The following is a 452484-nucleotide window of genomic DNA, read 5'->3' as shown; positions in this document are numbered from 1 at the left end:
CGGCCCGGAGGCCGAACTTGGCCAGCAGCGTCCGCACGTCCGCGGGGTTCAGCTCGGGTACGGCGGCGCCGAACGCGTCCAGCAGGGGCTGGTCGCCGAGGAAGAGCCCCCGGGCCTGGTCCACCTCGCCCACCACCACGCCCGGGCCGAGCGCGGCGTGTCCCTCGTCGAGCGGCAGCCGGCCGAGCAGCGCGGCCAGCAGCGTGCTCTTGCCGGAGCCGTTCGCCCCGGTGATCGCCACCCGGTCGGCCCAGTCGATCTGGAGGTTCACCGGGCCGATTGTGAAGTCGCCGCGGCGGACCACGGCGCCCCGGAGCGCGGCCACGACGGCGCCGGCGCGGGGCGCGGCGGCGATCTCCATCCGCAGCTCCCACTCCTTGCGCGGCTCCTCGACCACCTCCAGCCGCTCGATCAACCGCTCGGTCTGCCGGGCCTTGGCGGCCTGCTTCTCGCTGGCCTCGGAGCGGAACTTGCGGCCGATCTTGTCGTTGTCGGTGGCCTTGCGGCGGGCGTTCTTCACGCCCTTCTCCATCCACGACCGCTGCGTCCGGGCCCGCGCCTCCAGCTGGGCCCGGGTGCCGGCGTACTCCTCGTACTCCTCGCGGGCGTGCCGGCGGGCCACCTCGCGCTCCTCCAGGTAGGCCGCGTAGCCGCCGCCGAAGTGGTTGACCTGGCCTTGGTGCAGGTCCAGTTCCACCACCCGGGTGACCGTGCGGGTGAGGAACTCCCGGTCGTGGCTGACCAGCACCGTGCCGGCCCGCAGTCCGGTGACGAAGCGTTCCAGCCGGTCCAGGCCGGCCAGGTCCAGGTCGTTGGTGGGCTCGTCGAGCAGGAAGACGTCGTACCGGCTCAGCAGGAGGGAGGCCAGCCCGGCCCGGGCCGCCTGACCACCGGAGAGGCCCGTCATCGGGTGGTCCAGGTCGACGTGGAGACCCAGTTCGGCGGCGACCTGCTCGGCCCGCTCGTCCAGGTCCGCACCGCCCAGGTCCAGCCAGCGCTCCAGCGCCGTGCCGTACGCGTCGTCCGCGCCCGCCGCCCCGGCGGTCAGCGCCTCGGTGGCGGTGTCCAGCGCCGCCTGCGCCGCGGTCACCCCGGTGCGCCGGGCCAGGAAGCCGCGGACCGTCTCGCCCGGCCGGCGCTCCGGCTCCTGCGGCAGGTAGCCGACGGTGGCGGTGGGCGGGTTCAACGCCACCGACCCCTGCTCCAGCGGCTGGAGCCCGGCGAGGGTACGCAGCAGCGTGGACTTGCCGGCACCGTTCACCCCGACCAGCCCGACCACGTCGCCCGGGGCGACCACCAGGTCGAGGTCGGTGAAGAGGAGGCGGTCGCCGTGCCCGGCGGTGAGGTCCTTGGCGATCAACGTGGCACTCATGAGGAGATCGAGCCTACCGGCGCGCGGAATCGATCGACCCGCGCTCGGCGCCCGGCCGCCGTGAGGGAGACTCACAGCCGTGGAGACCACTCTGGCGATCGACTGCGGGGGCGGCGGGATCAAGGCCTCCGTGCTGGACGCGGCGGGGACCATGCGGGCCCGGCCGCTGCGGGTCCCCACCCCGTACCCCCTGCCGCCCGCCCTCTTCGTCAAGACGCTGCTGGACCTCGGCGGCCGGCTGCCCCCGGCGGACCGGCTCACCGTCGGGATGCCCGGCATGATCCGGCACGGCGTGGTGGTGGCCACCCCGCACTACGTGACCCGCTCCGGCCCGCGCAGCCGGGTCGACCCCGACCTGGTCGCCGAGTGGTCCGGGTACGACGCGCGCAGCGCCCTGGCCGACGCGTTCGGCATCCCGGCGCTGGTCCTCAACGACGCCGAGGTGCACGGCGCGGGCGTGGTCGCCGGGACCGGTTGCGAGCTGGTGCTGACCCTCGGCACCGGGCTCGGCAGCGCGCTCTTCGACGGCGGGGTGCTCGCCCCGCACCTGGAGCTGTCGCACGCCCCGGTGCGCTGGAACACCACCTATGACACGTACGTCGGGGAGCCGGAACGGCGGCGCCTCGGCGACGCGTTCTGGTCCCGGCGGATCCGCCAGGTGGTCGACGGCCTGCGGCCGGTCTTCCGCTGGGATCGGCTCTATCTGGGCGGCGGCAACTCCCGCCTCATCCGGCCGGACCAGCTGACCCGGATGGGCGACGATGTCGTGGTCGTCCCGAACACAGCCGGAATCGTCGGTGGTGTCCGGGCCTGGGAGCTGGTCGGGGACCGGTACGACCCGACCTCCTGAGCACGATCTTCGGCGAAGGAACACTCGCGGTACGGCTGGTGTTGTGCCAGCGTCGGAGAAAGGGCTGGCGCGACACGAGGAGGTGGGTCGAGTGGATCTTCTGGCGGAGTACCGGCGGGCGACCATGTTCTTCGAAGCGGGTGACCCGACCGGAGCGGCCCGGCTGCTCGAACCGATCGTCGAGGCCGAGCCCGGCAACTCCTCGGTGCGGCAGCTGCTGGCCCGGGCGTACTTCCAGTCGGCCCAGCTCAACCGGGCCGAGGAGCAGTTGCGCGAGCTGGTCGACCGGGACCCGAGCGACCACTACGCGCACCACGTGCTCGGCCGGACGCTGGAGCGGATGAACCGCCCCGCCGACGCGCTGCGGCACCTGCGGATCGCCGCGGCCATGTACTCGACCAACGCCGACTACACCGCGGCGCTGCGCCGGGTGGAGGGCAAGGTCGGCGGCCGCTGACGGTTGACTGCGAAGGGCAGCCCCGCGGGGCTGCCCTTCGGTGTACCTACGATGGTCGGGTGAAGCTCAAGCTCGATCTCCACGAGATCTACAACAAGGGCTACGAGATCGACCGTGCCCTGCGGGACATCATGAACGAGGCCGTGGCGAAGAAGGCCAGCATGGTGGAGATCATTCCGGGGAAGGGCTCCGGCCAGCTGAAGAAGAAGGTGCTGCGCTTCCTCGACCAGAAGGACGTCAAGCAGCTCTATCACCGGGTCGAGAAGGACTCGAAGAACTTCGGCCGCCTCTTCGTCCACTTCCGCTGGAAGTGAGTTCCGGGTCTACATGCGGGCCTGGCGGCGGCCGGCGATCGTTCCGGCGGCAAGCGTGCTCGCCATGACTGCCGCGAGAACAAGGATCGCGGTGATGGAGATGTCTACTGGCCACCCCGCTTGTCTGGAACCGAGCAGATAGGTGGCCTGTGCCAAGGCCGGCGCCAGGAGAAGCACCGAGGCGACGATGGGCATCCGTGCATCGACCGGCGCGGTGATGACGGCCAGTGCGGCGAACGCGCACAGGGACATCAGTGGTGCGTCCAACCAGCCGTTGATCGGGCTCGGCGCCAGAGCGACGACTGCCAGTGCCCCGAGGACGGGCCAGGCCCACGGTCGGGCCACGGGCGTTCGGGGTGCGCGGAGCAGTCGCAGCAACGCCAGCGAAGCCAGCAGCGCTGGCCAGAACTGGGGAAGCATCGCGTCCTGGAGGTCATAAACCGACGAGAACCAGGCCGAGAGGTCCCACCCGTTTGCCGACGCATGTTGCGCGGCCACGGTCAAGATCGCCGCAGCGAATGCCAGCCGGTAGCTACCCCACGCCGCAGCGAAGAGCGCGATGGTCAGCAGCGCCGGAATGACGATGAACCACCATGCGCCGGGGTTGTACGGGCCCTCCGACAGCATCGTCACCAAGACCCCGAGCGGGCCTCCGGCCCGCTGCGTCAAGCCGTACACGAGCAGGGACAGCGCGGACAGCCGCAGCGCGGAGTATCCCAGCGCCGATCGCGAGCCGAGACGGTCGACACCGGTGCGGGCGCGCAGCCCTCCGACCACGAGCGACGCCGCCTCCCGAAGGCTCGGCCGCCGGGGGTCGTCAGCCGTGGCGAGCAGGGTTTCGAGCATCTCGTCCGCGCGATACTGCCGGTAGGCGCGGGGGTAGGCCCGCAGCAGCCACCGGTAACGGCGCTCCAGCTCGGTCATGCCGGCACCACCCGGCCCGCGGCCATCGGGCGGACGGAGCGGTTGCGAACGACGCTCGCCGCCGCAGCCATCCGCTCCGCCTCCGCGGTCAGCGCGGACATGCCTCGCTGGGTCAGCTCATAGGTGCGGCGGGCGCGACCGTTGACCACCGCTTCCTCGGCCACCCGCACCATCTCCTCACCGGTGAGCCGGTCCAGAGCGGCGTAGAGGGTGCCCGTGGTGAGGCGTACGCGCCCGTCGGACAACTCCTGCGCCCGTTTGACGATCGCGTAGCCGTGCAGGGGTTCGTCCTGCAACGCGGCCAGGATGAAATAGGTGGGTTCGCGCATCGACGCGGAGGACCTAGTCATGTCGTCAACATAAGCAGATGATCGACGTATCGGTCAAGATCCCCGAGCCGGGACCCCTGCCGGCTCACTCCGGTGGTGAGCCGGCATGTTGATGCGGGTCAGTACGTGACGGGGATGCTGGTCATTGGAGATGTGAACCATGTTCTCCCGGCTGACCGGGGTCCTGGAGAGCGCGACGGTGATCTTCGTACGCTGCGGTGGCACCGCCAGCACGGCCGCACCGTCCCGGAACGCGACCCGCTGGCCGATCGTGTGCGAACGAAGTCGTCGAACTCCGCTCCGCGCGAATCCCTCATCCGACCTCCCGGCCTCGTCACCCAGCAAGACCCGGGTCGGCCCGTGAGGTTTACCGGCCCGGCAGGGTCGTCTGAAGCCGGCGGGCTCCGGCCGCGGGAAGTGGACCCGGAAAGGCCGATTCGCCCGGATAATTGCCGGAAAGGCAGTGCCCCGGGGCGGCGGGAGGCCGGGCATGACGACCGGAGGCAGCAGCGAGCTGGTGCGCCCGCCGGGAGGCTCGACCCGCGCCACCCTGCTGGAGCTGCTCTTCGACGTCGTCTTCGTGGCGGCGCTGGCCCTGGTCTCGATGCTGATCGCGGACCGGCCCTCGTGGCGCGGCGTCGCGCCGGTCCTGATCATGCTGATGGCGGTCTGGTGGACCTGGTCGATCACCTCGACGACCACCGACTTCTACGACCCGGACCAGCTACCCATCCAGGCCATCCTCATGGTGACCATGTTCGGCGCCGTGGTGACGGCGGCGGCGCTGGCCGTCGACTCGCACGCGCTGGTCTTCGCGGTCGGCTACGTGACGCCGCACCTGGTGCGCGGGGCGGTGCTGGTGACCGTGCTGCACCCGCGCCAGCGCACGGCCGAGCAGCGGGCCGCCCGCTTCCTTTTCTGGTTCGTGGTCTCCGGCTTCTTCTGGATCGGCGGGGCGCTGCTGCCGGACGGGTGGCCGGTGGTGCTCTGGGCCGTCGCCGTGACGATCGACTACGTCTCGGCCGGCGCGCGCTACCCGACGCCCGGTCTCGGCCGGGTGCCGCTCGGCCAGTACGAGAAGACGACCGAGCACCTGGGCGAGCGCTACCAGCAGTTCGTCATCCTGGCGCTCGGCGACGTCATCCTGGTGCCGACCCTGGAGATCAGCCGCTCCGACTTCACGCTGGCCCGGTCGGCCGCCTTCGTGACCGCCTTCGCCACCATGCTGCTGCTCTGGCAGATCTACGTCCTGGGTGCCGGTCAGATCGTGCGGACCAGCGCCCCGCGGGTGCTCCGGCGGGCGACCCGGCTGGCGCCGTACACCCACCTGGTCATGCTGGCCGGCATCGTCTGCACCGCCGCCGCGTTCGACCTGGTCGTCGAGCGGCCTACCGGCGACACGCCGGGGCGGTGGATCGCCTTGATCCTCGGCGGGCCGGCTCTGTTCCTGCTCGGTCGCACCCTGTTCACCTATCGGATCGTCGGCGTGGTCCCGTGGCATCGGGTGTTCTGGCTTCTCGTCCTGCTGGCGGCGATGCCATGGGTGGGCGAGTGGCCCCCGGTGCTGGTCACCACCCTCGTCGTGCTGATGCTGGCGGGGGTGGTGACCGGCGACGCCATGGGCGGGCGCTTGATCCGTCCCCTGCTGCGGGGGCGGCCCGGCTGATCTTGCTCAGCCGAGCGGTGAGTCTTCATCACCCAGTTAGTTGCTCCGAGTAACTGGTTGTCCGGCGGCAAGCACCGGGCTGGTTGATCTTGCGGACGCCTGCGCTGTGACACTCTCTGCCCGGGTCGCTCCCGCCCGGGGCGTCCCAATGACCTGCAGAAACAAGCACAGGTGAGACCTCGGCCCGGAACGGCCGCCGGAGTCTCACGATCGTCCATGAAAGGCACAACGACATGTCGCAGCCCACCCCGACCCCTCCGCCGGGGTACGCCCCCGTGCCCCCGCCGAAGAAGGGGATGTCGACGGGCCTGAAGATCTTCCTCATCATCGGCGGCCTGGCCGTCCTGCTCTGTGGCGGCGGCCTCGTGGCGTGCACCGCCCTGGTCGGCAAGGCGGCCGACGACATCAGCAAGAGCCAGGATGCGAAGGCCGGGCACGTCGAGCTCAAGTCGTGTGAGGCCGAGTCGGCCGGCGACGAGTTCCTGGCGAACGTGAAGTTCGACGTCGAGGTGAACAACACCAGCAAGGACCAGAACACCTACCTCGTCGACGTGTTCGTGCTCGACGCCAAGGGCACCCGGGTGGGCAACACCACCGCCATCGTCTCCGACGTGCGGCCCGGCCAGAAGGCCGTCGAGGAGGGCATGGTCGTCCTGAGCCAGAAGGTGACGGGCGACGTCAGCTGCAAGATCGACAAGGTCTCCTGAACCGATGACCGTGGCCCCCGGGCGATCCCCCGGGGGCCACGCGGCTCGCCGACTGCAGCGTCAGCCCTCCTTGCGGACCCGGTAGGCGAGGTGGGTGACCTCCTTGCCCTGGACGACCCGGGTGGGCCCCTCCAGCTGGACGGGTGCGATCCGCAGGCCGGCGAAGAACGGGATGCCGTCGCCGAGCAGGACCGGGACGAGATCGATGTGGACCTCGTCGAGCAGGCCGGCCTGCAGCACCTGGGTCGCGATGGTGCCGCCGTTGACGCCGACCTCCTTGTCGCCGGCGAGGGCCTTCGCCCGCTCGATCGCGGCCTCGATGCCGTCGGTCACGAACACGAACGAGTCGCCCTCCCGGTCCCAGCCCTCCGGCACGCGGTGCGTGACCACGACCACCGGCACGTCCATGGGGTGCCGGCCGCCCCAGCCGTCGGTCATGTCGAACAGCCGCCGGCCGACCACGAGCGCACCGGTCCGCCCGGTCAGCTCGCGCACGTGTTGCGCGCTCGCCGCCGACGTGCGGAACGTCATGCCGGGGGTGGCCGTCGGGATCTCCACGTCACCGTTGCCGTACCACTGGAAGAGGTGCTCGAACCCGCCGTGGGACGTGTCGGCGATGTAGCCGTCCAGCGACATGGTGGCTCCGGTCGTCACCTTCGTCATCGTTCTGCTCCTCGGGATCGTGGGCCTGCGTTCACCCAGGAGTAGAAGCTGGGCGGCTCCTCTCGACATCCGTCCCGGAACTTTTCCTAGAGGGGATACGTCCGGGCCACCGCCAGCATCTCCGAGCTGTGCGAGCCGACCACGCCGACGTCCGCGGGCCGGGCCCGGAACCCGGGCAGGCCGCCCAGCCCGTCGCTGGCGTCCATGACCCGCAGGTTCACCTGCCCCGCCTTCGGCACCAGCGTCAGCGTGACCTCGACACCCTCCAGCGGCGGTGCGTGGAAGACGACGCCGAAGCCCCACCGGCCGTCCCGCGCCTTGACCGGCACGTCCCGACCGGCCACGGTCGCCGACCGCACCTCGGCCGTGGACGTGTCCACGTGCAGGGAGAGCAGCCGGACCGGCCGCTGCGGCCGCACCCGGACCCGCAGCACCCGCTGGTCGCCCGAGCGCGTGTCGGAGACGGTCTCCAGTTTCGGGGCGGGCAGGTCCGCCGCCTGGGCCGCTCCCGCCCGGAGCTCCGCGTCACCCAGCCCCGGGAAGTCGTCGGCCACGGAAACGGCGCGGTCCACGTACCCGTCGGTCCAGGGCTGGGGGTCCTCCTCGTGACTGAGCCACTGCGCCTTGCCGGTGCCGGCGTCGAGGGCGTACATGAGGTGGGTCGGCACGGGGTGCGCGGCGTCGAAGCGGTCCACCGCCAGGCCGACCCCGGCGAGCACCACTGCGGCGAGTGCGGCGGCGCCGGCGGGCAGCGCGCCGAGCCGGCGGGCCCGGAGCGCGAGCAGGCCGCGCTGGCCACCGGCCTGCGGGTGCAGCAGGTCCACGACGGGCAGCGCGGCCAGGCCGAGCAGCACGGCGAAGAGCGCCGCCACGCCGCCCATGCCCATGCCGAGCGCCGGGAAGAGCAGCACCACGGTGGGCAGCAGGATCACCACGGCGACCGCGCCGGCCAGGGTCACGGCGACCACCGGCCAGGGGCCGTCGCGGCGGGTGGCCAGCGCCGCCAGGCCGGCCAGGGCGCCGGCCAGGGCGGGCAGGGTCGTCAGGTACGCGCCGCCGGGCACCAGCACGGCGAGGAGCACCCCGAACAGGGCCAGCCAGACCAGGCCGCCGAAGGCCAGGGCGGCCGGGCCGGCCCAGCGGCGGGTCAGCGCGTACCAGGCGAAGAGGATCGCGGCGGCGAGCGCCACCACGGCGAGCCGGTACCAGACCGGGCGGTACGGGTCGAGCAGCTCGGCGTAGCCGGGACGGGCGGTGGTGACCGCGGTCCAGAGCAGCCACGCGCCCAGCGGGGCGGCGACGACCGGCACGAGGGCCAGCCCGACGCCGGCCACGAGCCGCCCGGTGGTGGCCCGGCCGCGCCGGCGCAGCAGGGCGCCGAGCACGCCGACCGCGAGCAGGGCGGCCAGGGCCAGCGGCAGGGTGAGCCAGCCGGGGTAGCGGACCAGCCCGCCGGGCACGGGGAAGTAGGTGTCGTCGTGATCGGAGCCCAGGTCACGCAGGTCGGTCCGGCCGAACTCGCGGGCCAGGCCCAGCGCGTTGTCGCCGTGCATCTGGAGGCTGCCCCGGTTCATGGCCGCCGGCACGTCGAGCGGGGTGTGGTAGACGGCGCCCCCGTCGATGTACGCGGAGTTCAGCCCGACGAACCGGTGGTCGAGGAAGGCCGTGAAGTCGGTGTCGTTGGGCAGCGCCCGGTAGATCTCCACGGCGAAGGAGGTGCCGACCGGGTGCGGGGCGGCGCGGCCGAACGCCTCCACCAGCCTCGCGTTGTTCCGGGACGTCTCGAACATGATCACCGGGCCGGTGGAGCCGCGCGCCTCCAGGTTGAGGACCACGCCGCCGTCGGCGGCCAGGGGGTGGTCGGCGGCGAAGCCGGCGGCCCCGCACAGGCACGCCTCCTCGGCGTCGGTGAGCACCAGGACCACGTCGTTGCGGGGGCGCGGGCCGGCGGCCAGCGCCCGGGCCACCTCCAGGATGGTGGACGTGCCGGCGGCGTCGTCGTTGCCGCCCGGCCCGGACTGCACCGAGTCGTAGTGGGCCACCAGGAAGACCCGGCCGGTGGGGTCGGTGCCGGGCAGCCGGGCGACCACGTTGCGGACCCGCGCGAGGGTCGCACCGCCGGCCGCCCCGCTGAGCTGCCCGGCCTCCGGGGCCACGGTGTCCTGCACCTCGGTCTCCAGGCCCAGCCCGCGCAGCACGCCCACGACGTGCTCCCGGACCTCGGCGTTGGCGGTGCTGCCGGCCACGTGCGGCCGCGCCGCGATGACCTTGACCTGCTGGTACGCCCGCTCGGCACTGAACACGTCGGCGGGCGCGTCGGCGGGGCGGGGCGCCGGGGTGGCCAGGTCGACCAGGACGCCGGCGCCGACGGCGAGCAGCGCGGCGAGCGCGGCCAGTGCGGCGGTCAGCCGACGCCGCGGCCGGGCCAGCGCCCGGTCGGCCGGTCGGGTGCGGGGTGGGCCCGGCCGGGCCGGCGCGCGGTCGGCGGGGCGGGTGGGGGGTACGCCCACTGGTGACTCCTCGGGGTGCTTCGAAGGTGGGCATCATCCTGCACCCCCGCGGCCTGCGGCGGCACTCCCGCCGGCCGGTGCGCTCCGGGCCGGACGCCGGTCGCGGCGTAACATCGGGCGTTGGCCGAGCCGCTGTTCGTCGGGTGGGCCCGTTCGCCCGCCCGCACCGACTCCGGTCGTGTTGTGTGCGACCGTCGGCTGATACAGGATCAGCAGGGCACTCGGAAGGAGCCCCGACATCACCAGCGAACTCCCGCGTCTCGCGGCGGTGACCCGGCCGCACCGGGGGGCCGGTCTGCCCGGCGTCCCCGTCGGGCCGCAGGCCGGGCTCGGGCACTACGCCAGCGTGCCGCCCGGCGAGCGGCTGCGGGTCCTGCTGGTCGAGGACGACGAGGGCGACGCCTTCCTGGTGGGCGAGCTGCTCGCCGAGACCAACTCGATGATCGACCTGCTGGTCGCCACCAGTCTCAGCGAGGCCCGGCAGCGGGTCATGGGTGTTGACTGCGTCCTGCTCGACCTGGGTCTGCCCGACGCGCAGGGCCTGGACGGGCTGCGCCAGGTGCTGGAGATGGCCAGCGGTGCGGCGGTCTGCGTGCTCACCGGCCGCTCCGACGAGCACCTGGGCATCGTGGCGGTCGCCGAGGGCGCGCAGGACTACCTGGTCAAGGGCCAGGTCGACGGCGTCCTGCTGACCCGGGCGCTGCGCTACGCGGTGGAGCGCAAGCGGGCCGACGAGAACGCCCGCCGGCTGCGCGAGGTGGAGCTGCGCCAGGCCGAGTCGGCCCGCCTGGAGCGCGGCCTGCTGCCCCAGCCGATCATGACCACCGACCAGGTGGCGGTGCACACCTTCTACCGCCCCGGCCGGCACGCCGCCCTGATCGGCGGTGACTTCTACGACGTGGTGCAGACCCGCCCGGACCGGATCGACCTGATCGTCGGCGACGTCTGCGGCCACGGTGTGGACGAGGCCGCCCTCGGCGTCGAGCTGCGGGTCGCCTGGCGGGCCCTGGTCCTGGCCGGGGTGCCGGACGACGAGGTGCTGCCCGCGCTGGAGCAGGTGCTCATGAGCGAGCGCCGGCTCCAGGAGATCTTCGCCACGGTGGCGACCACCCGCCTCGACCTGGCGGCCAACCGGGCCACCGTGCGACTCGCCGGTCATCCGCCGCCGCTGCTGCTCAGCGGGGGTAAGGTCGCCCCGGTGCCGGCCCGGGGCGGTCTGCTGCTCGGCGTACGGCCGCGCCGACCCGTTGCCTTCGACCTGGAGTTCGACACCGATGACTGGTCCCTGCTGATGTACACCGACGGCCTCATCGAGGGTCGGGTGGACAGCGGTGACGACCGGCTGGACGTGCCGGGGCTGACCGACCTGCTCGCCGACCCCGCCAACCGCGCCGTGCCCCTGGCCGAGCTGCCCGCCTGGCTGGTCGGCCGGGCCGAGCAGCTCAACGGCGGCCCGCTCGCCGACGACGTGGCCATGCTGCTGCTCACCCGCGGCGGTGGCCGATGAAGGCGTACCAGCAGGGGTGGACCCTGCGGCGGCGCGTCGGCGCGCTGCTCGGCGTGGTGCTCGTGCTGCTGCTCGGGCTGGCCGCCGCCGAGGCGACCCTCGCCGCCAAGAACCGGCAGAACATCGACGACGTGCTGATCAAGACCGGGCCGCTGCGGGTCCAGGCGCAGGAGCTGATGAGCGCCCTGCTCGACCAGGAGACCGCCGTCCGCGGCTACGCGGTGAACGGCGACCGCAACGACCTGGCGCCCTATCAGGACGGCCTGCGGCGGGAGCAGGACACTGTCGCCGACATGCGGAAGCTGGCCGTCGACTACCCGGACGTGCTGCGCGAGGTGGGCGTCGTCGAGCAGCGGGCCGCGCAGTGGCGGTCCGCCGTCGCCGAGCCGGTGATCACCACGACCGAGCGCAGCGGTCCGGCCGCCGGCCAGGCGTTGATCACCGACCAGACCCGCCAGCAGTTCGACAGCATCCGGTCCGCGGTCGACGGCCTCCAGGGCGAGATCCTGGAGGTCCGGCAGAAGACCGCCGACAAGGTCAACGCCACCAGCAATGTGCTGGTGGTGCTCCTGATCATCGCGGCCCTGGTGGTGGCGGTGGCCGGTGCGGTTCTGCTGCTCTCGCTCGACCGGATCCTGATCCGGCCGCTGGCCGGCCTCGTCAGCCAGGTGCGCGAGGTGGCCGGGGGTGACTACCGGCACCACATCGAGGGGTCCGGGCCGCCGGAGTTCCGCCTCCTCGCCGACGACATCGACGTCATGCGCCAGAAGATCGCCCGGGAGCTGGACGAGGTACGCGAGGCGCGGGAGCGCATCGAGTGGGTCAACAGCCAGCTCCAGAAGCAGGCCGAGGAGCTCACCCGGTCCAACCGCGACCTGGAGCAGTTCGCGTACGTCGCCTCGCACGACCTCCAGGAGCCGCTGCGCAAGGTGGCCAGCTTCTGCCAGCTCCTCCAGCGGCGCTACGCGGGCCAGCTCGACGAGCGGGCCGACCAGTACATCGCGTTCGCGGTCGACGGCGCGCAGCGGATGCAGCGGCTCATCAACGACCTGCTCGCGTTCTCCCGGATCGGCCGGCTCACCACCGGCTTCACCGAGGTCGACCTCAACAAGGTGATGGGCGACGTGGCCGGGCAGACCGAGGCGGCCCGGCAGTACGCCGACGCCGAGCTGACCTGGGACCGGCTGCCGGTGATCCGCGGCGAGGAGCCGCTGCTGACCAACCTGCTGGCCAACCTGGTCAGCAACTCGATCAAGTTCCGCCGGCCCGACGTGCCGCCGAAGGTGCACGTCTCGGCGCGGCTGGTCGACGACGAGTGGGAGATCAGCTGCCGGGACAACGGCATCGGGATCGAGCCGGAGTTCGCCGACAAGATCTTCGTGATCTTCCAGCGGCTGCACTCCAAGGACGCCTACCCGGGCACCGGCATCGGGCTGGCCATCGTCAAGAAGATCGTGGAATACCACGGCGGCCGGGTGTGGGTGGACACCGACACCACGGAGGGCACCACGATCCGGTTCACCCTCCCCGCGCTGCCGGAGGACGTCGCGGCGGCGCGGCCGGCGGAACCGGCCGAGGTCGAGGAGTCGACCGGGGACGACGCGGCGACCGGTGACGGTGCCGGGGACGCCGCGGTGAGCGTGGCCCGGCAGCCGGACGGCGCGGCACGGGAAGAGACGCCCGAGGGGGCGGCCCGAGACGGTACAACGGGTGGCATGAGGGAGACGGTGGGATGACCGCGCCGGCGGACGGCAAGAGCCCGATCGAGGTCCTGCTCGTCGAGGACGACCCGGGCGACGTGCTGATGACCCAGGAGGCGTTCGAGGAGCACAAGCTCCGCAACCGCCTCACGGTCGTCTCGGACGGCGCGGAGGCGCTGGCCTACCTGCGCCGCGAGGGCCAGTACGGGGACGCCGTGACCCCCGACCTGATCCTGCTCGACCTGAACCTGCCGCGCCGCGACGGCCGGGAGGTCCTGGAGGAGATCAAGAAGGACGAGCAGCTCTGCCGGATCCCGGTCGTGGTGCTCACCACCTCCCAGGCCGACGAGGACATCCTGCGCAGCTACCAGCTGCACGCCAACGCCTACGTGACCAAGCCGGTGGACTTCGAGCGCTTCATCTCGGTGGTCCGCCAGATCGACGAGTTCTTCGTCAGCGTGGTCAAGCTGCCGCCGCGTGGCTGAGCCGCTGCTGGAGGAGGTCGGCGCGCTGCTGCGGGAGGCCGCGGCCGACATCGTCGTGCCACTGTTCCGCCGCCTCGACGACGCCGACATCACCGAGAAGGCGCCCGGCGAGGTGGTCACCGTCGCCGACCGGAAGGCCGAGGCGCTGATCTCCGCGGGACTGCGGCGGCTGCGCCCCGGCTCGGTGGTGGTCGGTGAGGAGGCGGTCGCCGAGGACCCGGCCCTGCTGCGGCACCTGCGCGGCGGCGGTGACGTCTGGCTGGTCGACCCGGTGGACGGCACCTCCAACTTCGCCGCCGGCCGGCGCCCCTTCGCCCTGATGGTCGCGCTGCTGACCGACGGGGTGCCGGTCGCCTCCTGGGTCTACGACCCGCTGGACGGCACCCTGGCCAGCTGCCGGGTGGGCGACGGCACCCGGCTGGACGGCACGGCGGTGCGCACCGCCGGGCGGGAGCCCGAGGTGGGCGCGCTGCGCGGCACCGCGATGACCCGCTTCCTGCCCCCGGACTTCCGGCGGAGCGTGGAGGCGGGCGGCGAGCGGCTCGGCGAGCTGCTGCCCGGCCAGCACTGCGCCGGCCGGGAATACCTGGACATCCTCACGGGCGCGCAGCAGTTCGTGCTCTTCTGGCGCACGCTGCCCTGGGATCACGCGCCCGGCACGCTGCTGGTCCGGGAGGCCGGCGGGGTGGCCCGCCGCTTCGACGGCACCGACTACCACCCGGCCGACGAGGGCCGGGGCCTGCTGGTCGCGGCCAGCGAGGAGAGCTGGGAAGAGGTCCGGGCCGCCCTGCTGGGCGGCTGAACGAGCGGTCCGCGACGGCCCCGGCACGCTGCGTCGACGATCGGCGTCGCCCGAGGTCGGGGGCATGGCGCGCGGCCTGCGGTCCGGTATCGTGACCGGCGGTCTCCGCCAGCAGGCCGCCGCCCGGCGCCGGTGGAGCCGCCGCCGCGCAAGGTCGACTCGGGGGCCGGCGGTCGACGGAAGGACCCTCACGTGCCCAGGACCAGGCTCACCCGCCGGCCCGTCCGCCGGTCGCTGCTCGCCCTGCTCGCCGCGATGGCCCTGCTGCTGGGCGCGGGCCTCGCCCCCGGCACGGCGGCCGCGGCCGCGCCCACCCCGAACGCTCCCGACGAGGGCGGCAGCAAGCAGCTCCGCGAGGCCCTGGAAGCGGCGGCGAAGGGCCACATCGAGGCCAAGAACCGGCTCGACAACTCGAAGCGCCGGCAGGTCGCGCTGGCCAACCAGCTCAAGCAGGTCGAGGGCCGCCTGGTCGAGCTGACCGCGCAGGTCGGCGAGGTGGCCGCGCAGTCCTACCGGCTGGGCCGGTTGACTCCGGTGTCGATGCTGCTGGCCAGCTCCGACCCGGACGCCTTCCTCAAGCGGGCCGCCGAGCTGGACGTGATGGCCCAGCGGGACAGCAAGCGGCTGCACGACCTCAACGAGGCGAAGGCCCAGGCCGCCGAGGCGAAGGTGGCCATCGACACCGAGGTGCGGGAGCAGCAGAAGCAGCTCGCCGTGCTGGCCAAGAAGAAGCGGGACGCCGAGGTGGCGCTCGCCAAGGTCAGCTCCGGTGCCGGCTCCGGCTTCAGCGGCGGCTCGTCGTCGGCCAAGCCGGCGCCGCGCAACCCGGACGGCTCGTGGCCGTCGGAGTCCTGCTCGGTGAACGACCCGACGCCGGCCGACGGCTGCATCACCCCGCGCACGCTGCACATGCTCCAGCAGGCCCAGGCGGCCGGCTACAAGCGCTACGTCTCCTGCCACCGCAGCGGTGGCGGTGGCGAGCACCCCAAGGGCCGGGCCTGCGACTTCGCGGCCGCCACCGGCGGCTTCGAGGACAAGACCGCCACCGGCGGCGACAAGGCGTACGGGGACAGCCTCGCCAGCTGGGCCAAGAACAACGCCAGCCGGCTCGGCATCATGTACGTCATCTGGTACCGCCAGATCTGGATGCCGAACACCGGATGGCGGGCGTACAGCGGGGGCGGCAGTCCCGCCGCGGACCACACAAACCATGTTCACATCTCGATGTATTGACCTCTCTGTCGGGGAACGCTGCGTAGCATCGCCACGGTGAGCAGCACATCGTCCGACGTCGTCGCGGAGCCGGCGCCGAGCGCGCTGGCCCCGCCCCGGGCCCTGCCCAGCGGGCTCGCCGCGTTCCTGGTCTTCCTCTCCAGCGGAGCGGTGCTGGTGCTGGAGACGGTCTCGCTCCGCCTGGTCGGCCCCTACGTCGGGGTGACCCTCCAGGTGACCAGTTCGGTGATCGGCATGGCCCTGGGCGCCATCGCGTACGGGGCGTGGATGGGCGGCTGGCTGGCCGACCGGCGGGACCCGCGCACCCTGCTCGCCCCGGCCCTGGTGCTGGCCGGCATCGCCACCGCGGTCACCCTGCCGGTCGTCCGGTACGCCGGTGAGGCGTTGCGCGGCGGAGCGGCGAGCGCCGTACTGCTGCTGACCGCCCTGGCGGTGCTGCTGCCGGCCGCGTTGCTGGCCGGGGTCACCCCGCTCGTGGTGAAGCTCCAGCTCGCCGACCTGCGGCGCACCGGCCAGGTGGTCGGCCGGCTCTCCGGCATCGGCACCCTGGGCGGCATCACGGCCACCCTGGCCACCGGCTTCGTGCTGGTGGCGGCCCTGCCCAGCACGGTGATCGTGCTGGCGCTGGCCGGCGTGCTGGGAGTGACGGGGCTGGTGCTCGGGGCGTACCTGCGCCGCCAGGCAGGGACGGCGCTGCCCGGTCCGGCCCGGGCCAAGGCCGCCCTGGCGGTGCTCGGCCTCGCCGCGGCCGGCCTCTCCGCGGTCGCCCCGAACCCGTGTGACGTGGAGACCGCCTACCACTGCGCCCGGGTCGAGGTCGACGCGCAGTGGCCTGAGGGGCGCACGCTCTACCTCAACTCGGCCGAGCACTCCTACGTTGACCTGGCCGACCCGACGCACCTGAAGTACGCGTACACCCAGTGGATCGGCCTGGTCGCGGACGTGGCGCGGCCGGCGAAGCAGCGGATGGACGGCCTGCACCTGGGCGGCGGCGGCTTCACCATGCCGCGCTACCTGGCCGCGACCCGCCCGGGCAGCGACAACCTGGTCTTCGAGATCGACGGCGGCCTTGTCGACCTGGACCGGCGCGAGCTGGGGGTACGCACCGGGCCGCAGCTGCGCGCCCGGGTGGGGGACGCCCGGGTGCTGCTCGGCTCCGAGCCCACCGACAGCCGCGACTTCATCGTCGGCGACGCCTTCGGTCACCTGGTGGTGCCCTGGCACCTGGCCACCCGGGAGATGGCCGCCGACATCCGCCGGGTGCTCCGCCCGGACGGGATCTACGTGCAGAACGTGATCGACTATCCGCCGGACCGGTTCATCCGGGCCGAGCTGGCCACCGTGGCGGCCGAGTTCCGCCACGTCGCGCTGATCGCCCCGCCCGGCGCGATCGCCGGGCAGCACGGCGCGAACTTCGTCATCGTGGCCTCGGACGCACCGCTGCCGCTGGCCGATGTCCCGGCACGGCTCCGGCTGCTGCCGGAGCCCGCGAAGCTGCTGGACGGCGCGGAGCTGAGCGCGTTCGTCGGGGACGCGCTGGTGCTCACCGACGACTACGCGCCGGTGGACCAGCTCCTGGCGACCGCCTGATCGGGTGACTTCGCTGACCGATTTCGACCGGCGAGGTGTACGGGGGCCCACCTCGGGCAACTGGACCGACCATGGGTGCAGCGGTCAGGAACGGCGCGCAGCTGCTCGGCGAGCGGTACCGGCTGGTCGAGCAGCTCGGCGCGGGGGGCATGTCGGTCGTCTGGCGCGGCTACGACGAGGTGCTGGGTCGGCAGGTGGCCATCAAGGTGCTGGCCTCGCGGCTGGCCAGTGACAAGGCGTTCCGGCACCGCATCCGGATCGAGGCGCAGGCCGCCGCGCGGCTCTGCCACCCCAACATCACCAACGTGTACGACTACGGGGAGTCCGAGCAGGTCGGGCTGACCGTTCCCTACGTGGTGATGGAGCTGGTCGACGGCGGGCCGCTGAGCAGCCGGCTCGGCCGGGGCGGGCAGCTGCCCTGGCGGGAGGCGCTGACGATCGGCGCGGAGGTGGCGTCGGCGCTGGCCGCCGCGCACGCCCGGGGCGTGGTGCACCGGGACGTCACGCCCGGCAACGTCATGCTGACCTCGACCGGGGTGAAGGTCGTCGACTTCGGCATCTCGGCGCTGGTGGGGGAGAGCGAGAAGGGCCCGGACGGCGCGCTGCTCGGCACGCCCGCCTACCTGGCTCCGGAGCGGCTGGACAACGGCCAGGTCTCCCCGGCCACCGACGTCTATGCGGTCGGGCTGCTGCTCTACCGGATGCTCACCGGCCGGCTGCCCTGGCAGGCCGACACCACGACCCAGATGCTGCGCGCCCACATGTACAACGAGCCGGACCCGATGCCGCCGGTAGTGGGGCTCCCCGACGAGGTCGCCGAGCTGGTCCGGCGCTGCCTGGCGAAGCGCCCGGAGGACCGCCCGGCCACCGCCGAGGTGGCCCGTACGCTCGCCGACGCCGCCGGTATCGCGGCCATCGTGCCGGTCTCCCCGGCGCTGGGCCAGTTCGACCCGGCGCTCATGGAGAACGCCGGCACCACGATCCTGCCCTGGTCGTCGGCGACCGACGCGCTGCCCTTCTCGGCGATCCGCACGAAGACCCGCCGGGCCGCCGCCCGCCGGCGCAAGGTGGAGGCCGGGGTGGCCGCCGCCGGCCTGATCGCGGTCACCGCCACCCTGTGGGGGGTCACCTCGAAGAGCCCGGCCAGCGGCGGGGTGGAGCCGACCGAGGCCCGGATGGGCCTGCCCGAGCCGGTCCCCTGCGCGGTCGACTACGTGCTGCGCCGCGACTCCGGGAAGGACTTCACGGCGGACCTGACCCTCACCAACACCGGCAGCCGCGAGCTGCGGGACTGGACCATGAGCTTCACCTTCCCGGGCCGGCAGAAGGTCGGGACGGGCCAGCCAGCCGTACGCCAGCAGGGGAACGACGTGCTGCTCCGGGCCCCGGCCACCGAGCCCGCACTGGCTCCGGGCGCCTCGAAGAAGGTGTCGCTCACGGGCAGCTACACCGGGGCCAACCCGCTGCCCGTGGAGTTCAAGGTCGACGGGACCACCTGCGGCGTGCAGGTGTCCGGCGTCGCCGGCTCCGCGCCGACCACGGCACCGCCGCCCGCCGCACCGCCCGCGAAGCCGCCGGCCAAGGCACCCGCCAAGGCTCCGGCGAAGGCGCCCGCGAAGGCCGCCCCGAAGCCCGCCGGCAAACCCAAGCCGCCCAAGTCCGGTAAGGGCAAGGAGAGTGGCAAGGGAAAAGCAAGCTAGACCGGCCGAAGGGGGGTGGGCACGGCACCAAGGGCAAGAAGACGTGACGGTCAGGCCAGCGCGGCGAACTGCTGCACCCGGTCGATCGGGCCTTCCACGATGAGCACGCTGTCCGGCTGGAGGACGGTGTCCGGGTCCGCGTAGCGGAACGGCTCACCGGGCGGTTTCGCGCCCACCACCATCACCCCGTACCGGTCGATCGGGGCCAGCTCGCGCAGCGACCGGCCGACCAGCGACGCGGGCACCCGGACCTTGGCGATCGCGAAATCGTGGCCGAACTCCATGAAGTCGAGCATCCGGCTGACGATCAGATGCGCGACCCGGTCGGCGGTCTCCGCCTCGGGAAAGATGACGTGGTGCACGCCCACCGAGTGCAGGATCTTCGCGTGCTTCTCCGAGGTGGCCCGTGCCCAGATCTGCGGGATGCCCAGCTCGGTCAGGGCCAGCACGGTGAGCACGCTCGCCTCGACCGACGCGCCGATGGCCACCACCACGCGGCGGAAGTCCGCGACCCCGAGTTGGCGCAGCACGTTCTCCTCGGTGGTGTCCGCCTGGACCACCCGGTCCAGCCGGGACGCCCAGCGCTGCACCCGTTCCTGCTGGTGGTCGATGGCGAGCACGTCGTGGTCGAGTTGCAGCAGCGAGCCGGCCAGCCGGGAGCCGAACCGGCCCAGGCCGATCACCACGATGCTGCTGTCGTCCTTCCTAGCCGACAATGGGTTGCTCCTCCGGGTAGCGGTACAGGTGTCGCCGGGTGTTCAACGCGATCGCCGACCCGAGGGTGAGCGGGCCGACCCGGCCGATGAACATGAGCACGATGAGCACGTACTTTCCGGGTTGCGACAGCTCCGGGGCGAGGCCGGTGGACAGGCCCGTGGTGCTGAACGCGGAGGTCACCTCGAACACCGCGGCGAAGTTGCGCAGGTTGTCGGTGAACACGATCAGCAGGATCGTGCCGAGGACCACCAGCGCCACGCTCAGCAGCGTCACGGTGAGCGCCTGGCGCTGGCTGGCCGTGGCCACCCGCCGGCCACCCACGTTCACGTCCGGCTCGCCCCGCAGCTCGGCCCAGATCACGAAGCCGAGCAGGAAGAACGTCGAGACCTTGATGCCGCCCGCGGTGCTGGCGCTGCCGCCTCCGATGAACATCAGCACGATGAGCAGCGGGTAGCTCTCGTTGCTCAGCTTGTCCACGTTGATCACGTCGAAGCCGCCGGTGCGGCTCAGCGCGATCTGGGTGAACGACGCCAGCACCTTGCCGCCCGCGTCGTAGGTGCCGATCGTGGCCGGGTTGGTCCACTCGGAGAGCAGCAGGAAGCCGAAGCCCGACCCGATCAGCACCACGCTGCCCCAGATGGTCAGCTTGGTGGCGACCGCCCAGCTGCTCGGCTTCCGCCACTCCCGTGCGGCCTCGAACAGCGCCGGGAACCCGAGGCCGCCGATGATGGCGCCGAGGCCCAGCGGTAGCGCGACCCACGGGTCGCGGGAGAAGGCGACCAGACCGTCCGAGTAGAGGGTGAAGCCGCCGTTGTTGAACGCCTGGATCGAGTGGAAGCCGGCGCTCCAGAACGCCCGCCCCGGCTCGTAGTCGTAGACCAGCCAGAGCCGGCCGGTGATCACCGCGGTCATCACCGCCTCGGTCACGAAGACCGTGGCGACGATCCGGACCAGCAGCCAGCGGACGTCACCGAGGCCGAACTCGGCGGTCTCGGCCTGCACCAGCAGCCGGTTGCGCAGGCCGAGCTGCCGGGAGACCACCAGGATCACCAGCGCCGCGACGGTCAGGATGCCCAGGCCGCCGAGCTGCGTGAGCACGGTGATCATGACCAGGCCGAACTCGTTCCAGTAGTTCGGCGTGTCGTTGATGGCGAGGCCGGTCACCGAGACCGCCGAGGTCGAGGTGAACAGCGCCGTGACGAACGGGGTGTAGCGGCTCTCGCTGGTGGCCCAGGGCAGCATGAGCAGGCCGGTGCCGAGCAGGATCACCGCGAGGAACCCGAACGGCACCAGCCGAACGGGATTCCGGAGCAGGCCGCGCACCAGGTCATCTTCCGTCCGGAGATTCACCGGCAGGTCAGGAACCGACCAACTGGCGGCCAACCGGGCCCGGTCTCCTGTGCGTACCCCTTCGACAACAGGAGACGGCGTTGCGACGTACCCTTTCCGCCCTCGGCGTGGCCGGCGCGCTGCTCGCGGCGGCCGTGGTGGCCCCGGCGGTGGCCGCCCAGGCCGACCCGGAGCCGCGCGCCGAGCGCTCCCGCGCGGTCCAGCGGCCCATCGTGATCGGCCAGTCGCCCGGCACGAGAACGAGATCTCGGGCACCACCGACGTGGCCGCCCACCCCGAGTTCGCCGCGCGGAAGGCGACGAAGACCATCGACGGGGTCCGGGTCACCGGCTGGTTCACCGAGGACTTCACCCTGGCCGAGCTGCGGACGCTGCGCGCCAAGGAGCGGCTGCCGCAGGTGCGGGTGACCAACACCGCCTTCGACGGGAAGCTGCCGGTGCCGACCTTCCAGGAGGTCATCGACCTGGCCCGCGCCGAGTCGAAGGCCCGGGGCCGGACCATCGGCGTCTACCCGGAGACCAAGCACCCCAGCTACTTCGCCTCGATCGGGCTGGCGCTGGAGGAGCCGCTGGTCGCCACGCTCAAGGCCAACAAGCTGACCCACCGCGAGGACCCGGTCTTCGTGCAGAGCTTCGAGACCGCCAACCTGCGCAAGCTCGACCGGATGATCGACGTGCGGCTCGTGCAGCTCATGGACGCCACCGGCGCCCCCTACGACTTCACCGCCGCCGGCGACCCGCGCGGCTACGCCGACCTGGCCACCGCCGCCGGTCTGGCCTGGGTGGCGCGGTACGCCGACGGCGTCGGCCTCAACAAGAACCTCATCGTGCCCCGGGACGCCGCCGGCAAGCTGCTCGCGCCCACCTCGGTGATCCGGGACGCGCACCGCGTGAAGCTGCTGGTCCACGCCTGGACCTTCCGCGCCGAGAACCAGTTCCTCCCGGCCGACTTCCGGATCGGCGCCGACCCGAACGCCCGCGGCGACATCACCGCCGAGTACGAGCTCTTCTACGGCCTGGGCCTCGACGGCGCCTTCGCCGACCAGCCCGACACGGCCGTGGCGGCGCGCGCGGGACTCTGACCGGCGTCCGCGCCGGGGCGGCTCGGGGCCCCGGCGCGGCGCCACCCTTCTGTGGGGTGACCGGCTGCGGCCGGTCACCCCACAGGCTTTCCCCGGGTACGGAGGCCTGGGCGGGCGGGAGCCGGCCCGGGCGCTTTCGTCCCCGCGCACCTTGGCCCGCTGGCGCCGGCTGTCCGGTCCCGTCCCGCGTCACCTCGCTGAGTGGAACGCCATGGGTGTCTCCCCGGTCCGGACACACCCCTGGTGTTCCACCGACCGTTCCGGGCTGGGGTGGGGCGCTCCCGCTCCACAGGCGGGAGGCACTCGTCTTCACCGCCCCGGGAGGTTGGTGCGGGCCGCTACGAACTTGATGACGTGAATGGATCGGACGGACCGCGAGATCCGGACCGTGCCGGTGCGGTGCGGTGCGGTGCGGTGCGGTGCGGTGCGGTGCGGTGCGGTGCGGTGCGGGTGCGGGTGCTGGTGCTGGTGCTCGTGCGGCGGTGTCGGTGTCGGTCGCGGTGTCGTGGTGGGTGCCTGTCGAGCTGATGTCGGAAACGACTCAAGAGCGGGCGGCTGAGTCAGCCGGGCGGAGGTGGGGGTGAGGGTCAGCTGGCACCCCTGTTCGCGGCGACCATCTATGGCAGACCGGGGCGGGCACGGATGACGCCGGGCAGGTCACCTGGCGCGGGGAGCGGATCGACGTCGTGAGTCGTTCACGACATCAGGTCCGTAGCGGCTCGGGAGTTACCGGCCGGGTCGTTCGGCGACGTAGGTGCCGCGTCCCGGCTGACCGGTGATCAGCTCGCGGTCGTGCAGCAATGGCAGCGCACGCGAGGCCGTGTTCATGTGGACGCCGTAGGTCTCGGCCAATTCCCGGGTGGAGGGCAGCTTGTCACCCGGCTTCAGCTCGCCGGAGCTGGTCTGGTGTGACCGGCTGCTCGACGGCGGCCGGCGCTGCCCGCTCCCGGCGGACCACGACGGCGAGTGCGCCACCGCCCGCCTCCGGTGAGGATCCGAGGACGTTCCATCGTCCGAGGGATTCGTGTCCGCCTTGCGTAACATGTCCCATTGCTGGCCCGTTTCGACCCGTGTCAAGGATCCACGACACGGGGGATGTACATGAGAAAGACCTCTGCGCCGAGCAGGCGAGCGAGCATCGGGGTGCGGCTGGGAGCGTTCGGTCTGCTGACCGGCGCCGTGCTGCTGGGCGGTACGCCGGCCCTCGCCGCACAGACGATCAGCATCGATCCGGACGACGTCCCGACGGCGGCGGCGGACGCTCCCCAGTTCTGCTATCCGGGCGGCGGGCCGTTCCCGGACGAGGAGACCTGGGTGTTCGACCTGTCCGGTGACCCGGAGACCAGCGGCGTCTTCCAGTCGCTGTCGACAACCTTCAGCACGCCCGGAGGCAGTGTCACGCGGCCGATCCCCGGCTCGCCGAACAGTGAGATCGTCGACTTCGAGGGCGTGAGCCGGGCCTTCATCCGGCTGCCGGCCGACTGGACGCTCACCGGCGCGACAGCGGTGATCTCGGGGACGGCCGAGAACTTCGTGCTCGCCCACACCTGCGCCGCCTCGGACGACCCCGGGGATCCCGGCGACCCGGGTGATCCTGGGGACCCCGGCGATCCTGGGGACCCGGGTGATCCCGGGGATCCAGGCGACCCCGGCTATCCGGGCGATCCGGGAGACCCCGGCTACCCCGGGGATCCGGGCGACCCGGGCTACCCCGGCCACCCCCGCGACCAGCAGGTCAGCCTGTCGATCGACAAGAAGGCGCGGGTCGAGTCGGACTGTCACAAGAAGTGCGCGGAGGACGGCTTCGCGGCGAAGGGCGACAAGATCTTCTACACCTACCGGGTGGCCAACACCGGAACCGTGAAGATCACCGACGTCAAGGTGGACGACCGCACCGCCGGCTACGTGCACTGCAACGACACGACGCTGGCACCGGGCACCAGCACCGACTGCCACGCCGTCAAGCCGTACGTGGTGAGCTGGGCTGACGTGAAGGAGGGCAAGGTGGTGAACACCGCCCGGGCGACCGGCAAGTACCGCTACCGGACCGTGGTCTCCGACCCGGCCACCGTCACGATCTGCATCCGGGACGGCAAGTACGACCACCGCAAGGACGACAAGGACGACAAGGGCGGCTGGGACGACAAGGACGACAAGGGTGGCTGGGACGGCAAGCCCGAACTGCCCGTCACCGGCGACAACGTCGCCCAGACCCTCTCCCTGGGCGGCGGCCTGCTGGCGGCCGGCGGCCTCCTGGTCGGGCTCGGCCGGCTGCGCCGGAAGGCACACCTGCGGCTCTGACCCGTATTCGATGCAGCGGCCCGGCGGAAGACTCCGCCGGGCCGCCGCGTGTTTCGGGGGGCTTCGATGGCGGGGCGCGACACAGCGGCGTCCCGCGTGGTGGTGCCGGCGGCCACGTGGCACGGGGCGATGATCAACCCACGGCGGGCGGTTGTAACGGTCGGCCACCCCACCCTGGTTACTTGTGTGTTTCGGCCACATAGCCCGTGCGTGACGTCACTTCTAGCGTGAGCCGACAACTGACACTTCCCCCTGTCCCCACCTGGAGTCGCAATGACGATCCGGCACACGCGACGGGTGTTCCTTTCCGCCGCCACGGTGATGGCGGCCGCGCTCGCGGCCACGGCCTGTGGCAGCCCGCAGGACACCGCCTCCGGCGGCGGCGACGCCGCACCGGTCAAGGTCGGCCTCGTGTATTCCCAGTCCGGGCCGCTGGCCAGCTACGGCAAGCAGTACATCGAGGGCTTCAAGGCCGGCCTCGACTTCGCCACCAAGGGCACCGGCAAGGTCGGCGACCGGAAGGTCGAGCTGACCGAGGTCGACGACGCGGGCGACCCGGCGAAGGCGGTCTCCGCGGCCAAGGACCTCATCGGCAAGGGCACGAAGATCATCGCTGGCTCCACCTCCTCCGGCGTGGCCCTCCAGGTCGCCCCGATCGCGGCGCAGAACAAGGTGCTGTTCATCTCCGGCCCGGCCGCCACCGACGCGGTGACGGGTGCGAACAAGTACACCTTCCGCTCGGGCCGGCAGTCGTACCAGGACGTGGTGACCGCCAAGTCGTTCATCGGCGACGCCGCCGGCAAGAAGGTAGTCGTCTTCGCCCAGGACGGCGCCTTCGGTGACGCCAACGAGGCCGCCGTCAAGGCGGTCATCGGCGGAGCCGGCGCGAACGTGAGCGGCGTCCGGGCCCCGGCCAGCGCGACCGAGTTCACCCCGTTCGCCAGCCAGATCAAGGCCGCCAAGCCGGACCTGCTCTTCGTCGCCTGGGCCGGCACCACCGCCCCGGCCATGTGGCAGACCCTCGACCAGCAGGGCGTGCTCGCCTCCACCACGGTCGTCACCGGCCTGGACATCCGCGCCTCCTGGCCCACCTTCGGCGCGGCCGGCAGCAAGATCTCCTTCCTGTCGCACTACTTCGACGGGGCCAGCGACACCGAGGCCGCCAAGGCCGCCAAGGCCAAGATCCCGGGCGGCACGCTCGACCTGTTCCACCCGGACGGCTTCGCCGCCGCCCAGATGGTCGTCCGCGCCGTGCAGGAGGGTGGCGACGACGTCGAAAAGATGGTCAAGGCGCTGGAGGGCTGGCAGTTCGACGGCGTCAAGGGCAAGATGACCATCCGCGCCGAGGACCACGCGCTGCTCCAGCCGATGTACCAGGCGAAGCTCTCCGGCAGCGGCACCGCCTTCACGGCGACCGCGCAGAAGACCCTGACCGGTGACGAATCCGCGCCGCCGGTCGCGCAGATGAAGGGCTGACCAGTGCTCGCCACCCGCGGTCTGACCTGGCGGATCGGTGAGGTCGCCATCGTCGACTCCGTCTACCTCGACCTCGCGCCCGGGGAGTTCCTCGGCGTGATCGGGCCGAACGGCGCCGGCAAGACCTCCCTGTTCAACCTGATCACCGGCCTGCGCCGGCCCACCGAGGGACGGATCCTGCTGGACGGGGCGGACGTCACCGACCTCCCCCCGCACCGGCGGGCCCGCCTCGGGCTGGGGCGTACCTTCCAGGCGTCCTCGGTCTTCGGGTCGCTGACGGTGCGGGAGAACGTCCGGCTCGCCGTACAGGCGCACCGGGGTGGCTCGATGAAGCTGTGGCGGCGGGCGGCGGCCGACCGGGAGGTGGCCGCCGCCGCCGACGCGGCGCTCGACCGGGTGGGCCTCGCCCACCGGGGTACGGCGCTGGCCGGCACCCTGGCCCACGGCGAGAAGCGCAAGCTGGAGATCGCCCTGCTGCTCGCCGGTGAGCCCCGGGTGATGCTGCTGGACGAGCCGATGGCCGGGGTGAGCGCCGAGGACGTGCCGGAGCTGGTCAGCGTGATCAAGTCGCTGACCGGGGACAGCGGCCGGTCGGTGCTCATGGTGGAGCACCACATGGACGTGATCCTGGAGCTGGCCGACCGCATCGCCGTGATGCACCACGGCGCGCTGCTGGCCTGCGACACCCCGGACACGGTGATGGCCAACGCCACCGTGCAGGAGGCGTACCTGGGGGAGGCGCTGTGACCGAACCTGTCCTGAGTGTGGAGAACCTGTCGGTGCGGATCGCCGGACTGCACATCCTCCAGGGGGTGTCGTTCGACGTCGCGCCGACCGGGGTGACCGTGCTGCTCGGCCGCAACGGCGTCGGCAAGACCACCACGTTGCGCGCGATCGTCGGGCTGACCCCGCGCAACGGCGAGGTGCGCGGCACCGTCCGGATGGGAGCGCAGAGCCTGCTGGCCCGACCCACCCACCGGCTGGTCCGCGGCGGGCTCGGCTACGTGCCGGAGGACCGGTGCGTCTTCGCCGGGCTCACCGTCACCGAGAACCTGCGGCTGGCCGAGCGCCGGGGCACCAGCCCGGCGTACGACAAGGTCTATGCCCTCTTCCCCGAGCTGGACCGGCGCGGACGGCAACGGGCCGGCTCGCTGTCCGGCGGGCAGCAGCAGATGCTCGCGATCGGCCGGGTGCTGCTCAACGACAACCGGCTGCTGCTGGTCGACGAGCCGACCAAGGGGTTGGCGCCGAAGGTGGTGACCGAGGTGGCCGAGGTGCTGGAACGGGTCGCGGAATCCGTGCCGGTGCTGCTGGTCGAGCAGAACCTGGCCGTGGTGCGGCGGCTGGCGCGCGATGCCGTGGTGCTCTCCGCCGGCCGGGTCGCCTGGACCGGGAACGCGCAGGACCTGCTGCTGGAGACCGCGCTCACGAAGTCGCTGCTGGGTGTCGGTTCGGGAGAGGTGCACGCGTGAGCACGGTCATCCTGTTGACGCTGACCGGGCTGGGCCTGGCGGCGCTCTACTTCCTCGTCGCCTCCGGCCTGTCCCTGGTCTTCGGCCTGGCCGACGTGCTCAACTTCGCGCACGGCCTCTTCCTGGGCGTCGGGGCGTACGCGACCTGGTGGGCCGCGGGCAACCTGCCGGGCGCGGGCTCCGACGGCCTCGGGTTCCTGGTGGCCGTCGCGTTCGGCGTGCTCGCCGGATCGGCCGTCGCGGTGCTGGTCGAGCTGGTGCTGATCCGGCCGCTCTACTCCCGCACCATCGAGCAGGTGCTGGTCACCGTCGGCCTGTCGCTGGCCGGGGTGGCGCTGCTCCAGGCCACCTGGGGCGCCGACGCCCGGCCGTTCCCGCGCCCGGAGTGGACCCGGGACGTGACCTCGGTGCTCGGCGCCCAGGTGCCGAACGCCGGGCTCCTGCTGATCGTTGCCGCCGCGGTGGTGCTCGGCGCGCTGCTCGCGTTCCTGCGGTTCACCCGGTACGGCCTGATCATCCGGGCCGGCGTGGAGAACCGGGAGATGGTGACCGCGCTCGGCATCGACGTGCGCAAGGCGTTCACCCTGGTCTTCGCGATCGGCGGGGCGGCCGCCGCGCTGGCCGGCGCGCTCGGCTCGGTCTACTTCGGCACCGTCTCGCCCGGGCAGGGCGGGTCGCTGCTGATCTTCGCGTTCATCGTGGTGGTGATCGGCGGCATGGGCTCGGTGGTCGGGTCCGCGTACGCGGCGGTCGCGGTGGGGCTGCTGCAACAGTTCGTCAACTACTACGGCACGTCCGGGCTGGGTGACCTCTGCGTGGTCGGCCTGCTCGCCGTGGTGCTGCTGCTGCGTCCGCAGGGCCTGGCCGGAAAGGTGGCTCACGCATGACCGAGGTCAAGAGTCCCGAGGTGCCCGCGCCGCCCGCGGCGGTGCCCGACGAGCTGACCCCCGGGCACTCCCGCTGGCACGGCCTGCGCCCGTACGCGCCGCTGGTCGCCCTGGTCGTGGCGGCGATCCTGCCCTACTCCACGGTCAACCTGCCGGGCGTCTTCGAGGGGCCGCTGAACTCGCCGGGCACCCTGCAACTGCTCGCCATCTGCCTGGTCTTCGGCGGGCTGGCGGCCGGCTACGACCTGCTGTTCGGGCGCACCGGGATGCTCTCCTTCGGGCACGCCCTCTACTTCGCCGCCGGCGTCTACGGCACCGACGTGCTGGTCACCCGGGCCGGGCTGCCGCTCTGGCAGGCCGCGCTGCTGACCATCACCGGCGGGACGATCCTCGCCGCGCTGCTCGGCGCGGTCGCGCTGCGTACGGTCGGCATCGCGTTCGCCATGGTGACGCTCGCCTTCGCCCAGGTCGGGGCGATCCTCGTGGCCCGGGACTTCGGCGGGCTCACCGGCGGCGAGGAGGGCCTGCCGCTGGACGTCTCCGGGCTGCCGGCCGCGCTGGTCGGGGTCACCAACACGGTGAACCTGTACTGGCTGGCGCTGGCGTACCTGGCCGTGGTGGTCCTCGTGGTGCACCGGGTGAGCGGCTCGCCGACCGGGCGGGTGCTGGCCGGGCTGCGCGACGACGAGCGGCGGATCGGGGTGCTCGGGCTCGACCCGTACCGGTTCAAGCTGGTCGCGTTCACGCTGGCCGGCGGCCTGGCCACGGCCGGCGGGACGGTCTACTGCCTGATCGTCGGCGGCGCCAGCCCGCACGTCACGTCGTCGGAGCTGACCCTGTCGCTGCTGGTCATGGTGGTGCTCGGCGGCCCCGGCACCCGCTGGGGCCCGGTGCTCGGCGGCGTCCTCTACATGTACCTGGACCACCGCCTGACGGCTTTCGGCACGAGCGACGCGGTGAACAGTCTGCCGGCGTTCCTCAGCCACCCGCTGAGCCAGCCCCTGTTCGTCCTGGGCACGGTGTTCATCCTGGCCGTGTACTTCTTCCCCGGCGGCCTGGCCAGCCTCCGCACCCGCCTGACCCCCCTGACAACGGCCCTCCGCCGCCGCTGACCCGGCTGTTGATCAAGAAGTTCGCGTCGAGAAACCGCCGTAGGATGACGCAAACTTCTTGATCAACGGGGAAAGGTCGTGGGGGAGAGCAGGCTGGCCGGCTACGTCACCGGGCAGGTGCTCCGCGTCAACGGCGGTTCGGTGCTCGGCCGCTGACGCACCGAGGACGCGGGCAGGGGCGGCGGCCCCCCGTGTGGCCGCCGCCCCCGCGTCGCGTCGTGGATCAGCCGTTCAGCAGCTCGTACGCCGACGTGGGCGCCTTCTGCACCTGCTCGCCGCTCGGCGCGGTGAGCTTCGGCGCCTTGCCGAAGTCGTAGTACCGGGTCACCAGCTTCATGGCCTTCTGCTTGCCGCCGGCCGGGACGTCCAGCGTCAGCGTCGTGAGGTTGCCGTCCGGGCCGACCACCGCGGTGAACGGCACCTTCTTCGCCGCCTCGCCCAGTGCCGCCACGTCCACCCCGTCGAAGGCGCTCTGCACGTCGGCGTTGGCGGTCAGGTCGGCGACGCCGGTGTACGTCCCGTCGCCCTTGTCCTCCACCGTGTCCGCGGTCCGGATGATCGCGGCGGTGTTCGCCGGGTCGGCGTTCTGGTAGACCGGGGCTTCCGTCTCGTCCTTGAGCTTGGTCCGGTCCAGCGTCATCCAGCGCTTCGGCATCTTCAGCATGTCGTGCAGGCCGGGGATGCCGGTCAGCTTGACCTTCATCCAGAGGTCCTCGTCGATCACCCGGAACGTCATCGCCATGGTGAACCCCGGGTCGTCGACCTTCTGCGTCAACCCCAGCTCCATGGCGTGCGCGGCCGGGTCCACCACGCCCACGAACGTGTCGGTCCCGTCCAGGGTGGAGAACCGGAAGGCCGGGTCCTTGTCGTCCGGCACGGCGGCCAGCAGCGCGGCCTTCGGGTCGGCCGACGGGGACGGGGCCGGGTCGGAGCCGGCGCTTCCGCCGGCGCCGCACCCCGCGGACAGGACGGTGGTGGCCAGCACGGCGGTCGCGAGGGCCGCGACCCGCCGGAACGTCGCGGGGGTGCCGGTACGCTGCGTCATCTCGTTTGACTCACTTTCCCAGGTGACTGTTGCCATCGGGACTCTGCCGGCCGCCACGGCCGTTCCGCTGCCGTTATGCTGCCGTCCGACTGCCGTGGGCCACCGCGGTCGGCGGCCGGGGGGTACAGGAGCGGAAACTCGCATGTCAGAGGCGTTGCGTTTCGAGATTCTCGGTCCGCAACGGGCCTGGTACGCGGACCGCCCGCTCGACCTCGGCCCCGGCAAGCAGCGGGCCGTGCTGGCCGTGCTGCTGCTCGCCGCGGGCCGTCCCGTGCCGACCGGGCAGATCGTCGACGCGGTCTGGCCCGAGGAGCCCCCGGCGAACGGCCCGAACGTGGTGCAGAAGTACGTGGCCGGGCTGCGCCGGGTGCTCGAACCCGACCGGTCGCCGCGTACGCCGGCGCAGGTGCTCACCCTCACCGACGCCGGGTACCTGCTGCGGGTCGCGCCCGATGCGGTGGACGCGGTCCGGTTCGAGCGGGAGGTGCGGCGGGCCCGGCAGGGGCTCGCGGCCGGGCGCACCGAGGACGCGCTGGCCGAGGTGACCGCCGCCCTGGAGCGGTGGCAGGGGGAGCCGTTCAGCGGCTTCGCCGGCCCGTACTTCGACGCGGCCCGGCACCGGCTGGTGGAGCTGCGGGCCGTCGCCCTGGAGACGCGCACCGAGCTGGAGCTGGCCAGCGGCCGGCACGGCGAGCTGGTCGGCCGGCTGGTCGAGCTGGTGGCCGAGTTCCCGGTCCGGGAGCGGCTGCGCCACCAGCTCATGCTGGCGCTGCACCGCAGCGGCCGGCAGGCCGAGGCGCTGGCCGCCTACCGGGACTTCGCCGACCTGCTCCGCGAGGAGTACGGCATCGAGCCCGGCGAGGCTCTCCAGGACCTGCACCAGCGCATCCTCCGCGCCGACCCGGCCCTGCTCCCGCCCGCGCCCGCCGCACCCGCGCCGGAGGCCGTGCCGGCTCCCCGGGCCGGCGGCAGCGGCGGGACGAGCCCACCGGACGGGTCGCCGGCCGTCGAGGGGGTCGCCGTCCGGCCGGCTCCGGTCCCGGCTCCGGACGTCGCCGGACCGCCCTCCGCTCCCTCGCCGCCACCGCAGGCCTCGATCCCGCACGCCCTCCTGGTCCCCCTGAACCCGACGCCCGAGGCGCCGGCACGCCGCTCGCCGAGGTGGGTCCGCGTCACCGCGACCGTCGTCGGCGCGGCCGTCGCGCTGCTGACGTTCGGCGCGCTCACCTGGGCGGTGGTCCTCGGGTACGCGCTGTGGCGGCGTAGCTGGCGACTGGCCCTGGCCGGCCTCGCCTACTTCCTGCTCGTCCTCAGCTTCTTCGTCCTCGCGGTCAGCGCCCCGGAGAACGAGGAGCCGGGCGCCCTGGAGTCGCTCTACTTCATCCTCGCGCTGGGCATCTGCTGGCTGCTCGGCGCGGCGCACGTGCTGCTGCTCAACCCCACGGTCTGGGCCGCCGTCGGCGGGCTGTTCTGGAGCGGCCGGCAGCGCACCGACGAGCAGCGGCGGCTGCGCCGGGAGCAGGCCCGCTACCTGCTGCACCACTACCCGGCCGCCCGGGCGGAGCTGCGCATCGGCCGCCCGGACCTGCCCCGCGGCTACGACGACGGCGGCCTGGTCGACGTCAACGCCGTGCCCGACCCCGTGCTCGCGGCGCTGCCCGGGCTGACGGCCGAGCAGTGCCGCCAGATCGCGGTCGACCGCTGGCTGCGCGGCCCGTACGGGTCGCTGGAGGAGCTGGCCGGGCGGTGCCACCTGCCGCCGGCGACCGCCGAGCTGCTCCGGGACGTGCTGCTCTTCCTGCCGCCCGCGCCGCAGGCCGCCCGACCCTCGTGACTCGGGCCCGGTCGGGAGAGCCTGGTAGAAATGCCGGATGGGTCAGGATCGGATGGCCGTCCGGGAGCGGGCCGAGGCGGTGCTGCGGCGGCTGGCGGGTGAGCACGCGCGGCTCCGCGAGGACCAGTGGCGGGCCATCGAGGCGCTGGTGGTCGACCGACGGCGGGTGCTCTGCGTGCAGCGCACCGGCTGGGGCAAGTCGGCCGTCTACTTCGTGGCGACCGCGCTGCTCCGGGAGGGTGGCGAGCACGGCCCCACGGTGATCGTCTCGCCGCTGCTGGCGCTCATGCGCAACCAGGTCGAGTCGGCCGCGCGGGCCGGCATCCGGGCCCGCACCATCAACTCCGCCAACCTCGACGAGTGGGACGAGATCACCGCCGAGATCCACGCCGGGGCCGTGGACGTGCTGCTGATCAGCCCGGAACGTCTCAACAACCCCGACTTCCGCGACGGGGTGCTGCCCAAGCTGGCCGCCACCACCGGGCTGCTCGTGGTGGACGAGGCGCACTGCGTCTCCGACTGGGGCCACGACTTCCGCCCCGACTACCGCCGCCTGCGCACCTTCCTGGCCAACCTGCCCGAGCGGACCCCGGTGCTCGCCACCACGGCCACCGCCAACGCCCGGGTCACCCAGGACGTGGCCGAGCAGTTGGGCGACGCGCTGGTGCTGCGCGGCACCCTCGACCGGGAGTCGCTGCGCCTCGGCGTCCTGGATCTGCCCAGCCCGGCGCACCGGCTGGCCTGGCTCGCCGACCACCTGGACCAGCTTCCCGGCTCGGGGATCATCTACACGCTGACCGTGGCCGCGGCCGGTGAGACAGCCGAGTTCCTGCGCGCCCGGGGCTGGTCGGTGGCCGCCTACACGGGGCAGGCCGAGGACGCCGACCGGCGCGCCGCCGAGCAGGACCTGCTGGACAACAAGATCAAGGCGCTGGTGGCCACGAGCGCGCTCGGCATGGGCTTCGACAAGCCGGACCTCGGCTTCGTCGTGCACCTGGGTGCGCCGCCCTCGCCGATCGCCTACTACCAGCAGGTCGGCCGGGCCGGCCGGGCCGTCGAGCACGCCGAGGTGCTGCTGCTCCCCGGCGTCGAGGACGCCGCGATCTGGCGATACTTCGCCTCGCTCGCCTTCCCGCCCGAGGAGCAGGTCCGGGCCGTGCTCGCCGCCCTGTCCACCGAGCGGCCGATCTCCACCCAGGCCCTGGAACCGCTGGTCGACCTGCGCCGGGCCCGGCTGGAGCTGATGCTCAAGGTGCTCGACGTGGACGGCGCGGTCCGCCGGGTGCGCGGTGGCTGGCTGGCCACCGGCGAGCCCTGGGTCTACGACGAGGCCCGGTTGCGCCGCGTCGCCCAGGCGCGCACCGCCGAGCAGCAGGCCATGCGGGAGTACGCGGCCACGCCCGGCTGCCGGATGCGCTACCTGCGGGAGTGCCTGGACGACGCCGGGGCGGGCGACTGCGGCCGGTGCGACAACTGCGCCGCCCCGCTGTTCGGCCCGGAGGTCTCCGACGCCGCGCTCACCGCCGCGCAGACCTTCCTGGGCCGCCCCGGCGTGGAGATCGCGCCGAAGAAGCTCTGGCCGACCGGGCTGGAGGCGGTCGGCGTACCCCTGAAGGGGCGCATCGCCCCGGCGGAGCAGGCGCTGCCCGGCCGGGCCGTGGGGCGCCTGTCCGACCTGGGGTGGGGCGGGCGGCTGCGCGGCCTGGTCGGGCCCGACGCGGCCGACGGTCCCGTCCCCGACGACGTGGCGGCGGCGGTGGTCGAGGTGCTGAAGTCCTGGGCGCACGGCGACGACCCGTGGCCGCGCCGCCCGGTCGGCGTGGTCGCGGTCGGCTCCCGCACCCGGCCGCTGCTGGTCGGCTCGCTCGCCGAGCGGATCGCCGCGGTGGGCCGGCTGCCGCTGCTCGGCCGGGTGGTCCCGACCGGCCCGTCCGGGCCCGGCGGCCCGCGCGGCAACAGCGCCCAGCGGGTACGCGCGCTGCACGACGCCTTCGCGGTGCCCGCCGACCTGGCCGACGCGCTGTCCGGGCTGGACGGGCCGGTGCTGCTCGTCGACGACCTGGTCGACTCGGGGTGGACCATGAGCATGGTGGCCCGGCTGCTGCGCCGGGCCGGCGCGCCCGACGTGCTGCCCCTGGCTCTCGCGGTGGCCGGCTGAACCGTCGCCTCCGGTCGACGGAAAGTTCCCGACCCGCCCGGAATGCGAGCGCCGCCACCGTCGGCGGACCGTCGGCGGGCCGGGCCCCGACCGGCGGTACCGTGGGCGCATGACCGAGCAGCGATCCGCCGTCCAGACGTATGCCGTCACCGGGATGACCTGCGAACACTGCGTCCGGGCGGTCACCGAGGAGCTGTCCGCCCTGCCGGGTGTCGAGGAGGTCCGCATCGACCTCGGCGCCGGCACGGCCACGGTCACCAGCGCCGCCCCGCTGCCCGTCGAGTCCGTCCGCGCCGCCGTCGACGAGGCGGGCTACGAGCTGGCCTCCGGCGTTGCCTGAGTCACCGCCCCTCGCCGGGCCCGACGCGCCGCCGCCCGGTCCCGACCTGGCGGGGCTCGGGCCCGACGTGACGGGGTCCGAGCCGTCCGGGCCCGAGCTCGCGGGGTCGGCGGCCCAGGCCGGTGTGCCCGCCCCGAGTGGGCCCGTCGAGGTGGACCGGGCGACGCTCCGGCTCGCCCTCACCGTGGGCGGGCTGGTGCTGGCCGTGCTGCTCGGCTTCGGTCTCGGCCGCCTCAACCCGCCGCCCAACCCGGTCCGCAGCGGGGCCGCCGCGGTGGCCGCCGAGCACACCCACGCCCCCGGCACCGGGGCGCACTCGCACGGCGGGGCCGCCGTCACGCAGGGCGGCGACGCGGACGCGGCCGGCCTGTCGATCAGCTCGGCCGGCTACACGCTCGCCCCGTCGGCCGTGGAGTTCACCCCCGGCCGGGCCGGTGAGCTGCGGTTCCAGATCAGGGACGAGCGGCGGCGGGCGGTCACCCGGTTCGCCGTCGTGCACGACAAGCCGATGCACCTCATCGTGGTGCGCCGCGACCTCACCGGCTACCAGCACCTGCACCCGACCATGGCCGCCGACGGCACCTGGTCGGTGCCGCTGACCCTGGCCGAGCCCGGCGCCTGGCGGGCGTACGCCGACTTCACCGCCGTGGCCGACGACGGCCGGCAGACCGCCGTGATCCTCGGCGCCGACCTGACCGCGCCCGGCGGGTACGCGCCCCGACCGCTGCCCGCCCCGGCCACCTCGACCGCGGTCGAGGGGTTCACCGTCGGCTACACGGGCACCCCGGCGGTGGGGCAGTCGGTGCCGCTGCGGTTCCGGGTCACCGGGGCCGACGGCGCGGCCGCGCCGCTGGAGCCCTACCTCGGCGCGTACGGCCATCTCGTCGCGCTCCGCGAGGGCGACCTCGGCTACCTGCACGTGCACCCCGAGCCGGCGCGGGACGGCGACGCCGTGACCTTCTGGCTGACCGCGCCCGGGCCGGGCCGCTACCGGATGTTCCTGGACTTCCAGGTCGGCGGCGTGGTGCGCACGGCCGCGTTCAGCGTGACGGTGGCCTGAGCGGCCGGTCAGCCGGCCCGGCGGACCGGGCGGCGGGCCAGGTAGCGGAGCAGGTCCCGGATGTGGTGCTTCTCCTCGGCGGGGACGTTCGGGTCGGCCAGCCGCTCCAGGATCACCCGGACGTCGGCCTCCACAGCGCCCTCCTCGGCGCCGCGGCGGCGGGGCACCGCGCCCGCGTCGGGCAGGCCCAGCGCGCGGAACGCGGCCGCCACGGGCAGGTCCAGGGCGGCGCAGAAGCCGCGCACCTTGGCCAGTTCGGGGTAGTCCTGCCAGTCGCCGGCCAGCCAGCGGAACACGGTCGACCGGCCCACGCCGGTGTGCGTGGCGAGATCGGTCACCGTCCAGCCGCGCTCCTCGCGGGCGTCATCGATGGCACGTCGCACGAAGCGCGCGAAGGCCATCTGCGGCGATACCTCTGCGGAGCCCATCCCCGGGGTCTGTCCCTTTCCGCCGGAGCACCCGACTCTGGGCACCGAGCCTAGTACGCGCCCAGGGATAAGTAACTGACTGATCGGTCGGAAGGTCCCGTGGGCGGGACCGCCGTGGGGCATCGACACTTGTGAGGCGTCAACTAAACTCGACGGACCCGCTGAGCAGGAAACCGACGACGAGGAGCAGCATGGCCGAGCCCGACCGTCCCGTGCCCCACCGCCCGGGCGCGATCAGCCTCTTCTTCGTGGCCAAGGCCGGTGTCTTCGCCCTCGGCTTCTGGATCTGGCTCCTGGTGCTGGCGGTGCTCGGCGACCCGGCCACCGGCGTGCACCTGATCGCCGCGACCGGGGCGATCACGACCACGCTGGTCGGCGTGATCCTGGGCGCCCGGATGGCGCTCCAGCGCAACGCCGCCGTCCGGCACGCGGAGCTGAAGCGGCTGCTGGTCGACATCTCGTGGAACGCGTTCGCCGCCGCCGGCAACGCCGACGACCCGGCGAAGGTGGTGCCGTTCCCGACCGCGTCGCCGGAGAGCGACCGGTCCACCAACCGGGGGCCCGGCGAGCGGGTCACCGCGTTCGAGCGCGGGGAGCGCAACCGGGGCGACCGCCGCCGCTAGGGGCGGCCGGCGAGCAGCGTCTCCAGCCGGGGGGTGATGCCCCACCGGTCGACCAGCTCCCGATACTCGGCGCGCTGGTCGTCCGCCGGCGCGCTCCCGGTGCGGCGGGCCCGGATCAGCAGGTTGCGCGGGGTGTGCCGGGAGTCGACGAACTCCACCACCTCGGCGCGGTAGCCGTGCAGCCGGAGCAGCCCGGCGCGCAGCGCGTCGGTGAGCACGTCGGCGAACCGCTCGCGCAGGATGCCCTGCCGGGTGAGCAGCTCGTACGGCGCGGGCGCCGGTCGGGCCCGCAGCTGGGCGGCCACGTCGTGGTGGCAGCACGGCGCGGCGAGCACCCAGCGGGCGTCCCAGCGCACCGCGCGGGCCAGCGCCTCGTCGGTCGCCGTGTCGCAGGCGTGCAGCGCCAGCACCAGGTCCGGAGCCGGCTCCACCCGCGCGTCGGCGATGGTGCCGGCCACGAAGCTCACCCGGTCCGCCCAGCCCAGCCGCTCGGCCAGCTCGGTGTTGCGCCGGCGCTGGTCCTCGCGGACGTCCACCCCGACCAGCGTCACGTCCAGCCCGCGCCGCGTCAGGTAGCGGTGCGCCGCGAAGGTCAGGTAGGCGTTGCCGCACCCCAGGTCCACCACGCGCAACGGCCCGCTGAGGTCGTCCGGCAGGGTGGCCGCCAGCGCCCGGAGGAACGCGTCCACCTGGCGGCGCTTGGCCGCCGAGCCGCCGATCTCGGCGAAGATCGGGTCGCCCGGATCCAGCAGCCAGTCCTTGGCCCGGTCGTGGCCACCCGGCTCGGGCGCCGGCCGGCTCGCCGCCGCCCGGTGCACCTGCGCCTCGCCGGACTTGGTCACCCGGAGCTGGAGCGTGCTGTCGGCCGTCTCCACGTGCCAGTTGCCGAAGGGCTCGGCCAGCAGCGCGTCGACCGCCCCGTCGGCCTCCGCGCCGGGCGCCACGTTCCGGGTGTACGGCCGGGCGCCGTCGGAGGTGGAGATCTGCAGCCGGGGGCCGCCCTTGAGGGTGACCGGACGCAGCTCGGCGCGGACCACCGAGGGGCGCTGGCCGCGGCGGCGCCCGGCGGCGACCGCCCGGGTCAGGGCGGGGTCGAGCAGCAGCGCCCGCACCTCGCTCAGCGCGGCGTCCAGCGGTTCCGGCATGGCTTCCTCTTCCTCGACGGGCTCGGCCCAGCGGCCGGGGTGGAACGGGGACGTCCCCCGCACCGGTCAACCGGTGCGGGGGACGTCTGATGTCTCGCGGGTCAGTCGGCGGTCGCCTCGGCCGGCGTACCGGTGCCACCGCCACCGCCACCACGGCGGCGCCGGCGGCGGCGCGGCTTGGCGGCCGACTCGCCCTCGGCGGTCGTGGCGACCGGCTCGGCGCCACCCTCGGTGGCGATCACGGCGGTGGCCTCGCCGGCGACCGTCTCGCCGGCCCGGCGACGCCGGCGGCGGCGCGGGGTGCGCGTGCCCTCCTCGGCGGACGCCTCGGTGGCCGTGCCCTCGCCGGCGGTGTCGCCGTCGTCGCCGCGACCCCGGCGGCGCTCCCGGCCCCGGCCGTCGCCCCGGCCCTCGCCGCGCCGCGGGCCGCGCTCGCCGCGCCGCGACCGGCCGCCGCCCAGGTCCTCCTCGGCCTCCGCCGACAGGCCGGCGCGGGTGCGCTCGGCGGTCGGCAGGGTCCCGCTGACGTCCCGGGAGATGGCCAGGTCGGTGTAGAGGTGCGCGGAGGTGTGGTAGGTCTCCGGCGGCTCGGGCATGTCGAGCCCGAGGGTCTTGTCGATGATCCGCCAGCGGGGCATGTCGTCCCAGTCGACGAAGGTCACCGCGACACCGGACGCCCCGGCCCGGCCGGTGCGGCCGATCCGGTGGGTGTAGGTGTCCTGGTCCTCAGGGCAGTCGTAGTTGATGACGTGGGTGACGCCGGTGACGTCGAGCCCGCGGGCCGCCACGTCGGTGGCCACCAGAATGTCGATCTTGCCGGCGCGGAACGCCCGCAGCGCCCGCTCCCGCGCGCCCTGGCCCAGGTCGCCGTGGACGGCGGCGACCGCGAAGCCGCGGAAGTCGAGGTCCTCGGCCACCCGGTCGGCGGCCCGCTTGGTGCGGGTGAAGATCATGGTCAGCCCGCGGCCCTCGGCCTGGAGGATGCGCGCCACGATCTCGATCTTGTTCATCGAGTGGGTGCGGTAGACCAGCTGCTGGGTCTGCGGCGACGGGCCGGTCTCGGCGGTGTGCCCGGCGTGGATGGTCACCGGACGGCGCAGGAAACGCCGGGACAGCGCGACGATCGGGTCCGGCATGGTGGCAGAGAAGAGCATGGTCTGCCGGTCCTCCGGCAGCATCGCCAGGATCTTCTCGACGTCGTCGAGGAAGCCCAGGTCGAGCATGCGGTCGGCCTCGTCGAGCACCAGCGCGTGCACGCGGTCGAGCCGGAGGTGCTTCTGCTTGGCCAGGTCCAGCAGGCGGCCGGGGGTGCCGACCAGGATCTCGACGCCCTTGCGCAGCGCGTCGATCTGCGGCTCGTACGCGACACCGCCGTAGATCGGCAGCACCCGGACGCCCCGGGTGCGGCCCGCGGCGTCGAGGTCCTTGGCGACCTGGAGGCCCAGCTCGCGGGTGGGGACGACGACCAGCGCCTGCGGCACGCCGTCGCTGCCCTCGGCGGGCGCGAAGACGCGCTCCAGCAGCGGGATGCCGAAGCCGAGGGTCTTGCCGGTGCCGGTCGGCGCCTGGCCGATCAGGTCGACGCCGCGCAGCCCGATCGGCAGCGCGTATTCCTGGATGGCGAAGGCGCGGGTGATGCCGGCGGCGGCCAGGGCCTCGACGGTCTCCTGGCGGGCGCCGAGCTCGGCGAAGGTGGGAGCCTCCGGACGGACCGGAGCGGTGGGGGCCAGTTCCTGGCCTTGAATCTGCTCGCTCATATGGATTTGGGGGTGCCCTCTCGTGGTGCGCCCCGTCATGTCCTCAGGGCGCGAACGGTATGGCGCGGGCCACACGGTCGGGGGCGGAACGCCGAGCCGGACCGGGCCGCACGCGCGCCGCGGACCGGTGCTGATCAGCTGAGCTGACCGGATCGGTGCCCACGGCAACTGTCTTATCCTACCTGAACGGCAGGGGGGCGGTCCTGATTCCGGGTGACCGCACCGCGTCCAGGGGTGATCGGTGTGACCTGGGTCACCGGAAGGGCGCTCTTGCGCCCGGACGGTAGCCTGCGCTCGTGTCCGCCTCCGACCCCGCTCTGGTCGACCTGCTCGGCCTCGTCGCCTACGGCGAACTGCTGGCCTTCGACCGGCTGGCCGCCGAGGCCCGCCTCGCCCCCGACCTGCGCCGCCGGGCCGCCCTGAGCGAGATGGCCGCCGCCGAGATCGCCCACTACCGGTGGATCGCCGACCGGATCACCACGCTGGGCGTGACCCCCGACGAGGCCATGGCCCCCTACGTCGGGGCGTTGCAGGCCTACCACGACTCGACCGAGCCGAAGGACTGGCTGGAGGCGGTGACCAAGGCGTACGTGGGTGACGCCATCAGCGACGACTTCCTGCGCGGGATCGCCGACGGCCTCGACGGGCCGGACCGGCGACTGATCCTCGACGTGCTGCACGACTCGCGGTACGCCGAGTTCGCCGTCGCCGAGATCCGGGCCGCCATCGAGGCGGACCCCCGGGTGGCCAACCGGCTCTCCATGTGGGCCCGGCGCCTGGTCGGCGAGGCGCTCTCCCAGGCCGGCCGGGTCGCCGCCGCCGACCGGGGCGCGCTCACCGCGCTGATCTCCCGGGAGGGCGTGGACGTGCCGGCGCTGTTCCGGCGGCTGACCGAGGCGCACACCGGGCGGATGACCGCCGCGGGGCTGAACAACTGACGCCGGGCGCCGCCGTGACGGGGTTCCCCGCCACGGCGGGCCGGCAGGGGATGACGGCCCGCGACGGCGGGCCGGCCGGATCAGCGGACGGTGAACCCGACCGCGCGGGGCGAGGCCTCCGCGATCTCGACGTAGGCGACCTTCGAGACCGGCACGATGACCCGCCGGCCCTTCTCGTCGGTCAGGGAGAGGGTGCCCTCACCCTTGGCGACGGCGTCGGTCACGATCTGCTCGATCTCGGCCGGCGACTGCGCGCTCTCCAGGACCAGCTCCCGCGGCGCGTACTGCACGCCGATCTTGACCTCCACTGTGCCTCCTCAACTGGGGCGAAAAAGCCACCGTGGGAAGGCTATCCGATCTGGCGGCCCGATGTTCAGGCTGACTCACCTTGCAGCGGGAAGCTGGCGATCCCCCGCCAGGACAGGGCCGCGACCAGCGCCTCCGCCTCGGCCTTGGGCACCTGGCGGCCGCCGGCCAGCCAGAACTGGGCGGCGGTCTCGGCGGCGCCCACCAGGCCCGAGGCGAGCAGCTCGGCGTGCGCCCGGCTCACGCCGGTGTCCGAGATGATGGTGTCGGTGATCGCGGCGATGCAGCCCTGCTCGACCCGCTCCACCCGCTGCCGCACGGCCGGGTCGTTGCGCAGGTCGGACTCGAAGACGAGCCGGAACGCCTCGCTCTCGTGGTCGACGAAGTCGAAGTACGCGCGCACCGAGGCGCCGACCCGCTCCTTGTTGTCGTTGGTGCCGCGCATCGCGTCGTGCACCTTCGCCACGATGGCGTCGCAGTGCGTGTCCAGCAGCGCCAGGTAGAGCTCCATCTTGCCCGGGAAGTGCTGGTAGAGCACGGGCTTGGAGACTCCCGCCCGCTCGGCGATGTCGTCCATCGCGGCCGCGTGGTAGCCCTGCGCGACGAACACCTCCTGGGCGGCGGCGAGCAGCTGCTTGCGTCGCGCCGAGCGGGGCAGTCGGGTGGGCCGGCCGGCGGTCTGCGCACCGTTCCCCACAGCGGTCATGGGAACCTCCGAGTTTCTCTGTACGAGCCGGCACTTATCACCCGAACCGGTCCGGGTCCGTGAACCCGTCGCGGAATTGGCCCGCCGCTGTAACTTATCGCCACTGTCACCACACGGTAGCCTCAGCGGGGGCGACCAAGGAGCGCGCGGTGAGTGAATCAGGGCAACCCGGAGCCGCCACCCCGGGAGAGCACGGCGACGGCACGGGTCAGCAGGACGGCGACCTGGCCCGCGCCGGCAGCGGGTGGGCGCCCCCGGCGACCGGCTGGGCCCGGGGAGCGCCGGCGCCCGGCGGCTGGCCCCGTGCCGACCTCACCACCGGCTGGGGCGCCTCGTCCCCCCGCCACGGTGACCTCCCGGCCCCGCTGCCCGGGTTGACCGGCCAGGAGCCGCCCGGCCGGGTCAACGGCCACCACGTCAACGGGGTCCACCACGCCGGGGAGGAACCGCCCGTGACCCGCCAGGCGCCGGTGAGCGCACCGCCCGCGGACGAGCCGCGCCGGGACACCGACGGCGACCGGCTCGTCGTGCCGGCCCAGCGGCCGGCACCCGCGGTCGAGCAGCCCACCGCCGAGGCCGATCCCGGTGGGTCCCGGCACGCCTCCGACGACCCGCCGGCCGGGCGCGCCGCCCGCTGGGCCGAGAGCGGCCCGACGTCCGGGCCGCCGGCCCTCCAGGTGCCGCCGGTCGGCGCCGCCGCCTCCGGCTTCGAGGTGCCCCCGGGCTTCCACGCCCCGACCGCCGAGCGGTCCGAACCACCGTCGCTCTCGCGCGGCTGGGCCGACCGCCGGCCGCCGGAGCAACCCCCGACCGAGGGGTCGCCCCCCGCGGACCGGTTCCCGCCCGAACCGCCGCCGGCCCAGGCGCCGTCGCTCTCCCGGGGCTGGGCCGACCGGCCCACCTCGGCCCCGCCCGCCGGCCCGCCCGCCGGTGCGGGCGAGGAGCGCCGGCCGGCCGCCGAGCAGCCGCGCGCCGGGGCAGACGACCGGGGCGCCGGTCCGGCCGAGGAGCCGGCGTGGTCCGGTCCGGCCTGGAACCGCCCGAGCTGGGGCGGGGGCTGGGCGCCGCCGTGGGCGCGCGAGGACGAGTCGACCGGTCGCCGGACCGGCGAGGACGAGCCCGCCGGTCGCCGCGCCGCCCGCGAGGACGAGCCGGTCGCCCGCCGCGCCGCCCGTGAGGAGGAGCCGGTGGTCCGCCGCGCCGCTCGTGAGGACGAGCCGGTCGCCCGGCGGGCCGCCCGCGAGGAGTGGGCGGCCGAGCCGTCCCGGCCCTACGAGCCGGCCCGCGTCGAGCCGCCCGCCGGCTACGACCCGCCCCGCCCGGAGCCGGTCCACCCCTACGAGCCGGTGCGGGCCGAGGCGCCCGCGGGCTACGAGGCGGCGCGCCCCGAGCCGTCCCGGCCGTACGAGGTGCCCGAGCCCCGCACGTCACCCGAGCCGGCCGGGCGGGAGATTCCCGAGCGGCCCACCTGGGCCGGGCCGCCCGTGCCGGTGACCCCGTTCAGCGCGCCCCCGCACACCACCCCGACCAGCGCGCCGCCGATGCCCCGCGAGGCTCCGGCCGGCTACCCGCCCGCGCCGGCCGTCCGCGCCGCCGAGGAGCGGGAGGGAGTGCCGTACCGGCTGCCGGGTGGGGCGGAGCGGCCGCCCGCCGCGCCGGCCGGCCCACCGCCCGTCCCCGTCGACCGCATCCCCGCGCCCGCCCCGACGAGCGCGCCGCCCTACGCCGCCCGCCGGTCCGCCCCGGAGCCGCCGCCGGCCGCCGAGGCGGTCGCCGACGACCCCACGCCGGTGCTGCCGCAGCGCGTCCCCGCCGAGCCGGATGTGCCCGTCGTGCCGGAGCCGCCCGCCGTGGAACCGTCCGCCGAGACCCCGGAGCTCGCCCGCATCGCCACCCACCTGCGCCGGGACGACGAACCCGCGCCGCTGCGCGAGCGGCCGGAGGGCTTCGACGTCAACGCCATCCTCGACGCCGTCCGCGAGGTGGCCGGCGTGCGGGACGCGGCGCTGCGCCGCACCCCGGCCGGGGCGCACAGCCTCCGGCTGGACCTGGCCGACGGCGCGGACCCGGCCGAGGTGAGCCGCGTGGTGGCCCGCCTGCTCCAGGAGCGGATGGGGTTGGCCGCCGCCCCGCAGAACCTGCCTGGTGCCCCGGCGGCCCCGCCGCCCCCGGTCCGCCGCCGGTCGGCCCAGCCGCGCGCCGACCGGCCGGCCGAGCCCCGCCCGGCCGACGACCGGCCCGGTGCGGCGCGGTCCGGCGTCTCGTCCCCTCCGGCGGAGGACGCGTCCCGGCCGGCCTGGTCCACCCCGCAGTCCCGCCCCGCCGAGGAGCCGGCGGGCGCGGCCCGGCCCGGGCCGGCGGAGGAGCCGGCCGGCCCGCGGTCCGGTCCGCAGTCCCGCACGGCCGAGGGGCTGGCCGGACCGCAGTCCCGGGCGGCCGAGGAGCCGGCCGGTCCGCGGTCCGGCCCGAACCGGCCGGCCGAGAACCGGTCCGGGGAGGGCCGGTTCGCCGCGCCTGAGGCGCGCGCCGCCCGGCTGGCCGACGCGCCGGCCGAGGGCGACGAGCCGCCGCGCCGCCGCCGGCAGGCCAGCGCCCACCGGGGCCGGGCCGCGGTGGAGGAGTCCTCGCTCGCCGCCGCCCCGGCCGGCACGGCCACCGGCAGCCCGGCCACGCTCGGCACGTCGTACTCCGGCGGGCAGATGAGCACGACGGAGACCGCGCCGTCGCGGCCGCTGGACACCGGCGGCCTGCCGGGGCCCCGGGTCGTGATCGACCACGTCCAGGTGAGCACCTTCGGCCTCGACGCCACCGTCGAGGTCCGCCTGCTCGCCGGGGACCGGACGGCGGAGGGCCACTCCACCGGGCCGGCCGTCGACGGCTACGTGCTGCGGCTCTGCGCGGTGGCCGCGGCCGCCGCGGTGGACGAACTGCTCGGCCGCGTGCCGGCCGGGGAGCGGGGGCGGTGCTTCGTCGAGCACGCCGCCGTGGTGCCGTTCGGCAACTGCGAGGTGGCGACCGTGGTGGTGCTGCTGGTCTGCGACGGCTGGGTGGAGCAACTGGCCGGGTCGGCCCTGGTCGCCGGTGATCCCCGGCAGGCCGTGGTCCGGGCCACCCTGGCCGCGGTGAACCGCCGGCTGGAGGCGCTGCTCGCCTGAGCCCGGTGTCGGGCACGGCCGGTCCGGGAAGACTGGAGCCATGAAGCCCGCCACCCTCTGGCCGGACCACCTCCTGCCCGCGCACCACGTCCCGCCGCCCTGGCCCGGCCGGCAGGTCCGGCTCGACGGCACGGTGACGTACGTGCGGGACACCCCGGCGACCGCACCGGGCGCCGAGCCGGCGCTCTACGTGCACGGCCTCGGGGGTTCGTCGCAGAACTGGACGGACCTGGCCGGCCTGCTCGCCGACCGGCTCGACGGCCAGGCGATCGACCTGCCCGGTTTCGGGCGCAGCGAACCCGGCCGGCGCTACACGCTGCCGGCCTTCGCCGACCGGGTGGTCCGCTGGATCGAGCACAGCGACCGGGGGCCGGTGCACCTGTTCGGCAACTCGCTCGGCGGCGCCGTCGCGGTCCGGGTGGCGGCGCTGCGGCCGGACCTGGTCCGGACGCTGACCCTGATCTCCCCGGCCCTGCCGTTCCTGGACTTCCGGCGGTCGTTGCAGGGGCGGATGCTGCCCCTGCTGGCGATCCCCCGGGGCGAGCGCCTGGCCGCCTGGCGGCTGGCCCAGCTCGCTCCCGAGGTGATGGCCCAGCAGGTGATGGAGGCGTGCATCGCCGACCTGACCCGGATCAGCGAGCAGCGCCGGCAGGAGGCCGTCGAGGAGATCCGGATCCGATACGAGGCCGCCCACTACGCCGCCGCCTACGTCCGCACCTTCCGTGGCCTGGTCTCCAGCTTCCTGCGGTCGTACCTGCCCGGGTCGGGCTCGCTGTGGCGGCTGACGGGCACGGTGCGCGTGCCGACCCTGGTGGTGGGCGGGCGGGAGGACCGACTCGTCGACGTCCGGGTGGCACCGCAGGCCGCCCGGGTGATCCCGGACAGCCGCCTGCTGCTGCTCGACGGTGTCGGGCACGTGGCCCAGCTGGAGGTGCCCCGGACGGTGGCGCGGGCGGTGCTGGCGCTGCTCGCCGAGGCGTCCCCCGACGGGGCGCCGCCGGGTGGGGAGCGGGCGGATGCGCAGGCCAGGGCACTGATCACCGAAACGGGGGAGAGCGGACTCCGGCGGGACATGGCAGGCTGAGCCGGATGCCCACCTCCGTCCGTCCGCGTGCCGCGCGGCCCACCGCCCCGCCCGCCGGCCGCTGGCGTTCCGCCGTCGTGGTCTGCGCGTTCCTCGTCGCCGCCGCGGTCGGCATCGGGGTCGCCCTGCAACATCCCTCGGTCGGCGCCGAGGCATTGGTCAGTGCCGGATCGGCGGCCCAGCCGCCCCTGCCGGCCGGCGGACCGCCGTCGAGCGCGGCACCGCCGCCGTCCCCGTCGCCGTCCGCCTCGCCGGATCCGGTTCCGAGCACGCCGGTGCTGCGGCTGACCGGCCCGGTGCCCGCGCACGGCCGGGGGAGCTTCGGCTACGACGACCGCGCCGGCGGGGTGCTCGGCCGGGCCGGGGTGCTGCGCCGGTTCCGGGTGGCGGTGGAGAACGGCTCCGGCGAGGACGCGCACGCCTTCGGTGACGCCGTGCAGCGGGCGCTGGCCGGCCCCGGGAGCTGGGTGGACAGCGGCCGGTTGCGGTTGCAGCGGGTCGGCGCGGGCACCCGGTCCGACTTCACGATCTACCTGGCCACCCGGGACACCGCCGGCCGGCTCTGCCGTGCCGGGGGCATCGACATCCGGGTGGGCGGGGTGCCGTACACGTCCTGCCGGGTGACCGGCAAGGTGGTGATCAACCTGGACCGGTGGCGGACCTCGGCGCCGCACCTGGTGGCGGCGAAACTCCCGCTCGACACCTACCGGCTCTACGTGATCAACCACGAGGTCGGTCACCAACTGGGTCACCACCACGAGGCCTGCCCGGGGAAGGGGAAGCCGGCGCCGGTGATGCAGCAGCAGACCCTCTTCCTGAACGGCTGCCGGCCGAACCCGTGGCCGTACGTGGGCGGGAAGCGGTACACCGGCCCGTCGGTGTGAAGGACCTGATCCTGGCGATGAGAAGTATTTCGCGGGAGAAGCGGTAGAAGCAGGGGAATTGCCCGAATTTTCCTGGCACGCTGAGGGCATGACGTCGTCGTCCCCTTACGACCCGCCTGCGGAGCCCCGCCCGCCTCGGCTCGACTTCGACCGCCCGCCGGCCCACCCCGGCACGGCGCCGGTCCGCCCCGGCCTGCGCCGGATGCGCCGCCGGCGGCGCCGGACGGTGCTGCTCGCGGTGGCGCTGCTCGTCGCGGGCGCCGCCGCGGCCGGGGTGACGCGCCTGGCCGGGCCGGACCCGTCCGGCCGGCACCCGCTGGCCGCCGCGGACCCGTCCCTGGCCAACGGCGCCGGCGCCGGGTCCGGGACCGAGCCGGGCGGCTACCCCACCGCCGGCCCCGGCAGCTTCGCCGCCGCTGACGGCCGCTCGCCGGTGCGCGGTGACAACGGCCCGCTGCGCCGCTACCGCGTCGAGGTCGAGCAGGACGCCGGGCAGGATGTCGACGAGTTCGCCGCGACCGTGGACGCGGTGCTCGGCGACCCGCGCAGCTGGATCGCCTCCGGCGAGCTGCGGGTGCAGCGGGTGCCCGAGGCCGACGCCGCCGACTTCACCATCTATCTGGCCACACCGGCCACCTCGGAGCGGATGTGCGCCGAGGGCGGGCTCAGCACCGAGCGCTACACCTCCTGCCGACTGCCCGGCCGGGTCGTCATCAACCTGGCCCGCTGGATGGAGGCGGTGCCCGACTACGGCGCCCCGCTCGAGGTCTACCGGACCTACGTGGTGAACCACGAGGTCGGGCACGAGTTCGGCGAGCTGCACCAGGCCTGCCCCGGGCCCGGCGAGCCGGCCCCCGTGATGCAGCAGCAGACGTACGGGCTGGACGGCTGCGTGGCCAACGCCTGGCCGTACGTCGACGGGGTCCGCTACTCCGGCGAGCCCACCGACGGGGTCTGAGTTATTCCCGCTCCCGCATGTCGGGCGACGTGGCCCTCATCATGGCCGATCCCTACCGGGGCGAGCGACAATGGCGCGGTCCCACCGCCGATCCCGGGGAGTCCACCGTGTCGTTGCCCCCGCTCGTCGAGCCCGCCGCCGAGCTGACCGTAGACGAGATCCGTCGCTACTCCCGCCACCTCATCATCCCGGACGTCGGGGTCGAGGGGCAGAAGCGGCTGAAGAACGCCCGGGTGCTCTGCGTGGGCGCCGGTGGCCTCGGCTCGCCGGCCCTCATGTACCTGGCCGCCGCCGGTGTCGGCACCCTCGGCATCATCGACTTCGACACCGTCGACGAGTCCAACCTCCAGCGCCAGATCATCCACGGCGTCTCCGACGTCGGCCGGTCCAAGGCCGAGTCCGCCGCCGCCTCGATCCGCGAGATCAACCCGCTGGTCAACGTGGAGATCCACAACACCGCGCTGGACCGCGACAACGTGCGGGAGATCTTCTCCGGCTACGACCTGATCGTCGACGGCACCGACAACTTCGCCACCCGCTACATGGTCAACGACGCGGCGGTGCTGCTCGGCAAGCCGTACGTCTGGGGTTCGATCTACCGGTTCGACGGCCAGGCGTCGGTGTTCTGGGCCGAGCACGGTCCCTGCTACCGCTGCCTCTACCCGGAGCCGCCGCCGCCCGGCATGGTCCCGTCCTGCGCCGAGGGCGGCGTGCTCGGCGTGCTCTGCGCGTCCATCGGGTCGATCCAGGTCAACGAGGCGATCAAGCTGCTCGCCGGCATCGGCGAGCCGCTGGTCGGCCGGCTGATGGTCTACGACGCCCTGGAGATGAGCTACCGCAAGATCAAGGTCCGCAAGGACCCGAACTGCGTGCTCTGCGGCGACAACCCGACGGTCACCGACCTGCTGGAGGACTACGAGGACTTCTGCGGCGCGGTCTCCGACGAGGCGCAGGAGGCGGTGGTCGACTCGACCATCACCGCGCTGGAGCTGAAGGAGTGGCAGGACGCCGGCAAGGACATCTTCCTGGTCGACGTCCGCGAGCCGGCCGAGTACGAGATCGTCCGGATCCCCGGCGCCACCCTCATCCCCAAGGGCGAGATCATCTCGGGCGAGGCGCTGGCGAAGCTCCCGCAGGACAAGCAGATCGTGCTGCACTGCAAGTCCGGCGTCCGCTCCGCCGAGGCGCTCGCCGCGCTCAAGGCGGCCGGCTTCCGGGACGCCGTCCACGTCCAGGGCGGCGTGCTCTCCTGGATCAAGCAGATCGACCCGGCGCTGCCGGCCTACTGAGCTCGCGGTCGTTGGGCCCTCCCGGGTGTGCCGGGAGGGCCCTTCGCGTGCCGCCGGTGGGCCGGGCCACCCCTGGCCGAGCTACCGAGGCGTAACCACGTTTGCGCCGGTAGCGTGACTGCCGTGGTGGATCTGGACGCGGCGATCGGCTTCGTCGTGGCGCACGGCGACGCGGTGGACCGCGCCCGCCTCTCCCGGCTGCGCACCGGTGCCCCGGTGCCGCCCGAGCTGCTCGACGCGGCCGAGTCCGGGCAGGCCCCCGGCGGCGGCTGGCCCGCCGTGCTCGACGGCGAGGTCGCCTCGGTCGACGCCACCTGCTACCGGCTGGCCGAGCTGGACGACCTCGGGGCGCTGGGCCGCCCCGCCGCCCGGCACGCCCTGGACTGGCTGGCCGCCCGCCAGCTCCCCGACGGCGGCTGGGACGAGGACCCGTCGCTGGCCGGGTTCGCCCCCGAGTGGGCCACCCCGGGCGATCCGGAGGCCCGGCTCTTCCTGACCGCCAACGCCGGGTTCTGGCTGACCGTGGCCGGGCTGGACGCCCGCGCCGCCGGCCCGCTCGACCACCGGGTCGGCGGGGCGTACGCCGGGGTGGTGCAGTCGGCGGCCCAGGGGCTCGCCGCCCAGCTCGCGCCGGACGGGAGCTGGCCGTCCTTCCTGCCGGCCGGCTGGCTGGCCGCGGCCGTGCTGCACCGCCAGCAGATGTACTACGAGTCGGCCCGGATCCAGGCCGTGCTGGCCGAGCGCATCCCACAGATGTCCCCGGCCGACGTGGCCTGGCTCGCCGCCACGCTGCGCCGGGTCGACGTGGGCGAGGAGCAGTGGCTGCTGGTCTCGGCCCGGCGGCGGCTGGCCGAGACCCAGCGCAGCGACGGCGGCTGGGACAGCGACGACGGCCACCAGTTCGACGTGCACACCACGCTGCGCGCGATACGCGCCTGCCGCCCGACGACCCCCGAGGCCCCGGTCTCCGGCGCGCCGTTCGTGGCGCCGCTGGTGCCCGCACCGCGCCCGGCGCCCGCGGGTGACCTGGTGTTGCCACCCGTCGTCCCGTTGCCGAGGCCGGCCCCGCCGTCCGCTCCGCCACCGGAATCGGCGCCGCCCGAGCCGGCCGCGCCCACCGCCTGAGCGGGCGGCGCGGCCGGCCGACTCAGCGCAGGTGGCCGTCGCCGGTGACCACGTACTTGGTGCTGGTCAGCTCGGGCAGCCCCATGGGGCCGCGCGCGTGCAGCTTCTGCGTGGAGATGCCGATTTCGGCGCCGAAGCCGAACTCGCCCCCGTCGGTGAACCGGGTGGAGGCGTTCACCATCACGGCCGCCGCGTCCACCCGCGCCACGAACTCGCGGGCGGCCGGCTGGGAGTCGGTGACGATCGCCTCGGTGTGCCCGGTGCCGTGGCGCCGGATGTGCGCGACCGCCGCGTCCAGCGAGTCGACCACGGCCACCGAGATGTCGGCGGAGAGGTATTCGGTGTCGAAGTCCTCCTCGGTCGCCGGCACGACCGCGTCCGAGTAGGCGGCCGCCCGCGCGTCGCCGTGCACGGTCACCCCGGCGTCGGCGAAGGCGGCCAGCACGGCCGGCAGGAAGGCGTCCGCGACGGCGGCGTGCACCAGCAGGGACTCGGCCGTGTTGCAGGTGGACAGCCGCTGGGTCTTCGAGTTCACGGTGACCGCCACGGCCTTGGCCAGGTCGGCGGCGGCGTCCACGTAGACGTGGCAGTTGCCCACCCCGGTCTCGATCACCGGCACGGTCGACTCCTCGACCACGGTCCGGATGAGCGACGCCCCGCCGCGCGGGATCAACACGTCGACCAGGCCCCGGGCGCGCATCAGCTCCTTGACCGAGTCGCGGGTGCTGGCGTCGAGGAGCTGCACGGCGTCGGCGGGCAGGCCGGCACCGGCGACCGCGTCGCGGAGCACCGCCACCAGGGCGGCGTTGGAGTGCGCCGCCGAGGAGGAGCCGCGCAGGAGCGCCGCGTTGCCGGACTTCAGGCAGATCCCGGCCGCGTCGACGGTCACGTTGGGGCGGCCCTCGTAGATGATGCCGACCACCCCGAAGGGCACCCGGACCTGGCGCAGCTCCAGCCCGTTGGGCAGGGTCGCGCCGCGGACCACCTCGCCGACCGGGTCGGGCAGCGCGGCCATCTGCCGCAGCGCGTCGGCGATGCCGGCCACCCGGCCCTCGTCGAGGGCCAGCCGGTCCAGCACGGCCGCGCTCAGCCCGGCCTCGCGCCCGGCCGCCAGGTCCGCCGCGTTCGCGGCCAGGATCTCCGGGGTACGCGCCACCAGCGCGTCGGCCATCGCGTGCAGCGCGGCGTCCTTGACCGTACGGGTGGCGACGGCGAGCGCCTCCGCCGCGCCCCGGGCCCGGCGGGCCTGCTCCACAACGCTCATGCCAGCACTCCTCACAGCAGCACGAGGTCGTCGCGGTGGACGACCTCCCGTTCGTACGCCGGGCCGAGCGCCGCGGCGAGTTCCGAGGTGGAGCGGCCGAGCAGCCCGGGCAGCTCGATCGCGTCGTAGTTGACCAGCCCGCGGGCGACCGGTGCGCCCTCGGTGTCGACCAGGTCCACCGGGTCCCCGGCGGTGAACGCGCCGTCGACCGCGGTGATCCCGGCCGGGAGCAGGGACTTCCGCCGGCCGACCACGGCCTGCACGGCGCCCGGGTCGAGGTGCAGCCGGCCGCGCGGCGCGGTGGCGTGCGCCAGCCAGAAGAGCCGGGCGGCCGGGCGCCGGCTGCTCGGGTGGAAGAAGGTGCCGACCGGCTCGCCGGCCAGTGCCGGCGCGGCCAGCGGCGCGGCGGTGAGCACCACGGGGATGCCGAAACCGGTGGCGATCCGGGCCGCCTCGACCTTGGTGACCATGCCACCGGTGCCCACCCCGGCGCGGCCGGCGCCGCCGATGTCGACGCCCGCCAGGTCGCCCTCGCCGTGCACCTCGGTGATCCGGGTGCTGCCGGCGCGGGTCGGGTCGCCGGTCCAGAGCGCGTCCACGTCCGACAGCAGCACCAGCAGGTCGGCGTCGACCAGGGCGGCGACCAGCGCCGCGAGCCGGTCGTTGTCGCCGAAGCGGATCTCCTCGGTGGCCACCGTGTCGTTCTCGTTGACGATCGGCACGGCCCGCAGGTCGAGCAGCTTGCGCAGGGTCCGGTAGGCGTTGCGGTAGTGCGCCCGCCGGGTCACGTCGTCGACGGTGAGCAGCACCTGCCCGACAGTCAGCCGGTGCCGGGCGAAGGCCGCCGCGTACCGGCCGATGAGCAGGCCCTGCCCGACGCTGGCGGCGGCCTGCTGGGTGGCCAGGTCGCGGGGGCGCCGGGGCAGCCCGAGTGGGGCCAGGCCGGCGGCGATCGCGCCGGAGGAGACCAGCACCACCTCCCGCCCGTCGGCGGCCAGCGCGCCGAGCGTGTCGACCAGCGCGTCGACCCGGGTGTCGTCCAGGCCGCCCGCCGGGGTGGTCAGCGAGGACGAGCCGATCTTGACGACGATCCGGCGGGCCGAGGTGACTGCTTCGCGCACCGGACCATTCTGCGCGCTGCGGTCCGCCGCGCCTCGCCGCGTTCCCATATCGTGGCAGCCCGTGACACCTGACGAGTACGTCGAGGCGGTGCTGGACCTGGTCGAGCGGATCCCGCCGGGCCGGGTGATGTCGTACGGGGCGGTGGCCGACGCCCTGGCCGAGCGGTCGGGGCGGGCGTCGGCCCGGCTGGTCGGCTCGATCATGGCCCGGCACGGTGGCGGGGTGCCCTGGCACCGGGTGGTGAACTCGGCCGGCCGGCTGCCACCGGGCCACGAGATGGAGGCGCGGGCCCGGCTGCGCGCCGAGGGCTGCCCGCTGCGCCCCGCCGGGGTCGACATGGCGGCGGCCTCCTGGTCGCCCGACGAGGGGATGTGACCGCCGACATAACGTGAGTAGCATTCGGCTCCATGACGGAAACGGGCGGGAGCCTGCCTCGCCGGGTGCACGCCGGATACGCGCTGGGCTCGCTGGTCACCGGCGCGTTCGGGACGGTACCCGGCCTGCTCCTGCTGCCGTACCTCACCGACACGCTGGGCGTCGCGGCCGGGGTGGCCGCCCTGCTGGTGCTCCTGCCGAAGGCGTGGGACGTGCTGGTCAACCCGGTCGCCGGGCGGATCTCCGACCGGACCCGGTCCCGCTGGGGCGCCCGCCGGCCCTGGCTGCTCGGCGGCGGGCTGGCGCTGGCCGTGCTCTTCGCCGCCATCTTCGCGGCGCCGTTCGGTGCCGGCCCGGCCGCCGGGACGTACGTGGCCGTGGCGTTCCTGGCCACCGCGACGGCGTTCGCCTTCTTCCAGGTGCCCTACGTGGCCATGCCGGCCGAGCTGACCGCCGACCCGGCGGAGCGTACCCGGCTCATGAGCTGGCGGATCGCGGTGCTGGCGCTGGCCATCCTGGTCTCCGGCGCGGTGGCCCCGGCCGTGGTGACCGCCGGCGGCGACGGCGTGCCCGGGCACCGCTGGATGGGCCTGTTCGTGGCGGCGCTCATCGTGGCCGGCACGGTCGGCGTCTTCCTCGGCACCCGCTCGGCCCCGACCGGCACGGTGGGGGAGAGCGAGCCCAGCCTCCGCGCCCAGCTCGCGGTCGCCGGCCGGAACCGGCCGTTCCGGATGCTGCTGGTCTGCTTCGTGATCCAGTCCGCCGGAGTCGCCACCGTGCTGGCCGGGGTGAAGTACTTCGCCGACCAGGTGCTCCGCGCCCCGGACAGCGGGCCGACCCTGCTCTTCGCCTGCTTCGTCGGCCCGGCTCTGCTGGTCATGCCGCTGTGGACCCGCGCCGGCGCCCGGCTGGGCAAGCGCGCCGCGCTGGTCGCCGCGTCGCTGCTCTTCGCGGCCGGCGCGCTGGCCCTGGTCGCCGCCCCCGCCCTCCCCGCCGCCGGGGTCTACGCCGTGGTCGCCCTGATCGGCGTCGGCTACGCCGGCCAGCAGGTCTTCGCGCTCGCCATGCTGCCGGACTGCATCGCCTACGACACCGCGCGCACCGGCCGCCGGCAGGCCGGCGTGTTCACCGGGTTGTGGACCGCCGGGGAGACCTTCGGCCTGGCCCTCGGCCCCGGCATCTACGGCCTGGTGCTCCAGCTCTCCGGGTACGTCTCCTCGTCCACCGGGGTCGCGGCGGACCAGTCGGCGACCGCCCGGCTCGGCGTGCTGCTCGGCTTCACCGTCCTGCCGGCCCTGCTGGTCGCCGCCCCGGTGGTGCTGCTGCGCGGCTACACCCTGACCCCGGCCCAGCTGGCCGCCGCGCCCGCACCCGGCGGGATCGCGCCCGCGTCGCGGGCCTGAGGCACGCGGGTCCGTCCGCACGGCCGGACCGTCACGAGAGGAACAACCCGAGCACCATGACCGACACGGCAGGGACGGGCGCGCTGCCCGTCGAGGGGGTACCCGCGGCGCGGGTGCTCGACGAGATCCGGGCCCTGCGGGCGGCCGACCGGCCGACCCACGGCGGGCGGCTGTTCGCCTACGTCTACGACCCCGGCGTGGCCGGGCTGGACGAGCTGGCGCAGGCCGCACATGCCGAGAGTGCGCACGTCAACGGCCTGGACCCGACCGCCTTCCCGTCCCTGCTGGCCATGGAGAACGCCGTGGTCGGTGCGGCTGCCCGGCTGCTCGGCGGCGGCCCCGGCACGTCCGCGCCGGACGTGGTCGGCAGCGTCACCAGCGGTGGCACCGAGTCGCTGATCCTGGCCGTCAAGGCGGCCCGGGACGCCCGGCCCGACCTGGCCGAGCCGCGCATCGTGGTGCCGGTCAGCGGGCACGCCGCCTTCGCCAAGGCGGCCCACTACCTGCGGGTGGCCCTCGACCCGGTGCCCGTGGACCCGGGGACCCTGCGCCCGGCCGCCGCCGACGTGGCCGCCGCGATCCGGCCGGAGACGGTGCTGGTGGTCGCCTCCGCCCCGTCGTACGCGCACGGCGTGGTCGACCCGGTGGCGGAGATCGCGGCCGTGGCCGCGGCGGCCGGGGTGCGCTGCCACGTGGACGCCTGCTTCGGCGGCTGGACGCTGCCCTGGCTGCGCCGGCTCGGCGCGCCGGTGCCCCCGTTCGACTTCGCCGTGCCCGGTGTCACCTCGATCTCGGTCGACCTGCACAAGTACGCGTACGCCCCGAAGGGGGTGTCGGTGCTGCTGCACCGGGATCCGGGGCTGCGGTCGCCGCAGTTCTTCGCGTACGCGGACTGGCCCGGCTACACGATGGTCAACCCGGTGATCGCCTCGACCCGGTCGGGCGGGCCGATCGCCGCCGCGTACGCCACCCTGCGGCACCTCGGCGAGGACGGCTACCTGCGGCTGGCCGCGCTGACCCGGGACGCGGTCGCCGGGCTGGCCGGCGCGGTCCGCGCGGTCGACGGGCTGCGGCTGCTGGCCGAGCCGGAGTCGACAGTGGTCTGCTTCACCTCCGACGACCCGGGGCTGGACCTGTTCGTGCTGGTGGACGAGCTGACCGCGCGGGGCTGGCACACCCAGCCGCAGCTCGCGTACGCCGACCTGCCGGCCAGCGTGCACCTCACGGTGACCGCGGCCGTGGCCCCGCGGGTGGCCGAGTTCGGTCCGGCGCTGGCCGAGGCGGTGGCGGCCGCCCGGGCGGCCGGACCCGTCGTGCTCCCACCGGAACTGCTGGCGCTCGCCGGCAGCCTCACCCCGGAGTCGCTCACCCCCGACCTGATCGCCGGGCTCGCCGCCGGCCTGGGGCTCGGCGCCGGGCCGGCGGACCGGATGGCGGCCGTGAACACCCTGCTCGACGCGGCCCCGGTCCGGCTGCGGGAGCGGCTGCTCGTGGAGTTCGTCGGGCTGCTCCAGCGCCCGGCCTGGTGAGGCGGGTCGAGCCGTTCGGCGGGCAGGTTCGGCGTTTCGGTGCCAGAGCGACGCATGGCCTGCTGGCTACCATCCGGATACATCGATGACACGGGGAGTATCCGAATGACAACTGCCTCGCCACCACGCGCGCGCCGGGCCCTGGCCGTGCTCGCCGCCGGCACGCTGCTGGTTCTCGCGCCCGGCGCACCCGCCACCGCCGAACCGTCCGGTCCGGACCGGTCCGCCGACGTCTCCGTCCTCGACCCGGGGTGGACGCCCGACCCGGTCGCCGAGGGTGTGCCGCGCCCGCCGTCCCGCGACGTCAAGAAGGTCAAGGAGGAGCAGCGGCGGGAGCGGTCGGCCGGCGCGACCGCCGCCGACCTCGCCGGGTACGCCCGCGACGGGCACCTGCCCAGGAGCCTGCCGGTCGCGGCCCAACCCACCAACGCCCAGCCCGCCCCACTGGTGGACCCCGGCCTGCACGACGCCCAGGGCGTCCGGATGTTCAGCTTCCTCGGCAAGGTCTGGGACCACCCCGTCGCGCAGGCGCAGTGGGGCCTGAGCAACCTGGCCGCCTACCGGATCAACCGGGACCAGCGGTTCCTCGACCGGGCGATCGCGAACGCCCAGCGGAACGTGGACCGCCGGGTCGAGTCCCGGGGGGCCTGGTTCTACCCCTACGACTTCGACCTCACCCGGTGCGCCGGCCGGCCGGTGCTGCGTGCGCCCTGGTACAGCGGGATGGCGCAGGGGCAGTTGCTCAGCCTCTTCGTCGGCCTCGCCGAACTCACCGGGGACGCGAAATGGCGGACGGCGGCGGACAACACGTTCCTGAGCCTGACCCTGCCCGCCAGCACCACGGCGCCCTGGGCCAGTTGGGTGGACCCCAACGGGTTCCTCTGGCTGGAGGAGTACCCGGTGACCGCCGGCACCACCGGCGAGCGGGTCCTCAACGGGCACATCTTCGCCCTGTACGGCGTCTACGACTACTGGCGTCTCACCGCCGACGACCGGGCCGTGGCCCTCTTCGACGGGGCGGCCAGCACCGTCCGGCGCTACGTGCCGACCCACTTCCGGGTGACCCGGTGGGCCAGCAACTACTCGATGGGTTGCGCCCAGCCGCACCTCAAGTACCACCAGATCCACACGGCCCAGAACCTGAAGCTCTACGAGATGACCTGGTCGGCCACCTTCGCCACGTACGCCTACCTGCTCCGCTCGGACTACCCGGCGCCAGCCGTGAGCGGCACCATCTCGTTCTCGGCCGGCACGCACGTCGGCTACAAGTTCTCCAGCAGCGGGGCGATCACCGGTCAGAAGACCCTGAAGCTGACCCGGGCCTCCGGCGCCCTCACCAACCTGCGCACCCGGGTCCTGGGCCGCGGCATCTACTACCAGATCACGAACGGCGGCCTCGCCGGCTACCTCGTGCCCGAGGCGTACGGGCAGCGCATCCTGCTCGGCAAGGCCGTCGAGCACCGATACCAGCCCACCCGGACGCTGTCGTTCCAGCCCGGCACCTACACCGGCTACGCGTACGACAGCAAGGGCACCGTCACCGGCTCCAAGAAGCTCACCTTCTCGGCGGCGTCCATCGCGCCGCTCGGGGCGACCGCCTGGGTGAACGGCCGGCTCAGCTACCAGGTCACCGCCGGGGCGTACCTCGGCTACTGGCTGCCCCACACCACCGGGCTCGCCTTCACCTGACCTGACGACCGAGCGAGGCCCGTCCGCAGAGCAGCGGACGGGCCTCGTCCGGTCCTGTGGTCAGTCGACCGCGGTGACCGTGAACGACGCGGTGTTGTCGGCCGGGTCGGCGTCGGAGACCAGGTTCCCGTCCCACTGGGTGGCGAGTTGGAAGGTGGCGCCGCCGAGTTCACCCGGGACCGTGCCCGGTTCGGCCCGGAGCAGCACGTCGAAGCTCCGCTCCTCGCCGGCCATGAGCCGCCCGCCCGGGACAACGAAGTTGGTGAAGAAGCTCGGCAGGTCCTGGGGGTCGGTGCCCCAGATCTGCACGCCCGGCGGCAGCGTGGTCGCGTCGACGAAGAGGAGGTCGTGTGCGGCGTCACCGGCCCACCGGACGGTCACCGGCAGTCGTCCCTGGTAGCTGCCGTCCTCCTGCCGAACGAGCCTGGCCGCACCCGCCGTGCTGATTCCCGCCCGCGCCTCGGTGTCCTGGACGTAGGGCACCGGGTTGCGCAGCGAGCCCCCGGTGGACCGGAACCGCGCCGCGAAGCTTTCCGCGTCGCCGATCGCCGGATTGCCGTCCCCGACGTTGACCGACACCTCGCCACCGGTGGCGATCATCGCCACGGCCCGGGGCGTGGTGAGCGCTCGGAAGGCGACGGTGAAGGACCGGCGCTCGCCCGGCCTCAGCTCGGGACCGGGCACCATGCAGTCGACGACCCGGCGGTTGTCCCGCAGGCCCTGGAATCCGCAGGCGCTGTCCGGCGACAGGTTGCCGATCGAGCCGGCCACCGGCTCGACGATGGTGACGCTGAAGTAGGTGTCGGCCGGACCGCGGTTCGTCACGGTGATCGGCAAGCTGCCGCGGTAGCCGTGCTCGGTCGGGTCGAGCACCAGCCGGCCCACGGAGACATCGGCGTCGGGTCTGCCGCCGGCGGGCGCAGCGGCGGCGGGTGCGGCGAACGCCAGCAGCGCCGCGGCCGGGCCGAGCAGGACGGCCGCCAGTCGACGTCCGGTGCGTGTGGTCATGTGAATCCTCCCGTGATCCCCGTTGCCGCGACGGTCGTCCGCCGCGGGTGTCACTCGTAGCACGTCTCGCGGCGGGCCGGCGTTGCGATGGAGCCCTGTCGGCAGGGCGACAGCGGGGGCCACCCGTAGCGGGGCGTCTTCACCCGGTCGTCCTCAGCTCGACCTGGTTGTCCTTCCACGTCAGGTCGTTCCACCACCGCTCCTGCCGGTCGTAGTGGACGACCCGCAGCGTCGGCGGCTCGTCGACCTCGGGTGGGTCGTAGCGGAACGTGAAGGTGAAGGTCTTCCGCTTCCCGGCCGGCAGGCCGTCCAGGGCGCAGGTGCCCGGACCGTCCGAACGCACCTGCCGGCACGGGTCGAGGTCCCCGCCGACGGGTTCGCCGATCAGGTAGAGATCGGTGAAACCGAGCAGCGGCACGTCCACCGGACCCTTGTTCGTCACGGTGATGGACACCGTCGCGATGCGGTCGCCCTTCGTGTCGGGCGGCCCGACGACGAGGTCGCCGGCCGTCAGGGTGAGGTCGGTCAGGCGGGGGTCGACCCCGAATCTCGTCGGCCCCGCCGTCTGGGTGAACCGCTCGCCGGTCCAGGCGTACGTCCGCCACTGCCGCTGCGGCGACCACTGCGGGGTGCCGCAGCAGGGCTGGATGTCGGCCACGTGCGCCCGGATCTTCCCGTGGTCCTGCACCGAGAAGTCGGTGATGTCGTCCATCCCGTCGTGGGTGCCCACGACCCGGCCCATGGTGACGACCCGGCCGGACCCGTCCCGGTCGAACGCCAGCACCTGCTTCGCCGAAGCCTCGCCGTAGCGGCAGGCGACCAGGGCCACCGTCTCGGTCGCGCCGTCGCCGTCGAGGTCGCCGTAGCGGGGATCGGCCAGCAGCGTCGGCACGGAGTCCGACTGCGGCCCGGACCGGAGCCGGACGTTGTCGCTGACGCAGGTCTTCGGGGCGTACCCCGGCCAGGCCGCCAGGTCCAGTCGGGCGGCGAGCAGTTGGGACCGGGTGATCCGCCCGTCCGGCGCGGCCGGGGTGGCGCTGGCCGTGCTCGGCGTCGGCGGAGGCGGGGTCGGCGAGGTGGACGTCTTCGACGGGGCCGGGGTGGCGGTCTGCGCCGGCCCGGGCGGCGGATCGGGCCGGTGCAGGGCGGCGTTCGCGCCCACCGGGATCGCCACGGCGAGCACCACGGCCGCCGCGGTGACCACCGCGGTACGCCGGCGCCGGCGGCGGACGGTCTCCCGTACCGCGGCTGTCCCGGCCGGGTGCACCGCCGACGCGTACGACTCGCGGAACGCCGCGAACTCGCCGCTGACCAGGATGTCGTCGAGCTCAGTCATGGTGGTTCGCCTCGTTCGTGGTGGTGAGCTGGGCCGCCAGCGCGGCCCGACCTCGGTGCAGCCAGGACTTGACCGTGCCCTCCGGCACCCCCTCCTGCTCCGCGATCTGCACGACGCTGAGATCGGCCAGGTAGTGCAGCACCACGGCGCGGCGCTGGACGGTGGGCAACTGGGCCAACGCGGCGGTCAGCGCCACCCGGTCCGGGCCCGGACCCGGCACGTGCTCCTCGCGCTGCCGGTGCAGCCAGGACTGGGCCGTCCGCAGCCGCCGCCACCGGCTGGTGGCCAGATTCCAGGCGACCCGGCGTACCCAGGCCACCGGGTCGTCGTAGCGGGACACCCGCGACCAGCGGGCGAAGGCCCGGCAGAACGCCTCCTGTACCAGGTCCTGCGCCTGCGACAGGTCGCCGCAGTACGCGGCGAGCTGGAGCGTCAGGGACCGGAAATGCGCATGGTAGAGCCCGTCGAAATCGACCGCCTCGCGTCCGGCCGGGCGTCCCGGCCGCTCCGCTGTCCCGTCGGGCGGCGGCTCACCGAGCCGCGGCTCCCTCGTCACCGTCATCCGTTCCTCCCCGTGCGCGTGCCGCCGGCGCGGTCACGCCCGTCACACGCCCTGACGCGGCCGCAGGTTGCGCCGGTTGCCCTCGCGGGCGCTGTGGTTGACTGTCAACTCGGAGACAGGAGGGAGGCCCGAGGTGCAGTTGCCGGCCGTGCTCGGCGAGCCGATCCGGTTCGTGCTGAACTGGGGCCGCCGCTACTCGCTCTGGGTGTTCAACTTCGGGCTGGCCTGCTGCGCCATCGAGTTCATCGCCACCAGCATGGGCCGGCACGACTTCATGCGCCTCGGCGTGATCCCGTTCGCCCACGGCCCCCGGCAGGCCGACCTCATGGTGGTCTCCGGCACGGTCACCGACAAGATGGCCCCGGCGGTCAAGCGGCTCTACGACCAGATGCCCGAGCCGAAGTACGTGATCTCGTTCGGCGCCTGCTCGAACTGCGGCGGCCCCTACTGGGACTCCTACTCGGTGACCAAGGGCGTCGACCAGCTCATCCCCGTCGACGTCTACGTGCCCGGCTGCCCGCCCCGCCCGGAGGCGCTGCTGCACGGCATCCTCCGCCTGCAGGAGAAGATCGCCGCCGAGCAGTCCGGGGTCGGCGGCGTGCCGCGCCCGGACCGGCTCGCCCCGCCGGTCGACCCCCGGCCCGCCGAGAGCACCCCCCGGCCGGTGGAATCCCTCACCGCGCCACCGGTCCGTCCCCCGGTCGGCTGACGCCGGAGGTGGCGGTCGCGGTCTAGCCTGCGGACCATGACCCACTCCGCGGACAAGCGTTCCGCCTTCATCGTCGACGTGCTCACCGAGGAGTTCGGCGCGTCGATGGCGATCGACCCGGCGGCGTTCCGCCGCAAGTTCCGCAAGATGGCCGCCTCACCGTTCGCCTTCTACCGGGGCAGCGCCTCGCTCTTCTACGCCGACCAGCGCGGCGACTTCGCCAGCGACCGGTTCCTCGACGACCGGACCAGCCGGGTGTGGATCCACGGCGACCTGCACGCCGAGAACTTCGGCACCTACATGAACGCCTCCGGGCAGCTCGTGTTCAACGTCAACGACTTCGACGAGGCGTACGTCGGGCCGTTCTCCTGGGACCTGAAGCGCTTCGCCGCCAGCGTGGCCCTGCTCGGCTACGCCAAGGCGCTCTCCGACCGGGTGATCGGCGAGCTGGTGGCCGGCTTCGCCCGGTCGTACCTGGCCGAGCTGCGGGCCATCGCGGCCGGCGGGGACGACGCGATCGGCTCGATCACGTTGGAGAACGCCGACGGCGTGCTGCGCCGGGTGCTCCAGCAGGCCCGGCTGAACACCCGGGTCGACCTGCTCGCCACGCAGACCACCATCGACAACTACGAGCGCCGGTTCTCCCTGGGCGACGGGGTCTACGAGATCGACGCCGCGACCCGGGAGCAGGTCTGCGCCGCGTTCCAGGACTACCTGGGCACCCTGCCGACGGCCACCGCCCGGCTCCGCCCGCTCGCCGCGAACATCAAGGACGTCGTGCTGCGCAAGGGCGTGGGCATCGGCTCCGCGGGGCTGCCCTCCTACAACCTCCTGCTGGAGGGGCACACCCAGGCGCTGGAGAACGACGTCGTCATCTACATGAAGCAGGCGCAGGTGCCGGCGGTGGCGCGGCACATCGACGACGAGCGGGTCCGCTCGTACTTCCGGCACCAGGGGCACCGGACCGCCGAGTCGCAGCGGGCGCTGCAGGCGCACGCCGACCCGTGGCTGGGCTTCACCGAGCTGGACGGCGCCGGCCAGCTCGTCGCCGAGGTCTCCCCGTACGCGGCCGACCTCGACTGGGCCGACGTCAACGAGCCCGAGGAGCTCGCCGGGGTGCTCACCGACCTGGGCCGGGCGGTGGCGCGGATGCACTCGGTGGCCGACGACGAATCCAGCCACGACCTGGTGGACTACTCCACCGAGGAGTCGATCGTCGCGGTGGTGGACGGCGACCCGCAGAGCTTCGTCGACTACCTCATCGACTTCGCGCACACCTACGGCATCCGGGCCCGCGAGGACCACCAGCTCTTCGTGGACCTGTTCCGCAACGGCCGGCTTCCCGGCATCTGAGGGTCCGGGGCGCCCGAGCCCGCGCTCCGGCGCCCCGCCTCACTGCTCGAAGTCGAGCACCACCTTGATGTCCGCGCCGGTGGAGGCGTACGCGTCGGCGTACGAGGAGACCGGCACCCGGCGGGTGATCAGCGAGTTGAGCCAGGCCTGGTCGGCGCGGGCGAGCGCCTCCGCCGCCAGCTCCCAGTGCCGCCGGTTGGCGTTCACCGAGCCGAAGACCACGTTGTTCTCCAGCACCAGCTCGCGGTTGAGCGCCCCGGCGTCGAAGTCGATGGTCCGGCCGCCGCTGGACACCCCGGTGAGGCAGACGATGCCGTTGGTCCCGGCCTTGGTCATCGCGTCCATGACCACGATCGGGGCGCCGGTGCACTCCACCACCACGTCCGGCGTGAAGTCCAGCTCCGCCACCGTCGAGGTGTGGTACGTCGCGCCGAGGGCGGCGACCAGCTCGGGCTTCGGCCCGGTCTTGTTCCGGTCCAGCACGTGCACCGACAGCCCGCGCTGAATGCCCAGCAGCGCGGCCAGCAGCCCGATCGGCCCGGCCCCGGTGACCAGCACGCTCTGCGGCTGCCACACGGCCCGGCTGCCGATCCGCTCGATGTGGTCCCACGCCTTGGCCACCACGCTGGTCGGCTCCAGCAGCATCCCGACCGGCGCGAGCGCCGGGTCCAGGCCGACGGCGAACCTCGGCTGCACCCGCCAGCGGTCCCGGGCGAAGCCGGGCAGCCCCTTGATCCCGTGCTCGGTGTACCGGCCGTTGCGGCACATGTCCCACTCGCCGACGGCGCAGTTCGGGCAGGGCACCGGGTCGGGGTGCCGGACGATCCCGGCCACCAGGTCGCCGGGCTGGAGCGTCCCCGACGGGTCCTCCAGCACCCGGCCGAGCGACTCGTGCCCGAGCACCAGCCGTTCCTGGCCGGGCGGGGCCTCGCCGTAGTCGCCCGCGATGATCTCCTGGTCGGTGCCGCAGATGCCGACCGCGACGGCCTGGACCAGGATGGCGCCCTCCTCCGCGGCGGGCTCGGGCCAGTCCTCGTCGAGGCGCAGCGAGTCGGCAACTCCGGGAGACACAGTGACGGCGCGCACGACGTTCATCCTTCCCCGCCGGAGGCTCCCGTGCCCGGCAAAGCGGCGGATCCGGGCCGGGGGAGCGTGGACGGCCCGACACGGCTTCCGGCCGGCGGCCCTAGGATCAGCGGCATGACTCCGGAAGAGGTCGGCCGGCGGATTGTCGCGCTGCTCGCGCCCGTCGAGGCCACCACCACGGTCTCCGGCGGTCAGGGGCACGCCCGCGCCACCGTCGACGTACCCGTGGCGAGCTGGCGCGACGCGGTGCGCGCGGCGCGCGACGACGCCGAGCTGGCCTGCGACTTCTTCGACTGGCTGTCGGCGGTGGACGAGCTGGCCGACGGCTTCGACGTGGTGGCCCACCTCTGGTCGGTTCGGCTCCGGCACGGGCTGCTGCTGCGCACCCGGGTGCCCCGGGAGACGCCGGTCGTGGCGTCCGTGGTCGACGTCTTCCCCGGCGCGGCCTGGCACGAGCGCGAGACCCACGAGATGTTCGGCATCGGCTTCGAGGGGCACGGCGAGCTGCGGCCGCTGCTGCTGCCGCCGGAGTTCGAGGGCCACCCGCTGCGCAAGGAGTTCGTGCTCGCCTCCCGGGCCGCCAAGCCGTGGCCGGGCGCCAAGGAGCCCGGCGAGTCGGAGGCGGGCGGCGGCCGGCGGCCGATCCGGCCCCCGGGCGTGCCGGCACCGGGGGAGTGGGGGACGACGCCCACGCCGGCCGGCGCGGCCGGGGTGGGCGAGGGCCCCCGCGGGGGTACGCCGGCCCGCCCCGCCCGGGAACGTCCCGCGCGTCCCGCCCCGGGCGAGCGGCCCACCCGTCCGGCCCGGCCGCGGCCGGCCGCCGACGCCGAGGAGGGGGAGGGCTGATGCCGGCCTGGTTGGAGCTGGTCCTCCGGGTGGTGGGCGTGCTGGTCGCGTTCCTCACCCTGCCGCTGATCGTGGGCCAGGCCGAGCACAAGGTGATGGCCCACATGCAGGGCCGGCTCGGCCCGATGTACGCGGGCGGCTTCCACGGCTGGGCCCAGCTCGTCGCCGACGGCATCAAGTTCGTGCAGAAGGAGGACGTCACGCCGCGCGAGGCGGACCGGCCCGTGTTCCGGCTGGCCCCGGCCGTCTCCCTGGTGCCCTACCTGCTCGCGCTGCTGGTCATCCCGCTCGGCCCCGGCGACCTGGTCGGGCAGCCGCTGGACATCGGCCTGTTCTTCGTGCTGGCCGTGGTCGGCATCGGGGTGCTGGCGGTCCTCATGTCGGCCTGGGCCTCGGCCAACAAGTACAGCCTGCTCGGCGGGCTGCGCGGGGCGGCCCAGCTGCTCGGCTACGAGCTGCCGCTGGTGCTGGCCGCCGCCTCGGTGGCCATGGCGGCCGGCACGCTCAGCCTGCCCGGCATCGTCGAGGCCTGGCGGCCCTGGTGGCTGCTCTGGCAGGCGCCGGCCATGGTGATCTTCTTCGTGGCCGGGCTGGCCGAGATCCGGCGGCCCCCGTTCGACATGCCGGTGGCCGACTCCGAGCTGGTCTTCGGCTACATGACCGAGTACACGGGCCTGCGCTTCGCGTTCTTCCTGCTCGCCGAGTACGTCGGCATCGTGGTGATCGCCGCGCTGACCACCGTGCTCTTCCTCGGCGGCTGGCAGGGCCCGTTCGCCGACGCCCAGCTCGGCTGGCTCTGGACCCTGCTCAAGGTGTTCGCCGTCGCGTTCGTGATCATCTGGCTCCGGGTGAGCTATCCGCGGCTGCGCGAGGACCAGCTCCAGCGCCTGTGCTGGCTCGTGCTCGTGCCGCTGGCCCTGGCCCAGCTGGTGCTGACCGCCGCCGTCCGCCTGGCCCTGTGAGGGCCGGGTCTTCCCGCGCCCTCAGTCGACGTCGCGCAGCGGGGTGTGGGCCGGGTCGACCCGCTCGGCCGGCGGCGCTGGCTGCGGGGGCGTGCCGTCGCCGAACGGGCGGCCGCCGAGCTGCTCCCGCCCGTGCGGGGTGAGCCAGTTCGCGAGGTCCGGGCCGAGCGGCACCACACCGGTCGGGTTGATGTCCCGGTGCACCTCGTAGTAGTGCCGCTTGATGTGGTCGAAGTCGACCGTGTCGCCGAACCCCGGGGTCTGGAACAGGTCCCGCGCGTACGCCCAGAGCACCGGCATCTCGGTCAGCTTCTGCCGGTTGCACTTGAAGTGGCCGTGGTAGACCGGGTCGAAGCGGACCAGCGTGGTGAACAGCCGCACGTCCGCCTCGGTGATCGTGTCGCCGACCAGGTAGCGCTGCCCGGTCAGCCGCTCGGTCAGCCAGTCCAGCCGGTCGAAGAGCCGGTGGTACGACCGCTCGTACGCCTCCTGGCTGCCGGCGAAGCCGCACCGGTAGACGCCGTTGTTGACGTCTGCGAAGACCACCGCGTTGACCTCGTCGATCTCGCCGCGCAGCCGCTCCGGGTAGAGCTCCGGCGCCCCCGGGCGGTGGTGGGCGGTCCACTGCGTCGACAGGTCGAGGCTCATCTGCGCGTAGTCGTTCGTGACCACCTGCCCGGTCGGCACGTCCACCATCGCGGGCACCGTGATGCCCCGCTCGTAGCCGGGGAAGCGCGCGAAGTAGGCGTCGGCCAGCCGCTCGATGCCGAGCACCGGGTCCCGGCCGCCCGGGTCGAGGTCGAAGGTCCAGCTCCGCTTGTCGTGGGTGGGCCCGGCCACCGCCATCGAGATGGCGTCCTCCAGCCCGAGCAGCCGCCGGACGATGATCAGCCGGTTCGCCCACGGGCAGGCCCGGCTGACCGCCAGCCGGTAGCGGCCCGGCTCCACCGGCCAGTCGCTCGACCCGTCCGCCGTGATCCGGGTGGCGATGTACCGCTGGTCCCGGGTGAACTCGCCGCCCGGCTCGACGTACTTGCCGCCGGTCCGGTCGAGGATCTCGTCGCCCTTGCCGCCCACGCCGCCTCCCGAGGATGTCGCCGTCCGGTTCCCATCATGGTCGCTCCGCCGGCTTCCGGCAGGCCGAGTCGGGACGCCCGCGGCTAGGCTGCCGCGATGACCGATGTGGAGGCGGCGGCCCGGCGCTTCATCGCCGACGTGTGGAACGCCGGCCGCGAGGAGAGCGCGTACGACCTGATCGCCGAGGACTGCCCGGGGCTGGGCGGCACCGGCCCGGAGGCCACCCTGGCCTGGCACCGCGACCGGCGGGCGTCCTTCCCCGACCTGCGCTACAAGGTCGTCGAGGTGGTGGCCGCCGGCAACCGGGTGGCGGTGCACTGGCGGGCCGCCGGCACCCAGGCGGGGCAGTTCGGCCCGGTGCCGCCGACCGGCCGGGTGGTCAGCTACTCGGGGGCGAGCTTCCTGCGCTTCGACGAGACGGGCCGGATCGTCGACGTGTGGAGCGTCAACGAGCTGTTCCAGGTCCTCCAGCAACTCGGCGTCGAGATGCTCCCACCGCTCCCGGGCGCCGGCGCCTGACCGGCCCGGCGGTCCGCCCGCGGGAGATCCGCCGGGTGGTGGTCGCGCGCGCCGGGGGCACAGGGCAGGATGGGCGGCATGAGCGAGCGCAGCGGCGTGCCCGGCGAGGGGTTGGTGAAGGGCCTGGCGGTCACGCTGAAGACGATGACCCGCCGCTCGACCACGCAGCAGTACCCGGACGTGGCCCCCGAGCTGCCGCCCCGCTCCCGCGGCGTGATCGCGCTGCTGGAGGAGAACTGCACGGTCTGCATGCTGTGCGCCCGCGAGTGCCCGGACTGGTGCATCTACATCGACTCGCACAAGGAGGAGGTGGCGGTCCCCGGCGCCGCCCGTCCCCGCCAGCGCAACGTGCTCGACAAGTTCGACATCGACTTCTCGCTCTGCATGTACTGCGGCATCTGCATCGAGGTCTGCCCGTTCGACGCCCTCTACTGGTCGCCCGAGTTCGAATACGCCGAGTACGACATCAAGGACCTCCTGCACGACAAGGACCACCTCGGCGAGTGGATGGCCACCGTCCCGCCGCCGCCGGCCCACGACCCGCAGGGCGATCCCTCGAAGGAGGAGACCACCGCCGCCCGCAAGGCCGCGGCGCCCGCCGCGCGTCCGGTCCCGGCCCGCCCGCAGCCCGACGCCGAGCAGGGCGGGGGCACGCCGTCATGACGGGTGCCGACGTGCTGCTGCTCGCCCTCGGCGCGGTGGCGGTGGGCGCGGGCGCGCTGGTGGTGGGCACCCGGCACCTGGTCCGGGCCGGGCTCTGGCTGGTGGTCTGCCTGGGCGCGCTGGCCGGCGACTACCTGGTGCTGAGCGCCGAGCTGGTGGCCTGGGTGCAGGTGCTCATCTACGTCGGCGCGGTCGTGGTGCTGCTGCTGTTCGCGGTGATGCTGACCCGGGCCCCGATCGGCCCCTCCGACGACCTCGACCGGCCGGGCTGGCCGGCCGCGCTGATCGGCGCCGGCAGCGGGCTGGGGCTGGCCGTGCTGCTGGTCGACGCGTTCCGCTGGTCCCGGGTGGACCTGCCCGCCGCGGGCACCGCCGAGCGCCTCGGCGAGCAGGTGTTCCGCTCCTGGGTGCTGCCCTTCGAGGTGCTCTCGGTGCTGCTGCTCGCCGCCCTGGTCGGTGCCGTCGTGCTGTCCCGTCCCGACATCGGCCGCCCGGGCGGGACCCCGCCCGGCGGCCCGGCCGGGGCGGTCGAGCCGCCCCGCCCGGTCGTCGCCGCCGACGAGGGCGGGCGCGCGTGAGGCCCGTCATCCCGTACGTCACCGCCGCGCTGCTGTTCGGCCTCGGCGTCTACGGCGTGCTGCGCCGCCGCAACGCCGTCCTCGTGCTGATGGCCGTCGAGCTGATGCTCAACGCGGTCAACCTGATCCTGGTCACGGCCGACACCACGGTCCGGGCCGCCCTGCCGCACTCCGGCCAGGTCTTCGCGCTCTTCGTGATCGTGCTCGCCGCCGCCGAGATCGGCGTGGGGCTGGCCATCGTGCTCCAGCTCTACCGGCTGCGGGCCAGCGTCACCGTGGACGACGTGCCGCTGACCGAAGCGCCCGCCGGGGTCGCCGCCGACCGGGGCGAGGGGGAGAAGTGACCGGACTGCTCGCGGTGGCGCTGCCCGGCGTACCCCTGGTCGCCGGCCTGCTCGGGCTGCTGCTTCCGCCGTCGCCGCGCGGGGCGGCCACCGGGGAGGGCCCGGCCCGTCGGGCGGCCATCGCGCTCGGCGTGGCCGGCGCGGCGCTCGCGCTGCTGGCGGCCGTGGCGCTGCTGTTCCGGGTGGACGGGCCGGTCGAGGCCGCCACCGACTGGGTCGACCTGGGTGGGCTCCGGGTCACCCTCGGGTGGCGGCTGGACGGGGTCGCCGTGCTGGTCGCCGTCGCGGTGGCCGCGGTGGCCCTGGCCGTGCAGGTCTACTCGATCGGCTACCTCAAGCGCGGCCCGCACGACGACGTCGAGGTGGACCACCGCTACCCGCCCTACGCCGCCCAGATCAGCCTGTTCACCGCCGCGATGCTGACCGTGGTGGTCTCCGGCGACCTGATCCTGCTGCTGGTCGGCTGGGAGGTGATGGGCATCTGCTCCTACCTGCTCATCGCCCACGACCGGCGGCTGCCCGAGGCGCCCGCCGCCGCCGTGAAGGCGTTCCTGGTCACCCGGGTGGGTGACGTCGGCTTCCTGCTCGGCATCGCGCTGCTCGGCGTGGGCGCCGGCAGCTTCCGGATCGCCGACGTGCTCGCCCACGACTACTCCTCCGGCACGCTCACGGCGGCCTGCCTGCTGCTGCTCGCCGGGGTGGCCGGCAAGAGCGCGCAGTTCCCGCTGCACACCTGGCTGCCCGACGCGATGGCCGGCCCCACCCCGATCTCCGCGCTGATCCACGCGGCCACCATGGTCGCCGCCGGGGTCTACGCGGTGGCCCGGCTCTTCCCGCTCTTCGCGCAGGCCCCGGCCGCCCTGGCCGTGCTCGGGGTGATGGCGGCGGTCACCCTGCTGCTCGGCGCGTTCGCGGCCACCGCACAGGACGACATCAAGCGCGTGCTCGCCTGGTCGACGGTCTCCCAGATCGGCTACATGACCGGCGCGCTCGCCGTGGGCGCCCCCGCGGCGGCCCTGTTCCACCTGCTCACCCACGCCGCCTTCAAGGCGCTGCTGTTCCTCGCGGCCGGCGTGGTCATCCACGCCGTCGGCACCACGCTGATGTCCCGGATGGGCGGCCTGCGCGCCGCCATGCCGGTCACCTTCTGGTGCATGCTGATCGGCCTCGGCGCGCTGGCCGGCGTGCCGCCGCTGTCCGGCTTCTGGAGCAAGGACGGTGTGCTCGCCGCCGCGCAGGCCGCCGCCCTGGACGGCACCGGCCCGGCCCCGGCCTGGGTGGGCTGGCTGGTCTGGCTGGCCGGGCTGGTCGGCGTCGCCGTCACCGCCTGGTACGCGACCCGCCTGCTGCTGCGCACCTTCCTCGGCGCGACCCGGACCCCGCTGGCCCACCCGCACGACCCGCCCGCGGTGCTGCGCTGGCCGGTGGTGCTGCTCGCGATCCCCGCCGCGCTGCTCGGCCTGGCCGCCTTCGCGCCGTGGTTCGCCGACCGGCTGCGGGTGCCCGCCGACGCCTCCGACGAGGCCGTCGAGCTGGTCCACCTCGCGCCGAACCTGGTCCTGCCGTTCCTGCTCCTGCTGGTGGGTGCGGGCGTCGCCTGGGCCGGCTGGCGCCGCGACCCGGCCGCCGACCCGGCGCGCTTCCCGGGTCCGCTGCGGCCGGTCTTCGCCCGGGCGTTCCGGCTCGACGACGTCCAGCACGCCCTCGTCGTACGCCCGACGACCGCCCTGGCCCGGGTCGTACGGACCGGGGACGAGCTGGGCGTGGACGGCCTCGTGGAGGGCAGCGGCCGGGGCGCGGTCGAGCTGGGCGGCGGCCTGGCCGCGCTGCACCGGGCCGCGCTGCCCCGCGCGGCGGCCGGGGTGCTGGCCGGCGCGCTGCTGATCGGCCTCGCGGTCGCCCTGATCGGAGTGACCTCATGACGTTCGGGCAGTTCCTGCTGGTGGCGGTCCTCGCGGTGCCCGCGCTGGGCGCGGTCGCGGCCGCCGCCGTCCCGGGTGACCGGGCCGGCCGGCTGGTCGGCACGGCCGCCGCCGCGCTGACCCTGCTCGCCACCCTGCCGCTGGTCGGTGGCGACCACGGCTGGTTCGGCTACGGTCCCCGGCCGGCCGTGCAGCCCTGGCACCAGCTCGACGTGTCCTGGGTGCCCGGCCTCGACCTGCGCTTCCACCTCGGGGTGGACGGCATCTCCTGGCCGCTCGTCGTGCTCACCGCGCTGCTCACCCTGCTCTGCTGCGGCTACACGCTCTGGCGGGTGCCCGCCGGCGGTGGCAGCGGGCGGGCGCTCGTGGCCCTGCTGCTGGTGGTCGAGGTGGGCATCCTCGGCACCTTCCTCGCCCTCGACCTGGTGCTGTTCTTCCTGTTCTTCGAGGTCGTCCTGCTGCCCATGTACGCGATCATCGCCGGCTGGGGCGGTGACGACCGGCGCCGGGCGGCCCGCAAGTTCGCCCTCTACACGCTCTTCGGCTCGGTCCTGCTGCTGGTCGGCGTCTACGTGGTGGTCGCCGCCGCCGGCACCGCCGATTTGGTGACGCTGACCGGCGGCACGGGGCTGTCCCGGGGCGCCCAGCTCGCCGCGTTCACGCTGCTGGCGCTGGCCTTCGCGGTGAAGAGCCCGCTCTGGCCGCTGCACTCCTGGCTGCCCGACGCGCACACCCAGGCCCCCACCGTGGGCAGCGTGATCCTGGCCGGGGTGCTGCTCAAGATGGGCACGTACGGCCTGATCCGGGTGGCGGTCGGGGTGGCTCCCGAGGGCGCCCGCTGGGCCGCGCCGGTCCTCGGGGTGCTCGCCGTCGCGGCGATCGGAGTCGGCGGCCTGGTCTGCCTCGCCCAGACCGAGCTGAAGCGGCTGATCGCCTACTCCAGCGTGGGGCACATGGGTTTCGTGCTGCTCGGGGTCGCCACGCTGACCGCCACCGGCCTCCAGGCCGCACTGATCGGCAACATCGCGCACGGCGTCATCACCGGGTTGCTGTTCTTCCTGGCCGGGGCCATCAAGGACCGCACCCGCACCGGGTCGCTCGCCGAGCTGTCCGGGCTGCGGGAGACCGCACCCCGGCTGGCGGGGCTGCTCGGCTTCGCGGCGGTCGCCTCGCTCGGCCTGCCCGGGCTGGCCGGCTTCTGGGGCGAGGCGTTCGCCGTGGTGGCCGCCCTGCGAAGGGGCGGCGGGCTGTGGACCACCCTCGCGGTGCTGGCCGCGCTGGGTGGGGCGCTGACCGCCGCGTACTTCCTGCGGCTGCTCCGCCGGGTCACCCACGGGCGGCCCAGCCCGGCGGTGGCTTCGCTCGCGCCGGGCCTGGCCGGGGCGGAGCTGACCGCCTGGGCGCCGCTGGTGCTGCTCGCCCTCGCCGTCGGCCTGGCCCCGGCACTGGTCCTGTCCTATTCCTCTGGGCCGGTGGGTGCCCTTGTGGGAGTGGTCACCAGGTGAGCGCGAGGAGTGCAGCGCAGCGGAGCCCCGCAGTCGCGAACGAAGGCGAGCGCAGATGAGCCTGGTGCAGAGCGTGGACAACGTGGCGCTGCTGCCGGCCTACCTCGCCGCCGGCACGGCCGTGCTGGTGCTCCTGGTCGACCTGCTGGTGGCCCGGGCCGCCGCCACGGTGGCCGTGGCCGCCCTCGGCACGGCGGGCACCGCGCTCGGCGCGGCGCTGGTCGGGGCGGCCGGGGAGCGCCGCACCTTCTGCGCCGGGGCGGACTGCTCCTGGCTCTGGACCGGGCGGGCCGCCCTGGTCGCGGTGGTCATCGCCCTGCTCACCCTCGGGGTGCTGGCGCTCTCCGGCCCGCTGCTGCGCGCCGGCCGGATCCCGGTCGGCGAATACTGCTTCCTGCTCGCCTGCGCGATGACCGGCGGCGTGGTGCTCGGTGCGGCCGGCGACCTCATCACCCTGGTCGTGGCGCTGGAGACGCTCACCCTGCCGCTCTACGTGCTGGTCGGGCTGCGCCGGGGCAGCCTCGCCGGGGCCGAGGCGGCGGTGACCTTCTTCGTGGTCAGCGTGGTGGCCACCACGCTGACCCTGCTCGGTGCGGCGCTGCTCTACGCGGTGACCGGCAGCGTCCACCTCGACCGGCTCGGCGCGGCCTTCGCCGCCGACCGGGACGGCCTTCTCGACCTGCCGCTGACCACGGTCGCCGTGGCGCTCGTGGTGGCCGGGCTGGCCTTCAAGGTCGCCGCGGTGCCGTTCCACGCCTGGGCGCCGGCCACCTACGACGGCGCGCCGCTGCCCGTGGCGGCGTACCTGTCGACCGCCTCCAAGCTGGGTGGCGTGGCGGCCCTGCTCGCCGTGGTCCAGCGGGCGCTGCCGGCCACCGTGACCGGCCCGGTGCTGGCCCTGCTGGCGGTGCTCACCATGACGGTGGGCAACCTGGTGGCGCTGCGCCAGCGGCGTACGGTGCGGCTGCTCGCCTGGTCGTCGGTGGCCCAGGCCGGCTACATCCTCGCCCCGCTGGGCGCGCTCGCGCTGGCCGCCGGGCGCACCGCCGACGCCCGCGCCGAGGCGTACGCCGCGGCCGTCGCGTACACCGTCTTCTTCGTGCTCCTGGAGCTGGCCGCGTTCGCCGCCGTGGTGGCGCTGCGGCCCGCCGACGGTGACGGCGGCACCCTGGCCGACCTGCGCGGCGCGGCGCGCCGGCACCCCTGGGTGGGTGGCGCGTTCGCGCTCGCCCTCATCGGGCTGGCCGGGCTGCCGCCCGGCCTGGCGGGGCTGTTCGCCAAGGTCACCGTGGTCCGGGCGCTGCTGGCCGGGCACGCCGGCTGGCTGGCCCTCGTGGTGGCGCTGAACGCCGTGGTCGGCCTGGCCTACTACCTGCGCCTGGCCGCTACCCTCTACGCCGCGCCCGGCGGGGTGGCCGTCCGCCCGGCCCGGATCGTGGTGGTCGCGCTCGGGGTCGCCACCGCGCTGGCCGTGGTGCTCGGTTTCGCCCCGCAGCTGGTGCTCGACGTGGCGGCCCGCTGACCGGTTCGTCCCCCGATGGGGGGCTCGCACAGCCCACGCACAGGAATCCCCAGCCAACTTTCAGCCATGAGCAGGATGGTTGGCGGGTACCGGTGTTGTTGAACCGGTCAGCGGGCCCCGTGCGGGCGCGCGCACCGAAGGAGAGATCGTGCATCACAACCGTCTCAAGACCGCAGCCCTGCTCGGCCTGTTGACCTCGCTGATCCTCGCGGTCGGCTACTGGTTCGGCGGTAGCGGCGGTCTCGTCTTCGCCGTCGTCATCTCGCTGGTGATGAACGGCGTCACCTACTTCTACTCCGACAAGCTCGCGCTGCGCTCGATGCGGGCGCAACCGGTCAGCGAGGCACAGTTCCCCGAGCTGTACCGGATGGTCCGGGAACTCTCCACCCAGGCGGGCAAGCCGATGCCGCGGCTCTACGTGAGCCCGACGGCGCAGCCCAACGCGTTCGCCACCGGGCGTAACCCGGAGCACGCGGCGGTCTGCGTCACCCAGGGGATCGTCGAGATCCTCGACTACCGGGAGCTGCGGGGCGTCATCGGTCACGAGCTGTCCCACGTCTACAACCGGGACATCCTGATCTCCAGCGTGGCGGCCGGCCTGGCCGGCATCATCACCGCGCTGGCCAACATCGCCTGGTTCATCCCGCTGGGCTCCTCCGACGACGAGGACGCCCCGAACCCGGCGGTGCTGCTGCTCACCCTGATCCTCGGCCCGATCGCGGCCACCCTGATCCAGCTCGCGATCAGCCGGAGCCGGGAGTTCCAGGCCGACCAGTCCGGCGCCGAGCTCAGCCGGGACCCGCTGGCCCTGGCCAGCGCCCTCCGCAAGATCCATCAGGGTACGCAGGCCCGCCCGCTGCCGCCGCAGGGCCAGCTCACCAGCACCGCGCACCTGATGATCGACAACCCGTTCAAGCGGGGCGGCGGCATCGCCGCGATGTTCGCCACCCACCCGCCCATGGAGCAGCGGGTGGCCCGGCTGGAGCAGCTGGCCCGCAACTCCGGGCCGGTGCAGTTCCAGCGCTGACCCGCACCGACCGCCTCCGCCCGCGTCCACCCGGACGCGGGCGGGCGCGTATCAGGAGGTGGACTCGGGCTGCCGGTCGGGCCGGGCGAAGAGCACCACCCCGAGCAGCAGCGCCCCGGCGACCAGGTAGGCGGTGGCCGGACCGAACAGCTCGGCGGTGCTGCCGAGCAGGAAGATCCCGCAGCCGGAGACGACGATGTTCCCGGCCACGATGGTCGCCTCCACCTGTCCCATCCGCTCCCGCGGCGCCAGCCGGGCGAAGGTCGCCTGCGCCCCGATGAGCCAGCCGCCACCCGCGCCGATGAGCGCGTTCGCGCCCGCCAGCGCCCAGGCCGGGGCCTGGATCGCGGCGAGCAGACCGGCGAGCAGCAACGCACCGCCCAACGCGGCGGCCGCCGCCACCTGGCCGGCCACCCGGGCCAGCCAGGCCCGCCGCGCCGCCACCAGCACGAAGACCGCGCCGCCGAGCGCCGAGGCGGCCAGCACGACCGGACGCCACCCGCCGCCGGCCAGGTCGGGAGCCAGGGTCTCCGGCAGCGCGCCGGAGAGCACCGTGCCCAGGGTGAGCAAAGCCACGCCGCGCAGCACCGGGTGGCCGGCGATGATGCGTACACCGGCGGTGGCCGGCGGGCGGGCCTTCCGGCGTTCCCCGCGGCCGGCCGGAAGCCCGGCCAGGACGACCGCGGCCAGCAGGAACGACACGAGGTCGACCAGGAGCGCCGCCCGCGGGCCGAGCGCCACGGTCACGCTGGCTCCGGCGAGCAGGCCGGTCACCTGGCCGAGCTGGTTCGCGAAGGCGGAGAGGCCGAACAGGGGCAGCCGCAGCGGGCCGTCCACCGCCTCCGCGGCGATCGCCACGTTGACACTGGAATACGCGGCCCGGACCGCGCCGAGGAGGCCGGCCGCCACGATCGCCGGCAGCGGCCGGGGCACGGCGGTCGGCACGGCGATCAGCGCCGCGCCGGCCAGCGACAGCCCGACCAGCATGGTGCGTCGGGCCGGCACGTCCAGCCAGCCACTGAACACGGTCGCGACCAGCAGGGCGGGCAGCGTCCGAGCGGCGTACACGGCGGCCGGGCCGAGCACCGACCGGGTCTGGTCGTACGCGAGCAGCAGCAGCGCGGCCAGCCCGACGAAGTCGCCCAGTTCGGACACGCCGCGGGCGATGACGAGCCGGGCGGCCACCGGGTGGCGGAACAGGGCCCGGTAGCCGGGCGGGGGAGTGAGCCGTTCGTCGGCGCCGGGCATCAGCTGGGCCGGTCCCCTTCGTCCACCCCGATCGGCCGATAGGCGGCGTGCTCGCGCAACCGGCGCGCCTGCTCCCTGCGGTAACTGCTGCGGATCTCCGGGTCCTGGCGGCGGCGACGCAACGCCACGAAGTCCTCCCAGACGTCGTCCGGCCACTCGCCGAGGCCCTGCCCGGTCACCAGCTCGGCGCGGCCCGCCGCCTCCAGCACGGAGCGGTGCACCGGCTGCAGGCACATCAGCGGGAGGTTGCGGTAGAAGCGCACCACCCGGCCGGGCTCGGTCAGCCGCAGGATGGTGGGCAGGAGCGAGGTGTACCAGTCGGTCTCCACCACACCCTCGTAGATCTGCAGGCCGGGGGGAGCGGGCCAGTTCGGTGCGCCGCGGGCCAGCAGGCACCAGCCCGGCGAGGTCCGGGCCACGACGCCGGTGACCAGCTCGACCATGTTCGCCGCCCGGGGGTCGACGTCGATGAACGGGATCTCTCCGCCATACCGGTCGAAGATGTCCAGGCCCTCGCGGAACCGGTCAGGCGCCTTCGCGAGGTGGGCGGCGGCGTCGGGCAGCTTGCCGTCGTATCCACCGGCCAGCGAACGCCAGCGGACCGGCTCGTTGTCCTCCAGCAGGCTCCACTCGGTCTCGTGCCCGTCCCAGCGCAGCGCGAAGTCGGCGGGAGGGTGGACGTACCAGCCGAGACCGGACCCGGCGGCCACCGGCGGGCACTGCCGCACGGCGCGCACCGGGAGCGAGCCCCCCAGGCTGGGAGAGGCGGCCTCGGCGGGGCGGGCGTCGGCGTACAGCGAGTAGATCTCGACCCGCAGCGGTTCCACGGTGCCGGTCATCGGCCCTCCGTACGGCGATGGGCGGAGCCCGCGAAGGCATGGACCTGATTCGATCAGCAACCTACCGGATCTTCGTCGGCCGGGCAGCCCCGTCCGGGCCGCCCCATGTGAGGGAGCCGACCATCCCGGCGGCGGCCTCCGGCGTTAGGGTCGGAGGGGAATCCACTCGTTACCTTCCCCGCACCGGAGGTGCACCCTTGGCCGCACTGCGCCAGTACCTGGGCGTCTGGCGGATCCCCGGCGCCCCGATGCTGCTCATCCTCGGCATCATCGGCCGGCTCGGGATCGGCATGACGCCGCTGGCGCTGCTGCTGGTGGTCGCCGAGGTCACCGACCGCTACTCGCTCGCCGCCGTCGCCGGTGGCATCTACGCGCTCTCCGGCGCCGCGCTCAGCCCGATCGCCGGGCGCGTCGCCGACCGGGTCGGCCCCACGCCCGTGCTGCTGGCCACCGCCGTGGCCCATCCGCTCGCCCTCTTCGGGCTGCTCGGCGCCAGCCGGTCCGGCGCGGACAACCTCGCCCTCATCTACCTGGCCGCCGGTGTCGCCGGCGCCACGTACCCGCCGCTCACCGCCGCCATCCGGGGCGCCTGGAACGACCTCACGGCCCCCGCCACCGGCCGGGCCCACCTGCGCAACACCGCGCTCGCCGCCGAAACCTCCCTCTTCGAGGTCGTCTTCGTGCTCGGCCCGCTGCTGGTGGCCGGCTTCGTCCTGGTCGCCGACGCCGCCGCCGCGCTGGTCGGCGCCGCCGTGGTCACCCTGGTCGGCACCACCGCCGTCGCGCTCGGCCGGGTCATGCGCGGCTGGCAGCCGCACCCCCGCGAGCACCACGCCAAGGGCCTCGGCCCGCTGCGGGTCGGCGGTTTCCCGGCCCTGCTGCTCTGCGTCGCCAGCCTCGGCATCGCCTTCGGCGCCGCCGGCGTGATCGTCCCGGCCTTCGCCGGCAACGCCGCCGCCGACGACCCGGAGAGCCTCGCCGGGGTGCTGCTCGCCGTCTGGGGCATCGGCAGTGCCCTGGGCGGCTTCTGGTTCGGGGTTCGCAAGCCCGCCGCCGACATGACCCGCCAGTTCGCCTGGCTGCTCGGCGCTGTCGCGGCCAGCTTCGCCGTCTTCGCCGTGATGCCCACCCCGGCCGCGCTCGGCGTCGCGCTGGTGCTGGGCGGCGCCACCATCGCCCCCGCGCTGACCCTGGAGAACACCCTGGTCGGCCGGATCGCCCCGGCCGGCATGCTGAACGAGGCGTACACCTGGGTGGTCACCATGTCGGTGGCGGCGAGCGCCGCCGGGGGAGCGGTGGCCGGGCTCATCGTCGACCACGCCGGCGGCGTGCCCTGGGCGTTCCTCTTCGCGGGGGCGGCGGTCGCCGTCGGGGCCGCGGTCGCCGCGCCGCGCGGCGGGCCGATCGCCCGCGCCGAGGCCACCGCGGTACGCGCCGAGCAGTCCCTCGTCGCCTGATCAGATTCCCGTGGGCGGGGTAAAGCCCACGTATGTTCCTCTTCTTCTCGAACCGGGTCGGTTGCCTCGGCTCGCTCCTGGTCAGCGCCGTCGTGACCGTGATCCTGCTGCTGATCTTCGCGCGCTGAGCCGGGCCGGCGGCCTCAGACGCCGAGGCCGCCGACCACCGTCAGCTCCTGGCTGGTGAACTCGCCCGTGAGCATCGGCATGGCCCGGCCGATGGCGGCCCGGGTCTCGGGAAGCCGCAGGGAGGCGTCGTGGTGTTCCTTGCTCCGCCACACCTCGGTGACCCAGATCGTGACGTCGTCCTGGTCGGAGACGCCCACCACGTACAGCTCGCAGCCGACCTCGCGGAGCCCGTCCACGCCGCTCAACAGGATGGCCACGACGTCGTCCCGGCAGCCGGGCCGCGCCTTCATCGAGCCGAGATAGCCGTAGGACATGGTCCGTACCCCCGTTCCCGGTGGATCGGGCCGCCGACCGGTGCCGATCCGGGCGGCGGCCGGACGGGTGGCCTAGCGGTAGTTGGTGAACTGGAGGGCGACGCCGAAGTCCTCGCCCTTGAGCAGCGCGATGACGGCCTGGAGGTCGTCCTTCTTCTTGCCGGTGACCCGGAGCTGGTCGCCCTGGATCTGCGCCTGCACGCCCTTCGGGCCCTCGTCCCGGATCTTCTTGCTGATCGCCTTGGCCTTGTCCGAGTCGATGCCCTGGATCACCTTGGCGTCGATCTTGAAGATCTTGCCCGACGAGCGGGGGTCGCCGGCGTCCAGCGACTTCAACGAGATGTTCCGCTTGACCAGCTTCTCCTTGAAGACCTCCAGGGCGGCCCGGACGCGCTCCTCGGTCTCCGCCTGGAGGCTGATCGCCTCCTCGCCCGACCAGGAGATCTCGGCGCCGGTGCCGCGGAAGTCGAACCGCGTCGCGAGCTCCTTCTCCGCCTGGCGGAGGGCGTTGTCGACCTCCTGCCGGTCGACCTTGCTCACGATGTCGAACGACGGGTTCGCTGCCATGCTCATGCTCCTGCTGTCCGGCGGTCTGTCCTGGTCCGTCCCCCACTGACCAGCGGTGGGACCCCCTGACGGTACCCGCTTGCGCCGGTCCCGGGGACAACCGCTATCCTTGCTTCCGCCGCCGCGTCGCGACGCGGTGGTGTGCCCTGGCGGGTTGCCCGAGCGGCCAATGGGAGCGGACTGTAAATCCGTCGCGAAAGCTACAGAGGTTCGAATCCTCTACCCGCCACCAGGGATCGGCAAGGCCCTTGACCTGCGGAAACGCTGGTCAGGGGCCTTCGTCGTCTCCGGCCAGGCGAGGAGGCGTCCGTGCCCGACAACGATCCGACCCACCAGGTGTCCTCCCCGGTCACCGCCGAGAGTGATCCGGCCGGCCGGTTCGAGCGGCTCTACGCCGACGCCGAGCGGGGCGAGGCCGTTGTCCCGTGGGACCTCGACCGGGCGCACTCCCTGCTCAGCGAGTGGACCGACCGGACCCGTCCGGACGGATCCGGCCGGCGTGCCCTGGTCGTCGGGTGCGGGTTCGGCCGCGACGCCGAACATCTGGCCCGCCTCGGCTTCGCCACCGTCGCCTTCGACATCTCTCCCACGGCGGTACGGGTGGCCCGCCGCCGCCACCCGGACTCCCCGGTCCGGTACGAGACCGCCGACCTCCTCGACCCGCCGCACGACTGGCTGGGCGGGTTCGACTTCGTGCTGGAGAGCATGAACGTGCAGGCACTGCCGGCCGAGCTGCGGCAGCGGGCGGTCCCGGCGGTCGGCCGGCTGGTGGCGCCGGACGGGGCGCTGCTGGTGATCGCGGCCGGCCGGCGGGACGACGAGGTCATCGAGGGCCCGCCCTGGCCGCTGACCCGGGCGGAGGTCGACGCCTTCGCGGCCGGCCCCCTGATCGCGGCCCGGGTCGAGGAGATCGCCGCTCCCGACGGTGGGCTCCGCTGGCGCGCGGAGTTCCGCCGCCGCTGACCGGCCGGTCCGGCTCGACCGCGTATTCGCGTTTTCGGTCCGCCGGTCGCCGCCCCGCTGCGACGATGGGCGCATGCCAACCCCGCCGGCGCTTCCGCGTCGGTCGACCTGATCCGGCAGGTGGAGAGCATGCCCAACGACTCGGACATCCGTCCCTTCCGGCTCGACACGCCGGAGGAAGCGATCACGGACCTGCGTCGCCGTATCGAGGCCACGCGCTGGCCCACCCGGGAGCTGGTCGCCGATCGCTCGCAGGGCGTGCAGCTGGCGACGGTCCAGGAGTTGGCCCGCTACTGGAGGACCGAGCACGACTGGCGGGCGTGCGAGGCGAGGCTGAACGCCCTGCCGCAGTTCACGACCTACCTCGACGGCGTCGAGATCCACTTCATCCACGTGCGGTCGCAGCACGAGGACGCCCTGCCGCTGATCATGACGCACGGCTGGCCGGGCTCGGTCGTCGAGCTGCTCGGGGTCGTCGGCCCGCTCACCGACCCCACCTCGTACGGCGGCGCCGCCGAGGACGCCTTCCACCTGGTGCTGCCGTCCCTGCCCGGTTACGGCTTCTCCGGCGAGCCGACCGAGCTCGGCTGGGATTCCAACCGGATGGCACGGGCGTGGGCGGAGCTGATGGGCCGCCTCGGCCACACCCGCTACGTCGCGCAGGGAGGCGACGTGGGGGCCGCGGTCACGGACGCGATGGGCCGCCAGGCGCCCGACGGCCTGCTCGGCATCCACCTCACCCTGCTCTCCGGGGCGATCGGCATCAAGGACAAGCTGCCGGCCGAGACCGAGCAGGAACGCGCGGCGCACGACGCGCTCGACACGTTCACGAAGGACGGCTTCGGCTACTTCCTGGAGCAGTCCACCCGGCCGCAGACGATCGGCTATTCCCTGCTGGATTCCCCCGTGGGGCTGGCGGCCTGGATGCTCGACCACGACACGGACAGCTACTACAAGATCTCCCGCGCGTTCGTCGACGGCACGCCCGTGGGCGGCCTCACCCGGGAGAGCATCGTCGACAACATCACGCTGTACTGGCTGACCGGCACCGGCGCCTCATCCGCCCGGTGGTACTGGGAGTTCGGCCGCTTCCGGGCTGCGGCCGCCGCGTCCGGCCAGGCGCCTCCACCGGTCGCGGTTCCGGTCGGTTTCACCGTGTTCCCCGGGGAGCTCTGGGCCGCCCCGCGCAGCTGGGTCGAGGCGGTCTACCCCGGCCTCGCGTACTTCACCGAGGTCGGGAAGGGTGGGCACTTCGCGGCCTGGGAGGAGCCCGAGCTGTTCGCGACCGAGGTCCGGGCCGCGTTCCGGCCACTCCGGCAGGCTTGAACCCCGCGCCCGCTGGATCCGTACCACGGGCGCGCGAATCGGACAGCCCGAGCCTCTTGCCCGGACATCGATGATGGTGGAGTCTGTTCGACGGGGCCGCCGCAACTGCCCACTTCGCCGTCCATTGTGGTCAAGATTTCCGATCGGCATGGCTGGTAGGCGAATCTGCTCTTACGCGCGGTTTAACCGGGAAGTCGTTGTGCGCGCCTTCCGTAGCAGTCTCGGGACCGATCGTGACGGCATGCTGGGCCGGAGAGGCGGCCATGCCGGTCGAACGGATGATTTCCCTGTCTGCCGCGCCGAGGGGGCCCCTCCACCGCTTTTGCGCCCGCCCCCCGTGTGGCACGATCGTGGAACCTCCACCATCGCTGAAACTCTCTCGACAGGAGCAATCATGTCTGGTCGAAGGTTGGGCCGGCTGCTTGGCTCACTTCTCGTACTCGCCGCCCTCGTCGGCGGTGTCGGCGGTGTCGACTTCGATGGCATCAATGGGGGCATTCAGACCCTGGACATTGTGTGGCAGTGACCGGGCTCTCCGGTCTCTCGTCGTCGGGCACGGCTGCCACGAGTTCCGCGTGCCGGCCGGGCGACGACTCGCGTCGATGACGGGGTGGCGCGCCGCCAATCCGAAGGAGCGGCATGATCCGTCGCGGTCAGCCACGACGCAGGTCGTCTGAGGACGCCTGGATCATCACGGCGCCGATGGCGCTGGTCGCCGTCGCGTGCGCCACGGTGACGGGCCTGCTCGCCGACCACCCCTTCGGCCACTGGCCGCAGGCGGCGCTCTTCCTGATCCTCATGACCGTCGCTGGGCTGCCGCTGTTGAGCCTGGTGGTCCGCCGGCAGACGCTCGGCGTCACGCTCACCGAGCTCCCGCTGGTTCTGGCGCTCTACTTCCTGCCACCGTTGACCGTGGTGGTCATCTACACGCTGACGGCGCTCATCACGCACATCCGGCACCGGTTCTCGGCGCCGAAGGTCTGGTTCAACGTCGCGCGGGCCGCGGCCGGCACCTCGCTGGGGGTGCTGGTCCTCCAGGCGTTCCCGCCCATCCAGGGGGTCGGGCCACGCACCTGGGTGAGCATCGTCGCGGCGGTCAGCATGGTGCTGCTGGTCAGCGTCGTCAGCGTGGTCGCGGTGCACACCCTCCTGCACGGCTGGCAGACCGGGCGGGGCGCCCTGCGCAGCGCGAAGGCCGGCCTGCTGACGGCGGCCATCAACGTCTCCGTCGGGTTGATCGTGCTGATCCTGGTGCGGAGCACGTGGTGGTCGCTGCTGCTGCTGTCCGCCCTCGGCGCGGGTCTCGTCCTGGTCTACCGGTCGTACGCCCAGTTCTTCCGGCAGCACCGCACCCTCAGCGACCTCTACGAGCTGACCCGTGCCGTGGTGGAGAGCGGGCAGACCGGCACGCTGGCGGACGCCCTGCTCGGCCGGGTGCGGCCCCTCATGCAGGCCGAGTACGCGACGCTGTGGTTGCCGGCTCAGGGCCGGCACCCGGAGACGCTGCTGACCGCTCGGGTCGACGACCCGGGTCTGCTGGACATGGCGCACACGCCACAGGCGCTGCGGGAGAAGGTGCGGGAGCTCCGGCGTACGGTCGCGGTCGGACACGGCGTGACGACCGACGACGAGTTCCGCGCCGACCTCGCCGAACGGCGGATCAAGGACGCGGTGGCGGTGCCGCTGCGCTCCGGCCCGGTGGTGATCGGCACGCTGGAGGTGGCCAACCGGCTCGGCGACGGCAATCACTTCACCCCGGCGGACATCGCGGTCTTCGAGACCGTCGCCGCGCACGCCGCTGTCGCCCTGGAGAACTCGCGGCTGGTCGACCGGCTGCGGCACGACGCCGAGCACGACGCGCTGACCAAGCTGCCCAACCGCCGGCGGGTCACCGCGGCGGTGACCGAGGCGGTCCGGATCGCGGCGCCCGGCGAGGTCGTGGCGCTGCTGCTCTTCGACGTCGACCGGCTACGCCAGGTCAACGAGTCGCTCGGCCACGCGGCCGGCGACAAGGTGCTGGCCGAGGTCGCCGAGCGGCTGCGCGCCTGCGCGCCCTCCTCGGCGCTGGTCGGCCGGGCCGGTGGGGACGAGTTCCTGGTGACGCTGCGCCTGGAGAGCACCGAAGCGGCGCTGGAGCTGGCCGGCCAGCTGCGCGAGCAGATCCGCGACGAGATGGTCTTCGACGCGCTCACGCTGGACGTGGACACCGCGGTCGGCGTGGCCGTCCACCCCGACCACGGCAGCGACGCGGTGACCCTGCTCCAGCGGGTCGACCTGGCCGCTACGGCCGCCAAGTCGGTCCCGGGCAGCGTCCAGCTCTACAGCCCGGCGCTGGAGTCCCGGTCGTTGCGCCGGCTGGGCCTCGCCGGCGACCTGCGCAAGGCGCTGGACGACGGCGATCTGGAGGTCTACTTCCAGCCCAAGGTCACCCTGCGGGACCGGCGCCTGGTCGGCGTGGAGTGCCTGGCCCGCTGGGAGCACCCGGCGCACGGCACGGTGGTCCCGGACGACTTCGTGGCGGTGGCCGAGCACACCGGCCAGCTCGGCCGGCTCACCGAGTTCGTGCTGCGGGAGAGCCTGCGGCGCAGCCGGGACTGGAGCCACGGCGAGCAGGCGCTCGCCATCTCGGTCAACCTGGCCGCCCGGACGCTCACCGACCAGCACTTCCCGGCCCTGGTGCGGGACCTGCTCGAGGAGTACGGCGTGCCGCCGCAGCGGCTCACCCTGGAGATCACCGAGGCCGGTGTGCTGGACGGCACCGAACGTCCCATTCCGACCCTGAGGCGCCTGCGCGACCTCGGTGTCCGGCTCTCGGTGGACGACTTCGGCACCGGAAACTCGTCCCTGGCCCAGCTGCGCCGGCTGCCCGTGCACGAGGTCAAGGTCGACCGCTCGTTCGTGCAGGGGATGGCGACCGACCCCGGCGACCTGGCCATCGTGAACGCCGTGGTGACGCTCTCGCAGCAGTTCGGCCTGGCGGTGGTGGCCGAGGGTGTGGAGAGCGAGCTGACCCTGGAGCTGCTCCAGGACATCGGCTGCGAGATCGGCCAGGGCTTCCTGTTCAGCCGGCCCCTGCCGTACGAGCGGTTGGAGGCCTGGTTCGGCGCTCAGGTCGACCCGGAGACGATCGCGGCCGGCGAGCTCCCGCGCCTGCGCGTCGTGCCCTGAGCTGGGCAGACGCCGTACCGGGGGATCCGATTTCACCTCGGCGGCGGGGTCGTGTACTGTTTCCCCTGCGCGGCACCCCACGGGGGTGATCGGGCAGGCCCCCTTAGCTCAGTCGGCAGAGCGTCTCCATGGTAAGGAGAAGGTCTACGGTTCGATTCCGTAAGGGGGCTCAGAGGGTCCGGCTGGACCCGCCACGGCGGTGTAGCTCAGATGGCAGAGCAAGCGGCTCATAATCGCTGTGTCGCCGGTTCAAGTCCGGCCACCGCTACTCTCGTCCTCCGGGCCCCGCCCGGTGGTCGGTGGGATGGGCGCCACAGGCGCCCACTTTGCATGTCCGCGTAGTCAGCGCGTAGGCTGATGCGCCGTAGTTGTTACCCGTGAGCGAGGAAGGCACTCCGCCGTGGCGAAGGCGACCGATGTCCGGCCGAAGATCACTTTGGCGTGTGTGGAGTGCAAGGAGCGCAACTACATCACGCGCAAGAACCGCCGCAACGACCCGGACCGCATCGAGCTGAAGAAGTTCTGCCCCCGGGACGGCAAGCACACCATCCACCGCGAGACCCGCTGACCCGCGGCCGGCCCGGCCGGCCCGCAGACAGCTTCCGAACGCCGATCCGCACGGACGGCGGCCTCCGAGCCGCCCGACCGTACGGATCGGCGTTCGTGCTTTCCGTGTAGGTTCGCGGCATGTCCCTGGACCCGTCCTTCGTCGGCCGGACCTATCCGCCGACCGCCCCCTACCAGGTGGGCCGAGAAAAGATCCGCGAGTTCGCCGCCGCCATCGGCGCGACCGACCCGGCCCACCACGACCCGGCGGCCGCCCGGGCGCTCGGCCACCCCGACGTGGTGGCCCCGCCGACCTTCCCGGTGATCGTGACCATGGCCGCCAGCCAGCAGATCGTCGAGGACCCGGCGCTGGGTGTCGACTACAGCCGGGTGGTGCACGGTGACCAGCGCTTCGCGTACACCCGGCCGGTGGTGGCCGGGGACGAGCTGGTCTGCGTGAACACCATCGAGGAGGTCACCAACCGGGGCGGGCACGGCTTCCTGACCACCCGCACCGACGTGAGCACCGTCGCGGGCGAGCCGGTGGTCGCCGTCTGGTCCAAGATCGTCGTACGCGGGGAGGCCTGAGGACATGGAACTGCCCACCCAGACCTACCGGGTGACCCGCGCGGACCTGGTCCGCTACGCGGGCGCCTCGGGCGACTTCAACCCGATCCACTGGAGCGACCGCACCGCCACCAAGGTCGGCCTGCCCGGGGTCATCGCCCACGGCATGTTCACGATGGCCCTGGTCGGCCGGGCGGTCACCACCTGGGCCGGCGCGCCGGACGCGGTGGTCGACCTCAACGTCCGCTTCACCCGCCCGGTGGTCGTGCCGGACACCGACGAGGGCACCGAGGTGACGGTCTCCGCGGTGGTCAAGGAGTTCACGGAGGACGGCCTGACCAGGCTCGACATCACCGCGACCTGCCTGGGGGAGAAGGTGCTGTCCCAGGCTCGGGCGCTGGTCCGGAAGCCTCGTTGAGGATCTGTTCGACCTGGGAGGGGTGGACCGGTTGGGAAAGTCGCACGACTACCCGTACACTGGTCCGCCGTGGGGCAAGTGACCCCTGCTCGGCACCGTGTGTCCGGGTGGGGTGAGTTGCCGCACAGGGGTGTAGCTCAATTGGCAGAGCAGCGGTCTCCAAAACCGCAGGCTGCAGGTTCAAGTCCTGTCACCCCTGCGCCTCAGGCCTGACCGTTCCCGTGGGTCGCGCCGCCGCACGGCGGCGCCCGGCCCGTGGTGGTGGCATCGGCGGGGTTGGTTCCGAGGCATTCGGGGCCCTCCCGGTCGGTCCGCCGGCCGCGGCCCGTCGCGGGACGGTTGGTCCGGCCGGCGTGACCACACGCCGCGCACGCCGTCCGGCGTGCGACCCGATATCCCGCACGGAGGGCGAAGTGGCCGAGAGCAAGCGGCGCGGCGAGGACGCCGGCGACGAGCGTCTGGACGACGACGCGACCGTCGACGGCGTGGCCGACGACGACGCCACCGACGCGGACGAGCCGGTCTCCCGGGGCGGCACCGCCACCCGTAAGCGGGCCCGCGCCGATTCGACCGAGGGCCGGAAGACCCGGAAGGACACCGAGCGGATCGGGCTGTTCGCCCGCATCGCGCGTTTCTTCCGCGAGGTCGTGGCCGAACTGCGTAAGGTCATCTGGCCGACCCGCAAGGAGCTGCTGACCTACACGGCCGTGGTGGTCACCTTCGTCGCGGTCGTGTTGGCGATCGTGGCCGGCCTGGACTACGGCTTCGCGAAGGCGGTGCTGTGGGTCTTCGGCAACCCGAGCTGACCTGCGGACAGCGATAGTGACGGAAGTGAGCGAGCGTGCCTGAGTACGACGAGACCGCCGAGACCCCGGACGAGCAGTCCACGGTGGCGACGGCGGCCAACGATGAGTCGGTCGAGGCCGCCAGCGAGCCGGAGTTCCCGACCACCGAGCCCGCCCCGGACGAGGACTTCGACCCGGTAGCCGAGCTGCGCCAGAAGCTGCGCTACGCCCCCGGCGACTGGTACGTGGTGCACTCCTACGCCGGCTACGAGAACAAGGTCAAGACCAACCTCGAGACCCGGATCACCTCCCTCGACATGGAGGACTTCATCTACCAGGTCGAGGTGCCGACCCGGGAAGAGGTCGAGGTCAAGAACGGCAAGCGGTCGCAGGTGCAGGCGAAGGTCTTCCCGGGCTACATCCTGGTCCGGATGGAGCTGACCGCCGAGTCCTACTCCTGCGTCCGGAACACCCCGGGGGTCACCGGCTTCGTCGGCGCGACCGACCGGGCCGACCGGCCGGCGCCGCTGAGCCTCGACGAGGTGCTCAAGTGGCTGGCCCCGGCGGTCGAGACCGAGCAGAAGAAGGCCAAGCCCGAGGTCAAGGTCCTCGACTTCGAGGTCGGCGACTCGGTCACCGTCACCGACGGCGCCTTCGCCTCGCTGCCGGCGACGATCAGCGAGATCAACGCCGACCAGCAGAAGCTCAAGGTGCTGGTGTCGATCTTCGGCCGGGAGACCCCGGTCGAGCTCAACTTCAACCAGGTCGCCAAGATCTGACGCACGTCCGCACCGGCGGTGGGCCTCCCCGGCCGGCCGCCGGTGCCCCGTTTTCGCCGTCCGCCGGACCTCGGCGGGGAGGTGGCGCGAGGCTGCGCTACCCTAGAACGTCGGCTGTCCGCACCGCGCTGACCGTGCGCGCCCGCGGGCCGGCGAAAATCCCAGTTCCAAGCCCCAGGAAGAGACATGCCTCCGAAGAAGAAGCTCGTCAAGACGTTCACGCTTCAGCTGCCGGCGGGCCAGGCCACCCCGGCGCCGCCGGTCGGCCCCGCGCTCGGCCAGCACGGCGTGAACATCATGGAGTTCTGCAAGTCCTACAACGCGCAGACCGAGTCCCAGCGGGGCGACATCGTCCCCGCCGAGATCAGCGTCTACGAGGACCGCACCTTCACCTTCGTGCTGAAGACCCCGCCCGCCGCCCGGCTGCTGATCAAGGCCGCCGGTGTGCAGAAGGGCTCGGGCGTCCCGCACACGGAGAAGGTCGGCTCGGTGACCCGCGCCCAGCTCCGGGAGATCGCCGAGAAGAAGATGGCGGACCTCAACGCCAACGACATCGAGCAGGCCGAGAAGATCATCGCCGGCACCGCCCGGTCGATGGGCCTGACCGTCGCCGACTGACCTCGGCTCACCGCTCCACCCGATCAGTTCGTGGGAGGGCCGCGGAGTCGCGGGCCCGCCATCAACCACAGGAGTTACGAGAAATGCAGCGCAGCAAGAGCTACCGCAAGGCCGCCGAGGTCATCGACCGGTCGAAGCTCTACACCCCCGCCGAGGCCGTCAAGCTGGCCAAGGAGACCACCAACGTCAAGTTCGACGCCACGGTCGAGGTCGCGATGCGCCTCGGCGTCGACCCCCGCAAGGCGGACCAGATGGTCCGCGGCACGGTCAACCTGCCGCACGGCACCGGTAAGACCGCCCGCGTGATCGTCTTCGCCGCCGGCGCGAAGGCCGAGGAGGCCGCCGCCGCCGGTGCGGACGAGGTGGGCACCGACGAGCTGGTCGCCCGGATCCAGGGCGGTTGGCTGGACTTCGACGCGGCGATCGCCACCCCGGACCAGATGGCCAAGATCGGTCGGATCGCGCGGATCCTGGGCCCGCGCGGCCTGATGCCGAACCCGAAGACCGGCACGGTGACCATGGACGTCACCAAGGCCGTGGCGGACATCAAGGGCGGTAAGATCACCTTCCGGGTGGACAAGCACTCCAACCTCCACCTGATCATCGGCAAGGCCTCGTTCTCCGAGACCCAGCTGATCGACAACTACGCGGCGGTGCTGGACGAGGTCCTGCGCTCGAAGCCGTCCGCGGCCAAGGGCAAGTACCTGAGGAAGGTCACCCTCACCACCACCATGGGCCCGGGCGTCCCGGTCGACCCGAACGTGGTGAAGAACCTGACCGAGGCCTCGGCCGAGGCCTGAGCACGACTGCCCGGACGGGGCCCCGCCACCACATGGTGGCGGGGCCCCGTCCGTCTGTCCGGTGTGGCAGGCTCGGCGCATGCGGCTGGAAGGCGTCTGGCTGCGGTACCACCGGCGCGGTCCGTGGGTGCTGCGGGAGACCGACGTGGCGATCGGCCCGGGCGAGGCGGCGGTGGTGCTCGGGCGCAACGGCGTCGGCAAGTCCACCCTGCTCCAGCTCGCCGCCGGCGTGCTCCGGCCGACCCGGGGCCGGGTGGTCGACCGGCCGGCGACCGTCGGCTGGGTGCCGGAGCGTTTCCCCGCCGACCAGCCCTTCACCGTCGGGGCCTACCTCACCGCCATGGCCCGGGTGTCCGGCCTTTCCGTTGCGGAGGCCGACCGGGCGGTGCGGCGCTGGGTCGACCGGCTCGGCCTGGCGCGCTTCCACGGGGTGCGGCTGCCCCAACTGTCCAAGGGCACCGCGCAGAAGGTCGGCCTGGCCCAGGCGCTGCTCCGACCGCCCGGCCTGCTCGTGCTCGACGAGCCCTGGGAGGGGCTCGACGCCGCCGCCCGCGACCTGGTGCCCGAGGTGATCGGCGAGGTGCTGGCCGACGGCGGCGCGGTGCTGGTCAGCGACCACCGCGGCGAGACGGTCCGGCTCCCCGGCGCCCGGCACTGGTCGGTCGCCGAGGGCACGGTCACCGAGGCGGCGCCGTCCGGGGGTGCGGCCACCGTCGTGGTCGAGCTGTCCGTCCCGGCCGCCGGGGTCACCGCCGCCGTCGCCCGGTTGCGCGCCGACGGCCACCACGTCCTGCGGATACGCGACCACGCCGCCCCGCCTCCCGCCACGCGACCCGATTCCGACTCCCCGTCCACCGCCGCCGCGGTTCCGGGCTCCGCTGCCGGGCAGCCCGGCGAGCGCGGCCGGCCGGGTCCCGCTGAGGTTCCGGTGTCCGGCCGCCCCGATGTCGACGAGGCCCCGGCGTCCGGCGCGCCCGGCCGGCCCGGTCCCGCTCCGGAGGTGGCCCGGTGACCGCCCTGGTCCGGCTGCGGCTGGCCGGCTTCCTGCGTACCGGCCGGGCGCTGGCCCCGGTGCTGGCCGGCCTGCTGGCCCTCGGCGTCCTCTACGGCGGTGGCCGGGCCCAGCCGGCGGAGGCCTACGGCGTCTCGGCGGTGGTGCTCTTCCCGGTGCTCGCCTGGCAGACCAAGATCCTGCTCGACGTCGAGCCCGACGTGCAGCGCCGGCTGGCCCGGGTGGTGGTCGGCGCAGCCCGGGAGCGGGCCGCCGGCCTGCTCGCGGCGGCCGCGGCCGGCCTCGGCACGGTGGCCGTCGCGCTGGTCTTCCCCTGGCTGGTCGGCGGGGTGACCGGCCCGAGCGGGCCCGGGGACCGGCCGCTGGCCGAGGGGCTGGCGCTCGGCCTCTGGGCCCATCTGCTGGCCCTGCCGGCGGCGGTGGCACTGGGCGCACTGGCCAGCCGAGCGATCACCCGCAGTGCCGGCTACGGCGTCGCCGTGCTCACCCTGGGCGCGGTGACCGCGCTGGTCCTCGGCCTCTCCGGCTCGGTGGCGCCCTGGCTGGTCCCGCCGGTGCTGCCCACCGCCCGGGCGCTGGCCGGCCCGCTGGCGGCCCCCACCGGCCTGCTGCTGACCGCCTGGGCGCTGGTCTGGGCGGCCGTGGCGCTGGCCGCCTACGGCTGGGGCCGCCGGCGCCGGGCCTGAGTGACCGGGAGCACTCCGGGGGCGATTTGGAGGTTACGGGACACGTCGCGTAACCTGGTCGCGTAGTTCCACCCAAAGACCGCTGGTCACCGTGCCCTGGCACGGTCGAAGGCCCCGCGATGACGGGCGACCCGCGCAGGGCGGCAAGCGAAAATCGGTGCTGTGCGTGGTCCGCCGACCGCGATCATGATGCCGGCCCTCGCCCCGTGCGCCCTGCGCCGGGGCTTTTCTCGTTGTCGTGAGACCTCCGCCGCCGTCGCGAGCTTTTCGTCGCCGGCGTACCAGCTCCGAGCAACGAGAGAGGAGGGACATGGCGGACAAGCCGATCCGGGCCGACAAGGCCACGGCCGTCGCCGAGCTGACCGAGAGCTTCCGCAATGCGGGGGCGACCGTGCTGACCGAGTACCGCGGGCTCACGGTTTCGCAGCTCACCCAGCTGCGGCGCTCGCTCGGCAAGGAGACCAGCTACACGATCGCGAAGAACACGCTGGCGAAGCGTGCGGCGAGCGATGCGGGCATCTCCGGCCTCGACGAGCTGTTCACCGGTCCTACCGCGCTGACTTTCGTTTCGGGCGACGTCGTCGAGGCGGCGAAGGGGCTTCGCGCCTTTGCGAAGGCCAACCCGAAGCTCGTCATCAAGGGCGGTGTCTTCGAGGGCAAGGCCATTTCCGCGGCCGAGGTCACGAAGCTCGCCGACCTGGAGTCCCGCGAGGTGCTGCTGGCCAAGCTGGCCGGCGCCATGAAGGGCAACCTGAGCAAGGCCGCGGCCCTGTTCCAGGCTCCGCTCGCCAAGACCGCGCGTCTGGCGGCCGCTCTGCAGGACAAGCGCGAGAAGGAGGGCGCCGAGGCGGCCTGAGGCCACCCGGCGCACCCACGTTCTTAGTTTTCACTTTCAGAAAGGACGCCAGACATGGCGAAGCTCAGCACCGACGAGCTGCTCGACGCGTTCAAGGAGATGACGCTGATCGAGCTCTCCGAGTTCGTGAAGCAGTTCGAGGAGACCTTCGAGGTCACCGCGGCGGCTCCGGTCGCCGTCGCCGCCGCCGGCGGCCCCGCCGGCCCGGCCGCCGAGGCCGAGCCGGAGAAGGACGAGTTCGACGTCATCCTCGACGCCGACGGTGGCAAGAAGATCCAGGTCATCAAGGTCGTGCGCGAGCTGACCGGCCTGGGCCTCAAGGAGGCCAAGGACCTGGTCGAGGCCGCCCCGAAGCCGGTCCTGGAGAAGGTCAACAAGGAGACCGCCGACAAGGCCAAGGCCAAGCTCGAGGGCGAGGGCGCCAAGGTCACCCTCAAGTGACCTTGAGTTCGACCTGACGCGCGTCCGGCTCACGTGAGCCGGGGCACACCGCGTTCGCAGCGGGCGGTGATCCGGGAACGGATCGCCGCCCGCTGTGGTTGGTGGCAACCGGTGGCAGCGGCGTGAGCAGGGCATCCAGGTTGCTCGTACCGGCTTCACAGCAACGCCTGTCGGTAGCCCGTCGGTGGGAAAGACACCCCGAGCGGTAACCGGCCCTTGACGCGACACCCGGCTGACAGGCACGCTGGCACCAGCAAGACCTTCCGCGCTTGCAACGGCCGCCTCTCGGGTAAGGCAACGGCAGCACCACCGCCGCTCCGCCCGAGCGGACCGGCAGGAACATCGCGTTCCGAGCAGCCCGGTTGACCCGGTTTTCCGAGGTCCCGAGGCAAGTTCCGCGATGACCTGCGGGGTGGGCTGGACAGCGGTTAGCCTCTCGGCTACACTGCTAGTTTGCGCTGCCTTCCGACTTGACCCCTGCTCGGAAATGTCCGTTTACGGATAATTCTGGTGGGGTCATTGGAGTGCACGCGTACCAGCCGTTCTGCAGCACCGGTCCTCGGAAGGACGCATCTTGGCAGCTTCCCGCCCTGCGAAGACCAGTCGTACGTCGAGCGCTTTCGCGCCCCGCCGAGTTTCTTTCGGTCGGATTACCGAACACCTCGAGGTCCCCAACCTCCTCGCCATCCAGAACGAGTCCTTCGACTGGCTCGTCGGCAACGAGGCTTGGCAGGGCCGGTCGTCGGACGACCCGCACGCACGCTCGGGTCTCGCGGAGATCCTCGACGAGATCAGTCCCATTGAGGACTTCTCCGGCACCATGTCGCTCTCCTTCTCGGCTCCGCGCTTCGACGAGGTCAAGGCCTCGATCGAGGAGTGCAAGGAGAAGGACCTGACCTACTGCGCGCCGCTGTTCGTGACCGCGGAGTTCACCAACAACACCACTGGCGAGATCAAGAGCCAGACGGTGTTCATGGGTGACTTCCCGATGATGACGCCGAAGGGCACCTTCATCATCAACGGCACCGAGCGCGTCGTGGTCAGCCAGCTCGTCCGCTCGCCGGGCGTCTACTTCGACAAGCAGCCGGACAAGACCTCCGACCGCGACCTCTCCAGCGTCAAGGTGATCCCGAGCCGGGGTGCCTGGCTGGAGTTCGACATCGACAAGCGCGACACGGTCGGCGTACGCATCGACCGCAAGCGCCGGCAGGCCGTCACCGTCCTGCTCAAGGCCATCGGGTGGTCCGCGGAGCAGATCCGCGAGAAGTTCGGCTGGTCCGAGCTGATGATGACCACGCTCGAGAAGGACCACATCGCCGGGCAGGACGAGGCGCTGCTCGACATCTACCGGAAGCTCCGCCCCGGCGAGCCGCCGACCCGTGAGAACGCCCAGACCCTGCTCGACAACCTCTTCTTCAACCCGAAGCGGTACGACGTCGCCAAGGTCGGTCGTTACAAGTTCAACAAGAAGCTCGAGCTGGACGTGCCGATCACCACCGGCACGCTGACCGAGGACGACATCGTCGCCACCGTGGAATACCTCTGCCGGCTGCACGCCGGTGAGGAGGGCTACGAGGCCGACGACATCGACCACTTCGGCAACCGGCGCCTGCGCACCGTGGGCGAGCTGATCCAGAACCAGGTCCGGGTGGGTCTCTCCCGCATGGAGCGGGTCGTCCGCGAGCGGATGACCACCCAGGACGTCGAGGCGATCACGCCGCAGACCCTGATCAACATCCGCCCGGTCGTGGCGGCGATCAAGGAGTTCTTCGGCACGTCGCAGCTGTCCCAGTTCATGGACCAGACCAACCCGCTGGCGGGCCTGACCCACCGGCGCCGGCTGAGCGCGCTCGGCCCGGGTGGTCTGTCCCGGGAGCGGGCCGGCTTCGAGGTCCGTGACGTGCACCCGTCCCACTACGGCCGGATGTGCCCGATCGAGACGCCGGAAGGCCCGAACATCGGCCTGATCGGCGCGCTCTCCACCTTCGCCCGGGTCAACCCGTTCGGCTTCATCGAGACGCCGTACCGGAAGGTCATCGACGGTCGGGTCACCGACCAGATCGACTACCTGACCGCGGACGAGGAGGACCGGTTCGTCAAGGCGCAGGCCAACGCCCCGCTGAAGTCGGACGGGTCGTTCGCCGAGGACCGCGTCCTGGTCCGCCGTAAGGGCGGCGAGACCGAGGACGTGGCGCCGTCGGCCGTCGACTACATGGACGTGTCGCCGCGGCAGATGACCTCGGTCGCGACCGCGATGATCCCGTTCCTCGAGCACGACGACGCCAACCGCGCGCTCATGGGCGCGAACATGCAGCGTCAGGCGGTGCCGCTGGTCAAGGCCGAGGCCCCGCTGGTCGGCACGGGCATGGAGTACCGGGCGGCCGTCGACGCCGGTGACGTGGTCGTCGCCGAGGTCGGCGGTGTGGTCGAGGACCTCTGCGCGGACTACATCACCGTCCACCAGGACGACGGCCACCGCCGGACGTACCTGCTGCACAAGTTCCGCCGCTCCAACGCCGGCTCCTGCGTCAACCAGAAGCCGGTCGTCTTCGAGGGCGACCGCGTCGAGGCCGGCCAGGTCATCGCCGACGGTCCGTGCACCGACGAGGGCGAGATGGCGCTCGGGCGCAACCTGCTCGTGGCGTTCATGACCTGGGAGGGCCACAACTACGAGGACGCGATCATCCTGTCGCAGCGCCTCGTGCAGCAGGACGTGCTCACCTCGATCCACATCGAGGAGCACGAGGTCGACGCCCGGGACACCAAGCTCGGCCCGGAGGAGATCACCCGCGACATCCCGAACGTCAGCGAGGAGATGCTCGCCGACCTCGACGAGCGCGGCATCATCCGGATCGGCGCCGAGGTCGTCCCCGGCGACATCCTGGTCGGCAAGGTCACCCCGAAGGGTGAGACCGAGCTGACCCCCGAGGAGCGGCTGCTCCGCGCGATCTTCGGCGAGAAGGCGCGCGAGGTCCGGGACACCTCGCTGAAGGTGCCGCACGGCGAGACCGGCACGGTCATCGGTGTGCGTACCTTCTCCCGCGAGGACGGCGACGAGCTGCCCCCGGGCGTGAACGAGCTGGTCCGGGTCTACGTGGCCCAGAAGCGCAAGATCCAGGACGGTGACAAGCTCGCGGGCCGCCACGGCAACAAGGGCGTCATCTCCAAGATCCTGCCGATCGAGGACATGCCGTTCCTGGAGGACGGCACCCCGGTCGACATCGTGCTGAACCCGCTCGGTGTGCCGTCCCGGATGAACATCGGCCAGGTCCTGGAGACCCACCTCGGGTGGGTGGCCAAGACCGGCTGGAGCGTGGACGGCGACGACGCCGAGTGGAAGCGCCAGCTCCGCTCGATCGAGGCGCACGAGTCCGAGCCCGACACCAACGTGGCCACTCCGGTCTTCGACGGTGCCCGGGAGGAGGAGATCTCCGGTCTGCTCGCGTCGACCCTGCCCAACCGGGACGGCAAGCAGCTGATCGGCTCCTCCGGGAAGGCGCAGCTGTTCGACGGTCGCTCCGGCGAGCCGCTGCCGGACCCGATCGCGGTCGGCTACGTCTACATCCTCAAGCTCAACCACCTGGTCGACGACAAGATCCACGCCCGGTCGACCGGCCCGTACTCGATGATCACGCAGCAGCCGCTGGGTGGTAAGGCGCAGTTCGGTGGCCAGCGCTTCGGTGAGATGGAGTGCTGGGCCATGCAGGCGTACGGCGCCGCCTACGCCCTGCAGGAGCTGCTGACCATCAAGTCCGACGACGTCCTCGGCCGGGTCAAGGTCTACGAGGCGATCGTCAAGGGCGAGAACATCCCGGAGCCGGGCATCCCGGAGTCGTTCAAGGTGCTGCTCAAGGAGCTGCAGTCGCTGTGCCTCAACGTCGAGGTGCTCTCCAGCGACGGTGTGGCCCTCGAGATGCGCGAGACCGACGACGAGGTGTTCCGGGCCGCGGAGGAGCTGGGCATCGACCTGTCCCGGCGCGAGCCGAGCTCGGTCGAAGAGGTCTGAGGTGAGCGGTCGGGAGCCGGTCCGCCGGCTCCCGACCCCACCCGTTAGCTAAGCAGTACAGACGACGACATAGGGGACATAGTGCTCGACGTCAACTTCTTCGACGAGCTGCGCATCGGTCTCGCCACCGCCGACGACATCCGTCAGTGGTCCCACGGCGAGGTCAAGAAGCCCGAGACCATCAACTACCGCACCCTGAAGCCGGAAAAGGACGGGCTCTTCTGCGAGAAGATCTTCGGTCCGCAGCGGGACTGGGAGTGCTACTGCGGTAAGTACAAGCGGGTCCGCTTCAAGGGCATCATCTGCGAGCGCTGCGGCGTCGAGGTGACCCGCTCCAAGGTTCGCCGGGAGCGGATGGGTCACATCGAGCTGGCCGCTCCGGTGACCCACATCTGGTACTTCAAGGGCGTGCCGAGCCGGCTGGGCTACCTGCTGGACCTCGCCCCCAAGGACCTCGAGAAGATCATCTACTTCGCCTCGTACGTCGTGACGAGCGTGGACGCCGAAGCGCGTCACCGTGACCTCTCGACCATCGAGAACGAGATCCTGGCCGAGAAGCGGCAGGCCGAGAACAGCCGCGACTCGGAGATCGAGAAGCGGGCCGCCAAGCTCGAGGCCGACCTGGCCGAGCTGGAGGCCGAGGGCGCGAAGGCGGACGTCCGGCGCAAGGTCAAGGAGGGCGGAGAGCGCGAGATGCGCCAGATCCGCGACCGGGCCCAGCGCGAGATCGACCGCCTCGACGAGGTCCTCGACACCTTCCGCAAGCTCGAGCCGAAGCAGCTGGTCACCGACGAGCTGCTCTACCGCGAGCTGCGCGACCGCTTCGGCGAGTACTTCACCGGCAGCATGGGCGCCGAGGCCATCAAGGCGCTGGTCCAGAACATGGACCTGGAGGCCGAGGCCGAGAGCCTGCGCGAGACCATCCGGTCCGGCAAGGGCCAGCGGAAGATCCGGGCGCTCAAGCGGCTCAAGGTCGTGGCGGCGTTCCAGAACACCCGCAACTCGCCGCTCGGCATGGTGCTGGACTGCGTCCCGGTCATCCCGCCGGACCTGCGTCCGATGGTGCAGCTGGACGGTGGCCGCTTCGCGACCTCCGACCTGAACGACCTGTACCGCCGCGTGATCAACCGGAACAACCGCCTCAAGCGGCTGATCGACCTCGGCGCGCCCGAGATCATCGTCAACAACGAGAAGCGGATGCTCCAGGAGGCCGTCGACGCGCTGTTCGACAACGGCCGTCGCGGCCGGCCGGTCACCGGTCCGGGTAACCGCCCGCTGAAGTCGCTCTCGGACATGCTCAAGGGCAAGCAGGGCCGGTTCCGCCAGAACCTGCTCGGCAAGCGCGTCGACTACTCCGGCCGTTCGGTCATCGTGGTCGGCCCGAAGCTCAAGCTGCACCAGTGCGGCCTGCCCAAGCAGATGGCGCTGGAGCTGTTCAAGCCGTTCGTGATGAAGCGGCTGGTGGACCTCAACCACGCGCAGAACATCAAGTCCGCCAAGCGGATGGTCGAGCGGCAGCGGCCGGTCGTGTGGGACGTGCTGGAAGAGGTCATCGGTGAGCACCCGGTCCTGCTGAACCGGGCGCCGACCCTGCACCGGCTGGGCATCCAGGCCTTCGAGCCGCAGCTGGTCGAGGGCAAGGCGATCCAGATCCACCCGCTGGTCTGCACCGCGTTCAACGCCGACTTCGACGGTGACCAGATGGCGGTCCACGTGCCGCTGTCCGCCGAGGCCCAGGCCGAGGCGCGGATCCTGATGCTGTCGTCGAACAACATCCTCAAGCCGGCCGACGGCAAGCCGGTCACCATGCCCACCCAGGACATGGTCATCGGCCTCTACCACCTCACCCACCTCACCCCGGGTGGGCAGGGCGAGGGCCGGGCGTTCAGCTCGGACGCCGAGGCGCGGATGGCGTTCGACAACCGTGAGCTGCACCTGCAGACTCCGGTCAAGATCCGCCTGCGAGGCATCGTCGGTGTCGACAACGGCGCCGGCGCGGAGCCGTGGGTCGCGCCCGAGGGCTGGGTCGAGGGCGAGCCGGTGACGGTGGAGACCACCCTGGGCCGGGTCCTGTTCAACGAGACCCTGCCGCAGGGCTACCGGTTCGTGAACTACGAGATCCGCAAGGGTCAGCTCTCCGCGATCGTCAACGACCTCGCCGAGCGCTTCCCGAAGGTGGCCCTGGCGGCCACCCTGGACGGGCTCAAGGAGGCCGGCTTCCACTGGGCCACCTGGTCCGGCGTCACCATCGGCATGGAGGACGTCATCGCTCCCCCGCGCAAGCGGGAGATCCTGGACCGGTACGAGAAGGAAGCCGACCGGATCGACAAGCAGTACCAGCGTGGTCTGATGACCGCCGAGGAGCGTCGCGGCGAGCTCATCGAGATCTGGACCAAGGCGACCAACGAGGTCGCCAAGGAGATGGACACCGCGCTGCCGCAGGAGAACCCGCTGTGGAAGATGATCAACTCGGGTGCCCGCGGTAACCTGCTCCAGCTCCGGCAGATCGCGGCGATCCGTGGTCTGGTGGCCAACCCGAAGGGCGAGATCATCCCGCGGCCGATCAAGGCCTCGTACCGGGAGGGTCTGTCCGTGCTGGAGTACTTCATCTCCACGCACGGTGCCCGGAAGGGTCTCGCGGACACCGCCCTGCGTACCGCCGACTCGGGTTACCTGACCCGGCGTCTGGTGGACGTCTCGCAGGACGTCATCATCCGCGAGGAGGACTGCGGCACCGACCGCGCCATCCCGATGCAGATCGGCGAGCGGCTCGACGGCAAGCTGGTCGTGCACGAGCACGCCGAGACCAGCGTGCACGCCCGGACCCTGGCCGACGACATCAAGGGGCCGGACGGCACCGTGGTGGCCCAGCGGGGTCAGGACCTCAACTCGATCCTGGTCGACGCGATCGTCGCGGCCGGGGTGGAGACGGTGCGGGTGCGCAGCGTGCTCACCTGCGAGTCGAAGCTGGGCGTCTGCGGTGCGTGCTACGGCCGCTCGCTGCCGACCGGCAAGACCGTGGACGTCGGCGAGGCGGTCGGCATCATCGCCGCCCAGTCGATCGGTGAGCCGGGTACGCAGCTGACGATGCGTACCTTCCACACCGGTGGTGTCGCGGGTGAGGACATCACCCAGGGTCTGCCCCGTGTCCAGGAGATCTTCGAGGCCCGGGTCCCGAAGGGTAAGGCGCCCATCGCCGACACCCCGGGTCGGATCCGGATCGAGGACGGCGAGCGGTCCCGCAAGATCGTCGTCATCCCGGACGACGGCAGCGACGAGATCGTCTACGACAAGATCTCGAAGCGGGTCCGGCTCCGGGCGCACGACGGCGACCACGTCGAGGTCGGCGAGAAGCTCACCGAGGGCACCATCGACCCGCACGAGCTGCTGCGCATCCTCGGCCCGCGCGCGGTCCAGGTCCACCTGACCCAGGAGGTCCAGGAGGTCTACCGCTCGCAGGGTGTGCTCATCCACGACAAGCACATCGAGATCATCATCCGCCAGATGCTCAAGCGGGTGACGGTCATCGACTCCGGCTCGACCGAGTTCCTGCCGGGCGTGCTGGTCGACCGGGCGCTGTTCGAGTCGGAGAACCGCCGGCTCGTCGGCGAGGGTGGCGAGCCCGCCGCCGGTCGCCCGGTGCTGATGGGTATCACCAAGGCCTCGCTGGCCACGGACTCCTGGCTGTCGGCGGCCTCCTTCCAGGAGACCACCCGGGTGCTGACGGACGCGGCGATCCACGCCCGCAGCGACTCGCTGATCGGTCTCAAGGAGAACGTGATCATCGGTAAGCTCATCCCGGCCGGTACGGGCATCAGCAAGTACCGCAACGTCCGGGTCGAGCCGACCGAGGAGGCGAAGGCCAAGGTCTACTCGATGACCGGCTACCCGGAGACCGACTACGGCTTCGGGCCGGCCAGCGGCCAGGCGGTGCCGCTGGACGACTTCGACTTCGGGTCGTACCGCTAAGCAGTAGGAAACGACGAGGCCCCCGGCACGCGCCGGGGGCCTCGTCGCGTCCGTGGCGCGGTCCGGGGCGGTCCGCCGGGGCATGATGGTGGGCATGACGACCGTGCCCGTCGCCCAGCAGGGGCACCGCCACCCGCTCGATCCCGAGCCGGTCCGCTCCACCAAGGCCCGCGCGGTGTTCGCCCTCGGGCTGATCGGGGCGCTCACCGGCTTCTTCGTCGGTGGGGTGGTGCCCGCGACCATCGCGCTCACCCTCGCCCGGCAGGCCCGCCGGGAGGCGTACGTCTCGGGCGGCTTCCTCACCGGCGCCGGCTGGGTGCGCCGGGGCGAGCAGCTGGCCTGGACGGGGCTGCTGCTCGCGGCCGTCGCGATCGTGGCGGCCGTGGTGATCGGCGTGGTCCGGCTGGCGGGCGCCCCGTTCGGGCACGACTTCGCCCCGAACATCGACTGACCCGCCGGGGGAGCGCCCCGCGCCCGACCCCGCGGGCGGGACCCGCGACGGTAGCCTGGCCGGTGTCCGCCGCGCGGCGGGCGCGCCGCGTCGACAGGAGGACCCCGTGACGGAACCGGCCCCGCCGGGAGGCGAGCCGACCCGCCCCGGCACCGGGCCGGACGCCGGCGGGCCGTCGCCGGCCAGCCCCTGGGCCGGACCGGACGCCACCGGGCCGCGGCCCGGCGCGTCGACGGATGCCACCCCCTCGGGGTACGCCCCGCCGCCCGGCTCGCCACAGTCCGCGCCGCCCGGATCCTGGCCGCCCGCCGGGCCGTATCCGCCCGCGCCGCCGCACCACGGGAGCTACGCCGCCCCGCCCCCCGGTGGACCCTCGAATCCGCCCGGTTCCCCGCTGCACCAGGCGGGCTACTCCGCCCCGACCGCACCCGGACCGTCGGTGGCGGCGGGGGGCTGGCCGGCGTCCGTGGCGTACCCGGGGAACCAGCCGGGGTCCGGCGGTGGGTGGGCGGCGCCCGGGAGCCCGCCGGCCGGCGGTGGCTGGGGCCGGCCGCACGTGTCGGTGCCGCCGCCTCCGCGCGAGGCGCCGCGCCCGCCGAAGCGTGTCGACGCCGTTCCGGGCACCCCGTTCGGGGTGGTCCACCTGGACGTGCCGCCGGTGACCTCGGGGCTCGCCATCGGGTCGCTGGTGACCGGGATCGCCTCGATCCTGGTCTCGCTGCTGGTGCTCTGCTTCGGCGTCGCCGGGCCGAACTACGGGGGTGCCTGGGCCGCCGGTGCCTTCACGGTGCTCGGGGTGATCGCCGGCACCGCGGCCGTGGTCGCAGGGCTGCTGGCCCGGCGGCAGATCCGCCGGCCGGCGCCGCCGCCGGCGGTCCGCTTCACCGGTCGCGGCCTGGCCGTCGCCGGGCTCAGCTGCGGGGGAGTGGGGCTGCTCGTCAGCGTGGCCGGGCTCGCGCTGGCCCTGGTGGTGCAGATCACGTGATCGCGCCGCCCCGGCCGGGCGGCGCGTTGACCAGGAACGACCGGTATGCCGGGATGGCCGGTGCGCGGGCGGTACCGGGGCCGCCGGGCCGAGTGCCGCGGAAGCCGGTACACTTGTTCCCGTAGGTACCCATGACGGGCGTGCGGGCAGGATGCGATCGGCCGGCGGACCGCTAGGCGGTTCTCCCGGACCGCTCCGTTTTGACCTGCGCGGCTGTGGTAGGTACTCTTTCCCCTTGTGCCCGGGCCAGCCCGGGCAATGCGTGCGTGCGCTGGAGCCGGTGAACCGGTGATCGCGCCGCCGCACGACAGAGCCTCAAGACCTGGCGTCGGGAGTTTCCTGCGCCGGTGACAGAAACCCGGTGGGACGCGCGAGTGGCCGCGCCGGGACCGTGACTCGGGCGACACGCCCGACCGCGGGTGCTGGGACCCCGTCAGGTGGCCCTGGTTGGAATGTAGGAGAGCCGTCCATCAGGCCGGCTAGAGCAGACGGCGCGGTCGCCTCGCAGCGGCCGAAGGGAGCGGAGAAACCCGGTGCCCACCATTCAGCAGCTGGTCCGAAAGGGCCGTCAGGCCAAGACGACCAAGACCAAGACCCCGGCGCTCAAGGGGTCTCCCCAGCGGCGCGGCGTGTGCACCCGCGTGTACACCACCACCCCGAAGAAGCCGAACTCGGCGCTGCGCAAGGTCGCTCGTGTCAAGCTCAGCAGCCAGATCGAGGTGACCGCCTACATCCCGGGCGTCGGCCACAACCTGCAGGAGCACTCGATCGTGCTCGTGCGTGGCGGCCGTGTGAAGGACCTCCCCGGCGTGCGGTACAAGATCGTTCGCGGCTCGCTGGACACCCAGGGTGTCCGCAACCGCAAGCAGGCTCGCAGCCGCTACGGCGCGAAGAAGGAGAAGAGCTGACATGCCGCGTAAGGGACCCGCTCCGCGGAAGCCGCTGGTCGCTGACCCGGTGTACAACTCGCCGCTGGTCACCCAGCTGGTGAACAAGATCCTGCTGCGCGGCAAGCGCCAGCTCGCCGAGCGCATCGTCTACGCCGCCCTCGAGGGCTGCCGCGAGAAGTCCGGCACCGACCCCGTCGTCACGCTGAAGCGGGCGATGGACAACGTGAAGCCGACCCTCGAGGTCCGCAGCCGTCGCGTCGGTGGCGCCACCTACCAGGTTCCGGTCGAGGTGCGGCCGGCCCGCGCGACCACTCTCGGCCTGCGCTGGCTGGTCACCTACTCCCGCGCCCGGCGCGAGAAGACCATGGTCGAGCGGCTGATGAACGAGCTGCTGGACGCGAGCAACGGCCTCGGTGCCGCCGTCAAGCGGCGCGAGGACACGCACAAGATGGCCGAGTCCAACAAGGCCTTCGCGCACTACCGCTGGTAACACCCTGGTTCCGGCGCCCACGAGGCGCCGGAACCGCCACCAGTTGTGTCTAGACGACGATAAGTAGGGATTGAAGTGGCCGCCGCAGACGCGCTCGCCAACGTACGCAACATCGGCATCATGGCGCACATCGATGCCGGTAAGACCACTACCACCGAGCGAATCCTGTTCTACACCGGTATCACGTACAAGATCGGTGAGGTCCACGAGGGCGCTGCCGTCATGGACTGGATGGAGCAGGAGCAGGAGCGCGGTATCACCATCACTTCCGCCGCCACCAAGTGCGAGTGGAAGGGCCACACGATCCAGATCATCGACACGCCCGGCCACGTCGACTTCACGGTCGAGGTGGAGCGGTCGCTGCGTGTCCTGGACGGTGCGGTCGCGGTCTACGACGGCGTCGCCGGCGTCGAGCCGCAGACGGAGAACGTCTGGCGGCAGGCCGACAAGTACAACGTCCCGCGCATGTGCTTCGTCAACAAGCTCGACCGGACCGGTGCCGACTTCTTCCGCTGCGTGCAGATGATGATCGACCGGCTCAACGCCACCCCGCTGGTGCTCCAGATCCCGATCGGGCTCGAGGGCGACCACATCGGTGTCGTCGACCTGATCGGCATGCGCGCCCTCACCTGGCGCGGGGAGACCCAGAAGGGTGAGGACTACGCGATCGAGGAGATCCCGGCCGACCTGGCCGACTCCGCGGCCGAGTGGCGCGAGAAGCTCATGGAGACCCTGGCCGACGTCGACGACTCGGTGATGGAGAAGTACCTGGAGGGCGAGGACATCTCCGTCGAGGAGATCAAGGCCGCCATCCGTCGGGCCACCATCGCCGGCAAGGCCAACCCGGTTCTCTGCGGCTCCGCGTTCAAGAACAAGGGCGTCCAGCCGATGCTCGACGCCGTGGTCGACTTCCTGCCGTCGCCGCTGGACATCCCGGCGATCGAGGGCACCGCGACCGACGGCGAGACCCCGCTGCAGCGGAAGCCGTCCACCTCGGAGCCGTTCTCCGGCCTGGCCTTCAAGATCCAGACCGACAAGCACCTCGGCAAGCTCACCTACGTCCGGGTCTACTCCGGCGTGGTCGAGTCCGGGTCCCAGGTGGTCAACTCCACCAAGGACCGCAAGGAGCGGATCGGCAAGATCTACCAGATGCACGCCAACAAGCGGGAGGAGCGCAGCTCCGCCAAGGCCGGCGACATCATCGCGGTCCAGGGTCTGAAGCAGACCACCACCGGTGACACCCTGTGCGACCCGGCGAACCCGGTCATCCTCGAGTCGATGACCTTCCCGGAGCCGGTCATCGAGGTGGCCATCGAGCCGAAGACCAAGGCTGACCAGGAGAAGCTCAGCACCGCCATCCAGCGGCTGGCCGAGGAGGACCCGACCTTCCGCGTCAAGCTGGACGAGGAGACCGGCCAGACGGTCATCTCCGGCATGGGGGAGCTCCACCTGGACATCCTGGTGGACCGGATGCGCCGCGAGTTCAACGTCGAGGCGAACATCGGTAAGCCGCAGGTGGCGTACCGCGAGACCATCCGCCGCGCGGTGGACAAGGTCGAGTACACCCACAAGAAGCAGACCGGTGGTTCCGGCCAGTACGCCCGGGTGATCATCGCCCTGGAGCCGCTGCCGCTGGACAACGACTCGCCGACCTACGAGTTCGCGAACGCCGTCACCGGTGGCCGCATCCCCCGGGAGTTCATCCCGTCGGTGGACGCGGGCGCCCAGGACGCCATGCAGTACGGCATCCTCGCCGGCTTCCCGCTGGTGGGTGTCAAGCTGACGCTGGTGGACGGTCAGTACCACGAGGTCGACTCGTCCGAGATGGCGTTCAAGATCGCCGGTTCGATGGCGCTGAAGGAGGCGGCCCGCAAGGCCGACCCGGCGCTGCTCGAGCCGATGATGGCCGTTGAGGTCACCACTCCTGAGGAGAACATGGGTGACGTCATCGGCGACCTCAACTCCCGCCGCGGCATCATCCAGGCGATGGAGGAGCGCGGCGGTGCCCGCGTCGTCCGCGCCCTGGTGCCGTTGTCGGAGATGTTCGGCTACGTCGGCGACCTGCGGTCGAAGACCCAGGGCCGGGCTAGCTACAGCATGCAGTTCGACTCCTACGCGGAGGTTCCGCAGAGCGTCGCGAAGGAGATCATCGCCAAGGCGACGGGTGAGTGACGCTCACCTGAGCTGATCCGTTGATCCGGGGCTGGTCGCGGGAGGGTTCTCCCGCCCGCGGCCACCTCGGTCGGATTGTGTGAATCCGGGCCTGTAGGCTTCATCGCCGCAGAACCCACAAAGGCTCTCCGGCCGTCAGGCCGGAAAGGCTGTCGACAGAGTCCTAAGCGCCGACCGGCGCGCCGGGGCGAACGAACCAAGAAAGTCCACAGGAGGACACCAGTGGCGAAGGCGAAGTTCGAGCGGACTAAGCCGCACGTCAACATCGGCACCATTGGTCACATCGACCACGGTAAGACGACGCTGACGGCGGCCATCACCAAGGTCCTGCACGACCAGTTCCCGGACCTCAACCCGTACACGCCGTTCGACGAGATCGACAAGGCGCCGGAGGAGAAGGCCCGCGGCATCACGATCTCCATCGCGCACGTCGAGTACCAGACCGAGGCGCGTCACTACGCGCACGTCGACTGCCCCGGTCACGCCGACTACATCAAGAACATGATCACCGGTGCCGCCCAGATGGACGGCGCGATCCTGGTGGTGGCGGCGACCGACGGCCCGATGCCGCAGACCCGCGAGCACGTGCTGCTGGCCCGTCAGGTCGGCGTGCCGTACATCGTCGTGGCGCTCAACAAGAGCGACATGGTCGACGACGAGGAGCTCCTGGAGCTCGTCGAGCTCGAGGTCCGCGAGCTGCTCTCGTCGCAGGAGTACCCGGGTGACGACCTGCCGGTCGTGCGGGTCTCGGCGCTGAAGGCCCTCGAGGGTGACCCCGAGTGGACCGGCAAGCTCATGGACCTCATGAACGCTGTCGACACCGCGATCCCGCAGCCGGAGCGCGAGACCGAGAAGCCGTTCCTGATGCCGATCGAGGACGTGTTCACGATCACCGGTCGTGGCACCGTCGTCACCGGTCGCGCCGAGCGTGGCATCCTCAAGCCGAACGAGGAGGTGGAGATCGTCGGCATCCGCGAGAAGTCGATGAAGACCACCTGCACCGGCATCGAGATGTTCCGCAAGCTGCTCGACGAGGCCCGGGCCGGCGAGAACGTCGGTCTGCTCCTCCGCGGCATCAAGCGCGAGGACGTCGAGCGCGGCATGGTCGTCATCAAGCCGGGCACCACGACCCCGCACACGGAGTTCGAGGCGACGGTCTACATCCTCTCCAAGGAGGAGGGCGGCCGGCACACCCCGTTCTTCCAGAACTACCGTCCGCAGTTCTACTTCCGGACCACGGACGTTACCGGCGTCGTCACGCTGCCCGAGGGCACCGAGATGGTCATGCCGGGCGACAACACCACGATGTCCGTGAAGCTGATCCAGCCCATCGCGATGGAGGAGAACCTCAAGTTCGCGATCCGGGAGGGTGGCCGCACGGTCGGCGCTGGTCGCGTCACCAAGATCGTCAAGTGAGCTGGGTAACCCCGATTAGCGTCGCCGCCGGTCGTGCGGCATACTAGTCAGGTTGCGTAACGACGGTCAGTCGCCTGCGTCCGGTTAACGCTGGACCTCCGGGCGTCGGACAGTCTCGCGTAGGGGTGGTTGATCGCCCATGGCGGTCAACCACCCTCGCGCGGCGTCCAGGTCGCGGTCACCGCGATCGGCGCCATGACCCACCGCGTGGTCGGAAATCGCTCCGGAGTCCCGGGGCGGAGCCTGGCCCACGGGCGCGACACGCCCGACCGCGGGGGTCGGCGAAGTGGGCCTGTACCAGCCGGTACAGGCGCCCGCAACACAGCGGCATCGAGAGAAGGAACAGAAGCCACCATGGCGGGACAGAAGATCCGCATCCGGCTCAAGGCCTATGACCACGAGGTCGTCGACTCCTCGGCTCGGAAGATCGTCGAGACGGTGACGCGTACCGGGGCGCAGGTCGCTGGCCCGGTGCCGCTGCCCACGGAGATCAACCGTTTCTGCGTTATCCGCTCGCCGCACAAGTACAAGGACTCGCGCGAGCACTTCGAGATGCGCACGCACAAGCGTCTGATCGACATCATCGACCCGACCCCGAAGACGGTCGACTCGCTCATGCGCCTCGACCTGCCGGCTGGCGTCGACATCGAGATCAAGCTGTAGGGACCGGACAAATGGACAGGCAAGTCAAGGGGATCCTGGGCGCAAAGCTCGGCATGACCCAGGTCTGGGACAACAACCGCGTTGTTCCCGTGACCGTGGTTCAGGCCGGCCCGTGCGTCGTGAGCCAGGTTCGTAGCGCCGACAAGGACGGTTACTCCGCGGTCCAGCTGGCGTACGGGGCCATCGACCCGCGCAAGGTCAAGAAGCCGATCGCCGGGCACTACGCCAAGGCGGACGTCGCGCCGCGCCGGCACATCGTCGAGCTGCGCACCACGGACGCCGGCGACTACTCGCCGGGCCAGGAGGTCACGGTCGAGGAGTTCCCGGCCGGCGTGACCATCGACGTCACCGGCAAGACCAAGGGCAAGGGCTACGCCGGCCCGATGAAGCGACACGGCTTCCACGGTCTGCGCGCCAGCCACGGTGTCGAGCGCAAGCACCGCTCGCCGGGCTCGATCGGCGCCTGCGCGACCCCGGGTCGCGTCTTCAAGGGCACCCGGATGGCGGGTCGGATGGGTGGCGTGCGCTACACCGTCCAGAACCTCACCGTCCAGGCGGTGGACACCGAGAACAACCTCCTGCTCGTCCGCGGCGCCATTCCCGGCCCCAAGGGCGCGCTGGTCCTGGTCCGTACCGCGGCCAAGACCAAGGTGAAGAAGGGCGGTGCGGCCAAGTGACCACCGTTGACGTCCTCAACGTCGAAGGCAACAAGGCCGGCTCCGTCGAGCTGCCCGCCGACATCTTCGACGCCCAGGCCAACATCCCGCTGATGCACCAGGTCGTGGTGGCTCAGCTGGCGGCGGCCCGGCAGGGCACGCACAAGACCAAGACCCGCGGCGAGGTCTCCGGTGGAGGCAAGAAGCCGTACAAGCAGAAGGGCACCGGTCGTGCCCGCCAGGGCTCGACCCGCGCGCCGCAGTTCGCCGGCGGTGGCGTGGTCCACGGCCCGGTGCCGCGCGACTACAGCCAGCGCACCCCGAAGAAGATGAAGGCCGCCGCCCTGCGTGGCGCCCTCTCCGACCGGGCCCGCGCCGGCCAGGTGCACGTCGTCGAGGCGTTCGTCTCGGGCGAGAAGCCGTCGACCAAGGCCGCGCTGGCCACGCTGGCGAAGCTGACCGAGGCCCGTCGGGTCCTGGTCGTGCTGAGCAGCACCGACGAGCTGAACTGGGTGTCGCTGCGCAACGAGCCGCGGGTGCACCTGATCGAGGCCGGCCAGCTCAACACGTACGACGTGCTGGTGGCCGACGACGTGGTCTTCACGAAGGAGGCCCTGGACGAGTTCCTGGGCGTTCCCGCCGAGACCACCGAGGAGGGTGGCAAGTGAGCACGATCGCCGATCCGCGCGACATCATCGTCGCCCCGGTCGTCTCGGAGAAGAGCTACAGCGAGCTGAACCGGAACTGGTACACCTTCCTGGTGCACCCGGACGCCAACAAGACCGAGATCAAGATCGCTATCCAGCAGATCTTCAACGTCCGCGTCCTGACGGTCAACACGCTCAACCGCGAGGGCAAGCGCAAGCGCACCAAGACCGGCTTCGGTCAGCGCAAGGCCACCAAGCGGGCGATCGTGAAGCTGGCTGACGGTGACCGTATCGAGGCCTTCGGCGGCCCGGTCAGCTGAGGGGTGTAGACAATGGCTATCCGTAAGTACAAGCCGACGACGCCGGGCCGGCGTGGCTCGAGCGTCGCCGACTTCGCCGAGATCACCCGGTCGACGCCCGAGAAGTCGCTGCTGGCTCCGCTGCCGAAGAAGGGCGGACGCAACGCCCACGGCCGGATCACCACGCGGCACCACGGTGGCGGCCACAAGCGGCAGTACCGTCTGATCGACTTCAAGCGGGTCGACAAGGACGGCGTGCCGGCGAAGGTCGCGCACATCGAGTACGACCCGAACCGCACCGCGCGCATCGCGCTGCTGCACTACGCCGACGGCGAGAAGCGCTACATCATCGCGCCGAAGGACCTGAAGCAGGGCGACCGGGTGGAGTCGGGGCCGAGCGCCGACATCAAGCCGGGCAACAACCTGCCGCTGCGCAACATCCCGGTCGGTACCACCATCCACAACGTGGAGCTGCGTCCGGGCGGTGGCGCCAAGCTGGCCCGCTCGGCCGGCGTCGGCATCCAGCTGCTCGGCCGTGAGGGCGCGTACGCGACCCTCCGCATGCCGTCCGGCGAGATCCGGCGGGTCGACGTGCGCTGCCGCGCCAGCGTCGGCGAGATCGGCAACGCCGACCAGTCGAACATCAACTGGGGTAAGGCCGGCCGCATGCGGTGGAAGGGCAAGCGCCCGACCGTCCGTGGTGTCGCCATGAACCCGGTGGACCACCCGCACGGTGGTGGTGAGGGTAAGACCTCCGGTGGTCGCCACCCGGTCAACCCGCAGGGTAAGCCCGAGGGCCGCACCCGTCGTAAGGGCCAGCCGAGCGACCGGCTGATCGTCCGCCGCCGCTACGCCACGCGTAAGCGCGGCTGAGGGAGATAAGACATGCCTCGCAGCCTGAAGAAGGGCCCGTTCGTCGACGACCACCTGCTCAAGAAGGTGGAGACGCAGAACGACAAGGGCTCGAAGAACGTCATCAAGACCTGGTCGCGGCGCTCGACGATCATCCCGGAGATGCTGGGCCACACGATCGCCGTGCACGACGGACGCAAGCACGTCCCGGTCTTCGTGACCGAGGCCATGGTCGGGCACAAGCTCGGCGAGTTCGCGCTGACCCGCACGTTCAAGGGTCACGAGAAGGACGACCGGAAGAGCCGCCGGCGCTGACGCCGCGGGCATACGGATAGAGGAACAAGGGGTTACAGCGATGCCAGGAAAGGGCGACGCTCCGGTGCTTCCGGGCGCGCGGGCGGTTGCGCGGCACGTGCGCATCTCGCCGATGAAGGCGCGCCGGGTGGTCAACCTCGTCCGCGGCCTGCCCGCGAAGGAGGCGCTCACGGTGCTGCAGTTCGCGCCGCAGGCTGCGAGCGAGCAGGTGTACAAGGTGCTCGCGAGCGCGATCGCCAACGCGGAGAACAACGAGCGGCTGGACCCCGACGCGCTGCTCGTCAGCGAGGCGTTCGTCGACGAGGGCCCGACGATGAAGCGGTTCCGGCCGCGGGCGCAGGGCCGGGCGTACCGGATCCGCAAGCGCACCTGCCACATCACCGTGGCGGTCGAGGCGGTGGCGCCGGCCGCGCCGAAGAAGTCGGCGAAGAAGGCCGCCCCGGCCAAGCAGGCCGAGGCGGCTGAGGGGCAGAGCACGACGGAGGGTGCCGAGTAATGGGTCAGAAGGTTCACCCCACTGGGTTCCGGCTCGGCATCTCGACCGACTGGAAGTCCCGCTGGTTCGCGGACAAGCTCTACAAGGACTACATCGGCGAGGACGTCAAGATCCGCCGCATGATGTCCAAGGGCCTCGAGCGCGCCGGCATCTCCAAGGTCGACATCGAGCGCACCCGGGACCGGGTCCGCGTCGACATCCACACCGCCCGGCCGGGCATCGTCATCGGCCGTAAGGGTGCGGAGGCCGACCGGATCCGCGGCGAGCTGGAGAAGCTCACCGGCAAGCAGGTTCAGCTGAACATCATCGAGGTGAAGAGCCCCGAGTCGGACGCGCAGCTGGTCGCCCAGGGCGTCGCCGAGCAGCTGTCCAGCCGGGTCAGCTTCCGTCGGGCCATGCGCAAGGCGATGCAGTCCGCGATGAAGAACCCGGTCTGCAAGGGCATCCGGGTGCAGGTCTCGGGCCGTCTCGGCGGCGCCGAGATGAGCCGGACCGAGTTCTACCGCGAGGGCCGGGTCCCGCTCCACACCCTGCGGGCCAACATCGAGTACGGCTTCTTCGAGGCCCGTACCACCTTCGGCCGGATCGGTGTGAAGGTCTGGATCTACAAGGGCGACGCCGTCCCGGGCCGTGAGGCCCCGGCCGAGGCCGCCCCGTCGCGCGGCCCGCGCCGCGACCGTGGCGACCGGCCGGAGCGGCCGCGCCGTGGCCGGTCGGGTTCGTCGGGTACGACCGCCGGTGGCACCGAGGCCGGCCGGGCTGCCGCGACCACCATCGCGCAGCAGGCGGAGACGCCGGCCGGTGAGCCGGTCGACGCCGGAGCCGTGGCCGCGGCCGCGACCCAGCCGGCAGAAACGCAGCAGGAGGGCTGACAGATGCTGATGCCGCGCAAGCCCCCGAAGGGCTTCCGCAAGCCGCACCACCCGGACCGCCACGGCGCGTCCAAGGGCGGTAACCGGGTGGTGTTCGGCGAGTTCGGGATCCAGGCTCTCGAGCCGGCGTACGTGACCAACCGCCAGATCGAGTCGGCGCGTATCGCGATGACCCGTCACATCAAGCGTGGCGGCAAGGTCTGGATCACGATCTTCCCGGACCAGGCCCTCACCAAGAAGCCGGCGGAAACCCGCATGGGTTCCGGTAAGGGTTCGCCCGAGTGGTGGGTCGCCAACGTCAAGCCGGGGCGGGTTCTCTTCGAGATGTCCTTCCCCAACGAGCAGATCGCGCGAGAGGCGATGCGTCGCGCGATCCACAAGCTCCCGATGAAGTGCCGCATTGTTACGCGCGAAGTGGGTGAATCCTGATGGCAGCGGGCGTCAAGGCCTCCGAGCTGCGTGAGCTCTCCGAGGAGGAGCTGGTCACGAAGCTGCGCGAGGCGAAGGCGGAGCTGTTCAACCTCCGCGTGCAGGCCGCAACCGGGCAGCTGGACAACAACCGGCGGCTGCAGGTCATCCGTCGGGAGATCGCCCGGATCTACACGATCATGCGTGAGCGTGAGCTGGGTCTCTCGGCCGCGCCGACTGAGGTGACTGCATCATGAGTGAGAACACCACCGCCGCCGCGCGGGCCCGTCGCAAGGTGCGTGAGGGTCTCGTGGTCAGCGACAAGATGGAAAAGACCGTCGTGGTCGAGGTCGAGGACCGGGTCAAGCACGCGCTGTACGGCAAGATCATGCGCCGCACCAGCAAGCTGAAGGTCCACGACGAGCAGAACTCGGCCGGCATCGGCGACCGGGTCCTGATCATGGAGACCCGGCCGCTGTCCGCCACCAAGCGGTGGCGGCTCGTGGAGATCCTCGAGAAGGCCAAGTAGCGAAGGCTCGAGCTCGGCCGGGTTCGGTCGGGCGCAGGTTCCGCCAGGCTCCGGCCGCCCCCGGCGGCCGGAGAACCGGCAGACATAGGAGATAGACGTGATTCAGCAGGAGTCGCGACTGCGCGTCGCCGACAACACGGGTGCCCGGGAGATCCTGTGCATCCGGGTTCTCGGTGGCTCCGGTCGGCGCTACGCGAGCATCGGCGACGTCATCGTGGCCACGGTCAAGGACGCGATCCCCGGTGCCGGTGTGAAGAAGGGCGACGTCGTCAAGGCCGTCGTCGTTCGCACCGCCAAGGAGAAGCGGCGGCCGGACGGCTCGTACATCCGCTTCGACGAGAACGCCGCCGTCATCATCAAGGACGGTGGGGACCCGCGCGGCACCCGCATCTTCGGCCCGGTGGGCCGCGAGCTGCGGGACAAGCGGTTCATGAAGATCATTTCTCTCGCGCCGGAGGTGTTGTGACCGTGAAGGTCAAGAAGGGCGACACGGTCGTCGTCATCGCCGGCAAGGACAAGGGTGCCAAGGGCAAGGTCATCGCGGCCTACCCGCGGCAGGACAAGGTCCTGGTCGAGGGCGTGAACCGGGTCAAGAAGCACACCCGCATCAGCACCACCCAGCGTGGCGCCAAGACCGGTGGCATCGTCACCCAGGAGGCCCCGATCCACGTCTCGAACGTGCAGGTCTTGGACTCCGACGGCAAGCCGACCCGCGTCGGTTACCGGATCGACGACAACGGCCAGAAGGTCCGCATCGCGCGTAGCACCGGTAAGGACCTCTGATGACCACGGCTACCGAAACCAAGACCCTGCCGCGCCTCAAGGAGCGGTACCGCAACGAGGTCGTGGCGAAGCTGCAGGAGCAGTACAACTACGGCAACCCCATGCAGGTGCCCGGGCTGGTCAAGATCGTCGTCAACATGGGCGTCGGCGAGGCCGCTCGCGACGCCAAGCTGATCGACGGCGCCGTCCGCGACCTGGCCACCATCACCGGCCAGAAGCCGCTGGTGCGGCGGGCGACCAAGTCCATCGCGCAGTTCAAGCTGCGCGAGGGCATGCCGATCGGCGCCAAGGTCACCCTGCGGGGCGACCGGATGTGGGAGTTCCTGGACCGGCTGCTCTCGATCGCGCTGCCGCGTATCCGCGACTTCCGCGGCCTGGACGGGCGCAAGCTCGACGGCCACGGCAACTACACGTTCGGTCTGACCGAGCAGTCGGTGTTCCACGAGATCGACCAGGACAAGATCGATCGCCAGCGGGGCATGGACATCACGGTGGTCACGACCGCCACGACCGACGACGAGGGCCGGGCGCTGCTCAAGCTCCTGGGCTTCCCGTTCAAGGAGAACTGAGATGGCCAAGAAGGCGCTGATCCTCAAGGCGGCCGCGAAGCCGAAGTTCTCGGTTCGCGCGTACACCCGCTGCCAGCGGTGCGGGCGTCCGAAGGCGGTCTACCGCAAGTTCGGTCTCTGCCGGGTGTGCATCCGGGAGATGGCCCACCGCGGTGAGCTGCCCGGCGTGTCCAAGGCTTCCTGGTAATAGCCCGGCGCGCTCAGCGCGTCAGCTGAACTGTCTCTTCGCCGTAGGCCCCGGGCCTGGCCCGGGGAACCCCGGCGAGAAAGGTTGACGAATTTCATGACGATGACCGACCCGATCGCAGACATGCTCACGCGTCTGCGTAACGCCAACCAGGCGTACCACGACCGGGTGACGATGCCCTACTCGAAGATCAAGGCGAACATCGCCGAGGTCCTCAAGGCCGAGGGTTACATCGCCACCTGGTCGGTCGAGGAGCCCGAGGAGGGCGCCGTCGGCAAGCGACTGGTCGTCGAGCTGAAGTACGGCCAGAACCGGGAGCGGAGCCTGGCCGGCATCAAGCGCGTGTCCAAGCCCGGTCTCCGGGTGTACGCCAAGTCGGACGGGCTCCCGCGGGTGCTCGGCGGGCTGGGCGTGGCGATCATTTCGACGTCCCAGGGGCTGCTCACCGACCGGCAGGCCCGCAAGCGGAGCGTTGGCGGGGAAGTCCTCGCCTTCGTCTGGTAACGGGAGACAGGTAGAAATGTCGCGTATTGGACGTAAGTCGATCCCGGTGCCAGCCGGCGTCGACATCACCATCGACGGCCAGACCGTCAAGGTCAAGGGCCCCAAGGGCGAGCTGAGCCACGTACTGGCCGAGCCGATCACGGCGGAGCGGGGCGAGGACGGCGCGCTGCACGTCAACCGGCCCAACGACGAGCGCAAGGCCAAGGAGCTGCACGGCCTGAGCCGTACGCTGGTGGCCAACATGATCGTCGGCGTGACCGAGGGCTACCGCAAGAGCCTCGAGATCGCCGGCACCGGTTACCGCGTGACCGCCAAGGGCAAGGACCTCGAGTTCGCGCTCGGGTTCTCGCACCCGGTGCTGGTTCCGGCCCCGGAGGGCATCACCTTCACGGTGGAGCGGCCGACGCTGTTCCACGTGGCCGGCATCGACAAGCAGCAGGTCGGCGAGGTCGCCGCCAACATCCGGAAGATCCGCCCGCCGGAGCCCTACAAGGGCAAGGGCGTGAAGTACCAGGGCGAGGTCATCCGCCGCAAGGCTGGAAAGGCAGGTAAGAAGTGAGCGCCACGCTGCTCAAGCGCCGCCGCGGCGTCGCCGCCAAGCGGGCCGTCGGGCGTGCGCGCCGGCACTTCCGGGTCCGCAAGAACGTCAGCGGCACCACCGAGCGTCCCCGCCTGGTCGTCACCCGCTCCCTGCGGCACATGGTCGCCCAGATCGTGGACGACACCAAGGGTCACACCCTGGCGTCGGCCTCGACCATGGACGCCTCGCTGCGCGGCGTCGAGGGCGACAAGAGCGCCCTGGCCGGCAAGGTCGGCGCCCTGCTCGCCGAGCGGGCCAAGGCCGCCGGCGTCTCGAAGGTCGTCTTCGACCGCGGTGGCAACCGGTACGCGGGGCGGGTCGCCGCGCTTGCCGACGCCGCCCGCGAAGCCGGGCTCGAGTTCTAGAAACCCCGTCACGAGAGAGAAGGAAGGCTGCTGATGCCAGGTCAACAGCGCCGTGGCGGCGGGTCCGGTGGCAACGAGGGTGGTCGCCGCGACAACCGCCGTGAGGGCGGCCGCGGAAACGCGCCCGTCGAGAAGACCCCGCACCTCGAGCGGGTCGTCGCGATCAACCGCGTCGCCAAGGTCGTGAAGGGTGGTCGTCGCTTCAGCTTCACCGCCCTGGTGATCGTGGGCGACGGCGACGGCACCGTCGGCGTGGGCTACGGAAAGGCCAAGGAGGTGCCCGCGGCGATCGCCAAGGGTGTCGAGGAGGCCAAGAAGCACTTCTTCAAGGTGCCGCGGATCGGCCAGTCGATCCCGCACCCGGTGCAGGGCGAGGACGCGGCCGGTGTGGTGCTGCTCAAGCCGGCCTCGGCCGGTACGGGTGTCATCGCCGGCGGTCCGGTGCGTGCCGTGCTGGAGTGCGCGGGCATCCACGACGTGCTCTCCAAGAGCCTCGGCTCGTCCAACCCGATCAACATCGTGCACGCCACGGTGGCGGCCCTGAAGGCGCTCGAGTCGCCGGAGCAGGTCGCGGCCCGTCGTGGTCTGCCGGTCGAGGACGTCGCGCCGGCCGCCATGCTGGCGTCGCGGGCGGGGGTGGCGTCCTGATGGCACGCCTGAAGGTCACCCAGGTCCGGTCCGAGATCGGGACCAAGAAGAACCAGCGTGACTCGCTGCGTTCGCTCGGTCTCAAGCGGATCAACGACGTGGTGGTCAAGGAGGACCGGCCGGAGATCCGGGGCATGATCTTCACGGTCAACCACCTCGTGAAGGTCGAGGAGGTCGAGTAATGACGATCAAGGTGCACCACCTGCGCCCGGCGCCCGGAGCCAAGACCGACAAGACCCGCGTGGGTCGCGGTGAGGGCTCGAAGGGCAAGACCGCCGGTCGCGGTACCAAGGGTTCCAAGGCCCGGAAGAACATCTCGGCGGCGTTCGAGGGTGGGCAGATGCCCATCCACATGCGCCTGCCGAAGCTGAAGGGCTTCAAGAACAAGTTCAAGGTCGTGTTCCAGGTGGTCAACCTGGACCGGCTCGCCGAGCTCTTCCCGAACGGCGGCCAGGTCGGCCCCGTCGAGCTGGCCGAGGCCGGCGCGGTCCGCAAGGGCCAGCCGGTCAAGGTGCTCGGCACCGGCGACCTCGGCGGTGTGGCGCTCCAGGTGTCGGCGCACGCGTTCAGCGCGTCGGCCAAGGAGAAGATCACCGCGGCCGGCGGCTCGGTCACCGAGCTGTAAGGCACGTCATGGCGCCCGCTCAGTTGTCCGCAACTGGGCGGGCGCCGTGCTCTACCCGGCTCATGTGCGCCGGGTAACATCGGATTCGTTTTATGTAGCCGGGCACATCTGCCCGGACCGGGATCGGGCTGTTAGAGTCCCTTCCCAGCTATGGATATCGGGCGGTCCGCCCGGCACCCACCCCGCTCCGCCAGGGATCATCACCGGCGGCCCGCGTCGCGCAGGAGGAAGAAGTTGCTGTCCGCCTTTCTCAGTGCGTTCCGTACGCCTGACCTGCGCAAGAAGCTGCTGTTCACAGTAGGCATCATCGCGGTCTACCGGCTCGGCGCCACGCTGCCCAGCCCGGGTGTCTCGTACGGCAACGTGCAGAAGTGCCTCGACACCATCCAGGGCGGCACCGGTGTGCTGGGCCTGCTGGATCTCTTCTCCGGGGGCGCGCTGCTCCAGCTCTCGGTCTTCGCGCTGGGCATCATGCCCTACATCACCGCGTCGATCATCCTGCAGCTGCTGACCGTGGTCATCCCGCGCCTGGAGCAGCTCCGCAAGGAGGGCCAGGCCGGCCAGGCGAAGATCACCCAGTACACCCGCTACCTCACGCTGGGCCTGGGCATCCTCCAGTCCTCGGCGTTCGTGGCGCTGGCGCGCTCGGGTCAGCTCTTCAACAACCAGTGCGACCAGTACCCGATCGTCCCGCGGGGCACCGGCATCCCGGACTGGCTGACGCTGACCATCCTGGTCATGACGATGACCGCCGGCACCGGTGTGGTGATGTGGCTCGGTGAGCTGATCACCGACCGCGGCGTCGGCAACGGCATGTCCGTGCTGATCTTCACCTCGATCGCGGCCCGGCTCCCCAGCGAGGGCTGGAAGATCAAGACCACCAAGGGCTGGGGGATGTTCCTCCTCGTCATCGCCCTGGTCCTGCTGGTCATCACCGCGGTCACCTTCATCGAGCAGGCCCAGCGCCGGATCCCGGTGCAGTACGCCAAGCGCATGATCGGCCGGCGGATGTACGGCGGCACGTCCACCTACATCCCGCTCAAGGTGAACCAGGCCGGTGTCATCCCGGTCATCTTCGCCTCGTCGCTGCTCTACCTGCCGACGCTCGCGCTCCAGTTCTTCGACCAGAACAACCCGGGGAAGACCCAGGCCTGGATCCAGAACCACATCGTGAAGGCGAGCGCGCCGGAGCACATCGCGATCTACTTCCTGCTGATCATCTTCTTCACCTACTTCTACGTGTCGATCACGTTCAACCCGACCGAGGTCGCGGACAACATGAAGAAGTACGGCGGCTTCGTGCCGGGCATCCGCCCCGGCAAGCCGACCGCCGAGTACCTCGACTTCATCCTCAGCCGGATCACCCTGCCGGGCGCGCTCTACCTCGGCATCGTCGCGGTCCTGCCGAACTTCTTCTTCGTCTGGCTGGACAACCAGCAGTTCCAGAACTTCCCGTTCGGCGGCACCGCTGTGCTCATCATGGTCGGCGTCGGTCTGGAGACCGTGAAGCAGATCGAGAGCCAACTCATGCAGCGGAACTACGAAGGGTTCCTGCGGTAGATGCGACTCGTTCTGGTTGGCCCGCCGGGCGCGGGCAAGGGCACGCAGGCGGAGTTCATCGCCGCTCACCTCTCGGTGCCGAAGATCTCCACCGGTGACATCTTCCGGGCCAACGTCTCCCAGGGCACGCCCCTGGGAGTCGAGGCCAAGCGGTACATGGACGCCGGCAAGCTGGTCCCGGACGAGGTCACCATCAACATGGTGCGGGACCGGCTCGCCGAGCCGGACGCCGGTGAGGGCTTCCTCCTCGACGGCTTCCCGCGCACCACGCCGCAGGCGGCCGCGCTGGACAAGCTCCTCGCCGACCTCGGCACCGCGCTGGACCTGGTTCTGGAACTGGTCGTCGACGACGACGAGGTGATCCGGCGGCTGTCCGGCCGGCGCACCTGCCGGGGCTGCGGCAAGATCTGGCACATCGAGTTCGACGCCACCACGCGCGAGGGCGTCTGCGACCGCTGCGGCGCCGAGCTGTTCCAGCGCGACGACGACAAGCCGGAGACCATCGCGGCCCGGCTGCGGGAGTACGCCGAGAAGACCGCGCCGCTGGTCGACTACTACGGCGCCCAGGGCAAGCTCGTCGGCATCGACGCGACCGGCCCGGTGGAGGACGTCACCGTCCGTGCCATCGACGCCCTCCGCTCCTACGGCGGCTGACGTCCCGCCGGACTCCGGCGGATAGAGTGCGAACAGCGGGGTACGTGCGACGTGCCCCGCTGTTCCGCGCAACGAAAGGTAACGCCTCCATGCGCCGTCCCCAGCTGGACATCCAGCTGAAGACCCCCGAGCAGATCGAGCTGATGCGGGCCGCCGGTCTGGTGGTCGCCCGCGCGCTGCGGCGGATGCGGGAGGCGGTGGCTCCGGGCGTGTCCACCGCCGATCTCGACGCGATCGCCGAGGCCACCATCCGGGAGGCCGGCGCGATCCCGTCGTTCAAGGGCTACCACGGCTTCCCGGCGTCGATCTGCTCCTCGGTCAACGAGCAGGTCGTGCACGCGATCCCCGCGTCGACGCAGGTGCTCCGCGAGGGCGACCTGATCTCGATCGACTGCGGCGCGGTGCTCAACGGCTGGCATGGCGACGCGGCCATCACGGTCGGTGTCGGTGAGGTCGAGCCCGCCCTGCTGAAGATGGCGGCGGTGGCCGAGGACGCCATGTGGGCCGGCATCGCCGCCGCGGCCCGGGGTGCGGCGAGCGGCAAGGGCCGGCTCACCGACATCTCGCACGCGGTGGAGAGCGCGGTCCGCAAGGGCGGCCGGTACGGCATCGTCGACGGCTACGGCGGGCACGGCATCGGCACCGAGATGCACCAGGACCCGCACGTGCTCAACCACGGGCGCCCGGGCAAGGGCCCGCGCCTGGTGCCCGGCCTGGCACTGGCCATCGAGCCGATGATCACCATGGGCTCCCCGCGCACCGTCGAGCTGGCCGACGGCTGGACCGTGGTGACCCGCGACCGGTCGATGGCGGTGCACGTCGAGCACTCGATGGCGCTGCTGGACGACGGCGTGTGGGTGCTGACCGCCGAGGACGGCGGCCGGGCGCGGCTCGGCGACCTGGTCACGGCCCGCCAGACGGCGGATTCCCCGGCGGTCTGACCGGTCCGTCCCCGTCTCGCGCGGCTCGGGCGGTTTCCGCCCGGCTGTGCGCCTCACGACCCGTGCGCGGCCGGTGAGCGGGGTTACCGGGCGGTGGCGCGCCGGTGGCATGCTTGCCGTCATGGACGGGCGGAGCGGGATGCGGGCGGCCGACGCCGACCGGGAGGCCACGGCGGAGCGGCTCCGGGTGGCCCTGAACGAGGGCCGGCTCGACCTGCACGAGTACGACGAGCGGCTGGTCCGCGCGTACGGGGCGAAGACCTACGCCGACCTGGACGAGGTGGTGGCCGACCTGCCCGGGACGACGCCGGCGCAGCGCGCCGCGGTGGCCCCGGCGCCGCCGTCCGCGCCGGTGGGCGCCGTCGACGCACCGGTCGGGGAGCGGGGGCGCGGCACCGGCTGGCTGCTCGCGATCTGGTCGCCGTGGCTGCGGGTCGCCGCGATCCTCACCGCGATCTGGCTGTTCGCGTCGGTCGGCTCCGGGCACCTCGGGCACTACTGGCCGGTCTGGGCGATCGGGCCGTGGGGATTCTTCCTGCTGATGCGCACGGTGGGCGGCCACGACCACGGCGGAAACGCGGCCGAGCGGCGTGGCCGGCCCCGGCGGGACCGTCGCCGGCGCCGGTGACCCGCCCGGTGCTGTGGCCGGCGCCACAGCCGTCTCGTGCGGCTCGGCGAATTTCCTCCGTCGAGGTGACCGGCCCGGTGGTCGGTTTGGCGACGGCGCGCAGGCGGGCGTACACTTTCTGATCGGCGCACAGCGTCCACTCCGGCATGCCCACCCTGCGCTTCGGTGGGAGTCGGAGCCGCGGCTGGCTCGGGCTCGGTGAATCTCGCCGGAGCCCGTGTAAGACGTTGTGGGCCGTCCGGAGTAACCGACGTCAGGACAGCGGAGGACATGCCGAAAAAAGACGGAGCCATCGAGATCGAGGGTCGGGTCATCGAGCCCCTGCCGAACGCCATGTTCCGGGTGGAGCTCGCGAACGGCCACAAGGTGCTGGCTCACATCAGCGGCAAGATGCGGCAGCACTACATCCGCATCCTGCCGGAGGACCGGGTCGTCGTCGAACTCTCGCCGTACGACCTGACCCGCGGGCGCATCGTCTACCGCTACAAGTAAGCCTGACGACGGCCGGGACGTCCCCGTGTCCGTCTTCGACGTCCGGGTCGCGCATCGTCGCGTCTCCGGGCCAGATGGGAAGTAAGGCAACCGTGAAGGTCAAGCCGAGCGTCAAGAGGATCTGCAACAACTGCCGGGTGATCCGGCGGCACGGCCGGGTCATGATCATTTGCTCCACCGACCCGCGCCACAAGCAGCGCCAGGGCTGAGTCGTTCCCGCCGACCGTGACGAGCGGCGGCGGACCGGCCCGGGTGGCAGATCCCGACACACATCACCAGCTCGTCCCAGCCGCGAGCGGTACGCAGCGCGTACCCCCTCGTGGTTGACCCCCGGTCGGAGGCCGGGGCCCGCTCGGGCAGCGACCGATCCCGGTCGCCGGCGCTGATCGCGCCGGAAGGACAGGGACGGTCGGTAGCGGGGTGGGACGGGTCCACACCTCCGCCACAACATCACGAGGAGTACGCCCGCACATGGCACGTCTAGTCGGCGTGGACCTCCCCCGCGACAAGCGGATGGAGATCGCGCTCACCTACATCTTCGGGGTCGGTCGCACCCGCGCCCTGGAGACGCTCGCCGCCACCGGCATCTCGCCGGACAAGCGCGCTCGGGACCTCACGGACGAGGAGCTCGTGCAGCTCCGCGACCACATCGAGGCCAACTACCAGGTTGAAGGTGACCTTCGCCGCGAGGTCGCCGCCGACATCCGCCGCAAGGTCGAGATCGGCTGCTACGCGGGCATCCGGCACCGCCGGGGCCTGCCCGTCCGTGGCCAGCGGACCAAGACCAACGCGCGGACCCGCAAGGGCCCGAAGCGGACCGTGGCCGGCAAGAAGAAGCCCGGCAAGAAGTAACTAGGAGCGCACAGACTTATGCCACCGAAGGCTCGTGCCGGAGCCGCCGTCAAGAAGGTCCGGCGCAAGGAACGCAAGAACGTCGCCCACGGGCAGGCGCACATCAAGAGCACCTTCAACAACACCATCGTGTCCATCACGGACCCGACCGGTGCGGTCATCTCCTGGGCCTCCGCGGGCCAGGTGGGCTTCAAGGGCTCGCGCAAGTCGACCCCGTTCGCCGCGCAGCTGGCCGCCGAGGCTGCCGCGCGCCGGGCCATGGATCACGGCATGCGCAAGGTCGACGTGTTCGTCAAGGGCCCCGGCTCCGGCCGGGAGACCGCCATCCGTTCGCTGCAGGCCGTCGGGCTGGAGGTCGGGCAGATCTCCGACGTCACCCCGCAGCCCCACAACGGGTGCCGTCCGCCGAAGCGTCGTCGGGTCTGAGAGGTAGAGAGAGATGGCTCGTTACACCGGTGCTGACTGCCGCCGTTGCCGGCGGGAGAAGATGAAGCTGTTCCTCAAGGGCAGCAAGTGCGATGGCCCGAAGTGCCCGTTCGAGTCCCGGCCGTTCCCGCCCGGGCAGCACGGCCGCGGCCGCACCAAGGAGACGGAGTACCTGCTCCAGCTCCGTGAGAAGCAGAAGGCCCGCCGTGTCTACGGCGTGCTGGAGAAGCAGTTCCGCGGTTACTACGAGGAGGCCGTGGGCAAGCAGGCCAAGACCGGTGAGGTCCTCCTGCAGATCCTCGAGTCGCGGCTGGACAACGTGGTCTACCGGGCCGGCTACGCCGGTTCCCGGGACATGGCCCGCCAGCTGGTCAAGCACGGTCACTTCACGGTGAACGGCAAGAAGGTCGACATCCCGTCGTACCGGGTCAAGGAGCACGACATCATCGAGGTGCGGGAGAAGAGCAAGCAGCTCACCCCGTTCCTGGTGGCGCAGGCTCAGGCCGGTTCGCGGGCGGTTCCGGCCTGGCTCGAGGCGATCCCCAGCCAGATGAAGATCCTCGTGCACTCGCTCCCGGCCCGCCAGGTGATCGACACCCAGGTCCAGGAGCAGCTGATCGTCGAGCTCTACTCCAAGTAAGGGCTCGTTGCGGTGGCCCGCCCCGCGGGGCGGGCCACCGGAACAGTTTGTGTCGTGGGCGTCATATAGCGGGCGCCCCGGAAGAGAAGAGAAAAGATGCTCATCAGCCAGCGACCGTCTCTCTCCGAAGAGTCGATCAACGAGACCCGGTCCCGGTTCACCATCGAGCCGCTGGAGCCGGGCTTCGGCTACACCCTGGGCAACTCGCTGCGGCGCACGCTGCTGTCGTCCATCCCGGGTGCGGCGGTCACCTCGATCAAGATCGACGGTGTCCTGCACGAGTTCACCACGATCCCCGGTGTCAAGGAGGACGTGGTCGAGCTCGTCATGAACATCAAGGAGCTGTGCGTCAGCTCCGAGCACGACGAGCCGGTCAGCATGTACCTGCGCAAGCAGGGCCCGGGCGACGTGACCGCCGGTGACATCCAGCCCCCGGCCGGTGTCTCGGTGCACAACCCGGACCTGAAGCTCGCCACCCTCAACGGCAAGGGCCGGCTCGACATGGAGCTGACCGTCGAGCGGGGTCGCGGCTACGTCACCGCGGCGCAGAACAAGCAGGCGGGTGCCGAGATCGGCCGGATCCCGGTCGACTCGATCTACTCGCCCGTGCTCAAGGTGACCTACCGGGTCGAGGCGACCCGTGTCGAGCAGCGGACCGACTTCGACCGGCTGATCATCGACGTCGAGACCAAGCCGTCCATGGGCCCGCGCACCGCGCTGGCCTCGGCCGGCTCGACGCTGGTGGAGCTGTTCGGGCTGGCCCGGGAGCTGGACGAGACCGCCGAGGGCATCGACATCGGGCCGTCCCCGCAGGACGCCCAGCTGGCGGCCGACCTGGCCCTGCCGATCGAGGAGCTGGACCTCACCGTCCGCTCCTACAACTGCCTCAAGCGCGAGGGCATCAACTCCGTTGGTGAGCTCATCGGGCGTACCGAGGCCGACCTCCTCGACATCCGCAACTTCGGTCAGAAGTCGATCGACGAGGTCAAGATGAAGCTCGCCGGGATGGGCCTGGGGCTGAAGGACTCGGCTCCGAACTTCGACCCGGCGCACGTCGTGGACGCCTTCGGCGAGGCCGACTACGACACCGACGACTACCGCGAGACCGAGCAGCTCTAGTCCGCGCTGCCGCCACACCTGAGGAGCACCAAGCATGCCCACGCCCACCAAGGGCCCCCGCCTCGGCGGCAGCCCCGCGCACGAGCGGCTGATGCTGGCCAACCTGGCCACCGCGCTGTTCCAGCACGGCAAGATCCAGACCACCGAGACGAAGGCCCGGCGGCTGCGTCCGCTGGCCGAGCAGCTCATCACCAAGGCCAAGCGCGGCGACCTCGCCGCGCGGCGCCGGGTGCTGGGCGTCGTCAAGGACAAGGACGTGGTCTACGCCCTGTTCGACCAGATCGCGCCCCGGTACGCCAACCGCAACGGTGGCTACACCCGGATCGTGAAGACCGGTCCGCGCAAGGGTGACGCCGCTCCGATGGCGATCATCGAGCTGGTGGAGGAGCTTCAGGTCGCCGAGCCGAAGGCGAACAAGAAGACCGCCGCCCGCAAGGCCGCGCAGCAGGACAAGGTCGAGGCCCTGGCCCCGGCCGAGGAGACCCCGGCGTCGGCCCCGGCCGACCAGGACTCCGAGCCGCCGGTGCACGCTTCCGGTGACACCGCCGAGGCGCGTGAGGACAGCGACGAGGCCACCGAGAACGACAAGGCCTGAGCGCAGGCCGCATCGTCGGGCCCGGTACCCCCGCGCGGGGTGCCGGGCCCGACGGCATGAGGAGGTACGAGGTGGACGAGCGGACCCGGCTGCGGCTGGACGTCTCGTACGACGGCACCGATTTCTCCGGCTGGGCGGCCCAGCCCGCCCGGCGCACCGTCGCCGGGGTGCTCACGGAGACCTTCGACCTGGTCCTCGGCGCGGGCACCGCGACCGGGCTGACCGTGGCCGGGCGCACCGACGCCGGTGTGCACGCCACCGGGCAGGTCTGCCACCTCGACCTGCCCACCGAGGTGTGGCAGCAGCACGACGGGCGGCTGCTGCGCCGGCTGGCCCGGCTGCTCCCGCCGGACGTGCGGGTGCGGGCCATGACCGCGGTGCCGGCCGACTTCGACGCCCGCTTCTCGGCCACCTTCCGCCGCTACGAGTACCGGGTGACCGACGCGCCGTGGGGCGCCGAGCCGCTGCGCCGCACCGACACCCTGGCCTGGCCGAAGCCGCTGGACCTGGCGGCGCTGAACGCCGCCGCGGCCGGCCTCGTGGGTGAGCACGACTTCGCGGCGTACTGCCGGCGCAAGGAGAACGCCACCACGCTGCGCGAGGTGACCCGGCTGGACTGGCGGCGCGAGCCGGACGGGATCCTGGTCGCCACGGTGCAGGCCGACGCGTTCTGCCAGAACATGGTGCGCAGCCTGGTCGGCGCCATGCTGGTGGCCGGGGACGGCCGCCGGCCGGTCGAGTGGCCGGCCGGCCTGCTGAGCCGCCACGAGCGCGCCAGCGAGGTGACCGTGGCGCCCGCGCACGGGCTGGCCCTGGTCGAGGTCGGCTACCCGGCCGACCCCGCCGAGTACGCCCGCCGCGCCGACCTCACCCGCCGCCTGCGGGTGCCGGTCACCGAGGGCTGAGCACAGCGGAACGGCCCGCCGCCCCGGTGCGGGACGACGGGCCGTGGCCGTCGGGCCTCAGTTGCCGCTGCCGTCCTGGCCGGCGGTGCCGTCGGTCGGGCCGGCGGTGGGCTGGCTGGCCACCCCGCCGTTGGCCCGGCGCTCCAGCACGCCCCGGTTCAGGTAGACCTCGATCATGTCGTACAGGATGTCCCGCGCCTTGGTGTCGGTGGAGCTGATCCGTTCCCCGTCGGCGCGGGTGACCACGCAGTAGGCCAGGTAGTGGCCGCGGACCTGCCAGCCCACCCGGGCGGCTGCCGTCGCCACCACCTCGGTGTCGTTGCTCGCCGCCATGCCGCGGAACCGGCCCTGCCGTTCGTCCAGCATCGGCCGGATCCGGTCGCGGGCCCGCTGGGCGCTGGCCACGTCGGTCAGGTTGAACAGGCCGGCGGTGAGCAGGTGGTCGCCGTCGGCGGAGCGCAGGGTGGCCCGGACCACCTGGTTGCAGCCGAGACGGACCAGCAGGTCGGCGACCTCACCGGTGGCCGCGACCGCGCAGCTGCCGCTGGAGTGCGTCTTGAGCACCCGGTACGCCGGCTGCCCGTCGGCCACGACCAGCTGCTGGCCGGGGAAGACCTCCTTGGCGGTGAGCGCCGCCTGGTCGGTGTCCCGGGAGTCCAGGTCGTGCCCGTCGGCCGCGGCGGACTGCTCCACCGCCGGCGGGCTGCTCTGCTGGCCGGCCTGCGGCGTGGCGGTGCGGTCCTCCAGGAGGGCGGCGACGGCCAGCCCGGTGAGGGCGAGCAGCATCAGCACGGCGGCGCCGCCGATCAGCACCTGCCAGGTCCGGCCGCCGCCGCGCCGGGGCTCGGCGTGGCGGGACCGGGACAGGTCCAGCGGATCGGTGGTCCGGACGCCGGGATCGGGCGGGGCCGACATCTCCGGTCCGGGCGTCGGCGGGGACGACATCTCCGGTCGGGGTGCGGCGGCGGGCGTCGGCTGCGGCACCGGTGGTGCGGGCGGCGCCGCCGGCGTGGGCTGCGGCACGGGAGCGGGCTCCCGGGGCGGAGCGGGCCGGCTGGGCGCCGGGGCCGGTGCCGGGGGCGGCGGGGCCGGGGCGCGCGTTTCGACGGCCGGTGGGGCGGGCCGGACCGGCGGTGGCAGCGACGGGGTGGGGAAGCGGGACGGCGAGGGACCCGCCGGCGGAGCCGCCGCGGCGCCGGACGGGTCCGACCCGGGCCTCGGGTACTCCAGGAAGGCGTCCTCATCGGACTCGTACCGATACACCATGTTGGCTACAGTAGGGGCCATTGTCCCTTTCGTGGGTAATATCGCGAAATTCCGGCGAAGTGGCGTCGAATCCTGCCGAGCGCACCGTCGCCGGGGCCGCCCCCGGCCGGTGCGACAATGCCCGACGTGACCGGCGACCACTACTTCACCGCTGAACCCACGATCCCCGCCCAGCCGCGTGAGGTCGAGTTCTCCGTCGCCGGGCGCGACTACACCCTCGCCTCGGCCAGCGGCGTCTTCTCCGCCACCCGCCTCGACCCCGGCACGGCCGTGCTGCTGCGCAAGGCCGACCTGCCGGCCCCCGACACCACCGGCCCGCTGCTCGACGTGGGGTGCGGCTTCGGCCCGATCACCTGCGTACTGGCCAGCACCGCGCCGGCCGCCACCGTCTGGGCGGTCGACGTCAACCAGCGGGCCCGCGATCTCACCGCCGCCAACGCCGCCCGGGTCGGCGCCGCCCGCCGGGTCCGGGTGGCCGCGCCGGACGACGTACCCGCCGACCTCGCCTTCGCCGAGATCTGGTCCAACCCGCCGATCCACATCGGCAAGGCGGAGCTGCACGAGCTGCTGCTGCGCTGGTTGCCGCGGCTCGCCCCGGACGGGGTGGCCTGGCTGGTCGTCGCGCGGCACCTCGGCGGCGACTCGCTGCACCGGTGGCTCGTCGAGCAGGGCTGGCAGGTCGACCGGCACGCCAGCCAGAAGGGCTTCCGGGTGCTCCGGGTCACCCGGTAATCGAGTGTCGCGCACGCCCTCCCCTCGGGCAGGATGCCCGCGTGGGATACGTGGACGTGGCAGGGGTCGGGCACATCCTCCCGGACGGCCGGGAGCTCTTCGCCGACGTGTCGTTCCGGGTCGGTGAGGGAGCCAAGGTGGCGCTCGTCGGCCCCAACGGCGCCGGCAAGACGACCCTGCTGCGCATGGTCGCCGGCGACCTGCCGGTGAAGACCGGCGCGGTCGCCCGCTCCGGCGGGCTCGGCGTCATGCGCCAGTTCATCGGCATGATCGGCGACGAGTCGACCCTCGCCGACCTGGCGCTGTCGCTCGCACCGCCCGCCCTGCGCGACGCCGGCCGCCGCCTCGCCGACACCGAGGCGGCCATGCGGGCGGCCGAGGTCCGCGGCAAGTACAGCAGCACCGCCGGCAAGGCCCAGCTCGCGTACGCGGACGCGCTGGCCGCCTGGGGCGAGACCGGCGGGTACGACGCCGAGGTGCTCTTCGACACCGTCGCCACCATCGTCCTCGACCTGCCGTGGGACGCCGCCCGGGAGCGCCCCGTGCGGACCCTGTCCGGCGGCCAGCAGAAGCGGTTCGCGCTGGAACTGCTGCTCCGCGGCCCGGACGAGGTGCTCCTCCTCGACGAGCCGGACAACTTCCTCGACGTGCCCGGCAAGCGCTGGCTGGAGGCCCGGCTGCGCGAGTCCGGCAAGTCCGTCCTCTACGTCTCGCACGACCGGGAGCTGCTGGCCCAGACCGCCGACCGGGTCGTCGCCGTCGAGGGTGGCAGCGCCTGGATCCACCCGGGCGGATTCGCCAGCTGGCACGAGGCCCGGGTGGCCCGGCACGCCCGCCTCGACGAGCTGCGCCGCCGCTGGGACGAGGAGCACCAGAAGCTGCGCGAGCTGATGCTCATGTACAAGCAGAAGGCCGCGTACAACGACGGGATGGCCTCCCGCTACCAGGCCGCGCAGACCCGGCTGCGCAAGTTCGAGGAGGCCGGGCCGCCGCCCGTACCCCCGAAGGAGCAGGACATCCGGATGCGCCTCACCGGCGGGCGGACCGGAAAGCGCGCGGTGATCGCCGAGCAGCTCGAACTGGACGGCCTCACCTACCCCTTCGACCTGGAACTCTGGTACGGCGACCGGGTCGCGGTGCTCGGCGCGAACGGGACCGGGAAGTCGCACTTCCTGCGCCTGCTCGCCCGCGGCGGCACCGACCCGGATCCGGCCAACATCCCGGTCGACGGGGCGAAACTCGCGCCCGTCACGCACGACGGCGTGGTCCGCCTCGGCGCCCGGGTCCGGCCCGGCCACTTCTCCCAGACCCACGACCGGCCGGAACTCATGGAGAAGACGCTCGTCGACATCCTGTGGCGGGGCGACGAGCACCGGGCCGGCATGGACCGGCACGCGGCCATGGCGGCGCTGTCCCGGTACGAGCTGGCCGGTCAGGGCGACCAGCGGTTCGGCACCCTCTCCGGTGGCCAGCAGGCGCGCTTCCTGGTGCTGCTGCTGGAGCTGTCCGGTGCGACCCTGCTGCTGCTCGACGAGCCGACCGACAACCTCGACCTGGCCTCCGCCGAGGCCCTCGAAGCAGGGCTTGACGCGTTCGCCGGGACGGTCGTGGCGGTCACCCACGACCGGTGGTTCACCCGCTCCTTCGACCGGTTCGTGCTGTTCCGGGGCGACGGCGAGGTGGTGGAGACCCCGGAGCCGGTCTGGGACGTCGGCTGACCGCCCGGCCGGCGGCATAGGGTGGATCTCGTGACTGAGATGACCTACCGCCGGCTGGGCGACTCCGGACTCGTGGTGTCCGTGGTCGGCATCGGCTGCAACAACTTCGGCCGCAAGCTCGACCTCGACGGCACCCGGGCGGTCGTCGACGCCGCGCTCGACGCCGGGATCAACTTCTTCGACACCGCGGACATCTACGGCGAGCCGCAGGGCGGCTCCGAGGAACTGCTCGGGCAGGCGCTCAAAGGCCGCCGGGACGACGTGGTGGTCGCCACCAAGTTCGGCATGGACATGCACGGGTTGAACGGGCCGGACCACGGCGCCCGGGGCGCCCGCCGCTACATCGCCCGGGCGGTCGAGGCGTCCCTGCGCCGCCTCGACACCGATCACATCGACCTCTACCAGATGCACGAGCCCGACCCGGGCACCCCGATCGACGAGACGCTCGCCGCGCTGGACGACCTGGTCACCGCCGGCAAGGTGCGCTACCTCGGCAACTCCAACTTCGCCGGCTGGCAGATCGCCGACGCCGACTGGACCGCCTCCTCCCAGGGCCGCGCGCGCTTCATCTCCGCACAGAACCACTACAGCCTCGTGGAACGGTCCGTCGAGGCCGAGGTGATCCCGGCGTGCGAGCGGTTCGGCCTGGGCATGCTGCCGTTCTTCCCCCTCGCCAACGGGCTGCTCACCGGCAAGTACAAGCGGAACGAGAAGCCGCCCGCCGGCAGCCGGCTCTCCGGCGGCGGCCGGTACGCCGAGCGCCTCGCGGCCGCCGACTGGGACACCATCGAGGCCATCGAGGCGTACGCGGCCGAGCGCGGGATCAGCATGCTCCAGGTGGCCATCGGCGGGCTCGCCGCCCGGCCGGCGGTGACCTCGGTGATCGCCGGCGCGACCACGCCCGAGCAGGTACGCGCCAACGCCGAGGCGGGCACCTGGCAGCCCACTGACGAGGACCTCGACGTCCTCGACGCCCTCCTCTGAGACACCCTCCGCTGCCCCGGCGCCGCCTTCCAGGTGCCGGGGCAGCGTGCTGTCCACCGCCACGCCGCCGCGCCCCGCCGCCGCGCCAAGGGTGCGAGTGGAGCGCTATGGAGGTCATCCCGCGGTTTTGACCTCCACAGCGCTCCACCGACGGCTGGCGGTCAGTGGGCGGCGCGCTCGCGGAGGGCTTGGCGGACCAGGGTGATCGCGGCGTCCGGGTGGCGCAGGACGTCGTCGGCGGTGAAGCGGAGGACCAGCCAGCCCGCCGCGCGGAGGGCGTTCAGGCGGGCGATGTCCTGGCGGAAGTGGGCGCGTTCCCGGTGGTGGTCACCGTCGTACTCGACGGCGACGCGGAGCGCGGGCCAGGCCAGGTCCAGGCGGGCGATGAAGCAGCCCCGCGCGTCGTGCACGTCGTGCTGGGCGGTGAGCGGGCCGAGGCCGGCGTCGAGCAGAAGCAGCCGCAGGCGGGTCTCCATCGGTGACTCGCTCAGGGGTTCGGCCAGCGCCAGCACCTCCCGAAGCACCGCCGCGCCGGGCCAGCCGGGATGCGCCGCCGCGTAGGCGCGTAGGGCGGACAGCTTCACCACCCGACGGTGCAGCAACGCCTCGACAGCGACCAGCGCCTCGATCCGCGGCCCCTGCCGACCGAGGTCGAAGGCGGTTCGCAGCGCCGTGGTGACCGGCAGCCCGGCGAAGCGGGTGCGGTCGGTGTCCGGCAGCACGGAACGGACCTGGTGCACGCGGGGATGCGGCCGGATCCGCGCGGTCCGGGGCAGCAGCACGGTGACCGGCGCGTCCCGGGCCAGCAGACCGGCACCCCACAGGAAGGCGGCGCTGCGCCCCGCGATCGCCGCGCCGGCCGGTAGTCGTAGTGCCACGGCTTCGCACCACATGCGATGGTCCGTCGGGCGGTGGCCGTCGCGGTGCACGTACACGTCGGGCAGGAGGCTGCACCAGGCAGGTCCCTTCAACATCGCCCAGGTCAGGAGCCCTTCGGCGACGGCGGCGCTGCCCCGGAACGGCAGGAAGGCCAAGCGGCGGGGGACGTGGGCGGGCGAGGGCATCCGGACAGCATGACGTGACCGGGAGATCACCCGCTGTCCCCATCCTCCACGCGGGACGGTCGGTGGGAAATTCGCCACCCGCCCCTTGGCGGATCCGCGCGCACGTCGTACGGTAGGCCCGCAAGTGACCCACGGGAGCCCGGTGCCACCGGGCTGAGAGGGGGGCTGGAAGCCCCCGACCGTCGAACCTGATCCGGGTAATGCCGGCGCAGGGAGGAGAGTTGCCGTGCCGTCCCTGGGACGACTGCATCTGATCACCGACACCCGGCCGGGGCGGGACCCCCTGGCCGTGCTGCGCGCCGCCCTGCCGGTGGCCCGCGCCGAGCTGGTCGTCCAGGTCCGGGTCGAGGACGACGCCAGCGACCGGGAGGCGTACGAGCTGGCCGGGCAGGTGCTCGGGCTGTGCCGGCCGTACGGGGCGACGTGCCTGGTCAACGACCGGCTGCACGTGGCGCTGGCGGTCGACGCGGCCGGCGGGCACGTCGGCGCGGAGGACCTGCCCGTGGCGGCCGCCCGCCGGGTGCTCGGCGCCGGCGCCGTGCTCGGCGCGACCGCGCGTGAGCCGGGCAGCGCTGCCGCGGCGGTCGCCGCCGGGGCCAGCTACCTGGGCGTGGGCCCGTGTCACGCGACCACCACGAAGTCGGGCCTGCCCGACCCGATCGGCCCCGCAGGGCTGCGCGCGGTGGCCGGCGCCGTGGAGGTGCCGGTGATCGCCATCGGCGGGGTGACCGCCGCGTCGGTGCCGGCGCTGCGGGCCGCCGGGGCGTACGGGGTGGCCGTGGTGGGTGCGCTGTCCGGCAGCCCCGATCCCGCCCGCACGACCGCCGAGCTGATCGCGGCACTGACGTGCTGACCCGGCCGGACGTCGCCATCGTGGGGGCGGGACCGGTCGGGCTGGCGATCGCGTGGCGCTGTGCGTCGCGGGGGCTGCGCGTCACCGTCCACGATCCCGCTCCCGGCTCCGGGGCCTCGCACGTCGCCGCCGGGATGCTCTCCCCGGTCGCCGAGGCGTACTTCGGTGAGCACGCGCTGACCGGCCTGCTCGCCGAGTCCGCCACCCGCTGGCCCCGCTTCGCCGCCGACCTGGCCGACGCGGCCGGCGCCGACGTCGGTTATCGCGCCGACGGGACCCTGGTGGTCGGGCTCACCGCCGACGACCTGGCCGAGGCGCGGCGGCTCTGGTCGTACCAGCAGGGTCTGGGACTGCCGATCACGCCGCTGCGGCCCTCGGAGCTGCGCGACCGCGAGCCGGCGCTCGCCCCGCGGGTGCGCGGCGGTGCGGTCGCCCCCGGCGACCACCAGGTCGACCCACGCCGGCTGGTGCCCGCGCTGCGGGCGGCGGCCGAGCGGGCCGGCGCGGTGCTGCGCCCGGACCGGGTCGGCCCGCTGTCCGAGGTGGACGCCGGGGTCACCGTGGTCGCGGCCGGCTGCGGCGCCGCCGCGCTGACCGGGCTGCCGGTCCGGCCGGTGAAGGGCCAGGTGCTCCGGCTCCGCGCGCCCGGCCGCGGCGCGCCGGACTTCCGGCACGTGATCCGGGGGTACGCCGACGGCGAGTCGATCTATCTGGTGCCCCGGGACGGCGGGGAGGTGGTGGTCGGGGCGACGGTCGAGGAGCGCGCCGACACCGAGGTGACCGCCGGCGGGGTGCTCCGGCTGCTCCGGGCCGCTGTGGACCTGGTGCCGGAGCTGGCCGAGTACGACCTGGTGGAGGCGATGGCTGGGCTGCGCCCCGGCACCCCGGACAACGCGCCGATCATCGGGCCGCTGCCGGGCCGGCCCGGCGTGCTCGTCGCCACCGGGCACCACCGGCACGGCATCGTGCTCACCCCGGTCACCGCCGACCTGGTCACCGAGCTGATCGTCACCGGCGAGCCGGATCCGCTGCTCGCCCCCTTCACACCGGACCGGTTCGGGAAGGAGCCCACGTGGAACTGATCGTCAACGGTGCGGGACAGGACCTGCCGGGCGGCTCGACCGTCGCCGACGTGGTCCGCGCGGTCACCGCCCAGGAGCGCGGCCTGGCGGTCGCGGTGAACGGCGAGGTGGTGCCGCGCGGCGGCTGGTCGGCCACGGTGCTGCGCGACGGCGACCGGGTCGAGGTGCTCAGCGCCGCCCAGGGCGGGTGAGCCGGATGTCCTTCGAGATCGGTGGGGTCGGCCTCGGCTCCCGGCTCATCCTCGGCACCGGCGGCGCGGCCAACCTGCACGTGCTGGAGCAGGCGATCCGCGCCTCCGGCACCGAGCTGGTCACGCTGGCGCTGCGCCGGGTGGACACCGCGCCGGGCGCCGCCGGCGGCCTGCTCGACCTGCTGGACCGGTGCGGGGTACGGCTGCTGCCGAACACGGCGGGCTGCCACACGGCGTCCGAGGCCGTGAAGGTGGCGCACCTGGCCCGGGAGGCGTTCGACACCGACTGGGTGAAGCTCGAGGTGATCGGCGACGAGCGCACGCTGCTGCCCGACGGGGTGGAGCTGCTGCGCGCCGCCGAGGAACTGGTGGCCGACGGGTTCACCGTGCTGCCGTACACCTCCGACGACCCGATCCTGGCCCGGCGGCTGGCCGACGTGGGCTGCGCGGCCGTCATGCCGGCCGGCGCGCCGATCGGCTCCGGGCTGGGGGTGAGCAACCCCCACCACATCCGGCTCATCCGGCAGACCGTCGACGTGCCGGTGATCCTCGACGCCGGCATCGGCACCGCCTCCGACGCCGCGCTCGCCATGGAGCTGGGCTGTGACGCCGTGCTGCTGGCCAGCGCCGTCACCCGGGCCGCCGACCCGGTGGCCATGGCCACCGCCATGCGGCACGCGGTGCAGGCGGGGCGGCTGGCGTACGGGGCGGGGCGGATCACCCGCCGCTACCACGCCCTCGCCTCCACCCCCGACGAGGGAAGGCCCGACCTGTGACGGCCGCTGCTACAGATCTTGGTGGGAAGCGGCCCCTCAGGGGGCCGGAACCTTCCAAGATCTCCGGCGACGCCGTGCCGTCCGGCGTCGTGCTGCTCAGCGACCGGTGGCAGGCGCGGCGTCCCCTGACCGAGGTCGTCGAGGCGGCCGTCGCCGGGGGAGTGCGCTGGGTGGTGCTGCGGGAGAAGGACCTGTCCCGGGCCGAACGTGCGGCGCTGGCCGCCGAGCTGCGCGCCATCCTCGCCGACGTCGACGGCCGGCTGATCGTCGCCGGGCCCGACCCGCTCGACGGCGACGCCGTCCACCTGCCGGCCGCCGGCCCGTACCCGCCACCGGCCGCCGGACTGGTCGGCCGCTCCTGTCACGACGCCACCGAGCTGGACCGACTCACCACGGAGGACTACGTGACCCTGTCGCCGGTCTTCCCGACGCGGACCAAACCCGGCTACGGGCCACCCCTGCACGCGGCCGGGCTCCGCGAACTGATCACGACCAGCCCCGTGCCGGTGCTCGCCCTGGGCGGCATCGAGACCCCGGCCCAGGTACGGGAGTGCGTGGCGGCCGGGGCCGCCGGGGTGGCGGTACTAGGCGCCCTCATGCGCGCCCACGATCCCACCGAGCTCGCCGCCGCCCTCATCGGAGCGGCTGGTCGGGCCGATCACGGTCGGCCGCAGACCCCCACCGCAACCAAAGAGGACAACGAGTGACCCCGAGGACAACACTCACGATCGCCGGATCAGACTCCGGCGGCGGGGCCGGCATCCAGGCGGACCTCAAGGTCTTCGCCGCCCTCGGCGCCTACGGCACCAGCGTGCTCACCGCGATCACCGCGCAGAACACCCGGGGCGTGGACGCCGTGCTGCCGCTGCCCCCGCAGACCGTGCGCGACCAGCTCGACAGCGTGCTGGGCGACTTCGACGTACGTGCCGTGAAGACCGGCATGCTCGGCACCCCGGCGGTCGCCGACGCGGTGGCCGAGGCGGCGAAGGCGGGCCGGCTGCCCCACCTGGTCGTCGACCCGGTGCTGGTCGCCACGAGCGGGCACCGGCTCGGCGTGGTGACGGCCGTCGAGCGGCTGCTCCCGTACGCCGAGGTGGCGACCCCGAACTGCGCGGAGGCCGCGGCCCTCACCGGACGCCCGGTGACCACGGTCGAGGAGATGGTCTCGGCGGCCGAGGCGCTGGCGGCCGCCGGCCCGGCGCACGTCGTGGTGACCGGCGGCGACGTCGACGGGGCGGGCGAGTCGGTGGACGTGCTGGCCGGTGGTGGCGCGACCACGCTGCTGCGCGCGCCCCGGGTGCCGACCCGGCACAACCACGGCACCGGCTGCTCGTTCTCGGCGGCGATCGCCGTCCGGCTGGCGGCGGGCGACCCGGTGCCGGTCGCGGTGGCCGCCGCCAAGGAGTACGTGACCCGCGCGCTGACCGGCGCGCGGCACTGGGAGCTGGGCGCGGGACGCGGCCCGCTGGACCACTTCGGCTGGTCCGTTTGAGCGACAGGGAGGCTGTCATGCAGGCACGTCGCAAGGTCTACGTCGAGGGGTCACGCCCGGACATCCGGGTGCCGTTCGCCGAGGTGGAGTTGACCGGGGACAACCCGCCGGTCCGCCTCTACGACACGTCGGGCCCGGGCTCGGAGCCCGAGGTGGGGCTGCCGCCGCTGCGCGGGCCGTGGATCGCCGAGCGCGGGGACGTCGCTCCGGTGCGGGGCGCCGGCACGCCGCTGGCGGGGACGCGGCCGACTCAGCTCGCCTACGCGCGGGCCGGGATCGTCACGCCGGAGATGGAGTTCGTGGCGATCCGGGAGGGGGTCGCGCCGGAGTTCGTCCGGGACGAGATCGCGGCGGGACGGGCCGTGCTGCCGCTCAACGTCAACCATCCCGAGTGCGAGCCCGCGATCATCGGCAAGGCGTTCCTGGTCAAGGTCAACGCCAACATCGGCACCTCGGCGGTGACCTCCTCGGTCGCCGAGGAGGTGGAGAAGCTGACCTGGGCCACCCGGTGGGGCGCGGACACCGTCATGGACCTGTCCACCGGCAGGCGGATCCACGAGACCCGCGAGGCGATCGTGCGGAACTCGCCGGTGCCGATCGGCACCGTGCCGATCTACCAGGCGCTGGAGAAGGTCGGTGGCGACCCGGTGAAGCTGAGCTGGGAGGTGTTCCGGGAGACCGTGGTCGAGCAGGCCGAGCAGGGCGTCGACTACATGACCGTGCACGCCGGGGTGCTGCTGCCGTACGTGCCGTTGGCGGTGGACCGGGTCACCGGCATCGTGTCCCGCGGCGGCTCGATCATGGCGGCCTGGTGCCTGGCACACCACGAGGAGAACTTCCTCTACACCCACTTCGACGAGCTGTGCGCGCTGCTCGCCCGGTACGACGTGACGTTCTCCCTCGGCGACGGGTTGCGGCCCGGCTCGATCGCGGACGCCAACGACGAGGCGCAGTTCGCCGAGCTGCGCACCCTGGGCGAGCTGACGAAGATCGCCTGGGCGCACGACGTGCAGGTGATGATCGAGGGCCCCGGCCACGTGCCCATGCACAAGATCAAGGAGAACGTGGACCTCCAGCAGGAGTGGTGCCACGAGGCCCCGTTCTACACGCTCGGCCCGCTGACCACGGACATCGCGCCCGCGTACGACCACATCACCTCGGCCATCGGGGCCGCCATGATCGGCATGTTCGGCACCGCCATGCTCTGCTACGTCACGCCCAAGGAGCACCTCGGGCTGCCCGACCGGGACGACGTGAAGGCGGGCGTGATCGCGTACAAGATCGCGGCCCACGCGGCCGACCTGGCCAAGGGGCACCCCGGGGCGCAGGCCTGGGACGACGCGCTCTCCAAGGCGCGGTTCGAGTTCCGCTGGGAGGACCAGTTCAACCTGGCGCTGGACCCGGAGACCGCCCGGTCGTACCACGACGCGACGCTGCCGGCGGAGCCGGCGAAGACCGCGCACTTCTGCTCGATGTGCGGGCCGAAGTTCTGCTCCATGAAGATCACTCAGGAGCTGAAGGAGTACGCGGCGCGCGGCATGCGGGACAAGTCCGAGGAGTTCGTGGCCGGCGGGTCGCGGGTCTACCTGCCGCTGGCCTGAGCCTCGCCGGGGAGCCGTGCCGCTGGTCGGCGCGGCCCCCGGCGAACTCAGTCGCGGTGGTGCCGGCCGGTACGCAGGGACCGGGCGTCATCCGCGTTGTCGTCCGAGGCCAGGCCGGCGACCCAGTCGACGTACTCCTCGTCCTGCGCGGCGATCGGCTCGGACTCGCGGTCGGCCTCGCCCGCCTCGGCGCCCTTCCCCCGGTTACGCCGGAACAGGCTGCGCCGGGCCTTCGACTTCCCCCCGGCCGCCTCGGTGGTCGCGTCGGCTCTCGACAGGTCGGCGTGCCGGCCGGGTGCGCTGCCGGCCACCTCGGGGGCCGGGCCGTCCCAGGGCGGAAGGATCGGCCGGGTGGCCCCGGGGGCGGGATCGGTGCCGCCGGTGGACTGCTGGGGAGAGCCGTTGGTCTCCGCGGGCCGGCCGGTGGCCTCCGGGGTCCCGCCGATGTGGCCGGTCGGTTCCGGGGTCCCGCCGACGGGGGCGGTGGCCTCCGGGGTCGGGCCGGTGGGCGGTGGGGCGGGCGGGCCGGCGGGGCGGGCGTTGGCGAGGGCGTCCCAGCCGGTGCTCCGGCCCAGGTCGGGCAGGGCGCGGTGCCGGGGACGCGGGGCGGGCTCGGGCCGGGTGGCGCCAGCGCTGCCGGTGCCGTCGCCGGTCCGGCCGGTCGTCGGGGTGCCCGGCGCGGTCTGCTCGGTGCCGCGCGGCGTCACCGGCCAGTTCGGGGCGGGGGCCACCGGCCAGGCCGGCCGGACGTTGTTCGGGGTCGTGTCCTCGAACATCGGGATCCGCGGCCGGGGCGACGCCGGGGGTTCGGGCAGTTCGGCCGGCACCGGCTCCGGGTCGAAGAAGAAGCTCCGCCGTTCACCCGCGGCCGGCGTGCCGCCGCCGCTCGGGTCGGCCGGGGTCGGTGCCTCCGGTACGCCCGCGGCCCGGGTCTCGCGGGCCGGGTGCCGCTGGCCGACATGGCGGGCCGGCTCGTCCGCGCCGGTCGGCCCGGTGCGGGCGTCCGCGGGCGTCTCCGCGACGACCGGCGCGGTTCCGGCCCGCTCGAAGGTGTCGTCCGGCGTGCTGCCGGCCCGCTCGAAGCCGCTGTCCCGCTTGCTTCCGGCCCGCTTCACGGTGCTGTCCGGCCTGGTGGTTGCCGGCTCGGCCGTGGTGTCCGGCGTGGTCGCGGTCGGTGCGGCGGTGCTGTCCGATGTGGTGGTGGCCGGCTCGGTGGCGGCCTGCTCCGGGGCGCTCCGGCTGGTGCGCGGCTTGCGGGTGCGCCTGGCGCGGCCGGCCGTAGCCGGGGCGGACTCGCCCGCCGCCTCCGGTCCGGCCGCCCGGGTGCCGTCGCCGGCAGGTCGGTCCGCCGACGGGGCGTCACCCGTCGACCCGGCCGTCGGGAGCGCATCGTCGATCGCGGGGGCCGGTGCGGGCGCCGCCTTCGGACGGGTCGCCGATGGCGTGCCGTCGGCCGGCCGGGTCTTCGCGGGCACATCGCCCGCCGAGTGGCCCTTCCCGGGCACGTCGTCGGCCGCGCGACCCTTCGCGGGCACGTCGTCGGCCGCGCGAGCCCCTGCGGGCACGTCGTCCGCCGAGCGGGTCGTGCGGGAGGCGTGGTCCGCGGAGCGCGGCGCGGGAGTCGCGGCGCGGCTCCGCTTGGATCGCGTGGCCCGCGTCGGGGCCGCCTCGGTCGCCGGCTCGGCGGGGGCGGCTACGGCCACCTGGCGTTCCGCCGCGGCCGCCGCCTCCGTCCGGTCCGGTGCCGGGTTCGGCGCGACGGACGGCGCCTCCGTCCGGTCCGGCGCCGAACCAGGGGCTACGGACTGGGATTCCGGCCGGTCCGGCGCCGGGTCAGGGGCCACGGGCCGCGCGTCCGTCCGGCCGGGTGCCCCCGTCGCCTCGGCGTGAGCTGTCGCCCGGTGGGCCGATCTGGTTGTCGGGGCGGACGGCGTCACGGGGCCCGGGTCCACGGACGAGGCTTCGCTCCGGTGGGTCGCCGTCGTGGCCTCGGCGGACGCTGCGGCCGGGTGCGGCGGCTCTGCGCTCGGGGCGGGCGGCGTGACCGGGTCCGGCTCGACCGGCGGGGTCGGACGACCGGCGGCCAGCACGTCGATGGCGGAGGTCCGCCGTCCCGGGGGCGGCGATCCGGGGAGCTGACCGGGGCCGCTGTCGTCCGACCGGTCCCGACGCGCGACGTCCGGACCCTGCTCCGCGGAGAAGGCCGGCTCGAATCGGGGCCGGTCCGCGGTCAGCTCGTGGGCCACGCCCGGCGTCACGTCGGCCTGCGCGGGCCGGTCGTCGGGCTCCGGGGCCAGGTGCCGAGCGGTGATCCCGTCCGCCGTGGCGCCCGGCTCGGCGGCCGGCCGCCCGGCATCGTGCGCGACCGGGGCCCGGCCGGTCACCGCACCGGCGACGGAGGGGGACGCCTCGGCGGTCGGCATCGCGTCGAGCGGGTGCCGGACAGCCTCCGGCCCGCTCGCCGCACCCTTCCCGGCGAGCCCCGGCCCCTCGGCGGCGAGCCCCGACCCCTCAACAGCAGGACCCGACCCCTCAACGGCAGGACCCGACCCCTCGGCCGCGAGCTCAGACCGCTCACCGGCGGGAACCGACCCGTACCCATGGGTCGGCTCGTCCCGGTCGGCCGGCCGCTCGGGCCCGGGGCGGCCGAGGGGCCGGCGGGTGAGTCCGGCCGGTACGGGCGCGGGGGTGAGCCCGCCGGCGGCCGGCCAGTCCCAGTGCGCGGGGCTCGGCGCTCCGACGGCGCGCGCGGTCGCCGGGGTGGTGGAAGCCGGGGGGGTCGCGTCGTGGGTGGCCGGCGACGGCGGCAGGGGCTGAAGGATGTCGGTCGGTTCGATGGCGTCGGGCCCGGCGGCCGTGGTCACCGGTCGGGGCAGCACCGTGGTGGCGGTCGAGCCGAGCGCTCCGGCGGCGACCGCGATCAGCGCGCCGTAGTAGGGCGCGAGCTGGTAGCGGTCGGCCGCGGTGCCGGGCCCGGCGGTCAGGTAGGCGAAGGCCAGCAGGACCGGGCCGGCGGCCCCGGCCGCGCCGCCGACCACCGGCAGGTAGCCGGCGCGGCGGGCCAGCGCGCCGACCGCCGCGCCGGCAAGCAGGGCCAGCGTGGGCAGCAGCAGCATGGCGAGGCGCTGGGCCGCCGCCGGGTCCAGCCAGGACGGTTCGAGCACGCCGAGCCGGACGGTGGGCAGCGTGCCGGTGGACGCGACCGACGGCGCGACGGAGACCAGGGCGAGCAACCAGACGGCCGCGGCGGTCAGCACGATGCTCCAGCCGAACGGTGGCCTGAGCAGCACGGCGATCGCCGCGCCCGCCCCGACCACCGCGCCGAGGATCGCGCAGATGCCGACCGCCCACACCGGGTCGACGCTGCCGCCCAGCTCCGCGGCGCGGGCCGGCTGCATGCAGAGCGGAGCGACCACGATGGCGCCCAGCCCGCTGACGCCGGCGATGGAGAGCACCTCGGTGGTGCCGGCCGAGGCGGTGTCCCGGCGGGCGAGTCGTTCGGTGAGGACGGCCCCGGCGACCGTCGCGACCGCGGCGAACCAGCCGACCCAGGCGAGCTGGGCGGGCCACCGGTTCACCGAGTCGTCGACGAACGCGCCGTCGAGGCGTACGACGCCGAAGCCGTACGCGATGCCGAGCTGGCCGGCCCCGGCCAGCACGCTCACCCCGAGCGCCGTGAGCAGCAGCCTGCCCCACGTCCGAAAGGCCATGTCGGGCACGTTACGGCCCGGTGCGGCCGCCCGCTACTTACTCGCCGAGGTTGATGGCGACCTGGCTACTTAAGCTCGACCAGCCGGGCCAGGTACGTGGTGTCACCGACGTTGGTCAGCATGTGCACGGCGCCGGGGTCGCGGTAGACCACCCCACCGGTCGGCTCGTCGGCGTCGATCGTCGTGCCGTCGATGGTCTGCACCACGTTCTTCGCGCCCTCGACGGCCACCACCAGATACGGGTGGTCGTGCCGGTGCAGCGGCTGCCGCTCGCCCGGCGCCAGGCGGATGTGCCAGACGCGTACCCGGTCGTTCTCGAAGACGATCTCCTGGCCCACCGGGCCGAGTTCGAGGTCGGCGGAGAGTTCGGTCATCCTGGTCCGTCCAGTTGGGGGAGCACCTCGGCGGCGATGAGCTCCACGTGGTCGAGGTCGTCGAAGTCGATGAGCCGCAGGTGCACCCGGGTGGCCCCGATCGCGGCGAACTCACCGAGCCGGTCGACGAGCTGGGCGGGGGAGCCGACCACCGGGTCCTCCGGCGGGAGCGCGCTCTTGACGTGCAGCGGCGCGGCCCGGCGCTGGGCGTCCGCGTCGGTGCGCCCGATCGCCACGACGACGCCGGCGGAGAGCACGAGCGGCGGCCGTCCCGACGCGGCGCGTCCGGTCCGGTCGCACGCCTCGCGGACCCGCTCGTACGCGGCGGCCGTCTCACCGACGGTCTTGAACGGCATGTTGAACTCGTCGGCGTACCGGGCGGCCAGCTCGGGGGTGCGCTTCGGGCCGCGGCCGCCCACGATCACCGGCGGGCCGGGCTGCTGCACCGGCTTGGGCAGCGCGGGTGCGTCGACCAGCCGGTAGTGGTCCCCGGTGAAGCTGTAGGTCTCGCCGGGCGGTGTCCGCCACAGCCCGGTGACGATCTCCAGCTGCTCGGCCAGCCGGTCGAACCGTTCGGTGACCGCCGGGAAGGGGATGCCGTAGGCGGTGTGCTCGCGCTCGTACCAGCCGGCGCCGATGCCCAGCTCGACCCGGCCGCCGCTCATCTGGTCGACCTGGGCGACCAGCACGGCCAGCGGCCCGGGCAGCCGGAAGGTGGCCGAGGTGACCAGGGTGCCGAGCCGGATCCGGGAGGTCTCCCGGGCCAGCGCGGCGAGCGTCAGCCACGCGTCGGTGGGGCCGGGCAGCCCGGGCTCGTCGCCCATGGCCCGGTAGTGGTCGGCCCGGAAGAACCCCTCGAAGCCGGTCTCCTCGACCAGCCGGGCGAACCGGAGCTGGTCGTCGTAGCTGGCCCCGCGGTGCGGCTCGGTGAAGACGGACACCCGCATGGTCACCGCCCTCCCGCGACGACGCCGCCGGTGGCGTCGCGCTCCATCAGCAGTTCGTGCAGCTCGGCGCTGATCCGGGCGACCTCGGCCAGGTGCGCGTGGCGGCCCAGGGTGCGGGGCCGGGGCACGGCCACCTCGACCACCTCGCGGATCCGGCCGGGGCGCGGGCTGAGCACGACGACCCGGTCGGCGAGCAGCACCGCCTCGTCGATCGAGTGGGTGACGAAGACGATGGTCGCCTTCGTCTCCATGTGCACCCGCTGGAGCTCGCCGGAGAGTTCCTCGCGGGTGAGCGCGTCGAGCGCGGAGAAGGGCTCGTCCATGAGCATCACGCGGGGCTCGCCGATCAGTGACCGGCAGAGCGAGACCCGCTGCTGCATGCCGCCGGAGAGCTCGTGCGGGAGGCGCTTCTCGAAGCCGCCCAGCCCGGCCATCTCCAGCAGCTCGCGGGCCCGGTCGCGGTGCTTCGCCCGGCTCCAGCCGAAGATCTCCACCGGCAGCAGGACGTTGTCGAGCACCGTCCGCCAGGGCAGCAGGGCGGGCCGCTGGAACAGCATGGCGATGTCCCGGCGGGGCTTCGTGATCGGCGTGCCGGCCACGGTGATCTCACCGTCGCTGACCGGGAGCAGGCCGGCGATCATGCGGAGCAGGGTGGACTTGCCGCACCCGGAGCGGCCCAGTACCGCGACGAACTCGCCCTCGGCGACGTCGAGGTCGATGCCGCGCAGCGCCTCGACCCGGCCCGAACGGCCGTCGAAGGTGCGGGACACCCCGGACAGTCGGATCATCTGTCGCCGGCTCCCTTCCAAGGTCGCGATCGCGAGCCGGGCTAGCGTAGCGGGCGGCGCTCCTCATAGCACCATCCAGGGTGGACGTCAGTCTCCTTTCCGTCAGGCAACTTCGTTTCCGTTCCGCAACCCGTACGCCCGCCTGCCGTCATCGGCCTTCTCGTACGCTGTTGCGCGCGAAGAGTCCCCTCACGACGGTCCCGTCGGCTGCCCCCTCCTGCCGACACCGTCGGACCCACGACCCGACCGGGCGAACATGCCCTGGTCGGAAAGGACATGGTGCACTGATGAGAAGGCTGACCCGTTCGGTCGCCGCCGCGGCACTGGCCACGGCCCTCGCCCTCGTCGGCGGTTGCAGCAGCGACTCGGACAAGTCGGAGGACGCCAAGACCGGCAACGGCGCGGCGCTGGAGAAGGTGACCTACCTCACCTCGTTCGGCAACTTCGGCCGTGACTCCTACGCCTGGGTGGCGAAGGAGAAGGGCTTCTTCAAGGAGGCCGGCTTCGACGTCGACATCAAGCCCGGGCAGGGCACCGGCTCGGTCATCCAGACCATCACCGGCGGCCAGGCCGACTTCGGCCCGATCGACCTGACCGGCGGCATCCTCCAGCTCGGCAACGGCCAGGCCAAGGACTTCGTCGCGGTGGCGGCGATCCAGCAGCGCACCATGGCCGCCATCGTCTCCGTCGAGGGCAAGAAGATCGCCACCCCGAAGGACCTCGAGGGCAAGAAGCTCGCCGACACGCCCACCTCCGTCGTGCGCAACCTCTTCCCGACGTACGCCCGGCTGGCCGGTATCGACGGCAGCAAGGTGACCTGGGTCAACGGCGAGGCGCAGGGCCTCATCGGCATGCTCGGCTCCGGCGCGGTCGACGGCATCGGCCAGTTCGTGGTCGGCCAGCCCACCGTCGAGGCGGTGGCCAAGAAGAAGCCGGTCGTGCTGCCCTACAGCAACGTGATGCAGGACCTCTACGGCAACGTGCTGATCACCTCCAGCAAGATCGCCAAGGAGAAGCCGGAGATGGTCAAGCGCTTCACCGCGGCGCTGCTCAAGGGCCTGGAATACTCGCTGGCCCACCCGGACGAGGCGGGCGAGCTCCTGAAGAAGAACGTGCCGGCCGCCAACCCGGCCGCGTCCGCCGCCGAGCTCCAGCTCATGGCCGCGTACGTCCGCTCCAGCAACTCCGGCACCGCCATCGGCACGCTGGACAGCGGCCGGGTCGCCAAGAGCATCGCGCTGCTTCAGGGCGCGGGCGCGCTCAAGCAGAACCTCACCCCCGACCAGATCATCGACTTCAACCTCGCGCCGAAGGCCTGACCGGTCGGCTCGGGCAACGGGGGTGCGCCCCGCCGGGAGACCCGGTGGGGCGCACCCCCTTCGCGTGCCGGTCGTCGGGCCGGCCGAGAGAGGAGGACACGTTGACGCAGTTGACCGGGACCCGGGCCGAGACGCCGGCGCCGGCGGAGCCCGCCGCCGCTGCGCGCCGGCGCGCCGTACGCCCGGCGGCGGTGGGCCTGCCGGCGCTCGGGCTCGTCATCGCGGTGGCCGCCTGGTGGCTGGTCACGTCGGGGCTGCACCTGGTGCACCCGGCCGCGCTGCCGCCACCGCAGGCGGTGTGGCGCTCGCTGGTCGGCACCACCGACGTGCTGCTGCCGGCGCTGGGCATCACCACCTGGATGACCCTGCTCGGCTTCCTGCTCTCGACGCTCGCCGGGGTGCTGATCGGAATGGCGCTGGCCGCCTCCAGCCGGGTGGAGCGGATGTTCGCCCCGCTGCTGGTGGCGGTCAACGCGGTGCCGAAGATCGCCTTCGGTCCGCTGCTGGTCGTCGCGGTGGGCTGGGGGCAGAAGCCCATCCTGACCATGGTGTTCCTGCTGTGCTTCTTCCCGATCGTGCTGTCGACGGCGACCGGGCTGACCACCACCCCGGCCGACCTGGCCGAGCTGGGCCGCTCGCTGAACGCGTCCTGGTGGCAGGCGTTCCGGAAGGTGCGTCTCCCGGCCGCGCTGCCGCAGATCTTCGTCGGGCTGAAGGTGGCCATGCCGCTGGCCGCGATCGGCGCGGTGATCGGCGAGTTCTATTCGGACCGGCCCGGGCTGGGCTACCAGATCCTCCAGTACAACGGCCAGGGGGACACCGCGACGGCGTGGGCGGCGATCGTGCTGGTGGCGGTGATGAGCATCCTGCTCTACTCGGCCCTCAGCCTCGTCGAGCGCCTGGCCCTGCCCTGGGTGCGGGCCACCACCTCGGCCCGCTGACCCCGTCGGTCCCGGCAGGAAGCGGGCCGCTTCCCGCCGGGACCGGCCGCGATCAACCCGCCAGGCGCCAGCGGCCACCGCGGGCGACGAGCGTGGTCAACGCCTGCGGCATGAGGCCCGAGTGGTTGTCCGGGGTCATCCGGATCGGCCCGGAGAGGCCGTCGAGCTGGGCGGTCTCCAGGACCTCGCGCAGGGCGCCCCGGTCCACCTCGCCCGGCTCGCTGCCGGACCGCAGCTCGGCGTCGGCGATGAGCTGGACGGCGTCCGCGGCGAACGACGAGTAGCCGTTGTAGCCGCCGAACCGGGCGGTGTATTCCTGGAACCACTGCCGCCGGGCGGCCTTGGCCGGGGTGGTGGCGATGACGTCGTCGATCACCATGGTCTGGGTGAAGATCAGCGTGGCCTGCTCGGTCGACCGGGCGGAGGCGCCCAGGAAGAGGTCGCCGGCCGCCGAGGCGTCGAAGAAGAGGGGCTTGGCGTAGCGGCTCTGCCGGGCGGTGGAGGCCGCCAGCGCCGCCTGCTCCGGCGGGGTCCAGACGATCAGCGCGTCGGGCTTCTTGGTGACCAGGCTGTCGATCTGGGTGCTGACCTCCGTGTCGGTGGTCCGCACCGACTCGGCCCGGGCCAACCGGATGCCGGCCTTGGTGAACTCGCTGTTCAACGCGGCCAGCCCCTCCTCGCCGTACTTGTCGGCGCTGTGCAGCACGGCCACCTTGCGGATGTTGCGGCGGAGCAACTCGGCGGTGAGTGCGGCGGCGCTGTCGGCGGCATTCGGCGCCAGCTTGAAGACATAGCGGCGATCGGCGACCGGTTCCGTGACCTCCCGGGAGGAGGCGAGCGCGACGGTGGGAATGCGCTTCTCGCCGATCGTGCGGACGGCGCCGATCGCACATTCGTTGCAGCCGCCCATGATGATGGCGCTGACTCGCGAGTCAGCGCTGAAATCGTTGATGTTGCGCAACGATTCGGCGGCGTCGGAGCGGTTGTCCTTCACCTTAAGTTCAATCTTCCGGCCACCCAGCGCGCCGGAGGAGTTCAACTGCTCGACCTTCAGTTCCAGGGCCCGCTGGTACACCTTGCCGATCGTCGCGGAGGCGCCGGACAGTTCCAGGTCCGCGGCGATCACGATCGGGCTGGTGTCCTGCGGTTCCCCGCCGATCCCGCAGCCGGTGAGCGAGGCGGCCAGCACGGCCGATGCGAGCACCGCGATGCTCGCGGAGCGGATGGGGCTCAACTCAGTCCTCCAGGTGCGGCGCGGGCCAGCGCCCGATCACCGCCGCTCGTCCGTCCTCAGTGGAGGAACGGGATTGGTGTGCCGTACGGTGTGCGCGAAGCCTGCAAAACCTTGCCAATGCCGAGCCCCGTGGTCAAGCGCGGATGTCGGGAGCGGTTTCGGGACGGCCGTCCCACATGCTGGGGACACGGAACGTTAACCGACAATTACTGCGCAGATACGTCTGACCACTCTGGAGTTACATGCCCTGTTCAGGGGGCTGGAGAAAAGAAGGTATTAGGTGATCGGATCACGGGGTGCGTCGGCCCCGACCGTTTCGTGCCTCACTGCCGCTTCCCAAACACGATCTCGTCTGATGAAATCGCGGCCGTGCCGCGCGTGGCGCTGGCCGCTGCACCAGGCACGGGTCGGCGGGTCAAGCGTGGAAGAAACGACGGAGGCGATGTCGTGAGCACCGGACCTACGACCCTGCCCGAGAGCCCCGACGCCGATCAGCGGAACCGGCGACGGCGACTGCCTCGGCTGCGTGACGCGCGGATCCGCTCCAAGCTCGCCCTCATCCTCGTCGTTCCGGTGGCGGCTGTCATCGCACTGGCAACTATCCGACTCGTCTCGGTCGGCGAGGGCGCCTACGAGGCCAACCGGATGCGATCGCTGACCGCGCTGTCGATCGACGTCTCGGCGCTCACCCAGGACCTGCACAAGGAGCGGATGGCCGCGGCCTCCTTCCTGGTCGCGCCCAACCAGAAGCCGGACGCCTACAACCTGCGGGTCCGCAGCACCGACGAGCGGATCGCGGCCTACCGGGACGAGCGGGGGAAGCTCGGCGACGTGCCGGCCTCGGTGCGCGACCGGCTCAAGGTGATCGACGACCACCTGGAGACCCTCAACGGCACGCGCCAGGAGGTGCTGGACCGGCAGCAGATGCCGGTCTCCGAGGCGAGCCTGCGCTACGGCATCATTCTCGACGACCTCGTCGCGTACGGCGACACGCTGGCCCAGCAGCCCGGCGCGGAGGGCCTCGCCGACGCCCGCCGCGCGGTGGCCGCCTTCGCACACGCCAAGGCGGAGGTCGCCGAGGAGGAGGCGGTCGCCTTCACCGCGCTCGACACCGGCCGGATCGACGAGGAGCAGTTCTCCTCGTTCGTGGCCACCCTGACCGGCCAGCAGGAGGCCCTGCTGTCCTTCTCCCGGGCCGCCGAGCCGGCCCAACGGTCCCTCGTGGACGGCACCGTCTCCGGCGACGCCGTGCAGCTCGGCGACCGGGTCGCCAACGACTTCTCCCGCTCGGTCGGGCAGACGCCGCTGGTCACCCGGGACGAGGCCGCCGCGGCCATCGGCGCGGTCGGTGACCTGATGCGGTGGGCCGAGATCCAGCTCCAGGAACAGTTGCTCGCCGACGTCGACGCGGTGCGCAGCGACGTCATCCGGCAGGCGGTCGTGGAGAGCCTGCTGGTGCTGCTCACCCTGGCCGTGGCCGTGACGCTGGCCGTGGTGCTGGCCCGCTCGCTCAACGACTCGCTGCGCCGGCTGCGCGAGGGCGCGCTGGCCGTGGCGAACCACGACCTGCCCGACGCGGTGAGCCGGCTCCAGAACGTCAACGCCATCGGCGACGGCGGCGTGGACGAGATCGTCCAGCAGGTGCGGGACCCGATCAAGCTGACCAACCGCGACGAGGTCGGCCAGGTGGCGTCGGCCTTCAACGTGGTCCACCGGGAGGCGGTCCGGGTGGCGGCCGAGCAGGCCGCGCTGCGGACCAGCGTCTCGGCGATGTTCCTCAACCTGGCCCGCCGCTCGCAGAGCCTGGTCGACCGGATGATCGGCGAGCTGGACGCGATCGAGCGCGGCGAGGAGGACCCGAAGCGGCTGGCCCAGCTCTTCGAGCTGGACCACCTGGCCACCCGGATGCGCCGCAACGACGAGAACCTGCTGGTGCTGGCCGGCGCCGACTCGGCCGTGCCGCGCCGTGACGACGCGCTCCTGGTCGACGTGCTGCGTGCCGCCCAGTCCGAGGTGGAGCTCTACAACCGGATCGAGTTCGGCACGGTCGACACCGACATCTCGGTGGCCGCGCACGCCGTCAACGACGTGGTCCGCCTGGTCGCCGAGCTGCTCGACAACGCCACCCGGTTCTCGCCGCCGAACACCATCGTGGTGGCCGACGGCCGCCGGATCCGCGACTACGTGCTGATCCAGGTCGAGGACCGCGGCCTGGGGCTCAGCGACGAACAGCTCGACTCGCTGAACCGCCGGCTGGCCGCCCCGCCCACGGTCGACGTGGCCGCGTTCCGGCTCATGGGTCTGGCCGTGGTCAGCCGGCTCGCCTCGCGCTACGGGATCCGGGTCGAGCTGCGCCGCAACGTCGAGGGCGGCACCGTCGCCCAGGTCACCCTGCCGAACGCCACCGTGGTGCTGCCGGCGAACCGGGGCCAGGCCCCGCTCACCCGCCCGCGCCAGCCGCTCGCCGTCGAGCAGTCCCCGCTCAGCCAGGTCGGCGCCGCCGATGCGCTGGCCGGCGCGGGCCGGGCCGGCACGGCCACGCTGGCCGACCAGTGGCGCAGCACCGCCACCCCGCCGCCCGCCCGCTGGCAGGCGCCGGCCGAGGCCCGCGACACCGCCTCGCCCGTGCAGTTCGGCGGCGCGACCGGCGCGCTGCCCACCGTGCCGGCGCCCGCGCCGGTCGCCTCCGCGCCGCCCGTCCCCGCCTCCATCTCCGGTGCCGGCTGGTCGGCGGGTGGGTCGACGGTCGCGAACCCCGCCCTCGACCCGCTGCCCCACCGGACGCCGGGCGGCGAGGCGGCGACCGTGGCCCCGGCCCCGGCGGCGCCGCCGGCCTACCAGCCGGCCGCCCCGGCGGTCGACCCCGCGGCGGCGGCCCCGGTGGTGGCCCGGTCCGGCCGGCCCGCCGAGGCACCGATCTTCCGGGAGATGGAGGCGGTCTGGTTCCGCTCGCACGGCGAGGACGAGACCACGATCTTCACCCGCCCCCGGTTCGACGACGAGCCGGCGCAGCCCGCCGCGTCCGCGCAGCCGGCCGCCCCGGCCCAGCCCGCCGGGTCGCCGCTGCCGCCGCTGCCGACCCGCACCCCGGGCGCCCAGTCGGCGGGGTTGAGCACGCCACCCCCGTACACCCCGCCGGCGGTTCCGACCGCGCCACGCGCCGCGGCCGTACCCCCGCCGACCCCGGCACCGCCGCCCATCGACCCGGAGGCCTGGCGCACGGCGGCCGACGAGGGATGGTCGCGGGCCAGCCGGGCCGCGGAGCCCAGCAACGCGGGCACCACCCGTTCCGGCCTGCCGAAGCGGGTGCCGCAGGCCCAGCTCGTGCCCGGCGGTATCGAACCGAAGGGAGGCCGGGCCACCGCCCGGCGCACCCCGGACGAAGTACGCGGCCTGCTGTCGGCCTACCACCGCGGTGTGCAGCGGGGTCGGACGGCCGGCGCGGACCTGAACAGCACCTCGACCAAGGAGACGAACCGATGAACAGGCCAGCGGCCATGCAGGACATGGGTTGGCTGCTCACCAACTTCGCCGACAGCGTGGCGGGCATCGCCCACGTGGTGGCGGTGTCCGCGGACGGGCTGCTGCTCGCCTCCTCCCGCGACCTGCCGGGGGATCGGGCCGACCAGCTCGCCGCGATCACCTCCGGCGTGGTGAGCCTGACCGAGGGCGCCGCCCGGATGTTCAGCGCCGGCGGGGTGCTCCAGACCGTCATCGAGATGGACAGCGGCTACCTGTTCCTCATGTCGATCAGCGACGGCTCGTCGATGGCCGTGCTGGCCGCGCGGAGCTGCGACGTCGGTCAGGTGGGCTACGAGATGGCGCTGCTGGTGGAACGGGTCGGCCAGGCGCTGGTCCCGCTTCCGAGGGACGCCGTCCGGCCCTGAGCGGCCGTCCGGTGACCTGGTGATCCGGAGCCTGGCGGGCTCCGTACGAGGGGAGGTGATCGCGAGATGGAACCACGACGAGATCCGCGTGGCGCGCTGGTGCGGCCGTACGCGGTCACCCGTGGCCGCACCGAGCCGTTGCAGAACATCGCGCTCGAGGCGGTGCTGTCCTGCACGCCCACCCAGTCGGCCGAGGCGCGGTTCGCCGGGCACGACAAGTACCGCATCGCCTCGGTCTGTGAGGGCCGGGCACAGTCGCTGGCGGAGATCGCCGCTTACACCCGGATGCCGCTGGGCGTCACCCGGGTGCTGGTCGCCGACATGGTGGCCGAGGGCCTGCTGACGCTACACACCGCCGCTCCCGCCACAGGGTTCGCGGCGCGGATGAACCTGCTTGGAAGGGTGCTAAGTGGACTTCGCGAACTATGACCCCGCGGGGGCGAACCGCAGCCGGGAGATCATCTCCGCGAAGATCGTCATCGCGGGCGGCTTCGGGGTGGGCAAGACGACCCTGGTCGGCGCGATCTCCGAGATCCAGCCGCTGACCACCGAGGCGCTGATGACGGCGGCCGGCGTCGGCATCGACGACCCGTCGAAGGTGCCCGGCAAGGAGACCACCACGGTCGCCATGGACTTCGGCCGGATCACCATGGCCGAGGACCTGATCCTCTATCTCTTCGGCACGCCGGGCCAGACCCGCTTCTGGTTCATGTGGGACGAGATCATCCGGGGCGCGGTGGGCGCGGCCGTGCTGGTGGACACCCGCCGGATCACCGACGCCTTCGCGCCGCTGGACTACTTCGAGAACCGCAACCTGCCGTACGTGGTGGCGCTGAACCGGTTCGACGACGCGCCGCAGTACGAGTTGGAGGAGGTCCGCGAGGCGCTGGCGATCTCGCCGGACGTGCCGCTCGTGATGTGCGACGCTCGGCGGCGCGACTCGGTCAAGCAGGTGCTGGTGACCGTTGTCGAGCACGCCATGCTCCGCCTCCAGGCCGAGCACGGCTTCGCGGCCCCGGTCGGCTGATCCTCCGCCCGGTGGCGGGTCAGTCGACCCGCAGCCGGTAGCCGCGCTTGACCACGGTCTGCACCACGCGGGGGGCGTCGAGCCCGACCCGCAGGCGGGCGACCGCCATCTCCACCGCGTGCTCGTCCGCGCCCCGGGGCAGGGTACGCAGCAGGGCGGTCCGGGACAGCACCTTCCCCGGCGCGGCCGCGAGCGCCCGCAGCACCGCCATGGGCGCCGGCGCGAGCGGGCGCAGCTCGCCGTCCACCACCGCGGCGTGGCCGCGCAGGGTCAGCAGGTGCCCGCCCGCCTTCACGGTCACCGTCCGGCGGGGCAGCTCGTCGACGATCGTCCGGACCAGGGCGCCGAGCCGGGCCCGGTTCGGTGCGCTCACCGGCACCCCCCGCCGCACCAGCGGCTCGGCGGTCACCGCGCCGACGCAGCCGGCCAGCACGTCCCCGCGCAGCGCCGCCAGCACCGTCTCGGTACGGTCACCGGCCGCCCGCAGCAGCGCCTCGGCCGCCGGGGCGGAGGTGAACGTGACGGCGTCGACCATCCGCCCGGCGACCAGGTCGATGAGCCGGTGCAGCGGCGCCGGGTCGGTGGGCGGCGCCCAGCGGTAGACCGGCACCTCGATCACCGTGGCCCCGGCGGACTCCAGCGCCTCGGTGCACTCCGGCTGCCGCTCCCCGTGCAGTTGCAGCGCGACGACCTGGCCGGCCACCCCGCGCCGGACCAGGTGCTCGACCACCTCGTCGCAGCTCTCCGAGGCGGGGGACCAGTGCTCGCGCAGCCCGGCCGCCCGGATCGCCCCGGTGGCCTTGGGACCGCGCGCCACCACGTACGACCGGGACAGCACGCCGCGCAGCGGCTCCGCGAGCCCCCAGCCCTCGGCCGCCTCCAGCCAGCCGCGCATCCCGATCCCGGTGTTGGCCATGAGCACGTCCGGCGGGCGCTCCAGGCAGGCCCGGGTGGCCTCGCGCAGGTCGGTGTCGTCGGCCAGCGGCACGATCCGCAGCGCCGGGGCGAGCACCACCCGCGCACCGCGGCGCTGGAGCAGGGCGGCCAGTTCGTCGCGTCGCCGGTCCGCGGTGACCCCGATGGTGAAGCCCGCCAGTTCCTCGCGCATCACTCCTCCTGTCGCAACCGCACCTCGACGAGGCCGTCCCGGCAGCGCACGTCGTGCCGCCGCAACGCCACGTCCGGGAGGTCCAGGCACCGCCCGGTGGTCAGGTCGTAGACCTGCTTGTGCAGCGGGGAGGCGAGCGTCGGCAGGCCGCCGCGGCTGCCCACGATGCCCCGGGACATCACCTGCGCGCCGCCGACCGGGTCGAGGTTGTCGACCGCGTACAGCTCGTCGCCGGTGCGGAAGAGCGCCACCTGCACACCATCGACCAGGGCGGCCACGCCCCGGTCCGGGTCCAGCCGGTCCAGCGGGCAGACGGCCGTCCAGTCCAGCGTCCTCATCGCCGTACCCCCGGAAGGCCCAGCGCGACCGGCTGGCGGCGGCCGTCGGCGCCCCGGGTGGGCACCGGCTGGCCGCGCTCCACGGCGAAGGTGATGGACGGGTCGGGCACGTCGGGGGCGTTGACGAAGGACGTGAAGCGGCGCAGCCGCTCCGGGTCCTCCAGCACGTCCCGCCACTCGTCGGAGTAGCCGGCGACGTGCCGCGCCATGGCCGCGTCGAGATCGGCGCAGAGCCCCAGCGAGTCGTCCACGAGCACCGACCGGAGGTGGTCGAGGCCGCCGTCCATCGCCTCGATCCAGGCGGCGGTGCGCTGCAACCGGTCGGCCGTGCGGATGTAGTAGATCAGGAACCGGTCGATCAGTTGGATCAGCGCCTCCGTCGACAGGTCGGTGGCGAACAGGTCGGCGTGGCGGGGCCGGAAGCCGCCGTTGCCGCCGACGTAGAGGTTCCAGCCGGTCTCGGTGGCGATGACGCCGAAGTCCTTGCTCCGGGCCTCGGCGCACTCCCGGGCGCAGCCGGAGACCGCCGACTTCAGCTTGTGCGGGGCGCGCAGCCCCCGGTACCGCAGCTCCAGCGCGACGGCCAGCCCCACCGAGTCCTGCACCCCGTACCGGCACCAGGTCGCGCCGACGCAGGACTTCACCGTGCGGAGCGCCTTGCCGTACGCGTGGCCGGACTCGAAGCCCGCGTCCACCAGCCGGCGCCAGATCTGCGGGAGCTGTTCGACCCGGGCGCCGAACAGGTCGATCCGCTGGCCGCCGGTGATCTTGGTGTAGAGCCGGAAGTCCCGTGCCACCTCGCCGATCACGATGAGCTTCTCCGGGGTGATCTCACCGCCCGGGATCCGCGGCACCACCGAGTAGCTGCCGTCGCGTTGCAGGTTGGCCAGGAAGTGGTCGTTGGTGTCCTGAAGGGACGCCTGCTCGCCGTCGAGCACGTGCCCGGTGCCCAGCGAGGCGAGGATCGAGGCGACCACCGGCTTGCAGATGTCGCAGCCGCGCCCGCGCCCGTGCTCGGCGATGAGCTGGGAGAAGGTGCGGATGCCCCGGACCCGGACGATGTCGAACAGCTCCTGCCGGCCGGTGTCGAAGTGCTCGCAGAGCGCCCGGGACTGCGCCACCCCGGCCGCGTCGAGGAGCTGCTTGAGCATCGGCACGCAGGAGCCGCAGCTCGTGCCGGCCCGGGTGCACGCCTTGAGCGCCGGCACGTCGGTGGCCCCGCCGGCGATCGCCGCGTCCAGATCGGCCCGGGTCACCGCGTTGCAGGAGCAGACCTGCGCGGCGGCCGGCAGCGCACCGGCCCCGGCGCCCGCGCCGCCCGCCGGGGCCAGCAGCGCCAGCGGGGGAGCGGGCAGCGGGCCGCCGACACTCGCCCGCAGCGTCGGGTACGCGCTCGCGTCGCCCACCAGCACGCCGCCGAGCAGCGTCGTCGCGTCGTCGGAGAGGACCAGCTTCGCGTACGCGCGGGTGGCCGGGTCGGTGAAGGTGACGTCGAGGCAGCCCGGGGAGACGCCGTGCGCGTCGCCGAACGAGGCCACGTCCACCCCGAGCAGCTTGAGCTTGGTGGCGGTGTCGGCGCCCGGGAAGGTGGCCGCCCCGCCGAGCAGCCGGTCGGCGACCACCTCGGCGGTCGCGTAGCCGGGGGCGACCAGGCCGTGACAGGTGCCCTCCACGGCGGCGCACTCGCCGACCGCCCAGATCCGCTCGTCCGCCGTCCGGCAGCCCGCGTCGACCAGCACGCCGCCGCGCGGGCCGAGCGGCAGGCCGGCCGCCCGGGCCAGCTCGTCCCGGGGCCGGATGCCGGCGGCCACCACGACCAGGTCCGCCCCGACCGTGCGCCCGTCGGCGAGCTCCAGCGCGCCGACCGTCCCGTCCGGGCCGGGGCGCAGTGCGCTGGTGGCCACCCCGAGGTACGTCGTGACGCCCAGTTCCTCGACGTAGCGGCGGAGCATCGCCCCGCCCGCCTCGTCCACCTGCACGGGCATCAGCCGCGGCGCGAACTCGACCACGCTGGTGGCGAGGCCCAGCAGGCGCAGCGCGTTCGCCGCCTCCAGGCCGAGCAGCCCGCCCCCGATCACCGCACCGGTGCGCCGGCCCGCCGCGTGTGCCCGGATCGCCGCCAGGTCGTCCAGCGTCCGGTAGACGAAGACGCCCGGCAGGTCCGTGCCGTCGATCGGGGGTACGAACGCCGACGAGCCGGTGGCCAGCACCAACGCGTCGTACGGGTGCTCGCCGCTCGCGGTCCGTACGATCCGCCGCGCCCGGTCGACGGCCAGCGCCGGCTCGCCCAGCCGCAGCTCCACCCCGTCGTCGGGGCTGTGCAGGTTCAAATCCTCGGCGCTCACCCCGTCGAAGAAGGCGGAGAGCCGCACCCGGTCGTACGCCGGCCGCCGCTCCTCGCCGAGCACCGTGACCCGCCAGCGCCGCTCCTGGTCCCGGGCCCGCAGCGCCTCGACGAAGCGCTGCCCGACCATGCCGTTGCCGACGACCACCAGCCTGCCGCCGCTCATCCCGCCACCTCCACACGGTCCGTACTCGGTTCCTGGTGTCCCGCCGCCGGATCCACCTCGGCGAGCCAGCCGGCGATGCCGGCCACCGCGTCCCGGCAGCCGCCGCACCCGGTGGCCGCCCGGGTGGCCGCGGACAGCTCCGCGGCGGACCGGGCGCCGGCGCGCCAGCACGCCACCAGCGCGCCCTTGCTCACGTCGTTGCACTGGCACACCGTGGCCGCGTCCGGCATCAGCGCCGGGGACGCGGCGGGGGCGGCCGGTGCGGCGCCGAACGCCCGCCCGAGCAGCAGTGAGCGCCGGTCCGACGGCACCGGCGCGCCCCGGTCGAAGAGCTGCACCACGGTGCCGACCGCCGGGTTGTCGCCGAGCAGGATCGCCCCGGTCAGCCGCTCGTCGCGGATCCGCAGCCGGGCGTACGTGCCCCGGGCCGGGTCGGCGAAGGTCAGCTCCTCGACCGGCCCGCCCCCGTCCGGCGCGCCCGCCGCGTCGCCCATCGCGGCCAGGTCGATCCCGGCCGCCTTGAGTCGGGTGACGACCGGCCGGGGCCGGTAGCGGACCAGCGGGTCGGCGCCGGTCAGCACCTCGGCCACCACCCGGGCCTGCGCCCACGCCGGGGCGACCAGCCCGGTCAGCGTGCCGTTGTGCTGGGCGCAGTCGCCGATGGCCGAGATCCGCCGGTCGCTGGTCCGCATCCGGTCGTCCACCACCACGCCCCGGTCCACGGCCAGCCCGGCGGCGGCCGCCAGGGCGGTGTCGGGGCGTACGCCGCAGGAGAGGACCAGCAGGTCGGCTGTGAGGGAATCGCCGTCGCCGAGGTCGAGGCGGATCCCGTCGGCGTCGGCGGCCACCCCGGTCGCCGTGACGCCCAGCCGGGTGCGTACCCCGAGCCCGCCGAGGGTGCCGGCGAGGACCGCACCGGCCGGCTCGTCGAGCTGCCGTTCCATCAGGTGCCCGACGGGATGCACCACGGTCACGTCGAGGCCCCGGGCGGCGAGCCCGCGGGCCGCCTCCAGCCCGAGCAGCCCGCCGCCGAGCACCAGCGCCCGGCGGGCGCCCCGGGCGGCGGCGAGGATCCGCCGGCAGTCGTCCAGGGTGCGGAACGGGACGACCCGGTCGGGCAGCGGCTCGAGCCCGGGCAGCGGTGGCACGAGGGCGCGGCTGCCGGTGGCCAGGACCAGGTGGTCGTAGCCGTGCCGGTCGCCGTCGGCGGTGCGTACCTCCCGCGCGGCCCGGTCGATCGCGGTGACCGCGGTCCCGGTGCGGACGTCCGCGCCCTGCCCGGCGACCTCGACCAGCTCGACGTCCGGCTCGCCGATCTTCCCGGCGAGCAGGGTGGAGAGCAGGATCCGGTTGTACGCCCGGTGCGGCTCCGCCCCGAGCACGGTCACCTTCCGGTCCCCGCCCCGGGCGTGCAGCTCGGCGGCGAGGCGGGCGCCCGCCATGCCGTATCCCACGATCACGATGCGCTCGGTCATGCCTTCTCCACCCGGACGGCGCAGATCTTGAACTCGGGCATCCCGGAGACCGGGTCGACGGCGTCGTTGGTGACCGTGTTGGCCCGCGCCGCGCCGGGCCAGTGGAACGGTGCGAAGACGGTGTCCGGCCGGATCGCCGGGCTGAGCCGGGCCGGGGCGCGCAGCTCGCCCCGGCGGGAGACCACCCGGACCTCCTCGCCCTCGGCCACCCCGAGCCGGCCGGCCAGGTCGGGGTGCAGCTCGACGAAGCCGCCGGGGGCGGCCCGGCGCAGCGCGGCGACCCGCCGGGTCTGCGCGCCGGACTGGTAGTGGGCGAGCACCCGGCCGGTGGTGAAGTGCAGCGGGTAGTCGGCGCAGACCGGCTCGGCGGCCGGCCGGTGGGTCACCGCGCGGAACCGGGCCCGGCCGTCCGGGGTGGGGAACCGGTCGGCGAAGAGGCGCGGGGTGTCCGGCCCGTCCTCGTCGGGGCAGGGCCAGAAGACGCCCGTGTCGGCGTCGATCCGGTCCCAGCTGACCCCGGCGTAGTCGGCCGGCCCGCCGGCCGAGGCCCGGCGCAGCTCCGCGAAGACCGCCGCCGGGTCGGTGGGGAACCCGCCGGGCGCGTCGAGGCGGGCCGCCAGCCCGGCCAGGACGGCCAGGTCGGTGCGGACGCCGGCGGGTGGTTCGCGCAGCGCGCGGCGGCGCAGCACCCGACCCTCCAGGTTGGTCATCGTGCCGTCCTCCTCGGCCCACTGGGCGACGGGCAGCACCACGTCGGCCAGGTCGGCCGTCTCGGAGCGGAGGAAGTCGGCCACCACCAGCAGGTCCAGGTCGCGCAGCCGGGACTCGACCCGGGCCGCGCGGGGGGCCGACACCACCGGGTTGGAGCCGAACACCAGCAGGGCGCGGGGGCCGTGCGCGGTGCCGAGCGAGTCGAGGAGCTGATAGGCCGGTACGCCCGGTCCGGGCAGCGCCGCGGGGTCGACGCCCCAGACCCCGGCAACGTGTTCGCGGGCCGCCGGGTCGTCGATCCGCCGGTAGCCGGGGAGCTGGTCGGCCTTCTGCCCGTGCTCCCGGCCGCCCTGCCCGTTGCCCTGCCCGGTGAGGCAGCCGTAGCCGGAGCCGGGGCGGCCGGGCAGGCCCAGGGCGAGCGCCAGGTTGATGAACGCGGTGACGGTGTCCACGCCCTTGGCGTGCTGTTCGGCGCCCCGGGCGGTGAGGATGATCGCGCGGTCCACGGTGGCCAGTGCGCGGGCGGTCGCCTCCAGGTCGGCCACCGGCACCCCGGAGAGCCGTTCCGCCTCGGCCGGCCAGCAGCCCGCCACGGTCCGCCGGACCTCGTCGAAGCCGGTGGTCCGGTCGGCCACGTACGCCCGGTCGAGCCAGCCCTCGGTGAGCGCGATGTGCAGCAGCGCGTTGGCCACGGCCAGGTCGGTCCCGGGCAGCGGTTGCAGGTGCAGGTCGGCCTGGCGGGCGGTGGCCGTGAGCCGCGGGTCGACCACGATGAGCCGGCCGCCGCGCTCGCGCTGGTCCGCGAGGTGGCGCATGAGCGGCGGCATGGTCTCGGCGGGGTTCGCGCCGACCAGCAGCAGGGTGTCGGCCCGGCCCAGGTCGGCCAGGGGGAAGGGGAGTCCCCGGTCGACACCGAAGGCGCGCAGCCCGGCCGCCGCGGCCGAGGACATGCACCAGCGTCCGTTGTAGTCGATGTGCCGCGTGCCCAGCGCCACGCGGGCGAACTTGCCGAGCGCGTACGCCTTCTCGTTGGTGAGCCCGCCGCCGCCGAAGACCGCGACGGCGTCCCGCCCGTGCCGCTCCTGGATCGCCCGCAGCCCGGTGGCGACCAGGTCGAGTGCCTCGTCCCAGGCCGCCGGGCGCAGCTCACCGCCGGGCCGGTCGCGGAGCAGCGGGGTGGTCAGCCGGTCCGGGTGGTCGAGCAGGTCGGCGGCGGTCCAGCCCTTCTGGCAGAGGCCGCCGCGGTTGGTGGGGAAGTCCCGGGCCGCCACCTCGACGCCCTCTCCGTTCTCGCGGAGCACCATGCCGCACTGGAGGGCGCAGTACGGGCAGTGCGTGGCCGCCTCCCGGGGCGGAGACCCCGGTTGCGTCGCCAGGCGTGCACCGTCTGTCATGTCGGAAAAGCGTGCCGGGGGGCGGTTTCCGGTCCGGGTCCCTTCTGTTTCGGTCCTGTCAAGAGCACCTCACACCGCACGGGAGTGACGAGCCGGTCGGCAGGGCTTAGAATGTGGGACAGATATCTCGAATAATGGGAGGCGCGCGATGAGTGTGGCGGACGCGTTCGACGCGGTGGCGGGCAGCTACGACACGGCCCGGCGCCGGCTGGTGCCCTGCTTCGACGCCTTCTACGGCACGGCCGTCGAGGTGGCCGCCCCGCCGCTGCGGGCGGCGCTCGCGTCGGGGCGTACCCCCGAGGTGCTGGACCTGGGCGCGGGCACCGGCCTGCTCTCCCTGCTGCTGGCCGCGGCGGTCCCCGGGGTGCGGCTCACCCTGGTCGACGGCGCGCCCGGCATGCTGGCGGTCGCCACCGGCCACCTGGCCGCCCGCGGGGTGCCGCACCGCACCGTGCTCGCCGACCTGGCCGACCCGCTGCCCGCCGGCCGCTACGACGCGGTGGTCTCCGCGCTGGCCATCCACCACCTGGGCGACGGCGGCAAGCGGGCCCTCTACCGGCGGGCGGCCGAGGCGCTGGCGCCGGGCGGCGTCTTCGTCAACGCCGAGCAGGTGGCCGGCCCGACCCCGGCCCTCGACCGGCGCTACGACGAGGTCTGGACGGCCCGGATCACCGAGCTGGGTTCGGACGCCGCGGAGATCGCCGGGGCACGGGAGCGGATGCGACACGACCGGCCCGCGCCGGTGGCCGACCAGTGCCGGTGGCTCATCGAGGCCGGTCTGGTCGACGTGGACTGCTTCTTCAAGGAGTGGCGGTTCGCGGTGTTCGGGGGCCGCCGTCCCTGAGCGTGCCCGGCTGTCCGGTTCGGCGACGGGTGCGAGCGGGGATGACTGGCGGTCATACCAGTGGGTAATCTGTCCGGCATGACCGCCAAGGTGACACTGTCGTTCTCCGACGAGACGATCGAGGAGGCGCGCCGGTTCGCCAAGCGGGAAGGGCTCTCCCTCTCCGCCTGGATGGACCAGGCCGCCCGGGAGAAGGCGCTGCGCGAGGTCTTCACCGCGCACGCCGAGGCGGTCGCCCGCGCCGGCCTGGACCTGGAGTCGGCCGCGCTGGCCGACGCCCGGGAGGCCGCGCTGGTCGACGACGCGCTGTTCGGCGGCGGGCGCCCGAGTGCTGCGTAGGGGAGAGGTCTGGCGCATCTCCGGCGCCCGGGAACGGCTCGGCCTGGTCATCAGCTCCGACGTCTACAACTCCACCGCGGTGCCCATCGTGATCGTGGTCGAGGTGGTCGAGGAGTCGCTGCTGCGCGACTCGCCCCTGGCCGTGCCCATGGGCACCTACGTGGTGATGCCCGACCGGCTTTCCTCGCCCATGAAGAAGTGGTTCACCGAGTGCGTCGACGTGGCCGACACCGAGACCATGCAGCGGGTCGGCCGGGCGCTGCGCATCCTGCAGGAGATCTGAGCGCCTCACCGTCGCCCGCCGGCGGACGTGCGATCTCCGTATCGCCACCGACCCGCGGCGGGCACGGCCGGGTAACCGCCCGTTCCTAGCGTCCCCCTCGTCATCGACGAGGAGGAGTCGCCGTGAGCACGCTCGCTTCCCCCGGCACCCTGGCCCCGGCCGAGGCCGGACGCCCGGGACGGATCACCGAATGGCGCCCCGAGGACCCCCGGTTCTGGGCCACGACCGGCGCGCCGGTCGCCCGCCGCAACCTGTACGTCTCGATCTTCGCCGAGCACGTGGGCTTCTCGGTGTGGAGCCTCTGGTCGGTCATGGTGCTCTTCCTGGGCCCCGAGTACGGCATCGACCCGGCCGGGAAGTTCCTGCTCACGGCCGTGCCGGCGGCGCTGGGCGCGGTGCTGCGGCTGCCGTACACCCTGGCGGTGGCCCGGTTCGGCGGGCGGAACTGGACCATCGTGAGCGCGCTGCTGCTGCTGGTGCCGGCCGTGCCCATGGCGGTGCTGATCGAGCCCGGCGTGTCGTACGCCACGCTCATGGTGCTGGCCTGCCTGACCGGCGTCGGGGGCGGCAACTTCGCCTCCTCCATGGCGAACATCAACCTGTTCTTCCCCGAGCGCCTCAAGGGCCGCGCGCTCGGGCTCAACGCCGGCGGCGGGAACCTCGGCGTGCCGGCCGTGCAGCTCGTCGGGCTGGCGGTGCTGGCCACCGCCGGAGCCGCGTACCCCCGGCTGGTGCCGGCGGTCTACCTGCCGCTGATCGTGCTGGCGGCGCTCGCCGCGGCGCGCGGGCTGGACAACCTCCCGGGGGCGCGCAACGAGCCCGGCGCGCTGCGCGCGGCGGCCCGCGACCCGCACACCTGGGTGATGTCCCTGCTCTACATCGGCACCTTCGGCTCGTTCATCGGCTTCGGCTTCGCCTTCGGCCAGGTGCTCCAGCTCCAGTTCCACGACCGGTTCCCGACCCCGGTCGACGCCGCCTGGCTGACCTTCCTGGGGCCGCTGATCGGGTCGCTGGTCCGGCCGTTCGGCGGGCAGCTCGCCGACCGGCTCGGCGGGGCCCGCGTCACCTTCGCGAACTTCGTGGCCATGGCCGCCGGCGCCGCCCTGGTGCTGTACGCCGCCCGGGACCGGTCCTTCCCGCTCTATCTGGCCGGGTTCCTGGCGCTCTTCGTCTTCTCCGGGATCGGCAACGGGTCGACCTACAAGATGATCCCGGCGATCTTCCGGGCCCGGGCCGCCGCCGAGGCGGAGCTGACCGGGGACCGGGAGGCCGCCGAGCGGCGGGCCCGGCGGCTCTCCGGGGCGCTCATCGGCATCGCCGGGGCGGTGGGCGCCTCGGGCGGCGTGCTGGTGAACGTGGCGTTCCGGCAGTCGTTCCTGGCCTCCGGCACCGCCGACGCCGCCTACCTGGCCTTCATCGGCTGGTACGCGCTCTGTTTCCTGGTGACCTGGGCGGTGTACCTGCGGCCGGGGCCGCGTAAGCTGGCCGGCGTGTGACCTCCGCCATGGGAAAGGCGCAGGCCACGCGGGGTGACACCCCGTTTTGACCTGCCGCCGGGCGGCCGGGTATCGTTGCCTGCTGTTGTACGACATTCTTAGGCGTGCCGCATCAGGTACGCTTGGTCGTTCGTGCGCGCCTGGTCACCTCGGCGCGCGACCCCAGACCGACGACGAGACAAGGTAGACCTGTGCGTACGTACAGCCCGAAGCCGGGTGAGATCGAGCGTCAGTGGCACGTCATCGACGCCTCTGATGTCGTGCTGGGCCGCCTCGCGACCCACGCCGCCACGCTGCTGCGTGGCAAGCACAAGCCGACTTTCGCGCCGCACGTCGACACGGGCGACTTCGTCGTCATCGTGAACGCGGGCAAGGTCGCGCTGACCGGCAACAAGCGCCAGACCAAGATCGCTTACCGGCACTCCGGCTACCCGGGTGGCCTCAAGCAGGTCGGCTACGACGAGCTGCTGACCAAGCGGCCCGAGCGGGCCATCGAGCTGGCCGTGAAGGGCATGCTCCCGCACAACAAGCTGGGCCGCCAGATTCTCAAGAAGCTGAAGGTCTACGCCGGTGCCGAGCACCCGCACGGCGCGCAGCAGCCGGTGCCGTTCGAGATCAAGCAGATCGCGCAGTGAGCGCGGGCGAAGGAAGCAGCATGACCGACATCACCGCCACCGAGGTCGCCCCCGAGGCCACCGAGGCGCCGGCGCCCGTCGCGCGCGCGCCTCGTGGCGACCGCCCGATCCAGACCGTGGGTCGGCGCAAGGAGGCCATCGTCCGGGTCCGCATCGTCCCGGGCAGCGGCAAGATCACCTGCAACGGCCGCGACCTCGAGGCCTACTTCCCGAGCAAGGTGCACCAGCAGCTCATCAAGGACCCGCTGGTCACCGCCGAGAAGCCCGAGGCCTTCGACGTGATCGCCAACCTGCGGGGCGGCGGCACCACCGGCCAGGCCGGCGCGCTGCGGCTCGCCATCGCCCGGGCGCTGATCGTCAGCGAGCCCGACGACCGCCCGGCCCTCAAGAAGGCCGGCTTCCTGACCCGTGACGCCCGGGTCAAGGAGAGCAAGAAGTACGGCCTCAAGAAGGCCCGTAAGGCTCCCCAGTACTCGAAGCGCTGATCACCACCAGCGCCTTGTACTTCTGACGGACGGCCGGGTCCGCCTCCCACGCCGGGAGGTGGCCCGGCCGTTCCGCTTTCTCCTCTCAACGGCAGTTCCATCGGAGGTTGGCGGGTATGGGCCGGTTGTTCGGCACGGACGGCGTACGCGGGCGGGCGAACGCGGATCTCACCCCGGAGTTGGCGCTCGCGGTGGCGGTGGCCGCCGCCCACACGCTGGCCGAGACCGACAAGAGCCATCCGCCGCTCGCCGTGGTGGGCCGGGACACCCGGGCCAGCGGCGAGATGCTGGAGGCCGCCGTGGTCGCCGGGCTGACCAGCGCCGGCGCCAACGTGGTCCGGGTCGGCGTGCTGCCCACCCCCGCCGTGGCGTTCCTGACCGCCGAGGCCAAGGCCGACCTGGGCGTCATGCTCTCCGCCTCGCACAACCCCATGCCGGACAACGGCATCAAGCTCTTCGCGGCCGGCGGGCACAAGCTGCCCGACGAGATCGAGATGCGCATCGAGGCCGCCGTCGAGGCGAACGCCACCACCGCCTGGGAGCGCCCGATCGGCGCCGGGGTCGGCCGGGTGCACGACCTGCTCGACGGCGCCGACCACTACGTCCAGCACCTGGTGGGCACGGTGCCGCACCGGCTGGACGGCATCAAGGTCGTGGTCGACTGCGCCAACGGCGCGGCCGCCGAGGTGGCCCCCGTGGCGTACCGGGAGGCCGGCGCCGAGGTGATCGCCATCTACGCCGAGCCCGACGGTCTGAACATCAACGACGACTGCGGCTCCAACCACATCGACGCGCTGCGTGCCGCCGTGGTCGAGCACGGCGCGCACCTCGGCATCGCCCACGACGGCGACGCCGACCGCTGCGTCGCGGTCACCGCCGACGGCGAGGAGGTCGACGGCGACCAGGTCATGGCGATCCTCGCCCTGGCCATGCGGGAGGCCGGCGAGCTGACCCAGGACACCCTTGTCGCCACCGTGATGAGCAACCTCGGCCTGCGGCTGGCCATGTCCGCGCAGGGCATCCGGCTGGTCGAGACCAAGGTCGGCGACCGGTACGTGCTGGAGGAGCTGCGCGCCTCGGGCCTCGCGCTCGGCGGCGAGCAGAGCGGACACATCGTGATGCCGGCCTACGCGACCACCGGCGACGGCGTGCTCACCGGCCTGCACCTCATGTCGCGCATGGCCGCCACCGGCAAGTCCCTCGCCGACCTGGCCGGCGTGGTCACCAAGCTGCCCCAGGTGCTGATCAACGTGCCGGTCGGCGACCGGACCGTCGGCGCCGCCGCGCCGGCCGTCCGCGCCGAGGTGGAGCGGGCCGAGGCCGAGCTGGGCGAGACCGGCCGCGTGCTGCTCCGCCCGTCGGGCACCGAGCCGCTGGTCCGCGTCATGGTCGAGGCCGCCACCGAGGCGACCGCCCGGTCGGTGGCCGAGCGCATCGCCGAGCAGGTCCGCAGCGCCAGCCCGGTCGCCTGACCGATCGCCCGGGCGGCGCTGGCGGGTGCCCTGGTCACTCCTCGGCCAGCAGGCGTGCGGTGGGTAGCCGGCGCAGCAGCGCGGCCGGCGCCAGCGCCGCGCCGGCGGTGAGCAGCGCGCCGCCCGTCCCCGTCAGCGCGGCGACCAGCACCAGCGCGCCCGGGACGTCCCCGACCAGCCAGGCCGCGCCGCCCGTGCCCAGCCCGGCGCCGGCGAGCGCGCCGAGCCCGCCGAGCAGCAGCCCCTCGTAGCCGACCAGCCGGCCGAGCGCGAGGTCGGTCCAGCCGGTGGCGCGCAGGGTGGCCAGCTCGGCCGCCCGGTCCCGGATGTTGAGGTAGAGCACGTCCGCGACCGCGGCGGCGCCGAGCAGCACGGTGGCGCCGGCGGCCAGCGCGTCGGCGCCGCGCACGCTCAGCGCGACCGTGTCACCGAGCAGGGTCCCGACGATCGCGCCCCGGAACGCGTACCCGACGGCGGCCACCAGGGTCAGCGCCGCCACGCCGATGGCCAGGGCGCCGGCACCGAGCAGGGTCCGCCCGGGCGTGCGGACCAGGTTGGCCAGCGCCAGCCCGAACAGGGTGCGGGGCCGGCGTATCCACCGGGCGGTGGCGACCTGCGGGCGGAGCGCGGCGGCCGGGTGGGCGCGCGCCGCCCGCAGCGCGGGCGCCAGGCCGGCGGCCAGCGCGAGCAGCAGCGCCACCGGTACGGCGAGCGACGCCCGCCGCCAGTCGACGCCGATGCCGAGGGCGGCGCCGAGCGGTACGGCGAGCCCGAGCGACAGCAGCCCGGCGGCGAGACCGAGCAGGGCGACCTCGCCGAGGACGAGTGCCCCGAGCCGGCGGGCCGGCCACCCGAGGCAGGCCAGCACCGCCAGTTCGGAGCGGCGGTCCCGGACGGCGGCGGAGACGGCGTTGCCGAGGAAAAGCACGCAGACCACCAGCACCAACAGGAACAGCACGGCGCTCTTGCGGTCGACCGCCTGGACGATGGTGGACGCGACACCCAGCGCCGACCAGTTCTCGGTGAGCCGCAGGTCGGGGCGGCCGAACGCGCCGCCCGGCAGCTCCACGGTCCGCGGGGCGGCGGACGAGCCCAGCGTGATGTCGACGTCCAGGCCGGTCGCCCGGTTGATCTGCTCGGCGATCAGGCGGACCCGCTCCGCGGCCTGCTCGCTGTATCCGTCCACACCGGCGACCCGGACCCGGATCGCGCTGATCGGCGCGCTGCGTTGCGGGCTGTTGCTGCCCTCCAGCAGCTTCGGCACGCTGGCGAGGTTGGTGAGCACCAGTGGCGGCACCGAGAGGTAGCCGGCCGGATTGCCGCTCGGCTCCAGGGGCCGGCCGCCGAGCGCGGTACGACTGCGGTCGTCCGCACCCGCGGCGCGCGGCGCCTCGTACGTCTCCAGCGGGACCGTGCCCGCGTCGCCGAAGCCGGCCAGCTTCTCCGGGTCGAACACGCCGACGGCCTGCCACTGGTGGTACTGCGTGGATGCGCCACCCTCCTTCCCGGCGAGGGCCCGGACCGGCCGGAAGCCGGTGTCCTCGGCCAGCCAGGGCCGGGGCAGGAAGCTGTGGGTGAACTGGTTGCCGTACACCTCGGGGTCCGCGGGCGGCACCGGGTCGGCGCGCAGGGTGCCGTCCGGCAGCTCGCGGTAGGTCACCGGTCCCGCCTGGATGACCCGCTGGAGCTGGCCGCGGCAGCAGGCGTCCTCGGCGACCCCCTCCGTCAGCTGCGCCCGGTAGGCGGCGCCCGCGTCGACCTCGGCGGAGCCGGCCGGAATCCCGGTGGCGCGGCCCAGGGTCTGCTCGAGTTCGATCGCCGGCACGGTGGCCGGCCGGGCCGTGGGTAGCCGGGTGAACCGGGCGCGCACGGTGCTGTCGAAGAAGGGACGGTTGGTGACGAGCGCCGGCGCGGTACGCGTGAGCACGGTGCCGCCACGGCGCTCGGCCACCGGGTCGTCGGCCCGGACCGGCCGCCCGCTGACCACCGCGGAGTCCAGCCCCACGAGCCGGTTCTCGGCGACGGGGTCGATGGCGGCGATCAACAGCGGCACGGTCAGCTGGTAGGTGAGCACCAGGCGGTCGCTGGTGGTGGGGGCGGTGTCCGGCGTGAGCAGGCCGTCGGCCGTCTCGAACCGGCCGTCCGGCAGCAGCCGCACCGCGTTCAAGCTCCACACCTGCCGCTCCGAGAGGGTGGCGGGGCTGCCCTGCAGGGCGCCGAACATCGGATCGCAGATCGGGCGGCTCTCCCCGCTCGGTAGCACCTCCCGCGGGACGGGCCCGCACAGGTCGTCCCACTTGTACGACCGGCCGTCGGTGTACGGCGTCTGCTCGGACAGGTCGCTCCAGCGGGGGTAGATGAGGCGGTGCTTCGTCACGTACACGTAGCGTGGCTTGGCCGGCGCCGTGGAGAGGCCACGCTCGGCGACGAAGGTGGGGTCGACGCGGATCACCTGCCGGTCCAGGCTCCGGTCGACGGCGTCGGTGACGTCGAACGACATGGGCACCGGTGCGGTGGAGTGGCCCAGCATCGCGATGGGCGCGGCCACATCGATGCCGGCCACCGCCTTGACCTGCTCGTACTGGGCCGTGGTGATCCCACCGAAGAGGCCGGAGAGGTAGTTGGGGCGGACCAGCCGCCGCTCGACCTCCAGCGGGGTGCGCGTCCCCTTCGGACGGACCAGGATCTGGTACGCCGCCTCGGTGTTCCGCTCGACGGTGCCGGTGACATCCAGGCGGGAGGTGGTGGTGGCGCCGGTCAGGACGGTGAAGCCGGTGGTCGCCACCAGCACGCCGACCAGCAGCGCCACCGACCGCCCCGCACGGCCACGGAGCTGCCCCCAGATGACGTGGAACATGTCGCGCCTCCCGTGTGCCGATTCAGAGCCGCAGCCGGGTGGCGCGGTCGTAGGTGTCGGCCGGGTCCTCGCCCTCGGTGAGGTCGAGGTCCTCGACGATCCGGCCGTCGCCGAGGCGGATCAGGCGGTCACAGCGGGCGGCGACGGCCTGTTCGTGGGTGGCGAGCAGGATCGTCATGCCGTGCCGGTCGCGCAGGTCGAGCAGGAGGTCGAGGATCTGGGCGCCGGTGGTCGAGTCGAGGTTGCCGGTGGGTTCGTCGGCCAGCAGCAGCCGTGGCGCGCCCATGAGGGCCCGGGCGATGGCGACCCGCTGCTGCTGGCCGCCGGAGAGCTGGGCGGGCAGGGCGCGTTCCCGGCCGGCGAGCCCCACGGCGTCCAGCAGTTCGCGGGCGCGGGCCGCGTGATCGGCGCGCCCCCGGCGGGGCAGCACGGGCGCGATCACGTTGTCCAGCACGCTCAGCGCGGGCAGCAGGTGGTAGCGCTGGAAGACGAAGCCGACCCGCTGGCGGTACCGGGCCAGGGCTGCGCGGCGCAGCCCGGTGACCGCCACGTCGTCGACCGTCACCGTGCCCCGGTCCGCCTGCTCGATCGCGCCGATGAGGTGCAGCAGCGTGGACTTGCCGGATCCGCTCGGCCCGGTCAGCGCCACCACCGATCCCGCGGCGATGTCCAGCGACACGTCGTCGACGGCGGTGAGCCGGTCGGTGCCGCTGCGGAACTGGCGGACCAGCCCGGCGATGCGTACCCTGCTGCCCGTCGTAGCGTCCATGGTCACTCCTCTGCCAGCAGTCGTGCGGTGGGAAGGCGGCGCAACAGCGGTCGGGACGAGCGCCGCCGGGAGGCGGCGCGGGTGTGCCGTTCAACGGTGCCGGTGACGGCGAGGCGGGAGGTGGTGGCGGCGCCGGTCCGGACGACGAGGCCGGTGGTCGCCACCAGCACGCCGACCAGCAGCGCCACCGACCCCCCCGCACGGCCACGAAGCTGCCCCCAGATGACGTGGAACATTCGCGCCTCCCCGTGTGCTGACTCACACTGTGCGCGATACATTGTGACAATGCAAGGGCCCTCCGGGGCGCCTGTCCGGAACCGGATCGGAGGAGACGGTGGCGATCCAGCATGCGGTCCTGGCACTGCTCGCCCGCGGCCCCAGCTACGGCTACGAGCTCAAGGGCGCCTTCGAGGCGGCGGTCGGCCCTCAGTGGGGCCCGCTCAACATCGGGCACCTCTACCAGATCCTCGACCGGCTGTCCCGGGACGGGCTGGTGGTCGCCGAGCGGCATGCCCAGCCGGTGAAGCCGGACCGGGTGGTCTACGAGATCACCCAGGCGGGCCGGACCGAGCTGGACCGCTGGCTCGCCGAACCCAGCCCGCGCAGCGGCGGGTTCCGGGACGACTTCTTCCTCAAGGTGACGGCCGCCGCCCGGTCCGGCGAGGCCACCACCGTCCGCACCGTGCTGACCAACCAGCGCGGCCACCTCATGCGCGAGCTGCGCAACCTCGACGGGTTGCGCCGCCGCTCCGAGGACCCGGTGGTCCGGCTGCTGCTCTCCGCCGCCGCCCGGCACGTCGAGGCGGACCTCGCCTTCGTCGACGACGCCGAGTCGGCGCTGCTCGCCGACGGGGGTGCCGTGCTCCAGGCCGTGGCGGCGGACCGGCCGGGCCCGGCGACGCCGGCAGCGGACGCGGGCCCGGCACGTTCCGCGGGCTGACCGCTGCCGGGGCACGCGTCGTCGCTGCGCCGGCCGGGTGTGGGACGGCCGGTCGTCAGGCCGGGGTCAGCGGGACGAGACCCGGCGCAGGAACCGGTCGGCCAGGTCGAGGATCTGGTCGGGGCCCAGCTCCAGCGCCGGGCCGGCCACGGTCACCTCGGTCAGTGCCAGGCCGGGCACCTCGGTGTCCCGCCAGCCGCCGGCGAACCACGCCTTCTCCTCCTCGGCGAGCGCGAGGTTGGCCGCGTCCAGGGCTTCGGCCGGATGCGGCAGCCACAGGCGGAACTGGTGGGTGTGCGGGGGCGCCGGGTGGACCCGGGCGCCCGGCAGGGTGGCAAGGGCCTCGGCCACCACCGTCGCGTGCGCCACGTAACCGGGCAGCCGGGGCAGCTCCCGCTCCAGGCCGGCGAGCGCGGCGAGGGCGGCCGGCCACTGCTGGAACAGGGTGCCCCCGTAGCGGTGCCGCCAGGCGCGGGCGTACCGGACCAGCTCGGCGTCGCCGGCCAGGGCCGCGCCGGAGTGACCGCCCAGGGACTTGTAGAACGAGACGTACGTGCTGTCGGCCAGGGCCACGATCTCGGCGGCCGGGCGCCCCAGGTGGACGGTGGACTCCCAGAGCCGGGCGCCGTCCAGGTGCACCCGGGTGCCCCGCTCCCGGGCCGCGCCGACCACCGCCACCAGCTCGTCCCAGGTCGGCAGGACGAACCCGGCGTCGCGCAGCGGCAGCTCCAGGAAGAGCGTGCCGATCGGCTCGTCGAGCGCGGCCACCTCCTCGGCCGTCGGGTTGCGCGGCGCCGCCGTCGTCCGCACCGCCCGCAGCCCCCCGAGCACCGCGTACGCGTCGCGCTCGTGCAGCAGCGGGTGGCTGAGCGGGTGCAGGCCCACGGCGTCGCGGCCGGTCAGCTCGGCGCCGTGGCGCATCGCGACCTGCTGGGCCATGGTGCCGGTGGGGAAGAAGGCCGCCGCCTCCACACCGAGCAGCTCGGCGACGCGCCGTTCGAGCTGCTCCACCGCCCCGCCCTCGCCGTAGAAATCGGGCAGCAGGTCGTCGCCGACGGCCGCCCGGAGCGTCGCGAGCTGCTCCCGCACCGTGGCCGGCCGAACGCCGGAGAGCACCGTGGCGCAGTCGCGCTGGGCGGCGAGGCGGCGCATCCGCTCGGCGTACGCGTCGGTCATGCGTCCTCCTTGAGCCGGCGCAGCCGGGTGACCGCCTCGGTGAGCATCTCGGGCCGCTTGCAGAACGCGAACCGGACCAGCCGCCGGCCCGCCTCCACGTCGTCGTAGAACACCTGGGTCGGCACCGCCACCACGCCGCAGCGTTCCGGCAGGGCGCGGCAGAACTCCACCCCGTCGCGCCCGCCCAGCGGGGTGACGTCGGCGGTGACGAAGTACGTCCCCTCCGGCGCGAGGACCCCGAACCCGGCGTCGGTGAGCCCGGCGACGAGCTGGTCCCGCCGCCGCTGCATCCCGTCCCGGAAGTCCTCGAAGTACGCGTCCGGCAGGCCGAGCGCCACCGCCACGGCCGGCTGCAGCGGCCCGGCGTTGACGAACGTGAGGAACTGCTTCACCCGCAGCACGGCGGCGACCAGCGGCGCGGGGCCGCTCACCCAGCCGACCTTCCAGCCGGTGCAGGAGAACGTCTTCCCGGCCGAGGAGATGCGCAGGGTGCGCTCGCGCATGCCGGGGAGCGTCGCCAGCGGCAGGTGCGGTGCGGCGGCGTCGGTGAAGACCAGGTGCTCGTAGACCTCGTCGGTGACCGCGTACGCGCCGTGCTCCTGGCACAGCTCGGCGACCAGGGCCAGCTCGTCGGCCGTGAACACCTTGCCCGTCGGGTTGTGCGGCGTGTTCAGCAGCACCAGCCGCGTGCGCGGCCCGAACGCCGCGCGCAGCTCCGCCGGGTCGACGGCGTACCGTCCGTCGGCCCCGGGACGCAGCGTCACGGGGCGGCGGACCGCGCCGGCCAGGGCGATCGAGGCCGCGTACGAGTCGTAGTAGGGCTCGAAGCACACCACCTCGTCGCCCGGCTCGCAGAGGGCGAGGATGCTCGCCGCGATCGCCTCGGTGGCGCCCGCGGTCACCACGATCTCGCCGTCCGGGTCGTACTCCAGGCCCCAGAAGCGGCGCTGGTGTGCCGCCACGGCCGCGCGCAGCGCCGGGATGCCCGGGCCCGGCGGGTACTGGTTGTGGCCGGAGCGCAGCGCCTCGGCGGCCGCGGCGAGCATCTCCGGCGGGCCGTCGGTGTCGGGGAAGCCCTGCCCGAGGTTGACCGCGCCGGTGCGCACGGCCAGCGCGGACATCTCGGCGAAGATCGTGGTGCCGAACGGCCGCATCCGGGCCACCAGCGGATCGGTCGTCGTCACGCCGGCCAGCCTACGGGCCGCCACCGACGCCGCAAGACCACCGCCTCCTGGGTGCGGAGCTCACCAGCCGAAGCAGGTGGCGCCGTACTCGCCCGAGTCCTCCGAGACGACCTTCCCGTCGATGGTGATCCGGCAGCTCGCCTCGCCCGAGCCGACGGGCGACGCGATGATCTGCACCCGCTCCCGGTCGTTGGCGGTGAGCGCCATCCGCCACGGCGAGCGCACCCCGTCGAACTGGAAGAAGTCGGCGTTGGCGTCGTAGAACTGCACGTCGACGGTGGCCGTGCCGGTCACCTCGTAGACCACCGTGAACCGGCCGGGCCCTCCGGACGGGGTGGCGACCGGGGCCGGCGGGGCGGCCTCGGTGGGTTCCTCGGCGAAGCCGCCGTCCGGTTCGTCGAATTCGGGGTCGAAGGGCTGCCCGGAGTTGGTCGAGCCGTCGACGAAGCTGCCGAGCACCCCGAAGCCGACGCAGCCGCAGACGGCGAGCACCAGGGCGATGACCACGGTGACCACGACGGCCACGACCCGCCCGCCCGCCGATCGGCGCGGCGCCGCCGCCCCGGGATACGCGTACGGCGCCGCTCGTGGGTACGCGTACGGCGGCGGGTAGCCGGCCGGGGGCCAGCCCGGCCCGGGAGCGCCGCCGGGCCAGGGCGGTGCGGGCACGGCGCCCGGGGCGTTCGGGGCGGCAGGTGGCGGGGCTGCCGGGTTGGCCCAGCCGGCCGGACCCGCCGCTGATCCCGGAGTGGCCGGTCCCGGCGGCGGCTCTCCCGGCGTCGATCCGGGCGGCGACCAGGGACCCGCCGTCCCGCCCGGCGGGGCGGGCGGAGTCCACGGGTCCGGCGTCCCCGGCGTGGGAGCCCACGGTGCCGGTGGCGCCCAGGGCTGCGGGGCGGCGAGGGGGTCCGGCGGCGTCCAGGTCGTGGGTTGCGGAGCCGTCGGGTCGCTCGGGCCGCCGCTGTTCGCCGGTTCGGGCGTGGGGGTCGTCTCGGACATCGTTCAGCTCGCAGGGGACGGCGCGGACGACCGCGGGAGGGGTGGGTCGGGGGCGTCGCCCCGACGGGGGCCCTCAATGTACGGCCCGGCGACCAGCCCGCGCGTACCCGTGCGCAGGTCGGGTACGCAACCGTTTGCCGTCGATGCGACGCCCCGCTCCCGGTGGCCCGCGTTGTCTGCGAGGTTTGTCCGATCCTCGCCATCCGCTCACCGGTTCGCTCAAGATCAGTGATCGTTTACCCGGCTTCCGAGCACGCGCGATGAGCGAAACTGGGTTAGGCTGCGGACCATGTGTGGAATCGTGGGTTACGCCGGTGCGCGCCCGGCGCTCGGCATCGTGCTGGACGGACTGCGGCGGCTGGAGTACCGCGGCTACGACTCGGCGGGCGTCGCCGTCGTCTGTGACGACGAGCTGCTGATCGAGAAGAAGGCCGGCAAGCTGGCCAACCTGGAGAAGGTTCTCGCCGAGCGTGCCGCCTCCGACCCGGAGTCCTGCGCCGCCAGCCCGATCGGCATCGGCGACGGGACCACCAGCATCGGCCACACCCGGTGGGCCACCCACGGCGGCCCGACCGACCGCAACGCCCACCCGCACCTCTCCCCCGACGGCCGGGTCGCCGTGATCCACAACGGCATCATCGAGAACTTCGCGAAGCTCCGCACCGAGCTGGAGGCCGACGGCGTCGAGTTCACCAGCGACACCGACACCGAGTGCGCCGCGCACCTGCTCGCCCGCTCGCTGGCCGACCTGCGTTCGGCCGGCGAGGTCGACAGCCCGCAGCTGCTCGCCTCCGCCATGCGCCTGGTCTGCCAGCGGTTGGAAGGTGCCTTCACGCTGCTGGCCGTCGACGCCGGCATCCCCGGCGCGGTGGTCGGCGCCCGGCGCAACTCGCCCCTCGTGGTCGGCCGGGGCGACGGCGAGAACTACCTGGCCAGCGACGTGGCCGCGTTCATCGAGCACACCCGCGACGCGGTCGAGCTGGGCCAGGACCAGATCGTGCTCATCACCCCGGAGAGCATCGAGATCACCGACTTCGCCGGCCAGCCCGCGACCGGTAAGGACTTCCACATCGACTGGGACTCGTCGGCCGCCGAGAAGGGTGGCTACGACTGGTTCATGCTCAAGGAGATCGAGGAGCAGCCGCAGGCGATCGCCGACACGCTGCTCGGCCGGCTCACCGAGAGCGGCGAGATCGCCCTCGACGAGGTCCGCCTCAGCGAGCAGGACCTGCGCGACGTCGACAAGATCTTCATCGTGGCCTGCGGCACCGCCTACCACTCCGGCCTGGTCGCCAAGTACGCCATCGAGCACTGGACCCGGATCCCCTGCGAGGTGGAGCTGGCCAGCGAGTTCCGCTACCGCGACCCGGTGCTCGACCGGTCCACGCTGATCGTGGTGATCTCGCAGTCCGGCGAGACCATGGACACCCTGATGGCGCTGCGCCACGCCAAGGAGCAGAAGGCCCGGGTGCTGGCCATCTGCAACACCAACGGCTCGACGATCCCGCGCGAGTCCGACGCCGTGCTCTACACCCACGGCGGCCCGGAGATCGCGGTCGCCTCCACCAAGGCGTTCCTCACCCAGCTCGTCGCCTGCTACCTGATCGGCCTGCACCTCGCCCAGGTGCGCGGGATCAAGTTCGCCGACGAGGTGGGCGCCGTGGTGGCCCAGCTGCAGGAGATGCCGGGCAAGCTGCGCGAGCTGCTCGACCGGATCGAGCCGGTCCGCGAGCTGGCCCGCGACCTGAAGTCGGAGCCGACCGTGCTGTTCATCGGCCGGCACGTCGGCTACCCGGTGGCCCTCGAGGGCGCGCTGAAGCTCAAGGAGCTGGCGTACATGCACGCCGAGGGCTTCGCCGCCGGCGAGCTGAAGCACGGCCCGATCGCGCTCATCGACAAGGGCACCCCGGTCATCTGCATCGTGCCGTCGCCGGTCGGCCGAGGCATGCTGCACGACAAGGTCGTCTCCAACATCCAGGAGGTGCGCGCCCGGGGCGCCCGCACCATCGTGATCGCGGAGGAGGGCGACGAGGCGGTGGTCCGCTACGCCGACCACCTGATCTACGTGCCGCGCACGCCGACGCTGCTGGCGCCGCTCGTGACCACCGTGCCGCTCCAGGTGCTCGCCGCCGAGATCGCCGCCGCCCGGGGGCACGACGTCGACCAGCCCCGGAACCTGGCCAAGTCGGTCACCGTCGAGTAGTCGACCCGGTCGCGGCCCCTCCGTCCCGCGGCGGAGGGGCCGCGGCGTCTCCGGCCCTCGTGCGGTCATCGGCCCAGCACGATCCGGGCCATTCCGTCCAGCGCCGGGTTGCCGGGATCCCAGTAGCCGGCGTGCCCGTGCCGCCCGCTGGGGAACCGCCGGCCGCCGAAGCCGGGGGCGCTCGGGTCGGCGCCGAACCAGAGCCGGTCGTCGTGCGGGTCGAGCAGCGCCGCGACCGGGCCGAGCGGCGTTCCGGCCAGCACCGCCCGCCGGGCCAGCTCGTCGGGCGGCCGGGCCAGCCGGATCACGTCGTCCGGTGCGGTGGCGGCCCAGACCTGGCCCGGCGGCAGCCGCAGCTCGGCCGCGTGGTTGACGCCCACGCCGGGCGAGCCGACGAACACCAGCGCGTCGGCGCTCAGCCCGTGGTCCCGGGCCGCGGTGCCGACCACCACCGAGCCGTAGCTGTGCCCGAGCACGGTCTGCCGGGCGGGCGGCCCCTCGTGCGAGGCGCGCAGCCCCTCCTGGAACCGGTGCAGGGCCGGCCCGGCGTCCTCGGCCTGCCGGCCTCGCGCCGCCTCGGGCAGGAAGTCCGGCGCGTCGTAGTCCAGCCAGAGCACGGCCGCCGCCTCCGTGCCCGGTTCGAGCGCCGTGCACCGGCCCAGCACCCGGGCGGCCCGGCCCAGCTCGCCCGGGGCGTCGGCGAGATCCGCGGTCATCCCCGGCACGTACGTCAGCACCGCGCCGGCCCGGTCCGGGTTGCCGAGCGCCACCACCGCCCGCCCGTCCCCGGCCGGGTCCAGCCCCAGCAGGTACGCCCGCGGCGCCCCGGGCGCGGCCAGCCGTTCGCCGAGCCCGTCGAGGCCGCGTAGCGCCGCCTCCACCGCGGCGAGCCGGGCCAGCCGGGCCAGTTCGAGTGGCCCGGCCGGCAGCGGGCGCAGCAGCGCGGCGCGCCGTTCCGTCAGCTCCGCCCGCCGCCGCGCCAGCAGCAGCCGGTTGGCCTGGTCGCGGGCCGCCACCGGCACCCCGTCGAGGCGGCCGATCCGCTCCGGCTCGCGGCCGACCAGCCACCGGCGCTCGGCCGGGGTGAGGCCAGCCCACCACCGGCTCACCTCGGCCGGCCCGGCCCCGGGTGACGGTCGTGGGCCCGGCGGGACGCTCACCCAGCCGGTCGCCGCCGCCGTCGCCAACTCGGCCAGCCGGCCGGTCGCCTCCCGGTCCGCCGCGCCGGCCAGCGCCAGCGCGCCCCGGATCCCGGCACTCACCCGCACCACCGCCGGACCGACCACGGCGGCCGGCCGGGGACGGGCCGGATCGGGCCGGACCGCCCCGGCCCGGTCCACCAGCAGGCCGCCCGCGTCGGCCTGGGCCACGGCGGCGCCCAGCCGCGCCCTCGCCGCGCCGACCCGGGCGGCGAACTCGGCGAGCACCTGGTCGACCTCGACGAGCGCGGGCAGCACGTCGGTCAGCGCGGTCCGCAGCTCGCCGATCCGTCCCTGCGCCGTGCCCGAGGCCGAACCCGACCAGCCGGGGTGCAGCGCACCGATCCGGGCGCTCAGCCCGTCGGCCCGGCGCCGGACCGGGCCGGTCAGCCCTCGCCACGCGGCACCCGCCGCCACCCACGCTCCCGGGTCGGCCCGCCAGAGCTGCGCGTAGCCGACCGGCACCGGGTCGTCCGCCGGCCGGCCGCCGCGTCCCGCGGAGGCGGTCGCCGTGCTCATCGCGGGATCCCGGCGAGCCGGCGGGCGGCCCGCTCGTCCACCGTCTCGTAGCCGTCGGCGGCGGCGCGGACCGCCTCGGCGGTGGCCGCCACCCGGACGGCGAGCGACCCGCACCAGCGCTGCACCGCCGCCTCCAGGTCGGCCAGCGCCGCCCCGGCCCGCCAGCCGTCGGCCGGCACCGTCAGCCCCGGCTCGGCGGCCGGCCCCCGGGCCAGCCGGTAGGCGTCGTCGGTCAGCTCCCGGGCCACCCCCCGCAGCAGCTCCGGCTCGACGCGCAACGGCTCCTCGCCCATGGGTGCCCTCCCTACGATCCGGCGGACGGACAGCGGGGACGCTACGGCCGGGCGGGCGACCCGCGCCGGCCCTGTGGACAACGGGCGGTGGGCGTACGCCGGGTTTTCCACAGGCGTTCTCCACGGCCGGTCCGCGGCCCCGGGCGCCGGTAGGGTGAGGCCGTGATCGTGGCTGTCGGCATCGACGTCGTGCTGGTCGACCGGTTCACCCGGTCCCTGGCGCGCACGCCGTCGCTCGCCGACCGGCTCTTCACCGAGACCGAGCGCCACACCCGCTCCGGCAGCCCGCGCTCTCCGGAATCCATGGCCGCCCGGTTCGCGGCGAAGGAGGCGGTGGCCAAGGCGCTCGGCGCGCCGGCCGGGCTCAGCTGGCACGACTGCGAGGTCGTGCCCGACGCGGCGGGCCGGCCCTGGCTGCGGGTCGCCGGCACGGTGGCCGCCGCGGCGGCCGAGCGCGGGATCAGCCGCTGGCACCTGTCGTTGTCGCACGACGGCGGGATCGCCTCGGCCATGGTGGTCGCGGAAGGGTGAGCCGGACCCGGCGGGCCGGTCGCCCGGTCCGGGGACGAACGGGACGAACGGACGGGACGGGGTGGCATGAGAAAGGTGTGGCGGGTCGCGGACGTACGCGCGGCGGAGGCAGGCCTCATGGCCACCCTGCCGCCCGGGGCGCTCATGCAGCGGGCCGCCGCCGGGCTGGCTCGCCGCTGCGCGCTGCTGCTGGGTGATCGGGGCGGCGTCTACGGCGCCCGGGTGCTGCTGCTGGTCGGCTCCGGCGACAACGGCGGCGACGCCCTCTACGCGGGCGCGCACCTGGCCCGGCGGGGCGCGGCGGTCGCCGCCCTGCTGCTCACCCCGGGCCGGGCGCACGCCGACGGGTTGGCCGCGCTGCGCGCCGCCGGTGGGCGCGTCGTCGACCGGCCGCCGGCCGTGGTGGATCTGGTGCTCGACGGGATCGTCGGGATCGGCGGCACCGGCGGGCTGCGGGAGACCGCCGACCAGCTCGCCGCGAGCCTCGCCGAGCGCATCGGGCGGGACGGCACGCGGGCCACGGTGGTCGCGGTCGACGTGCCGAGCGGCGTCGCGGTCGACACCGGGAACGTGCCGCTCACCGCCTCCGGCCGGCCCTGCGCCGTTCGCGCCGATGTGACGGTCGCGTTCGGCGCGCTGAAGCCGGCCCTGGTGGTCGGCCCGGCCGCACCCCTCGCCGGGCACATCGAGCTGGTCGACATCGGGCTGGAGCCGTGGCTGCGCGGCACCCCGGCGCTGCGCGTCACCGAGTGGTCCGACCTGGTCGACTGGTGGCCCCGGCTCGGTGCGTCCTCGGAGAAGTACAGCCGGGGCGTGGTCGGGGTGGCCACCGGCTCGGCCACCTATCCGGGCGCGGCGGTGCTGTCGGTGAGCGGCGCGCTGGCCGGCCCCACCGGCATGGTCCGCTACGCGGGCGGCGCCCGCGCGGAGGTCCTGCACCAGCACCCGTCGGTGATCGCCACCGACCGGGTCGCCGCCTCCGGCCGGGTGCAGGCCTGGGTCTGCGGCTCCGGGCTGGGCACCGGCGAGGAGTCCGCCGCCGAACTGCGCGCGGTGCTCGCCGCGCCGGTGCCGGCGGTGCTCGACGCCGACGCGCTCACCCTGCTGGTCGACGGCAAGCTGGCGGACCGGCTGCGCGGGCGCGACGCGCCGATCGTGGTGACCCCGCACGACCGCGAGTACGCCCGGCTGTGCGGCGAGACCCCCGGGGCGGACCGGGTCGGGGCGGCGCTGCGGCTGGCCGCCTGGATGAACGCGGTGGTGCTACTCAAGGGCGACCGCACGATCATCGGCACCCCGGACGGCCGGGCCTACGTCAATCCCACCGGCACGCCGGTGCTGGCCACCGGGGGCACCGGGGACGTGCTGGCCGGGCTGCTCGGCTCGCTGCTCGCCGCCGGGCTGGCCCCGGAGCGGGCGGCCGCCGCGGCGGCGTACCTGCACGGGCTGGCCGGCCGGGAGGCGGCGCGCGGCGGTCCGGTGACCGCGCCCGACGTGGCGACCGCGCTCCGCCCGGTGCTGGCCCGCCTGCCCTGAGCGCGACGGCGGCCGGCACGCGACGGCGGCCGGCACGCGACGGCGGCGGGCAGGCGACGGCGGGCGACGGCGGGCGACGGCGGCGGTCCGGCGACGGCGGCCGGCACGTGGCGGGCGGCCCGCTCGCGGCCGGTGCGACGGGGGCCGCACGCGGTCGAGAAGGCTGGCCGCGCGGCTCGCGGCCATGGTGATCACCGACGGAAGTAGGCTGAGGGCATGTGGCAGTCGGAGGTGCGCGTCGATCTGGACGCGATCCGGGAGAACGTGGCCCGGCTCAAGTCGGGCACCAGCGCCGAGCTGATGGCGGTGGTCAAGGCCGACGGCTACGGCCACGGCATGGTGCCGGCGGCCAACGCGGCGCTCGACGCCGGGGCGGACTGGCTCGGCGTCTGCACTCTCGACGAGGCGCTCCTGCTGCGCCAGGAGGGTGTCACCGCGCCCGTGCTGGCCTGGCTGCTCGACCCGGGGCTGCCGTTGCACGACGGGGTCGCGGTCGGTGTCGACCTGGGCTGCGCCAGCCTCACCCAGCTCGACGAGATGATCGAGGCGGGCCGGCGGGCGGACCGTCCGGCCCGGCTGCACCTCAAGATCGACACCGGGCTGTCCCGCGGCGGGGCGACCGTCGCCGACTGGCCGGCGCTGCTGGAGGCCGCCGCGAAGGCCCAGGCCGACGGCCTGGTCGAGGTGGTCGGCGTGTGGAGCCACTTCGTGTACGCGGACTCGCCCGGCCACCCCACCACCGACCGGCAGTTGGCCGTGTTCCACGAGGGGCTGGAGATGGTGGAGCGGGCCGGGTTGCGCCCCCGCTACCGGCACCTGGCCAACTCGGCAGCCACGCTGACCCGCCCGGACACCCACTTCGACCTGGTCCGCCCCGGCCTGGCCGTCTACGGCCTCTCCCCGATCGAGGGCGAGCAGTTCGGCCTGCGCCCGGCGATGACGGCCCGCGCCCGGGTGATGCTGACCAAGCGGGTCCCGGCCGGCACCGGCGTCTCGTACGGGCACACCTACCTCACCGAGCAGGAGGCGAACCTGGCGGTCGTCCCGCTCGGTTACGCCGACGGGGTGCCCCGGCACGCCTCGAACACGGGCCCGGTGCAGCTCGCCGGCAAGCGGCGGACCATCTCGGGGCGGGTCTGCATGGACCAGTTCGTCGTCGACTGCGGCGAGGACGAGGTGGCCGCCGGTGACGTGGCCACCCTCTTCGGCAGCGGGGCGGACGGCGAGCCCACCGCCGACGACTGGGCCGAGGCGGTCGGCACCATCAACTACGAGATCGTGACCCGGTTCGGCGGCGTCCGGGTGCCCCGGGTCTACGACGGCGAGCGCCCGTGAGCCAGCGGTTCCGGATTCCGCGGCCGAGGACCGCCGCCGGCCGGGCCGCCGGGGTGGTGGGCGCCGCGCTCGGTGTGGCCGCCGCCGGGCTCGCCGCAGGGGTGGTGAGTGAGCGGGTCCTGGTCCGCCGCCTCAAGTCCGACCCCGCGGACCCGTACGCCGAGGAGGTGTTCGGCGAGCAGCGGCACGACGCGGCGTACCTGCTGGAGATGCCGGACGGCACGGACATCCACGTGGAGGTGGTCGAGCCGACCCGCCCGGTCGCCGGGCATCCGACCGTGGTGCTGGTGCACGGCTTCTGCCTGGACATGGGCACGTTCCACTTCCAGCGCAAGATGCTCGCGGCGCGCGGCGACTACCGGGTCGTCGCCTACGACCAGCCCGGGCACGGCCGCTCCGGGAAGCTGGAGACCGGCGACTACGACCTGGCCGCGCTGGGCCACACCCTGCGCCGGGTGATCGACGAGGTGGCCCCGGAGGGGCCGCTCGTGCTGGTCGGCCACTCGATGGGCGGCATGACGATCATGGCGTTGGCCGAGCTGTACCCGGAGCTGTTCGGCGACCGGGTGGTCGGCACGGTGCTGATGGCCACCTCGGGCGGGCTGCTCGCGGAGACCAAGCTCGTGGCGCCCGCGCTGCTCGGCCGGGTCGGCGCGCCGGTCATCTACATGATGAGCAACGCCACCCGGTACGGCGGCACGGTGATCGACAAGGCCCGCAAGTCGACCTCCAACGTGGCGTGGCTGCTCACCCGCAGGTACGGCTTCGGCACCCCGAAGCCCAGCCCGGCCCTGGTGTCCTACGTCGAGACGATGAACTCCCGCACCTCGGCCGACACGGTCACCCGCTACCTGCGCACCCTGGCCACCCACTCGCGGTTCCCCGCGCTGGCCGCGCTGGCCGGCACGCCGGTGCTGGTGATCGTGGGCGACAAGGACATGATCACGCCGGTGACGCACTCCGAGGAGATCGTCCGGCGGCTGCCGCACGCCGAGTTCGTGAAGATCCACGACAGCGGGCACGTGGTGATGCTGGAGCACGCCGACGAGGTGAACGCGGCGCTGGAAAGGTTCCTGGAATCGCTGTGAGCGCGAGGAGTGAGCCGGGGTTGCGAGCCCCGCAGTCGCGAGCCGAGGTGGCGCTGTGAGCGCGAGGAGTGAGCCGGGGTTGCGAGCCCCGCAGTCGCGAGCCGAGGTGGCGCTGTGAAGGTGCTGGAGCTCAAGACGATCGACGACACACACGGGTTGGGCCGCCGGCTGGCCGGGGTGCTGCGCGCCGGTGATCTGCTGCTGCTCAGCGGCCCGCTGGGCGCCGGCAAGACGGCGCTGACCCAGGGCATCGGCGCCGGCCTCGGGGTGCGGGGCGACATCACCTCGCCGACCTTCGTGATCGCCCGGGTGCACCGGCCGGATCCGGCCCGGGGCGGCCGGGTGACCCTGGTGCACGCCGACGCGTACCGGCTGGGGGAGTCGGCCGACCCGCGCGCCGAGATCGACGACCTGGACCTGGACGCCTCGGTGGACGAGGCGGTCACCGTGGTCGAGTGGGGCGAGGGGATGGTCGAGCAACTGGTCGACGCCCACCTGCGGGTGCGTATCGACCGGCGGGACGACGACACCCGGGTGGTCACCCTGGAGCCGGTCGGCGGCGACTGGGCGGAGCGGCTCACCACCCTGGACTGACCCCGTGTCGTACCCGCTGCCTAGAGTGCCGGGGACCGACCAGACGCGGTGAAAGGTTGCCGATGCCCCACGACGCTCCCACCCTCGACCTGCTGGCGCTCCTGCCGGATGCCTGGCGGGCGGCGCTCACCCCGCACCTCGACCCGGCCCGCACCGCGGCGCTGGCCGAGTTCGTCGCCGGGGAATACGCCACCGGCATGGTCTTCCCGCCGGTCGAGGACCTGTTCTCGGCCTACCGCCTGTGCGGGCCGACGGAGACCCGGGTGCTGATCCTGGGGCAGGACCCCTACCACCGGGCGGGGCAGGCGCACGGGCTGAGCTTCAGCGTGCGCGACGGGGTGGCGGTGCCGCCGTCGCTGCGCAACGTCTTCAAGGAGCTGGGCGAGGACCTGGGCGTGCCGAAGCCGGCCGGCGGCAACCTGAGCGGCTGGGCGGCGCAGGGCGTGCTGTTGCTCAACGCGGTGCTGACCGTCCGGCAGGCCACGCCGGGCTCGCACGCCAACAAGGGCTGGGAGGAGTTCACCGACGCCACGATCCGGGCCCTCGACGCGCTCGACCAGCGGGTGGTCTTCCTGCTCTGGGGCGGCTACGCCCGCAAGAAGGCCGCCCTGGTCACCAACCCCAACCACGTGGTGCTGGAGGCCGGCCACCCGAGCCCCATGAACCCGCGCGGGTTCCTGGGCAGCCGCCCGTTCAGCGCGGCCAACAAGGCGCTCGCCGACGCCGGCCTGCCCACGATCGACTGGGATCGCACCGCCGGTTGACGTCGAGCCGGCGCCACCGGTCCGCCCTCCGACGCCAGCGGTGACGGGGGAGGGGCGTCACCGCCGGTAACCGGGGCGGCGACTAGGCTGGCATACCGTGCTCGTACTCGTGGTGGACTCCTCGACGCCCGCGGTGACCGCGGCGCTGGTCGAGGTCTCGGCGGACGGCGTCGCGGCCCGCGCGCAGCGGTGCACGGTCGACGCCCGGGCGCACGGCGAGCTGCTCGCCCCGCAGGTCGACGCGGTGCTGGCCGACGTCGACGCCCGCCCGGCCGACCTGGCGGCGATCGTCGCCGGGCTCGGCCCGGGGCCGTTCACCGGGCTGCGGGTCGGCCTGGTCACCGCAGCCACCATGGGCCAGGTGCTCGGCATCCCGACGTACGGGGTCTGCTCGCTGGACGGGATCGGCCACCCGGCGGCCGCCGGCGAGCCGGTCCTGGCCGCCAGCGACGCCCGCCGCCGGGAGGTCTACTGGGCCGTCTACGACGGCGCCGGCCAGCGCATCGCCGGTCCGAACGTGGACGCCCCCGCGGTCGCCGCCGAGCGGGCCCGGGACCTGGCCGTCACGGTCGCGGTCGGCGACGGCGCGCACCGGTACGCCGACGTCCTCGGCCTGCCGGTCCGGGAGGAGCCGCGCTACCCGGACGCCCTGGCGCTGGCCCGCCTGGCCGCCGAGCGGATCCGCGCGGGCGCCCCCGGCGAGCCGCTCACCCCGCTCTACCTGCGCCGCCCGGACGCGGTGGCGGCCACCGGGCACAAGCCGGTCCTGCAATGAGCCAGGTCCGACTGGGCCGGTTCCGCTGGTGGCACGTCGACGAGGTGCTGCCCCTGGAGGCGGACCTGTTCGGCGCCGAGCGGTGGTCCCCGGCGATGTTCTGGAACGAGCTTGCCAACGGCCACCACTACCTGGTCGCCACCGACGACGAGGGCACGGTGCTCGGCTACGCGGGGCTCATGGTGGCGCCGCCCGACGAGGCGTGGGTGCAGAACATCGCGGTCCGCCGGGACGCGCAGCGCCGTGGGATCGGCCGGCTGCTGCTGGAGGCGCTGCTCGCCGAGGCGGCCCGGCGTGGGGTGCGCAGCACGCTGCTGGAGGTCGCCGCCGACAACGCTCCCGCCCAGCGGCTCTACGCGATGTACGGCTTCGAGCCGATCGGCGTGCGCCGCGGCTACTACCAACCGAGCAACACCGACGCGCTGGTCATGCAGCGCAACGAGGACTGACGCGCATGGCTGACGAACCCCTGATCCTCGGCATCGAGACCTCCTGCGACGAGACCGGCGTGGGCATCGTCCGCGGGCACACCCTGCTCGCCGACGCGCTGGCCTCCAGCGTCGAGGAGCACGCCCGGTTCGGCGGCGTGGTGCCCGAGGTGGCCAGCCGTGCCCACCTGGAGGCCATCGTGCCGACCATGGACCGGGCGCTGCGCGAGGCCGGGGTGACCATCGCCGACATCGACGCGATCGCCGTCACCTCCGGGCCGGGCCTGGCCGGCGCGCTGCTCGTCGGGGTCGCCGCCGCCAAGGGGTACGCGGTGGCCGCCGAGAAGCCGGTGTACGGGGTGAACCACCTCGCCGCGCACGTGGCCGTGGACACTCTGGAACACGGCCCGCTGCCCGAGCCGGCGATCGCCCTGCTGGTGTCCGGCGGGCACTCCTCGCTGCTGCGCGTCGACGACCTGGCCCGGGAGGTCACCCCGCTCGGCGCGACCATCGACGACGCGGCCGGCGAGGCGTTCGACAAGGTGGCCCGGCTGCTCGGGCTGCCCTTCCCGGGCGGCCCGTTCATCGACCGGGAGGCGCGGGCCGGCGACCCGGCGGCGATCGCCTTCCCGCGCGGGCTGACCGCGCCCAAGGACCTGGCCGGGCACCGCTTCGACTTCTCCTTCTCGGGCCTCAAGACCGCGGTGGCCCGCTGGGTGGAGGCGCGGCAGCGGGCGGGCGAGCCGGTGCCGGTGGCCGACGTGGCCGCGTCCTTCCAGGAGGCGGTCTGCGACGTGCTGGTCGGCAAGGCGCTGGACGCCTGCCGCACCAGCGGCATCGACACGCTCGTGATCGGCGGCGGGGTGGCGGCCAACTCGCGGCTGCGGGCGATGGCCGAGCACCGGGCGGCGAAGCACGGCGTCCGGGTGCGTACACCCCGGCCGAAGCTCTGCACCGACAACGGCGCCATGGTGGCCGCGCTCGGCTCGCACCTGGTCGCCGCGGGCGTCGCCCCGAGCCGGCTGGACCTGCCCGCCGACTCCGCCATGCCGCTGACCGTGGTCAGCGTCTGAGGCGGGGAGGGGACCGACGTGATCGTCCGGATGTGGGAGGCGAAGGCCGAGCCGTACGGCTTCGCCGACCTGATCACCTGGGTGTGCGAGACCGCGCTGCCCGAGTTCGAGCACGAGCCGCTGCACCTGTCCAGCGAGGTGTTCTCCTCCACCGACCACCGGGTGGTGGTGATCTCGAAGTGGCGGAGCAACCCCCGGGAACTGCCCGAGCCGCCCATGCGGCTGGTCGCCCGGCCGCCGCACAGCTGGGACTTCACCCAGGTCGACCGCTGACCCGGCGGCCCCCCTGACCGGCGGGAAACTGGTTGGCGTCCGCCCCGGCCCGGCACCTAGCGTCGGGTGGTCATGCGTTTCTCACCCGCCGGCGATCCCGGCACCCCCGACGCCCGGTCCGCCACCCGTTACCTGGTCTGGCTCGCCGGTCGACACCCGCTGCTCTTCGGCGGCGCCATCGCCCTCGGCGTCACCTGGATGGTGGCGCAGGCGCTGATGCCGGCCGCCATCGGCCGGGCCGTCGACGCCGGCCTGGCCCACCGCGACCCGGACGCCCTGGTCCGCTGGGGCCTCGTCCTGCTCGGGCTGGGCGTCGTCCAGGCGGTGACGGGGATCCTGCGGCACCGCTGCGCGGCGCACAACTGGCTGGGCGCCGCGTACCGCACGGTGCAGGTCACCGTGGACGCCACCAACCGGCTCGGCGCCGCGCTGCCCCGCCGGGTCGCCGCGGGCGAGGTGGTGAGCATCGGTACGGCCGACATCGAGCACATCGGCAGCGCCGTCGACATCACCGCCCGGGGCACCGGATCGCTGGTCGCCATCGCCACCGTGTCGGTGATCCTGCTCACCGCGTCCGTGCCGCTCGGCCTCGTCGTGGTGCTCGGGGTGCCGCTGCTCATGGCGCTGGTGGCGCTGCTGATCCGGCCACTGCACCGGCAGCAGGCGGCGTACCGGGAGTCGACCGGTGAGCTGACCGCCCGGGCCGGCGACATCGTCTCGGGGCTGCGGGTGCTGCGCGGGGTGGGCGGTGAGCCGGTGCTGGGCGCCCGCTACCGGGAGCAGTCCCAGGCGCTGCGGGCGGACGGCCTGCGGGTGGCCCGGGTGGAGTCGCTCATCCAGGCCGCGCAGATCCTGCTGCCCGGCGTCTTCGTGGTGCTGGTGACCTGGCTCGGGGCCCGGTTCGCGCTGCGCGGCGAGATCAGCGCGGGTCAACTCGTCTCCTTCTACGGCTACACGGCGTTCCTGGTCAGCCCGCTGCGCAACCTCACCGAGGCGGCCGACAAGCTGACCCGGGGGCACGTCGCAGCCCGCCGGGTGGTGCGGCTGCTCCGCCTGGCCCCGGAGTTCACCGACCCGGCCCGCCCGGTGGCGGTGCCCGAGGGGCCGGGCGAGCTGGTGGACGTGCGCTCGGGGCTGGTGCTGCGGCCGGGCCGGCTCACCGCGCTGGCCGCCACCGCACCCGAGGACGCCGCCGAGATCGCCGACCGCCTCGGCCGGTACGCCGACGGGGACGTGACGCTGCACGGCGTACCGCTGCGGGACGTGGCGCTGGCAACGGTGCGCGAGCGGATCCTGGTGGCCGACAACGACGCGCAGCTGTTCAGCGGCGCGCTCCGCACGGAGCTCGACCCGCACGACCGGGGCGATCGCCGGGCGGTGGAGGCGGCGCTGGTCGCGGCGAGCGCCACGGACATCGTCGAGGCGCTGCCCGGCGGCCTGGACGGCCCGGTGGCCGAGCGCGGCCGGGAGTTCTCCGGCGGGCAGCGGCAGCGGCTGCGGCTGGCGCGGGCGCTGGTCGCCGACCCGGAGACGTTGATCCTGGTCGAGCCGACCAGCGCGGTGGACGCGCACACCGAGGCGCGCGTCGCCGACCGGCTGGCCGCCGCGCGGCGCGGCCGGACGACGCTGGTCTGCACCACCAGCCCGCTGGTGCTCGGTCGCGCCGAGCACGTGGTCTTCGTGGAGGACGGCAAGGTGGTCGCCGAGGGCCGCCACGACGAGTTGCTGGTTGCCGAGCCCCGGTACCGGGCCGCGGTGAGCCGGGAGGAGGACCGGTGAGCAACGCCCTGCCCGTCGCCGACGCGCGGCAGGTCCGCCGGTACGCGCGGGAGCTGTTCCGCCGGCACCCGCGCGGCCTGGCCGCGGCGCTCGGCCTGCACGCGCTCGCCGCGGCCGCCGGCCTGGTCGCGCCCCGGCTCCTCGGCGACCTCGTCGAGGGGATCTCGCGCGGGGTCGGCGCCGTGACGGTCGACCGGATCGCCCTGGCCATCGCGGGTTTCGTGGTCGCCCAGTCGGTGCTGGTCCGCTTCGCCCACCTGGCCTCGGCCCGGCTCGGCGAGCGGGTCCTCGCCGAGCTGCGCGAGGAGTTCGTCGACCGGGTGCTGGCCCTGCCGCTGTCCACGGTGGAGCGGGCCGGCACCGGTGACCTGCTCACCCGCACGTCCCGGGACGTCGCGGCGCTGTCCCGCACGGTCCGGTTCGCCGCCCCGGAGACGCTGATCGCGGCGGTCACGGTGCTGCTGATCCTCGGCGCCGTGGTGCTGACCGGGCCGCTGCTGGTCCTGCCCTGCCTGCTCGCGGTGCCCATGCTGGTCGCCGGCACCCGCTGGTACCTGCGCCGGGCGCCGGCCGGCTACCTGCGGGAGAACGCCGCGTACTCCGACATCACCGACGGGATCAGCGAGACCGTCGAGGGAGCCCGGACCACGGAGGCGCTGCGCCAGCAGGCCCGCCGCCGGGCCCGTACCGACGCCGACATCCGCCGGTCGTACGCGGCCGAGTACTACACCCTGAACCTGCGGACGGTCTTCTTCCCGATCGCCGAGATCGGCTACCTGCTGCCGGTGGCCGGCACGCTGCTGCTCGGCGGCTGGTTCTACCTGGAGGGCTGGGTCAGCCTCGGGCAGGTCACCGCGGCCACCCTCTACGCCCAGCAGCTGGTGGACCCGGTCGACCGGCTGCTCTCCTGGCTGGACGAGTTCCAGGTCGGCGGCGCCTCGCTGGCCCGGTTGCTCGGCGTGGCCGAGCCGGCCGAGGCCGCCGACCGGCCGGCCGGAGCCGCCGACGCGTCGCCCGACCGGCCGGTCGGCGACGACGGGCGGCTCGCGGCCCACGACGTCCGGTACGCGTACCGCGCCGGACACGACGTGCTGCACGGGGTGACCCTGGTGCCCCGGCCGGGGGAGAAGCTGGCCATGGTCGGCCCGTCCGGTGCGGGGAAGTCCACCCTGGGCCGGCTGCTGGCCGGGGTGCACCCGCCGCGCGCCGGCACGGTGTCCGTGGACGGCCGGCCGCTCAGCGGGCTGCCCCTGGCCGAGCTGCGCACCCATGTCGCGCTGGTCAGCCAGGAGCACCACGTCTTCATCGGCACCCTCGCCGACAACGTGGCGATGGTCCGCCCGTCCGCCGGGCCCGCCGAGGTGCGAGCGGCGCTCGCCGCGGTCGACGCGCTCGACTGGGCGGAGGCGCTGCCGGACGGGCTGGACACCCGCGTCGGCGCCGGCGGGCACCCGCTCTCGCCGGCCCAGGCGCAGCAGCTCGCGCTGGCCCGGCTGGTGCTCGCCGACCCGCACACCCTGGTGCTGGACGAGGCCACCTCGCTGATCGACCCGCGGGCGGCCCGGGCGCTGGAACGCTCGCTGGCGGCCGTGCTCCAGGGTCGGACCGTCATCGCCATCGCGCACCGGCTCTTCTCCGCGCACGACGCGGACCGGGTGGCGGTGGTCGAGGACGGCCGGATCACCGAGCTGGGCCCGCACGACGAGCTGGTCGCGGCCAACGGCTCGTACGCGGCCCTCTGGCGCTCCTGGCACGGCTGACCGAGAGGCCCCCGCCGGAACACCGTTGGGGGCCCCGTGGCCAACAGCGTCATCAGGTGCGGCGCAGCAGCCGCCAGGTCGCGTACCCGCCGGTGGCCAGGGCGAGCAGGAAGACGGCCCACACGAGGGTGGTGCTGACCTGGGTCCCGCCGCTGCTGCCGACGTTGGCCCCGGCGGCCGCGATCAGCGAGTCGCTCTGCGCCGGGGGCATGGCGGGAGGCGGGAGCTGCTGCCAGCGGACCAGCCCGGTGCTCTCCAGCATCAGCATGTGGTTGGTGACGAAGGTGTTCGTCTGGTCGGCGAGCTTGCGCACGATCGGGTCCCGGGTGCTGGCCCGGACCGCGCCGATCACCGGGAAGATGTTGCCGTGCGCGACCCGCAGCCGGGTCACGAAGATCTGGTCGAACTGGGCGCCGGTGGCGTTCTGCATCTCGGTCAGCCAGCCCTGCTGCTGGGTGGTCGGTGTGGTCGGCAGGGTGGCGCCCAGCTTGTTCGCGGCCTCGACCACGAGCTGGTCCAGGACGCCGTGCTGTCGCGCGATCTCCGCGCCGATCTCCCGTACCCGCTTCGACTGGCCCTTCTCGGCGGCCATCTGCCCGGCCGGCATCTCCCAGAGCCCGGCCAGCCGTACGCCGTTGAGCAGCGTCATGTCGGCGGCGTTGAGCTGCACGACGGGGTTGGGGGCGGCCAGTGCCGCGCCGGGAAGGACGCCGATCCCCGCGGCGAGCGCGACGAGCAGCAGGATCACCCGGTGCGCCAGCCGGCGGCGTACGGATTCCAGCGGTGCCATGGTTGCGGTGCCTCCTCGGTCCGGACCGGTACGCGGGATGGCGCGGACGGCCGCCCCCGCGGCCGTCCGTCCGCCCACTGGTACGGATCACGAGCCGATTCAGTTCACCGCCCGCGGCGGCCGGTCACCCGACGTCGAGCGGGTCGGCGAGGAGGCGCTCGAAGGCCAGCTCGGCGGCGCCGATGAGCGCCGCGTCGTCGCCGAGTTTCGGGGTACGCAGCCGCACGTGCTCCAGGCAGGCGGGCAGCCCGTTGGAGTTGAGCCGGCTGCGCACCTGGGCGGCGGCGGCCAGGTAGAGGTCGCGCATGGTGCCACCGAAGATGACCATCTCCGGGTTGAAGATGTTGACCAGGTTGGCCACGCCGAAGCCGAGCCAGTCGCCGGCCTGCCGCACGGCGGTCTGGGCCCGGGCGTCGCCCCGGTCGGCGGCGTCGAAGACGGCCAGCAGCGCCTCCCGGCCCCGCGCGTCGGAGCGGCCGGCGGCGCGGAGCAGCCCGTGCTCGCCGATCTCGGTCTCCCAGCAGCCGCGCCGCCCGCAGTCGCAGCGCATCCCGTCCCGGACCACCACCATGTGGCCGACCTCGCCGCTGTAGCCGCCGTGCCCGGTGAGCCGCCGCCCGCCGGCGATGATGCCGGCACCGACACCGACGTCCCCGTAGAGGTAGATGACGTTGTCGCAGCCGGCCGCGACGCCCCGGGCGTGCTCGGCGAAGGCGGCCACGTCGGCCACGTTGCCCACGGTGATGGGCACGTCGACGCCCAGCTCGGCGGCGAGCGCCGCGCCGATGGGCTCGTCCACCCAACCGGTGGTGGGGCTGAGCCGCACCAGCCCGTCCTCGCGGCGGACCATCCCGCAGACCGCCACCCCGGCGCCGACGCAGATCGAGTCGGGCGGCACGGACCGGTGCATCTCCCGCACCGCGTCGGCCAGCAGCGGGGCGGCCGCCCCGGCGACCAGGTTCCGCGGCCGTTCCAGCTCCCGGCGGTCGAGCACCTCACCGCCGAGCCCGACCCGCGCGGCCCGCAGCCGGTCCACCTCGATGCTGTACGCGTACGCGTAGACCCGCGCCGACTCGGGCCGGACGACCAGCGACGGTCGTCCGGCCCGGCCGGTCTCCTTCGGCGTCCCCTCGCTGACCAGACCGGCGCCGGCCAGGTCGGCGGTCAGCGCGCCGATGGTGCTGCGGTTGAGGCCGAGCGCGGTGGTCAGCTCCGCCCGGGTGGTGGCCCCCCGCACGTGGACGTAGCGGAGCAACGCGCCGAGGTTCTGCCGACGGATCTCGTCCTGGCTCGGTCCCGCACGCATCGCCACCGTCATGTCCGTACCGGGTTCAGCGGGTGCCCGTGGCGGCGGCCCGCCGCCGGGACAGCGCGTCGATCGTGGCGGCGGCGAGCAGCACCACTCCGGTGACCACGTACTTCACGCCCGAGCTGTAACCCATCAGTCCCATACCGTTGTCGATGACCGCGACCACCGCGCCACCGAGCACGGCGTCGAGGACCCGCCCCTTGCCGCCGAACAGGCTGGTGCCGCCGATCACCGCCGCGCCGACGGCGTAGAGCAGTACGTTACTGCCACCGGTGTTGGGGTCGACCGAGTTGGCCCGGCTGGCCGCCACGATGCCGCCGATCGCCGCCATCGTGGAGCAGATGACGAAGACGGAGATGCGGATCCGGTCGACGTTGATGCCGGCCCGGCGGGCCGCCTCGGCGTTGCCACCGACGGCGTAGACGTGCCGGCCGTAGCTGGTGCGCTGGAGCACGAACGTCCAGATCACCAGCAGCAGCGCGATGATCGGCACCACGATCGGCACGCCCTTGAGCGAGACGACCAGCACGTTGCGGCTGCGCTCCAGGTTGAGCACGTAGACCGCGAGGCCGAGGATGACGGCGAGGCCGACGATCCGGGCGATGACCACCGCGAACGGGTCGGTGAGCAGGCCACGGGCGGCGCGGTTGCGGTGCCGCAGCAGTTGCGCGGCCGCGTACCCGGCGACGGCCACCCCGGCCAGCGCCCAGCCGAGCGCGGGGGAGAGGTTGCGGTTGGCGATGGCGAGGAGGACGTCGTCGCGCACCGAGATGTTGGAGCCCTCCTTCATGAGCATCAGCACGATGCCCTGGAAGGCGAGGAAGCCGGCCAGGGTGACCACGAAGGAGGGGATGCCGACCTTCGCCACCAGCAGGCCGAGCCCGGTGCCGATCACCAGGCCGGTGAGGACGGCGGCGAGCACCGCCACGTACCACGGGTAGCCGAGTTCGGTGACGACGTTGGCCAGGATGGCCGCGCAGACGCCGCTGGCGAAGCCCGCGGAGAGGTCGATCTCGCCGAGCAGCAGGACGAAGACCAGGCCCATCGCGATCAGGGTGACCGCGGCGCCCTGCGTGAACAGGTTGGCGAAGTTGCCGGCCGTGAAGAACGTCGGGCGGGCGATCGAGAAGCCGACGGCCAGCGCGAAGAGCATGAACACGGCGGGCAGCGCGCCGATGTCGCCACCGCGTACCCGGCGCCAGTAGTTGTTGAAGTGCGAGCCGACGGTGGGCGCCGGCGCGACCGCGGCGGGGCCTTCCTTCTTGACGGCGGTGGTGGTCATCGGACGGCTCCTGGAGTCGTGTCGGCGGGCGCGGCGCCGGTGCCGTTGCTGCCCGTGTCGGCGAGGCCGAGGTTGCCGGAGCGACCGGCGGTGATCAGCTCGACCACCTGCGAGTGCGTGATGTCGCTGGTCTTGACCTGGGCGACCATCTGGCCGAGGTAGAGGGCGGCGATGCGGTCGGAGACCGCGAAGACGTCGTTCATGTTGTGCGAGATGAGCACCACGGCCAGGCCGTTGTCGGCGAGCCGGCGGACCAGCTCCAGGACCTGGGCGGTCTGCGCGACGCCGAGGGCGGCGGTGGGCTCGTCGAGAATGACCAGCTTGCTGTTCCAGAGCACCGCCTTGGCGATGGCCACGGTCTGCCGCTGCCCGCCGGAGAGGCTGGACACGTGCTGGCGCAGCGACTTGACGGTCCGCACGCTCAGCCCGGCCAGGGTCTCGGCGGCCATCTGCTCCATGGTCGGCTCGTCGAGCACGATGCCGCTGCGCTTCTCCCGGCCGAGGAACATGTTCTGCACGATGTCGAGGTTGTCGCAGAGCGCGAGGTCCTGGTAGACGACCTCGATGCCCAGCGCGGCGGCGTCCCGGGGGCTGTTGATGCTCACCGGCCGGCCGTCGAAGTGGAACTCGCCGGCGTCGGTGGGATGGATGCCGCTGATGCACTTGACCAGGGTCGACTTGCCGGCGCCGTTGTCGCCGACCAGCGCGGTCACCTCGCCGGGGTACGCGGCGAAGGCCACGTCGCGCAGCACCTGGACGGGACCGAAGCTCTTGTCGATCCCGCGTAGCTCCAGCAGGGGGGTTGCGGACACGGGGGTCTCCTTGGGAAACGGAGGGAAGGTCTCGGATCCCGTCCGGCGTGGGCGCCGCCCGGCACGGGTGTCCGTGCCGGGCGGCGCCGCCTGGAGCGGGGGATGGGTCAGCTGATGCCGGCGTCGGTGCAGAGCTTGGCGAAGTTACCGGTGCAGAGCTCGTCCTTGGTGACGTAGCCGTCGGCCACGACGTCCTTGACGTTGTCCTTGTAGATCGCCTTCGGCTCCAGCAGGACGGCCGGGACGTCCCGCCCGCCCTCCGGGTCCTTGACGGTCTGGCCGGTGTCCTTCTTCTGGCCCTTGGCCAGCCCGATGGCCAGCTCGGCGGCCGCGTCGGCCTCCTTCTTGACCGCCTTGTAGACCGTCATGCACTGGTCACCCAGGAGGATGTTCTGCAGGCCCTCCTTGGTGGCGTCCTGGCCGGTCACCGGGACCTTGCCGTTGAGCTTGTTCTTCTTCAGCACCGAGATGGCGGCGTTGCCCAGGCCGTCGTTGGCGGCCAGCACCCCGTCGATCTTGCCGCGGGCCTTGGTGAGCTGCTGCTCGAAGATCGTGGCGGCCTGCGCGTTGTCCCAGGCCGGCACCGAGTCGTCGGCGACCTTGGTGTACTCCTTCGAGTCGAACTTCGGCTTGAGCACCGAGTCGTACCCGTTCTTGAACAGGGTCGCGTTGTTGTCGGTCGGGGAGCCGTTGAGGTAGGCGATCGAGGGGTTCTTGGCGCCCTTGTCGGTCAGGCACTTGCTCAGGCCCTCGCCCTGGAGCTTGCCGACGGCCTCGTTGTCGAAGCTCACGTAGTACTGGGCGGAGCCGCCCAGGGTCAGCCGGTCGTAGTCGATGGTGGCGACGCCCTGCGACTTGGCCTTGTCGAGCACGGCCTTGCCGGTGCCGGAGTCCAGGTTGACGATCATCAGCACGTTGACGCCGTTGGTGATCATCTGGTCGGCGATGGTCTGGAAGGCGTTCTTGTCGTTCTGGGCGTTCTGGATGTCCGACTCGACGCCGGCCGCGTCGAACGCCTCCTTGAGGTACTTGCGGTCCGCGCCCTCCCACCGGGCCGAGGACTTGCTGTCGGGGAGGATCACGCCGATCTTCGGCTTCTTGTCCGTCGAGCCGCCGGCCTGGTCGGAACCGCCGTTGTCACCACAGGCGGCCATGCTGCCGGTCGCAAGAAGACCGACGGCCGCGAAGGTGAGGAAGCCCTTGCGCATATGCATGGGTCCTTTCGGGGGTTGGGGGAGTTGTTGTCGGTGTTTTGTTGTGCCCGGCAACGTATTCCCCCGCTCCGGAGTGGCGCAAGAGAGCCGAGGTCAGAAGTTTGTTGGCAGCAGTAACAATTCGGCAACGCGGCTGACACCCCGCGGTCACCGCCAGAGAGCGCTCCCTCGGAAGCGCTCCCAGGCCCACGCTGGTGGGCCGGCTCAGCGCGCGGCGATCGGCGCGGTGACGGCCCCGGTCAACGCGACCAGGTCAGCGGGGGCGAGCTCCAGTTGCAGGCCGCGGCGGCCCGCCGAGACGTAGACCGTCGGATGCTCCAGCGCCGAGGCGTCGACGACCGTGGGCAGCCGCTTGCGCTGGCCGAGCGGGCTGATCCCGCCGCGGACGTACCCGGTGGCCCGCTCGGCCACCGTCCGGTCCGCCATGGCCGCCCGCTTGCCGCCGGCCGCGGCGGCGAGGGCCTTGAGGTCCAGCTCGCCGGTGACCGGCACGACCGCCACGGTCAGCCCGCCGTCGACCTCGGTGACCAGGGACTTGAAGACCCGGGCCGGTGGCACCCCGAGGGCCGCCGCGACCAGGGCGCCGTAGTTCGGCGCGTCCGGCGAGACGTCGTACGGGTGGGTGCTGTGCGTGATCTTCCGCTTGGTCAGCAGTGCCGTCGCCGGAGTGCCCTGTCCCGCCATGAGCGACAAGCTAACCCGGCTCCACCCGCCGGGCGAGTGGGAAACCGTCAGGCGGGAAGCGGGCGGCAGAGCAGCACGGTCGGCGCCCCGGCGACCCGGGTCAGCACCAGGCTGGCCGCCGCGTCGCCGGCCAGCTTCAGGTCCCGGCGCAGCTTCTCCGGCTCCAGCGCCGAGCCCCGCTTGAGGATCTCCACCCGGCCGACCCGGCGCTCCCGCAGCAGGGCGCGCAGCCGCTTCAACGAGAACGGCAGCACGTCGGTGATCTCCAGGCAGCGGGCGAACGGGGTCGGCCGGGCCTCGTCGCCGTACAGGTAGGCGATGCTCGGGTCGGCCAGCGTCGCGTCGAGGTCACCGGCCAGTTCGGCGACCAGGTGCGCCCGCACCACCGCCGGGTCCGGGTCGTACAGGAAGCGGCGCGCCGGCCCCACCGGCGCCTCGGCGTCACCGCTGCCGGTCAGGACGTGTGCGGCCTGCTCCCGCAGCACGCTGGCGCGGCGGGGCACCTCGGCGAGCGCGCCGCACCAGAGCGCCGCCTCGACCAGGTCGCCGTCGACGCTCACCCACTCGGCCTCGGCGCCCGGGGGGATCAGCGCGTGGTCGAGCCCCGGGGCCACCTTCACCACGGTGCGCGGCACCCGCTCGGCCAGCCCGGTGACGAAGTCCCAGGGCGGGGAGTAGGCGTTCGGGTCGAAGATCCGCCGGCCCGTGCCGGCCTTCCGGCGGGCCGGATCGCAGAACACCCCGTCGACCCGGGTCACGTCGAACACCGTCGCGTCCCCGCACTCCACGGTGAACCGGTCGGCCAGCCCGGCCGCCTCGGCGTTCGCGGCGGCCATGGCGGCGGTGAGCGGGTCGGCCTCCACGCCGTACACCCGGATGCCGGCGCGGGCCGCGGCCAGCGCGTCCGCGCCGAGGCCGCAGCCCAGGTCGGCCAGGGTCGCCACGCCCGCGGCGCGCAGGCGCTCCGCCCGGCGCCGCGCCACGGCGCCCCGGGTGGCCTGCTCCAGCCCCGCCCGGGTGAGGAACATGCCGCCCGCCGCCGCGCCGAACTTGCCGGCCGCGCGGCGCCGCAGCTCCGCCTGGGTCAACGCCGCCGCCGCGAGCCCGGCCGGCACTCCGGCGGAGCGGAGCGTGGCCGCCGCCGCCAGCGGGTCGCCGCCGGCCACCCGCGCCGCCGCGTCGAGCGCGGCCGACCCCTCGGGGGTACGCAGAGCGGCGAACTGTTCCAGGTCCACGCGGCCATTCTTCCGGCCGCCCGACCCGCCCGGCCCGGGGCCCCCGGAGTGGTGCCGGGGCGACACGGGACGCGGCGGGTTGGCACTCTCCTTGACGGAGTGCTAGCCGAGGAATAACCTGCGATTAGCACTCTCACCCTGAGGGTGCCAACGCCCGGGCCCTGGTGTCCGGGGGTTGAGCGCCAGGCGGACCGGCACCCGCGACGACGGCCCCGCCCGGTGGCATGTGGCAGATTGACGCCGGTCGGCGCGCCGACCGGCAACGACACCAAGTACCCCAGGAGGGTATGCCCGTGACTACCGCGACCAAGGTTGCGATCAAGCCGCTCGAGGACCGCATCGTGGTCCAGGCGAACGAGGCCGAGACCACCACCGCCTCGGGCATCGTGATCCCCGACACCGCCAAGGAGAAGCCGCAGGAGGGCACCGTCCTCGCTGTCGGCCCGGGCCGGATCGACGACAAGGGCAACCGCGTGCCGATCGACGTCAAGGTCGGCGACACCGTCCTCTACTCGAAGTACGGCGGCACCGAGGTCAAGTACGCCGGCGAGGAGTACCTGGTGCTCTCCGCCCGCGACGTCCTCGCGGTCATCGAGAAGTAAGCAACCGATCAGTGTCGTTGCCCCGGTCCGGCTCGCCGGGCCGGGGCAACGTCGCTTCGAAGGGATACAGATGGCGAAGATCCTGAGCTTCTCGGACGACGCCCGACACCTGCTGGAGCACGGTGTCAACGCCCTCGCCGACGCGGTCAAGGTCACTCTCGGCCCGCGCGGGCGCAACGTCGTCCTGGACAAGAAGTTTGGTGCGCCCACGATCACCAACGACGGCGTGACGATCGCCAAGGAGATCGAGCTCACCAACCCCTACGAGAACCTCGGCGCGCAGCTGGTCAAGGAGGTGGCGACCAAGACCAACGACGTCGCCGGCGACGGGACCACCACCGCGACCGTGCTGGCCCAGGCCATGGTCCGCGAGGGCCTGCGCAACGTGGCCGCCGGAGCCAACCCGACCGGCCTCAAGCGGGGCATCGACGCGGCGGCCGCCAAGGTCTCCGAGGCGCTGCTCGGCCGGGCCGTCGAGGTGGCCGACAAGGAGTCGATCGCGCACGTCGCGACGATCTCCGCGCAGGACGCCACCATCGGCGAGCTGATCGCCGAGGCGATGGAGCGGGTCGGCCGCGACGGTGTCATCACCGTCGAGGAGGGCTCCGCCCTGACCACCGAGCTCGAGGTCACCGAGGGCCTCCAGTTCGACAAGGGCTTCATCTCGCCGAACTTCGTCACCGACGTGGAGGGTCAGGAGGCGGTCCTGGAGGACCCGTACATCCTGATCACCACGCAGAAGATCTCGGCGATCGAGGAGCTGCTGCCGCTGCTGGAGAAGGTCCTCCAGAACAACAAGCCGCTGCTCATCATCGCCGAGGACGTCGAGGGCCAGGCCCTGTCCACGCTGGTGGTCAACGCGATCCGCAAGACCATCAAGGTCTGCGCCGTGAAGGCCCCCGGCTTCGGCGACCGCCGCAAGGCGATGCTCCAGGACATGGCGATCCTGACCGGCGCCGAGCTGGTCGCCCCGGAGCTGGGCTACAAGCTCGACCAGGTCGGCCTGGAGGTCCTCGGCACCGCCCGCCGCGTGGTGGTCGACAAGGAGAACACCACGGTCGTCGACGGCGGCGGGCAGTCCGCCGAGGTCGCCGACCGGGTCGCCCAGATCCGCAAGGAGATCGAGGCCTCGGACTCGGAGTGGGACCGGGAGAAGCTGGCCGAGCGGCTGGCGAAGCTCTCCGGCGGCATCGCGGTGATCAAGGCCGGCGCGGCCACCGAGGTCGAGATGAAGGAGCGCAAGCACCGCATCGAGGACGCGATCTCCGCGACCAAGGCCGCGGTCGAGGAGGGCACGGTTCCGGGTGGCGGCGCCGCCCTGGCCCAGATCCTGCCGGTGCTCGACGACGACCTGGGCTTCACCGGTGACGAGAAGGTCGGCGTCTCGATCGTGCGCAAGGCGCTGGTCGAGCCGCTGCGCTGGATCGCCCAGAACGCCGGCCACGACGGCTACGTGGTGGTGCAGAAGGTCGCCGCCCAGGAGTGGGGCAACGGCCTCAACGCCGCCAACGGCGAGTACGTCGACCTGGTCAAGTCCGGCATCCTCGACCCGGTGAAGGTGACCCGCAACGCGGTCGCCAACGCCGCGTCGATCGCCGGCCTGCTGCTCACCACCGAGAGCCTCGTGGTCGAGAAGCCGGAGAAGGCCGAGCCGGCCGACGCCGGGCACGGCCACGGCCACGGGCACGGCCACCAGCACGGCCCGGGCTTCTGATGCCGAGCCGTACGGCCTGACGTTCAGGGCACACCGCCGATCCCGGCGGTGTGCCCTGACCCGCTTCTGCTTACGGAACGCTGACGAGGTTGGCGGTCGCCCGCTTCGACCGACGACACTGGTCGCCGTGAGCAGCATGTCGCGCGGCCGGGCCGCGCTGGCCGGGGTCACGGCCGCGGCCGTCGCGATCGGTGTCGCCGAACCGGTGGCCGTCCTCACCGGCCCCCGGTCCGCCCCCCTGATCGCGGTCGGCGGGCTGGTCGTCGACGTCGTGCCGGAGCCCCTCAAACAGTTCGCCATCGCGGTCTTCGGCACCTACGACAAGATCGCCCTGCTGGTCGGCACGGCGGTGCTGCTGGCCGCGATCGCCGCGCTGCTCGGCGTGCTGGCGGCCCGGCGGCTCCTCCTCGGCCTGGCCGGCATCGCCGCGTTCGCGGCCCTCGGAATGGCCTCCGCCCTGACCCGGGCCGGCGCGGATGCCCTCGACGCGCTGCCCTCCCTGGTCGGCGGCGCACTGGGTGCGCTCACGCTCTGGGCGTTCGTCGCCGGTCCGCTCCGCGAGAATGCCGGGCCGTGGACGCCGCCGACCACGCCGAGGCCGGAGACAGCCACGCCCGCGCAGTCCGGGCCCGCGCAGCCCCCGGCGTCCGCGCCTCCGGCCGTCGCTGCGCTCGCGCGGGACGAGGCTTCGGCCGGGTGGGAGCCGCAGGAGCCCGCCGGGGACGAGTCGCGGCGCCGGTTCCTGCGCGGCGTCGGCCTGCTGGCCGGTACGGCTGCCGTGGCCGGGCTCGGCGGGCACTGGCTGGCCGGGCGGCGCGGAGTCTCGGCGGCTCGCGAGGCGGTGCGGCTCCCCACGCCGGTGGCGCCCGCGCCACCGGTGCCGGCCGGCGCGGACCTCTCGGTGAACCGGCTCGCCCCCTTCGTCACGCCGAACCGGGAGTTCTACCGGATCGACACGGCCCTCGTGGTGCCGCAGGTCGACCCGGCGACCTGGCGGCTGCGCATCCACGGCCGGGTCCGCAGGCCGCTGGAGCTGAGCTTCGACGACCTGCTCGCCCGGCCGATGGTCGAGCGCCACATCACGCTGGCCTGCGTCTCGAACGAGGTGGGCGGCGACCTGATCGGCAACGCCCGCTGGCTCGGCGTGCCGCTCCGGGAGCTGCTGGACGAGGTCGAGCCGGAGGAGGGTGCGGACCAGGTGGTCGGCCGCTCGGTCGACGGCTGGACCTGTGGCACCCCCACGGCGGTGCTGCGGGACGGCCGGGACGCCCTGCTGGCGGTCGGCATGAACGGCGAGCCGCTGCCGGTGGAGCACGGCTTCCCGGTGCGGATGGTCGTGCCCGGCCTCTACGGGTACGTCTCGGCGTGCAAGTGGGTGACCGAGCTGGAGCTGACCAGCTTCGCGGACTTCGACGCGTACTGGGTGCCGCGCGGGTGGTCGGCGCAGGGGCCGATCAAGACGCAGTCCCGGATCGACGCGCCGCGCCGGCGCGACGGCCTCACGGCCGGGCCGGTCACGGTCGCCGGGGTGGCCTGGGCCCAGCACCGGGGCATCCGCCGCGTCGAGGTACGCGTCGACGACGGCCCCTGGCACGAGGCGACCCTGGCCCCGACGGTCTCGGTCGACACCTGGGTGCAGTGGTCGTGGCGCTGGGACGCCACCCCGGGCGACCACACCCTCCAGGTCCGGGCCACCGACGCTGCCGGGGAGACGCAGCCGGAGCAGCGCCGCCCGGTCGCCCCGGACGGCGCCACCGGCTGGCACACCGTCCCGGTCAAGGTCGGCTGATCCTCCCGGCGCGGTCTGCCGGCCGGGCTGGGGCGGCGGGCGGTACGTCGCAGTGCGGGTGACGAGGCGGCCGATGGCAGGGCGCCGCGACCGCTCCGCCATGGTCGCGGTGGTCCTCGTCGCAGACTAGGAACTTGATGTCGTAAACGGTTCAGGCGCCGGGGCGCTCCCGCTCCCGCTGGGCGCTCCCGCTGCTCCCGCCGCGCCGCTCATCGGCGATCCACTTACGTCATCAAGTGTGTAGTCGCCCGCAGGTCCCCTCCGGGACCAGTTGGTGGCTTCGCGGACGCCGCGGCGAGCCGGCGCCGCGCAAACGCGGTGCGACGCCACGCCCCGGACAGGAGCGCGGCGTCGCGGTGGTCGATGCGGAACGGTCAGGCGATCTTGCGCTGGTCCGGGACGGCGGACTTGTGCGGGCGGCCGAGGCGGGCCTCCAGCCGGGCGATGTCCACCCGGGCCTGCCGGCGGTCGGCCAGGTCCTCCCAGCCGAGGGCCAGCAGCCGCAGCCGCTCCGACTCGCTGAAGCCGCCCCACACGCCGTAGGGCTCGCGGACCGAGAGGGCGTGCGCGGCGCACTCGGCGCGCACCGGGCAGGTGCGGCAGACGGCTTTGGCGCCGGACTCGCGACGCAGCCGCGACGAGCCGCGCTCGCCGTCCGGGTGGAAGAACTGCGCGCTGTCCCGCCCGCGGCAGGCACCGAGCCGCTGCCAGTCCCAGAGGTCGACAATGGGTCCGGGCAGTCTGCGTACGTTCGACATCAGCACCCCTCCTCCCGCGCGGCACCGCGGAGAATCTTCGTGGCCAGCTCCTACCGGTGCGGGTGGTCCGCGCGGGACACCGTTTCCGGAGTGACCCCTCGGTACCCGGGCTTTCCCGCGCTCACACATCTGTGATCGAAAACGTCGGACAGTTGGCGGCATATGCCCCATCTGCCGGAAAAGTTCGGATGATTGCCCGGAACCTCCTCCCGAGCACACCCCGTCGTGGTCTGCTCTGAGTCGGAGAGGAGACCACTGTGCGTAGCGTTCTCGTGTGCGTTCGGACACCACTCGCAGCCCAGCATTTGACCTCCGCGGCGGCGCGGCTCGGGCTGTCGGGCGTGCTCCGGACGGCCGTCTCCGATCCCGAGGTGATGTTGCGGCTCGCGGAGCGCCAGGTCGACGTGGTGCTCGCCGACACCGCCCTCACCCGGCCGGACAGCGCCGGCTTCGTCCGCCGGGTGCTCGCCCGCGCCCCGCAGGCCGCCGTGCTGCTGCTCGGGGCCGAGGAGTCGGAGGCCGCCGCGGCCACCATCAGCGCCGGGGCCCGCGGCCTCATCCAGAACGCCGACCACGACCTGACCAGCGCGGTCGCCAAGGCGCTGCTGCTGCTCTCCGCCCCCGGGCGCACCAACCGGCACCGGGTCACCGACCCGGCCCGGGACGCCGCGGCGGTCGGCGGGCCGGCCCGGTCCGCGGCGCCGGGGCGTACCCCCGCGGGGGCGGCGTGGCCGGCGGGCGCGGCGGAGGGTCCCGGCGGGGGTCCCACGGTGGTTCCGGTGCAGCGCGGCGAGGACCCGGCCGACCCGGCGGCGGCCGAGGCGGAGCAGGCGCCGGCGGGCGGCCCGCAGCGGCCGGCGCGCAGCCCGCGCAGCGCCATCGGGCTCACGGAGCGTGAGCTTCAGGTGCTGCTCGGGATGGCCGAGGGGAAGAGCAACGCGGAGATCGGGCGGGAGCTGTTCGTCTCGGAGGACACCGTCAAGACGCACGCCCGCCGGCTGTTCCGCAAGCTGGGCGCGCGCGACCGGGCGCACGCCGTGGCCGCCGGCTTCCGCGCCGGCCTGGTCGCCTGAGCCGGCCGGTCACTCCTCGGCGGAGTCGTCCGTGCCCTCGGTGAGGGTGTCGTGCACCCCGTCGGCGTAGCCGCGGGCGTAGTCCCAGCTGACGTAGTGGTCCGGGTCGGGGTCGTAGGCCGGCTCGTGCACGCGGGGCCGCCCCGAGTTGAGCAGGTGGCGCAGGTTGCCGCGGAGCAGGTCCCAGTCGAAGTAGTGCGGCTCGCGGCAGTCCTCGCACTCGATGACCAGGCCGCGGACCCCGATGGGCTGCAACAGGGCCTGGTAGATCTCCAGGTCGGCCAGGTCCTCCAGGACGTCCTGCCGCTCGACCTCGCTCAGCGGGTCGAGCGCGTCGTCCTCGCGCGGATCGTGCAGGCCGGCAGCCGGATCGGCCGGGTCGCCGTTGAACGGGTCGATGGGCTCGTCGTGCACCCCCTCACCGTAGTCCCCGAGCCGCCGGAAAGTCCGCCCCCGGGACTCCCTGTGGCGCCGCCTACCCGCGCCCGCCGCTGCCGGGGGCGGAGCAGCTCAATAGGTACGATGAAGCGACGCGCCGTCTTGCCGGCGTGCGCCGGTGCCCGCGCGCACCGCCTCGCCGCAGCCCGTCCGACCAGCTCAGGGGAGCAATCGTGGAGAATTCGCCCAGCACCGAGATCCCGGCCGGCCGCGACGGCGGTGAGCTGGGCGGCCATCTGCCCGAGCTGCCCGCCGGCTCGGCCCGGGTGGTGCCGCTCGGGCTGACCTTCGACGACGTGCTCCTCCAGCCGGGCGAGTCGGACGTGGTGCCCAGCCGGGTCAACACCCGGACGATGCTCACCCGCAGCATCGAGCTGAACGTCCCGCTGCTGTCCAGCGCCATGGACACCGTCACCGAGGCGCGGATGGCGATCGCCATGGCCCGCCAGGGCGGCATCGGCGTGCTGCACCGCAACCTCTCCGTGGAGGACCAGGCGCTCCAGGTCGACCTGGTCAAGCGCTCCGAGTCCGGCATGATCACCAACCCGGTCACCGCCAGCCCGGACGACACCCTCCGCGAGGTCGACGCGCTCTGCGGCCGCTACCGCATCTCCGGTGTGCCGGTGGTCGACGGGCAGGGCGAGCTGGTCGGCATCGTGACCAACCGGGACATGCGCTTCGTCTCCGACCCGGCCACGCCGGTCCGCGACATCATGACCCGGACCCCGCTGATCACCGCTTCCGTCGGCGTGAGCAAGGACGAGGCGCTGTCGCTGCTCCGCCGGCACAAGGTGGAGAAGCTGCCGATCGTCGACGAGGCCGGCAAGCTGCGCGGGCTGATCACCGTCAAGGACTTCACCAAGAGCGAGCAGTACCCGAACGCCACCAAGGACTCCGCCGGCCGGCTCCGGGTCGCCGCCGCGGTGGGCGTCGGCGAGGACGCGTACAAGCGGGCCCGCACGCTTGTCGACGCCGGGGTGGACGTGCTCATCGTGGATACCGCCCACGGCCACCAGCGGGCCGTGCTGGAGATGGTCGCCCGCCTCAAGAAGGACGTGGCCATCGACATCGTGGGCGGCAACATCGCCACCTACGCCGGCGCCAAGGCGCTGGTCGACGCGGGCGCCGACGGCATCAAGGTGGGCGTCGGCCCGGGTGCCATCTGCACCACCCGGATCGTGGCCGGCGTGGGCGTCCCGCAGATCACCGCGATCATGGAGGCGTCCCGGGCGGCCCGCCCGGCCGGCGTCCCGGTGATCGGTGACGGCGGCATCCAGTATTCCGGTGACATCGCCAAGGCCCTGGTGGCCGGCGCCGACACCGTGATGCTCGGCAGCCTGCTGGCCGGCTGTGAGGAGAGCCCCGGCGAGCTGATCTTCATCAACGGCAAGCAGTACAAGGCGTACCGGGGGATGGGCTCGCTCGGCGCGATGCAGTCGCGGGGCCAGGGCAAGTCCTACTCCAAGGACCGCTACTTCCAGCAGGACGTGCTCGCCGAGGACAAGCTGGTCCCCGAGGGCGTCGAGGGCCAGGTCCCCTACCGCGGCCCGCTCGCCCAGGTCGCCCACCAGCTCACCGGCGGGCTCCGCGCCGCCATGGGCTACGTCGGCGCCGAGAGCATCCCCGAGCTGCACCGGCGCGGCCAGCTCATCCGGATCACCGCGGCCGGCCTCAAGGAGAGCCACCCGCACGACATCCAGATGACCGTCGAGGCGCCGAACTACCACTCCCGCTGACCCACCACCCCCAACCACCTGGAGTCCCCCATGCGTGACGTGGTCGAGATCGGGCTGGGCAAGACCGCGCAGCGCGGCTACCACCTGGACGACATCGCCATCGTGCCGAGCCGCCGCACCCGGGACGTCGACGACGTCTCCACGGCCTGGCAGCTCGACGCCTACCAGTTCGGCATCCCCTGCGTCGGACACCCCTCCGACGCGACCATGAGCCCCGCCTCGGCGGTGCGGCTGGGCCAGCTCGGCGGCCTCGGCGTGCTCAACGTCGAGGGCCTGTGGACCCGCTACGAGAACCCGGCCAAGGTGCTGGAGGAGCTGGCCGGCCTGGACGAGGACGCCCGGGCCACCAAGCGGCTCCAGGAGGTCTACGCGGAGCCGATCCGTCCCGACCTGATCGCCGAGCGGGTCCGCGAGCTGCGCGACGGCGGCGGCACGGTGGCCGTCCGGGTCTCCCCGCAGCACACCCTGGCGCTCGCCCCGGTGATCCTCGACGCCGGCGTGGACATCCTGGTCATCCAGGGCACCATCGTCTCCGCCGAGCACGTCTCGACCACCGACGAGCCGCTGAACCTCAAGGAGTTCATCGCCGACCTCGACCTGCCGGTCATCGTCGGCGGCTGCACCGACTACAAGACGGCGCTGCACCTCATGCGCACCGGCGCGGCCGGCGTGATCGTCGGCGTCGGCGGCGACGACTGGTCCACCACCGAGTCGGTGCTCGGCATCCGGGTCCCGATGGCCACCGCCATCGCCGACGCCGCCGCGGCCCGCCGCGACTACCTGGACGAGACCGGCGGCCGGTACGTGCACCTCATCGCCGACGGCGACATGCAGACCTCCGGCGACATCGCCAAGGCGCTCGGCTGCGGGGCCGACGCCGTGATGCTCGGCGAGCCGCTGTCGCTCTGCGAGGAGGCCCCGGCCGGCGGTGCCTGGTGGCACTCGGCCGCCAGCCACCCGTCGCTGCCGCGCGGCGCGTTCGAGGTGGCCGGCGAGCCGCTCGGCTCGATGGAGAAGCTGCTCTTCGGGCCGGCCGACGAGCCCGACGGCCAGCTCAACCTCTTCGGCGGGCTCCGCCGGGCCATGGCCAAGTGCGGCTACCGCGACCTCAAGGAGTTCCAGAAGGTCGGCCTGGTCCTCGACCGCTGACCACGTGACCGGCCGACGGCGCGGGTGGGGATTCCGATCCCTCCCGCGCCGTCGCGCGTCTAGGCTCGGCGGATGACGCGCGGCCCGCGGTGGGGCGCGGCGGTGCTCGCCGTCGCGCTGCTGGCCGGCGGCTGCACCCGGGACGACGACGGGCCGTTCCACCCGGGCGCCGCGGACGTGGGCGACCCGTACGTGCCGGGCGCCGGCAACGGCGGCTACGACGTCGGGCACTACGCGCTGAAGGTCCGCTACGACCCGGCCGACGACCGGCTCACCGGCGAGGCCGTCCTGACCGTCACCGCCACCAGGGCGCTGTCCCGGTTCCAGCTCGACCTGGCCGGCCTGACCGTCGACCGGGTACGCGTCGACGGCGCCCCCGCGAAGCACCGGCGCGACGGCGCCGAGCTGGTGATCACCCCGCCCCGCGGGCTGCCGGCCGGCCAGCGGTTCGCGGTCGAGGTGACGTACGGCGGGGTGCCCGAGCCGCTGCCCAGCGCGGAGCTGGGCGACGGCGGCTTCCACGCCACCGGGGACGGCGCGATCGCGCTGGGCCAGCCGGAGTCGGCGAGCACCTGGTACCCGGTCAACGACCACCCCTCCGACAAGGCCACCTACGACATCGAGGTGACCGTGCCGGACGGGCTCGCCGCGCTGAGCAACGGCGTACCGAAGGGCACCGGGAGCAGGGGTGGCTGGACGACGTGGCGCTGGTCCGAGGCCAGCCCCATGGCGAGCTACCTGTCCACCCTGGTGATCGGCGACTACCGGGTGGCGACCGGCACCCACGGAGGGAAGCCGATCGTCACGGCCGTCGCCGCCGGCCTGCCCGCCGATGGTCCGGCGGCCGCGTCGGTGGCCCGCACCGGCGAGATCGCCGACTTCCTGGCCGGCCGCTTCGGGCCGTACCCGTTCGACGCGTACGGCGGGATCGTGGTGGCCGACGACCGGATCCGGTACGCGCTGGAGACCCAGTCCCGGCCGGTCTACGGGCCGGGCTTCTTCCGGGGCGCCGGCCCGAACACCGACGTGGTCGCGCACGAACTGGCCCACCAGTGGTTCGGTGACAGCGTCTCGGTGGCCCGGTGGAGCGACCTGTGGCTCAACGAGGGCTTCGCCACGTACGCGGAATGGCTCTGGGCGGAGCACGACGGCCGGCGCACCGTCGAGCGGGCCTTCACCGACCGGTACGCGGTCACCGACTGGAGCAAGCCCACGGTGGACCCGGGCCGCGCCGCCATGTTCGGTGACGCGGTCTACCAGCGCGGCGCGCTGGCCGTGCACGCCCTGCGCCGCGCGGTCGGCGACGACACCTTCTTCCGCATCCTGCGCGGCTGGCTGGCCGAGCGGCGCGACGGCACCGCCACCACGGCCGACTTCGTGGCCCACGCCGAGCGCACGGCCGGGAAGCCGCTGCGGCCGCTCTTCGACGCCTGGCTCGTCGGGGCGAGCGCGCCGGCCCTGCCGTGACGCGGACGTGATCGATCCTGGGTAGGCTGCCGCGGGCGGAGCGGCCCCGGGCAGGGCCGCCACGGTGCTGTCCGGGAGGGATCGAGGCGATGGCGCGGCGCGGCGGACGACGACGGCTCGGGCTGCTGGTCTGCGGAACGCTGCTGCTGGCCGGCTGCGGCGCGACCGAACCGGACCGGGCCTCGCCGGCGCTCACGGCGCCCAGCCCGACGGCCGAGCGCAGCTTCGCGCCCGGTGCGCCCGGTGCCGGCGATCCCTACTTCCCGAGCTACGGCAACGGCGGCTACGACGTCGCCCACTACGTGGTCAAGGTGCGTTACGACCCGGCGACCGACCGGCTCACCGGCACCACCACGCTGCGGGCCACGGCGACGGCCAACCTGTCGGCGTTCAACCTGGACCTGGCCGGGCTGACGGTGCGGTCGGTCAGCGTGGACGGGGCGAAGGCCGCCCACACCCGCACCGACGACGAACTGGTCGTGACCCCGGCGACCGGCCTCACCTCGGGCAACGGCTTCGTCGCCGAGATCCGGTACGACGGCCAGCCGGCCGCGCTCGACAACGACGTGCTCGGCGAGAGCGGCTGGCTGCACACCAGCGACGGGGCGGTCGCGCTCGGGCAGCCGGAGTCGGCCAGCACCTGGTTCCCGGTCAACGACCACCCCTCCGACAAGGCCACCTACGACTTCGAGATCACCGTGCCGAAGGGGCTCACGGCGGTCAGCAACGGGGTCCCGAAGGGACGGAGCACCACGGGCGGCTGGACCACCTGGCGCTGGTCCGAGGGCGCCCCGATGGCCAGCTACCTCACGATGGTGGCGATCGGGAGGTTCCGGGTCACCACCGACGAGCACAAGGGACGGCCGGTCTACAGCGCGGTCACCACCCAGGTGGCCGAGGGCGCGCCGGACCGGTCGATCGCGCGGACCGTCGAGGTGGCCGACTACCTGGAGAGCATCTTCGGGCCGTACCCGTTCGAGGCGTACGGCGGCGTGGTGGTCGCCGACGACCGGATCCGGTACGCGCTGGAGACGCAGAGCCGGCCGGTCTACTCGGCCGGGTTCTTCCGGCAGGGCGACAACACGGGCGTGGTCGCGCACGAACTGGCCCACCAGTGGTACGGCGACAGCGTCTCCCTCCAGCGCTGGCAGGACATCTGGCTCAACGAGGGGCTGGCCACGTACGCCGAGTGGCTGTGGGCCGAGCACGCCGGCCAGTCCACCGTCCAGCGCACCTTCGAGCAGAAGTACGCCACGGCGTCGAGCCAGGTCTGGCGTACGCCGACGGGGAAGCCGGGGGTGGCGAACCTGTTCGGCCGGTCGGTCTACGACCGGGGCGGGATGACCGTGCACGCCCTGCGGGTGGCGGTCGGCGACAGCGCCTTCTTCACCATCCTGCGCACCTGGGCGGCGGAGAAGAGGAACGGCAACGCCACCACCGACGAGTTCGTGGCGCTCGCCGAGCGGGTCTCCGGCCGGAAGCTCGCCAAGATCTTCGACGCCTGGCTCTACGGCACCGAGCGCCCGCCGGCGCCGAAGCCGCTCTGAGTCAGTTCTTGACCCGCAGCGAGGGATGCGCGGCCAGGTAGGCGTCGGCGCTGCCGCCCCGCAGCGCGGCGAGGAACTCACGACCCACGGGGCGCAACTGCTCGCCCCGGTAGGACGTGCCGCTGCCCACCCCGTCGCCGGGGAGGCCGACCAGGACGAACTTCTCCGGCGGCAGGCCGCCCAGGGCGTACGCGAAGTCGACCAGCCGGCGGCCGCCGCCCACGTACACGAGGGTCCTGCCCAGTGCCGCGACCACCTGCTCGACCCGGTCCGGGTCGCGGGCCAGCCCCTGGTCGAGGATCTTCCGGGCCAGCGCCCGGATGAGCTGCTGCTGGTGCCGCTGCCGGGTGTAGTCGCCGCCGGCCGTGTAGCGCTGGCGGGCGTAGTCCAGCGCCTGCCAGCCGGTCAGGTGCCGGTTGCCCGGCAGGTAGACCATCTGCGGCCCCGTGTAGGTGCTGCCGACCCGGTCCCGGTAGCGCCCGTCCGGCCGGCGGTGGATCGAGGCGACCCGCTGGTCGACGTAGAGGTCGACGCCGCCGAGGGTGTCGACCAGCTTGTCGAAGCCGCCGAAGGTGATCACGGCGCCGGCGTCGATGCGCAGGCCGGTGTACCGGCTGACCGTGGTGCGCAGCAGTTCGTACCCCTGGGCGGTGCTGGGGTGCTTCTTGTCGCCCGGGACCCGGCTGCCGTAGCTCATGGCGTGGGTGAGCTTGGTCCGGCCGCCCGGGTAGCCGGCCTTCGGGTAGGCGGGGATGTCGACCACGAGGTCGCGGGGGAGCGAGAAGAGGTACGCGCGGCCCAGCCCGGCCGGGACGTGCAGCACCAGCACGGCGTCGGCGTGCGGTTCCCAGCCCGGCACGCTGATCCGGGTGTCCACCCCGACGAGCAGCAGGTTGAGCGGCCCCTTGAGGTCGGCCCCGGGTGGTGGGGTGGGGCTCGTGGTGACCGGGGCCGGTGTGGTCGGCGCGGGGGAGGACGGGCTCGGCGTGGCGGGGCCGGCGACCGGGCCGGGCGCGGAGCGGGAGACCAGCCGCGTGGTCACCACCGCGCCCGCGGCGACCAGCACCACGGCCACCAGAGCGGCCAGCCCCAGCAGCCACCGTCGTCGCGTCATCGTGGTCTCCTTCCCCCGTCCACCACTCGACGCGCGACGGAGGGCCGTCGGTTGCGCGGGATTCCCGTGTCATCGAGCGCTCTGCATGATCTGCGAAAAACTCTCGCTGGCGCTATAGCTACCGGTCGGTAATGATGCGTGCATGCGGTACGACGTGGTCGTCATCGGTTCCGGTTTCGGCGGCAGCGTCAGCGCGCTCCGGCTGGCCGAGAAGGGTTACTCCGTCGGGGTCCTCGAGGCCGGCCGGCGCTTCGCCGACGACGAGTTCCCGCAGACCTCCTGGCGGGCGCGGCGCTTCCTGTGGGCCCCGAAGCTCGGCTGCTACGGCCTCCAGCGCATCACCCTGCTCCGCTCGGCCGACCGGAAGGCCGGCGGCGGGGTGCTGGTGCTCGCCGGCGCCGGGGTGGGCGGGGGCTCGCTGGTCTACGCGAACACCCTCTACGAACCGCTCGACGCGTTCTACGCCGACCCGCAGTGGCGGGACATCACCGACTGGCGCGACGAACTGGCCCGCCACTACGACCAGGCGAAGCGGATGCTCGGCGTCACCACGTACCCGGTCGACACCGGCGCGGACCGGGCCATGCGGGCGGTGGCCGAGCGGATGGGGGTGGGGCACACCTTCCACTCGACGCCGGTGGGCGTGCACATCGGCCGCCCCGGCGAGCGGGTGCCCGACCCGTACTTCGGCGGGGTGGGGCCGGACCGGACGGGGTGCAGCCACTGCGGGTCCTGCATGACGGGCTGCCGGCACGGCGCGAAGAACACCCTGGTCAAGAACTACCTCTGGCTGGCCGAGCGGCTCGGCGCGCAGGTCCACCCGCTGACCACGGTGACCGCCGTACGCCCCGCCGCCGACGGCGGCTACGAGGTGCACACCGAGCGCACCGGCGCCTGGGTGCGCAAGCGCCGGCAGGTGATCCAGGCCGGCCAGGTGGTCTTCGCGGCCGGCGCGCTGGGCACCCAGCGGCTGCTGCACGAGATGCGGGCGACCGGGGCGCTGCCGCACCTCTCGCCCCGGCTCGGCGAGCTGACCCGCACCAACTCGGAGGCCATCCTCGGCGCCTCGGTCGGTCCCGGCCAGGCCCGGCGGCGGGGCCTCGACTTCACCGAGGGGGTGGCGATCACCAGCTCGTTCCACCCCGACCCGCAGACCCACATCGAGCCGGTCCGCTACGGCCGGGGCTCCAACGCCATGGGGCTGCTCCAGTCGCTGCTGGTCGACGGCGGCCCGCACCGGGTCCGGCGCTGGCTGGGCAGCATCGTCCGGCAGCCCGGGCTGGCGGCCCGGATGCTGTCGGTGCGCGGCTGGTCCGAGCGCACCGTCATCGCCCTGGTCATGCAGTCGGTCGACAACTCACTCACCACCCGCTACCGGCGCGGCCGGCTGGTGTCCGGCCCGGGGCACGGCGCGCCCAACCCGACCTGGATCCCGGCCGGCAACGAGGCGGTCCGGCTGCTCGCCGAGGAGATCGACGGCACGCCCGGCGGGGCGGTCACCGAGCCGTTCAACATCCCGATGACCGCGCACATCCTGGGCGGCGCGGTGATCGGCGACAGCCCGGAGCGCGGGGTGATCGACCCGTACCACCGGGTGCACGGTCACCCCGGGCTGCACGTGGTGGACGGCGCGGCGGTCTCGGCGAACCTGGGCGTCAACCCGTCACTGACGATCACCGCGCAGGCCGAGCGGGCCATGTCGTTCTGGCCCAACAAGGGCGAGGAGGACCCGCGCCCGCCGCTGGGTCAGCCCTATCGGCGGCTCGCCCCGGTGGCGCCGAAGCAGCCCGCCGTGCCCGCCCACGCCCCCGCCGCGCTGCGCCCCTGAGCAGGGCGGCGCACGACACACCGGGGCATGGCCCGCGCCGGGGGTGACTGTCGGTAGGGTTGCTGCACATGAGCACGCCTCGCCCCGTCCTCGTGGTGGACTTCGGAGCCCAGTACGCCCAGCTCATCGCGCGCCGCGTCCGCGAGGCGAAGGTCTACTCGGAGATCGTCCCGCATTCGATGCCGGTGTCCGAGATGCTGGCGAAGAACCCGGCCGCGATCATCCTGTCCGGCGGCCCGTCCAGCGTCTACGCGCCCGACGCCCCGCAGATCGACGCCGGGATGTTCGACGCTGGGGTGCCCGTCTTCGGCATCTGCTACGGCTTCCAGGCCATGGCGCAGGCGCTCGGCGGCACCGTGGCCCGCACCGGCAACCGCGAGTACGGCGGCACCCCGCTGCACGCGCGCCCGGAGGCCGGCGTGCTGCTCCGCGACCTCCCGGACGACCTGCCGGTGTGGATGAGCCACGGCGACTGCGTCACCGAGGCCCCGGCCGGCTTCACGGTCACCGCCGAGTCGGCGGGCGCGCCGGTCGCCGCCTTCGAGGACCTGACCGGCCGCCGGGCCGGGGTGCAGTTCCACCCGGAGGTCGGGCACACCGCCCACGGCCAGGAGATGCTCGCCCGCTTCCTGCACGACATCGCGGGCATCGAGCCGACCTGGACGCCCGAGAACATCATCGACGAGCAGGTGGCCCGGATCCGGGCGCAGGTCGGCGACAAGGAGGTCATCTGCGGCCTGAGCGGTGGCGTCGACTCGGCGGTCGCCGCGGCGCTGGTGCACAAGGCCGTCGGCGACCAGCTCACCTGCGTCTTCGTCGACCACGGCCTGCTCCGCGCGGGCGAGGCCGAGCAGGTCGAGAAGGACTACGTCGCCGCCACCGGCATCAAGCTCAAGGTGGTCGACGCCCGCGAGCGGTTCCTCGGCGCGCTGGCCGGGGTCACCGACCCGGAGCAGAAGCGCAAGATCATCGGCCGGGAGTTCATCCGGGTCTTCGAGGCCGCCGCCCGGGAGATCGCCTCGCACGGCGACGTCGAGTTCCTGGTGCAGGGCACCCTCTACCCGGACGTCGTGGAGTCCGGCGGCGGCACCGGCACCGCCAACATCAAGAGCCACCACAACGTCGGCGGGCTGCCGGAGGACCTGAAGTTCGCCCTGGTCGAGCCGCTGCGCACGCTGTTCAAGGACGAGGTCCGCGCGCTCGGCCTGGAGCTGGGGCTGCCCGAGGCGATGGTCTGGCGGCACCCGTTCCCCGGCCCGGGCCTGGCCATCCGGATCATCGGCGCGGTCGACGAGGAGCGCCTGGCCGTGCTCCGCAGGGCCGACCTGATCGCCCGGCAGGAGCTCACCGCGGCCGGCCTCGACCGGGGCGTCTGGCAGTTCCCGGTGGTGCTCCTGGCCGACGTCCGCAGCGTCGGCGTGCAGGGCGACGGGCGCAGCTACGGGCACCCCGTGGTGCTGCGCCCGGTCTCCAGCGAGGACGCGATGACCGCCGACTGGTCCCGGCTGCCCTACGAGGTGGTGGCCCGGATCTCCACCCGGATCACCAACGAGGTCGCCGAGGTCAACCGGGTGGTCCTGGACGTGACCAGCAAGCCGCCGGGCACCATCGAGTGGGAGTGACGCCGGGTCAGGCCGCCGGCGGCGCCGGGGGCACCGGCGGCTGAGGCGCCGGCCGGGGCGCCGGCTCCGGCGTGGCCGGGTGCGTCGGCGGGACCGGCGGCCAGCCGGGCGCGGTGCCCGGCGCGTGCGGCCAGGCGGGTGCGCCCGCCGGCTCCTCGGGCATGAGGAACCACATGATCGGGTACGCGAGCGCGGCGATCCCGCCGGTGAGCAGGGTGGCCACCGCGAAGGCCACCCGCACGAGGGTGGGGTCGACGGCGAAGTAGCGGCCGAGGCCGCTGGCCACGCCGGCGACCATCCGGTCGGTGACCGGCCGGCGGAGCTGCTTGTACGGGGCCTGGGAGGGGTTCGTCGAGGTCATGTCTCCACGGTCCCGCGCGGCTCGGCGGGCGACCTCGGTGACCGCCCGGACACCTACCCTGACGCGTCCCTGAGGCGCCAGCCAAGAGTCAGGAATCTGACTCTTTTCGATGCCGGTAACCGCATCGGGGGAGAATTTTCTCCCGTGACCACCTTGCTGGAGCCGCTCCGCAGGATCGCGGCATACGCAGTTTGTGCTGATTCAGACGGCCGAGTGTTGCTGGTCCGCGCATCGGAGCGCTCCGGCACCCCCGGCACGTGGTCGCTGCCCGGCGGCGCGGTCGACCACGGTGAGGACCCGAAGCACACCGTCGTCCGGGAGACCGCCGCCGAGACCGGGCTCTCGGTCTCCGTCGCCGCCCTCCAGGACGTCCTGGCCGACATGCGGGCGCTGCCCGAGCGCGGCATCACGATCCACACCGACCGGCTGCTCTACACGGTCTCGGTGCGGGGCGGGACGCTGGCCGACCGGGTCGACCGCCCCACCGACCTGGCCCGCTGGTTCACCCTCGACGAGGCCCGGGAGCTGCCGCTGCGCTCGTTCGCCGCGCGCGCCCTGGGCCTGCCCACCTCCAGCGACGACATCGTGCCGGAGGAGGTCCCCGAGTTCCCCTCGTTCTACGCCGTCCCCGGGCCCGACGGGCTGCACCGGGCGCAGCGCTTCGCCGCGTACGCCGTGGTGACCGACCCGGAGGAGCGGGTGCTGCTCACCCGGGTCTCCGACGGCTACCCGGGCGCCGGCTGCTGGCACCTGCCCGGCGGCGGCACCGACTACGGCGAGCAGCCGGGCGCCGCGCTCATCCGGGAACTGGTCGAGGAGACCGGGCAGACGGGCCGCCTCGTCGAGCTGCTCGGGGTGGCCAGCCACCGGGACGCCGCGTCGCTCGGCCCCGAGGGCTACCCGATCGACTGGCACGGCGTACGCGCCTTCTACCGGGTGGTCGTCGACCAGCCCGCCCCGCCCACGGTGGCCGACGTCGGCGGCTCCACCTGCGAGGCCCGCTGGTTCCGCCGCGAGGAACTGGGCGCCCTCCCCACCGACCGCCTCACGGAGGTGACGGCCGAAGCCGTCCACGCCGCCCACCTGATCTGACCCCCCGCGCCCTCCCCGCCCGCGCCCCCGCCACTCAGCGGCGATCATGAAGTTATTGCCGGGACACGCCGATCCGGCGGGCAATAGGTTCATGATCGACGGGTTGAGCGGACGGGGGAGTGGTGCGGGTGGAGGAGCGGCGGCGGATCGGGGCCTACGGGGTGCTGTCGGACGGGCTCGGGCGGGTTCTGCTGGCACGCGGGTCGGAGGCGTGTCCCTATCCGGGGGTGTGGCAGCTGCCGGGGGGTGGGATCGAGCACGCCGAGCATCCGGCGCGGGCCGTCGAGCGGGAGTTCGCCGAGAAGACCGGGCTGACCGTCGCGGCCGGCGCCATCCGGGCCGCGGTCGCCGATGTGGCCGCCTGTCCGGGCGACGGCGTCGTGATGCACACCGACCGGCTGATCTTCGACATCGAGGCGCGCGGTGGCGAGCTGCGGCCGGAGCCGGCCGGGGGCAGTGACGAGCTGGGCTGGTTCACCCCGGACGAGGCGGCGGACGTGCCGCTGATGCCGTTCACGGCCGAGCTGCTCGGGCTGCCGGTGTCGCCCCTGCCGGCCGACCTGCCCCGGGCGCTCCCGCCCCCGGCGGCCGCCCCGGACGCCGACCGGCGGCAGCGCTTCGCCGCGTACGGGCTGGTCACCGACCCGGCCGGGCGGGTGCTGCTCACCATGATCGCGGACGGCTACCCGGGCGCCGGGCAGTGGCACCTGCCCGGCGGCGGCACCGACCACGGCGAGCAGCCGGCCGCCGGCCTGCTCCGGGAACTGGTCGAGGAGGCCGGCCAGCTCGGCCGGGTGGTCGGCCTGCTGGCCGTCGACAACCTGCACAACCCGGCCGCGCTCGGCCCGGAGGGTCGGCCGCTGGACTGGCACGGCGTCCGGGTGATCTATCGCGTCCGGGTGGACGCCCCGACCGAGGCGGTGGTGACCGAGCTCGCGGGCGGTTCGACGGCGCGGGCCGCGTGGTTCGCGCCGGACCAGGTCGGCGGCCTGCGGATGACCGACGTGGCGGCCCGGGCAACCGGACATCGGGGTAGGTGACGCCCGCTCGCCGAGCCGGCCTGGGCCGCCTCCGGTACAGTCGGTAGTTGGGATCGGGCGACGAAAACGGGCGATGAGGCCCGAGATGGGAATAAGTGAGCGGTTCGCGCGGTTAAGAGAGTTATAAGTACCGCCGGCAGCTATCGCCAACCCCCTATCCCCTGTGCAATGGTGTACTCCGCAAATGGGCTGCCGGGCCCGAAAGGTCCGGCACGAGACAGCCGGACACCCGCCCGCGTGGCGGTAACCCGATCCGGTGATGGAGGAAACGTGCCGAGAGCCCCATGGCGCCGGCGTCGTACGACTGACAGTCCGCGCCCCGCAGGGCGTCGCTGGGCGGGCCGGTTGCGCCGCAGCAGCACGTTCGCCCGCCAGGTGCTGCTGGTCCGGGTGGGCCGCCGGGACGGCGCCGCCGTCACCGGGACCGACCTGGTCACCCCCGACCACCGCTGGTCCGACCGGCAGCGTCTCCGCTACGGGCGGTACGAGGCCGACGTCGACGTCACGCGGTACGAGGCCGAGGTCGAGGCCGTGATGCCGGTCAGCCCGGCGCTCGCCCCGGCCACGCCGGTCGACGAGTCGCCGGCGATGTCGATCCCGCTGCTGCCGGGCGAGCGCACCGCCGCCCGCCGGGCGAAGTTCGCGCTGGTCAACGCCTGCACCCTGAGCAGCCTCATGCTCGGCATGCTGGCGATCTTCCTGGCCATGCAGAGTGAGGTCCGGGTCGCGGCGCTCTGCCTGATCGCGTGCGTCGCGTTCGACGGCCTGGACGGGGCGCTGGCCCGCAAGCTCAACGTGGCCAGCCCGTTCGGCGCGCAGATGGACTCGCTGGCCGACATGTGCTCGTTCGGCCTCGCCGCGCCGGTCGTGGTCTACGCCTCGCTGGCCGGCTCGGTGCCGCCCGCGGCCGCCGCGGTCGCCTGCGCCCTGGTCGCGGCCTGCGCCGCCATCCGGCTCGCCCGGTTCAACGTCTCGCCCAAGGACGGCCGGTTCTTCTGCGGCGTGCCGACCACCATGGCGGCGGCCGTGCTGGCCCTCACCGTGGCGATCGGGGTGCCGGTCTCCGGCCTGGTCATGGTCGCCGGCGTGGCGCTGCTCGCCTTCGCCATGGTCTCCAGCTTCCCCTACGCGAAGCTCGCCCGGCTGGTGAAGCTGCCGCCGTGGCTCTGGCTGGCCCCGGTGGTCGGCGCGCTTGTCGACATCCGGCTCACCTTCGCCCTCGTGGTGGTGGGCTACCTGGTCAGCGGCCCGGTGCTCTGGCTGCGCCAGCGCCGCACCGCCTGACCCTCAGCACGCAGAAGGGGCGCCGCGCGAGCGGCGCCCCTTCTCGCGCTTGTCGGGATCAGCTCCAGCGGGCGATGACCGTCGAGCCGCCGACCACCTTGTCGCCCGGGCCCACGAGCGGCTCGGCGGCGTCGGCCGGCAGGTAGACGTCGGTGCGCGAGCCGAACCGGATGAGGCCGAAGCGCTCGCCCCGGGCCAGGAGCGCGCCGACCGGCGCCCGCTGCACGATCCGGCGGGCGATCAGCCCCGTCCGCTGCGCCACCACCACCGTGCCGTGGTCGGTGTCGAGCACCGTGTACGCGGCAACGTTGTGCTCGGCGTCCGGCTTCATGGCGTTGACGAAGCCGCCGTCGGCCACGAAGTAGTCGACCACCTTGCCGGCCACCGGCGAGCGGTTGACGTGTACGTCCAGCACGGACAGGAAGACGGCGATGCGCAGCCACTCGCCCTCGCCGAAGCGCTCGTCGTGCAGCCGCTGCACCGACAGGACCTGACCGTCCGCCGAGGCGACCACGGCCGACGGGTCCTCCGGCACGTCCCGCTCCGGGTCCCGGAAGAACGCGGCGACCGGGGCGGCGGCCAGCGCCGGCAGCAGCCAGAGCCTGGACTTGGGCCGGGCGGCCCGGGCCAGCGCGGCCAGCCCGAGGGTGATGCCGGCGGCGGCCACGCCGTTGGAGTCGATGTGCATGCTCCGGGTCAGCGGCACGCTCGACGGCCGGTACGCCGGCGACAGCGACGCGGCCAGCGCGGCCGGCGCCGGGGTGGAGCGCAGGTGGTGCACGCGTACCGGCGGGGAGTTGCGCAGCACCAGGTCGGTGCGGACGCCGTGGAGCAGCCCCTGCCGGTCCAACTCGGCCCCGGCGCCCTCGGTGCGGAACAGCGGCGCGGCCACGCTCAGCACGGCCCCCTCGGCCAGGTACTTCGTCAGCCCGTCGACGGCGGTGCGGGCCTCCTCGGCGGTGCCGGTGAACGGCTCGGCCGAGATCACCACCGCGGCGGCGTCGGCCTCGGCGAGGGTGTCGGCCACGCGTACCCGGTCGGCCACCCAGCGGCCCTGGGCCGTCACGTGCGCGCGGAGCGCGGCCGCGGAGGCGCCCTCCGCGGGGACGACGGTGAGCCGGTCGCCGGGGAGCAGCGCCTCGATCGCCGCGGCCAGCACCGCGGACTCCGGGGTCGCGCCGACCAGCAGGCCGGCCTTCGCGTCGTTACGCCGGGCGAACTCGCTGACGAGGGTGCGGGCGGCGCGCTCGCCGACGCGGACCGCACCGGCGGGGCCGGTGACGCGCACGGCGGGGGACTGGGTCATCTCGGACGGGCTCCTGACGAGGTAGAGACGGAAGGAGACGGGACCGACCCGGGCGACCCGGCCGACCGGGAGCCCCGGCCGCGACCGGGGCGCCACGGGTGGGCCGGCCGGTGGAGGCGGGATCTCCACCAGCCAGCATAGGCGGCGCTGCCGACGACCCGCACCGCCGCGGTCAGCCCGGCCCGTCCCCGCCGGTACGCGGACCGCCCCCCGGCCGGTCCGCCGCCTCGTCCACCGCCGGCAGTTCCCGGGTGGCCGGCCCGGCCGTGCCGTCCCGCTCCTCGGCGGCGGGCAGCTCGCGGGTCGCGTCGGTCCGTTCCTCGGCGGCGGGCAGCTCGCGGGTCGTGTCGTACCGCTCCTCGGCGGCCGGAAGCTCGCGGGTCGCCGGTTCCGCCCGGTCCGGCAGGGCCGGCTCGACGGGCGACAGCTCGCGGGTCACCGGTTCGCTCCGGACCTCCGGTGCGCCGGGCGACCAGCGTGGCTCCTCGTCGAACGGGCGGTCCTCGCGCGCCGCGAGCGGCGCGTCGGTCACCGCGTCGGTGGCCCACTCGTCCGCCTCGTCACCGGCCGGTGTGGAGGTGGCCGGAGTGCCGGCCTCGTAGGGGGCGGACACGGTGCTCTCCGCCGGTTCCGGCCCGGTGTGCCGGCCCGAGCGCAGCGCGCCGACCAGACCGAGGAGTCCGATCAGGATCAGTGCGCCGGCCAGGAACCAGCCCACCGGGGGCAGCGCCAGCCCGAGGATCCGGGCCAGCAGCCACCAGGCGGACAGCCCGAGGAAGGCCAGCCCGAAGGCGAACGACACGATGTCGGTGCGGTGAGCCTTCACCGGGTCACCTCCAGGTTTCCGGCGTTGACGTGGATCAGCAGGCGCAGCGTGCCGCCGCCGCGGCCGTCCGGCCCGAGGTCGGTGTTCTCCCACTGGCGGCCGTTCAACCCGCCGTTCCGCTCGCCGAAGACAGTGGCGTCACCGGCGTTGACGTCGGCCACCGTGGTGACGTCGACGTTCGGCGGCACGACCACCGTCGCCTTGCCGAAGTTGACCTCGACGGTCACCTGGGTGTCCTTCTTGTCGAAGTCGACCGCGCGCAGGTCGAGCACGGAGTCGCCGAAGTTGTTCTCGTACCGGTCGGCCAGGTCCCGGTAGTCGGCGGGGGCCCAGGTGACGTTGCCGTCGATCCCGCGGACCCGGTCGTAGGAGTCGGCCACGGTCGCGATGCCGAGCGCCGCCGCGGTCACCAGACCGAGTGCGATCAGCCAGCGGGCCCGGCCGAACCAGGTGCCCACGAGCAGCCCCAGCCCGATGGTGGCCAGCACGGCGGCGAAGTAGCCGGCCGCGCCGACCGGAAAGGCGTCGAGCAGGTCGAGCATCGCCACCACGCCCAGCGCCAGGAAGATCAGCGAGAAGGTGACGGCGCCGAGCGCGGACCGCTCCTTCGGCCGCTTCGGCGGCTTGGCCGGGCGGGCCGGCGCCGGCGGAACGGGCGGGGTCGACCCGGCGTAGGGACCGTGCGGGGCGAACGGCGGCCGGTAGCCCCCGGGCGGCAGCGGCGCGCCCACCGGGGCGGGCGGCGGCACGGCGGCGGGCTCCTCGTAGGGACGCCCGGTCGTCGGCGCGGCGGACCAGGCCGCGGTCGCATCGGTGCCGGGCCATGCCTCGCCGGCCCGGCTGCCCGGGACGGCCGGCGGTCGCGCCACGGTGGGCTCCGGCTCGGACCAGGCGGGCCGGGCGACGGTCGCGGCCGGCCAGCCGGCGGCGGAGACCGGTGCGGGCGGGTATCCCGGCTCGGGGCGGGCGGCCGGCGGGGCGGTGACCGGCTGCTCGCCGGACCACGGCGTGGCCTCGGCCGGCGTGCCGGACCAGGGCGCCGGGGCGGCCTCGGCCGGGGTGCCCGACCAGGGCGTCGACGGGGTGGCGGGCGTCGGGACCGGTCCGGCGGCGGCCGGCGTCCCGGAAGCGGGCGTGGCGGCCGGCGGCGCGGGCCAGGCGACCGGGGGAACGGGACCCGGCGGCGGGCCGGGCGGCGCGCCCGGCGCCGCCGTACGGGTCGCCGGGGCGCGCTGGTCGCGGTTGAGCAGCAGCGCACCGCCGATCAGGATCACCGCCCCGAGCAGGATCGCCCGGAACCCGTTCGTGACGACGTAACCGAAACCGACCGCCACTACGATGCTGAGCACGATCACGGTGATCGGGGACATGCTGGACCGGCCGCGGCCGAGCATCGACTCCACCGGGGAGGCGGTGTCCCCCTCGCCGGGGATGATGAGCCACGCGGTGACGTAGACCAGGATGCCGATGCCACCGAAGAAGCCCAGCACGGCCAGGAGCACCCGCCACAGCACCGGATCGGTGTTGGTGGCCCGGCCGATCGCCGCGCAGACGCCGGCCAGGTAACGGCCCTCCCGGGGGCGGACCAGCCCGTACCGGGAGGTGAAGCCGGCGCCGCCGGGCGGTGGCGCGTACCCGGTGGGTGGCGGGTCGGCGGACGGCCCTCCGCCGGTGGGCGGCGGGGTGGATCCGGGTGGCGGGGGCGCCGTGGTGTCGGCGGCGGTGGGCGCCGGCCCCGGCGGGGGTGGCGGTGGCCCGTCCTGTGCTGCCGCCCCGTGGTGGGGCGGACGGGCAGCGTCCTCGGTCATGCCTCCGATCCTGCTGCCCCGGCCGCCCGAGCGTCCTCAGGACCCGACCCTGACCCCACCCTGAGATCCCGGGGCCGCGAATGTCCGGGGCGTCCCCGTGGTCGGGGGCGGTGCGGCCGTGTGACGATCGGGACGTCGGCCGCCGCCGGCACGCCGTCCCCGACCCGGGAGCCTCCGATCAGCAGCACCGTGACCCCGCACCCCCCGCGCCTCTACCGGGCCACCGAGCACCGGCTGGCCGCCGGGGTGGCCGCCGGCATCGCCGAGCACCTGGGCATCTCGGTGCTCCGCGTGCGGGTGGCCTTCATGGTGCTGCTCGGGCTGAGTGGCCTCGGGCTGCTGCTCTACGCCGCCTTCTGGGCGGTCGTCCCGCCGCGGCCCGGCGACACCGCCGTCCCGCCCCGCCGCGACCTCACCCAGCTGCTGCCCTTCGTGGCGATCGGGCTGGGCGTGCTGCTGCTCCAGGTCGTCGCCTTCGACTCGGTCGGCGCGGCCGGCACCGCGGGCTGGCTGGTCGCCATCATCGCGGTCGGCGCCGGGGTGATCTGGCACCAGTCCGCGCCGGAGCGCCGCCGGCAGTGGGGCGGCTCGATGGCGGTGCCCTGGCTGGGCGCGGTGGTGGAGGAGAGCGACCGGCGCGCGTTCGTGCTCCGCTTCATCGGCGGCGGCGTGCTCGTCGCGGTGGGCATCATCGGCGTGGCGGCGGTCTACTCGCCGGCGCAGAACTTCGACGCGGTGCTCAACGGCATCATCTTCGCGCTGGTCGGGCTGGCCGGCGTGGGTGTGGTGACCGGCCCGGTGCTCTGGCGCACGTGGAACCAGCTCCGTTCGGAGCGCGAAGGGCGGATCCGGGAGCAGGAGCGGGCCGAGCTGGCCGCCATGGTGCACGACCAGGTGCTGCACACCCTCGCCCTCATCCAGCGCAACGCCGGCGACGTCAAGACGGTGCAGCGGCTGGCCCGGGGTCAGGAGCGGTCGCTGCGGAACTGGCTCTACAAGCCGACCGCCTCGCCGACCGAGCGATTCGCGGCCGCCCTGGAGCAGGCCGCCGCCGAGGTGGAGGACACCTTCGCCATCACCGTGGAGACGGTGGTGGTCGGCGACCGGGAGACCGACGAACGGGTCGGGGCGCTGGTCGCCGCGGCCCGGGAGGCGCTGGTCAACGCGGCCCGGCACGCGGAGGTGCAGACCGTCTCGCTCTATGCCGAGGTGGAGCCGGAGCAGGTGAGCGCCTTCGTCCGGGACCGGGGCAAGGGCTTCGACCCGGATACGGTGGAGGATCACCGGCACGGAGTCCGGGGTTCGATCATCGGACGGATGAAGCGGCACGGCGGCCGGGCGGAGATCCGGTCCGAGCCGGGGGAGGGGACCGAGGTCCGGCTGATCCTGCCGATCAGCGGCTCCGGCTCCACGGCGGAAAGGGACAGATGACCATGGTCGAGCAGGAACCGGTCGAGGGCGCGGCGCCCCGGGACGGGCGGCTGCGGGTGTTCCTCGTCGACGACCACGCGATGTTCCGGGCCGGCGTCCGCGCCGAGCTCGGCGCGCGCGTCGAGGTGGTCGGCGAGGCCAGCACGGTGGCGGAGGCGGTCAGCCGGATCGCGGCGATGCAGCCGGACGTGGTGCTGCTCGACGTGCACATGCCCGACGGCGGCGGCCGGGCGGTGCTGGAGGCGATGCGGCGTACGCACCCGCAGGTGCGCTTCCTCGCGCTGAGCGTGTCCGACGCCGCCGAGGACGTGATCGGGCTGATCCGGGCGGGCGCCCGGGGCTACGTCACGAAGACCATCTCGCCCGAGGAGCTGACCGACGCGATCCGGCGGGTGGCCGACGGGGACGCGGTGTTCAGCCCGCGGCTGGCCGGCTTCGTGCTGGACGCCTTCGCGTCCCGGCCGGACGCGCCGGTGGCCGATCCCGAGCTGGACCAGCTCACCAACCGGGAGCGCGAGGTGCTCCGGCTGCTCGCCCGGGGGTACGCGTACAAGGAGATCGCCCGGGAGCTCTACATCTCGATCAAGACGGTCGAGACGCACGTCTCCAACGTGCTGCGCAAGCTCCAGATGTCCAACCGCTACGAGCTGTCCCGCTGGGCCGCCGACCGCCGGTTGGTCTGACCGCTCCGGCGGCGCCGGCCCGGGGCGTCACTCGGTGGTGCGCAGCACCGTGAACGCCTCGGCCAGCCGCCCGGGCGGGAGGCCGGCGTTGTCGGCCACGGTGGTGAGCCGGTCCCGGATCCAGGTCGGCACGTCCAGGTGGGCGGTCTGCGACCGGTGCGCCTCCATCGCGGCGATCTTGCGGTCGATCCGGTCGGTCACGTCGATGGCGTGATCCGGGCCGGGCCCGCCCGCGTACCAGATCTCCCGGACCACCCACGGTTCCAGCCCCTCGTCGAGCAGTTCCGGGAAGGCGAAGGGGTTTCGTGAGTCCGGGTAGACGGCGCAGGTCGTGGCCTCGCCGACGGCCAGGTGGTCGGGGTGGCTCGGGCCGGTGAGGTGCTCCCAGCGCCGCAGCGGCGAGCTGGTCAGCACCCGGTCCGGCCGGAACCGGCGGATCGCGGCGCTGATCTGCCGGCGCAGCGCCAGGCTGGGCGTGAGGGTGCCGTCGCTGTGGCCGTCGAGGAAGTCGACCCGGTGTACGCCGACCGCCGCGGCCGCCGCCCGCTGCTCCGCCTCCCGCCGGGCCGGCATCTCCTCGCGCGGCGTGTCGTCGAAACCACCGGAGTCGCCACGGGTGGCGATGAGGTACGCCACTTCGATACCCTCATCCACCCAGCCGGCGATGGTGCCCGCACAGCCGAAGTCGACATCATCCGGATGGGCAAAAACCGCGAGGGCCCGACGGACGTCGGGCAGCACCGGAGCGGACGCGGGGAAGCTCACGGCGCCGAGCCTACGCGGGTGGTCTCGTCCCGTCTGGGCGTGTCTTACCTGTTCAGCCCCGTGCGACTCGGGCGTTTCATGATCTTTTCTCAAGTATCGGCAACGTGGCGGGCAACTAACGTCTTGATAACGGCACCTTCACGCAAAGGGCTGGTGAGTGTCACAGTGGCAGCACCTCACCCCCCGGTGTGAGGCACCCCGTCGGGCCCGCCGACCACGTGACGCCGCCTCCACGCGCCGCGCGTGGCCGTCGACCCTGCGCGGTGTCTGCGTCGAAGGGTGTGGCGCCCGGCGGATCGGTACCCCTGGGGTGTCCCGATTTCCTCTGCGGTAAACCGGCGTCCTGTGGTTCGGGCCGTCGGCGGTGTCACCCCCCAAACGTGCGTGAAACCCACGACGGAACCAGGTTAGAAAGAGGAGGCCCCTCGGAATGAGAGTCTCGAAGCGGGCGAGCGGCGCGCTCGCGGTGGGCGCGGCATTCGCGCTCATCGCGTCCGGCTGCTCCAGCGGCAACGACGACGGCGGCGACGCCAGCGCCAGCAAGGACGGCGCGATCGTCATCGACGGCACCCAGCCGGAGAACCCCCTGGTTCCGGCGAACACCACCGAGACCGGTGGCGGCAAGATCATCGACTGGGTGTGGAGCGGCCTGGTCGAGTACCCCAACAACGGTGGGGCCCCGCAGAACCTGCTGGCCGAGTCGATCGAGACGAGCGACTCGAAGGTCTTCAAGATCAAGATCAAGCAGAACACCAAGTTCCACGACGGCACCACCGTCAAGGCCGAGAGCTTCGTCAAGGCCTGGAACTGGGCGGCCTACGGCCCGAACGGCGCGCAGAACGCCTCCTTCTTCTCGGACATCCAGGGCTTCGAGGACACCTACACCGAGGACCCGGACGGCCCGGACGGCCCGAAGAAGGCCGCGGAGCCGAAGGCCAAGGAGATGTCCGGCCTCAAGGTCATCGACGACTGGAACTTCGAGGTCACGCTCTCCTCGCCGACCGCCGTGTTCCCGACCAAGCTCGGCTACAGCGCCTTCATGCCGCTGCCCGACGCCTTCTTCGCCACCACTCCGGCGGAGTTCGGCAAGAAGCCGATCGGTAACGGCCCGGTCAAGCTCGTCTCCTGGCAGGACGACGTCGAGCTGAAGCTCACCCGCTTCGACGACTACAGCCTGCGCGACAAGATGAAGATCAAGGACGTCACCGTCAAGATCTACCAGGACGACACGGCGGCCTACAACGACCTGCTCGCCGGCAACCTGGACTTCCAGCAGCAGGTCCCGGTCTCCTCGCTGGCCGGTGACAAGTGGAAGACCGACCTGGGCGAGCGGGCGATCCAGACGACCATCCCGTCGAACGGCATCATCGCCTTCCCGATCTACGACAAGCGGTTCCAGAACAAGGACCTGCGTCGCGCCATCTCCCTGTCGATCAACCGGCAGGAGGTCACCGACAAGATCTTCTTCGGTAACCGCAAGCCGGCCGACAGCTGGGCCAACCCGCTGACCCCGGGCGCGACCCCGGGCGACTGCACCGCCTGCAAGTTCGACCCGACCGAGGCCAAGCGGCTGCTCCAGCAGGCCGGTGGCTTCCAGGGCAAGCTGACCCTGTCGTACAACGCGGACGCCAGCCACAAGGAGTGGATGGAGGCCGTCGCCCAGCAGATCAAGACCAACCTGGGCATCGACGCGGTCGCCGTGGGCGTGCCGACCTTCGCGGTCTTCCGGGCGAACATCAACGCCTACAAGATGACCGGTCTGTACCGCGCCGGCTGGCAGCAGGACTACCCGGACGTGGAGAACTGGATCAACCCGCTCTACGTGACCGGCGGTTCCTCGAACGACGGCAAGTACAGCAACCCGCAGGTGGACGCCCTCGCCAAGGAGGCCTCCGCGGCCCCCAGCCTCGAGGAGGCCCACAAGAAGTTCGCCGAGGCGGTCAAGATCATTGACCAGGACGTCCCGGCGATGCCGATCTACTTCAGCGGCGAGCAGTCCGGCCACTCGGAGAAGATCAAGAAGCTGGAGCTGTCCAACGTCGGCGAGCTCGACATCACCTCGGTCGAGCTCTGATCCGAACGGTCTGACCCCGGGTCGGGCTCGCCTACCGGTGAGCCCGACCCGGGGCCGTTCCGCGAGGGGGTGTACAACGAACCCCTCGCACGTTGTCGCCATCCGTGTCGGTCGGCCGACGCGCCCCCTGTCTGGAGGACCACCCCATGGGCCGTTATCTGTTGAGACGGCTGCTGCAACTCGTGCCGGTGTTCATCGGCACGACGTTCCTGATCTACTGGCTCGTCTGGTCGGTGCCCGGCGACCCCTTCGCCGGCAAGTGCGGCGACCGCGGTTGCCCCCCGAACTACCGGGCCATGATGACCGAGAAGTACCATCTCGACGATTCGATCTGGGTGCAGTACGCCAGCTACATGAAGAACCTCTTCCAGGGGGACTTCGGTATCACGTTCGGCGGTCGCGAGATCAGCGACATCATCGCCACGTCGTACCCGAACACCCTGAAGCTGGCGGTGGTCGCGCTCGCCATCGAGGCGATCATCGGTCTCGGCGCGGGCGTCCTCACCGGTCTCCGGCGTAACGGCTTCCTGGACAACCTGGTCCTGATCTCCACCCTCTTCCTGATCGCGCTGCCGGTCTTCGTCATCGGCTTCGTGCTCCAGTGGCTGCTCGGTGTGAAGTGGGGGATCGTCAACCCCACCGTCTCCAACGAGATGCGGTTCAGCGAGCTGATCGTGCCCGGCTTCGTGCTCGGTAGCGCCTCGATGGCGTACATCGCCCGGGTGGCGCGGACGAGCATCGCCGAGAACCGGCGGGCCGACTACGTCCGCACCGCCATCGCCAAGGGCCTTCCCATGCGCCGGGTCGTCGGCGTGCACCTGCTGCGCAACTCGCTCATCCCGGTCGTGACCCTGCTCGGCACCGACCTCGGCGCCCTGATGGGTGGCGCGATCGTGACCGAGGGCATCTTCGGCATCAACGGCATCGGCCGCCAGGTGCTGCGGGCCATCGTCACCAAGGAGAGCGCTACCGTTGTCGGCATCGTGGTGGTGCTGGTGCTCGTCTATCTCGTGATGAACCTGCTGGTGGACCTGCTCTACGCCGCCCTGGACCCGAGGATCCGCTATGAGTGACCCGAGTACCGCGTCGATCGTCTCGACGCCGCCCGCGACCATGCCGACCGAGGCTGGTTCCGGCGCGCCCGTCAACGCGGGCCTGCCGGAGAGCGCCCAGAAGCAGCAGAAGCCGCGCGGCCTCCTGGCTGACGCCTGGCGGGACCTGCGCCGCAAGCCGCTGTTCTGGATCTCGGCGGCCTTCATCCTGCTGTTCATCGTGATGGCCGCGTTCCCGGCGCTGTTCACCTCGGGTGACGCCGTCAACGGTGCGCTGTCGCGCAGCCGGGTCGAGCCGTCGTCCGACGCGTGGTTCGGCTACGACGTGCAGGGCCGTGACGTGTACGCCCGGGTGATCTACGGCGCCCGCGCCTCGATCGTGGTGGCGGTGCTGTCGACGCTGTGCACGCTGCTGATCGGTGGGGCGATGGGCATCATCGCCGGCTACCGCGGTGGGTGGGTGGACGCGCTGCTCTCCCGGATCGCGGACATCTTCTTCGGCCTGCCGTTCGTGCTCGGCTCGATCGTCATCCTGACCACGTTCAACGGCTCGGGCAGCGACAACAACGAGTGGCAGATCATGGGCCTGGTCATCATTTCGCTGGTGGTGCTGCTGTGGCCGGTGGTGATGCGGCTGATGCGCTCGTCGGTGCTCGCCACCAAGGAGGCCGACTACATCGTGGCGGCCCGCGCGCTGGGCGCCGGCACCGGCCGGATCATCCTCAAGCACCTGCTGCCGAACTGCCTGGCCCCGCTGCTGGTCTACGGCACGATCATGGTCGGCTCCTTCATCGGCGCCGAGGCCACCCTGTCCTTCCTGGGCATCGGCCTGAAGAGCCCGGTGGTGTCCTGGGGCATCATGATCAGCGAGGCCCAGAACTACATCCGCGTCTCGCCGTTCCTGCTGTTCTTCCCCGCCGCGTTCCTCGTCACCGCCGTGCTGAGCTTCGTCATGCTCGGCGAGGCGGTCCGCGAGGCCCTCGACCCGAAGCTCCGATAGGGGAACTGAGTTGTCCGACATTCTCGTGTCCGAGCAGTCCGCGCCGGGCGCCGACGGATCCGGCCGCCCCTCGGGCCGCCTGCTCGAGGTCGACGGCCTGCGGGTGGAGTTCCGCACCCGGGACGGTGTCGCCAAGGTCATCAACGGGGTGACGTACCACGTCGACGCGGGGGAGACCCTCGCCGTGCTCGGCGAGTCCGGCTCCGGCAAGAGCGTCACCGCGCAGACCATCATGGGCATCCTCGACACCCCGCCCGGCTTCGTCACCGGTGGCCAGGTCCGCTTCCACGGCAAGGACATGCTCAAGATGTCCGCCGAGCAGCGGCGCCGGATCCGGGGTGAAGGCATTGCGATGATCTTCCAGGACTCGCTCTCCGCCCTCAACCCGGTTTTCACCGTCGGCTTCCAGATCGCCGAGCAGTTCCGCATCCGGCGCGGCCTGAGCCGCTCGGACGCCAAGAAGCGCGCGATCGAGATGCTCGACCAGGTCAAGATCCCGAACGCCAAGGGCCGGTACAGCAACTACCCGCACCAGTTCTCGGGTGGTATGCGGCAGCGCGCCATGATCGCCATGTCGCTGGCGCTCGACCCCGAGGTGCTGATCGCCGACGAGCCGACCACCGCGCTGGACGTGACCGTGCAGGCCCAGATCATGGACCTGCTGGGCGAGCTTCAGCGTGAGCGGCAGATGGGCATGATCCTGATCACCCACGACCTCGGCGTGGTCGCCGACGTCGCGGACCGGATCGCGGTCATGTACGCCGGCCGGATCGTCGAGGAAGCCGACGTGTACGACCTGTACGCCAAGCCGGCGCACCCGTACACCCTCGGCCTGCTCAACTCGATCCCGCGGATGGACGAGAAGGGGCAGGAGCTCCGCACCATCAAGGGCCTCCCGCCGAACCTGATGAACATCCCGCCGGGCTGCGCCTTCAACCCGCGCTGCCCCATGGCGCAGCCGGTGTGCCGGGAGAAGGTGCCCCCGCTGCTGCAGTTGGGCCGCGGCCGGGCCAGCGCCTGCCACTTCGCCGAGGAGCTCGTGAACCGTGACTGAGAACATCATCGAGGTCCGTGACCTGGTCAAGCACTACCCCGTGACCCGGGGTGTGGTGTTCAAGAAGACCATCGGTCACGTCAAGGCGGTCGACGGCGTCTCCTTCGACCTGAAGGCCGGCGAGACCCTCGGCGTGGTCGGCGAGTCCGGCTGTGGCAAGTCGACGCTCGCCCGGGTGCTGATGAACCTGGAGAAGCCGACCGCCGGCCAGGTGCTCTACAAGGGCCAGGACATCTCCAAGCTCTCCGGCGGGGCGCTGCGGCGCCTGCGCCGGCAGATCCAGCTGGTGATGCAGGACCCGTACACCTCGCTGAACCCGCGTATGACGGTCGGCGACCTGATCGGCGAGCCGTTCGAGATCCACCCCGAGGTGGCTCCGCGGCGGTCCCGCCGGGACAAGGTCAAGGAGCTGCTCGACCTGGTCGGCCTCAACCCGGAGCACATCAACCGGTACCCGCACCAGTTCTCCGGCGGCCAGCGGCAGCGCATCGGCATCGCCCGGGCGCTGGCCCTGCGGCCCGAGGTCATCGTCTGCGACGAGCCGGTGTCGGCCCTGGACGTGTCGATCCAGGCGCAGGTGATGAACCTGCTGGAGAAGCTCCAGGCCGAGTTCGGTCTCTCGTACGTCTTCATCGCCCACGACCTGTCGGTCGTGCGCCACCTCTCCGACCGGGTCGCCGTCATGTACCTGGGCAAGATGGTGGAGGTCGGCACCGAGGACGAGATCTACGAGCGGCCGACCCACCCGTACACCCAGGCGCTGCTGTCGGCGGTGCCGGTGCCGGACCCGACCGTGCGGGAGAGCAAGGCGATCATCCGGCTCCAGGGTGACGTCCCCTCGCCGGTCAGCCCGCCCTCGGGCTGCCGGTTCCGCACCCGGTGCTGGAAGGCGCAGGACGTCTGCGCCCAGGAGGTGCCGCTGCTCCAGATCCGGCCGGGCTCGGACCACCCGAGCGCCTGCCACTTCGCGGAGAAGCGGGAGATCGTCGCCACCCACGAGGCGGCCTGATCCACCCCGGACCGCCTGCCGGCGTCGACTGGACGCCGGCAGGCGGTTCGTCGTATCCGGCGGCCGCCGCACCGCCGGCGAGCGTCACAGCGGTCCGCGGCCGGCGCGCAGCAGCAGGAGCGCGAGCTGGGTGCCGTCGGCACCGAGGGCCTCGCGGAACCGCTCCAGGATCTCCCGCTCCCGGGAGAGCACCAGCCGGGTGCCGCCCGAGGCCATCCGGGTGGCCCCGACCTCCTGGGAGAGCGCGGCCCGCTCCTGCCAGAGCGCGATGATGGTGCGGTCGATCTCGTCGATCCGCTCCCGGATCTCGCTGATCCGCTCGGCCGCCGCCGAGTCGTCGGTGCCGGTCCGCGCCGCCGCGGCCCCGGTCGGGTCACCGCCGGCCGGCCGGTCGTGCGGCGCCAGGCTGCCGTCCACCACGTCAGTCATCATCGTCGTACCCCTCGGGGTCTCGGGCCCGGTACCCGGATCCCGGGACGGAAAAAGCCCCGGGCTCCAGGAGCCCGGGGCTTTTCGTAGGTCTGTGATCAGGCGCGACCTACGGCTGCCGGACTCCCGGTGCCGTAGTAAAAGTAGAAGCGCTGACCGAACACGCCGTCGAGTATGCCGAGCCGGGGGCACCCGCGCAAGGAAACCCGCCAACAGGTGGGACGGTGACGCCGGCCGGCCCGTCCGGCCGCGCGGGCGGGAAGTGTCCGGCCGTCGGCATAGACTTCCGGTGCGATGCATCCTCTCTTCGACATCCCCGCGTCCCCGCCCGCGCCGGAGCCCGGGACCCCGCCGCGCCGGCCCGAATCCGGCACGGCGCACCGGTCGCCGCGCCGCGACCCGAAACCGTCGGCCCGGCCGGACCCGCAGGCCCTCCTCGCCGGCCTGAACGGCCCCCAGCGGGACGCGGTCACCCACTCCGGTTCGCCGCTGCTCATCGTGGCCGGCGCCGGCTCCGGCAAGACGCGGGTGCTGACCAACCGGATCGCCTACCTGCTCGCCGCGCGGGACGTGCACCCCGGCGAGATCATCGCGATCACCTTCACCAACAAGGCGGCCGGTGAGATGAAGGAGCGGGTCGCCGCCCTGGTCGGCCCGCGTGCCCGGTTGATGTGGGTGTCGACCTTCCACTCGGCCTGCGTCCGGATCCTGCGCGCCGAGCACGAGCACGCCGGCCTGAAGTCCACCTTCTCGATCTACGACGCCGACGACTCCCGCCGGCTCATGCAGCTGGTCGCCCGCGAGCTGGACCTGGACCCGAAGCGCCACCCCGCGCGCGGCCTGGCCGCCCAGGTCTCCAACCTGAAGAACGAGCTGGTCGACCCGGAGGAGTTCGCCGGCCGGGCCAAGGGCCCCAACGAGCGGGCGCTGGCCGAGGCCTACACGCTCTACCAGCGGCGGCTGCGCGAGGCGCACGCGCTGGACTTCGACGACCTGATCATGACGACCGTGCACCTGCTCCAGTCGCACCCGCACGTCGCGGAGAGCTACCGGCGGCGGTTCCGGCACGTGCTGGTCGACGAGTACCAGGACACCAACCACGCCCAGTACGTGCTGATCAAGGAGCTGGTCTCCGGCACCGAGGGCATCCCGCCGGCCGAGCTCTGCGTGGTCGGTGACGCCGACCAGTCGATCTACGCGTTCCGCGGCGCCACCATCCGCAACATCCTGGAATTCGAGCGCGACTTCACCGACGCCCGGACGATCCTGCTGGAGCAGAACTACCGCTCCACCCAGACGATCCTCAACGCCGCCAACGCGGTGATCGACCGGAACACCTCCCGTAAGCCGAAGCGGCTGTGGAGCGACGCCGGGGCGGGCGAGCAGATCGTCGGCTACGTGGCCGACACCGAGCACGCCGAGGCGGACTGGGTGGCCCGGGAGATCGACCGGCTGGTCGACGCCGGCGACACCCGCCCCGGCGACGTGGCGGTCTTCTACCGCACCAACGCCATGTCCCGGGTCTTCGAGGAGGTGTTCATCCGGGTCGGCCTGCCCTACAAGGTGGTCGGCGGGGTGCGCTTCTACGAGCGCAAGGAGGTCCGCGACGCGCTGGCCTACCTGCGCGCGGTGGTCAACGACGACGACACGGTGAGCCTGCGCCGGATCCTCAACACCCCGCGCCGGGGCATCGGCGAGCGCGCCGAGGCGTGCGTGGAGGCGCTGGCCGGCCGCGACCGGATCTCCTTCGGTGCGGCGCTGCGCCGGGCCAAGGACGCCCCGGGGATCTCCACCCGGGCCGCCAACGGCATCGCCGAGTTCGTCGCGCTGCTCGACGAGGCGCGCGAGCTGGCCGCCACCGGCACCCCCGAGGAGGTGCTGGAGGCCCTGCTGACCCGCTCGGGCTACCTGGCGGAGCTGGAGGAGAGCCTCGACCCGCAGGACGCCGGCCGCGTGGACAACCTCCAGGAACTCGTCAGCGTCGCCCGGGAGTACACCGAGCGGATCGAGGCGCTGGGCGGGGAGGACGAGCGGGCCACCCTGGCCGGCTTCCTGGAGCAGGTGGCGCTCGTCGCCGACGCCGACCAGATCCCCTCCGACGATCCGGACCACCAGGGCGTGGTGACCCTCATGACCCTGCACACCGCCAAGGGCCTGGAGTTCCCGGTGGTGTTCCTGAGCGGCCTGGAGGACGGCGTCTTCCCGCACCTGCGCTCGCTGGGCGACACCCGCGAGCTGGAGGAGGAACGGCGGCTGGCCTACGTGGGCATCACCCGCGCCCGGCAGCGCCTCTACCTGTCGCGGGCGGTCACCCGCTCGGCCTGGGGCGCGCCGGCCTACAACCCGCCGTCGCGGTTCCTTGAGGAGCTGCCGACCGAGCTGGTCCGGTGGGAGCGCACCGAGGGGGCGTACACCTCGTGGGCCGGTGGGGGCGGCGGCGTCGGTGGCCGGGCGGACCGCGTGCCCGGCGGGCGCGGCGGCTTCACCGGGGGGACGCCCAAGGCGACCCAGCTCGCCAAGCGTCTCGGGGTGGACGCCAGCCGGCTGGCGACGGCGAGCGAGTTGAAGCAGGCGCCCAAGGTGTCGGTGGGCGACCGGGTCAACCACCAGCGCTACGGCCTCGGCCGGGTGCTCGCGGTGGAGGGGCACGGCCCGGGCGCCCGGGCGCAGATCGACTTCGGCGACCAGACCATGTGGCTGGTCCTCCGGCACGCCCCGATAGACAAGCTCTGAGCCGAGTGGGGCCCGGCCCGGCGACGCGCCGGACCGGGCCCCTCCCTCGTGCCGTGACCCGTCAGCAGGCCACGTCGATGCCCCGGGCGCGCAGGAACGGCGCCGGGTCGATCTGGTTCCACATGGCGCCCTTGTGCACCTCGAAGTGCAGGTGCGGGCCCGTGGCGTCACCGGTGGCGCCCTCGTAGCCGATGACCTGCCCGGCCTTCACCTTGTCGCCGACGCTGACGATCAGCCGGCTCTGGTGGGCGTAGTGAGTCAGGTAGCCGTTGGCGTGGTCGATGAAGACCGAGTTGCCGTAGCCGTCGCCGACGTCGCCGGCCTTGACCACGGTGCCCGCCGCGGCGGCGTGGATGGGCGTGCCCGCCGGCATGGCGAAGTCGATGCCGGCGTGCAGGGTGCCCCACCGCTGCCCGTAGCAGGAGGTGATCCCGGCGCCCTTCATCGGGATGACCCAGGCCGGCTTCGGCTTGGTGGTCTTCTTCGGCTTCGGCTTGGCCGGGGTGGTCTTCGCCGGCGTCGGACTGGCCGGGCTCGGGCTCGGCGATGCGGTGGCCGAGGGGGTGACCGGGGCGGCCGACTCGCGGGCCGAGCGATCGGCGCGGCCGGCGGCCTCAGCGCGCTCCTGGGCGTCGAAGTCGACCGCGGCGGGGGTCGGGGCACCGTGGTCGGTGGTGGCGACGGAGACGCCGCCGACGCCGAGGCCCAGCAGGGCCACCGCGCCGACCACGAAATATGCGGTACGCCGGACCGGGCGCTGGCGCCGGTGCCGGGCGGGAGCGATGTCCGGGGTGTTCTCGTTCTGGATGGAGCTGTCTTCCTGCACGGAAACCTTCATCAGTCGAGGGGCACGTGACCTCGAAATACTGGTGTCGGCCGGGCTCGCGCCGGGTACGGGGTTCGGGAGAACCGGCGAGGCACCTGACGCCACCTGCCCGGTTTCCTGCCGGCCCGGGCGGTTTCGTGCCGAAAAGGATCATGCGCGGCTGTGGCGCCGAGCACATTCGCGGCTGTGACCCGGCAGACATTGCCGCAGAAGAAACCGCCCGGATCGGCTGATCCGGGCGGTCAACGGGCGATGCGCAGCGTCAGGACGCGGCTACCTCGCTGTAGATTGTCTCGACTTCGAGCTGGATGTCCACTCCGCGGTCCGCCAGCCACGGCACCGGGTCCAGCGGCTGGCCGTTGACATGGATCTCCAGGTGCAGGTGCGAACCGTAGGAGTGGCCGGTGTTGCCGACCAGGCCGAGCTGCTGGCCGGCCTTCACCTGCTGGCCCTCCTTGACGGTCACCGCCGAGGAGTGGCCGTAGATGGCCTCGCTGCCGTCCGCGTGCTTGACGATCACCGCGTAGCCGTAGCCGCCGAACCAGCCGGCCTTGGTGACCTGGCCGTCGTGGATCGCCTGGTAGGGCGTGCCCTCCGGTGCGACCAGGTCGATGCCGGTGTGCAGCTTGCCCCAGCGCATGCCGTAGGGGGACTGGAAGTCGTAGCCGTGCAGGGGGAGCAGCCAGGTGTCCTGCTCGGCGGCGGTCTTGCCGCCGCGGTCGTCACGGGTGGCGACGTCGTCGCTCTTGGCGCGGTCCGCGGCGTCCTGGCTGGTGATCGAGGCCTGCTTGAGCTCGTCGAGGACCGACGGGCTGACGCTCTTGGCGTCGGGGAGGGCGTTCGCGCCGAGGGCGACGAGGCCGGCGCCCACGAAGGCGGTGGTCACGACCGCCGCGTAGCGGCTCCGCGGGGGGGTGGGTACGCGGCGGCGGCCGCGATATCTATCGGGCTCAGACGACAGGCGCTGGCGCACGCACACCCTCCGTTGTCGGGGATCCGATGCGACTCCGGACCGTTCGGTGAAGCTCGGTCGAACCTCCGGTGTCGCGTCGTCACCCGTCCGTGGACCTGATGACAACCGTGGACACGTTAGCCAACCGCCACTCCTGTCACAAGCCGAAGCGCCGAATTGGCGTTTCTTTCTGTCCGTTTCCGTCCGCTCTTGTCATAGCTCGCGCCGCCGGTCGGATGGCCCGACGACCGCCCGTTCGTCGCGGACAGTGACCGTTCGGCGGAGGTGTCCGGCTTCCCGCTCGCGGGGCCGGACGGTAGGACGCAGCCCGGGTTTCCGGCCCCGGGCAGGGCGGGTTACCGTTCGTTCAGGTCAGGAGTGCCGGAGCCGTGAAAGGTGTGCGCTGATGAGCTCTCGTATCCGGGTCGTCGTCGCGAAGCCCGGCCTGGACGGCCACGACCGGGGCGCGAAGGTCGTCGCCCGTGCCCTGCGTGACGCGGGCATGGAGGTCATCTACACCGGCCTGCACCAGACGCCGGAGCAGATCGTGGAGACCGCGATCCAGGAGGACGCCGACGCGGTCGGCCTCTCGGTCCTCTCCGGCGCCCACATGACGCTCTTCAAGCGGGTCCTCGAGTTGCTCGCCGAGCGCGACGCGGCCGACATCGTGGTCTTCGGCGGCGGCATCATCCCGGACGCCGACATCCCGGAACTCCAGCGGCTCGGCGTCGCCAAGATCTTCACCCCGGGCGCCACCACCCAGTCGATCGTGGACTGGGTCCGCGAGAACGTCGCCCAACCGGTCGCCTGACCCACGGGTCGCCCACCTGTTGATCAAGAAGTTTGCGTCCGGAACGAGCCCGGATCCGACGCAAACCTCTTGATCACCTCGGCTGGGGTGGGCGGGATCGGCGCTTCGGCGGGTGCGGTGGGGCGCTGGGAACTTGGTGACGTGGACGGACCGGAGCGGGTGGCTGTTCTTCCGAGCCGTTCGAGTTGGCGTCGGGGACGACTCGGTGCGCTGCTGCGGGCGATTCGGGCGTGACTCGTTCACGACATCGAGTTCGTAGCGCCGTCGGGCCGACCGGGCCCCGAAATCAGCCGCAGGTAAATGGACAGGGGGAGGGGCCGGACGCACCCCTCACACGTCCGGCCCCTCTATGCACGATGCCCCGCCGCCACCCCTCGACCGACAGGGCATCGGCCGCTCCCGTCGTCGCGCCTGACCAGCGCTCCGACATCAGACTCAACGACGCCCCCAACAGGGGGTTACGCCTGTTCCCCAACATCCCCCGGACGGCTGACAACCCGCATCCCGGGCGCCTCGACGGGCCCGATTCCGGCGGGGCCGCGCGCCCGGGGCGCGGGTCGTAGGGTGTGCCTGCCCGGACCGCGTCCCGCGGCCGACGACCCCGCCGGGAGCCGCCGTGACCCAGCCGCCGTACCCGCAGCCCGATCCCGCCGGTGGTCAGCCCCCGCCGGCCTCCGGGTGGCCGGCGCAGCCACCCGGCCACGGATGGGCCGCGCCCCAACAGCCTGGTCCGCCCGGTTGGCCGGCGCCGCCGCAGCAGCCCGCGCCGGGCTGGCCGCAGGCGTATCACCCCGGGCCGGGGTGGCCGCCGGTCGCGCCGACCGCCAAGCGGATCCCGGAGGACCAGCCGTTCGTGGTCAGGCCGAGCCTGCGCAAGCGGGCGCTGACCCTCGGGCTGGTGACCCTGGCGGTCGGCCTGGTGCTGGCCTGCCCGATCGGGCTCGCCGCGTCGTCCGAGGGCGGTGGCGCCGGGCTGCTCCTCGTCATTCCCGTGGTGATGCTCGTCTTCGCCGTGCCGGTCGGCCTCCAGCTCTGGCTCGTCTCCTCCGGCGGCCCGGTGCTCGCGCTCGGGCCGGCCGGGCTGTGGATCAAGACGCGGCCGACCCGGGGCCAGGCGATCTGGCTGCCGTGGGAGGCGGTCGAGCGGGTCTACCTGCGGCGCTGGGGGCTGGAGAAGATGCTCTGCGTGAAACCGCGGGATCCGCGCGTCGGCAGTGGGCTGGGCGCGTTCACCGCGCTCGACTCGGGGATGCAGCAGGCGTTCTTCGGCACCGGCTTCACCGCCACGGTCAACCACGCCGACCGGAACGAGGACGAGATCATGCGAGCAGTGGCCGGATACGCGGCCGGTCGCTGCCGGGTGGGCTGAGCCCGGCGCGACACAGAGGCGGCTGTGCATTACCGCACACCGTGCACCCGCTCGGTTGCCGCCGGTTCCCATCTCGTTAGGCTGCGGCAAATGGCCTGTCTCATCTGATGACAGGCGTCAAACTGATTTTCCAACGCTGGTGGCGGCGCGACGGCGCGCCGCGGAGACGGGACGGGACGCGCAATCGTGGACCTGTACGAGTACCAGGGGCGGGACCTGTTCGAGCGGCACGGGTTGCCCGTGCTCGCCGGCGGCGTCGCCACTACCCCGGAGGAGGCCCGCGCGATCGCCGAGCGCCTCGGCGGCCGGGTGGTCGTCAAGGCGCAGGTGAAGGTCGGCGGCCGCGGCAAGGCCGGCGGCGTGAAGCTGGCCGAGGGCGCGGAGGAGACGGTGGCCCGCGCCACCGACATCCTCGGCATGGACATCAAGGGTCACACGGTCCACAAGGTCATGATCACCGTGACCGCGGACGTGGCCGAGGAGTACTACTTCTCGTACCTGCTCGACCGGGCGAACCGCACCTTCCTCTGCATCGCCAGCGTGGCCGGCGGCATGGACATCGAGCAGGTCGCCGCCGACACCCCCGAGAAGGTCGTCAAGGCCCCGATCGACGCGAACACCGGCGTGGACGAGGCGAAGGCGCGCGAGATCGTGAGCGCGGCCGGCTTCCCGGCCGAGGTCGCCGACCAGGTGGTCGAGGTCGCGGTCAAGCTGTGGCAGGCGTTCGTCGCCGAGGACGCCACGCTGGTCGAGGTGAACCCGCTGGCCACGACCAAGGACGGCAAGCTGCTGCTGCTGGACGCCAAGGTCACCCTCGACGAGAACGCCGCGTTCCGGCACCCGGACCACGAGGCCCTGGTCGACCAGGCGTCGGTGGACCCGCTGGAGCAGGCCGCCAAGTCCAAGGACCTCAACTACGTCAAGCTCGACGGCGAGGTCGGCATCATCGGCAACGGCGCGGGCCTGGTCATGTCCACGCTCGACGTGGTCGCGTACGCCGGTGAGCGGCACGGCGGCGTCAAGCCGGCCAACTTCCTCGACATCGGTGGCGGCGCGAGCGCCGAGGTGATGGCGAACGGCCTGGAGATCGTCCTCTCCGACCCGTCGGTGAAGAGCGTCTTCGTCAACGTCTTCGGCGGCATCACCGCGTGCGACGCGGTCGCCAACGGCATCGTGCAGGCGCTGGCCCTGCTCGAGCAGCGCGGCGAGAAGGCCACGAAGCCGCTCGTCGTCCGCCTCGACGGCAACAACGCCGAGGCCGGTCGGGCGATCCTCGACGGCGCGAACAACCCGCTGATCCAGCGGGTCGACACCATGGACGGCGCGGCCGAGCGGGCCGCCGAGCTGGCAGCTGCGGGGGTCTGACAATGGCTATCTGGCTGACCAAGGACTCCAAGGTCATCGTGCAGGGGATGACCGGTTCCGAGGGTTCCAAGCACACCCGGCGGATGCTCGCCGCCGGCACCAACGTCGTCGGCGGCGTCAACCCGCGCAAGGCGGGCCAGAAGGTCGACTTCGACGGCACCGAGCTGCCGGTGTTCGCGTCCGTCGCGGACGCCATGAAGGAGACCGGGGCGGACGTCACGGTCATCTTCGTGCCGCCGCAGTTCACCAAGGCCGCCGTGGTCGAGGCGATCGACGCCGGCATCGACCTGGCCGTGGTGATCACCGAGGGCGTGCCGGTGCACGACACCGCCGCGTTCTGGGCGTACAACGTGGCGAAGGGCGAGCGGACCCGGATCATCGGCCCGAACTGCCCGGGCATCGCCTCGCCGGGCGCCTCCAACGCCGGCATCATCCCGGCCGACATCACCGGCTCCGGCCGGATCGGCCTGGTCAGCAAGAGCGGCACGCTGACCTACCAGATGATGTACGAGCTGCGCGACATCGGCTTCTCCACCTGCGTCGGCATCGGCGGTGACCCGATCATCGGCACCACCCACATCGACGCCCTGGCCGCCTTCGAGGCGGACCCGGAGACCGACGCGATCGTCATGATCGGTGAGATCGGTGGCGACGCCGAGGAGCGGGCAGCCGAGTTCATCAAGGCCAACGTCACCAAGCCGGTGGTCGGCTACATCGCCGGCTTCACCGCCCCGCCCGGCAAGACCATGGGCCACGCCGGCGCCATCATCTCCGGCTCGGCGGGCACCGCCGACGCCAAGAAGGCGGCGCTGGAGGCGGTCGGCGTGAAGGTCGGCAAGACCCCGACCGAGACCGCCAAGCTGATGCGGGAGATCATGTCCGGCCGCTGAGCGGTCCCGTGACGTGCCGAGGGGGTCGACCGGGTCCGGTCGGCCCCCTCACGCTTCCTACCGGTACCAGTAGGGGGAGTAGTAGTTGCCCCGGGACCGGATGATGGCGCTGGCGACGAGGTTGATGACGCCGAACGCGATGGCCAGCCAGCCGAGCACCGGGGACTTGCCGAAGCGCTTCGCGTCCCGGATCGACAGGTAGCCGAAGACGATGCCCAGGATGCCGCAGCAGAGCAGGCCGGTGATGATCCCCAGAACGCCCCAGAGGGTGGTCCGGTCCCGGCCGGCGGCCGGTGGCGGCGGGGGCGGCGGATACGGAGCGTTCACGGCTTCCTCCGAGCGGTCGGTGCCGCGACAGGAAAGGTCGCGTCCTGGGCCGAGGCTAAACCGGATCCGGGCCGCCGAGCCGGTGGATCAGGGAACTCGCCGTGGCCCCGGGGCGGTATCGGACTGCCGTCGCCCGCGCGGCATGCCAGAGTAGAGCCGATGTCACGCGTCACCCCTGACCAGCCGCGCCACCCCGCCGCCGAGGTCGCCGCCGACACCCGGCCGACCCGCCGTGCCGGGCCGGCGCCGCGGGTGCCCGCGCCCCGGTCGGGGGAGCCGCCGCGCGGCCGGGCCCCGCTGCCCGTCGCCGCCGGGGTGGCGGCCCTCTGGGCCGCCGTGACGTCGTGGCTGCCGGTCTCCGTGGTGCTCGGCCTGGCCCAGCTCAGCGAGGACGCCGGCTCGCTGCCCGGCGCGCTCCGCGCCGGGCTGGTCGGCTGGCTGCTCGGGCACGGCGTGCCGCTGGAGACCACCGCCGGGCCGCTCGGCCTGGCGCCGCTCGCCCTGACCGCGCTCGCCGTCTGGCGGCTCACCCGCGCCGGGGTCCACGTGAGCCGGGCCATCGGCGCGCGGGGCCACCGTTCGCCGGGCCGGGCGCTCACCGTCGCGGTCTCGGTCGGCATCGCGTACGGGGTGCTCGGCGCCCTCGCCGCGCTCGCGGTCGGCGCGGGCGGGCTGCGGGTGTCCCCGGTCCGGGCCGGGCTGACCTTCGCGGTCCTCGGTGGGCTCGCGGCCCTGGTCGGCGCGCTGCGGACCACGGGCGTCTGGGTCCTGCTGACCCGCCGTTCCCCGGCGGCGCTGCGCGACGGGGTACGCACCGGGCTGGTCGCCGTCCTGCTCCTGCTCGGGGCGGGCGCCGGTGCGGCCGGGCTGGCGGTGGCCACCGGAGGCGGCGACGCGGCCGACATGATCGGGGCGTACCGGACCGGGGTGGCCGGCCAGGCGGGCATCACGCTGGTGAGCCTCGCCTACGCGCCGAACGCCACCGTCTGGTCGGGCAGTTACCTCCTCGGGCCCGGGTTCGCCGTGGGCACCGACACCGCCGTGCGGACCAGCGAGGTGTCCGTCGGCGCGCTGCCGGCCGTACCGTTGCTGGCCGGCCTGCCGCGTGGCCCGGTCGACGGGCTGGGCGCCGCGTTGCTCGCGGTGCCCGTGCTGGCCGCCATGGCGGCCGGCTGGCTGCTGGCCCGGCGGCTGCTGCGGCTCGCGGCCGACGACCGCGCGCCGGTCGGGTGGTCCACCCTGCTCGTCCCGGCGGCGCTCGCCGGCCCGGTCGCCGGGCTGCTGCTCGGCCTGGCCGCGGCTGCCTCCGGCGGTCCGCTCGGCGGCGGCCGGCTGGCCGAGATCGGCCCGGCGCCCTGGCCGGTGGCGGCCGTGGCCACTCTGGTTGTCGCCGCGGGCGCCCTCCTCGGCGCCGCCGCCGGCCGCACCCTCACCCGCACTCCCGCCTGGCCGCGCCCCACCGCCGCGGCCCGCCGCGCCGACGACTGACCGGCGCCCGGAACGGCGGAGGGGCGCCCGGCGGTGCCGGACGCCCCTCGCGGAGCCGGTTCAGGAACCGAGGTTGCTCAGGTTGATCGCGGCGCCGGCGATGGCGTTGATGATGCCGATGACCACACCGATGCCGCCGCAGATGAGGGCGGCCTTGGCCTGGCCCGCGTTGCTCGCCTCGCCCGCCTGGACCTTCTTCTGGCCCATCACGCCGAGCACGATGCCGGCGATGCCGGCCGGGATGCCGATGATCGGGCAGCAGAGGCCGAGCACGATCGAGGCGATGCCGGCGATCATGCCGATCAGGCCGAGCGTGTTGTTCTGGCCGCCGCCGGTGGGGTAGCCGGCCTGCGGGTACTGCGGCGCGGCGCCGTAGGGCTGCTGCTGCGCGTACGGGTCCTGGCCGTAGGGCTGGCCGGAGGTGGGCTGCTGACCGTAGGGCTGGCCGGAGGTGGGCTGCTGGCCGTACTGCGGGGCCTGCGGCGGCTGGGCGTACGGGTCCTGCCCGTACGGCTGGCCCGAGGTGGGCTGCTGCCCGTACTGCGGCGCCTGCGGCTGCTGGCCGTACGGGTTGTACTGCGGGGAGGTCGGGTCCTGGTTCGGCTGCTGGCCGTAGGGGTCCTGACCGGGGTAACCGGGCTGCATCTGCGGAGCGCTCCTCAAACTGGGGGTCGACGGTCCATGGGACGCCGCGGCACGACGGGCCCGGGACCGAGGTCACGATGCCGACGCCGGGCCGGGCGTACGCACGGCACCGGGCGACGGCAGCGTATCGTGCCGGCGCCACGAGGGAGATCACCCGCGCTGCCGCCGCCCGAGCGTCGGACACCCCTCCCGGCCCGATAGGGTTGCCTCGTGACCGAGCCCGCGTCCGTCGCCCGCCTCGTCGTCCTCGTCTCCGGTTCCGGCAGCAACCTCCAGGCGTTGCTGGACGCCGCCGCCGACCCCGCGTACGGGGCCCGGGTGGTGGCCGTGGGCGCCGACCGCGACGGGATCGTCGGCCTGGACCGGGCCGCCGCGGCCGGCGTGCCGACGTTCGTCGAGCGGCTGAAGGACCACCCGACCCGCGAGGACTGGGACAAGGCGCTCACGGCCCGGGTCGCCGAGCACCGGCCGGACCTGGTCATCAGCGCCGGTTTCCTCAAGCTCGTCGGCCCGCAGTTCCTGGCCGCGTTCGGGGATCGCTACCTCAACACGCACAACACCCTGCTGCCGGCGTTCCCCGGCATCCACGGCCCCCGGGACGCGCTGGCGTACGGCGTGAAGGTCACCGGGGCCACGCTGTTCTTCGTCGACGCCGGGATGGACACCGGCCCGATCGTCGCCCAGGTCGCCGTGCCGGTGCGGGACGACGACGACGAGGAGACGCTCACCGAGCGCATCAAGTCCGCCGAGCGGCGCCAGCTCGTCGAGCAGGTCGGTCGGCTGGTCCGTGAAGGTTGGACGATCACCGGTAGAAAGGTCACCGTTCCGTGAGTGCCACTGAGGACGTTCGCCGCCCGATCAGGCGGGCGCTGGTCAGCGTCTACGACAAGACCGGGCTGGTCGAGCTGGCCCGCGCCCTGCACGAGGCGGGGGTGGAGATCGTCTCGACCGGCAGCACCGCGTCGACGATCTCCGGCGCGGGCGTGCCGGTGACCCCGGTCGAGCAGGTGACCGGTTTCCCGGAGATCCTCGACGGCCGCGTGAAGACCCTCCACCCCAAGATCCACGGTGGCCTCCTCGCCGACCTGCGCAAGGACGCGCACGCGGCCCAGCTCGACGAGCACGGCATCGCCGGCATCGACCTGCTGGTCTCCAACCTCTACCCGTTCCAGGCCACCGTCGCCTCGGGCGCGAGCCAGGACGAGTGCGTCGAGCAGATCGACATCGGCGGTCCGGCGATGGTCCGGGCCGCGGCCAAGAACCACGCCTCGGTGGCCGTGGTGACCGACCCGGCGGCCTACCCGGCGCTGCGGGAGGCGCTCGCCGACGGCGGCTTCACCCTGGCCCAGCGCCGGGCCCTCGCGGCCCGCGCGTTCGCCGACATCGCCGACTACGACGTGGCCGTCGCCGAGTGGTTCGCCGGCGAGCTGGCGCCGGCCGCCGACGGGTGGCCCGCGTTCGCCGGGCTGGCGCTGCGCCGCCAGGCGGTGCTGCGCTACGGCGAGAACCCGCACCAGGCGGCCGCTCTCTACGCCGACCCGGCCAGCCCGGCCGGCCTGGCTCAGGCCGAGCAGCTGCACGGCAAGGAGATGTCCTACAACAACTACGTCGACGCCGACGCCGCCTGGCGGGCCGCGAACGACTTCCCCGAGCAGCCCGCGGTGGCGATCATCAAGCACGCCAACCCGTGCGGCATCGCGGTCGGGGCGGACGTGGCCGAGGCGCACCGCCGGGCGCACGCCTGCGACCCGGTGTCCGCGTACGGCGGGGTGATCGCGGTCAACCGGCCGGTCTCGGTGGAGCTGGCCCGGCAGGTCGCGGAGATCTTCACCGAGGTGCTGGTGGCGCCCGGCTTCGACGAGGGCGCCCTGGAGGTCCTCCGGGCGAAGAAGAACATCCGCCTGCTGCGGGCACCGGAGTTCGACCCGCTGCCGGCCGAGTGGCGGCAGGTCACCGGCGGGGTGCTGGTGCAGCTGCGGGACCGGATCGACGCCGCGGGCGACGATCCGGCGAACTGGACGCTGGCCACCGGTGAGGCGGCCGACGCGGCCACCCTCGACGACCTGGCGTTCGCCTGGCGGGCGGTCCGGGCCGTGAAGAGCAACGCCATCCTGCTGGCCCGGGGCGGCGCCACCGTCGGCGTGGGGATGGGCCAGGTCAACCGGGTCGACTCGGCGCAGCTCGCGGTGAGCCGGGCCGGCGCGGAGCGGGCCCGCGGCTCGGTCTGCGCCTCGGACGCCTTCTTCCCGTTCGCCGACGGCCCGAAGATCCTCATCGACGCCGGCGTCCGGGCCATCGTGCAGCCCGGCGGCTCGATCCGCGACGAGGAGACCATCACCGCCTGCAAGGAGGCCGGGGTGACCATGTACCTCACCGGCACCCGGCACTTCTTCCACTGACCTCCACGAACCCGACAGGGGCGCGGCCGACCGGCCGCGCCCCTGTTTCATGTGGCGCCCGCCCCCGTCGGAGCGATGTCACGAGTGGACGGCTGACCAGCCGAAAAGGCGACTGTCCACCGTTGCCGGGTTGTGAAAGTTGTTGCTAGCGTTGTCCCGCAGCAAGTGATCGACCCTCCCCGTTCTCAGCTCGACTCGCTCCCGCCCCGCGGCCGTCGCGCCGCCCGGTCGAGCGGGCGCCCCCTCGGACAGGTTTGCCCATGCGCGCAGTCGACCGGTTGAGCACCGTCGTCGTCGCCGTGGCGTTCGTCCTGGCCGGCCTGGGCGCGCCCGCCTGCGCGGAGCACCACCGGCCCGGCCCGATGGCCACCGCGGTGCACGCCGGCGACCACCGGGCCGCCGCCGCGCCGGACGCGCCCGGCCACGCTTCGCCGGAGCTGCGGACGGAGTTCTCCGGCGGACCCTGCGGTGACCACCACGCCGGCGTCACCGCCGGCGACGGACCGGACGACGTCCTCCCGGCCGCGCCCCCGCGGATCGGCGGCACGCCCGAGCGGGTGGCCGTCCCGGTCACCCGCCGTCAGCCGGCCCTCCCGTTGCCGCCACGCGGCACCCTGGCCACCCGCGGCCCACCGGTCTCCGCCTGACCCTGCCCGCCTCCGCCGGACGTGACCCGAGGTCCGTCCGGGCGTTCCGCCGGCCCGGGGTCCCTCGCGGACGGTGACCGTCCGACTGCGGGTAGCGCCACCGCGCCGTCCGCCTCTCGTCTTCCATCCCGGGCCGCAGGCCCGGTATCCCCACGAATCCGGGAGGATTCACATGTCCCAGTCACGCTGGCACAGGCCGGCGACAATAGCGGGCGCGTTGGTGCTCACCGCCGCGCTCGGTGGCGTGGTCGCCACCAACCACGAGGTGCAGGAGAAGCTGGGCCTGGCCGACGAGCCGGGCGCCAACATGCCCTGGCACCCCAGAGAGTTCATGGAGCTGGCCGCCGGCGAGTCGTCGGAGGAGGCCGGCGAGGAGGCCTTCGAGGCCCGCACCATCGCCGAGCAGTTCGCCCAGGCCCGCTACGCCCCGGGCATCGTCGCGCCGGGGGCGTACGCCAACGCGTTGAGCCAGCTCAACGCGCTGCCGGTCACCAAGGGCAGCTGGCGCGAGGTCACGAAGGTCAAGTACGACGGCGACGACCCGCGCTACCGCGACTACGCGTCCAACTCGTCCGGGGGCGCGGGCCTGGTCACCGGCCGGATCACCGGCCTCGCGTCGGACAACAGCGGCCACGTGTACGCGGCCGGCGCCGACGGCGGCGTGTGGCGGTCCTCGATCGGCGGCGGGAGCTGGACGCCGATCACGGACGCGCTGCCCACCCTGTCCAGCGGCGACATCGTGCTGGCCGGCGACGGTTCGCTCTGGTACGCGACCGGCGAGGGCAACACCGGCGGCACCTCGTACGTCGGCGCCGGCGTCTACCGGCTGGCCGACCCGGCGTCCGGCGCGTTCAAGCCGACCGACCGGGTCGGCGGGACCGAGCTGGAGAGCACGGTCATCAACAAGCTGCGCTTCTTCGACGGCAAGGTCTGGGTCGCCACCAACCGGGGCCTGTTCTCGCACGCGATGGGCAGTGCCTCGGGCGCCTGGAAGCGGGAGTTCGCGCCGAACCCGAGCTTCCTGCCGGGCGGGGCGAACGCGGGCGACGCGAACGCCGCGTACAAGAACATCGTCAACGACGTGGCCCAGGACCCGCGCAACCCGAAGCACGTGGTGGCCGCCTCGGCCTGGCGCTCCGGCGACACCTACAACGGCTTCTACGAGACCGCCGACTACACGGCGGGCGGCTGGACGAAGGTCAACCCGACCGGCGCCATGCCGGCCGACGACATCGGCTACGTGACGTTCGCCTTCTCCGCCGACGGCGGCAAGCTCTACGCGATCAACCAGTCGCCGAAGCTGCTCAACAAGCCGGCCGGCAACGTGAACAGCTACCTCGACGGCATCTACGTCTCCAACACCGGCAACCCGGCCGGCCCCTGGAACAAGATCGCCGACTCGTCGAAGCTGGGCAACTCCGGCTCGGCGCTCAAGCAGACCGTGATGGGCAAGGGCTACGGCCCGGGCATCCAGGCCTGGTACAACCAGTTCCTGGCGGTGGACCCGGCCAACCCGAACCACCTCTGGGCGGGCCTGGAGGAGGTCTACGAGTCGACCGACGCCGGTGCCAACTGGAAGACGGTCGGCCCGTACTGGAACTTCAACTTCTCCTGCTGGAGCATCCACGACGCGCAGAACACCTGCAGCAAGACCACCCACTCCGACCAGCACTCGGTGGCCGTGGGCAACGGCTTCGTCTACGTCGGCAACGACGGCGGCGTCTACCGGCGGCCGATCAACGGAAAGACCGACCGGGACGGGCACGCCACCGACTGGCAGAGCCTCAACGACGGCACCATCGACGCTCTCCAGTACTACTCGGTGGCGCTGGGCCGGGACCCGGCCACGGCCGGCACCGTCGTCTCCGGCGGCCTCCAGGACAACGGCACCTCGATCCTGCGCCCCGGCGACACCGTGATGGGCTCGCACTTCGGCGGTGACGGCGGCGACTCCCAGGCCGACCCGGCGAACGGCTGCCGGCAGGTCCAGGAGTACACCAACCTGGCCATGCGGGTGACCGAGAACTGCAACGCCAACACCGGCTCGGGCACCCAGGCGGACTCCACCTCGCGGGACATCCAGCCGTACACGAACGCGCCCGGCGACGAGCTGGCCCGGTTCATCGCGCCGTTCGCGCCCGACGACCACGACGCGAACGTCTGGGTCGCCGGTGGCCAGCACGTCTGGGTCAACACCAAGGGCTACTCGATCCAGAACGGCAAGGGCTGGACCAACGTGTTCGACCTGGGCGCCGGCCGCACCGCGACCTCGGTGGCGGTCTCCGGCGGCACGGCGTACGTCGGCTGGTGCGGCCCGTGCAACAACGCCGGCTTCGCCCGGGGCCTCGCGGTCGGCAGGGTCACCGACCCGGCGAGCTGGCACCAGGTCACCCTGCCGGGTGACTTCCCCAACCGGTTCCTCCAGGGCGTCGGGATCGACCCGGCGAACCCGTCGCACGCCTACGTCGCGGTGAACGGTTTCTCCCGCCGCTTCACGGAGGGCCCGGGCGCCGGCTTCGGCCACGTCTTCGAGACCACCGACGCGGGCGCGACCTGGAAGGACGTCTCGGCGAACCTGCCGGACGTGCCGGCCAGCTCGATCAAGGAGCTGTCCAACGGCGCTCTCGTGCTCGCCACCGACCTGGCCACGTTCTACCGCGCTCCGGGCGCCACCGCCTGGCAGCGGCTCGGCGCCGGCCTGCCGCTGACCGTCGGCATGGACGTCGAGTACAACGCGGCCGACAACTCGGTCTACGTCGCGACCCACGGCCGCGGCATCTGGGCGTTCCCCCTCGCCCAGCTCTGACCGGGCACCCCGAGCGGAGGCCCCGTCCCCCCTTCCTCCGGGGGACGGGGCCTCCGTCGTGCGCGGGGGTCAGGCGCCGGGGCGTACCTCGGCGAAGTGGCAGGCCGACGGGTGCGGGTCGGCCGCGCGGAGCACCGTGTGCGGCTCCTGGGTGGCGCAGACCTCCTGCGCCTTCCAGCAGCGGGTGCGGAACCGGCAGCCCGAGGGCGGGTCGGCCGGGCTGGGCACGTCGCCGGTGAGCCGGATGATGGCCCGCTCCTCGCGGGCGTCCGGGTCCGGCACCGGCACGGCGGAGAGCAGCGCCTGGGTGTACGGGTGGGTCGCCCGCTCGTAGATCTCCTCCTCGGTGCCGATCTCGACGATCTTGCCGAGGTACATGACCGCGACCCGGTCGGAGATGTGCCGGACCACCGACAGGTCGTGCGCGATGAAGATGTACGACAGCCCGAACTCGTCCTGGAGCTGCTCCAGCAGATTGATCACCTGGGCCTGGATGGAGACGTCCAGGGCGGAGACCGGCTCGTCGCAGACGATCACCTCGGGCCGCAGGGCCAGCGCCCGGGCGATGCCGATGCGCTGCCGCTGGCCGCCCGAGAACTGGTGCGGGTAGCGGTTGATGTGCTCGGGGTTGAGCCCCACCACGTCCAGCAGTTCCTGCACGCGCCGCTGCCGGCTGCCCTTCGGCGCCGCCTCCGGGTGGATCACGAACGGCTCGCCGATGATGTCGCCGACCGTCATCCGCGGGTTCAGCGAGGTGTACGGGTCCTGCATCACCATCTGCATGTTGCGGCGCAGCCGGCGCAGCTCCGAGCCGGACGCCTTGAACAGGTCCCGGCCCTCCAGGGTGGCCCGGCCGCTGGTCGGCGTCTCGAGGCGCATGAGGAGCCGGGCCAGGGTCGACTTGCCGCAGCCGGACTCGCCGACCACGCCGAGCGTCTCGCCGCGGCGCAGCTCGAAGCTGACCCCGTCGACCGCCTTCACCGCGCCGATCTGCTTCTGGAACAGCACGCCCCGGCTGATCGGGAAGTGCTTCACCACGTTGTCGACGGAGAGGATGGTCTCGCCGCGGACCTTGGTCGAGCTAGCGGGCGCTGTCATCACGGACCTCCTGCGCGAAGTGGCACGCGCTGGTCCGGCCGTCGCCGAGGACCAGGTCGTGCGGCACCACGTCCACGCAGACCTGCTGCACGTACGGGCACCGGGGGTGGAACGGGCAGCCGGAGGGGATCCGCATGAGGTTCGGCGGCAGCCCCTTGATCGTCGACAGGGCCTGGCCGCGGACGTCCAGGCGCGGGATCGACTCCAGCAACCCCTTGGTGTACGGGTGGGCCGGCGCCCGGTACAGCGAGCGCACGTCGGCGTGCTCGACGATCCGGCCGGCGTACATGACGGCGATCCGGTCCGCGACGCCGGCCACCACGCCGAGGTCGTGGGTGATCAGGATCATCGCCATGTTCAGGTCGCGGCGCAGGTCGGCCAGCAGGTCCATGATCTGGGCCTGCACGGTGACGTCCAGCGCCGTGGTGGGCTCGTCGGCGATCAGCACCTTCGGGTCCAGGGCGAGCGCCATGGCGATCATGACCCGCTGCCGCATGCCGCCCGAGAACTGGTGCGGGTAGTCACCGAGCCGCTTCGCCGCGGCGGGGATCTTCACGAGGTCCATGAGCTCGACGGCCCGCCGGCGGGCGTCGGCCCGGGACATCCCCTCGCGCTGGCGCAGCGTCTCGCCGATCTGCCAGCCGACCGGGAAGACCGGGTTCAACGCCGAGAGCGCGTCCTGGAAGATCATCGCGATCTCCTTGCCGCGCACCTGCCGCCGCTGCTCCTCGGAATGGGTCAGCAGGTCCCGGCCCTGGTAGAGGATCTGGCCGGAGCGGACGTGTGCCGGGGGCGTGTCCAGGATGCCCATGATCGCCTGGGCGGTGACCGACTTGCCGGAGCCGGACTCGCCGAGCACGGCCAGGGTCTCGCCCGCGTCGAGGTGGTAGGTCACCCCGTTGATCACCCTGGCCACGCCCTCGGTGGTGCGGAACTCGACGTGCAGGTCCCGTACCTCGAGCAGGTGGCCACCGGGCGGGGTGGGGGAGGCCGGCGTGGGCCGGACCGCGGACTGGGTCATGGGTTTCTCACCGCAGCTTCGGGTCGAAGGCGTCGCGGATCGCGTCGCCCAGCATGATGAAGGCGAGCACGGTCAGCGCGAGGAAGGCCGAGGGCACGATCAGCGGGGTCGCCGCCTCCCGCATGTGGATGCGGCCGGTGTCGATGTCCTGGCCCCAGGAGATGGTCGGGGCCTTCAGGCCGATGCCGAGGAAGCTCAGCGTCGCCTCGGCCGCGATGAACGAGCCGAGCGCGATGGTGAGCACCACGATCGCCGGGGCAAGCGCGTTCGGGAGGATGTGCCGCCACATGATCCGGCCGTTGCGGGCGCCGAGCATCCGGGCCGCGGAGACGTAGTCCTGCTCCTTGGCGGTGATCACCGAGGAGCGGATCACCCGGGCCGCGGTGGTCCAGCCGAGCACCGCCAGCACGAAGATCACCGCGAACAGCCGGACGTTGTCGCTGCTGGTGCTCAGCCGCTTGAGCAGCACGATCGCGGCGAGCAGCAGCGGGATGCCGAGCACGATGTCGATCACGCGGGAGAGCACCGCGTCCACCCAGCCGCCGAAGTAGCCGGCGAGCATGCCGACGATCAGCGCGATCACGCCGGTGGCCAGCGCGGCGAGGGCACCGACGAGGAGCGAGGCACGGGTGCCGTAGACCGCCCGGGCGTAGACGTCGCAGCCCTGGAAGTCGTACCCGAAGATGGCCCCGCCGGACGGCGCGGCGTGCTGCCGGGAGAGCAGGCAGTCGCGCGGGTCGTTGGCGGTGAACAGCGACGGGACGGCGGCCATCGCGGCGGCCAGCACGACCAGGGCCAGGCTGACCCAGAAGATCGGGTTGCGGCGCAGGTCCCGCCAGGCGTCGCCGGCCAGGCTGCGCGCCCGCTGGGGCGCGCCGATCCGGTCGGGGGTGGCGGGCTCGCCGGAGACGCCCCGCCGCGCGGCCTGGTCCTCCGTCGCCGCGACAGTCTCGAAATCACTCATAGCGGATCCTCGGGTCGAGTACGGCGTAGAGCACGTCCACCACCAGGTTGGAGACGAGGTAGACCACGACGAGCACGCTCACGATGCCCACCACCAGCGGGCCGTCCTCGGTGCGGATGCCGCGGAAGAGGTTGAATCCCACGCCGGGGATGTTGAACACGCCCTCGGTGATGATCGCGCCGCTCATCAGGTTGCCCAGCTCGACGCCGAGGAAGGTGACCACCGGGATGAGCGAGTTGCGCAGCACGTGGACGCTGACGATGCGCCGCTTGACCAGGCCCTTCGACCGGGCGGTCCGGACGTAGTCGGCGCGCAGGTTCTCCGCCACCGAGGTGCGGGTCAGCCGCAGGGCGGTGGCCAGCGACAGCGAGCCGAGCACGATGCCGGGCAGCAGCAGCGCGTAGAAACTCGGTTGGGCCCCGGCGGTGGGCGGGAAGAGCTGCCACTTGACGCCGAGGAAGTACTGCGCGATCGGTGCCAGGACGATGGTCGGGATGCCCAGCACCAGCAGGGTGAGCACCAGCGTCGAGTTGTCGAAGATGCTGGCCCGGCGGATGCCGGCGATCACGCCGGCGGTGACGCCGAAGATGATGGCCACGGCCAGCGCGATGAGCGCCAGCCGTACGGTGACCGGCCAGGCCTGCTGAAGGATGTCGCCGATCTGCCGGCCGGTGAGCGACTGGCCCAGGTCGCCCTGGAGCAGGTTCTTGACGTAGTCGAGGTAGCGGTAGAAGAAGCCGCCCACGCCGGTCTGGTCCAGGTGGTACTTCTGCGTCAGGTATGCCCGCTGGGCCGCCGTCACCGGCCGCTCTCCGGCGAGGGCCTGGATCGGGTCGCCCTGCCCGGCGAACATCAGCGCGTAGACGATCAGCGTGGTCCCGAAGAACGCCAGGACCATCTGCAGGAGGCGCCGCAGGATGAAGCGGAACATGCTTGCCAGTCTCTCCGGAAAAGCGCTAAAGGGGCGCAGGATGACATCTCTGGCGTACCGGAAATTGGCGGCGGTGCCCCCGGCCTGGACCGCCACGTGGTCCGGGCCACCCGGGTCGCCCCGGGTGGCCCGTGCCGCGGTCAGGTCAGCTGGCCGCCTCGATCTTGAGGAGGTTGACCCGCTGGAACAGGTCCATCTGGACGTTCTTGACCTTGCTGGAGTGCCCGTACACGTTCTCGCCGAAGCGGAGCGGAATCACCGGCATGTCCTTGGCCAGGATGTCCTCGGCCTGCTGGTACTTCTTGATCGCCTCGGCCTGGGTCGGCGCGGCCGAGCCCTCCTTGACCAGGCGGTCGAACTCCGGGTTGCTGTAGCCGTAGTAGTTCGACGAGCCGTTGGTGCTGTACAGCGGGCCGAGGTAGTCCTCCATGGACGGGTAGTCCATGACCCAGCCCATCCGGAACAGACCCACCGGCTGCTTCTTCTCGACCTTGGTCAGCAGGTCGGCGAACTTCGGCTCGGCCGAGCCGACGCAGTCGACGCCCAGGTTGGCCTTGAGCTGGTTGCAGGTCGCGTCGACCCAGTCCTTGTGACCGCCGTCCCCGTTGTAGGAGATGGTGATCTTCGACGGGCCGCCGGCGGCCTGGTAGAGCTTCTTGGCCTCGGTCGGGTTGAACTGACCCGCGGCGCCGGTGGTGTTGTCCCGGTAGCCCGGCAGGACCGGCGAGACGAACGAGCGGGCCGACTGCTGCGAGCCCTTGAAGATCGACTTGGTGATCTCGTCACGGTCGATCGCCATGGAGATCGCCTTGCGCACGTCCGGGTTGCTGTAGTCCTTCTCGAAGGTGGGGAAGGCCAGGAACTGGAACGACGACATCGGGCTGGTCTGGTAGTTCTCGCCCAGGTCGCTCTGCGCGGTGCTCAGGTTCTCGGTCGGGATCGTCGGCAGCACGTCGAGGTTGTCCGACTGCAGGTCCGAGTACGCCGCGGTGAGCTGCTGGTAGACCCGGAACTCGACGTCCTTCACCTTGGGCTTCTCGCCCGGGTAGGCGTCGTAGCGCTCGACGTCGAGCTTGCTGTCGTGCTGCCAGGTGCCCTTCATCTTGAACGGGCCCTGGCCGATCGGCGCCTGCTCGTACGAGTCGTTGAGCACGCCCGGCGCGGAGAACGCGGCCTCCGGCAGCGGGTAGAAGGCGGTGTAGCCGAGCATGGACTTGAAGTCGATGTACGGCTCGGCGAGGGTCACCTGGAAGGTCAGGTCGTCGACCTTCTTCAGGCCGGACATCGTCTTGGCCTTCGGCTTCTCGCCCTGCAGGTCCTGGTAGCCCGCGATCTTCTCGAAGAAGTAGCTGGCGCCCTGGCCGTTGGGCGCGTACGCGCCGTAGTTCCAGGCGTTGATGTAGTCGTCGGACGTGACCTTCTCGCCGTTGTGGAAGGTGAACCCGTCCTTGAGCTTGATCGTCCAGACCTTGTTGTCGGACGACGTCACCGACTGGGCCGCGACCTCGTAGGGCTTGTTCTGCGCGTCGTAGTCGACGAGCGGGCTGAACAGGCCGGCGAGCACCTGCGAGCCGGACGTTTCGGTGGTGTTGGTCGGGACCAGGTGCTGCGGCTCGGAAATCTGGATACTGACCGCCGCGTCCTGGCCACCGCTCGATCCGCCGTCCCCGCCGCTGCCGCAGGCCGCCAGGCCCAGCGTCACCACGAGCGGGAGGGCGGTCCAGGCGGCGAGTCTACGAACACGCATGAACTCTCCTCATCTCCTCACGCTGCGCAGTCAGGCCCGGCGCTGGGTAACGCTGCGCAACGAGCGGTAACGGTAGGTCGCGATCGGCGCTTCGACAACGAGAGCGTTGCGAACCGATAACGGAACGTGCCGGCGGGGCTTGTCGTCGCCCGACTGGCTTGCTACACCAGAGCCCTCCGGCGCGCCTACCAGGGCCTTCGTCGCCGCCCGGCCGCGCCGTCCGAGGCGATCAGGATGTGCTCGGGCGGATCCGACGCCGCCGTCCGGGCCGTCCCGTCCGGCAGCGCCTGCCCGTCTCGACCTGTGGCGCGAGACACAATCGATCACTCTCAGTGACTATCGCCACGTCACGGTTCGTCACCCTTTGCCGTCGTCGGCCGGGCGGGCCCGCCGCGTGAGACGATCCATTTTGTGACGGCGACGATCCTGGACGGCAAGGCGACCGCGGCGGAGATCAAGGACGAGCTGCGGACAAGGGTCAAGGCGCTGGCGGAGCGCGGCATCACCCCCGGGCTCGGCACGGTCCTGGTGGGCGAGGATCCCGGCTCGCAGGCGTACGTCAACGGCAAGCACCGCGACTGCGCCGAGGTGGGCATCGCCTCGATCCGTCGCGAGCTGCCGGCCGACGCGACCCAGGAGCAGCTCGACGCGGTGCTCACCGAGCTGAACGCCGACCCCGGCTGCCACGGCTACATCGTCCAGCTGCCGCTCCCGGCCCACCTGGACACCCAGCGGGCGCTGGAGCTGATCGACCCGGACAAGGACGCCGACGGCCTGCACCCGGTCAACCTGGGCCGGCTGGTCCTCGGTTACGACGCCCCGCTGCCCTGCACCCCGCGCGGCATCGTCGAGCTGCTCCGCCGGCACGACGTGCCGCTGCGCGGCGCGAAGGTCGCGCTGGTCGGCCGGGGCAACACGGTGGGCCGGCCGCTCGGCCTGCTGCTGACCCGGCGCAGCGAGAACGCCACCGTGACCCTCTGCCACACCGGCACCCTGGACCTCGCCGCGCACACCCGCGAGGCCGACATCGTCATCGTCGCGGCCGGCGTGCCGGGGCTGCTCACCGCCGACATGGTCAACCCGGGCGCGACAGTGGTCGACGTCGGCATCACACGGGTGATCGGGGCCGACGGCAAGGGCCGCTACACCGGCGACGTCGACCCGGAGGTGGCCGGGGTGGCCGGCAAGCTGGTGCCGATGCCCGGCGGGGTCGGCCCGATGACCCGGGCCATGCTCCTGACCAACGTCGTGGAGCGGGCCGAGCGGCAGGACTGACCGCCCAGGCACGTCATAACCGTCCGCCCCTGGCCCGATCGGTGCCAGGATGGCTGATACGGTCCGGAAAACCGACTGGTATCAGGGAGTGGGACGACCATGGGTAAGAAGGTCACTGTCGTCGGGGCCGGCTTCTACGGCTCCACCACCGCACAGCGCCTGGCCGAGTACGACGTCTTCGACACCGTCGTGATCACCGACATCGTGGAGGGCAAGCCGGCGGGTCTCGCGCTGGACCTCAACCAGTCGCGCGCCGTCGAGGGCTTCGAGACCAAGGTCGTCGGCGTCACCACCGGGCCGAACGGCGAGGGCTACGAGGCCATCGAGGGCTCCGACGTCGTCGTCATCACCGCCGGCCTGCCCCGCAAGCCGGGCATGAGCCGGATGGACCTGCTGGAGACCAACGCCAAGATCGTCCGGCAGGTCGCCGAGAACGTCGCCAAGTACGCCCCGAACGCCGTCGTCATCGTCGTCTCCAACCCGCTCGACGAGATGACCGCGCTGGCCCAGCTCGCCACCCAGTTCCCGAAGAACCGGGTGCTCGGCCAGGCCGGCATGCTGGACACCGCCCGCTTCACCAACTTCGTGGCCGAGGCGCTGAACGTCCCGGTGAAGTCCGTGAAGACCCTGACCCTGGGCTCGCACGGCGACACCATGGTGCCGGTCCCGTCCAAGAGCACGGTGGACGGCAAGCCGCTGCGTGAGGCCATGCCGGCCGAGCAGATCGAGGAGCTGGTCGTCAAGACCCGCAACGGTGGCGCCGAGGTCGTCGCCCTGCTGAAGACCGGTTCGGCGTACTACGCCCCGTCGGCCGCCGCCGCCAGGATGGCCAAGGCCGTCGCCGAGGACTCCGGCGAGGTCATGCCGGTCTGCGCCTGGGTCGACGGGCAGTACGGCATCTCCGGCGTCTACCTGGGCGTCGAGGCCGAGATCGGCGCCGAGGGCGTCAAGCGGGTCGTCGAGACCGACCTGGACGCCGACGAGCTGGCCGCCCTGAAGGAGGCCGCCGAGGCCGTCCGCGCGAAGCAGGCCGACGTAGCCAACATGTGACCCGAGAACCACCGCGGAAGGGCGGGCCGGCTGACGCCGACCCGCCCTTCCCAGTTCCCACCCACCCACCCGGGTCCTCACCCCGTCGATCATGAAGTTGGCGGCAGTAACGGCGATCGACATCGCCGCCAACTTCATGATCAACGATGTAGTGGGGTGAAGGGGGTGCCCAGGTGGGGGGTGGCCAGGGTCAGGGGGGTCAGGGTGTCCAGGAGGTTCGTTCGGGAGGTGGCCGCTGTCGCGGCGTCCTCCTCGTGGGCGTAGGCCAGGGTGGGGTCGAGCAGCTGGAGGGTGTGGACCAGGAGGTCGCCCGTCACCAGGAGGCGGTCGTCGCCGGCCTCGACCAGCACCGACTGGTGGCCGGGGGTGTGACCGGGGGTGCTCAGCACGCGTACCCCGGGGGTCAGCGTCGTGTCGCCGTCGACGACCCGCAGCTGGCCGGCGGCGCGCAACGGCCCCAGGAGCCGGGCCGGCAGTTCGGGGTGGAACAGCTCCAGCGCGGCCAGTTCGGCGCGCTGCACCAGGTGGTCCGCGTTCGGGAAGAGCGGGCCCGCCCAGCCGACGTGGTCGGTGTGCAGGTGGGTGAGCACGACGGTGCGCACGTCCGCCGGGTCGATGCCGGCGGCGGCCAGCTCGGCCGGCAGCCGGCCGGGCACCGGCGCCCAGCTCGCCGCGAGTGCGTCGGCCGGGCCGATCCCGGCGTCGACAAGGGTGACCGGCCCGTCCCCGGTACGCAGCGCGAACGCGCGGAACGGCAGCCACCAGCGGCCGTCCGGGGTGACGGTGTCCGGGTCCCGCCGGTCGGCCTCGCGCCACTGCTCGGCGGTGGCGTCCGGGAACGCCTCGGCGCGCGGCTGGAAGAACGGACCCGCCCCGTCGACCAGGGCGGTCACCGTGATAGACCCGACCGTGTGAGTGAGCGGCATCCGGGAAGGATGTCACCGCGGCCCGACCCGGGCGACCCCGTTGTCCCGCGGGGTGAGGCCGGCTGGGGAGCCCCGACCAGTTTCCAGTACGCTCGTACTGCTTGAGCACGTGTCCCCCGAGAGGAGCGCCGGCCGATGGCGAAGATCAAGGTAAACAACCCGGTCGTGGAAATCGACGGCGACGAGATGACCCGGATCATCTGGAAGCAGATCCGGGAGCAGCTGATCCTGCCCTACCTCGACGTCGACCTGCACTACTACGACCTGTCGATCCAGCACCGCGACGAGACCGACGACCAGGTCACCGTCGACGCCGCCAACGCCATCAAGGAGCACGGCGTCGGCGTCAAGTGCGCCACCATCACCCCGGACGAGGCCCGGGTGGAGGAGTTCGGCCTGAAGAAGATGTGGCGGTCGCCGAACGGCACCATCCGCAACATCCTCGGCGGCGTGGTCTTCCGCGAGCCGATCATCATGTCGAACGTGCCGCGGCTCGTCCCCGGCTGGACCAAGCCGATCATCATCGGCCGGCACGCGCACGGCGACCAGTACAAGGCCACCGACTTCGTCGTCCCCGGCCCCGGCAAGGTGACCGTCACCTACACCCCGGCCGACGGCGGCGCCCCCATGGAGATGGAGGTCGCCAACTTCTCCGGCGGCGGCATCGCCATGGGCATGTACAACTTCGACGAGTCGATCCGGGACTTCGCCCGGGCCTCGTTCCGGTACGGCCTGGACCGGGGCTACCCGGTCTACCTGTCGACCAAGAACACCATCCTCAAGGCGTACGACGGCCGGTTCAAGGACATCTTCGCCGAGGTGTTCGAGAACGAGTTCCGGTCGGAGTTCGAGGCCGCCGGCATCACCTACGAGCACCGGCTGATCGACGACATGGTCGCCGCCGCGCTCAAGTGGGAGGGCGGCTACGTCTGGGCCTGCAAGAACTACGACGGTGACGTCCAGTCCGACACCGTGGCGCAGGGCTTCGGCTCGCTCGGCCTGATGACCTCCGTGCTGCTCTCCCCGGACGGCCGCACCGTCGAGGCCGAGGCCGCGCACGGCACCGTCACCCGGCACTACCGGCAGTGGCAGAAGGGCGAGAAGACCTCGACCAACCCGATCGCCTCGATCTACGCCTGGACCCGGGGCCTGGCCCACCGGGGCAAGCTGGACGGCACCCCGGCGGTCACCGAGTTCGCCAACACCCTGGAGCAGGTCATCGTCGAGACCGTCGAGGGTGGCCAGATGACCAAGGACCTCGCGCTGCTCATCTCGCGGGACGCCCCGTGGCTGACCACCGACGAGTTCATGAACGCGCTGGACGAGAACCTGGCCCGCAAGCTGTCGGCCTGACCCCACCGTTCACACCGGAGCCCGCCGCCTTTGCCGGCGGGCTCCGTCGTGTCCGCGGTACGGCGTCACCCCGGACGGGCGCGCCTCGTTGAGCAGGGTGGACGTGATGCCAGTCCCGTCCAGGAAGGTTGACCGCGGTCGCCTCGCGGCTTGAGCGCCGATCAGCCAACCTTCCCGGCTGTCGCGCACAGCCAGCCGTCCCTTCCCTCGCGGGGGGCCCTGTCCCGGGCCCCCCGCGCCCTGTTGGTGCGCCTGTTTGCCGGCGTCGGGTCAGTGCGGGGCGGTCAGGGTGGCCAGGTAGGCGTCCAGGAGTTCGATCTGCCGCCGTGGCGGGAACGCCGCCGGGTCGAACAGGGCCTGGACCACCAGGCCGAGAACGAAGGCCTGGGCGGCGGCCGCGACCTGTGCCGGGTCGCCGCCGGGCAGTTCGCCGAGATCCTGGGCCGCGGCCACCCGCTCGGTCAACCGGTCGCGACCTGCCGCGTACCTGCGGGCGTGTTCGGTGCTCAGGTCGGGGTCGGCGAGCGCGGCGTCCCAGGAGGAGACCCAGATCCGGTTGCTGTCGGTGGCCTCGGGAGTCAGCGGCAGGATGTCCAGCAGCGCGTCCCGGAGGGCCGCCAGCCCCTCGCCTGAGTGGCGGCGAGGGCGGGAGACGGTGCGCTGTTCCAGCAGGTCGAGGGCGTACTCCACCAGGGCGCGCTTGGTGGGGAAGTAGTGCGTGAGCAGGCCGGTGGTCGCGCCGAGTTCGGCGGCGACGGTGCGCAGGGTCAGGCCGGTGAAGCCGCGTGCGGCCAGGACCTGCCAGACCGCTTCGGAGACGTCGCGCCGGCGGGCCTCGTGATCTCCCTTGGAGCGTGGCATGCCCCCACGGTACATTCCCACAACGCTTGTTATGTGAATGGGAGGTCCCTCATGTTCTCGCTGCCGCTGCGCGACGGTGCCCGTCTCGCCCCGTTGGAGGTCTGGCACGCCGAAGAGTTCGCCGACCACCTCGACCGGGCGCGTGCGCACATCCGCCCGTGGGTCGGGTCCGGGTTCGTCACCGGCGACCTGGCCGGGGCGCGGGCCACCCTCGGGCGGTATGCCGAACGCCAGGCCGCCGACGGCGCCCGCCTGTACGGCATCTGGCGGGACGGCGTGCTGGTCGGCGGCGTGATGTTCACCGACTTCAACGCCGCTCTCGGTTCGTGTGAGATCGGCTGCTGGCTGGAGCCGGCCGCCGAGGGCCGCGGCCTGGTCACCCGGGCGTGCGCTGCCTTGGTGGACTGGGCGTTCACGTCCCGGGGGCTGCACCGGGCCGAGTGGCACTGCCGGGCCGACAACGACCGCAGCTCGGCGGTGGCCAAGCGGCTCGGCATGACGCTGGAGGGGGTGCGCCGCGAGGCATGGCCGTACGAGGGCGTGCGTTACGACAAGCAGATCTGGGCGATCCTGGCGCCCGAATGGCGACCCCTGAGCGAGTGACCACCGTCGGCGTACGCGCTCTCGACCGACCTCCCGGACGGGCCCGGGACCCTCACGCGGCCCGGAGCAGTTCCGCGGCCCGCTCGGGGGCGATGTCGTTGATGAACACGCCCATCCCCGACTCGGAGCCGGCCAGGTACTTCAGCTTGTCCTTGGCGCGCCGGATGCTGAACAGCTGCAGGTGCAGGTGGCCCAGTTCCCGGTCGACGTGCACCGGGGCCTGGTGCCAGGCGGCGATGTAGGGCATCGGCAGGTCGAACAGCCCGTCGAAGCGGCGCAGCACGTCCAGATAGAGCGGCCCGAAGGCGTCGCGCTCGGCGTCGTCCAGTGCCGGGATGTCGGGCACCGGGCGGTGCGGGGCCAGGTGCACCTCGAACGGCCAGCGGGCCGCGGCCGGCACGTACGCCGTCCAGTGCTCGTTGCTCGCCACCACGCGGTCGCCGGCGGCGCGTTCGGCGGCGAGCACGTCGGCGTAGAGGTTGCCCCCGGTCCGCTCGAAGTGCCGGCGGGCGGCGGCCAGCATCGTCCGCGTCCGCGGCGTGACGAACGGGTACGCGTAGATCTGACCGTGCGGGTGGTGCAGCGTCACGCCGATCTCCACGCCCCGGTTCTCGAACGGGAAGATCTGCTCCACCCCGGGCAGCTCGCCCAGGGCGGTGGTGCGGTCGGCGATGGCGTCGAGCACGGTGCGCACCCGGCCGGGGGAGAGGCTGGCGAACGAGGCGTTGTGGTCGTCGGTGAAGCAGACCACCTCGCACTTGCCGCGCCCGGGGCGGACCGGCGTGAACGGGGTGATCTCGGCCGGCTCCTCGGCGACCCGCTGGCTCAGCGACGGGAACCGGTTCTCGAAGACGACCACGTCGTAGTCGGGTGCGGGGATCTCGCTGAGCCGGTCGCCCCGGGAGGGGCAGAGCGGGCACTGGTCGGCCGGGGGGAGGAAGGTGCGGGTCTGCCGGTGGACGGCGACCGCCACCCACTCGTCGGTCAGCGGGTCGTACCGGAGCTGCGACGCGTGCGGGGGCGGCGGCAGCTCCCGACGGTCCGGCTGGTCGCGCACCGCGTCGTCCCGCTCGTCGAAGTAGATCAACTCGCGGCCGTCGGCCAGCTCGATCTGCGTACGCTTCACTCCGCCCCCTCCGTGCCTGGCACGATCACCAGTTCACCCACCCTGTCCTCGAGTACCCGTCGCGCGTCGGCCCCCAACCGGTCGTCGGTGACCAGCACGTCCGCCGCGTCCAGGCCGACGATCGAGGAGATGCCGACCGTGCCCCACTTGCTGTGGTCGGCGAGCACCACGAGCCGGTCGGCGGCCGCCACGAGCGCCCGGTCGGTGTCCGCCTCCATGAGGTTGGGGGTGGTGAACCCGGCCCGTTCGCTGATCCCGTGCACGCCGAGGAAGAGCAGGTCCAGGTGGAGTGCGCCGATCGCGGCCACGGCCAGCGGGCCGACCAGCGCGTCCGAGGGGGTGCGCACCCCGCCGGTGAGCACGACGGTCTGGTCCGGCCGGCCGCCGACGTGCAGGATCTCGGCCACCGGTAGGGAGTTCGTCACCACCGTCAGGCCCGGCACGTCGGTCAGGCGGCGGGCCAGCTCGGCGGTGGTGGTGCCGGCCGAGAGCGCGATGGCGGCGCCGGGGCGGACCAGCCCCGCGGCCCGCTCGGCGATGGCCGCCTTCTCGGCCGACTGGCGGACCGACTTGGCGCGGAAGCCCGGCTCGTCCGTCGAGCCGGGGCCGGCCAGGGTCGCCCCGCCGTGCACCTTGGCGAGCAGGCCCTGGTCGTGCAGCGTCTCCAGGTCGCGCCGGATGGTCATGTCCGAGACCCCGAATTCGGCGGCCAGCTCGGTGACCCGGACGCCTCCGGCGGCGCGGACCCGTTCCAGGATGACCGCCTGCCGCTGCCGTGCCAGCACCCCGCCGTCACCTCCCGACCACCGACCCCGTCTCCACGTGGTCAAACGCGTTCCAACAAAGATGAACACTAGCGCGCAACGGAGGACAACGGAAGCGAACGCGGAACCGCCGCCGTCCCCGAGCGGGGCGGCGGCGGCCGGTGGTCGGTGCTGCCGGATCAGGCGGGCTGGAGGCGGGGCTCCACCCAGCCGGTCTCGGTGAGGTGCTCCATCACCCGCTGGACCGCCTCCTCGACGCTCATGTCCGTGGTGTCCACCACCAGGTCGGCGTCGGTCGGCTCCTCGTACGGGTCGTCGATCCCCGTCATCCCGCTGATCAGGCCGGCGCGGGCGCGCGCGTACAGGCCCTTGCGGTCGCGCTGCTCGCAGACCTCCAGCGGGGTGGCCACGTGCACCAGCAGGAAGCCCGCCCCGGCGGCGTGCGCCATCTCCCGCGCGGTGGCCCGGGCGGCCGCGTACGGGGCGATCGGGCAGCAGATGCCCACGCCCCGGTGCCGGGCGATCTCGGCGGCCACCCAGCCGATCCGGCGCACGTTGAGGTCGCGGTCGGCCTTGCTGAAGCCCAGCCCGGCCGAGAGCTCCCGGCGCACCACGTCGCCGTCCAGCAGGGTGATGCTCCGGTCGCCGCCCTCGCGCAGCTGGTCGGCCAGCCCCCGGGCGATGGTCGACTTGCCGGAACCGGAGAGGCCGGTCAGGAAGATCACCAGGCCCCGGTGCCGGCGGGGCGGGCGCGCCCGGGCCAGCTCCTTGGCCACCGCCGGCGGGGTGTGCCACTCGGGCAGCGGGAAGCCCCGGTCCAGCAGGTCGTCGATCTCGGCCTGGCTGAGCGCCAGCTTCCGGTTGCGCGGCGGGATGTCCTCCCGCCAGCGCCACTGCCCGTCGCGGCTGTCGTAGGCCAGCTCGCGGGGCACCAGCACCCGCAGGCCGGCCCCGGAGAGCATGCCCTCGGTCGAGAGCAGGTGGGTCACCCCGTAGGCGGCGGCGACCCGCGCCCGGAGCAGCGCGTCGCTGATCTCGTCCCGCCGCCGGGCCAGCGGGACCGCCACCAGGGTGGCCGGGGGCATCCGGTCCCGGGCGGCGAACACGCTGCGCACCAGCGCCTCGGCCGGCAGCCCGCCGGTCGCCTCCTCGCCCACCGGGATCAGCACCAGCAGGTGCGCACCGAGCGTGCGGGCGGCGTGTGCGATCTGCGCGAGCTGCGGCCGGTGCAGCGGACGGTCGGCGAAGACGCCGAGCACCCGCCCCGGGGGCAGCAGCCCCCGCACCTCGTCCGGGCTGCGCCGCAGCCGCTGGAACGGGCCGTGGCCCCCGTCGCCCAGCCGGCGCACGGCGCCGCCCACGCCGACCGTGCCGTCGCGGACCGGCCAGACGTCGGTCACGTCCATCGCGGCCACCGGGGCGCCCTCGCCGTCGGTGAGCACCAGCGCCCGGCGCAGCGGGTCGTCCAGCACCAGCCCGTCGACGAGCGTGGCCGGCACCTGGAGCGTCACCGGAACCGGCCACGGCGTGCCGTCGGCGAGCCGGCCGCGCCGGCCCAGCGAGGCCAGATCGTCCCGGGTCATGAAACCGGTCAGCGGGGCGTACGCCCCGGTCAGCAGCAGCCCCAGGTCGGCCAGCTCGGCGGGCCTTGGCGCGTACGCCGGCGCGTCCCGCAACACGTCCTCGGGCAGCACCCACCCGTTGCTCATGAAACCCCCAACTCACCGGCCGGCACACAGTTTCTCAGCCCACCGGCGATCGGTCGAGAGCGCCACTCCACCTCCCGGTCACCGGCCGGTAAACCGGCCGTCCCGGGGCGCTTCAGCCGGGGGCGGTGAGCGGGGCCGCGCCGAACGAGACGGCGAACCGCTCGCACCAGATCGAGACGCTGGTCAGCCCGCTGAAGTCGGTCCCGGCCGGTATCTCGTACGCCTGGTCACCGCGGTTGCCCTTCAGCGGGCCGAGCGCCACGTGCCGGCCGTCATCGAAGACGCGCCACCCGGACGGCCCGGTCCGGACGGGCTGGTCGGTCAGCCAGACCTGAAGATCCGGACCGTTCGAGGTGTCCAGCCCGACCAGTTCCAGCCGGTGCCGGCCGTCGGCGGTGCGGACGAGCCGGGCGCGGCCGCGGGTCTCGTGCTCGTGGCTGACGAAGTCACCCCGGCTGACCAGCACCGGACCGGTGGAGGCGGGGGCGGCGGCCGGCGTGGCGGTGCCGGGCGGCGCCGCCGGCTCGCCGGAGACCGCCGTGAGGTCCTCGTGCACCTCGGTGTCGGTGACCAGCTTCCACGGCTGGAACCAGTACAGGCCGGCGGCCGCGCCGGCCGCGAGGACGGCCACCGCGACCCAGGTCAGCGGAGCGCGTAGCAGACGGATCGACATGCGTCGAGTCTGCTGCCACGGCGGCCGGCGGTCACCGGCCCGGCCGCTTACGGAAGCCTTACCGACCCGTCCGGGCGGAATCAGGGGCAACCCCGAGCGTTTCCCTGTACCCGGGACGGCCCGGACTTCCTACGCTGGGCGTCGTGACACTGCTCGCGACCGAGTCGCTGACCAAGACGTACGGAGGCCGGGTCACCGCGTTGGCCGACCTCACGGTGTCGGTCGAGCCGGGGATCATCGGGCTGGTGGGCGCGAACGGCGCCGGCAAGTCCACCCTGATCAAGATCCTGCTGGGCCTGCTCGCCCCGACCAGCGGTCGGGTCTCCGTGCTCGGCCTCGACCCCACCACCGACCCCGCGGCCGTCCGCGCCCGGGTCGGCTACATGCCCGAGCACGACGCCCTCCCGCCCGACCTCTCCGCCGCCGAGCTGGTCACCCACCTCGGCCGGATCAGCGGGCTGCCCCGCACGGTGGCCCGGGAGCGGGCCTCCGAGGCGCTGCGCCACGTCGGGCTGCACGAGGAGCGGCACCGGGCCGTCGGTGGCTACTCCACCGGCATGAAGCAGCGGGTGAAGCTCGCACAGGCCCTCGTGCACGACCCCGACCTGCTGCTGCTCGACGAGCCGACCAACGGCCTCGACCCGGCCGGCCGGGACGCCATGCTCGCCCTGATCCACCGGATCGGCACCGAGTTCGGCATCTCGGTCGTGGTCTGCTCGCACCTGCTCGGTGAGGTGGAGCGGATCTGCGACACCCTGGTCGCCATCGACGGCGGCCGGCTGCTGCGCGCCGACCGCATCTCCGCGATGACCTCCGCCACCGACGTGCTCGCCGTGGAGGTGAGCGAGGGTACGGACGACCTGGCCGCCCGGCTCGCCGCACTCGACCTGCCGGTGTCCCGGGAGGGGCGGCTGCTGCTGGTCCCGCTCGCCGACGACGCCACCTACGACCTGATCATCGGCGCGGTCGCCGAGCTGGACCTGCCGCTGCACCGGCTCGACCAGCGGCGGCACCGGGTGGCCGAACTCTTCGCCACGAGGGAGCCCAGCAATGTCTGAGCCGACCGGCGTCATCCACGACATCGGCTACCAGCGCTACACCGGCCCGCGGCTCGGCCGTCGGCACGTCTTCGGTGCGCTCTACCTGCACGGCCTGCGCTCCGCCTTCGGGCTGGGCCGGTCGGCGAAGGCGAAGATCTTCCCCTGGCTGGTGATGGGCATCGTGCTGGTCGTCGCCGCCGGGCTGACCGCGGTACGCACCCAGACCGGCCAGGTCGTCATGACGTACGCCCAGTTCGCCGACGCGATGAGCTGGCTGGTCATCTTCTTCGTCGCCGTGGTCGGGCCGGAGCTGGTCTCCCGCGACCTGCACAGCGGCGTGCTGCCGCTCTACTTCTCCCGCCCGCTGCCGCGCGGCGACTACGCCCTGGCCAAGCTCGGGTCGCTGGTCACCGCGCTCTGGCTGCTGCTCGGGGCGCCGCAGCTGGTGATGTTCCTGGGCGCCGCGTTCACCACCGACAACGGGATGCGCGGGGTCTGGGACGAGCTGCTCGACCTGCTGCCCGGCCTGCTCTACGCGGCCCTGTGGGCGGTGGTGTTCGCCTCGGTCGGGCTGCTCATCGCCTCGCTCACCGGCAAGCGGGCGTTCGCGGCCGGCGGCATCGTGGCCGTGTTCCTGATGACCGCCCCGATCGTCGGCATCCTCTCGATCATGCCGTCCCGCACGGTCAACGAGCTGGCGATGCTCGGCTCGCCCACCGCCCTGATCCATGCGGTCGGCCAGTACACCCTCGGCGACCTGCTCGTCCCCGGCGGGGACCCCGAGACGCAGATCGGCGGCTTCGGGCCGGTCTACGTGGCCGTCGCCGTGCTGCTGGTGGCCGGCTGCGTCGCCCTGCTGCTGCTGCGATACCGGAAGGTGGCCGCCCGATGACCACGATCAGCGCCGAGCCGGCGGCCCCGGCGACCCCCGCCTCCACCCTCGACCTGGCCGGCGTCTCCCGCTGGTACGGCAACGTGGTGGCGGTCAACGACGTCACCATGCGGCTCGGCCCCGGCGTGACCGGCCTGCTCGGCCCGAACGGCGCGGGCAAGACCACCCTGCTGCACATGATGGCCGGCTTCCTCGCCCCGTCCCGCGGCGCGGTCACCCTCGACGGCTCACCGACCTGGCGCAACCCCGACGTCTACCGCCGGCTCGGCCTGGTCAGCGAGCGGGAGGCGGTGCACACCTTCCTGAGCGCGTACGAGTTCGTGCTGGCCAGCGCCAAGCTGCACCGGCTGCCCGACCCGGAGGCGGCGGCCCGTGCCGCCATCGCGCTGGTCGAGATGGAGGACGCGCAGGACCGGAAGATCGGCACGTACTCCAAGGGCATGCGGCAGCGCACCCGCGTGGCCGCCGCCCTCGTGCACGATCCGCAGGTGCTGCTGCTCGACGAGCCGTTCAACGGCATGGACCCGCGGCAGCGGCTGCACATGATGGCCCTGCTGCACCGGCTCGGCGACGCCGGCCGGACCATCCTGTTCAGCTCGCACATCCTGGAGGAGGTCGAGCAGGTCTCCGGCACCGTCCAGGTGATGGTCGCCGGCCGGCTGGCCGCCTCCGGCGACTACCGCACCATCCGCCGGCTGATGACCAACCGGCCGCACGTCTTCCGGGTCAGCTCCACCGACGACCGGGCCCTCGCGGTCGCGTTGATGGCCGAGGAGTCGGTGACCGGGGTCGAGCTGGGCCGGGACGGGCTGACCGTGCGGGCCGGCGACTACGGCGCCTTCACCCGGGCGCTGCCCAAGATCGCGCTGGCGCGGAGCCTCCGGGTCCGGTCGCTGACGCCCGAGGACGAATCGCTGGAGAGCGTCTTCTCCTACCTGGTGGGGAGCTGAGCATGTCGACCGTTTCCTGGATCACCGCGCGCGGCCTGTTCGGCCGGCGCCGCTTCCTGCTGCTCCTCCCGCTGCCCGTGCTGCTGCTGACGCTGGCGATCCTCTCCCGCTCGCTCGGCGTCGACCCGGGCGAGTGGGGGCCGGCGGTGCTGGTCGGGCTCGGCCTGGCCGTGGTGCTGCCGGTGGTCGCGCTGATCGTCGGCACCGGCGTGCTCGGCGCGGAGATCGACGACGGCACGGTGGTGCACATCCTCACGAAGCCGCTGCCGCGCTGGCAGATCATCCTGCCGAAGCTGGCCGTGGCCGCCGGCGTCACGGCGGTCACCGTCGCCGTGCCGCTCTACGTCGCGGGCGTGCTCGCCCATTCGGTACGCCTCGGCGTGGCGCTCGCCGTCGCCGCATCGATCGGGTCGCTGGCCTACTGCGCCTTCTTCGTGGCGCTCAGCCTGCTCACCCGGCGGCCGGTGCTGCTCGGCCTCGTCTACGTGCTGATCTGGGAGGGGCTGCTCGGCAACTTCGTCAGCGGCACGAAGGTGCTCTCCATCCAGCAGTACGTGATCGCCCTCGCCGACCGGATCGCACCGACCGAGATGCTCGCCACGAACGTGTCCGTGCCGGTCGCCTCGGTGATGAGCGCGCTGATCGCGGTCGGCTTCACGGCCCTCGCGGTGGACCGCCTCCGCTCGTTCAGCGTGGCCGGCGAGACCAGCTGACCCGCACGGAGAGGGCCCCGCTCGGCCCGCCTGACGCAGGCGGCGCGGAGCGGGGCCCCGGCGTATCCGCCTCCAGAGTGGACATCGACGGAACGCCGATATCCCACATCGCGGCCGACCGGGGTCTGGTAGCTTCCGGCGGGCGAAAGCATGAGACCAACGGGGAGAAAACGAATGCGCACAACTCGGCTCGCACCGCTGATTCCGGCCGCGGTGGCGGTGCTCGTCATGGCCGGCTGCGACGACGGCGACAAGCCGGCGGCGTCCGGCGGCGCCGGCACGGCGACCACGGTGCCGGCCGCCGCGCCGAGCGCCACGGCGCCGGCCGCGCCGGCCGTGGACGCCGCCACGAAGGCCGCCTGCACGGCCGTCGACAAGGACGTCGAGGCCGCGTTGAAGAAGGTCGCCGCGGCGGAGAAGATCGGCCCGCCGGCCGGGCACTCCGCGGTCAGCGCCCAGTACTCCGCCGGGGCCGCGTCCCTCTACGCGAATGCCTTCACCACCAGCGACACGGTCAACAACGCCGTGAAGCAGGTCGCGGCCGCCATGTCGGACCTGGCGGACACGTGGGCGAAGGCCCCGAAGAAGGCGCCGAGCAAGGCCCCGCTGACCACCGCCATGAAGCAGCTCGACACCGCCTGCTCGGCCACCTGAGCGCCGCTCGCCGGGAACGGCGTGGGCGAGCAGCCACTCCGTTCCCGGCGGCCGAGCCCCTGCGGGGAGAACCGGGCGCCTGAGCCGCCATCCCGTCTCCGGCGGGCCGAGCCGTGCGGCGGGTCAGAAGGCGCAGGCGATGACGAGTTCGGTCGTGCGGTCGGGAAGCAGGTCGAGTTTGGCGATCCGGCCCGCGGCCCGGACGTCGTCGGCCACCAGGGTGAGCCGGTCGAGAAGGGCGGCCGGCCCGAGCGCCTCGGCCAGCGGCACCTCGGCCTTCATCGACAGCTTCCGCTCCGACTTGGCCCGGCGCACCTGGCCCAGCGCGTCCGCGGCCAGCCGCAGCAGCTCCGGGTCACCCGGCGCCTGCACCGCCCGGCCCACCTCGTAGGTGGTGGGCCAGGGCGCGCGGTGCACCGAGCCGTAGCGCCACCACGACCAGATCTCCTCGGTGACGAAGGGCAGCACCGGGGCGAAGAGCCGCAACTGCACCGAGAGCGCGGTGGCCAGCGCCGCCCGGGCCGAGTCGGCACCCGGCCCGGTGCCGTAGGCGCGTTCCTTCACCAGCTCGATGTAGTCGTCGCAGAAGCGCCAGAAGAACGCCTCCGTGGCGATGAGAGCGGCCGTGTGGTCGTACCCGTCGAAGGCGGTGGTCGCCGTGGCGACCACGCCGGACAGCTCGGCGAGCATGGCGGTGTCCAACGGCGCGGTCGCCGGGGCGCGCAGCGCGTCCGCGGCGCCCAGCCCGAGGGCGAACTTCGAGGCGTTGAGCAGCTTCGTGGCGAGCCGGCGGCCCACCTTGATCTGCGCCGGGTCGAAGGCCAGGTCCATGCCGGGCTTGCCGTTGGCGGCCCAGTAGCGGACCGCGTCCGAACCGTTCTGCTCCAGCAGGCCCATGGGGGTGACCACGTTCCCCTTGGACTTGGACATCTTCTTCCGGTCGGGGTCGAGGATCCAGCCGGAGAGCACGGCGTCCCGCCAGGGCAGCACACCCTGCTCCTGGTGCGCCCGCACCACCGAGGCGAAGAGCCAGGTGCGGATGATCTCCTGCCCCTGCGGGCGCAGGTCCATGGGGAAGACCCGCCGGAACAGGTCCTCGTCGGTCTCCCAGCCGCCGACGATCTGCGGGGTCAGCGACGAGGTGGCCCAGGTGTCCAGCACGTCGGGGTCGCCGACGAAGCCGCCCGGCACCCCGCGCTGCGCCTCCCCGTAGCCCGGCGGCGGGTCGCTCGACGGGTCGACCGGGAGCATCGACTCATCCGGTGTGAGAGGCTGGGACCAGTCCGGCTCGCCAGTGTCGTCGAGCCGGTACCACACCGGCACCGGCACGCCGAAGAAGCGCTGCCGACTGACCAGCCAGTCACCGGTGAGACCGCCCACCCAGTGCTCGTAGCGGTGTCGCATGTGCTCCGGCACCCAGCGCAGCTCCCGCCCGCGGGCCAGCAACTCCTCGCGCAGGTCGAGGTCGCGGCCACCGTTGCGCAGGTACCACTGCCGGGTGGAGACGATCTCCAGCGGCCGGTCGCCGCGCTCGTAGAACTTCACCGGGTGGGTGATCGGGCGCGGCTCGCCCACCAGGTCGCCCGCGTCGGCCAGCAGCTCGACGACCGTGCGCCGGGCGCCGTTCACGGTCTGCCCCGCCAGCGCCGCGTAGGGCTCGGCGGGCACGCCGGCCGGCGCCTCCGGCAGCAGCCGACCGTCCCGGCCGATCACCACCCGCGTGTCCAGGCGCAGCTCCCGCCACCAGGTCACGTCGGCCAGGTCGCCGAAGGTGCAGACCATCGCGATGCCGGTGCCCTTGGCCGGGTCCGCCAGCGGATGCGCGTGCACCGGCACCTCGACCCCGAAGATCGGGGTACGGACCGACGTGCCCACCAGGTCGGCGTAGCGGTCGTCGTCGGGGTGGCACACCAGCGCCACGCAGGCCGGCAGCAGCTCCGGCCGGGTGGTGTCGATCAGCACCTCGCGCCCGCCGGGGGCGTGGAAGCGCAGCCGGTGGTAGGCACCCGGGCGCTCCCGGTCCTCCAGCTCGGCCTGGGCCACGGCGGTGGCGAAGCCGACGTCCCAGAGCGTCGGCGCCTCGGCCTGGTAGGCCTCGCCCCGGGCCAGGTTGCGCAGGAACGCGCGCTGGCTGGTCGCCCGGGCCACGCGCCCGATCGTCGTGTAGGTCAGCGACCAGTCCACCGACAGCCCGAGCCGCCGCCACAGCGCCTCGAAGATCTTCTCGTCCTCCGCCGTGAGCACCTCGCACAGCTCGATGAAGTTGCGCCGGGAGATCGCCACCGGGTCCTTCCGGGCCGCCTCGCTCACCGGTGCGGCCGGCGGCTGCCAGCCCGGGTCGTAGGGCAGCGCCGGGTCGGGGCGCACCCCGTAGACGTTCTGCACCCGCCGCTCGGTGGGCAGGCCGTTGTCGTCCCAGCCCATCGGGTAGAAGACCGTGCGGCCGCGCATCCGCTGGAAGCGGGCAACCGTGTCGGTGTGCGTGTAGGAGAAGACGTGCCCCATGTGCAGCTCGCCCGATACGGTCGGCGGCGGGGTGTCGATCGCGTAGACGTCCGATCGCTCCTTCGAGCGGTCGAACGCGTACGTCCCGTCCTCCTGCCAGCGGCGCGCCCAGGTCTCCTCGATGCCGTTCAGGGTCGGACGCTCGGGGACGCCGGCGCGGGCCGTCCTCGCCGTGTCGGTCATCAGCCGATCGTAGGCAGCCGACCCGTGCCGCTCCACGACTTTCGCCCTCGTGGCGGTGTCCGGCACCGCAACGTCACCACGGCGGCCGGTCAGATCAGGGAGTCGCGCCACTGGTGGTGCAGGGCGGCGTACCGGCCGCCGGCCGCGGCCAGCTCGGCCGGGGAGCCGTCCTCCACGATCCGGCCGCCGTCGAGGACCAGCACCCGGTCGGCGATCTCCACGGTGGAGAGGCGGTGCGCGATGACCAGCGCGGTGCGGTCCCGCAGGACGCTGTGCAGCGCCCGCTGCACGAGGCGCTCGGTGGGCACGTCCAGCGACGAGGTGGCCTCGTCGAGGATCAGCACCCGCGGGTCGGCCAGGAACGCCCGGGCGAACGCGACGAGCTGCCGCTGCCCCGCGGAGAGCCGGCCGCCGCGCCGGTGCACGTCCGTGGCGTACCCGTCGGGGAGCGCGGCGATGAAGTCGTGCGCGCCGATGGCGCGGGCGGCGGCCTCCACGGTCGCGTCGTCGGCGTCCGGACGGCCGAACCGGATGTTCTCCGCGATCGAGCCGCTGAACAGGTGGTTCTCCTGGGTGACCAGCACCACGGCCCGGCGCAGCTCGGCGTCGGCCAGGTGCCGCAGGTCCACCCCGTCGAGGCTCACGGTGCCGGAGGCCGGGTCGTGGAACCGGGCCAGCAGCTTGGCGATGGTGGACTTGCCGGCGCCGGTCGGCCCGATCAGCGCGACGGTCTGCCCGGCCGGCACGGTCAGCTCCAGGCCGGACAGGATCGGCGCCTCGGGCCGGTAGCCGAAATGGACCGAGCGGAACACCACCGCCCCCCGCCCCGGTCCGGCGGGCAGCCGCACCGGCCGCGCCGGCTCGGCCACGGCCGGCCGCTCGTCCAGCACCCCGGCCAGCTTCTCCAGCGCCGCGGTGGCCGACTGCAACGCGTTGTAGAACTGGCTCAGTTCCTCCATCGGCTCGAAGAACCGGCGCAGGTAGAGCAGGAACGCGGCGAGCACGCCCACCTCGGTCCGCCCGCCCAGCACCCGCCAGCCGCCGTAGCCGAGCACCACCGCGGCGGTCAGGTTGCCGATCAGCCGGATGCCCGGTGAGTAGACCGCGATGAGCCGGAACGCGCGCAGGCTGGCCTGCCGGTAGTCGTCGTTGACGGCGGCGAAGATGCGCTGGTTGCGGGGCTCCCGCCGGTAGGCCTGCACCGCCCGGATCCCGCGCAGCGACTCGACGAAGTGCACGATGACCAGCGCCACCGCCTCCCGGGTCCGCCGGTACGCCCCGGCGGACGCGCGGGCGAACCAGCGGGACAGCCAGAACAGGAACGGGAAGGCGAGCAGGGTGACCGCGGCCAGCGGCAGGTCCAGCCAGAGCAGGATGCCCGCCACCGACAGCACCGACAGCGCGGCCATCACGAGCTTGTCGATCCCGCCGTCGACCAGTTCGGCGATCGAGTCCAGGTCGCTGGTCAGCCGGGACACCATCCGGCCCGAGGTGTAGCGCTCGTGGAAGCCGACGTCGAGGCGGAGGAAGTGGCCGTACACCCGGTTGCGGAGGTCGAGCAGGACGGCCTGGCCGATCCGGGCGGCGAGGGCGAGGAAGGCGCGCCGGGTCGCGTACTCGGTGCCGGTGGCGACGACGAACGCGGCGGCGACGGCGATCAGCGGGCCCGCGTCGCCGGCGCGCAGCGGCCCGATGCCCCGGTCGATGCCGAGCATCACGAGGTACGGGCCGGCCATCGCGGCGGCGTTCTGGGCCAGCAGCAGGGAGACGGCCACCCCGAGGCGGGCCCGGTGCGGGCGGAGCAGGTCGCGGAGCAGGGTCCGGCTGCGGCGCCGGAGCCGGGCCACCGCCTCGGGTGACGAGTCCTCGGCCCGGCTGCGGTCGGCGTCGGGGTCGGTGGCCCGCCCGCGCCAGCGGGACAGGTCGAGGTCGAGGTCGCCGCGCGGCCGGGACCGGGCGAGGTCGGGGTCGCCGCGCGGCCGGGACCGGTCGAGGTCGGGGTCGCCGCGCCGGGGCCGGGTGGGGTCGCCGCGCTGCCGGGGTATCCGGGGCGGCACGGCGGGCCCGGTCACGACCGCACCAGGCCGGCGTCGTCCGTCCGCCGGTCCGGCTCGGCGGAGAGCACCGCCCGGTAGGCCGGGACCCCGGCCAGCAGTTCGGAGTGGGTGCCCACGGCGACGATCCGGCCGCCGTCGAGCAGCGCCACCCGGTCGGCCAGCGCCACCGTCGACGGCCGGTGCACCACGAGCAGGGCCGTGGTGTCCCGCAGCACCCGGCGCAGGGCCGCCTCGACCAGCGCCTCGGTGTGCACGTCGAGCGCCGAGAGCGGGTCGTCGAGCACGAGCACGGCGGGCCGGCCGAGCACCGCCCGCGCCAGCGCCAGCCGCTGCCGCTGCCCGCCGGAGAGGGAGAGCCCCTGCTCGCCGACGCGGGTGGCCAGCCCCCACGGCAGGTCGTACGCGAATTCCGCCTGGGCCAGCGCGAGCGCGGCCCGGACCTCCTCCTCGCCGGCCTCCGGCCGGCCCAGCGTCAGGTTCTCCCAGACCGACATGGAGAACAGCGTCGGCTCCTCGAAGGCCACCCCGACCAGCCGGCGCAGCGAACCGAGCCGCAGGTCGCGCAGGTCGTGCCCGTCCAGCGTGACCCGGCCGCCGGTCACCTCGTGGAGCCGGGGGACCAGGGACAGCAGCGTGCTCTTGCCGCAGCCGGTCGCACCGACCAGGGCCAGCGTCTCGCCCGGCTCGACGGTCAGCTCCACCTCGCGCAGCACCGGGGCCGGGCTGCCGGGGTAGCGGAAGCTCACCCGCTCGAAGCGCAGCCGGCCGCGCACCTCCGCCCGGTCCAGCGGGCGGGCGTGCGGAGCGTCCACGATGGAGGGTGGCGTGTCCAGCACCTCCTGGATCCGGTCGGCGGCGGTCGCCGCCTCCTGCCCGTTGGCGATGATCCAGCCGAGCGACTGCACCGGCCAGATCAGCATGAGCTGGAGGCTGACGAAGGCCACCAGCGCGCCGATGGTGAGCCCGCCCCGGGCGACGGCGGCGGCGCCGGCCACCAGCACCACCCCGAGGGTCAGGTTGGGCACCAGGTCGAACAGGGCGGAGGTGCGGGCCAGCAGCCGGGCCTTGCGGATCCCGGTGTCGTGCAGCCTCCGGGCGCCGGTGGCGAACCGGGCGGCCAGTTCCGGCCCCCGCCCGTACGCCCGCATGGTGCGCAGCCCCTGTGCGGTCTCCTCGACCAGCGTGGCCACGTCGCCCTGCTGGTCCTGCATCCGGCGGGACGCCGCGTGGTAGTGGCGGGCGAACCGGCGGCTGATCAGGAACAGCGGGACGGCGCTGGCCGCCACCAGCAGGCCGAGCCAGGGGTGCAGCCGGACCAGCAGCACCACGACGGCGGCGTAGGTGATCAGGTTGAGCACCAGGAAGAGCAGGCCGAAGGAGAGGAACCGGCGGATCACCGACAGGTCGCTGGTGACCCGGGAGAGCAGCTGGCCGGACTGCCACCGGTCGTGGAAGTCGGTGGGCAGGCGTTGCAGGTGGGCGTAGATGTCGGCCCGGATGGCCGCCTCCATGCCGACCGAGGAGGAGGACTGGGTCCACCGCCGGATGAAGATGAGCACCGCCTCGGCCAAGCCGAGCAGCAGGGCGAGGGCGCCGAGCCGGAGCAGCCCGGCCACGTCGTGTCGGGCCACCGGCCCGTCCACCACCCGCTGCACCACCAGGGGCACGGCCAGGCTCGCCGCCGTGGCGGCCAGGGCGGCGAGCAGCAGCCAGGCGAACTCCGCCGCGTGGGGGCGCAGGTAGGGGCGCAGTCGCCAGAGGTTGCGCAGCGGGTGGGGACGGGCGCCGTGGGACGCCGCGGGGTTGCCGTCGCTCTGCGCAGGCACTACCCGACGGTAGCGGCAGGGGGCGACAGCACCGCTGTCAGCTAGCGGTCACCCGTCCCTCATGCCCGAGAAGCCACTTCTTCACGTCCAGCCCCCAGCGGTAGCCGCCGAGCGTGCCGTCGGTGCGCAGCACCCGGTGGCAGGGCACGAAGAGCGCCGCGGCGTTGCGGGCACAGGCCGCCGCGGCGGCGCGGACCGCCGGCGGCCGCCCGGCCAGCGCGGCGAAACCGGTGTACGTCACCGGATCGCCCGGCTTGACGTCCCGCAGCACCTGCCAGGCGTGGGCCAGGAAGGCGCCGTCGGTCCGCTGCTCGACCGGGACCGTGTCGATGGCGGCCAGGTCCCCGCCCAGGTAGGCGCGGACGGCGGCGGTGACCGGGCCGAGGTCGGCCCGCTCGCGCAGCGCGCCGCGCAGTCCGGGGTGGACCAGGGGTACGAGGGCCGCCGGGTCGGCCGTGAAGCCGGCCGCGCGTACCGCCCCGGCGGGTCCGGCGAGCACGCTCAGCGGGCCGGCGGGGGTGTCGATGACGGTGCTGTCCAGTGTGGTCATGCCGCTCTCCAGAGTCGGATCACTGCGTACGACCGCCAGGGGCGCCAGCGGTCCGCGTACGAGTTCAGGATCTTCGGGTCGTCGGGCAGGCCGAGGGCGGCGGCGCCCCGGCGTACGCCCAGGTCGGTGGGGAGGAGGACGTCGGGGTCGCCGAGCGCGCGCATGGCCACGTAGCCCGCGGTCCACGGCCCGACCCCGGGCAGCGCGGTCAGCCGCCGCACCGCCTCCTCCCGGTCCCCACCCGGTGCCAGGTCCAGCTCCCCGTCGGCGACGGCCCGGGCCACGGCCCGGATCGTCTCCCGCCGCGCCCCCGGCATCCGAAAGGCGCGGTCGTCCACCGAGAGCACCTCCTCCGCGCTCGGAAAGGCCCGCAACCCCAGCGGTCGATCATGAGGTTGGCCGCTGTTCTGGAGATCGACTTCGCCGTCAACCTCATGATCAGCGGGGTGAGCGGTGGCCGCCAGGAGGTGGGTCAGGGTGGTTCGCGCCGATCGGAGGGAGATCTGCTGGGTGGTTATCGCGCGGACGGCCATCTCGAAGCCGTCCACGGCGTGCGGGAGGCGGACGCCGGGTTCGGCGGCCACCGCGGGGGCCAGGACGGGGTCCGCCGCCAGGGTGGCGTCGACCGCGGTCGGGTCGGCGTCCAGGTCGAGCAGGCGGCGGCAGCGGGCCACCGCCGGGGCCAGGTCGCGCATGTCGGCCAGCCGCAGGGTGGCGGCCACGTGCCCGTCGGCCGGGGTCAGCGACACGGTGCCGGGGCCGTGCGGCAACCGCAACCCCCGGTGGTACGCCCCGTCGCGCACCTCCTCGACGCCCGGCAGCGCGCGCAGCGCGAGGAAGTCCAGCAGCGCCTTGGCGTGCAACGGCGGCCGGTACGCCAGCCGGAGCGTGATCGTGCCCGCCCCGCCCGCCACCCGCCGGCCGCCCCGGCTGACCCGCAGCTCGGACGGGGTGGCCCCGTACACCTCCCGGACGGTGTCGTTGAACTGCCGGACGCTGCCGAACCCGGCGGCGAACGCCACCTCCGCCAGGCCGAGCCCGGTGGTCTCGATGAGGATCCGGGCGGTCTGCGCCCGCTGCGCCCGGGCCAGTGCCAGCGGCCCCGCGCCCAGTTCGGCCCGGAGCATCCGGTGCAGGTGCCGCTCCGTGTAGCCGAGCCGCGCCGCCAGCCCCGGCACGCCGTCCCGGTCGACCACCCCGTCGGCGATCAGCCGCATGGCGCGTCCGACCACGTCGGCCCGGACGTCCCACTGGGGCGAGCCGGGGGCGGCGTCGGGGCGGCAGCGGCGGCAGGCCCGCAGGCCGGCGCCCTGCGCGGCGGCGGCCGACGGGAAGAACCGGACGTTCTGCCGCTTCGGCGTGGTCGCCGGGCAGGACGGCCGGCAGTAGATCCCGGTCGACGTCACGCCGGTGTAGAACCAGCCGTCGAACCGCTGGTCGCGGCTGTCGACGGCCCGGTAGCACCGCTCGAAGTCGAGTTCCATGACACCGATCCTGCCTCGCAGGTCCGGCCGTCGGCTGGCGGGATTCGGACGCGGCCGTGCGCGACGCCCTCAGGCGGCTCCGAACCGGCCACCCGCCGCGCTTCCGCCCCCGCTCCGCCGGTGGGTGGAACGCCATGGAGGTCACCGGGGCCGGGACTCCTCCATGGCGTTCCAGTCGTCGCGGTCGACCCGGCCGGGCGCGGTGCCGGCCGGGTCGTCGGGGTCAGCGGCGTGGGCTGGGGGACGGGGTGGGCAGGGGGCCGGGGCCGCCCCCGGGGTCGGAGGGGGAGGGGACCGCGGTGGGCTCGCCCGGCCGGCTCGGACCCGGCATGGGGCGGCCCGGCGGGCCCGGCCGCGAGGGGCTGGGCACGGCCGTCGCCGTCGCGTCGCCGGACGGGCTCGGCGCGGCGGTGGGCGGCCCGCTGGGCGACGGCACCGCCGTGGGCCCGGCGGGGGACGGGGTGACGGCCGCGGGGGTCGGCGGTGCCGCCGGGCGGGGGGCGCCCCCGCCGCCGGCCGCCACCGCGATCGGTGCGCCGATCAGCACGGCGGCCACCACGCCCGCCGCGCCGAGCGTCACCGTGGTCCGCCGGCGGTTCCGGAACCGGCGTTCCGCCGGGGTCAACTGGTCCTGCACTCTGGGTGCCTCCTCGGCCAGGTCGGAGAGGGTGGCGCGGATGAGGTCCTCGAAGGGCGTGGTCACCGCCGTACCTCCAGGAGTTCGACGTCCGGCATGAGCTGGCGCAGCCGGGCCACCGCCCGGTGGGTCCGGCTGCGCACCGTGCCGACCGTGCAGCCCAGCGCCTCGGCGACCTGGGTCTCGGTGAGGTCCTCGTAGTAGCGCAGGACCAGCACCGTGCGCTGGGCCGGCGGCAGCAGCCGCAGCGCCGCCCGCATCGCCAGGCGTACGTCGGTGCCGCCGCTGGTGTCCGGCTGGACCGCCTCGTCGGCCGCGGTGAGCGCCGTCTCCCGGCGTCGCCCCAGCCGCCGCCACCAGCTGACCTGCTCCCGGTACATGACCGTGCGCAGGTAGCCCTCCGGGTCGGTGTGCCGCAGCGCCCGCCACCTCGGGATGGTCTTCGCCAGCGCCGACTGGAACAGGTCCTCGGCCGCGTGCCGGTCGCCGGTGAGCAGGTACGCCACCCGCATCAGCGCCGGCGTGCGGCTGGTCACGAACTCGGCCAGCCGGGCCCGGTCGTCCTCGTCCACCCACCCTCCCGCTCGTTGTCGTCACCAGTACAGACGCACCAGCTCAGGCCAGCTATCCCTGGCGTGGCAACGGATTTCGCCGGGGAAAGTGTCGGTAGTGGCCGGTACCGTCGCGCCACCAACTCAAGAAAAGGTGCGGGGCATGGCGAGCGTGGCCGGGCGGGGTGTCCGCTGATGCGGTCGGGGCGGGCACGGCTGGACGCTGCGGTGGTGCAGACCTTCTACGACCGGATGCGGGTGGTGGCGCCGGCCGCCTACGGCGCGATCGAGCGGGACCGGGCCGACGACCCGGGGCGGCCCTTCGCCGACACCGCCTGTGGCCGGCTGGTCGGCTCGCTCGACGCGGCCGGGTTGCGCGCGCTCGGCATGTGGGCGCACCACTGGTGCATGCGCTTCTACGACGACGACACCCGAGTCGGCCTGCGGCTGGTCCGGGAGCTGGCCGGCCGGGCCGGGCTGGGCTGGACGGTCGACGAGGTGCGCTGGCTGCTCGACCAGTCGCACGCGGCCGCGCCGTCCGCGGCGCACCGCTTCACCCTGCCGCTCGCGGCCGCGGCGGAGCTGCCGTCCGGGGCGCTGCCCGAGAGCATGGCCACCGACGTCCCGGCGGGCGCCTGGCGCCGGCTGCGCGCCGGCTGACCGCCCCGCTCATCCGGCGCGGTGCGGGCGGGAAGCTGGCCGAGCACCATGGCGCCGACCGCCACCGCGAAACCGGCGAGCTGGGTCGGGCTGAGCGCCTGCCCCAGCACCAGCCAGCCGAGCGTCGCGGCGGTCAGCGGGCTGAGCGCCCCGAGCACCGACACGCGCGTCACCGGCAGCCGGGCCGCGCCCCGGAACCAGAGCGCGTACGCCAGCGCGGTGCCGGCCAGCCCGAGCCACGCGTACCCGAGCAGGGCCGGCCCGTCCGGCGCGGGCGGCGCGCCCTCGACGGCGGCGGCGACCGGCACGATCAGCAGGCCGCCCGCGACGAGCTGCCAGCTGGTCGCGGCGAGGGTGCCCACCCCGGCCGGCCGGCCCCAGCGGCGGGTGAGCACCAGGCCGGCGGCCATCGCGGCCGTGCCGGCCAGGCCGGCGGCGACGCCCAGTGGGTCGAGGCCGGCGCCGGGCCGCAGCACGACGAGGGCGACCCCGGCCGGGGCGGCGAGCGCGGCGAGCAGTGCCGGCCGGCCGGGCCGGTCCCGGAGCAGCGCGACGGTGAGCGCGGCGACCAGCAGTGGCTGGGCGGCCCCGAGGACCGCTGCGGTGCCGCCGGGCAGCCGGTAGGCGGCCACGAAGAGCAGCGGGAAGAACGCCCCGATGTTGAGCGCGCCGAGCAGTGCGGCCCGCCCCCACCAGACGCCGTGCGGCCGCCGCCGGGTCAGCGCGAGCAGCAGCAGGCCGGCCGGCAGGGCGCGGATCGCGCCGGACCAGAGCGGCCGGCCGGCGGGCAGCAGCTCGGCGGTGACCAGGTAGGTGGTGCCCCAGGTGGCCGGGGCGAGGGCGGTGAGCGCGATGTCCGTCCAGCGGCGGGCCATGTCGACCTACTTTCCTCGGTGCTAAGTAGCTTAGCACTAAGCTAATCAGTGCCGAGTGAAAGGGAGTGTGCGAGGTGGGGCACAATCGACAGCCGTGGCAACCGACGACGTGGACCTGATCGTCGAGCAGTGGCGCCGGGAGCGGGCCGGCATGCGGCCCGAGCCCATGGCCGTCTTCGGTCGCATCTACCGGCTGGCCCGGCTGGTCGGCGACCGCCAGGAGAAGGTGTACGCCGGCTGGGGCATCGGCCGGGGCGAGTTCGACGTGCTCGCCGCGCTGCGCCGGTCCGGCGCGCCGTACACGCTGGCGCCGAAGGCGCTCGCGGCCTCGCTCATGCTCACGTCCGGTGGGATGACCGGCCGGCTCGACCGGCTGGAGCGGGCCGGGCTGGTCCGCCGCTCGCCCGACCCGGCCGACCGGCGGGCGCTTCGGATCAGCCTCACCGACGCCGGCCGCCGCGTCGCCGAGGAGTCGGCCGAGGCCGGGCTGGAGGTGCAGCGGCGGATCCTCGACGCGCTGCCCCCCGCCGACCGGGCCCGGCTGGCCGATCTGCTGCGCGCCCTGCTGGCGGCGGCGGAGGCGGAGCCGCCGGATCCGGCAGGATGATCTCCGACGCCACCGACCGGAAGGACGGCCATGCCCGCCAGTGAGCCCACCATCGTCGCCACCAGCATGGGTTTCTTCAGCCGGCACCGCGGCCCGTGGGACGCCCGGCCCAGCCAGCTGTTCGACCTGATGGCCGAGCTGGCGCAGGCCGGCGACGCGCCCCGGGTCTGCTACCTGAACCAGGCGGTCGGTGACCAGCCCACCTCGTTCACGGTGTTCTACGGCGCGTTCGCCGGCACCCGGTTCCGCCCGTCCCACCTGGCGCTCTACCCGATGCCCAACGTCGAGGACATCCGCGCCCACCTGCTCGCCCAGGACATCATCTGGGTCGGCGGCGGCAGCGTGGCCAACCTCTGCGCCGTGTGGCGGGTGCACGGCCTGCCGGACATCCTGCACGAGTGCTGGCAGGCCGGCGTGGTGCTCGGCGGGGTCTCCGCCGGGTCGATCTGCTGGCACCTCGGCGGCGCCACCGACAGCTACGGCCCCACCCTGCGCCCCTTCACCGACGGGCTCGGCTGGCTCCCGTACGGCAACGGGGTGCACTACGACAGCGAGGATCAGCGCCGGCCGCTCATGCACCGGCTCGTCGGTGACGGCACGCTGCCGACCAGCCACTGCACCGACGACGGGGTCGGGCTGATCTACCGGGGCACCCGGCTGGCCGAGGCGGTCGCCGACCGGGAGGGCGTGGCCGCGTACGAGCTGGTCCGGGCCGAGGACGGCACCGTCCGGGAGACCCGGATCGAGCCCCGGCTGCTGCCCGCCCGGCCCGCCTGACCGGTTCCCGCCGCGAACCGCGTAAGCTGGCTCGTCGTGAGTCTCACCATCGGCATCGTCGGCCTGCCCAACGTGGGCAAGAGCACCCTGTTCAACGCGCTGACCAAGAACGACGTGCTCGCCGCGAACTACCCGTTCGCCACCATCGAGCCGAACGTCGGCGTGGTCGGGCTGCCCGACGAGCGGCTGGCCAAGCTCGCCGAGATCTTCTCCTCGCAGAAGGTGCTGCCGGCGCCGGTCTCCTTCGTCGACATCGCCGGCCTGGTCCGGGGCGCCTCCAAGGGGCAGGGCCGGGGCAACGCCTTCCTGGCCAACATCCGCGACGCCTCGGCGATCTGCCAGGTGGTGCGGGCCTTCTCCGACCCGAACGTGGTGCACGTCGACGGCAAGGTCTCCCCGGCCGACGACATCGAGACGATCAACACCGAGCTGATCCTGGCCGACATCCAGACCCTGGAGAAGGCGCTGCCGCGGCTGGAGAAGGAGGCCAAGCTCCGCAAGGACCGGGCCGCCGCCGTCGAGGCCGCCAAGAAGGCCGTCGAGGTCCTCGACGGCGGCACCACCCTCTACGCGGGCGCCGCCGCCGCCAAGATCGAGCTGGAGCACCTGCGCGAGCTGCACCTGCTCACCACGAAGCCGTTCCTCTACGTCTTCAACGTCGACGAGGCCGAGCTGGGCAACGCGGAGTTCCTCGACGAGCTGCGCGGCCTGGTCGCCCCGGCCGAGGCGGTCTTCATGGACGCCAAGATCGAGTCCGAGCTGGTGGACCTGCCCGAGGAGGAGGCCCGCGAGCTGCTGGAGTCGATCGGGCAGTCCGAGCCGGGGCTGGACCAGCTCGTCCGGGTGGGCTTCCGCACGCTGGGGCTCCAGACGTACCTGACGGCCGGCCCCAAGGAGGCGCGGGCCTGGACCGTCCCGGTCGGGGCGACCGCGCCGGAGGCCGCCGGGGTGATCCACAGCGACTTCCAGCGCGGCTTCATCAAGGCTGAGGTGGTCTCCTACCACGACCTGATCGAGGCCGGATCGATGGCGGCGGCGAAGGCCGCCGGCAAGGTCCGGATCGAGGGCAAGGAGTACGTCATGCAGGACGGCGACGTCGTGGAGTTCCGCTTCAACGTATGAACCGATCCGGCCAGCTCAGGCGGCGGTCTTGCGGTAGAACCGTGGGGTGAGCCGAACTCGGCTGGAGGTGTTCAGCGATGCGGTCTTCGCGGTTGCGATCACGCTCCTCGCGCTGAACCTGACGGTGGCCGGTCCGGGTCATGGCCCGCTGCTCCATCAGGTCGGGAACCACTGGCCGGCATTTCTCGTCTACCTGATCAGCTTCGCCACGATCGGGCTCATCTGGGTCAACCATCACGCCCTCGTCGGGCACCTCGCCGTCGTCGACCGGAACCTGGCCCTCCTCAACCTCGTCCTGCTGCTGTTCGTCGTCCTCATCCCGGTGGACACGGCGACGGTGTCCGAGTACCTCGCGCTCGGCGGGCAGGACGCCCGGGTCGCGGTGATTCTGTATGCGGTGGCCTTCCTGGGGATGGGGCTCAGCTTCGCCGGGATCTTCGAATGGACCCTGGGCCCGGGGCGGCTCCGGCAGCCGGTGCCGGAACAGGCCCGGTGGAAGGCGCGGCTGCGCGTCGGGACAGCGTCGATCCTTTACCTGCTCGCGATCGGCGTCGCCTTCGTCAGCCCGCCGGCGGCGCTGGCCGTCATCGGCGTCGTCCCGGTCTATTACATCTTCGAACGCCACCTGGTGGTCGGCGCTCCTGCGGACGTGCGGCAGCCGTGAGCGGCTGCCGCTGTCCCGCCAAGACGTGGGTCAGGCGATCCCGCCGTCGCTGCGCAGGAGTTGGCCGTTGATCCAACCCCCCTCGGGCGAGCACAGGAACGCGACGAGATTCGCGCAGTCCTGCGGGCGGCCGAGGCGTCCGAGCGGCGTGGACCGTAGGACGGCATCCTTGATCTCCGCGGTCATCCAGCCGGTGTCGGTGGGACCCGGATCGATCGCGTTGGCGGTCACGCCGAGGTGGGCCAGTTCCCGGGCCGCGGCCAGGGTGATCCGGTCGAGTGCGCCCTTGCTGGCCCCGTAGGGAATGTTGCCGACCGTGGCGTCACTCGTCAGGCTGACGATCCGGCCGGTGCCGTGCTCCCCGCGGAACTGCCGGGCGTACTCGCGGATGAGGAGCCAGCTCGCCCGGGTGTTGACCGCGAAGTGACGGTCGAAGCTCTCGATGCTGGTGTCGAGGAGGCCCGAGTCGACGCTCTCGCAGTGGGCGAGGACGAGTGCGCCGACCGGGCCCAGCTCACGCCCCACGGTCTCGAAGATCCCGGCCGCGGCGTGCGGATCACTGAGGTCCGCCTCGATCGCGGCGGTTCTCGCCCCGTTCCGGCCGGCCTGGTCACCGAGCAGCGTCACGGCCTCGGGATCGGCTCCCCAGGGCATCCGCTCGTCGTACGGGGTCCAGTAGGTGAACCCCACATCCCAGCCGCTCTCCGCCAGCTTCAGGACCACCGACGCGGCGATGCCGGCGCTGCGGCCGGCGCCCGTCACCAGGGCGACGGGCCGCTGCTGGTGATGATCCATGCCATTCATGGGCGCCATCGTGCCTCAGGACGCAGCGGCTCGCTGCCCCCGTCCTCCGGGGCCGCGAAGGGTCGGGCCGCGCGGTTAGCCTGCTCGCGTGGCTGAATTTACCGCCGCCGATCTGCGCGGCTCCCGGTTCGAGCACACCGACCTCACCGGCTCCGAGTTCCGCGCCGTCGACCTCTCCGGCGCCCGGTTCCGTGCCGTCGACCTGAGCGGGGTCACCATGCGTGGCGTCGAGCTGGCCGACGTCGACATCCGCGGCGAGATCGAGCATCTGACGATCAACGGCGTCGACGTCGGGCCGCTGATCCAGGCGGAGCTGGACCGGCGGCACCCGGACCGGGCGCGGATGCGCCCGACCGATCCGGCCGGCTTCCGCGAGGCGTGGGCCGTCCTGGAGCGGCTCTGGGCCGGCACCGTCGAACGGGCCGGCCGGCTGCGTCCCGAGCTGCTGCACGAGTCGGTCGACGGTGAATGGTCGTTCATCGAGACGCTGCGGCACCTCGCCTTCGCCACCGACTCCTGGGTCGGGCGGGCGATCCTCGGCGACCCGGCACCGTGGGATCCTCTGGACCTGCCGTGGGACGAGATGCCGGACACCCCCGGTGTTCCCCGTGACCGGGCCGCCCGGCCCTCCCTCGACGTGGTGCTCGCGCTGCGCCGCGACCGGATGTCCACCGTGCGCCAGGTCATCGAGGGGCTGACCCCCGAGTCGCTGGCCGGCCACACCGAACCGGTGGAGGGGGCCGGCTGGCCGCGGCCCCGCCGTTACCCGGTCCGGGAGTGCCTGCTGACCGTCCTCAACGAGGAGTGGGAGCACCGGCTCTACGCGGAGCGCGACCTGGCCGTGCTTGAGGCACGCGCGTCGGGTTCAGGCTGAGCCGTTGACCAGCTTGCGGAGCGCGGCGACGGCGGCCCGGTCGCTGACCTCGGCGTAGATCTTCTTGTCCGGGCCGGCCAGGACGACGTACGGGCACGCCCGGTCGTCGCCGGTCATCGGCTTGTCGAGCAGCTTGCGGCCGGTCGCCACCTCGTACACCCGGAGGCGCCAGCTCGCCTTCAACAGCGTCAACGTCAACGGCTTCGGGTCGTCATACTTGCAGCGGCGGATCGTCGCGCCGCTGCTCACCCGGTCGAGGCAGGCGACCATCTGCACCTTCGCGGGTGCCTCCGGCGCCCAGGTCTGCTCCACCTTCTTCGAGAGGCCCTGCGAGAAGTAGTAGGTGCCGTTCTGGTAGCGCAGCCCGGAGCCGTCACCGATGAGCAGCACCACCGGGTGCGGTGCCGTGCCGGCGCGTTTCGGCGACTGCGGGTAGAAGACCCCGTCGTCGCAGACCCGGTTGAGGTCGGAGATCTCCTCGGCCGGGTACTCGCTGGCCTGCGGCCCCTCCTGCACCGGCTCCTCGCTGGCCCCGGGTGCGGCGGTCGCGGCCGGGCTGCGCTCGCTGATCGGCGCGGGGGGTGCCTCCCGTCCCGGCCCGGACGCGGTCGTCGTCGCCGAGCGCAGCAGGAGCACACCGCCGGTCAGGCCGAGGCAGCCCACCAGAAGCACCACGCCCACGATCACAGCGGCGACAACGAGCGTGCGGTTACGCGGGCCGGGCGGTGGCCCCCACGCCACCGGCGGCTGCGGCAGGAACGGCGGCGGCTGCTCGCCCGCGTACGGCGGAGGCTGGTCGCCCGCCTGCGGAGCGTAGGGCGGCGTGCCGTAGCTCGACGACGGCTGCCCGGGTGGGTGTGGTGCGGAAGGATCGGCTGGTCCGGCGCCCGGCACCGGTCCCGCGCCCGAGTCGGCCCCCGTGCCGGTCATGCGCAGTTCCTCTTTCGATCGAGGCGAAGCGCGAATGTACCAGGACTTTCACTCAGCGTGGGGGCACGTACGGGGCGCCTGGAGCATGATCCGGTAACGCCGCACCCGGCCCGGTTCGGCGTCCCGGACGTCCTTCGGGACGGCGCGATCAGCTCGGGCAGCGCGCGACCATAGCGCCGGCGCCGGCCATCCCGGAGCCTCGGGCCGCCTCGTCAACCCTGCTGCGGAACGAGGATCCGGTCGTGCAGGGCGTCGCGGCAGCGCAGCAGGCGGGCGGTGATCTCGTCGAACAGCGCCGCGTCGGTCCGGCCGCCGCGCCACACGGCCCGCAGCGCAGCCTGGCCCACGGCCAGTTGCGTGGCCGCACCCTCGACCAGGTTGGCGTACTCGTCGCGGATGGCCGGCGGGGCGGACCGCGCCGCCTCGCGGGCCGCGAGCAGCGGCGCCCCGGCGCGCGCGAAGATCTCGTCGGCGGCCGCGCCGGCGGCGCCGAGCCGGGACAGCAGGTGCTCGAGTTCGGTTGCCGCGACGGTCATCCGCCCGACCGCCGCGAGGGTCTCCTCGGCCAGCTTCACCACGCCGTGACCCTACCGCCGACCGGCGGGCCGCAGGTCACCCCGCGCGCAGGGCGTCGTCCACTCCGGTCTCCCGGCGGCCCAGGTGCACGGGATCGCGGCCGGACAGCACATCCACGATGGCCTTCACGCAGGCGCCGTACTCCCGGGTGGCGCTGATCCGCCAGCGCTCGGCGTACCGGCGGGCGGTGTCGTCGCCCACGCCGTTCGCCGCCACGCCGAGGTGCCGGCAGACCGCCACGGCACGGGGCAGGTGGAAGGACTGGGTCACCACGGTCGCCCGCTCGACGCCGAAGATGCGCCGGGCCCGGGCGCAGGAGTCGTACGTGTCGAAGCCGGCGTGGTCCAGCACCACCTTCTCCGCCGGCACACCCCGGTCGACGAGCCAGCGCCGCATGGCGTCGGGCTCGTCATAGTCGTCGTTCATGTGGTCGCCCGACACCAGGATGACCCGGACCTTGCCGGCGGCGAAGAGCCGCTGCGCGATCTCCAGGCGGGCCGCGAGGAACGGCGACGGGGTGCCGTCGGCCTCCACCTTGGTGCCCAGGACCAGGGCGACCGGGGCGTCCGGCACGTCGGCCTCGGTGAACAGGTGGCCGTCCGCGCCGCCGCGGACCCAGGCCACGCTGGCCGCGGTGCCGGCGCCCAGCAGCGCCACGCCCGCCACGACCACCACCACGGTACGGCGGATCCGGCGTACGGTCGGTCTGTGGTCCGTGCACCATCCCCGGACCCGTGCGAACAACCCCCGCATGCGCGCGATTCTGTCAGGCGGCGGCGAACACCGGAGTCCCCAGCGACACGAGGAGGACGAGATGGGGGAGCGGCATCCCGCGCTCGCGCGGCTCGACGCGCTCGTCGGGCGGTGGACCGTGCAGCCGGAGGTCGAGGGTCTCGGCGCCGGCTGGACGGAGTTCTCCTGGGTGGAGGACGGCCGGTTCCTCCGCCAGTACACCGACGCCGACCCGGTGCCGGAGTCGGCGCCGCGCGCCTGGCGCGAGAACAATCCACTTCCGACCACCCAGCTGATCGGCCTGGACGACGCGGGGGAGGAGTTCGCGGTGCTCTACGCCGACGCCCGCGGCGTGCACCGCGTCTACCGGATGACGTTCGCCGAGGGCGTCTGGCGGATGTGGCGGGAGGCGCCCGGCTTCCACCAGCGGTTCATCGGGACGCTCCGCGAGGACGGCGCCGCCATCGACGGCCGCTGGGAGCGGTCCGCCGACGGCGTCGACTGGGCGCTCGACTTCACGTTGACCTACCGGCGCTGACCGCCGTGTGGTGCAGGAAGCCGACCAGGCCGTCGCGCACGGCGGTCAGCTCGGTCCAGGCGTCCACCGTCGTGCCGCCGGGCGGGGTGAGCCGCCCGGTGCCGCAGCCCAGGCCGTGGACCCGGGTCGGTGGCGCCCCGACGAAGCGCAGGAGGAAGCCGTCGTCACGCCCCCACGCGTTGGCCGCGTCGTAGCGCGCCGGCAGGTCGACCGGCACATCAGGAGATGTGGTGGAGGATGACGTTGTGCACGTGGTGGCTCTTCTGCGCGCCCCGGAACTCCACCTCGTAGGTGTGCGTGCCGACGTGGATGGCGATGGCCCCGGTGGAGAAGAACGAGCCGCCCCACGACTTGTTGCTCACCACGCTCACGCTGGTGATCTTCGCGTACGGAATGCTGGTGATCGCGTACCGCTTTCCGACGAAGGAGCGGTCCTGGATGACGACCCGGCGGTCGGTCAGCCCGATGAACCCGGTGCCCGCGCCGATCGCGTCGTAGACGGCGATGATCTGCTCGCCGGGCAGGAGCCCGCTCTGGATCTGCTGGAACTGTTCCTTGCGGTCGTACGTCGGATCGGCCATGTCCCCGACGGTAGGTGGGGCCTGCCAGCCGGGAAACGCCGGCAGCCCCGTCCTGCCGGACGGGGCTGCCGAGGTGGAGGTCAGTGGTCGACGCGCGGGTCGTGGTCGCGGCTGCGGCTGCCGGCCTTGGCCAGGCCCCGGCTGATCAGGTAACCGACGGTCAGCAGGGTGATGTACCACCAGGCCTTGTCGGCCGCGAAGTAGTCCCCGCCGTTGTTCGCGGCGCCGTCGCCGACGGCGTTCGAGGCGATCAGCACGCCGATGACGGAGAGCAGGTAGACGGCCAGCTCGGTGGTCTTCCACGCGGGCTTGGTCTCCTCGCCGTGCCGGTGCAGGTGCCGGACGTCGCGCTCGACGTGGCCGGTGTGCGCGTGGTCGGCCCGGTCGGTGGCCGTGGTGGGCGTCGTCATGGTCAGCTCCTCAAGGGGTTATCGCACGTTCCGTCTCTTTCGGGATCCTTTGCGGTTCCCTGTGCCGGAAGTCCTACCCCGGAGGAATTAATTGCTAACCGGAAACTTTCAGGAAGCTCTCAGGAGAGTGCTCAGCGTTCGGTGACCGCGCGGACCGCGTCCTCGATGCGGGCGGCCAGCAGCACCTCGCCCTCGGTGAGCGGCTCGCCGTCGCCGTGGCCCACCCTGATCTGGGTGTGGTCGGCCCGGCGGCTGATCTCCGGACGCAGGCGCAGCGCGTCGGCGACCACCGCGACGCGCTCGGTGAGCGCGGCGTGCTGGGTGTCGTCGAGGACGAGCGTGCGGCGGATCTGCTCGCCTTCCCGGGTCCATCCGGACAGCAGGGCGAGCGCGTCGCTGAGGTAGTCGTGCTTCGCCCGGCCGTTGAACAGCACGCGCATCACCGCACCTCCCAGGCGTCGTTGCCGGCTTGTGGCCAAATCGTCGCCATCCCGTGTCCCAGTCGACGCCCTCTAGTCTGTCGTTGCACAGATGGTGTGTCCACGCCCACACTTCCGTGTTCTGCTGACCTGACGGTCGACTCAGCTACCCAAACCGCCGATTGATCTGGCACGCTGGACGCCCGTGCAGACCGAACGGGTTAGCGGGAACGGGCAGGACCGGCGGGAGCCGAGGGTGGTCGTCGGGGCGGCGATCATCGTGGACGGCAGGGTCCTGGCCTGCGAGCGCTCCGCGCCACCGGAGGTGGCCGGCCGCTGGGAGTTTCCCGGCGGCAAGGTGGAGCCGGGGGAGATCGAGACCGACGCGCTGGTCCGCGAGTGCGCCGAGGAGCTCGGCGTCCGGGTGGAGATCGGCGCGCGGCTCGGCCGCGACGTGCGGATGGCCCATGGCCGTTCCGTCCTCCGGGTGTACGTGGCCCGCCTCCTCGACGGCGAGCAACCGAAGGCCCTGGAGCACTCGGAGCTGCGCTGGCTCGCCGCCGACGAACTCGACAGCGTCGCCTGGCTGCCGGCCGACGTGCCGATCGTCGCCGCCCTGCGCCCGCTGCTCGCCGGCTCCTGACCGCCAGGAGCGGGACAGGGCCCCGGACCGGCGGAAGCGGGATTCGGGGGCGGAAACGGGACGGGGGCCGGCGGCATGTGCCGCGGCCCCCGTCGTCGTTGTCGGTGTGCTGCTCAGTGCTTCGGCTCGTCCTGCTGCGGGTGGGCGAAGTTCAGGTGCTCCGGCGGCAGCGGGAAGGTCACGTCGTCACCGAACGGCGACGGCGCGGCGGCCCGGTCGAAGGTCAGTTCGGTCAGCGGCAGCTTGCCGTTGACGTCGACGGCGGGAGCGGTCGGGTGCGGCACCTCGCGGTGCCAGTTGACGCCCTGCTGCGCCTGCCGCTCGGCCGCCGTGTCGTGCGAGCCGCCGGCGTGCGAGTGCACCCCGCCGTGGGCGGCGGGGGCGGTCACGGCGCCGCCCGAATGCCCGCTGGTCACGCTGGTCTGAGGCACCTGACCCCTCCGGAAGATCTTGCTACCAAGCCACACAAGGGGATCGTACCTGCGGTCGACGACCCGCTCCTTCATGGGGATGATCCCGTTGTCGGTGATCTTGATGTGCTCGGGGCAGACCTCGGTGCAGCACTTGGTGATGTTGCAGAAGCCGAGTCCCATCTCGGACTGCGCGTACTCCTTGCGGTCGGTCTTCGCGTCGAGCGGGTGCATGTCCAGCTCGGCGGCCCGGATGAAGAACCGGGGACCGGAGAACGCCTGCTTGTTCTCCTCGTGGTCGCGGATCACGTGGCAGACGTTCTGGCAGAGGAAGCACTCGATGCACTTGCGGAACTCCTGCGAGCGCTCGACGTCCACCTGCTGCATCCGGTAGTCGCCCGGGGCCACGTCGGCCGGCGGCGCGAACGCCGGGGTCTCCCGCGCCTTCTCGTAGTTGAACGAGACGTCGGTGACCAGGTCCCGGATGACCGGGAAGGTGCGCAGCGGGGTGACCGTGACGGTCTCCCCCTCCTCGAACGTCGACATCCGGGTCATGCAGCTCAGCCGGGGCTTGCCGTTGATCTCCATGGAGCAGGAGCCGCACTTGCCGGCCTTGCAGTTCCACCGGCACGCCAGGTCCGGCGCGTCGGTGGCCTGGAGGCGGTGGATCACGTCGAGGACGACCTCGCCCTCGTTGACCTCGACCGTGTAGTCGCGCAGCTCGCCGCCGTTCTCGTCGCCCCGCCAGATGCGGAAGGGCCGCTTCGTGCCCGGCTTGCCGGTCGCCTGCGTGTTGTCAGTTCCCATTCCTCAGCGCTCCCCCTCGGTGAGGGCGTCGAACTCGGCGAGTTCCTCGTCGGTCAGGTACTTGGCCAGCTCGGCCCGGTCGAACAGCGAGATCAGCTCCGGGCGCATCTTCGGCAGCGGCTTGTGGGTCAGCCGGACCGTGTCACCGTCCAGCGAGCAGACCAGGTTCACGCGCCGCCACTTCGGATCCATGGCCGGGTGGTCCTCCCGGGTGTGCCCGCCGCGCGACTCCTGCCGCTCCAGGGCGGCCTTCGCGGTGCACTCCGAGACCACCAGCATGTTGCGCAGGTCCAGGGCCAGGTGCCAGCCCGGGTTGTAGCGCCGGCCGCCGGCCGCGCTCACCTTGGCCACCCGCTCGCGCAGCTCGGCCAGCCGGGCCAACGCGTCGACCAGCTCGCCCTCCCGCCGGATGATGCCGACGAGGTCGCCCATCACCGCCTGGAGGTCCTGCTGGAGGGTGTACGGGCTCTCGCCGGTGTCCCGCTGGAGCGGGGCCAGCGCCGTCTCCACGGCGGCCTCCACGGCCGCCACCGACACCGCCGGGCGCGCGGTGAGCTGGTCGGCGTACGAGGCGGCGTGACCGCCCGCCCGCTTGCCGAAGACCAGCAGGTCGGACAGCGAGTTGCCGCCGAGGCGGTTGGAGCCGTGCATGCCGCCGGACACCTCACCGGCGGCGAAGAGCCCGCGCACCGTGCCGTACGCCGCGCCGGAGTCCGGGTCCACCTCGACGCCGCCCATCACGTAGTGGCAGGTCGGGCCGACCTCCATGGGCTCCTTGGTGATGTCGACGTCGGCCAGTTCCTTGAACTGGTGGTACATCGAGGGCAGCCGGCGGCGGATCTCCTCGGCCGGCAGCCGGGAGGCGATGTCCAGGAAGACGCCGCCGGCCGGCGTACCCCGACCGGCCTTGACCTCGCTGTTGATGGCGCGCGCGACCTCGTCGCGGGGGAGCAGCTCCGGCGGGCGCCGGTTGTTGTCCGGGTCCTTGTACCAGCGGTCCGCCTCGGCCTCGTTGTCCGCGTACTGCTTGCGGAAGACGTCCGGGACGTAGTCGAACATGAACCGCTTGCCCTCGGAGTTCTTGAGGACGCCGCCGTCGCCGCGGACCGACTCGGTGACCAGGATGCCCTTCACCGAGGGCGGCCAGACCATGCCGGTCGGGTGGAACTGGAGGAACTCCATGTTGATCAGGGTCGCGCCGGCGCGCAGCGCGAGCGCGTGACCGTCCCCGGTGTACTCCCAGGAGTTCGACGTGACCTTGTAGGAGCGTCCGACGCCACCGGTCGCCAGGACCACGGCCGGGGCCTCGAAGAGGATGAACTCGCCGGACTCGCGGTAGTAGCCGAAGGCGCCGGCCACCCGGTCGTTGTCGAGCAGCAGCTCGGTGATGGTGGTCTCGGAGAAGACCCTGATCCGGGCCTCGTAGTCGCCGAACTCCCGCTTGTCCTCCTGCTGGAGGGAGACGATCTTCTGCTGGAGGGTGCGGATCAGCTCCAGGCCGGTGCGGTCGCCGACGTGCGCCAGGCGCGGGTACTCGTGGCCGCCGAAGTTGCGCTGGGAGATCTTCCCGTCCTTGGTGCGGTCGAAGAGCGCCCCGTACGTCTCCAGCTCCCAGATCCGCTGCGGCGACTCCTTCGCGTGCAGCTCGGCCATCCGGAAGTTGTTGAGGAACTTGCCGCCGCGCATGGTGTCCCGGAAGTGCACCTGCCAGTTGTCCCGGGAGTTCACGTTGCCCATGGCGGCCGCCGCGCCGCCCTCGGCCATCACCGTGTGGGCCTTGCCGAACAGCGACTTCGAGATGATCGCGGTCTTCTTGCCGGCCAGCCGGGCCTCGATCGCCGCGCGCAGGCCGGCGCCGCCGGCCCCGATCACGACGACGTCGTAGTGGTGTCGTTCGATTCGCGTCTCAGTCATGTCAGGGGCCTTCAGTTGATGAACCGCAGATCAGGGAACCACTCGGCCGCGACCGCCATGACGTAGAAGTCGGTCAGCGCCAGGGTGCCGAGGGTGATCCAGGCGAGCTGCATGTGCCGGACGTTCAACCAGGACACCCCGGTCCACGCCCGGTAGCGCAGCGGGTGCTTGGAGAAGTGCTTGAGCCGCCCGCCGATGATGTGCCGGCAGGAGTGGCACGAGATGGTGTACGCCCAGAGCATCACCACGTTGATCAGCAGGATGATGTTGCCCAGGCCGAAGCCGAAACCCTTGGGCGAGTGGAACGCGTAGATCGCGTCGTAGGTGTTGATCAGCGAGATGATCGCGGCGGCGTAGAAGAAGTAGCGGTGCAGGTTCTGGCCGAGCAGCGGGAACCGGGTCTCACCGCCGTACGACTGGTGCCCGTCGGGTACCGCGCAGGCCGGCGGCGACAGCCAGAACGACCGGTAGTAGGCCTTGCGGTAGTAGTAGCAGGTGAGCCGGAACAGCAGCAGGAACGGCAGGGTGAGCGCCGCGTCCGGGATGATCCACCAGCCGGGCAGGAAGCTGCCGAAGTGCGAGGAGCCCTCGACGCACCGGTCGGTGACGCAGGGGGAGTAGAACGGCGTCAGGTAGTGGTAGGCGTCCACCCAGTACCACTTGTGCATGAAGACCCGGACCGTCGCGTAGATGACCCAGGCACTGAGCCCGACGACGGTGATCAGTGGCGCGAACCACCAGCGGTCCGTTCGCAACGTCTTCGCCGCGATGGCGGCGCGCCCCCGCGCTCCCCGCGGCCTCGTTGCCGTTGATGTCATTCGAGTCGTCTCCCTGACGGCGCCCTCGCGGGGCGGCGGATCACACCTTCCGTACCGGTCAGCGGACCGGGCGAGACCGCGTCCACTGCCACGTCTTGCGCACGCATGAGACCGCACCGGCGAACCGGCGCAGCTAAGTGACACACGTTACGCCGATCTTCGCGGCCCGGCCGCGCAACGCAGTGTCCCGTGTGTCCGGGAGGTTGGAAAGACCCGAACCAAGATCAATATCTTGAGCGGTCAGCCGGACGCGCTCCCGGTGAAGTTCCAGGACGCCAGCCGCATTGCCGGGGCCTCCCACCAGAAACCGTCCATCCGGTCCGGCTGGCGGACCGGCGCCCGGCCGAGACCGAGCACCCGGCCCGGGCCCATGGCCCGCGGGTAGGACTCGGTGAACCGGAAGTCGCGCACCGCGCGGGTGGGCACACCGTCCTCCACCAGCCAGACGCCGTTGCGGGTCAGCCCGGTCACGACCAGTTGCTTCGGGTCGAGCACGCGGGTGTACCAGAAGTCGCTGACCAGCAGGCCCCGTGCCATCCCGGCGACCAGGGTGGCGGTGTCCGGGTCGGCCACCGCGCCGGTCACCCCGGCGCTGAGCCGCCCGGCGGCCACCTCGGCCGGGCCGCCCGTCGGCAGCAGGCGGAGGTTGCGCGGGAGCGGGCCGAAGGTCGACGCGCCGACCATCCCGTGCCCGGTGGACCCGGTCCCCGCCTCGGCGCCGCTGCGCCGGTCGTGCGCCACCGCCCCGGTGGTGCCCGCCTCGACCAGGGTCAGCGCCCGCCGGGGGGTGCCCTCCAGGTCGTACGGCAGGCCGGAGGCGTGCAGCGGGTCGTCCACCAGGGTCACCGCCGGGTCGAACTGGGCCGTGCCCGGCTCGGCGAAGGACTGTCGCTCGGCGTACCGCTTGCCGTTGAAGCCGTACCAGGCGAGGTTCTGCAGGAGGTCGGCCACGGCGGCCGGTTCGAGCACCACCTCGTAACGCCCCGGGGGCAGCTCGACCGGGTCGGCCGCGGCCCGCGCCTTCGCCGCCGCCCGGGCGCCCAGGGCCCCGCCGTCGAGGTCGCCGAGGCGGTCGGCGCAGTGCCGGGCCACCCCGTCGGCGCCGGCGGCCCGGGCGATGCCGTCCATGGCCGCCTCGGCCGACCGCCCCACCGCCGAGTGCCCGGCCGAGTTGGCGAACGCCCCCGCCCGGTGCGCCGTCCGGCAGTAGCCGGCGGCCTCCAGGCCCTCGACGGCGTCCACGAAGGCGCGTACCCGGGCGGCCCGCTCGTCGGGCGAGGCGGCCGCGGTGGCCTCGTCGACGGGCGCGCCGGCCGGGACCGGCGCCGGCGGGGTGAGCCCCGGCCAGGCCGGGTCGGGCGGGGCGAGCCGGGTCGCGGCCAGCGTGCGCTCGACCAGCGCGGTCAACCCGTCGGGATCGACCAGGCTGCCGCTGCCCGCGGCCGTCCGCCCGTCGACGTGCAGCCGGAGCCGGACCGTGGTGGCCGACTCGGCGACGTTCTGGTGGATGAACGAGTTGGCGAAGCGGGTCAGCGCCAGGTCGGCCCGGCTCACCACCACCTCGGCCTGGGTGCCCGGCCCGGCCAGCCGCCGGACCAGCTCCACCACCCGGCCGGCGAGATCCAGCTCGCTCATGCCCGCACCCCCACCCGGACGTTACGGAAGCGGGCCGGCGCGGCCGGGTGGCCGGTGTGCCCGGTCTGGCCCGGCTGTCCCTTGCCGCAGTTCGGCGTGCCCCACGGCACGATCTCCGACGAGAGCATGTCCATCGAGCGCCAGAAGACCGGCCCGATCCCCGTGTAGGTGGGGTTGCGCAGCATCCGCCCCCGCCGGCCCTTCTTCACCTCCCAGCCGACCTCGCAGCCGAACTGGAAGTTGAGCCGCTTGTCGTCGATGGACCAGGAGCGGTTGAGGTCCATGAGCACCCCGTCGTCGGTGGCCTCGATGATCTCGTCGAGCGTGTGCGGGCCCGGCTCCAGGCCCACGTTGGTCATCCGCACCATCGGCAGCCGCGCCCAGCCGTCCGCGCGTACGCTGCCGCCGTAGTCGAGGCCGGCCACGGCGGCCGAGTCCCGGCCGGCCAGCACGCCCACCCAGCGCCCCTCGCGGACCGCGTCCCGCTTGACCGCCGGGGAGCCCTCGTCGTCGAAGCCGAAACTGCCCAGGGCGCCGGGGATGGTCGGGTCGATGGTGACGTTCATCAGCTCGGAGCCGTAGCGCAGCGTGCCGAGCCGGGTCAGGTCCAGCCAGGACGTGCCGGCGAAGGCCGCCTCCCAGCCGAGGATCCGGTCCAGCTCGATGGCGTGCCCGACCGACTCGTGGATCTGGAGGGCCAACTGCTCGCCGCCGAGGATCAGGTCGGTCTCGCCGGACGGGCACTCCGGGGCGGTGAGCAGCTCCCGGGACTCCTCGGCGATCCGCGCGGCGTGCGCGGCCAGGTCGAGTGAGGTGACCAGCTCCCACCCCGTGGTGCCGTACTGGCCCCGGTAGCTCGGATAGGAGCGGCGCTGGGTCTCGCCGTCGCCGATCGAGGTGGCCGAGATGCCGCCGCCGCACTCGCGGATGCGCTGGTCGATGCGGTGCCCCTCGCTGGAGACGAACCACTTGGCGGTGTCCCAGATCTGGTAGAGGCCCTCGGCCAGGTCGGCGCCGTGCTCGCGCATCGTCGCGGTGGCGCGGACCAGCAGGTCGCCCTTGTCGGAGAGCCCCACGCCGAGCGGGTCGACCTCGCAGCCCGAGGCCCAGCTCGCCACCGTCGCCTCGACCGGGACCAGGTCGATCGGCGGGCCCGGGACCCGCGCGCTCGCGGTGGCGATCGCCGCGGCGCGCCGGCCGGCGTCGCGGGCCGCGGCGTCGGACAGCTCGGGTACGGCGTGGAAGCCCCAACTCGATCCGACGAGCGCGCGGACGCCGAGGCCGATGCTCTCGTCCTGGGTCAGCTCCTCGATGTCGCCGTTGCGGGCCGACATCGACTCGTAACGGCGGTGCATCACCCGGGCGTCCGCGTAGCGGGCTCCCGCGTCGAGGGCGGCCTGGACGGCGGCGCTCGCCGCGTCGAATCCCGTCATGCGCCCGACCCTAGGCGACCCGCCCGACATACGTCAGCCGAGCAAACCGCACGGGCGGGAGGACCGACTCCCGCTCGCCGAGGTGGGGGTGTCCGGGCCGCGTGATGCCCCCACCTCGCCGGTGTGCCGTGACTTGCGGCCCGCGGCGTGTTGCCCAGTCGCAACCATGAATGTCCAGGTGAGGGCTGTTCAGGTTGGAAACCTAGTCGTTACGCTCAGGCCGCTGACAGGCCGCCGCTTGTAGCTTATTTTCGCCTCCAGAAGTTTGCTGTAGGTTCTCTTCGTCACTGAGGGAGGCGGTCATGGGCAGGTCGGAGACGGTGCCGTCCGGGGAGCCGGACCGCCCCGAGGTGCCGGAGCAGCGCGCCGGGGAGGGCCCGTACCTCCAGGTCCGGGACCTGCGGGTGCGGTTCGACACCGAGGACGGCGTGGTGAAGGCCGTCGACGGGGTCTCGTTCGCCGTCGAGCGCGGGCGCACGCTGGGCATCGTGGGCGAGTCGGGTTCGGGCAAGAGCGTCACGTCGCTGGCGATCCTCGGCCTGCACAACGCGAAGCGGGCCACCATCACCGGGGAGATCTCGGTGGGTGGCCGTCAGCTGGTCGGGCTGCCGGAGGAGGAGGTGCGGCGGCTGCGGGGCCGGGACATGGCCATGATCTTCCAGGATCCGCTGTCGGCGCTGCACCCCTACTACACGGTCGGCAGGCAGATCGCCGAGGCGTACCGGGTGCACCATCCGCGGGCCGGGAAGCGGGAGGCCCGCACCCGGGCCGTGGACATGCTGGGCCGGGTCGGCATCCCGCAGCCGGCGAAGCGGTTCGACCAGTACCCGCACGAGTTCTCCGGGGGTATGCGGCAGCGGGCGATGATCGCGATGGCCCTGGTCAACGACCCGGACCTGCTGATCGCCGACGAGCCGACCACCGCCCTGGACGTGACCGTGCAGGCGCAGATCCTGGACCTGCTCAGCGACCTCCAGGAGGAGTTCCGCTCGGCGATCATCCTGATCACCCACGACCTGGGGGTGGTCAGCCAGGTGGCCGACGACGTCCTCGTCATGTACGGGGGCCGGGCCGTCGAGCACGGCAGCGTGGAGCAGGTGCTGCGGCGGCCGCAGCATCCGTACACCTGGGGGTTGTTGTCGAGCGTGCCGTCGCTGCACGGCGACGCGGACGCGGACCTGGTGCCCATCAAGGGCAACCCGCCGTCGTTGATCAACCTGCCGTCGGGGTGCGCGTTCCACCCGCGCTGCCGCTACGCGGACCGCAACGGCGACCGCTCCCGGACGGAGGTGCCCGAGCTCCGGGCGGCCGGGGAGGCCGGCCACCTGGTGGCCTGCCACCTGCCGGCCGAGGAGCGCACCCGGCTCTACCAGCAGGACATCGCCCAGGTGGGAGTGGCCCGATGAGCACCGAGACCGAGCCGCTGCTGCGCGTGCGGGGGCTGACCAAGCACTTCCCGGTGCGGGAGGGCTTCCGCGCCAAGGGCGCCGTCCGGGCGGTCGACGGCCTCGACTTCGACGTGCGGCCGGGGGAGACCCTGGGCCTGGTCGGGGAGTCGGGATGTGGGAAGACCACCACCGGGCGGATGCTGGTGCGGCTGCTGGAGCCCACCTCCGGCAGCATCGAGTTCGCCGGCCGGGACATCACCCACGCCCGGCGCGGCGCGTTGCGGCCGCTGCGGCAGGACCTCCAGATCATCTTCCAGGACCCCTACGCCTCGCTGAACCCGCGGCACACCGTCGGGCGGATCGTGGCCATGCCGTTGCAGGTCAACGGCATCAACCCGCCGGGCGGCATCAAGAAGCGGGTCCAGGAACTGCTCGAACTGGTCGGGTTGAACCCGGAGCACTACAACCGCTACCCGCACGAGTTCTCCGGCGGGCAGCGCCAGCGCATCGGCATCGCCCGCGCCCTCGCGCTGCGCCCGAAGCTCATCGTCGCGGACGAACCGGTCTCGGCCCTGGACGTGTCCATCCAGGCCCAGGTCATCAACCTGCTGCGCGACCTGCAACGCGACCTGGACCTGGCGTTCGTCTTCATCGCCCACGACCTCGCCGTCGTGCGGCACTTCTGCCACCGCGTCGCCGTCATGTACCTCGGCAAGATCGTCGAGATCGGTGACCGCGACGACATCTACCAGCGGCCGCAGCACCCCTACACGCGTGCCCTGCTCTCGGCCATCCCCGACGTCACCACGCTCGGCCCCGCCGGGCGCATCCGGCTCACCGGCGACGTGCCCACCCCGCTCAACCCGCCGTCGGGCTGCCGCTTCCGTACCCGCTGCTGGAAGGCCCAGGAGCGGTGCGCCACCGAGGAACCCGCGCTCGTCCCCCAGGACGGCGGCAACCAGGCCACCGCCTGCCACTTCCCGGAGACGGGAACGATCAGCCAGGGCGCCGGACCGGCCGCCGTGACCGCCGAGGAGGTGTCGAAATGAGCCTGTCCCCGGTCGAGGGCGTGGCGCTTGCCGAGATCGAGTCCACCGGTGCGGGCCCCGAGAAGAAGGGGCTCGTCGGGCGCTCGCCCGGCCAACTCGTCTGGGCCCGGCTGCGCCGGGACCGCACGGCGCTGGTCAGCGGCATCGTGCTGGCCGTGTTCATCCTGGCGGCACTGGCGGCGCCGCTGCTCCAGCGGCTCTACGGCGTGTCGCCGAGCCAGCAGTTCGGCGACCTGCTGGACAGCACCGGCATGCCGCTCGGCTACGTGGGCGGGGTCAGCGGCGACCACTGGTTCGGGCTCGAACCGGGCCTGGGCCGGGACATCTTCATCCGGATGATCTACGGTATCCGCACCTCGCTGCTGATCGCCCTCGGCGCCGCGCTCGTCACCACGACGATCGGCGTCGTGCTCGGGATCGTCGCCGGCTACCTGGGCGGCGTGGTCGACTCCGTGATCATGTGGGTCACCGACGTCGCCCTGGCGATGCCGTTCCTCATCTTCGCGCTCGCCGTGGTCCCGACGTTCTCGCTGCGCTTCTACGGCCCCCGGGACGCCGTGCCCACCTGGTTCGCGGTCACCACGTTGATCGTGGTGTTCGCCGCGTTCGGCTGGACCGGCACGGCGCGGCTCGTCCGCGGGCAGGTGGTGTCGCTGCGGGAACGGGAGTTCGTCGAGGCGGCCCGCGCCAGTGGGGCCGGGCTGGGCCACATGCTCTTCCGGCAGTTGCTGCCGAACATCTGGGCGCCGATCCTCGTCGCGTTCTCGCTGGCGGTGCCGTCGTACGTGACCGGTGAGGCGGCGCTGTCCTTCCTCGGCGTCGGGTTGCCCGAGTCGGTGCCGAGCTTCGGCCGGATGATCTACCGGAGCATCGACTACCTGCAGACCGACCCGGCGTACGTCTTCTTCCCGGGCGTCACCATCTTCGCGCTCGTGCTGGCGTTCAACCTCTTCGGCGATGCGCTGCGCGACGCGCTCGACCCGAAGTCGTCACGGTAAGGGGTTCCACGCATGGTGCGGTTCCTGCTGAAGCGGCTGCTGCTGGCGGTCTCGGTGCTGCTCGCGGTGAGCATCGTCAGCTTCCTGATGTTCTTCGCGCTGCCCCGCGACCCGGTGACCGGCATGTGCCCGAAGAACTGCAACGCCGAGCGCCTGGAGCGGGTGCGGACGGAGTTGGGGCTGAACGACCCGAAGCCGACGCAGTACGCCAACTACATGAAGGGCATCTTCGTCGGCCGCGACCTGGGCAGCGCGCAGGGCGGCGAGTGCGAGGCGCCCTGCCTCGGCTACTCGTACGTCAACAGCGAGGCGGTCAGCGACACCTTCGCCCGGGTGCTGCCCGTGACGTTGAACATCGTGCTCCCCGCGGCGGTGCTCTGGCTCGCGCTCGGGGTGGGGCTCGGGATGATATCGGCGCTACGCCGGGGCTCGCTGCTCGACCGCGTCTCGATCGGGCTCACGCTGACCTTCGCGTCGTTGCAGCTCTACTTCGTCGGTGCCCTGCTGTTGCTGATCTTCGTGTACTCGTTGCGGATCCTGCCGACGCCCCGGTACGTGCCCTTCCTCGACAACCCGGTGGAGTGGGCGCGCGGGCTGGTGCTCGCCTGGGTGACCCTGGCCCTGCTCTTCTCCGCGATCTACGCACGGCTGTCCCGGGCGCAGATGCTGGAGACGCTCTCCGAGGACTTCGTCCGCACGGCCCGGGCCAAGGGCGTGGCGAAGCGGAAGGTCTACGGCCGGCACGCGCTGCGGGCGGCGATCACGCCGATCGTGACCATCGCCGGTCTGGACGTGGGTGCCGCGCTCGGCGGCACGGTCATCACGGAGACGACCTTCGGCATCCAGGGGCTGGGGCGTACCGCCGTGGAGGCGGTCCGGCAGGGCGACCTGCCGACCATCATGGCCACCGTGCTGGTCTCCGCGCTCTTCGTGGTCGTCGCGAACATCGTGGTCGACCTGCTCTACGCGTTCATCGATCCGCGGGTGCGCCTCGGCTGAGCTCGCGTGTCGCCGTCGATTCGTTATCTGCTCGAAATTTACCGCGGATGAAAGCTGAGCGAAGCTTTCCTTCATCGGACCCGGAGGAGTGAGTATGCGAGCAAGACTCGCCACCGCCATGGGCGGTGCGATGGCACTGGTGGTCGCCCTCAGTGCATGCAGCAAGAACACCGGCGACAACGCCGACAAGGTGGACACCAACAAGCCCCGCAGCGGCGCCATCGCGACCGACCCCAAGGACTCGCTGGGCCCGGCCGCGGAGGTGCCCGGCGCGGCCAAGGGCGGGACCTTCTACATCCTGCGCGAGAACAAGATCTCCCACCTGGACCCGCAGCGGGTCTACTCGTTCGCCGGCCTCATGGGAAGCCAGCTCTACGCGCGCTTCCTCACCACGTTCAAGGACGACGGCAAGGGCAACGTGACCCTGGTCGGCGACCTGGCCGAGACCCCCGGCAAGAACGTCAACAACGACTGCAAGGTCTGGGAATTCAAGATCAAGCAGGGCGTCAAGTTCGAGGACGGCCGGCCGATCACCTCCAAGGAGATCGCGTACGGCATCGCCCGCTCGTTCGACCCCGACCTGACCGGTGGCCCGACCTACCTGCAGGAGTGGCTGGTCGACAGCCCGCAGTACGACACCAAGTGGAACTTCAAGGCCAACAAGACCTCCCTGCCGCCGGGCCTGAGCACCCCGGACGCGCAGACGCTGCGCTTCGAGTTCAGCAAGCCGCGCTGTGACCTGCCGTTCGCCGTGTCGCTGCCGGCCACCGCGCCGCTGCCGCCCGACAAGGACACCGGCGTCAACCTGGACAACCAGCCGTTCTCGTCCGGGCCGTACAAGATCACCAAGCACCAGCCCGGTGTGGAGATGGTGCTCGAGCGCAACGAGAACTGGGACCCGGCGACCGACCCGGTGCGGCACGCGTACCCGGACAAGTTCATCTGGTCGTTCGGTGCGGACAACGCCACCCAGACCAACCGGGTGCTCGCCGGCACCGGCAACGACGCCGCGGCCGTGGGCACCGGTGGCGTGCCGTCCGAGCTGATCGCGAAGGTCACGGGCGACGCCAAGCTCAAGGAGCGGATGATCGTCGCCGCCACGCCGAACGCCTACCGGCTGAGCATCAACACGACGCGGGTCACCGACCTGTCCGTGCGGCAGGCGATCAACTACGCGATCGACCGCAGCAGCATCACCAAGAACCTCGGCGGCCCCTACGGCGCCGTGCCGCTCACCACCCTGCTGCCGCCCACCACGCTCGGCTACAAGCAGTTCGACGCGTACCCGGCCGGGGAGAGCGGCAACCCGGAGAAGGCCAAGGAGCTGCTCGCCGGCAAGTCGGTGAACCTCGTGCTCGGCACCTCCGACGACACCCCGTCGCAGGAGACCGCCACCCAGGTCAAGAACGCCCTGGAGAAGGCCGGCTTCACCGTCACCATCAAGCCGATCCCCGAGGACGGTTACCTCGACTTCGTGAAGAAGAAGAGCAACCCGTGGGACATCTGGGTCGACTCGTGGGCCGCCGACTGGCCCAGCGGCGCGTCGATCCTGCCGGTGCTCTTCGACGGCCGCAACATCAAGGCCGAGGGCAACAGCAACACCTCGCAGCTCAACAACGACGCCATCAACGCCGAGTTCGACCGGGTGCTCGCGGAGGACCCGGCCAAGCAGGCGGAGGAGTGGAGCGCGCTCGACGAGAAGCTCATGAAGGAGTCGGCGCCGGCGGTGCCGCTGTACAACGAGGTCGTCTCCGTCGCGCACGGCGAGAAGGCCGGCGGCCTGTTCATCGGCAGCATCTTCGGCTGGCCCAGCTTCGTGAACGCCTACGTGAAGCAGTGACAGCCTGACCCGCGGGGGCCCCGGTCCGATCCGGCCGGGGCCCTCGCGCGTTCACAGGTGCCGGCGGAGGAAGTCCAGCTCCAGCCGGAGCAGCCGCTCGGCCACGCCGCCGGCGGCCATGTGGCTGGCCCCGGTGAGCGGCAGCACCGCGTGCGGCCGGCCGGCGGCCAGCAGCGCCGCCGAGAGCCGCAGCGTGTGCGCGGCCAGCACGTTGTCGTCGACCAGCCCGTGCACCAGCAGCATGGGCCGGGCCTGCGCCGGGTCGCCGACCGGCTCGGCGGCCAGCTCGACCAGCGAGTGGTGGGCGTAGACGTCCATCCCGTCGTCCGGCATCCCCAGGTAGCGCTCGGTGTACGCGGTGTCGTACAGCGTCCAGTCGGTGACCGGGGCACCGACGATCGCGCACCGGAACAGCTCCGGGTGGCGCAGCACCGCCAGCCCGGCCAGCCAGCCGCCGAACGACCAGCCGCGCACCGCCACGCGTTCCAGGTCCAGGTCCGGGTGCTTGCCGGCCAGCGCGGTCAGCGCGTCCACCTGGTCGGTCAGGATCACGTCGGCCACCCGCCGGTGGATCGCCTTCTCGAAGGACGGGGCGATGCCGGGGGTGCCCCGGTTGTCGATGGTCACCACGGCGAAGCCCTGCTCGGCGAACCACTGCCGTTCCAGCCACGCCCCCCGCGCCGCGATCACCTCCTGGTGGCCCGGACCGCCGTAGATGTCCAGCAGCACCGGCAGCTTCGTGCCCTTCACGTGCTCGCCCGGGTAGAGCACCGCGCTCGGCAGCCGCCGGTCGGTCACCCGCACCAGCGTCGGCCGCGGCGCGTACGGCGGGGTCGCGGCGAGCGAGACCAGCTCGGCCACCTCGCGGTCGTCGTGCCACACCCGCCAGCGGGTGCCCGGGTGCTCCAGCGAGGCCACCCCCACGGCCAGCGTGCTGCCGCCTATCGCGGCGGTGTGCCAGCCGGGGTCGCTGCCCATCCGGCGGGCGTCCACCCCGCCGCCGATCGCCGTCCGCACCCGGTAGAGGTGGCGCTGGCTCGGCTCGCCCTCGCTCGCCTCGACCAGCAGGTCCGCCGCCGAGTTCGGGCCGGCCGGCAGCCGGCCCACCACCCGCCGCACGTAGAGCGAGGGCGGGGTGAGCAGGGTGCCGTCGGCGAACAGGCAGCGGGCGTCGTACCCGTCGTGGGCCAGCTCGCCGCCGACCAGCACCCGCCCGTCGGGCAGGTGCGCCGGGGTGCCCGGGATCGGCTCCACCCAGCGCGGGTCGGCCAGCTCGGCGTGCACCTGCGTCTCCCCGGTGCGCGGGTCGACGGCCAGCACCAGCCCGTGCTGCTGCGACCGGCGCAGCACGGTGATCAGCGGGCCGCCGTCGGCCCAGTCGACCGACGTCAGGTAGGGGTAGGTCTCCCGGTCCCAGTGCACGTCGACCCAGCCGCCGTCGAGGTCCAGCAGGTGCAGGCTGACCTCGGCGTTGGGCCCGCCCGACCGGGGGTACGCGACGGACGTCGGCGGGCTCGCCGGGTCGGCCGGGTCGTGCAGGTGCCAGCGCTCCAGCCGCGACTCGTCCACCCGGGCGGCCAGCACGGAACGGCCGTCCGGCGCCCACCAGTAGCCGCGGAACCGGCCGAACTCCTCCGCCGCGATGTGCTCGGCCAGCCCCCAGGTCACCCCGCTGTCCTCGCCGGCCAGCAGGTTGTCGGTGCCGTCCGGCTCGACCACCCGCAGCTGGCCCCGGCGTACCCCCTCGGCGGCGTCGGTGACGTAGGCGAGCCGTTCGCCGGTCGGGTCGGGACGCGGGTCGATCACCGGGCCGACGGCGGCTACCTCGACCACGTCGCCGTGCACGAGGTCGGCCCGGAACAACCGGCCGGCCAGCGCGAACGCGGCCACCCGGCCGGCGCCGTCCAGGGCGTACGAGCCGATGCCGGCGGCGCTGAGCCGCAGCCGCTCGCGCAGCGCCCGCTCGCCCGGCGCCAGCGTGGCCGGTTCGCCGTCGGTGCCGAGCAGGACGGCCGGGTCGGCGACGAGGTGCTCCTCGCCGGAGGCGACGTCGAGCAGCCAGAGCGCGTCGGCCGGGTCCTCCGGTCCCGACGAGCGCAGAAAGATGACCCGGGAGCCGTCGTCGGCGACGGAGACGGAACGCGGCGCCCCGTGGCTGAACCGACGGGTGCGGGCGGCCAGCTCGGGAAAGTCCACGCCTGTAGAGAGTAGGCGCGCGCCGGGCGTGATGTGGCCGACCTGGGCGGACGCGTAAGCCTCGGGTGGGCAGGACCGCCGGTTAGAGTGACGGGCGTGACGACGCTGCCCGACCGACGCCTGCTGCTGGTCCACGCGCACCCCGACGACGAGTCGATCGGGACCGGCGCGACGATGGCGCACTACGCCGCCACCGGCGCCCACGTCACCCTGGTGACCTGCACGCTCGGCGAGGAGGGCGAGATCCACGTGCCGGCGCTGGCGCAGCTCGCCGCGGCCGAGGCCGACCAGCTCGGCGGCTACCGCATCGGCGAGCTGTGGGCCGCCTGCGCCGCGCTCGGCGTCACCGACCACCGCTTCCTCGGCGGGGCGGGGCGCTACCGCGACTCCGGGATGATGGGGCTGGCCACCAACGAGCACCCCCGGGCGTTCTGGCAGGCCGACGTCGACGAGGCCGCCGGGTACCTGCTGGAGGTCATCCGCGAGGTCCGCCCGCAGGTGCTGATCACGTACGACCCGAACGGCTTCTACGGCCACCCCGACCACATCCAGGCGCACCGGGTGGCGATGCGCGGCGTGGAGCTCGCCGCCGCCGAGGGGATCGCCCCGGCGAAGGTCTACTGGACGGCGATGCCGCGCGGCGTGCTGGAGGCCGGCCTGGACGCGTTCACCGAGTCGTCGGACAACCCCTTCGCGGGCATCGACAGCGTCGACGAGCTGCCCTTCGGCACCCCCGACGAGGGGATCGCCGCCCGCATCGACGCCACCGACCGGCACACCGCCAAGGAGGCGGCCATGCGGGCGCACGCCACGCAGATCCCGGCCACCTCCTGGCTCTACTCGATCGCCGGCAACTTCGGCGCCGAGTTCATGGGGGTCGAGTTCTTCACCCTCGCGGTCGGCGAGAAGGGCCCGGGCAGCGGCCCGTACGGCTGGGAGGACGACCTCTTCGCCGGGTTGGCGCTGGACCGGCCGGACCGGTCCCCGGTCACGGCGGCCGGCCTCCGGTGACGCTGCCCACCGTACCCATGTCGGTCGCCCCCGAGCAGGAGCCCGCCGCGCCGCCCGAGCCGTCGGGCCGGGCGGTCGACCTCGCGCTGCGCGTCGCCGGCGGGGTGGTGGCGGTCTGGGCTGGCGTGCTCGCCGCCGTGCTCGACCTGCTCTACGCCACCTGGGCCTGGGAGGTGGTCAAGGGTCGCTCCGGCGGAGCCGGCAAGGCGCTGGTCGGCACCGCGCTCGCACTGGGCGGCGTCGCCGCGGTGGTGGTGCTGACGGTGCTCGTGAGCGGGTTCGCCCACCGCGCGGTCGGCGCCCGGTGGGCGGTGGCGCTGGCCGCCCTGCCCTGGTTCGTGGTGATCGTCGCGGGCGGCTTCCGCACGGTCGAGGGTGATCTCGCGCTCAGCGGCGACAACGTGCTCGGCCTCGGGCTGATCGTGGCCGGCGCCATCACGTTCGCGGTGCTGGGTTTCCGGCAGCTCGTGGTGCCGCCGCCGGTCCGCTGAGGGTGCAGACGCCGCACAGGTTGCGGTGGTAGATATTCCTGCCAGGAGCCCACCGTGACGGCGGGCGGTACGGCGGGAGGCGTGCGATGTTCCAGCGGTGGCGTGCGGTCGGCGTGCTGGCGGCCGCGTTGTTCGTGGTCAACGTGGTGGCCCGGTTGGTCATCAAGTTCGCCTTCCCGGACGACGACACCGCCGCCGGCCGGGTCTCGCTGGTGATGTTCCTGGTGATCGGGCTGATCCTGGCCGGCACGGCGTTCCGCTGGGGCGCGGACCGGCCGGCCGGCCACTGGACGGGCGACCTCGCCGTCGCGGTGGTCGTGGCGCTGGCGCTGACCGTCTTCGTGGGCCCGCTGCTGGTCGGCGAGAACCCGTTCGAGGGCGGTGCCGGCCTCTTCTTCGCCCAGATCTGGCTCTACCTCGCGGCGACCGTGGCCGGCGTGCTGGTCGGCTACCTGACCCTCACGGCGCTGGGCCGCGACCACCGCTCGCGGCAGCTCAAGCGCTACGCCGAGCTGAAGGCGGCGAAGCCCCGCAAGATCGTCCGCCGCTGAGGCCGATCCCGCCCGGCGCCTGCCCCGTCGGGCACGGCGTCCGGGCGGGACCGGCCCGCTGCGGTGTGCGCTTCGGCGCGCCGGCTACGGCCGGGGCTTCCGGGTGCCGGGAAGGGGTGGCGAGTCGACCGACTCGACGGCCTGGCCCGCGCCAGTCGTGATCATGGTGCCCTCCGGCGTGACCACCTCGTCCACCCGGTCCACCTCCGGCGGCACCATCGAGGCCACCACCCGGTCCGCCGCCGCCAGTGTCGACGCCGCACCCGCATCGCCGGTGACCCGGACCGGCTGCCGGTCGCCCGTTCCGACGTCGTGGGCGCCCGAACGGCTGCGCGGGACGCGGGCGCCGGTGCCGCCGTCCGCCCCGCCCCCCGGCGCGGGCGTGCGATCGGCCGGGGACGCCGGCAGCGCCGGCACCGTGGTCGCCTCCGAGCCGGCGCCCTCCAGTTCGGCGGCGCGGCGCTCGACCTCCTCAACCTCGGGGGCCTGCGGCGCCACGTCGGCGAGTTCCGCCGCTCGCCGCTCCACCTCCGCGAGCTCCGTGGCGTCCGGTGCCGCGCCCGCCGGCGTGGCCGACCGGCGCGTGGTCGATCCGGAGCCGCCCCGCGAACCGGAGGCGGGCTGCGAACCGGAGCCGGAGCTGGCTCGCGAAGCGGAGCTGCCACGGGAGCCAGAGCCGCCGCCCGAGCCTGAGCCGCTGCGGGAGCGGGTGGCCTTCCGGCCCTCGACCAGGGCCTGGACGAGGGCGTCGACCAGGTCGGGCTTCCGCATGTCGGTGGTGCCCGTGACGCCGCGTCGGCGGAGGCGGTCGCGGAGCTGGTCGACTGTGAGGCGGGCGATCTCGCTCTCGTTGACCTCGGGGGTGTTCGGGGTCTGGTTGCCGGGCTGCTCACCCGTGGAGCGGCGCGACGCCGAGCCGGAACCGCCGCCCGAGCCCGAGCTGCCGCGCGACCGGGTGGTCCTGCGGCCCTCGCGCAGTGCCTGGATGAGGGCGTCGACCAGTTCGGGCTTGCGCATGTCCGCCGTGCCGGTGACGCCGCGCCGGCGGAGGCGGTCGCGGAGCTGGTCGACCTTCAGGCGGGCGATCTCGCTCTCGTTGACGTCGGGGGTGTTCGGCGTCTGGTTGCCGGGCTGGTTCTTCGTCGCCGCCGCGCCGCTCCCGCGCCGCGCCGTGTGCTGCTTGGCCATCGAGCAGGTCCTTCCTCACCGGGGTACGGCTATCTCCGTACCCCGGACGACCTGCCGGAATCCTCGGGTCAGGCCGGGGCGACCCGGGTCAGGTACGTGTGGTGGGTGGCGAAGCCGAGCCGCTGGTAGAGGGCCACGGCCGGCGCGTTGCGCTGCTCGACCTGGAGGAAGGCGTGCGTGGCGCCCTCGGCGCGGCCCCAGTCGCTTAGCGCCCGGATGACCGCACCGGCGAAACCCCGCCGGCGGGCCTCGGGAAGCACCTCGATCAGCGTGAGGCCGAGCCAGCGCCCCTCGCCGGTGACCGTGCCCCGGCCCACCGCGAGCAGCCGCCCGTCCACGTGCAGGTGGGCGAAGCGGATCCGGTCCACGGCGGTGAGCACGTGCCGGGCGGCGTCCGGCAGCCCGCCCTTGCGGCCGGCGGCCACCGTCAGCCACTCGTCCGAGGGCACCGGTGCGAGGCCGACCGGGGGCAGGTCGGTACGCCCCGCCGGCAGCGCGGTGAGCGGCGCGGTCTGCACCAGCACCGGCGGCCGGGCGGTCCAGCCGCGCGCGTCCAGCTCGGCGCCGACCGGCGCGGCCAGCGGCAGCGGGGTGTTCACCATGGCGGGCTGGCCGTGCTCGGCGTACCAGCGCTGCACCGCGTCGAGCGCGGCGGGCAGCGGGCGGTCCGGGTCGCCGACCGGCAGCGCGCTGTTCGCCCGGCCGGTCCAGCCGTCGGCGCCGCGCAGCAGCCAGTCGCCGAGCCGCCCGCGTACCGGGGCGGGCCACGCCTCGTCGGCGGCCAGTTCCAGGGCGATCACGGCGGCGGCCGTCGGCCGGCGGGCCGGCGGCACCCGTTTCGCGCGGTGCACCTCGTCCACCGGGACCCGCAGCCGGCCGCGGTCGGTGGCCAGCGTGATGTGGGTCTCGCTCAGTTCGACCAGCTCGCCGAGCGCGTCGGTGAAGAGCGGCCGGCCTTCGCGAATCCCCACAATACGCCGGACCACGATCCGGTGTCCCACGTCCTGCTGTCGGAGCACGATCGACCCCCTCCCCGGCGAGATACTAGGCTCTTACCGTCGCGGATGATCGCGGCGAGTCTTGCGGAGGAGAAGACCGGTGACCTACATCATCGCCGAGCCGTGCGTGGATGTGCTCGACAAGGCATGCATCGAGGAGTGCCCGGTCGACTGCATCTACGAGGGCAATCGGATGCTCTACATCCACCCCGACGAGTGCGTCGACTGTGGTGCCTGTGAGCCGGTCTGCCCGGTCGAAGCGATCTTCTACGAGGACGACGTCCCGGAGCAGTGGAAGGACTACACCGGGGCGAACTACGAGTTCTTCGAGGATCTCGGCTCGCCGGGCGGCGCCTCCAAGATCGGCAAGGTGGAGAAGGACGCGACCTTCGTGGCCGCGCAGCCGCCGCGCGGAGAGGGCCACTGAACCGGCCCGCGCCGGTCTCGGCACGGCTGCCCGAGTTCACCTGGGACACCCTGGACGCCGCGGCCGCGACGGCCGCGGCGCACCCGGGCGGTCTCATCAACCTCTCGATGGGCACGCCGGTCGACCCGGTGCCCGCGCTGATCCGGCAGGCGCTGGCCGACGCGTCCGACGCGCCCGGTTACCCGCTGACCGCGGGCACGCCCGCGCTGCGGGACGCCATCGCGGCCTGGGTGGCCCGCGCCTGCGGGGCGGGCGTCGACGGGCTCGGGGTGCTGCCCACGATCGGCTCCAAGGAGCTGGTCGCCTGGCTGCCCACGCTGCTCGGCATCGGCCCCGGTGACGTCGTCGTGGTGCCGTCCATCGCCTACCCGACGTACGAGGACGGGGCCCGGCTGGCCGGCGCCACCACGGTGCGCACCGACTCGCTGACCGCCCTCGGCCCCGACCCGCGGGTCCGGCTGGTCTGGGTGAACTCGCCCGGCAACCCGACCGGCCGGGTGCTGCCCGCCGGCCACCTGCGCAAGGTGGTCGACTGGGCGCGGGAGCGCGGCGCGGTGGTCGCCAGCGACGAGTGCTACCTGCCGCTGGGCTGGGACGCCCAGCCCGTCTCGGTGCTCTCGCCCGAGGTGTGCGGCGGGTCGTACGAGGGCGTGCTGGCGGTGCACTCGCTGTCCAAGCGCTCCAACCTGGCCGGCTACCGGGCCGGCTTCGTGGCCGGTGACCCGGCGCTGGTGGCCGAGCTGCTCAAGATCCGTAAGCACGCCGGCATGATCGTGCCCGCCCCGGTGCAGGCCGCCATGGTGGCCGCGCTGGGCGATCAGGCACACGCCGACGCGCAGCGGGAGCGCTACCGGGCCCGGCGGGAGAAGCTCCGCGCGGCGTTCACCGCCGCCGGCTTCACCGTCGAGCACTCCGAGGCCGGGCTCTATCTCTGGCTGACCCGCGACGAGGAGTGCTGGGACACCGTCGACTGGCTGGCCCGCCGCGGCATCCTGGTCGCCGCCGGCGTCTTCTACGGCCCGGCCGGCGCCCGGCACGTCCGGGTGGCCCTGACCGAGTCGGACGAGCACGTCGACGCGGTCGCCGGCCGGCTCGCCGAGGTCTGACCACCCGCCGCGGCGGCCGGCCCCGAGGGGGTCGGCCGCCGCGACCGGGTCATTCGTTGATCTGCTCGAACACCCGCAGCAGCGTGTCCCGGCTGTGCTTCTCCAGGAACTCGCTGGCCATCAGCTCCTGCACCTGCACGCTCCTGCCGTCGTGGAGGGTGATGACCGCCTTCAGCGGCACCCGCTTGGTCACCTGGACCGAGCGGATCTCCTCGTACGGCAGGAACGGGTTCCGGCTGGCCACCTCGGCGACCGGCGTCGCGCTCAGCACCTCCTTGAGCCGCTTCTCACCCTCGTGCGCCTTCCCCGGGTCGGGGACCAGGACCAGGCCGTTGTCCAGCACGTACACGTCGTGCTCCCGGCCGTCGATCTTGATATTCGCGAGCGCGGCGATCAGGTCGGCGTTCCGCGCCGAGGCCCGGGTCTGGACCACCGTCGACTGCCGCACGTCGACGCCCAGCTCGGCCAGGCGGGCGAGCGCCTCGTCCAGCGTCTCCGGTGCGACCGCCAGCTTGGCGATCTCGGCCAGGTCCCACGGCTCGCCCGAGCGACCGACCAGCCGGGCGGGGTCGGACCAGGAGAGCTGCCAGTAGGCCCGGCCCGAGCGGACCGCCGCGTTGTCGAGCAGCGACTCCATCGGGCCGGCGAAGGCGGCCGCCGCCTCCCGGCGGGTGGCGTTGGTGAAGAACTGCTCGGCGAACTCACCGAGCCGGCCGGCGCGGACCAGCTCCAGCACGGTGGGCAGGCCCGGCTCCGGCGTGCCGGTGAACCGGCCGGCCGCGCGGTAGATCCGGTCCGCCCGCTGCTGCACCCCGGCGGCGATCGACTCGGCGATGAACTCCGGCCAGGGCAGCAGGCGGCGGGAGCCGTGCGCGACGATCAGGCTCTGGAGGGCCCGGCCGGCGCCCACCACGTCGGCGAGCATGGCCCAGGCCGGCCGGTCGTCCGGTGTGACGTGCACCGGAGGGATCTGCTCCATCGCGGCGACGCGCGTGCCGATCGGCGGGTGGGTGTCCCAGCGGGACGCCGGCCCCTCCGGGGCGTTCTCCCGCAGCTCCTCGATCTCGTTCCGGCGCGCCTGCAGGAGGTGGCCGAAGCCCCCGAAGAAGTCGTCCGGCGCCAGCCCGACCGACCAACCCGGGTCGACGTACCGGGTCTCGTAGAAGCGCCAGGCCGCGTCGAGGGCGGGCAGGGTCCGCAGCGCCGAGGCCGCCGCCTGGTGCCCGGCGATCTGCACCGAGGCGCGGTCCGCCTCCAGTTCCTGGCGCCGGGACGCGGCGTTGTCGACCAGCAGGTAGAGCTTCGCGTACTGCTTGAAGACCCAGCCGATCGGGTTGCGCGGGCTGATCCGCTCGATGGTCTCGCCGATGGCCAGCCGGCCCCGGTAGGCGACCCCGCCCAAGCGGGTGTGCCGGCCGGAGTAGTGGCCCAGCTCGTGCGCCAGCACCGAGCGGAGCTGGTCGACCCGCAAGGCCTGGAGCAGCGGCAGTCCGACGTAGAGGGTGCGCCGGCCGCCGATCAGGCCGAGCAGGCGGCTCTGCTCGCCGACCGCCGCGTTCACCTCGGGCACCAGGCGGATCTCGTCGGGCGCGCGGGTGCCGACCGCGGTGGCCAGCTCCCGCACCGTGGCCCAGAGCCACGGCGCCCCCCGCTCGTCCAGGATCAGGCCGGGCGCCGGCTCGTTCTTCGTACGGATCGCCTTCCACAGCCCGACCCCGACGGCGCCGAGGGCGACGACCAGCGGGAGCAGCAGCTTGCCCGTGATCACGCCGCTGGTGTGGCTGAACAGCCAGGCGCCGAGCGCGACCACGGCGGCGAGCTGGAGCAGCGCGACGACGTAGAAACCGATCAACATGACCACCGAGGCGAGTGCCCGGTAGGTGGCGGACATGCGCTTCCCTTTCCCCGTTGTGACCGGCCCGTCCGGTCGGGCCGCCGGGGGACCGTACGACGCGAGCGCGGCTCGGACAACCCCCATCCGGCCCGCCCCACGATCTCCGTCGACGCGTCTGCCTTTCCGACACCACGTCCCGGGCCTTCCTGGTCACCTCGGCGGCGGGGCGCTTCCAGGCCCTCGGTGACATGGTCACCGAGCTGCCGTGGGCGTACTTCGGCGACCCGGGGAGGGCTTTCGCCCGGTGGCGGGGGACGGTGACCGAGGGCCGGTGCTGAGCCGCGGACGGTATCCTCGGCGGGACTTCCAGCGGGGCCGGGCCGGCCCCGCGACGACGGGACGCCGAGGTGGGCCGATGGTGGGCGGGGCCGGCGGGCAGGCACGGGCGGCGGTGGTCGGCACGGGCCTGATCGGGGGCTCGGTGCTGCTCCGGCTCCGCGACGCCGGGCTCGACGTGGCCGGCTGGGACCCGGATCCCGCGACCCGCCGGCGGGTCCGCGAGCAGGGCGTCGCCGCGCCGGACACGGTCGAGGAGGCGGTCGCCGGCCGGGACGTGGTCTTCCTCTGCGGCCCGCTGCCCACCCTGCCCGCGACCGTGGCCCGGGTGGCCGCGGCCACCGACGACCGGTGCGTGCTCACCGACGTGGGCAGCACCAAGGCCGAGGTGGCCACGGCCGCCGCCACACAGGGGCTCGGGCACCGGTTCGTGCCCGGCCACCCGATGGCCGGCGCCGACCGGGCCGGCCTCGACGCGGCCACCCCGGCGCTGCTCGACGGGGCCGCCTGGGTGCTCTGCCCCGGGCCCACCGGGATGCCGGCGTTCCGGCGGCTCGCCGCGCTGCTCATCGACGTCTTCCACGCGCGGGTGGTGCCGATGTCGGCCCCGGAGCACGACAGCGCCGCCGCGCTCGCCTCCCACCTGCCCCACCTGCTCGCCGGGGCCCTGGCCGGGACGGTGCAGCGGTCGGCGCTGCGCGACGCGGTGCTCGCGCTCGCCGCCGGCAGCTTCTCCGACGGCACCCGGGTGGCCGGCGGCCCGCCCGAGCGGACCGCGAACATGCTGCTCGGCAACCGCGAGCGGGTGCTGGCCGAGCTGGACGCCGTCCGCGCCTACCTCGACGAGCTGACCGAGGCGCTGCGGGCCGGCGACCCCGGCAAGCTGGCCGGCCGGCTCGCCGAGGGCCGCACGGCCCGGGCCGCCCTGCACGGCCGGGCGTTCACCGCCCACCGGCGGGAGTTCCCGGCCGCCGCCGACCACGCCGGGGAGCTGGCCTTCCTGCGCGAGCTGGGGGCGGCCGGCGGTCACCTGACCGGCTGCCGGGTGGCCGGGGCCGCGGTCACCTACACGGCCCACCTCCCGGCCACCCCGCCACTAGGCTGAGCGGCATGGCGGACGCACCGGTCGTGGCGGTACGCGGCGAGGCGTACCGGGAGGTCGCCCCCGAGCTGGCCCGGTTCACGGTGACCGCCACCGCGCGCGATCGTGACCGGGAGACGACGCTGACCCGGCTGGCCGAGCGGGCCGCCGCCGTGCGGGTGCTGCTCGACGCGGCCGAGCCGGCCGTGGAGCGGCGCGAGACCGGCCAGCTCCGGGTCTGGCCGGAGACGAAGCGCTCGGGTGAGCGGGTGATCGCCTACCACGGCAGCGTGACCACCACGGTCACCGTGGTCGACTTCAGGGCGCTCGGCGAACTCATGGTCCGCCTCGCCGACCAGGAGCAGGTCGAGCTGGCCGGCCCGTGGTGGTCGCTGCGACCGGACAGCCCGGCCTACCGGGAGGCCCGGCACGCCGCGATCGCGGACGCGCTGGCGCGCGCCCGGGAATACGCGGAGGCGCTGGGTGCCCGGGTGACCGCCCTGGTGGAGCTGGCCGACACCGGCCTGTCCAGCGCCCCGCCGCTGCTGGCCAAGGCGGGCTTCGCACGGGCCGGGGAGGCCGCGCCCGAGCTGGAGCTGGACCCGCAGCCGCAGCCCGTGCAGGCGGCCGTGGAGGCCCGGTTCACCATCAGCGAGCCGGTGCTCGGCTGATGCCGCCCGCGCAGACGCTCCCGCTCGGCGAGCTGGTGGCCCGGGCTCGGGCCCTCGCCGGGGACGGCCCGCGGCAGCTGCTCGGCATCACCGGGGCGCCCGGGGCCGGCAAGTCCACGCTGGCCGAGCGGATCGTCGCCGAGGTCGGCCCGGCCGCCCGGCTCGTGCCGATGGACGGCTTCCACCTGGCCCAGTCGGAGCTGGTCCGGCTGGGCCGGGAGGCGCGCAAGGGCGCACCGGACACGTTCGACGTCAACGGCTTCGTCTCCACCCTGCGGCGGCTGCGGCGGCTGGAGCCGACCTCGGTGTGGGCGCCGGCCTTCCGCCGCGACCTGGAGGAGCCGGTCGCGGGTGCCATCGAGGTGCCGCCCGAGGTGCGGCTCGTGGTGACCGAGGGCAACTACCTGCTGCTGCGCGACGACCCGTGGGAGGAGGTGCGCACGCTGCTGCACCAGGTTTGGTTCCTCGACCTCGACGCCGAGCTGCGGGTGCGCCGACTCACCGCCCGTCACGAGGCGTACGGGAAGACGCCGGAGCAGGCCCGCGCCTGGGCGCTCGGCAGCGACGAGGCGAACGCCCGGCTCGTCGCCGGCACCGCCGACCACGCCGACCTGGTGGTCCGGCTGGCCGACCCCCTGCCGGGGTGACGGCACGGCCCGGCGCAGCAGCCGGGCCACCACCGCCCCCGGGTGAAGTCGGCCGCCTCGGGATAGCCGCTGTGGTCGCGGACGGGCGGATCGGCCACCTCGCCACCCGTCGGGTGCAGCGCCTCGGGGTCGATGACCGCGATGAGGCGTCGTTTCCACAGCTCAGGCGGTCTCTTCGAGGGTCCGGACCGGGCGGGCGGGGTTACCCACGGCCACCACATTGGCGGGTAGATCCTTGGTCACGACCGCGCCGGCGCCGACCACGGTGTTCTCCCCGATGGTCACGCCGGCCAGCACGATCACGCCGCCGCCCAGCCAGACGTTGTCGCCGATGGTGATCGGCTGGGCCGCCTCCCACTTGGCCCGCCGGGCCGCCGGCTCGACCGGGTGGGTGGCGGTGAGGAGCTGCACGTTCGGTCCGATCTGGACGTCCGCACCGATGGTGATCCGTGCGACGTCGAGGAAGACCGCGTTGAAGTTGACGAAGGTGCGCGGCCCGATGTGGGTTTGGTAGCCGTAGTCGCAGTAGAGCGGCGGCCGCACCCACGCGTCCTCGCCGACCGAGCCGAGCAGCTCGCGGAGGGCGGCGAGGCGTCCCTCGGGGTCGTCGGCCGAGCTGCGGTTGAAGTGCTCGCTGAGCCGGGCGGCCCGGTCCAGATCGGCGATGATCTCGGGATCGTCGGCGATGTACAACTCGCCGGCGAGCATGCGGTCCTTCATGGCGGTCACCCGGCGATCATGCCCCGCGTCGTGGTGGACGTGGCCCCGGTTCAGTCGGATTGACGACTTCCGATTGCATACGCGGTATGTAATTCTGGCAATCTCCGTCGATGCCACCCATCGATGAAGACGCTTGACGAAGGAGGAACGTTGCGCCGAAATCGAAGAAGAATCGCCGGCCTCGGCCTCACCCTCGGGCTGGCGCTGGGCGTGCCCGTGCCGGCCGGCGCCGCTCCCGCGGCAGCCCCGCACGGCGCCCCGGCCCGCACCGCGGCCCCCGCCGCCGAGCCGCTCACCGTCACCCTTATCACCGGCGACCGGGTCACCCTCACCGCGGCCGGTCAGGCCGCGGTCCGCCCCGGCGCCGGCCGCGCCGGGATCGGCTTCCTGGTCGGCCGGGAACGCGGCCACCTCACCGTGCTGCCCCAGGACGCGCTGCCCCTGGTCCGGGCCGGCCGGGTCGACCGGCGGCTGTTCGACGTCACCGGACTGGTCGCGGCCGGCTACGACGACGCCCGGCGGGACACGCTGCCGCTGCTCGTGTCGTACCGGCCGGGGTCGGCCCGACGGGCGGCGGCCCCGGTGGCCGGCACCCGGCTGACCCGCGACCTGCCGGCGATCGGCGGCGCGGCGCTGGTCGCGACGAAGGCCGACGCCGGCGCGGTCTGGAACGCGGTCACGGCCGACCGGGCCGGTGCCCGGGTCGACGCGGCGGGGGATGTCGACCGGATCTGGCTGGACGGCCGGCGGCGGGTGACCCTCGACCACAGCGTGCCGCAGATCGGCGCACCCACCGCCTGGGCCGCCGGCTTCACCGGCAAGGGGGTCAGCGTCGCGGTGCTCGACACCGGCGTCGACCTCACCCACCCCGACCTGGCCGGCCGGGTCGCCGACGCGCGCAACTTCAGCGAGGCGGTCGAGCAGGACGACACGGTCGGGCACGGCACCCACGTCGCCTCGATCATCGCGGGCAGCGGGGCCGCCTCCGGCGGGAAGTACCGCGGCGTCGCTCCCGACGCCACCCTGCTCTCCGGCAAGGTCTGCGAGAACCAGGGCTGCACCGAGTCGGCGATCCTCGCCGGCATGCAGTGGGCCGCGGCCGAGAAGCACGCCACCGTGGTCAACATGAGCCTCAGCGGCGCGGACTTCCCCGAGGTCGACCCGCTGGAGCAGGCCGTCGAGACGCTGACCGCCCAGACCGGAACGCTCTTCGTGGTGGCCGCCGGCAACGACGGCGCCGACGGCTCGGTCGGCTCGCCGGCCACCGCCGACGCCGCGCTGGCGGTCGGCGCGGTCGACCGGGACGACGCGCTGGCCGACTTCTCCAGCCGGGGGCCGCGGGTCGACGGCGGGATCAAGCCGGACATCACCGCCCCGGGCGTCGAGATCGTGGCCGCCCGGGCCGCCAACGGCGCCATCGGCGATCCGGTGGGGGAGAAGTACGTCTCCCTCTCCGGCACCTCGATGGCCACGCCGCACGTGGCCGGCGCGGCAGCGCTGCTCGCCCAGCAGCACCCCGGCTGGACCGCCGGGCGGTACAAGGCCACCCTCATGGCCTCGGCCAAGCCGCACCCCGACCAGACGGCGTTCCAGCAGGGCGCCGGCCGGGTCGACGTGGCCCACGCGATCACCGAGCAGGTGACCAGCGACCCGCCCAGCGTCTCGTTCGGGGTGGCCGCCTGGCCGCACGGCGACGACCAGCCGATCGCCCGCACGGTCACCTACCGCAACGGCGGCACCGCCCCGCTCACCCTCGACCTCGCCGCCGAGGTCACCGGCCCGGACGGGCGTACCGCCCCGGCCGGCATGTTCACCCTCGGCGCGTCGCGGCTCACCGTGCCGGCCGGCGGGACGGCCCAGGTCACCGTCACGGCGGACACCCGGCTCGGCGGCCTGGACGGCTACTGGACCGGCCGGCTGGTGGCCCGCGCCGGCGACGCGGTCGCGGTGACCCCGCTCGCGGTGAACCGCGAGGTGGAGAGCTACGACCTGACCGTCACGCACCGGGACCGGGCCGGCAAGCTCACCGGTGACTACTTCACCACCCTGGTCGGTCTCGACGCCGTCGTGTACCGGGACGTGTACGACCCCGACGGCGAGGCGCGGATCCGCCTCCCGAAGGGCCGCTACGGCCTGAACAGCCTCATCTACGTGCCGGGGGAGGAGGGCTGGACCGAGGTCTCCATGCTGGCCCAGCCCGAACTGGTGGTGGGCGGCGACCAGCGGCTCACCGTCGACGCCCGGCGGGCGAAGCCGGTGCGGTCCACCGTGCCGCAGCGCGGCGCGGCCCCGCTGCTGATCGACCTCTCGGCCAACTGGTCCACTGCGGACTTCTCCTACGGGTTCGGGCTCTGGACGTTCAGCTTCGACGGCCTCCACAGCGGCCAGCTCGGGCGCGGCGTCTCCGACTCGCTCTTCGTCGCCGCCCTGGCCAGCCAGTGGCTCGAACCGACGGCGCCGGAGCGCAGCCCGTACTTCTACGCCCTCAACGAGCTGTTCCCGGGCCGGATGCCGACCGGGTTCGTCCGGCACTACCGGCCGGCCGACCTGGCCACCGTGACGCACCGGTTCGCGGCCGGCTACGCGGGGCTGGACAACGAGCGGATCGTCTTCCCGGAGTCCGACTACAACATCGGCGGCTCGGCGATCGTCGTGCCCGTCCCGGTGCCCGGCAAGCGGGTCGAGCACTACAACACGGCCCGCACCCGGTGGAGTTCCGAACTGGACTTCGGCACGCGGGGCGAGGACGGCTGGCTGGAGGTGCAGGCGGTGCTGGCGTCGGTGCCCACCCGGTACCGGGCCGGCCGGACCTACCGGGAGGACTGGAACAGCGCGCCGTACGGGCCGTCGTTCCCGCAGCCGCGCTGGCCCGAGCAGGGCATCACGCGCAACGGCGACACCCTCGTGGTCGACCTGCCGGTGCACAGCGACGCCGCCGGACATCCGGGTGGCTCGCTCAACGACACCGAACGGACCGCCCTCTACCGCAACGGGAAGCTGCTCGCCGAGCAGGCCACCCCGGGGTACGCCGACTTCCAGGTGCCGCCGGGCGCAGCCAGCTACCGGCTGGAGACCTCCGCCACGCGGGGCTTCACCGACCTGAGCACCGAGGTGTCGGCGACCTGGACGTTCCGCTCCCGGCACGTCCCGGGTGACGACTGGGTGCGGCTGCCCGCCATGGCGGTCCGCTTCGCCCCGCCGCTGGCCGTGGACAGCAGCGCCCCGGCCGGCCGGACCTTCACCATCCCGGTGACGGTGCAGCGCCAGCCCGGCGCACCGGCGGCCCCGGTCGCGGCGCTCACCGTCGACGTCTCCTACGACGGCGGGAAGACCTGGCGCAGGGCGGCCCTGCACAAGCAGGGCGCGGGCTGGGCGGCCACCGTCCGGCACCCGGCCGGACCCGGTCACGCCTCCCTGCGGGCCACCGCCCGGGACGGCGCCGGCAACACGGTCACCGAGCGGATCATCCAGGCGTACCGCCTGCGGTGACGTCGTCCGGACGGCGGACGGGCCGGGGCGTCGCGACCCCGGCCCGCTCCGCGTCGCGGGTCAGTCGTTGGCGTGCAGCGCCGCGTTCAGCTCGATGCCCCGGCCGCTGCGCGGCTTCGCCTCCAGCGCGCCGGTCACCGAGTTGCGCCAGAACAGCAGGCCGTCCACCCCGGAGATCTCGCGGGCCTTGACCACCCGCCCGTCCGGCAGGGTGATCTTCGAGGCGGCGGTGATGTAGCAGCCGGCCTCGACCACGCAGTCGTCGCCCAGGGTGATGCCCACACCCGCGTTCGCGCCGACCAGGCTCCGCTCGCCGATGCGCACCTTCTCGGTGCCGCCGCCGGAGAGGGTGCCCATGATCGAGGCGCCACCGCCGATGTCGGAGCCGTCACCGACCACCACGCCCTGCACGATCCGGCCCTCGACCATCGAGGTGCCCAGTGTGCCGGCGTTGAAGTTGACGAAGCCCTCGTGCATGACGGTGGTGCCGGCGGCCAGGTGCGCGCCGAGCCGGACCCGGTCCGCGTCGGCGATGCGCACGCCGGCCGGGACCACGTAGTCGGTCATCCGGGGGAACTTGTCCACCCCGTGAACGGCCAGGTGGCGGCCGGCGGCCCGCTCGATGACCCGCAGCTCGTCGACCCGCTCCGGCGGGCACGGTCCGGCCGAGGTCCAGGCCACGTTGGCCAGCTTGCCGAAGATGCCGTCGAGGTTGAGCTCGTTGGGCCGCACCAGGCGGTGGGAGAGCAGGTGCAACCGCAGGTACGCGTCGGGCGCGTCCTTGATCGGGTCGTCCAGCGAGCCGATCACGGTGACCACCTGGACGGTACGCAGGCCGGGCAGCGCCCGCTCGCCGACCGCGCCGGGCGGCAGGTCGAGCACGTCGGCCTCGTCCTCACCGGCGACCAGCGGCAGGTCGCCGAGCCCCAGCTTGCCGGTCGGGTACCAGGTGTCCAGCACCTGGTCGTCAGCGGTGATCGTGGCCAGGCCGATGCCCCAGGCAGACTGTGCGGTCGTCACGAAAATGACGGTACCGTGCCACACATGCAGAACCCGTTGACCCCCGAGGTCTTGGCCGATCCGGTGGCGCTGACCCGCGCGCTGGTCGACATCGAGTCCGTGTCGCTCAACGAGAAGGCGATCGCCGACTGCGTCGAGGAGGTGCTGCGGGGCGTGCCGCACCTCACCACCTACCGGCACTCCAACACGGTGATGGCGCGTACCGACCTGGGCCGGCCGCAGCGGGTGGTGCTCGCCGGCCACCTGGACACCGTGCCGCTCAACGACAACTTCCCGTCGACCATGCGCGGCGATCTGATGTACGGCTGCGGCACCTCCGACATGAAGTCCGGCGTGGCCTTCGCGCTGCACCTGGCGGTGACCCTGCCGGACCCGCGCTACGACGTGACCTACCTCTTCTACGAGGCCGAGGAGATCGAGTCGAGGTACAACGGCCTCACGCTCGTCTCCCAGGCGCACCCGGAGTGGCTGGCGGCCGACTTCGCCCTGCTGCTGGAGCCGACCTACGGGATCGTGGAGGCGGGCTGCCAGGGCACCATGCGGGCGATCGTCACCACGCACGGCGAGCGGGCCCACGCGGCCCGGTCCTGGCACGGGGTGAACGCCATCCACGGCGCCGGCGAGGTGCTGCGGCGGCTGACCACGTACGAGGCGCGCCGGGTGACCATCGAGGGCTGCGACTACCGCGAGGGCCTGAACGCGGTGCGGATCACCGGCGGGGTGGCGGGCAACGTCATCCCGGACCGCTGCGACATCGAGATCAACTACCGGTACGCCCCGGACCGTGACCCGGCCGCGGCCGAGGCGCACCTGCGCGAGGTCTTCGCCGGCTTCGACCTGGCGGTCACCGACGCGGCGGCCGGCGCGGCGCCGGGGCTGGACAACCCGCCGGCGCAGGAGTTCCTGGCCGCGGTCGGCGCCGCCCCGATCGGCAAGCTGGGCTGGACGGACGTGGCGCGGTTCGCGGCCATGGGCATCCCGGCGCTGAACTTCGGCCCCGGCGACCCCAACCTGGCGCACCACAAGGACGAGCACGTCGAGCTGACCAAGATCCGTGACGGCGCGGCCACCCTGCACCGCTGGCTCGCCTCGTCCTGATCACGCGACCGGGGGCCCGCGTCGGTGACGCGGACCCCCGGGCCGGCCGGACCGTCAGAGCGTGGTCGTCAGCGGGGTCTCCGTCTCGGTGGTCTCGCCGGTGAGGTCGGTGTGGTGGGCTTCCATCATCCGGGCGCGGCGGCGCTCGGCCACCACGTCGCGGATCCGCCGCTGCATCTGCCGGCGGATCCGGATCATCTCGCTGTTGCTGATCAACGCTGGCTCCTCCCCCGAAGGCGCGTCGCCCGGGCATACCCGGTATGTGAATAGTAAGACGTACGAGCGAGCCATTTAGTTGCCCTTGATCACGAAGAATTTCTCCGGGCCGCCCGCCTCCGCACCGCGCCGCCCCGGCTCCACTACGGTGGCCCCATGAGCCAGAGCAACGGGCCGGGCCGCGGGCCGAGCGGGGAACGGCACCGGGGTGCCGTCACGCTGCGCAACCAGGCCATCCCGACCAGCACCGCCGACCAGCGGCTGCTCGACTCCCGGGGCCGGGGCGACTGGAAGACCAAGGACGCCTGGCGGGCGCTGCGCATCCTGTCCGAGTTCGTCGAGGGCTTCGACACCCTCGCCGACCTGCCGCCCGCGGTCAGCGTCTTCGGTTCGGCCCGCAGCAAGCCGGAGAGCCCCGAGTGCCGGCTGGCCGAGGAACTGGGCGGCGCGCTGGCCCGGGCCGGCTACGCCGTGATCACCGGCGGCGGGCCGGGTGTCATGGAGGCGGCCAACCGGGGCGCCGGCGAGGCGGGCGGGCTCTCCGTCGGGCTCGGCATCGAGCTTCCGTTCGAGCAGGGCCTCAACGACTGGGTCGACCTGGCCATCGACTTCCGCTACTTCTTCGCCCGCAAGACCATGTTCGTCAAGTACGCCCAGGCGTTCGTGGTGCTGCCCGGCGGCTTCGGCACCATGGACGAGCTCTTCGAGGCGCTCACCCTGGTGCAGACCGGCAAGGTGACCCGTTTCCCCGTGGTGCTCATGGGCGTCGACTACTGGCGGGGCCTGCTCGACTGGCTCCGGGACACCATGGCCGCCGACGGCAAGATCGGCCCGAACGACCTGGACCTGATCTGCGTCACCGATGACGTCAACGAGGCGGTCCGGCACATCGTGGAGGCCGAGGCCGTGCTCTCGGCCGAGCAGGAGGCGATCCGCGAGGACGCGGTCGCGCGGGTCGCCGCCGACCAGCGGGCCGCCGCGGAGGCCGCCCCCGAGGGCCCGGCGGAGCAGGGCTGAGCATGGCGAACGTCTGCGTGTTCTGCGCGTCCTCGCGTACCCTCGACGCCCGCTGGCTGGACCTGGCCACCGACACCGGCGCGGAGCTGGCCCGGCGCGGGCACACGCTGGTCAGCGGCGGCGGGTGCGTGGGGATGATGGGCGCGGTGGCCGACGGGGCGCGCGCCGCCGGCGGCCGCACCCTGGGTGTCATCCCGCAGGCGCTGGTCGACCTTGAGGTCGCCGACCTGGCCTCCGACGAGCTGCTGATCACCGACGGGATGGCCAGCCGCAAGACTCTGATGATCGACAAGTCGGACGCGTTCGTCGCGCTGCCCGGCGGGCTCGGCACCCTGGACGAGCTGTTCGAGGTCTGGACCACCGCCACGCTGGCCCTGCACGCCAAGCCGATGGTGCTGGTCGACGCCGACGGCTTCTACCGCCCGTTGCTCGACTGGCTGCGCACCCTGGCCGACCGCCACTTCCTCAAGCCTGCCGGCCTGGACCTCCTCCTGGTGGCGCCCACCGTCCAGGAAGCCCTCGACCTCCTGGACCACCGCCTCACCTGACCCGCCGCCCCGGTCCGGCGATCATGAGGTTGACGGCGAAGTCGATCTCCTTGAGTGCCGCCAACCTCATGATCGGCGGGAGTCGGGGGTGCGGGGCGGCGGCGGGTTTTCTGGTGTCGTACCGGCGTGGTGGGATGTCGGGGATGCAGGCGTATCGGCTGGTGCGCCGGGCCGGCGAGGCGGGGACGGGGGTCTCCCGCGACGCCGGGGCGGGGCAGGGGGGTGGTCGGTCCGGTGGGCCGGCCGAGACGGAGCCGCGATCCGGGGGGTCCGCGGGCGATGCCGCGCACCCGTCTCCGCGCCGGCCGGACCCGGTGCAGGCCGAGGTCGTCGCGCACACCGACGGGCCGATGCTGGTCGTCGGCGGGCCGGGCACCGGCAAGACCGCCACCCTGGTCGAGGCGGTCGCCGCCCGGGTGGCCGAGGGCGTCGACCCGGAACACGTCCTGGTGCTCACCTTCGGCCGGCGGGGCGCCACCGACCTGCGCCACCGGATCGAGGCGCGGATCGCCGGCGACGGTCACCGGGTCGTCCGCGAGCCGCTGGTGCGCACCTTCCCGGCGTACGCCTTCGGGCTGCTCCGCCGGGCCGCCGCCGAACGCGGCGAACCCTCGCCCCGGCTGCTCACCGGCCCCGAGCAGGACCTCATCATCCGCGAGCTGCTCGACATCGTGGGCGAGGAGCCGGAGGACGATCCGGTCGGCTGGCCGGAGGACCTGCGCCCGGCCCTGCGCACCCGGGCCTTCGCCCAGCAGCTCCGCGACCTGCTCATGCGCGCCGCCGAGCGGGGCGTCGGCCCGGTGGAGCTGGCCCGGCTGGGCGAGAAGCTGGGGCGCGCCGACTGGCCGGCCGCCGCCCGCTTCCTCCGTGAGTACGTGGCCGTCCTCGCCCTGCGCGACGTGAGCAACCGGGGCTCGATCGCGTACGACCCGGCCGAGCTGGTCCGGGCCGCCACCGGCATGCTGCTCGACGACCCGGAGCTGCTGGCCGCCGAGCGCCGCCGGCTCGCCCACGTCTACGTCGACGAGCTGGCCGACACCGACCCCGCCCAGCTCGACCTGCTCGCCGTGGTCGCCGGCGGCGGCAAGCCCCTGGTCGCCTTCGCCGACCCGGACTCCTCCACGTACGCGTTCCGCGGCGCCGACCCGGCCGGCGTGACCACCTTCCCGCACCGGTTCCGCACGGCCTCGGGCGCGCCGGCCGCCCAGGTCACGCTGACCACCTCCTACCGGGCCGGGCCGGAGCTGCTGGCGGCCACCGCCCGGCTGGCCCGCCGGCTGCGCGGCCCGGCGGCGCACCGGCGGCTGCGTCCCCTTCCCGACGCCCCGCCGGCCACCGTGGACGTCCGCACTTTCCGCTCGGCCACCAGCGAGTCCGCCTGGCTGGCCCACGCGCTGCGCGAGGCGCACCTGCTCGACGGGGTGCCGTGGTCGCGGATGGCGGTGCTGGTCCGCTCCACCGGCCGGCAGCTGCCCTCGCTGCGGCGCGCCCTGCACACCGCCGGGGTGCCGACCGTGGTGCACGGCGAGGACCTGCCGCTGCACCTCCAGCCCGGCGTGGCACCGCTGTTGCTCCTGCTCCGCTGCGCGCTCGAACCCGACCGGCTCGACGAGGAGTCGGCGGTCGCCCTGCTGCACTCGCCGCTGGGCGGCGCGGACCCGCTCGCCGAGCGGCGGCTGCGCCAGGGGCTGCGCGCGCTCGCGCTGGCCGCCGGTGACCGCCGCCCCTCCGGCGAGCTGATCGTCGAGGCGCTGCGCGACCCGGCCGAGCTGGCCACCGTCGAGCGGCGCTGGGCCGCCCCGGCGCAGGCCGTGGCGCACCTGCTGGACACCGCCCGGCAGGCCGCCGCCACCCCCGGCGCGACCGCTGAGGACGTGCTCTGGGCGGTGTGGCGGGAGAGCGGCCTCGCCGAGCGCTGGGCCGGGGCGATCACCCGCGGCCGGGCGGCCACCGGGGAGCACGAGACCGCGCAGCGCTGGCGGGCCGAGGCCGCCGACCGCGATCTCGATGCCGTCATGGTCCTCTTCGACGCGGCGGCCCGGTTCACCGACCGGCTGCCCGGCGCGCGCACCGAGGTCTTCCTCGACCACGTGCTCGGCCAGGAGCTGCCGGCCGACACGCTCGCCGCCAGCGCCGACCGGGGCGAGGCCGTACGCCTGCTCACCGCGCACGCCGCCAAGGGCCTGGAGTGGGACCTGATCGCGATCGCCGGGGTGCAGGAGGGCGTCTGGCCGGACCTGCGGCTGCGCGGCAGCCTGCTCGGCTCGGAGCGGCTGGTCGACGTGCTGGCCGGGCGGGCCGACGGCGCCGGGCTGCGGGCCAGCCTGGTCGGGCAGACCTCGGCGCTGCTGGACGAGGAGCGCCGGCTGTTCCACGTCGCCGTCAGCCGGGCCCGGCGCCGGCTGCTGGTCACCGCGGTCGCCTCGGCGGCGGTCGGCGGCGACGACCACGAGGAGCAGCCCAGCCGCTTCCTGCACGAGCTGGCCGCCACCGACCCGCCCGCGATCGGCGGGGGCGGCACGACCCCGCCCCGCCCGGACCCGGAACCGCGCCCGAGCGGCCCGGAGAGGCGCGGCCCGACCGACGGTGCCGCGCTGACCGTGGCGCCGGCGTCGGACGGGCCGGTGCCGACGGGGGGTGAGGACCACGAGGATGGGCCGCCCGGCGTACTCCCGGTCACCCTGCCGCCGCGCGGGCTCACCCTGTCGGCGCTGGTGGCCGAACTGCGTACCGCGATCACCGATCCGGCGGCACCGGTCACCCGGCGGCGCGCCGCGGCGGCCGAGCTGGCCCGGCTGGCCGCCGCGGGGGTGCCCGGCGCGCATCCGGACGACTGGTGGGGGCTGCGCGGCCTGTCCGACGACCGCCCCCTGGTCGACGACGGCGAGCCGGTGCGGGTCACCCCGTCGGCCATGGAGAGCGCCCTGCGGTGCAGCCTGCGCTGGCTGCTGGAACGGCACGGCGGCAGCGCCCCGGCCAGCGCGGCGCAGGGCGTCGGCAACCTGGTGCACGCCGCCGCCATGCTGGCCGAGGACGCCAGCGTCGACCGGACCGCCCTGCTGGAGTACGTGGCCGCCCGGTTCGACGCCATCGAGCTGGCCGCCCGCTGGATGGTCGGCCCGGAACGGGCCCGCGCCGAGGCCATGGTGGACAAGCTGCTGCGCTGGCTCGCCGGCAACCCGCGGCGGCTGCTCGCCATCGAGCACGAGTTCGCGGTCCGCCTCGACGACCCGCACCGGCCGGTCGAGCTGACCGGCCGGGTCGACCGGCTGGAGGTCGACGCCGAGGGGCGGCTCGTCGTGATCGACCTGAAGACCGGCAAGTCCACGGCGGTCACCGAGCGGGAGGTGGCCGAGCACCCGCAGCTCGGCGCCTACCAGGCGGCCGTGGAGGCGGGGGCGTTCGCCGAGTTCGGGGAGGAGTCCGGGGGCGCCGCGCTCGTGCAGCTCGGCACCGGCGCCAAGGAGGCCAAGGAGCAGGCCCAGGCCGCGGCCGGGGAGGGGCCCGAGGCCGGCTGGGCCACCGCGCTGGTCCGGCGCACCGCCGACACGATGGCCGCCGCCACCTTCGCCGCCGTCGCCAACTCGAAGTGCCGGGTCTGCCCGGTGCGCACGAGCTGCCCGGTCTCCGGGCAGGGCCGCCAGGTCGTCGAGCCGCCCACGGAGCACCCATGACGACCCAGCCGACGCTTTTCGGCGCCACCGCCACCCCGACGCCCCGGACCGCCGACGCCGGCCCCCGCTACACCCCGGTCGAGCTGGCCAAACTGCTGCGACTGCCGGCGCCCACCCGGGAACAGGCGGCGATCATCGCCGCGCCGGTGGAGCCGCTGCTGGTGGTCGCGGGCGCCGGCTCCGGGAAGACCGAGACGATGGCCGCCCGGGTGGTCTGGCTGGTCGCCAACTCCTACGTGCGCCCCGAGCAGATCCTCGGCCTCACCTTCACCCGCAAGGCGGCCGGCGAGCTGGCGCACCGCGTCCGCACCCGGCTCGACCAGCTCATCCGCCGGCTCGGCCGGCAGGGCCGGGACCCGCACGAGGACCCCCTGGCCGGTGAGCCGACCGTGTCCACCTACCACTCGTACGCGGGCCGGATCGTCACCGAGCACGGGCTGCGCGCCGGCTACGAGCCGACCACCCGCCTGCTCACCGAGGCGTCCCGCTGGCAGCTCGTCGACCTGCTGGTGCGCAACTACGACGGCGACATGTCCGAGGTGGACCGGATGCCGTCGACCATCACCGACGCGGTGCTCGCCCTGGCCGGCGAACTGGACGAGCACCTGGTCGACCCGGACGAGCTGGCCGCCTGGACCGGCCGGTTCTTCGCCGAGGTGCAGTCCCGCCCGGGGCGGGTCTACGCCGACGTGCGCAAGGCCCTCCAGCTCCAGCGGACCCGGCTGAAGCTGCTGCCGCTGGTCCGCGCGTACGCCCGGCGCAAGGACGACTTCGAGGCCATGGACTTCGCCGACCAGCTGGCCCGGGCCGCGCGGGTGGCCCGCGACCACCCCGGTGTCGGGGTGATCGAGCGGGACCGGTTCCGGGTGGTGCTGCTGGACGAGTACCAGGACACCAGCCACGCCCAGGTGGTGCTGCTCAACGCCCTCTTCGGCGGCGGCCACCCGGTCACCGCGGTGGGTGACCCCTGCCAGTCCATCTACGGCTGGCGCGGGGCCAGCGCCGGCACGCTCGACCGGTTCCCCACCGAGTTCGCCCGCACCGACGGCGCCCCCGCCGAGGTGCTCAGCCTCACCACGAGCTGGCGCAACCGACCGGAGATCCTCGGCGTCGCCAACGCGCTGTCGGTGCCGCTGCGGGCGGCCGGCGCCCGGGTGCCCGAGCTGCACGCGGCACTCACCGTCCGCGACCCCATCCCGCACCGCAGCCCCGGCGGGCAAGCCGCCGGCACGGTGCACTGCGCGCTGCTGGAGACGTACGCCGACGAGGCCGACTGGATCGCCGACAGCGTGCTGGCGGCCTGGCGCGGGGCGGCCGGGATGCCCGAGGCGCTGCCCGAGCACATCCCGGCGCACCGGCGCCCGACCACCGCCGTGCTGGTCCGGCTGCGCAGCCAGATCCCGGCTCTCGAGGCGGCGCTGCGCGCCCGCGGGCTGCCCGTCGACGTGGTCGGCCTGGGCGGGCTGCTGGACACCCCCGAGATCCGGGACGTGGTCTGCACGCTGCGGGTGCTGGCCGACCCGACGGACGGGGCGGCGCTGCTGCGGCTGCTCACCGGCGCGCGCTGGCGCATCGGCCCGCGCGACCTGGTCGCGCTGCACCGGCGCGCCCGGGCCATCGCGCGGGCCCGGCGGGAGGTGACCGGCGACGACGGGCCGGAGATCACCGTGGACGCGCTGGACGAGGCCACCCTCGTCGAGGCGCTGGCCGACCTGGGGCCGGCGCAGGCGTACTCGGCGGAGGGGTTCGCCCGGCTGCGGTCCTACGGGATGGAGCTGGCGCTGCTGCGCTACCGGTTGGACCAGTCGCTGCCGGAGCTGATCGCGGACATCGAGCGGACCATCGGCCTGGACGTGGAGGTGGCGGTCCGGGCCGGCCGGGACGGCGCCGGCGACGCCGGCCTGGCCCGCGCGCACCTGGACGCGCTCGGCGACGTGGCCGCCCGGTTCAGCGGCGAGACGCCCGGCGCCACGCTGGCCGGTTTCCTCGCCTACCTGGCCGCGGCCGAGGACGAGGAGCGCGGCCTCACCCCGGGCGAGGTGGAGGTGGTGGAGGGCGCGGTGCAGATCCTGACGGCGCACGCCGCCAAGGGTCTGGAGTGGGACGTGGTGTCGGTGGCCGGGCTGACCCGGGGCGTCTGGCCGGGGCCGGTGCGCAACTCCGACCACTGGCTGGGCGGGCTCGGCGTGCTGCCCTTCCCGCTGCGCGGCGACGCGGACGGGCTGCCCGAGCTGGCCCTTGAGGGTGCGGACGACCAGCGCGGGGTGGCCCGGGCGGTGGAGGACTTCACCGACGCCTGGCGGGCGCACGACGAGCGGGAGGAGCGCCGGCTGGCGTACGTGGCGGTGACCCGGCCCCGCCGGCTGCTGCTCTGTTCCGGCTACTGGTGGGGGGAGGCGACGAAGAAGTTCCGCGGCCCGTCGGTCTTCCTCCGCGAGGTGCACGACGCCTGCCTGGCCGGCGGCGACGGCCACCTGATCGACGCGTGGGCGCCCGAGCCCGCCGGGGACGCGGTCAACCCGACCACCGAGACGGTGCTGCGGGCGGAGTGGCCGGCCGACCCGCTCGGCGCCCGCCGCCCCGCGCTGGCCGAGGCGGCCGGCCTGGTCCGCCGCCACCTGGCCGACCCCGAGGCGGCCCGCCGCGAGGAGGCCCTGCTGGCGGCCGCCCCGGCACCGGCCGGGGACGCCGAGACGCCGGGGCCCGTCGACGCGGCAGAGACGCGGCCGCCCGTCGAGGACGCCGAGGTGGCCCGCTGGCGGCGGGAGGCCGACCTGCTCCTGGCCGAACGGGCCGAGCTGGCCCGGCGGGCCGAGGCCGTCGAGGTGGAGCTGCCCGGGCACCTGTCGGTGACCCAGCTCGTGGCGCTGCGCCGTGATCCCGAGGCGCTGGCCCGGACGCTGCGCCGGCCGATGCCCACCGAACCCAACCCGTACGCCCGCCGGGGCACCGCCTTCCACACCTGGCTGGAGCAGCGCTTCGGCGCCGACCGCCTGCTCGATGTGGACGAGCTGCCCGGCGCGGCCGACGACGACGCCGCGCCGGACGACGCGCTGACCGAACTCCAGGAGCGCTTCCTGGCCAGCGAGTGGGCCGACCGGGTGCCGGTGGAGGTGGAGGTGCCCTTCGCCACGGTGATCGCGGGCGTGGTGGTCCGGGGCCGGATGGACGCCGTCTTCGCCCGCCCCGGCGGCCGCTACGACGTGGTCGACTGGAAGACCGGCCGGCAGCCCACCGGGCGGGAGGCCGAGGCGGCGGCCGTGCAGCTCGCCGTCTACCGGCTGGCCTGGGCCGAGCTGACCGGGGTGCCGGTCGAGCGGGTGGGGGCCGCCTTCCACTACGTCCGGGACGGGGTGACCGTCCGCCCGGCCGACCTGCTCGACGCCGCGGGGCTGACCGCGCTGGTCGCCGCGGTGCCGGAATTTCCGGCAGACGGCGCGGCGTTGCAGAGATCGTGGTAGGTTAGGCGCGTTGCAGTTTTGGTTTCCAGAGACTCTGTGTGCGCCTGGCGGATTGTGGCCCCAGGCGCTCTTTGTTGTGTCCGGAGTTCTCCGGGCGGGGCGACCAGCAGCGACAGGTACGCCGCGCACTCGCGCGCGGTGTGCTCCTCTTCGGTCCGCAACAGGTGCGGGTCCGAACGTTCCGTCAAGGAGACGAAACACATGGCAATTGGCACCGTCAAGTGGTTCAACGCTGACAAGGGCTTCGGCTTCATCACCCCGGACGACGGCGGCGCCGACGTCTTCGCCCACTTCTCGGCGATCCAGACCTCCGGCTACCGGAGCCTGGACGAGAACCAGCGGGTCGAGTTCGAGGTGACCCAGGGCCAGAAGGGCCCGCAGGCGGAGAACATCCGTCCGCTCTGATCTTCGGATCAGCCAGTAACACCCATCGCGCCCCCCGGGCGCGGTGACGGGCCGGTCCGCTGCGCCGCCCACCCGCTCCGCGGGACGTGGCGTGCTGTGGCGGGCCGGCCCGTACCTTTCGGTTCGTGCTTGTGACCACCGGTGACGCCGGTGACGCGCCGCTCCCGGCGCCCTTCCTCGACACGTGCCGCGTCGAGGAAGGCTTTCCGCATGACCATGACCATGTCCACCTTCGCCGCCACCGGCCTGGCCCCGGCGCTGGTCACCGAGCTGGCCGCGCAGGGCATCACCGAGCCGTTCCCGATCCAGGCGGCGACCCTGCCGGACTCGCTGGCCGGCCGCGACGTGCTCGGCCGTGGTCGCACCGGCTCGGGCAAGACGCTCGCCTTCGGGCTGCCGTTGCTGCACCGCACGGCCGGTCGCCGGGCCGGCTCCCGCCGCCCGCTGGCGCTGGTGCTGGTGCCGACCCGCGAGCTGGCCCAGCAGGTCACCGCGGCGCTCACCCCGTACGCCCGGGCACTCGGGCTGCGCTGCGCCACCGTGGTCGGCGGGCTCTCCCTCCAGCGGCAGGCGGACGCGCTGCGCGCCGGCGCCGAGGTGCTGGTGGCCACCCCGGGCCGGCTGCACGACCTGATCGACCGGGGTGACGCCCGGCTCGACCAGGTGGCCGTCACGGTGCTCGACGAGGCCGACCAGATGGCCGACATGGGCTTCCTGCCGCAGGTGACGAAGTTGCTGGAGCAGGTCGCGCCGAACGGCCAGCGGATGCTGTTCTCGGCCACCCTGGACGGCGGCGTGGACAAGCTGGTCCGCCGCTTCCTGAGCAACCCGGTGTCGCACTCCGTCGACCCGGGCACCGCCACGGTGACCGCCATGACCCACCACGTGCTGCATGTCGAGGCGGAGGACAAGCCGGCCGCGCTGGCCCACATCGCCGCCCGGGAGGGCCGCACCATCCTGTTCATGGCGACCAAGCACCGGGCCGACCGGGTCGCCCGCCAACTGCTCGCCAAGGGGGTACGCGCCGCCGCCCTGCACGGCGGCAAGACCCAGCCGCAGCGCACCCGGATCCTGGAGCAGTTCCGCACCGGCCAGGTCACCGCCCTGGTGGCCACCGACGTGGCGGCCCGGGGCATCCACGTCGACGGGCTGGACCTGGTGGTCAACGCCGACCCGCCGACCGAGGCGAAGGACTACCTGCACCGGGGCGGGCGGACCGCCCGGGCGGGGGAGTCCGGCACCGTGGTCACCCTGGTCCTGCCGGAGCAGCGCCGGGACGTCTCCCGGCTGATGACCGTCGCCGGCATCACCCCGCACACCGCCCGGGTGCGCCCCGGCGACGAGGAGCTGGCCCGCGTCACCGGCGCCCGCCAGCCCACCGGTGTCCCGGTCAGCCTCACCCCGCCGCCCGCGCCGCACCCCGCGCCGGCCTCCCGGCCGTCCCGGTCCCGCCGCCCGCGCCGCCGGGGCTGATCCTCCGCGCCGGCCTCCCGGCCGTCCCGGTCCCGCCGCCCGCGCCGCCGGGGCTGATCCTCCGCGCCGGCCTCCCGGCCGTCCCGGTCCCGCCGCCCGCGCCGCCGGGGCTGATCCTCCGCGCCGGCCTGGCGGGCGGCGGTGTCCGGCGTGCCGGGACGCCGCCGCCCGCCGAGCCGGGGTCGATCGGTCCGGGCCGCGTCGCACCCGCGGCCCGGTTCCGGCCGGACGATGGTCAGGACGCCGCGGCGCGGTCGGCCAGCAGGTCGGCGAGGGTGGTGCGGTCGACCACCAGGGCGATCGCGCCGTCCACCGCCAGCCACACGTCCCGCAGCCCGGCGGCCACCCCGTGGTAGCCGGCCCGGTCGGCGGGCATGCCCCGGACGCTGGTCAGCGCGCCGCCAACCGCCCGCAGCACGTCGCCCACGCTGATGTCGGCGGGTGGGCGGGTGAGCGCGTACCCGCCCTCGGTGCCGCGGTGGCTGTGCAGCAGCCCGGCCCGGCGCAGGTCGAGCAGGATGCCCTGGAGGAAGCTGAGCGGGATGTCCTGGCGCTCGGCCAGGCTCGCCGCCTTGACCAGCTCGCCGCCCCCGTACCCCCCGTCGCCGGTGGACCCGGCGGCGTCGGCGACGGCGAGCATGGCCCGGAGCGCGTAGTCGGCGCGCGCGGAGACGTACACGGCCTCAGTTGCCGGCCTGGTCCAGCACGCCCCAGCGGCGGCGGATCGCCTTGTCGGCCGCGCCGAACGCGGCGTCCACCAGCAGGCCCACCACCAGGATCACGATCATGATGGCCATCAGCCGGGGCGCCTCGCTCAGCTCCCGGGCGTAGGTGAGCTGCGCGCCGATCGACGTCCGGGTGGCGATGACCACCAGCAGCTCGCCGGCCATGAGACTGCGCCAGGCGAACGCCCAGCCCTGCTTGAGTCCGGCCACGATGGCCGGCAGCGCGGCGGGCGCGATCACGTACCGGTAGAGGTTCAGCCCGTGGGCGCCGAGGTTGCGGCCGGCCCGGACCAGCAGCGGCGGCACGTAGTCGACGCCGTGGATGACGCCGTTGGCGACCGAGGGCGCCGCCCCGAGCACCACCACGAAGAAGATCGCCTGCTCGCTGAGCTGGAAGAGCAGGATCGCGAGGGGGAACCAGGCGATCGACGGCATGGTCTGCAACGCGGTGATCATCGAGCCGAGCGCGGCGCGGAGCACCTTCACCCGGGCCACGGCCAGGCCGAGCAGCAGGCCCACCGAGACCGCGGCCGCGAAGCCCACGGCGGCGCGCCGGGCGGTGGTGGCCAGGCCCTCCCAGAGCGCCGAGCTGACCAGGTAGTGGCCGAGATCCTCGAAGACCACCGCCGGTCCGGGCAGCGCCCACGGATCCTTCCAACCGGTCCAGACCACGGCCTGCCAGAGGGCGATGGCCAGGGCGAGGGCGGCCAGCTTCGGCCAGAGCGCGGACCAGCCGCGGCGCAGCCGGGACGGCGCCTTCTCCTGGCCGGCGATCTCCAGAGCGTCCAGACCGGAGATCTCCGCGTCGGTGCGCGGGGAGCCGGCGAGCGTGTCACTGGCCATGGCGGCCCACCTCCGTACGCAGCCGGTCGGTGACGTCGGCGGCGATGGCCGCGATCTCCGGCGAGTCGATCCGCCGGGGTCGCGGCACGTCGACCTCGGTGGAGTAGATGATCCGGCCGGGCCGGCTGGAGAGCAGGATGATCCGGTCGGCGAGCCGGGCCGCCTCGCGGACGTTGTGGGTCACGAAGATCACGGTGAGCTTCCGCTCGGACCAGATCCGTTCCAGCTCGTCGTGCAGGATGTCCCGGGTCATGGCGTCGAGCGCGCCGAACGGCTCGTCCATCAGCAGCACCGGCGTGTCCAGGGCGAGCGTGCGGGCCAGCGCGACCCGCTGCCGCATGCCGCCGGAGAGCTGGTGCGGGCGCTTGCGGCCGAACTCCGACAGGTGGACGGTGCGCAGCAGTTCCGCGACCCGCGCCCTGCGCTCCGCCCGGGGCAGCCCGCGCAGCTTGAGCGGCACCTCGACGTTGCCCTCGACGGTGAGCCACGGGAACAGCGCCGACTCCTGGAACATCAGCCCGGGGTTGACCCCCTCGCCCAGGTCGATCCGGCCGCCGCTGACCCGGTCCAGCCCGGCGACCAGGTTGAGCAGCGTGCTCTTGCCGCAGCCGGACGCGCCCACCAGGCAGACGAACTCGCCGGGGGCGACGTCCAGCGAGACCCCGTCCAGTGCCAGGACGGCCTGTTCGCCCTGGCCGTACACCTTGGTCACGCCGCGCAGCGCGACCGAGCCGGTCGCGCTGCGCGGGGTCGTCGTGGTCGACGTCACGGCTGGACGACCTCGGCCTTGCCCTGGGCCTTGAGCACCTCGTTCAGGTACTTCAGGTCGTAGAGGCCGTTCAGGTCGACCGGCTGGGTGAGCCCGACGGCGACGGCGTGGTCCAGGCCGGTCTTCAGCGAGGCCGGGATCGGGTCGTTGGTGAACTCCAGCGTCGGCCAGGCCTGCTTGATCAGCTTGAGGTCCAGCGGCTTGCCGGTGATCTTGCCGATGTGGTCGGAGATGGCCTGCTGGGCCTCGTCCGGCTTGCTGTTGACGAACTCGTTGGCCGCGACCTGCCCCTCGACCAGCTTCTTCACCACGTCCGGGTGGGCCTTGAGGAACTTGGTGCTGACCAGCAGGTTGGTGATGACGAACTTCTTGTCCGGCCAGAGGTCGCGCTCGTCGACCAGCACCTTGCCGCCCGCGTTGATCAGCCGGGAGACGAAGGGCTCGGGCACCCACGCGCCGTCGATGGCGCCGCTGCCGAAGGTCTCGACGGTCTGCGCGTTCTCCTGGGGGACCACCTTGACGTCGCCGCCGCCCTCCTTGGTGGTCTGGAGGCCCTTCTCCTTGAGCCAGTAGCGCAGCGCGACGTCCTGGGTGTTGCCGAGCTGCGGGGTGGCGATCTTCTTGCCGCGCAGCTGCTCCACCGAGGTGATCTCCGGCTTCACGACCAGCGCGACGCCGCCGGACGCGGCGCCGGACACGACCCGGACCGCCTCGCCCTTCGACTTCGAGAAGGCGTTCACGGTCGGGTTCGGACCGATGTACGTAGCGTCGAGCGCGCCGGAGAAGACCGCCTCGATGGCCGCCGGACCGGCGTTGAAGGTCTTGGTCTCCAGCGTGACGTCGCCGCCCAGCTTCTCCTTGAAGATGCCCTTCTCCACGCCGACGACGGCCGGCGCGTGGGTGATGTTCGGGAAGTAGCCGAGGCGCAGCGTCACCGGACCGGAGCCGCCGGCGGCTCCGTCGCTGTCGTCGCCGCAGGCCGCGGTGGCGCCCAGGGTGGCCGCGCCGACCACGGCGAGGGTGGCCAGGGTGACCAGGCGGCGGAAGGGGAGCCGTCTCATCGTGTATCCAATCCGCAGTATTCCTACTTAGTTGGTAGGAAGACTGGGGCAGGCGACGGGCGGCGTCAAGACCCCGCCACCATTCGGGACGCGCGACCTGGGGATTGTCGACAATTCCCACCTGTTCGGTGGAGATGGCAACGCCGGTCGGCCCCCGCCCGGCACCGCCGTCCGGTGGGCCCGCGCACACCGCCGGTGCACGTGCGGCGGACGCAGTAGGGTCGATCACGTGCCGACGCGGAGAGCGAGAATTCCAGCGACGAAATACCCGGTCGAGCGGTTCACGCTCGACAACGGCCTGCGGGTGGTGCTCACCCCCGACCGCAGCGCCCCGGTCATCGGGGTGGCGGTGGTCTACGACGTCGGCATCCGCTCCGAGCCCGAGGGACGCACCGGCTTCGCGCACCTCTTCGAGCACCTCATGTTCCAGGGCTCGGAGAACCTGGAGAAGCTGGCCCACTTCCGGCACGTCCAGGGCGCCGGCGGCACCTTCAACGGCTCCACCCACCTGGACTACACCGACTACTACGAGACCCTGCCCAGCAACGCGCTGGAGCGGGCGCTCTTCCTGGAGGCCGACCGCATGCGCGGCCCCCGGCTGACCGAGGAGAACCTGCGCAACCAGGTCGACGTGGTCAAGGAGGAGATCCGGGTCAACGTGCTCAACCGGCCGTACGGCGGGTTCCCCTGGCTCACCCTGCCGCCGGTCATGTTCGACACCTTCCCCAACGCGCACGACGGCTACGGCTCCTTCGACGACCTGGAGTCGGCCACCGTCGGCGACGCGGCCGACTTCTTCCGCCGCTACTACGCCAGCGGCAACGCCGTCCTGGCGGTCAGCGGGGACGTCGACGTGGCCGAGGCGACCGCGCTGATCGAGCGGCACTTCGGCGACGTGCCGGCCCGGCCCGCGCCGGAGCGCCCCGACTTCGCCGAACCCGACCTCACCGCGGAGCGGCGCACCTCGTACACGGACCAGCTGGCCCCGCTGCCGGCGGTGGCCGGTGCCTGGCGGGTGCCCGACCCGGTGACCGACTTCGCCGGCTACCTCCCGTACGTGGTGCTGGCCGAGGTGCTCACCGACGGCGACGCCTCCCGGCTGGTCGAGCGGCTCGTCCAGCGGGACCGCTCGGTCACCAGCCTCGGCGGCTACCTCGGCTTCATGGGCGACCCGTTCGACGTGCGCGACCCCACCGCGCTGCTGCTCCAGGCGCACCTGCCGCCGGGCGGCGACGTGGACAAGGTGCTGCGCACCGTCGACGAGGAACTGGACCGGCTGGCCACCGACGGCCTGACCGAGGGGGAGCTGGCCCGGACCCAGGCGCGAATGGCCACCCACCTGCTGCGGGACACCGACGCGGTGCTCGGCCGGGCGCTGCGGATGGCCGTCCTGGAACAGCAGCGCGGCGAGCCGGGCCTGCTCAACGAGCTGCCCCGGCTGGTCGGCGAGGTGACCGACGAGCAGGTCCAGGCCGCCGCCGCCACCCTGCGGCCGGAGCGCCGCGCGTCGATCGAGGTCATCGCCGGAGGTGCCCGATGAGTGCGACCGTCGAGACGGGTACCCGGCCACTGCCGGCGCTCGGCCCCAACCGCAGGCTCAAGCTGCCCAAGCAGGCCGAACGCACGCTCGGCAACGGCCTCACCGTGATCGCCGTACGCCGCAGCGCGATCCCGCTGGTGGAGCTGCGGCTCTGGATGCCGTTCGGGCGTACCCACCTGGCCCGCGGCGGGATGCTCGCCCAGACCCTGCTCTCCGGCACGGAGACGCACACGGCGACCCAGCTCGCCGCCGAGTTGCAGAAGGTCGGCGGTGGGCTCTCCGCCGGCATCGACCCGGACCGGCTCATGCTCTCCGGCGCGGGCCTGGTCACCGGCCTCAACCGGATGCTGGAGCTGCTCGCCGACGTGCTCACCGGGGCCACCTACCCGGCCGACTGGGTGGAGACCGAGCGGGACCGGCTGGTCGACCGGATCCAGGTGGCCCAGAGCCAGCCCGCCCACCTGGCCCGCACCGCGCTGCTCAAGCGGATCTACGGCCGGCACCCGTACGCCGTCCAGACCCCCGAGCCCGACCAGGTGCGCGCCGTGAAGCCGCCGGTGCTGCGCCGGCTGCACGCCGAGCGGGTGCACCCGGCCGGCGCGGTGCTGGTGCTGGTCGGCGACGTGCAGCCGGAGCGGGCCCTGGACGCCGCCGAGCAGGCGCTCTCCGGCTGGAAGGGGGAGGGGCAGCCCGCCGAGCTGCCGCCCGCGCCGCCGCTGGAGCCCGGTCCGCTGCTGCTGGTCGACCGCCCCGGCTCGGTGCAGTCGTCGCTGCGGCTCGCGTTGCCCGCGGTGCCCCGCACCCACCCCGACCACGCCGCGCTGCAACTGGCCAACCTGGTCTTCGGCGGCTACTTCTCCTCCCGCTGGGTGGAGAACATCCGCGAGGACAAGGGCTACACGTACGGGCCGCACTCGCTGGTCGAGCACTCGGTGGCCGGGTCGGTGCTGGTGGCCGCCGCCGAGGTGGCCACCGAGGTGACCGCGCCCGCCCTGCTGGAGACCATGTACGAGCTGGGCCGGCTGGCCGCCCTGCCGCCCAAGCCGGACGAGCTGGAGCAGGCCCGCCAGTATGCTCTCGGCACGCTCCAGCTCGGCATGTCCACCCAGGCCGGCCTGGCGTCGCTGACCAGCGCGTACGCCGGCAACGGGCTGCGCCTCGACTTCCTGGCCGAGCACGCCGCCCGGCTGGCCGCGGCGACGGTGGACGACGTGGCCGCGGCGGCGGCCCGCTACCTCGCCCCGGCACGGGCGGTCACCGTGGTGCTCGGCGACGCCGAGAAGGTGGCGGACTCTCTGGCCACGCTGGCGCCGGTCCAGACGGAGTCCGCGTGAGCGCGAGGAGTGAGCCGGGCCTGCGAGCCCCGCAGTCGCGAACGAAAGAAGGCACGGCGTGACGGGCGAGCCCGCTCCACCGCTGGCCCGGACCACGCTCGACCGGGCGGCGCACCGGCGGACCGACCCGGGCTGGCTCGCCGAGGCGTGGGAGCAGGCGCGGGTGCTCGTGCTGGACTCGACCGACGACGGCCGGGCGCTGGTCCGCGGCGAGGCGGCGCCACCGGAACTGGTGCTGGTCGGCTCCGGTGAGCTGCCCGAGGTGCCCCGGTCGGTGCCGATGTTCCTCGGCGTCGAGGCGGACGGCGTGCCGGTCTTCGCGGTGGACGCGCCGCTGCCCGAGCTGGCCGGCACCCGCCGGGTCAACCTGCGCGAGGTCGGCCACCTGTTGACCGACCGCGACGCCGGGATCTTCACCACGGCGCTGGCGCTGCTCAACTGGCACGTGCGGCACGGCTTCTCCTCGTCGAACGGGCAGGCGACCCAGGTGGACGAGGCCGGCTGGTCCCGCGTCGACGCGGGCGGCGGGCGGATCTGGCCGCGTACCGACCCGGCGATGATCGTGCTGGTGCACGACGACGTGGACGGCCCGGACGGGCGCTGCCTGCTCGGCAACAACGCCACCTGGCCGAGCACCCCGGGCGAGCGCCGCTACTCCTGCCTGGCCGGCTACGTCGAGCCGGGGGAGTCGGCCGAGGCCGCCGTGCTGCGCGAGGTCCGCGAGGAGGTCGGCGTCGAGGTCGAGGAGATCGGGTACGCCGGCAGCCAGTCCTGGCCGTTCCCCGGTTCGCTGATGCTGGGCTTCCTGGCCCGCGCCGACGCGGACGCGCCGATCCGGGTGGATCCGGCCGAGATCGCCCACGCCCGCTGGTTCAGCCGGCGGGAGATCGGCGCGGCGCTGGCCGGCCAGCCGGTCCGGGTCGACGGCGGCGACCGCCTGCTCCTCCCGCCACCCTCGTCGATCGCCCTCTTCCTGGTCCACCGCTGGCTCGACGGCCACTGCTGACGGGCGATCAGCTGACCGTCCGCGAAACCGACCCCGGTGATCATGAGGTGGGCGTGGGCTGGACGGAGTCCCGGCCCGGACCGTCGTTGCCGCGGCGGTCTCGGGCCGGGAACACGGGCCGTCGTGACCGAAAAAGGCGTGGAACGCGGCGGGGGAGCCGGTCCGGTCACGACGGACGTCAGCGGGTCAACTGCCGCCCCAGTGGTACGGGTGACCCGGTGCCAGGTCCTCGATGGGCAGCACCTTGACGCGGTGCCGGCCGGCCCGGACGGCCCCCACGGTGGACAGCGCCCGGGCGAGCAGCAGGGCGGCGTCCCGGTCCTCGGCGTGGACGACCTGGCGGCGGGACTCCGGGAGGCTCGTCTCGTCCCGCAGCCGACCCCCGCCGGCCCACGCGGCGGCGATGTCGCTGTCGGCGGCGGCACGGATCTCGGTGCGGACGATCAGGAACCGCATGGTGGCCCCCGGGTGCGGACGGACGGATGCAGACTGCAACTTCCACGTCACTCTTGCGTCATGTTACGCCCGCGCGTCGTCACAGCAAGTGAAACCCGCCTATCGTTCGCGGCATCGACCGATCGGGTGACCCCGGCTCAGCACGGTTGTCGGGGGTGGACGCGCAAGGGGCCGCCGGCAGCACGCCGACGGCCCCCGTGACCTCGCCAGATCAGTTCAGGTCGAACTGGCCGTTCTTCGCCCCGGCGATGAAGCCGAGCCAGCCGGCCCGGTTGAACAGCAGCACCGGCCCGCGTGGGTCCTTGCTGTCCCGCAGCGCCACCGCCTCGGGTCCGGTGCGCAGGGGCGCGACCTCCACGCAGTTCGAGGTCTGGCTGCGGGTGCTCTTGCGCCAGGCGAGGCCGGCGAGCTGCTCGGACGAGCTGTTGCGGATCTCGTTCATGGTTCTGCTCCTGGTCTGGAGTGCTCCGATGGGGACGAGTGACGCCGCAGGCCGGACGGTCCCCGTGGATCACCGGTCCGTCGTCAGGCGCCCCGAGTCGCGGCGGCGCTGGGTCGGCGCCGTTGTCGGCCCGAACGCCACTGTGGACTCGGCTGCCGTGCCGGTCAGCCGTCCCGTCGCCTCGATCAGCCAGGAGAGGGTGTCCGATGCGGAGAGCGCCGCCGAGCATAGCCACTCGAACACCACTTTATAGCGATTTAGGGTGTTTGCCTCGGTCGACATGACGTCGGTGAACCCACCTTCGATGGCCAACGTCTCCGGATCGAGCGGATCGGCGAACCGGTAGACCGAGAAGGCGGTCGGCGGGAGATACCAGTCGCCGACCCGGGTGTCGCGCAGCAGCAGGCGCAGGGTCACGTTCGGCAGCAGGGCCAGCTCGCAGAGATGGACGATCTGCTCGTGCAGCACCTCGGGCGGGCCGGCCCGGCGGCCGAGCGCGGCCTCCTCCAGCACCGCCGTGTAGCGCGGCGCGTCGGGGGAGCGGGTCAGCAGCGACTGGCGGGCCTGCCGGGCGCGTACCTCGGTCTCCGGGTCCTCGATCTCCAGGTCGCCGGCCTCCTCGGCCACCTGGGCCGCGGACATGATCCGGTGCCGGGCGTAGCCCGGGGTCTGCAACAGCCCGGGCACCAGCACCGGGTTGTACTCGGAGATCTCCGCGCACCCCGCCTCCAGCTCGGCGAAGCCGCGCTGCTGCGGGGTCATCACCGGGAAGTTGCGCAGCCAGCCGCGCATGTCGCCGGCCTCCTGGGTGATCCCCAGCAGCTCCTCGCGCAGCTCACCCTCCGCTCCGTAGAGGGTCAGCAGGACGCCGACGTCGTCCGGGTCGGGACGGCTGCGGCCGTTCTCCAGACGGGACAGCTTGGACGCGGAGGCCCAGCCGATCCGTTCGATGACCTGGTCGCCGGTGAGGCCGGCCTGTTCGCGCAGTCGGCGCAGCTCGGTGCCGAGCCTGCGACGGCGCAGGATCGGGCCTGGTGCGGCAGGAGGCACGGTGTCCTCTTTCCCGTCGACCGTCGCAGGACGCGACGGTAACTGTATGAAATTCGCCCCCCACGGTCAGTATGGACGGCGCGACCGGTGTCGGAGGGTCCGGCGGGGGCGTGTCACGCGACAAAAACCGGAGGGAGCCCGATGCGCACCGTCCTGCGCCGCCCCGACTTCCGCCTGCTCTTCGTCGCGCTGCTGGCGAGCATGGCGGCCGAGTCGATCCTGCTGCTGGCCCTGGCCGTCTGGGTCAAGGACCTCACCGGGTCGGACGGCATGGCCGGGGCGACCATCTTCGCCGTCATCGCGCCCATGGCGCTGGCCCCGCTGGTCGGCTGGGTGGTCGACCGGTGCCGCCGCCGGCCCTTCTTCGTGGCCGCCAACCTCGGCACGGCGCTGCTGCTCTGCCCGCTCCTCGCGGTCCGCGACCGCGCCGACGTCTGGGTGATCTACGTGGTGGCGGCGCTGTACGGACTGTCGTACATCACGTTGAGCGCGGTGCTCAGCGGGCTCATCCGGCACCTGGTGCCGAGCGACCTGCTGGCCGACGCCAACGGGGTGCTGCAGACCGTCCGGCAGGGGCTGCGGCTGGTCGGCCCGCTGGCCGGGGCCGGGCTCTACGCCGCGGTCGGCGGCTGGCTGCTGGTCGCCCTGGCCATGTCCGGCTTCCTCGCCGCCGCCGCGGTGGTCGGCGTGCTCCGGGTCACCGAGACGGCGCCGGCCCGGCCCGCGCGTCGCTGGCCGGCCGGGCTGGGCGCCGGGCTGCGCCACCTGGCCGGCGACCCCGCGCTGCGCCGGGCCCTGCTCGGGTACGGGCTGGGCTCGCTCATGATGGGCTTCACCGAGTCGCTGATCTTCGCGTACGTCGACCTGGGGCTGGGCCGGGACGCCGCGTTCGTCGGTGTGCTGGTCACCGTGCAGGGGGTCGGCGGGCTGGCCGGCGGGCTCGTCTCCGCCGCAGTGGTGCGCCGGGCCGGCGAGGTGGGCGCACTGGCCGCCGGGGTGACCTTCTTCGGTCCGGCCGCGCTGGCGCTCGCGTACCCCCGGCTCTGGCTCGGCGTGGTGGCCCTGCTGCTGGCCGGGGTCTCCCTGCCGCTGACCATGGTCGGGCTGAACACGCTGATCCAGCGGCGGACCCCGCCGGGGCTGCTGGGCCGGGTCGCGGCCGCCGCGGAGGCGGTGGTGAGCGGCCCGCAGGCGGTCTCCATCGGGGCCGGCGCGCTGCTCGTCGGCGTGTTCGACTACCGCCTGCTCTTCGCCCTGGTCGGGGTGACCACCACGGCCGCCGGCCTCTACCTCTGGCACGGCCGGCGGCTCACCGCGCCCCGGCCCGTCCTGGTCCACGTGCCGGCCCCGCGCCGCCCGCTCGACCACGAGGTGCTCGCCGCGACACGCCGGCGCCGGACGCCATAGACGCGACAGCGGCCGCCCCCGGGCAGGGGCGGCCGCTGGTCGCAGGGTGCGGCCGGGTCAGCCGGCGAGGCTGGCCAGGTGCTGCTTGACCTGGACGATCGAGGGGTTGGTCAGGGCGCTGCCGTCGTCGAACCGCAGCGTCGGGACGGTCTGGTTGCCGCCGTTGACGCTCATGACGAACTCGGCGGCCTTCGTGTCCTGCTCGATGTCGACCACCTCGTACCCGATGCCCTCCCGGTCGAGCTGCGACTTCAGCCGGTGGCAGTAGCCGCACCACGAGGTGGAATACATCGTCAACATGGTCAGGTCCTCCAAGGGGTGACTCGAGCCCGGTCCGGTCAGGCCAGGCTAGTCGCTGCAACATCGCCGGAGGCTGGAATGATTCCTGGCTGTGGTGGTTCACTCAGCGGCGGAACGGGTGCTGGCCGGCCTCGACCCGGAGCAGCGGTCCGCGGTGACCGCCCCGGCCGGCCCGGTCTGCATCCTGGCCGGCGCCGGGACCGGCAAGACCCGGGCCGTGACCTCCCGGATCGCGCACCGGGCGCTGACCGGCGACATCTCCGCCCGGCATGTGCTGGCGGTCACCTTCACGGCCCGCGCCGCCGCCGAGATGAGGGCCCGGCTCACCGGGCTGGGCGTGGGCGGCGTCCAGGCCCGCACCTTCCACGCCGCCGCGCTGCGCCAGGTCCGCTACTTCGCGCCCCGGCTGCTGGAGGGCCGGGCCATGCCGGAGCTGCTGGACAGCAAGGTCCGGGTGGTGACCCTGGCCGCCGCCAAGGTGGGCCTGCGCGCCGACCGGGCCGCCGCCCGGGACCTGGCCGGGGAGATCGAGTGGGCCAAGTCGTCGCTGGTCGAACCGGGTGAGTACGTGGTGGCCGCGGCCAAGGCGCTGCGCGAGACCCCGCACGAGCCGGCGAAGGTGGCCGAGGTCTTCGCCGCGTACGAGCGGCTCAAGCGCGGCAACGGGGTCATCGACTTCGAGGACATGCTGCGCGCCGCGGTCTGGGGGATCGAGGAGCACGCCGACGTCGCCGAACAGGTCCGCGGCCAGTACCGGCACTTCGTGGTCGACGAGTACCAGGACGTCAACCCGCTCCAGCAGCGGCTGCTGGACGCCTGGCTCGGCGGCCGGGACGACCTCACCGTGGTCGGCGACGCCAGCCAGACCATCTACTCGTTCACCGGGGCGACCTCCTCCTACCTGGTCGACTTCCCGCGCCGCCACCGCAACGCCACCGTGGTCCGGCTGGTCCGGGACTACCGGTCCACCCCACAGGTGGTCGGGCTGGCCAACGCGGTGATCTCCCAGGCCCGGGGCGCCGAGGCCCGGCTGCGGCTGGAGCTGCACGGCCAGCGCCCGCCGGGCCCTGAGCCCGAACTGCGGATCTTCACCGACGAGCCGGCCGAGGCCAACGCGGTCGCGGCCCGCTGCCGGGCGCTGGTCGACGGCGGCACCCCGGCCCGCGAGATCGCCGTGCTGTTCCGCACCAACGCGCAGTCCGAGGCGTACGAGAAGGCGCTCACCGAGGCCGGCGTCCCGTACGTCGTGCAGGGGGCGGAGCGCTTCTTCGAGCGCCCCGAGGTGCGCCAGGCCATGGTCGCGCTGCGCGCCGCCACGCGGTCGATCCCGGGGGAGACCCCGCTGCCGGCCGCCGTGGTGGAGGGGCTCGCCGCGGTCGGCTGGGCGCCGGACGCGCCCCCGGCCGGTGGCGCGGCACGCGAGCGGTGGGAGGCGCTCGCCGCCCTGCTCCAGCTCGCCGAGGAGTACGCGGCGACGCCCGAGGTCGTGCCGATCGGTGAGGCCGCCGCGATCGAGCGCCCCGTCAGCCTGAGCGACTTCAACGAGGAGCTGGCCCGGCGGGCCGCCCAGCAGCACGTGCCCACCGTGGAGGGGGTGACGCTCGCCTCACTGCACTCGGCCAAGGGCCTGGAGTGGGACGCCGTCTTCCTGGTCGGGCTGGCCGAGGGCACGCTGCCCACCACCTACGCGAAGACCCCCGAGCAGGTCGAGGAGGAGCGTCGGCTGCTCTACGTGGGGATCACCCGGGCCCGGGAGTGGCTCTGGCTGTCGTACGCGGCGGCCCGCTCGCCCGGTGGCCGGGCCCGGCGGCCGTCCCGCTTCCTGCCCCAGCTGGACCGCTCCGGCGGCGGCGAGCGGGCCGGCGCGGGCGCGGCCCGGCGCACCGAGCGGCGGCGCACCCAGGTGGTCTCCTGCCGGATCTGCGGCGCCACGCTGCTGGCCGGTGCGGACCGGAAGCTGGGCCGCTGCCCGACCTGTCCGTCCGACCTGGACGAGGAGCTGTACGAGCGGCTGCGCGAGTGGCGGCAGCGGGTGGCCGGGGCGCAGAAGGTGCCGGCGTACGTGGTCTTCACCGACGCCACGCTCACCGCGCTGGCCGAGCGGAAGCCGGGCCGCACCGAGGAGCTGGTCGCAATCGCCGGGATCGGCCCCCGCAAACTGGGACTTTACGGCGATACGGTGCTGGCCCTGGTGGCCGGTGCGGGGGTGGACGATGTCTGCCCGCAGAAAAGTTTCGAAATCTAGCCGTAAATCGTTTGCCCTCGCCCCGAGGCGAGGAATAGCCTCATGGCACACCTCGCGAGCGGCGCCATTCTGGCTGCTCACGGGGGATGAGTCCAAGGTCGGCACGAGGAACGTTGAGGGAGGTGGCACCCGTGGAGATCTTCACCTATGAGCGTCTGGCGGCGATGCCAGCTGCCTGCGCTCCGCTGTCGTCCGTCCGGGTGGCCCTTGCCGCTCGACCGTCGGCTCCGCAGGTGCACCAGGTCCAGGTTCAGGCCGAGCTGAACCTGACCGTCGCGCCGCTGGCGGAGATCGAGGGGACCAGTGGCTTCACGGGCATGGGCATCGGTGACGTCAAGAAGCGCACGGATGTCCGCGGCGTTCCACCTCGAGGTAGACCGGTCTGATCCACCAGACCACCGGCTCACCTCGAGGCCGCGGAACCCGCACACCGGGATCCGCGGCCTCAGTTTTTTTGCACCGCCGTAGTGCCGAAGTACGTCGGAAATGCGATCCACGAGATCGAAGTGAGAGAGAGGTGACCGGAGGATGAGTCTGGCGTTGGCCCCCCTCGACGTGAGCGTCGAGGTGGAGGCGAACCTGCCCTGCCGGAAGTTCGACCCCGACCTGTGGTTCTCCGACTCGCCTGCCGAGCTCGAGCTGGCCAAGTCGCTCTGCGGGGACTGCCCGCTGCGCGTCGAGTGCCTCGCCGGCGCGGTGGAGCGGGCCGAGCCCTGGGGCGTCTGGGGCGGCGAGATCTTCGAGCGTGGCGCGGTCGTCCCGCGCAAGCGGCCCCGTGGCCGTCCGCGCAAGGAGGACCTCGCCCGTGACGCCCAGCTCCGGGTCGAGGCGGAGGCGCGACTGGCGGCCAGCGGGCTGTCCGAGTCGCGGAGCTCCGTCCGGCTGGCAGCCTGACACAACCCCGTTCCAACGTCCCCGCCGGTGATTTCACCGGCCGCGAGAAAGCCGAAACCGATGCTGCACCTGCCGAATGGAACCGAGATGCAACTACTCCACGAAGCGTTGTCCCGGGCTCGAATGCGCCGGCCTCAGGCCGGCACCACCACGAGCACTGAGGCAACCACTTCCGCCCGTACCGTCGCCATGCGTGGCCGCAGCCAGTCGGCCCGCGACCTGGGCGTTCTCTAGATCCCTACACCACGGAAGGGGCGGTGACCGTACGGTCACCGCCCCTTCGGCGTGCGTCGGTCAGCTCACCGGGGCGAAGCCGGGCAGCCAGCGCTCCAGGATCGCCCGGTAGGGCGCCTTCGCCTCCAGCTGGCACAGCACTCCGATCGAGCCCAGCGTCACCCGATGGATCATCAGGTACGACGGGGGCAGGTTGAGCTGCCGGCTGAGCTGGTAGGTGGGGGAGCGCGGGCTGGCCAGCCGGGCCGCCTGGGCGCGCAGCCAGGCCCGGGTGAACCGGAACTCGTCCGCGGCGATCGGCTCCAGCATCGGCCGGAGGAAGTCCAGCACCCCCTCGGCGTCGATCGGCTCGGTGGGGCTCACGAAACCCTCGTCCCGCAGCCCGGCCACCACCGCGTCCGCGTCGTCGCGCAGGGCCAGTGCGGCGATCCGGCCGATCGGCTCGGGGGTGCCCTCCGGCATCCGGGCCACCGCGCCGAAGTCGATCACGCCGAGCCGGCCGTCGGGGAGGAGCCGGAAGTTGCCCGGGTGCGGGTCGGCGTGCAGCAGCCCGGCGCGCATCGGCGCGGAGAGGTGCAGCTCGGCCATCAGCCGCCCGGCCTCGTCGCGCTGCTCCTCGGTGCCCTCCCGGATGATCTGCGACAGCGGGGTGCCCTCGACCCACTCGGTGATGAGCACCCGGGGCGCGGCGTCGAGCACCTCGGGGATGTAGATGTCCGGGTCGTCGGCGTACGCGGCGGCGAAGGCGCGCTGCGACTCGGCCTCCAGCTCGTAGTCCAGCTCCTCGGTGATCCGCTCACGCAGCTCGACGAGGAGCGGCTTGACGTCCAGCCCGGGCTGGATCGCGCGGAACATGCCGCCCAGCCGGGAGAGCTGCTTCAGGTCGGCGAGCAGGGCGTCCCCGGCGCCCGGGTACTGGATCTTCACGGCCACGTCCCGGTGGCGCGGGCCGCCGTTCGGCCCGTAGCCCGGGTCACGCCAGACCGCGCGGTGCACCTGGCCGATGCTGGCCGCGGCGGCCGGGGTGTCGTTGAACTCCACGAACCGGTCCCGCCAGTCCGGCCCGAGCTGCTCGGCGAGCACCTTGTGCACGGTCGCCGCGGGCAGCGGCGGGGCGGCCTCCTGGAGCTTGGTGAGCGCCTGCCGGTAGGGCGCCGCGATCTCGTCGGGCAGCGCCGCCTCGAAGACCGACAGGGCCTGCCCGAACTTCATGGCCCCGCCCTTGAGCTGCCCGAGCACGCTGAACAGCTGCTCGGCCGTGCGCTGCTGGATCTCGGCGGAGATGACGTCGGACGCGAGCCCGGTGACCCGCTTGCCCATGCCGAGGACGGTCCGACCGGCGAAACCGAGCGGCAGAGCGGCGAGCTTGGCGGTCCGGGACACGGCCCGGCGCGGGATGTCGGTCACCCGGTCATTGTTACCGACTCGGCGGGCCCGCTGCTGCTGTGCGGCCGGGAGCGGATGCGGCCGACCGGATCGGGCGACGCCCCGAGCATCCGCAGGCGGGGTGCGGCGGCCACCGGCGGTGCCGAAACCGCCCAGGCTGCCCGATTTCGACCGCACAGCCCAGGGTCTCCGGAATGCCCCCGTCGAGGTGGGTCAACGCCTCGGCCACCGCGTAGGCCGCCGCCGCCAGCCGGGTGGTGACCGCGCAGGCCCGGTCGCCGTTGCCGGCCGCGAGCTGGGCGGCGAGCGCCGGCCAGTCCGGGTCGCGGTCGGTCCGGTGCAGGTCGAGGCAGTGCAGGCAGGGGCCCACCGGTGGGCGGACCAGCGGGCCGACCACCGGCACGCCACCGCGCAGGTCGACCAGCAGGTGCGGCTGGCGGCGGCGCGCGTAGCCGGCGGCGAGCAGGGCCGCCGGGCGGTCCGCGCCGAGCTGGACCACCAGGTCGGCCCGGCCGGGCCGGAGCGGCGCGGTCGCCGTGCCCGGCGCGCACCGGGCCAGCGCCGCGCGCACCGCCGGTGCCAGCGGGCGGCCCAGCTCCGCGCCGGTTAGGCCGGTCCCCACCAGGTCACCCGGGCGGACCGGGCCGGCCAGATCGGGTACGACGTGCCCGACCCCGGCCTGCGCCAGCGCGACGGCGATCGCCGCGCCGAGCCGCCCGACCCCGCTGACCAGCACGCGCGCCGCGCGCCGGCGGCGCAGCAGCCGGGCCGGCGTGCCGGGCAGGGCGGGCGCGGCCAGTGCCAGGGCGTCGGCCTCGCCGGCGAGCCGGGCCCGGACCGGCCCGGTGAGGTCGCGGGGGAGCAGGCTCTGCGCGGGTACGACGAGAGCGGCGGCCCGGAGCGTGTCGAGCAGCATCCGGGCCTCGGCCGGCGGGACCCGCGCCTCGGTGGCGGCGGCGAGCACGGCCCGCTCGCTACGGGTGCCGTCGAGCAGGTCGAGCAGCCGGGCGGCACCCGGGCTGGTCACCTCCAGCAGCACGGCCCGGCCGGGTTCCACCCCGAGCTGGAGGGTGTGCCGGTCCCGCCAGAGCCGGGTCAGGCCGGGCAGCAGCGTCGGACGGGCGAGGGGCGTCGGGTCGGTCACGCCACGAATCGTGACCGTGTCCGCGCTCTCCGTCGATCGTTGTCCACAGGTGCGCCGGGCCCTGGCCAGGGTTGTCCACAGGAAAACCCGGGTTGTCCACAACCCGCCGGTAGCGACTGTCGGGTACGCGACGGGGGAGGGGCGGCTGCCGCCACCCCTCCCCCGTGCGACCCGGGCGGGTCAGACCTTGGCCTTGCCCAGGATGCGGTTCACTGTTGTGCCGCACACCGGGCACTTGCCCTTGGCCATGTTCATGCCGGTCTTCGAGACCTCCACGCGGCCCTCGAAGTCCCGCTTCTCCTTGCACTTCACGCAGTAACCGTTGTAGGTCTGGGCCTGGTCGGCCACGGTAGCCCTCCTCGTCTCGTCCACCGGACGCCTCCGGCGGGTTTCCCTGCGGCGGGCCACGCGTGGCGCCGGCGCCGGGGGGTTCTCCGCGATCACTCACATGACCGCTGGTTGGCGGACCCTACCCAGGTCTGGGCGGTTCCATGTCAGCTGTGCGTCGACTCTGTGAGTAAGTCGACGTCGAGAGTGTGCATGCCGCGTTACGTCGGATAAGTCAGTTTCGCGGGGACACGCCGGGTGAATGCCCACAGATCCCCCTTCGGGGCAGCCCCACCGCGACAGCTCGTCCGTAGATCACCTAACGTTGACAGGGGCCCGCAGGTGATGGTCAACTGCCGCCGCAAAGAAATTTTTCAGGACTCCTGACGACCAACCGCCATTTTCCGGGCGCGTGTCGTCGTGTTGACTCTTGCGGACCCCTGGTCAGTACGCATTAGCTTTCCCTCGTGACAGTCATCCGAGGCTGCGCGGACCAGTGATGGCCGGGACGCGGAAGCCCGTCGTCGAAGTACGGCGCAGCCAGCGCCGGCGGCGCACGGTGTCCGCGTACCGCGACGGGGAACGCGTCGTGGTGCTCATCCCCGACCAGTTCTCCCGCGCCGAGGAGAGCGAGTGGGTCGACCGGATGCTGGCCCGGCTCGCCGCCCGCGAGGGCCGGCTCGCCCGCTCGGACGCCGAGCTGCTGGCCCGGGCCACCCGACTGATCAACCTCTACCTGTCCGAGCACGGAGCGGCCGCCGCCCCGGCGAGCGTCCGCTGGGTGACCAACCAGAACGGCCGCTGGGGTTCCTGCACCCCCGCCGACCGCACCATCCGGATCTCCCACCGCATCCAGGACATGCCCGACTGGGTGATCGACTACGTGCTGCTGCACGAGCTGGCGCACCTCATCGTGCCGAGCCACAACGCCGCCTTCTGGGCCCTGGTCGGCCGCTACCCGAAGAGCGAGCGGGCCCGCGGCTACCTGGAGGGCGTAGCGGCAACCACCGGCGTCCCCCTGACCGACTGACCCCCTCCCTCTCTCCCCGCGCCGCCCCGCCGCGTCGATCATGAGGTTAGCCGCGCGTTTCGCCCGGTTTGTCGCGGCTAACTTCATGATCGACGATCGGGGTGGGGAGAGCTTGGAGGGTTGCCGTTCGGTGGGGACGGTACTTCGTCAAGATCGTGGGGATCTGCAGCCGTGCGGGCGGCGGCGGGCCGCGGGTTAGGGTCGTCGGGTGGCTCGACGTGTGGTGGTGGCGCTGCTTGGTCCGGTTCGGTGGACGCCCCCGGGCATCGATCCGGCGCGGTGGCGGAGCGCGCTCGCCGAGGACGTGGTGGACCTGCTGGCCACACTCAACGAGGTGGAGACCGCCGTAGCGGTGACGCCGGAGGACCGCTGGCTGGCCGACGCGGTGGTCTGGCCCGGCACGGCCGTCTACGAGGTGCCCGAACCCACCCCCGCCGCGGTGTTCGCCGCGCTCACCGGTTACGACCAGGCGGCCGTGATCGTCGCCGACGCGCCCGACGTGCCGGGGCTGACCCTCGGCAAGCTGCTCCGGCCGCTGACCAGCCGCCCGGTCGCGGTCGCCCCCGTCGAAGGGAGCGGGGCGGGGCTGCTCGGCGTGGCCGCCCGGCTGCCGGTGCCGGAGTGGTTGCCGGCGCTTGACCTGGACACCGCGGCGCCGGCCCAGGTGCGTGCGGCCGCCCCGCGCCCCGGCGACGTGGCGGTCACCGCCGGCTGGCGCCGGCTGCGCGGCCCGGCCGACCTGGCGACCCTCGACCCGGCCTTCGAGGGCTGGGAGGCGACCCGGGCGCTGCTCTCCGGCCAGCCCGGCTGACGAGCACCTCAAGCCCCGCCCGGGCCAGCCCAGCTCACGAGCACCTCGAGCCGCGCCGGGGCCAGCCCGGCCGGCGAGCACCTCAAGCGCGCCGGGGCCAGCCCGGCTGACGGGTGCCCGAAGCTGCGTCGGGGCCCGCACGAGGACTCGTGCGGGCCCCGGCGGACGTGCGGTGTCAGGACTTGTCGTCGTCCTCGCCCGGCGTCTGCTCCTCCGGCGCGCCGGGCGCCGTGAAGTCGAAGTTCGCCAGTTCCTCGTCCAGGTCGCTGGTGGTCGCGGCGAACGCCTCCGGGTTGGCGAAGTCCTCGTCCGACGGGAGCAGGTCGGGGTGTCCCCAGATCGCGTCCCGGCCGGCGATCCCGCGGTGCTCGGTGAGTGCCGACCAGAGCACGGTCGCCTCGCGCAGCCGGCGCGGCCGCAGCTCCAGACCCACCAGGGCGGCGAAGGTCTGCTCGGCCGGACCGCCGGCGGCCCGGCGGCGGCGGAACGCCTCGCCGAGGCGGACCACGTTCGGCAGCCGGTCGCCCGCGGCGCTGTCGACCACGTGGCACACCCAGCCCTCGACCAGGGCGAGCACGGTCTCCAGCCGGGCCAGCGACGCCTTCTGCGCCGGGGTGTCCTCGGGGGTGAAGATGCCCTCCAGGGCGATCGCCTGCATCGACTCCGGGTCGGTCGGGTCGACCCGGCCCATCGCCTCCTCGATCGCCTCCCGGTTGACCCGGATGCCCGCGGCGTAGTTCTCGACCGCGGTGAGCACGTGCCCGCGCAGCCACGGGACGTGCTGGAACAGCCGCTGGTGGGCGGCCTCCCGCAGGGCCACGTAGAGGCGGACCTCGTCCTCGGGCAGTTCGAGGCCCTCGCCGTACGCCCGGATGTTCGCGGGGATGAGCGCGGCGGTGCCGGCGGGGCCGAGCGGCAGGCCGATGTCGCCGGCGGAGAGCACCTCGGCGGCGAGCGAGCCGAGCGCCTGGCCGAGCTGGCCGCCGAAGAGGGCGCCGCCCAGGGTGGCGACCATCGACTGCATCGGGCCGAGCTGGGCCCGCGCCTCCGGCGGCACCAGGTCGCCCATGGCGCCGACCATCCGGCTGGCGACCGGATCGCAGAGCTTGCGCCACACGTCGAGGGTCTTGAAGATCCACTCGTTGCGGTTCCAGGCGACCGAGGTGCGGATGCCGGTGGGCCACGAGGTGGCCGGCTCCAGCCAGAGGTCGGCGATGCGCAGCGCCTCCTCCACCGCGTTGCGTTCGAACGGCGAGACCGCCGGGTCGCCGGCGGCGGCGAGCTGGCTCGCGGCCACCTGCCGGGCGAGGTCCCAGTTGACCGGCCCGCTGCCCGGCGCGGAGAGCAGGTGCTGCAACTGCGACATGAACTGCTGCATCTGCGCGGGATCGTTGGGGTCTGGTGGTTGCCCACCCGGGAGCGCGAAGCCGAACGGAATATCAGGCACGACCTCTACGGTACGCGCGCCCCGCCGCAGGTCGCGTGCGTCGGCGTTGCGCTGAGGGCGAAGTCCGGTGGTCACCGCGCCGGACGTTCCGGGCCGGATCGGTACGCTCTGGCGCATGAGACGTCGCGGCGTGACCGTACTCCTCGGTGCACTGCTCACCGCCCTGCTCAGCGTCGGCGTGCTGAGCGTGCCGATCCCGTACGTGGTGCTCGGTCCCGGCCCGACCGTCAACACCCTGGGCAGCGAGGACGGCAAGGAGATCATCCAGGTCTCCGGCCGGGCGACGTCCACCTCCGCCGGGCAGCTCCGGCTGACCACGGTGGGTGTGCAGCCCACCGTCCGGCTGCGGTCGGCGCTGGCCGGCTGGTTCTCCAAGGACGAGGCGGTGGTGCCACGCGAGCTGGTCTACCCGCCGGGGGAGTCGCAGGAGGAGGTCGAGCAGCGCAACGCCGAGGACTTCCAGAACTCGCAGACCAGCGCCGAGACAGCGGCCCTGCGCGAGCTGGGCTACCCGATCCGGGTGCTGGTCAAGGCGGTCACCGCGGGTGGGCCGTCGGTCGACGTGCTCAAGGCCAACGACGTGATCACCTCGGTCGACGGCCAGCCGGTGACGAGCGCGGCCCGGCTCACCGAGCTGATCCGGGCCAAGCCGGCCGGCACCGAGCTGAAGATCGGCTACACCCGGGCCGGTGCGCCGGCCACCGCCACGGTGACCAGCCGTGAGCAGGACGGCCGGCCCCGCATCGGCATCGAGATCGACCAGCAGCAGCCGCACCCGTTCACCCTCAAGATCGACCTCGGCGACATCGGCGGCCCCAGCGCCGGGTTGATGTTCGCCCTGGGCATCGTGGACAAGCTGCAGCCCGCCGACCTGACCGGGGGGACGGTCATCGCCGGCACCGGCACCATCGACGACGAGGGCCGGGTCGGCCCGATCGGCGGCATCGCCCAGAAGCTGGTGGGCGCCAAGCAGGCCGGGGCGAAGGTCTTCCTGGTGCCCGCGGACAACTGCGCCGAGGCCGTCCGCAACCCGCAGCCCGACCTGCCGCTGTTCAAGGTGGCGTCGCTGGACGACGCGCTGACGGCGTTGGAGAAGCTCCGCGCCGGGGGCCAGCCGACCCGCTGCTGACCCCTGCCGACCCGCCGCCGACCCGCCACCGCACCCGGCCCGCCGGGCCACCGGACGATCGTGACGTGACCTTGACCCGACGCGTTCAGGAACACCCCGTACTCTGGGTGCCTGGTCGGAGCCGATCACATCGAGCGTGCGGAGCCAACAGTGGTCATGCGTAGCAGCCCCCTGCCGAGGATGAGCCGGCGCGGACGCGTCACCATCGGGGTCCTGATCGGGGTGTTCGTGCTCTTCACCCTGCTCGGGTGGGGCGTCAACGCGTGGACCGACTGGCTCTGGTTCGACGAGGTCCGCTACACCCAGGTCTTCACCGGCGTGCTCGCCACCCGGCTGCTGCTGTTCCTGGTGATCGGGCTCGGCATGGGGGTGATCGTCGCCGGCAACCTCTGGCTGGCCTACCGGCTGCGGCCGCAGCTGCGCCCACACTCCGCCGAGCAGGCCACCCTGGAGCGCTACCGGATGCTGCTGAGCCCCCGGCTCGGCACCTGGATCGCCCTGGCCTCCGCGGTCATCGGGCTCTTCGCCGGCCTGTCGGCGCAGGGCCGGTGGAGCCAGTGGCTGCTGTTCCGCAACGGCGGCAGCTTCGGCGTGAAGGACCCGGAGTTCGGCGTCGACGTCGGCTTCTACGTCTTCCAGTTGCCGTTCTGGCGCTACCTGCTGGGCGTCGGCTTCACCGCCGTGGTGCTCGCCCTGCTGGGCGCGCTGGCCGTGCACTACATCTTCGGCGGGGTGCGGCTGCAGGGCGTCGGGGACCGGATGACGAATGCCGCCCGCGCCCACCTGAGCTCGCTGGTCGCCGTGTTCGTGCTGCTCAAGGCCATCGCGTACGTGCTGGACCAGCGGGCCATGCTGCTGGAGTACAACGAGGGCGCCAAGCTCTACGGCGCCGGCTACGCCGACATCAACGCGCTGCTCCCGGCGAAGGAAATCCTCGCCTGGATCGCCGTCGTGGTGGCCGTCGCGATCATCGTCTTCTCCAACGCGTGGATGCGGAACCTGGTCTGGCCCGGCATCGCGCTCGCCCTGCTCGGCGTCTCGGCGGTGGCGATCGGCGGCATCTACCCGTGGGCCGTGCAGACCTTCGAGGTCAAGCCGAGCGCCCGGGACAAGGAGGCGCCGTACATCGAGCGCAGCATCAAGGCGACGAGGGCCGCGTTCGGGCTGGCCGACACGAAGAGCAGCGGGTACGCGGCGAACAACCTCGTCCCGCCGGCCAGCCTGGCCACCGACACGTCAGTGGTGCAGAACGTCCGGCTGCTCGACCCGCAGCTGGTCTCCGAGACGTACACGCAGCTCCAGCAGGTGCGCGGCTTCTACGACTTCGGCCCGAAGCTGGACATCGACCGGTACGCGGTCAGCGGCAAGACCTCCGACTACGTGGTCGGCGTCCGTGAGATCAACTACGGCGAGCTGACCGACCAGCAGAGCAACTGGATCAACCGGCACACCGTCTACACCCACGGCTACGGCATGGTCGCCGCCCCGGCGAACCAGGTGGTCTGCGGTGGCCAGCCGTACTTCGTCTCCGGCTTCCTCGGCGAGAAGGCCCAGGAGGCGTGCTCCTCGCAGGCCGAGCAGATCCCGGCCCAGCAGCCGCGGATCTACTACGGCGAGCGCATGGAGCCCGACGACTACGCGATCGTCGGGCAGACCGGCGAGCGCAACGTCGAGTTCGACCGGCCGACCTCCACCGGCGGCGAGCAGTACTACACCTACACCGGCGAGGGCGGCGTCGAGATCGGCTCGTTCACCCGGCGGCTGCTCTACGCCATCAAGGAGCAGGAGTCCAACTTCCTGCTCTCCGAGGCGGTCAACGACGACTCGAAGCTGCTCTACGTGCGTAACCCGCGGGACCGGGTGGAGAAGGTCGCGCCGTTCCTCACCCTGGACGGCGACCCGTACCCGGCGGTGGTGAACGGCCGGGTCATCTGGATCATCGACGGCTACACCACGGCGGCGACCTACCCGTACGCGGAGCGGGTCAACCTCCAGGCCGAGACGGCCGACGAGCTGACCGGGCGGGGCACCTTCCAGCTGGCCCGGGAGAACGTCAACTACATCCGCAACTCGGTGAAGGCGACCGTCGACGCGTACGACGGCACGGTCAAGCTCTACAACTTCGACGACACCGACCCGGTGCTCAAGGCGTGGAACAAGGCGTTCGGCGGCGACCTGGTGCTGCCCAAGGGCGACATCCCGCCGGAGCTGGCCGCGCACTTCCGTTACCCGGCCGACCTGTTCAAGGTGCAGCGCAACCTGCTCACCAAGTTCCACGTCACCGACCCCGGCGACTTCTACTCCGGCCAGGACTTCTGGCAGGTGCCGAACGTGCCGGACGCGCCGGACAGCGGGCAGAAGCAGCCGCCGTACTACCTGTTCACCCAGTTCCCCGGGCAGGAGGGGCCGCGCTTCCAGCTCACCGCGGCGGTGACGCCGAACGGGCGGCAGAACCTGGCCGCGCTGGTCTCCGGGTCGTACGTCGACGGCCGGCCCCAGCTGGAGGTGCTGGAGCTCCCCGACCAGACCCGCATCTCCGGGCCGGCGCAGGTGCACCAGCAGATGACCAACAACGGCGACATCCGGCAGCAGCTCAACCTGCTCTCGTCCAACCAGGCACAGGTGCAGTACGGCAACCTGCTGTCGCTGCCCTTCGCCGACGGCATGCTCTACGTCGAGCCGGTCTACGTGAAGAGCAGCAACCAGGACGCGTACCCGCTGCTGCAGAAGGTGCTGCTCTCCTACGGCGACGGCGGCTCGTACGTGGTGCTGGCCAACAACCTGAGCGACGGCATCAAGCAGCTCGTCGAGCAGGGCAAGCGGGCACCGGGCGGCGCCCCGCCGCCGACCACCGGCGAGAACCCGCCGACGACCGGCGGCACCGCACCGCCGGTGCTCACCGGCGAGCTGGCCGAGGCGGCCGGCAAGGTGCAGAGCGCGATCGGCGAGGTCAAGGCCGCGCAGGCGTCCGGTGACTTCGAGCGGTACGGGCGGGCGCTGAAGGCGCTCGACGAGGCCATGACCGCGTTCCAGCAGGCGCAGGCGGCGGCCAACCCGTCGCCCGGCCCGGGCCCCAGCGGCAGCCCCCCGGCGTCGTCGCCGGCCTCGCCCTCGGCCTCACCGACACCGAACGGCTGACGCCGAGCCGACCACGGGAGCCCGTGGTCCGTGACCCATGGTGGTCGCGGGCCACGGGCTCCTGTCGCATTCCCGACGGAACAGTCGCAACCCGCTGTCCGCGTCCCCCGTCATCAGAGCAGGTGGCGTGAGGGAGGCGGGTGTTCAGATGCGCGACGCGAACAGCTTCGACGACTTCTACCGCAGCACGTCGGGGCGGTTGCTCCGGTACGGCTACGCGGTGGCCGGCGACCCTGCCGAGGCCCAGGATCTCGTCCAGGAGGCGTACGCCCGGGCCTGGCGGCAGTGGGGGAAGCTGGCCGCCCACCCGGCCCCGGAGGCCTGGCTGCGGCTCGTCATCAGCCGGCTGGCCACCGACCGCTGGCGGCGGCTGCGGGGCTGGCGGCTCGCGGCCAGCCGCACGGGCCCGCCCGCGGACGTGGGGCCGCCGGGCGAGGACACCGTGCTGCTGGTCGGGGCGCTGCGGCAGCTGCCGGCCCGGCAGCGGCAGGCCCTCGCGCTGCACTACCTGTTCGACCTGCCGGTGGAGGAGATCGCCCGGGAGGCCGCGGTCCCCACCGGCACCGTGAAGTCCTGGCTGTCCCGCGGCCGGGCCCGGCTGGCCGAGCTGCTGCCCGGCGTGGCCGACGAGGAGCTGGAGGTGAACGATGTCGCGTGATCTGAACCGCCTCTACCGGGCGCTCGCCGCGGACACCGACGAGCGGGTGCTCCCGGCCCCGGACCGGGTGCGCCGGCGCGCCGACCGCCGGGCCCGGCGGCGGGCGGCGCTCGGGGCGCTGACCGTCGCCGTCCTGGTCGCCGGCACCGCCGCGGGCACACGGTTGGTGCTCGCCGCCGGCCCGGACACCGACCCGCAACCGGCCACCACCACCGGCAGCCCGTCGCCGTCGCCCACCGCCACTCCGCCCGCGCCGCTGCCGAGCCCGACCACCCCGCCACCCGCGGCGCGGACCCCGGACGCGCCGCCGACGACGAGCGCCCGGCCGCCGGCCGCCACCCCCCGGAGCATCCCGGACCGGGCCTTCTTCACCCTGGCCCCCGCCAACGACACCGGCATCGGCGAGGCGTCGGTCCCGGGACCGGTGCTGCCGGCGCTCTGTGGCGCCACGCCCGGCGAGTCGGGGATGGTCACCCGCCGCGCCCGCAGCCTGGCGTTCAAGTTGGCCGACACCCCGCAGGGGTACGTCCCGGACGGCAGCTACCGGAACAGCATCACCGTCTACCGGCCCGGGCGCGCCGACGACGTGCTGGCCGACCTGCGACAGGCCGTGCGCGACTGTCCGACACAGCCGGGGTTGGACGGCGGCGAGGGACTGACGTCGACCCAGCGGCTGCTCCCGGACACCGGGTACGGCGACGAGTCGGTGCTGTTCGAGTCGCGCCGGCCCGCCATGGACCACGAGGGCGGCCCGGCCGTGGGCGAGGTGGTCCGACTCGTCCGCGCGATCCGGATCGGGAACGTGGTGACGGTGCTCTGGGAGCAGGGCTGGGAGGGGACGTCGAGCCCGCGGTCCCAGGTCGACAAGGACAGCCGGCGCGCCGTGCAGGCGATCCGCGACTGGTTGCGCTGAGTGCGGTCCCGGGCCCGTTTTGCGGGTCCGGGGCCCCGTACGCTACGGTTAACGAGCCGACGCGGGGTGGAGCAGCTCGGTAGCTCGCTGGGCTCATAACCCAGAGGTCGCAGGTTCAAATCCTGTCCCCGCTACTGTCCCGAAGGGCCCCGCAGGAAACTCCGGGGCCCTTCGTCATGTCAGGCTCCGGCCGGGCCCGGCGGGATCGGGGAACCCGGCTGATCTCCACGGCGGACATGAGATAGGCTGTACGAGCCGACGCGGGGTGGAGCAGCTCGGTAGCTCGCTGGGCTCATAACCCAGAGGTCGCAGGTTCAAATCCTGTCCCCGCTACTGTCGCGAAAGGCCCCGGAGGGAACTCCGGGGCCTTTCGCCGTCTTCGGGGGAAGTGATCCGGCCCGTCCGCCGTGCCCCGGTTGCGCTTCTCCGCGAGGATGAGGGCATGTCTGCTTGGAACAGATGGTGGGGCCGCCTCAGCGCGGTCCTCGGTGCGGTCGTGCTCTCGGTGTTCGTGCCGGTCGCGGCCTGGGCCTCCACGGGCACGGGTGAGGTCGTGGTGGAGGCCGCCCGGCGGCGGTCCCGGGGCGGCTTCGGCTTCCTCGGGCTGCTCTGCTGCCTGGTGGTGGTCGTCGTGATCGTGCTGCTGGTGCTGCGCCTCATGCGCGGCCGGCGCGGCGGCCCGCCGCGCTGACGGGAACCGGTCCGCCCGCCGCGCCCTGCCGGGTGCGGCGGGCGGCCCTCATTCGGCCAGGGCGGCGGTCGCCTGCGCCATGAACCGCGAGGTCGCCGTCCGGGCGCCCGCGCGCTTGGCGCGGATGCTCTCGGCCGCGTCGATGAGCAGGGTCCGCACCTTGGCGTGCCCCTTCGGCGGCGGCGCGGGCGCCGGCCCGGCCAGCTCGGCCAGCTCGGCGCCGAGGGCCACCACGCGCTTCTCGGTGCGGTCGGTGACGCCGTCGACCACGAACGTGCGGACCGGCAGGGCCGCGTTCAAACCGCGTTCGATGCCGAGGATCCGGCCCGCCGCCACGTTGGTGGTGAGGAAGTTGATCACGTCGACCACCACGCCCGGGTGGCGGCTGCCGCGGAAGGCGGCCCAGTACATCGAGGCCCGGGGCCACTGTGCCGCCGGGGTGCCCGGGAAGGCGGCCAGGCCCAGCTCGTCGTCGGTGAGCCGTTGTAGCTCCGGCAACTGGTGCGACCAGGCGAACGACGCGGCCGTGTGCCCGGTGACCACGAGCTGGCGGGCCAGCTCGCCGCTGTCCGCCTGCTCGACGAGCGCGGCGCTGGGGGTGGCCCGGTCGTACCGGGCGACCTCCCAGAACTCGAACCAGTCGAGCAGCTCGCCGGAGCTGAAGCCGAGCTGCCGCCCCTGGTACAGCTCGCTGCCCTGGCCGCGCAACCACAGCCACAGCGCCCGGTAGTCGCCCGACGGGTCCATGGTGCCGGCCACCCGGTTGCCGGAGGCGCGGGTGACCCGGGCGGCCCACCGGGCGTACTCCCGCCAGGACATGCCCGTGTGCGGCTCGGGCTGTCGCAGCCGGCGCAGCAGGTCGCGGTTGTAGACCAGCGCGGCGTTGGTCTGCGCGGCGGGCACGGCGACCGTCCGGTCGTCCACCCGGCCGTACCGGGCCAGGTGCTCGGGCAGGCCGCGCAGGTCGAGCCGGTTGTCCGCGACCTCGGCGGTGAGGTCGAGGACGATCTGCCGGTTGGCGTACTCGGTGAGCAGGGTGTCGTCGATCTGGAACAGGTCCGGCACGTTGCCCCCGGTGGCCTGGGTGGCCAGCCGGTCGTAGTAACCGGCCAGGCCCTGCCAGGTGACCCGGAAGCTGACCCGGGGGTTCTGCTGGGAGTAGAGCCGCAGCGCCTTCTCGGTGGCCTCGGCCCGGCGGGCCCCGCCGAACCAGAACACGGACAGCTCGATGGGGCCGTCCTCGACCCGGGTCTCCTCCTCGGGGCCGCAGCCGGTCAGCCCGCCGGCGAGCAGCGGCAGCCCGGCCAGCGCGCCGAGCAGCCGCCGCCGGTCGACGCCGGGGCCGGGTACGGACTGCGGTGCGCGCACGGGTTTCTCCCGGGGTGCGGGCGGCTGCTGCGGACGGACCATTTACACAGGCGCCGGGCGGGAGTGTCAACGCCGCCCGTTCCGCACCGCCCGCGACGTCGGCCCCGGGAGGCCGATGCCGCGGGCGGACATCAGAACGGCCAGTGGTCGCGCGAGCCGGCCTCGATGAGCGGGATCATCGCGAACGCGGCGTCCGACAGACCGCCGAACGTGTGCCGGTTCCCGACCGTCGGGGAGTGCCCGACCCGGTATCCGGCCAGGTTCCAGGTGAACACCGGAACCCGTGCGGGCACCGCTGCCGCCACGTCCGCCGAGCCGTGCCAGTACGCCTGCTCGTCGGTGAGGATGACCACCCGGTCGTGCCGGTCGTAGTGCGTCCGGACCGCCTTCTCGGTCTCGGTCCCGCCGCCGTAGAAGTAGCCGCCGTCCTTGAACCGGCGTACGACTGCCAGCACCGACTCACCCGCCACCGTCGGAAACACCCGGCTGGCGTTGGAGAACGAGACCACGGTCGGGTCCTGCGCGCGGGCGGCCAGCGCGAGGCCGAACACGGTGGCCGCGTCCCAGCAGCGCAGCGTGCCGTCCTTGCTGAATCCGCTGGTCATCGACCCGGAGGTGTCGATCAGGATGAGCGTCCGGCCGTCCAGCGCGGGCACGTTCACCAGCGCGTGCTGCAACGCCTTCTCCAGCGGGTACGCCCACCGCAGGCTCGGTGCCGCGTTGTACGCGGACAGGAACCGCATCGGCAGTACGCGCGACCTCGCGACCGCACCGGGGTCGGACAGCGTCGCCGCCACCGTCTCGGCGGCGGCGTCGCTGACCCCGGCCCGGTCGAAGTTGCGCAGGTTGCGCAGCAGAGCCAGGTAACCCATGGTCGGAATGATCGCCTCCCACGCCGCGGCGTCCATGGTGGTCTGCCGCCAGCCGGCGAGCGCCTCCCAGGTCATGCCTGCCGCGCCGAGCACCGCCGGGTCGGTGATCTCCCGGCGCTGCTCGACCGGCATCGCCATGAGCTCGGCCCGGGCCGCCAGCACCGTCAGCGAGGCCGGCGGCGGGTTGTCGCGCTTGTGGCGCCGGTCCAGCGCGTGCCGGAACAGGTCGCCCTGTCGCTCGTCCTTCGCCGCCGGGTGGGTCAGGTCGATGACGTCACCGAACCGCACGGCGTTGCTGTCCGAGTCGTACTTGAGCAGGCTGCGCTCGTGGTACAGCCGCCCGACGGCATCCGCGACGCCCCGCTTGACCGGCTTGGGCAGTGTCCGGCCGTGACGGCCCAGCCAGTACGCCAGCGCCTCACCCGGCTCGTCGGCACGCTGCAGAGCGGCGTTCACGACCGCCCGGGAACCCGGAACGCCCGCCGCGACCTGTGCGCGTGCGCCCTCCAGGGCCGCCACCACCGATGCCGACCGCAGCATGGCGCCGGCGCGCAGCCACGGCACGAACCGGGCGAACCAGTCGGGGTCGGCGACCGCGACGGCGGCGACCAGGTCACGGAAGCGGGCATCCCGGCCGGCGGCGCCCTCGTAGAAGGTGTCCTCGCCGACCATGTTCGACACCGCCAGCAGGAAGAGCTCGGCACGTGGCTCGCGGGTGAAGCCGGGCCCGCCCTCGGCGGTCACGGTCCCGTCGGCCCTACCACGGTTCTGGCGCAGCTTGAGGTTGAACTTGGCCATCACGTCCCCCGTGTCGGTCAAGGTGGGAGGACGCCACCGCACCGCACACCCGAGATCGGAGGTCGGCGACGGGCCTGTCCGCCGCTCTGTCCGATTGAGCTATCGGCCCGAGGGCCTCGGGGGACTCGAACCCCCAACCTGCGGATCCCGAAGTAGCCGTCGCCTGCGCACCGGGTGTGCGGCGTGGTCGCGCCTCCCGAGATCGGAAGCCGGCGACGGACGGGCTCTTCACCGGGGTCGTGGACCCCTCCAAGATGTAACCGTCACCTTCGCACCGGGAGGTGCGTGCACGACGCTAGGTGCGGCACCGTCGGCCGGGCAACAGGGTTTGCCATCCCGTGATCATGGGCGGAGACGGCGATCACGCCGCACACCCGAGATCAAGGTTGGCCACGGCGTCAGCGGGCTTGAACCGCAGGGCCTCGACGGCCCCTTACCAGGGAAGTAGCCGTGTCCGTCGCACCGGGTAGGCGGCGTGAAGCGCGCCTCCCGAGATCGGAGCGGCGACGGCGACCGGCCCTCGCGGGCCGTAGGTGACCTGGGCCACTGGTCGACACCGCCGAAAGGCGGCGGCGGGATTCGAACCCGCGTCTCCCCGTTATGAGCGGAAGTAGCCGTTGCCTGCGCACCGGGAGGTGCGGAACTGGACGGTAGGGGACCTCACCGACCACGGCAAGCCAAAAACCCGCTCCGGGACCTGACGGCCGGTGGCCGCACCGGGCGCGGCCGGGCAACATGGTGTACTAGGCGCCGTGGAACTTCTGCACTCGGGCAAGGTCCGGGACGTCTACGCCGACGGCGAGGACCTGATCCTGGTCGCCTCCGACCGCGTCTCCATCTACGACGTGGCGCTGCCGACGCCGATCCCGGACAAGGGCCGCCTGCTCACCGCGCTGTCGCTGTGGTGGTTCGAGCAGCTGGCCGACCTGGTGCCGAACCACGTCATCTCGGCCACCGACGTGCCGGCGGAGTTCGCCGGCCGGGCGATCCGCTGCCGGCGGCTGGACATGGTCCCGGTCGAGTGCGTCGCCCGGGGCTACCTCACCGGTGGCGGCTTCGCCGAATACCGGCGCACCGGCGCGGTCTCCGGCATCGAGCTGCCCCGGGGCCTCGTGGAGGCGTCGATCCTGCCCGAGCCGATCTTCACCCCGTCGACCAAGGCGCCCAAGGGCGAGCACGACGAGCCGATCACCTACGCCGAGGTGGTCGACAAGGTGGGTGCGGAGACCGCCGAGCGGCTGCGGCAGATCACCATCGACGTCTACCGGCGGGGCGCCGAGATCGCCGCCGACCGGGGCATCCTGATCGCCGACACCAAGATCGAGCTGGGCTGGGCGCCGGACGGCACGCTGATCCTCGCCGACGAGTTGCTCACCTCCGACTCGTCCCGGTTCTGGCCGGCCGAGTCCTACCAGCCGGGTCGCGCCCAGTTCTCCTTCGACAAGCAGTACGTGCGCGACTGGGCCACCGGCAGCGGCTGGGACCGGCAGCCGCCCGCCCCCGAGGTGCCCGCCGAGGTGGTCGAGGCGACCCGGGCCCGCTACGTCGAGGTCTACGAGAAGCTGACCGGCAACCGCTGGAACTGAGGCACGCGGGAGCGTCCACCGCCGCGCGCCGGTCCACCCGTACGATCAACAGACGTGCGTGACATTGCCGTGTTCAGCGGGACCGCCCACCCGGATCTCGCCGCCGAGATCTGTGCCCACCTCGACGTCCCGCTGCATCCCGTGCGGGTGTCCCGGTTCGCCAACGACTGCCTCGAGGTGCAGTTGCAGGCCAACTGCCGGGAGCGCGACGTCTTCCTCATCCAGCCGCTGGTGCCGCCGGTGCAGGAGCACCTGGTCGAGCTGCTGCTCATGATCGACGCGGCCCGTGGCGCGTCCGCCGGCCGGATCACCGTGGTGCTGCCGCACTACGCGTACGCGCGGTCGGACAAGAAGGACGCCCCGCGCATCTCCATCGGCGGGCGGCTGGTCGCCGACCTGCTCACCTCGGCCGGTGCGCACCGGGTGCTCGCCATGACCCTGCACTCGCCGCAGGTGCACGGCTTCTTCAGCGTGCCGGTGGACCACCTGCACGCGCTGCGCGAGCTGGCCGCCCACTTCCGGGGCCGGGACCTGAGCAACACCGTCGTGGTCTCGCCGGACCTGGGCAACGCCAAGGAGGCGGCGGCGTTCGCCCGGATGCTCGGCACCCCGGTGGCGGCCGGCGCGAAGCAGCGGTACAGCGACGACCGGGTGCAGATCAGCACGATCATCGGTGACGTGGCCGACCGGGACGTCATCGTGCTGGACGACGAGATCGCCAAGGGCAGCACGGTCATCGAGCTGATGAGCCACCTGCGCGAGCGGCAGGTCCGCTCGATCCGGCTGGCCTGCACCCACGGCCTGTTCTCCAGCGGCGCGCTGAAGCGGCTCAGTGAGCAGGACGGGGTGCTGGAGATCGTGTGCACCAACACGGTGCCGATCCCGGAGGAGAAGCGGGTGCCGAAGCTGGAGGTGCTCTCGGTGGCGCCGGCCCTGGCCGAGGCGATGCGGCGGATCCACAACGGCGAGTCGGTGAGCGCCCTCTTCGGCTGAGGTGCGGGCCCGGTCCGCCGGTCAGTCGTCGGCGACGGTCCGGGCGGCCAGCGCCGTGGTGATCCGGACGATCGTGCCCGCCTCGCCGGTCTCCACCGCCATGGTGTCGCTCAGTTCCCGGGCCAGCCAGAGGCCCCAGCCGCCGGCGGTGTCCGGTGCGGGCCGGGCGTGGTCGCTGAGCCGCTGCACGCTGATCCCGTGACCGTGGTCGGCGACCTCGCAGACCAGGTCGCCGGGGCGGCGCCACAGCCGCAGCCGCCCCTGGCCGCCGCCGTGCCGGACGGCGTTGGTGATCAGCTCGTTGACCGCCAGCACGAAGTCGTCCAGCCGTTGCCCGATCAACCCCGCCGCGTGCGCGCACGAGGTGACCGAGTGCCGTAGCTCGGTCACCTGGGCCTGGGTGAAGGCCTCGGCGATGAGGAGGGAAGGTTCGATGGGCACAACCGTACGCGGTGCGGGGGGTTCTGCGTTCGTCATGGACCCGTCCCGACGATGGATCTCGGTGATTTTCGCGGCATTTCCACCGTACGTCAGGGTTTCTCGCGCCGCACCTCACGGCCCGCCGGTGCGCGGCTGTGGCAGGGTGTCCCGCATGCCGTCGTCCCCGGGTGGCCTGGAGGTCCCGCTCTGGCGGTCCATCGCGGTGTTCCGCTTCGCCTCGCTGGCGTACGTGACCGTGCTGGTCTTCCGGGACGCCCACCGCTACGCGCACCCGGTCGCCGCCGGCGGCGTACTCCTCGGGATGCTGGCCTGGTCGGGGGCGGCCACGGCGGGCTACGCGCGGCCGGCCGGCCGGCGGTGGCCACTGCTCCTGGCGGACCTCGGCGTGGTGCTGGCGATCATGCTGGCCACACCGTGGGTGGTCGGCCGCGCGGCGCTCGCCGCCGGCGTGCCCACCCTGACCGTCGCCTGGCTGGCCGGGCCGGTGCTGGCCTGGGCGGTCTCCGGCGGGCGGCGGCGCGGCGCCGTGGCGGCGCTGGTGCTGGGCGGGGCCGACCTCGCCACCCGGGAACGGATCAGCCAGTCCTCGCTCACCGGGGTGACCCTCATGCTGCTGGCCGGTGTCGTGGTGGGGCACGTGGCCCGGCTCGCCGTCGAGGCCGAGGCGCGGCTGCAGCGGGCGGTGGAGCTGGAGGCGGCCACGCGGGAGCGGGAGCGGCTGGCCCGGGACATCCACGACTCGGTGCTCCAGGTGCTGGCGCTGGTGCGGCGGCGCGGGGCGGACCTGGACGGCGAGGCCGCCGAGCTGGCCCGGCTGGCCGGCGAGCAGGAGGCCGCGCTGCGCGCGCTGATCGGCCGGGCGGGCGCCGGGCCGGACGGCACGGGCGACGAGCGGGACCTGCGCGACCTGCTCGACCGGTACGCCTCGACGGCCGTGCAGGTGGCCGCGCCGGCCACCCCGGTGCCGCTGCCCGCCCGGGTGGCCGGCGAACTGGCCGCCGCCGTCGGTGCGGCCCTGGACAACGTGGCCCGGCACGGCGGCGGCCGGGCCTGGGTGCTCATCGAGGACGAGGGGGAGACGGTGACCGTCTCGGTACGCGACGAGGGGCCGGGGATCCCGGACGGGCGGCTGGCCGAGGCCGCCGCGCAGGGCCGGCTCGGGGTGGCGCAGTCGATCCGGGGCCGGGTGGCCGACCTGGGCGGCGAGGCGCGGATCGTCTCCGCGCCGGGCACCGGCACCGAGATCGAGCTGACCGTGCCGCGGGGTGGCCGGTGAGCATCCGGGTGATGGTGGTCGACGACCACCCGATGTGGCGCGAGGGCGTGGCCCGTGACCTCACCGAGGCGGGCCACCTGGTGGTGGCGACCAGCGGGGAGGGGCGCCAGGCGGTCCGGGTGGCCGCGGCGGCCCGCCCCGACGTGGTCGTGCTCGACCTGCAACTGCCGGACGTCTCCGGCGTCGAGGTGATCCAGGGGCTGCGCGCCGTGCTGCCCGAGGTGCGGGTGCTGATGCTGTCGGCCAGCGGCGAGCCGCAGAGCGTGCTGGACGCGGTCAAGGCCGGCGCCACCGGCTACCTGCTGAAGTCGGCCGCGCCGGCCGAGTTCCTGGACGCGGTGCGCCGCACGGCGGCCGGCGAGCCGGTCTTCACCCCCGGCCTGGCCGGCCTGGTGCTGGGGGAGTACCGGCGGCTGGCCGCGGCACCGGCCGCACCGCACGACGAGGCACCCCGGCTCACCGAGCGGGAGACCGAGGTGCTGCGTCTGGTGGCGAAGGGCCTGTCGTACAAGCAGATCGCCGAGCGGCTCGGGCTGTCCCACCGGACGGTGCAGAACCACGTGCAGAACACGCTCGGCAAGCTCCAGCTGCACAACCGGGTCGAGCTGACCCGGTACGCGATCGAGCAGGGCCTGGACGGCTGAGGGTCAGGTCGCCGCGGGCGGCTGGGTCTCGTGGATGGCCAGCTCCTCCGCGGTGGCCCCGCCCCCGGCCGCACCGGCGTCGTAGGCGACGTTGTCGGTCTCCTGGTCGGTGTGCGCGCCCTCGTCCGGTTCGACCAGCCGCCCCACCTGATGGTCGGCGACCGTGCCGAGCTGGCCGTGGTCGTAGACGGAGACCGGGGAGTGCGGGTCGGAGGTCGGGCCCGGGTCGATCACGTCGGCGTCGAGCTGGGCCTGCGCGGCGGCCTCCTCGCTGTCCGCCTCGGCGGCGATGTCCGGGTCCACCGGGCCGGCCAGCGGGTCGTCGGCGGGCCGCTCGTACTGCTCGCGCTGGAGCTTGTAGTCGAGTGACTCTCCGTCGAGCTGCTCCTCGGCGGTGGTGCCGAAGCGGTCCACGGCCACCGGGGTCCGGTCGGCCGGCAGCGGGGCCGGCTCCGGCCCGTCCGCCTCGCGTCCGGTCAGCACGTCGTCGTTGGCGCTGGAGTCGTCGTCGGCGGTGTCCGGCAGGCCCTCCGCCTCGGGGTCGGACACGGGGGTGGGGTACTCGTTGTCGCGCATGACCGGGAACTACCCACTGCGCTCGCCCGATTAACCGCAGCGGGCGGGTGAGATCGGGAGGAAAGGGCGAAAAGGGCCTCAGTTCCGGAGCAGGGTCTCGTCCTCGGCGTGCAGCACGCACCAGACCACCTTGCCGTCCGGCAAGGGCGTGCTGCCCCAGCGCCGCGCCACCGTGTCGATGAGCAGGAGGCCGCGGCCGCCCGTGGAGGTGACCGGGGCCAGCCCCGCGTACGCCGGCCGTCGGCCGGAATGGTCCCGGACGGCCAGGTGCAGGGCGCTGTCCCGGGGCGCCACCCGGACCGTCATGGGCGTCTCGGCGTGTGCGACCACGTTGTTGACCATCTCGGTGAGCGCGATGGAGGCCGGCTCGGCCAGCTCCGGCACGCCCCACCGGGCGCAGCCGTCGATGACCAGCGCCCGTGCCTCCCGGGCGGCCGCCACCACCGGGGGCAGGTCGGCCGTGAGCACCGCGGCGAGCGGGGCGTCGCGCAGTGCGGCGCGCGCCGCGTCGAGGGACCGGTGCACCGGCGCACCCCCGTTCGGCAGGCCGGCCGGGTCGAACACCAGCAGGCCCGCGGCGGGCCAGTCGGCCGCCACCCGCTGCACGTCGTCGAGGACGCCCCGGGCCGCCGGGTCGGCGATCCGCACCCGGGACAGGTCGACGATCGCTGCGCCGGGCCGCTGCCAGAGCCGGGCGAGCAGCGCGCCCCGGACGGCGTCGAGGCCGGCCCGGTCCAGCACGCCGGTCAGCCGGATGACCGCGGAGGACTCGTCCGTCTCCACGAGGCAGCGCACGTCCGTCGGCATGATCGTCCCATTGTGCATGCCCGCCCCCCGGCGCGCATCAGTCCGGTCGGCGGGACTCATCAGCGGTCCGTCCGGGAACGCCGGCTCATCGCCGCCATCGTGCCGACGGCGGTGCCGGCCGCCGCCAGCCCGAACGCCGCCGTCAGCCGGAGCAGCTGCCCGCGCCGGCCCTGCCAGCCGTCGGTCTGCTCGGCCGTCGCGTCGGCGTGGAAGACGCTGCCGGCGGCGTCCAGGCGTACGCCCGGGCCGAACTGGGTGCGTGCGGTGTACCAGCCGAGCACCCGCTCGGCCAGCGCCGGGGCGAGCCGCCACTGGAGCCCCATGAGCCGGGCCGCGCCCCCGGCGTACGCCTCGCGGCGCGGGCGGCGCAGCAGCCGGACGATCGTCTCGGCCACGAGGTCCGGCGGGTAGACCGGTGGTGGTGGGGTCAGCTCCCGGCCGGTGTGGTTGGCGGAGTGCCGGAAGAACGGCGTGTCGATGCTGGCCGGCAGCACCGTGCAGAGCGAGATGTGGCCCCGGCCGGTGACCCGCAGTTCCTGCCGGACCGTGTCGGCCAGCCCTCGGATGGCGTGCTTCGTGGCGTTGTACGCCGACTGGTACGGCATGGCGACCTCGGCCAGCACCGAGGCGTTGTTGACCAGCACCCCGCCGCCGGCCGCGTCGAGCCACGGCAGCGCTGCCTTGCTGCCGTAGACGGTGCCGAGCAGGTTCACCTCGACCACCCGGCGGAACTCGGTCACCGGGATCTCGTCGAAGAGACCGACGGTGCCCACCGCCGCGTTGTTGACCCAGCCGTCGATCCGGCCGAACTCGGCCGCCGCCCGTGCCGCGAGCTGCTCCACCGCCTCCGGGTCGGTCACGTCGGTCGGCACCACGAGGGCCCGCCCGCCCAGCTCCCGGCAGCGGTCGGCGACCCGGCGCAGCGCCTCCTCGGTGCGGGCGGCCAGCACGACGTCGGCACCCCGCCGGGCCAGCGCGTACGCGGTGGCCGCGCCGATCCCGCTGGAGGCGCCGGTGATCACGACGGTGGCGTCGTCGAGGCTGCGGGTGAGAGGCATTCTCCGCCGGTACCCCCGGTCCGGCCGGGTCATGCCGACGGAGTCGCCCGGATCACGGTTGCCGGGCGCCCGGTCGGGGCAGATTGACACGAACCCGACCGGGCCGCGCTGTCCCGTCCGTGCGACGGTCCGCCGGTCCGCTCCCGATCTGCCAGGTTTCGGCGCACCGGGGCCGGGTTAATGGGACCCTCTGACCGGAGGACCCACCGCTCGCGAGAACGCATGGAGGTGCACCATGCGCGTCGGCCTTGTGTGCGCGCACGCCGGCCCGTCCCTCGACGGTCCCACCGTCGGGACGCACCAGCACATCGCGCGGGTGGCGGCCGAGCTCGCCGCACGGGGCCACGACGTCCGGGTGTACGAGCGCCGCGACGCGCGGGGCCAGGAGTCCGTCGACGTGGACGGCTACCACCTGGAGCGGGTCCCCGTCGGCCCGCCCGCCCCGCTGCCCACCGCCGAGCTGGTGCCGTTCGTCACCGAGTTCGGCCGCTGGCTGGCGCAGGAATGGTCCGGTGCCTGGGCCCCCGAGGTGGTGCACGGGCACTACTGGGTCGGCGGGCTGGCCGCGGCCCACGCCGTCCGCGAGACCGACATCCCGGTCGTGCAGACCTTCCACTCCCTCGGCGTCGAGCAGCTGCGCCACCTCGGCCGGCGGTACGACGGGCCGGGGGAGCGGATCCCCCTGGAACGGGCGCTGACCCGGGCCGTGGACATCGCGGTGGCCCAGTGCAACGACGAGGTCGACGAGCTGACCCGGATGGGACTCCAGCGCACCTCGGTGGCCATGGTGCCGACCGGGGTGGACACCGCCCAGTTCCACCCGGACGGCGAGGCGGCTCCCCGCGACCAGCGGGCGCGCATCCTCTCCGTCGGCGGGCTCGCGGCCGGGCACGGCCAGGAGGACCTGATCCGCGCCATGCGGCTGGTCGGTGACGCCGAGCTGGTGATCGCCGGTGGCCCGCCGGCCGAGCAGCTCGCCGACCACGCCGAGGCGCGCCGGCTGCGCGAGCTGGCCGAGCGGACCGGGGTGGGCGAGCAGGTGAAGCTGGTCGGCGCGGTCCCGCACGACCAGATGGCCACCTGGTACCGCTCCGCCGACGTGGTCGCCTGCACCCCGCACTACTCCTCCGCCGGGCGGGTGTCGCTGGAGGCGATGGCCTGCGGCGTCCCGGTGGTCGGCTACGCCATGGGCGGCATCGCGGACGCGGTGGTCGACGAGGTGACCGGCAAGCTGGTGCCACCCGGGGATGTGCGCACCCTCGGGGTCACCCTGCGCCGGATCCTGGCCGACAACGCCGGGCGGTTCGCGTACGGGCACGCCGCCGTGGACCGGGTCCGGTGCAGCTACACCTGGGAACGCACGGCGGGCGCGCTGGAGCGGCTCTACGAGCGGGTGATCGGGCGGCGGAAGCCGGCCGAGCCGGTCGTCGAGACCCCGCGCCCCGTCGAGGTGGCCGCCGAGCAGCGCGGCCCCGTCGAGGCGGCCTGACCTCAGCGCCGGGCGCGGACGGCCGAGCCGGCACGGATCATGGCGGGCTCCCGGTTCCGGGCCACCGCGTGGTGGTGCTGCGGTTCGGCGTACCGGGTCAGGCCGACCACCGCGGCCAGCGTGGCGAGGAAGCCGACCCCGGCCAGCCACTCCCGCCCCGGCCAGATCTTGTCGTTGAGCAGCAGCAGGCCGATGACGGCCGCAGGCACCGCCCCGGCGGCGTCCATGGCGGCCACGGCGGCGGTCGTGGAGCCGCGCTGCATGGCCAGGCCGAGCAGGAGCTGGCCGACCACCGAGTGGGCGATCAGCAGGTAGAGCAGCGGGTCGCGGACGAACGCCTCAGCCGAGTCGGCAGAGGCGAGCGGCCGGGCCGCCACCGCGGCGGCGGAGAACGCCATCCCGGCCAGCGAGCCCAGCGCCACCGAGCCGGGTGCGCCGTGCAGCCGGGCGGCGAAGAAGCCGAGCACGGCGATCACCCCGAGCGCCACCGCCAGGCCGACGAGCCCGGCGGTGCCGAGTTGCCGGGACGGCGCCGGCTCGGCGGACAGCACCAGCGCGATGATCCCGCCGAACAGGAGGACCAGCAGCGCCACCTCGGCGGCCGGCAGGCGCCACTTGAGCACCAGCACGCCGAGCACGGCGGTCACCCCCAGCCCGGCCGCCACGCTGGCCTGGACCAGGAACAGCGGCAGGTCCCGGCGGGCCAGGAAGGCCAGCACGAAGCCGACGACCTGGCAGGAGAGCCCGACCAGGTAGGTGCGGTGGCCGACCAGCCGGAGCAGCAGCCCGGGGTCGAAGGTGTGGTGCACGGTGGTCCGCGCCGCGGCCACCGACTGGAGGAGATTGGCGAAGCCGTACGCGACGATCATCGCCGCCAGGAAGCACCAACCGGAGGACACCACCTGGCGAGGATAGAGGTTACCGGCGGGTCAGCGCGCGGCCGGCCGGTCGAGCCGGGCCAGGATGTCGTCGTGCAGCGCGCCGTTGCTGGCGACGGCGCTGTGGTCGCCCGAGCCGTCACCGGCCGGGGCCGGCCGCCCGGCCAGGTCGGTGACCGTGCCGCCGGCCTCGGTGACGATCGGGACCAGCGCGGCGATGTCCCAGAGCGACAGTTCCGGCTCCACCATCACGTCCAGTGCCCCCTCGGCCAGCAGCATGTAGCCGTAGAAGTCGCCGTAGGCCCGGCTGCGCCAGGCGTCCCGCATGATCTGGAGCACCGCGTCCAGCCGGCCGGCCTCCTCCCAGCCGGTCAGCGAGGAGTAGCAGAAGCTGGCGTCGGCCAGGGTGGTCACCCCGGAGACCCGGATCGGCGTGCCGGAGGCCGCGTCGGGCCCGGCGAAGGCGCCCGCGCCGCGGGCCGCCCACCAGCGCCGGTGCAGCGCCGGGGCGGACACCAGGCCGAGCACCGGCCGGTCACCCTCCAGCAGCGCGATCAGGGTGGCCCACACGGGTACGCCCCGGACGAAGTTCTTGGTGCCGTCGATCGGGTCGACGACCCAGCGCCGCCCGTCGGGGCCGGTGGCGGGCTGCTCGCCGTACTCCTCGCCGAGCAGGCCGTCGCCGGGGCGGTGGGTGGCCAGCAGGGCGCGGATCTCCCGCTCCACGGCGGTGTCCGCGTCGGAGACCGGGGTCAGGTCGGGCTTCGACTCGACCCGCAGGTCGAGGGCGCGGAACCGGGCCGTGGCGACCGCGTCGGCGGCGTCGGCGAGCCGGTGGGCGAGGGCGAGGTCGTCGGCGTACCCGGTCATGCCGGACACGCTAGCGACGCCCGGGCCGCCCCGACCGCCGGGTGGCCCGGGTTCCGCCGGTCAGGAACCGGCGAGCGGGTCGCCCGGGTTCCGCTCCGGCTCGCGCGGGTCGCTCTCGCCGCTACGGGAGGCCAGCAGCCGGCGGTACGAGGCCAGCCGGCGCGGGTCCGCCTTGCCGGCGGCCACCCAGGCGTCCAGCGCGCAGTCCGCCTCCTCGGCGGTGTGCTGGCAGTTGGCCGGGCAGTCGACCGTGGCCTCGACGAGGTCGGGGAAGCCGTGCAGCAGGCTCTCGGCGGAGACGTGCGCCAGCCCGAAGCTGCGGACGCCCGGGGTGTCGATGATCCAGCCCGGGTCCCCGGCCGTCTCCGGCGGCTCCAGGTCGCCGCCCGGCGCCGGACGCGCCGGGCTGGAGCTGCCGTGAGGTTGCGGGGGCAGCCGGAGCGCCACGGCGCTGGTCGAGGTGTGCCGGCCCCGGCCGATCGCGCTGACCGTGCCGACCGCCCGGTCGGCCTCGGGGACGAGGCGGTTGACCAGCGTCGACTTGCCCACCCCGGAGTGCCCCACCAGCACCGAGACCCGCCCGGCGAGCAGCGCGCGCAGCGCGGCCAGGTCGGAGTCCGGCCGGATCAGCACGTACGGCAGCTCCAGCTCGGTGTAGTAGCCGAGCACCGCCTCCGGGCCGGCCAGATCGGCCTTGGTGAGGCAGAGCAGCGGCTCGATGTCGGCGTCGTACGCGGCCACCAGGCAGCGGTCGATGAACCCGGTGCGCGGTGGTGGGTCCGCGAGCGCGCTGACGATCACGAGCTGGTCGGCGTTCGCCACGACCACCCGTTCGAGGCGCCCCTCGGCGGTGGTGGCGTCGTCCTCGGCGGTGCGCCGCAGCACCGACCGGCGCTCGGCGATCCGGACGATCCGCGCCAGCGCGCCGGGGGCGCCCGAGGTGTCGCCGACCAGGCTCACCCGGTCGCCCACCACCACCGACTTGCGGCCCAGCTCGCGGGCCCGCATGGCGGTGACGGTCGGGTCGGCCGGCCCGGCGTCGGGGAGCACGCAGGTGTAGCGGCCCCGGTCCACGGCGATCACGAACCCGTCGACGGCGTCCTCGTGCCGGGGCCGGGTGCGCGTGCGCGGACGTGACGATTTGCCGGGTCGCACCCGGACGTCGTCCTCGTCGTACTCCCGCCGCTTCGTCGCCAGGACGTCCCCCCGTCGTCAGCTCTTGCCGGTCACCATCCCCGACCATAGTGCCGGGAACTCCGGCATGGTCTTCGAGGTGCACGAGACGTCGTCGACCTCGATGCCGGGGACGGCCAGCCCGGCCACCGCCGCGGCGTGCGCCATCCGGTGGTCGTCGTAGGTGCGGAAGGTCCCGCCGCGCAGCGGTCGGGGCCGGATCTCCAGCCCGTCGGTGGTCTCGGTGAGGTCGGCGCCCAGCGCCGTGAACTCCTTGGCCAGGGCGGCGACCCGGTCGGTCTCGTGCCCCCGGATGTGCCCCACGCCGGTGAGCCGGGACGGGGAGTCGGCGAGCATGGCCAGCGCGGTCAGCACCGGGGTCAGCTCGCCGACGTCGGACAGGTCGGCGTCCAGCCCGCGGACCGTGCCGGTGCCCCGGACGGTCAGCCCGGCGGTGCCCAGCGTCACCTCGCCGCCCATCCGGTGCAGCAGCCCGCGCAGCTGCTCGACCGGCTGGAGGCTGCTGCGCGGCCAGCCCTGGAGGGTCACCTCACCGCCGGTGACCAGGGCGGCGGCGAAGAACGGCGCCGCTCCGGAGAGGTCCGGCTCGATCTCCCAGCCGCGCCCGGTCAGCGGCCCGGGCTCGACCGCCCAGACGTCGGGCGTGGTGTCGTCGACCGCGGCGCCGGCGGCACGCAGCATCTGCACGGTCATCCGCAGGTGCGGTGCGGACGGCACCGGCGGCCCCTCGTGCCGGACCACCACGCCCCGGTCGAAGCGGGGCGCGGCCAGCAGCAGCCCGGAGACGAGCTGGCTCGAGGCGGAGGCGTCGATGACCACCTCGCCGCCGGCGACCCGGCCGGCGCCGAGGACGGCCAGCGGCAGGCTGCCGGTGGGCGGGGCGTCGACGCGGACACCGAGGGAGCGCAGCGCGCCGATCAGCGGGCCGAGCGGGCGGGTCCGGGCGTGCGGGTCGCCGTCGAAGGTGACCCGGCCCTCGGCCAGGCCGGCCACCGGCGGCAGGAACCGCATCACCGTGCCGGCCAGGCCGACGTCGACGTGCGCCGGGCCGACCAGCGGGTGCGGCCGGACGAGCCAGCGGTCGTCGTCGGAGACCGACATGTGCGCGCCCAGCTCGCGCAGGCCGCCGGCCATCAACTCGGTGTCGCGGGCGCGCAGCGGCCGGTCGAGCGTCGACGGGCCGCTGGCCAGCGCGCCGAGCACCAGGGCCCGGGCGGTCATCGACTTGGAGCCGGGCAGGCGCAGCGTCGCGGCGACCGGGTCGCTCGCGGTCGGCGCGGTCCACGGCTGCGGCGGACGCGTCGCGGTCAGATTCCCCACGCTTACATTCTGCCAACCCCGCTGGCCGGTGGAACCGCCCGTCGTGCCTGCTCCCGGTTGGCGGGACAGCCGGAACGCGGGCGGCGGGTTAGCGTTGGCGCCATGTGCGGGAGGTACGCGACGACCCGGAGCGCGGGCGACCTGAGCGCGCTGTTCGAGTCGTCCGACGAGACCGGCGGGGTCGGCCCGGACTTCAACGTCGCCCCGACCGATCCCGTGCCGCTGGTCCGGCTGGCTCCGGAGGGGCACCGGCTGCTCTCCGTCGGCCGCTGGGGGCTGGTCCCGCACTGGTCCCGCACCGCCGGGGGCGCCGCCCGCATGATCAACGCGCGGGTGGAGACCGTCGCCACCAGCCGGGCGTACGCGTCGTCGTTCGCCCGCCGGCGCTGCCTGGTCCCGGCCGACGGCTGGTACGAGTGGGTCCGGCAGGCCGACGGCCGGCGGCAGCCCTACTTCATGACCCCGCGCGACGGCTCGGTGCTGGCCTTCGCCGGCATCTGGTCGCTCTGGGAGCCGGCCGGCGCGGCCCGGCTCACCTTCAGCGTGCTGACCACCGCGGCGGTCGGCGAGCTGGCCGAGGTGCACGACCGCATGCCGCTGCTGCTGCCCCGGGAGCGCTGGGCGTCCTGGCTCGGCCCCACCACCGAGCCCGAGGCGCTGCTCGCGCCGCCCGCCCCGGCCTGGCTCGCGGGGCTGGAGATCCGCCCGGTCTCGCCGGCGGTCGGCGACGTCCGCAACGACGGCCCGGAGCTGACCGCCCGGGTCCCGCTGGCACGTGCGGAGGCCGACACGGAAATGACCCTGTTCTGATCACACTCAGCACATTGTCGTGTGCTGATTTGCCGGGGTTGCGCCTGAAACGTCGCCCGGCCGTTTAGCCATGTTTACCGGAGGCCCTTGTCCCCGCCTCCGCAAGTGCGATAGAACACAGCGCCGGTGTTGGGCGTCTGTTCGCACGGGGCGGATGACACCCATCGATCCTTCATGATCATTGCCGGTCCCACGGGGGAGGTGGGTGTATTGACACGGGCACGCATGCCCCGCCCGCACGAGGTGGCCGCCGCGCGGCGAGATCCGCGACTGCTGCGGGCTCTGCGCGAGCGGCGACACGACGAGGCGTGGCGGACCAGAGGGACCTGCCAGAGCGTGGATCCGGAGACGTTCTTTCCGGCGCCCAACGAACCGGCCGACGCGGCCGTGGCGCTCTGCCGCAGTTGCGACGTCCAGGGGTCCTGCCTCGCCTGGGCCCTGGAGGTGGGCGACTGCCACGGCGTCTGGGGCGGCACCACACCGCGCGAGCGGCGGGCCATGCTGGTCGCCTGGCGCGGCGAGGTGCAGCCGGATCCGGACGCGCTCGACGAGGCCGGCCCGCCCGTTCGTGACCGCCTGCTCACGCTGGTGCCGGCGCGCTGACAGCCGTTCCGCCGTCGCCCGCGTCTCCCCGAGGGGAACGCGGGCGATCGCGTTCGGCCACCTGACGGCCGCCGCGGCCGGCGTCGCGCGCAGAATGGGCCGGTGCGGCGCGACGACGAGATCGGGACACCCCGCGGGCCGGCCCGGGTCCACACCGACCTGCCGGCCGCCGGCGGCGCCACCCTGCTGGTGCTCGGTCACGGGGCCGGCGGCGACGTGGACGCCCCGGACCTCGTGGCGGTCCGGGACGCGCTGGTCGGCGCCGGCGCGGGCGTGATCCGGGTGACCCAGCCCTACCGGGTCGCCGGCCGGCGCGCCCCCGCCCCGGCGGGACACCTCGACGAGGCGTGGACGGCGGTGCTGGCCGAACTCCGCACCCGCCATCCGGAGGCGGCCCGCTGGGTGGTCGGCGGCCGGTCCAGCGGAGCCCGGGTCGCCTGCCGCACGGCCCGGGTGGTCGGCGCGGCCGGCATCGTCGCGCTGGCGTTCCCGCTGCACCCGCCGGGGCGGCCGGAGCGCTCGCGGGCCGACGAACTGCGCACCGGCCTGCCCACGCTGGTCGTCAACGGCGACCGGGACCCGTTCGGGGTGCCCGGGCCCGGCCCCGGCGTCGAGGTGGTGACCCGCCCCGGCGAGCGGCACGACCTCCGCGGCGACCCGGCGGCCACGGCGGCGGTCGTCCGCGACTGGCTCCGCGCCCGCGGCTGGCTCCCGGCCTGACCCGGCTCCGGGCGACACGCGGTGGCCGCGCGGGGCCGGCGTGACCGTCCGTGGCGGCGGGTCGTTGCTACGGGTGGTGTCGGGCGCACCGGTTCGGGCGTCCGGGGCCACCCTCCCAGGCCCTTCCTGGTCCCAGCGTCGGTCGCGGCCGAGGCCGGGACCAGGAACGGGTGGGCGGCGACGGAATGTCCGGCCCGGCGGCGGGCGTTACTACCCCCGGATGACTTTTCCAGCCGAGGGGGGTGACCGGTGCCGACCGAGACACGGAGCCGGGAGCGGGACGAACGGGACGCGCGGCGGCTCAAGGGGCTGCTCGACGCGCCGGACTGGCCCGCGACGGCGTCGGCCGTGAGCACCAGCACACAGTCCGGAAGTGAATCTGCCGACAGGTGGGTACGCGTATCCTCGGCGAGTAAGCATCCGACGCGAGGGGACGTGCGGTTGACGACCGAGAAGACGGACGAGCGCAGGGCCCGCTTCGAGCGGGACGCGATGCCCTTCGTCGACCAGCTCTACGCTGCCGGGCTGCGGATGACCCGCAACCCGGCCGACGCCGAGGATCTGGTCCAGGAGACGTACCTGAAGGCGTACGCGGCCTTCCACCAGTTCGAGCAGGGCACCAACCTGAAGGCCTGGCTGTACCGGATCCTGACCAACACCTACATCAACTCCTACCGGAAGCGGCAGCGCCAGCCCGTGCAGGCGCCGACGGACGAGATCACCGACTGGCAGCTCGCCGAGGCGGAGTCGCACACGTCCAGCGGGCTGCGCTCGGCGGAGACCGAGGCGCTGGACCGGCTGCCGGACAGCGACGTCAAGGAGGCCCTCCAGCAGTTGCCGGAGGAGTTCCGCCTGGCGGTCTACCTGACCGACGTCGAGGGCTTCTCCTACAAGGAGGTCGCCGACATCATGGGCACGCCGATCGGCACCGTGATGTCCCGGCTGCACCGCGGCCGTCGTAATCTGCGGAAGCTGCTCGAGCAGTACGCGGCGGAGCGGGGTTTCAGCGCCGCGCCGTCCAAGGGTTCGACCGCCGCCGCCGGCCGGGAGGTGTGACCGTGAGCTGTGGAGAGCCGCACGAGACGGACTGCCGCGAGGTGCTCGCCGAGGTCTACCTCTACCTGGACCTGGAGTGTGGCGAGGAGCGCCGCGTCCTCATCCGGGAGCACCTGGAGGAGTGCGGGCCCTGCCTGCGCGAGTACGGCCTGGAGCAGGAGGTGAAGGCGCTGGTCGCCCGCTGCTGCGGCAACGAGACCGCGCCGGAGCAGCTGCGCGAGCGGCTGCGGGTCCGCCTGACCGAGCTGGTGGTCTTCGAGACCACCGAGTCCCGCGAGCTGGCCGACTGACGGCAGCGGGCACGAGCTGAAGACACCGGTGGCCCGGGTCCGTGTGGACCCGGGCCACCGGTGCGTCCGGCCCTCGGAGGCCGGCGCCGCTCCGATCCGGGGATCAGGAGTTGGGGCGCTTGCCGTGGTTGGCGCTGCTCTTCTTGCGGGCCTTCTTCTTGCGGGCCTTCTTCGCCATGCTGTGCCTCCTTGTGCTGGTCACGGTCCGGCCGCGGCGAGCGCGGCAGAGGTCGCGTGCGGTTCCCGGGCGACGGGAGCCGACCGCGCTGATGCTAGTGCCGACGGCGGTGCCGGGGGACCGGTGGGGGCGGAACCGGCGTGCCGGGGCGCTGTGCCGGGGCGTGAGCGGGCTCGTGATTGGATACCGTTCGCAGGAACACCGGTCGAGAGGGAGGGCCCGGAGATGGCCGAGGAGATCCGCGCCGAGATGGTGGCGAACGTCTGGAAGGTCGTCGCGTCGGCCGGGGACACCGTGTCCGAGGGGGACACCCTGGTGATCCTGGAGTCGATGAAGATGGAGATCCCGGTGATCGCCGAGTCCGACGGCGTGGTGCAGCAGATCGCGGTCAACGAGGGCGACGTCGTGCAGGACGGCGACCTCATCGCGGTGATCGGTTGACCGGGCTGCGCGTCCGCCGGGCGGAGCCGGCCGACTTCCCGGCGGTGGCGCGCCTGACGGTCGCCGCGTACGAGGCCGACGGGCAGCTCAAGGGCGAGACCGGCTACGCGCCGGTGCTCGCCGACGTGGCCGCCCGGGCGGAGTGCGGTGAGGTGCTGGTCGCCGTCGACGAGGTCACCGGCGAGGTGGCGGGCGCTGTGACGTTCGTGCTGCCCGGCACCCCGTACGCCGAGCTCGCCGGGCCGGGCGAGGCCGAGTTCCGAATGCTCGCGGTCGACCCGGCCGCGCAGGGCCGGGGCGCGGGCGCGGCCCTGGTGGGGGCGTGCGTGGCGCGGGCCACCGAGCTGGGCTGCTCGGCCGTCGTGATCTGCGTACGCAGCGGGATGGCCGCGGTGGCGCAGCGGCTCTACGGGCGGCTGGGCTTCGTGCGGGCGCCGGAGAAGGACTGGACCCCGCTGCCGGGCGTGGAGCTGCTCGGCCTGCGCCTGGACCTGACCCGCCCCGCCTGACCGCGGTCCGGCCGCCGTGCCGGTGCGGTCAGGAGGCGTCGGCGATGCGGGCGAGCAGTTCGTCGGCCACCTCGAGGGCGATCTTCTTGCGTTCCTCGTCGGTGATGCCCGGGGTGCGGACCGCGAACCAGCTGCTGTGCACGGCGAACAGGGTCAGCACGGCGCGCAGCTGGGCGGCGGGGGAGTCGTCGCCGCGGCTCAGCTCGTGCGCGAGCCGCATCATCCGGTCGCGCATCTGCTGCCCGGCGGCGAGGCTCTTGAGCACCGTCTGGTTCTGCTCGAAGAACCGCATGACCGTGGGCAGCTCGCCGGCGAACATCGCGTCCGCGTAGCGGCTGATCAGCGCGCGCCGGGTCGCCAGCGTGGCCGGCTGCGTGCCGGCCCACTCGATCAGCTCGTCCATCCGGCGCAGCCGGTCGTCGACGAAGCTGGTGACGATCTCGTCCTTGCTCTTGAAGTGGTAGTAGAGGGCGGCCTTGGTCACGCCGAGCCGCTCGGCGATCTCCCGGAGCGAGGTCTTCTCGTACCCCTGCTCGGTGAAGAGCTCGAGCGCGACGGCCTGAATGCGCTCCCGCGTGCCGCCTGTGCTCTCCCTCACCCGTGTTCCCCAATTCGCTTGACGGTTCCTGGTGCCCAACTTACCGTCCGGCTAGTAAGGTAACTAGCCGGACGGCAAGTAAGTTGGTCACAGATCTTCGGGGGAGCTTACCCATGAGTCAACCAGCCCAGGTGACGGCGAGGCCGAACGTCCGCGTCGTCCTCTTCGGCCTGATGATCGCGATGATGCTCGCGATGCTCGACAACATGATCGTCAGCACCGCGCTGCCGCGGATCGTCTTCGAGTTCGGCGGGGCCGACCACTTCACCTGGGTGGTCACCGCGTACGTGCTGGGCACCACGGTCTCCACCCCGATCTGGGGCAAGCTCGGTGACCTCTACGGCCGCAAGACGGTCTTCCTGACCTCGGTGGTCGTCTTCCTGGTCGGCTCCGCGCTCTGCGGCATGTCCGGCTCCGGCTTCTTCGGCGGGGCCGACACCGGGATGATCGAGCTGATCGCGTTCCGGGCGGTCCAGGGCCTCGGCGCCGGTGGCCTCATGGTCGGCGTCATGGCGATCATCGGTGACCTGGTGCCGCCCCGCGAGCGGGGCCGCTACCAGGGCATGATCGCCGGCATCATGGCCATCGCCATGGTGGCCGGCCCGCTGGTCGGCGGCTTCATCACCGACAACCTCTCCTGGCGCTGGGCGTTCTACGTCAACCTGCCGCTCGGCGGCGTGGCCCTGCTGGTCCTCGCCACGACCATGCACCTGCCGAAGTACCGCACCGAGCACAAGATCGACTGGCTGGGCGCCGCGCTGCTCTCCATCGGCATCACCGCGATCGTGCTGGTCACCACGTGGGGCGGCAACGAGTACGACTGGGCCTCCCCCCAGATCCTCGGCCTCGCCGCGCTGGCGCTGGTCGCCCTGGTGGCCTTCGGCCTGGTCGAGCGGCGCGCCCCGGAGCCGATCCTGCCGCTGAGCCTGTTCAGCAACCGCAACTTCGCCCTCATCTCGGTGATCGGCTTCCTGCTCGGTTTCGCCATGTTCGGCGCCATGAACTTCCTTCCGCTCTACCAGCAGACCGTGCAGGGCGCCTCGGCCACCAACAGCGGCCTGCTGCTGCTCCCGCTGATGTTCGGCATGCTGGTGGTCTCGCTGGTGGTCGGCCGGGCCATCACCAAGACCGGGCGCTACCGGGCCTTCCCGATCGCCGGCGGCGTCGTGATGACCGCCGGCATGGGCCTGCTGACCCAGCTCGACCTCGGCACCAGCAAGACGGTCTCCTCGCTCTACATGGTGGTGCTCGGCGTCGGCATGGGCTTCCTCATGCAGACCTCGATGCTGATCGCGCAGAACAGCGTGGAGCAGAAGGACCTGGGCGCGGCGAGCGGCGCGGCCACCTTCTTCCGGTCGATCGGCGGTTCGTTCGGTGTCTCGCTCTTCGGCGCGATCTTCGCGAACCGGCTCGCCGACTCCGCCGCCGGTCCGGCCTTCGCGGGCGGGGGCGGCGGCGAGGGCGGCGCCATGAACCTGGACAAGCTCAAGGAGCTGTCCGGTCCGGTGCGGGAGGTCGTACTCGGCGGGCTCTCCGACGCCATCTCGCACGTCTTCTTCTGGGCGGTTTTCTTCACCGTGGCGGTCCCGGTGCTCGCCTGGTTCATCAAGGAGGTCCCGCTGCGCGCGGCGAACGACGCCCCGCCGGCGGACGCCACCCCGGAGGACCAGGCCGAGGCCGCCCTCGGCAGGTCACCCGTCGCCTGACCCATCGCGTCGCGGCCACGCCGAACCTTCCCGGGTACGGCGTGGCCGCGCCGTGTCTCCGGGCGGTCAGCGGTGGCGGAGGAGCGTGGTGAGGCGGTGCCAGAGGCGGCGGAGGGGCCGGCGCCGGGTGGCCGGGGCCGGGCCGGTGACCAGGGTGTCGGCCAGGGCGCGGGTGGCCGGGTCGAGGTCCGGGGTGGCCAGCGCCAGGTGGGCCAGCGACACCGCGATCGGCACCCGGCGCTCGCGGGCCACGGCCGCCACGTCGGCGAGCCGCTCGGCCACCACCCGGGCCACGTCGGCGCGTACGGCGGGGTCCACCCAGGCGGCGGTGACCAGGGCGAACAGCGCCGCCTCGGTGATCCAGTCCTCCACGCCCCAGAGCAGTTCCAGCAGCACCCGCCGCCGGGTGGACTCCGCCCACGGCTCGTCGGTGCGGTGGTGCAGCAGGCCGAGGCAGGCCCAGACCTGCACGCAGCGCACCCAGAGCGACGGGTCCTGGCCGGCGAGCACCCGCCCCAGGGCGGTGGCCGGCGCGGCCGGCGGGTGCACCAGCAGGCCGAGCAGGTCGGCGAGGTCCAGGGTGGCCAGTCCCACCGCGGCGTCGTACGCGGCCGGAGGGTGCGGCCAGGCCGGGTGGGCGAGCTGCCGGATCCGGTCCGCCGCCTCGGTCGAGGGGGTCGGCAGGGTGGGCGCGGCCACCGTGCCGTCGTACCGCCAGAGCTGGCGGGTGGTGGCGCGGCGGGGTTCGCGCGGATCCGGGTCGGCCACCGCGGTCACCTCGACGGCCAGCCCCGGCGCGGCCGCCGCCGCCGTCCGCATGGCGCTCGGCGGTTCGAGCGCGTCGAGGCGCACGGCGACCGGGGCGTCGGCGGCGAGCGCCTGCCGCAGCGCGTCCAGCACCGGCCCGCCGGCCGGGGTCACCTGGCCGAGCCAGGGGCGGCCCCGGCAGCACTCGGCCAGGTCGCCGTGCTCGTGGGTGTCGTCGGGGTGGTCCCGGACGAAGTCGGCGAGGGCCACGAGGTGCGCCACGTCCCCGTCGCGCTGGAAGCGCAGCCGGTGGGCGGTGTGCACGGCACAGTCGAAGGTCGGGTCCTTGGCCAGGGCCCGGTCGATCCAGCCCAGCGCGTCGTCGAGCCGGCCGTTGTCGGCCAGCGTGCCGGCGATGTCGGCATAGACCGCCAGGTCGTCGGGGTCGAGGGCGACCGCCCGTTCCAGCGCGGCGAGCGCGTCCCGGGTCCGGCCGGCGCTCCGGTACGCGTACCCGAGCCACACCTCGCCGAGTTTGGTGGGCTGTGCGCGTACCCCGCGGGAGGCCCAGGTGACGGCGAGGGCGACCTCGCCGAGGCGCCGGGCCAGCGCGGACGCCGCGCCCAGCAGCAGCGGATGGGCCGGATGCACGGTGACCGCGTTGCGGGCCAGGGCGAGGTACGGGCGCAGCGGGTCGCGCAGCCGGCGCGGGACCGGGTCGGGCGCGGTCGCGCACACCTGCATGAGGATCCGGGCGGTGCGCTCGGGGTCGAGCCGTTCGGGCAGGTCGGGCGCGGTCACCCAGGGCACGGCGGCCCACTCGGCGCCGGGGGCGTAACCGGTGGCCGCGGCCAGCAGGTCGAGCCCCTCGGCGGGCCGGCCGGCGGCGGCGAGCAGGTGGGCGCGGGCCACCACCGCGCCGACGAAGGCGTGGTGGCCGAGCGGGAAGAGGTCCAGGTCGCCGCCGCTGGCCGCGGCGATCCGGGCCAGCGTCTCGTGCACCTCGGGCAGCGTGGGAGCCTGGACGAGGGCGGCGGCCACGTGGCCGGCGGCGTGCCGGAGGTCCCCCTCGGCCAGCGCCAGCCGGGCCAGCGCGAGCTCCTCCTCCGCCGAGAGCGCGGGGTCGTCCTCGGGCACGTCGTCCTCTCGGGTGGTCGGTCCGCCAGCCGGGCAAGCCTAGGGGATCATGCGACCGGATGGTGATCCACTGCGCACTCCTGTTCGTTCCGTTGCTCGGTGTGGCTGAAACGTGCAAGACTGAGCACCGAACGCGCGGCAACCGCGCAGGAGGGGGTCTTCCGTGACGCGTCCAGGGGCCGGGATGGCCGCCGACATCGACGAGCAGCCGGCCGGCTACGACCGCCTGCTCTCCGCCGAGCACGCCGGGGCGATCGCCCGGGTCGCGGCGGTGATCGCCGAGCGTCGGCCCCGCCACGTGGTCTTCACGGCCCGGGGCACCTCCGACCACGCGGCGCTCTACGCGGCCTACCTCACCGAGATCCGGCTCGGCCTGCCCGCCGGGCTCGCCTCGCCCAGCGCCGTCACCGTCTTCGGCGCCCGGCCGGACCTCTCCGAGGCCCTCGTGGTCGGGGTCAGCCAGAGCGGCGGCTCGCCCGACCTGGCCGAGGTGCTGCGGGTGGCCCGGGACTCCGGCGCGCTCACCCTGGCCGTGACCAACAACCCCGAGTCGCGGCTGGTGGACACCGCCGAGCTGAGCGTCGACATCGCCGCCGGGCACGAGCGGGCCGTCGCCGCCACCAAGACCTACACCGCCGAGCTGCTCGCGCTGCTCATGCTCATCGAAGGCGTACGCGCCGGCGACGGCGTGCTCCCCGCCGAGGAGCGGGCCTGCCTGGCCCGCCTGCCCGAGCTGGCCGAGCGCACCCTGTCCGACGCCACCCCGGCGCAGCTCGCCCCGCGCTACCGGTTCGCCGCCCAGCTCGTCACCACCGGCCGGGGCTACGCGTACCCGACGGCCCGCGAGGCGGCGCTGAAGCTCATGGAGACCTCCTACCTGCCGGCGCTCGCCTTCTCCGGCGCCGACCTGCTGCACGGCCCGCTCGCCATGACCGATCCGGACGTGCCGGTGCTCGCCGTGGTCGGCTCCGGCCCCGGCGGGCGGTCGATGCGTGAGGTGCTGCCCCGGCTCGGCGAGCGCCGCGCCGACGTCGTGGTGGTCGGCTCCGCCGACGTCGAGGCGACCGCCCGGATGGCCGTGCCCGAGGTCGACGAGCGGTACGCGCCGCTGCTCGACATCCTGCCGCTGCAGCGGCTCGCCCTGGCTCTGGCCCTGGCCCGGGGCGAGGACCCGGACGCCCCGCGCGGGTTGAAGAAGGTCACGGCGACGATGTGAGGCCCGGCGTGGCACGCTGTTCAGCGTGTCCACCCTCCGTGACCTCGCCGAGGAGCACACCGCGCTCCGGCCGGCCGACATCGACCACCTGCACCGGATCGCCGGCGACTGGCAGCTCCTCTCCGACCTGTCCTTCGCCGACCTGCTGCTCTGGGTGCCGGTCGACGGCGACGGCACGTTCCTCTGCGTGGCCCAGGTCCGCCCGACGACCGCGCCGACCGCGTACCTCGACGACCAGGTCGGCCGGATCGTCGGCGGGCCCGAGGTGGCGCACCTGGAGGTCGCCCACCGGCAGGGCCGCATCTGGCGGGAGGGCGACCCGGTCTGGTACGGCGACGTGCCCGCCCGGCACGAGGCCATCCCGGTGCGGCTGCGCACCGCCGACGGGGAGTCCGGCGAGGTCGTGGCGGTGGTCGGGCGGGACACCAACCTCTCCACCGCGCGCACGCCCAGCCAGCTCGAACTCAACTACCTGACCACCGCCGACGACCTGGCGCAGATGATCGCCGACGGCACCTTCCCGCCGCCCCGGCACCCGGGCGAGACCACCTCGGCGCCCCGGGTCGGCGACGGCCTGGTCCGGCTGGACGCCAACGGCAAGGTCACCTACGCCAGCCCCAACGCCCAGTCCGCGTACCGCCGGTTGGGCTACGCCTCCCACCTCGTGGGGGAGGACCTGGCCAAGCTGCACAGCCGGCTCGCCGGCGACCCGCTCGAAGGCACCGACGCGGCTAACGCCGTGCTCGCCGCGTTGCGCGGCGACGCCCCGCCCCGGCGGGAGATCGACGCCCGGGGCGCCACCATGCTCACCCGGGCGTTGCCGCTCATGCCCGCGGGCGTGCCGATCGGCGCGCTGGTGCTGGTCCGCGACATCACCGAGGTACGCCGCCGCGACCGGGCCCTGATCACCAAGGACGCCACCATCCGGGAGATCCACCACCGGGTGAAGAACAACCTCCAGACCGTGGCCGCGCTGCTCCGCCTCCAGGCCCGCCGGGTGGCCATGCCCGAGGCCCGGGTCGCCCTGGAGGAGTCGGTACGCCGGGTCGCCTCCATCGCCCTGGTCCACGAGACGCTCTCCATGTCCAGCGACGAGGCGGTCGAGTTCGACGGCATCGTCGACCGGGTGGCCAGCGCGGCCACCGAGGTGGCGGCCACCGAGGTGACCGTCGGCATGCGCCGCCAGGGCACCTTCGGCGTGCTACCGGCCGAGATCGCCACCTCGCTCGTGATGGTCCTCAACGAGCTGCTGCTCAACGCCGTCGAGCACGGCTTCCCGCCGGCCGGCGAGGAGGGCGCGCCCGGCCCCGAGGGCGTGCCGGAGCCCGCCGTGGTGGTCACCGCGCACCGGTTCCGCAAGCAGTTGCACGTCTCGGTCGCCGACAACGGCCGGGGCCTGCCCGCGCAGTTCGACGCCGAGAAGGGCGGCAACCTCGGCCTCCAGATCGTCCGGGCCCTGGTCACCGGCGAGCTGCGCGGCACCATCGAGCTGCGCAACGGCGCCCAGGGCGGCACCGAGGCCGTGCTGGTCGTCCCGCTGGCCCGCGGCACCGCCGACCGCCTCGCCGGCTGATCCCCGTCCGCCGCCCCGGTCACCGGGTGAGGAGGGCGACCGTGAGGCCGGGGCGGGGCCACACCTGGCGGACCGTGAAGGCGTCGCGCAGGGCGTGGCCCTTGGCGCCGGGCACCGCCGCCAGCGGGTCGGCGCGCCGGCCGGTGACCACGAGCCAGACCCGGTCCACGCCGGCCAGGCACTCCGCCGGGCGGTCGCACTCGGCCGCCCAGAGGTCCGCGCGCTGCCGCTGGTCGCGCACCACCAGCACGTCGCGCGGCCGGCGCGCCCCCAGGTGGTACGCCAGCCCGAGGTCCGGGAAGAGCCAGCTGTGCCGGGGCGAGTAGACGACTGCGTCGCCCGGCTGCTCGTGGTCGGCGACGATCCGCGCCACGCCCGCGTAGTCCACCGGGGCGGTCCGCGGCCACTCGTGGGTGCGCCGCAGCGCCGCCTGATCCGGCAGTCCGAGCAGGCCGGCCAGGGTGACCACGGCCAGCGCCGGTCCCAGCCGTACGCCGGCCAGCGCCGCACCGGCCAGCAGGCAGGCGAACGGCACCGTGAAGAACAGGTACCGGGTCACCCAGAGCGGCACCGCCGTGCCGGCGACGAAGAGCAGCAGCACCGGCAGCAGGACGGCTGCGCCCGGCAGCAGCGCCCGCCGGCCGAGCCGGGCCGCCCCCAGTGCGGCGAGGCCGACGAGCACGCCGCCGACCACCCCGCTCTGGGCCAGCCCACCGGGCAGCGCGGCCAGGTCGTCGACGCGGACCAGGCGTACCCAGTCGAGCTGGCGGCCGCGCTGGCCCCGGGCCTCGAGCACCAGCGGCGCGACCAGCACGACGGCCGGCAGCACCGCCACCGGCCACCGCCACAACAGGCCGCGCCGGCCGCCCGGGCCCGCCGGGTCGGGGGGCGGTTCGAGTCCCGCCGCCGTGGGACCCCGCAGGGCGACCAGCAGCACCACGAGGGCGTGCGCGGCCAGCAGGGTGAGGGCGATCAGGTGGAGCAGCCCGAGCGCGGCGACGGCGAGCGCGTAGCCGGTCCAGCGCCGCCACGTCGGCCGGCCGAGCGCCCCGACGAGCAGCAGCGTGGCCAGCACGGCGAACAGGGCGGCCGGCGCGTAGGGTCGCGCCTCCTGACCGTACCGGGAGGTGGCCGGCAGCACGGCGAGGAACAGCCCGGCGAGCAGCCCGGCCCGGGGGCCGGCCAGGCGCGCGCCGAGCCGGGCGGTGAGCGCGGCGGCCCCGGCCATGGCCAGCGCGGACGGCAGCCGCAGCGCCGCCGGGGAGGTGCCGGACAGCGCGGTCCAGCCGTGCATGAGCAGGTAGTACGGCCCGGTCGCGGCGTCGATGGTGCCGGCCAGCCGGACCAGGTCGGGAACCGGTCGGGTGGCGGCGCTCCACGTCGCCAGCTCGTCCCGCCACGGCTGCGCGTGCCCGATCCCGCCGAGCGTGACCACCAGGGTGACCAGGCCGGGGACCGCCCACACCGGCCAGTCCCGGCGGCCGTGGCGCGGCGTGGGCTCGGCGGGCGCGGTCACATTCCGCAGCGTCACACGGCGGCGACGGCCGGCGGGCCGGTCCGCCGATTTGTCTCCACCCGGCCGCTGTCGCCGCGCCGCCGGATCCCCCCGGAAAGCCCGCGCCGTGCCGGCCCCTCGCCACCTCGGTGACAGCTGCTGGGTGCCTTTCGAGCTGAGTCGCTGGCGATGTCAGCCGCGGTCCCGCGGCATGCCGCTCGCTGAGTCGTTCATGACGTCGGCTCGAAAGGCGGTCGCGAGGTGGCCCATACCGCCCGGCGGCAGGCCGCGCTGCCCCCGACCGACCCCAAGGCCGGAGCGGGCCGGCGGACGCGGAGCCGGTCGAGCGCCGTCGATGACGCGCCGCTGCCCGTGATGTGGGATCACACACTCGGTCATTGGCCGGTCATCACCGGCTGTGGGAGCATGAGGCCTATGACCGCCGCTGTCATCCGCCGCTTCGTGGCTCGTCGCCACGTCGATTACGGCCGCGTCCGCAGCGCGATCTGTCCGGCCCACTGACGACGCCCGACCCATCCGTCTCGGGCGCGTTCCGCGCCGGCCGTCACCGACACCGCCGTCCTCGGCCCTCACCAGGGCCGGCCGCCGCGTCCGCGCTTCCAGGCACAGCAGACAACGGAGGACGCCGCGATGGCGGTCAGCAGCACCACCACGACCCGGCCCGACGCCCCGGCGCCGGCCGCCCGGGCTCCCCGCCGGCCCCGTGGTGAGGGCCAGTGGGCGCTCGGGCACCGCGAGCCGCTCAACCCCAACGAGCGGATCAAGAAGGACGACGACCCGCTGAACGTGCGGGCCCGGATCGAGAACATCTACGCGCACCGGGGCTTCGCCTCGATCGACCCGCAGGATCTGCGCGGCCGGTTCCGCTGGTGGGGCCTCTACACGCAGCGCCGGGCCGGCATCGACGGCGGGCGCACGGCGGTGCTGGAGCCGCACGAGCTGGAGGACGAGTTCTTCATGCTCCGGGTGCGGGTGGACGGCGGTGAGCTGAGCCTGGCCCAGCTCCGGGTCGTCGCCGACATCTCGCGGGAGTTCGCCCGGGACACCGCCGACATCACCGACCGGCAGAACATCCAGTACCACTGGATCCGGGTCGAGGACGTGCCGGAGATCTGGCGCCGGCTGGAGGCGGTCGGCCTGCAGACCACCGAGGCGTGCGGCGACTGCCCGCGGGTCGTGCTGGGCAGCCCGGTCGCCGGGGTGGCACGGGACGAGGTGCTCGACCCGACCCCGGCGGTCGACGAGATCGTCCGCCGGTACGTCGGCGACAAGGCGTACTCGAACCTGCCCCGTAAGTTCAAGACCTCGATCTCCTGGCTGGTCGACACCCCGTACGAGGCCAACGACATCGCCTTCCTCGGCGTCGAGCACCCCGACCACGGTCCCGGCTTCGACGTCTGGGTGGGCGGCGGGCTGTCCACCAACCCCATGCTGGCCAAGCGCCTCGGCGTCTGGGTGCCGCTGGCCGAGGTGCCGGACGTCTGGGCCGGGGTGGTCGGCATCTTCCGCGACTACGGCTACCGCCGCCTGCGCAACCGCGCGCGGCTGAAGTTCCTGGTCGCCGACTGGGGCGTGGCGAAGTTCCGCGAGGTGCTGGAGAAGGAATACCTGGGCCGGGCGCTGCTCGACGGCCCGGCCGCGACGCTGCCCGCGAAGCCGGTCGACCACATCGGCGTGCACCCGCAGCGCGACGGCAACAACTACGTGGGCGCCGCCCCGGTGGTGGGCCGGGTCTCCGGCACCCAGCTCGCCCGCCTCGCCGACGTGGCCGAGGCGCACGGCAGCGGCCGGGTGCGGCTCACCCCGTACCAGAAGCTGCTGGTGCTGGACGTGGCGCCGGAGCGCACCGAATCGCTGGTGGCGGAGCTGCGCGGGATCGGCCTGGAGGCCCGGCCGTCGGCCTGGCGGCGCGGCACCATGGCCTGCACCGGCATCGAGTTCTGCAAGCTGGCCATCGTCGAGACGAAGCGGCGCGGCGAGGAGCTGGTGGCCCGGCTGGAGGAGCGGCTGCGCGACTTCGACGCCGACATCTCCATCCACCTCAACGGCTGCCCGAACGCCTGCGCCCGCACCCAGGTGGCCGACATCGGCCTGAAGGGCCAGCTCGTGGTGGGCCCGGACGGCCGGCAGGTGGAGGGCTTCCAGGTGCACCTCGGCGGCGGCCTGGGCATGGCCGCGGGGCAGACCGCCGGCTTCGGCCGCAAGCTGCGCGGCCTGAAGACCACCGCCGACGAACTTCCGGAGTACGTGGAACGGCTGGCCCGCCGCTACCTGGCCGGCCGGAGCGAGGGCGAGAGCTTCGCCAACTGGGTGATCAGGGTCGACGAGGAGGAATTGCGATGAGCGATGCCCGATCTGCGCCTCTCTACTGCCCCTACTGCGGGGAGGAGGACCTGCGGCCGCACGAGGCCGGGCACGGCGCCTGGGAGTGCCACGCCTGCGCGCGGGTCTTCACCGTGAAGTTCACCGGCCTGCTGAGCCGGGCGGTGACCCGGTGAGCGCCCTGCGCTCCGCCACCGGCCTGGGCCTGGTCGGGATCGGCGGGCCGGCCCCGGCCGATCCGGCCCGGCGTGACCCGGAGGAGCTGCGCGCGCTGGCCGAGCGGGCCGGGCGGGAGTTGGAGGGCGCGCCCGCGCTGGAGATCGCCCGCTGGGCCGCCGAGACCTTCGGGGACCGGTTCTGCGTGACCAGTTCGATGGCCGACGGCGTGCTGGCCCACCTGGTCTCCCGGGTCGCCCCGGGGGTCGACGTGGTCTTCCTGGACACCGGCCTGCACTTCCCGGAGACGCTCAAGGTCCGCGACGAGGTGGCCCGGCGGCTCCCGGTGACCGTGCGTTCGATCCGGCCCCGGATGACGGTGGGGCAGCAGGACGGCCAGTACGGGCCCCGGCTGTTCAGCAGGTCCCCGGACGACTGCTGCCAGCTGCGCAAGGTGGAGCCGCTGGAGCGGGCGCTGGCCGGGTACGACGCCTGGGCCGCCGGGCTGCGCCGGGACGAGTCGCCGACCCGGGCCAACACGCCGGTGGTGGCCTTCGACGCGCGGCGCGGCAAGGTAAAGATCAACCCGATCGCGGCCTGGAGCCAGCGGGACGTGGACGCCTACATCGCCCGCTACGACATCCCCGTCAACGAGTTGTTCGCCCGGGGCTACGGCTCGATCGGCTGCTGGCCGTGCACCCGCCGCACCAGGGCGGGGGAGGACCCGCGGGCGGGCCGCTGGGCCATGTTCGAGAAGACCGAGTGCGGCCTGCACACCTGACCGCCGAGCCGCCGGTGGTGCTGGTCGCGCACGGCAGCCGGGACCCGCGGGCGGCCGAGGCGACGCGGGCGCTGGCCCGGGCCGTGGCGGCCGCCCGGCCCGGCGTCCCGGTGCTACCGAGCTGGCTGGACCACACCGACCCCGGTCCCGCCGCCGTGCTGCGGGACCTGGCCGCGGCCGGGCACACCCGGGCCGTGCTGGTGCCGCTGCTGCTGACCGCCGCGTACCACCGGAAGGTCGACGTCCCGGCGGCGGTCGCGGCGGCCCGCGCGGATGGCGCGCACCTCGAGGTACGGGTGACCGACGTGCTGGGGCCGGCGGACGGGGTGGTGGACGCCCGGCTGCTGGCGGGGCTGCGCCGGCGGCTGGCCGAGGCGGGACCGGGCGGCTTCGACGGCGTGGTGCTGGCGGCGGCGGGCACCCGGGATCCGCGGGCGCGGGGCTCGGTGGGGCGGGTCGCCGCCGCGCTCGGCGCCGAGCTGGGCGTGCCCTGCCAGGTGTCGTACGCCTCGGCGGCGCCCCCGGGGGCGGGTGTCGCGGTGTCCCGGCTCCGCGCGGCGGGCGCCCGCCGGGTGGCCGTGGCCGCCTACTTCCTGGCCCCGGGCCTGTTCCACGACGCGGTCCGCGCCTCGGCGGAGCGGGCCGGTGCCGTCGCGGTCGCCGACCCGCTGACCGACCTGCCCGAACTCGCCGACCTGGTGTTGCGGCGGGTCGACGCCGTGCCGGTCGGGGTGTGACCCGGGCAGCAGAACGCCCCGGCCAGGATCCCGGCCGGGGCGTGCGGCGTGTGTGCGAATCAGGCGGAGTGAGCGCGCAGCACCCGGAGCCCGCCGCGGCGCTTCACCGCGCGGCGCTCCTCCTCGCTCATCCCGCCCCAGACGCCGGCGTCCTGACCGGACTCCAGCGCCCACTGGAGGCACTGGTCGGTCACCGGGCAGCGCCGGCAGACGGCCTTGGCCTGCTCCACCTGCAGGAGGGCCGGGCCGGACGTCCCGATCGGGAAGAACAGCTCCGGGTCCTCGTCGCGGCAGACGGCATCGTGGCGCCAGTCCATGGCGGCAACACTCCTCATTCTCAATTGGGTGGCCAGATAACGCTTCGTTGCTATTCCTATATGCGTCCGCATTGCCGATCGGTGACGGTCAGCATCCATCAATTCGGCGCTGCGTGAGCAGGCTTGCGACCCGCGGACCTGCTGGAACAGCTCAACCTGCCGAGCATATCCAGGCAATGCCCCGGTAACACGACTTCGCTTGTGAATACTTTCACGAACTGTCGCGATGTCAAGGGTGGCGCTCGGAAAAACTCCGAACAGTGAGCGGGCTCACCACCCTTTTGTCCGGGTTTCAGAGCGCTCTGGTTACCCGGCGTGCCACAGTCGAGGATCAATATAGTACGGTCTGCGTGACGTTGCTGACATTTCCGGCACCTTCCGTCGGCGTGGCGACCTCCGCTCGTTTGGTTGCGGGGTCCGCGTCAACCGACGGCAGTACCCGAGACCTAGCAGATTACTCTCAGTGCGGCAGGGACGGATGCGAATCTGACTTTTTCCCGCTCGCCGAGGTAGTCGCCGTCCAGCTGGAAGGCCAGCGGGCGGGCCGAGAGCAGGGTGAACTCCGCGACGTCGTGCAGCCGGAGCACCCCACGACCGTGTGGATCGGGCTGCCGGGCGAAGAACTGGGTCACCGTCCGTGCCGTGCTGGCCACCTTGAGCCGACGCATGGCGAGCACGTCCAGCCCGAGGTCGAACGACGCCTCCGGGTTCGGGTTGATCTCCCGGTCGCCCAGGTACGTCCACGGCGCGGTGTTCTGGATGATGACCGTGCCCAGGTCGGTCTCGGCGGCCTCGCCCGGCCGCTCCAGGCTGATGGACGGGTGCCGCCGGTCCGAGGCGAGGAAGTACTGGCTCACCGTCGAGCGGAAGTAGAGCGCCGGCGTCGACACCCGGCCCCGCTTCCGGGCCCGCTCGACCCGCTGGATGACGGCCGCGTCGATGCCGAAGCCCGCGCAGAAGGTGAAGTAGCGGTCGTCGGCGCGGCCCAGCCCGATGGTGCGGGAACGGCCAAGCCGCAGCCCCTCCAGGATCATGCTGGTCCCGTCCGGCCACTCCCGCGGCAGGCCCAGGGCCCGGGCGAAGACGTTCGTCGAGCCGCCCGGGACGGTGGCCAGCGCCGGCAGCCGCTCCGCCGGGGTCTGCCCGGTGCGGAAGGTCGGCGGCTCGGCGGCCATCAGGCCGTTCACCACCTCGTTGACCGTGCCGTCGCCACCGAGCGTCACCACCAGGTCGACGCCCTCCTGGGCGGCCTCCCGCGCCAGGTCCATGGCGTGACCGCGCCGGCGCGTGTACCGCACCGAGAGGTCGACTTCGCTGCGCAGTGCCCGGACCAGCACGTCCCGGCTGCGCTCGCTGGTGGTGGTGGCCTTCGGATTGACCACCAGGACGGCGCGCATGGGCGGCACTGTACCGCGCCTACCCACGGGTATCGTGTCGCGCGTGACGATCGACTCCGGGCCGGTCCCCGGCACGCTCCGCTGGGCGGTGCTCCTGCTGCGCGCCGAGGCGGTGGCGCTCGGCCTGGTCGCGGCCTGGCTGATCTGGTCCGACCTGACGGCACGCACGACCCACCTGACCTCGGCGCTGCTGGTGACCGCGTTCGCGATCGGCGGGGCGGCGGTGCTCTGGGCGCTCGGCGCCGCGCTGGGCCGTCGCCGGTCCGGGGCCCGGGCGCCGGCCATCGTGCTCCAGCTCATGCTGCTGCCGATCGGCTGGTACATGATCCAGGGCGGGCTCGGCTGGTTGGGTGTGCCGCTCATGGTGCTCGGCCTCGGCGTCGCCGGCCTGCTGGTGAGCACGCCGACCAACCGGGCGCTCGGCTTCGACTGACGCCCGCGCCGGGCCGGAACGGTCAGTAGCCGGAGGCGCGGCGGGTGAGCAGGGCGATGGTGGCCCGGCCGTCGGCGGCCCGGGCGCTCGCCGAGGTGGTCAGCGCGGTGAGCACCTTCCAGGCGAAGGACGACTCCGAGGGGAGCGTGGCGCCCCGCACGGTCGGCACGGTCACCTCGACGGTGAGCGCGTCCTCGGTGACCGCGAAGCGGCACTCCAGCTCGGCGTCGCGGGTGGCGATGGCGAGCAGCATGGCGCACGCCTCGTCGACGGCGATGCGCAGGTCCTCGATCTCGTCGAGGGCGAATTGGAGCCGGGCCGCGAGACCGGCGGTGGCGGTGCGCAGCACGCCCAGGTAGCCGCCGTCGGCGGGCACCGTGAGGTGCACGATGTCGTCGTCCGTCATCGGCTGGCCGGTCAGTTGAGTCACGCCTCATCCCCCCGGTGCGGGACTCTACCCGCTCAGGCGTCCGGCCGCGTGGGGGCTGCCGTCGCCTGCGCCGCGAGGTCGTGCAGCGCCGTCCCGGCCAGCCGGTACGGCACCCACTCGTCCATGGGCGCGGCGCCGATGGCGGCGTAGAAGCGGGCGGCCGGGTTCCAGTTGAGCATCCACCACTCGAGCCGCCGGTAGCCGCGCTCGACGCAGATCGCGGCGAGGGTGGCGAGCAGCAGCCGGCCCGCGCCGGTGCCCCGGGCGGCCGGCCGGACGTACAGGTCCTCCAGGTAGACGCCGTGCACGCCCTCCCACGTGGAGAAATTCAGGAACCAGAGGGCGAAGCCGATCGGCTGGCCGGCGGGATCGACCGCGACGTGCCCGAACAGGGCCGGCGCCGGACCAAAGAGCGCGGCGGTCAGCTGCTCCTCGGTGAGGTGGCACTGCTCGGGGGCGCGTTCGTAGTCGGCGAGTTCGTGCACCATCGCGACGACGGCCGGCACGTCCTCGGGACGCGCCGGCCGGATCGTCGGTGCCTGGGCGGGCAGGCTCACGCCTGCTTGGTCTCCCAGAAGATCTTGGCGATCTCATCGATCTTCTGCAGCAGCTGGTCGGCGACGGCCGGGTCCATGCTGCCCTTGGCGCCCGCCGAGCCGGCGAGCTTGGTGGTCTCGTTGAAGAGCTGGTGCAGGTGCGGGTACTTCTCGAAGTGCTGCGGCTTGAAGTAGTCGGTCCAGAGCACCCACAGGTGGTGCTTGACCAGCTCGGCCCGCTGCTCCTTGATCAGGATGGCCCGGGTGCGGTACTCCGGGTCGGTGTTGGCCTGGTACTTCTCGCAGATCATTTTGACCGACTCGGCCTCGATCCGGGCCTGCGCCGGGTCGTAGACGCCGCACGGCAGGTCGCAGTGGGCGCTGGCGGTCACACGGGGCGTAAGGATGCGGGGAAGGCGCATCAGGGTCCTCCATGGGATGTTTGCGATGATCCAAGACGACACTACTCCTGGAGATGCTCCCCGGCGGGCGGGAGGTGAAACCCCGTGGGTGCGGTGGATCACCGACTGCGCGGGCCGCTGGTGCCGATCCTGGTCACCGGCCCGTCCATGGCGCCGACCCTGCGGCACGGCGACGCCGTGCTGGTGCGTACCGGGGGTCGACCGGTGCGCCCCGGCGACGTGGTGGTGGCGGTCTTCCGCAGCCGCCCCGACCTGCTGGTCGTCAAGCGGGCGATCCGCCGGCAGGACGGGGGCTGGTGGCTGCGCGGCGACAACGGCCTGGTCACCGACGACTCCCGGGCGTACGGGGTGGCGGACGTGTGCGGGCGGGTGGTCCTCCGGTACTGGCCGCGTCCCGGCCGGGTCACCGGCGGGCCCCGTCGGATATGACCCCGATCACACCCTGGTGCGGCATGCGTGACTATGCTCGGAAAGTGCCCGGGTGACCCCCCGCACCGCCGCCCCGCTGGCCGCTGACCGCGCGTGCCGAGCCGGCCGGTCCGTCTGCTCGACAGATCCTGGAGTCACCGATGCCTACGTCCACCCCGGACCCCGCTGATCCCGTTTTCCGGCTGCACCTCGGCGGCAAGATGGCCGTCGCCTCGACCGTGCCGCTCACCAGCCGGGAGGACCTCTCCCTCGCGTACACCCCGGGTGTGGCCCGGGTCTGCGAGGCGATCGCCGCCGACCCCGACCTCGCCGACGACTACACGTGGGTGTCGCACACCGTCGCCGTGGTCACCGACGGCTCCGCCGTGCTCGGCCTGGGCAACATCGGCCCCCGCGCGGCGCTGCCCGTCATGGAGGGCAAGGCGGTGCTGTTCAAGCAGTTCGCGGGCGTGGACGCCGTACCGATCTGTCTGGACACCCAGGACGTGGACGAGATCGTGGCGACGGTGCGGGCCCTCGCCCCCTCGTTCGGCGGGATCAACCTGGAGGACATCAGCGCCCCGCGGTGCTTCGAGGTGGAGCGCCGGCTCGACGAGGCACTGCCCATCCCGGTCTTCCACGACGACCAGCACGGCACCGCCATCGTGGTGCTGGCCGCCCTGCGCAACGCGGCCACCCTGCTCAACCGCAAGCTGGGCGACCTGCGGGTGGCGGTCAGCGGCGCCGGCGCGGCCGGCGTGGCGGTGACGAAGATGCTGGTCGCCGGGGGCGTCAACCCCGACCAGGTGGTGGTGTGCGACTCCCGGGGCATCATCGGCCGGCACCGTGAGCTGACCGGGACCAAGGCCGAGCTGGCCGAGACCACCAACGCCGACGGGCGGCAGGGCGACATCACCGAGGCGCTGCGCGGTGCGGACGTCCTGGTCGGCGTCTCCGGCGGGCAGATCCCGGAGGCGGCGGTGGCCGGCATGGCCCCCGGAGGCATCGTCTTCGCGCTGGCCAACCCGACCCCGGAGGTGCACCCCGAGGTGGCTGCCCGGCACGTGGCCGTTGTCGCCACCGGGCGCAGCGACTACCCGAACCAGATCAACAACGTGCTCGCCTTCCCCGGCGTGTTCCGTGGCGCGCTGGACGCCCGGGCCACCCGGATCACCGACGGGATGAAGGTGGCCGCGGCCGACGCCATCGCGAACGTGGTGGCCGAGTCGCTGACGCCGGAGGCGATCGTGCCCTCTCCGCTCGACCCGCGGGTCGCCCCCGCCGTCGCCGAGGCGGTCGCCGAGGCGGCCCGCCGCGACGGGGTCGCCCGCCGCTGAACGTCCTGGAAGGGGGCCCTCCGCACGGCTTTTGTGGGGAAGGTCCCCTTCTTAACGCGCGCTCAGCTTGTTACGGTGCCGATCATGCGTGCCGCCTTCGCCTCGGCCTTCGACGCCGACAACCCGCTCGCCGCGCTCACCGTCGGCGACCGCCCCGAGCCGACCCACCCGCAGGACGACTGGGTCACCGTGCAGGTCCGGGCCAGCTCGCTCAACCACCACGACCTCTGGTCGCTGCGCGGGGTGGGCCTCACCGCCGACCAGCTCCCCATGATCCTCGGCTGCGACGCGGTCGGCGTCGACCCGGACGGCAACGAGGTGGTCGTCTACCCGGTGGTGCCCACCCGGGGCGACCCCCGCGGGGTCTCCATCCTCTCCGAGCACTTCCCCGGCACGTTCGCCGAGCGGGTGGCCGTACCCCGGATGAACCTGCTCCCGCTGCCCGACGGCCTCTCGGCGACCGACGCGGCCTGCCTGCCCACGGCCTGGCTCACCGCGTGGCGGATGCTCACCACCCGGGGCCGGGTCGGCGACGGCGAGTCGGTGCTGGTCCAGGGGGCCGGGGGCGGCGTGGCCACGGCGGCCGTCGCGCTCGGCGTGGCCCTGGGCAAGCGGGTGTACGCGACCAGCCGCGACGCCGCCAAGCGCGAGCGGATCACGGAGCTGGGCGCGACCGCCCTGGAGCCCGGTGCCCGGCTGCCCGAGCGGGTCGACGTGGTCATCGAGACGGTCGGCGCGGCCACCTTCGACCACTCGCTGAAGTCGGCCGCCCCGATGGCCCGGATCGTGGTCTCCGGCGCCACCGCCGGCCACGAACCCAAGGTCAACCTGCGCCGGGTCTTCGCCATGCAGCTGGAGATCCTCGGCACCTCGATGGGCACCCCCGACGAGCTGACCCAGCTCCTGGCGTTCTGCGCCGAGCACGAGGTGCGCCCGGTGGTGGACACCGTGGTGCCGTTCAGCCGGATCGAGGACGCCTTCGCCCGCCTGAACTCCGGTGACGTCTTCGGCAAGGTCGTCGTCGACCACACCGCCTGACCGGCGCCGCCGCCCTGGGCGACCGGTCAGAGATGGTCGTCCAGGGTGGCCAGGCCGCCGCGGGTCGCGTCGGCCGGGAGCCGCTTCTTCGCCGCCGCGTCGCCGTAGAGCGTCCAGCGGAGGAACTCGACGGTGGTGTCGGCGACCACCCGCAGCGCCTTGCCGTCGCTGAGCAGGGCCCGCCCGTGGTCGCCCTTCGGCAGGCTGAGCATCGCCTTCGGCCAGGGCACCGCGTCGTAGACCGCCTTGCCCGCGGCGTAGCCCACCACCTCGTCGGCCTCGCCGTGCACGAAGAGCTGCGGGGCCGCCGCGCCGGCGAACGCGGTGCCGACGCCGAGCGCCGTGCCGGCGAACACGATGCCGGCGTCCAGGCGCTCGTCCCGGCCCGCCGTGAACAGCCCGATCGTGGTCACCCCGCCGGCACTGTGCCCGGTCGCGGCCACCCGCTCCGGGTCCAGCCGGCCGCGCAGCGGGTCACCCGCCCGGCCGTCGAGCGCGAGCACCTGGGTCAGCACGTACGACACGTCGGCCGGCTGGTTGAGCACGTCGAGCGGGTTGCCGTCACCCCCGGCGCCGGTGTGCGGGAACTTCGGCGCGGCCACCACGAACCCGGCCGCCGCCCAGCGGGTCAGCAGCACCTGGTAGTCCTCCGGCCGGCCGCCAAGCCCGTGGCTGAACAGCACCACGGGGAACCGCCCGGCCGCCGCCGGCGCGGACCGCTCCGCGGTGCCACCGGCCTCGCCCCGCGCCGGGTACCAGAGGGTCACCGGCAGCGGGCGGTCGCCGTCGCGGTTCAGCTTCAACTGGCGTACGCCGACCGCGAAGCTCTCGGTGGGCGCGTGCCCGGCGGGCACCCGCGGCGCGGGGGTGGTGGCCACCGGCGGCGCGTCGGGGGCGGGACGCCCGGCCGGGGCGGTCCCGCCCGAACAGCCGGCCAGACCCGTGCTGAGCAGGGCGGCGGCGGTGACCAGGGCGGCAGGGCGACGGCGCATGAACACGATTGTGCCTCGCGCTCCCCGCCGGCCGGCCGGCATCGCACCCAGCGTGACGCGTTCGCCTCACCCGGTCGGCGGCCGGCTCCCGCGCAGGCGGGCCAGGTCAGCGGCGTCCTTGGCCCGGCGTGGCCGCTCGGGCATCCAGACGGGGTACATCTCCTTGAACTCGATCTGGGCGGCGACGCTGATCACCGGGGCGGTGTGCGGGCCGATCCGGCCCGGTGGCGCGTCCAGCATCCCCTCCGGCAGCGGGGTGCCGGCCCACGGCCCGGACCCGACCACCACCCGGCCCGCCGGATCCCGGTCCAGGTACGCGAAGCTCAGCTCGACGTCGCCGCGCACCAGCTCGAGCTGCAGCTCGACCGGCATCCGCGGGTCGGGGCGCCAGCCCTGCCCGCCCAGCCGGGCCGCCAGCGGGCCGGCCTCGCGCCGCCAGCAGTACCAGTCGACGTCCACGTGCGGCCGGCTCACCGCGCCGAGGTGGAAGTCCATGGCCCACCCGCCACGCAGCCACACCGCGATCCCGGCCGCGCCGGTCAGCTCGACCACCTCGCGGATCGCGTCGAGTTGCCGCCCGGCCAGCCCGTCCATCCGGGCGAGGCTACCGCCCGGCCGCGGGGGTGTGCGGCCGCCTTCCCATCCTTGATCGACTCCGGCTCGCCGACGTGGCAGGGTTCCCGCCCTTGATCGACTCCGGCTCGCCGATCTGGCGGGGTTTCAGCTCGGCGGATACCGCCGGATCGGCGAGGTGGAGAGGATGACGCGCGGGCGGGGAGGGCGCGGGTGGTGAGGGTGGTGAGGCCGGGGAGGAGGGCGTCGGCGGGCAGCCGGTCCCGGGCGCGGCGGTCGGCGTAGAGGGTCCACCGGAGGAAGTCGGTGGTGGTGGCGAGGACCTGCGCGAACCCGGGGCGGCCCGGGGTCAGGTACTCGCCGTGGCCCTGGCCGGGAAGGCCCAGGAAGACCGCCGGCCCGAGACTGCGGGCGTACGCAGCCCGGCCGACCGACTCGGGCACGATCGGGTCCGCGCCGCCGTGCACGAAGAGCAGGGGCGCCACCGGGCCGGCGAAGCTGCCGGCCAGCCCGCCGCCCGCGATGACGATTCCGGCGCGCAGCCGGGGCGAGTGGCCCGAGGTGAACATGCCCGCCGTGGTGAAGCCGCCCGCCGAGTGCCCGGCGGCGGCGAACCGGTCCACCGCGAGGTGCCCGGCGAGCGGGTCACCGGGCCGGGCGTCGAGGCGGACCAGGTGGCGGATCAGCCGCCAGCCGTCGGCGGGCTGGTTCCGCACGTCGGCCCGGGTGAAGTCACGCGCCCGCAGGTTGGTCCGCGGGTAGGCCGGCGCGGCAACCACGAACCCGGCCGCCGCCCAGCGGGTGGTCAGCGCGGCGTGCAGCTCGGGGAGGCTGTGCAGCCCGTGGCTGTAGACGACCACCGGGAACCGCCCGGCGGCGACCGGCGCGTCGCGCCGCGGCACCGGCCCGGCGCCGCCGCTCGGGCCGGCCACCGCGCCTCCGGTCGGGCCGGCGGTGGCGGGGATGGGGGCAGCGGGGTCGGCCGGGTACCAGACGGTGACCGGTAGCGGGCGAGGGCCGCCGGGGTCGAGGACGAGCTGGCGCACGCCCACGGCGTACGGCCGCAGCGGCGCCGGGCCGAGGGACAGGCCCCGGTCGTCGGTGGCGGCGACCGCCGGGCCGCAACCGGCCACCAGCGCCACCAGCAGCGCGGCGACCAGCCGCTGCACCCTCACCCCCTCACGGTAGGCGGCCGGGCGGCCGGTCCGGCCCCGCCGACCGGGCCGACGCGCCTCCACCGCCCGGACCGCGGTGGGCGCCACCGGCCCGGCGGGATCATCGGCGTCGGCCGGCTTCGCTAGGGTCACGCGCATGGCTGAGAACTACACCGACCCGAGTGGCAACACCGCGCAGTTCCGCGCCTTCGTGGACTCGCCCGACAGCGCGGCGACGGCCGCGGAGACACCCTCCCGCCTGCCGTTGTTCGTCGGCATCGGCGTGGCCGCCGTCGTGGTGGTCGCCCTCATCGCCTGGCTGGCCCTGGGCTGACCGACCTGCCGCCGTTGATCATGAAGTTAGCGGCGCGTATTGCCCTGATTCGTTGCCGTCAACTTCATGATCACCGGGAGGGGTCCGGGGCGGTGCCGGGCGGGCCGGTCAGCGGTTCAGCACGTCCCGGGTCTGCTGGGCGATCTCGCGCTCCTCGTCGGTGGCGATCACGCACACCGTGACCTCGGTGCCGTCGGGGGAGATGACCCGGTCGCCGCTGCCGGCGTTGCGCGCCGGGTCCACGGCGATGCCGAGCCGGTCCAGGCCGGCCAGCGCCGCCGCCCGCACCGGGGCGGCGTGCTCGCCGACCCCGGCCGTGAAGGTGATCGCGTCGACCCGCCCGAGCAGGGCGTAGTACGCGCCCACGTACCCGGTGATCCGGCGGCGGTAGACGTCGAACGCGAGCGCGGCGGCCGGATCGCCGGCGTCCCGGCGGGCCAGCACCTCGCGCATGTCGTTGGCCCCGGTCAGCCCGAGCAGGCCGCTGCGGTGGTTGAGCAGGTCGTCGATGTCGTCCACGCCCATGCCGGCCTCGCGGCGCAGGTGGAAGATGATCGTCGGGTCGAGGTCGCCGCTGCGGGTGCCCATGACGAGGCCCTCCAGCGGCGACATGCCCATCGAGGTGGCGACGCTCCGGCCACCCTCGACCGCGCAGGCGCTCGCGCCGTTGCCCAGGTGCAGGGTGATGGTGTTCAACTCGCCGTACGGGCGGCCGAGCAGTTCCGCCGTGCGCCGCGAGACGTACGCGTGCGAGGTGCCGTGGAAGCCGTACCGCCGCACGCCGTACCGCTCGGCGAGCTCCCGGTCGATGGCGTAGGTGGCGGCGGCCTCGGACAGGGTGTGGTGGAACGCGGTGTCGAAGACGGCGACCTGCGGGGTGTCCGGCAGCGCCTCCCGGGCCACCCGGATGCCGGCCAGGTTGGCCGGGTTGTGCAGCGGGGCCAGGGGGACGAGGTCCTCGATGGCGGCCACGACCGCGTCGTCGATCCGCACCGGTTCGCTGAACTTCCGCCCGCCGTGCACCACCCGGTGCCCCACCGCGGCCAGCCCCGTCAGGTCGAGCCCCTCGATGATCTGCCGCACCGCCGTCTCGTGGTCGGCCGGCCCGCCGCCCGGCTCGCCGACCCGCTCGACGGTGCCCTTGTCCCGGACCTCCTCGCCGTCATAGAGGCGGTACTTGACCGACGAGGACCCGCAGTTGAGGACCAGGATCCGGCTCATTCCGCCTCCCCGGTGGCGGCCTGGATGGCGGTGATCGCCACCGTGTTGACGATGTCCGGCACGGTGGCGCCCCGGGACAGGTCGTTGACGGGCCGGCGCAGGCCCTGCATGACCGGGCCGACCGCCACGGCGCCCGCCGAGCGTTGCACCGCCTTGTAGGTGTTGTTGCCGGTGTTCAGGTCCGGGAAGATGAACACCGTGGCCCGCCCCGCCACCGGGCTGTCCGGCAGCTTGGTGGCCGCGACCTGCGGGTCGATGGCCGCGTCGTACTGGATCGGACCCTCCACCAGCAGTTCCGGCCGGCGCTCCCGGACGAGCTTGGTGGCCGCCGCGACCTTCTCCACGTCGGCGCCGAAGCCGGAGTCACCGGTCGAGTAGGACAGCATGGCCACCCGGGGCTCGATGCCGAACCGGGCGGCCGTGTCGGCCGAGGAGATGGCGATGTCGGCGAGCTGGGCGGCGTCCGGGTCGGGGTTGACGGCGCAGTCGCCGTAGACGAGCACCCGGTCGGCGAGCAGCATGAAGAACACGCTGGAGGCGACGGAGACGCCCGGCACGGTACGGATGATCTCGAAGGCGGGCCGGATGGTGGCGGCCGTGGTGTGGGTGGCCCCGGAGACCATCCCGTCGGCGCGGCCGGTCTGCACCATCATGGTGCCGAAGTAGTTGGGCTGGGCCACGATGTCGTGCGCCAGTTCGACGGTGACGCCCCGGTGCGCGCGCAGCTTCGCGTACTCGGCGGCGAACCCGTCCCGCCACTCGCTGGTGACCGGGTCGACGACCTGCGCGTCGCCGATGTCGATGCCCAGCTCACGGGTGCGCCGTGCCACCTCGTCCGGGCGTCCGAGCAGGGTCAGGTCGGCGACGCCCCGGCGCAGCAGCACCTCGGCGGCGCGCAGGATGCGCTCCTCGGTGCCCTCGGGCAGCACCAGCCGCCGGCGCCGCGCCCGGGCCCGGTCGATGAGGTCGTTCTCGAACATCAGCGGGGTGACCCGCTCGGTCCGGCTGACCCGCAGCCGGCGGGCCAGGTCGTCGGTGTCCACGCAGCGCTCGAAGGCGCCCAGCGCGGCCTCCACCTTGCGCGGGTTCGCGACGCTGGGCCGGCCCTCGATCCGGCTGGACGCCGCCACGGTGTCGTAGCTGTCGCTGCTCACGGAGAGCACGGCCAGCCCGGTGTTCAGCGCCTCGAACAGCCGCATGGCCCGCGGGTCGGGCTGTTCGCCGAGGGTGAGCACGAGGCCGGCCAGGGAGACCTGCCCGGCGACGTGCGCGGCGCCGGCCGCCACGAGCAGGTCGTCCCGGTCGCCCGGGGTGATCACCAGGGCCCCGTCGGTGAAGTGGTCCAGGAGGGTGGGTACGTGCGCCGCGCCGACCACGTAGTCGAGCACGTCCCGGTCCAGCGCCGCCTGGTCGCCGGCGAGCAGGGTGGCGCCGAGCGCCGCCGCCACCTCGGCCACCGTCGGCGCCGACACGGTCGGCACCTCCGGGATGGCATACGCGGGGACGGGCAGCTCGGGCAGCGTCATGGGCCCGGGCATGCGGTTGGCGACCACCGCCACCACCGTCGCGCCCAGGTCCTCCAGATCGTGGTACGCCCCGCGCAGCGCCGCCGCGATCGCCTCGGGCGGCTGCCCGAACCCGTCGACCACGGGCACCACCACGCTGCTGAACTCGGTGGCCAGCCGGGCGTTGAACGCGAGCTCGCGGGGACCGGCGCCGTCCCCGTCGGCGAAGTCGCTGCCCACCACGACCACCGCGGGGCAGTGCCGCTCGACGGCCCGGTAGCGGGCCACGATGCGGGCGATCAGTTCCTCCCGGCGGCCGTCGGCGACCAGGGCGGAGGCCTCGGCGTAGGTCGCGCCGTGCAGCTCGTCGACCGGCAGCCGCACCCGGTAGCGCTCGGTGAGCAGGGCGAGGATCGGGTCCGGGTGCTGATCGGCGACCAGCGGCCGGAAGGCCCCGATCCGCTCGACCTGCCGGGACAGCAGCTCGGCCAGCCCGAGCGCGACCGTCGACTTGCCCCCGCCCGATCCCACGCTGGTCAGGTACACGCTGCGCGCCACGACCTCACGCTACAAGATCGCGGGGTGCCTCGCCCGGGTCCTTGGACCCGTCGGTGGCGCCCCGGCGACGCGGGCTCACGCGCCGGCCGGCGCCAGCTCCCGCTCGTACACCTGGCCGGTCAGCTCCGTGCCGAAGCTGTGGTGGGTCTCCTCCTCGACCAGCCGGAAGCCGCGGGAGAGGTAGATCCGGCGGGCGGCGGCCAGGGGGTGGTTGGTCCAGAGCCGGATGCGGGCGTATCCCGCCTGCCGGGCGAAGGCGAGGCACTCGTCGACCAGCCGCTCGCCGAGCCGGCGCCCGCGGGCCGCCGGGTCGACCAGCAGGATCCGCAGCTGGGCCGTCCGCTCGTCGGCCGCGACGCAGAAGACGCAACCGGCCCGCTTCCCGTCGACCTCGGCGATCCAGGCGGCCTCCCGCGCCGGATCGTGGCCGGCCGCGTAGTCGGCGACGATCCGTGCCACGAGCGCCTCGAAGCTGGTGTCCCACCCGAACTCGTCGGCGTACGTCTCGCCGTGGGCCAGCACCACCCAGCCGAGGTCGCCGGGACGGCCCAGCGGGCGAATGGAGATCTCCGCGCTCATCGACACCCCTCCACTACTGAAACAGTCGTTTCAGTGGCAGAGTAGCGCTGTGAGCCAGCACGAGCGACCCCGCAGCGCCCGCCGCGACGAACTCCTGGAGCGGGCGTACGCGTACGCCCTGGCGCACGGGCTGGCCGAGCTGTCGCTGCGCCCGCTCGCCGCCGCCATCGGGTCCAGCCCGCGGGTCCTGCTCTTCCTCTTCGGCTCCAAGGACGAGCTGATCCGTGCCCTGCTCAGGCGGGCCCGGGCCGACGAGCTGGCCGCGCTGCGGCAGGCCCGGGAGGCGGGCGGCGCCGACGACTTCGCCGCCGCCGTGCGGACGACCTGGGGCTGGCTCGTGGATCCGGCCCACCGCCCGATGCTGGTCCTCTGGCTCCAGGCGTACGCCCGCTCGCTGAGCGAACCGGACGGACCGTGGGCGGGATTGGCCCGGCAGACCGTGGAGGACTGGCTCGGGCTGCTGGCCGACGTCCACGGCGGGGACGACGGTGGCGGCACGGATCCGGCGCTCGGCCTGGCGCTGCTGCGCGGCGCCCTGCTCGACCTGCTGGCCACCGGCGACGCCGAACGGACGACCGCGGTGGTCGAGCGCCACCTGCGCCTCCTCGGAGCCCAAGCCCGCTGAACCGGGCCCGCCCTTGACCTGGCTAACGCTGTTAGCTAACGTCTTGGCTAACAGCGTTAGCCAAACGAGGGGTGTGCCGTGATGACCGGAGCGACGACTGTGGAGACCCGACCGGCGACGACCGACGGCGGGGGCGTCCGGGACCGGATCGGCCGGGTGCTGCTCTGGCTGGCGGCGGTCGGCGCGCTGGCGGCGGCCCTCGGGGCGTACGGCACGGTCGCCGACGCCGAGCCGGCCGTCAAGGTGGTCGAGACGTGGCGGGCGTACGGATTCGTGGTCTTCGCCGGGCTCTTCGCCCTGCTGGCCGTCCGGCCGCGGGGTTACCGGGGGGTGTGGCCGCTGGTCATCTTCCACAAGGTGGCCATGACGGTGACCGCGCTGGTCTACGCGCGGAACGCCGCGATCGAGGGGACCAGCACCGTCCTGATCGTCGACGGCGTCCTGTCGGTGCTGCTCGTCCTGGCGCTCGTGCTCTGCCGCGGCTGGGTGGCGGAGCCGCGTCGGTGACCCGTCGCGAGGAGATCGTCGACGTGGCCGAACGCCTGCTGGAGCGCGGCGGGCCGGAGGCCGTGACGATGCGCCGGCTCGCCGACGAACTGGGCATCCAGGCCCCGTCGTTGTACAAGCACGTCGCGGGGAAGCCCGAGATCGAGGCCGCCCTGCAGCAGCGGGCGCTGCAGCGGCTCGCCGCGGCCCTGGAGGCGGCGCCGGACCTGCCGTCCCTCGCCGCCGCGTACCGTCGCTGGGCGCTCCGGCACCCGCGGCTGTATGAGATCGCCACCCGGCTGCCGCTGGCGCGCGAGCGCCTGGCACCGGGCGTGGAGGCGGCCGCCGCGGCGCCGTTGCTCCGGGTGACCGGGGGTGACCTGACCGCGGCACGCGCGCTCTGGGGCCTGGCCCACGGGCTCGTGGACCTGGAACTGGCCGGCCGGTTTCCGCCCGGTGCGGACCTCGATGCCGTGTGGACACACGCCATGGCCGCGCGGGTCGCCGCCGGGCCCGGCCCGGGCGTGACGGGCTGAGCGATCCTCCTCCACCCGGCGGGGGAGGTCAGGCGGTCACTCGTCGTCCTCGTCGTCCAGCCTGGCCAGCCAGGTGGCGAACCGCTCGATCGGGGTCTCGAACTCCGGGTTCAGGTCGACGAAGTCACGCAGCCGCTCGCCCAGCCATTCCAGGCTGACCTGCTCGTCGCCCCGGCGTTCGACCAGTTCCTCGATGCCACGGTCGGTGAAGTACATGTGCGTCCTCTCGCGGAAGAAGGGGGCCGCCACACCGACGAGGGGCAGCGGCCGTCATGCGGTCGCTGCCCCTCGTGCCGGCGGTGCGGTCAGCTCACGGGCGGGGGAGAGCCGCCTCGATCAGCGCGTTCTGCTCGACCTCGTGCATCTTCGCCGAGCCGACCGCCGGGGCGGCGGCGGCCGGGCGGGAGATGCGGCGCAGCCGGACCTCGGGCAGGTGCTCCAGCAGGTTGAGCGCCACGAACGACCAGGCGCCCTGGTTGGCCGGCTCCTCCTGGACCCAGGCGAAGTCCTCGGCGTTCGGGTACTGCGCGAGGGCGGCCCGGACCTCCTCGACGGGCAGCGGGTAGAGCTGCTCCATCCGCAGGATCACCGTGTCGGTCACGCCCCGCTCCTGCCGGGCCTGGAACAGGTCGTAGTAGACCTTGCCCGAGCAGAGCAGCACCCGCTTCACCTGCTCCGGGGCCGGGGCGGCGGTGTCGGCCAGCACCGGCTGGAAGGTGCCGGTGGTGAAGTCCTCCACCTGCGACACGCAGAGCTTGTGCCGCAGCAGCGACTTCGGCGTGAACACCACCAGCGGCTTCCGCTTCGGCGACAGGGCCTGGCGGCGCAGCAGGTGGAAGTAGTTCGCCGGGGTGGTCGGGATGGCCACGCGCATGTTGTCCTCGGCGCAGAGCTGGAGGAACCGCTCCGGGCGGCCGGAGGTGTGGTCCGGGCCCTGGCCCTCGTGGCCGTGCGGCAGCAGCAGGGTGACGGCGGAGCGCTGGCCCCACTTCACCTCGCCCGACGAGATGAACTCGTCGATGACCGACTGGGCGCCGTTGACGAAGTCGCCGAACTGGGCCTCCCAGGCGACCAGCGCGTTGATGTTCTCCACCGAGTACCCGTACTCGAAGCCCATGGCCGCGTATTCCGAGAGCAGCGAGTCGTGGACGAAGAAGCGGGACCGCTCGCCGTCGGCGGTGAGCGACTTCAGCGGCAGGTAGTCGTCGCCGGTCTTCGCGTCGACCACCGACGCGTGCCGCTGGACGAAGGTGCCGCGGCGCGAGTCCTGCCCGGCGAGCCGGACGGTGACGCCGTCGTGCAGCAGCGCGCCGAAGGCGATGATCTCGCCGAAGCCCCAGTCGATGCCGCCCTCGACGGACATCTTGCGGCGCCGCTCCAGCAGCTGCTGGATCCGCTTGTGCGGGGTGAAGCCCTCCGGCAGGTTGACGTGCGCCTCGCCGACCGCCTTGACCACGGCGGCGTCGGTGGCGGTGTCGACCTGCGGCTCCGGCTCGTCCTCCCGGCGCGGCCGGCTGAGCTGGCGCGGCGTGGTGGCGGCGTCGCGGGTGGCCTTGAAGACCCGCTCCAGCTGCGACTGGTAGTCGCGCAGCAGCTCCTCCGCGTCCTCCACGGTGATGTCACCCCGCCCGATGAGCTCCTCGGTGTAGAGCTTCCGGACCGACCGCTTCGAGTCGATGATCTGGTACATCTGCGGGTTGGACATCGACGGGTCGTCGCCCTCGTTGTGCCCGCGCCGGCGGTAGCAGACCATGTCGATCACGACGTCCTTGTTGAACGCCTGCCGGTACTCGAAGGCGAGCCGGGCCACCCGGACGACGGCCTCGGGGTCGTCGCCGTTGACGTGGAAGATCGGCGCCTGGATCATCCGGGCCACGTCGGTGCTGTAGAGGCTGGACCGGCTGTATTCCGGGGCGGTGGTGAAGCCGACCTGGTTGTTGACCACCACGTGCACGGTGCCGCCGGTGCGGTAGCCGCGCAGCTGGGACAGGTTGAGGGTCTCGGCGACCACGCCCTGGCCGGCGAAGGCGGCGTCACCGTGCACCGCCAGCGGCAGCACGGTGTAGCCCTCCAGCTTGAGGTCGATCCGGTCCTGCTTGGCCCGGACGATGCCCTCCAGCACCGGGTCCACGGCCTCCAGGTGCGACGGGTTCGCCACCACCGACACCTTGACGGCGTGCTCGCCGTCCGGGGTGGTGAACTTGCCGTTCTGGCCGAGGTGGTACTTCACGTCGCCCGAGCCCTGGGTGGAGCGCGGGTCGAGGTGACCCTCGAACTCGGAGAAGATCTTCTCGTACGGCTTGCCGACGATGTTGGCCAGCACGTTGAGCCGGCCGCGGTGCGCCATGCCGATCACGACCTCGTCGAGGCCGCCTTCGGCGGAGCACTCCAGGATCTCGCCGAGCAGCGGGATCAGCGACTCGCCGCCCTCCAGCGAGAAGCGCTTCTGGCCGACGTACTTGGTCTGGAGGAAGGTCTCGAACGCCTCGGCGGCGTTGAGCCGGTTGAGCACGTGCTTCTGCTCGTCCGGGGTGGGCTTCTCGTACTTGCGCTCGACCCGCTCCTGGATCCAGCGCCGCTCCTCCGGGTCCTGGATGTGCATGTACTCGATGCCGACGCGGCGGCAGTAGGAGTCGCGCAGCACGCCGAGGATCGAGCGCAGCTTCATCCGCTGCTTGCCGGCGAAGCCGTTGACCGGGAAGGTGCGGTCCAGGTCCCACAGGGTCAGCCCGTGCTGGAGGACGTCCAGGTCCGGGTGCTTGCGGATCTTGAACTCCAGCGGGTCGGTGTCGGCCATGAGATGGCCGCGCACCCGGTACGCGTGGATCAGCTCGTGCACCCGCGCGGTCTTGTTGATCTGGCCCTCGGAGTCGACGGCCACGTCCTGCACCCAGCGCACCGGCTCGTAAGGCAGCCGCAGCGAGGTGAAGATCTGGTCGTAGAAGCCGCGCTCGCCGAGCAGCAGCTCGTGCATGACCTTGAGGAACTCGCCGGACTGCGCGCCCTGGATGATCCGGTGGTCGTACGTGCTGGTCAGCGTGATGATCTTGCTGACCGCGAGGTCGGCCAGGGTCGCCTCGCTCATGCCCTGGTAGGGCGCCGGGTATTCCATGGCGCCGACGCCGATGATGGCACTCTGGCCCTGCATGAGCCGGGGGATCGAGTGAACCGTGCCGATGCCGCCCGGGTTGGTCAGCGAGATGGTGGTGCCGGCGTAGTCCTCCATGGTCAGCTCGTTGCGGCGGGCGCGCCGGACCACGTCCTCGTACGCCTGCCAGAACTGCCGGAAGTCCATCTGCTCGCAGCCCTTGATGGAGGGCACCACGAGGTTGCGGGAGCCGTCGGGCTTGGCCAGGTCGATGGCGATGCCCAGGTTGACGTGCTCGGGGCGGACCATCGCCGGCTTGCCGTCGACCTCGGCGAAGGAGTTGTTCATCTCCGGGTGCTCGACCAGCGCCCGGACCATGGCGTAGCCGATCAGGTGGGTGAAGCTCACCTTGCCGCCGCGGCCGCGGGCCAGGTGGTTGTTGATCACGATGCGGTTGTCCACGAGCAGCTTCGCGGGCACGGCGCGGACGCTGGTCGCGGTCGGCACGGCGAGCGAGGCGTCCATGTTCTGCACGATCTTGGCGGCGACCCCGCGCAGCGGGGTGGTGCCGGCGGCGCTCGCGGTCGGCGCCTTGGCGGCCGGCTTGGCCGGCGCGGCCTTCTTCGCCGGAGCCGGCTCCGGGGCCTTCGCCGCCGGCTTGGCGGCCGGCTTGGCCGGGGCGGGCGCGGGCTTGGCGGCCGGCTCCTGGGTGACCGTGGCGACGGCCTCCTGCTGCTCGGCCGGCTCCGGACGGGCGGCCGGGGCGGCCTTGGCCTCCGGGCGCGGGGTGGCGGCGCCGGGCGCCGGCCGGTAGTCGGCGAAGAAATCGTGCCAGGCCGAGTCGACGCTCGAGGGGTCGGCGAGGTAGCGCTGGTACATCTCCTCGACGATCCACTCGTTCGGGCCGAAACCCGCCAGTGGGTTCTCCTGCGAAGTCTGCTGGGTCGACACGGCCGCTAATCGCCTCTTTCACGCGGTTGTGAATGTCACGCGGGCGCTCCCGTGCCCGTTTCGGGACGCACGAGAGACGGCTCCCAGGCTACGCCGTGCGATCGACGCAGGCATTCTCGCCTCCGGCTGGTGGTCCGTTTCACAGAAGATGCCAGAAGTTCGGCAAACGCTGCGTGTCCCGGCCACTCCTGCTAGGCGCGGACGGCCCCGGCCGGTGACGCAGCGTCACCGGCCGGGGCCGGGCCGGGTAGCTGACTCAGGAGATGTCGCGGCGCCGGATGGTCAGCACGCCGATCACCCCGGCCACCGCGGCGTAGCCGATCAGCACGGCGGCACCCGCCCAGCGCGGCGGGTTGCCCGGGATCTCGGCGCCGCTCACCATGAGCGACGACGCCAGCGACGGCACCAGTAGCTGGAGCTGGTTGATCCAGTCACCGAACTTGGCGGCCAGGAGCCCGATCGCGATGGCCGCGCCGATGGCGCCACCGAGGTAGAGCAGGATGCCGGTCACCGTGGCGCCGATCTGGCTGCGGATCAGCACGCCGAGCCCGACGCCGAGCACCGACCAGAGCAGGTAGGCCAGCCCGTTGAGGGCCACCGCCCGCCAGACCGCGCCGCTGCCGAACTGGGCGCCGACGTCCGTGGCGTTCAGGATCAGCGGTGCGAAGATCAGGTTCAGCAGCGTGGTGCCCAGCCAGAAGAGCACCGCCAGCACGCCGGCGGCGACCAGCTTGGCCACCATCACGGCGGTGCGGTGCGGTGCCGTGAGGAACGTGGTGGTCACCGTCTGGTGGAAGAACTCGCTGGTCACCACCACGATGCCGAGCAGCATGACGATGAGCAGCCCGAAGAACTGGCCGTTGGTGTAGAGGTTGGCGGCCAGGCTGTCGGCGCTGGAGACGGCCTGCACCTGGTCGGCCTGGTCGGCCGGCACGTCGCCGATGTTCCCGCTGGTCAGGGCCTCGGTCTGCAGCCAGTTGAAGGCCATCGCGAGGGCCCACAGCGGCACCGTGATCAGGGCGAAGACCCACCAGGTGTTGGTGGTACGGATCTTGAGCAGCTCGGATCGGACCAGGTTCATCGGATCTCCGCCTTTCCGGCCGTCAGCTCCAGGAAGACACCTTCCAGGTCGGGGCGTTCGGTGGTCAGCTCGTGCAGCTCCACCTTGGCGGCCAGCGCCACCCGGCCGACCGTCGGCGCGTCGACCCCGGTCACCAGCAGCGCACCGTGCGCGTCGGCGTCCACCGTGGCCGCCTGCTCGCGCAGCGCCGCGGTCAGCTCGTCCGCCTGCGGGGTGCGTACCCGCACCCGGGCGCCGTGCGTCATCGAGCCGATGACCTGCTCGACCGGCCCCTGCCGGACCAGCTTGCCGGCCGCGATGATCACCACGTCGTCGGCGAGCAGCTGCATCTCGGAGAGCAGGTGGCTGGAGACCAGCACCGTGCGCCCCTCGGCGGCCAGCCCCTTGAGGAAGCCGCGCATCCAGCGGATCCCCTCCGGGTCCAGGCCGTTGGCCGGCTCGTCGAGGATCAGCACCCGCGGGTCGCCGAGCATGGCGGCGGCGATCCCGAGCCGCTGCTTCATGCCGAGCGAGTAGCCCTTGAACTTGCGCTTCGCGGCCGGGGTCAGCCCGACCAGGGCGAGCGCCTCGTCGGCGCGCCCGCGGGGGAGGCCCGCCGCCGCGCAGATCACCCGCAGGTGGTTGATGCCGGTGCGGCCCTTGTGCGCGCTGGACGCCTCCAGCACCGCACCCACCGTGCGCAGCGGATCGGCGAGGTCGGCGTACCGGTGGCCGCCGATGGTGGCCTCGCCGGCGGTCGGCGTGACCAGGTTGAGCAGCATGCGCAGCGTGGTCGTCTTACCGGCGCCGTTCGGGCCGAGGAAGCCGGTGACCCGCCCCGGCTGGACGGTGAAGGACAGGTTGTCCACCGCCCGGACGTTCTTGTATTGCTTCGACAGTCCGGACACCACGATCTGGCCGGTCCCGGCACTGGGGCTTGGCTGCCCGTCGGACATCGTTCTCCTCTCCTGCCACGGCGGGCTTCAGGGCACGCCGCTGGGGACGCCGTTGCGGGGGCGCCGTGCACAGCCTTCCAACCCGGCGCAAGGGGGTCAATCAGGCGGGATGCGTACGCCCTCCTCCCCCGGGGGCAGGAGCGGATCATCCGCAGGGAGGAGAGGTCAGGCCGGCGGCAGCGCGATCCAGGTGGCCCGTGCCCGGCCGAGCAGCGCGCCGTCCGGGCCGTACAGGCTGGAGTGCACCTCGGCCTTGCGCCCCGAGCCGCCGACCATGGCCCCGGTCACCACGCACTCGTCGCCGGGGCGCGGGAGCGCGCTGACCTGCGCGGCGATCCGGCCCAGGACGTACGGGCGGCCGGGCGCGATCACCGCCCACCCGCCGGGGCAGTCCAGCGCCGCCCAGACGGTCGCCGGCACCACCTCGGCCGGGGCGCGGAACGGCGCGGCGGTCCGCCCGTCCGGCAGCCGGCCCGGGAAGATCCGCAGCCCGGCCGGGTTCGCCGGCCCGCAGACGTAGCAGCCGGGGAAGGGGTGGTCCACGAGGCCCGGGTACGCCTTCGCGGCGGCCTCGGCCGTCGGCCGGTCCACCGGCGGGACCACGGCGTCGACCGGCTCGACCCGGCGTACCTGGGCGACCACCTGGCCGTCCGGGTCGCGGACCTCGCCGTCGACCACGGTCAGCGGGGTCTCCAGCGGAGGCGGCTTGCGCAGGGTGACCTCGACCGGGCCCCGGTCGTCCACCGCGGCGGCGAAGATCCCGGCGCTCCAGCCGCCGTTGCCCGAGCCGTCCGGGCCGTGGAAACGGGACTCGATGATCACCTGGCACCTCCGGGGGTCCGACGCCGGCCTCGTCGCCGGGTCCGCCCCGGCAGCCTCGCACGGCGGCGCCGGCCCGCCGCAGGTGAGGGGGTGTGCCGGAGTGCCGACCGGCGTTCACCGGATTGACATCTTTCATCCCCGGGGTCGGCACCCGGGACCCTTACACAGATACCCATGGCCGTTCTGCACGCCGCTGGCGCACCCCTCACGACCAGCGGATACACCCTGCTGATCGCCGACGACCCGACCCTGGTCGCGGCCGCGCAACGCCTGCGTCACGAGGTGTTCGCCAGCGAACTCGGCGCCACCCTGCACCCGGGGGCCGCCGGGCTCGACGCCGACGAGTTCGACGCCCACTGCGACCACCTGGTCGTGCTGCGCGAGGGCACCGACGAGGTGGTCGGCACCTACCGGCTGCTGCCGCCCGGGCGCACCGACCGCCGGTACGCCGACGGCGAGTTCGACCTGACCGCGCTGGCCCCGCTCCGCGACGGCCTGGTGGAGGCGGGCCGGTCCTGCGTGCACCCGGACCACCGCTCCGGCGCCGTGATCAACCTGATGTGGGCCGGGATCACCCGCTACCTGCACCTGCGCGGCTCCCGGTGGCTGGGCGGCTGCGCCTCGGTGCCGGTGGCCGACGGTGGGATCGCGGCCGCCGAGGTCTGGTCCCAGGTGACCGCCCGGCACCTGGCCCCGCCGCCGCTGCGCGTGACGCCCCGCCGCCCCTGGTTCGCCGAGGCGCCCGCCGCCGCTGCGTCGGAGTTGCCGCCCGCCGAGCGGCGCGCCCTGGTTCCGCCGCTGCTCCGTGGCTACCTGCGGCTCGGCGCGTGGGTCTGCGGGGAGCCGGCGTACGACCCGGACTTCGCCTGCGCCGACTTCTACGTGCTGTTCTCGCTGGACCGGATGAACCCCCGCTACCTGCGGCACTTCCTCGGCGAGGCGTCGTGACCGGTGACGACCTCTGGCGCCCCGCCTCGGGCTGCGGGCCGGTCTGCCTGCCGGCGCCCACCGCGCCGGACGTGTCGCTGCCGCGCCGGGTGGGGCGGCTGCTCGGCGTACTCGGGATGCTGCTGGCCGGGGTCGGCCTGGCCGCGCTGCTGCCGCTGCTGCCGGCCGGCGACCGGCGGGCCGCGCTGCGCGGCTGGGCGCGGGGAACGCTACGGGCCCTCGGCGTGCGGCTGGTGGTCCGGGGCCGGCTGCCCCGCCCGCGGGCGCTGCTGGTCGCCAACCACGTGTCCTGGCTGGACATCCTCGCGGTGCTCGCGGTGTCCCCGGCCCGGATGGTGGCCAAGCGGGAGGTCCGCGACTGGCCGGTGCTGGGCCCGCTGGCCGCCGCGGCCGGCACGGTCTTCGTCGACCGGTCCCGTCCGCGCGAGCTGCCGGCCACCGTCGGCCGGGTCGCCGGCGCGCTGCGCGCCGGACACTCCGTGGCGGTGTTCCCCGAGGGCACGACCTGGTGCGGCACGGCGGCCGGCTGCCGGCCCGGCCGGGGCTTCCGGCCGGCGGTGTTCCAGGCCGCGGTGGACGCCGGCGCGCGGGTCGTCCCCCTGCGGCTCGGCTACCGGTACGCCGGCGACGCCAGCAGCCTGCCCGCCTTCCTGGGTGACGAGACGCTGTGGGAGTCGGCCCGCCGGGTGCTGGGGGCGCGGGACCTGACCGTGGCGGTGACGGTCGCGGCCGCGCTGCACCCGGCGGCCGGGGCGGACCGGCGGCTGCTGGCCCGGGCGGCCGAGTCGGCCATCCACCCGGCCCCGGTCCGCGCGCCCGTGCGGAGTACCGCGACGGGCGTGCGGCTCGTCCGGCCGGTGGCGCCGGTCCCGGCCGGCGCGGGGGCGGGGCTGGACCTGGCGGCCTGACGAGATCGCGACACAGTCGCGACAGTCTTGTTCAGTCGCGATGTATCGCGTTATGCTCCTCCCATCACTCGACGCGCCGCCGACCGACGCGTCACCGAGGGGAGGACGCCATGACCAGCTGGACGGTCGACAGCCCGCAACGGCTCACCCTGGACGAGCCGGTCACCCGGCTGGACGTCCGCCTCATCAGCGGCCGGCTCAACGTGGTCGCCACCGACGGCCCGACCCGGGTGGACGTGACCCGGATCAGCCGCCGGCCCGTCCTCGTCGAGCTGCGTGACGGCCGGCTCACCGTCGCCCACGAGCGGACGCCCCGCTGGCCCGGGGTGCTCTGGTGGCTCGGCCAGCTCGGCCGGCGGTTCCGGGCCGAGGTCTCCATCGCCGTCCCCGCCCACGTGCTGGCCGACCTGCACCTGGTGGACGGCTCGCTGGTCGCCTCCGGCCTGCGCCGCGACACCCGGGTCGACGTCACCTCCGGCCAGGTCACCCTCATGGGGCTGCGCGGCCGCACCTCCGCGAAGGTCACCTCGGGCCCGGTCGAGGCGCTCGGCGTCGGCGGCGACCTCAACCTGGAGACGGTCTCCGGTGAGCTGATCCTCGCCGACAGCGCGCCCGAGCGGGTGCGTGCCCACGCCGTCTCCGGGTCGATCACCTGCGACCTGGACAACCCGCGGGGCAGCGAGATCCGGCTCAGCGCCATCTCCGGCAGCATCACCGTCCGGGTCCGCGAGGACAGCGACCTCACCGTCCACCTGCACACCACCTCGGGCCGGATCACCAGCGGCTTCCCGCAGGTCTGCGGCGGCCAGCACGGGTTCGGCGCGGTGAAGGACAGCCACGGGGTGCTGGGTGGGGGCGCCGGTAAGCTCTGGGCGTCCGCGACATCCGGCAGCATCGCGCTGCTCGCCCGTCCCGTCGAGGGCGCCGCCGACGTGGAGGAGCTGCCGTGACCGCCGTGTTCAGTCACGGGCGGCTCCGGCTCTACCTGCTCAAGCTGCTCGACGACGGCCCGAAGCACGGCTACGAGCTGATCCGCCTGCTGGAGGACCGCTTCCTCGGCCTCTACGCGCCCAGCGCCGGCACCATCTACCCCCGGCTGCAACGACTGGAGGTGGAAGGGCTGGTCAGCCACACCGCGGCCGGCGGCCGCAAGGTCTACGAGATCACCGACGCGGGCCGGGCCGAGCTGCGGCAGCGCGCCGGCGAGCTGGCCACCCTGGAATCGGACATCACGGCCTCCGTGGAGGACCTCTCCGCGCTGGCCGGCGACATCCGCACCGAGGTACGCGGCTCGGTGCGCGACCTCAAGCGGGAGCTGCGCGAGGCGGCCCGGCAGACCCGCCAGGCCCGCTGGGCGCCCCCGCCGCCGACCACCCGCCCCCCGAGCAACGGCGTCCCCGGCCCGGCCGGCGAGTCGCCCGTGCTCGCCGAGTTCGACCAGCGGCTGGCCGCGTTCACCGTCGAGGTCGGCGCGCTCGTGCGGGCCGGCCGGCTCACCGACAGCCAGCTCCGCACGGCCATCCGGCTGCTCGACGGGGCCCTGGACGGGCTGCGCCGGCTGCTCCGCTAGGCCCGACGCCGTGGGTGTCTCCGACGGGGGGAGACACCCACGGCGGCTCACAGGTTGTTTCCAGGATCCACCCAGCGCGGGCGCAGCCGGAGCGCGGATGATGGGTGCCATGGTGGCTACCCAGACCGAGGCCCGACTGCTCGTCGTCGAGGACGATCCCAACATCCTCGAACTGCTCTCCGCGAGCCTGCGCTTCGCCGGCTTCGACGTCGCCACCGCGACCAGCGGCAGCGCGGCGCTCAACGCCGCCAAGGACCACCGGCCCGACCTGGTCGTGCTCGACGTGATGCTGCCCGACCTGGACGGCTTCGAGGTCATCCGGATGCTCCGCGAGGGCGGCACGCGCACCCCGGTGGTCTTCCTGACCGCCCGGGACGCCACCGACGACAAGATCCGCGGGCTCACCCTGGGCGGCGACGACTACGTCACCAAGCCGTTCAGCCTGGAGGAGCTGACCGCCCGGATCCGGGCCGTGCTGCGGCGCACCGCCACCGGCGAGCACGCCCCCTCCCGGCTCACCTTCGCCGACCTGGAGCTGGACGAGGAGACCCACGAGGTGCACCGGGCCGGCCAGCGGGTGCAGCTCTCGCCGACCGAGTTCAAGTTGCTGCGCTACCTCATGCTCAACGCCAACCGGGTGCTCTCCAAGGCGCAGATCCTCGACCACGTCTGGAACTACGACTTCCGCGGCGACGACAACATCGTCGAGTCCTACATCTCCTACCTGCGGCGCAAGGTCGACAACACCCAGCCCCGGCTCATCCACACCCTGCGCGGGGTCGGGTACGTGCTGCGCAAGCCGGCGGCGTGAACGCCGTCCACGACGCGAAGGGCTGGCTGCGCAGCGTCCCGCTGCGGGTGAAGCTGGTCGCCTCGGTGCTCGCCCTGGTGGCCGCCGCCCTGGTGGTGATCAGCTCGCTCACCGCGTTCTTCCTGCACAGCTACCTGGTCGGGCGGGTGGACGACGAGCTGAACTCCTATCTGGCCCGGGTCGAGCAGACCTCGCCGAGCGACACCAGCGCGGGCAACACCCTGCCCAGCGACTACATGGCGGTCATCGCGACCTCCAGCGGGGGCAAGCTCTACTACGACAAGTCGCTCGCCGAGGACGACCTGCCCGGCTCGCTGAAACAGCTCACCTGGTACCAGCAGCACGCCGACCAGGGCGCCTTCACCACTGACGCGGCCGACAAGCACCTGCGCTGGCGAGTGGTGATCAAGCAGGTCGGGGACGGCCAGTTCATCGCCGTCGGGCAGAACATGACCGACATCGACGTGGCCGTCCGGCAGCTCGTCTGGATCGACCTGCTGGTGGGCGGGGCGGTGCTGATCATCCTGGCCTCGGTCGGTGCGGGCATCGTGCGTACCAGTCTCAAGCCCCTCGTGGAGATCGAGCGGACCGCGGCGGCCATCGCCGGCGGTGACCTCACCCGGCGGGTGCCCGACCCCGAGGACGGCCGGGCCTGCCCGACCTCCGAGCTGGGCCGGCTGTCGCGGGCGCTGAACGCCATGCTCGCCCAGATCGAGGCGGCGTTCACCGCGCGGGCCGCCTCCGAGGCGGCGGCGCGCAGCGCCGAGGTGAGCGCCCGGGACGCCGCCGCAGCGGCGCAGGCGTCCGAGGCGCGGGCCCGCCGCTCCGAGGAGCGGATGCGGCAGTTCATCGCGGACGCCTCGCACGAGCTGCGCACCCCGCTGACCACCATCCGGGGCTTCGCCGAGCTGTACCGGCAGGGCGCGGCCCGGGAAGCGGAGCAGACCGCCGGCCTGCTGCGCCGGATCGAGGACGAGGCGTCCCGGATGGGGCTGCTCGTCGAGGACCTGCTGCTGCTGGCCCGGATGGACCGGGAGCGTCCCATCGCGCTGGCCCCCGTCGAGCTGCCGGTGCTCGCGTCGGACGCGGTCCAGGCGGCCCGTGCCGTGGAGCCGGAGCGCCCCATCACGCTGGAGATCGAGCCGGGCGCCGGTCCGCTCGTGGTCCTCGGCGACGACGCCCGGCTGCGCCAGGTGATCGGCAATCTCATGACCAACGCGCTCACCCACACTCCGGCCGACGCCGCGGTGACCCTGCGGCTGCGCGCGGAGCCGGGCAACCTGGCCGTGGTCGAGGTGGCGGACACCGGTCCCGGCCTCACCCCGGAGCAGGCCGAGCGGGTCTTCGAGCGGTTCTACCGGGTGGACGCGGCGCGTACCCGGCGGGCGGGCGGACCGACCAGCACGGGGCTCGGGCTGGCCATCGTCGCCGCGCTGGTGGCCGCGCACCACGGCACCGTCGAGGTCGCCGAGACGCCCGGCGGCGGGGCCACCTTCCGGGTGAAACTGCCGCTGCTGCCCGAGACGCCCGAGCCGGGCGAGTGACTTTCAGAAAACATTCAGGCGCGTTCCAGGCTGGTCGCAGTGCCAGGGGAGAAGGTGTAGTCATGACCGACCACGAGACCGATCCGCAGCGGTCGCCGGCTCCCGCCGACGCCGAGCCGTCGCACCCGACCGCCGAGCTGCCCCGCGCCGAGAGCGGGCTGTCGGACACCACCGTGACCCCGGCCGCCGCGCCGGTTCCGGCCGACTCCCCGGCCGCCGGAACCACCGCCCCGGCCGCCCACACCGAGACGGGCACGCCCGCCAACCCGTACGCGCCGTACCCGGTCTCGGGGCAGCCGCAGCAGCCGCACCCCTGGTACGGGGGACAGCAGCAGGGCGGCTGGGCGCAGCAGGGCGGCACCGGCTACACGCCGCAGGCCGCCGGCCCGGTCCCGCCCTACCAGGCGCACCAGCCGTACCAGCAGCACCAGGCCGGGCAGCAGCCGTACCAGCAGCACCAGGCCGGGCAGCAGCCGTACCCGCAGCACCAGGCCGGGCAGCCGGTCCCGCCGTGGGGCCCGCAGCAGCCGGCGCGGCCCAGCCGGGCCGGGAAGTTCATCGGCGCCGGGGCGCTCGCGCTCGCGCTGATGCTCGGCTCCGGCGTGGCCGGCGGCGCCCTCGCCCTCGCCCTCGACGGCGACGGGACCGTCACCCGCACCTACTCGGCCGCTCCCGTGCTCAACAGCGCCGACCTGCCGAAGATCGCGGCCGCCGTCCAGGACAGCATCGTCACGATCATGACGGACAGCGGTGAGGGATCCGGGGTGATCCTCAGCGCCGACGGGTACGTGCTGACCAACAACCACGTGGTCGCCTCGGCGAGCGGCGACACGGTGAAGGTCGTCTTCGCCGACGGCAAGACCGCCCAGGCCAAGATCGTCGGCACCGACCCGAAGACCGACCTGGGCGTGGTGAAGGCCAGCGGGGTGAGCAACCTCAAGGCGGCCAAGTTCGGCGACAGCGACGCCATGCAGGTCGGCGACCAGGTGCTCGCGCTGGGCAGCCCGCTCGGCCTCCAGGGCTCCGTCACGGCCGGCATCCTCAGCGCCCGCGACCGCACCATCCAGGCCGGCGAGGGCGGCCAGCAGCAGCAGAGCCCGCAGCAGGGCGCCAGCTCGATCTCCGGCCTGCTCCAGACCGACGCCCCGATCAACCCGGGCAACTCCGGCGGCGCGCTGGTCAACACCCGGGGCGAGGTGATCGGCATCAACACCGCCATCGCCACCGCGGGGCAGGGCAGCAACGGCAACATCGGTGTCGGCTTCGCCATCCCGAGCAACAAGGCCAAGGACGTCGCCGAGAAGCTCCAGCGCGGCGAGAAGGTCAGCCACCCGTCGCTCGGGGTCAGCGTGACCGGCGCGGAGGACGGCGGCGCACTGGTCTCCGACGTGGTCGCGGGCAGCGCCGCCGACAAGGCCGGGCTCCAGCGGGGCGACGTCATCACCAAGTTCGGCGACAAGGTGATCAACGACTCCAACGACCTGGTCGGCGCCGTGCAGGCCGGCAAGGTCGGCGACCGGGTCGAGGTCCAGTTCAAGCGGAACGGTTCGAACGAGTCGGCAACCGTGACGCTCGCCGAGACGTCCTAACACCAGACCTGCCTCCTCCACGGGCGGCGGGTGACGGAGCCAAGGGGGTTGGTTCCGTCGCCCGCCGCCCCTTTTCTCGTTCTCACCCGCTCCGGGTGAGCCCGGCTCACCCCCTCCGGCGGCACCCTCGGGGCATGACGACCACCTCCGCCGTCCGTACCGACCAGGACATCCAGCGGGACGTGCTCGCCGAGCTGGACTGGGACGCGCAGACCCGGCCGACCGAGATCGGCGTGACCGTCGCCGACGGCGTGGTCACGCTGACCGGTCATGTGGACAGCTACGCGCGGCGCTGGGCCGCCGAGCGCTGCGCGCACCGGGTCCGGGGCGTCCGCGCGGTGGCCAGTGACCTGGAGGTGCAGCTGCCGGCCGCCGAGGAGCGCACGGACGCCGACATCGCGATCGCGGCCAGCCGGGCCCTGGAGTGGGACAGCTTCGTGCCCGCCGAGCGGCTGGACGTGACCGTCGCCGACGGCTGGCTCATGCTCCGCGGCGAGGTGGAGTACGGCTTCCAGAGCCGCACCGCCGAGCGGGAGCTGCGCCGGCTGCGGGGCGTACGCGGGGTGACCAACCTCGTCGAGGTGCGCCCGCCCACCCCGCCCAGTGACGAGCAGAACCGCCGCGACCTGCAACGCGTGCTGTTCCGGCGGACCGGCACCGAGCGCATCGAGGTGGGGGTCAGCGGGGACACGGTGGTGCTCGACGGGGTGGTCCGTTCGTGGTGGCAGCGGGAGGAGGCGGAGCGGGCGGCCTGGGCCACGCCCGGCGTGCGGGAGGTGCACGACCGGATCGTGGTGGCCGGCTGAGCCGCCGTTTACCGCGCGGAGCGTCGGGAAACCGCCGCCGGTCACGTACGCCGGGGCACCCATCGGGGAGGACTCGTGGCCGTGAACCATCCGCCGCCGGACCGCGCGCGGGCCGCGCACCTGCGGATCGCCATGGTGGTGCCGCCCTGGTTGCCCGTGCCGCCCGCCGGCTACGGCGGCCTGGAGCACCTGGTGGCCGGGCTGGTCGACGCCCTGGTCGACCGCGGGCACGCGGTGACCCTGTTCGGGGCGGGCCGGGAGAACGGCACCGCCGGGGACTTCGTCTCCACCTGCGCGGACCTCCAGTACGAGCGCCTCGGCGAGTCGCTGCCGGAACTGGCCCACCTGGCCCACGTCAACCGGCTGGTCGACCCGGCCGACTTCGACCTGGTGCACGACCACAGCACCATCGGCCCGTTGATCGCCGGTCGCCGCCGGGTGCCCACCGTGGCCACGGTGCACGGCAACCCGGTGGGCGAGTACGGCACGGTGCTGAGCAACACCGACGAGGGGGTGGGCCTGGTGGCGATCTCGCACGCCCAGCGCCAGGCCAACCCGGAGCTGCCGTGGGTGGGCACGGTGCACAACGCCATGGCACTGCGGGAGGTGCCGCGCAAGCGCCGCCCCGGCCGTGGGCCGGTGCTCTGGCTGGCCCGGTTCAGCCCGGACAAGGGTCCCGACGTGGCGATCCGCGCCTGCCGGGAGGCCGGCCTGCCGCTGACCCTGGCCGGCAAGTGCAACGAGCCGGCCGAGCGGCGCTACTTCGAGCAGGTGGTCGAACCGCTGCTGGGCGAGGACGTCACCGTGGTGCTCAACGCCGACCGGGAGGCCACCCAGCGGCTGCTGTACGACGCCCGCTGCCTCGTCATGCCGATCCAGTGGGCGGAGCCGTTCGGAATGGTGATGGTGGAGGCGATGGCGACCGGCACGCCCGTGGTGGCGCTGCGCCGGGGCGCCGTGCCGGAGCTGGTCCGGGACGGGGTGACCGGGTTCGTCCGCGACCGCGCGGAGGAACTGCCGGCCGCGCTGCGCGACGTGCCGCGCCTCGACCCGGCGGACTGCATCCTGCACGTGGCGCAGCACTTCTCGGTCGAGCGGATGGCCGCCGGCTACGAGGCGGTCTACCGGAGCTTCCTGGCCGACCGGGCCGCGGTCGTCGGGCGGCCCGAGGCGGCGCCGGTCGCCGCCGGCTGACCCCTCAGGTGCGTACCGCCGCCAGTTCCGCGGCGGCGGCGTCGAGCTGGCGGGCGTACCCGGGGCTGATGCTGCCCTCGCGCCGTCGGTCGGCGATCTTCCCGCGGAGCCGGTCGACGGCGTCGGTCTGCGCGCCGTCACCGGTCGCGGCCGTGGCGTTGCGCAACAGGTTGCGTAGGTCCACGCCGACGTCGGTGCGGATCTGGCCGGCCGCCAGCCCCGCCTCGATGAGCCCGTCCATCCGCTGGGCCGCCTCGATCGGGTCGCCGGCGGCGGGTGGCCTCGGGGCGCCGGTCTCCGGCGGCCACCGGGTCGGGCCGGGCGTGGTGGCCGGGGTGCCGGAGCCCGGCGGCGCGGTCGACGGGACCACCACGGGCCCGGCGGTCGGCGACACCCGCGGCGGCGCCGCGTCGTCCGGCAGCAGCGTGGGCACCAGCAGCGCGGCGGCGGTGACCACCACCACGCCGGCCGCCACCAGGGGCAGCGCCCGGCGGTGCGGGGGCGCACCGGCCGGAGCGGGTGCGGGCGCCGCGGGCTCGGCCGCCGGTCGCGCCGGGGCGGGCAGCGCCGGCAGGGTCACGGTCGGGGCCAGCATCGTGGCGGCCTGCGGGTCGGCGGGCAGCAACTGGTCGCGGAGCACGGCCGCCACCTGGTGCGCGGTGGGCCGCCGCCGCGGATCGCGGGCCAGGCAGCGCAGGCAGATCTCCGCGACCGGCGCGGGCAGCCCGGGTACGCCGTCCAGCGTGGGCGCGGCGTCCTCGGCCAGCGCGGCGCTGAGCTCCTCCCAGGTGTCCGCCGGGTACGGGGGCTGCCCGGTCAGCGTCTCGAACAGCAGTACACCCAGCGAGTAGACGTCGGTGGCCGGCTGCGCCGGAGCCCCGTCCAGCCGCTCCGGCGCCACGTAGGCCGGGGTGCCGAACGTGCCGCCGTCCTCGTCCTCGTCGGGCGCGCCCACCCGGGTGGCGATGCCGAAGTCGAGCACCTTCGCGCCGACCCGGGTCATCATCACGTTCGACGGGGTGACGTCCCGGTGGACGATGCCCAGCCGGTGCGCCGCGGCCACCGCCTCGGCCACCTGCGCGCCCGTCTCCACGGCCTGTGGCCAGGGCAGCGGCCCCTCGGTGAGCCGGTGTTCCAGCTCCTCGCCGCTGAGCAGTTCCATCACCACGAACGAGGTGATCGAGCCGTCCGGCGCGACCGTCTCGCCGTAGTCGTGCACGGCGGTGACGTGCGGGTGGACGAGCTGAGCGGCGGAGCGGGCCTCCTCGCGAACCATGTCCCGGAACCGGGCGTCGGCGGCGAGCGAGGGGGCGAGCACCTTCACGGCCACCACCCGGTCGAGCACCTCGTCACGGGCCCGCCAGATCACCGACATGCCGCCGGCCCCGATCTGGTCGACGAGCCGGTACCTGCGGGCCAGCAGCCGGCCGGCGTGCAGCGTCGCCTTCACATCCACCTGCCTGGGCTTGGGAGCGCTATCAGGTTGCGGGAATGTGTCCGGCCTGTCAACGGCTGTCCGTTCTCCGATCGCGTCCCGCGTCGCGGCCGTCGCACCCGGTGACGGGCCGGCCGGGCGGGACCGGCTCGGCGGGGCGGGCTGTGCGCCGCGTGCCAGGATGAACGGCATGGCAGGCGGTCCGGTGGCGTTCGTGCTCGGCGGCGGGGGAGTGCTCGGCGCCGTCGAGGTGGGCATGCTCCGTGCCCTGTTCCGCGCCCGGATCCGGCCCGACATGGTGCTCGGCACCTCGATCGGCGCGGTCAACGGCGCCCTGGTCGCCGCCGATCCCAGCGAGGCGGTCACCGACCGGCTGGTCCGGCTCTGGGCCTCGCCGGAGGCGAGCGAGGTGTACGGGGACTCGGTCGCCCGGCAGCTGCGCCGCTTCGCGGCGCGCACCCACCTGCACTCGCCCCGGCCGCTGCGCCGGCTGCTGGAGAGCGAGCTGGGCGAGGACACCACCTTCGCCGACCTGAAGGTGCCGTTCCGCTGCTGCGCCGCGAACATCGAACGCGCCGCCGAGTACTGGTTCCACAGCGGACCGGTGGTGCCGGCTGTGCTCGCCTCCGCCTCGGTGCCCGGGCTGCTGCCGCCGACCCAGATCGACGGCCAGCACTACATCGACGGCGGGGTGGTCAACTCGATCCCGGTCGGCGAGGCCGTCGCGGCCGGCGCGACGCGGATCTTCGTACTCCAGGTGGGCCGGATCGAGCGGGAGCTGAGCCCGCCCCGGAGGCCCTGGGAGATCGCCCAGGTGGCGTTCGAGATCGCCCGCCGGCACCGGTTCGCCCGGGAGATGGCGGCGCTGCCGGAGGGCGTGGAGGTGCACGTGCTGCCGACCGGCGGCCTGGAGCCGCGTGACGACAGCCCCTGGGCCTACCGGGACATGGCGGCGGTGGGGCGGCGGATCAGCCGGGCGTACACGGCCTCCCGCCGCTACCTGGACACCGCGTTGGAACGCTGATGCCGCTGCCACCCCGGTGGGTACGCCGGCTGCTGCTCGCGCCCGGCGTGGTGCTGCTCGCCGTCACCGTGGTGACCACCCTGCCGGTCTGGGCGCTGCTGGCCCTGGCCGCGTCGCCGCTGGTGCCGGGACGCCTTCGCCCGTTGCGGCTGCTCTGGATCGGCACGGTCTATCTGATCTGGGACGCGGCCGCGCTGCTCGCGCTCTTCGTGCTCTGGCTGGCCTCGGGCTTCGGCGCGCGCAAGCGGTCGCCGGCCTTCCAGCGGGGCCACTACGTGCTCGCGGGTTACTTCCTGCGGGTGCTGTTCTGGCAGGCCCGCTGGACCCTGCGGCTGCGCATCGACGTGGTCGGCACCGACCCGGACACCGCCCTGCCCGGCCGCCCCGAGCTGGTGCTCTGCCGGCACGCCGGGCCGGGCGACTCGTTCATCCTGATTCACGCCCTGGTCAACTGGTTCCACCGGGAGCCCCGGATCGTCCTCAAGGAGACCCTCCAGTGGGATCCGGCGATCGACGTCCTGCTCAACCGGCTGCCCAACCGGTTCATCGCGCCGGGGCCGGACGGGCGGGAGTCGGCGATCCGGCAGATCGGCCACCTCGCCACCGGCCTGGACGACGACGACGCGTTCGTGATCTTCCCGGAGGGCGGCAACTTCACGCCGAAGCGCCGGCTGCGGGCCATCGCCCGGCTGCGCGCCCTCGGCCTGGAGCGGATGGCGCGGCGCGCCGAGCGGATGCAGCACGTGCTCGCCCCGCAACCGGGCGGGCTGCTCGCCGCCCTCGACGCCGCCCCGGACGCCGGGGTGATCTTCGTGGCGCACACCGGGCTGGACCAGATGCTCACCGTCGCCGACGTGTGGCGTGAGCTGCCCATGGACAAGCGGATCGTGATGCGGTTCTGGTCGGTGCCGCCCGAGGAGGTGCCGGTCGGCCGGCAGGAGCGCATCGACTGGCTGTTCGACTGGTGGGCCCGGATCGACCGGTGGATCGCCGCGAACCGCGACGGGGCGGCCGCCGGCTAAACCCGGTTCGGTGCGTGTGCAGCGGACCGCCAGGAACGCCACGTAGGGTGCGCTGGTGGAACAGATCTGCGTGGTGACGACGGTGGTGGACGCCCGCGCCGTCGCGGACGTGCTGGCGGCCGCGGCCGTCGCCGGCCGGCTGGCGGCGTGCGCCCAGGTCGGCGGGCAGGTGGACAGCACCTACTGGTGGCAGTCGGCGATCCAGACCACCGCCGAGTGGTCGGTCCAGTTCAAGACCGCGCCGGACCGGGTCGACGCGCTGGTCGACCAGATCCGCGCCAACCACCCCTACGAGGTGCCGGAGGTCCTGGTGACCCGGGTGGAGAGCGGCAACCCCGACTACGCAACCTGGGTGCACGACCACACCCGACCCTAGGTACGCCTACTCTGTCCGCCCGTCCCGCCGGCACCGATGCTGGCGGGGTGGACAACACCGGCTATCCCTGCCCCGGCTGCGGCGCCCCCGCCGACCTCGCCTCCGGCTGCTCCGGTTGCGGCCGCCCGCCGTACCCGCCGGCCGCCGAGGTGGTCCGGCTGGACGGGGAGATCGCCGGGCTGACCCCGCGGGTCGAGGCGGCCCGGGTCGCGTACCAGGAGCTGGCCGGCCGGCTGTCCACGGCCCGGCAGCGGCGGGCCGAGCTCGCGGCCCGGATCCGCCTGGAGATCCCGGCGCCGCGGCCGGTGGCACCCGTGCCGCCGCCGCGCCCGCAGCCGGTCACCGTCCCGGCCCGTCCCGGCGGCGCGGAGACGTCCACCCGGGCCGTGCAGAGCTTGCTGTTCGTCCTCGGTGGACTGCTGCTCGGCACCGCGGCGGTGGTCTTCACGGCGGTCGCCTGGGCGGCCTTCGGGGTGGCCGGGCGGGCGCTGATCCTGCTCGCCTTCACCGCGCTCGCCCTCGCGGCGCCGCTGGTGGCCCGGGCGCGTGGGCTGCGGGGCACCGCGGAGACCTTCGCCGCCGTGGGCCTGCTCCTGGTGCTCCTCGACGGGTACGCCGCCTGGTCGGTGGACCTGTTCGGGGTGGCCGGCTGGCCGGGCAGCCGGTATGCGGCGCTGGTCGGGGGGATCGGCGCGGCGGTCGCGGCCGGGTACGCCCGCGTGAGCCGGCTGACCGTGCCCTGGTTCGCGGCGCTGCTGACCGCGCAGCCGGTGCTGCCCCTGGCCGCGGCGGCCGGCGAGCCGTCCGCCGCCGGCTGGGCACTGGTGCTGACCGCGCTGGCGCTGGGCGACCTCGTGGTGGTGGTCGCCCTGCGCCGCCGGCTCCGGCCGGCCGGCGGGCTGGCCGGTGGGGGGCCGGTCCAGCCCGACCCGGGGGCGGTCGGGGGAGCGGCGGCCGGCGGGGGGCCGGTCGCCGCGCCGCTCGCCGGGTGGGTGCTGGGCTGGGCCGGGCACGGTGTCGCGCTGGCCCTGGCGGCCGGCTGCGCGCTGGTGCCGCTGGCCCTCGGGCGGGCGGCCGGCACCCCGCTGCTGGCCGGCGGTCCACTGCTGGTGGTGGCGCTCGCCCTGGTCGCCGGTGCGCTGGCGGCGGGCGGCCGGACCTACCGGGTGGTCACCGCCGGGCTGCTGGTGCCGGTGCTGGCCGCCGCGCTGGTCCGGCCGGTCGTCGCGCTGCGCCCCGGTCTGCTCCTGCTGGCGGCGGGCCTGGTGGTGGTCGCGCTGGCCGGCGCGGTCCGGGCACTGCCCGCCGGGATGCGGACCGGCCCGCGACTGGGCGCCCTCGTGGTGGCCGCCGGCCTGGGCCAGGTGGCGATCGTCCTCACCGGACTGGTCGCCGCGGCGACGGCGGCCGCCGCCTTCCCGGCCTGGCAGGGTGGGCGGGCCGCCGCGCTCCCGTCCTGGGGATGGCAGCTCCCGGTGGCGGTGCTGTGCACCGCCGGGGCGGTCGCCCTGCTGGTGCCCCGGGCCGCCCGGCCGCTCGTCGGGGTGGTCGGTGGCGCGCTGGCCGTGCTGGCCGCACCGGCCGTGGCGGTCACCCCGTGGCCGCTGGTGCTGGTCGCCGACCTGGCGACGGCCACCGCGCTGCTGCTGGCGGTGGTGGCCCGGCCCCGCCGGGGGTACCCGACCGTGGTGGTGACCGCGCTCGCGGCGGCCGTCCTGCTGGGTCACGCCCTGCTGGTGGGCTGCGCCGCGCCGGCCGGCGCGGGCGCCGTGCTCGCCGTCCTCGCCGTGCTCGGTCCGGTCGTCGCGGCGCGGGGCCGCCGGGGCCGGGGCGCGCAGCCGGCCGTCGCCGGGGTGGCGCTGGCCGTGGCGCTGCTCGCCGTACCGGCGGGGGTGGCCGTCGCGCTCTTCGGGCTCGGCGCGCCGCCCTGGTGGCAGCTCCGTGGCGCGACCGCCGCCGTCGCGGTGCCGGTGCTCGCCGTGCTCGCCGTCCGTCGCCACTGGACCGACCTGCACGGGTACGCCTCGACCGGCCTCGCCGTGGCACTCGCGGCGGCCGGCCTCGCGCCGCTGGTGGTGCCGGGCGGGGAGCCCGTGGCGCTTTACGCCGCCGTCGGGGCGCTGCTGGCGCTGGCCGCCGGTGGTGGCGCCCGGCCCGGTCCCGCCCCGCGGGCGGTCGGCGCCGGGGTGGCGGGCCTGGCGCTGCTGGCCGCCGCCCCGATCGCGCTGGCGGTGCTGCTGGACCTGCCCGTCCGGCCCTGGTCCGGGGTGCCCGCCGTCGAGCCGACGCCGGCGGCGGCCCGCGCCGGGCTGGTGCTGCTGCTGCTCGGTGCGCTCGCGGCGGCGTACGCCCGGATCGTGACGGCTCCGGCTGGCCGCGTGGCGCCGGACGCGCCGAGCCGGAGCGGTCGCCGCTGGCTGCCCGCGCTGGCCGCGCTGCCGTTCGGCGCGGTGGCGCTGCCGGTGCTGCTCGCGGCGGCCGGCGCGCCCTGGCCGGTGGTGCCCGCGCTGGTCTTCGGCACCGGGGTGGCCGCGCTGGTGCTGGCCGCCCTCGCCGGCCCGCGCCCGGCGGCGCCGCTGGTCCTGCTGCCGCTGGGGTTCGCCCTCACCGCCCCGGGGCTCGGCGGCCTGGTCGCCACCCGGGCCGGGACCCTGGCCGCGCTGGGAGTGCTGGTCGTCGCGGGGGCGATCGTGGGTGCGGCCGGGCGGCCCGCCGAGGCCCGGCTCGCCGGCTGGCTGGGCGCCGTGGCGGCGGCCACGGGCTTCGCGGTGACCGCGGCGCTGGCCGGCGGGCTGCCGCTGCGTACCGCCGGGTTCGCGGTGCTGGCCGTCGCGGCGGTGACCCTGCACGCGGTGCCCGCGCTGCGCACCCGGACCGCCGGCGCGCCCGGGCCCGCCCGCGTGGACGCCGCGGTGGCGCTGGAGGCGGCCGCGCAGGCGGTGGCCCTGCTGGCGCTGCTGCTCACCGGCGGCGCGCTGCGGCACGCGGCCGCGGTCTGCGTGCTGTGGGGGCTGGCCGTGGCCGTCCGGGTGCTGCGCCGGGGCGAGACGCCGGGCCGGCGCTTCGGCCTCGCGGCGGTCGCCGGGGGCAGCGAACTGCTCGGCGGCTGGCTGCTGCTGGCCGCCGGCGGCGTGGCGGTGCTGGAGGCGTACACCCTGCCGGCGGCGGCGCTCGCCCTCGGCGCGGGCCTGCTGGCGCTGCGGACCCGGCCGGGGCTGAACAGCTGGCTGGCGCTCGGCCCGGGGCTCGGCGCGGCGCTGCTGCCCAGCCTCGTGTCGGTGCTGGCCGCGCCGGACCCGCAGCCGGCCCGCCGGCTGGCGCTCGGCCTGGTGGCGCTCGGCGCGGTGCTCGGCGGGGCGGTCCGGCGCTGGCAGGCGCCGGTCCTGCTGGGCGCGGCGACCCTGGTCCCGCTGGCCCTGCACGAGCTGGCCCGCGGCTGGGACCTGCTGCCCCGCTGGATCTTCCTGGCCCTGGGCGGGCTGGCGCTGATCGCCCTCGCCGCCACCTACGAGCGGCGGCGGCGGGACCTGGCCCGGCTCCGGGCCGCGGTGGGCGGGATGAGGTAGGGCTAGCACCACCCCGTGCTGGGGGGTTGCCAGGATTACCGAGCGCAGTCGATCTCCGCAGAATTGGTTACGCAGCGTTGCGCCGCCGGCGTGGCGCACCAACCGAGGAGCGGGGGAGCGGATGACCTCATCGACGTTGACGGCACCGGCGGCACGGCGGGGCAGCGACTACGCCCGGCTGTCCCGCCGGGTCGCCGCCGCCGGCCTGTTCGACCGGCGGCCCGGCCGGTACGCGGCCCGGATCGCGCTGACCCTGGGCGCCTTCGTGGCCGGCTGGGCCGCGGTGGTGGCGGTCGGCGACTCCTGGTGGCAGGTGCCCATGGCGGCGCTCATGGCGGTGGCCACCACCCAGGTGGCGTTCCTCGGCCATGACGCGGGCCACCGGCAGATGTTCCGCCGGCGCGGCCCGAGCGAGGTCGCCGGCCTGGTCGCCGGGAACCTCGCGGTCGGGCTGAGCTACGGCTGGTGGGTGGACAAGCACAACCGGCACCACGCCAACCCGAACCACGAGGACGAGGACCCGGACGTCGGGGCGGGCGCGCTGGTGTGGACGTACGAGCAGGCGGCGGCGACCCGGGGCCTGAGCCGGTGGATGGCGCGACGGCAGGCGTGGCTGTTCTTCCCGCTGCTGCTGCTGGAGGGTCTGGCGCTGCACGTGGCCAGCGTGCGCGCGCTGGTCGGCCGGGAACCGGACGGCCGGTGGCGCACCCCGGTCCGGCACCGCGCCGTGGAGGGGCTGCTGCTCGTGGCGCACGCCGCCGGCTACCTCGGCCTGCTGTTCGCGGTGATGTCGCCCGGCCGGGCACTGCTCTTCGCGGCCGTGCACCAGGGGCTGTGGGGGCTCTACATGGGCTGCGCGTTCGCCCCGAACCACAAGGGCATGCCGATGCCCACGGCCGAGGACGACCTCGACTTCCTGCGCAAGCAGGTGCTCACCTCGCGCAACGTCCGCGGCGGGCGGTTCGTCGACGTGGCACTGGGGGCGCTCAACTACCAGATCGAGCACCACCTGTTCCCGAACATGCCCCGGGCGAACCTGCGGCTGGCCCGGCCGATCGTCCGTGCCTACTGCGCCGAGCAGGGCATCCCGTACGTGGAGACCGGGCTGGTCGAGTCGTACCGGCAGGGGCTGGCGCACCTGCACGAGGTGGGGCGCCCACTGCGGCAGAGCTGAGTGACGAGCGTCGATTTCCGGCGTGCGTCGCGCGGCGCCGGTGGGGGCTGCCGGTAGGGTCGTCGCATGGCAGACCTGCTCACCGCGACGGCGGTGCGAGCCGAGGCGGGGCGGCCGGCCCCGACCCGGCGGAGCGACGACACCGTCCGGAGCGCGGCATGAGATTCGAGATCAGCAAGGTGCTGGACGCCATCGAGGGTCGGGTCTGTACCGATCCCTCGCTGGCCCGGGCCGTGGTCGACCTGGCCGAGGTGATCCGCTGGCAGGACCTGGACGGCGGGCGGCCGGCCAGCCTGCTGCGGCTCGGCATGGTGATCGACGCGCTCTCCCGGCAGATCGAGGAGGACAGCGTCCCGGTCTACGCGATCGTGCACCGGGCGCTGCTCTCCGACGCGGACCTGACCTCCAACGAGCGGATGGTGGTCCGGCGGTGGGCCGACGACGGCCTGGTCGAGGTGCTCGACCACCCCGGTGACCGGATGCTCGAGGTGGCCGACCTGCTCGGCCTGCCGGTGCTGAGCCGGGCCCGGTTCGACGGGCTGGGCGGCCGCTGGCCGTGGCTCGGCCAGGCCGGGCGGGTGCTCGCCCCGGTACCGGGCGCCGGTGGCCCGGTCTTCATCGCGCACGTCGGCGGCGGGCACACCCCGGCCACCGCCAGCCGCTCACCGGTCGGCGCGAAGCTGCTGGCCCGGCAGTGGCGCTGCCCCGAGCCGGGCTGCGCGCTGTTCGGCGGCGGTGGGGGCGGCGGTGCCTTCGCCGACCTGGCCCGGGTGGACCGCGCCCCGGCCGGGCAGCCGCCACCCACGCTGCGCAACGGCGTGCCGACCTGCCCCCGGCACGGCACCCGGCTCGGCGACGCCGGGCCGCGGCCGCGTACGGCCGTGCTGGCCGTGCGCATCGGCGGGATGGTCCGGCAGCGGTTCGCGCTCACCGAGAACCAGCCGGTGCCGGTCGGGCGGGCACCCGACACCACCGGCGGGATCGTGCTCGGCCAGTGGCTCAACGACGAGGCGCGGCGCTGGATCAGCCGCAGCCACGTCCGGTTCGAGCTGCGGGTGGGCGAGGTGATCGTGACGGACACCAGCACCAACGGTTCGGGCGTGCGCCCGGGCGGCTCGATGGCCGAGCCGGACCGGATCGCGCTGGCCCCGCAGCAGTCCCGGGTGCTGGGCGACGGCGACCTCATCGAGCTCTACCCGGGCGTGCAGATCGGCCGCGCCGACGAGGTGACCAGCGACGCGAAGTTCAGCCCGACCTCGGTGATGGCCGAGGCGCCGACCATGGCGATGCGGCTGCCGCGCCCCTGACGCGACGCGAAAAGGGCGCCGGGACCGTCGTGGTCCCGGCGCCCTTTTCCCAGGTACGCGGATCAGCCGGCCAGCACGGCGGCGAGCTGCGCCACGGCGTGGTCGATCTCCTCCTCGGTGATCACCAGCGGCGGAGCGAGCCGGATGGTCGAGCCGTGGGTGTCCTTGGCCAGGACGCCCCGCTCCATCAGCCGCTCACAGGCCTCCCGGCCGGTCATCAGCGCCGGGTCGATGTCCAGCCCGGCCCAGAGGCCCCGGCCCCGGACCGCGACCAGGCCCTTGCCGACCAGACCGCGCAGGCCGGCGTGCAGCCGCTCGCCCAGCTCGGCCGAGCGGCGCTGGAACTCGCCGGTGGCCAGCAGCCGGACCACCTCGGTGGCGACCGCGCAGGCCAGCGGGTTGCCGCCGAACGTCGAGCCGTGCTGGCCCGGCTTGAGCACCCCGAGCACGTCGGCGTTCGCGGCCACCGCCGAGACCGGCACGATGCCGCCGCCGAGCGCCTTGCCCAGCAGGTACATGTCCGGGACGACACCCTCCTGCTCGCAGGCGAAGGTGGCGCCGGTGCGGCCCAGGCCCGACTGGATCTCGTCGGCGATGAAGAGCACGTTCCGCTCGGTGCAGACCTCGCGGACGCCCGGCAGGTAGCCCTCCGGCGGCACGACGACGCCCTGCTCGCCCTGGATCGGCTCCAGCAGCACGGCCACCGTGTTCTCGTCGATCGCGGCGGTCAGCGCGGCCAGGTCGCCGTAGGGGACCACGGTGAAGCCCGGCGTGTACGGCCCGAAGTCGGCGCGGGCGTCCTCGTCGGTCGAGAAGCTGACGATGGTGGTGGTCCGGCCGTGGAAGTTGCCCTCGGCGACCACGATGTTGGCCTGGCCCGGGGTCACGCCCTTGACCTGGTAGCCCCACTTGCGGGCGACCTTGATGCCGGTCTCCACCGCCTCGGCGCCGGTGTTCATGGGCAGGACCAGGTCCTTGCCGCAGAGCGCGGCCAGCTCGCGGCAGAAGTCGGCGAACTGGTCGTGGATGAACGCGCGGCTGGTCAGCGTGAGCCGGTCGAGCTGCGTGTGCGCGGCCTCGATGAGCTTCGGGTGCCGGTGGCCGAAGTTCAGCGCCGAGTAGCCGGCCAGGCAGTCGAGGTAGCGGCGGCCGTCCACGTCGGTCAGCCAGGCGCCCTCGGCCGACGAGATCACCACGGGCAGCGGGTGGTAGTTGTGCGCCGTGTGACGCTCCGCGTCCCGTACCGCGGAGGGCGTCCGCAGCATGTCGTCGATGATCACTTGACTGCCTTTCCCTGACGGAGTCGCAACGTGCAGCACTTCGGTCCGCCGCCGGCCTTGCGCAGCTCGGACAGGTCTATACCGATGGTTTCGTAGCCCCGGTCGCGCAGCTTCGCGGCCAGGTCGGTGGCCTGCGCCGGCAGCACCACGTGCTGGCCGTCGCTGACCGCGTTCAGCCCCAGCACCTCGGCGTCGGCCATGGTGGCGTGGATCGCGTCGGGGAAGAGCCGGCGCAGCACCGCCCGGCTGCCCGGGGAGAACGCCTCGGGCAGGTACGCCACGGTGCGCTCGTCGAGGACCGTGAGCGCGGTGTCCAGGTGGTAGAAGCGCGGGTCCACGAGCTGCATGGTGATCACCGGGTAGCCGAAGACCTCCTGGAGCTGCGCGTGCGAGGCGTGCGCGGTGCGGAACCCGGTGCCGGCGAGCAGGTGGTCGCCGGCCAGCAGGACGTCGCCCTCACCCTCGTTGACGTGCTTCGGGTCGTACATCTCGAAGCCGGCGGCCTCGAACCAGGCCCGGTAGGCGGGGGCCTCGTCGGCGCGCTGCGGGTCGCGGAACTGCACCGCCATGGCCTTGCCGTCGATGACCGTGCCGCCGTTGGCCGCGAAGACCATGTCCGGCAGGCCGGCGACCGGGTCGATCAGCTCGACCTCGTGGCCCAGGTCGACGTACGTCTGGCGGAGCTGCTCCCACTGCCGGATCGCCAGGTCGGCGTCGACCGGGGCGGTGGGGTCCATCCACGGGTTGATCGCGTAGTCGACGGCGAAGTACGTCGGCCGGCACATCAGAAAGCGCTGGCGGGTCGCGTCCATCGTCATGTCGTGCTCCCAGGGGTCGGGCGCGCCCGGCCACCGTGGCCCACGGGCTGGCGCCGTGGTCCAACGGTATGCGGCGCGGGGCGACGACATCCACCGCCGGAAGTTGCGTCGGCCGACGGATCGTTGCGTTTGCCCGCCCTCGAACGACCGATCATTGCGTCCACGCCGACCGACCCCGGACATACTTCGGGGGCGGCGAACCGCCGCCCCCGAAAGAGGTGTGCCCGGCTGGTGAACCACCAGAGCTGATCGGGCGTGCCGGCGCTGCGCCGGCGACCGGGAAACTGCCCGTCAGAAGAGATCCGCAAACTGTGAGTCGAGCCACTCCCGGAACCGGCCGACCCACTCGCCGTCGGTGGTCGGCCAGTCGAACTGGCCGGTCATCGCCACGATGCCGAGCACCACGGCGGCGAGGCCGACGGCGATGCCGATCAGCGCGTCGGTCTTGCCGGCCACGTGCCGGCGCCGGGTGGCGACCAGGCCGAGCACGGCGAGCACGGCGCCGACCGCGCCGAGACCGATGCCGTAGCCAGCCAGGGTGCCGGACAGCACGAAGAGCGCGCCGACCACCGAGACGATCAGGCCGAGGGTGGCGAGCAGGCTGGCCCGGGGCCGCTTCGTGACGACCGGCTCCACCCGCTCCGTCGCCGGGTCCCGGTCCAGCGGCCGGTCGGGTCGGCCGTCGCGGTTGAGGTCGACCGTGCGCTCCGTGGCCGGCTCCGGGTCGGTCACCGGCGCGGGCCGGGCGCCCAGGTCCGGCCGGCGGCCGGTGGCCGCGCGGGCCGCCGCGGCCCGGTCCGCCGCGTGCCGCTCCGAGTCGGTGACGCGCTCGCCGTCCGTCGCCGTGGCCGCGCTGCGGTACGTGGTCCGCTCCGCGTCCCGGTCGGTGACGACCGGCCGGTCGTCCACCCGGTCGCCGACCCGGTCGCGCTCGTCGACCACCCCGTCGTTGTTCACGTCGTCAGTTCGCGCCGGGCCGTTCCGGCGGGACAGAATCTTCACTTCGACACCTCCTGAACTCCGGCGCGGAGACCGCGCGTTGATGCTCCTGAGGTACCCCGCTGCGGACACGTCGACACCCGTCGACGCCGGTGCCGCTCCTGGTCGGCGGCGTCCGGGCCGGCGGGCTACCGTTGCCGTCGTGCCAGAGGGACACACCATCCACCGCCTGGCGGCCCGCCACGCCGAGCTGTTCGCCGGTGACAAGGTGCACGCCGCCAGCCCGCAGGGTCGCTTCGCCGAGGGCGCGGCCCGGCTCAGCGGCACGGTCCTCGACGGCACCGAGGCGTACGGCAAGCACCTGCTGCACCACTACGCCGGCGAGCTGACCCTGCACGTCCACCTCGGGCTCTACGGCAAGGTCACCGACGGGCCGGGCGAGCCGCCGCCCCCGGTCGGGCAGATCCGGCTGCGGCTCACCTCCGACCGGCACTGGCTGGACCTGCGCGGGCCGACCGCCTGCGAGCTGCTCACCCCGCCCGAGGTGGCCGCGTTGCGCGACCGGCTCGGCCCCGACCCGCTGCGCGCCGACGCCGACCCCGAGCGGGCGTACGCGCGGATCCGGCGCACCGCCACCCCGCTGGCCGCGCTGCTGCTGGACCAGTCGGTGGTGGCCGGCACCGGCCTGATCTTCGTGGTCGAGGCGCTGTTCCGGGCGGGGCTGCCGCCGCTGCTGCCCGGGCGGGACCTGACCCCGGCCGGCTGGGCGGAACTCTGGGCCGACCTGGTCGCGCTCATGACCGTCGCGGTCGAGCGGGGCCGGATCGACACCGTGCGCGACGTGCACCTGCCGGAGGCCATGGGGCGGGCGCCGCGGGTCGACCGGCACGGCGGCGAGGTCTACGTCTACCGCCGTCCCGGCGCGCCCTGCCACGTCTGCGGCACCGAGGTCAGCCGGGGCGCGCTCGCCGGGCGCAACCTCTACTGGTGCGCCACCTGCCAGGCCCGCTGACCGGCGTGCGCCCTCGGGCGCTGCCCGCGCGCCGGCTCCGGGAGCCCGGCGCGGCCGCCGCCGGCCGGGCGCGGCCCGGTCAGCCGACGGCGCGGAGGGTGCCGTGCCGGCGCTGCCGGAGCCCCTCGACGGCCTGCGCGGTCGCCTCGTCGGCGGGCAGGAGCACGACCAGTTCCTGGGCGTCGGTGCTCGGCAGCTCCAGCCTCTCGCGATGCCAGCGCAGTTCGCCCACGGCGGGATGGTCGAGCCGGAGCGGGACCTGTGGCGGCGGCAGGTGCCGTTGGAGCCGCCGGGTGAACTCCGGCCCGGCGACGGGGGCGAGCTGGACCCTGAACCACTCGGAGCTTTCCGCGGAGGGCCCGAGCCACAGGTCGAAGGCCCGCTCGTCGGCCACCTGGTCCCAGTCGGGGAACACGCTCCGGGCGGGCGGATCGGTGAACACGTAGCGGGTCAGGTTGGGTTCGGCGGTGTCGAGCAGCCCGATCCCGCCCATGACCAGCTCGAACCCGCCCGTGTGGGCGAGCACGTCGCCCAGCCGGTTGGTGACGAACGCCAGCCCGGGTTCGAGCAGCCGGAGGGTCTCCCGCACGGTGGGCCGTACCTCGCGGTTGGGCGGTGCCGGCGGCCGGTGCCCCGGGCAGCCCCCGCCGGTGATCTTGGCGAGGTAGCGCAGGTGGTGCCGCTCCCCGGCGTCGAGGCTCAGGCCGTCCGCGAGGGCGTGCAGCACCGCGTGCGAGGGGTTGCGGTCGCGGCCCTGCTCAAGGCGGGTCAGGTACTCCACGCTGATTCCCGAGCGGGTGGCCACCTCCGCCCGGGTCAGGCCGGGGGAGCGGCGCCGGCCCCGATCGGGTAGGCCGAAGGACTCCGGCTGGATGCTGTCGCGCTTGGCACGGACGAAGTCGCCCAGTGGCGTACCCATGGGTGGAGAGTCTAGGCCGGATCGCGGCTGCCCCGGCCGGCGTAGCGTGGCCCTGCGGGGGCCAGCCTGCGCCCGGTCTGGTTGGCGCCGCCGCGGCGGCGGACCGTGGAGCGCATGAACGAGAAGCACAGGTTGGCCATTGTCATCGGAAGCGTCCGCGAGGGCCGGTTCGGGCCGGTCATCGCGTCCTGGATCGCCGAGCGGGCGCGTGAGCACGGCGGGTTCGAGGTCGACGTCGTCGACCTGGCCGGGGTCGAGATCCCGCTGGCGCTGCCGGCGGAGTCACCGAAGGTCGCGGGCGACGCGTACCCGCGCCCGGAGGCCATGGCGCCGCTGACCGCCGCGCTGGAGGACGCGGACGCGTTCATCCTGGTCACCCCGGAGTACAACCACAGCTACCCGGCCGCGCTGAAGGCAGCCATCGACTGGCACTTCACCCAGTGGACGGCCAAGCCGGTCGCCTTCGTGAGCTACGGCGGCGCGGCCGGCGGCCGGCACGCCGTGCTGCACCTGGAGAACGTGCTCACCGAACTGCACGCGGTGACCATCCGCGACGGGCTGGCCTTCCCGAACTACTACCTAAGCTGGCAGGACGGCCAGCCGCTCGACGCGGCGGCGTCCGGATACGCCAAGACCCTGCTGGACCAGCTCGCCTGGTGGGCCGGAGCCCTGCGGACGGCCCGTGAGGCGGTGCCGTACCCGGCCTGACGGCCGCCGGGCGTGACCGGTCCCCGGACCGGTCACGCCCGGTCGGGCAGCCGACGGACCTGGCGCGAGGACCGGTCACGCCCGGTCGAGCAGCCAGCGGACCGTCTCGACCTGGTGCGGGAAGACCTGGTCCTCGCCCATGCTCCAGGCCAGCGTGTGCACGACCGTCCAGCCGCGCAGCCGCTCCCGGTCCAGGCCCAGACCGGCGCTGAGCCGGTCGAGCCGGTGCCGCACCGCCGCCGGGGAGTGGCCCAGTTCGGGCCCGCGCACCAGCGGCACGGCCCCGAACTCCCGCTCGCCGACCAGGGGCTTCGGGTCGATGACCAGCCACGGCTCGCGGGTGGCCGCCAGCACGTTGCCGGCGTGCAGATCCTGGTTGACCAGAACCTGCTCGCCCTGGCCGGGCACCAGATCGGCGAGCAGCCCGAGCGCGGTATCCAGCAGCCGCCGCTCGAACGGCCGGTTCAGCCGCTCCCACTTGGCCGGCATCCGCTCAGCCCAGCCGGCGGCCTCCTCGGCAAGCGGGGTGAACGGCGGCCCGGCCGGCACCCCGAGCCGGGGCAGCAGCCCGACCGCCACGTCCAGCGCCGCGTCCGGAGGCAGCCCGTGCAGCGGGGTGCCGGGGACGCAGCGCTCGACCAGCAGCGCGCGGCGCCCGGCGTCGTGGGCCAGCAGCCGGACGGCGCCCCGGCCGGCCCAGTGCGCCAGCGCGGTGGCCTCGTGGACGCTGTCGTCGTCCGGGTACTGGAGCTTCAGCACCGCCGGGGTGCCGTCGGGCAGCTCCGCGGGCACGGCCAGCGAGGCGAACGCGGACGCGAAGGGTGGGCCGATCCGCAGCTCCCAGCGGGCGACGCATTCGGCCAGCCGGTCCGGCAGGGTGGCGAGCCATGCCCGGCCGGCCGGATACCGTTCGGTCCAGCGCAGCCCCTCGGGGATCTCCATCCGGCCATCCTGGATTCCGCTGCCGTTCGCGTACAACCGTTTCCGGCGCGATGCCGTCTGGAACTGCGAACCCCACGGAGGTGGCCGGATGCCGGACGCATCGGACCAGGAATACATCGAGTACGTCACCGCCCGCCTGCCGGCGCTGCGCCGGCTCGCGTACGGACTCTGCGGCGACCGCGACCAGGCCGACGACCTGGTGCAGGAGACCGCCACGCGGCTCTACCTGCGCTGGGCGCGGATCGCCGAGGTCGAGCAGCTCGACGCGTACGTCCGCACGGTGCTGGTCCGGCACTTCCTGGACATCCGGCGGCGCGGCTGGTGGCGGGTGCACCTGTTCGGCGGGCCGCCCGACGTGCGGTCCACCGAGGACCGCGGCGCCGAGGAGCGGACCGTGCTGCGCGACGCCCTGGCCAAGGTGCCGCCCCGGCAACGCGCGGTGCTGGTGCTGCGTTTCCTGCACGACCTGCCGGTGGAGGAGGTGGCCCGGACACTGGGCTGCTCGGCGGGCACGGTGAAGAGCCAGACCTCGCACGGCCTGGCGGCGATGCGACGGCTGCTCGGGGACCGCGAGCTGGCCGGCCGGACCGGAGAGGAGCGGTGAGCATGAGGATCGATGACGAACAGGTCGCCGACCGGCTGCGGTGGCTGGACGACGAGCCGGCCGGCCCGCCCCGGATCGACCTGCCGGGGGCGATCCGGGAGGCGCGCCGCCGCCGACGCAACCGCCGGGTGGCGGCGGCCGGGCTGGCCGCGCTGGGTGTGCTGGCGGTGGCCGCGCTGCCGGCGGCGCTGGGCGGGGACGGGCAGGCGGCGCCTGCGCCGGCTTCGAGCCCGGACCCGTCGATGCCGTCACCGGAACCGCAGCCGACCGGCCTCTGGCAGGGGGTGTGCACGGCCACACTGCTGCCGGTGCCGGGCGATCCACGGGCCGCGGTCACCGGCGGTGACCCGGACGGCCGGTGGCTGGTCGGCCGTCGGGCACCGCAGGGGCAGGGTCGCATGGATTTCGGCCTGCTGATCTGGGAGGGGGACCGGGTCCGGGAGGTCGAGCTGCCGGGCTCGGTGCAGGAGTTGAAGGATGTGAACCGGGCAGGCCTGGCGGTGGGTTCGTCGTCGGCGTCCCCCAACGAGCGGCGGGCGTGGGCGGTGCGCGACGGTGAGGTCATCGGCCTGCCCGTGGTGACGTCCGGTGGCGCGACGGCCGTCAACGACGCCGGCCGGATCGTCGGCTACCGCAATCTGGTTCCCGGGAAACCCTGGATCCAACGGCCGGTTGTCTGGGACTCGTACCGGAGCCAGCCGGTCGACCTGCCACTGCCCGGCCCGCGGTGGGAGGGCGCGGCCGTCGACATCGACGAGGACGGCACCATCCTGGCCGTGATGTCCGACGGGCATCCGGACAAGCCCCCGCGCGCGGTGGTGTGGCGTCCGGGTGCCGCCCGGCCGGAGGTGCTGCCGTTGCCGCGGGTGCCCGGCGGGAAGGCCGACCGGTTCCTGCCCCTGTCGTTGGCCGGCGGCTGGGTGACCGGCACCGCCGAACGGGACACCAAGGTGGTTCCCCGGAACGGCATTCCCAGCTACCCGGTGCGGATCGACCTGCGGACCGGGCAGGCGGAGGTGCTCAAGGGCGTCCTCTGGGCCGGGATCGGCAACGGTCAGGGCTGGCTGGCCGGTTGGGTCGCCGATGACGTCCCCGGCGTGATCACCGATACGAGGTCGGTGAAACTGCCCGTGCCGGACGGCTGGCGCGGCGATCGGCAGGGGAGTGTGAACAGTTTCAGCGACGACGGCCGGGTGCTCGGCGGGAAGCTCGAGTCCGAGGACCAGGTCCGGCCGGTGCGCTGGACCTGCCGGTGACCGGTCCGGGGGCGGTCCCGCACCGCCCCCGGACCGGAGCTTTTCAGCGCAGCCGGCGGATGTCGCCGTACGCCCGGTAGAAGCCACTGCGGCCCGCCTCCCGGACCTCGGTGACCAGGTAGCGCGCCCCGGGCTCCCGGATGCCCTTCGGGAACTGCACCGGCCAGTCGCGCCGGAAGCCGTCGGAGAGCACGTGGATGCGCAGCCGGCCGCCCCGCTCCACGCACTGCACCACCACGCCGGCCCGGTCGTCGGTGGTCACCTCGACGCTTGTCCAGGCGGCCGGCTCGGGCAGCCGGGCCGGTGCCTTCACGTCGACCACCTCGGGCACGCTGCCCGCCTCGGCCGCGCGGATCGCCGGCTCGCTGGCGTCGATGCAGGCCAGGTAGCCCTCGGTGGTCACCACGTAGAGCCGCTCGTCGTGGTACTGCATCGAGTAGGCCGAGCCGCAGCCGGTGCCGAGCTTCCACAGCCGGTTGCCGGCCTCGTCGAAGCAGTAGATCGAGGAGGCGCTGTCGCCGGCGAAGACGTACCGGCCGCCCTCGGCCGTCGCGCAGGAGAAGACCGCGGAGTCGCACCGGTAGGTGCGCTCGGCCCGCCCGTCCTTGCGCAGCCGCACCACCTCGCGGGTGCCCGTGCCGGCGAACACGGCGTCGCGCTCCTGCCAGCCGAAGAGCACCGCCCCGGTGCGGGTGTGCCACAGCTCCCGGCCGGTCCGCCAGTCGTAGCCGGTGACGCCCTGCGAGTGGCCGTGGTAGAGGGCGTCGGTGTCGCACCGCACCATCCAGGCGGAGCGGCCCCGGCCGGGCCGGCGCCAGAGGAACTCGTCCTCGTGGTCGATGGCGGCGATGCCGCCCTCGCGGTCGGAGACGCCCAGCACGCCGTCGTGGATGTCCAGCCAGTAGATGTCGATGTCGGGGGCGATCGCGTAGGCCACCCGGGGCACCTTGCCGGACAGGTCGTAGACGTTGCCGTCGTCGCAGCCCGCGTAGATCCAGGCGTCGTCGGCGACGATGCACTTGACCCCGTCGGGGAGGCGGACCTGGTGGAGCACCCGGGCGTCGTGGTCGAGCGTGGTGATCACCCCGTGCTCGTTGCCCACCATGCAGGTCTGCCCGTCGATGAAGATGCCGAACGCGGGCGCGCCGGAGGCATAGCGCCAGAGGACCGGGGCGGTGCGGGCGGTGGAGCGGGTGCTGACGATCTGCCGGCGGGATACCGCCCGCTTCTGGCGTACGCCGGGGACGGCCGGCGCGTATCCCTTGCGGACCTTCTCGCCGATCTTCCTGGCGGCGGCGGCCCGGGCGCGGGCGTTGTCCGGGAAGCTGCTGGACTTCACCTGGCCGTGGTCGCCGATCCGGCCGTAGCGCACGGTCATCGTGCCGTCGTCGACCACGACCTCGTAGAACTTGTGCGCTCCACCGTCCACTTCGGACAGTTCGAGATAGGTCGTCTCCTGCGACATGGAAGCCTCCGAGGGGAAGTGCCGGAACCGGCATCAGCCCGCACAAGGTAAACCGGCCCCCCGACAGGATCGGGCGCTCGGCTACCGGCCGGAGTGGGCGAGGGCGTCGACGGCCTTGCGGGCGGCGATGAGCACCGGGTCCCAGACCGGCGCGTACGGCGGCGCGTAGCCCAGGTCGAGCGCGGTCATCTCGTCCACCGTCATGTTGTTCCACAGCGCCACGGCCAGCGCGTCGATCCGTTTGGCCGCCTCGGACCAGCCGACGATCTGCGCGCCCAGCAGGCGGCCGCTGGGCCGCTCGGCGATCAGCTTGACCGTCATGGGCCGGGCGCCCGGGTAGTAGCCGGCCCGGTTGGTCGACTCGGCCAGCACGGTGACGAACTCGAAGCCGGCCGCGTGGGCGTCCCGCTCGCGCAGGCCGGTCCGCCCGACCTCCAGCTCGCAGACCTTGGTCACCGCCGTGCCGATCACGCCGGGGAAGGTCGCGTAGCCGCCGCCGATGTTGATCCCGGCGACCCGGCCCTGCTTGTTGGCGTGGGTGCCGAGCGGGATGTGCATGGGCATGCCGCTGACCCGGTGCAGGCTCTCCACGCAGTCGCCGGCGGCGTAGACGCCGGGCGTGCCGGGCACCCGCATCCGCCGGTCGACGCGGATCGCCCCGGACGGGCCGACCGGCAGGCCGGCGGCTTCGCCGAGCGCCGTGTTCGGGCGTACGCCCAGACCCAGCACCACGACGTCGGCGGGAATCGGCCCCTCGTCGGTGACCACCGCGGCGATCCGGCCGTCCCGCTCGTCGAGGCCGGTGACCGTCCGGCCGGTGCGGATGCCGATGCCGGTGCCGCGCATGGCCTCGGCCACCAGCTCGCCCATGTCCGGGTCCACCGTGGACATCGGCTGGTCGGCCTGCTCGACCAGGTCGACCGAGAGCCCGTGGTGCAGCAGCGCCTCGGCCATCTCGACCCCGATGTAGCCGCCGCCGACCACCACGGCGCGGCGGGGGCGGGGCTCGCCTTCCAGCCAGTCCAGCAGGGCGGTGCCGTCGTCGAGGGTCTGCATGCCGAACACCCCGGCCACCCCGCCGCGCGCCCAGCCGGGCTGGATCGGGGTCGCGCCGGTGGCGTACACGAGGGTGTCGAAGCCGGCGCGGACCTCGCCGCCGCCCTCCAGGTCCCGGGCGACCACCTCGCGGCGGTCGAGGTCGATGCCGGTGACCTCGTGCCGCAGCCGGACCTCGATGTCGAACCGGTCCCGGAAGGTGGCCGGGTCGCGGGCGACGAGCTGGTCCCGCCCCGGGACCAGCCCGCTGACCCAGTAGGGGATGCCGCAGGCCGAGTAGGAGGTGAAGTGGCCGCGCTCGAAGGCGACGATCTCCAGGTCGTCGCGGCCCCGGAGGCGCCGGGCCTGGGACGCCGCCGACATTCCGGCGGCGTCCCCGCCGACGACGACCATCCGCTCCGCCACGACGCCATCCTGTCACGAGCGCCCGGCCCGCGGGCGCGCTCAGCCCCGGGTCTGCCGGGCCACGTCCGCGACCACGTCGACCAGCTTTCCGGTACGCGCGAACACCGCCCGCTGCCGGGCCGCGCCGCTGCCGTGCCGGCGCAGCCCGCCCAGCAGGTCGGTCACCTGGTCGAGGTCGCCGTGCCGCTCCAGTTCCGGGCGGACCCGCTCGACCAGCCCGTCCAGCAGTTCCCAGGCCGGCCGCAGCTCGCCGTCGGTCAGGTCGACGCCCTCGCCCTCCAGCCCGTCGTGGGCCGCCCGCCAGTGCGCCGCGACGAGCAGGTGGTGGTCGGTGTTGATGGCCGGCCGACCCTCGGCGATCTCGGTCCTGGCGGTGGCCACCAGGGCCCGGACCAGGGCGGCGACCAGGACCGCGTCGTCCACGGTCGGGCAGACGTCACCGATCCGGATCTCCACGGTCGGGTACCTGGCGGAGAGCCGGGCGTACCAGTAGAGCATCCCCTCGTCGAGCATCACGCCACTGGCGATGAGCTGGCGGATCAGCCGCTCGTAGTGCTCGTGCGACTCCAGCCACGGGGTGGGCGCCACCGAGGGCCAGCGCTCCCACTCGACCGAGCGCCAGCTCGCGTAGCCGGTGTCCTCGCCCCTGGCGAACGGGGAGTTGGCGGTGACCGCGTGCAGGATCGGCAGCCAGGGGCGGACGTGGTTGAGCACCTGCACCCCGGTCTCCGCGTCCGGGACGCCGACGTGCACGTGCATGCCGTTGTTGCCCGGCCCCGGCACCAGCAGCCGGAACCGTTCGATCATCCGGTCGAAGCGGGGCTTGTCCACCACCGGGGGCACCGGCCCGTCCACCGGCCCGGTGCCGATGGCCAGCAGCCGGACGCCGGCCCGCTCGGCGGCGGCGGCCAGTTCGGCGCGGAGCATGCCCAGCGAGTGCCGGATCGAGGAGAGCTCCAGCCCGGGCGGGCTGCCGATCTCGATCTGACTGGTCTGGAACTCCCGTTCCACCTGGCCCCGCAGCTCGGCCGGCACCTGCTCCATGACCAGGTCGACCGCGGGCACGGCGGCACCGGTGTGCGGGTCGACGAGCAGGAACTCCTCCTCCACGCCGACTGTCAGCAGGTCCGTGCCGCCCGGTGCGGCGCTCCGTTCCCGCTCCGCCACTGACCCGCTCATCAAGACCACCGTCCGCTCCGTACCGGCCGCGGCACCGTGCCGCCCGGTCGATGGCCTGTTACCCACCGTGTCGACGCGGAGAAACGCGCCGGGCGGCGTGTCGTCGGCTACGCGCCGGTTCACGTTGCCCCGGCGATCGCGTCCCCCGACGTGACAGCGGGTTCTAGAGTCGGCATGTGGCCGAGATGCTGGTGACGGGGACGTGGGCGTACGCCCTCACCCTGCTCGCGGACCGCCCGGCCGGCCTGCTCGCCGGCGCGGCGGTGGCCGCCGCCCTGCTGCTCGCCACGCTGCTCGCGCTGCGGGTCCGCGCACTGCCCACGCCGCCCGCCGGCCGGCGGGCCGTCGCCCTGCGGGCCCGGTCCCGGCACCGCCGCGTGCCCCGCCAGGTCGACCCGGACGCAGCGGGTCGGCCGCGTCCCCGGGCGCCCGGGCTGTTCCCCTCGGCCGCGTAGCCGTCCCACGCCGGGTCCTCCTCCGGCGGGTCGTCGCCGCGCGGCCGGTCTCGTCGTCGTCCGTCCCGCCGGGACGCGTCGTCCCCGCCGGGGCATCCGGAATCGGACCGAGGGGTCTTCCCATGCTCGCCTTCGCACCACTGCACACCGCGGCGTCCGCCGCCGCCACCGTCGTCACCTGGCTCGCCGGCACGATCGCCCCGCTGACCGGCGGGGCTGCCACGGCCGCCGCGATCGTCCTGTTCACCGTCGGGGTCCGGCTGCTGATCTCGCCCCTCAGCCTGGCCCAGGTCCGCGGCGAGCGGCGCCGCGCGGCGCTCACCCCCGAGGTCCGCGACCTCCAGCGGCGGTACGCCGACGACCCGGGCCGGCTCCAGAGCGAGCTGTTCGCGCTCTACCGGCGGGCCGGGGCCAGCCCCGTCGCGGGCTGCCTGCCGGCCCTGTTGCAGGCGCCGTTCTTCCTGGTCATGTACCGCCTCTTCGCCACCGGCGACGGCCACCCCCAGCTGCTGCACGAGAAGCTGGCCGGCGTGCCCCTGGGGTGGCATCTCGGCGACGGGCTCACCGGCCCGGTGGTGGCGGTCTTCGGGGTGCTGCTGGCGGCCCTGCTCGTGCTGGCCTGGTGGTCGTCCCGGCGGGCGCGCCGCGCGGCCACGGCCACCGGCACCATCGCCGGCGCGCCCACCGAGGGCCCGGGCGCCGCGGTGCTCGGGCGGCTGGTGCCGCTGCTGCCTTTCACCACGGTGCTGGTGGCGCTCGTGGTGCCGCTCGCGGCGGTGCTCTACCTGGTCACCACGACGGCGTGGACCGTGCTGGAGCAGGCGGTGCTGCGCCGGCCGCAGCCGGAAGGCATCGACGCACGTTGACAAGTGCGGGGACGGGCGCGTAGAAATCGCACTCAAGAGAGCGCTCTCTCCTGCCCGTCCCCGCAGAGAGGCACCCCGATGAACCCTGTCCCGGCGGCCACGGCCGCCCCCTCCGCCGTGCGCCGGTCCCGCCGGCGGCTCTCCCTGGCGGCCGCCGTGCTCGCCACCACCACCGCCCTCGCGACCGTCACGATGACCGCGCACGCCGCCGTGCCGCCGCCGCCCGCCGGCTGGAGCCTGGTCTGGAGCGACGACTTCACCGGCGCGGCCGGCAGCCTTCCCTCCTCCGCCAACTGGATCATCGACACCGGCACCAGCTACCCCGGCGGCCCGGGCAACTGGGGCACCGGCGAGATCCAGACCTACACCAACAGCACTGCCAACCTCGCCCACGACGGTGCCGGCAACCTGCGGATCACCCCGCTCAAGGACGCCTCCGGACGGTGGACCTCGGCCCGGATCGAGACGGTCCGCGCCAACTTCAAGCCGCCCGCCGGGGGAGTGCTGGCCCTGGAGGGCCGGATCCAGATGCCGAACGTGACCGGCGCGCAGGCCGCCGGCTACTGGCCGGCCTTCTGGGCGCTCGGCTCGCCCTACCGGGGCAACTACCAGAACTGGCCCGGCATCGGCGAGTTCGACATCATGGAGAACGTCAACGGGATCAACTCGGTCTGGGGCGTGCTGCACTGCGGCGTCGCACCGGGCGGGCCGTGCAACGAGTTCAACGGCATCGGCGCCTCCCGCGCCTGCCCCGGCAGCACGTGCCAGTCGGCGTTCCACACCTACCGCTTCGAGTGGGACGCCTCGGTCAGCCCGCAGCAGCTGCGCTGGTACGTCGACGGCCAGCTCTTCCACACGGTGAGCCAGAACCAGGTCGGCGAGCCGTACTGGGGTCAGATGACCAACCACAGCGGCTACTTCATGCTGCTCAACGTGGCGATGGGCGGCGGCTTCCCGGACGGGGTGGCCGGCTCCGCCACGCCCACGGCGTCGACCGTGTCCGGCCGGCCGATGCTGGTCGACTACGTGGCCGCGTACACCCGGGGTGGCGGCGGCACGCCGTCGCCGACGCCGACCACGCCTCCGCCGGGCGGGGTGGTGGACGCCTACTCGACCATCCAGGCCGAGGCGTTCAGCGGCCAGAACGGGGTGCAGGTGGAGTCGTGCAGTGAGGGCGGTCAGGACATCGGCTGGCTGGCCAACGGCGACTGGGCCCGCTACGACAACGTGGAGTTCGGCGCCACGCCGCCGAGGGACTTCGTGGCCCGGGTCGCCTCCGGCGCACCGGGCGGGGTGAGCGGGCTGGTCCAGGTCCGGGTGGACAGCCCGACCAACCCGCCCATCGGCAGCTTCGCGGTGGCCAACACCGGCGGGTGGCAGAGCTGGCGCTCGGTGCCGGGCAACGTCTCGGCGGTCACCGGCCGGCACACCGTCTACCTGACCTTCAGCAGCGGCCAGCCGGCCGACTTCGTCAACGTCAACTGGTTCACCTTCCGCCGCTGAGCGGCCGGTCCGGGGGTCCCCGCGGGGGACCCCCGGTCTGCCTCTGGACAGAAACAGTTAACAGTCTTAATAATGAGCGCACGTCGACGGTCGTAAATGCCCACCCTCCACCACAACGGTCCCTGGAGGACGCCGTGAGACTCCGCTCCACCCGCGTGGCGACGTTCGCCGCCGCGCTCGCCGCCGCCCTGGTCGCGGGCACCGTGCTGGCCGCGCCGCCCGCCTCCGCCGCCACCGCCGCCTTCGTCCGCACCACCACCTGGGACACCGGGTACGAGGGCAAGTTCACCGTCACCAACAACACCTCGGCCGCCATCTCCTCGTGGAACGTCCAGTTCGACCTGCCCGCCGGCAGCACCCTCGGCTCGTTCTGGGACGCCCGGCTCACCACCTCCGGCCAGCACGTCACGGCGGTGAACCAGTCCTGGAACGGCACCCTCGCCCCGGGCGCCAGCACCACCTTCGGCTTCAACGTCAACGGCACCGGCAACCCGACCAACTGCACGGTCAACGGCGGCTCGTGCAGCGGCGGGGGCGGCGGCAACCCGGGCGCCCCGGCCATCCCGGGCGGCCTGCGGGTCACCGGCACCGCCAACACCTCGGTCTCGCTGGCCTGGAACGCCGTCTCCGGCACGGTCACCGGCTACCGCGTCTACGAGGGCGGCACCGTGAAGGCCACCGTCACCGGCACCTCGGCCACCGTCTCCGGTCTCGGCGCCTGCACCGGGCACAGCTACACGGTGGCCGCGTACAACGCCAGCGGGGAGTCGGCGAAGTCGGCTGCGGTGTCGGCCACCACCACCGGCTGCACCGGCGGGGGTGGCGGCGCGATGGCCGCCGCGCCCTACCTCTACCCGGGCTGGGGCGACCCGCCCGCGCCGTCCACGGTGATGGGCGCGACCGGCATCAAGTGGTTCACCATCGCGTTCGTGCTCTCCGGCGGCGGCTGCACCCCGGCCTGGGACGGCAGCGGGCCGCTCACCGGCGGCACGCACGCCAGCACCATCGCCGCGATCAAGGCGGCCGGCGGTGACGTCATCCCGTCGTTCGGCGGCTGGCAGGGCAACAAGCTGGGACCGAACTGCTCCTCGGCCAGCGCGCTGGCCGGCGCCTACCAGCAGGTCATCAACGCCTACAACCTCAAGGCGATCGACATCGACATCGAGAACACCGACGAGTTCGAGAACGAGGTCGTGCAGGACCGGATCCTGGACGCCCTGAAGATCGTCAAGCAGAACAACCCGGGGATCAAGACGATCGTCACCTTCGGCACCTCGACCACCGGGCCGTCGTACTACGGCACCCGGCTGATCAACCAGGCCGCCGCGAGGGGCGCCAACATCGACGTCTTCACCATCATGCCGTTCGACTTCGGCGGCGGCGCGAACATGTACCAGAGCACGGTCAACGCCGCCGAGGGCCTGAAGAACGCCCTGAAGACGGCCTTCGGCTGGTCCGACGCCACGGCCTACGCCCACATGGGCCTCTCCGGCATGAACGGCCTGTCCGACCAGCAGGAGCTGACCACGCCGGCCACCTGGACCCAGATCCGGGACTGGGCCAAGGCCCGCGGGCTCGCCCGGTTCACCTTCTGGTCGGTCAACCGGGACCGGCCGTGCCCGGGCGGCGGGGTGGTCTCCAACTGCTCCGGCATCGCCCAGAACACCTGGGAGTTCACCAGCATCACCGCGGGATTCTGATCCCGCACCGCGGTCAGCGCCCGGCGGTCACCGACCGCCGGGCGCGCCGCCGGCGTACCTTCTTGACCACCCAGCTGACGATCATCAGGGCGAAGACCGCGAAGATCGCGTAGTTGAACCAGTGGCTGTACCGGTCGACCTGCTGCCAGCGCGAGCCGAGGGCGAAACCGGCCCCGACGATCAGCGCGTTCCACACCCCGCTGCCCAGCGTGGTGAGCAGGATGAACTCGCCCAGCGGCATGCGGTTCGCGCCGGCCGGCACCGAGACCAGGCTGCGCACCACCGGCACCACCCGGCCGATGAGCACGGCCCACCGGCCGTGCCGTTCGAACCAGCGGTCGGCCTTCTCCAGGTCCTCCCGGTCCACCAGCGGGATGTGGTCCAGCCAGCGCTTGAGCCGCTCCTCGCCGAGCGCGGCGCCGAGCCAGTAGAGCACCAGCGCGCCGAGCAGCGAGCCGGCCGTCGCGGCCAGCACGATCAGCACCACGTTGAACCGGCCCTCGGCGGCGAGGTAGCCCGCCATGGCCAGCACGACCTCGCTCGGGATCGGCGGGACGATGCTCTCCAGGGCGACCAGCAGGGCCACCCCGACCGCGCCGAACGAGTCGATCACGCTCGCCACCCAGCCGGTCAGCCCGGTGAACTGGTTCGGGTCGACGTTCTGGGCGTGTGCCATGGGCGTCCTTCCGCGCGGTGCCGGGGATCCGGGACTGGTACCCCGACCGGGGCCGGTCACACCTGCCGGTGATCGGCCCCACGACCCGCCGGGTCAGCCCTCCGGGTGCAGCGCCGCGTCCGCCGGCCCCCGCCGCCAGCCGCTGAAGCGGACCACCAGGCCGCCGCGGCTCGGCGAGCAGCAGTACGGCCCGGCCGCCGCCTCCGCCTCCGGGTCCAGCGGGGCCACCCGGACAAGCCGCCACGGCTCGGCCTCCACCCGCGCGCGGACGGTCAGCGCGTCACCGGCCCGGCTGACCCGGACCGTCACGTCCCGTCCCGACCACTCCGGCACCGGGGCCACCGACCAGTCGGACCGCTCGTCGGTGACCACCGCGCCGACCTGCGGCTCGCCGTCGCTGACCTCCACACCGGCCTTCGTCCACCGCCGCTCGTCCACCCGGACCAGCACGCCGGCCTGGTCGAACTGGGCCGCGTAGTCGAGCCGGAAGCTCACCTCCACGGCACTGTCCACGGGGAACGGGGCGAGCAGCGCGGAGCCGTCGTCGTGCACGAAGCCGTAGCTGGTCCGCCGCCAGAAGTCGCTGCCCCCGCGCGGCTCGACCAGCAGCGCGTCGCCTACCGATTCGGTTCGCTCCGGCGGGTTGAGCCAGGTGCCGGCGGACCAGTCGAGGGAACGGGTGTCGACGCTCATGCCGGCACCGTACCGGGCGCGCGCCGGGCTGTGGGTTTGCCGCAGCCGCCGACCGGAGAAGTAGACGGGGCATGGGTGACAGGTGGTATCAGGAGGCGGTGGTCTACTGCCTCGACGTGGACACGTTCGCTGACTCCGACGGCGACGGGGTGGGTGACTTCCGCGGCCTCATCGGCCGGCTCGACTACCTGGCCCGGCTCGGGGTGACCTGCCTCTGGCTGCACCCCATCCATCCCTCGCCGAACCGGGACGACGGCTACGACGCCACCGACTTCTACAACGTCAGCCCGAAGCTGGGCACCCTCGGCGACTTCGCCGAACTGCTGCACCAGGCGCGGAACCGCGGCATCCGGGTGATCATCGACCTGGTGGTCAACCACACCTCGGACGAGCACCCGTGGTTCCAGTCCGCCCGGTCCTCGCCCGACTCGCCCTACCGCAACTGGTACGTGTGGAGCGACGAGGCGCCGCCGGACCGGCACCAGGGCATGGTCTTCCCCGGCGAGCAGAACGAGACGTGGAGCTACGACCGCACCGCGAAGTCCTGGTACTACCACCGCTTCTACAAGTTCCAGCCGGACCTCAACGTCGCCAACCCCCAGGTCCGGGCCGAGATCAAGAAGATCATGTCGTTCTGGCTCCAGCTCGGCGTCTCGGGTTTCCGGATGGACGCCGTGCCGTTCATCATCGAGCTGACCGAGGCCGGCAACCCGAACTCGCCCAAGGACCTGGACTTCCTCACCGAGCTGCGCCAGCACGTGCAGTGGCGGCGGGGCGACGCGGTCCTGCTGGCCGAGGCGAACGTCGAGCCGGACCAGCTGCCCGTCTACTTCGGTGACAGCGGCGGCTCGGCCAACCGGATCCACATGCTCTTCGACTTCATGATGAACGGGCGGCTGATGCTGGCCCTGGCGCGGCAGGACCCGGAGCCGGTGATCGAGGCGCTGCGCGACACCCCGGCCCTGCCCGAGGGCGGGCAGTGGGCCACCTTCCTGCGCAACCACGACGAGATCGACCTGTCCCGGCTCACCGCCGAGCAGCGCAACCAGGTGTACGACCAGTTCGGCCCCGACGAGGACATGCGCCTCTACGGCCGGGGCATCCGCCGCCGGCTCGCCTCGATGCTCGGCAACGACCGCCGCCGGATCGAGCTGGCGTACGCGCTCCAGTTCTCGCTGCGCGGCACGCCGGTGCTGCGCTACGGCGAGGAGATCGGGATGGGCGAGGACCTGTCGCTGCCCGGCCGGGAGGCGATCCGCACCCCGATGCAGTGGTCGTACAAGGAGAACGGTGGCTTCTCCACGGCCGACCCGGAGAAGCTGGTCCGCCCGGTCATCGACAAGGGCGAGTACGGCTACCAGAAGGTCAACGTGACCGCCCAGCGCAAGGACCCGAGGTCGCTGCTGGGCTGGTTCGAGCGGATGATCCGTACGCTCCGGGAGGCCCCCGAGATCGGCTCCGGGAGCACCAGCCACATCGACGTGCCGATGC

At 73.6% G+C, this 452484-nt stretch carries 424 protein-coding genes, 6 tRNA genes, 6 pseudogenes and 1 riboswitch (2 of these 437 running past the window's edge); of the genes and pseudogenes, 279 read left to right on the top strand and 157 right to left on the bottom strand.

Translation table 11 applies throughout. From position 1 onward, the window contains the following. A protein-coding gene (locus tag GA0070214_RS14420) for an ABC-F family ATP-binding cassette domain-containing protein (RefSeq protein WP_091262958.1) crosses the window boundary here: on the bottom strand, positions 1 to 1372 show its 5' portion. 266 nt of this gene lie to the left of the window's left edge; only the first 1372 of its 1638 coding nucleotides appear in the window; its start codon is at positions 1370 to 1372; the stop codon falls past the left edge of the window. A 79-nt stretch (positions 1373 to 1451) separates the two neighbouring features. On the opposite strand from GA0070214_RS14420, the gene GA0070214_RS14415 reads away from it, so the two are divergent. The 3 genes from GA0070214_RS14415 (at position 1452) to GA0070214_RS14405 (ending at position 2993) form a co-directional block, all read left to right on the top strand. After that, positions 1452 to 2222 (top strand): ROK family protein, encoded by a 771-nt coding sequence (locus GA0070214_RS14415; RefSeq protein ID WP_091262956.1) that lies wholly within the window; start codon positions 1452 to 1454, stop codon positions 2220 to 2222. Between the two features lie 91 nt (positions 2223 to 2313). Next, positions 2314 to 2679 (top strand): tetratricopeptide repeat protein, encoded by a 366-nt coding sequence (locus GA0070214_RS14410; protein WP_091262954.1) that lies wholly within the window; start codon positions 2314 to 2316, stop codon positions 2677 to 2679. Between the two features lie 59 nt (positions 2680 to 2738). Beyond that, on the top strand, positions 2739 to 2993 hold the full coding sequence (locus GA0070214_RS14405) for a Smr/MutS family protein (protein ID WP_091262953.1): 255 nt from the start codon (positions 2739 to 2741) through the stop codon (positions 2991 to 2993). Positions 2994 to 3002: 9 nt separating this feature from the next. Here GA0070214_RS14405 and GA0070214_RS14400 read toward each other — a convergent pair whose 3' ends face one another. Together GA0070214_RS14400 and GA0070214_RS14395 are read right to left on the bottom strand one after the other, a co-directional pair. After that, complete coding sequence (locus tag GA0070214_RS14400) at positions 3003 to 3917, bottom strand: hypothetical protein (protein ID WP_091262951.1); 915 nt, start codon at positions 3915 to 3917, stop codon at positions 3003 to 3005. After that, entirely contained in the window at positions 3914 to 4267 is a 354-nt protein-coding gene (locus tag GA0070214_RS14395) for a PadR family transcriptional regulator (protein ID WP_091262949.1), read from the bottom strand. Before GA0070214_RS14395 ends, GA0070214_RS14400 begins: the two co-directional genes overlap by 4 nt. 469 nt (positions 4268 to 4736) lie before the next feature. Here GA0070214_RS14395 and GA0070214_RS14390 point away from each other — a divergent pair, with 469 nt between their 5' ends. Together GA0070214_RS14390 and GA0070214_RS14385 are read left to right on the top strand one after the other, a co-directional pair. After that, entirely contained in the window at positions 4737 to 5912 is a 1176-nt protein-coding gene (locus GA0070214_RS14390; RefSeq protein ID WP_091262946.1) for a low temperature requirement protein A, read from the top strand. A 233-nt stretch (positions 5913 to 6145) separates the two neighbouring features. Then, positions 6146 to 6619 carry an FxLYD domain-containing protein gene (locus tag GA0070214_RS14385; protein WP_139141858.1) on the top strand — a complete coding sequence of 158 codons (474 nt, stop codon included), beginning with the start codon at positions 6146 to 6148 and terminating at the stop codon, positions 6617 to 6619. A 60-nt stretch (positions 6620 to 6679) separates the two neighbouring features. Here GA0070214_RS14385 and GA0070214_RS14380 read toward each other — a convergent pair whose 3' ends face one another. Together GA0070214_RS14380 and GA0070214_RS14375 are read right to left on the bottom strand one after the other, a co-directional pair. After that, entirely contained in the window at positions 6680 to 7282 is a 603-nt protein-coding gene (locus tag GA0070214_RS14380; RefSeq protein ID WP_091262942.1) for a dihydrofolate reductase family protein, read from the bottom strand. A gap of 86 nt (positions 7283 to 7368) precedes the next feature. Further along, complete coding sequence (locus GA0070214_RS14375) at positions 7369 to 9792, bottom strand: M28 family peptidase (RefSeq protein WP_091262940.1); 2424 nt, start codon at positions 9790 to 9792, stop codon at positions 7369 to 7371. Between the two features lie 268 nt (positions 9793 to 10060). On the opposite strand from GA0070214_RS14375, the gene GA0070214_RS14370 reads away from it, so the two are divergent. From GA0070214_RS14370 to GA0070214_RS14340, 7 genes are all read left to right on the top strand, one after another. After that, a complete protein-coding gene (locus GA0070214_RS14370; protein ID WP_208602756.1) occupies positions 10061 to 11299 on the top strand; it encodes a PP2C family protein-serine/threonine phosphatase in 1239 nt (412 codons plus the stop codon). Continuing rightward, on the top strand, positions 11296 to 13035 hold the full coding sequence (locus tag GA0070214_RS14365) for a sensor histidine kinase (protein ID WP_091262938.1): 1740 nt from the start codon (positions 11296 to 11298) through the stop codon (positions 13033 to 13035). Before GA0070214_RS14370 ends, GA0070214_RS14365 begins: the two co-directional genes overlap by 4 nt. Continuing rightward, positions 13032 to 13484: a response regulator gene (locus GA0070214_RS14360; protein WP_091262935.1), complete on the top strand. Its 453-nt coding sequence runs from the start codon at positions 13032 to 13034 to the stop codon at positions 13482 to 13484. Before GA0070214_RS14365 ends, GA0070214_RS14360 begins: the two co-directional genes overlap by 4 nt. Further along, positions 13477 to 14286, top strand: a complete 810-nt coding sequence (locus GA0070214_RS14355) for an inositol monophosphatase family protein (RefSeq protein WP_091262933.1) — start codon at positions 13477 to 13479, stop codon at positions 14284 to 14286. The genes GA0070214_RS14360 and GA0070214_RS14355 overlap by 8 nt, the downstream gene beginning before the upstream one ends. A 255-nt stretch (positions 14287 to 14541) precedes the next feature. Next, entirely contained in the window at positions 14542 to 15519 is a 978-nt protein-coding gene (locus GA0070214_RS14350; protein ID WP_377463219.1) for a coiled-coil domain-containing protein, read from the top strand. 36 nt (positions 15520 to 15555) lie between these two features. Further along, a complete protein-coding gene (locus tag GA0070214_RS14345) occupies positions 15556 to 17109 on the top strand; it encodes a fused MFS/spermidine synthase (RefSeq protein ID WP_091262929.1) in 1554 nt (517 codons plus the stop codon). 71 nt (positions 17110 to 17180) lie between these two features. After that, the gene (locus GA0070214_RS14340) at positions 17181 to 18809 is read left to right on the top strand and encodes a serine/threonine-protein kinase (protein ID WP_091262927.1); all 1629 of its coding nucleotides are present in this window, start codon (positions 17181 to 17183) and stop codon (positions 18807 to 18809) included. Between the two features lie 50 nt (positions 18810 to 18859). Here GA0070214_RS14340 and GA0070214_RS14335 read toward each other — a convergent pair whose 3' ends face one another. Continuing rightward, positions 18860 to 19525, bottom strand: a complete 666-nt coding sequence (locus GA0070214_RS14335; RefSeq protein ID WP_091262926.1) for a potassium channel family protein — start codon at positions 19523 to 19525, stop codon at positions 18860 to 18862. Then, positions 19515 to 20849, bottom strand: coding sequence for a TrkH family potassium uptake protein (locus tag GA0070214_RS14330; protein ID WP_091262925.1), 1335 nt, complete (start codon positions 20847 to 20849; stop codon positions 19515 to 19517). The genes GA0070214_RS14335 and GA0070214_RS14330 overlap by 11 nt, the downstream gene beginning before the upstream one ends. 289 nt (positions 20850 to 21138) lie before the next feature. Between GA0070214_RS14330 and GA0070214_RS14325 the strand changes: the two genes are divergently transcribed. After that, a complete protein-coding gene (locus tag GA0070214_RS14325) occupies positions 21139 to 21957 on the top strand; it encodes a glycerophosphodiester phosphodiesterase family protein (protein ID WP_244167701.1) in 819 nt (272 codons plus the stop codon). A 726-nt stretch (positions 21958 to 22683) separates the two neighbouring features. Here the strand turns inward: GA0070214_RS14325 and GA0070214_RS14320 are convergent. Next, entirely contained in the window at positions 22684 to 22932 is a 249-nt protein-coding gene (locus tag GA0070214_RS14320; RefSeq protein WP_091262924.1) for a GntR family transcriptional regulator, read from the bottom strand. Between the two features lie 126 nt (positions 22933 to 23058). On the opposite strand from GA0070214_RS14320, the gene GA0070214_RS31845 reads away from it, so the two are divergent. From GA0070214_RS31845 to GA0070214_RS14290, 6 genes are all read left to right on the top strand, one after another. Then, positions 23059 to 24258, top strand: coding sequence for a DUF7507 domain-containing protein (locus GA0070214_RS31845; RefSeq protein WP_167364271.1), 1200 nt, complete (start codon positions 23059 to 23061; stop codon positions 24256 to 24258). 273 nt (positions 24259 to 24531) lie between these two features. Next, positions 24532 to 25734 carry a substrate-binding domain-containing protein gene (locus GA0070214_RS14310; RefSeq protein WP_091262921.1) on the top strand — a complete coding sequence of 401 codons (1203 nt, stop codon included), beginning with the start codon at positions 24532 to 24534 and terminating at the stop codon, positions 25732 to 25734. Positions 25735 to 25737: 3 nt separating this feature from the next. Beyond that, positions 25738 to 26481 carry an ABC transporter ATP-binding protein gene (locus GA0070214_RS14305; RefSeq protein WP_091262918.1) on the top strand — a complete coding sequence of 248 codons (744 nt, stop codon included), beginning with the start codon at positions 25738 to 25740 and terminating at the stop codon, positions 26479 to 26481. Continuing rightward, positions 26478 to 27206: an ABC transporter ATP-binding protein gene (locus tag GA0070214_RS14300; RefSeq protein ID WP_091262916.1), complete on the top strand. Its 729-nt coding sequence runs from the start codon at positions 26478 to 26480 to the stop codon at positions 27204 to 27206. Before GA0070214_RS14305 ends, GA0070214_RS14300 begins: the two co-directional genes overlap by 4 nt. Beyond that, on the top strand, positions 27203 to 28093 hold the full coding sequence (locus GA0070214_RS14295) for a branched-chain amino acid ABC transporter permease (RefSeq protein WP_091262914.1): 891 nt from the start codon (positions 27203 to 27205) through the stop codon (positions 28091 to 28093). The genes GA0070214_RS14300 and GA0070214_RS14295 overlap by 4 nt, the downstream gene beginning before the upstream one ends. Continuing rightward, the gene (locus tag GA0070214_RS14290; protein ID WP_091262912.1) at positions 28090 to 29205 is read left to right on the top strand and encodes a branched-chain amino acid ABC transporter permease; all 1116 of its coding nucleotides are present in this window, start codon (positions 28090 to 28092) and stop codon (positions 29203 to 29205) included. The genes GA0070214_RS14295 and GA0070214_RS14290 overlap by 4 nt, the downstream gene beginning before the upstream one ends. 223 nt (positions 29206 to 29428) lie before the next feature. Here GA0070214_RS14290 and GA0070214_RS14285 read toward each other — a convergent pair whose 3' ends face one another. Next, a complete protein-coding gene (locus GA0070214_RS14285) occupies positions 29429 to 30250 on the bottom strand; it encodes a hypothetical protein (RefSeq protein WP_091262909.1) in 822 nt (273 codons plus the stop codon). 142 nt (positions 30251 to 30392) lie between these two features. Between GA0070214_RS14285 and GA0070214_RS14280 the strand changes: the two genes are divergently transcribed. The 4 genes from GA0070214_RS14280 (at position 30393) to GA0070214_RS14265 (ending at position 35642) form a co-directional block, all read left to right on the top strand. Next, positions 30393 to 32084, top strand: coding sequence for an AfsR/SARP family transcriptional regulator (locus tag GA0070214_RS14280; protein WP_091262906.1), 1692 nt, complete (start codon positions 30393 to 30395; stop codon positions 32082 to 32084). A 37-nt stretch (positions 32085 to 32121) separates the two neighbouring features. Continuing rightward, a complete protein-coding gene (locus GA0070214_RS14275) occupies positions 32122 to 34242 on the top strand; it encodes a RecQ family ATP-dependent DNA helicase (RefSeq protein WP_091262903.1) in 2121 nt (706 codons plus the stop codon). A gap of 109 nt (positions 34243 to 34351) precedes the next feature. Further along, on the top strand, positions 34352 to 34582 hold the full coding sequence (locus GA0070214_RS14270; RefSeq protein ID WP_091262899.1) for a heavy-metal-associated domain-containing protein: 231 nt from the start codon (positions 34352 to 34354) through the stop codon (positions 34580 to 34582). Further along, positions 34575 to 35642, top strand: a complete 1068-nt coding sequence (locus GA0070214_RS14265) for a hypothetical protein (RefSeq protein ID WP_377463209.1) — start codon at positions 34575 to 34577, stop codon at positions 35640 to 35642. The genes GA0070214_RS14270 and GA0070214_RS14265 overlap by 8 nt, the downstream gene beginning before the upstream one ends. A gap of 8 nt (positions 35643 to 35650) precedes the next feature. Here GA0070214_RS14265 and GA0070214_RS14260 read toward each other — a convergent pair whose 3' ends face one another. Next, on the bottom strand, positions 35651 to 36070 hold the full coding sequence (locus tag GA0070214_RS14260) for a helix-turn-helix domain-containing protein (RefSeq protein ID WP_091262898.1): 420 nt from the start codon (positions 36068 to 36070) through the stop codon (positions 35651 to 35653). A gap of 191 nt (positions 36071 to 36261) precedes the next feature. On the opposite strand from GA0070214_RS14260, the gene GA0070214_RS14255 reads away from it, so the two are divergent. Further along, positions 36262 to 36693: a hypothetical protein gene (locus GA0070214_RS14255; RefSeq protein ID WP_091262896.1), complete on the top strand. Its 432-nt coding sequence runs from the start codon at positions 36262 to 36264 to the stop codon at positions 36691 to 36693. On the opposite strand, the gene GA0070214_RS14250 is transcribed toward GA0070214_RS14255, so the two are convergent. Next, entirely contained in the window at positions 36690 to 37838 is a 1149-nt protein-coding gene (locus GA0070214_RS14250) for a class I SAM-dependent methyltransferase (RefSeq protein WP_091262894.1), read from the bottom strand. The two genes, GA0070214_RS14255 and GA0070214_RS14250, sit on opposite strands and share 4 nt — an antisense overlap. A 101-nt stretch (positions 37839 to 37939) precedes the next feature. Continuing rightward, positions 37940 to 39595, bottom strand: coding sequence for a DEAD/DEAH box helicase (locus GA0070214_RS14245; protein WP_091262892.1), 1656 nt, complete (start codon positions 39593 to 39595; stop codon positions 37940 to 37942). A gap of 296 nt (positions 39596 to 39891) precedes the next feature. Here GA0070214_RS14245 and GA0070214_RS14240 point away from each other — a divergent pair, with 296 nt between their 5' ends. Further along, a complete protein-coding gene (locus GA0070214_RS14240; protein WP_091262890.1) occupies positions 39892 to 40533 on the top strand; it encodes a ferritin-like fold-containing protein in 642 nt (213 codons plus the stop codon). 80 nt (positions 40534 to 40613) lie between these two features. Here the strand turns inward: GA0070214_RS14240 and GA0070214_RS14235 are convergent, their stop codons facing one another. Then, the gene (locus GA0070214_RS14235; RefSeq protein WP_091262888.1) at positions 40614 to 40841 is read right to left on the bottom strand and encodes a DUF3107 domain-containing protein; all 228 of its coding nucleotides are present in this window, start codon (positions 40839 to 40841) and stop codon (positions 40614 to 40616) included. 65 nt (positions 40842 to 40906) lie between these two features. After that, a complete protein-coding gene (locus GA0070214_RS14230) occupies positions 40907 to 41545 on the bottom strand; it encodes a TetR/AcrR family transcriptional regulator (RefSeq protein WP_074472473.1) in 639 nt (212 codons plus the stop codon). A 149-nt stretch (positions 41546 to 41694) separates the two neighbouring features. Here GA0070214_RS14230 and GA0070214_RS14225 point away from each other — a divergent pair, with 149 nt between their 5' ends. From GA0070214_RS14225 to GA0070214_RS14200, 6 genes and pseudogenes are all read left to right on the top strand, one after another. After that, positions 41695 to 44700, top strand: a complete 3006-nt coding sequence (locus GA0070214_RS14225) for a hypothetical protein (protein WP_091262886.1) — start codon at positions 41695 to 41697, stop codon at positions 44698 to 44700. A gap of 40 nt (positions 44701 to 44740) precedes the next feature. Next, positions 44741 to 45784, top strand: a complete 1044-nt coding sequence (locus tag GA0070214_RS14220) for an alpha/beta fold hydrolase (RefSeq protein ID WP_091262885.1) — start codon at positions 44741 to 44743, stop codon at positions 45782 to 45784. A gap of 5 nt (positions 45785 to 45789) precedes the next feature. After that, positions 45790 to 46668 (top strand): DUF3152 domain-containing protein, encoded by an 879-nt coding sequence (locus tag GA0070214_RS14215; RefSeq protein ID WP_091262884.1) that lies wholly within the window; start codon positions 45790 to 45792, stop codon positions 46666 to 46668. 88 nt (positions 46669 to 46756) lie between these two features. Next, the gene (locus GA0070214_RS14210; protein WP_091262882.1) at positions 46757 to 47626 is read left to right on the top strand and encodes a DUF3152 domain-containing protein; all 870 of its coding nucleotides are present in this window, start codon (positions 46757 to 46759) and stop codon (positions 47624 to 47626) included. A 41-nt stretch (positions 47627 to 47667) separates the two neighbouring features. Continuing rightward, positions 47668 to 48915, top strand: coding sequence for an adenylyltransferase/sulfurtransferase MoeZ (gene moeZ / locus GA0070214_RS14205; protein WP_208602771.1), 1248 nt, complete (start codon positions 47668 to 47670; stop codon positions 48913 to 48915). Positions 48916 to 49038: 123 nt separating this feature from the next. Continuing rightward, a pseudogene (locus GA0070214_RS14200) lies at positions 49039 to 49857 on the top strand (prenyltransferase/squalene oxidase repeat-containing protein); the annotation flags it as partial. A 205-nt stretch (positions 49858 to 50062) separates the two neighbouring features. Here the strand turns inward: GA0070214_RS14200 and GA0070214_RS14195 are convergent. Together GA0070214_RS14195 and proB are read right to left on the bottom strand one after the other, a co-directional pair. Then, positions 50063 to 51304: a glutamate-5-semialdehyde dehydrogenase gene (locus tag GA0070214_RS14195; protein WP_091262880.1), complete on the bottom strand. Its 1242-nt coding sequence runs from the start codon at positions 51302 to 51304 to the stop codon at positions 50063 to 50065. A gap of 11 nt (positions 51305 to 51315) precedes the next feature. Next, positions 51316 to 52473 carry a glutamate 5-kinase gene (gene proB, locus GA0070214_RS14190; protein ID WP_091262878.1) on the bottom strand — a complete coding sequence of 386 codons (1158 nt, stop codon included), beginning with the start codon at positions 52471 to 52473 and terminating at the stop codon, positions 51316 to 51318. A gap of 13 nt (positions 52474 to 52486) precedes the next feature. Here proB and GA0070214_RS14185 point away from each other — a divergent pair, with 13 nt between their 5' ends. The 4 genes from GA0070214_RS14185 to GA0070214_RS14170 all read left to right on the top strand — a co-directional run bounded on the left by GA0070214_RS14185 (position 52487) and on the right by GA0070214_RS14170 (position 57422). Continuing rightward, a complete protein-coding gene (locus tag GA0070214_RS14185) occupies positions 52487 to 52801 on the top strand; it encodes an MGMT family protein (protein WP_091262876.1) in 315 nt (104 codons plus the stop codon). Between the two features lie 32 nt (positions 52802 to 52833). Then, positions 52834 to 54204: an MFS transporter gene (locus tag GA0070214_RS14180; RefSeq protein WP_091262874.1), complete on the top strand. Its 1371-nt coding sequence runs from the start codon at positions 52834 to 52836 to the stop codon at positions 54202 to 54204. Between the two features lie 56 nt (positions 54205 to 54260). Next, positions 54261 to 55733, top strand: a complete 1473-nt coding sequence (locus GA0070214_RS14175; RefSeq protein ID WP_091262873.1) for a pyridoxal phosphate-dependent decarboxylase family protein — start codon at positions 54261 to 54263, stop codon at positions 55731 to 55733. 105 nt (positions 55734 to 55838) lie between these two features. Beyond that, entirely contained in the window at positions 55839 to 57422 is a 1584-nt protein-coding gene (locus tag GA0070214_RS14170) for a D-glucuronyl C5-epimerase family protein (protein WP_139141856.1), read from the top strand. A 60-nt stretch (positions 57423 to 57482) separates the two neighbouring features. On the opposite strand, the gene GA0070214_RS14165 is transcribed toward GA0070214_RS14170, so the two are convergent. The 3 genes from GA0070214_RS14165 to GA0070214_RS14155 form a co-directional block, all read right to left on the bottom strand. After that, a complete protein-coding gene (locus GA0070214_RS14165) occupies positions 57483 to 58430 on the bottom strand; it encodes a hypothetical protein (protein ID WP_091262869.1) in 948 nt (315 codons plus the stop codon). Positions 58431 to 58569: 139 nt separating this feature from the next. Next, positions 58570 to 59766, bottom strand: a complete 1197-nt coding sequence (locus GA0070214_RS14160; protein WP_091262867.1) for a hypothetical protein — start codon at positions 59764 to 59766, stop codon at positions 58570 to 58572. Further along, positions 59759 to 60328 (bottom strand): SigE family RNA polymerase sigma factor, encoded by a 570-nt coding sequence (locus tag GA0070214_RS14155; RefSeq protein WP_091262866.1) that lies wholly within the window; start codon positions 60326 to 60328, stop codon positions 59759 to 59761. Before GA0070214_RS14155 ends, GA0070214_RS14160 begins: the two co-directional genes overlap by 8 nt. Before the next feature lie 133 nt (positions 60329 to 60461). Here GA0070214_RS14155 and GA0070214_RS14150 point away from each other — a divergent pair, with 133 nt between their 5' ends. Further along, positions 60462 to 61037, top strand: a complete 576-nt coding sequence (locus tag GA0070214_RS14150; RefSeq protein ID WP_091262864.1) for an NADH-quinone oxidoreductase subunit B — start codon at positions 60462 to 60464, stop codon at positions 61035 to 61037. 36 nt (positions 61038 to 61073) lie between these two features. Beyond that, the gene (locus GA0070214_RS14145) at positions 61074 to 62390 is read left to right on the top strand and encodes a DUF2252 domain-containing protein (protein WP_091262862.1); all 1317 of its coding nucleotides are present in this window, start codon (positions 61074 to 61076) and stop codon (positions 62388 to 62390) included. Between the two features lie 39 nt (positions 62391 to 62429). Here the strand turns inward: GA0070214_RS14145 and GA0070214_RS14140 are convergent, their stop codons facing one another. Continuing rightward, the gene (locus GA0070214_RS14140) at positions 62430 to 63476 is read right to left on the bottom strand and encodes a glucose 1-dehydrogenase (protein ID WP_208602755.1); all 1047 of its coding nucleotides are present in this window, start codon (positions 63474 to 63476) and stop codon (positions 62430 to 62432) included. Positions 63477 to 63590: 114 nt separating this feature from the next. Between GA0070214_RS14140 and GA0070214_RS14135 the strand changes: the two are divergent. Both GA0070214_RS14135 and nuoH read left to right on the top strand, forming a co-directional pair. After that, positions 63591 to 64187: pseudogene (locus GA0070214_RS14135) on the top strand (NADH-quinone oxidoreductase subunit C); the annotation flags it as partial. A 134-nt stretch (positions 64188 to 64321) separates the two neighbouring features. Beyond that, positions 64322 to 65284, top strand: a complete 963-nt coding sequence (nuoH, locus tag GA0070214_RS14130; RefSeq protein WP_091262859.1) for an NADH-quinone oxidoreductase subunit NuoH — start codon at positions 64322 to 64324, stop codon at positions 65282 to 65284. Between the two features lie 21 nt (positions 65285 to 65305). Here the strand turns inward: nuoH and GA0070214_RS14125 are convergent, their stop codons facing one another. Beyond that, positions 65306 to 66361, bottom strand: coding sequence for a glutathione S-transferase family protein (locus tag GA0070214_RS14125; protein ID WP_091262857.1), 1056 nt, complete (start codon positions 66359 to 66361; stop codon positions 65306 to 65308). 96 nt (positions 66362 to 66457) lie between these two features. On the opposite strand from GA0070214_RS14125, the gene GA0070214_RS14120 reads away from it, so the two are divergent. The 8 genes from GA0070214_RS14120 to htpX all read left to right on the top strand — a co-directional run bounded on the left by GA0070214_RS14120 (position 66458) and on the right by htpX (position 74441). After that, positions 66458 to 66880 (top strand): ester cyclase, encoded by a 423-nt coding sequence (locus GA0070214_RS14120; protein WP_091262855.1) that lies wholly within the window; start codon positions 66458 to 66460, stop codon positions 66878 to 66880. A 78-nt stretch (positions 66881 to 66958) separates the two neighbouring features. Beyond that, the gene (locus GA0070214_RS14115) at positions 66959 to 67543 is read left to right on the top strand and encodes a NuoI/complex I 23 kDa subunit family protein (RefSeq protein WP_377463210.1); all 585 of its coding nucleotides are present in this window, start codon (positions 66959 to 66961) and stop codon (positions 67541 to 67543) included. Beyond that, a complete protein-coding gene (locus GA0070214_RS14110) occupies positions 67540 to 68121 on the top strand; it encodes an NADH-quinone oxidoreductase subunit J family protein (protein WP_244167699.1) in 582 nt (193 codons plus the stop codon). The genes GA0070214_RS14115 and GA0070214_RS14110 overlap by 4 nt, the downstream gene beginning before the upstream one ends. Next, on the top strand, positions 68118 to 68465 hold the full coding sequence (nuoK, locus tag GA0070214_RS14105; RefSeq protein ID WP_091262852.1) for an NADH-quinone oxidoreductase subunit NuoK: 348 nt from the start codon (positions 68118 to 68120) through the stop codon (positions 68463 to 68465). The genes GA0070214_RS14110 and nuoK overlap by 4 nt, the downstream gene beginning before the upstream one ends. Next, on the top strand, positions 68462 to 70387 hold the full coding sequence (locus GA0070214_RS14100; protein ID WP_091262850.1) for an NADH-quinone oxidoreductase subunit 5 family protein: 1926 nt from the start codon (positions 68462 to 68464) through the stop codon (positions 70385 to 70387). The genes nuoK and GA0070214_RS14100 overlap by 4 nt, the downstream gene beginning before the upstream one ends. Further along, the gene (locus GA0070214_RS14095) at positions 70384 to 71892 is read left to right on the top strand and encodes a complex I subunit 4 family protein (RefSeq protein ID WP_091262848.1); all 1509 of its coding nucleotides are present in this window, start codon (positions 70384 to 70386) and stop codon (positions 71890 to 71892) included. Before GA0070214_RS14100 ends, GA0070214_RS14095 begins: the two co-directional genes overlap by 4 nt. Positions 71893 to 71947: 55 nt before the next feature. Beyond that, complete coding sequence (locus GA0070214_RS14090; protein WP_091262846.1) at positions 71948 to 73414, top strand: NADH-quinone oxidoreductase subunit N; 1467 nt, start codon at positions 71948 to 71950, stop codon at positions 73412 to 73414. 148 nt (positions 73415 to 73562) lie between these two features. After that, positions 73563 to 74441 carry a zinc metalloprotease HtpX gene (htpX, locus tag GA0070214_RS14085; RefSeq protein ID WP_091262845.1) on the top strand — a complete coding sequence of 293 codons (879 nt, stop codon included), beginning with the start codon at positions 73563 to 73565 and terminating at the stop codon, positions 74439 to 74441. A 51-nt stretch (positions 74442 to 74492) separates the two neighbouring features. On the opposite strand, the gene GA0070214_RS14080 is transcribed toward htpX, so the two are convergent. Both GA0070214_RS14080 and GA0070214_RS14075 read right to left on the bottom strand, forming a co-directional pair. Continuing rightward, positions 74493 to 75689, bottom strand: a complete 1197-nt coding sequence (locus GA0070214_RS14080; RefSeq protein ID WP_091262843.1) for an MFS transporter — start codon at positions 75687 to 75689, stop codon at positions 74493 to 74495. Beyond that, positions 75689 to 76528, bottom strand: a complete 840-nt coding sequence (locus GA0070214_RS14075; protein WP_091262841.1) for a DUF6065 family protein — start codon at positions 76526 to 76528, stop codon at positions 75689 to 75691. The genes GA0070214_RS14080 and GA0070214_RS14075 overlap by 1 nt, the downstream gene beginning before the upstream one ends. A gap of 197 nt (positions 76529 to 76725) precedes the next feature. Here GA0070214_RS14075 and GA0070214_RS14070 point away from each other — a divergent pair, with 197 nt between their 5' ends. Next, the gene (locus GA0070214_RS14070) at positions 76726 to 77985 is read left to right on the top strand and encodes an MFS transporter (RefSeq protein ID WP_091262840.1); all 1260 of its coding nucleotides are present in this window, start codon (positions 76726 to 76728) and stop codon (positions 77983 to 77985) included. A 143-nt stretch (positions 77986 to 78128) separates the two neighbouring features. On the opposite strand, the gene GA0070214_RS14065 is transcribed toward GA0070214_RS14070, so the two are convergent. Both GA0070214_RS14065 and GA0070214_RS14060 read right to left on the bottom strand, forming a co-directional pair. Beyond that, entirely contained in the window at positions 78129 to 78428 is a 300-nt protein-coding gene (locus tag GA0070214_RS14065) for a putative quinol monooxygenase (protein ID WP_091262838.1), read from the bottom strand. A 72-nt stretch (positions 78429 to 78500) separates the two neighbouring features. After that, entirely contained in the window at positions 78501 to 78995 is a 495-nt protein-coding gene (locus GA0070214_RS14060; protein ID WP_132180567.1) for a YajQ family cyclic di-GMP-binding protein, read from the bottom strand. A gap of 148 nt (positions 78996 to 79143) precedes the next feature. Between GA0070214_RS14060 and GA0070214_RS14055 the strand changes: the two genes are divergently transcribed. From GA0070214_RS14055 to truA, 59 genes are all read left to right on the top strand, one after another. Then, positions 79144 to 79227 (top strand) — tRNA-Tyr (locus GA0070214_RS14055). Positions 79228 to 79304: 77 nt separating this feature from the next. Next, entirely contained in the window at positions 79305 to 79958 is a 654-nt protein-coding gene (locus GA0070214_RS14050) for a class I SAM-dependent methyltransferase (protein WP_091262834.1), read from the top strand. A 129-nt stretch (positions 79959 to 80087) separates the two neighbouring features. Next, positions 80088 to 81284 carry an epoxide hydrolase family protein gene (locus GA0070214_RS14045; protein WP_091263126.1) on the top strand — a complete coding sequence of 399 codons (1197 nt, stop codon included), beginning with the start codon at positions 80088 to 80090 and terminating at the stop codon, positions 81282 to 81284. Positions 81285 to 81923: 639 nt separating this feature from the next. Next, positions 81924 to 84452, top strand: a complete 2529-nt coding sequence (locus GA0070214_RS14040) for a putative bifunctional diguanylate cyclase/phosphodiesterase (RefSeq protein ID WP_091262833.1) — start codon at positions 81924 to 81926, stop codon at positions 84450 to 84452. 97 nt (positions 84453 to 84549) lie between these two features. After that, positions 84550 to 84622: transfer RNA gene (locus GA0070214_RS14035), tRNA-Thr, on the top strand. Positions 84623 to 84647: 25 nt separating this feature from the next. Then, positions 84648 to 84720: transfer RNA gene (locus GA0070214_RS14030), tRNA-Met, on the top strand. A gap of 132 nt (positions 84721 to 84852) precedes the next feature. Then, complete coding sequence (gene rpmG / locus GA0070214_RS14025; protein ID WP_067301359.1) at positions 84853 to 85020, top strand: 50S ribosomal protein L33; 168 nt, start codon at positions 84853 to 84855, stop codon at positions 85018 to 85020. Positions 85021 to 85139: 119 nt separating this feature from the next. Beyond that, a complete protein-coding gene (locus GA0070214_RS14020) occupies positions 85140 to 85586 on the top strand; it encodes a MaoC family dehydratase N-terminal domain-containing protein (RefSeq protein ID WP_091262831.1) in 447 nt (148 codons plus the stop codon). A gap of 4 nt (positions 85587 to 85590) precedes the next feature. Further along, the gene (locus tag GA0070214_RS14015) at positions 85591 to 85983 is read left to right on the top strand and encodes a MaoC family dehydratase (RefSeq protein WP_091262830.1); all 393 of its coding nucleotides are present in this window, start codon (positions 85591 to 85593) and stop codon (positions 85981 to 85983) included. 126 nt (positions 85984 to 86109) lie between these two features. Continuing rightward, positions 86110 to 86182: transfer RNA gene (locus GA0070214_RS14010), tRNA-Trp, on the top strand. A 214-nt stretch (positions 86183 to 86396) separates the two neighbouring features. Then, entirely contained in the window at positions 86397 to 86789 is a 393-nt protein-coding gene (gene secE, locus GA0070214_RS14005) for a preprotein translocase subunit SecE (RefSeq protein WP_091262827.1), read from the top strand. Between the two features lie 35 nt (positions 86790 to 86824). After that, complete coding sequence (nusG, locus tag GA0070214_RS14000) at positions 86825 to 87547, top strand: transcription termination/antitermination protein NusG (protein ID WP_046567240.1); 723 nt, start codon at positions 86825 to 86827, stop codon at positions 87545 to 87547. Positions 87548 to 87733: 186 nt separating this feature from the next. After that, the gene (gene rplK, locus GA0070214_RS13995; protein WP_091262825.1) at positions 87734 to 88165 is read left to right on the top strand and encodes a 50S ribosomal protein L11; all 432 of its coding nucleotides are present in this window, start codon (positions 87734 to 87736) and stop codon (positions 88163 to 88165) included. An 83-nt stretch (positions 88166 to 88248) separates the two neighbouring features. Beyond that, entirely contained in the window at positions 88249 to 88965 is a 717-nt protein-coding gene (gene rplA, locus GA0070214_RS13990; RefSeq protein ID WP_091262823.1) for a 50S ribosomal protein L1, read from the top strand. Between the two features lie 79 nt (positions 88966 to 89044). Then, a complete protein-coding gene (locus tag GA0070214_RS13985) occupies positions 89045 to 89977 on the top strand; it encodes an ABC transporter ATP-binding protein (protein WP_091262820.1) in 933 nt (310 codons plus the stop codon). Then, on the top strand, positions 89974 to 90663 hold the full coding sequence (locus tag GA0070214_RS13980) for a hypothetical protein (protein ID WP_091262818.1): 690 nt from the start codon (positions 89974 to 89976) through the stop codon (positions 90661 to 90663). The genes GA0070214_RS13985 and GA0070214_RS13980 overlap by 4 nt, the downstream gene beginning before the upstream one ends. 310 nt (positions 90664 to 90973) lie before the next feature. Next, a complete protein-coding gene (rplJ, locus tag GA0070214_RS13975; RefSeq protein ID WP_091262816.1) occupies positions 90974 to 91519 on the top strand; it encodes a 50S ribosomal protein L10 in 546 nt (181 codons plus the stop codon). Between the two features lie 54 nt (positions 91520 to 91573). Next, the gene (rplL, locus tag GA0070214_RS13970) at positions 91574 to 91960 is read left to right on the top strand and encodes a 50S ribosomal protein L7/L12 (RefSeq protein WP_091262814.1); all 387 of its coding nucleotides are present in this window, start codon (positions 91574 to 91576) and stop codon (positions 91958 to 91960) included. Between the two features lie 574 nt (positions 91961 to 92534). Beyond that, the gene (gene rpoB, locus GA0070214_RS13965) at positions 92535 to 95966 is read left to right on the top strand and encodes a DNA-directed RNA polymerase subunit beta (RefSeq protein WP_091262812.1); all 3432 of its coding nucleotides are present in this window, start codon (positions 92535 to 92537) and stop codon (positions 95964 to 95966) included. Positions 95967 to 96047: 81 nt separating this feature from the next. Beyond that, the gene (locus tag GA0070214_RS13960; protein ID WP_091262811.1) at positions 96048 to 99935 is read left to right on the top strand and encodes a DNA-directed RNA polymerase subunit beta'; all 3888 of its coding nucleotides are present in this window, start codon (positions 96048 to 96050) and stop codon (positions 99933 to 99935) included. A gap of 94 nt (positions 99936 to 100029) precedes the next feature. After that, positions 100030 to 100386, top strand: a complete 357-nt coding sequence (locus GA0070214_RS13955; protein WP_091263125.1) for a hypothetical protein — start codon at positions 100030 to 100032, stop codon at positions 100384 to 100386. A 556-nt stretch (positions 100387 to 100942) separates the two neighbouring features. Beyond that, positions 100943 to 101371 (top strand): hypothetical protein, encoded by a 429-nt coding sequence (locus GA0070214_RS13950; protein ID WP_091263124.1) that lies wholly within the window; start codon positions 100943 to 100945, stop codon positions 101369 to 101371. Between the two features lie 533 nt (positions 101372 to 101904). Then, complete coding sequence (rpsL, locus tag GA0070214_RS13945) at positions 101905 to 102279, top strand: 30S ribosomal protein S12 (RefSeq protein WP_007465318.1); 375 nt, start codon at positions 101905 to 101907, stop codon at positions 102277 to 102279. Between the two features lies 1 nt (position 102280). Further along, positions 102281 to 102751 (top strand): 30S ribosomal protein S7, encoded by a 471-nt coding sequence (gene rpsG / locus GA0070214_RS13940; protein ID WP_013735957.1) that lies wholly within the window; start codon positions 102281 to 102283, stop codon positions 102749 to 102751. Between the two features lie 75 nt (positions 102752 to 102826). After that, positions 102827 to 104923: an elongation factor G gene (gene fusA / locus GA0070214_RS13935; protein ID WP_091262809.1), complete on the top strand. Its 2097-nt coding sequence runs from the start codon at positions 102827 to 102829 to the stop codon at positions 104921 to 104923. 222 nt (positions 104924 to 105145) lie between these two features. Beyond that, positions 105146 to 106339, top strand: a complete 1194-nt coding sequence (gene tuf, locus GA0070214_RS13930; protein WP_091262807.1) for an elongation factor Tu — start codon at positions 105146 to 105148, stop codon at positions 106337 to 106339. A 354-nt stretch (positions 106340 to 106693) separates the two neighbouring features. Beyond that, complete coding sequence (gene rpsJ, locus GA0070214_RS13925) at positions 106694 to 107002, top strand: 30S ribosomal protein S10 (RefSeq protein WP_007073037.1); 309 nt, start codon at positions 106694 to 106696, stop codon at positions 107000 to 107002. A gap of 11 nt (positions 107003 to 107013) precedes the next feature. Further along, positions 107014 to 107679, top strand: a complete 666-nt coding sequence (rplC, locus tag GA0070214_RS13920) for a 50S ribosomal protein L3 (RefSeq protein ID WP_091262806.1) — start codon at positions 107014 to 107016, stop codon at positions 107677 to 107679. Next, positions 107676 to 108326 (top strand): 50S ribosomal protein L4, encoded by a 651-nt coding sequence (gene rplD / locus GA0070214_RS13915; protein WP_091262804.1) that lies wholly within the window; start codon positions 107676 to 107678, stop codon positions 108324 to 108326. The genes rplC and rplD overlap by 4 nt, the downstream gene beginning before the upstream one ends. Then, the gene (gene rplW, locus GA0070214_RS13910) at positions 108323 to 108625 is read left to right on the top strand and encodes a 50S ribosomal protein L23 (RefSeq protein ID WP_073834931.1); all 303 of its coding nucleotides are present in this window, start codon (positions 108323 to 108325) and stop codon (positions 108623 to 108625) included. Before rplD ends, rplW begins: the two co-directional genes overlap by 4 nt. A 12-nt stretch (positions 108626 to 108637) precedes the next feature. Then, complete coding sequence (gene rplB, locus GA0070214_RS13905) at positions 108638 to 109477, top strand: 50S ribosomal protein L2 (RefSeq protein WP_091262802.1); 840 nt, start codon at positions 108638 to 108640, stop codon at positions 109475 to 109477. A 12-nt stretch (positions 109478 to 109489) separates the two neighbouring features. Further along, the gene (gene rpsS / locus GA0070214_RS13900) at positions 109490 to 109771 is read left to right on the top strand and encodes a 30S ribosomal protein S19 (protein WP_007073032.1); all 282 of its coding nucleotides are present in this window, start codon (positions 109490 to 109492) and stop codon (positions 109769 to 109771) included. Positions 109772 to 109811: 40 nt separating this feature from the next. Then, on the top strand, positions 109812 to 110267 hold the full coding sequence (gene rplV, locus GA0070214_RS13895; RefSeq protein WP_073834929.1) for a 50S ribosomal protein L22: 456 nt from the start codon (positions 109812 to 109814) through the stop codon (positions 110265 to 110267). Beyond that, positions 110267 to 111139, top strand: a complete 873-nt coding sequence (rpsC, locus tag GA0070214_RS13890; protein WP_091262800.1) for a 30S ribosomal protein S3 — start codon at positions 110267 to 110269, stop codon at positions 111137 to 111139. Before rplV ends, rpsC begins: the two co-directional genes overlap by 1 nt. A 3-nt stretch (positions 111140 to 111142) precedes the next feature. Continuing rightward, complete coding sequence (gene rplP, locus GA0070214_RS13885; protein WP_073834927.1) at positions 111143 to 111568, top strand: 50S ribosomal protein L16; 426 nt, start codon at positions 111143 to 111145, stop codon at positions 111566 to 111568. Next, on the top strand, positions 111568 to 111804 hold the full coding sequence (rpmC, locus tag GA0070214_RS13880; RefSeq protein ID WP_007073028.1) for a 50S ribosomal protein L29: 237 nt from the start codon (positions 111568 to 111570) through the stop codon (positions 111802 to 111804). Before rplP ends, rpmC begins: the two co-directional genes overlap by 1 nt. Then, complete coding sequence (gene rpsQ / locus GA0070214_RS13875) at positions 111801 to 112076, top strand: 30S ribosomal protein S17 (protein WP_091262798.1); 276 nt, start codon at positions 111801 to 111803, stop codon at positions 112074 to 112076. The genes rpmC and rpsQ overlap by 4 nt, the downstream gene beginning before the upstream one ends. A gap of 97 nt (positions 112077 to 112173) precedes the next feature. After that, positions 112174 to 112542, top strand: a complete 369-nt coding sequence (gene rplN, locus GA0070214_RS13870) for a 50S ribosomal protein L14 (RefSeq protein ID WP_007073026.1) — start codon at positions 112174 to 112176, stop codon at positions 112540 to 112542. Continuing rightward, on the top strand, positions 112539 to 112859 hold the full coding sequence (rplX, locus tag GA0070214_RS13865; protein WP_007465276.1) for a 50S ribosomal protein L24: 321 nt from the start codon (positions 112539 to 112541) through the stop codon (positions 112857 to 112859). The genes rplN and rplX overlap by 4 nt, the downstream gene beginning before the upstream one ends. Continuing rightward, positions 112859 to 113428: a 50S ribosomal protein L5 gene (gene rplE / locus GA0070214_RS13860; protein WP_091262796.1), complete on the top strand. Its 570-nt coding sequence runs from the start codon at positions 112859 to 112861 to the stop codon at positions 113426 to 113428. Before rplX ends, rplE begins: the two co-directional genes overlap by 1 nt. 1 nt (position 113429) lies before the next feature. Next, positions 113430 to 113615 (top strand): type Z 30S ribosomal protein S14, encoded by a 186-nt coding sequence (locus GA0070214_RS13855; protein WP_007073023.1) that lies wholly within the window; start codon positions 113430 to 113432, stop codon positions 113613 to 113615. Between the two features lie 96 nt (positions 113616 to 113711). Next, a complete protein-coding gene (rpsH, locus tag GA0070214_RS13850; RefSeq protein ID WP_013288624.1) occupies positions 113712 to 114119 on the top strand; it encodes a 30S ribosomal protein S8 in 408 nt (135 codons plus the stop codon). Positions 114120 to 114135: 16 nt separating this feature from the next. Beyond that, positions 114136 to 114678, top strand: coding sequence for a 50S ribosomal protein L6 (gene rplF, locus GA0070214_RS13845; protein ID WP_091262793.1), 543 nt, complete (start codon positions 114136 to 114138; stop codon positions 114676 to 114678). Beyond that, positions 114675 to 115064, top strand: coding sequence for a 50S ribosomal protein L18 (rplR, locus tag GA0070214_RS13840; RefSeq protein ID WP_091262791.1), 390 nt, complete (start codon positions 114675 to 114677; stop codon positions 115062 to 115064). Before rplF ends, rplR begins: the two co-directional genes overlap by 4 nt. Before the next feature lie 33 nt (positions 115065 to 115097). Next, positions 115098 to 115712: a 30S ribosomal protein S5 gene (rpsE, locus tag GA0070214_RS13835; protein ID WP_091262790.1), complete on the top strand. Its 615-nt coding sequence runs from the start codon at positions 115098 to 115100 to the stop codon at positions 115710 to 115712. Beyond that, positions 115712 to 115894, top strand: a complete 183-nt coding sequence (gene rpmD / locus GA0070214_RS13830; RefSeq protein ID WP_013473693.1) for a 50S ribosomal protein L30 — start codon at positions 115712 to 115714, stop codon at positions 115892 to 115894. The genes rpsE and rpmD overlap by 1 nt, the downstream gene beginning before the upstream one ends. Continuing rightward, on the top strand, positions 115894 to 116337 hold the full coding sequence (gene rplO, locus GA0070214_RS13825; protein WP_091262788.1) for a 50S ribosomal protein L15: 444 nt from the start codon (positions 115894 to 115896) through the stop codon (positions 116335 to 116337). The genes rpmD and rplO overlap by 1 nt, the downstream gene beginning before the upstream one ends. Positions 116338 to 116571: 234 nt before the next feature. Further along, a complete protein-coding gene (secY, locus tag GA0070214_RS13820) occupies positions 116572 to 117897 on the top strand; it encodes a preprotein translocase subunit SecY (protein ID WP_091262786.1) in 1326 nt (441 codons plus the stop codon). Beyond that, a complete protein-coding gene (locus GA0070214_RS13815; RefSeq protein WP_091262784.1) occupies positions 117898 to 118551 on the top strand; it encodes an adenylate kinase in 654 nt (217 codons plus the stop codon). It abuts the gene before it with no gap. Between the two features lie 89 nt (positions 118552 to 118640). Next, positions 118641 to 119492: a type I methionyl aminopeptidase gene (gene map / locus GA0070214_RS13810; protein ID WP_091262782.1), complete on the top strand. Its 852-nt coding sequence runs from the start codon at positions 118641 to 118643 to the stop codon at positions 119490 to 119492. A gap of 121 nt (positions 119493 to 119613) precedes the next feature. Beyond that, the gene (locus tag GA0070214_RS13805) at positions 119614 to 120120 is read left to right on the top strand and encodes a DUF1707 SHOCT-like domain-containing protein (protein ID WP_244167698.1); all 507 of its coding nucleotides are present in this window, start codon (positions 119614 to 119616) and stop codon (positions 120118 to 120120) included. A gap of 270 nt (positions 120121 to 120390) precedes the next feature. Continuing rightward, on the top strand, positions 120391 to 120612 hold the full coding sequence (gene infA / locus GA0070214_RS13800) for a translation initiation factor IF-1 (protein ID WP_007073013.1): 222 nt from the start codon (positions 120391 to 120393) through the stop codon (positions 120610 to 120612). A gap of 92 nt (positions 120613 to 120704) precedes the next feature. Continuing rightward, on the top strand, positions 120705 to 120821 hold the full coding sequence (rpmJ, locus tag GA0070214_RS13795) for a 50S ribosomal protein L36 (RefSeq protein WP_091262778.1): 117 nt from the start codon (positions 120705 to 120707) through the stop codon (positions 120819 to 120821). Between the two features lie 262 nt (positions 120822 to 121083). Beyond that, positions 121084 to 121464, top strand: a complete 381-nt coding sequence (gene rpsM, locus GA0070214_RS13790) for a 30S ribosomal protein S13 (RefSeq protein ID WP_091262776.1) — start codon at positions 121084 to 121086, stop codon at positions 121462 to 121464. 18 nt (positions 121465 to 121482) lie between these two features. After that, on the top strand, positions 121483 to 121890 hold the full coding sequence (gene rpsK / locus GA0070214_RS13785; RefSeq protein WP_076466649.1) for a 30S ribosomal protein S11: 408 nt from the start codon (positions 121483 to 121485) through the stop codon (positions 121888 to 121890). Between the two features lie 13 nt (positions 121891 to 121903). Beyond that, positions 121904 to 122530, top strand: coding sequence for a 30S ribosomal protein S4 (gene rpsD, locus GA0070214_RS13780; protein WP_091262774.1), 627 nt, complete (start codon positions 121904 to 121906; stop codon positions 122528 to 122530). 96 nt (positions 122531 to 122626) lie between these two features. Then, positions 122627 to 123649: a DNA-directed RNA polymerase subunit alpha gene (locus GA0070214_RS13775; RefSeq protein WP_007073009.1), complete on the top strand. Its 1023-nt coding sequence runs from the start codon at positions 122627 to 122629 to the stop codon at positions 123647 to 123649. Between the two features lie 34 nt (positions 123650 to 123683). Beyond that, positions 123684 to 124244, top strand: coding sequence for a 50S ribosomal protein L17 (rplQ, locus tag GA0070214_RS13770; protein WP_091262773.1), 561 nt, complete (start codon positions 123684 to 123686; stop codon positions 124242 to 124244). Between the two features lie 71 nt (positions 124245 to 124315). Beyond that, positions 124316 to 125149, top strand: a complete 834-nt coding sequence (truA, locus tag GA0070214_RS13765; RefSeq protein WP_091262770.1) for a tRNA pseudouridine(38-40) synthase TruA — start codon at positions 124316 to 124318, stop codon at positions 125147 to 125149. Between the two features lie 57 nt (positions 125150 to 125206). Here truA and GA0070214_RS13760 read toward each other — a convergent pair whose 3' ends face one another. Continuing rightward, positions 125207 to 126172 (bottom strand): hypothetical protein, encoded by a 966-nt coding sequence (locus GA0070214_RS13760; RefSeq protein WP_279615656.1) that lies wholly within the window; start codon positions 126170 to 126172, stop codon positions 125207 to 125209. Positions 126173 to 126541: 369 nt separating this feature from the next. On the opposite strand from GA0070214_RS13760, the gene GA0070214_RS13755 reads away from it, so the two are divergent. The 3 genes from GA0070214_RS13755 to GA0070214_RS13745 are packed head-to-tail and all read left to right on the top strand — an operon-like array spanning position 126542 to position 129849. Further along, positions 126542 to 127147 (top strand): class I SAM-dependent methyltransferase, encoded by a 606-nt coding sequence (locus tag GA0070214_RS13755; RefSeq protein ID WP_091263123.1) that lies wholly within the window; start codon positions 126542 to 126544, stop codon positions 127145 to 127147. Positions 127148 to 127188: 41 nt separating this feature from the next. Then, positions 127189 to 128865, top strand: a complete 1677-nt coding sequence (locus GA0070214_RS13750) for an ABC-F family ATP-binding cassette domain-containing protein (RefSeq protein ID WP_091262766.1) — start codon at positions 127189 to 127191, stop codon at positions 128863 to 128865. A 21-nt stretch (positions 128866 to 128886) separates the two neighbouring features. Next, positions 128887 to 129849 carry an aldo/keto reductase gene (locus GA0070214_RS13745; RefSeq protein WP_208602753.1) on the top strand — a complete coding sequence of 321 codons (963 nt, stop codon included), beginning with the start codon at positions 128887 to 128889 and terminating at the stop codon, positions 129847 to 129849. A 161-nt stretch (positions 129850 to 130010) separates the two neighbouring features. Here the strand turns inward: GA0070214_RS13745 and GA0070214_RS13740 are convergent, their stop codons facing one another. After that, complete coding sequence (locus GA0070214_RS13740) at positions 130011 to 130913, bottom strand: DUF559 domain-containing protein (protein ID WP_091262763.1); 903 nt, start codon at positions 130911 to 130913, stop codon at positions 130011 to 130013. Between the two features lie 121 nt (positions 130914 to 131034). After that, positions 131035 to 131145, top strand: a riboswitch (TPP riboswitch). Here GA0070214_RS13740 and GA0070214_RS13735 point away from each other — a divergent pair. The 7 genes from GA0070214_RS13735 (at position 131140) to thiC (ending at position 136908) form a co-directional block, all read left to right on the top strand. After that, a complete protein-coding gene (locus GA0070214_RS13735; protein WP_091262761.1) occupies positions 131140 to 131766 on the top strand; it encodes a thiamine phosphate synthase in 627 nt (208 codons plus the stop codon). Its footprint overlaps the riboswitch before it by 6 nt. Next, a complete protein-coding gene (thiO, locus tag GA0070214_RS13730; protein WP_091262759.1) occupies positions 131760 to 132848 on the top strand; it encodes a glycine oxidase ThiO in 1089 nt (362 codons plus the stop codon). Before GA0070214_RS13735 ends, thiO begins: the two co-directional genes overlap by 7 nt. Further along, positions 132839 to 133039, top strand: a complete 201-nt coding sequence (gene thiS, locus GA0070214_RS13725) for a sulfur carrier protein ThiS (RefSeq protein WP_091262758.1) — start codon at positions 132839 to 132841, stop codon at positions 133037 to 133039. Before thiO ends, thiS begins: the two co-directional genes overlap by 10 nt. Continuing rightward, positions 133036 to 133815 carry a thiazole synthase gene (locus GA0070214_RS13720; protein ID WP_091262756.1) on the top strand — a complete coding sequence of 260 codons (780 nt, stop codon included), beginning with the start codon at positions 133036 to 133038 and terminating at the stop codon, positions 133813 to 133815. The genes thiS and GA0070214_RS13720 overlap by 4 nt, the downstream gene beginning before the upstream one ends. Before the next feature lie 74 nt (positions 133816 to 133889). After that, positions 133890 to 134522 carry a thiamine phosphate synthase gene (locus GA0070214_RS13715; protein WP_377463211.1) on the top strand — a complete coding sequence of 211 codons (633 nt, stop codon included), beginning with the start codon at positions 133890 to 133892 and terminating at the stop codon, positions 134520 to 134522. Beyond that, positions 134519 to 135307: a bifunctional hydroxymethylpyrimidine kinase/phosphomethylpyrimidine kinase gene (thiD, locus tag GA0070214_RS13710; RefSeq protein ID WP_091262754.1), complete on the top strand. Its 789-nt coding sequence runs from the start codon at positions 134519 to 134521 to the stop codon at positions 135305 to 135307. The genes GA0070214_RS13715 and thiD overlap by 4 nt, the downstream gene beginning before the upstream one ends. A gap of 17 nt (positions 135308 to 135324) precedes the next feature. After that, positions 135325 to 136908 (top strand): phosphomethylpyrimidine synthase ThiC, encoded by a 1584-nt coding sequence (thiC, locus tag GA0070214_RS13705; protein WP_091262753.1) that lies wholly within the window; start codon positions 135325 to 135327, stop codon positions 136906 to 136908. A gap of 47 nt (positions 136909 to 136955) precedes the next feature. On the opposite strand, the gene GA0070214_RS13700 is transcribed toward thiC, so the two are convergent. The 4 genes from GA0070214_RS13700 to GA0070214_RS13685 all read right to left on the bottom strand — a co-directional run bounded on the left by GA0070214_RS13700 (position 136956) and on the right by GA0070214_RS13685 (position 142727). Continuing rightward, on the bottom strand, positions 136956 to 140618 hold the full coding sequence (locus GA0070214_RS13700) for a hypothetical protein (protein ID WP_091262751.1): 3663 nt from the start codon (positions 140616 to 140618) through the stop codon (positions 136956 to 136958). 65 nt (positions 140619 to 140683) lie between these two features. Continuing rightward, positions 140684 to 140992, bottom strand: a complete 309-nt coding sequence (locus GA0070214_RS13695; protein ID WP_091262748.1) for a cupin domain-containing protein — start codon at positions 140990 to 140992, stop codon at positions 140684 to 140686. Continuing rightward, positions 140989 to 141939: an LLM class F420-dependent oxidoreductase gene (locus GA0070214_RS13690; RefSeq protein ID WP_091262747.1), complete on the bottom strand. Its 951-nt coding sequence runs from the start codon at positions 141937 to 141939 to the stop codon at positions 140989 to 140991. The genes GA0070214_RS13695 and GA0070214_RS13690 overlap by 4 nt, the downstream gene beginning before the upstream one ends. A 2-nt stretch (positions 141940 to 141941) precedes the next feature. Further along, positions 141942 to 142727, bottom strand: a complete 786-nt coding sequence (locus GA0070214_RS13685) for an ABC transporter ATP-binding protein (RefSeq protein ID WP_091262745.1) — start codon at positions 142725 to 142727, stop codon at positions 141942 to 141944. Between the two features lie 287 nt (positions 142728 to 143014). Here GA0070214_RS13685 and GA0070214_RS13680 point away from each other — a divergent pair, with 287 nt between their 5' ends. Both GA0070214_RS13680 and GA0070214_RS13675 read left to right on the top strand, forming a co-directional pair. Continuing rightward, entirely contained in the window at positions 143015 to 144046 is a 1032-nt protein-coding gene (locus GA0070214_RS13680; protein WP_091262743.1) for an ABC transporter substrate-binding protein, read from the top strand. A gap of 110 nt (positions 144047 to 144156) precedes the next feature. After that, a complete protein-coding gene (locus GA0070214_RS13675) occupies positions 144157 to 144987 on the top strand; it encodes an ABC transporter permease (RefSeq protein ID WP_377463220.1) in 831 nt (276 codons plus the stop codon). A gap of 52 nt (positions 144988 to 145039) precedes the next feature. Here GA0070214_RS13675 and GA0070214_RS13670 read toward each other — a convergent pair whose 3' ends face one another. Beyond that, the gene (locus tag GA0070214_RS13670; RefSeq protein ID WP_091262739.1) at positions 145040 to 146221 is read right to left on the bottom strand and encodes an ABC transporter substrate-binding protein; all 1182 of its coding nucleotides are present in this window, start codon (positions 146219 to 146221) and stop codon (positions 145040 to 145042) included. 447 nt (positions 146222 to 146668) lie between these two features. Here GA0070214_RS13670 and GA0070214_RS13665 point away from each other — a divergent pair, with 447 nt between their 5' ends. From GA0070214_RS13665 to GA0070214_RS13650, 4 genes are all read left to right on the top strand, one after another. Continuing rightward, positions 146669 to 149704, top strand: a complete 3036-nt coding sequence (locus tag GA0070214_RS13665) for a sensor histidine kinase (protein WP_091262737.1) — start codon at positions 146669 to 146671, stop codon at positions 149702 to 149704. Further along, entirely contained in the window at positions 149701 to 150108 is a 408-nt protein-coding gene (locus tag GA0070214_RS13660) for a roadblock/LC7 domain-containing protein (protein WP_091262735.1), read from the top strand. The genes GA0070214_RS13665 and GA0070214_RS13660 overlap by 4 nt, the downstream gene beginning before the upstream one ends. A 66-nt stretch (positions 150109 to 150174) precedes the next feature. Further along, positions 150175 to 150537: a DUF742 domain-containing protein gene (locus GA0070214_RS13655; protein WP_091262733.1), complete on the top strand. Its 363-nt coding sequence runs from the start codon at positions 150175 to 150177 to the stop codon at positions 150535 to 150537. Further along, positions 150518 to 151135 (top strand): GTP-binding protein, encoded by a 618-nt coding sequence (locus GA0070214_RS13650; RefSeq protein WP_091262730.1) that lies wholly within the window; start codon positions 150518 to 150520, stop codon positions 151133 to 151135. Before GA0070214_RS13655 ends, GA0070214_RS13650 begins: the two co-directional genes overlap by 20 nt. A gap of 19 nt (positions 151136 to 151154) precedes the next feature. On the opposite strand, the gene GA0070214_RS13645 is transcribed toward GA0070214_RS13650, so the two are convergent. The 5 genes from GA0070214_RS13645 to GA0070214_RS13625 are packed head-to-tail and all read right to left on the bottom strand — an operon-like array spanning position 151155 to position 158671. After that, positions 151155 to 152243: a uroporphyrinogen-III synthase gene (locus tag GA0070214_RS13645; RefSeq protein ID WP_091262728.1), complete on the bottom strand. Its 1089-nt coding sequence runs from the start codon at positions 152241 to 152243 to the stop codon at positions 151155 to 151157. Continuing rightward, on the bottom strand, positions 152243 to 152581 hold the full coding sequence (nirD, locus tag GA0070214_RS13640; RefSeq protein WP_091262725.1) for a nitrite reductase small subunit NirD: 339 nt from the start codon (positions 152579 to 152581) through the stop codon (positions 152243 to 152245). Before nirD ends, GA0070214_RS13645 begins: the two co-directional genes overlap by 1 nt. Next, complete coding sequence (nirB, locus tag GA0070214_RS13635) at positions 152578 to 155091, bottom strand: nitrite reductase large subunit NirB (protein WP_091262724.1); 2514 nt, start codon at positions 155089 to 155091, stop codon at positions 152578 to 152580. The genes nirD and nirB overlap by 4 nt, the downstream gene beginning before the upstream one ends. Continuing rightward, entirely contained in the window at positions 155088 to 156566 is a 1479-nt protein-coding gene (locus tag GA0070214_RS13630) for an FAD-dependent oxidoreductase (protein WP_091262722.1), read from the bottom strand. The genes nirB and GA0070214_RS13630 overlap by 4 nt, the downstream gene beginning before the upstream one ends. Further along, entirely contained in the window at positions 156563 to 158671 is a 2109-nt protein-coding gene (locus GA0070214_RS13625; protein ID WP_091262720.1) for a molybdopterin oxidoreductase family protein, read from the bottom strand. The genes GA0070214_RS13630 and GA0070214_RS13625 overlap by 4 nt, the downstream gene beginning before the upstream one ends. 148 nt (positions 158672 to 158819) lie before the next feature. Between GA0070214_RS13625 and GA0070214_RS13620 the strand changes: the two genes are divergently transcribed. From GA0070214_RS13620 to glmM, 7 genes are all read left to right on the top strand, one after another. Then, on the top strand, positions 158820 to 159515 hold the full coding sequence (locus tag GA0070214_RS13620) for a class I SAM-dependent methyltransferase (RefSeq protein ID WP_091262718.1): 696 nt from the start codon (positions 158820 to 158822) through the stop codon (positions 159513 to 159515). 78 nt (positions 159516 to 159593) lie between these two features. Then, the gene (locus GA0070214_RS13615) at positions 159594 to 159854 is read left to right on the top strand and encodes a DUF6364 family protein (protein WP_091262716.1); all 261 of its coding nucleotides are present in this window, start codon (positions 159594 to 159596) and stop codon (positions 159852 to 159854) included. Next, on the top strand, positions 159844 to 160137 hold the full coding sequence (locus GA0070214_RS13610) for a type II toxin-antitoxin system PemK/MazF family toxin (RefSeq protein ID WP_091262715.1): 294 nt from the start codon (positions 159844 to 159846) through the stop codon (positions 160135 to 160137). Before GA0070214_RS13615 ends, GA0070214_RS13610 begins: the two co-directional genes overlap by 11 nt. Positions 160138 to 160259: 122 nt before the next feature. Beyond that, positions 160260 to 161633 carry an MFS transporter gene (locus tag GA0070214_RS13605; protein WP_208602752.1) on the top strand — a complete coding sequence of 458 codons (1374 nt, stop codon included), beginning with the start codon at positions 160260 to 160262 and terminating at the stop codon, positions 161631 to 161633. A 191-nt stretch (positions 161634 to 161824) separates the two neighbouring features. Then, a complete protein-coding gene (rplM, locus tag GA0070214_RS13600; protein ID WP_091262713.1) occupies positions 161825 to 162268 on the top strand; it encodes a 50S ribosomal protein L13 in 444 nt (147 codons plus the stop codon). Between the two features lie 20 nt (positions 162269 to 162288). Next, complete coding sequence (gene rpsI, locus GA0070214_RS13595; protein ID WP_088991922.1) at positions 162289 to 162753, top strand: 30S ribosomal protein S9; 465 nt, start codon at positions 162289 to 162291, stop codon at positions 162751 to 162753. Between the two features lie 116 nt (positions 162754 to 162869). Next, the gene (gene glmM, locus GA0070214_RS13590) at positions 162870 to 164225 is read left to right on the top strand and encodes a phosphoglucosamine mutase (RefSeq protein ID WP_091262711.1); all 1356 of its coding nucleotides are present in this window, start codon (positions 162870 to 162872) and stop codon (positions 164223 to 164225) included. Positions 164226 to 164259: 34 nt separating this feature from the next. Here the strand turns inward: glmM and GA0070214_RS13585 are convergent, their stop codons facing one another. From GA0070214_RS13585 to GA0070214_RS13575, 3 genes are read right to left on the bottom strand one after another with little or no spacing between them, the layout of a single operon-like run. Then, the gene (locus GA0070214_RS13585; protein ID WP_091262709.1) at positions 164260 to 167082 is read right to left on the bottom strand and encodes an FtsX-like permease family protein; all 2823 of its coding nucleotides are present in this window, start codon (positions 167080 to 167082) and stop codon (positions 164260 to 164262) included. Between the two features lie 22 nt (positions 167083 to 167104). Then, positions 167105 to 167851, bottom strand: coding sequence for an ABC transporter ATP-binding protein (locus GA0070214_RS13580; RefSeq protein WP_091262707.1), 747 nt, complete (start codon positions 167849 to 167851; stop codon positions 167105 to 167107). A 2-nt stretch (positions 167852 to 167853) separates the two neighbouring features. Further along, positions 167854 to 168087, bottom strand: coding sequence for a hypothetical protein (locus tag GA0070214_RS13575; protein ID WP_091262705.1), 234 nt, complete (start codon positions 168085 to 168087; stop codon positions 167854 to 167856). A 98-nt stretch (positions 168088 to 168185) separates the two neighbouring features. On the opposite strand from GA0070214_RS13575, the gene GA0070214_RS13570 reads away from it, so the two are divergent. Further along, entirely contained in the window at positions 168186 to 168791 is a 606-nt protein-coding gene (locus tag GA0070214_RS13570) for a PadR family transcriptional regulator (protein ID WP_139141855.1), read from the top strand. 66 nt (positions 168792 to 168857) lie between these two features. Here GA0070214_RS13570 and GA0070214_RS13565 read toward each other — a convergent pair whose 3' ends face one another. Genes GA0070214_RS13565 through GA0070214_RS32440 form a run of 3 tightly spaced genes read right to left on the bottom strand, consistent with a single transcriptional unit; the run spans position 168858 to position 171676 of the window. Beyond that, a complete protein-coding gene (locus GA0070214_RS13565) occupies positions 168858 to 169967 on the bottom strand; it encodes a threonine aldolase family protein (protein WP_091262701.1) in 1110 nt (369 codons plus the stop codon). After that, the gene (locus GA0070214_RS13560; RefSeq protein ID WP_091263117.1) at positions 169964 to 171151 is read right to left on the bottom strand and encodes a pyridoxal phosphate-dependent aminotransferase; all 1188 of its coding nucleotides are present in this window, start codon (positions 171149 to 171151) and stop codon (positions 169964 to 169966) included. The genes GA0070214_RS13565 and GA0070214_RS13560 overlap by 4 nt, the downstream gene beginning before the upstream one ends. Positions 171152 to 171211: 60 nt before the next feature. Beyond that, the gene (locus GA0070214_RS32440; protein ID WP_244167696.1) at positions 171212 to 171676 is read right to left on the bottom strand and encodes an MmpS family transport accessory protein; all 465 of its coding nucleotides are present in this window, start codon (positions 171674 to 171676) and stop codon (positions 171212 to 171214) included. 763 nt (positions 171677 to 172439) lie between these two features. Here GA0070214_RS32440 and glmS point away from each other — a divergent pair. Further along, positions 172440 to 174353: a glutamine--fructose-6-phosphate transaminase (isomerizing) gene (gene glmS / locus GA0070214_RS13550; RefSeq protein WP_091262697.1), complete on the top strand. Its 1914-nt coding sequence runs from the start codon at positions 172440 to 172442 to the stop codon at positions 174351 to 174353. A gap of 65 nt (positions 174354 to 174418) precedes the next feature. On the opposite strand, the gene GA0070214_RS13545 is transcribed toward glmS, so the two are convergent. Next, positions 174419 to 176071: an alpha/beta hydrolase gene (locus GA0070214_RS13545; RefSeq protein ID WP_091262695.1), complete on the bottom strand. Its 1653-nt coding sequence runs from the start codon at positions 176069 to 176071 to the stop codon at positions 174419 to 174421. Beyond that, the gene (locus tag GA0070214_RS13540) at positions 176068 to 176364 is read right to left on the bottom strand and encodes a type VII secretion target (protein ID WP_091262693.1); all 297 of its coding nucleotides are present in this window, start codon (positions 176362 to 176364) and stop codon (positions 176068 to 176070) included. The genes GA0070214_RS13545 and GA0070214_RS13540 overlap by 4 nt, the downstream gene beginning before the upstream one ends. Before the next feature lie 162 nt (positions 176365 to 176526). Between GA0070214_RS13540 and GA0070214_RS13535 the strand changes: the two genes are divergently transcribed. The 12 genes from GA0070214_RS13535 to GA0070214_RS13480 all read left to right on the top strand — a co-directional run bounded on the left by GA0070214_RS13535 (position 176527) and on the right by GA0070214_RS13480 (position 188300). Further along, positions 176527 to 176895, top strand: a complete 369-nt coding sequence (locus tag GA0070214_RS13535) for a holo-ACP synthase (RefSeq protein WP_091262691.1) — start codon at positions 176527 to 176529, stop codon at positions 176893 to 176895. A 66-nt stretch (positions 176896 to 176961) separates the two neighbouring features. After that, positions 176962 to 178431, top strand: coding sequence for an NAD(P)H-hydrate dehydratase (locus GA0070214_RS13530; protein WP_091262687.1), 1470 nt, complete (start codon positions 176962 to 176964; stop codon positions 178429 to 178431). A 216-nt stretch (positions 178432 to 178647) separates the two neighbouring features. Further along, positions 178648 to 179766 (top strand): alanine racemase, encoded by a 1119-nt coding sequence (alr, locus tag GA0070214_RS13525; RefSeq protein WP_091262686.1) that lies wholly within the window; start codon positions 178648 to 178650, stop codon positions 179764 to 179766. Next, entirely contained in the window at positions 179763 to 180854 is a 1092-nt protein-coding gene (locus tag GA0070214_RS13520) for an alpha/beta fold hydrolase (RefSeq protein WP_091262683.1), read from the top strand. Before alr ends, GA0070214_RS13520 begins: the two co-directional genes overlap by 4 nt. A gap of 114 nt (positions 180855 to 180968) precedes the next feature. Continuing rightward, positions 180969 to 181448, top strand: a complete 480-nt coding sequence (tsaE, locus tag GA0070214_RS13515) for a tRNA (adenosine(37)-N6)-threonylcarbamoyltransferase complex ATPase subunit type 1 TsaE (protein WP_091262681.1) — start codon at positions 180969 to 180971, stop codon at positions 181446 to 181448. 62 nt (positions 181449 to 181510) lie between these two features. Next, positions 181511 to 182212 (top strand): uracil-DNA glycosylase, encoded by a 702-nt coding sequence (gene ung / locus GA0070214_RS13510; RefSeq protein WP_091262679.1) that lies wholly within the window; start codon positions 181511 to 181513, stop codon positions 182210 to 182212. Positions 182213 to 182309: 97 nt separating this feature from the next. Beyond that, positions 182310 to 182987 (top strand): tRNA (adenosine(37)-N6)-threonylcarbamoyltransferase complex dimerization subunit type 1 TsaB, encoded by a 678-nt coding sequence (gene tsaB / locus GA0070214_RS13505; RefSeq protein ID WP_091262676.1) that lies wholly within the window; start codon positions 182310 to 182312, stop codon positions 182985 to 182987. After that, positions 182984 to 183436 (top strand): ribosomal protein S18-alanine N-acetyltransferase, encoded by a 453-nt coding sequence (gene rimI, locus GA0070214_RS13500; RefSeq protein WP_091262675.1) that lies wholly within the window; start codon positions 182984 to 182986, stop codon positions 183434 to 183436. The genes tsaB and rimI overlap by 4 nt, the downstream gene beginning before the upstream one ends. A 5-nt stretch (positions 183437 to 183441) precedes the next feature. Further along, on the top strand, positions 183442 to 184488 hold the full coding sequence (gene tsaD, locus GA0070214_RS13495) for a tRNA (adenosine(37)-N6)-threonylcarbamoyltransferase complex transferase subunit TsaD (protein ID WP_091262673.1): 1047 nt from the start codon (positions 183442 to 183444) through the stop codon (positions 184486 to 184488). A gap of 18 nt (positions 184489 to 184506) precedes the next feature. Continuing rightward, entirely contained in the window at positions 184507 to 184761 is a 255-nt protein-coding gene (locus GA0070214_RS13490; RefSeq protein WP_091262671.1) for a hypothetical protein, read from the top strand. Positions 184762 to 184833: 72 nt separating this feature from the next. After that, positions 184834 to 186540: an ABC transporter ATP-binding protein gene (locus tag GA0070214_RS13485; protein WP_091263115.1), complete on the top strand. Its 1707-nt coding sequence runs from the start codon at positions 184834 to 184836 to the stop codon at positions 186538 to 186540. After that, on the top strand, positions 186537 to 188300 hold the full coding sequence (locus GA0070214_RS13480; RefSeq protein WP_091262669.1) for an ABC transporter ATP-binding protein: 1764 nt from the start codon (positions 186537 to 186539) through the stop codon (positions 188298 to 188300). Before GA0070214_RS13485 ends, GA0070214_RS13480 begins: the two co-directional genes overlap by 4 nt. Before the next feature lie 52 nt (positions 188301 to 188352). Here the strand turns inward: GA0070214_RS13480 and GA0070214_RS13475 are convergent, their stop codons facing one another. The 7 genes from GA0070214_RS13475 to GA0070214_RS13445 form a co-directional block, all read right to left on the bottom strand. After that, positions 188353 to 189090 (bottom strand): DUF4142 domain-containing protein, encoded by a 738-nt coding sequence (locus GA0070214_RS13475; protein WP_091262666.1) that lies wholly within the window; start codon positions 189088 to 189090, stop codon positions 188353 to 188355. A 124-nt stretch (positions 189091 to 189214) separates the two neighbouring features. Beyond that, positions 189215 to 190396, bottom strand: coding sequence for an ROK family protein (locus tag GA0070214_RS13470; protein WP_091263113.1), 1182 nt, complete (start codon positions 190394 to 190396; stop codon positions 189215 to 189217). A gap of 25 nt (positions 190397 to 190421) precedes the next feature. Next, positions 190422 to 191681, bottom strand: a complete 1260-nt coding sequence (locus GA0070214_RS13465; protein WP_091262664.1) for a sugar ABC transporter permease — start codon at positions 191679 to 191681, stop codon at positions 190422 to 190424. Further along, a complete protein-coding gene (locus GA0070214_RS13460; protein ID WP_091262662.1) occupies positions 191678 to 192493 on the bottom strand; it encodes an ATP-binding cassette domain-containing protein in 816 nt (271 codons plus the stop codon). The genes GA0070214_RS13465 and GA0070214_RS13460 overlap by 4 nt, the downstream gene beginning before the upstream one ends. 107 nt (positions 192494 to 192600) lie before the next feature. Beyond that, on the bottom strand, positions 192601 to 193701 hold the full coding sequence (locus GA0070214_RS13455) for a sugar ABC transporter substrate-binding protein (RefSeq protein WP_091262660.1): 1101 nt from the start codon (positions 193699 to 193701) through the stop codon (positions 192601 to 192603). Positions 193702 to 193911: 210 nt separating this feature from the next. Next, positions 193912 to 194391, bottom strand: coding sequence for a Cys-tRNA(Pro) deacylase (ybaK, locus tag GA0070214_RS13450; RefSeq protein WP_091262658.1), 480 nt, complete (start codon positions 194389 to 194391; stop codon positions 193912 to 193914). A gap of 47 nt (positions 194392 to 194438) precedes the next feature. After that, positions 194439 to 195626 carry a THUMP-like domain-containing protein gene (locus GA0070214_RS13445; RefSeq protein ID WP_091262656.1) on the bottom strand — a complete coding sequence of 396 codons (1188 nt, stop codon included), beginning with the start codon at positions 195624 to 195626 and terminating at the stop codon, positions 194439 to 194441. Positions 195627 to 195913: 287 nt separating this feature from the next. On the opposite strand from GA0070214_RS13445, the gene groES reads away from it, so the two are divergent. The 3 genes from groES to GA0070214_RS13430 all read left to right on the top strand — a co-directional run bounded on the left by groES (position 195914) and on the right by GA0070214_RS13430 (position 199731). Then, positions 195914 to 196228, top strand: coding sequence for a co-chaperone GroES (gene groES / locus GA0070214_RS13440; RefSeq protein WP_018222648.1), 315 nt, complete (start codon positions 195914 to 195916; stop codon positions 196226 to 196228). A gap of 70 nt (positions 196229 to 196298) precedes the next feature. Next, the gene (gene groL, locus GA0070214_RS13435) at positions 196299 to 197942 is read left to right on the top strand and encodes a chaperonin GroEL (RefSeq protein ID WP_091262654.1); all 1644 of its coding nucleotides are present in this window, start codon (positions 196299 to 196301) and stop codon (positions 197940 to 197942) included. A 127-nt stretch (positions 197943 to 198069) separates the two neighbouring features. Continuing rightward, positions 198070 to 199731, top strand: coding sequence for a molybdopterin-dependent oxidoreductase (locus tag GA0070214_RS13430; protein ID WP_091262652.1), 1662 nt, complete (start codon positions 198070 to 198072; stop codon positions 199729 to 199731). A gap of 374 nt (positions 199732 to 200105) precedes the next feature. Here GA0070214_RS13430 and GA0070214_RS13425 read toward each other — a convergent pair whose 3' ends face one another. Then, positions 200106 to 200489, bottom strand: coding sequence for a WhiB family transcriptional regulator (locus tag GA0070214_RS13425; protein ID WP_091262649.1), 384 nt, complete (start codon positions 200487 to 200489; stop codon positions 200106 to 200108). A gap of 257 nt (positions 200490 to 200746) precedes the next feature. Between GA0070214_RS13425 and GA0070214_RS13420 the strand changes: the two genes are divergently transcribed. Beyond that, a complete protein-coding gene (locus GA0070214_RS13420) occupies positions 200747 to 201562 on the top strand; it encodes a helix-turn-helix transcriptional regulator (protein WP_091262648.1) in 816 nt (271 codons plus the stop codon). A 9-nt stretch (positions 201563 to 201571) separates the two neighbouring features. On the opposite strand, the gene GA0070214_RS13415 is transcribed toward GA0070214_RS13420, so the two are convergent. Beyond that, the gene (locus tag GA0070214_RS13415) at positions 201572 to 201976 is read right to left on the bottom strand and encodes a DUF5319 domain-containing protein (protein WP_091262646.1); all 405 of its coding nucleotides are present in this window, start codon (positions 201974 to 201976) and stop codon (positions 201572 to 201574) included. 197 nt (positions 201977 to 202173) lie between these two features. Between GA0070214_RS13415 and guaB the strand changes: the two genes are divergently transcribed. The 4 genes from guaB to GA0070214_RS13395 all read left to right on the top strand — a co-directional run bounded on the left by guaB (position 202174) and on the right by GA0070214_RS13395 (position 207899). Then, positions 202174 to 203736 (top strand): IMP dehydrogenase, encoded by a 1563-nt coding sequence (gene guaB / locus GA0070214_RS13410; RefSeq protein ID WP_091262644.1) that lies wholly within the window; start codon positions 202174 to 202176, stop codon positions 203734 to 203736. A gap of 30 nt (positions 203737 to 203766) precedes the next feature. Continuing rightward, positions 203767 to 204885: a GuaB3 family IMP dehydrogenase-related protein gene (locus GA0070214_RS13405; RefSeq protein ID WP_091262642.1), complete on the top strand. Its 1119-nt coding sequence runs from the start codon at positions 203767 to 203769 to the stop codon at positions 204883 to 204885. A 72-nt stretch (positions 204886 to 204957) separates the two neighbouring features. Then, the gene (locus tag GA0070214_RS13400) at positions 204958 to 206352 is read left to right on the top strand and encodes a M1 family metallopeptidase (protein WP_091262640.1); all 1395 of its coding nucleotides are present in this window, start codon (positions 204958 to 204960) and stop codon (positions 206350 to 206352) included. A gap of 89 nt (positions 206353 to 206441) precedes the next feature. Further along, the gene (locus GA0070214_RS13395) at positions 206442 to 207899 is read left to right on the top strand and encodes a M1 family metallopeptidase (RefSeq protein ID WP_091262638.1); all 1458 of its coding nucleotides are present in this window, start codon (positions 206442 to 206444) and stop codon (positions 207897 to 207899) included. A gap of 1 nt (position 207900) precedes the next feature. On the opposite strand, the gene GA0070214_RS13390 is transcribed toward GA0070214_RS13395, so the two are convergent. Continuing rightward, on the bottom strand, positions 207901 to 209013 hold the full coding sequence (locus GA0070214_RS13390) for an LCP family protein (RefSeq protein WP_091262636.1): 1113 nt from the start codon (positions 209011 to 209013) through the stop codon (positions 207901 to 207903). A 142-nt stretch (positions 209014 to 209155) separates the two neighbouring features. On the opposite strand from GA0070214_RS13390, the gene GA0070214_RS13385 reads away from it, so the two are divergent. Both GA0070214_RS13385 and guaA read left to right on the top strand, forming a co-directional pair. After that, on the top strand, positions 209156 to 210841 hold the full coding sequence (locus GA0070214_RS13385; protein WP_091262634.1) for an FAD-dependent oxidoreductase: 1686 nt from the start codon (positions 209156 to 209158) through the stop codon (positions 210839 to 210841). A 68-nt stretch (positions 210842 to 210909) separates the two neighbouring features. Then, on the top strand, positions 210910 to 212463 hold the full coding sequence (gene guaA, locus GA0070214_RS13380; RefSeq protein WP_091262630.1) for a glutamine-hydrolyzing GMP synthase: 1554 nt from the start codon (positions 210910 to 210912) through the stop codon (positions 212461 to 212463). Positions 212464 to 212470: 7 nt separating this feature from the next. On the opposite strand, the gene GA0070214_RS13375 is transcribed toward guaA, so the two are convergent. Beyond that, positions 212471 to 212824 carry a PspC domain-containing protein gene (locus GA0070214_RS13375; protein ID WP_091262627.1) on the bottom strand — a complete coding sequence of 118 codons (354 nt, stop codon included), beginning with the start codon at positions 212822 to 212824 and terminating at the stop codon, positions 212471 to 212473. A gap of 144 nt (positions 212825 to 212968) precedes the next feature. Here GA0070214_RS13375 and GA0070214_RS13370 point away from each other — a divergent pair, with 144 nt between their 5' ends. The 3 genes from GA0070214_RS13370 to GA0070214_RS13360 all read left to right on the top strand — a co-directional run bounded on the left by GA0070214_RS13370 (position 212969) and on the right by GA0070214_RS13360 (position 216240). Continuing rightward, the gene (locus tag GA0070214_RS13370; RefSeq protein WP_091262625.1) at positions 212969 to 213916 is read left to right on the top strand and encodes an NUDIX domain-containing protein; all 948 of its coding nucleotides are present in this window, start codon (positions 212969 to 212971) and stop codon (positions 213914 to 213916) included. Positions 213917 to 214044: 128 nt separating this feature from the next. Continuing rightward, positions 214045 to 214956, top strand: a complete 912-nt coding sequence (locus GA0070214_RS13365) for an NUDIX hydrolase (protein ID WP_091263110.1) — start codon at positions 214045 to 214047, stop codon at positions 214954 to 214956. A gap of 345 nt (positions 214957 to 215301) precedes the next feature. Beyond that, positions 215302 to 216240, top strand: a complete 939-nt coding sequence (locus GA0070214_RS13360) for a CDP-alcohol phosphatidyltransferase family protein (protein ID WP_091262623.1) — start codon at positions 215302 to 215304, stop codon at positions 216238 to 216240. A 58-nt stretch (positions 216241 to 216298) separates the two neighbouring features. On the opposite strand, the gene GA0070214_RS13355 is transcribed toward GA0070214_RS13360, so the two are convergent. The 3 genes and pseudogenes from GA0070214_RS13355 to GA0070214_RS13345 form a co-directional block, all read right to left on the bottom strand. Then, positions 216299 to 217546 carry a phosphatidylserine decarboxylase gene (locus GA0070214_RS13355; RefSeq protein WP_091263108.1) on the bottom strand — a complete coding sequence of 416 codons (1248 nt, stop codon included), beginning with the start codon at positions 217544 to 217546 and terminating at the stop codon, positions 216299 to 216301. 643 nt (positions 217547 to 218189) lie between these two features. Next, a pseudogene (locus tag GA0070214_RS33025) lies at positions 218190 to 218372 on the bottom strand (hypothetical protein); the annotation flags it as partial. After that, positions 218369 to 220180 carry a PspC domain-containing protein gene (locus GA0070214_RS13345; RefSeq protein WP_091262621.1) on the bottom strand — a complete coding sequence of 604 codons (1812 nt, stop codon included), beginning with the start codon at positions 220178 to 220180 and terminating at the stop codon, positions 218369 to 218371. The gene GA0070214_RS13345 and the pseudogene GA0070214_RS33025, both read right to left, overlap by 4 nt. 189 nt (positions 220181 to 220369) lie before the next feature. Between GA0070214_RS13345 and GA0070214_RS13340 the strand changes: the two genes are divergently transcribed. Beyond that, positions 220370 to 221611 (top strand): ATP-binding protein, encoded by a 1242-nt coding sequence (locus GA0070214_RS13340; RefSeq protein WP_091263106.1) that lies wholly within the window; start codon positions 220370 to 220372, stop codon positions 221609 to 221611. A 2-nt stretch (positions 221612 to 221613) separates the two neighbouring features. Continuing rightward, positions 221614 to 222294, top strand: coding sequence for a response regulator (locus GA0070214_RS13335; protein ID WP_091263104.1), 681 nt, complete (start codon positions 221614 to 221616; stop codon positions 222292 to 222294). Positions 222295 to 222321: 27 nt separating this feature from the next. On the opposite strand, the gene GA0070214_RS13330 is transcribed toward GA0070214_RS13335, so the two are convergent. Then, entirely contained in the window at positions 222322 to 223059 is a 738-nt protein-coding gene (locus GA0070214_RS13330; RefSeq protein ID WP_244167695.1) for a PIG-L deacetylase family protein, read from the bottom strand. A gap of 430 nt (positions 223060 to 223489) precedes the next feature. Between GA0070214_RS13330 and GA0070214_RS13325 the strand changes: the two genes are divergently transcribed. The 5 genes from GA0070214_RS13325 (at position 223490) to GA0070214_RS13305 (ending at position 229248) form a co-directional block, all read left to right on the top strand. Further along, complete coding sequence (locus tag GA0070214_RS13325; protein ID WP_091262619.1) at positions 223490 to 225133, top strand: peptide ABC transporter substrate-binding protein; 1644 nt, start codon at positions 223490 to 223492, stop codon at positions 225131 to 225133. Positions 225134 to 225279: 146 nt separating this feature from the next. Next, positions 225280 to 226206 (top strand): ABC transporter permease, encoded by a 927-nt coding sequence (locus tag GA0070214_RS13320; protein ID WP_091262617.1) that lies wholly within the window; start codon positions 225280 to 225282, stop codon positions 226204 to 226206. Beyond that, positions 226199 to 227185 carry an ABC transporter permease gene (locus GA0070214_RS13315; RefSeq protein WP_091262615.1) on the top strand — a complete coding sequence of 329 codons (987 nt, stop codon included), beginning with the start codon at positions 226199 to 226201 and terminating at the stop codon, positions 227183 to 227185. Before GA0070214_RS13320 ends, GA0070214_RS13315 begins: the two co-directional genes overlap by 8 nt. A 25-nt stretch (positions 227186 to 227210) precedes the next feature. Continuing rightward, complete coding sequence (locus GA0070214_RS13310; RefSeq protein ID WP_091262612.1) at positions 227211 to 228239, top strand: ABC transporter ATP-binding protein; 1029 nt, start codon at positions 227211 to 227213, stop codon at positions 228237 to 228239. Further along, positions 228232 to 229248: an ABC transporter ATP-binding protein gene (locus GA0070214_RS13305; RefSeq protein WP_091262610.1), complete on the top strand. Its 1017-nt coding sequence runs from the start codon at positions 228232 to 228234 to the stop codon at positions 229246 to 229248. The genes GA0070214_RS13310 and GA0070214_RS13305 overlap by 8 nt, the downstream gene beginning before the upstream one ends. Positions 229249 to 229332: 84 nt before the next feature. Here GA0070214_RS13305 and GA0070214_RS13300 read toward each other — a convergent pair whose 3' ends face one another. After that, positions 229333 to 229680, bottom strand: coding sequence for a chorismate mutase (locus GA0070214_RS13300; protein ID WP_091262609.1), 348 nt, complete (start codon positions 229678 to 229680; stop codon positions 229333 to 229335). Positions 229681 to 229971: 291 nt separating this feature from the next. On the opposite strand from GA0070214_RS13300, the gene pcrA reads away from it, so the two are divergent. Then, the gene (pcrA, locus tag GA0070214_RS13295; protein WP_091262608.1) at positions 229972 to 232410 is read left to right on the top strand and encodes a DNA helicase PcrA; all 2439 of its coding nucleotides are present in this window, start codon (positions 229972 to 229974) and stop codon (positions 232408 to 232410) included. 61 nt (positions 232411 to 232471) lie between these two features. Here the strand turns inward: pcrA and GA0070214_RS13290 are convergent, their stop codons facing one another. After that, the gene (locus tag GA0070214_RS13290; RefSeq protein WP_377463213.1) at positions 232472 to 233236 is read right to left on the bottom strand and encodes a M23 family metallopeptidase; all 765 of its coding nucleotides are present in this window, start codon (positions 233234 to 233236) and stop codon (positions 232472 to 232474) included. 262 nt (positions 233237 to 233498) lie between these two features. Further along, a complete protein-coding gene (locus GA0070214_RS13285; protein ID WP_091262604.1) occupies positions 233499 to 234209 on the bottom strand; it encodes a M23 family metallopeptidase in 711 nt (236 codons plus the stop codon). Positions 234210 to 234594: 385 nt separating this feature from the next. Here GA0070214_RS13285 and icmB point away from each other — a divergent pair, with 385 nt between their 5' ends. The 4 genes from icmB (at position 234595) to sucD (ending at position 238623) form a co-directional block, all read left to right on the top strand. Then, on the top strand, positions 234595 to 234999 hold the full coding sequence (gene icmB, locus GA0070214_RS13280) for a coenzyme B12-dependent isobutyryl CoA mutase small subunit (protein ID WP_091262602.1): 405 nt from the start codon (positions 234595 to 234597) through the stop codon (positions 234997 to 234999). An 853-nt stretch (positions 235000 to 235852) separates the two neighbouring features. Next, positions 235853 to 236368, top strand: coding sequence for a hypothetical protein (locus GA0070214_RS13275; protein ID WP_091262599.1), 516 nt, complete (start codon positions 235853 to 235855; stop codon positions 236366 to 236368). A 186-nt stretch (positions 236369 to 236554) separates the two neighbouring features. Continuing rightward, positions 236555 to 237733 (top strand): ADP-forming succinate--CoA ligase subunit beta, encoded by a 1179-nt coding sequence (sucC, locus tag GA0070214_RS13270; protein WP_091262597.1) that lies wholly within the window; start codon positions 236555 to 236557, stop codon positions 237731 to 237733. Between the two features lie 2 nt (positions 237734 to 237735). After that, a complete protein-coding gene (gene sucD, locus GA0070214_RS13265) occupies positions 237736 to 238623 on the top strand; it encodes a succinate--CoA ligase subunit alpha (protein ID WP_091262595.1) in 888 nt (295 codons plus the stop codon). A 57-nt stretch (positions 238624 to 238680) separates the two neighbouring features. Here sucD and GA0070214_RS13260 read toward each other — a convergent pair whose 3' ends face one another. Continuing rightward, positions 238681 to 238950 (bottom strand): hypothetical protein, encoded by a 270-nt coding sequence (locus tag GA0070214_RS13260; RefSeq protein WP_091262593.1) that lies wholly within the window; start codon positions 238948 to 238950, stop codon positions 238681 to 238683. Positions 238951 to 239109: 159 nt separating this feature from the next. Here GA0070214_RS13260 and GA0070214_RS13255 point away from each other — a divergent pair, with 159 nt between their 5' ends. After that, the gene (locus GA0070214_RS13255; RefSeq protein ID WP_091262592.1) at positions 239110 to 240438 is read left to right on the top strand and encodes a cell division protein PerM; all 1329 of its coding nucleotides are present in this window, start codon (positions 239110 to 239112) and stop codon (positions 240436 to 240438) included. A gap of 60 nt (positions 240439 to 240498) precedes the next feature. On the opposite strand, the gene GA0070214_RS13250 is transcribed toward GA0070214_RS13255, so the two are convergent. Next, the gene (locus GA0070214_RS13250) at positions 240499 to 241083 is read right to left on the bottom strand and encodes a DUF4190 domain-containing protein (RefSeq protein ID WP_091262590.1); all 585 of its coding nucleotides are present in this window, start codon (positions 241081 to 241083) and stop codon (positions 240499 to 240501) included. A gap of 210 nt (positions 241084 to 241293) precedes the next feature. Between GA0070214_RS13250 and purN the strand changes: the two genes are divergently transcribed. From purN to GA0070214_RS13230, 4 genes are all read left to right on the top strand, one after another. Continuing rightward, a complete protein-coding gene (purN, locus tag GA0070214_RS13245) occupies positions 241294 to 241914 on the top strand; it encodes a phosphoribosylglycinamide formyltransferase (RefSeq protein WP_091262588.1) in 621 nt (206 codons plus the stop codon). Further along, positions 241911 to 243482 (top strand): bifunctional phosphoribosylaminoimidazolecarboxamide formyltransferase/IMP cyclohydrolase, encoded by a 1572-nt coding sequence (gene purH / locus GA0070214_RS13240; RefSeq protein ID WP_091262586.1) that lies wholly within the window; start codon positions 241911 to 241913, stop codon positions 243480 to 243482. The genes purN and purH overlap by 4 nt, the downstream gene beginning before the upstream one ends. A gap of 260 nt (positions 243483 to 243742) precedes the next feature. Beyond that, positions 243743 to 244129 carry a hypothetical protein gene (locus GA0070214_RS13235; RefSeq protein WP_091262584.1) on the top strand — a complete coding sequence of 129 codons (387 nt, stop codon included), beginning with the start codon at positions 243743 to 243745 and terminating at the stop codon, positions 244127 to 244129. 172 nt (positions 244130 to 244301) lie between these two features. Then, positions 244302 to 246935 carry a sialidase family protein gene (locus GA0070214_RS13230; RefSeq protein WP_139141854.1) on the top strand — a complete coding sequence of 878 codons (2634 nt, stop codon included), beginning with the start codon at positions 244302 to 244304 and terminating at the stop codon, positions 246933 to 246935. Between the two features lie 69 nt (positions 246936 to 247004). On the opposite strand, the gene GA0070214_RS13225 is transcribed toward GA0070214_RS13230, so the two are convergent. The 5 genes from GA0070214_RS13225 to GA0070214_RS13205 all read right to left on the bottom strand — a co-directional run bounded on the left by GA0070214_RS13225 (position 247005) and on the right by GA0070214_RS13205 (position 252696). Continuing rightward, positions 247005 to 248033: an ABC transporter ATP-binding protein gene (locus GA0070214_RS13225; protein WP_091262580.1), complete on the bottom strand. Its 1029-nt coding sequence runs from the start codon at positions 248031 to 248033 to the stop codon at positions 247005 to 247007. Then, positions 248017 to 249054: an ABC transporter ATP-binding protein gene (locus tag GA0070214_RS13220; protein ID WP_091262578.1), complete on the bottom strand. Its 1038-nt coding sequence runs from the start codon at positions 249052 to 249054 to the stop codon at positions 248017 to 248019. The genes GA0070214_RS13225 and GA0070214_RS13220 overlap by 17 nt, the downstream gene beginning before the upstream one ends. Positions 249055 to 249061: 7 nt before the next feature. Beyond that, the gene (locus tag GA0070214_RS13215) at positions 249062 to 250018 is read right to left on the bottom strand and encodes an ABC transporter permease (RefSeq protein ID WP_091262576.1); all 957 of its coding nucleotides are present in this window, start codon (positions 250016 to 250018) and stop codon (positions 249062 to 249064) included. After that, positions 250011 to 250949 (bottom strand): ABC transporter permease, encoded by a 939-nt coding sequence (locus tag GA0070214_RS13210; RefSeq protein ID WP_091262574.1) that lies wholly within the window; start codon positions 250947 to 250949, stop codon positions 250011 to 250013. The genes GA0070214_RS13215 and GA0070214_RS13210 overlap by 8 nt, the downstream gene beginning before the upstream one ends. Positions 250950 to 251094: 145 nt before the next feature. Further along, a complete protein-coding gene (locus tag GA0070214_RS13205) occupies positions 251095 to 252696 on the bottom strand; it encodes a peptide ABC transporter substrate-binding protein (protein WP_091262572.1) in 1602 nt (533 codons plus the stop codon). 411 nt (positions 252697 to 253107) lie between these two features. Between GA0070214_RS13205 and GA0070214_RS13200 the strand changes: the two genes are divergently transcribed. Both GA0070214_RS13200 and mdh read left to right on the top strand, forming a co-directional pair. Then, on the top strand, positions 253108 to 253971 hold the full coding sequence (locus GA0070214_RS13200) for a bifunctional methylenetetrahydrofolate dehydrogenase/methenyltetrahydrofolate cyclohydrolase (RefSeq protein ID WP_091262570.1): 864 nt from the start codon (positions 253108 to 253110) through the stop codon (positions 253969 to 253971). 99 nt (positions 253972 to 254070) lie between these two features. Beyond that, positions 254071 to 255021, top strand: coding sequence for a malate dehydrogenase (gene mdh, locus GA0070214_RS13195; RefSeq protein ID WP_091262568.1), 951 nt, complete (start codon positions 254071 to 254073; stop codon positions 255019 to 255021). Positions 255022 to 255161: 140 nt separating this feature from the next. Here the strand turns inward: mdh and GA0070214_RS13190 are convergent, their stop codons facing one another. Then, positions 255162 to 255947 carry an MBL fold metallo-hydrolase gene (locus GA0070214_RS13190; RefSeq protein ID WP_091262566.1) on the bottom strand — a complete coding sequence of 262 codons (786 nt, stop codon included), beginning with the start codon at positions 255945 to 255947 and terminating at the stop codon, positions 255162 to 255164. 135 nt (positions 255948 to 256082) lie between these two features. Between GA0070214_RS13190 and GA0070214_RS13185 the strand changes: the two genes are divergently transcribed. Beyond that, positions 256083 to 257300: an NADP-dependent isocitrate dehydrogenase gene (locus GA0070214_RS13185; RefSeq protein WP_091262563.1), complete on the top strand. Its 1218-nt coding sequence runs from the start codon at positions 256083 to 256085 to the stop codon at positions 257298 to 257300. A 270-nt stretch (positions 257301 to 257570) separates the two neighbouring features. Here the strand turns inward: GA0070214_RS13185 and GA0070214_RS13180 are convergent, their stop codons facing one another. Then, on the bottom strand, positions 257571 to 258161 hold the full coding sequence (locus GA0070214_RS13180) for a TetR/AcrR family transcriptional regulator (RefSeq protein WP_208602751.1): 591 nt from the start codon (positions 258159 to 258161) through the stop codon (positions 257571 to 257573). A gap of 51 nt (positions 258162 to 258212) precedes the next feature. On the opposite strand from GA0070214_RS13180, the gene GA0070214_RS13175 reads away from it, so the two are divergent. Beyond that, positions 258213 to 258764 carry a GNAT family N-acetyltransferase gene (locus GA0070214_RS13175; RefSeq protein WP_091262559.1) on the top strand — a complete coding sequence of 184 codons (552 nt, stop codon included), beginning with the start codon at positions 258213 to 258215 and terminating at the stop codon, positions 258762 to 258764. 52 nt (positions 258765 to 258816) lie between these two features. Here the strand turns inward: GA0070214_RS13175 and galT are convergent, their stop codons facing one another. From galT to GA0070214_RS13155, 4 genes are all read right to left on the bottom strand, one after another. Beyond that, the gene (gene galT / locus GA0070214_RS13170) at positions 258817 to 259890 is read right to left on the bottom strand and encodes a galactose-1-phosphate uridylyltransferase (RefSeq protein WP_091262556.1); all 1074 of its coding nucleotides are present in this window, start codon (positions 259888 to 259890) and stop codon (positions 258817 to 258819) included. Further along, a complete protein-coding gene (locus GA0070214_RS13165; protein WP_091262553.1) occupies positions 259887 to 260675 on the bottom strand; it encodes a DeoR/GlpR family DNA-binding transcription regulator in 789 nt (262 codons plus the stop codon). The genes galT and GA0070214_RS13165 overlap by 4 nt, the downstream gene beginning before the upstream one ends. 158 nt (positions 260676 to 260833) lie before the next feature. Continuing rightward, positions 260834 to 262363 carry an adenylyl-sulfate kinase gene (gene cysC / locus GA0070214_RS13160; RefSeq protein ID WP_091262552.1) on the bottom strand — a complete coding sequence of 510 codons (1530 nt, stop codon included), beginning with the start codon at positions 262361 to 262363 and terminating at the stop codon, positions 260834 to 260836. Positions 262364 to 262475: 112 nt separating this feature from the next. Then, a complete protein-coding gene (locus tag GA0070214_RS13155; RefSeq protein WP_091262549.1) occupies positions 262476 to 263036 on the bottom strand; it encodes a DM13 domain-containing protein in 561 nt (186 codons plus the stop codon). 143 nt (positions 263037 to 263179) lie between these two features. On the opposite strand from GA0070214_RS13155, the gene GA0070214_RS13150 reads away from it, so the two are divergent. The 5 genes from GA0070214_RS13150 (at position 263180) to GA0070214_RS13130 (ending at position 267285) form a co-directional block, all read left to right on the top strand. Beyond that, on the top strand, positions 263180 to 264094 hold the full coding sequence (locus GA0070214_RS13150; protein WP_091262547.1) for an ABC transporter ATP-binding protein: 915 nt from the start codon (positions 263180 to 263182) through the stop codon (positions 264092 to 264094). After that, entirely contained in the window at positions 264087 to 264968 is an 882-nt protein-coding gene (locus GA0070214_RS13145; protein WP_091262544.1) for an ABC transporter permease, read from the top strand. Before GA0070214_RS13150 ends, GA0070214_RS13145 begins: the two co-directional genes overlap by 8 nt. Beyond that, positions 264965 to 265918 (top strand): ABC transporter ATP-binding protein, encoded by a 954-nt coding sequence (locus GA0070214_RS13140; RefSeq protein ID WP_091262542.1) that lies wholly within the window; start codon positions 264965 to 264967, stop codon positions 265916 to 265918. Before GA0070214_RS13145 ends, GA0070214_RS13140 begins: the two co-directional genes overlap by 4 nt. Positions 265919 to 265920: 2 nt before the next feature. Then, positions 265921 to 266631, top strand: a complete 711-nt coding sequence (locus tag GA0070214_RS13135; RefSeq protein WP_091262540.1) for an ABC transporter permease — start codon at positions 265921 to 265923, stop codon at positions 266629 to 266631. Positions 266632 to 266805: 174 nt separating this feature from the next. Beyond that, positions 266806 to 267285 carry a hypothetical protein gene (locus tag GA0070214_RS13130; RefSeq protein WP_244167694.1) on the top strand — a complete coding sequence of 160 codons (480 nt, stop codon included), beginning with the start codon at positions 266806 to 266808 and terminating at the stop codon, positions 267283 to 267285. 123 nt (positions 267286 to 267408) lie between these two features. Here the strand turns inward: GA0070214_RS13130 and valS are convergent, their stop codons facing one another. The 7 genes from valS to GA0070214_RS13095 form a co-directional block, all read right to left on the bottom strand. Next, positions 267409 to 269973, bottom strand: a complete 2565-nt coding sequence (gene valS, locus GA0070214_RS13125; RefSeq protein WP_091263098.1) for a valine--tRNA ligase — start codon at positions 269971 to 269973, stop codon at positions 267409 to 267411. Positions 269974 to 270062: 89 nt separating this feature from the next. Beyond that, complete coding sequence (locus tag GA0070214_RS13120) at positions 270063 to 272018, bottom strand: ABC transporter ATP-binding protein (protein WP_377463221.1); 1956 nt, start codon at positions 272016 to 272018, stop codon at positions 270063 to 270065. Between the two features lie 23 nt (positions 272019 to 272041). Continuing rightward, positions 272042 to 273856, bottom strand: coding sequence for an ABC transporter ATP-binding protein (locus GA0070214_RS13115; RefSeq protein ID WP_091262536.1), 1815 nt, complete (start codon positions 273854 to 273856; stop codon positions 272042 to 272044). A gap of 37 nt (positions 273857 to 273893) precedes the next feature. Then, a complete protein-coding gene (locus GA0070214_RS13110; protein ID WP_091262535.1) occupies positions 273894 to 274406 on the bottom strand; it encodes a methylated-DNA--[protein]-cysteine S-methyltransferase in 513 nt (170 codons plus the stop codon). Then, positions 274403 to 275890, bottom strand: a complete 1488-nt coding sequence (locus GA0070214_RS13105; RefSeq protein ID WP_091262533.1) for a DNA-3-methyladenine glycosylase 2 family protein — start codon at positions 275888 to 275890, stop codon at positions 274403 to 274405. The genes GA0070214_RS13110 and GA0070214_RS13105 overlap by 4 nt, the downstream gene beginning before the upstream one ends. Before the next feature lie 223 nt (positions 275891 to 276113). Continuing rightward, positions 276114 to 276593, bottom strand: coding sequence for a hypothetical protein (locus GA0070214_RS13100; RefSeq protein ID WP_091262531.1), 480 nt, complete (start codon positions 276591 to 276593; stop codon positions 276114 to 276116). Beyond that, positions 276590 to 277099 (bottom strand): SigE family RNA polymerase sigma factor, encoded by a 510-nt coding sequence (locus GA0070214_RS13095; protein WP_091262529.1) that lies wholly within the window; start codon positions 277097 to 277099, stop codon positions 276590 to 276592. Before GA0070214_RS13095 ends, GA0070214_RS13100 begins: the two co-directional genes overlap by 4 nt. Positions 277100 to 277273: 174 nt before the next feature. On the opposite strand from GA0070214_RS13095, the gene GA0070214_RS32435 reads away from it, so the two are divergent. After that, on the top strand, positions 277274 to 277738 hold the full coding sequence (locus tag GA0070214_RS32435) for a hypothetical protein (RefSeq protein ID WP_244167693.1): 465 nt from the start codon (positions 277274 to 277276) through the stop codon (positions 277736 to 277738). Positions 277739 to 277791: 53 nt separating this feature from the next. Here GA0070214_RS32435 and GA0070214_RS13090 read toward each other — a convergent pair. After that, positions 277792 to 278613 (bottom strand): annotated as a pseudogene (locus tag GA0070214_RS13090) (EamA family transporter); the annotation flags it as partial. A 94-nt stretch (positions 278614 to 278707) separates the two neighbouring features. On the opposite strand from GA0070214_RS13090, the gene GA0070214_RS13085 reads away from it, so the two are divergent. The 4 genes from GA0070214_RS13085 to GA0070214_RS13070 all read left to right on the top strand — a co-directional run bounded on the left by GA0070214_RS13085 (position 278708) and on the right by GA0070214_RS13070 (position 281783). Next, positions 278708 to 279220 (top strand): MarR family winged helix-turn-helix transcriptional regulator, encoded by a 513-nt coding sequence (locus GA0070214_RS13085; RefSeq protein ID WP_091262526.1) that lies wholly within the window; start codon positions 278708 to 278710, stop codon positions 279218 to 279220. A gap of 30 nt (positions 279221 to 279250) precedes the next feature. Beyond that, a complete protein-coding gene (locus tag GA0070214_RS13080) occupies positions 279251 to 279997 on the top strand; it encodes a Type 1 glutamine amidotransferase-like domain-containing protein (RefSeq protein WP_091262525.1) in 747 nt (248 codons plus the stop codon). 36 nt (positions 279998 to 280033) lie between these two features. After that, the gene (ychF, locus tag GA0070214_RS13075) at positions 280034 to 281119 is read left to right on the top strand and encodes a redox-regulated ATPase YchF (protein ID WP_091262523.1); all 1086 of its coding nucleotides are present in this window, start codon (positions 280034 to 280036) and stop codon (positions 281117 to 281119) included. Positions 281120 to 281186: 67 nt separating this feature from the next. Continuing rightward, positions 281187 to 281783 carry a TMEM175 family protein gene (locus GA0070214_RS13070; protein ID WP_167364269.1) on the top strand — a complete coding sequence of 199 codons (597 nt, stop codon included), beginning with the start codon at positions 281187 to 281189 and terminating at the stop codon, positions 281781 to 281783. A gap of 30 nt (positions 281784 to 281813) precedes the next feature. Here GA0070214_RS13070 and GA0070214_RS13065 read toward each other — a convergent pair whose 3' ends face one another. Beyond that, a complete protein-coding gene (locus GA0070214_RS13065; protein WP_244167692.1) occupies positions 281814 to 282587 on the bottom strand; it encodes an SDR family oxidoreductase in 774 nt (257 codons plus the stop codon). Positions 282588 to 282675: 88 nt separating this feature from the next. Between GA0070214_RS13065 and GA0070214_RS13060 the strand changes: the two genes are divergently transcribed. Then, complete coding sequence (locus tag GA0070214_RS13060; RefSeq protein WP_091262516.1) at positions 282676 to 283461, top strand: DinB family protein; 786 nt, start codon at positions 282676 to 282678, stop codon at positions 283459 to 283461. On the opposite strand, the gene GA0070214_RS13055 is transcribed toward GA0070214_RS13060, so the two are convergent. From GA0070214_RS13055 to GA0070214_RS13045, 3 genes are all read right to left on the bottom strand, one after another. Continuing rightward, positions 283453 to 284391 (bottom strand): hypothetical protein, encoded by a 939-nt coding sequence (locus tag GA0070214_RS13055; RefSeq protein ID WP_139141853.1) that lies wholly within the window; start codon positions 284389 to 284391, stop codon positions 283453 to 283455. The genes GA0070214_RS13060 and GA0070214_RS13055 overlap by 9 nt on opposite strands. Positions 284392 to 284603: 212 nt before the next feature. Then, on the bottom strand, positions 284604 to 284969 hold the full coding sequence (locus GA0070214_RS13050; RefSeq protein ID WP_091262513.1) for a hypothetical protein: 366 nt from the start codon (positions 284967 to 284969) through the stop codon (positions 284604 to 284606). Positions 284970 to 285003: 34 nt separating this feature from the next. Beyond that, on the bottom strand, positions 285004 to 285720 hold the full coding sequence (locus tag GA0070214_RS13045; protein WP_091262510.1) for a SanA/YdcF family protein: 717 nt from the start codon (positions 285718 to 285720) through the stop codon (positions 285004 to 285006). Between the two features lie 61 nt (positions 285721 to 285781). Here GA0070214_RS13045 and GA0070214_RS13040 point away from each other — a divergent pair, with 61 nt between their 5' ends. Further along, positions 285782 to 286237, top strand: coding sequence for a hypothetical protein (locus GA0070214_RS13040; RefSeq protein ID WP_091262508.1), 456 nt, complete (start codon positions 285782 to 285784; stop codon positions 286235 to 286237). Here the strand turns inward: GA0070214_RS13040 and GA0070214_RS13035 are convergent. From GA0070214_RS13035 to GA0070214_RS13020, 4 genes are all read right to left on the bottom strand, one after another. Next, a complete protein-coding gene (locus GA0070214_RS13035; RefSeq protein ID WP_091262506.1) occupies positions 286215 to 286454 on the bottom strand; it encodes a hypothetical protein in 240 nt (79 codons plus the stop codon). The genes GA0070214_RS13040 and GA0070214_RS13035 overlap by 23 nt on opposite strands. Position 286455: 1 nt before the next feature. Next, positions 286456 to 286818 (bottom strand): PH domain-containing protein, encoded by a 363-nt coding sequence (locus GA0070214_RS13030; RefSeq protein ID WP_091262504.1) that lies wholly within the window; start codon positions 286816 to 286818, stop codon positions 286456 to 286458. 80 nt (positions 286819 to 286898) lie between these two features. Further along, positions 286899 to 287228: a hypothetical protein gene (locus GA0070214_RS13025; protein ID WP_167364268.1), complete on the bottom strand. Its 330-nt coding sequence runs from the start codon at positions 287226 to 287228 to the stop codon at positions 286899 to 286901. Positions 287229 to 287359: 131 nt separating this feature from the next. After that, positions 287360 to 287668 (bottom strand): 4a-hydroxytetrahydrobiopterin dehydratase, encoded by a 309-nt coding sequence (locus GA0070214_RS13020; protein ID WP_091262502.1) that lies wholly within the window; start codon positions 287666 to 287668, stop codon positions 287360 to 287362. A 184-nt stretch (positions 287669 to 287852) separates the two neighbouring features. On the opposite strand from GA0070214_RS13020, the gene GA0070214_RS13015 reads away from it, so the two are divergent. Then, positions 287853 to 288290: a (deoxy)nucleoside triphosphate pyrophosphohydrolase gene (locus GA0070214_RS13015; protein ID WP_208602750.1), complete on the top strand. Its 438-nt coding sequence runs from the start codon at positions 287853 to 287855 to the stop codon at positions 288288 to 288290. 113 nt (positions 288291 to 288403) lie between these two features. Here GA0070214_RS13015 and GA0070214_RS13010 read toward each other — a convergent pair whose 3' ends face one another. The 5 genes from GA0070214_RS13010 to GA0070214_RS12990 form a co-directional block, all read right to left on the bottom strand. After that, the gene (locus tag GA0070214_RS13010; protein WP_091262498.1) at positions 288404 to 289507 is read right to left on the bottom strand and encodes a succinate dehydrogenase/fumarate reductase iron-sulfur subunit; all 1104 of its coding nucleotides are present in this window, start codon (positions 289505 to 289507) and stop codon (positions 288404 to 288406) included. A gap of 3 nt (positions 289508 to 289510) precedes the next feature. Beyond that, positions 289511 to 291421: a fumarate reductase/succinate dehydrogenase flavoprotein subunit gene (locus GA0070214_RS13005; RefSeq protein WP_091262496.1), complete on the bottom strand. Its 1911-nt coding sequence runs from the start codon at positions 291419 to 291421 to the stop codon at positions 289511 to 289513. 11 nt (positions 291422 to 291432) lie between these two features. Then, positions 291433 to 292239, bottom strand: coding sequence for a hypothetical protein (locus tag GA0070214_RS13000; protein WP_091262494.1), 807 nt, complete (start codon positions 292237 to 292239; stop codon positions 291433 to 291435). 240 nt (positions 292240 to 292479) lie between these two features. Next, positions 292480 to 293874 (bottom strand): TldD/PmbA family protein, encoded by a 1395-nt coding sequence (locus GA0070214_RS12995; protein WP_091262492.1) that lies wholly within the window; start codon positions 293872 to 293874, stop codon positions 292480 to 292482. Beyond that, a complete protein-coding gene (locus tag GA0070214_RS12990) occupies positions 293871 to 295307 on the bottom strand; it encodes a TldD/PmbA family protein (protein WP_091262490.1) in 1437 nt (478 codons plus the stop codon). The genes GA0070214_RS12995 and GA0070214_RS12990 overlap by 4 nt, the downstream gene beginning before the upstream one ends. A 302-nt stretch (positions 295308 to 295609) precedes the next feature. Between GA0070214_RS12990 and GA0070214_RS12985 the strand changes: the two genes are divergently transcribed. The 5 genes from GA0070214_RS12985 to GA0070214_RS12965 all read left to right on the top strand — a co-directional run bounded on the left by GA0070214_RS12985 (position 295610) and on the right by GA0070214_RS12965 (position 301581). Further along, complete coding sequence (locus GA0070214_RS12985; protein WP_091262488.1) at positions 295610 to 296713, top strand: ABC transporter ATP-binding protein; 1104 nt, start codon at positions 295610 to 295612, stop codon at positions 296711 to 296713. Further along, positions 296710 to 297744, top strand: a complete 1035-nt coding sequence (locus GA0070214_RS12980; protein WP_091262486.1) for an ABC transporter ATP-binding protein — start codon at positions 296710 to 296712, stop codon at positions 297742 to 297744. Before GA0070214_RS12985 ends, GA0070214_RS12980 begins: the two co-directional genes overlap by 4 nt. Beyond that, on the top strand, positions 297741 to 298742 hold the full coding sequence (locus tag GA0070214_RS12975; protein ID WP_091262484.1) for an ABC transporter permease: 1002 nt from the start codon (positions 297741 to 297743) through the stop codon (positions 298740 to 298742). Before GA0070214_RS12980 ends, GA0070214_RS12975 begins: the two co-directional genes overlap by 4 nt. A gap of 12 nt (positions 298743 to 298754) precedes the next feature. After that, the gene (locus GA0070214_RS12970; protein WP_091262482.1) at positions 298755 to 299741 is read left to right on the top strand and encodes an ABC transporter permease; all 987 of its coding nucleotides are present in this window, start codon (positions 298755 to 298757) and stop codon (positions 299739 to 299741) included. 94 nt (positions 299742 to 299835) lie between these two features. Further along, positions 299836 to 301581 (top strand): ABC transporter substrate-binding protein, encoded by a 1746-nt coding sequence (locus GA0070214_RS12965; RefSeq protein WP_091262480.1) that lies wholly within the window; start codon positions 299836 to 299838, stop codon positions 301579 to 301581. Positions 301582 to 301632: 51 nt separating this feature from the next. Here the strand turns inward: GA0070214_RS12965 and GA0070214_RS12960 are convergent, their stop codons facing one another. Continuing rightward, positions 301633 to 303777, bottom strand: a complete 2145-nt coding sequence (locus GA0070214_RS12960) for a S9 family peptidase (protein ID WP_091262478.1) — start codon at positions 303775 to 303777, stop codon at positions 301633 to 301635. An 87-nt stretch (positions 303778 to 303864) separates the two neighbouring features. On the opposite strand from GA0070214_RS12960, the gene mshB reads away from it, so the two are divergent. From mshB to GA0070214_RS12945, 3 genes are all read left to right on the top strand, one after another. Then, positions 303865 to 304788 carry an N-acetyl-1-D-myo-inositol-2-amino-2-deoxy-alpha-D-glucopyranoside deacetylase gene (mshB, locus tag GA0070214_RS12955; protein ID WP_208602749.1) on the top strand — a complete coding sequence of 308 codons (924 nt, stop codon included), beginning with the start codon at positions 303865 to 303867 and terminating at the stop codon, positions 304786 to 304788. A 17-nt stretch (positions 304789 to 304805) separates the two neighbouring features. Next, entirely contained in the window at positions 304806 to 305279 is a 474-nt protein-coding gene (locus GA0070214_RS12950; protein WP_208602748.1) for a hypothetical protein, read from the top strand. An 86-nt stretch (positions 305280 to 305365) separates the two neighbouring features. Then, positions 305366 to 305830 (top strand): hypothetical protein, encoded by a 465-nt coding sequence (locus tag GA0070214_RS12945; protein WP_091262472.1) that lies wholly within the window; start codon positions 305366 to 305368, stop codon positions 305828 to 305830. Positions 305831 to 305914: 84 nt separating this feature from the next. On the opposite strand, the gene GA0070214_RS31840 is transcribed toward GA0070214_RS12945, so the two are convergent. Further along, positions 305915 to 307018, bottom strand: coding sequence for a hypothetical protein (locus GA0070214_RS31840; RefSeq protein WP_167364267.1), 1104 nt, complete (start codon positions 307016 to 307018; stop codon positions 305915 to 305917). A gap of 68 nt (positions 307019 to 307086) precedes the next feature. After that, positions 307087 to 308037 (bottom strand): GNAT family N-acetyltransferase, encoded by a 951-nt coding sequence (locus GA0070214_RS12935; RefSeq protein ID WP_091262470.1) that lies wholly within the window; start codon positions 308035 to 308037, stop codon positions 307087 to 307089. 79 nt (positions 308038 to 308116) lie between these two features. On the opposite strand from GA0070214_RS12935, the gene fdxA reads away from it, so the two are divergent. Next, positions 308117 to 308443: a ferredoxin gene (gene fdxA, locus GA0070214_RS12930; protein WP_007464872.1), complete on the top strand. Its 327-nt coding sequence runs from the start codon at positions 308117 to 308119 to the stop codon at positions 308441 to 308443. Then, positions 308440 to 309549 carry a succinyldiaminopimelate transaminase gene (gene dapC, locus GA0070214_RS12925; RefSeq protein WP_091263094.1) on the top strand — a complete coding sequence of 370 codons (1110 nt, stop codon included), beginning with the start codon at positions 308440 to 308442 and terminating at the stop codon, positions 309547 to 309549. The genes fdxA and dapC overlap by 4 nt, the downstream gene beginning before the upstream one ends. A gap of 49 nt (positions 309550 to 309598) precedes the next feature. Here dapC and GA0070214_RS12920 read toward each other — a convergent pair whose 3' ends face one another. Beyond that, the gene (locus GA0070214_RS12920; protein WP_091262467.1) at positions 309599 to 311440 is read right to left on the bottom strand and encodes a M48 family metallopeptidase; all 1842 of its coding nucleotides are present in this window, start codon (positions 311438 to 311440) and stop codon (positions 309599 to 309601) included. Between the two features lie 358 nt (positions 311441 to 311798). Between GA0070214_RS12920 and GA0070214_RS12915 the strand changes: the two genes are divergently transcribed. The 3 genes from GA0070214_RS12915 to GA0070214_RS12905 are packed head-to-tail and all read left to right on the top strand — an operon-like array spanning position 311799 to position 314118. Further along, a complete protein-coding gene (locus tag GA0070214_RS12915; protein WP_091262465.1) occupies positions 311799 to 312824 on the top strand; it encodes a prephenate dehydrogenase in 1026 nt (341 codons plus the stop codon). 5 nt (positions 312825 to 312829) lie between these two features. Continuing rightward, positions 312830 to 313471 (top strand): SIMPL domain-containing protein, encoded by a 642-nt coding sequence (locus GA0070214_RS12910; protein ID WP_091262463.1) that lies wholly within the window; start codon positions 312830 to 312832, stop codon positions 313469 to 313471. Further along, positions 313471 to 314118, top strand: a complete 648-nt coding sequence (locus tag GA0070214_RS12905; RefSeq protein ID WP_091262461.1) for a nucleoside/nucleotide kinase family protein — start codon at positions 313471 to 313473, stop codon at positions 314116 to 314118. The genes GA0070214_RS12910 and GA0070214_RS12905 overlap by 1 nt, the downstream gene beginning before the upstream one ends. A 162-nt stretch (positions 314119 to 314280) precedes the next feature. On the opposite strand, the gene GA0070214_RS12900 is transcribed toward GA0070214_RS12905, so the two are convergent. After that, positions 314281 to 314847 (bottom strand): sugar O-acetyltransferase, encoded by a 567-nt coding sequence (locus tag GA0070214_RS12900; protein WP_091262460.1) that lies wholly within the window; start codon positions 314845 to 314847, stop codon positions 314281 to 314283. 114 nt (positions 314848 to 314961) lie between these two features. Here GA0070214_RS12900 and GA0070214_RS12895 point away from each other — a divergent pair, with 114 nt between their 5' ends. Then, a complete protein-coding gene (locus tag GA0070214_RS12895) occupies positions 314962 to 318327 on the top strand; it encodes a S8 family serine peptidase (RefSeq protein ID WP_167364266.1) in 3366 nt (1121 codons plus the stop codon). 60 nt (positions 318328 to 318387) lie between these two features. Here GA0070214_RS12895 and dapD read toward each other — a convergent pair whose 3' ends face one another. Further along, a complete protein-coding gene (gene dapD / locus GA0070214_RS12890) occupies positions 318388 to 319347 on the bottom strand; it encodes a 2,3,4,5-tetrahydropyridine-2,6-dicarboxylate N-succinyltransferase (RefSeq protein ID WP_091263092.1) in 960 nt (319 codons plus the stop codon). Between the two features lie 24 nt (positions 319348 to 319371). Here dapD and dapE point away from each other — a divergent pair, with 24 nt between their 5' ends. Continuing rightward, entirely contained in the window at positions 319372 to 320445 is a 1074-nt protein-coding gene (dapE, locus tag GA0070214_RS12885) for a succinyl-diaminopimelate desuccinylase (protein ID WP_091262455.1), read from the top strand. A gap of 54 nt (positions 320446 to 320499) precedes the next feature. Here the strand turns inward: dapE and GA0070214_RS31835 are convergent, their stop codons facing one another. Beyond that, complete coding sequence (locus GA0070214_RS31835; protein WP_167364265.1) at positions 320500 to 320661, bottom strand: hypothetical protein; 162 nt, start codon at positions 320659 to 320661, stop codon at positions 320500 to 320502. Between the two features lie 156 nt (positions 320662 to 320817). Between GA0070214_RS31835 and GA0070214_RS12880 the strand changes: the two genes are divergently transcribed. From GA0070214_RS12880 to GA0070214_RS12855, 6 genes are all read left to right on the top strand, one after another. Then, positions 320818 to 321678 carry an LOG family protein gene (locus GA0070214_RS12880; protein WP_091262453.1) on the top strand — a complete coding sequence of 287 codons (861 nt, stop codon included), beginning with the start codon at positions 320818 to 320820 and terminating at the stop codon, positions 321676 to 321678. A gap of 2 nt (positions 321679 to 321680) precedes the next feature. Next, positions 321681 to 322226, top strand: coding sequence for an LOG family protein (locus tag GA0070214_RS12875; RefSeq protein ID WP_091262451.1), 546 nt, complete (start codon positions 321681 to 321683; stop codon positions 322224 to 322226). 143 nt (positions 322227 to 322369) lie between these two features. Then, positions 322370 to 325900: an ATP-dependent helicase gene (locus GA0070214_RS12870; protein WP_091262449.1), complete on the top strand. Its 3531-nt coding sequence runs from the start codon at positions 322370 to 322372 to the stop codon at positions 325898 to 325900. After that, positions 325897 to 329361, top strand: coding sequence for an ATP-dependent helicase (locus GA0070214_RS12865; protein ID WP_091262447.1), 3465 nt, complete (start codon positions 325897 to 325899; stop codon positions 329359 to 329361). Before GA0070214_RS12870 ends, GA0070214_RS12865 begins: the two co-directional genes overlap by 4 nt. 201 nt (positions 329362 to 329562) lie before the next feature. After that, positions 329563 to 329766 carry a transcription antiterminator/RNA stability regulator CspE gene (gene cspE, locus GA0070214_RS12860; RefSeq protein WP_013288421.1) on the top strand — a complete coding sequence of 68 codons (204 nt, stop codon included), beginning with the start codon at positions 329563 to 329565 and terminating at the stop codon, positions 329764 to 329766. A 210-nt stretch (positions 329767 to 329976) separates the two neighbouring features. Next, positions 329977 to 331239: a DEAD/DEAH box helicase gene (locus GA0070214_RS12855; protein ID WP_091262445.1), complete on the top strand. Its 1263-nt coding sequence runs from the start codon at positions 329977 to 329979 to the stop codon at positions 331237 to 331239. A gap of 235 nt (positions 331240 to 331474) precedes the next feature. Here the strand turns inward: GA0070214_RS12855 and GA0070214_RS12850 are convergent, their stop codons facing one another. The 4 genes from GA0070214_RS12850 to GA0070214_RS12835 are packed head-to-tail and all read right to left on the bottom strand — an operon-like array spanning position 331475 to position 334637. Beyond that, complete coding sequence (locus GA0070214_RS12850; RefSeq protein ID WP_091262442.1) at positions 331475 to 331918, bottom strand: RrF2 family transcriptional regulator; 444 nt, start codon at positions 331916 to 331918, stop codon at positions 331475 to 331477. Positions 331919 to 331922: 4 nt separating this feature from the next. Next, positions 331923 to 332807: an ABC transporter permease gene (locus tag GA0070214_RS12845; protein WP_091262440.1), complete on the bottom strand. Its 885-nt coding sequence runs from the start codon at positions 332805 to 332807 to the stop codon at positions 331923 to 331925. Continuing rightward, positions 332797 to 333576, bottom strand: coding sequence for an ABC transporter ATP-binding protein (locus GA0070214_RS12840; protein ID WP_091262438.1), 780 nt, complete (start codon positions 333574 to 333576; stop codon positions 332797 to 332799). The genes GA0070214_RS12845 and GA0070214_RS12840 overlap by 11 nt, the downstream gene beginning before the upstream one ends. Beyond that, complete coding sequence (locus GA0070214_RS12835) at positions 333573 to 334637, bottom strand: ABC transporter substrate-binding protein (RefSeq protein ID WP_091262436.1); 1065 nt, start codon at positions 334635 to 334637, stop codon at positions 333573 to 333575. The genes GA0070214_RS12840 and GA0070214_RS12835 overlap by 4 nt, the downstream gene beginning before the upstream one ends. 229 nt (positions 334638 to 334866) lie before the next feature. On the opposite strand from GA0070214_RS12835, the gene GA0070214_RS12830 reads away from it, so the two are divergent. Genes GA0070214_RS12830 through nudC form a run of 3 tightly spaced genes read left to right on the top strand, consistent with a single transcriptional unit; the run spans position 334867 to position 338517 of the window. Beyond that, positions 334867 to 336177, top strand: coding sequence for a M16 family metallopeptidase (locus GA0070214_RS12830; protein ID WP_091262434.1), 1311 nt, complete (start codon positions 334867 to 334869; stop codon positions 336175 to 336177). Then, positions 336174 to 337511, top strand: coding sequence for a M16 family metallopeptidase (locus GA0070214_RS12825; protein WP_091262432.1), 1338 nt, complete (start codon positions 336174 to 336176; stop codon positions 337509 to 337511). The genes GA0070214_RS12830 and GA0070214_RS12825 overlap by 4 nt, the downstream gene beginning before the upstream one ends. 58 nt (positions 337512 to 337569) lie before the next feature. Next, positions 337570 to 338517 (top strand): NAD(+) diphosphatase, encoded by a 948-nt coding sequence (gene nudC, locus GA0070214_RS12820; protein WP_091262430.1) that lies wholly within the window; start codon positions 337570 to 337572, stop codon positions 338515 to 338517. A 186-nt stretch (positions 338518 to 338703) separates the two neighbouring features. Here nudC and GA0070214_RS12815 read toward each other — a convergent pair whose 3' ends face one another. From GA0070214_RS12815 to GA0070214_RS12805, 3 genes are all read right to left on the bottom strand, one after another. Beyond that, a complete protein-coding gene (locus tag GA0070214_RS12815) occupies positions 338704 to 338973 on the bottom strand; it encodes a hypothetical protein (RefSeq protein WP_091262429.1) in 270 nt (89 codons plus the stop codon). 211 nt (positions 338974 to 339184) lie between these two features. Continuing rightward, on the bottom strand, positions 339185 to 339415 hold the full coding sequence (locus GA0070214_RS12810; protein WP_091262427.1) for a DUF397 domain-containing protein: 231 nt from the start codon (positions 339413 to 339415) through the stop codon (positions 339185 to 339187). A gap of 69 nt (positions 339416 to 339484) precedes the next feature. Further along, a complete protein-coding gene (locus tag GA0070214_RS12805) occupies positions 339485 to 340465 on the bottom strand; it encodes a helix-turn-helix domain-containing protein (protein ID WP_091262425.1) in 981 nt (326 codons plus the stop codon). Positions 340466 to 340606: 141 nt separating this feature from the next. On the opposite strand from GA0070214_RS12805, the gene GA0070214_RS12800 reads away from it, so the two are divergent. Continuing rightward, positions 340607 to 341872, top strand: a complete 1266-nt coding sequence (locus tag GA0070214_RS12800; RefSeq protein ID WP_091262423.1) for an MFS transporter — start codon at positions 340607 to 340609, stop codon at positions 341870 to 341872. Positions 341873 to 341929: 57 nt separating this feature from the next. On the opposite strand, the gene GA0070214_RS12795 is transcribed toward GA0070214_RS12800, so the two are convergent. Then, complete coding sequence (locus GA0070214_RS12795) at positions 341930 to 342172, bottom strand: mycoredoxin (RefSeq protein ID WP_091263090.1); 243 nt, start codon at positions 342170 to 342172, stop codon at positions 341930 to 341932. Positions 342173 to 342263: 91 nt separating this feature from the next. Here GA0070214_RS12795 and GA0070214_RS12790 point away from each other — a divergent pair, with 91 nt between their 5' ends. From GA0070214_RS12790 to GA0070214_RS12780, 3 genes are all read left to right on the top strand, one after another. After that, positions 342264 to 344417 carry an ATP-dependent DNA helicase UvrD2 gene (locus GA0070214_RS12790; protein ID WP_091262421.1) on the top strand — a complete coding sequence of 718 codons (2154 nt, stop codon included), beginning with the start codon at positions 342264 to 342266 and terminating at the stop codon, positions 344415 to 344417. Positions 344418 to 344548: 131 nt separating this feature from the next. Further along, the gene (locus tag GA0070214_RS12785) at positions 344549 to 344803 is read left to right on the top strand and encodes a hypothetical protein (protein WP_091262419.1); all 255 of its coding nucleotides are present in this window, start codon (positions 344549 to 344551) and stop codon (positions 344801 to 344803) included. Between the two features lie 142 nt (positions 344804 to 344945). Continuing rightward, positions 344946 to 345311, top strand: a complete 366-nt coding sequence (locus GA0070214_RS12780) for a WhiB family transcriptional regulator (RefSeq protein ID WP_091262418.1) — start codon at positions 344946 to 344948, stop codon at positions 345309 to 345311. 294 nt (positions 345312 to 345605) lie between these two features. Here the strand turns inward: GA0070214_RS12780 and GA0070214_RS12770 are convergent, their stop codons facing one another. The 3 genes from GA0070214_RS12770 to GA0070214_RS31830 all read right to left on the bottom strand — a co-directional run bounded on the left by GA0070214_RS12770 (position 345606) and on the right by GA0070214_RS31830 (position 348423). Continuing rightward, entirely contained in the window at positions 345606 to 346952 is a 1347-nt protein-coding gene (locus tag GA0070214_RS12770) for an ABC1 kinase family protein (RefSeq protein ID WP_091262414.1), read from the bottom strand. A gap of 10 nt (positions 346953 to 346962) precedes the next feature. After that, positions 346963 to 348075, bottom strand: a complete 1113-nt coding sequence (locus GA0070214_RS12765) for a ThiF family adenylyltransferase (protein WP_091262411.1) — start codon at positions 348073 to 348075, stop codon at positions 346963 to 346965. A 180-nt stretch (positions 348076 to 348255) separates the two neighbouring features. Continuing rightward, complete coding sequence (locus tag GA0070214_RS31830) at positions 348256 to 348423, bottom strand: DUF5679 domain-containing protein (RefSeq protein WP_012014940.1); 168 nt, start codon at positions 348421 to 348423, stop codon at positions 348256 to 348258. Positions 348424 to 348901: 478 nt separating this feature from the next. Here GA0070214_RS31830 and GA0070214_RS12760 point away from each other — a divergent pair, with 478 nt between their 5' ends. Together GA0070214_RS12760 and GA0070214_RS12755 are read left to right on the top strand one after the other, a co-directional pair. Continuing rightward, positions 348902 to 349432, top strand: coding sequence for a M48 metallopeptidase family protein (locus GA0070214_RS12760; protein ID WP_091262409.1), 531 nt, complete (start codon positions 348902 to 348904; stop codon positions 349430 to 349432). Between the two features lie 208 nt (positions 349433 to 349640). Then, complete coding sequence (locus tag GA0070214_RS12755) at positions 349641 to 350243, top strand: hypothetical protein (protein WP_091262408.1); 603 nt, start codon at positions 349641 to 349643, stop codon at positions 350241 to 350243. Between the two features lie 175 nt (positions 350244 to 350418). Here the strand turns inward: GA0070214_RS12755 and GA0070214_RS12750 are convergent, their stop codons facing one another. Next, positions 350419 to 351621 carry a zinc-dependent metalloprotease gene (locus GA0070214_RS12750; RefSeq protein WP_091262406.1) on the bottom strand — a complete coding sequence of 401 codons (1203 nt, stop codon included), beginning with the start codon at positions 351619 to 351621 and terminating at the stop codon, positions 350419 to 350421. A gap of 184 nt (positions 351622 to 351805) precedes the next feature. Here GA0070214_RS12750 and GA0070214_RS12745 point away from each other — a divergent pair, with 184 nt between their 5' ends. The 7 genes from GA0070214_RS12745 (at position 351806) to GA0070214_RS12715 (ending at position 358219) form a co-directional block, all read left to right on the top strand. Further along, positions 351806 to 352819, top strand: a complete 1014-nt coding sequence (locus GA0070214_RS12745; RefSeq protein ID WP_167364264.1) for a YlbL family protein — start codon at positions 351806 to 351808, stop codon at positions 352817 to 352819. A gap of 156 nt (positions 352820 to 352975) precedes the next feature. Further along, complete coding sequence (locus GA0070214_RS12740; protein ID WP_208602747.1) at positions 352976 to 355957, top strand: UPF0182 family membrane protein; 2982 nt, start codon at positions 352976 to 352978, stop codon at positions 355955 to 355957. A 148-nt stretch (positions 355958 to 356105) separates the two neighbouring features. Further along, positions 356106 to 356615 carry a SigE family RNA polymerase sigma factor gene (locus GA0070214_RS12735; RefSeq protein ID WP_091262399.1) on the top strand — a complete coding sequence of 170 codons (510 nt, stop codon included), beginning with the start codon at positions 356106 to 356108 and terminating at the stop codon, positions 356613 to 356615. Further along, entirely contained in the window at positions 356605 to 357528 is a 924-nt protein-coding gene (locus GA0070214_RS12730; protein ID WP_091262396.1) for a hypothetical protein, read from the top strand. The genes GA0070214_RS12735 and GA0070214_RS12730 overlap by 11 nt, the downstream gene beginning before the upstream one ends. Before the next feature lie 60 nt (positions 357529 to 357588). Next, positions 357589 to 357662 (top strand) — tRNA-Met (locus tag GA0070214_RS12725). 125 nt (positions 357663 to 357787) lie between these two features. Continuing rightward, a tRNA-Met gene (locus GA0070214_RS12720) sits at positions 357788 to 357861 on the top strand. A 109-nt stretch (positions 357862 to 357970) separates the two neighbouring features. Further along, complete coding sequence (locus GA0070214_RS12715; protein ID WP_091262394.1) at positions 357971 to 358219, top strand: hypothetical protein; 249 nt, start codon at positions 357971 to 357973, stop codon at positions 358217 to 358219. A 48-nt stretch (positions 358220 to 358267) separates the two neighbouring features. Here the strand turns inward: GA0070214_RS12715 and GA0070214_RS12710 are convergent, their stop codons facing one another. Together GA0070214_RS12710 and GA0070214_RS12705 are read right to left on the bottom strand one after the other, a co-directional pair. Continuing rightward, positions 358268 to 359587 (bottom strand): ABC transporter substrate-binding protein, encoded by a 1320-nt coding sequence (locus GA0070214_RS12710; RefSeq protein ID WP_091262392.1) that lies wholly within the window; start codon positions 359585 to 359587, stop codon positions 358268 to 358270. Positions 359588 to 359718: 131 nt separating this feature from the next. Further along, on the bottom strand, positions 359719 to 361278 hold the full coding sequence (locus GA0070214_RS12705) for a TROVE domain-containing protein (protein WP_244167691.1): 1560 nt from the start codon (positions 361276 to 361278) through the stop codon (positions 359719 to 359721). A 731-nt stretch (positions 361279 to 362009) separates the two neighbouring features. Here GA0070214_RS12705 and GA0070214_RS12700 point away from each other — a divergent pair. Beyond that, positions 362010 to 362843: a phosphoribosylaminoimidazolesuccinocarboxamide synthase gene (locus GA0070214_RS12700; protein ID WP_091262388.1), complete on the top strand. Its 834-nt coding sequence runs from the start codon at positions 362010 to 362012 to the stop codon at positions 362841 to 362843. Positions 362844 to 362897: 54 nt separating this feature from the next. Further along, the gene (locus GA0070214_RS12695; protein WP_091262387.1) at positions 362898 to 363836 is read left to right on the top strand and encodes a ribose-phosphate diphosphokinase; all 939 of its coding nucleotides are present in this window, start codon (positions 362898 to 362900) and stop codon (positions 363834 to 363836) included. A gap of 21 nt (positions 363837 to 363857) precedes the next feature. Here the strand turns inward: GA0070214_RS12695 and GA0070214_RS12690 are convergent, their stop codons facing one another. After that, positions 363858 to 364313: an ATP-binding protein gene (locus tag GA0070214_RS12690; RefSeq protein ID WP_091262385.1), complete on the bottom strand. Its 456-nt coding sequence runs from the start codon at positions 364311 to 364313 to the stop codon at positions 363858 to 363860. Positions 364314 to 364428: 115 nt separating this feature from the next. On the opposite strand from GA0070214_RS12690, the gene macS reads away from it, so the two are divergent. Both macS and GA0070214_RS12680 read left to right on the top strand, forming a co-directional pair. Then, entirely contained in the window at positions 364429 to 365553 is a 1125-nt protein-coding gene (gene macS, locus GA0070214_RS12685; protein WP_091262384.1) for a MacS family sensor histidine kinase, read from the top strand. An 11-nt stretch (positions 365554 to 365564) separates the two neighbouring features. Beyond that, positions 365565 to 366197, top strand: a complete 633-nt coding sequence (locus GA0070214_RS12680; RefSeq protein ID WP_208602765.1) for a response regulator — start codon at positions 365565 to 365567, stop codon at positions 366195 to 366197. 3 nt (positions 366198 to 366200) lie between these two features. Here the strand turns inward: GA0070214_RS12680 and GA0070214_RS12675 are convergent, their stop codons facing one another. The 3 genes from GA0070214_RS12675 to GA0070214_RS12665 form a co-directional block, all read right to left on the bottom strand. Then, positions 366201 to 366773 (bottom strand): DUF5709 domain-containing protein, encoded by a 573-nt coding sequence (locus tag GA0070214_RS12675; RefSeq protein ID WP_091262380.1) that lies wholly within the window; start codon positions 366771 to 366773, stop codon positions 366201 to 366203. Between the two features lie 78 nt (positions 366774 to 366851). Continuing rightward, the gene (locus GA0070214_RS12670) at positions 366852 to 367580 is read right to left on the bottom strand and encodes an ATP-binding protein (RefSeq protein WP_244167690.1); all 729 of its coding nucleotides are present in this window, start codon (positions 367578 to 367580) and stop codon (positions 366852 to 366854) included. Between the two features lie 59 nt (positions 367581 to 367639). Then, on the bottom strand, positions 367640 to 368638 hold the full coding sequence (locus GA0070214_RS12665) for an SDR family oxidoreductase (protein WP_091262376.1): 999 nt from the start codon (positions 368636 to 368638) through the stop codon (positions 367640 to 367642). Positions 368639 to 368873: 235 nt separating this feature from the next. Here GA0070214_RS12665 and GA0070214_RS12660 point away from each other — a divergent pair, with 235 nt between their 5' ends. Then, complete coding sequence (locus tag GA0070214_RS12660) at positions 368874 to 370127, top strand: glycosyltransferase (protein WP_091262374.1); 1254 nt, start codon at positions 368874 to 368876, stop codon at positions 370125 to 370127. Between the two features lie 5 nt (positions 370128 to 370132). Here GA0070214_RS12660 and GA0070214_RS12655 read toward each other — a convergent pair. The 4 genes and pseudogenes from GA0070214_RS12655 to aroA all read right to left on the bottom strand — a co-directional run. Beyond that, positions 370133 to 370996: pseudogene (locus GA0070214_RS12655) on the bottom strand (hypothetical protein); the annotation flags it as partial. Positions 370997 to 371056: 60 nt separating this feature from the next. Beyond that, positions 371057 to 371875: a histidinol-phosphatase gene (gene hisN / locus GA0070214_RS12650; protein WP_091262370.1), complete on the bottom strand. Its 819-nt coding sequence runs from the start codon at positions 371873 to 371875 to the stop codon at positions 371057 to 371059. A 60-nt stretch (positions 371876 to 371935) separates the two neighbouring features. Next, a complete protein-coding gene (gene rsgA / locus GA0070214_RS12645) occupies positions 371936 to 373030 on the bottom strand; it encodes a ribosome small subunit-dependent GTPase A (RefSeq protein ID WP_208602746.1) in 1095 nt (364 codons plus the stop codon). Between the two features lie 57 nt (positions 373031 to 373087). Further along, positions 373088 to 374389 carry a 3-phosphoshikimate 1-carboxyvinyltransferase gene (aroA, locus tag GA0070214_RS12640; protein ID WP_091262368.1) on the bottom strand — a complete coding sequence of 434 codons (1302 nt, stop codon included), beginning with the start codon at positions 374387 to 374389 and terminating at the stop codon, positions 373088 to 373090. A 102-nt stretch (positions 374390 to 374491) separates the two neighbouring features. On the opposite strand from aroA, the gene GA0070214_RS12635 reads away from it, so the two are divergent. The 5 genes from GA0070214_RS12635 (at position 374492) to rsrA (ending at position 377868) form a co-directional block, all read left to right on the top strand. After that, complete coding sequence (locus GA0070214_RS12635) at positions 374492 to 375199, top strand: SOS response-associated peptidase (RefSeq protein ID WP_091262366.1); 708 nt, start codon at positions 374492 to 374494, stop codon at positions 375197 to 375199. Between the two features lie 210 nt (positions 375200 to 375409). Beyond that, positions 375410 to 375802: a WhiB family transcriptional regulator gene (locus GA0070214_RS12630; protein WP_091262363.1), complete on the top strand. Its 393-nt coding sequence runs from the start codon at positions 375410 to 375412 to the stop codon at positions 375800 to 375802. A gap of 102 nt (positions 375803 to 375904) precedes the next feature. Next, the gene (locus GA0070214_RS12625; protein WP_091262361.1) at positions 375905 to 376522 is read left to right on the top strand and encodes an alpha/beta hydrolase family protein; all 618 of its coding nucleotides are present in this window, start codon (positions 375905 to 375907) and stop codon (positions 376520 to 376522) included. 249 nt (positions 376523 to 376771) lie between these two features. After that, positions 376772 to 377578, top strand: a complete 807-nt coding sequence (locus GA0070214_RS12620; RefSeq protein WP_091262359.1) for a sigma-70 family RNA polymerase sigma factor — start codon at positions 376772 to 376774, stop codon at positions 377576 to 377578. Positions 377579 to 377580: 2 nt separating this feature from the next. Next, a complete protein-coding gene (gene rsrA / locus GA0070214_RS12615) occupies positions 377581 to 377868 on the top strand; it encodes a mycothiol system anti-sigma-R factor (RefSeq protein ID WP_091262357.1) in 288 nt (95 codons plus the stop codon). A 103-nt stretch (positions 377869 to 377971) separates the two neighbouring features. Here the strand turns inward: rsrA and GA0070214_RS33020 are convergent, their stop codons facing one another. Further along, entirely contained in the window at positions 377972 to 378046 is a 75-nt protein-coding gene (locus GA0070214_RS33020) for a 50S ribosomal protein bL37 (RefSeq protein WP_369752275.1), read from the bottom strand. Positions 378047 to 378271: 225 nt separating this feature from the next. On the opposite strand from GA0070214_RS33020, the gene GA0070214_RS12610 reads away from it, so the two are divergent. Continuing rightward, positions 378272 to 378487: a biotin/lipoyl-binding carrier protein gene (locus tag GA0070214_RS12610; RefSeq protein ID WP_089012714.1), complete on the top strand. Its 216-nt coding sequence runs from the start codon at positions 378272 to 378274 to the stop codon at positions 378485 to 378487. Beyond that, positions 378484 to 378996 (top strand): GNAT family N-acetyltransferase, encoded by a 513-nt coding sequence (locus tag GA0070214_RS12605; protein ID WP_091262355.1) that lies wholly within the window; start codon positions 378484 to 378486, stop codon positions 378994 to 378996. The genes GA0070214_RS12610 and GA0070214_RS12605 overlap by 4 nt, the downstream gene beginning before the upstream one ends. Before the next feature lie 28 nt (positions 378997 to 379024). Here GA0070214_RS12605 and GA0070214_RS12600 read toward each other — a convergent pair whose 3' ends face one another. After that, positions 379025 to 379594: a TetR/AcrR family transcriptional regulator gene (locus GA0070214_RS12600; protein WP_091262353.1), complete on the bottom strand. Its 570-nt coding sequence runs from the start codon at positions 379592 to 379594 to the stop codon at positions 379025 to 379027. Positions 379595 to 379707: 113 nt separating this feature from the next. Here GA0070214_RS12600 and GA0070214_RS12595 point away from each other — a divergent pair, with 113 nt between their 5' ends. Then, positions 379708 to 381300 (top strand): MDR family MFS transporter, encoded by a 1593-nt coding sequence (locus tag GA0070214_RS12595; protein WP_091262351.1) that lies wholly within the window; start codon positions 379708 to 379710, stop codon positions 381298 to 381300. 66 nt (positions 381301 to 381366) lie between these two features. Here GA0070214_RS12595 and GA0070214_RS12590 read toward each other — a convergent pair whose 3' ends face one another. Beyond that, complete coding sequence (locus GA0070214_RS12590; protein WP_091262350.1) at positions 381367 to 383184, bottom strand: tetratricopeptide repeat protein; 1818 nt, start codon at positions 383182 to 383184, stop codon at positions 381367 to 381369. 184 nt (positions 383185 to 383368) lie between these two features. On the opposite strand from GA0070214_RS12590, the gene GA0070214_RS12585 reads away from it, so the two are divergent. Further along, positions 383369 to 384400 carry an SIS domain-containing protein gene (locus tag GA0070214_RS12585; protein ID WP_091262348.1) on the top strand — a complete coding sequence of 344 codons (1032 nt, stop codon included), beginning with the start codon at positions 383369 to 383371 and terminating at the stop codon, positions 384398 to 384400. Between the two features lie 25 nt (positions 384401 to 384425). Beyond that, positions 384426 to 385973 (top strand): PAS domain-containing sensor histidine kinase, encoded by a 1548-nt coding sequence (locus tag GA0070214_RS12580; RefSeq protein ID WP_091262346.1) that lies wholly within the window; start codon positions 384426 to 384428, stop codon positions 385971 to 385973. Positions 385974 to 385992: 19 nt separating this feature from the next. On the opposite strand, the gene GA0070214_RS12575 is transcribed toward GA0070214_RS12580, so the two are convergent. Next, positions 385993 to 387498, bottom strand: a complete 1506-nt coding sequence (locus GA0070214_RS12575; protein ID WP_377463222.1) for a glycosyltransferase family 39 protein — start codon at positions 387496 to 387498, stop codon at positions 385993 to 385995. A 621-nt stretch (positions 387499 to 388119) separates the two neighbouring features. On the opposite strand from GA0070214_RS12575, the gene GA0070214_RS12570 reads away from it, so the two are divergent. The 4 genes from GA0070214_RS12570 to GA0070214_RS12560 are packed head-to-tail and all read left to right on the top strand — an operon-like array spanning position 388120 to position 391485. Next, a complete protein-coding gene (locus GA0070214_RS12570; RefSeq protein ID WP_091262345.1) occupies positions 388120 to 389832 on the top strand; it encodes a nitrite/sulfite reductase in 1713 nt (570 codons plus the stop codon). Next, positions 389829 to 389987, top strand: a complete 159-nt coding sequence (locus GA0070214_RS31500; protein WP_139131928.1) for an IS1 family transposase — start codon at positions 389829 to 389831, stop codon at positions 389985 to 389987. Before GA0070214_RS12570 ends, GA0070214_RS31500 begins: the two co-directional genes overlap by 4 nt. Then, on the top strand, positions 389984 to 390748 hold the full coding sequence (locus GA0070214_RS12565) for a phosphoadenylyl-sulfate reductase (RefSeq protein WP_091262343.1): 765 nt from the start codon (positions 389984 to 389986) through the stop codon (positions 390746 to 390748). The genes GA0070214_RS31500 and GA0070214_RS12565 overlap by 4 nt, the downstream gene beginning before the upstream one ends. Continuing rightward, the gene (locus GA0070214_RS12560; protein WP_244167689.1) at positions 390730 to 391485 is read left to right on the top strand and encodes a sirohydrochlorin chelatase; all 756 of its coding nucleotides are present in this window, start codon (positions 390730 to 390732) and stop codon (positions 391483 to 391485) included. Before GA0070214_RS12565 ends, GA0070214_RS12560 begins: the two co-directional genes overlap by 19 nt. Before the next feature lie 59 nt (positions 391486 to 391544). On the opposite strand, the gene GA0070214_RS12555 is transcribed toward GA0070214_RS12560, so the two are convergent. Together GA0070214_RS12555 and GA0070214_RS12550 are read right to left on the bottom strand one after the other, a co-directional pair. Continuing rightward, positions 391545 to 391802 carry a WhiB family transcriptional regulator gene (locus GA0070214_RS12555; RefSeq protein WP_073834718.1) on the bottom strand — a complete coding sequence of 86 codons (258 nt, stop codon included), beginning with the start codon at positions 391800 to 391802 and terminating at the stop codon, positions 391545 to 391547. 446 nt (positions 391803 to 392248) lie between these two features. Continuing rightward, positions 392249 to 393199 (bottom strand): diacylglycerol/lipid kinase family protein, encoded by a 951-nt coding sequence (locus GA0070214_RS12550; RefSeq protein WP_091262340.1) that lies wholly within the window; start codon positions 393197 to 393199, stop codon positions 392249 to 392251. Between the two features lie 43 nt (positions 393200 to 393242). Here GA0070214_RS12550 and GA0070214_RS12545 point away from each other — a divergent pair, with 43 nt between their 5' ends. After that, a complete protein-coding gene (locus GA0070214_RS12545) occupies positions 393243 to 393632 on the top strand; it encodes a hypothetical protein (protein ID WP_091262338.1) in 390 nt (129 codons plus the stop codon). Positions 393633 to 393654: 22 nt separating this feature from the next. Here the strand turns inward: GA0070214_RS12545 and GA0070214_RS12540 are convergent, their stop codons facing one another. From GA0070214_RS12540 to sodN, 3 genes are all read right to left on the bottom strand, one after another. After that, a complete protein-coding gene (locus tag GA0070214_RS12540; protein ID WP_091262336.1) occupies positions 393655 to 394062 on the bottom strand; it encodes an ATP-binding protein in 408 nt (135 codons plus the stop codon). A gap of 32 nt (positions 394063 to 394094) precedes the next feature. Next, on the bottom strand, positions 394095 to 394550 hold the full coding sequence (locus tag GA0070214_RS12535) for a GNAT family N-acetyltransferase (protein ID WP_091263082.1): 456 nt from the start codon (positions 394548 to 394550) through the stop codon (positions 394095 to 394097). Positions 394551 to 394615: 65 nt separating this feature from the next. Then, entirely contained in the window at positions 394616 to 395020 is a 405-nt protein-coding gene (gene sodN, locus GA0070214_RS12530; RefSeq protein ID WP_091262331.1) for a superoxide dismutase, Ni, read from the bottom strand. A gap of 84 nt (positions 395021 to 395104) precedes the next feature. Here sodN and GA0070214_RS12525 point away from each other — a divergent pair, with 84 nt between their 5' ends. The 3 genes from GA0070214_RS12525 (at position 395105) to GA0070214_RS12515 (ending at position 397803) form a co-directional block, all read left to right on the top strand. Next, the gene (locus GA0070214_RS12525) at positions 395105 to 395449 is read left to right on the top strand and encodes a S24 family peptidase (protein WP_279615655.1); all 345 of its coding nucleotides are present in this window, start codon (positions 395105 to 395107) and stop codon (positions 395447 to 395449) included. 140 nt (positions 395450 to 395589) lie between these two features. After that, complete coding sequence (locus GA0070214_RS12520; protein WP_091262329.1) at positions 395590 to 396765, top strand: NAD(P)-dependent malic enzyme; 1176 nt, start codon at positions 395590 to 395592, stop codon at positions 396763 to 396765. 75 nt (positions 396766 to 396840) lie between these two features. Continuing rightward, positions 396841 to 397803: a zinc-binding dehydrogenase gene (locus GA0070214_RS12515; protein WP_167364262.1), complete on the top strand. Its 963-nt coding sequence runs from the start codon at positions 396841 to 396843 to the stop codon at positions 397801 to 397803. A 26-nt stretch (positions 397804 to 397829) separates the two neighbouring features. On the opposite strand, the gene GA0070214_RS12510 is transcribed toward GA0070214_RS12515, so the two are convergent. The 3 genes and pseudogenes from GA0070214_RS12510 to GA0070214_RS12500 all read right to left on the bottom strand — a co-directional run. Then, positions 397830 to 398795 (bottom strand): alpha/beta hydrolase family protein, encoded by a 966-nt coding sequence (locus GA0070214_RS12510; RefSeq protein WP_091263077.1) that lies wholly within the window; start codon positions 398793 to 398795, stop codon positions 397830 to 397832. Between the two features lie 66 nt (positions 398796 to 398861). Next, entirely contained in the window at positions 398862 to 399389 is a 528-nt protein-coding gene (locus GA0070214_RS12505) for a nucleotidyltransferase domain-containing protein (RefSeq protein ID WP_091262327.1), read from the bottom strand. A gap of 176 nt (positions 399390 to 399565) precedes the next feature. Then, a pseudogene (locus GA0070214_RS12500) lies at positions 399566 to 400543 on the bottom strand (alpha/beta hydrolase family protein); the annotation flags it as partial. 136 nt (positions 400544 to 400679) lie between these two features. Here GA0070214_RS12500 and GA0070214_RS31825 point away from each other — a divergent pair. Next, positions 400680 to 400856 (top strand): hypothetical protein, encoded by a 177-nt coding sequence (locus GA0070214_RS31825; RefSeq protein ID WP_167364261.1) that lies wholly within the window; start codon positions 400680 to 400682, stop codon positions 400854 to 400856. Positions 400857 to 400964: 108 nt separating this feature from the next. Here the strand turns inward: GA0070214_RS31825 and GA0070214_RS12495 are convergent, their stop codons facing one another. From GA0070214_RS12495 to GA0070214_RS12485, 3 genes are all read right to left on the bottom strand, one after another. Further along, the gene (locus GA0070214_RS12495; RefSeq protein WP_091262325.1) at positions 400965 to 402077 is read right to left on the bottom strand and encodes an acetate/propionate family kinase; all 1113 of its coding nucleotides are present in this window, start codon (positions 402075 to 402077) and stop codon (positions 400965 to 400967) included. Continuing rightward, complete coding sequence (pta, locus tag GA0070214_RS12490) at positions 402074 to 404140, bottom strand: phosphate acetyltransferase (protein ID WP_091262324.1); 2067 nt, start codon at positions 404138 to 404140, stop codon at positions 402074 to 402076. Before pta ends, GA0070214_RS12495 begins: the two co-directional genes overlap by 4 nt. A 75-nt stretch (positions 404141 to 404215) precedes the next feature. Then, entirely contained in the window at positions 404216 to 404719 is a 504-nt protein-coding gene (locus tag GA0070214_RS12485) for a GNAT family N-acetyltransferase (protein WP_091262322.1), read from the bottom strand. Between the two features lie 49 nt (positions 404720 to 404768). Between GA0070214_RS12485 and GA0070214_RS12480 the strand changes: the two genes are divergently transcribed. From GA0070214_RS12480 to GA0070214_RS12470, 3 genes are all read left to right on the top strand, one after another. Continuing rightward, positions 404769 to 405344, top strand: a complete 576-nt coding sequence (locus tag GA0070214_RS12480; protein WP_091262320.1) for a TetR/AcrR family transcriptional regulator — start codon at positions 404769 to 404771, stop codon at positions 405342 to 405344. Positions 405345 to 405425: 81 nt separating this feature from the next. After that, positions 405426 to 405851 (top strand): hypothetical protein, encoded by a 426-nt coding sequence (locus GA0070214_RS12475; protein ID WP_139141849.1) that lies wholly within the window; start codon positions 405426 to 405428, stop codon positions 405849 to 405851. Then, positions 405848 to 406366 carry a TetR/AcrR family transcriptional regulator gene (locus tag GA0070214_RS12470; RefSeq protein WP_091262318.1) on the top strand — a complete coding sequence of 173 codons (519 nt, stop codon included), beginning with the start codon at positions 405848 to 405850 and terminating at the stop codon, positions 406364 to 406366. The genes GA0070214_RS12475 and GA0070214_RS12470 overlap by 4 nt, the downstream gene beginning before the upstream one ends. A gap of 36 nt (positions 406367 to 406402) precedes the next feature. Here GA0070214_RS12470 and GA0070214_RS12465 read toward each other — a convergent pair whose 3' ends face one another. The 5 genes from GA0070214_RS12465 to GA0070214_RS12445 all read right to left on the bottom strand — a co-directional run bounded on the left by GA0070214_RS12465 (position 406403) and on the right by GA0070214_RS12445 (position 413243). Next, positions 406403 to 406582, bottom strand: coding sequence for a DUF6104 family protein (locus GA0070214_RS12465; RefSeq protein WP_089009804.1), 180 nt, complete (start codon positions 406580 to 406582; stop codon positions 406403 to 406405). Positions 406583 to 406676: 94 nt separating this feature from the next. Then, positions 406677 to 410405, bottom strand: a complete 3729-nt coding sequence (locus GA0070214_RS12460; protein ID WP_091262317.1) for a multifunctional oxoglutarate decarboxylase/oxoglutarate dehydrogenase thiamine pyrophosphate-binding subunit/dihydrolipoyllysine-residue succinyltransferase subunit — start codon at positions 410403 to 410405, stop codon at positions 406677 to 406679. Positions 410406 to 410661: 256 nt separating this feature from the next. Further along, a complete protein-coding gene (locus tag GA0070214_RS12455) occupies positions 410662 to 411486 on the bottom strand; it encodes an ABC transporter permease (RefSeq protein WP_091262316.1) in 825 nt (274 codons plus the stop codon). After that, the gene (locus tag GA0070214_RS12450; protein ID WP_091262315.1) at positions 411483 to 412421 is read right to left on the bottom strand and encodes an ABC transporter ATP-binding protein; all 939 of its coding nucleotides are present in this window, start codon (positions 412419 to 412421) and stop codon (positions 411483 to 411485) included. The genes GA0070214_RS12455 and GA0070214_RS12450 overlap by 4 nt, the downstream gene beginning before the upstream one ends. A 165-nt stretch (positions 412422 to 412586) precedes the next feature. Next, positions 412587 to 413243, bottom strand: a complete 657-nt coding sequence (locus tag GA0070214_RS12445) for a hypothetical protein (RefSeq protein WP_091262314.1) — start codon at positions 413241 to 413243, stop codon at positions 412587 to 412589. Between the two features lie 174 nt (positions 413244 to 413417). On the opposite strand from GA0070214_RS12445, the gene GA0070214_RS12440 reads away from it, so the two are divergent. The 9 genes from GA0070214_RS12440 to GA0070214_RS12400 all read left to right on the top strand — a co-directional run bounded on the left by GA0070214_RS12440 (position 413418) and on the right by GA0070214_RS12400 (position 422613). Next, positions 413418 to 414191, top strand: a complete 774-nt coding sequence (locus GA0070214_RS12440; protein WP_091262313.1) for a GNAT family N-acetyltransferase — start codon at positions 413418 to 413420, stop codon at positions 414189 to 414191. Further along, entirely contained in the window at positions 414188 to 415099 is a 912-nt protein-coding gene (locus tag GA0070214_RS12435; protein ID WP_091262311.1) for a lysophospholipid acyltransferase family protein, read from the top strand. The genes GA0070214_RS12440 and GA0070214_RS12435 overlap by 4 nt, the downstream gene beginning before the upstream one ends. Positions 415100 to 415209: 110 nt before the next feature. Further along, on the top strand, positions 415210 to 416049 hold the full coding sequence (locus GA0070214_RS12430; RefSeq protein ID WP_091262309.1) for a DUF4097 family beta strand repeat-containing protein: 840 nt from the start codon (positions 415210 to 415212) through the stop codon (positions 416047 to 416049). Beyond that, on the top strand, positions 416046 to 416669 hold the full coding sequence (locus GA0070214_RS12425; protein WP_091262307.1) for a PadR family transcriptional regulator: 624 nt from the start codon (positions 416046 to 416048) through the stop codon (positions 416667 to 416669). The genes GA0070214_RS12430 and GA0070214_RS12425 overlap by 4 nt, the downstream gene beginning before the upstream one ends. A gap of 109 nt (positions 416670 to 416778) precedes the next feature. Beyond that, the gene (locus GA0070214_RS12420; RefSeq protein WP_046571468.1) at positions 416779 to 417480 is read left to right on the top strand and encodes a response regulator transcription factor; all 702 of its coding nucleotides are present in this window, start codon (positions 416779 to 416781) and stop codon (positions 417478 to 417480) included. Further along, positions 417477 to 419024: a HAMP domain-containing sensor histidine kinase gene (locus tag GA0070214_RS12415; protein WP_091262305.1), complete on the top strand. Its 1548-nt coding sequence runs from the start codon at positions 417477 to 417479 to the stop codon at positions 419022 to 419024. The genes GA0070214_RS12420 and GA0070214_RS12415 overlap by 4 nt, the downstream gene beginning before the upstream one ends. Before the next feature lie 62 nt (positions 419025 to 419086). Continuing rightward, positions 419087 to 420613 carry a S1C family serine protease gene (locus GA0070214_RS12410; RefSeq protein WP_091262303.1) on the top strand — a complete coding sequence of 509 codons (1527 nt, stop codon included), beginning with the start codon at positions 419087 to 419089 and terminating at the stop codon, positions 420611 to 420613. Between the two features lie 134 nt (positions 420614 to 420747). Beyond that, complete coding sequence (locus tag GA0070214_RS12405) at positions 420748 to 421419, top strand: BON domain-containing protein (protein WP_091262301.1); 672 nt, start codon at positions 420748 to 420750, stop codon at positions 421417 to 421419. 75 nt (positions 421420 to 421494) lie between these two features. Continuing rightward, complete coding sequence (locus tag GA0070214_RS12400) at positions 421495 to 422613, top strand: glycosyltransferase family 4 protein (protein WP_091262300.1); 1119 nt, start codon at positions 421495 to 421497, stop codon at positions 422611 to 422613. A gap of 4 nt (positions 422614 to 422617) precedes the next feature. Here GA0070214_RS12400 and GA0070214_RS12395 read toward each other — a convergent pair whose 3' ends face one another. After that, a complete protein-coding gene (locus tag GA0070214_RS12395; protein WP_091262299.1) occupies positions 422618 to 424063 on the bottom strand; it encodes a serine/threonine-protein kinase in 1446 nt (481 codons plus the stop codon). Positions 424064 to 424238: 175 nt separating this feature from the next. Between GA0070214_RS12395 and GA0070214_RS12390 the strand changes: the two genes are divergently transcribed. The 6 genes from GA0070214_RS12390 (at position 424239) to GA0070214_RS12365 (ending at position 432517) form a co-directional block, all read left to right on the top strand. Next, positions 424239 to 425072, top strand: a complete 834-nt coding sequence (locus GA0070214_RS12390; protein ID WP_091262297.1) for a patatin-like phospholipase family protein — start codon at positions 424239 to 424241, stop codon at positions 425070 to 425072. After that, positions 425072 to 426094, top strand: a complete 1023-nt coding sequence (locus GA0070214_RS12385; protein ID WP_091262295.1) for a 1-acyl-sn-glycerol-3-phosphate acyltransferase — start codon at positions 425072 to 425074, stop codon at positions 426092 to 426094. The genes GA0070214_RS12390 and GA0070214_RS12385 overlap by 1 nt, the downstream gene beginning before the upstream one ends. Positions 426095 to 426149: 55 nt before the next feature. Then, entirely contained in the window at positions 426150 to 426470 is a 321-nt protein-coding gene (gene cutA, locus GA0070214_RS12380; RefSeq protein WP_091262293.1) for a divalent-cation tolerance protein CutA, read from the top strand. Between the two features lie 47 nt (positions 426471 to 426517). Continuing rightward, positions 426518 to 430036: an SCO7613 C-terminal domain-containing membrane protein gene (locus GA0070214_RS12375; RefSeq protein WP_091262292.1), complete on the top strand. Its 3519-nt coding sequence runs from the start codon at positions 426518 to 426520 to the stop codon at positions 430034 to 430036. A gap of 121 nt (positions 430037 to 430157) precedes the next feature. Then, positions 430158 to 431210, top strand: coding sequence for a fatty acid desaturase family protein (locus tag GA0070214_RS12370; RefSeq protein WP_091262290.1), 1053 nt, complete (start codon positions 430158 to 430160; stop codon positions 431208 to 431210). A gap of 158 nt (positions 431211 to 431368) precedes the next feature. After that, a complete protein-coding gene (locus GA0070214_RS12365) occupies positions 431369 to 432517 on the top strand; it encodes an FHA domain-containing protein (RefSeq protein WP_091262288.1) in 1149 nt (382 codons plus the stop codon). A 62-nt stretch (positions 432518 to 432579) separates the two neighbouring features. Here the strand turns inward: GA0070214_RS12365 and rocD are convergent, their stop codons facing one another. From rocD to GA0070214_RS12350, 3 genes are all read right to left on the bottom strand, one after another. Then, on the bottom strand, positions 432580 to 433794 hold the full coding sequence (gene rocD, locus GA0070214_RS12360; RefSeq protein ID WP_208602763.1) for an ornithine--oxo-acid transaminase: 1215 nt from the start codon (positions 433792 to 433794) through the stop codon (positions 432580 to 432582). Beyond that, positions 433794 to 434609, bottom strand: a complete 816-nt coding sequence (gene ddaH / locus GA0070214_RS12355; RefSeq protein ID WP_208602762.1) for a dimethylargininase — start codon at positions 434607 to 434609, stop codon at positions 433794 to 433796. The genes rocD and ddaH overlap by 1 nt, the downstream gene beginning before the upstream one ends. 297 nt (positions 434610 to 434906) lie before the next feature. Further along, on the bottom strand, positions 434907 to 435617 hold the full coding sequence (locus tag GA0070214_RS12350) for a DUF4190 domain-containing protein (RefSeq protein ID WP_091262284.1): 711 nt from the start codon (positions 435615 to 435617) through the stop codon (positions 434907 to 434909). Between the two features lie 139 nt (positions 435618 to 435756). On the opposite strand from GA0070214_RS12350, the gene GA0070214_RS12345 reads away from it, so the two are divergent. Continuing rightward, positions 435757 to 436566 (top strand): Fpg/Nei family DNA glycosylase, encoded by an 810-nt coding sequence (locus GA0070214_RS12345; protein WP_091262282.1) that lies wholly within the window; start codon positions 435757 to 435759, stop codon positions 436564 to 436566. A 79-nt stretch (positions 436567 to 436645) separates the two neighbouring features. Here GA0070214_RS12345 and GA0070214_RS12340 read toward each other — a convergent pair whose 3' ends face one another. After that, positions 436646 to 437485 (bottom strand): helix-turn-helix domain-containing protein, encoded by an 840-nt coding sequence (locus tag GA0070214_RS12340; RefSeq protein WP_091262280.1) that lies wholly within the window; start codon positions 437483 to 437485, stop codon positions 436646 to 436648. Between the two features lie 114 nt (positions 437486 to 437599). On the opposite strand from GA0070214_RS12340, the gene GA0070214_RS12335 reads away from it, so the two are divergent. After that, positions 437600 to 438193, top strand: coding sequence for an NADPH-dependent FMN reductase (locus tag GA0070214_RS12335; protein WP_091262278.1), 594 nt, complete (start codon positions 437600 to 437602; stop codon positions 438191 to 438193). 75 nt (positions 438194 to 438268) lie between these two features. On the opposite strand, the gene GA0070214_RS12330 is transcribed toward GA0070214_RS12335, so the two are convergent. Then, positions 438269 to 439135 carry an aminoglycoside phosphotransferase family protein gene (locus tag GA0070214_RS12330; RefSeq protein ID WP_091262276.1) on the bottom strand — a complete coding sequence of 289 codons (867 nt, stop codon included), beginning with the start codon at positions 439133 to 439135 and terminating at the stop codon, positions 438269 to 438271. A gap of 88 nt (positions 439136 to 439223) precedes the next feature. Here GA0070214_RS12330 and GA0070214_RS12325 point away from each other — a divergent pair, with 88 nt between their 5' ends. Beyond that, positions 439224 to 439739 (top strand): SigE family RNA polymerase sigma factor, encoded by a 516-nt coding sequence (locus GA0070214_RS12325; protein WP_091262274.1) that lies wholly within the window; start codon positions 439224 to 439226, stop codon positions 439737 to 439739. A 2-nt stretch (positions 439740 to 439741) separates the two neighbouring features. Beyond that, positions 439742 to 440995, top strand: a complete 1254-nt coding sequence (locus GA0070214_RS12320) for a hypothetical protein (RefSeq protein WP_091262272.1) — start codon at positions 439742 to 439744, stop codon at positions 440993 to 440995. 43 nt (positions 440996 to 441038) lie between these two features. On the opposite strand, the gene GA0070214_RS12315 is transcribed toward GA0070214_RS12320, so the two are convergent. The 3 genes from GA0070214_RS12315 to GA0070214_RS12305 form a co-directional block, all read right to left on the bottom strand. After that, a complete protein-coding gene (locus tag GA0070214_RS12315) occupies positions 441039 to 442460 on the bottom strand; it encodes a WGR domain-containing protein (protein ID WP_091262270.1) in 1422 nt (473 codons plus the stop codon). Positions 442461 to 442541: 81 nt separating this feature from the next. Further along, complete coding sequence (locus GA0070214_RS12310) at positions 442542 to 443921, bottom strand: FAD-dependent oxidoreductase (RefSeq protein WP_091262268.1); 1380 nt, start codon at positions 443919 to 443921, stop codon at positions 442542 to 442544. A gap of 39 nt (positions 443922 to 443960) precedes the next feature. Continuing rightward, the gene (locus tag GA0070214_RS12305; RefSeq protein WP_091262266.1) at positions 443961 to 445109 is read right to left on the bottom strand and encodes a carboxylate-amine ligase; all 1149 of its coding nucleotides are present in this window, start codon (positions 445107 to 445109) and stop codon (positions 443961 to 443963) included. Between the two features lie 176 nt (positions 445110 to 445285). Here GA0070214_RS12305 and GA0070214_RS12300 point away from each other — a divergent pair, with 176 nt between their 5' ends. The 4 genes from GA0070214_RS12300 to GA0070214_RS32785 all read left to right on the top strand — a co-directional run bounded on the left by GA0070214_RS12300 (position 445286) and on the right by GA0070214_RS32785 (position 449624). Continuing rightward, on the top strand, positions 445286 to 445555 hold the full coding sequence (locus GA0070214_RS12300) for a DUF6412 domain-containing protein (RefSeq protein ID WP_091263073.1): 270 nt from the start codon (positions 445286 to 445288) through the stop codon (positions 445553 to 445555). Between the two features lie 122 nt (positions 445556 to 445677). Continuing rightward, entirely contained in the window at positions 445678 to 446421 is a 744-nt protein-coding gene (locus tag GA0070214_RS12295) for a YidC/Oxa1 family membrane protein insertase (RefSeq protein ID WP_091262264.1), read from the top strand. Between the two features lie 78 nt (positions 446422 to 446499). After that, complete coding sequence (locus GA0070214_RS12290; protein WP_091262262.1) at positions 446500 to 447924, top strand: carbohydrate-binding protein; 1425 nt, start codon at positions 446500 to 446502, stop codon at positions 447922 to 447924. 134 nt (positions 447925 to 448058) lie between these two features. Continuing rightward, positions 448059 to 449624, top strand: a complete 1566-nt coding sequence (locus tag GA0070214_RS32785; protein WP_091262260.1) for a cellulose binding domain-containing protein — start codon at positions 448059 to 448061, stop codon at positions 449622 to 449624. 13 nt (positions 449625 to 449637) lie between these two features. Here GA0070214_RS32785 and GA0070214_RS12280 read toward each other — a convergent pair whose 3' ends face one another. Further along, positions 449638 to 450300, bottom strand: coding sequence for a DedA family protein (locus tag GA0070214_RS12280; protein ID WP_091262258.1), 663 nt, complete (start codon positions 450298 to 450300; stop codon positions 449638 to 449640). Between the two features lie 93 nt (positions 450301 to 450393). Continuing rightward, positions 450394 to 450993, bottom strand: a complete 600-nt coding sequence (locus tag GA0070214_RS12275; RefSeq protein WP_091262256.1) for a DUF1349 domain-containing protein — start codon at positions 450991 to 450993, stop codon at positions 450394 to 450396. A 71-nt stretch (positions 450994 to 451064) separates the two neighbouring features. Between GA0070214_RS12275 and GA0070214_RS12270 the strand changes: the two genes are divergently transcribed. Beyond that, positions 451065 to 452484 carry the 5' portion of an alpha-amylase family protein gene (locus GA0070214_RS12270; protein ID WP_091262254.1) on the top strand. 233 nt of this gene lie beyond the right edge of the window, so the window shows 1420 of its 1653 coding nt (coding positions 1-1420); it begins with the start codon at positions 451065 to 451067; the stop codon falls past the right edge of the window.

The organism is Micromonospora chaiyaphumensis (genome assembly GCF_900091435.1).
Taxonomy (GTDB): domain Bacteria; phylum Actinomycetota; class Actinomycetes; order Mycobacteriales; family Micromonosporaceae; genus Micromonospora; species Micromonospora chaiyaphumensis.
The sequence above is the reverse complement of the archived record's forward strand: the minus strand, read 5'-3'. Positions and strand labels throughout refer to the sequence as shown.

Excerpts from the sequence above, each read along its gene's own strand:
- GA0070214_RS14400 (WP_091262951.1), bottom strand. The coding sequence starts at position 3,917 with ATGACCGAGCTGGAGCGCCGTTACCGGTGGCTGCTGCGGGCCTACCCC.
- GA0070214_RS14395 (WP_091262949.1), bottom strand. The coding sequence starts at position 4,267 with ATGACTAGGTCCTCCGCGTCGATGCGCGAACCCACCTATTTCATCCTG.
- GA0070214_RS14390 (WP_091262946.1), top strand. The coding sequence starts at position 4,737 with ATGACGACCGGAGGCAGCAGCGAGCTGGTGCGCCCGCCGGGAGGCTCG.
- GA0070214_RS14385 (WP_139141858.1), top strand. The coding sequence starts at position 6,146 with ATGTCGCAGCCCACCCCGACCCCTCCGCCGGGGTACGCCCCCGTGCCC.
- GA0070214_RS14380 (WP_091262942.1), bottom strand. The coding sequence starts at position 7,282 with ATGACGAAGGTGACGACCGGAGCCACCATGTCGCTGGACGGCTACATC.
- GA0070214_RS14365 (WP_091262938.1), top strand. The coding sequence starts at position 11,296 with ATGAAGGCGTACCAGCAGGGGTGGACCCTGCGGCGGCGCGTCGGCGCG.
- GA0070214_RS14360 (WP_091262935.1), top strand. The coding sequence starts at position 13,032 with ATGACCGCGCCGGCGGACGGCAAGAGCCCGATCGAGGTCCTGCTCGTC.
- GA0070214_RS14350 (WP_377463219.1), top strand. The coding sequence starts at position 14,542 with ATGGCCCTGCTGCTGGGCGCGGGCCTCGCCCCCGGCACGGCGGCCGCG.
- GA0070214_RS14340 (WP_091262927.1), top strand. The coding sequence starts at position 17,181 with ATGGGTGCAGCGGTCAGGAACGGCGCGCAGCTGCTCGGCGAGCGGTAC.
- GA0070214_RS31845 (WP_167364271.1), top strand. The coding sequence starts at position 23,059 with ATGAGAAAGACCTCTGCGCCGAGCAGGCGAGCGAGCATCGGGGTGCGG.
- GA0070214_RS14310 (WP_091262921.1), top strand. The coding sequence starts at position 24,532 with ATGACGATCCGGCACACGCGACGGGTGTTCCTTTCCGCCGCCACGGTG.
- GA0070214_RS14290 (WP_091262912.1), top strand. The coding sequence starts at position 28,090 with ATGACCGAGGTCAAGAGTCCCGAGGTGCCCGCGCCGCCCGCGGCGGTG.
- GA0070214_RS14285 (WP_091262909.1), bottom strand. The coding sequence starts at position 30,250 with ATGACGCAGCGTACCGGCACCCCCGCGACGTTCCGGCGGGTCGCGGCC.
- GA0070214_RS14280 (WP_091262906.1), top strand. The coding sequence starts at position 30,393 with ATGTCAGAGGCGTTGCGTTTCGAGATTCTCGGTCCGCAACGGGCCTGG.
- GA0070214_RS14275 (WP_091262903.1), top strand. The coding sequence starts at position 32,122 with ATGGGTCAGGATCGGATGGCCGTCCGGGAGCGGGCCGAGGCGGTGCTG.
- GA0070214_RS14270 (WP_091262899.1), top strand. The coding sequence starts at position 34,352 with ATGACCGAGCAGCGATCCGCCGTCCAGACGTATGCCGTCACCGGGATG.
- GA0070214_RS14260 (WP_091262898.1), bottom strand. The coding sequence starts at position 36,070 with ATGGGCTCCGCAGAGGTATCGCCGCAGATGGCCTTCGCGCGCTTCGTG.
- GA0070214_RS14255 (WP_091262896.1), top strand. The coding sequence starts at position 36,262 with ATGGCCGAGCCCGACCGTCCCGTGCCCCACCGCCCGGGCGCGATCAGC.
- GA0070214_RS14250 (WP_091262894.1), bottom strand. The coding sequence starts at position 37,838 with ATGCCGGAACCGCTGGACGCCGCGCTGAGCGAGGTGCGGGCGCTGCTG.
- GA0070214_RS14245 (WP_091262892.1), bottom strand. The coding sequence starts at position 39,595 with ATGAGCGAGCAGATTCAAGGCCAGGAACTGGCCCCCACCGCTCCGGTC.
- GA0070214_RS14230 (WP_074472473.1), bottom strand. The coding sequence starts at position 41,545 with ATGACCGCTGTGGGGAACGGTGCGCAGACCGCCGGCCGGCCCACCCGA.
- GA0070214_RS14220 (WP_091262885.1), top strand. The coding sequence starts at position 44,741 with ATGAAGCCCGCCACCCTCTGGCCGGACCACCTCCTGCCCGCGCACCAC.
- GA0070214_RS14215 (WP_091262884.1), top strand. The coding sequence starts at position 45,790 with ATGCCCACCTCCGTCCGTCCGCGTGCCGCGCGGCCCACCGCCCCGCCC.
- GA0070214_RS14210 (WP_091262882.1), top strand. The coding sequence starts at position 46,757 with ATGACGTCGTCGTCCCCTTACGACCCGCCTGCGGAGCCCCGCCCGCCT.
- moeZ (WP_208602771.1), top strand. The coding sequence starts at position 47,668 with ATGGCCGATCCCTACCGGGGCGAGCGACAATGGCGCGGTCCCACCGCC.
- GA0070214_RS14195 (WP_091262880.1), bottom strand. The coding sequence starts at position 51,304 with ATGAGCGTTGTGGAGCAGGCCCGCCGGGCCCGGGGCGCGGCGGAGGCG.
- proB (WP_091262878.1), bottom strand. The coding sequence starts at position 52,473 with ATGGGAACGCGGCGAGGCGCGGCGGACCGCAGCGCGCAGAATGGTCCG.
- GA0070214_RS14180 (WP_091262874.1), top strand. The coding sequence starts at position 52,834 with ATGACGGAAACGGGCGGGAGCCTGCCTCGCCGGGTGCACGCCGGATAC.
- GA0070214_RS14175 (WP_091262873.1), top strand. The coding sequence starts at position 54,261 with ATGACCGACACGGCAGGGACGGGCGCGCTGCCCGTCGAGGGGGTACCC.
- GA0070214_RS14170 (WP_139141856.1), top strand. The coding sequence starts at position 55,839 with ATGACAACTGCCTCGCCACCACGCGCGCGCCGGGCCCTGGCCGTGCTC.
- GA0070214_RS14165 (WP_091262869.1), bottom strand. The coding sequence starts at position 58,430 with ATGACCACACGCACCGGACGTCGACTGGCGGCCGTCCTGCTCGGCCCG.
- GA0070214_RS14160 (WP_091262867.1), bottom strand. The coding sequence starts at position 59,766 with ATGACTGAGCTCGACGACATCCTGGTCAGCGGCGAGTTCGCGGCGTTC.
- GA0070214_RS14155 (WP_091262866.1), bottom strand. The coding sequence starts at position 60,328 with ATGACGGTGACGAGGGAGCCGCGGCTCGGTGAGCCGCCGCCCGACGGG.
- GA0070214_RS14145 (WP_091262862.1), top strand. The coding sequence starts at position 61,074 with ATGACCCACTCCGCGGACAAGCGTTCCGCCTTCATCGTCGACGTGCTC.
- nuoH (WP_091262859.1), top strand. The coding sequence starts at position 64,322 with ATGCCGGCCTGGTTGGAGCTGGTCCTCCGGGTGGTGGGCGTGCTGGTC.
- GA0070214_RS14120 (WP_091262855.1), top strand. The coding sequence starts at position 66,458 with ATGACCGATGTGGAGGCGGCGGCCCGGCGCTTCATCGCCGACGTGTGG.
- GA0070214_RS14115 (WP_377463210.1), top strand. The coding sequence starts at position 66,959 with ATGAGCGAGCGCAGCGGCGTGCCCGGCGAGGGGTTGGTGAAGGGCCTG.
- GA0070214_RS14110 (WP_244167699.1), top strand. The coding sequence starts at position 67,540 with ATGACGGGTGCCGACGTGCTGCTGCTCGCCCTCGGCGCGGTGGCGGTG.
- GA0070214_RS14095 (WP_091262848.1), top strand. The coding sequence starts at position 70,384 with ATGACGTTCGGGCAGTTCCTGCTGGTGGCGGTCCTCGCGGTGCCCGCG.
- GA0070214_RS14090 (WP_091262846.1), top strand. The coding sequence starts at position 71,948 with ATGAGCCTGGTGCAGAGCGTGGACAACGTGGCGCTGCTGCCGGCCTAC.
- GA0070214_RS14080 (WP_091262843.1), bottom strand. The coding sequence starts at position 75,689 with ATGCCCGGCGCCGACGAACGGCTCACTCCCCCGCCCGGCTACCGGGCC.
- GA0070214_RS14075 (WP_091262841.1), bottom strand. The coding sequence starts at position 76,528 with ATGACCGGCACCGTGGAACCGCTGCGGGTCGAGATCTACTCGCTGTAC.
- GA0070214_RS14065 (WP_091262838.1), bottom strand. The coding sequence starts at position 78,428 with ATGTCCTACGGCTATCTCGGCTCGATGAAGGCGCGGCCCGGCTGCCGG.
- GA0070214_RS14060 (WP_132180567.1), bottom strand. The coding sequence starts at position 78,995 with ATGGCAGCGAACCCGTCGTTCGACATCGTGAGCAAGGTCGACCGGCAG.
- GA0070214_RS14045 (WP_091263126.1), top strand. The coding sequence starts at position 80,088 with ATGCCCAACGACTCGGACATCCGTCCCTTCCGGCTCGACACGCCGGAG.
- GA0070214_RS14040 (WP_091262833.1), top strand. The coding sequence starts at position 81,924 with ATGATCCGTCGCGGTCAGCCACGACGCAGGTCGTCTGAGGACGCCTGG.
- GA0070214_RS14020 (WP_091262831.1), top strand. The coding sequence starts at position 85,140 with ATGTCCCTGGACCCGTCCTTCGTCGGCCGGACCTATCCGCCGACCGCC.
- GA0070214_RS14015 (WP_091262830.1), top strand. The coding sequence starts at position 85,591 with ATGGAACTGCCCACCCAGACCTACCGGGTGACCCGCGCGGACCTGGTC.
- rplK (WP_091262825.1), top strand. The coding sequence starts at position 87,734 with ATGCCTCCGAAGAAGAAGCTCGTCAAGACGTTCACGCTTCAGCTGCCG.
- rplA (WP_091262823.1), top strand. The coding sequence starts at position 88,249 with ATGCAGCGCAGCAAGAGCTACCGCAAGGCCGCCGAGGTCATCGACCGG.
- GA0070214_RS13985 (WP_091262820.1), top strand. The coding sequence starts at position 89,045 with ATGCGGCTGGAAGGCGTCTGGCTGCGGTACCACCGGCGCGGTCCGTGG.
- rplJ (WP_091262816.1), top strand. The coding sequence starts at position 90,974 with ATGGCGGACAAGCCGATCCGGGCCGACAAGGCCACGGCCGTCGCCGAG.
- rplL (WP_091262814.1), top strand. The coding sequence starts at position 91,574 with ATGGCGAAGCTCAGCACCGACGAGCTGCTCGACGCGTTCAAGGAGATG.
- GA0070214_RS13955 (WP_091263125.1), top strand. The coding sequence starts at position 100,030 with ATGACGACCGTGCCCGTCGCCCAGCAGGGGCACCGCCACCCGCTCGAT.
- rpsG (WP_013735957.1), top strand. The coding sequence starts at position 102,281 with ATGCCGCGTAAGGGACCCGCTCCGCGGAAGCCGCTGGTCGCTGACCCG.
- rpsJ (WP_007073037.1), top strand. The coding sequence starts at position 106,694 with ATGGCGGGACAGAAGATCCGCATCCGGCTCAAGGCCTATGACCACGAG.
- rplC (WP_091262806.1), top strand. The coding sequence starts at position 107,014 with ATGGACAGGCAAGTCAAGGGGATCCTGGGCGCAAAGCTCGGCATGACC.
- rplB (WP_091262802.1), top strand. The coding sequence starts at position 108,638 with ATGGCTATCCGTAAGTACAAGCCGACGACGCCGGGCCGGCGTGGCTCG.
- rpsS (WP_007073032.1), top strand. The coding sequence starts at position 109,490 with ATGCCTCGCAGCCTGAAGAAGGGCCCGTTCGTCGACGACCACCTGCTC.
- rplV (WP_073834929.1), top strand. The coding sequence starts at position 109,812 with ATGCCAGGAAAGGGCGACGCTCCGGTGCTTCCGGGCGCGCGGGCGGTT.
- rpsC (WP_091262800.1), top strand. The coding sequence starts at position 110,267 with ATGGGTCAGAAGGTTCACCCCACTGGGTTCCGGCTCGGCATCTCGACC.
- rplP (WP_073834927.1), top strand. The coding sequence starts at position 111,143 with ATGCTGATGCCGCGCAAGCCCCCGAAGGGCTTCCGCAAGCCGCACCAC.
- rpmC (WP_007073028.1), top strand. The coding sequence starts at position 111,568 with ATGGCAGCGGGCGTCAAGGCCTCCGAGCTGCGTGAGCTCTCCGAGGAG.
- rpsQ (WP_091262798.1), top strand. The coding sequence starts at position 111,801 with ATGAGTGAGAACACCACCGCCGCCGCGCGGGCCCGTCGCAAGGTGCGT.
- rplE (WP_091262796.1), top strand. The coding sequence starts at position 112,859 with ATGACCACGGCTACCGAAACCAAGACCCTGCCGCGCCTCAAGGAGCGG.
- GA0070214_RS13855 (WP_007073023.1), top strand. The coding sequence starts at position 113,430 with ATGGCCAAGAAGGCGCTGATCCTCAAGGCGGCCGCGAAGCCGAAGTTC.
- rpsH (WP_013288624.1), top strand. The coding sequence starts at position 113,712 with ATGACGATGACCGACCCGATCGCAGACATGCTCACGCGTCTGCGTAAC.
- rplF (WP_091262793.1), top strand. The coding sequence starts at position 114,136 with ATGTCGCGTATTGGACGTAAGTCGATCCCGGTGCCAGCCGGCGTCGAC.
- rpsE (WP_091262790.1), top strand. The coding sequence starts at position 115,098 with ATGCCAGGTCAACAGCGCCGTGGCGGCGGGTCCGGTGGCAACGAGGGT.
- rpmD (WP_013473693.1), top strand. The coding sequence starts at position 115,712 with ATGGCACGCCTGAAGGTCACCCAGGTCCGGTCCGAGATCGGGACCAAG.
- rplO (WP_091262788.1), top strand. The coding sequence starts at position 115,894 with ATGACGATCAAGGTGCACCACCTGCGCCCGGCGCCCGGAGCCAAGACC.
- GA0070214_RS13815 (WP_091262784.1), top strand. The coding sequence starts at position 117,898 with ATGCGACTCGTTCTGGTTGGCCCGCCGGGCGCGGGCAAGGGCACGCAG.
- map (WP_091262782.1), top strand. The coding sequence starts at position 118,641 with ATGCGCCGTCCCCAGCTGGACATCCAGCTGAAGACCCCCGAGCAGATC.
- GA0070214_RS13805 (WP_244167698.1), top strand. The coding sequence starts at position 119,614 with ATGGACGGGCGGAGCGGGATGCGGGCGGCCGACGCCGACCGGGAGGCC.
- infA (WP_007073013.1), top strand. The coding sequence starts at position 120,391 with ATGCCGAAAAAAGACGGAGCCATCGAGATCGAGGGTCGGGTCATCGAG.
- rpsM (WP_091262776.1), top strand. The coding sequence starts at position 121,084 with ATGGCACGTCTAGTCGGCGTGGACCTCCCCCGCGACAAGCGGATGGAG.
- rpsK (WP_076466649.1), top strand. The coding sequence starts at position 121,483 with ATGCCACCGAAGGCTCGTGCCGGAGCCGCCGTCAAGAAGGTCCGGCGC.
- rpsD (WP_091262774.1), top strand. The coding sequence starts at position 121,904 with ATGGCTCGTTACACCGGTGCTGACTGCCGCCGTTGCCGGCGGGAGAAG.
- GA0070214_RS13775 (WP_007073009.1), top strand. The coding sequence starts at position 122,627 with ATGCTCATCAGCCAGCGACCGTCTCTCTCCGAAGAGTCGATCAACGAG.
- rplQ (WP_091262773.1), top strand. The coding sequence starts at position 123,684 with ATGCCCACGCCCACCAAGGGCCCCCGCCTCGGCGGCAGCCCCGCGCAC.
- GA0070214_RS13740 (WP_091262763.1), bottom strand. The coding sequence starts at position 130,913 with ATGCCCTCGCCCGCCCACGTCCCCCGCCGCTTGGCCTTCCTGCCGTTC.
- thiC (WP_091262753.1), top strand. The coding sequence starts at position 135,325 with ATGCAGGCACGTCGCAAGGTCTACGTCGAGGGGTCACGCCCGGACATC.
- GA0070214_RS13700 (WP_091262751.1), bottom strand. The coding sequence starts at position 140,618 with ATGGCCTTTCGGACGTGGGGCAGGCTGCTGCTCACGGCGCTCGGGGTG.
- GA0070214_RS13695 (WP_091262748.1), bottom strand. The coding sequence starts at position 140,992 with ATGACCGAACTCTCCGCCGACCTCGAACTCGGCCCGGTGGGCCAGGAG.
- GA0070214_RS13690 (WP_091262747.1), bottom strand. The coding sequence starts at position 141,939 with ATGCGGGTGTCCGTCTTCACCGAGCCGCACCGCGGGGCCAGCTACGAC.
- GA0070214_RS13685 (WP_091262745.1), bottom strand. The coding sequence starts at position 142,727 with ATGATCCGACTGTCCGGGGTGTCCCGCACCTTCGACGGCCGTTCGGGC.
- GA0070214_RS13680 (WP_091262743.1), top strand. The coding sequence starts at position 143,015 with ATGAGAAGGCTGACCCGTTCGGTCGCCGCCGCGGCACTGGCCACGGCC.
- GA0070214_RS13660 (WP_091262735.1), top strand. The coding sequence starts at position 149,701 with ATGAACAGGCCAGCGGCCATGCAGGACATGGGTTGGCTGCTCACCAAC.
- GA0070214_RS13655 (WP_091262733.1), top strand. The coding sequence starts at position 150,175 with ATGGAACCACGACGAGATCCGCGTGGCGCGCTGGTGCGGCCGTACGCG.
- GA0070214_RS13645 (WP_091262728.1), bottom strand. The coding sequence starts at position 152,243 with ATGCGCGAGGAACTGGCGGGCTTCACCATCGGGGTCACCGCGGACCGG.
- nirD (WP_091262725.1), bottom strand. The coding sequence starts at position 152,581 with ATGAGGACGCTGGACTGGACGGCCGTCTGCCCGCTGGACCGGCTGGAC.
- nirB (WP_091262724.1), bottom strand. The coding sequence starts at position 155,091 with ATGAGCGGCGGCAGGCTGGTGGTCGTCGGCAACGGCATGGTCGGGCAG.
- GA0070214_RS13630 (WP_091262722.1), bottom strand. The coding sequence starts at position 156,566 with ATGACCGAGCGCATCGTGATCGTGGGATACGGCATGGCGGGCGCCCGC.
- GA0070214_RS13625 (WP_091262720.1), bottom strand. The coding sequence starts at position 158,671 with ATGACAGACGGTGCACGCCTGGCGACGCAACCGGGGTCTCCGCCCCGG.
- GA0070214_RS13620 (WP_091262718.1), top strand. The coding sequence starts at position 158,820 with ATGAGTGTGGCGGACGCGTTCGACGCGGTGGCGGGCAGCTACGACACG.
- GA0070214_RS13615 (WP_091262716.1), top strand. The coding sequence starts at position 159,594 with ATGACCGCCAAGGTGACACTGTCGTTCTCCGACGAGACGATCGAGGAG.
- rpsI (WP_088991922.1), top strand. The coding sequence starts at position 162,289 with ATGACCGACATCACCGCCACCGAGGTCGCCCCCGAGGCCACCGAGGCG.
- glmM (WP_091262711.1), top strand. The coding sequence starts at position 162,870 with ATGGGCCGGTTGTTCGGCACGGACGGCGTACGCGGGCGGGCGAACGCG.
- GA0070214_RS13585 (WP_091262709.1), bottom strand. The coding sequence starts at position 167,082 with ATGTTCCACGTCATCTGGGGGCAGCTCCGTGGCCGTGCGGGGCGGTCG.
- GA0070214_RS13580 (WP_091262707.1), bottom strand. The coding sequence starts at position 167,851 with ATGGACGCTACGACGGGCAGCAGGGTACGCATCGCCGGGCTGGTCCGC.
- GA0070214_RS13575 (WP_091262705.1), bottom strand. The coding sequence starts at position 168,087 with ATGTTCCACGTCATCTGGGGGCAGCTTCGTGGCCGTGCGGGGGGGTCG.
- GA0070214_RS13565 (WP_091262701.1), bottom strand. The coding sequence starts at position 169,967 with ATGACCGACGCGTACGCCGAGCGGATGCGCCGCCTCGCCGCCCAGCGC.
- glmS (WP_091262697.1), top strand. The coding sequence starts at position 172,440 with ATGTGTGGAATCGTGGGTTACGCCGGTGCGCGCCCGGCGCTCGGCATC.
- GA0070214_RS13545 (WP_091262695.1), bottom strand. The coding sequence starts at position 176,071 with ATGAGCACGGCGACCGCCTCCGCGGGACGCGGCGGCCGGCCGGCGGAC.
- GA0070214_RS13540 (WP_091262693.1), bottom strand. The coding sequence starts at position 176,364 with ATGGGCGAGGAGCCGTTGCGCGTCGAGCCGGAGCTGCTGCGGGGGGTG.
- GA0070214_RS13530 (WP_091262687.1), top strand. The coding sequence starts at position 176,962 with ATGAGAAAGGTGTGGCGGGTCGCGGACGTACGCGCGGCGGAGGCAGGC.
- alr (WP_091262686.1), top strand. The coding sequence starts at position 178,648 with ATGTGGCAGTCGGAGGTGCGCGTCGATCTGGACGCGATCCGGGAGAAC.
- ung (WP_091262679.1), top strand. The coding sequence starts at position 181,511 with ATGCCCCACGACGCTCCCACCCTCGACCTGCTGGCGCTCCTGCCGGAT.
- rimI (WP_091262675.1), top strand. The coding sequence starts at position 182,984 with ATGAGCCAGGTCCGACTGGGCCGGTTCCGCTGGTGGCACGTCGACGAG.
- tsaD (WP_091262673.1), top strand. The coding sequence starts at position 183,442 with ATGGCTGACGAACCCCTGATCCTCGGCATCGAGACCTCCTGCGACGAG.
- GA0070214_RS13485 (WP_091263115.1), top strand. The coding sequence starts at position 184,834 with ATGCGTTTCTCACCCGCCGGCGATCCCGGCACCCCCGACGCCCGGTCC.
- GA0070214_RS13475 (WP_091262666.1), bottom strand. The coding sequence starts at position 189,090 with ATGGCACCGCTGGAATCCGTACGCCGCCGGCTGGCGCACCGGGTGATC.
- GA0070214_RS13470 (WP_091263113.1), bottom strand. The coding sequence starts at position 190,396 with ATGCGTGCGGGACCGAGCCAGGACGAGATCCGTCGGCAGAACCTCGGC.
- GA0070214_RS13465 (WP_091262664.1), bottom strand. The coding sequence starts at position 191,681 with ATGACCACCACCGCCGTCAAGAAGGAAGGCCCCGCCGCGGTCGCGCCG.
- GA0070214_RS13455 (WP_091262660.1), bottom strand. The coding sequence starts at position 193,701 with ATGCGCAAGGGCTTCCTCACCTTCGCGGCCGTCGGTCTTCTTGCGACC.
- ybaK (WP_091262658.1), bottom strand. The coding sequence starts at position 194,391 with ATGGCGGGACAGGGCACTCCGGCGACGGCACTGCTGACCAAGCGGAAG.
- groES (WP_018222648.1), top strand. The coding sequence starts at position 195,914 with ATGCCCGTGACTACCGCGACCAAGGTTGCGATCAAGCCGCTCGAGGAC.
- groL (WP_091262654.1), top strand. The coding sequence starts at position 196,299 with ATGGCGAAGATCCTGAGCTTCTCGGACGACGCCCGACACCTGCTGGAG.
- GA0070214_RS13425 (WP_091262649.1), bottom strand. The coding sequence starts at position 200,489 with ATGTCGAACGTACGCAGACTGCCCGGACCCATTGTCGACCTCTGGGAC.
- GA0070214_RS13405 (WP_091262642.1), top strand. The coding sequence starts at position 203,767 with ATGCGTGACGTGGTCGAGATCGGGCTGGGCAAGACCGCGCAGCGCGGC.
- GA0070214_RS13400 (WP_091262640.1), top strand. The coding sequence starts at position 204,958 with ATGACGCGCGGCCCGCGGTGGGGCGCGGCGGTGCTCGCCGTCGCGCTG.
- GA0070214_RS13395 (WP_091262638.1), top strand. The coding sequence starts at position 206,442 with ATGGCGCGGCGCGGCGGACGACGACGGCTCGGGCTGCTGGTCTGCGGA.
- GA0070214_RS13390 (WP_091262636.1), bottom strand. The coding sequence starts at position 209,013 with ATGACGCGACGACGGTGGCTGCTGGGGCTGGCCGCTCTGGTGGCCGTG.
- GA0070214_RS13385 (WP_091262634.1), top strand. The coding sequence starts at position 209,156 with ATGCGGTACGACGTGGTCGTCATCGGTTCCGGTTTCGGCGGCAGCGTC.
- guaA (WP_091262630.1), top strand. The coding sequence starts at position 210,910 with ATGAGCACGCCTCGCCCCGTCCTCGTGGTGGACTTCGGAGCCCAGTAC.
- GA0070214_RS13375 (WP_091262627.1), bottom strand. The coding sequence starts at position 212,824 with ATGACCTCGACGAACCCCTCCCAGGCCCCGTACAAGCAGCTCCGCCGG.
- GA0070214_RS13355 (WP_091263108.1), bottom strand. The coding sequence starts at position 217,546 with ATGACCCAGTCCCCCGCCGTGCGCGTCACCGGCCCCGCCGGTGCGGTC.
- GA0070214_RS13345 (WP_091262621.1), bottom strand. The coding sequence starts at position 220,180 with ATGACCGAGGACGCTGCCCGTCCGCCCCACCACGGGGCGGCAGCACAG.
- GA0070214_RS13335 (WP_091263104.1), top strand. The coding sequence starts at position 221,614 with ATGGTCGAGCAGGAACCGGTCGAGGGCGCGGCGCCCCGGGACGGGCGG.
- GA0070214_RS13325 (WP_091262619.1), top strand. The coding sequence starts at position 223,490 with ATGAGAGTCTCGAAGCGGGCGAGCGGCGCGCTCGCGGTGGGCGCGGCA.
- GA0070214_RS13320 (WP_091262617.1), top strand. The coding sequence starts at position 225,280 with ATGGGCCGTTATCTGTTGAGACGGCTGCTGCAACTCGTGCCGGTGTTC.
- GA0070214_RS13315 (WP_091262615.1), top strand. The coding sequence starts at position 226,199 with ATGAGTGACCCGAGTACCGCGTCGATCGTCTCGACGCCGCCCGCGACC.
- GA0070214_RS13300 (WP_091262609.1), bottom strand. The coding sequence starts at position 229,680 with ATGATGACTGACGTGGTGGACGGCAGCCTGGCGCCGCACGACCGGCCG.
- pcrA (WP_091262608.1), top strand. The coding sequence starts at position 229,972 with ATGCATCCTCTCTTCGACATCCCCGCGTCCCCGCCCGCGCCGGAGCCC.
- icmB (WP_091262602.1), top strand. The coding sequence starts at position 234,595 with ATGAGCTCTCGTATCCGGGTCGTCGTCGCGAAGCCCGGCCTGGACGGC.
- sucD (WP_091262595.1), top strand. The coding sequence starts at position 237,736 with ATGGCTATCTGGCTGACCAAGGACTCCAAGGTCATCGTGCAGGGGATG.
- GA0070214_RS13255 (WP_091262592.1), top strand. The coding sequence starts at position 239,110 with ATGTCACGCGTCACCCCTGACCAGCCGCGCCACCCCGCCGCCGAGGTC.
- GA0070214_RS13250 (WP_091262590.1), bottom strand. The coding sequence starts at position 241,083 with ATGCAGCCCGGTTACCCCGGTCAGGACCCCTACGGCCAGCAGCCGAAC.
- GA0070214_RS13235 (WP_091262584.1), top strand. The coding sequence starts at position 243,743 with ATGCGCGCAGTCGACCGGTTGAGCACCGTCGTCGTCGCCGTGGCGTTC.
- GA0070214_RS13230 (WP_139141854.1), top strand. The coding sequence starts at position 244,302 with ATGTCCCAGTCACGCTGGCACAGGCCGGCGACAATAGCGGGCGCGTTG.
- GA0070214_RS13225 (WP_091262580.1), bottom strand. The coding sequence starts at position 248,033 with ATGACAGCGCCCGCTAGCTCGACCAAGGTCCGCGGCGAGACCATCCTC.
- GA0070214_RS13220 (WP_091262578.1), bottom strand. The coding sequence starts at position 249,054 with ATGACCCAGTCCGCGGTCCGGCCCACGCCGGCCTCCCCCACCCCGCCC.
- GA0070214_RS13215 (WP_091262576.1), bottom strand. The coding sequence starts at position 250,018 with ATGAGTGATTTCGAGACTGTCGCGGCGACGGAGGACCAGGCCGCGCGG.
- GA0070214_RS13210 (WP_091262574.1), bottom strand. The coding sequence starts at position 250,949 with ATGTTCCGCTTCATCCTGCGGCGCCTCCTGCAGATGGTCCTGGCGTTC.
- GA0070214_RS13205 (WP_091262572.1), bottom strand. The coding sequence starts at position 252,696 with ATGCGTGTTCGTAGACTCGCCGCCTGGACCGCCCTCCCGCTCGTGGTG.
- mdh (WP_091262568.1), top strand. The coding sequence starts at position 254,071 with ATGGGTAAGAAGGTCACTGTCGTCGGGGCCGGCTTCTACGGCTCCACC.
- GA0070214_RS13190 (WP_091262566.1), bottom strand. The coding sequence starts at position 255,947 with ATGCCGCTCACTCACACGGTCGGGTCTATCACGGTGACCGCCCTGGTC.
- GA0070214_RS13185 (WP_091262563.1), top strand. The coding sequence starts at position 256,083 with ATGGCGAAGATCAAGGTAAACAACCCGGTCGTGGAAATCGACGGCGAC.
- GA0070214_RS13180 (WP_208602751.1), bottom strand. The coding sequence starts at position 258,161 with ATGCCACGCTCCAAGGGAGATCACGAGGCCCGCCGGCGCGACGTCTCC.
- GA0070214_RS13175 (WP_091262559.1), top strand. The coding sequence starts at position 258,213 with ATGTTCTCGCTGCCGCTGCGCGACGGTGCCCGTCTCGCCCCGTTGGAG.
- cysC (WP_091262552.1), bottom strand. The coding sequence starts at position 262,363 with ATGAGCAACGGGTGGGTGCTGCCCGAGGACGTGTTGCGGGACGCGCCG.
- GA0070214_RS13155 (WP_091262549.1), bottom strand. The coding sequence starts at position 263,036 with ATGTCGATCCGTCTGCTACGCGCTCCGCTGACCTGGGTCGCGGTGGCC.
- GA0070214_RS13145 (WP_091262544.1), top strand. The coding sequence starts at position 264,087 with ATGTCTGAGCCGACCGGCGTCATCCACGACATCGGCTACCAGCGCTAC.
- GA0070214_RS13140 (WP_091262542.1), top strand. The coding sequence starts at position 264,965 with ATGACCACGATCAGCGCCGAGCCGGCGGCCCCGGCGACCCCCGCCTCC.
- GA0070214_RS13135 (WP_091262540.1), top strand. The coding sequence starts at position 265,921 with ATGTCGACCGTTTCCTGGATCACCGCGCGCGGCCTGTTCGGCCGGCGC.
- GA0070214_RS13130 (WP_244167694.1), top strand. The coding sequence starts at position 266,806 with ATGCGCACAACTCGGCTCGCACCGCTGATTCCGGCCGCGGTGGCGGTG.
- valS (WP_091263098.1), bottom strand. The coding sequence starts at position 269,973 with ATGACCGACACGGCGAGGACGGCCCGCGCCGGCGTCCCCGAGCGTCCG.
- GA0070214_RS13110 (WP_091262535.1), bottom strand. The coding sequence starts at position 274,406 with ATGACCACACTGGACAGCACCGTCATCGACACCCCCGCCGGCCCGCTG.
- GA0070214_RS13105 (WP_091262533.1), bottom strand. The coding sequence starts at position 275,890 with ATGGAACTCGACTTCGAGCGGTGCTACCGGGCCGTCGACAGCCGCGAC.
- GA0070214_RS32435 (WP_244167693.1), top strand. The coding sequence starts at position 277,274 with ATGCGGTCGGGGCGGGCACGGCTGGACGCTGCGGTGGTGCAGACCTTC.
- GA0070214_RS13080 (WP_091262525.1), top strand. The coding sequence starts at position 279,251 with ATGCCCGCCAGTGAGCCCACCATCGTCGCCACCAGCATGGGTTTCTTC.
- GA0070214_RS13065 (WP_244167692.1), bottom strand. The coding sequence starts at position 282,587 with ATGAATGGCATGGATCATCACCAGCAGCGGCCCGTCGCCCTGGTGACG.
- GA0070214_RS13055 (WP_139141853.1), bottom strand. The coding sequence starts at position 284,391 with ATGACCGGCACGGGGGCCGACTCGGGCGCGGGACCGGTGCCGGGCGCC.
- GA0070214_RS13045 (WP_091262510.1), bottom strand. The coding sequence starts at position 285,720 with ATGCGGGGGTTGTTCGCACGGGTCCGGGGATGGTGCACGGACCACAGA.
- GA0070214_RS13040 (WP_091262508.1), top strand. The coding sequence starts at position 285,782 with ATGGGGGAGCGGCATCCCGCGCTCGCGCGGCTCGACGCGCTCGTCGGG.
- GA0070214_RS13030 (WP_091262504.1), bottom strand. The coding sequence starts at position 286,818 with ATGGCCGATCCGACGTACGACCGCAAGGAACAGTTCCAGCAGATCCAG.
- GA0070214_RS13025 (WP_167364268.1), bottom strand. The coding sequence starts at position 287,228 with ATGACGACGCCCACCACGGCCACCGACCGGGCCGACCACGCGCACACC.
- GA0070214_RS13020 (WP_091262502.1), bottom strand. The coding sequence starts at position 287,668 with ATGCGCGTGCTGTTCAACGGCCGGGCGAAGCACGACTACCTCAGCGAC.
- GA0070214_RS13010 (WP_091262498.1), bottom strand. The coding sequence starts at position 289,507 with ATGGGAACTGACAACACGCAGGCGACCGGCAAGCCGGGCACGAAGCGG.
- GA0070214_RS13005 (WP_091262496.1), bottom strand. The coding sequence starts at position 291,421 with ATGACTGAGACGCGAATCGAACGACACCACTACGACGTCGTCGTGATC.
- GA0070214_RS13000 (WP_091262494.1), bottom strand. The coding sequence starts at position 292,239 with ATGACATCAACGGCAACGAGGCCGCGGGGAGCGCGGGGGCGCGCCGCC.
- GA0070214_RS12995 (WP_091262492.1), bottom strand. The coding sequence starts at position 293,874 with ATGAGCGAGCTGGATCTCGCCGGCCGGGTGGTGGAGCTGGTCCGGCGG.
- GA0070214_RS12990 (WP_091262490.1), bottom strand. The coding sequence starts at position 295,307 with ATGACGGGATTCGACGCGGCGAGCGCCGCCGTCCAGGCCGCCCTCGAC.
- GA0070214_RS12985 (WP_091262488.1), top strand. The coding sequence starts at position 295,610 with ATGGGCAGGTCGGAGACGGTGCCGTCCGGGGAGCCGGACCGCCCCGAG.
- GA0070214_RS12980 (WP_091262486.1), top strand. The coding sequence starts at position 296,710 with ATGAGCACCGAGACCGAGCCGCTGCTGCGCGTGCGGGGGCTGACCAAG.
- GA0070214_RS12975 (WP_091262484.1), top strand. The coding sequence starts at position 297,741 with ATGAGCCTGTCCCCGGTCGAGGGCGTGGCGCTTGCCGAGATCGAGTCC.
- GA0070214_RS12970 (WP_091262482.1), top strand. The coding sequence starts at position 298,755 with ATGGTGCGGTTCCTGCTGAAGCGGCTGCTGCTGGCGGTCTCGGTGCTG.
- GA0070214_RS12965 (WP_091262480.1), top strand. The coding sequence starts at position 299,836 with ATGCGAGCAAGACTCGCCACCGCCATGGGCGGTGCGATGGCACTGGTG.
- GA0070214_RS12950 (WP_208602748.1), top strand. The coding sequence starts at position 304,806 with ATGTCGGTCGCCCCCGAGCAGGAGCCCGCCGCGCCGCCCGAGCCGTCG.
- GA0070214_RS12945 (WP_091262472.1), top strand. The coding sequence starts at position 305,366 with ATGTTCCAGCGGTGGCGTGCGGTCGGCGTGCTGGCGGCCGCGTTGTTC.
- GA0070214_RS31840 (WP_167364267.1), bottom strand. The coding sequence starts at position 307,018 with ATGGCCAAGCAGCACACGGCGCGGCGCGGGAGCGGCGCGGCGGCGACG.
- GA0070214_RS12920 (WP_091262467.1), bottom strand. The coding sequence starts at position 311,440 with ATGTCCGCCACCTACCGGGCACTCGCCTCGGTGGTCATGTTGATCGGT.
- GA0070214_RS12915 (WP_091262465.1), top strand. The coding sequence starts at position 311,799 with ATGGTGGGCGGGGCCGGCGGGCAGGCACGGGCGGCGGTGGTCGGCACG.
- GA0070214_RS12910 (WP_091262463.1), top strand. The coding sequence starts at position 312,830 with ATGGCGGACGCACCGGTCGTGGCGGTACGCGGCGAGGCGTACCGGGAG.
- GA0070214_RS12905 (WP_091262461.1), top strand. The coding sequence starts at position 313,471 with ATGCCGCCCGCGCAGACGCTCCCGCTCGGCGAGCTGGTGGCCCGGGCT.
- GA0070214_RS12895 (WP_167364266.1), top strand. The coding sequence starts at position 314,962 with ATGAAGACGCTTGACGAAGGAGGAACGTTGCGCCGAAATCGAAGAAGA.
- dapE (WP_091262455.1), top strand. The coding sequence starts at position 319,372 with ATGCAGAACCCGTTGACCCCCGAGGTCTTGGCCGATCCGGTGGCGCTG.
- GA0070214_RS12880 (WP_091262453.1), top strand. The coding sequence starts at position 320,818 with ATGAGCCAGAGCAACGGGCCGGGCCGCGGGCCGAGCGGGGAACGGCAC.
- GA0070214_RS12875 (WP_091262451.1), top strand. The coding sequence starts at position 321,681 with ATGGCGAACGTCTGCGTGTTCTGCGCGTCCTCGCGTACCCTCGACGCC.
- GA0070214_RS12870 (WP_091262449.1), top strand. The coding sequence starts at position 322,370 with ATGCAGGCGTATCGGCTGGTGCGCCGGGCCGGCGAGGCGGGGACGGGG.
- GA0070214_RS12865 (WP_091262447.1), top strand. The coding sequence starts at position 325,897 with ATGACGACCCAGCCGACGCTTTTCGGCGCCACCGCCACCCCGACGCCC.
- cspE (WP_013288421.1), top strand. The coding sequence starts at position 329,563 with ATGGCAATTGGCACCGTCAAGTGGTTCAACGCTGACAAGGGCTTCGGC.
- GA0070214_RS12855 (WP_091262445.1), top strand. The coding sequence starts at position 329,977 with ATGACCATGACCATGTCCACCTTCGCCGCCACCGGCCTGGCCCCGGCG.
- GA0070214_RS12845 (WP_091262440.1), bottom strand. The coding sequence starts at position 332,807 with ATGGCCAGTGACACGCTCGCCGGCTCCCCGCGCACCGACGCGGAGATC.
- GA0070214_RS12835 (WP_091262436.1), bottom strand. The coding sequence starts at position 334,637 with ATGAGACGGCTCCCCTTCCGCCGCCTGGTCACCCTGGCCACCCTCGCC.
- GA0070214_RS12825 (WP_091262432.1), top strand. The coding sequence starts at position 336,174 with ATGAGTGCGACCGTCGAGACGGGTACCCGGCCACTGCCGGCGCTCGGC.
- GA0070214_RS12815 (WP_091262429.1), bottom strand. The coding sequence starts at position 338,973 with ATGCGGTTCCTGATCGTCCGCACCGAGATCCGTGCCGCCGCCGACAGC.
- GA0070214_RS12810 (WP_091262427.1), bottom strand. The coding sequence starts at position 339,415 with ATGAACGAGATCCGCAACAGCTCGTCCGAGCAGCTCGCCGGCCTCGCC.
- GA0070214_RS12800 (WP_091262423.1), top strand. The coding sequence starts at position 340,607 with ATGCGCACCGTCCTGCGCCGCCCCGACTTCCGCCTGCTCTTCGTCGCG.
- GA0070214_RS12795 (WP_091263090.1), bottom strand. The coding sequence starts at position 342,172 with ATGTTGACGATGTATTCCACCTCGTGGTGCGGCTACTGCCACCGGCTG.
- GA0070214_RS12780 (WP_091262418.1), top strand. The coding sequence starts at position 344,946 with ATGAGTCTGGCGTTGGCCCCCCTCGACGTGAGCGTCGAGGTGGAGGCG.
- GA0070214_RS12760 (WP_091262409.1), top strand. The coding sequence starts at position 348,902 with ATGGCCGGGACGCGGAAGCCCGTCGTCGAAGTACGGCGCAGCCAGCGC.
- GA0070214_RS12750 (WP_091262406.1), bottom strand. The coding sequence starts at position 351,621 with ATGCAGCAGTTCATGTCGCAGTTGCAGCACCTGCTCTCCGCGCCGGGC.
- GA0070214_RS12745 (WP_167364264.1), top strand. The coding sequence starts at position 351,806 with ATGAGACGTCGCGGCGTGACCGTACTCCTCGGTGCACTGCTCACCGCC.
- GA0070214_RS12740 (WP_208602747.1), top strand. The coding sequence starts at position 352,976 with ATGCGTAGCAGCCCCCTGCCGAGGATGAGCCGGCGCGGACGCGTCACC.
- GA0070214_RS12735 (WP_091262399.1), top strand. The coding sequence starts at position 356,106 with ATGCGCGACGCGAACAGCTTCGACGACTTCTACCGCAGCACGTCGGGG.
- GA0070214_RS12730 (WP_091262396.1), top strand. The coding sequence starts at position 356,605 with ATGTCGCGTGATCTGAACCGCCTCTACCGGGCGCTCGCCGCGGACACC.
- GA0070214_RS12715 (WP_091262394.1), top strand. The coding sequence starts at position 357,971 with ATGTCTGCTTGGAACAGATGGTGGGGCCGCCTCAGCGCGGTCCTCGGT.
- GA0070214_RS12690 (WP_091262385.1), bottom strand. The coding sequence starts at position 364,313 with ATGACGAACGCAGAACCCCCCGCACCGCGTACGGTTGTGCCCATCGAA.
- macS (WP_091262384.1), top strand. The coding sequence starts at position 364,429 with ATGCCGTCGTCCCCGGGTGGCCTGGAGGTCCCGCTCTGGCGGTCCATC.
- GA0070214_RS12680 (WP_208602765.1), top strand. The coding sequence starts at position 365,565 with ATGGTGGTCGACGACCACCCGATGTGGCGCGAGGGCGTGGCCCGTGAC.
- GA0070214_RS12675 (WP_091262380.1), bottom strand. The coding sequence starts at position 366,773 with ATGCGCGACAACGAGTACCCCACCCCCGTGTCCGACCCCGAGGCGGAG.
- GA0070214_RS12670 (WP_244167690.1), bottom strand. The coding sequence starts at position 367,580 with ATGCCGACGGACGTGCGCTGCCTCGTGGAGACGGACGAGTCCTCCGCG.
- GA0070214_RS12665 (WP_091262376.1), bottom strand. The coding sequence starts at position 368,638 with ATGCCTCTCACCCGCAGCCTCGACGACGCCACCGTCGTGATCACCGGC.
- GA0070214_RS12660 (WP_091262374.1), top strand. The coding sequence starts at position 368,874 with ATGCGCGTCGGCCTTGTGTGCGCGCACGCCGGCCCGTCCCTCGACGGT.
- hisN (WP_091262370.1), bottom strand. The coding sequence starts at position 371,875 with ATGACCGGGTACGCCGACGACCTCGCCCTCGCCCACCGGCTCGCCGAC.
- GA0070214_RS12635 (WP_091262366.1), top strand. The coding sequence starts at position 374,492 with ATGTGCGGGAGGTACGCGACGACCCGGAGCGCGGGCGACCTGAGCGCG.
- GA0070214_RS12610 (WP_089012714.1), top strand. The coding sequence starts at position 378,272 with ATGGCCGAGGAGATCCGCGCCGAGATGGTGGCGAACGTCTGGAAGGTC.
- GA0070214_RS12595 (WP_091262351.1), top strand. The coding sequence starts at position 379,708 with ATGAGTCAACCAGCCCAGGTGACGGCGAGGCCGAACGTCCGCGTCGTC.
- GA0070214_RS12585 (WP_091262348.1), top strand. The coding sequence starts at position 383,369 with ATGGCCGCCGACATCGACGAGCAGCCGGCCGGCTACGACCGCCTGCTC.
- GA0070214_RS12570 (WP_091262345.1), top strand. The coding sequence starts at position 388,120 with ATGGCGGTCAGCAGCACCACCACGACCCGGCCCGACGCCCCGGCGCCG.
- GA0070214_RS31500 (WP_139131928.1), top strand. The coding sequence starts at position 389,829 with ATGAGCGATGCCCGATCTGCGCCTCTCTACTGCCCCTACTGCGGGGAG.
- GA0070214_RS12555 (WP_073834718.1), bottom strand. The coding sequence starts at position 391,802 with ATGGACTGGCGCCACGATGCCGTCTGCCGCGACGAGGACCCGGAGCTG.
- GA0070214_RS12550 (WP_091262340.1), bottom strand. The coding sequence starts at position 393,199 with ATGCGCGCCGTCCTGGTGGTCAATCCGAAGGCCACCACCACCAGCGAG.
- GA0070214_RS12535 (WP_091263082.1), bottom strand. The coding sequence starts at position 394,550 with ATGGTGCACGAACTCGCCGACTACGAACGCGCCCCCGAGCAGTGCCAC.
- sodN (WP_091262331.1), bottom strand. The coding sequence starts at position 395,020 with ATGCGCCTTCCCCGCATCCTTACGCCCCGTGTGACCGCCAGCGCCCAC.
- GA0070214_RS12520 (WP_091262329.1), top strand. The coding sequence starts at position 395,590 with ATGCCTACGTCCACCCCGGACCCCGCTGATCCCGTTTTCCGGCTGCAC.
- GA0070214_RS12510 (WP_091263077.1), bottom strand. The coding sequence starts at position 398,795 with ATGCGCCGTCGCCCTGCCGCCCTGGTCACCGCCGCCGCCCTGCTCAGC.
- GA0070214_RS12505 (WP_091262327.1), bottom strand. The coding sequence starts at position 399,389 with ATGGACGGGCTGGCCGGGCGGCAACTCGACGCGATCCGCGAGGTGGTC.
- GA0070214_RS31825 (WP_167364261.1), top strand. The coding sequence starts at position 400,680 with ATGGCTGAGAACTACACCGACCCGAGTGGCAACACCGCGCAGTTCCGC.
- GA0070214_RS12495 (WP_091262325.1), bottom strand. The coding sequence starts at position 402,077 with ATGAGCCGGATCCTGGTCCTCAACTGCGGGTCCTCGTCGGTCAAGTAC.
- GA0070214_RS12485 (WP_091262322.1), bottom strand. The coding sequence starts at position 404,719 with ATGAGCGCGGAGATCTCCATTCGCCCGCTGGGCCGTCCCGGCGACCTC.
- GA0070214_RS12475 (WP_139141849.1), top strand. The coding sequence starts at position 405,426 with ATGACCGGAGCGACGACTGTGGAGACCCGACCGGCGACGACCGACGGC.
- GA0070214_RS12465 (WP_089009804.1), bottom strand. The coding sequence starts at position 406,582 with ATGTACTTCACCGACCGTGGCATCGAGGAACTGGTCGAACGCCGGGGC.
- GA0070214_RS12455 (WP_091262316.1), bottom strand. The coding sequence starts at position 411,486 with ATGAACCTGGTCCGATCCGAGCTGCTCAAGATCCGTACCACCAACACC.
- GA0070214_RS12450 (WP_091262315.1), bottom strand. The coding sequence starts at position 412,421 with ATGTCCGACGGGCAGCCAAGCCCCAGTGCCGGGACCGGCCAGATCGTG.
- GA0070214_RS12440 (WP_091262313.1), top strand. The coding sequence starts at position 413,418 with ATGGCCGTTCTGCACGCCGCTGGCGCACCCCTCACGACCAGCGGATAC.
- GA0070214_RS12430 (WP_091262309.1), top strand. The coding sequence starts at position 415,210 with ATGACCAGCTGGACGGTCGACAGCCCGCAACGGCTCACCCTGGACGAG.
- GA0070214_RS12420 (WP_046571468.1), top strand. The coding sequence starts at position 416,779 with ATGGTGGCTACCCAGACCGAGGCCCGACTGCTCGTCGTCGAGGACGAT.
- GA0070214_RS12410 (WP_091262303.1), top strand. The coding sequence starts at position 419,087 with ATGACCGACCACGAGACCGATCCGCAGCGGTCGCCGGCTCCCGCCGAC.
- GA0070214_RS12405 (WP_091262301.1), top strand. The coding sequence starts at position 420,748 with ATGACGACCACCTCCGCCGTCCGTACCGACCAGGACATCCAGCGGGAC.
- GA0070214_RS12390 (WP_091262297.1), top strand. The coding sequence starts at position 424,239 with ATGGCAGGCGGTCCGGTGGCGTTCGTGCTCGGCGGCGGGGGAGTGCTC.
- GA0070214_RS12385 (WP_091262295.1), top strand. The coding sequence starts at position 425,072 with ATGCCGCTGCCACCCCGGTGGGTACGCCGGCTGCTGCTCGCGCCCGGC.
- GA0070214_RS12370 (WP_091262290.1), top strand. The coding sequence starts at position 430,158 with ATGACCTCATCGACGTTGACGGCACCGGCGGCACGGCGGGGCAGCGAC.
- GA0070214_RS12365 (WP_091262288.1), top strand. The coding sequence starts at position 431,369 with ATGAGATTCGAGATCAGCAAGGTGCTGGACGCCATCGAGGGTCGGGTC.
- ddaH (WP_208602762.1), bottom strand. The coding sequence starts at position 434,609 with ATGGACGCGACCCGCCAGCGCTTTCTGATGTGCCGGCCGACGTACTTC.
- GA0070214_RS12340 (WP_091262280.1), bottom strand. The coding sequence starts at position 437,485 with ATGGGTACGCCACTGGGCGACTTCGTCCGTGCCAAGCGCGACAGCATC.
- GA0070214_RS12335 (WP_091262278.1), top strand. The coding sequence starts at position 437,600 with ATGAACGAGAAGCACAGGTTGGCCATTGTCATCGGAAGCGTCCGCGAG.
- GA0070214_RS12330 (WP_091262276.1), bottom strand. The coding sequence starts at position 439,135 with ATGGAGATCCCCGAGGGGCTGCGCTGGACCGAACGGTATCCGGCCGGC.
- GA0070214_RS12325 (WP_091262274.1), top strand. The coding sequence starts at position 439,224 with ATGCCGGACGCATCGGACCAGGAATACATCGAGTACGTCACCGCCCGC.
- GA0070214_RS12320 (WP_091262272.1), top strand. The coding sequence starts at position 439,742 with ATGAGGATCGATGACGAACAGGTCGCCGACCGGCTGCGGTGGCTGGAC.
- GA0070214_RS12315 (WP_091262270.1), bottom strand. The coding sequence starts at position 442,460 with ATGTCGCAGGAGACGACCTATCTCGAACTGTCCGAAGTGGACGGTGGA.
- GA0070214_RS12300 (WP_091263073.1), top strand. The coding sequence starts at position 445,286 with ATGCTGGTGACGGGGACGTGGGCGTACGCCCTCACCCTGCTCGCGGAC.
- GA0070214_RS12295 (WP_091262264.1), top strand. The coding sequence starts at position 445,678 with ATGCTCGCCTTCGCACCACTGCACACCGCGGCGTCCGCCGCCGCCACC.
- GA0070214_RS12290 (WP_091262262.1), top strand. The coding sequence starts at position 446,500 with ATGAACCCTGTCCCGGCGGCCACGGCCGCCCCCTCCGCCGTGCGCCGG.
- GA0070214_RS12280 (WP_091262258.1), bottom strand. The coding sequence starts at position 450,300 with ATGGCACACGCCCAGAACGTCGACCCGAACCAGTTCACCGGGCTGACC.
- GA0070214_RS12275 (WP_091262256.1), bottom strand. The coding sequence starts at position 450,993 with ATGAGCGTCGACACCCGTTCCCTCGACTGGTCCGCCGGCACCTGGCTC.